Here is a 461,373-nt window from a genome sequence, read left to right as displayed (position 1 = left end):
TTTAAGGGCCTCTAAAAGCTCTGGTATCCCTTCATAGACTTCATTTTCATAGAGTCCGGTCTCCCGGTAATATTCTCTGTAATATTCTACGGCACGCCTGCTCTCTTCTAGGGAAAAACTGCAGTATGCCTGAAACTGGCTGAGCAAGGGCGGGCCCACAAAGGCTTTTAGCTCTGAAGGATCCCCCGAAGCAATGCCAAATTTCTCCAGGGCATACTGGACACCATTGATAATTCCCGGCCCTGAATCTGTCAGAGTTCCGTCTAAGTCAAATAAAACCGCTCCTATCTCCATATATCCTCCTCTTTCAGAAACTCCTGATTTTATCATCCTCATCGTTGTTCGTGTTGATGATTCTTTGGATCACTACATAATACCCGAACTCCTCATTCACTTTTACATACACTCTGTCATTTAGCTTTTTCCCCAGTATTGCTTTTCCAATGGGGGATTCAATGCTTATCAGGCCATGGATGGAGCTGCCCCTGACAGATGTCACCAGCCGGTATGTCTCCACTTCGTTGTCCTCTTCAAAGTATAGCTCAACTGTATTATTAATTCCCACCTCATCTTCCCGGGAGGAATCATCCACAATGACTGCTGTCTTTAACATTCTCTCCAGGTAGCGGATCCTGCTCTCATTTTTATTCTTGTCCTTCTTCGCAGCATGGTACTCAAAATTCTCGCTTAAATCCCCATGGGCGCGCGCCTCCTTGACTGCCTCAATGGCTTCCTTGCGCACAACCAGCCTGCGGTGCTCTATTTCTGCACGTATTTTCTCCACATCACTCTTTGTCAGCTTATCATGCATCTGTATATCAACTTCCTATATTTATTTTATGAGCAGGGATTTCCCTGTCATCTCCTTTGGCTGTTCCATTCCCATCAGCTCAATTAAAGTGGGGGCAATATCCGCAAGGCATCCGCCCTCCCTCAGCTTATAGGCCGGATCTGCGTTCACAAGGATAAACGGAACCGGGTTTGTGGTATGTGCAGTAAATGGTTCGCCTGTCTCTTCATCAATCAGCTGCTCAGCATTGCCATGGTCTGCACAGATAAACATCTGCCCGTCCACAGCCTTCAACGCGTCCACGGCCTTTCCGACGCACTCATCCACAGCCTCGATAGCTTTAATGGCCGCCGCCTCTACGCCTGTATGCCCTACCATATCTGGATTGGCGAAATTTATGATAATCACATCATATTTGCCTGACTTAATGGCCTCAGTCAGTTTATCACACACCTCATAGGCGCTCATCTCCGGCTTCAGGTCATAAGTGGCCACCTTGGGGGACTTCACTAAAATCCGGTCCTCCCCTTTATTTGGCTCCTCCACTCCCCCATTAAAGAAGAAAGTAACATGCGCATACTTCTCTGTCTCCGCAATGCGCGCCTGTGTCATATGGTTAGCCGCCAGAAACTCTCCGAATGTATTAGTTATCTCATCTTTCACAAAGGCAACAAGCTTATTTGCTATTGTCACATCATACTCTGTAAAGCAGACAAATGTTGTCTTAATACGCTCCCCCCTGTCAAAGCCGCCAAACTCCTCGTCACAGAAAGTCCTTGTAATCTCCCTTGCCCTGTCCGGACGGAAATTAAAGAAAATTACAGAATCGTGATTCTGGATAGTGGCCACTGGTTTTCCATCCTTCAAGACAACCGTAGGAAGTACAAATTCATCTGTTGTATCAGCATCATAGGAAGCCTGGATGCCGGCCGGGCCTGAGTTGGCTGTCTCTCCCTGGCCATGTACCAGGGCCCTGTAGGCCTTCTCCACACGGTCCCAGCGGTTGTCTCGATCCATGGCATAGTAACGTCCCATGACACTGGCAACCTCTCCTGTGCCCAACTCTTTCATTTTTGCTTCCAGCTGCTCCACATATGACTTTCCGGAGGCCGGAGGCGTATCACGTCCGTCCAGGAAGCAATGCACATATACCTTTTTAATGTCCTGGCGTTTTGCCAGCTCCAGCAGTCCATATATATGTTCAATATGGCTGTGGACGCCGCCGTCGGACACAAGGCCAAACATGTGCAGTGCAGAATCATTTTTTTTCACATTCTCGCAAGCCTCAAGAAGCGCTTTATTTTCAAAGAAATCTCCATCCTGGATCGCCTTTGTAATCTTAGTCAGATCCTGATATACAATGCGGCCTGCCCCCATATTCAGGTGCCCTACCTCGGAATTCCCCATTTGCCCCTCAGGGAGCCCAACTGCCATGCCGCTGGCATTCCCTTTCACAAAAGGATAGTCTGCCATCAATTTATCCATAACCGGTGTGCGGCCCTCTGCCACTGCATTGCCGGCTGTATTATCATTTAATCCATAACCGTCTAAAATCATCAATACTGTTGGTTTCTTACTCATATTTACTACCTCCATTTTATTGTCAATGCTCCGCTATTTATTGTACATGCTTTTGCCTGTTTTTGCAAATAGGTTTTACTGTCCCTTCTCCTTTCAGGCGCCCGGCTTATGGCACATGGCCTGAAGCCAGGTGTGGAGCAGTTCTATCCAGGACTGCACGGATTTACACATTTTACCGCCGTCAAGGTCTGCCGTTGTCTCGTCTCCCAGAGACACTCCATGCCCCCCTTTGCTGTATATATGCAGTTCCGTGGATACGCCTGCCTTTTTCAGGGCATTGGCCAGCAGCAGGGCATTCTCCACAGGTACGCTCTGATCAGAAAATGAATGCCAAATAAAACAGGGGGGCACATGCAAGGTCACCTGTCTTTCTATAGAAACCTGCTTTTTCATTTCCTCATACTGTCCTCCCAAAAGGTTTCTAAAGCTTCCTTTATGGGCATACTTTTTTCTGGAGGTGATGACCGGATAATTCAAAATCAGGCCCCTGGGCCTTAAAATATCCGGTTTTGCCCCTGCCTCTCTGCCCAGAAACGGCTTATCCCAGAACACCCCCAGACAGGCCGCCAGATGCCCTCCAGCGGAAAAACCCTGGACAAAAATCTGGCTGCTGTCCACATTCCACCCTTTAGCATTTGCATGTACCAGCTTCATAGCCTCTGCCAGCTCTAAAAGCGCCGTGGGAAACCGGGCGGGCGCCACAGAGTACCGCAGGATCCCCACATGGTACCCAAAGGACAAAAGCCGCATGGCAACAGGCTCTGCCTCCCTGTCACTTGTCATCCCATACCCGCCTCCGGGACACAAAATAATCATAGGCCTGTTAAATCCTGCCTGGAATTGTTTAGAGCTATCCAGTATATATGCGCAAAATTTAGTATCCTGTGCGGAACCTTTTACCTGTATGCCAATCACTTCATAGCGCATAGCATCTCCTCCCTTTATTGATCCCCAATTTCGCAAAACTCTCTGTAAACTGCCCTCTGCTACTCTTCCTCAAATTTCTCAATAGCAAATTCCAAAGCTAAATTGACAAATTTATTAAAAGAAATATTTTTCTTCTGAGAAATTTTGCTCCCCCGCTCTATAATATCCTTCCTAATCCGAAGGCTTTTATTTATATATTCTTCTACTTCAATTTTAAATTTATCATCCATCTGTTTTATCCTCCAATTCTAATATCAATTATATTTTCATTTTTCAGATAAAAATATGCACCAAAATAAACATCTAATTTCATATACTAAATAGTATTCTATTTAATATTATAATTTATATTCGGACACTCCAGTGAATGATCGGTTTATTCAGAACCTGCGTTCCTGCGCGCCAAAAGAAATACCGCCCGGCTGCGCGCTTTTTCTGCTCACAGCCGGACGGACTTTACTCCTGCCGGATCCCACTTTGTAATTATTATTTATAGTTCACAATCTTGCCAAAGTCAGCCTTCAGGGAAGCTCCTCCCACCAAGCCGCCGTCAATATCTGCCTGTGCGAATAATTCTGGTGCAGTGGCTGCATTTACGGAACCGCCATACTGAATACGGATTGCCTCCGCCGTTGCCTCATCATATACCTCTGCCACACATGCACGGATTCCTGCGCATACTTCCTGAGCCTGCTCGGTCGTAGCCGTCTTACCTGTGCCGATTGCCCAGATGGGTTCATATGCAATCACAACTGTCTTCGCCTGGTCAGCAGTTACGCCCTGGAGCCCAACTTTCACCTGCTGGCGGATAAAGTCCATTGTCACGCCCTGCTCTCTCTGCTCCAAAGACTCACCACAGCACATAATAGGTGTAATGCCATGCTCAAGTGCTTTAAGTACCTTCTTGTTTACATCCTCATTCGTCTCACAGAAATATTCCCTTCTCTCAGAATGCCCAAGAACCACATACTTTACGCCTGCATCTACAAGCATTGCAGGGGAAATCTCGCCCGTATAAGCTCCGCTTTCCTCGAAATACATATTTTCTGCCCCAACCTGGATGTTTGTCCCCTTTGCGGCCTCCACAACAGGCACAATGTCAATAGCCGGCACACAGAAAACCACGTCTGCATCCTCTGTAGCCACCAGCGGCTTTAACTCCTCCACCAGCGCAACAGCCTCGCTTGGAGTCTTATTCATCTTCCAGTTACCTGCTATTATTTTCTTCCTTGCCATTTGATTGTTCTCCTTTATATTTCTTATTCTCTGTCAGTCCAGGCTGCCAAAACTATTTGTCATTGGCTGCAGCCACGCCAGGAAGTTCCTTACCTTCTAAAAATTCCAGGGAAGCGCCGCCTCCTGTGGAAATATGCGTCATCTTATCCCCATATCCCAGCTGGTTTACTGCTGCCGCTGAATCACCGCCGCCAATAATTGTCACAGCGTCTGTCTCAGAAAGAGCCTTTGCTACTGCTTCTGTGCCTGCTGCAAAATTAGGCATCTCAAAACATCCCATGGGGCCATTCCATACTACAGTCTTTGCTGACTTCACTGCATCCGCATACAATTTTGCTGTCTCAGGCCCTATATCCAGGCCTTCCCATCCATCCGGGATCTCCCCGCGCCCTACGACTTTGCGGTTGGCATCATTGGAGAAATCATCGGCAATCACATTATCCACCGGGAGAAGCAGCTTCACGCCTTTCTCCTCCGCCTTTTTGACCATATCAAGCGCATACTGGCAGTAATCTTCCTCAAGAAGAGAATTTCCAACGCTTCCACCCTGGGCCTTGCTGAATGTATAAGACATACCTCCTCCGATAATCAAAGTATCTACTTTGTCCAGAAGATTCTCAATTACAGAAATTTTGCTGGAAACCTTTGCGCCCCCGAGGATGGCCACAAAAGGCCTTTCCGGATTCTCAACTGCATTTCCAAGGAAATCAATCTCTTTCTGCATCAGATACCCTACTACGGCAGTATCCACATACTGTGTTACCCCTACATTAGAGCAGTGTGCCCTGTGGGCTGTTCCGAAAGCATCGTTTACAAATACATCACACAGAGAAGCAAGTTCTTTGCTGAACGCCTCGCCATTCTTTGTCTCCTCCGCTCTGTAACGTGTATTTTCCAGAAGGATGATATCCCCCTCTTCCATCCCCTCCACAGCAGCCTTGGCATTGGCGCCTACCACTTCCGGGTCAGCGGCAAACTTCACTTCCTGCCCAAGCAGCTCGGATAATCTGGCTGCAACAGGTGAGAGTGAGAGTTCCGGTACCGGCTGTCCCTTTGGTTTTCCCAGATGGGAGCAGAGAATCACTTTCCCTCCATCTGCTGCCAGCTTCTTAATTGTCGGCAGTGCAGCTACAAGACGGTTCTCGTCTGTGATCTTCCCGTCAATCAACGGAACATTAAAGTCGCATCTTACAAGGACTCTTTTCCCTTTTACATTAATATCATCTACTGATTTCTTATTGAGCATCATATTGCCTCCTAATTTTATTTCTGCAGACAACAAGCCAGGCACCCGTTCAGCTGTACAGCGTGGGCATTTGGCGGCCGCCGCTTGCGCCGGGATCCCCAAAGCCAGCCAACCGCTGCAAATCTTATACTTTACAGCAGACTTCAGGTTTCCGGCTGAGAAAAGGGCCCGGCCCTTTGTGAGACCGGACCCTTTGTGAGTCTATTTCTTAGAAATTAATCATCCGATTAAATTTTCCAGGACAATGGCTTACAGTAATGTACCGAAGTGTTTGATTGTCCTTACCATCTGGCTTGTGTATGAGTTCTCATTGTCATACCATGAAACAACCTGTACCTGTGTTGTTCCATTGTCCAGAGGAAGCACCATTGTCTGTGTAGCATCAAATAAAGAACCATATTTCATTCCTACGATATCGCTGGATACGATCTCGTCTGTATTATATCCGAAGGACTCGTTGGAAGCTGCCTTCATAGCGTCATTGATCTGATCCACTGTCACATTGCCTTCTACCACTGCTGTGAGGATTGTTGTAGATCCTGTAGGAGTCGGGATACGCTGAGCAGCGCCAATCAGTTTGCCGTTCAGTTCAGGAATTACCAGGCCGATAGCTTTTGCAGCGCCAGTGCTGTTTGGAACAATATTCACGGCTGCAGCACGGGACCTTCTCAGGTCGCCCTTTCTCTGAGGACCATCCAATGTCATCTGGTCGCCTGTGTAAGCGTGGATAGTACACATAATACCTGTCTTAATGGGAGCCAGGTCATTGAGCGCTTTAGCCATAGGAGCCAGGCAGTTTGTCGTACAGGATGCTGCTGAGATAACATTGTCATCCTTAGTAAGCTGCTCGTGGTTTACATTGTAAACGATTGTAGGAAGGTCATTTCCTGCTGGAGCAGAGATAACGACTTTCTTTGCGCCTGCTTTGATGTGTGCCTCAGCCTTAGCCTTGGATGTATAGAAGCCTGTACACTCCAGAACTACATCTACGCCGATCTCTCCCCATGGAAGCTCTGCTGCGTCAGCCTTTGCATAAATCTTGATTTCTTTTCCGTCTACTGTGATAGAATCCTCCCCTGAGGTTACCTTGTCACAAAGTGCATATCTTCCCTGCGTAGAGTCATATTTTAATAAGTGAGCAAGCATTGCAGGAGATGTGAGGTCATTGATTGCAACTACTTCATATCCTTCTGCCCCAAACATCTGCCTGAAAGCCAGACGTCCAATACGTCCAAATCCATTAATCGCTACTTTTACTGCCATGATTAATTCCTCCTAAAGTTTTAAAAAGTTGGTGGCTGCAGCGCAGCCTGTTTATTGTGAAATCTTCAGCAAAACAACAGCCTTGTTAAAGATTCATCAACTATGGTTAATTGTACTAAATCAAGAACAAAAATTCAAGTACAAAATAGATTTTTATGGAAGTTGCTTAAAATCAGGCTTTCTGCCTTTAAATTCTGTATAGTATTTAAATCCGCATCCTTTGAGAATCCCTGAGGCCTCCTTAAAATTATAAGCAATATGCTCCGGCCTGTGCCCGTCTGCCCCCACAGTAATGATCTCTCCCCCAAGTTCACGGTAGCGCCTGATGACATCAGGATGGGGGTGGCAGAATCCAAGGCCATATTTAAAGCCAGCCATATTCATCTCTATCCCTTTCCCCTCAGAAATCAGTTTTTTCAGTACTGCGTCAATCTCATCTTTATACTTTTGATAGGAGTAGTCCCTGGCCTGGCCCATCCCATAGCGCACTACATAGTCAATATGCCCGAGAACATCGAAATCATGTACAGCCTCCACATTCTCAAGGGTAGCTTCAAATGTCTCCCTGTATACCTCCTCGTCTGTGCGCCCTTCAAATATTTCCCCATAATAGGGATCCTGTCCATGGACAACGTGTATAGATCCAATTACAAAATCAAACGGATATTGATTCACTAATTCTTTGCAATAAGCGCCAAGGTGGGGCTGGAGCCCAATCTCTATCCCAATACGGACATCAATCTTGTCCCTGTACTCCTCCTTAAGCTGTCCCAGAACTTTAAAATACTCGCCCAAATCAAAGGCAAAAGCGGAAACTCCCATTTCTTCATGGAAAGGATAATCCGCATCGTTATGGTCTGTAATGCAGACTGTCTTGAGTCCCTTTTGGATAGCTGCCTCTATCATCTGCCTGGCAGAAGCATCACTGTCAGATGAAAAGTCTGTATGCATATGAAAGTCACTGGTTATCATAAAATTGTACCTCCGCCCAGCACATATTCCCCATCGTAAAATACCGCGGCCTGCCCAGGTGTCACAGCACGCTGCGGTTCCTCAAAGGTACAGAATATTTCATCTGTGCCGGTCTTTTCTATTGTACACCATGTCCCTCTGTGGTTATACCGGATCTTTACAAAAACCCTCAAAGGCTTAGTTATGCCCTCCACAGACATAAAATTCAGCTGGTTCACTTTAAAAGAAGAAACCATAGATTCTTCCTTTGTCCCGACTACTACCTCGTTAGTCTCCGGCCGGATCTGAAGCACGAATGCAGGATATCCCAAGGCAAGTCCCAGTCCCTTCCTCTGCCCCACTGTATAGTGGATGATTCCTTTATGGGTTCCCAATACCCTGCCATCGCTTGACACAAAGTTCCCTTCCCGTATCTGGTTTTTCGTATTCTCCCTGATATAGGAAGCATAATCGCCGTCTGGAACAAAACATATATCCTGGCTGTCCGGCTTGTCCGCCACATGGAGGCCGATCTTCCCTGCCAGCTTCCTGATCTCATCCTTAGAATATTCCCCCACTGGCATCAGCGTGCGCCGAAGCTGTTCCTGGGTCAGGCTGTACAGCGCATACGTCTGGTCCTTATCAAGAACCGCCGAACGTCTCAGTGTATAGCGGCCGTTTGCCAGCTGCTCCACCCTTGCGTAATGGCCTGTGGCAATGTACTCCGCCCCAATTGAAAGGCTTCTGTGGAGAAGGGATTCCCATTTTACATACCTGTTGCAGGCAATACACGGGTTCGGCGTCCTCCCCTCTATATATTCCTCCACAAAGTAGTCAATGACATGCTCCTTAAACTCCTCCTTAAAGTTCATTACATAATAGGGTATCCCCAGCATGGCCGCGGTACGCCTGGCATCATCGACGGCGCTTAGGCCGCAGCAGCCTCCGTTTTCCTCCTGGAGCGCCCGGTCTTCATCCTGCCAGATCTGCATCGTCACCCCAATCACATCATACCCCTGCTCCTTTAACAAGTATGCAGCCACAGAGGAATCTACGCCGCCGGACATCCCCACTACAACTCTGTCCATTAATACTCCTCTTCCTCTTCTTCCTCACCTTCATGGATATCTGATTTCGGCTTTTCCAACCCTTCTATTTTTATGCCATGTTTCTGGGCGTAATCCCATAATGCTGCGTGGATAGCCTCTTCCGCCAACAATGAACAGTGGACCTTTACTGGCGGAAGTCCGTCAAGCGCCTCCATGACAGCTTTATTTGTTATCTGCATCGCGTCCTGCACAGACTTCCCTTTGACCAGCTCTGTGGCCATACTGCTGGTGGCCACGGCAGCCCCGCAGCCAAAAGTCTTAAACTTCACATCCCGGATAATCTGATTATCATCTATATCAAGGTAAATGCGCATTATATCTCCACATTTGGCGTTTCCGACTGTACCTACGCCGCTGGCGCCCTCTATTTCCCCCACATTTCTCGGATTTTGAAAATGATCCATTACTTTTTCTGTATACATGAATTTATCCTCCTGTTATTTACTCTGTTTATTAACAAAATCTTCATACAATGGTGACATTTTTCTGAGATTTTCCACAATTTCCCTGAGGGAGTCCACAACGAAATCCAAATCTTCCTTGGTAGTCTCCTCACCCAGAGTCATCCTAAGGGACCCATGTGCGATCTCATGGGGCAGGCCGATGGCCAGCAGCACATGGGATGGATCCAGGGAACCAGATGTACATGCAGACCCGCTGGAAGCACAAATACCTTTCATATCCAGCATAATCAGCAGGGACTCCCCTTCTATAAACTGAAAGCTGAAATTCACATTATTGGGGAGCCGTTTGGCCCGGTCTCCGTTCAGCCTGCAGTATGGTATCTCCTCCTCCAGCTTCTTTATGAGATAATCCCTCAGCTTTGTTTCTTTCTCGGCACGTTCCTCCATAGTGGCTGCCGCACGCTTTACAGCCGCGCCAAACCCTACAATGCCAGGGACATTTTCAGTGCCGGCACGGCGCTTTCTCTCCTGTGCCCCTCCATGGATGAAGGAACGGATTTTGACGCCTTTCCTGATATAGAGGAATCCAATCCCCTTTGGCCCGTTTAATTTGTGGGCGCTTGCGCTGAGCATGTCGATATGACAGTCATCTACCTGGATAGGCACCTGGCAAAATGCCTGTACCGCGTCTGTGTGGAACAATATGCCATGTTCATGGGCAATCTCGCCAATCTGGCGGATAGGCTGTATTGTGCCAATCTCATTGTTGGCAAACATGACAGAGATAAGTATCGTATCAGGCCGGATAGCATTCTTTAATTCCTCCAGCTTTACAATTCCATTCTCATCCACATCCAGGTAAGTCACCTCATAGCCATTTTGCTCCAGATACTCACAAGTATGCAAAATGGCATGGTGCTCAATCTTCGTGGTGATAATATGCTTCCCTTTATTCCCATATGCCTCAGCGGCCGCCTTCAACGCCCAGTTATCCGACTCGGAGCCGCCTGCCGTAAAATATATTTCATTTGCTTTGGCCCCCAGCGCACTGGCAATCACCTCTCTTTGCTCTGCCACTACTTCTTTATTTGCCGCAGCAAACCCATATACACTGGAAGGGTTCCCATAGTGTTCCGTAAAATACGGGAGCATCGCTTCCACGACCTCCGGCGCTGTTTTTGTTGTTGCAGCATTATCTAAATAAATCAGTTTATTCATTTTTGTGTTTCCTCCTGCATCTTCCATATTAATTCTTACAGTTTCTCTGGCTGAAAACTTCCCCGCAGCTCTTCTGCCTGCTCTCCTTAACCAGCTGTTCTAACTTGATCTCATCCACTGTCTGGTTGATACTCTCACTGATCCGCTGCCAGACATATTTTGTCACACAGCTGTCTGCAGCTTTACATCCTTCCTCAGAATTTAACCCAGAGCACTCTACCGGCTCCAGGCTCCCTTCTAAAGCGCGCAGCACGTCCCCCACAGAAATATCGCCGGCCTCCCTGGCCAGCACATATCCGCCAGATGCGCCCCGGATACTTTTCACCAACCCTGCTTTTTTGAGCATGGACATCAGCTGCTCCAGATAGCGCTCTGAGATATCCTGCCTTCCGGCGATACTGGTGATGGAAACAGGTTCCCGCTCACTGTGCTGTGCCAGGTCTATCAGTGCGCGCAGGCCATAACGGCCTTTTGTAGATAACTTCAATTTATCACCTTCCTGTCATTGAAACAGTCTTCACTCCCAATTTTGTACATGAATCCCTAGTATTTTAATCCCTATTAAATTACTAGGATTTCTACTTTTGTAGAATACCACCCGGTTTGGGTTCTGTCAAGCCAAAAACTGGAATATGTTTTAAAAACATGTTTTTTAGGAGATACATACACGTGTCCAGAAAACAAACTATCATCCGAGGTACTTTCATATTGACGGCCACTGGATTTTTGTGCCGCTTTATGGGTTTTTTTTACCGGGTATTTTTAAGCCAGACCTTTGGGGAGGAAGGAGTTGGGTTATATCAGCTTATCTTCCCCGTTTATTCACTGTGCTTCGCACTGACAGCAGCCGGGCTTGAGACAGCCATTTCCAGGACAGTGGCACAGAAAATCTCTCTCGGCAGGAAGAAAGAGGCCCGGGAGATTCTTCTTTTAGGACTCTTTCTATCTTTTATATTTTCCTGTGCCTGTATGCTGTTCCTCCAAAAAAATGCAGCCTATATCGCCGGAACATTGTTAGGCGACCCCCGCTGTGAAAACCTTCTTATACCACTGTCCTATGCACTTCCATTTTCAGCAGTCCATAGTTGTATCTGTGGATATTGCTATGGCATGAAGGAAACAAAAATACCTGCCGTCTCCCAGCTTGCCGACCAGGCCGCCAGGATCCTTTCTGTCTATATCTTCTATTTAATCCTGCAGAAAAAGGGTACTGACGCCCCTGTTTCAATCGCTGTTGTAGGACTGGTAATCGGGGAAATGGCTTCCGCACTTTATGCTGCCAAAACACTGTCGGGAAACACCCGTCATTTTGCCCGGCTGGATTTTACATACAAGGATATATTCCCCCGCCTTCGTGAGCTGCTCCCCCTCTCTCTGCCGCTGACGGCAAACAGAGTCCTCATCACACTGCTCCAGAGCATAGAGGCCATTTCCATCCCAGCCAGGCTTCAAATGTTCAGGTTAAGCACTTCAGAGGCCCTGAGCACTTATGGCGTCCTGACGGGAATGGCCCTCCCCTGCATTCTGTTCCCCTCAGCTATAACGAGCTCCATCTCTATTATGCTTATGCCCACTGTGGCAGAAATACAAGCCACGGATAACCAGAGGGAAATGGTAGATATTATCAAAAAAGTGGCAGGAGCCTGTTTTATCCTGGGCCTTGGCTGCTGCTTTTTCTTCCTTGTTTTCGGCTCCTGGATGGGCACAGCCTTATTTGGAAGCGCCATGGCCGGCAAGTTTATACTTACCCTGGCCTGGATGTGCCCTTTCCTATATACAAACTCTGCGCTTTTAAGCGTCATAAATGGACTGGGGAAAACAACCTATACATTTCTTATCAATTCTTTTGGGCTACTTATCAGGATTGCCGGTGTTTTCTTTGCAATCCCTCTTTTTGGAATACAAGGTTACCTCTGGGGCATGTTAATCAGCCAGCTGGCAGTAAGCCTCTGGGCTCTGGGCGTCCTCCTAAGAAGCTTAGGGAAACATGATTAAAGTATACCCAAAGGGCACCCCTTCATGCATATCCTTCGGACGGATGGACTCCGTATAAAGGATATGCATGAAGGGGTGCCCTTTGGGTATAGCTGTCAAAGAATACATCTGGCCGGCCCATATGCTTCCAGGCCATTCCCTGGCTACAGGGTACTCAGAAAAGCCTGCATAAGCAGCGGGTTGACATATACTTCAAGGATAAGCCCTGTCAGCATAGTCAGGGCCACAAATATACTTTTCTGGGTATTCCATCTGTTCTGGGGATATGTATAACTGTACCAGATTACAACCATATAGGCGGGTATATACAGCAAGAACTGGGGAAAAATTCCCACCACACATAAGATACTCCCTTTGATCCCCATTCCCAGCACCGCCATTGACAAAAGCATTCCGCTGGAAAAGCCCGTCCAAACAAGAAAGGCCACGGATGAAACTTTCCTTATCCTTGTGAATGCAAGGCCCAGCAAAACCAGAAAAGGCACTGCCCGCACCCTGAGCAGATACCATATGTATTCTTCAGCCACAATTTCCGCCGCTTCATACTGCTTTAAAAAATAATCACTGAATATCCCTGGTTCTGCAGTGTATTTCTTCATAATTAAATTGACATATAATATACCCAGCAAAAACCCCGGCATAAAGAAAACAAAAAGCTGCTTCCTTGTATGAAGTATCTTCACAGCCACTCCTCCTATTGTTCAGATATTTCATTATATGCCAGGGTTCTTTATTTATTCTTTTTTTCCGTACTTCATATCATAGGCCAGGAGGGCAGAGACTGTTTTTGCGTCCTCGATCTCACCTGAGAATATTTTCTCCTTCAGCTGGTCTATTGTGTACGCTTTCAAATCTATAAATTCATCTTCATCCAAATGCTGCCTGGATGGGATTAAATCTCTCGCAACATAGACCTCTATTTTCTCATTGCAGAAAGCCACTGTAGTCCTTAGCGTAATCAGCCATTCCAGATTTTCGCTCTTAAATCCAGTTTCCTCCTCCAGTTCACGTCCGGCACACAAGATCCCAGGCTCCTCCTCTTCATTGAGGGCGCCTGCCGGCACCTCCAAGGTATACCGTTCCAGGGCGTTCCTATATTGCCTTACCATCCATATTTTTCCATCTTCGCAAACTGGCACCACGGCCGCCGCGCCTTTATGTTTGATAAAATCCCAGACCACTGTGTGGTCCCCGTCAATTTCCATGGTGTCCTGGTAAAAATCGATGATCTCGCCTTTGAACTTTAATTCTCTTTTGACTCTTTTAATTTGTCCGCTCATGCTCCGCTCCTTTTACACCTCCCCAAATTACAGGGATGAAACAAACTCTTCTATTCTGTCCAGGCCCTTTTCAATAGCCTCTATGGAAATAGCATAGGACAAACGGATAAAATTGTCAAATCCGAAATCCCCGCAGGGGATCACCGCCACCTTATAATCTTCAATCAAAATCTCAGCCAGCCTGGCTGCCGTCTCAATTTTTCTTCCCTTATAAGCTTGTTCCAGAACCTGGGCAGTATCTACAAAAACATAAAAGGCCCCTTCTGGCTCAAGCAGGCTTAACAGAGGCATCTGAGAAATACGGCCATATATATATTTCCGTCTTTTGTCAAACTCCTCCTTCATGGCTGTGACTGCAGACTGATCCCCTGTCAGGGCCTCAAGGGCAGCTTTTTGGGCAATTGAGTTGGGGTTGGATGTCTGATGGCTCTGTACGCTGCCCATAAGTTTTGCAATCTCTGGACTGGAACCGGTATATCCGATACGCCACCCGGTCATGGAGTAACTTTTAGACACGCCGCTGCATGTAATTGTACGTCTGTAAATTTCCTCTCCCAGTGAGGCAATGCTGACATGCTTTTTCTCACCATAAATCAAATACTCATACATTTCATCGGATACCACATAGAAATCCTTCTCCACTGCAATATCCCCGATCTCCTTTAATTCTTCTTCCGTATAAACCATGCCAGTAGGATTACTGGGCGTATTAAGAATCAGGGCCTTCGTATCTTCTGTCACTGCACTGCGTATCTGTTCAGCAGTCACTTTATATCCATTCTCTTTTTCCCCATAGACATATACCGGTTTTCCATCGGATAACCTGACGATCTCAGGGTAGGTCAGCCAGTATGGCGCCGGAATGATGACCTCATCCCCGGGATTGAGGATTGCCTCGAAAATATTTGTCAAGGAGTGCTTGCCTCCATTACTGATCACAATCTGGTTGGTTTTATAATCTATGCCGTTAAAAGTTTTAAACTTCTCACAGACTGCCTTTTTTAATTCTTCTGTCCCCGACGCCGGCGTATATTTGGTAAATCCTTCTCTGATTGCTTTTACAGCCGCCTCATTAATATTATCCGGGGTATTAAAATCTGGCTCCCCTGCTCCAAACCCGACTACATCAACACCCTCCGCCCTCAGTGCTTTGGCTTTGGCCGTGATAGCCAATGTAGATGAAGGCTTTACACCTGCTGCTTTTTTTGACAATGTAAGTGACATCTTCTCTCCTCCTGCTTCCATATACAATACTAACTCTTTTCCATGGTTATATAATACTGCCCCAGGCCTGCCCGGGGATTCCTCCATGCTCTGAGTTATAATTATAATATACCCCTTTTCAATATGCAAGTTTTATTTTTATATAATTCTTATTTATTTCACTTGCATCTGATTAATCCTGATTTTTCGTTACATATTTATAGCATTTTGCAAGTTTTTAAATCCATTCTTTCACCAATATGTTTTTATCCCACATATGACCAGGCAGGGACTGGGGGGATATGCCATTTTTCCTATTGCATATTAAGAAAGAATCCTGACACAGCATGATTCTCTGCTTGGGGCACTCTTCATCTTGGAACCAGTGCACACCGTCACAGGAAGCGTGTGTTTATGTTATAGGGGAACTCAAGAAACCTTCCTGCACCATAAGAAAAGCCCTTGTCTCACGACAAGGGCTGTACTTTCCACTCTGATCTGAAATGAATTATTTTGCATAATCTGTAACCCGTGACTCACGGATCACATTTACCTTAATCTGGCCTGGATATTCCAACTCAAATTCAATCTGTTTTGCAATCTCCCTGGCCATAAGTACCATGTCATCATCAGATACTTGTTCCGGAACTACCATTACTCGAATCTCTCTACCTGCTTGAATAGCAAAAGATTTGTCAACGCCTTTAAACTGGTTTGATATTTCTTCCAACTGTTTTAATCTGTTTGTATATGTTTCAATTGTCTCTCTTCTGGCCCCCGGCCTGGCAGCAGAAATAGTATCGGCCGCCTGGACTACACATGCTATCAGTGTCTGAGGCTCCACGTCTCCGTGATGGGATTCTACTGCATTGATGACAGTAGCAGATTCCTTGTACTTTCTGCAGAGATCTGAACCAATCTGAATATGGGATCCTTCCACGTCATGGTCAATAGATTTTCCCACATCATGCAGAAGCCCTGCACGTTTGGCCATCCTGACATCCAGGCCGATCTCTCCGGCCAGAAGCCCTGACAGCTGGGCCACTTCAATAGAATGCTTCAATGCATTCTGCCCATAGCTTGTCCTGAACCTCATACGTCCCAACAGACGTATCAGCTCTGGATGGATTCCCGGCACGCCGACTTCCAGCGCCGCAGCCTCTCCTTCTTCCCTTATCATCACATCGACTTCTTTTTGGGCCTTCTCTACCATCTCCTCAATTCTTGCAGGATGGATACGCCCATCCACAATCAGCCTTTCAAGGGCAATCCTTGCAACCTCTCTCCTGATGGGGTCAAATCCCGACAATACCACCGCCTCAGGAGTATCGTCGATAATCAGCTCAACGCCTGTCAGCGTTTCGAGGGTACGGATATTGCGCCCCTCCCTGCCGATAATTCTTCCTTTCATCTCATCACTTGGAAGCTGCACAACAGAAATTGTAGTCTCAGCCACATGGTCCGCTGCACATCTCTGGATGGCATTGACGACATACTCTTTTGCCTTCTTGTCCGCCTCTTCCTTCGCCTGTGTCTCCAGCTCTCTCACCATCTTGGCCGTGTCATGCTTCACATCATCTTCAACAGTTTTCAACAGATATTCTTTTGCCTGTTCGGAGGTAAGTCCTGAGATTCTCTCTAGTTCCTGTACTCTTTTCTGACTAAGTTCATCTACTTTCGCTTCGCGCTGCTTTAGCTGCTCTTCCTTAGCTGTAAATTTAACTTCCCGCTGTTCAATGGCCTCGGACCGCTTGTCAACGGCCTCTTCCTTTGCAAGCACTCTTTTCTCATAGCGCTGCAGCTCATTTCTTCTTTCTTTCGTCTCTTTCTCAAGGTCATTCTTCGTCCGGATAGACTCTTCCTTCACCTCTAAAAGAGCTTCCTTCTTCGTTGTCTCAGCAGTCTTTACAGCATCATCAATTATCTCTCTCGCCTTAGCTTCTGCATTGCCAATCTTGGACTCTGCATTATTCTTCAGGCTGGAAATCGTCAAAAGACGGGTGATAACGCCAACTATCAGCGCGAGGGCTACAGCAATAACAATACTTATCATTGTCGGCACAGGAGCACCTCCTTATTTAATTTTCATTGTACATTTATACATTATCCCATGGTCTTATGCAAAGCCGTCCGGCAGGTGTGGATACAAGGCGTATATCTGGGTACGCCCCCTATGCAGATTTATCTGCAGTACCGCCCGGCGGGGCATAAATTATGGGATGCCCTTTTGGGTATGTTTAAATACAACAGTTAAATTTTATACTGTTTTCACAACTATGTCAAGCATTCTCATTATGAATTTGTATCACTTGACGGATATCGTCATAATGAAAGCCTTTTCGCGATAAATATCCCATGAATTTCCGTAATTCTTCTTCTGTCGACTTTGACAGATCCATCCTCTTTTTCCTTACAATTTCCCGTATCGCCTCTGCCTCCTGGCCCTCCCCCATGCACTCTTTGAAGGCACGCTCAATTGTCTCAGAGGGCACGCCCCTGCCGCACAACTTTGCGTATATCTCACGCCTGCTTTTTGAGCTCTTTCTGCCCTCTATAAAATTGACAGCATATCTATAATCGTCAATATATCCGAAAGACTTGACGTATTCGATTGCTCCCTCCACTGCCTCGGCAGGATACAGGCCCTGCCTTAACTTCTCCCTAAGCCCTTCCTCCGTCCGGTCCATGGCCTCCAGAAGGTGCATGGCCCTGAGCCTGGCCCTCTTTTGGATGACCGTGGAAAGAATCTCCTGCGCCTGCCCCTCCTCTATCTCCGCACCCTCACAGATCCCATAACGGGCAAGTTCGCCCTTGTATAATACAAAGGCGAACTGATGGTCAAGAAATACTTTATACTTTGTCTTTGCCGCAGCTTCCAGTTTCGTCACAATCATGTCAAGCTTCCTCTTCCGATTTTTTGCCTGCCTTGGCATCCTTTGGTTCTGCCCCTTTCTTTTCCTTGGGGGTCAGTCTTAAGTCCTCTGCCGCCTCACCTTGTGAGTCGTCCGGCTGGTAATGGGCGCGTACCTTGCGGTCTAGCTCTTCTGTCAGTTCAGGATGCTCTATCAGATATGCCTTGGCATTCTCGCGCCCCTGCCCGATCTTGTTGCCCTCATACGCATACCATGCGCCGCTTTTCTTCACAATATCAAGGCCTGCTGCCAAGTCCAGAATATCTCCTTCTTTTGAGATACCCTTGCCAAACATAATGTCGAACTCTGCCTCCTTGAACGGCGGTGCAATCTTATTCTTTACTACCTTAATGCGGGTACGGTTTCCCACCATCTCGCCGCTTTGCTTCAAAGTCTCAATCCTGCGCACGTCCATGCGGACGGATGCATAAAACTTCAATGCCCTGCCTCCCGTGGTCGTCTCCGGATTCCCGAACATTACCCCCACTTTTTCTCTGAGCTGGTTAATAAAGATGACAATACAGTTAGACTTACTGATCACCGGAGTCAGCTTTCTCAAAGCCTGGGACATCAGCCTTGCCTGCAGCCCCACATGGCTGTCCCCCATATCCCCTTCAATCTCCTGCCGCGGCACAAGGGCCGCCACGGAGTCGATGACAATAATATCAATGGCGCCTGAGCGCACCATTGTCTCTGCAATCTCAAGAGCCTGGTCCCCGCTGTCTGGCTGGGAAATATATAGTTCGTCGATATCTACCCCTATGTTCTTCGCATATACCGGGTCCAATGCATGTTCTGCGTCCACAAACCCCGCAATGCCGCCCCGCTTCTGTACTTCTGCTATCATATGTAATGCCACTGTGGTCTTACCACTGGATTCTGGCCCATACACCTCAATGACGCGGCCCTTCGGCACGCCGCCCAACCCCAGTGCCAGATCCAGGCTTAAACATCCTGTAGGTACGGTCTCCACGGATACATGGGCCCCGGACTCCCCAAGCTTCATCACAGTTCCTTTTCCAAAGTCTTTCTCTAATTTTGCAATCGCTGCATCCAGCGCTTTTTTCTTCTCTTCATTTCCGTTTGCCATAGCCTTACAATCTCCTTCTTAATCTTCCGAACAGTTGTTCGCTTCTATTGATATACTATTATACTTACCGCCAAATGTCAACAACAATTTAACGCGCCCCTCCCGCCTGGACATAAATCTAGAAGGGAATGCCATCCGGGCATGGGGTATGCCAAATTTACAAGATCCAATTTATTTCATTTTTACTATACGCCCAAAGGCACCACTCCTCTGTATAAAATTTACAAATCTGGATTTGTTTTGGCGAACGCCAGAATAAATGTATTCCGTAAATGATTAGATTTGTATATGTATCATATCACTGATATAGACTTCGGACAACCTTTTTTCACCTCTAAAAATAAATCCCATTATCATAAAAATGGTGCAACCCCATAAAACCGAAGTTACACCCCATGTTAAAAATGCCGTCCTGTTCATGCAGGACTAAACTGCCCAGTTATTTTATGCCTGCTGCACAGATTCTTACTGCTTCTCTGCTACCTCGCCCTGTTTTTTATAAATACTTTTCCCGGGCACATATCCTCTTACTGATGAGAGTGGATAGATGTTGCTGTGGCTCCCCACCACCGTGCCAGGGTTCAAAACGCTTCCACATCCCACCTCTACTTCATCTCCCAGCATGGCGCCAAACTTCTTCATCCCAGTCTCTATATTTCCTTCCGGAGTCTTAACCACTACCAGCTTTTTGTCCGATTTTACATTAGAAGTGATGGACCCTGCCCCCATATGGGACTTATAGCCAAGTATGGAATCACCAACATAATTATAGTGGGGTACCTGGACTTTATTAAAAAGGATCACATTTTTCAGCTCTGTGGAATTTCCCACAACGGCGCCTTCCCCCACAATCGCATTTCCCCTGATGAAGGCACAGTGCCTGACCTGGGCGCCCTTCCCGATAATTGCAGGACCGTTGATATATGCAGTGGGGGCCACCTCTGCGCTGCGTGCGACCCATATATTTTCGCCCCGCTTTTCATATTCTTCCTCAGAAAGCTGCCTGCCCAGTTCCAATATAAAGCTGCCAATCTTGGGAAGAACTTCCCATGGGTATGTCACTCCCGCAAAAATATCTTTTGCAATGGTCTCCTTAAGTGTGTAAAGCTCCTTTACCGTGATCTCCTTCATTGTCATGCTCCTCCTGTTTTATGCCGGCTGATTTATTTTTCTTTTTTGTACTCTTTGTATAAAATTGGGCCGCCTTGTCATAACAGCCTTTAAGCTGGTATTGGTTGCCCAGTCCTTTTACTTTATTGGTTCGGCTGATAATAAAATGATCCAGCTTTTTCATATATTCTTCTGGTGTTATATCTCCCTCCGCCACATAGGTCAGGCCCTTCTCCCAGCTCGCTGTCAGCTCCGGGTTGAGCAGCGGCTTAATAGAGTGATCCACCACATCATATATCATCTCCCCCTGCAGGGTGGGGGTGATCATCTGTGTCTTTTTGTTCAGGGACAGATATTTAATGTGGATTAGTTTCTTTAAAATCTCCGCCCTAGTAGCGCTGGTGCCGATACCGCTCCCCTTAATCTGTGCCCTAAGCTCCTCATCCTCAATAAGCTGGCCTGCGTTCTCCATGGCCAGGATCATGGAACCTGAATTGTATCTCTTTGGCGGGGATGTTTCACCTTCTTTGATCTCCAGGGCCCTGACAGGTAAAATATCTCCTTTTTTTAATTTCTGTATTGCCTGAAACAAATCCGAATCCAGATTTTGTTCCCCCTCTTCCTTTGCCTCCTCACCTACAGATAAGCCGCCGCTTTTTTTCTGCTGGGGAATGCCCGCTACCTTTAAATACCCCTCTTCCACCAGAAGGCGGAAACTGGAAAAAAAACATTCCTCTTTAATCTTAGCTGTCACAGCTATTTTCTGGTAAACAGCGGGAGGATAAAAAATGCTCAGAAAACGCCGCACAATACAGTCATATACTCCAGATGCGGTTGCTGAAACTGAGGCCAGTCCATTTAACCCCTGGCCCGTAGGTATGATGGCATAGTGGTCTGTAATCTGTTTGTCATTTACATACCTGGTTTTTTCCAGTCCCTTATGGCTCTTAAAAGACAGGATGTCCTGGAGGTAAGGGACTGCCATTGGATACTTAGATAAACCGTTTAAATTCCGGCTGATTTCTTTTGCCACAGCAGTGGACAGCACTCTTGCGTCAGTCCTGGGGTATGTGACCAGCTTTTTCTCATACAGCTCCTGGACAATCCTAAGTGTCTCATCCGGACTGATTTTAAAACGCCTAGAACAGTCGTTCTGCAGCTCAGCCAGGTTATAGAGCAGAGGCGGGTTTTTCTTCTCCTTTTTCTTTTCAACGGATAGGATCTGGCATGTCGCAGGCTCTGGATGCTTTAGGTATTCTATCAGCTCCTCAGCCTTTTCCCGCTTCTTGAACCCATTCTCCTTATACAAATCAAAGGATTCAAAATACCGCGATCCCTTTACTGCCCGCCATTCCCCCTCAAAATCCTTCCCAGATGCCCCCATGGTCCCCAGCACCCTGTAAAATGGTGTTTTGACAAACTCCCGGATTTCTCTTTCTCTGCGCACTACCATACCAAGGACACAAGTCATGACCCGTCCTACGGAGATTACCGTATATTTGGTACGCAGGTAATTGGAAATACTATTCCCATATTTAAGGGTCAAAAGGCGGGAAAAATTAATCCCCATTAAATAGTCCTCCTTTGCCCTTAGATAGGCGGAAGCGCTCAGATTATCATATTCTGACAAGTCCTTCGCCTCCCTGATGCCGCGCAGTATCTCCTCCTCAGTCTGAGAATCTATCCAGACTCTTTTTCTTTTTTTCCCCTGCACATGGGCCTCCTGCTCTACAAGCCGGTAAATATATTCTCCCTCGCGCCCAGAGTCTGTGCACACATAAATTGTCTCCACATCCTCCCGTGTCAAAATAGAACTTACCGTCCCAAACTGTTTTGCCACCGCAGGGATGACCTCATATTTAAAATCTTCTGGAATAAAAGGGAGGGTATTTAAGTTCCAGCGCTTAAGGGCCGGGTCATATTCCTCAGGATAACTCATTGTAACAAGATGGCCCACACACCATGTTACAATCGCATCCCCAGCCTCTAGATAGCCGTCCCTGCGTTTTGTATTTAATTTTAAAGCCTTTGCAAACTCTTGGGCTACGCTTGGCTTTTCTGCTATGTAAACCGATTTTCCCATATAATACTATGCTGCCTGCCCTCTCTTTATCTTCATGTGCTGCCTTTATAAGCTAAACCGGTATTCCGTGGCGGTTTTGTAAGTCTTTCCTGCCCTGCAGACCGGCCCCGGAAAATGCTCGTGGTGGATGGCGTCTGGAAAATATTGTGTCTCAAAGCATACGGCCCAACGCCTCTGATAATGCAAGCCGCCTTTGCCTGGCTCATGATCCAGAAAATTAGCCGTGTACACTTGCATCCCCGGCATATCCGTCCATACTTCCATACGGATGCCGCTCTTATCCCCTGCAGCCTCCGCTACTTTAGCAAATTTTCCATTATTTTTCAATACCCAGTTGTGGTCATAGCCTCCGCCAAATTTTATAGCCTCATAATCCGCGTCGATTCCCTCTCTTATCTGCTGCCCATCCCTGAAATCCATAGGCGTGCCCTCCACCTCTGCAATCTCTCCTGTAGGTATGGATTTAGCATCAGCTTTCGTATAATAATCAGCATCAATTTTCATAAAATGGTTCACAATGCTGCCGCTTCCATGTCCATTCAGGTTGAAATAGCTGTGGTTGGTCATATTAATAATTGTATCCTTGTCTGGAACTGCCTCATAGGTCAGGCGCAGTGTGTTTTCTTCGCCCAGCATATAGGATGCCCGCATGGCAAGGCTGCCCGGATACCCCTGGTCATTATCAGGACTTCTCAGCAGAAATACGATCCTGTCGTCTTTTACTTCTTCTACTGTCCAGATCCGCTTGTGGTAATACTGGCTGCCGCTGTGCAGGTTATTGCCATTGTCATTATCCTCCAGCTTGTATGTAATGCCGTTTAGTTCAAAAACTGCGCCGCCTATGCGGTTTGCGTTTCTGCCTACGCAGGCTCCGAGGGCCGCTTCTCCCGCCTCGTATCCCGCTGCATCGTCATACCCCAGCACCACATCGATTTTCTCTCCCTTTTCATTTGGCACCCAAAGAGACACCAGCGCTGCTCCAAAGTCAGTCACTGCTGCACACATTCCATTTTTATTTCTCAGGGTATACAGATATGCCATACTGCCATCCTTTATTCTGCCAAACTCTTTTTTTTCCACTTTATTCTCTCCTCCCTCTTTATCTGGCTGCCTATTTGCCTCCCCCGCCAACATTTCCTGCAGCCCTCGGAAGCAAAAGGACCTCCTTTATTTAAACAGCTTCCTTACCCTGTCAAGCAGGGAAATTTTCTCAGGCACTCTCTCCGGACGTTTGGCGTGAAGCGCCTCTTTCATAAACACAAGCTGGGAATTTATGGCCCTGCCGTCCTTCTTCTCCTTTTTCACATAGACCCCATCGCTCTGCATCACCCTGGCTTTCACATTATCAGCCAGCATAATTTGGAGGTTGCGTACAAGCCTTTTTTTAATGGCCTCGTCATAAATGGGACATGCCACTTCAACCCGCTTTTCTGTATTTCTGGTCATCATATCCGCAGATCCAATATAGACCTTCTGGTCTGCCCCGCTCCCAAATACAAACACTCTCGGATGCTCCAGGTATCGGCCCACAATACTGGTCACTGTCAAATTCTCTGTTTCCCCCGCAATGCCTGGCAGGATACAGCAGATTCCCCGCACAATCAAGTCAATGCGCACGCCTGCTTTGGAGGCTTCCGCCACTTTCTGGATAAAATCCATATCTGTAACAGAATTCATCTTCATGATCACCCTGCCGCTGCTGCCCTTTTTAATCTCCTCATCCATCAGCATCAGCACTTTTGGCTTCAGGCTGGAAGGGGAGACAATGAGATGCTTGTATGCACCGTCCAAGTTCCCTATGGACATATTCTTAAAGAATACGGCCGCATCCTCCCCAATGGCCTGATCTGCTGTCATCAGGGAATAGTCTGTATAGAGCTTTGCTGTTTTCTCATTATAATTCCCTGTGCCAATCTGGGTAATATAGCGGATTTCATTTTTACTCTTATATGTAATCAGGCAAATCTTGGAATGCACTTTATATCCCTCAAAGCCGTAAATCACCCGGCATCCGGCCTCCTCCATACGCTCTGACCAATCGATATTATTCTGTTCGTCAAACCTGGCCCTTAACTCAATGAGCACTGTGACTTCCTTGCCATTCTCGGCTGCTGCACACAGATACTCCACCAGCCTTGTCTTTTTTGCAAGCCTGTATATTGTAATTTTAATGGTCATCACATTGGGATCTGACGCCGCCTCCTTTATCAGCTGCAGGAAGGGTTCCATACTCTCATATGGATAAGACAGAACCACGTCCTTTTTCTTCACCTGGGCCATCACGCTGCCCTCTGCGAGCATGGGAGACGGCTGGGGCGTAAAAGGTTCATCGATCAGAGAACGTTTCATAGAAGCAGGCACTTTATCCGCAATGGCGAACATAAAATCCAGCTTCATCGGAATTTTCGTCCGGAAAATACAGGATGGGGTGATATTGAACTTCTCACAGAAATATTTCTCCATCTCCCGGCTGAGTGCGCTTGCCGCCTCCAGCCTGACTACAGCCATACGCCTGCGTTTGTGGAGTGTTTTCTGCATAATATAGCGGAAATCCTCGCTGCTGTCTGCATAGGCCTCATCATCGGGGGAGACATCTGCATTGCGGGTTACACAGATATAATTCCTGTCAGATACCTGGTACTGCTCGAACACAATATCCAAGTACTCCATAATCACCTTCTCTATCCGTATATAGCGGATGTCATGTCCTGGCAGGTACAGGATATCCGATATGAACTGGGGTACCGGTACAATTCCCATCATACGCCTGTTGTCCAGCTTCAAATCCGCCACTACATACACCTCTTTATTCAGCAAGTGGGGAAAGGGGTGGTTTGCGTCTACAATCTGGGGGGACAGCACGGGAAGAATCTGCTCTTTGAAATACTTCTTCACAAACTTCCTCTCCTGCTGCTCCAGTTCTTTAAAGTCCAGCCCACACACACCATACGGATGGAGCTGCTTCTTAATCTCGCCGTATGTCTTATCCCTCTCTTTATAAAGGGGGGCCACTGCTGCATAGATGGCGTCCAGCTGTTCCCGGGGAGTCATGCCAGATTTACGGTCCACCGTTTTATTATTAACAGAAGCCATATCATACAGGCTGCCCACCCGTATCATAAAAAACTCATCCAGGTTACTCGTGAAAATAGCGACAAATTTCATCCTCTCCAGGAGGGGCACGCTCTCATCCTTTGCCTCCTCCAGCACTCTCTGATTAAACCGGAGCCAGGACAGCTCCCTGTTTTGTGTATACTCTACAACCTTCTTTCCCATATAAACTTCCTCTTTCTTTCCCTGTTCTTTATCCTAAAGTTCCAGAGTACGCCTGGCATTTCAGCTTACATACATAGCCGCCTGGGATACGCGGGCTGCCCGCGTCCCGGCCAGGTTTACTCCGGGGATATCCTCCTTATGGCTGAAAAATTCAAACCAGTCCAGCCTGGCAGGCAGACACTCCCAGATTACTTTAGCATAGAACAGAGGACTCTCTCTATCCTCTCTATGTTAAAAATGGGTAAAATCCCTGTAAGCTCCGCCTACTCTTCCAGATATTCCTTAAGCCTGGTGTATTCCCGCTCCATGAGCTGGTATCCATGAGCATAAAAAGCTGTCAATGTATCTTTATTCCTCTCCAGCCTTGCCACGGGCTTGACCATAGGGCGGAGGACAAAAATTTTTCCTTCCCTTTCTAACTTCTCTAAAACGTTCATTGTACGGTTGTAATAAAAGCTCCTTGTCAGGATGGCCTTTACCAGCTTGGGGTAGGAGCGGTACGTCTTGCGGTATACCTCAGCCATTCCCCTGGAAACCCTCTTTTTGCGGTACCCCATATTCCTGGTCAGGATCACCACTATCTTTTCATTTCCCAGTTCCAGTGCATGTTTAAGAGGCACACTGTCCGCAAGGCCTCCATCCAGGTAGGGCACATCCCCAATATTGACTATGGGCGTCACCAAAGGCATACTGGAGGACGCCCTGCATATCTTCATCAGGCGTTCCTTCTGGCTCCTCTCCTTTAAATACTCCGCCCGTCCTGTGAGGCAATTCGTCACAACCAGCTCACACTCTATCTGGGATCCGAAATAGGTATCATAGTCAAAAGGATAAATCTGATTCGGAAATATATCGAAAATCAAGTCCATGTTCATCAGGCTTCTCTCTTTTACAAACTTTCTGATGCCATAATAATAGTTCCCGCTTTTATCCGTAGGTATCATACAGTCTTTTGTCCTCCCAGGCTGCCTGGAAACATAATCCACTGCATTGCATGCCCCTGCAGAGACCCCGATCACATGCGACATATACATATCCTGCTCCATCAGGTAATCCAGTACGCCTGATGTAAAGACCCCGCGGGTGGCCCCGCCTTCTAAAACTAAAGTTCCTTTCTGCATAATCTATCCTCTCTTTCCTTTCTCATTATATAACGATTTTTCCCATTCGAAAACAGCAACTTTCTAAAATTTTACGAAATCCCCGAAAAAGGTTCCTGCCATAGTGTATTTGAATCCCCCCGGAGGCCTTGCTATTTTGATGCCTCCCGTGTTAAGATAGGTGTCGGAAACAAAATCCCCGGAGGGTTTCTGCCTAGCAGTCCATCTACAGGATAGGCAGGCAGCTTAACGGAAGCCAAAGAAACATGACGAAATAAAGGAGATAATGAGCATGATCAGTGCAAATAATGTAACATTGCGGGTCGGTAAAAAAGCGTTGTTTGAAGATGTAAATATCAAGTTCACGGAGGGCGGCTGCTACGGCCTGATCGGCGCAAACGGTGCAGGAAAATCTACCTTCCTTAAGATTCTGTCCGGCCAGCTTGAGCCTACGAAAGGAGAAATAGCCATCACCCCAGGAGAGCGCCTTTCTTTCCTGCAGCAGGATCATTCTAAATATGATGAATATATTGTGCTTGATACTGTCATCATGGGAAATGCCCGTCTCTATGAAATAATGAAAGAAAAGGAAGAAATCTATGCAAAAGAGGACTTCACCGACGAGGACGGCATCAAGGCCAGCGAGCTGGAGGCAGAGTTTGCCACTATGGACGGCTGGGAGGCGGAATCAGACGCAGCCACTCTTTTAAACGGACTGGGCATTGAAACAGAACTGCATTCCAAGTACTTAAAAGACCTGACAGGGGCCGAGAAAGTCAAGGTACTGCTGGCACAGGCACTTTTCGGCAACCCAGATATATTGCTTCTCGACGAGCCTACCAACCATCTGGACCTGGATGCAATTGCCTGGCTGGAAGAATTTTTGATTAATTTTGAAAATATAGTCATTGTAGTATCCCATGACCGCTATTTTCTGAACAAAGTCTGCACCCAGATAGCGGACATTGATTACAGCAAGATCCAGCTTTATGCCGGGAACTATGACTTCTGGTATGAGTCCAGCCAGCTGCTCATACGCCAGATGAAAGAGGCCAACAAAAAGAAAGAGGAAAAAATCAAGGAGCTCCAGGAGTTTATTTCCAGGTTCAGCGCCAATGCCTCCAAATCTAAACAGGCAACCTCCCGCAAAAGAGCACTTGAGAAAATCCAGTTGGACGAGATCAAGCCTTCCAGCAGGAAGTATCCTTATATAGATTTCAGGCCCAACAGAGAGATCGGCAATGAGGTCCTTACCGTAGAAGGACTTTCCAAAACCATTGATGGTGAAAAAGTGCTGGATCGTATCAGCTTTACCCTGGGGCATGACGACAAGGTAGCTTTCGTGGGAGGGAATGAGCTTGCAAAAACTACACTCTTCAAAATATTGATTGGGGAAATGGAGCCGGATGAAGGGACTTATAAATGGGGAATCACTACTTCCCAGGCGTATTTTCCCAGGGATTTCGGCAGTGAATTTGACAATGACTATACCATCACCGAATGGCTGACCCAGTATTCTGAAAATAAAGACGTCACCTATGTGCGGGGATTCCTTGGCAGAATGCTTTTTGCCGGGGAGGATGGCGTAAAACGCCTGAAAGTACTCTCCGGCGGCGAGAAGGTCCGCTGCCTGCTGTCTAAGATGATGATTTCAGGCGCCAATGTACTCCTCCTAGATGAACCTACCAACCATCTGGACATGGAGTCCATTACAGCGCTGAATAATGGGATGATTAAATTCCCAGGGGTACTTTTATTTACCTCCCGTGACCATCAGATTGTACAGACTACGGCCAACCGGATTATGGAGATCGTTCCAGGAGGAAGGCTCATTGATAAAGTCACCACCTACGATGAATACTTGGAAAGTGATGAGATGGCCAGAAAACGCCAGACCTATGCCGTCGCCACTGAGGAAGACGACTAGGGCGTCCATTTAGGCTGTCCCGGTCGGCGGTATATTCGGTATATGCTAGAAAGAGACTGCTGCAAAATACTTTTCTTGCAGCAGATATATGCCAGATTGGGGTGAGTCCGGCGATTCCCCCCAGCCTGGCATTTTGTTTTTCCGAAATATTTATCTTGCAGCAGTCCTATATTCGTAGGGGGTACAGTTCATCTGCCTGCGGAAAGTCTTTCCGAAATAGCTGCCTGAATTAAAACCACATTTTACTGCTATATCCACAATTTTATCTGATGAATTTCTCAGCATGTTGCAGGCAGCCTGTATTCTGTATTCTTGTAAGTACATAAACGGTGTCGTATGAAGGATGTCCTGAAAGCAGCGGAGACATTCTCTCTCGCTGATATTAGCGGCACCAGAGATATTTTTTAAGGAAAGCCTCTCCATGTAATACTCTTGGATGTATAAAAGCATATCCTTTAGCCGGCGCTCCCTCTGGCCTGACAACCCTTCTTTTCCATCAGGGGATACGTGCTGCAGGCTGATCACATGCATCCAGACTTCAGCCATCAAATTTCTTGATTTCCATTCATACCCAAATGATTTCCCCGCATCCAGTGCTGACAGGCTAAGAAGCCTTTCCAGGATCTCCTTATGGTCAGGGATTGATTTTCTCAGGCAGACAACAGATACAGAACTCCCCTTCAAAAAGGGACTTATATATTTTTTATCCAGCAGGCTATTCTCCTCTGCCAGGTAGTTCCGCCTGAACATATGTACCTCATACTGTACATTAGATGCGGGTTCTGGGGAAAGCACCTGATGCAGGACGTTGCTTTTTACAAAAATTCCATTTCCCGCCTCAAGCCTAGCGCTGTTCTGGGGCGTATTATAAATGACGGCCCCTTCTCTGACATAGACAAATTCCAGCTCTTCATGCCAGTGCCATGGGGCGATGGTGCTTTTGCCTATGGGTGAATGTACCTGCCTGATTATATATGGATATTCCGGCTTCATCTCAAATATTTCTTCCCGTTTGCTGGCTGTGATAATCAACTCCTCAGGAATCACAGATATTCCCCCTTTCTTTCTGGCGTTATTTTACCACAAATCAGACGATATTTGCATATATTTTTCTTATATTGTGCGGTAACATTATATTCAAGAAACATACTGTGAGGAACAAAACCCGATCCCCCAAGGGCGTCGGATTTTTCTGGGATAGATTTATAAAAGGGGGTACTTATGCAAAACAGAATATTTGAAATATTAAAATATATCAGCCTGCATACAGACAATGATATTGAATTCTATGAAGCGCTGCCTAAAATGACCCAGGAGGAAATTCTGGCGCTCTACCTCCGGCAGGCTGAGGGAACCCACGCGGCAGCTTCCAGGGACTAAAAGGGCCGCCTGGCCTGTTGCCCGCGGGAATAAATGTATAGTAAAACAGCTACTCTTTTTTACCCATGCAAGTGTATGCATTTTCTCTGGAATAAAATATTCTTCCCTCAAAAAGGATGGAAGGCACCCCTTTGTTTACCTCCACCTCTGCCACAGCACAGTTAGCCGGCACGCCCTTTCCCCAGAAATCACCGATGGCCCTGTTTCCTTTCATACAGTTGAGCATGGCCGTCAATGCCGCCCCATGGGTAGATAGAAGGATGGTCCGCCCCTGCAGTTCTTCCTTTGCATATAATTCTTTTAAAAATGCTTCCACCCTCTCAAGAAGATGCTGGATAGATTCACCTTCTTTAGGCACTTTATAATTGGCTGTATCGGTAAAAAACCGTGAAAATTCTTCACTTTCAGGATCTCTGTCCATTCCCTGGAAGCACATGCCCTCCCTGACTCCGAAGCTGATTTCCTGTATCCGCGGCTCATCTATCAGAGGCACGTCCCTCCCCTCCAATATAATTTCCGCAGTCTGCCTTGCCCTTATAAGCGGACTTGTATAGGCCAAGTCAAACTCCACATCCCTAAGCCCTTCAGCCGTGCACCGGGCCAGATATTCTCCATATTCATTTAAAGGGACGTCTGACCGTCCCTGTACCCGCCTCATTTTATTCCACTGTGTCTCACCGTGGCGAACAAGATATAGCTTCATAAACAACCTCCTGGTTTTTCTACATTTTCTCCATATTCCGTCTTTTTTCAGTATAAACATTCCTGGTTCCAGAGTCAACTTTTCATACTTGTCTTATTTCCTCTGCGACGGTATAATTATGTGGGAGATTACCTAATATATTTACCCTAAATCACATAAGGAGGCACACATATGGAAAAGATTGCAAGTTTTACAATAGACCACATAAAACTGGTACCAGGTCTATATGTATCCAGAAAAGATTATGTCAACAACAGTCCTGTCACGACCTTTGACATCCGTATGACTAACCCCAACGAGGAACCTGTCATGAATACTGCCGAGGTACACACATTGGAGCATCTCGGGGCTACATTTTTAAGAAATCACGAGGAATATAAAGATAAAGTCGTTTATTTTGGCCCCATGGGATGCCGCACCGGTTTTTATCTCCTTCTTGCAGGGGACTACCAGTCTTCTGATATCGTAGGGCTTATGAAGGAAATGTACTCTTTCATGGCTTCTTTTGAAGGGCCCATACCCGGAGCATCGGCCAGGGACTGTGGGAATTATCTGGATATGAACCTTCCCATGGCCAAATACTTGGCAGGAAAATACCTGGCCGATGTCCTCACAGATATCCAGGACAGCCAGATGTATTATCCCGGTTAAAGTCACAGACCCCGATGCAGGCAGGGACATAAGCCTAAAAGCGATGCCTGCACCGGGGTATTAGGCCATGGCGCGCAGGCTTCCTTTGGCCGGTCCTCTTCCTAGCCCTTCGGCTTTTCAAGATTTTGTATCTGATATATGCAAATGTTACATCCTCTCCCTTGTCAGCCAGCATACGGAGAAGTTTTTCCAGGAGCGCTTCTGTCTCCGGATGCATCATGTATTCGCCCTTCCCTTCCTGAAAATATGCCAGAGGGTCTGAATCAGAATATGACTCTCCTTTATAGATTTTGCTGGCTGCTATGCGGTCCAAAAACATTTCCACCACATAGCGTACCGGCATTTTCATGCCGGTCATCCCTCTGTCTGCCCCGATCCCGTAATCTATCCAATATTCATAGTGGTGCTTGTTGCGCCCCTTATGGTGCAGCCATGCCCTGGAGCATCCTGTATCTTCCCGCTCTGCATTGTTGGGACTTCGGTTTCCCTGGTAGTACTTACAGCCTACTTTAAATTCTATCCAACTGTATTTGGACAAGTCATGCAGGAGTCCTTGTCTGTAAAGGCCCACTTTAAAGCACTCCTCCATCACCAGTATTTTATGTCTTGTAATTGTGCAAAAATGAAGTATTGCTTTCATAATAAAGCATCCTTTCCTTCCAGTTTTTACTTTCCAACCAGAAATACAATGCTTCTAGGCTTGAGCTCAATGGACTTCTGATTTTTCAGGGCCTGTGCTTCTTTGGCCGCCACCCCCTGTGTATCTGCCGCCAGATACCACTTCTTTTTCTTGCCCGGAGAAGGCAGGGCGAAGGAATGCTCGATCCAGTGCATATTATAAGCCACAAAGCAGTCTGTATCCCCCCCATGGCCGCCGCAGTACATAACCCCAAGCTGGCGGCTGGCTACCCCCTCTGCAGGCTGCCACGCACTCTCGCCATGGTAGGAGACATCCGGCAGCCCATAGGCCCCCTGATCAGTCCCTGAGAGCGGTTCTGGCCGATGGAGCGCCGCGTGGGACTTCCGCAGTGCGATCAGTTCCTTTACATACTGGAACAATGTATCGTTATTCTTCAGTTTATTCCAATTCAGCCAGGATAGTTCATTGTCCTGGCAGTAGACATTATTGTTCCCCTTCTGGGTATTCTCAAACTCATCCCCTGCCAGCAGGCAGGGTGTCCCCTGGGCGCTCAGCAGCAGGAAAAATGCATTGCATATCTGATTTCTGCGCAGAAGCTCTACCTGCTTTTTCCTGCTGGGCCCCTCCACACCGCAGTTCCAGCTATAATTATAATCAGGGCCGTCCTGGTTATTCTCGCCGTTATCTTCATTGTGTTTCCCATCATAAGATACAAGGTCATACAAGGTAAAGCCTGTATGGGCAGTGATATAGTTACAGCAGCCGTCTTCTTTTGTATTGCGTCTCAGTGCGTACATGGCCTCTCTTACCATGCCCTCGTCCCCTTTCAGAAACCGGCGCATGACATTCTGGAACCAGTCCTCCTTTTTAAAAATCGTAACGCCCTTCAGAAAAGGGTCCTTAATTAAACAGTCCCACGCCACATTATATGGATTGACGACAAATCCGTCAATATGGTATTCCAACATATAATACCGTAGGCACTCTACAGCAGTCTGCAGCAGGATTCCCTCCTCAAAAGGCATTTCCAGCACCACCTCGATGCCGGCGCCGTGGCAGGCCTTTACCATCTCCTTGAACTCTCTGCACACTTCCAGGGAGGCAGCGTATGCAGCTTTCGGGGCAAAATAAAAACCTTTTCCATATCCCCAGTAGTTCTGCTTCCCCCCTACATACTCCCTGAACTCATATACCGGCATACACTGAATCTGGTTGATCCCCAGCTCTTTCATATAAGGTATTTTTTCTACTATCCCGGCAAAGGTGCCTTTATGCTTTACCCGTGAGGACGGATGTTTTGTAAAACCTCTTACATGGAGGCTGTATGCAACTACATCACTGAGGGGAATATGAGGCCTTGCATCCTCTCCCCAGTCAAAAGGCCCTAAGCCAATCCGCCCCCTGACAGTATGTTCTTCTGGGGGCTCTTTCTTCCCAAACTCCCGGCGGCCCCTGATTTCTCTCACATAGGGATCCAGGCACACCTTCCCATTGATCCTGTAGTTATACTCATACTCCTGCGCATCTAACCCTTCCAGCGCCAGGTAATGCACCTCTCCTAATGTATTGTCCATAGGCCAGCTATATTCTACGGCCGTACTTCCTGCCCTGTACACAAGCAGCTCACATGACTTTCCTTCTGGAACATCTACTGCAAAATTCACTCTGCCACTTCCAACTGTCACACCCAAAGGCTGCGGACTGCCCTGTACTTTTCTCATACGCTTTTCTCTCCTTTTGCTATTCCCAGCCGTCAGTTCCATACAGCTCTACATTTTCCCGGTTAATAAATATAGTTTCCTCGTAGGTTTCCTTTTCATACTTTTCACCCCCGACAATAGCTAACCCTATCTCTGCCGCAGTCCGCCCTATATGAATAGGGGACTGTGCGCTGGTGCCTGCTGCGGAAGTGCCTGGCTTTGCCAGCTCGCTTTTCATCCCCGGGGAGCCGTCCACACTATAAACAAGGATCCCATCTCTCCCGGCTTCCTTTATGGCATCCAAAGCTCCCAGGGCCGTCTGGTCATTCCCACACATCACTGCATCAATCTGTGGATACTCCTCCAGAAGCTTCTTCATTTCACTTTGGGCCGTGTCCTTTCTTCCCTGTACATCCGCCCGCGCCAGTACCTCAAACCCAGCATTGGCAATGGCCTCCTCAAAACCTGTAATGCGCTCGTTGACAGAATTCATGGAAGGGCACTCCAGGATCACGATCCTCCCTCCCTCGGGCCGCTGGCTGACCAAATCCTCCCCACACAGATAACCGGCGTTTTTATTGTCAGAACCCACATAGGCATCCACGTATCCCATCTCCTTCACCTGGGTATCCACATTGATGACAGGTATGCCCGCCTCGTCAAGGGCCTCCAGGGCCGGAGTTATCTTCTCCCAGTCCACGGGGCAGATAAAGACAGCATCTACTTGCTGGTCAATCAGTTCCTGAATCTGTTCAATCTGCACATTGACATCTGACCCCGGGTCTTTTGTAATCAGCCGGTACCCCTGCTCGTCAAGGGCCGTCTCTATGGACAGCTTAAGTACGTCAAAATAGGGGTTTTCCATATCAATGCAACTGTATCCAAATACATACTGCCTCTCTTCTTCTGGTTCCTTATCCTCCTGGCCTTCTGTATCCTGGACGGCATTATCCTCAGGCGTACCTACATTTTTCTTACAGCCGGCTGCCAGCAGGCATAGTGCCATACACACTGTAAGTACTGCCAAAATCCTTTTTTTCATCAAATATCCTCCTGTAATCCTCATAATCTACAAGTCCTGCTTCTTCCATTCTAGCCTTTTTCCCCCCAATGTCAATAGAAACCAGGAGATGTTTTCCCTTGCTTTTTCCCTGTCTTTTTGTTAGAGTTGAAATATCAATAATAAAGGAGACCATATATGAACGAAAACGAAGAACTTACCGTTACACTGACGCTCGACAATGACGAGGAGTTAGAATGCGCTGTCCTGACAATTCTTGAGACGGAAGGCCAGGAATATATTGCCCTCCTTCCCCTTGACGAGGAAGGCAATAACGAGGATGGACAAGTATTCCTCTACCGTTTCTTTGGCAGCTCTGAGGATGAGGAGCCTGTACTGGAAAACATAGAGGATGACGACGAGTATGAGCGGGCGGCAGATAAATTTGACGAATGGCTGGATTCCCAGGAATATGAGGAGTTGGACCTGGATGGGGCCCTGGAAGATAACTAAACTTATATCGTTTCTAATAGTTCGCCTACAAAGCGGGAGGGAGAGATTTCCTTTCCGTTTTTTGTTTTCACATATACGATTTTGAGCAGCTCCTTCGCCCTTGTCATGGCCACATAGAACAGCCTACGCTCCTCCTGTACTTTCTGTTCCCTCAGCGCCTTTTTAAACGGGATCTGCCCCTCATTTGCCTCAATGATAAAGACAGAATTAAACTCCAGTCCTTTCGCTGCGTGCATGGTCATAAGACGTACGCCGTCCCCCTCTGTATCCCTTCTGCTTTGCCTCTGCTTAAGTGCCTCTGTATATTCTTCTATATGGGCAAACCATTCCTCCAGGGCCGTATAAGGCTTGGATACCTCCATCAGCTCTGCCATAATATCAAATAAATCGTCTGCCTGCATATTTCTGCCCGCCGCATATTCCCTCAAAAATTCATCATAGCCAACTTTACGCCTGATATACTGGATTGCCGCATAAGGGGCCATTTTTTTGATCATTTTTAAGTCCCACTCCAATTGGTCTATCCTGTCCTGCATCCAATCCTTATCGCAGTAGAATTTTCTTAGATCCTCAAAAGTAACCTCTCTCTCCATAAGGCTCTCCCTGGAAATATAGCGTTTGGGCCTGTTCATCACCTGGAGAAAATCCCGCCTTAAGCGCCCTCCCAGGGCCAGCCTGAAATATGCGCATATGTCCTTTGCAATAAAATGCTGATAAATATTGGGCATGTGCTCCTTCATATGGAAGGGTACCCTGCTTTCCACGAGCCTTTCAACAAGAGGCCTGGCATCTGTATGGACGCGGTAAAGAACTGCAATATCCCGGGGTCTTTCTCCAGCCTGGATCCTGACTTTTATTTCTTCCAACACATAATCCGCCTCCTCATTGGGGCCATATACCTCCTGAACATGCAGGCTTAATCCCCTGGGCCTGTCCGGGCGGATCTGCTTGTGAAACCTCAATTCGTTATGCCCGATTACCTTCAGGGCATTCTCCACAATATTTGAGGAGGATCTGAAATTAATATCCAGCAGAATCTGCCTGGCCTTGGGGTAATCCTCCTTAAACTGGAACATCAGCTTTGCATCTGCGCCTCTGAAACTATAGATAGACTGGTCGTCATCCCCCACGGCAAACAGATTATTTTCCGGAGCCGCCAGCATACGGATCACATCATACTGGACTCTGTTGATATCCTGAAATTCATCAACCAGAATATACTTAAATTTTGCCTGCCACTGCTTCAAAATATCCGGCCTGGATGTAAACAGTTCGCAGCAAAGCACAAGCATATCATCAAAGTCAATCTTTTTTTCTTTTTTCCTTAATGACTCATATTCCCTGTAAATATCCCGGAAGTCTTCCGCGCTGCATACAGCCGCCTCATATGTCTCCAGATCTAGCCGGCTGTTTTTTATGATCCCGATCTGGGCGGCAATCTCTGCCAGGAAGTCCTCCTCATCAAAGATTTCCAGCTCCTGCCTGCCCACAGCCTGCCTAATAAGCTGATACTTTTCCTCCTCAGATAAAATATTACCCGGTCCAAGATGATATGCCCATTTTAATATCCCATAGTAAATGCCGTGGAAAGTACCTGATGTAACAGGTATATGGGTACTTCCCATTAGCTTAAAAAGGCGGGCCTTCATCTCGGAGGCGGCATACTTTGTAAAAGTAATGACCAGAATTTCTTCTGGCCTTACCTTTACATCTTCAATCAAATATTTAATTCTATTTACGATTGTCAGGGTCTTCCCGGAACCGGGCCCCGCCAGGACTAGACATGGACCGTCCTTATGTGTGACTGCTTCTGTCTGAGCTTTACTGAAACTCATACATACCTCTTTCTATCTGCCTAATTTCTCAATGGCCGCCTGAATTCTCCTTACAGACTCCTGCCTGCCAAGGATCTCCATGAGCTCTGTGGCGCCTCCCGGCGTATTCTGCTTGCCTGAGACTGCTGTCCGGACAGGCCACATGACGTAACCGTTCTTACAGCCTTTCTCTTCTGCATAAGCTTTGAGCGTCTCAAACAGTGCGTCGTTGCTGTAATCCTCCTGCTTTTCCAGGATGGGAAGCAGCTCCTGCAGCACTTCCAGTGAGGACTGCGCATTGGTTTTCATTTTCTTATGTGTATACATCCCGATATCATAGTCCGGAAGTTCCTCAAAGAAATCTATCTGTCCCTGCATATCGGGCAGTGTCTCGATTCTTGTTTTTACAAGGGCCGCAATTTTCTTTAAATCATATCCTCTGGTAATAGTCTCTTTGATATAAGGCTCTGCCATCTCATAAAAACGGCCGAAATCCATAGCTTTTAAGTACTCGCCGTTCATCCACCTAAGCTTCACTGTATCAAAAACTGCGGGAGATTTACTCATATGCCGGTAGTCAAAAGCTTTCACCAACTCCTCCAGAGAAAAAATTTCCCGTGTGTCTGCAGGACTCCACCCAAGCAATGCCACGAAATTCACCACAGCCTCTGACACAAATCCCTGGCCGATTAAATCCTCGTATGACGAATGGCCGCAGCGCTTGCTGAGCTTCTTATGGTTTTCATCTGTAATCAGCGGGCAGTGTACATAGATAGGAATATCCCAGCCGAAAGCCTCATATAGCCGGTTATATTTAGGCGCAGAGGACAGATACTCATTCCCTCTGACTACATGGGTAATCTCCATAAGGTGGTCATCCACCACATTGGCAAAATTATACGTGGGGAAACCGTCGGATTTAATAAGGATCATATCATCCAGCTCTTCATTGGGAACTGTAATATCTCCATATATCTCATCATGGAACGTTGTAGTCCCCTCGTTTGGGACATTCAGGCGGATCACCCAAGGTTTGCCTGCGGCCAGGTTCGCCTCAACCTCTTCCTTCGAGAGTCCCAGGCAGTGTTTGTCATAGACAACGATATCCGTGCCGTTTTCTTCTGAGACAGAGGTTTTCAAGGATTCCAGCCTCTCTTTGCCGCAAAAGCAGTAATAAGCATCTCCCTGCTCTACCAGCTGCCTGGCATACTTTAAGTACACCCCAGAGGCATTCCGCTCACTCTGTACATAGGGCCCATATCCCCCATCCCTATCCGGCCCCTCATCGTGTACCAGGCCAGTTTTCTCAAGGGTTCTGTAAATAATATCCAGGGCTCCTTCCACAAACCTCTCCTGGTCTGTGTCCTCCACGCGCAGGATAAAATCACCGCCCTCATGTTTGGCAATCAAATACGCATACAGCGCTGTCCTTAAGTTCCCCACATGCATCCTTCCAGTGGGACTTGGTGCAAATCTTGTTCTTACTTTACTCATGTCCAATCTTCTCCATTTTTTGTTTCTCTTTGATTTTCTTCTGGTAGGCCTTTACAATCTTTTCCAAGGCGTCATCTACCCTGCTGTATATAAGCACATTTGCCAGCTTATCGGAAAAGTGCTCCTCATTGGTGACCAAAATCAGCTTATCTCCTGCATAATACTGAATCAGCTGATGGCAGAGGGCGGCGTGCAGCCCAGTCCCCAGAACCAACAGCACATCTGCTTTCTGTATCTCTTCCGCCGCCTTGGTGACAATGCCATTGTCCACCATCTCCCCAAACAGGCATATTTTAGGGCGGACTGGGTTCTTGCACTCCTGGCACAGAGGGATCCCCTCTGCTTCCATTATATATTCCATAGAATATTCTTTACCGCAATGGGTGCAAAAATTCTCATATACAGAGCCGTGCATATTGATGGCATGTTTGCATCCTGCACGGTCCAAAAGGCCAAACAGCCTTCTCGTTATCTCTGCCTGTACCAGTCCATACTCCTCCAGCTTCTGTAAATTTATAAATCCCTTTCCCGGCGGAATTTTTGTGGGTTCCAGCATCTCCTTTTTGTAGAAATCAAAAAACAATTCTTTTCTTGTCGCATAAAAAGTACTGCTCAAGATTTCTTCCGCAGAGTAGCCATATTTCTGTTCTATGTCATACGACACATCCCCATCTCTCAACCCCGGATACCCATTCTCAAAAAGCATCTGTATCCCGCACATGGCTACCGTATACTTGCTCTCCATAAGAATCTGCAATATGTTTTCACTTCTCATACTATCCCGCCCTTTCCCCACTGCCAGGGCCATTTACATGCCCGGCCGGAACAAAACTTCCTGTACCTCGAACACCTGTCCCAGCAGCCTCTGCCGTCTTATAATACCTAAAGCCAGGCATAACGGAACTGTTCTTATTATAGAACAAGTACCGCAAATGTTCAACAAACAAAAAGGGCTATTTTTCACTGTCTTTTTTTCTAATGCGTACCTTAAATAAGGTATCCACGACAAAAATCGCCAATGCTATGACACCCGCTATTTCAAGTGTCTGTATCAGGTAAAAGCTGCTGTTTGATCTGTCATTGGAGATAATATAATATACGATTCTGTACATACCGGCGCCGGGCACAGTAGGAAGGATCCCCGCAATTAGAAATGTAGTGACAGGAGCTTTAAAAATCCTGGCAAATGTGTGGGATGTGATGGCAATAGCCAGGGCAGAAAAGAAGGAGGCCAACACCACGCCCATCCCCTCCTGTATACTGAAAAGATAGACAAAGCCGCCGATGGCCCCTGCAATCCCCCCGTGGAGCAGATACTTCCTGGGCGTCTCCAGAAGGGCCCCAAATGCAGTCACTGCCACAAAACAGCCTGCCACCCCTAAAAGCAGCCTCAAAACAAACCACCTCCCGGATACACGGCGCCTGCCAGTGCAATTCCCACGCCCACGCCGAGAGCTATGGCCGCAGCCTTTAGAAATGCCTCCAGAATCCTGGCCGCCCCGGATATATAATCTCCCAGAAGTGTGTCCCTGACAGCATTGGTTATTGCCACACCTGGGACCATGGGCATGATGGCGCTTATAATCACAACATTCTCATTAAACTCTGGAATCAGTATTTTCAGAGAGATAGCGGCGAGAGCTATCCCCAGGGAGGAGATCATATCCAAAATAAAGCTGTTGAGCTGCAGCCACTTCCCTAATGTGGCCAATACAGCCAGCACCCCTCCGATGGCTGCTGAAACTCCTATTTCCGGCATACCCCCGCCAAACAGTGGGGCAAACCCTGCAGGTATGAGAATCAGCGCAAGATTGCACATCCATGTACTGTACTGTCTCCCCTTTATATTTTTCAGGCTGGTATAAACTTCTTCAATAGACAAAATCCCTTCACAATACTTTCTTGAAAGATCATTGACCATCATAATCCTATTGAGGTTTGTCCCTCTGTCCTGCACTCTCTTAATGACCGTTATGGGTTCCATGTCAGGATTGCCTATGGTGGCCACAATCCCAGTCATCATTACAATGACTTCCACCATTTCTGTGCGGGCAGTGCGCAGAATATGGTTCATCGTATCCTCCACCCTATAGGTCTCCGCCCCACTTGTGAGCATAATCTCCCCGGCCATAACTGCCGCATTCATAATCAGCTTATAATCCATCATCTCACCTGCTTTTTGGCTGTTATTATTCCTGAAAGTGTGTCTGGCCATTCATAATAGCCGGGGGATTATCTGAATTACAGGAATGGCCCTGATTCGGCCTATCCTAAGCGCAACAGGGATTATCACTCCACATCCGGCTGGCCCTCAGCCTCGTAGGAAGAGTTTGACTCCACTGTGGCTCCAAGGCTGCTGAAAATATGGATATACTCTTCCTGGTTTTCCACCGGGACGGCCACTACCTTCCCAAAGCCTCCGCCCTCCCCGAACACAGCGCTGCCGACTTCAACATAGGAACAGGCTCTCATATCTATCCTGTCCAAAAGTGAACCGGCAAAGGCATAATCCGCAAATCTTGTCACATATTCCGGAACCAGATAACTTCCAATTCTTCCTCCAGGAAATGCGAGAAGGGAAGTCATGCTGCTGTCAAAAAGAATTCCATCCGGACTTGCGTAATTGGGATTCGCAGCATCTGTCTCAATCCATTGTAAATCTGTCAGTCCCGCCAAAGCACCATCCTCAATATAGGTGATGTTTGCCGGAATATAAATGTCTACAATGCCAGCACCTACGCCATCGAAGGCCCCGAAAGCAATTCCGCTGCACCCTTCAGACGGAAGCGCAAGAGATTCGCCGTCCGCCACAAGGCCGGCCTCGGGATTATACCCATAAATCAGTCCTTCTTCGCTGATCAGAAAACCTTCCGCCGGTACAGTGCCTGTCCCTTCATCTGAGGGAACATCCGTCTCCGGTATACTTTCATCCGGTACTTCATCTGTCGGAATGTCTGCTCCCGGAGTGTTTTCATCCGGTACTCCATCTGCTGGAATATCTGTCCCTGGAATACTGTCTTCCGGCGCTCCGCCTGTGGGAATATCTGTTCCCGGAGTTTCTTCTTCGGCAGGTGGATTTGGCAGTACAACATCAGCAGGGCCGTCTGCAACTATGTTGTCGGCCGAGTCCCCAGGCATCGGCGTTGTTTCCGGTTCATCAGAAACTGTACCGTCCGCAGCACTTTCCGGCAGTACAGGTTTCTTTGACGCCATGTTATCTGAGGGCACTTCCGAATCAATGCTGCCAAAACCGAAGCTGCTTCCCAAATTACCTGTCAGAGCTGCAGGCACATGATTTTCTGCATTTCTCTCTACAGGGCCGGGAACTGCAAAGATTTCAGCATATACATTTTCACCGGATGTCGTATGTATTTCAGGAGATGAAAAACTGCTGATGTGATTCGCCTCCCCAGCCGGAACATTCATCTCAAAGTCATCGTCTCTTCCTTTTACAAATGACTCTGCCGACAATTTTCTAGCACGCCTTTCCCGGTTAAAGTATCTCAGGCTGTCTTCCAACCCAGAAGAGGGAATCTCCAAAGCTGAAATTCCCTTGAAAGTATCCCTATTGTCCCCACCGATACTCCTGCCCCGGCCGTCATCCATCAAACTTTCTTGTGCAGACGCATAATCAGCGTCCCCGTTTGAAAATCTCATAGCCGGCAGCTCCAATACCATTCCAATCATAAAAGCCAGCACTACAACAGCACCAAAGATACCTGAGATTTTCTTCTTGAATCCCTCGTCTTTAATGACCCTTCCACAATATTCCATTCTCTCTGCCTGTACCTTTCTATAGTTATTCCAAGACTACCACATAGTTATCAATTCTACATAAGAAAAAAGAATGCCGCAATCATTTGCAACATTCCTTTGCATATTCTTATGAGCATGTTTGGTCATGGATATACATGGCTGATACCTACAGTCAGCGGCCATAAATTACCAAACACACTCACTGGTTTCCCACCCTTTTTATACGTTGATTTCCGCTTTCATGCCGAGAAGTTCCTCATTCTCCTTAAGGAGGGGACGGATCACATTTTTCAGATATGCCTCTGCCTGCTCTGCCGCGCGCCCCACATAGCGGGAAGGCTCCATTGTCTTTTTTAAGTCCTCCAAACTTAGGTTAAATGCGCTGTCAGCTGCAATCAGCTCAAGGAGATTATTATCCAAACCTTTTTCTTTGACATTTTTCCCGGCCTCCATAGATAACTCCCTGATTCTCTCATGGAGTTCCTGCCGGTCTCCCCCTGCTTTTACCGCGTCCATCATAATATTTTCTGTTGCCATAAAGGGCAGCTCAGACATCAGCCGCTTCTCAATTACTTTCGGGTATACTACAAGGCCATCCACTACGTTCAGGCATAAATCCAGGATGCCGTCGATGGCCAGGAACCCTTCCGGCAGGCTTAATCGTTTATTGGCAGAATCATCTAAAGTCCTCTCAAACCATTGGGCCGCAGATGTAACTGCAGGGTTCAGCGCATCAATCATCACATATCTGGACAGGGAAGCAATTCTTTCACTTCTCATGGGGTTTCTCTTATATGCCATGGCAGAAGAGCCTATCTGCGTCTTTTCGAAGGGTTCCTCCACCTCTTTTAAATGCTGCAGCAAGCGGATATCATTTGAAAACTTATGGGCGCTGGCTGCGATTCCTGCCAGGACGTTCAACACACGGGAATCTATTTTCCTGGAGTACGTCTGGCCAGATACAGGGTAACATGCTTTAAATCCCATTTTTTCAGCTATCATTGGGTCAATCTTATCGATTTTATCCTGATCCTGGTCAAATAACTCCAAAAAGCTGGCCTGTGTCCCTGTGGTCCCCTTAGATCCAAGGAGTTTTAAACTCCCCAATACATAATTTAAATCCTCCAGATCCATCTCAAATTCCTGCATCCACAGCGTGGCCCTTTTCCCCACTGTAGTAGGCTGGGCCGGCTGGAAATGGGTAAACCCAAGGGTAGGCTGGGCCTTATATTTTTCAGCAAAATCTGCCAGTTCTGCAATCACATTGACCAGCTTCCTGCGGACCAGCTTCAGTGCCTCAGCCATTACAATAATATCTGTGTTGTCGCCCACATAACAGGAAGTTGCCCCCAGATGGATGATCCCCTTGGCTTTCGGGCACTGGACGCCGTAGGCGTATACATGGGACATAACATCATGGCGCACAGCCTTTTCCCTCTCTTTTGCCACATCATAATTAATATCATCTGCATGGCTTTTCAGTTCTTCTATCTGTTCGTCGGTAATATTTAACCCCAGCTCCTTTTCTGTCTCTGCAAGGGCGATCCAAAGTTTTCTCCAAGTCTTAAACTTCTTGTCCGGCGAAAATATATACTGCATCTCTTTGCTGGCATAGCGCTCAGAAAGAGGACTGACATAACGCTCTGTACTCATAGATAAATCTCCTGTCCTTATCCGAATTTGAAAATCCTACTGAATGCCTATACGCTTGAAAACTTCCTGGTACGCGTCCTCTACATTTCCCATATCCCTGCGGAAACGGTCCTTGTCCAACTTTTCATGCGTCTCTTTGTCCCACAGCCTGCATGTATCTGGTGAGATCTCATCTGCCAGAATAATATCGCCGTGGAACCTGCCAAACTCAATCTTAAAATCAATCAGTTCTATCCCCGCTTCATCGAAGAACTTTCTCAGCACATCATTCACCTTAAATGTATATTCGGTAATCTTGTCGATCTCATCCCTCGTGGCAGCGCCAATAGCAATGGCGAAGTAGTCATTGATCATAGGGTCTCCAAGATCATCATCCTTATAACTGAACTCCAGGGTAGGCGCCAGCAGCTTCCTGCCCTCCTCGATTCCCAGCTTCTTGGAAAAACTGCCCGCAGCCACATTTCTCACAATCACTTCAAGGGGCACGATCTCCACCTTTTTTACTGCTGTCTCCCGGTCGCTTAACTCCTCCACATAGTGGGTGGGAACCCCCTCTTTTTCGAGAATCTGGAAAATATAGTTTGTCATCCGGTTATTCACAACGCCTTTTCCCACAATGGTTCCTTTCTTCTCCCCGTTAAATGCAGTAGCGTCATCCTTATAATCCACAATCACAATATCTGGATCCTCTGTGGCAAATACCTTTTTTGCTTTTCCTTCATAAAGCTGATCTAATTTCTTCATACGTTTACACCTGTCCTTTTTATTTTTTCATTCACCTGCAGCAGCATGTCCCAGCATCCTCTCACACCGCCTGCAGGGTTTGTACTGCCGTAATGCTGCAAACACCCGGAAACAAGGTCTGCATGATGATTATAATACAAGGCAGAGAGAAAATCAACATTCCCTCTGCCTTGTTCTATTCTGTATGTCCTATGTCTTACTGCTGGGCCGTCAGCTTGCCCAAAAATTCTTTCATCCTCACATTCGTAGAGCCAAACACCTCTTCTGGCGTACCCTGTTCAGCAATGATCCCTTTATCCATAAATATAATCTGATCCGCCACATTCCGGGCAAAATTCATCTCATGGGTCACAATCACCATGGTCATATGTTCAGCAGCCAGGTCGCGGATCACTTTCAGGATCTCGCCTGTCAGTTCTGGATCCAGTGCAGAGGTAGGTTCATCAAAAAATAGGATTTTAGGGTTCATAGCCAGCGCCCTTGCAATGGACACTCTCTGCTGCTGGCCCCCTGACAGCTGATAGGGGTAAGCATCCTCTTTATCCTCAAGCCCCATCTTGGCAAGCAGTGCGCGGGCCTCTTTATATACTTCTTCCTTATCTCTTTTCTGCACCTTTATAGGGGCGTCTGTAATATTCTTCATCACAGAAAAATGAGGGAATAAGTTAAAATTCTGAAAGACCAGGCCGAATTCTCCCTCATAATGTATCTCGCCTGCATCCGGCGTCTCCAGATGCGTGGCGCAGCGTAAAAGTGTGGATTTCCCGGATCCAGAAGGCCCAATAATCGCCAGCGCCTCCCCCTGGTCTACCTTCAGGGAAATGTCCTTCAATACCTCGTTGGCGCCAAAGCTTTTCTTTATATGCTTCATCTCCAGCAAACTCATAACATTCCCTCCTACTTATAGTAATTCAGCTTCTTCTCCAGGGCTTCCATCACTACCGCCACAATCAGATTGAACACGTAATAAAAAATCCCGGCCCCAATCAGGGGGACCACTGATGTCTGCGCCGCCGCTATCTGCTTTGCTGTGGTAAACATCTCTGGAAGAGCAATTGCAAATGACAGAGATGTGTCTTTGACTAATGTAATTACCTCGTTTGTCACAGAAGGGAGAATCCTCTTAATTACCTGGGGAAAAATAATACGGAAAAATGTCTGTCCCCCGCTGTACCCTAAAAGCCGCGCCGCCTCATACTGCCCAGTGGACATAGACTCAATCCCGCCTCTGTATATCTCGGCAAAATAGGCAGCATAATTTATTCCAAAGGCAATCAGGGTGGCGGTCAGCCTGTAGGATGCACTGATACGGATCCCCAATATGTAGTACGGGCCGAAATACACAACCATGAGCTGCAGCATGAGAGGGGTTCCCCGCATGATGGAGATATATGCCTTTGCAGCCCACTGTATAATTTTAATTCTGGACATCCTTCCAAATGCCACAAGCAATCCCAATGGAAGGGACAAAAGAAGCGTGGCCAGAAATATTTCCACAGACACGACCATCCCGCTGCTCAGCTGGCCAACCATTTCTAAAATACTTATATCCATTTTATAATCCTCCAGAACATGCCCTGTAATACTTTATATAATCAGGCCTATTTGCCTAAGCACACGGCATCTTCCACGCCCCATTTTTCTGCAATTGTAAGGAATGTGCCATCCTGTGCCATCTCATCTAAGGTCTTCTGAACCTGGTCTTTCAGCTTTTCGTTGCCTTTCTTAAAGCCCACCGCATACTGCTCTGATGAGATTGTCTCATCCAGTGTTATATATCCGCCTCCTCTGGACTCAATCTGATATTTAGCAACACCTACATCCATTGCCACTGCATCTGCGGCGCCGGCTTCCAGATCCATGAATGCTGTATTATAATCTGGAACCTGTGTCAGGCTGCCAAAGGTAGAGGCCAGTTCTTTCTGATCTCCCTCCAAGGCTGCCAGGGCAGAAGAATCCGCCTGCACTTCCACAATCTTACCGGATAAGTCCTCAAGAGAGGCGATCCCTGCATCTTCTGCAACCACTACCACCTGGCTGTTATCCACGTAAGGCTCTGACCATGTATAGTCATCCTCCCGTCCATTCATAGTAAATCCATTCCAGATACAGTCAATGGTCCCAGAGTCCAGTTCCATATCCTTTGCATCCCAGTCGATAGGCTGCTTTGCCAGCTCCCAGCCATTTCTGTCACAGATTTCCTGGGCCAAATCCAAATCAAACCCTACATATTCTCCGTCATCATCTTTGTAGCCATATGGGGGAAAACTGGCATCAAAGCCAACGGTAAATGTGTCTCCCTCCGCCTTCTCCTCATTGACTGCCTCAGTCTTTGCCTCATCTGCCTTTGCGCTGCCGCCTGCATCCGCCCCCTCGTCTTTCTTGCCGCATCCCGCTGTCAGGGCCGTCAGCACAAGGGCCGCCGCTAATGCTGCTGCTAATCTCTTCTTCATAATGTACGTCCTCCTCACCGCGGCGCTTTATTCTTTTATCAATTGATTACTTTACCGCGTTAAAATTCCTGGACATAATAACATATTTCTGCCCTGATGTCAAATCGATGGCAGAAGGGTTAAATATGGCTTCTCCTATACTGCTGCTTCCACTTTTCAAGGAGTACCGGGGTCATCTCCATCTGCAGGTGCTGCCTGATTTCCTCCATCTCCCGGCGCATCTGTGTATTGATCTCAGCATAGTCATCATGCTTTGTGAGAAGAATATGGTACTCCTCCAGTGACATATATTTATAGGAAGCGTACAGATAAGGGCGTAAAAGCTCCTTATCCTCACAGATCTGGTAGGCCCTGTCATACATCCTGGCAGATTCCTGATACAAAAACAGCCGGCCATAGGCAGCCCCCAGTCCTGCATAGATCTTCCCGTAAAATTTAGGATCCACACTGTCATCTGTCTCTTCGTTCAAAATAGCTTGATAGACCAGGATCGCCTCTTCAATCTCACCGCTCTCAAGGAGATTGTCCCCTTTATATTTCTGGCGCTCGATATCCTTCTGGTTCTTCAGGCGCTCCAGGACATTCTGAATCCTTATCATCTCTGGTTCCCTGAAAATTCGGGAACTCTTTAAGATGGTAAGCACGAATTTCTCGACAGACCCGCGCATTCTGATCTCATCCCGCAGGTTCCCTGCCAGAACCCCCATGCCGATCTCTTCCTCCAGCCAGGTACAGAGCTGCTCATTCATAATTGTATAGTCGATCAGGTAGAGGTTGTTGCACAGATAATAGCATAACTCTTCAATTGTAAATATTTTGCAGTGTATCCTCGTAATCTCATAAGGATGCGTCGCATGTCTGTCATGACAGAGAATTAAACTTCCCATCATTGCCTCCTAAATGTAAAATCTTCTCTTCCTGAAAATCCGTGGGAAGGAAAAACTCACCGAATCCCACATCTCTAACCGTAATCTTACATGTCTTTTCATCCAAAAATAATGTCTCTATCTGCAGCCGCATGGAATACTCCCCGCGCTTTGCAAATCTCTCCAGGGAAATCACCTCTGTTTTCAGAGTTCCCTGCACCAGGGACTCCACATGAAGCTCAATATCCTCCACATCCTCCAGCAGAACTTCCCACTGATTATTAGATTCATACCAGTGTGCCCCCCAGGATACAATGGGATACCACATCTCCTGGCCATCTACCCTCATATTGATAGTAATCTGGTCTGTCAGTTTTGTCTCCGAGAGATAAACGGGATCCTCAATATGCATGAACATCTTACGGTAAGCCGTATAACATGCGCCCTTACTGTAAAGATTGTTCCCGATAAAAGCCCTGCGGCCATTACAGAGAACCCGCAGGGAGATAGGATACCAGTTATTCTCAAACCCTTCCCCAGTCAAAAATACAGATGAGACAATCCTCTTGTCAAATACGCCTTCTATAAACTTACAGAACCTGGCATCCGCCTCCTTTGCCTTATCCTCATTCAGTACCGGATACACGGCCGCAAGTTCCTTCATGTGTGCACTGGCCACCTCATCCACTGTCACAAATGTGGTCTTGCCGCCGCCTAACCCTGGCTTTAAGCGGCGCAGCATATACGCCTTAATTTCATTTCTGTCACAGCAGAAAAGGGCGGCTTCATACTGCCAGAGTTCCTTTGGCTGATAAAACAGGTAATTACAAAAACTCTCCTTATAATCCTGGATAAATATATGCCTTTTATCTATATTCATCCGCACTGCTATGCCGCGCAAAAGCTGTGCCAGCTCCTCTGTCAGTTCCGGCACGCTGAACACAATCCCCTCTATCTGGGGAAATGCCTGCAGCGACATCTGCACAAACTTGGACAAAAGCCAGACCGCGTCATAAGTCTCTTCGCCAAACTCGATCTTATCCCCTGCCAGGCTTTTTTCCAGAAGCCTGGTGACAGTAAAGCCTTCTTTGATGGTCACCAGCCTCTTTGCCTCTTTGCCATAGGCCCATGTGTCCCTCAGCTTGCCGATAATCAGCGGAATCTGAAAGTTATCTGCATCCACCTCCAGCGTTTCCGGCTCCAGCTGCTGATCATTATAAAAACTTATCTGGCAGGATTTGTCATTTATCTCATATCCAATTATATTGCCTTGTCCCATAGCTGACAGCCTCCTTAGTATGATGTTAGGGTAAAAAAGTAACCCCCCTGGTATCTTAGTATTGTTCAAACATATGGGCCGCTATCGCATCTTCTGCCGCATAGGCCTTCATCTTCATCTCTCTTTCCCGTCCGTCACTTAAAAGTATATCATTCAGGCGGCCATATCTCCCTGACTCACCTTTCTTTATATCTTTCACGCAGCTCTCCTTGTCACTGCGGTAAGTATTGCCGTCAATTGTCTCCTTAAAATAATATTTTAATTTCTCATTGGCAAACAATACAAACTTCTTCACATATAAATTTTCGTACATGGGGGTCAGCACTTCCGTGGAATAATCCACTGTCTCAGAATCACCCTTCTGCAGCTGATAGTAAAGCATGACGCGGCTGCCTTTCTGCCCTTTGTACTCTATTAAAGTCTTGTCCCATAGCTGAAGCTCAATAAGCCAGTCTTTCTCATAATTCAAAAAGAATGGGAAATAAATCTGCTTTCCGCTGAGTTCCTGCAAGAACTTTTTCAGGGTCTTCCTAATCATCGAATTATACTCTCTGTTGGAATAGTACTTCAGTACAGCAATCTTGCAGATATCGATGGTATCTTCCCCCTTCTCGTACTCCCTGCATATAATGTCAATGATGCTTTTGCCTATCTTCCTCTCCTCCACTACAAAAGCTCTGGACATATACGCCAAATACGCCTGCTGCAGCCGGAAGTAGGCTCCCTCGGCATAGTATTCCTCAAAGACCTGTACCTCGTTGAATAACTCCTCCGCAAACAGCATCTGGGTTAAAATCCTCTCCGCCAGTTTGTGGGTATGCACCTCATACTCCTTTGCTTCCCTCCAGAGACGCTTCATATCTGTGGTTGCGCCGCAGTAGTAATTCGCCAGATAAGTCAGGATCACCTTATCGTACTGTCCCTGGCTGAACAGCTCAAAGCAGATATATGTCAGGAAATCATCGTTTTCGTAATTATTTTCCCGGATTGTCTTGCTGCACAGGGCAAAGAGTTCCTCTTCTTTATAATTCTCCACTCCCCGCTCCCTGACCGTCTCCAGGGTCAGCTCCTCCTCTTCTTCCTCCAGCTTATTCATCCTGAGGCTGTTGAGATATTTTTTACACATATCCATATAGCGCAGTTCATAGAACAGCCGCCTGCTCTCATAGGGGATCGAGTCAGTGTAGTGCCTGCCGTCTTTTGCCTCCCAGACAAGCCGGTCTGTCTTTGCATACAGGAACACCTGCGCCCCCTTGTCCACATAAGGGACTTTCTGGGTAATGCTCCCATCATCTGCGATAATATGGATGAACTTCATATTGGGCACCTTAGTCGTAATCACATAGGCATGGCAGATATCATACAGCGCCTGGATGCGCTCTGGGTTCATAGAGCGTTCTAAAATAAAACGCTTATATATGATTCTGAGCTGCTCATCAATATGCCGTCTCTCAAGCTGGTTCCAGGCAAAGGCTTCCATCTCATCCCTGTAATGGGCATAAATCTCACTGGATTCGTCCTCGTAGGTAATCAGATTGGAATACAAAAGCGCACATTTATGGTAGTCCAGAGAATTTCCATGCATAAAATATAGATAGACTGACCTGGGAAGGGCCTTGTGAAAATGGCTCTCCCTTATAGACGCCATATAATATTCATATAGCTGGGCAATTTTAAGCTCTGCCTCCACTGCCTTCTCATACCATTTAAAATAGAGATTATCCACACAGTTCCCTTTGATCAGCAGCGTGCAGATGGCAGTCAGAATCATAGATTCCTCATACATCTTATATGCCAGTACAAGGGTCTCATACAAATGCTTGTCAAAGTTCTTCAGCTGGCTTGCCAGATTGGCTGTGTACAGAGCCAGTTCTTTTGTCATCAGCTTATATTTAGCCGCAAAGAACAGGACACGGACTTCAAAAGTGCCCAGCTTCTTAAGAGAGGAACTTTTATCCCTGAAGCACTTAAAAGCTTCCATATAAAACCAGATATTATTTGTCTTTTCCTCATTAAACTGCTGTTCCAAAACCCGCAGCCTTTCACTGTAAATCTTATATTCTGAGTCCACATTCACAAGCATACAGAGAATCATCCAGCTGTCTGGATGCTTCATGTAAGACCTGGATAATTCCTCAGCCACTCTTCTCTGCCCTATGGAGTCATTGCTCAGCAGCGTTGTAAGGTAAAGATAATAAGAACTCAGCTCAACATTTTTGCCAATGGCAAACCTGTTATAATTGTAAGATTCTAAAATCCACTTGGCCTCCTCAAACCGCTTGCCAAGCAGGCATATATGGGCGTGAACAAGAAGATATATCTCATTCTTACTGTCCGCCTCTCTGAGATGCTCTATCTTTTTCAGCGACTCTTCCGTCCATGTATTTAAATCAATCCTGCCAGCCTCATAAGTCAGGTACCGCTTTACAATCCCGGCAAACTCTGCGTCCAAGGCACGGCGGTCCTCCTCACGGCGCACGTCCTTTTCCACAACAATCTCATAATTAAGTGTCTCATAGGGTGTCTCCAGGATAATCTGGCCAAAGTTGCTGCCCCTGTGCAGATTGTCTGTAGAAATGATATACTCCAGCCTGTAGGAATTGCCGATAAACTCCTCTGTAGTCAGCTTTGTATGCTCAACTGTCAAAAAGTCGCCCTCAGTGCGCACGCTCATAGACAGATAACCCCAAGTATTTTTCTTGATCGTAAATGTCTCTTTGCGGGCCTCTTCCACCTCCATAAAGGCACGGCTCTCTTCCTCCAGCGTAAGGAAAATCTTCTCCTTTTGTTTGCAGCCTACCAGAAATTCCTCCAACGCCTGCTGATCCAGCTCCCATCTGCGCATATTGTCATAGAGGGCCTGGATCCTTTTATCTTCGTATTTTAATATCTCATAAAAATCCCTGGAGCGGAAAAGCTTCTCCGCTTCGGCGGGGTCACGGAAAGAAAGCTTTTTAAAATCTTCAAGGCTCTGGACCTTTCCGTAGCTTGTCATGACAAAGGGTTTCTCGATAATCGCTGTAAATGCCACATCATACTCGCCGCCATTGCATACGATCGTAAACTTGCCATGCTCTACATGCCCGGGTACTAAGCCGGAACCGTCATATGTATAATAGATATTAACCGGATTCCCATCGAAGCCCTGCTCCTCACAATGGACACGATAAGAAGAGGGGTATACAAGCCCTCTGATAGTCCCCTCGCCCTGATTCTGCAGAGAAAAACTCCCCTTATACATCTCCCCCTCGCCGACACGCATAATAATACGGGTCTCAGGAAAAATGATATCCGGCTGTGGAATGTGAAAATCTCCTTTGGAAAGACGTTTAATCTTATTCTTCAAACTCGTCACCTACTCATATTTCTTACGTTGCATTTTTTCATAAGCACGCTATAATGAATTATATCATCTTTATAGTATTTCTTGCAACGGGTGAATGAAAGAATTTGAGAGGAGATTGTATACATGGATACAACGCCACAGTTCCACGGCAGTGATTTAGAAAAAATATCAGAATATTACGGGATTCCTAAGGACTCTATTGTCCGTTTCGGGGCCAATGTAAATCCCCTGGGCCTGTCTGAAAAAATAAAGGCATCCATATGTCAGAACCTGGATATTATTTCCTCCTATCCAGACAGAGAGTATGCCGCGCTGCGCCATGCCATCGGTGAGTACTGCCAGGCCTCCCCCTCCCATGTCATTGTGGGGAACGGCTCCACAGAGTTAATTTCCCTTCTGATTGAACAAAAGATGCCGAAAAAGACTTTGATCCTGGGGCCTACCTATTCCGAATATGACAGGGAATTATCTTTTATTGACAGTATCCGGGACTATTACATCCTGTCTCCTGATAGGGGCTTTCACCTGGATTTATATGATTTTCTGGAAAAGCTTAAAGAAAGGTACGATCTGCTGATTATCTGTAACCCCAATAATCCTACCTCCTCTGCCATACCGTCAGAGCAGATGGGCCAGATTTTAAGAGCCTGCCGCGAGGCGGGGACTTTTGTCATGATCGATGAGACTTATGTAGAATTTACGCCTGATATACAAATGGTCACAGCCATCCCTCTGGCAAAAGAATTTTCCAATTTTATTGTACTGCGCGGTGTTTCCAAATTTTTTGCCGCTCCCGGCCTGCGTCTCGGCTATGGCGTTACCAGCGACCAGTCCTTCCTGGACCTGGTGCGCAGCAGGCAGATCCCCTGGTCTTTGAACAGTATTGCGGCCTTTGCCGGGGAAGAGATGTTTAAGGACACTGATTACATCCGACGTACCAGAGTTCTCGTGCAAGAGCAGCGCGCAGGAATGCTGAGGGAATTGCGCTGCCTGCCCAACATCACTGTATACGGAGCAGCGGCCAATTTCATCCTTATACAGATACATCCCCCAGGCCCCAAGGCCTCTGCACTTTTCCAGCACTGTATCAGGCAAGGGCTGATGATTAGGGACTGCTCCTCCTTCCAGCATCTGGAAGGTGAGTATGTCCGCTTCTGCATTATGGAGCCTTCCGACAATGCCAGGCTCCTGGCCGCACTGAAGGAATGTCTCCCGCCTGTGCCCACGCAGCCTTAACAAAGTCCCCCAAAAGAGTATTTAACCCTCCCGGCAGCCGCCAAATTGGAAGGCATGTCCCCCTGGCTTGCTGCTGGCAGAAATAAAGAGCCGGTGCTGCTCTCCACCGGCTCCCTCATCCCTATAGCCTTATCTGCCTAAAGGGGATACACTGCTCTTCCATACTGCCCTATTTCTTTAAAATCAGGGCCACAAATACCAGGTCTTCTTTTCCGCAGTTTTTCATGCCATGCCCCTTCCCATCCTCACAGAAAGTTACATCCCCGGCTTCTACCTCCACGGCAGTTCCGTCGTCATCATACATTCCATTTCCCGAAAGGATGTAATATGCCTCTGTCTCTCCATGGTGCTCATGGTGTCCCAGCTCACATCCCGGCTTCAGCGTCACCCTGGAAAACATTTTACAGTGTTCCCCTAACTGCTCCTGGCTCAAGAGCGCTTCCTTTATAAGAAAGCCTGCCCCTCCGTTTACCCTCTCAACTGTCTCTGCTTTTCTTTCTCCTGCTTTTGTCATCTCTATATCCCTCCTATAATTGATATCTGCCCGGTATGTCGGCAGTCCGGCTATTCTGGCCGTATTAGAACTCTTTTACCATCTGCCGGTAACCCAGGTATTTATATCCCATTCTCTCATAAAGCGCAGCCGCCCTAATGTTATCCGGCTCCACCTCCAGCCTGAAACGGGTGACACCTGGCTCCTTATTCTGCTCCACATAGGCAAAAAACTCACTTCCCAGTCCTTTAGAGCGGAACTGCTCCCGTATATAAAGTTCCTCCAGCCAGTATACATACCCTCCCGCTTCCTGGGAAAAGGTCTTTGACACAAGGGCATACCCTGCGGCCTGTCCCTCATGCTCTAGTATATATCCCTTTGCATAAGCCCTTTCCCCTGTGCACTCTTCAAATGTCCTTTCCATATAAGAATCCGGTATAGGATGAAGAACTGCCGGAGAATGATAAAAATCATGTGCCATTTTCAAATACAGCTCTCTGTCTTTCTTTGTCAGTTCCCTAATCATAGAAACAAACCTCCATTGTTAAAATCTGGTGTGATAGACCTTTTTCATCCTACCATATTTCAGGACAAAGGTCTATATTGTCTTTCACCTTGGGCCTTTGTTTCCCGGAACCCAATGAAGCCTTATTTTAAGGAAATAACAGAACAAGCCAAAGAGCCGATGCAGGTATACGGGACATCAAACTAGCAGCGATGCAGGCATGGGGGTATTAGGCCCTGGCGGCAGCGGCCAAATGGACATGTTTACATGTCCCCTTGGCTTATTGCCCGCAGGAATAGAGTTATTCTACTATCTTATAATACTGCCTTGACGTGAGCAGGAATACAATTCCGTAAAACACTCCAAATATGACAATCGTACCCAGTGTGCACAGCAAAAACAGCCGTGTATTGACCAGGTTCATAGTGGCCAAAAGTTTAGTCAGAGTCTTAAACGCCATAGACACATGAAGGATAGCTGCAGCCAGGGGGATAAAGAATACCAGAAGCACCTGGCTCTTAATTGAGCTTTTGACCTCCCGTTTACTCATCCCTACTTTCTGCATAATCTGATATCTGCCTCTGTCATCATAGCCTTCTGAGACTTGCTTATAATAGATAATCAGGACAGTGGCCATTAAAAACAATGCGCCCACAAAAATACCCAGGAACAAAAATCCTCCGTACAGAGAATAGAAACTCTCTTTCGCTTCCTCTCTGTACTCTACAAGGGCATTCCCCACCTCTTCTGTAATACGCTGCTTAATAATTTTCATTGTGCTGACTTTGGCCTCTTCATCTCCTTTGAGATTAAAAGAATCAGAAAATATAATTGTATCCGCCCCTTCCATGCCATATCGTGCTTTCATATCTGCTATTTTTTCTACATCAGGCATAACAATATAAATATTTTTTATCACATAAGAGTAGTTATTTTTCTCCGGTTTCATTTCTTTTAGTATTTTTTTCACTTGAAAATCCTGGCCCCCTATATGGAGGGTATCTGTGTCTATTTCCTGCTCAGGGGAATAGACCAGTATTTCATCATCCTCTAGTTTTTCACTTTTGCCCTCCATCTTATTGTAGTCCTCCAGAGGCAGCATGGTAACGCCCCTGTAATCCTCTGTGCCGTAGGAATTCCCGATATCAGATTCACCGAGTAGAATAGCCTGTTCCTTTTTATCAAAAACAGCAGAGAACTCTCCCGACCGGTAAGAAATCCTTCCCTGCGCCTGCACGCCGGCTTTTTGTGCCTCCTCCTCTACAATTCGGCCAATCCGGTCCACGTTCTCGTTTGATGCATCATAAAGCACTATATTTAAATCCACAGGAAAACGTGTTGTGAGAATGTCCTCCATCCCTGCATACAGAGAAACCGTTACAGAAATCAGTACCAGCACAACGGTACTCATAATACAAATATTAGCCAGCCCTACTGCATTTTGCTTCATTCTATATATCATACCTGACACTGCGGTAAAATGCCTTGGCTTATAATAAAAACTCCGGTTCTTTTTAAGTCCTTTGAGAAAGGCTATGCTCCCCGCCGTAAAAAGACAATAGGTCCCAATAATTACCAATATGACGGCCAGGAAAAATTTTCCTATGGCTGCCAGCGGCGAGTCTGTGGTCTGGGCGATAAAATAACCTGCCCCCAGAGCCGCTGCTCCTACAACTGTCAAAATCCATTTTGTTTTTGGCTCTCTTTCCCCCTGTCTCCCCCCGCTCAAAAGCTCAATGGGGTTGGATGTCTTTACCTGCAGAAGGTTAAATAAAAGAGTGGCGGCAAACACACAGAGGAACAGAATCACTGTCCAACATACAGCCTGTGGTTCCAGGGCGAATTCCAGAGAAACAGAAAAATGAAGCATTTTCAGTAAAATCAAGAATAAAAGCCTGCCTAGCAGAACCCCCAGTCCCAGGCCTGCTGCCAGGCTGATACATACAATAAAAACAATTTCCCAGACCATCATTTTTGTCAGGTTACTTTTATCCATCCCCAGAACCTGGTATAATCCAAATTCCTTTTTCCTCTGTTTTACAAGGAAGCTGTTTGTGTAAAATAAAAATACAGCCGAAAAAATCCCCGTAATTCCTGACGCCCAGATAAGTATCAGTTTCAGGTTTCCTGCCCCAGGCATCTGATCTAACCCACTGTTCCTGGCAATGCCATTCATGATATAAAACATCATGACTGTCAAGATGCAGGTCAGTATATAAGGTATATATGTCTTTCCATTCTTTTTCAAGTTAATAAGGGCAAGTTTTGCATAAAACATTACTGCTCACCTCCTGTAGCCAACACAGTCAGGGACGCTGCAATCTTCTGGTACATTTCTTCATTTGAGAGGTTTCCCCTATATATCTGGTGGAACACTTCCCCGTCCTTAATAAAAAGCACTCTGTTGGCATTACTGGCTGCCTTTACACTGTGAGTGACCATCAGGATTGTCTGTCCGTTCTTGTTGATTTCTGTAAATAATTCCATCAGGTCATCTGCAGAGCGGGAGTCTAGGGCGCCTGTAGGCTCGTCGGCCAAAACCAGCTGAGGCTTTGTAATCAATGCCCTGGCCACTGCGGCCCTCTGCTTTTGCCCTCCCGACACCTCATAAGGAAATTTTTTCAAAAGTTCTTCAATTCCAAGCTGCCCCGCTATAGGGGTGAGCCTGCGGTTCATCTCCTCATACTTCCTTCCTGCCAGCACAAGAGGAAGGTATATGTTATCCTCTAAGGAAAATGTGTCAAGCAGATTAAAATCCTGGAACACAAATCCCAGATTCTGCCTTCTGAACGCCGCCATTTCCCTGTCCTTAATGCCGCTTAAATCTCTGCCTTTAAGATATACCTTCCCTCCTGTAGGTTTATCCAGGGCTGCCAGAATATTCAGCAGCGTTGTCTTGCCAGATCCTGATTCACCCATAATGGCTACATACTCGCCGCTCTCCACTGAAAATGTGACATCTAAAAGAGCCTGTACCTGGTTCCCCCCAAACCGGGTAGTATAGGTTTTCTTTACATTTTTAACGTCCAATAATGACATATGTTTCTCCTGCCTTTCTTCAAATCTGCTCTATCTTTTCTACGGGTTTATTATACTGTAACCGCCTCAGGCCAACCATAGATTCTCCTTTCAAAACGGACAGGAATTCTTACGTTTTTGTAAGGTTGCCCCTAAGAACATACAATTTTTACAGGTTACACTGTGAGTATACAAATTTTATCTATTTCTTTTCCGAAAAATGTGGTATAATCACAATGTATTGTAAAATGATAATCTATATTATCAGATTACTCCTAAAAATGTCCACCAAATCAATGAATGGAGAAAGAAGCTATGAGTTTAATTGAAACAGTAAAAGATGCCGGTATTGTAGGGGCCGGCGGGGCAGGATTTCCTACACACGTCAAGTTAAACACGAAGGCTGAATATTTTATTGTCAATGCCGCCGAGTGTGAACCATTGATTGAAACAGACAAATATCTGTGCAGGACCTTTGCCGACGAATTAATCAAGGGTATCATGTATATTTCCCAGCACCTGGAAGCAAAAAAATCCTACATAGCATTGAAAGCAAAGTATAAGGCCGAGATTGCAGCTTTAGAAGAAGCAATCCAGAAAAATAACGCAGATATAGAAATTTTTGCCATGAGGACGTTCTATCCGGCCGGGGATGAGCAGATTATCGTAGAGCAGATCACCGGACGTACCGTACCTGAGCGCGGCATCCCCATTGAAGTCGGTGCCGTTGTCGACAATGTGGGCACAGTAATCAGTATTTATGAGGCTATGGCAGAAGGCACAAAGGTTACTGACAAGTATCTGTCTGTTGTAGGCGAGGTGGCAGAACCAATTATGCTCAAGGTTCCCATCGGCACATCTGTCAGGACTTGTATCGAGGCCGCTTCCCCGAAAATTTCTGATTATGCCATCATCCTTGGCGGCCCTATGATGGGACGTGTTTTTTCTGATAATGGCCTGATCAGCCAGCAGGTAGTAACTAAAACAACTGGAAATATAATCGTCCTCCCCAAAGACCACTATCTTGTGAAAAGGACAGAAGTTTCTATAGAAAGAATCAAACACCAGGCACGCAGCGCATGTATCCAGTGCCGTATGTGTACGGATCTTTGCCCTCGTTTCCAGATTGGCCACAGCATGAGGCCCCATCTTGTCATGAGGAATATCTGGAGGGAGGATGGCCTGGATTCCAACGAAGAATTTGCCAAATGTTTTGGCGAGGCAGTAAACTGTTCAAGCTGTGGCGTCTGTGAGATGTTCTCATGTCCCATGGGCCTTTCTCCAAGACAAGTCAACAATTATATGAAGGTCAAATTAAGAGAGCGGGGAATTACCATTGACAAGACCCCCAATCCCACAGCGCGGCCTACCATTGATTTGAACCGCATCCCCACAGACCGCCTGATTGCACGCCTGGGCTTAAACCAGTACAATGGCCTGCACGCACACACCTGTACAGAGCTTTTCCCTGGTGAGGTATTTATCCCACTGGCACAGCATATAGGTAAGCCTGCAGAACTGGCTGTCAAAGCCGGGGATACCGTCCACAAGGGCGATGTCATCGGGCAGGCGGCTGAAGGAGGGTTATCAGCCAATATCCATGCAAGCGCAGACGGAACAGTCACTGAAGCAACACCGGCCGGTGTCAGAATAAATGTAAACTAACGGAGGAATTAAAAAATGGGAAATTCAGTTGGAATGTTAGAATTGTCCAGTATAGCAAAGGGAATTGAAACTTGTGACCACGTGCTCAAGGCTGCGGAGGTTGAACTTCTCAGGTCTTCGACCATCTGTCCAGGTAAATATATGATTATTATCGGCGGTGATACCAGCAGCGTAAATGCCGCCATGAACGTAGGTGAAGAGATAGCAGGGCCGTTTTTAGTTGACAAGCTTCTGATTGCCAATATCAGTGACCAACTCATGCCTGCCATCAGCAGCACTTCCCAGATCCCCACAAGTGGGGCTGTAGGCGTCCTGGAATTTTATTCTGTCGCTTCTGCCATCGTGGCAGCTGATACTGCCGCGAAAGCTGCAGATGTACACCTTATGGAAATCAGGACAGGGTTTGCCGTGGGGGGCAAAGGGTTTGTCACACTTTCCGGGGACGTCAGTGCGGTCACAGCCGCTGTCAAGGCGGCAGAGACTGTCAGCGAACTGATGGTAAACAGTGTGGTGATACCACGGCCCACAGAGAAGCTCTATGAGGCTCTTATGTAGCAGATAGCTGTTGCCCTCTTCTATAATATGGGGAGATTGCCTCCCTGTACAATTTCGGGGGTAAGAAAGCCGGGATACCTGATAATGGTATTCCGGCTTTCCTCTTTCTAAAGTCATAGTCCATTTATTCCAAAATATTTTCCTCTCTAAATAAATTCACCCTAACAGATGTCCCTTCCCCTACCTTTGAGCTAACCTCCAGGCCATGGCCCAACTTAGTGCAGACAGAACGGCACAAGTACAACCCTATCCCTGTTGATTTTTTGTCCTTTCTTCCATTATATCCGGTAAAACCTTTCTCGAAAATTCTGGGAAGATCCTCCTCCCAAATACCGATGCCTGTATCTTTTATAATAAGGGCGCCCTGGCTGCCTGGCTCCATATATATTGAAATACTTCCTTTTGGGGTGTATTTCAGGGCATTGGACAGCAACTGCCCGAGGACAAACAAAAGCCATTTCTCATCTGTCAGCACCATAAATCCGCATTCCTGATAATCCAGGCGGATCTTCTTTAGTATAAACAGCTGGGAGTACTTTCTTACAGCCTGGCGTACAATATCATCCAATGGATACCACTTAAGGGATAAATCTGAGGACATATCCTCCATACGCAAATAAGAAAGCACCATCTCTACATATTGTTCTGTCTTAAACAATTCCATTCTTACATGGGGGATAAACTTGCTTTCTGCCAATTCCACCCCACTCTCCTCAGCAGACTGTAAAAGTAAGTGCATAGCTGCAATCGGGGTCTTAATCTGATGGACCCACAGACTATAATAATCCAACATTTCCTGCCTCTTGAGCCTGTTTTGTGTCTCCTGCTCCTGATGAAGGTCAAACATATCCTCCAGCTTAACCCTATAAAGCTCTTCTGCCCCTGTCCGATCCTCCGGAAAATTCCGCAGTTCCCAGGGATACGCTGCCAAAGCCTCACTCACTGCTTTTATTTGGCCGCAGTACAGAGTAAAATCTGCCGCTCCCCAGCATACCAGCAGGAATAATGAAAGGACAACAGCATAATTGAGGGCATCCGCCCTGACATTATATAGATACAGCACACACCAGAATATCCCGGGAAACAGAAAGGACAAAATAAACCAGCCTGCCCTTGACTTGATATAAGAACTTATATTTTTCCTCATTCTATCAGATACCCGATCCCCTTCTTTGTCGTAATGAACCCGCGAATCCCAACTCCCTCCAGCTTTCTGCGCAATCTTGTTATATTGACCGTCAGTGTATTGTCATCGACGAATTCATCGCTCTCCCACAGCCGCTCCATTATTTTCTCACGCTTAACGATTCTTCCTGTATTCTCCATTAAAACTTGCAGAATCTTGAAATCATTCTTGGTCAGTTCCAGCTTCTTATCCCCAAATGTCAGGGAGGCATCATTCAGATTCAGGATCACCCCTTTATATTCCAGCACATTGAGCTGACCCTGAAACGAATAGGTGCGGCGCAGCAATGCCTGAATCTTTGCAGTCAGTACATTTAAATCAAAAGGTTTTTCAATAAAATCGTCCCCGCCCATGTTCATAGCCATGACAATATTCATATTATCCGCAGCCGAGGACAGAAAAATAATAGGAACTTTGGAAACCGCCCGGATTTGTGTACACCAATGGAAGCCGTTATAAAAAGGCAGAAGAATGTCCATAAGCACAAGCTGAGGTTCAAAAGCCATAAACTCCTCCCGCACATTCCTAAAATCTTCCGTACATTTTACATCGTAGTCCCATCTGCTTAAATGGGATTCTATAGTTTCTCCAATTGTGGTGTCATCCTCTACAATATAAATTTTATACATAGACATCTGCCCTCTCTTATAATCTCCCTAAAAACTGTATAAACATGTCCCTGACAGAATCCCTTCTGGCATCCCAGACAAGACGCTCCGGTGTCCGCCCACCGGCAGGTCATGCATGATGAATCCCTAAACATTACTTAATAGAAATTATTATACTCTCCTAACGTCTGGCCATCAAGGAAAAAAGAGGTCAATTAATATACCCAGGCATTTTCAAGTACTAAGCGGCGTTTCAAGCTCCATGGTATTTTATTTCCTTTTGAAAAACTTAAGAATATATGTATTGACAACATATATTATATAAAATATAATATATTTATAAAAATTATATATAGGATTTATATATATGAAAGGAAAGGATTGGTATTATGACATTTACACTGAATACCCCGATGTTTGACTTTATTGTTCTGTCAGTGATTGCTCATGGCGATGCCTATGGCTACCAAATCAGCCAGATTATCAAACAGGCCGCCAACACCAAGGATTCTACTCTTTACCCAATTTTAAAGAGGCTACAGGACAGCCGTTATGTGGAGACTTACGACCAGCCATATCAGGGCCGGAACAGAAAGTACTACACAATCACTGATACGGGTCGCGCCCATCACCAAGTACTGCTAAAAGAATGGGATATTTATAAGACAACAATTGATGAGATTGTTAAGGGAGGGATTTCACAATGACTAAATCAGACTATATGACAATACTGGCACAGAAACTGCGCCGGCTTCCAAAAGAGGATTATGATACGGCCATCGACTATTTTGAAGAATATTTTGCTGATGCAGGCCCGGAGAATGAGCAGCAGGCTATCCAAGACTTAGGGGCGCCCCAGGACGCTGCCAACGAGCTGATTATCAACCTGGCGCTGAAAACATCCCAGGAGCCTCCCCGCTCTGTAAAGCGTGGCCTCTCCGCACTTTGGATCGGTATTCTGGCAGTGTTTGCGGCTCCAGTCGCACTGCCGCTGGCACTGGCCTTTTTAATCATACTTTTCTGCATTGTAATTGTAGTTTTGGCCATGATCTTTTGTCTCTTCCTCAGTGCTATTGCAGTAGCCGCAAGCGGAGTAATCGGCTTTATTGGGGGCGCTGTTCTTCTATTTACTACATTCTCAGACGGCCTTGCCACTATCGGATTAAGCCTATTTGCCTTAGGCGCAGGATTACTCTTTGTATATGCTTCTGCTGTATTCTGCCGCTGGTTTTTAAAAAGAATATCTAAATCACTCGGGAAAATCACAAAGGGAGGAAAGAAATATGAAAACAACCACTAAAAGAATTCTTGTTATAGCAGCTGCCCTTATAGCCGCCGGCATACTGTTTACCGGTCTCGGCCTATTTCTGGGCGGGCGTCCCGGAATCGCCATTACGAGCAGTGGAATTCGTTCGGCCTCCTACAATCCAGAGCCTTATTCGCTGCAGAAAACAAAACTAGATTCATTCGACAGTGTATCCATGGTTGTAAATTCCTACGCGGATATACAAATACTCCCTTCTGGGGACGAAAATTATTATCTGGAATATAATCTGGATGGAACATATGAGAAACCCTTCTATGAGATAAACAACCATACGCTTACCTTCAGCCAGGATGGAACTAACAGCGTGATTCAGACTCTGGGATTCTTTGAATATGGTTTTAGTTCTTCTGACCCATACGTCATTTTATATATACCTCAGGATAAGTCTATAAATACACTGGAGCTCTATAACGATTCAGGCGATGTGGACATCGAGAAGGTCAATGCAGGAAACACTGAGCTCTCTGTAGATTATGGGGATTTGTATATAAAAGATACAGAATTTAAGGCATTGTCCTTAACTCTCAACAGCGGCGATCTGGAAATGGAAGATACTAAGGCCCACAGCCTAGAGCTATATAATGACTATGGAGATGCCACACTGAAGAATTTTGACTGCGGCACTGCCCAGATTACTATGGATTCCGGCGACCTGTCTGTGGACGCGGCCAGACTTGAGAGCTTGGACTGCACGAACAATTACGGTGAGGTATCTGTCCGGCTGCCGGAAAAACTGGACACCTATGCCTTTGACCTCTCTGCAGATTATGGAGATATCCATATCCCCAGTGATGCCCTCCAGGGATTTTATTCATCCAGCGGGGACATGGAACAATACTATAAGACAGAAGGCAACGGTAAATATAAAATAACAGTGTACTGCGATTCTGGAGATATAGAAATTCAGGAGAGATAAATAGACTGAATTGTTTTAAAGCACTACATAGGGGTCTGTCCCTTTTGCAAAAGGGACAGACCCCTATTAAATATTTCCTACAATTCCTACAATTTCTCTTCCCATTCTTTTTCTTTGAATCCAGTGAGCACTGCATCCTCTGTCACGATTATAGGCCGTTTAACCAGCATACCATCTGTGGCCAGAAGTTCCAGCTGCTCCTCTTCGCTCATATCGGGGAGGCGGTCTTTGAGTTTCAGTTCTTTATACAGCATCCCGCTCGTATTGAAGAAGCGTTTCAGCGGCAGGCCGCTTTTCTGGTACCATTCTTTCAATTCTTCTTTTTTGGGGTTGTCCGTCTTGATATCTCTCTCTTCATAGGTTTTCCCCTGAGCATCCAGCCATTTCCTGGCCCTCTGGCAGGTAGTGCATTTCGGATAGCATATAAATAACATTCTTTTTCCTCCTGTTCTATATTTGATTATTTGCTATGAATACTATAATCCTATTGGAAGAAAATTACAACCATCATGTTGTAGGCCCTGACAGGATTTCACCCCTGGCTGCCTGTGACGCGCCCGTACAGGAACCGTCGCTGAATTTCTTTATGATAGTCAATCTATTTTGTTTTTCCTTAAAAAGGTAATGTACTTCATCCATGCTCTGCCTGACTATATAAATTCCCAGGCCCCCTATGGGCCGCTCCCCTGCTGTAAGTTGTATATCCGGAAGGGGATGCCAAAGTGGGTTATAGGGAAATCCACTGTCTATAAAGGTTACTTTTACCTCTTTTTCTGTACAGGCCAGCCGGATTGCCACATCGCCGGGCAGGTTCTTATAGGCATATTGTGCAATGTTTGTAAATATCTCCTCAGCTGCCATCTGGATTTCCCTGTGGATTTTCTCTGCATACGCTGTCCCCCGGGGCAGGCGGTGGGATATTTTTCTGTCCAAAAACTCCCTCACCCATGGTAAATATTGCACATCCGCTTTCAGATACAAAGTATTTCTTGATTTTTCATCAGGCTGGTATTTCAGTGCCAGCATCGTAATATCGTCTGCCTGGTCCGCACTGCCTATATATGCGTCCAGCTCTGCTGCCATATCTTTTATCAGTCCCTGTGCCTTATGGGATCTGCTTTTTAAGACACCCCCCCAAAGCCTTTGGTTTCCATACAGTTCTCCTTCTTCATTCAGGGCCTCTGTGACCCCGTCCGTATACGTAAAAAGCATATCCCGGGGTTGTAAAAACAGCTCCTTTGCCCGGTATTTTGTGCCTTCCATGGCAGCCAGCACAAAATCAGCAGGCCCATCCAGCCAGGTAATAATTTTGTCCGTCCCTTTCCCGGATATATCTGTCCCTGCAATCAATACAGGAGGATTATGGCCTGCATTTATATAGGTAAATTTTCCACTTTCTAACTCCAGGCAGCCTGCAAATACTGTCACAAACATCCCTGCCTCGTTATTTTGGCAAAGCTGCCTATTCACCTTCTCAAAGGCTTCCTCCATCCCCCTTCCCGATGACATATGATCCTTAATCAAAGTCTTAGCCACCACCATAAAAAGCGCCGCCGGTATCCCCTTCCCCGACACATCTGCAATAATAATGCACAGCCTATTGTTATCTATGAGGAAAAAATCATAAAAATCACCGCCTACCTCCCGGGCAGGATTCATAGATGCAAAAATATCCAGTTCCTCCCTCTCTGGGAAAGCAGGGAAAATACAAGGCAGCATGGACACCTGTATTTGTGTGGCCACATGAAGCTCCGTGGCCAGCCTCTCTTTTTCTGCCGTGAGGCCTGCCAGATTAGAAATATACGTTTTCAAAGACTGGGTCATAGATGCAAACGCCCGGCTCAATTCTTCTATCTCATCATGGGTCTCTATGTGGGAAATATAGTCCAGGCTTTTGCCGTCAATCCTTTTTACATCCCTGGTCAGTTCTGCAATAGGGCCGGAAATCTTCCCTGCTGTTTTTTGCGCAGCCGCAGCCACGGCGGATAAAAGCAGTGCAACAACAACCGCCCACAGGGCACAAATAACCATAATCTGCCCAGACAGCTTCTCTTCTGCCTTTTGTGCAGTCTTTTCCAGTTCTTTTCCCCCGCTGCTTGCCGCCTGCTCAAATTCCTGCCTGTCCAGGACGATAAAGATATTCCAGTCCGTTATCTGCATTGCCGCGTACATTACATATTTTTCCTTTCCCTGTATTTTACTGTTGAATATCTGGGAAGTGTCTGCATTGGGTTTATCTCTCAAGCTGCCTAAAATTTTCTGGCTCCCGCTTCCTAAAAACAATTCCAAATCCCCGGCGTTGCCATCTGTCATCCCCGGAGCCGCCACCATCTCCCCCCAATCAGATATGAGCATGGCATAACCGCCAAACTCCAAGTGAATTTCATCAATCATGTCCTCCACATCATCGATCAGAAGGTCCAATGCCAGCACCCCTAAAAGCTTTCCACTGCTGTCAATACAGGGCAAACTGAAAGTCACCACCAATTTCTCCGCAAATGCATCTGCATAGGCTTTGGAGATTATCAGTGTCTCCGTTTTAGCTGCCTGTACATACCAATCTCTTGTACGTCCCTCAAATACTGGTGGTTTTTTGGCATAATCTGCATCATACCCTATATTGGCGCCTGTCTCTGAAGTATAATAAATGCGTAAAACCTGCCTGTTATTTTCTGACAGGCTTTGGAAATATGGCAGTATATTTCCCAGCCTGTATATCTCTTCTTTTATCTCCCCTTCAAATTTTAGTTTTTCAGGCAATAGCCAATGCATTTTCTTGCCCCTTCCTTTTGTTTCCCCCGCCCTGTTATATGCCACCTCCCCATATCTTCCCGGGTTCTCATATATATCCCTGATCCCCCCTGCCACAGTCTCCATAGACAACTCCGTCTGCTGCAGGCGGCTACTGATTGTCTGGCTGCAGCTCAATGCATATTTCCGGGCCTGTGAACTCATCTCCTCTGCTAGCAAGTCTGTACATTGTTCCACAAACTGACGGCTGATTTGTTCAGTGGCTTGTATGCCTGTGTTTCTCATAATAAACAGGCCTGCGGCACAAGCCAGGATCACTACTCCCATGCCTGCCCCCAAAAGCCCCACCAGCAGCTTTAAAATCTTATGTTCAATCTTCTCCATTTACGTTCTCTCAATCTGGATTCTGTGCTCCCTCTTAAGTTCTTCACCAATGGCCAGAGTTCTGGAATGGCAGAACGAAAACACATGGGGGACAACCCACACCCTCAGTCCTTCCAGATCTATCCTGCGCACTGGCGCCTTCCCCTCATATATGCCTCCCAGCATCAGCATATTTATATAGCTTGGTTTGTTGAGCAGTCCCACTTCGATTCTGCGCCCCAGGGCCTCAAAAGCCACCGTCTCATATACATCACAGATGCTCTGTTTATATCCCCCGTCCACAAGGGACTGGAACACAGTGCAATATAATAGGGCACCTATATGCCGGCCTCCATACCGGGGATCTACCACAATTTCCCTGGGGTAGGCGGCCCCCTCTTTGTAAAACCGGGGCAGAAGATACTCATTATAATCTGCAAACCAGAAACTTCCCACTGTCCGGCCATTTTCGTCCTCAAAAACCGCCCACAGGGTGTGGGGGTCAAATATTTCTCTTTCTATGTCAGACTCCCCCATAATCAAATACATACCGCCTATCTTATCAAATGCCTCCGGATTCCCTGGAGAAAGCCGCCAAAAGCAATTTCCTCTGCGGACTGCACATGCGCGGTACAGTCTGGCCAAAGGCATAATGTCAGGAACGGCCGCTCTTCGGAAGTGGTAAGTTCCTTTTTGAGTTATCACAGTCCCCTTGTACCTTATCTGATCCAGCATCGTATGTTCCTTATACCTCCTCAAAATCCGACTCTAATAACACTCTTCCATATTTCTCAAAACATAGTACCATGGCCTGGCATATGTGGTTCCTTGTAATACTTCCCTCCCCGGAAGCTGCCATGAAAGCGGCATCCAGTGCAATTTCCCTGATCTCGCTACCTGAAATTTCAAACTTTTCAGCAAAAAATTTAAGATTCACGCCTTTATCCAGCGGTGCCTTTTGCGGAAAAGCCTTTTCCCACAGTTCTTCTCTTGCCTTCCTATCAGGCAGGCGGAAATGTACCACCATTTTCATCCGCCTCTTAAACGCATCGTCCAGCTGGTTTTTCAGATTCGTGGCCAGTATAGTCATGCCTTCATACTCCTCCAGCCGCTGCAGAAGATGGGCGGTCTCACTGTTTCCATGGCGGTCATTGGCATCCTTTATCTCTGTCCTCCTGGCAAAAACTGCATCTGCCTCGTCAAAAAACAATATCACATTTCTTTTCCTGGCCTGGTCAAATATCTGGCTGATATTCTTCTGTGTCTCCCCTATATACTTGCTGCTTAGCTGAGACAGATCAACCCGGTAGAGCTCCATGCCAAGTTCCCCTGCAATCACTTGGGCGGCCATTGTTTTACCAGTCCCCGGCGGGCCATAAAATAAAGCACAGACCCCATTTCCATAAGGCCTCCTTTCATAAAATCCCCATTGGCTCCCTACCACATATCTGTATTTCACCTGGTTTAAGAGAATCTCAAGCTGCCCCCGGGCCCTATCATCTATAACCAGATCCTCCCACTTAAAGACACAGGGGAGCTTCCTCGCCAGATTCCCCATACTGTCCTGCCTATAGACGCTGGCTGCCTCAGCTATATCCTCCTCAGCCAACACCTCCCTGCCCTGGCCATCCCGGTATAATCCTGCTGTCCGTAAAAGCGCTTTTATACTGCCTCCATTCAGATTGTACTGCTCCGCCAGGAGCGCTGCCTCTATAGTCTGTTCTCTAGGGTAAAAAGACAGAAAATACTCCCACAGGCGGATTCTTTCTTCTGTCCCGGGAGAGGCAAGGACAAATTCGGCCAGTTCCCATTTGAATCCCCCCAGGCCTGGGCCAGGTTCTGCAGAGGTAATAAAACAGGAAATCCCCGCCCTGGCCAATCCCTCAAGCAATCCTTCCCATAAGGCGTCATCTTCCGCCCCTTCTTTTCCACATATACAGAGCCGGTACCCCCCAGTCCTTATTTTTTCTTCCAGCATTTTAACCAGAAGCGCTCCGTGCTCTTCATATTTCTTTAAAAGTAGGCTGTACTCTGTCCACAGAACCCTAATATTACATCTATAGAACAGATGTCTTAAAAGTAACTTCCTTCCACTTCCTCTTTCCCCGCGCACCACAATAAGGCGGGGATAAAAACAGTCCCCTGCCTTTTCTATATTTACAAGGCGCTCTAACTCTCCCTCGTAGAGCAGAAGCGGTTCAGGCTTCTTTTTATTCTCCCCAGGCCATGTAAATTCTGAGAGAAAAGCTTCCAGCGCGGCTGCCCTGTCCCTCTTTTCCATATTATTTGTTTCTATATAATATTCCATCTCTCTCCTCCAGTCGCCCCACCTGGATCTGGGGCCGCCTAACCCTTGAAACACTGCGGATATAGGCTGAGTCTATTACAACAGGAGAGGCTTTATAAAATAGCGATACTGCATAAGGCGCTTTACCGAAATTCCAGAGTTTCATTTTATCTTCTGTGGATATGCGCAGCATCTGCATCCTGGTCTCCTCCCCGCCCGCACTGATCTTCGGATAGTCGTGAAAATACTGGATAATCTGCCCCAGAATCCTCTCCTCCTGCACTACCTTGAATTTCTGGTCACTCTGCAGGCAGGCTGTCATCATATAATAAAGGGATAAATAAACCGGGGGGCCCTTCTGCCTGGCATCATCTAAATTCATCATTCCCAGAGTTCTGACCTCCTCACTCTCCTGCAAATCATATAAATATATGGACAGCGAATACTCTGTACAATTTTCTGGACTGCAAAGGCCAATACTATTTTGATCCGGTATAAGGCCGGGGGCCAGCTGCTTACGCATAACCCGCAGGATCTCTTCACTGACATCCGCAATAGCTGTATATTTTCCCATAACATATATTCCCACCTGTCAGGCCAAATGGAGGACCTTTGCAAACCCTGTCATCTCCAATACTTCCATTACCGAAGGGCGGATATGTGTAAGAACCAGGCTCCCGCCTTTTGCCTGGGCAGTCTTTTCTCCCATCAAAAGCACCCGTAACCCTGCGCTGGATATATAATCCACCTCTCCTAAATCCAGCCTGATATGTACATGTTTCTGGAATCCGTCCAGAACAGCATCCTGCACCAACCTGCTTGTGTTTGTATCAATACGCCCCTCTACCTGTATCAAAATTTCATTTTCCTGTATCTGTTCTGTTATTTCCATCTTATATCTACTTCCTTTCTTTATATTTCCAAGCCTTTATTGAGCCAGTGCACATAGATCTGCCCCACTGTCTGTATCAAGCACCGCCTCCTCACACCAATATGCACGTGCGTTGATATCTAGGAAACAATATTCATCCATCCCCCAGGGTTCTTGATAGGATAAGACATTGAGCCTTACATAGACAGGCTTAAACTGTATCAGAAAAAACAAAAGCTTCAGCTCCTCTGAGGGGGCCAGTTTCTGATGAAGGAGCAGGGTCACATCCAGCATTTTCTGTCCTTTTGTATGCTCAATCAACAGTGGTGTCTCATGAACCAGCAATTCCGTCAGTTCCTCTATCACCTTCTTAGTCCCCTTTATTTTTACATAACGCCCCGCATTCCTGAGCAGGCTTTGCAGTTCTCCCTCTGTAAGCAGGCCCTCCCCAATATCTATCCCAAACCAGCCTGCCAGTTCTCTCAACACATATCCCGGCGAAGTTTCCAGGTCAAAAAGTTTTCCCGTCTCTTTTATCTTTTCCTCCATGTCATAGTAGACCGAAGAGAGCACTGAGAGATATCTGTGAAAGCTGCCTCCCCTTTCCTGGTAAATTTCTGGGAATGTCCTAAGAAAATGATCCCCGGGGTTTATGACCTGAATATACTGTATAGTCCCTCCGGCCCCATTCTGAATTCGCATATATATCCACAAATATCTTCCCCAAACCTCATAGAGAAGTATGTCCCTCTGATTGAAAAAAGGGCCCGCCCCATTTTCTTTGAAGAAACTCTGTACATCCGTATGGGCGGCGGGATCTCCGGCCATAAACTCTTCCATAATATCCCCATTTTCTGCTGCCAGAGCATACACAGATAAAATACATCCCTCCGGCAATTCGGGACGGAAGCGCAGCCGCCCCCACTGTGCGCCCTCCTTTCCCCCATCCAGGCAGGGCAGGCAAATCTCATGGCAGTCTGTATCTGTATCCAATATTAGAATACCGTCCCTGCCTGCCTCTATCCCTTTCTTCCATGCCCGCCTCAGTTTTGCATATCCCATCGTATAACATTTCATAGAATATTGCTCCCTTTGACCGACAGCCTGATCTCTCCCGGACAGCACAGGGCCTGATTCGGAATCCAAATAGTATCCCCGCGGCTGCCCATGCCTCTGGCTTCTTCCCTGAGCAATGGATTCCATCCAGGCATCAGCCTTAGCCTGCGCACTCTCTCCACACAGGGCAGGCCCTCCAGCATGTCCACAATCTGGCTGATGATAAGCGGCTGCCCAAACTCCTGGTTTCCGTTTGCATAGTCCAGGACGCCCTCCAGTGCCTGCCTAATCTCCTGGCGGCTGTCTGGGTACTGTATTTTCACTTCCACCTCAGCCTGTACATCTATCTCGATATATTCCGGATCCCTTACTTCTGTCCCAGTGCAAAGGAGCCTTTTCCCCTCAAGATATTCCTCAATTTTCCGTCTGTATAAAGGGGACAATTTTGGCCGGTTTGTCTCACTAAAAGGTTTTACATAGACAACTATTTTTCTGCCTCCCTGCTCTGTGCAGGCCCGCACTTTATGTATACATAAATCTGGTATGTGCCTCACTGCGTGCTCATAATCTTCCTCTGTCACAAGCACATCCAGACGCTTCCTCTCCTTGGCGATTCTTGCCTTGAATCCCTCATCTTTTTCCCTCTTCCTTCCCCCCATCCCTGGGAGCGGGTTATAAAACCAATCCTTGTCCTGGCCCTTAACACGGAAAAACTGATTCCCGGGCAGTACGTTCCCCTCTTCCCCTCCATGATGCACATACTGGCTGAGATACACCCGGCATCCTTCAAAATCCCCGGCATCCAAAATACAGACTGCATGGCTTCCAAAATCATATGTAAACTCAATATGCCCACACTTTTTATCCCCTGGTTTAAAAAACCAGAACCTTTTCCCTTGGCCTCCTTCTCTTTCCGCCATCATTTCCATTGATCCCAACAACGGCTCACCCGGCAATGTAAGGGGAAATTCCTGTCTGTCATACCCATATAGAACTCCTAACAGTCTGTGAACTGTCATCTCTTCCTCCATACAAATTACTTTTACCGCCTGGGGAATATCCTCCGCATCCTCCCATACATCTAACTGAAAAATAGCTTCCTCTTTGGTATCCTGCCTGATATACTCCCCCTTGGCCATCCGCCTCTCTTCATCCTGTACCTTTCCAGGTTCCCAGTGTCTTTCTATGAGCTGTCTGTAGCCATCATTATTATTTCCTGCATAGACAAAAATGTACCTGTTCTCTGCCAGACAGGACGGCAGGCGTATTTCCTGGCCAGGCCCTTTTTCCAGGGACAGGATTCTTGTATTTTTTTCGTACACAGATAGTAAGGGCCCCTCTATATTTTTCACTTCAGGTATCTGGTCATACATAACAGATTTCAAGGCACATTTTATCATAAAACCGCTCAGCTCCCCTATCTGCCCCCTGGCAGGCTCCGCCTCCTTTTTCAGCCTGACGCTGATCCTGCCGGATTTCAAAAACACGCTGGTACTGTCAATGCAGGAGGTCTGAATATACCCTTCTCTTGTGTAATAACTCCAGTCTGCCTCTGCAAAAGTGACGGCTTCTCCCCCATCAGCCGGGTTGCGGCAATAGTTGTCCTGTGCTGTCACATAAAACTGCAGGCTATACTCTGTCCCCAGGGGAAGATCGTCCAAAATAAAGTATACACAGTCCCCCACTGCAGGCCTGTCTCCAAATATTCTGACAGGAGCAGAATATTTGGCCCCCGGCTGTGCCAGCCTGACCAGCTTGGCTCCCCTTTTCTCCCGGTAAATACCCACTATGCCCCCAGCAGGCAAAACCTGGTCTTGACGGGCCTCAAAACAGGTGTCTCCCAGATAGAACTTTTCCCCTTCTACGACCTGGCTTTTGTGCCCGTCTCTCCGGGGGCGCAAAAACACCTCTGCACAGCTTTGCTCCTGCCTCTCCATCCCCAAAAGCCGGGCCAGGAAAGAAAGGGCCTGTTCCGGCATCTCCTGTACCTCCTGCTGAAGGAGAAGAGAGAAGGCCGTCAGATTTTCCAGAATGGTAATTCCAGGATCTGAGGGCAGGCGGTTTGTCCACTCCTCATTATATACGTGGATTTGGGCCAATGCCTTGGCCAGCGCCTTCTCATACTGCCCATTTTTCTTTTCTGTATCTGCCATATTTCACCCTCCCTCCTCATATTGTCTCTATATGGATCTGGTGGTTTCCATTTATACAAACTCCCTGGGGCATAGAAGGCAGATCTTCCAGGTCTTTCTCGTGATATCCTGTTTCATCTGTATAAGAAACCACAATCTGCATCCTCCCCAAGCACATCCCTTTTGCCGCCCCTGCCAGCGCCCGTTCAACTTCCCATACATCTGGGAGCCTGCCAATGCCAAAACGCCTGCGGCCTCCCAGCTCTTCTTCCAGATAACTGCGAAGTCTTTCTGCAACCATATCCTCCGCCTCTAATACGCCATGTGTATCTGCCAGGATCCAGGCATGGACAGAGACTTGAATAAAAACTGGCTCCCGGATTATAAGGCCTCCTTTTAAAAGGACTGGGGCATACTGCTCCAAATGGACTTTCAGTGGTTCCCTTAACTGCTCAAAAACCCCTGCCCCAAAGGGCTGCACAAGTACCAGCAGGCTGTCTGGCCCCTGTTCTCCCATCCAAAGAGAGGCCTCCACAATTTGGCTGGAAAAAGCCTTTGCCCTGGCTACAATATCTGGGCCTGACACGGCTTTTGTCCCAATACCCAGAAAGCCTTTATTCCTCCTTAACATTTCCTCACAGGACTCTCCTTTACTTCCTCCATAGGCTCCTGTGGGAGTATAGGCCCGGTTTAAGAACAAATAAGAACGGGCAGGATCTAAGCTGGCCCAAGCCGGAATATTCCCCCTGTCACCGTCACAGGCAGCTACCCGAATCTTCCAGGCCGTCCCTTCCGTCTCTGGGGGGATCTGTCCGTCCCCCAAACGTAATATACGTTTCTGGCGGTCCAGCCTGAAATATCTGCCGTCCCCCTCATCTTTGCCTTCCTGCTCCCATTTCACAAAAAATTCAGACAGCCGGCCCTGAATATCATATACAGCCTGAATCCGGCCAGGCTGCTCTGCGGCCATCTGTTTTTGTTCCTCTTCCGTGAGACTGCTTTTTTCATTCACCCACACTTGGGCATCTATAATACAAGTTTCTGGGAGGGATACCTCTATTCTGGCCTCCACTTGCTCCAGACTGTACTCTTTCCAGTCCGAGACCTCCATATTCACGGCATCCACTGCGTTCCACAGACACCCAATCAGTTTCGGGAAATGTTTTTTCTCTCTGTCCTTTTCCAAGTCCTGAATACGTATCCAAAATAGCTTTTCCCCTTCAAAGGTAGCCATTGCTGCATCTGAGGGTACCAAAAATCTGAGAATTCCACTCCCTGTAAATCCGTCTGTCCCGTCTATGACATGCAGGGGCTTAAACCCATCTTCTGCCGAGTACTCAAAAACGGGCTTAAGGCCTCTGCCCCCGCCTGCAGGTGTAAGTTCCATGTAAAGTCCCACTGGCCCCGGAGGCGGTACTTTGTCAAAACCCAGTACTAGCCACTCTCCCGTATAAGGGAAAGGGCCAAACAGTTCCGGCATCTCCCCTCTTTCTATCCCCTCCTTAAGTTCCGCCTTCCTGTTCCCCCAAAAACGGGTGACTGCCTTTGGCCTGACTCCTTTTTCCCCATATGACCAGGCGAACCGTATATTCTCAACCACAGGATAATGATGGATGGCCCCTGGCGCATAGCCATTTTTCACCTGAAGTATCTGCAGGCGCATGCAGCGCGCCTTCCGTCCCCCCACAACTGCCCTCTCCCAGCCTTCTGGACAGCAGAATATAATCTTCCCCTGCTTTTTCCCTTCAAATACTTGGGTAAATATACCATCCCCCTCCGTTATATCCAATGTACAGAATCCCTCCCCATTAAAATACGAAATACTAATCTCCAGCGGATAGATATGCGGCGGCTCTGGCTCTTTCCCCTCTGGACGGCGCCGCATGATTGGCTTTAATTCCTGCTTTTTAGCCTGCTTCTCCCTGGTGTCACAGCTCCCCCAGCCAAGTTCAAAAGTACAGGCGATTTCTGCCCCCTCTCTGGCAAAGACATCATCCCCCTCTATCCAGCATTCCTGATAGGGGAGAATCTCCCTGCCAAACAAGGGGCAGGCTTCCCCTTTTAATTCTCTGCTTCCATCATAGAGAAAACGGGGGGCAATGCCCCATCCCCCGGCCTGCAGCCTTATATTTTGAGCCGCCAGCCTGTGGCTGCCAGGCGGGCGTTTTATGTCCACATGGCCTGTATCCAATAGGGGGTGAGTCACTCTGACCCTTTCCCGGTACAAGTTTTCCCCTGCAAAGGAAAAAAGAGGCCTTGCTTTTTTACCCGCGTCCAAATCATATGCCACAATCTTTTTATGTTCCTGGCTGACCCCAAAGACTTTAGAAAGCCTGACCGGAGAAGCCAGAATATCTTGGACAGTTTCAAAAGGAATCCTCTGGCCCTCATCTGTGCCAGCCTTATAGAACTTACTGCCCTTTTCTACAGGCACCCCCTTGGCTCCTTCTTCGTCCACATCCAAAACCAGAACTGTACGGGCAGGCACACAGGGAGCCGGGCGCACACCCAGCACATCCGCCAGATAAGCTTTACATTTTTCCTTTAACTGACAGCGCCCTGCCTCCGCCTCTGCAAGCTGCCCTGCAAAAATCAAGGCAATCACGGCACCTATATCCGGCGCCTTTGTATCCAGCCTCCACTGAGGCACATATGACTCAGAAAGCCGGGCCATCTCCATTACTATTTCTGCTTTTATCTCCTCCAGGCTGCTTCCCCGGGTGGGCACTTTCTGCCCCTGTCTTTTATCCACATTGTCCTGTCCTCTGCTATATGGAGAACTCCACACGGCCCCTGCCTCCCTCCTCCAATTCATAATCTACTTCCAGCACAATAGACTGGTTTTTCCCATCATACCGTGCCGTAGCCGTAACATCGCTTACTCTAGGCTCCTGAAGCAAAATCGTCTGTTTGACATCCCTCTCTATCATATGGAGCCTGGTAGGCGCAGGGTCCGTAAAAGGGTAAGATAAGGTGGAACTCCCAAAATCCGGCCTTGTAAAGCGTTCCGATTTCTGAGTCATCAGGATTAAATAGATGGATTCTTTTACATTCTCCTCCCCTTCTGATACTAGAAAACAGCCTGTGGCTGGATTGACCTGGGGCGGAAACTTCATACCCCTGTATCCATTACTTTTCTCTTCCATATCCCACTCCCCATACTATCCAATCTTTACGGGATTCCCTGTCACTGTCAGCATCCCCCCGCTGGACTGCTTTAAGACAGAGGAAGCCTCAATCATAGCCTGTTGGGCGGATATTTTGGCCGAACCCCCGGCCTGTAACTCCAATGCCCTTCCCGCTTTGGCCTGTATCTTATCTGCCTCAACCACTATTGCGCCGTTCCCCCCATTCATGGTGACTAAAATGCTGTCTCCGACCTGGATAGTCAGTTTTTTCTCCGCCGTAATATGTATGGCCTTATCTTTCAAATCCATTTCTATAGACACAGTCCTTTCCTTATCCTCCGCCATAATGGCCTCCCTCTCATTATCCAGAAGGAACCTGCACTTCTCTCCAGCTGTCATGATATGGATTTGATCCTTTACACTGTCCCCGGGATGGTCTATAAACTGTATACAACTCCCATTTTTAGTGACAATCCCCTTAATCTGGTTTTTTTCATCTGCCGCCTTTCTGACAATAGAATCACTATCCCTTGGTATACTGGCAAGGACGTATGGTTTTTCTATATTACCATTTTCAAATATAAGAAGTACCTGATCCCCTTTTTCTGGATGGAAATAGCACCCCCAGCTGTCTCCGCTGTACGGCCGGGCCACCTTGGCCCACTTCAGTACATTGGCCTGGTCATCCCGCACAGGGATTCTGACCCTCACATATCCGGGCAGGTCCTTATTGAAATTCTCTTCTACAATACCGGTCATTACCCCTGAGACACGCTCATCTCCAGTCTCGGTCTTCTGTATCTGCCGCCCTTGAATTTCATCTAATATATCCAGCAATTCCATGTTGAACCCTACCTCTCCTTCTCCCAAACCAAATACCCTACGATTCCCCCACAGAGGCTGCCTGCCCACTTAAAAGAGTTCTGTACCCCTTTTCCCCAGATAGTTCATGCCTCACTTTATTGATATAAAACTGGTTATCTACTCCTTTTCCGAATCCTGCCATTTCTACAAAATATCCTGGCTTTAACACTGGAATCCCGATACATTCACACTCCAGCCTCCCAAAGCTCCAGGCTGTCTTTTCCGCTAAGGCCTCTGTCCTTGCCTGGACTTCTGGCTGGGAACGAACAGAAGCGTCTATACAGACCTTGGCCGTCCCTGAGAGGACTGCATTGACCCTGTTCCCTGATGAAAGTTTATCTGCACTTTTCTTTTTACAGGATATAAGCTCTCCCTTCCTGTCATCCATCCCTCTTGTCTCAAACTCCCTGGCCAGGCCCCGGATATCATAGGACATCTGGTATCCTAAAACCCCCCTTCCCGGCCCCAGCTCCATCAGCGGTATTTCCTCCTGCATGGATTTCCGGAAATAGACAGTTCCCAGATCTGTATAAAATTCATAGTTATACCTTTTTGCGGCCCTGACCACAAATTCATAGTCACTTTCAGCCGTCATTTCGAGACATACATTTGACTTTTCCTGGGACTGTTTATCCGGTGTGTCGTCCACCCTTATCTGCTCCATCAGCCCCTTCTGCCCCAGGCCCCGGCAGGACTGTCCTTTTAAGATCTCTTTCACGGCCTCTCCCCAGCTTACGGCCCTCAACTGCTTCTCAGCGATATTTCCCATCATAACTCCCTTTATGTCCATGATTGTCACAGAGGCACAGGGTATTTCTTCCTCAGAGCAGGCAAACTCTACGCTAGCCACATAGCCCCTGAATACCTCTTCCACAGCTCCCTCATACCCTGCCTCTATGACTGTATAAGAACCCAGAAGGATATAAGGCTTCAGTTCTTCAGACAAATACGTGCCATCCTTTAAGTCTGTACAGTTGTAAATCCGGTACACTGCCTCCGCCGCCTCCAGTCCGCTTGTCAGCTCTGCGTAAAACTCGCCGATAATCATCCCGGCATTATTGTCCTCAAATCTTTTTCCCTCCACTGTCACAGAAAGAATGGGACTTTCAAAATCATTATAAATCTGTCTCAGTTTATCGTATTGGTATTTCATCTATAGTATTGCCTCCTATACAGCCGGCAGTCCCTGTATAAATTTTTGAAAGGCCTGCTCCCAATAGGTAAGATCCGTCTGGGATCCCCCCTGCCGGATCGTCATACTTATTTTTCCCTGTATAGGCTGGCCCGTATGATCAAACATGGTATAGCTGCCGCTCATCTGAGATATTTCCCCAGCGAACACGTTATTGCCCCAGGCAAACAGAACCTGACGTTTTTCTTCGGATGACAGCATGCCGAGCATGGCTTTTATTGTGTCTAAAGTCCGGGTTCCATCCACATATAATTCAAAGGATAAAGTTGTATTCCCTGTGCATACTGCCTGTACTGCCGAATCAGGCTGTCCTGCTGCCTGGGGATTCTCGGCCTTAACCCGGCCTCCCTGGGTTTTAAGCTTCAGGGAAACAGGATTATACTGGACTTCACAGGCATGTATTCCACCTCCCATGCCTGTAGGTACCTTGGCCTGGCTTTGGAGTCCTGACATCCTAAGCGCCGCATTGCCCAAAATATCAGCCGCCTCTTTCTTTTCCTTCTGCAGCGCCACTGCCAAAATAGCCTTCTCCATTCTTGTCACCTTACTGTACCCTGAAACAGTTCCACATACTCCTTGTCCATAAGTTCTGCCAGCTGTCCCTTCCCACTGCAGCCAAGGGTTATTTCCAGACTGGAACGAGCAGGGTATCCTTCCCCATCGAAAATACTGTACTCCGCTGAAATATCCTCCAGAATGCCGGTAAACGAGAATGTGTTCCAATGAAAGGAAACCTTCAGATTCCTAGCGCTTCCCCTGGCCGCGGCCAGCAGTCCCTGAGTTTCTTCCTGTACAGCCTGACGGGGCCTTTGGAATCCATCCAGTATCAGCCTGACAGACATGTGTATGCCGGGTATGGACTCCTGGACGCAAGACTGCCTTGACTGCTTTTTCTTCCTCTGCTGAAAATCAAATTTTTCTTTCTTGCTCCCCCTCTCAGTGGCAAACCTTAGGTCAGTGGGGTTAAACTGGACTTCAAAAATAGAGGCCGCCCTTTCATATCCACTTCCTGGGTTTCCCTTTGCCAGTACCGCTTTTGCCTGCTGTTCTACCCTTGTATCTGCCCCTCTGTTTGCACCTATAAACTGCAGGCAGGCCTTTTCAAGCTCCATCCTGGATCCCCCTTTCCTTAAAGTCCTCTGCGTTTTTTCTCGCTTAGCAGCCTCTGTCCCAGCCTTGTATATACTTTATCCGTCAGGACATTCATCTGCTGCTGTATCTGGTCCTGCACCAGCCGGCTCACGTCCTTCTTCCCCTGTCCTGTCAAATCCAAACGTATTTGTTTTCTGTCTGTATAGTCCCATGTCTGGAAAGTTCTGTCCTGCTGAAGACGATTTTCTCCTTCTGGCAGATGTATGCCGCCTGTCTCTTTTGAGGCTTCCTGTGTGCCCTCCCGCCTTACATGTACAAGGGGCACAACTTCCATCACCCCAGGCTGCTTCTCTGTTATATACTGGATCTCCATGTACTGAAGGTGTTTTCTGATGTCTTTTTCTATCACAGTTACTGTATCCAGCAGCCTGTCTGTCTGAAAGAGAAGCTGCTCATGGAGCTCCTCCTGCCTTTCCCCGACTATATCTGCCACCATCCGGCGCAGCCTTTTCAATTCCTTCCTGTCATCTCCCCGGCTGTGTGGCCCTGCCATATCCTGTATATGATTCAGGATACGCACCTCTCTTAAGAAGCCCTCTCTGAGCACTTCTAAAAGTGCCCTGTGGTGCTCCATATCTGCCCTCTTCAGGGTTCTGTGATAATAGAAAAACCGTTCTGCTGTCTGCCGTCCGCTCTTGCCCACAGCCTCCTGAAACCTCATCCAGACAGTCCCCGCCCTGGCCCCATTCCTTCCTGTGGCATTTTCCCGGTAAAGAACTGCCTCCCGGGATAGGTTTAAAAGCATGGCAGAAAGCAGATCTGCCCTCACATCCTTTTCTGACCCACTCTCTCCTTTCCGTCTCCCTTCGTAAGGATTCATGGCCTGGAACATCTGTATTCCCGCAGGGCCAAAAATATCCTGGTTCAGCTTCAGTGCCATCAGGCTTCCCCAAAATTCCCAGATACCTGCTGCCTCTGTAACGTTCCTCCCCGGATGCATAGATCCCGCCGGCACGTATATCAGCTCGCAGAATCTTTCGGGCAGGTGGTTTGGCCCAATCCTGTCACAGACCAGGTTCTGCAGAAAATATCTGGCCTCCAAAGCAGTATATGCTTCCCCATGTTTTTTCTTCTTCCACCTCTTATTTCTATATATCTCTACAGCTGCTTTTAGCCGCCGGGCCAGTTTTTCGTTGTCTTTACACAGCTTAAACAGCTTCTGTCTCATGACACTAATCCCTGCCGCCTTGCCCACAAGTTCTACAAATTCCTTTTGCCCACGGATCCCCAGCTTTTTCAATACCATAGAGACAAATACTTGATCCTGGTAGCATGGCTTGCCATCCATAAACACGTGCAGGCGGTTCAGAAGTTGGTTTATTACCTCCATATTCATATCCTGACGGATCTGGATATGCTGGCTTGCCACAGAAAGTCCCTGCCCATCCCTCTGCCCTTTCCCGGGGGAGAGCATGGCATGTATCATGTCCTCTGCCGAAATGTGCAGAGGGAGCAGTTCATAATTCCCCATAATCTTCCGGGCAAAATATTCTGCACCGCCTGCGGGATTATACTTCCACAGGGGACTTCCTATTCTGCGCAGAGTTATCATCCTATCCCCCCTTTCCATTTCACCTGCATCTGCTCATAGGCTACTGTTGTTGTCTCTATAATCAGGCCTGGCCTCTCTGCGTCCACTTCACTGTAATTTTTTCCTGTCACCACACACCCACTGAATAAAAACTGTGCAGCGGGTTCTGCAAAGGTTCCGGCCTGGTCGCTGACCATGAGTACCATCTCCCCCTCAGGACTGTGCCCGGCAGGAAGGGGGTCTGTATACCCGGGCCCCACGTACCTCTCTGCCTGGAAAGTAAAAGGTTTGGATAGGGGTTTCTTCCTTAAGTGCACCCTGTCATTGAGCCCACCCTCCTGTATCCCCTCATACTCCACCTCCTGGGCAAAGCTTTTGCAGCTCTTCAGTGGTATCTCAGTCCCTTCCACGCAGAGCAGAAAGTGCATATTTCTGTATACATGCGCCATGATTATCTCCTTTGTTTCAGCCTCTCAATTCAAAAATATTTTTTTCTTTTTTGTCGGAGGGATTCCTGCTTATATTGACATAGGAAATCTCGCCGCACCACCGCCTGCGCTCAGCATGGCACAGCTCCATAATCTCCTGCCTGCCCCAATGGTAATAGTAAGATATAAAAGAAATCTCCTTATATAACTCTTCCTCAGGATACAGTCCTATCCCTCCTGTGTAAAATTTACAGGTACTTCAAACTGCTGCCCGCAATGGGGGCAAACGGCTTTTTGTACTGGAGGTTCCATATCATTGATCCTCTGGTACATATCCTGCAGAAAGGCAAGATCCGCTGTATAAAGTCCTTCAATCAAAGTGCCTGTCACTGTTTCAATCCCATCCAGCTCCGTAATAACCCGGGCCAGTAAAATAACAGTCAAGTAAGCGGGATTGTTTAAGGCCCGGGGATCTCTGGCGGCAGTTATTTCATCCCCCGCTGTGGCAAGCCGCATCTTCCCTGTCTTATGCACGCCGCCTCTCTCGTCTGTATACCCCCTGGGAAGTTCAAAATCATAAACTGTTGTCATCCTGCACCTCTTTTATCTTTCTCTCTGCCTGTCCCTCCCTTATTCTAGGACTGCCCACTGCCCGGGATTTCCAGCTCTTCATAGGCAATTTCTACCGATTCCAGCGCCACCTCATTTGCAGTGGCGTTTAAGTCTGGTGCAGAATATTTTGTCACCCAGGCATTCTTTAATTTCCAGATACAGGAACCCGATGTTGTTTTCTTAACTTCTGTAGGCGCACTCTCACTGATATCCACCAGCTCAATATTGACCTCACGTATGTTGTCCCCGTTTCTCGTCTCGCTGACACAGGCTGCCGCCCATTTCAGGAAATCGTTGTTGAGGGTACATCCATATTTCAAAGTAACATTCCCATGCTTCACCAACCCAGGAATCTTCATGGGCGCCAGGCTGTTAGAATTGCCCTGCCTGAATTCAATCACATCCACACTCGCTTCCACTCCGCTGACCTCAGTAAAAGCTGCCGTGGCCTCCCCGGCGGTGACAATAAAATTCATCTTAGTCAGTGGAACTGAAAGACCGGAATCCTTATTATATCTAGCCATATGCTCTACTCCTTTTCTCTCTTACTATTTCAAGTATGTGCCTGCCCCCACTCCTAGGCCCCTGATTCAGAGGTATGCTGTGTCAGGCGGAAAATCACGAATTCTGCAGGCCTGGACGGTGCAATGCCTATATTGCATATCAGCCTGCCATTTTGGATATCATCCTGTGTCATGGTTGTGGGCCCAATTTCCACGAAATAACTTTCTTCCGGAGTTGCTCCCGCAAACATGCCATTTCTGAACATCGTGTTGAGGAAACCATTTATGGAAATGCTTACCCTGTTCCAGAGCGCCCCATCATTTGGTTCAAATACAACCCATCCGGTGTTGGCCCGCAGGCTTTCCTCTACATAAATAAACAGCCTTCTGATATTTACATACTTAAACGCCCCATTGCTGCCTGCCGTCCTTGCCCCCCATATGCGGATTCCCTGGCCCGGAAGGGGACGGATCAGATTGACGCCCTCGGGGTTCAGTATGTCCTGCTCACCCTTTGTAAAATTAATATTTAATCCTGTACAGGAGACTGTCTCGTTGGCAGGCGCCTTGTGTACCCCTCTCTGAATATCCGTCCTGGAATATACGCCCATAACAGCTCCCGACGGTGGGAAATAACCTGGCTTTTTGTTGGAACGGTCAAAATTTTTCAGCCAGGGATGGTACATTGCCGCATACGTGCTGTCTACTAATTCTCTATATTCGATTAACTTTTTTGTATCTGATGTATCCCTGGGCATGTCCAGGACAGCAAACCTGCTCTGGGTATTTTCGCAGTGTGCTATGAGGGAGACAGCCACATCCGGCATGGTCACTCCGGGTACTGCCATGATGCTGACTATATGGTTTTCCAGAAATGCCTGGATTCCTGTCCGTTCCCCAGGGCCCTTATCTTTCCCGATAAATGTTTCTGCATTTACCTGCTCCATTGTGCCGTCCTGCCCGCCTTCAAGTACGACTGTGGACACTCCTTCTCCCAAAAGGGCTTCTACCGGCGAGACAAGTGCTGCAGGGGGATCTGCCTCCAGCCTGATAAGTTCACTGGCCTGGAGCCGGAGTCCCAGATAATTTCCAGATGCAGTATAAAGGCTCATCTCCTGGAAAACTTCTACCTCGTCCTCATACCGGACCTGCACCTCAAGCTCTGAAAGGTAGGCTAGTTTTTCCGGCACCAAGCCTGTATCTGTCACCTGGCCGGCAAAAGGACACTCAAACGTTATTTCATTTCCAAATATACGGACAATACGGTTATACTCATCCCCCGCTTTTATCAGGCTTCCCTCCTCAAATCCTGCTGTGGATTTGGCTATGTAAACATTCTCCTCCTTCTTTTCCAGCAGCTGCATCTTTTTCTTCAGTATCTCGGAAAATTCCAGGACCACCCGGTTCCCCCAGCTCCCTGGACTGGCGGCGCTGATAGAAATCACTTCATTCTTAAATGCAGCTGTCCTGGCATCAGCGGGAATCACCCTTGCCACATAACACCTAGTTCCGCCGTTCTGGAAAAACTGCTCCACGGCCCCTGCAAGGTAACGGTATTCTCCGAAGGCAAACTCGCTTAAATAACCGCCGAACCTACGGACATATTCCGCGAAGCTAGTGACAAGCACCGGGGCGCCTTTCACCGCGCCTCTTTGTGCAAGGCCCACAAAGCCTGCTGTGCTTGTGCCCACCCCCTCCATTCCCCGGGGAGAATTGTCATACTCCTCCACATATACTCCAGGTGATAAATATTCTGCCATTTTCAAACTCCTTTCCTATACCAGCACCTTCATTTGTCCTGGTGATTTTATGCTGATCATCCCCATGCCATTGCCACAGAACAACTGCGACTCACTGCACAGGCAGGGAATCCCCCCTGTCAGGATCCCGGGTTTTACCGGAATCCATGTGCCGGCTGCTGCCAGCATACATGGCTGTGGGGCCAATACCCCCAGGGCCGCTGCCGTGGCGGCAGCTACCTGTGGGTTAGCCATGGATGTACACATACCAAACGGCGCTATATGTACATAGGCCCCCACATCCTGAATCGTGGCCACTGGCTTGCCGCCTGCCATACAAATGCTCTGGGAAGTCCCTATCAATGTGCCTGGCGCTGTGCCAAAGGTACAGGCCAGGACTGCCCCCTGTACGACCACTGCCCCCATATAGCTTACTCCTTCCCCGCTGTAATATATTATAAAGCCAGAAGCCTGTCACAGACTGCTGAAGCCAGCTCTGCCATATCATCATCCAGCAGCACACAGTAGGTTGTCCCCGGCAGGGGATATACTTGGCAGGAAAACTGTTCCTCCACAAAAGCCGAAGGAATATACAGGACCGCCTGGAACAGCACCGGCTCCTCCAGTTTTTTTTCCTCCTGTCCCACCATGGCTGTATCTGAAAATGCAGTAAACTGATAATACTCCTCTTCTCCAGCCAGCACTGCCTGCTTTTGGTTCTCTCTCCATACGTACCGCATAGAGCAGAAATACGCCAGCTTATCTGCCGGGGCATAATTACTGCCAAGATGGGTCCCAGGCAAAGAAAATACAAAGCTTTCTTCCTCCCCTGCAAAGGATTTGGCCTTTGCTTCCAAAAGAAGCGCCGCTGGACTTTCGCTGCCCGTCTCTGTCTGCTGGCAGAACATGCCGATCCCTGCCAGGGCGGCGCCATTTTTTCTGGCATCCCCGCGCTCCAGAGAGACTCCATCTATTTCTTCTACTGTCTCTGCGATGGTATCTGCATGTATCTCCCGCAGCACAGCCGGAAGGCTGCTGCTTAGAAGTCCTTCTGTCTGGTTCAGCAGCTCCTCATATATAGGCTGGGAATCCCCATCCATCGCCCACAGGGCAGCCAGTTTCTGGTAAATTTCTTCCAATGCCTCTGCTGCGGCCTGGGGACTGCCCTGGCATAGTGCGCCGATACCCTCCAGCGCTGTTTTTGCAGTTTCCACATCTGCAGCGTTTTCTCCCTCCTGCTGCAGATTCTCCAGAATATGCAGCACCTCAGTCTTCCTATCCTGTATGCCTTGGGAAGCGCTCCCATCTGCATACTCACCGGCTGCCTCCAGTTTCTGGATTTGGCTTTGTACCTGGGTTTCCAAAGCCTCGATTTTCTTTGCTTCCTCTGGATCCTTTTCATCCAATGCTTTTAATTTCTGGGCAGAAAGTTTCTCTTTTTCATCATAAAGTCCTGAAAGCTCTTTGTTTTCCTCTGTTTCTCCATCCATCTGCTTCCTGATGGCTTCAAAGTAATCTAGTTCGTTTTGCGCTGCCTGGCTTCCTGATTCTTCCGCCAACTGCCTTGCCCTGGGAAGAAGCCGGTTATCCAGCACTGCCTTAACATCCTCACTGTGCCTGTCCTTCCCCTCTGCCAGCCGGTATAAACTGGCCAGCTCATTGTTAAGCGCCTGGGCCGCCGTATCATCCCCTGTCTCTACAGCTTCTATGAGCTCCTCTGCCAATTCCCTTTCAGTCTGTGCCAGAGCCAAATCCTGGGCCGCCGCATCCTCTGTAAGTATCCTCTCTGCATCCAGGGCATCTACGCTTCCCTGAAGCTCTTTCAGACTATTCCCCAAAGCTGCCGTCAAGTCAGAGTTTGCTGAAAATTCTTTGTCAGAGGATACTTGATCCATCAGTTCATTTAATTTTTCTATGGCTATACAGTCTGCCTCATATCGCCTGCCGGCATCTGCCTTTTCCATGATCCGGCCTATGGTGTCCATGGCCTCTTTACTGCCGCCCCCAGCAGACAGCCTTCGCCGGTATTCATAAAGCCTGGCTATCTGGCCATCCAGCTCATTTGTCTTTTCATTTTCTATATCTTCTTCAAAAAATTCATCCAGAAGCTGTGTATTCACCCCACTTTTTTCCAGGGCCTTTTTTTGATTGGCCAGAGCCTGGAGTTCTTTAAGCTTGAGCAGGTTATAAGGGTCTTGTATGTCAAATATATTGACCTCCTCATTTGTACGGAGGTCATAGGTGTTTCCATCTAAAGAAGTATGATATGTAAAAAATAAACCAGCAATCACCTGGCTGTCCACCCTGCCTTCTTCCCCTGTAATGTCCTGCAGTGACACCGCCGAACTGATTTCATACCAGGCGCCATCTGCCAGCTCTGATTTGTAGTATATATCCAGCTGCCCTGATTCCTCTGCAGATTGGACTGCCAGTTCATAAATATGGTCGTTTAGCGATTCCAGGCTGATAAGGTGTGTGCCCACAGCCAAAGTTGCATTCTCCACTTCATCTGGCCGGATATGTACCCCACTCCCCTCATAAAACCCAGCCCTTAACATCTTTGGCACCACGGAAAATATGGCTGCCGCTGTCAAAATACCTGCCGCCGCATACCGTTTTCCCGGATGCCTGCATTTTTGCTGCCCCTTTTGCTTCCTCATGATTTCTATCCCTCCTCTGCTACTGCTTCCATAGTAGTCTCCCTGAGCCTGGCCGTATACAAAAAATTTCCCCGCTCATCGTAGAAAACTGCCCTGATATTTTCTAAGTCATCTGCCGCCACAGACAAATGGGAGAAGGACTCTTCTATAGGGATTTCTGTACTGGCTCCCATCCCAATCCCATTTAAATCCTGTATCTGATAAAAAGCTATTTTTTCTCCTGCCAAAGGCCTGAAAGTAATTTCTGTTATTCCCAGGATCTTGTCAGTGGTACAGGTGTAAGTGGCCACCGCCCGCCCTGACCCGGCAGGCACGATCTCATATCCTCCTGTAATCTCCAGCTCCCCGCTGCTGGCCTCAGGGTCTATCTGGCACTCATCCAGAAATTTCTCTCCGTCATATAACCTGACTGCTGCTTTTTCAATACCATCCAGTGCCAGGGTCAAATGCTTAAGCTCCTGCCCTGCCTCTGTCCTTTCTCCCACCTGCGTCCCATTGACCCACAGTTCAAAGGAAGAGACTGACAGGCTGAAATCTTCTGGTATTACAATACCAAACAGAAATACATGGTCCTCTGCCCTTGTCTTAATATAGTAGGAAGCGCCATTAAGCTCCTCGGCACTGAGAAAGCTGTCTCCCCCGTAAGCTGGTTCCATGGCCGTAAGCTGGCCGCTGATATATTTCGTCATGCCCCCGCATGTCAGCCTGTCAAAGGAATACAGAAGAGCGCTCACCTCTCCCAATGCCTCCAGTTCATCCATCTGAGCTTGTTTATAGGCATCCTGCTCTGCCCTCAGTCCCTCATAAGACAATTCCCCGAGACGGTTGAGCAGCAAAGCTTTATCCATGGCCGTCTCTTGTTTTCCGGCCGTCTCTTGTAAGGACAGATAAGAATTCCATGTGGTTACAATAGCCTCGAAACTGTCACCTACGCTGGTCTTTAGGGAAGATTTTACTGTATCCTCCTCATTTTTCAGATCCACATATTCCAGAGCATCTGTGTATAAAATATAGGGGTCGTCCTCTATATAGCGCACACCATCCTGCTCCCCCTTAAACCAGTCCTTTGGAATTTTTATAAACAGGATCCGTATATCCCCGTTCCAGGGTTTCTCAATCTCTCCAAGAAAGGCGTCATAGGCAGCCTGAAAGGCATCTCCATCGATCTCTTTCCCCTCTTTTGCCTGGTCTACATAGGACTGGATCCAATCCATCTTCCCCTTATAGTGCTGTTTCATCAGCTTTTCATTGGTTTCCAGGCTTAACAGTCCCAGGCGGGAATTCAGCTTCGCCTCATAATATCCATGGTCATTTTCCAGCGTATGCTCCACAAGGGCGGGAAGGGCGTCCCGGTTAGGGCTTACTGATATGAGGGGATTCTCGAAACGGTACCCTATTCGGACATCCACTCCGGCCATGGCGGTTATTTTTTTCTTCAGTGTTTCCATCTCACGCATAGCCTGGCTTACATCAGTAACCAGCTTTTCCAGGGAATCCTCCATTTTTTCCACATCTGCTATCTTCGCCTCTCCTGTTTTTACTCTGGCTCTGTTCCTCTCTAGGGTTTCCTCCTGAGAGATCCGCGCCTCATCCAGAAAAGCTATTTTTTCCTGGCATATATAGGCCTCTGCATACAGGTTGGAAATCTGCTCTGCCGTCTCATAGCGGGTATCTTCTAGTTCATGCCACAGGGCAGTCAGCTCACATTGCATCTGCACCGGTTTATACTGCCATTCGTAAGAATCTGTCAGGCCCGGCTGCTCTGGAAATTGAAAGTCCAAAAGAGGGTTCCACCTGAAAGTCAGCATATCTTTCTGCTTTAACCCCACTGATTTCACTGCCTCCACATATTTCACTTTCTGCAGATTGATTTTTGTCTGCAGCTTTTTACAGGCGTCACTATTTGCGAGGGCCAGTGTTTTTGCCTGTTCTAAAGAAAGAGTAAGGACAGCGGCAGACTTTAGGGGAGGCATAGGCAAACAAACTGTATAGAGCGCCACACAGCATAAAATATACGCTACTTTCTTCTGCATCTCTCTCCTCATTCATTCCCTCCTATATATCATCTGAAAAATATACGGCCATAGCGCCTACAGTAATTCCATTGAATAAAATAGACATGTATCACCACTGCTTTCCTCGTCTAAATTAAAAAACGTATATTGAAAACCCTCTTTTTCGTATACAGAGATATACATCTCTTCCTTATTATAATTCTTCACCTCATATACCCCCTGGAGGCCTTCCTCAGCTTCTATCCCTGTGGTTTTCAGAGGACTTTTACCCGTCCTCTCCTCCTCTGGCTGCCCCTCACCGCTGTCCTTCTGCTGTTGTACAAATTCAAAAGCCAGGGCATCTCCCAGGTTCATCTGGGTCTGTCCCATATACTGTAACTTTCCTTCCCCCGGCTCATCTGGCGTCTCCTTAGCCAGAGCCTCAAATGGCTTTTTGCTTTCCAGCACATATATACTTTTTACTGCCCACCCTTCCTCCAAAGTGCCTTCTTTGCTGACGGCACAATATATGGCTCCTATGTCCTCCATAAATACATACATCTTACTGCTGTCCTCTGCTTCCATATATAAAGCCTGCTGCCCGGCATATGCACTGGAAATTTCAGAGGTAGGCCTCCCTACCAGTTCCTCATAGATGATTTCATCCTCATAAAAACTGCCTTCAAAGACGGCTGTCCCATTCTCACCGTAGAGTATCCCGGCCCCTTGCTTTTTCCCATCCTGAAACTGCCCTTCGTACTTCCTTACCATATTGGAATGGTACAGGGTACCGTTCCCCTGGTAGGCGTTGGAGGCAAAATTCCCCTTATATATGATCCTGCCCTGGGCATCGTACAGTGTCCCTCTGCCGTTTGCCCTCCCTTTACTTACCTTGCCCAAGTAGGCAATATGGCCGTCATTTGCCTGTATCGCAGCATTCCCACTATAGAACTTTAAAAAAAGCGAGTCATAGGCAAATACAGGATATCCCCCTATGTCTTCAGATATGGCCCCTGCATGGAAAAAAAGCAGGGCCGCCAGACAGCATACAATAACAGCCAGGCAAATGATTAAGGCCAGCTTCCTTCCAACCTGCCACCGGAAAAATATAAAATAATCCTTCTCATGCTTTGGAGTCATATCCAGCCATTTATGCAAGCGCCTCACCTCCCCAAATTTTCCGTGCCGATCCTTCTAAATGTCTCCGTGAATATTTGGGACAGGAACGGCTCGCCAAGCATCATCCCGGAAACAACTGTAATTATAGCCAGCGCCAACAGCAGGCATGCCAGTATCACAAGAATATACAGCAGGCACTTTTTCAGCTTTTCTGGAGGCTTTAGGCATCCAGGTTTTGGGGAGGGCCATTTCCATTCTAAATACAAATCAAACAGTGTCCTGTACCTTGCCCTGTCCAGTTTCTTGGCCACCAGCTCATAGAGTCTTTTTTCAGGCTTTGTCTCAGGGCGCAGCAGCCTAAGAACCTGCTGCGCACAGAGCTGCGCACAGTCCTGTTCCCCCCTCTCCTCATTCAACCCTGCCAGATCCAGATTATAGGTAAAATATAAGGCGTCATCCCTCCCTATATTAAGGCAGCCTCCTTTCAAGAGCAGATAGAGAACCGGCCAGGGCAGTCTTGAGGTCATACACAGACAGACTATTTCCCTGCACATCTGTACCCTTTTCTCTTCAGATATCTGCACGTCCCAAAATCTATCTACAGGCCTGGGTTCCCTGTATGGTATAAGAAAACAAGTATAGGCGCCCTGGGAGACACAGGCCTCAAAAGGGAGCCTGTCTCCTTCCCTGAGTAAGTACTTAACTGCCTGCCTGTTTTTTACCTGCCATATGACACTGACTCCCTGCTCTTCCCTTTCTGCCAGATCACCTTTATGGCAGAGTAGTACGTCATTGGCCTGCCCTCTAAAGAGCACCCCCAGCACCCTTAACTCTTCTGTTTTTCCCTGGCAAAGCATATTTCCCCCTCCTCCCCTCCTACTTGCCTGATACCACTGCATACGCATAAGTACAAATTTCTGGATACTCTTCACATGAAATTTTTACCTCATATACTCCGGCTTTCCTAGGTGCTGTGTAAGTACCGTCCTCTTCTATTCTGCCGCTGCCCTCCTCGGTCAGCTCGTAGCGCAGACGGCAGGGCGGCATATTGTGGAATTGTACAGCAAAAAAGTGCTTTTCCCTGCATTTTAGATGTATAGTCACTGTCTTGGGCCTAATCTGTGCAGAATTATTTTCTTTCAGGCCTGTGCCCGTCCGTGTGCCTGGAATCCGGAAAGCAATCCAGTGGAGGGACAAAAGCACTGTATTCTGCTCTCTGGCAAGCTTGGCAGCCACCTGGAAACTCCCCTTTTCCTCCCATACTTTTACGGCTGTCCTCACAGATGTCTGTGAGGGATTCTGCCCCTCAAATAGTTCCATGTCTCCGTATATCGTACTTTGTATCTTCCTCTTTGCATGGGCCCCTTCTTCTGGTTCGTCGATTCCCACAGCCACATATACGCTGCCCGGCCCCAACCCGTGGCTGATTTCTTCAGAAAAACATATGCTCCCTTTTTTCATTCTTTGCTCCAGTGGTATTTCCAGTATCCCGCCCTTTACCTGCCTGTCCCCCTCCTCTCCTGGCATCTGGGACAGAGCCTGCACCTCCCCGGTTTCTGCAGGCATCATTCTATGTTCCTCTTCCTGTACTATTGGGGGGTTTTCTTTCCCTTCCTCCCCATTTGGCTCCTTTGCCTTAGCCTCTTCCTGACAGGCGTCCTCCTCTGCCGTCTCTTCTGCCGTCTTCCCAGGATACAGGGAACCTTCACTGCCTCCGTAATAAGACAGATAATCCTGTCTTATTTTCACTTCACTTGGAAGATCCACATAATGTTTTACATTCTTCTCCTCAATATAGTCAATCATGCAGGCAGTCTTTGTATGTTTCAGGAAAATGTCTGCCAGAGGGATGCAGGTATCTTCTTTTCCCGCCTCTCTGATTTCCAGGCTTGGCCTTCCCAGAGAACAGCGTATAAGTTCTTCTGGTTCCTCATTTGTCAAAAACACCTTCAGTTCCTGCACAGTTCCCTGTTTTGGTTTGATCAATATGCTTGTTTCCTTGAGTTCTGTATTTTCTGCCTTTATCCAGTAATGAAAGCTACGCTGCCCTCCCTTTTTATCAATCTTCACTGTCTCCTCTATCTCCATGCTTCTTTCATGGCCTGCCCGGCAAAAGCACGGCATCTGCAGCATATAGGACAGGTTCAGCTCTTTCTTTCTGTCTGATAACTTTACCACCTCTAGGACTATCCTGAACTTCCTTCCCCGGCAGGCATTGGCCGGCATCCGGATTCTGGCCACATAATCCGTATCTCTGGAAAGCTCAGCTTCCACAAAAAATTCTGAGTCTAGGCTGAAGTTATGTCCCGTACTGTGGGTATCTGCAAGAAAAAGTCTGTATCTCTCCTGAATCCGGTTATTCTCATACTCGGCTTGTTCCTCCTTGCGGTTGACTGCGTATACAGGAAACGTTTCTTCCTCCTGATAAGACAGGCACAGGCATAAGCTGTCCCCATCTTCTCTGTATCCTTCCAGTGTAGTCAGTTTTTTAACAACGGATTTGTCCAATATAATCTCCCGCCCCAGAGAATCCACTGCTGTCCCGCTTTCCACAAGAACAGAAAAATCATCTAGCTTATATACACTCAGTCCGCACAGAACTCCACTGCCAAAAACCATCTGGTTCAGGAACATCCTTTTACTGTTCATATACTGCTGCTCTGCCCTGAAATCCTGAGATGTAAGCATTTTCCCGTAATAATACCGATTCCTCTCAAAGGGAAGCATCTGTGTGATCTTCATCTGTCATTCCTCCATATCTTCTGTAGCTTTTCAGCCTCAGAATCCTTTTCAATTCTTTAGCCACTCTCTCTGTATATGTACAGGATACCAGGTCATCAAAATATAAAATCCTCTTTGCTGTATCTACTTTGCCAACCAGCTTAAGATTTGCAAGCGTAGATGCCCGGGTTTTAAAAAAATACCAGGGAAGTTCCTTCTGCAGCGGAGTGATATCCGCATGGAGCCTTCCTCTGCCCTCCCTTGTAACCACTTCACAGTAATGGCTGGATTTAATAGTTTCAATATAATAAATATCATGCAGCATAACTTTCAGCCATATTTTATCTTCATCTAATATATAGATATAATCCCTTTCTTCCGTAGTCACTTCCTCCTTAGCTTTTCTATCCCGGGGGAAAACACCACAATGACTATGAATAAAAACCCCACGCCAGCTGCCGCTTCTTTGCCAGCACCTTTCCTCTTATATACCTTGCATCCTAATATAACTTTAGATAAAACTTTGATACTTCTTAAAAACATCAGGCGGTTTCTAATACTAAAATACAATATATTTTTTCCAAAAATTTCAAAATTTCATATTTTAGCGAAATTTGTCATATTATGCGGCTCACTTATTATAAACGAATTTAACCTAAGATTCCGCGGTGATATGTTGCTTGCTTTTTTCTTCTGCCGGGCCTTATGTGACAAAAAAATGCAGACTGTGAATTTATCTGCTCCCAACATTAAAGAAAAACTATACTTTACTGGATGGAGTCCATTCACCTATTTGGACATGCCCTGTTTAGCAAAATAAATAAGAAAGTATAGAGAGGATCCATACGATGTATGAATATGAACAAAAAATAAGAGCGTCCAAACGCCCCAATAAGACAGGTATTCCAAACCATATGAAAGACAAATTCGAGGAACATTCCGGCTTTTCTTTCGACCATGTCAAAGTCCATTATAATTCTCCTAAACCGGCTCAGTTTCAGGCTCTGGCCTACACCCAGGGGACAGATGTCTATATCGGTCCCGGGCAGGAAAAACACTTAAACCATGAGCTGGGACACGTGGTGCAGCAGATGCAGGGAATCGTGCACCCCACTTCGTATATCCATGGGATGCCTGTAAATAACGAAAAGAAGCTGGAAGAAGGGGCAGATCACCTGGACTGAGAAAGGAAGTATTATTGTATATAGTCTTATTAGGCTGATTTTCTCGAAAACTCATGTACGAAAATCAATACCTCTCTTGCGTATTCTGGCTTTTATGTTAAAATATACACGTCAGAAAAATAACAATTTCCGCAATTTAAAGGAGGAATTTATATGTACTGTGTTAGAAAGGTAACTGAAGATCTGTACTGGGTAGGGGGAACTGACCGGCGCCTGGAGTTGTTTGAAAATATTTTTCCCATTCCCGGCGGTGTTTCCTATAACTCCTATTTGCTTCTGGATGAAAAAACTGTTTTGTTTGATACGGTAGATGACTCCATCGGCCGCCAGTTTCTGGAGAATATAGAAGCTGTGCTGGATGGCAGGGCACTGGATTATCTGGTCATCAACCATATGGAGCCGGACCACTGTTCCCTCATCGATGATTTACTGCTCCGCTATCCTGGCCTGCAGATTATCGGAAATGCCAAAACCTTCCCCATGATAGACCAATTTTATAATATAGACCTGGAAGGCAAAAAAAATGTAATCAAGGAAGGGGACACATTCTCCTGCGGAAAACATACCCTCCATTTCGTCATGGCGCCTATGGTCCACTGGCCGGAGGCTATGATGACTTATGATGCTGCGGATAAAATACTGTTTTCTGCCGATGCCTTTGGTACCTTCGGTGCAATGAGCGGCACCATATTTAATGATGAAGTGAATTTTGACAGAGACTGGCTGGATGATGCCCGCCGGTATTATACAAATATCGTGGGGAAATATGGCGCCCAGGTCCAGAATGTCCTGAAAAAGGCCTCCGCCCTGGACATCCGCTACATCTGCCCTCTCCATGGCCCAATCTGGAGAAATCACCTGGAGTATATCATTGACAAGTATGACACCTGGAGCAAATATGAACCTGAAGTCAGGGGGGTCATGATTGCATGTGCTTCCATGTACGGAAATACTGAGAACGCCGCGAACGTCCTGGCAGCTAAACTGGCCGATGCCGGTATTACACACATGATTGTCCATGATATTTCCAGAACCCATGTCTCACAGCTCATAGCGGACAGCTTCAAGTACAGCCATCTGGTTCTGGCAGCGCCTACTTACAATGGAGGAATATATCCAATCATGGCCAATTTCCTCGATGATATGAAGGCCCTCAATATCCAGAACCGTACAGTGGCAGTCCTGGGAAATGGATCTTGGGCGCCCATGTCCTCCAAACTGATGGAGGCCAAAGTTTCAGAGATGAAAAATATGACGCTGCTGACAGAGAATTTTGCAGTGAAGTCTTCTCTGAAGAATGAACAGATGCATGCACTGGACGAGCTGGCTAAAACACTTGTTGGCAGCCTGAAGGGGGAAAACTAATCTGGCAGCCGTACAAAACCCCGGAGTCCTGCCAGGAAGCACAAAATGGCTTCCCTGCAGGACTCCGGGGTATTCTATTTACACCTTTGCTTTGATACCTGTCAAAGCCAGTGTTATTCTACTGCTTTGACTGTCTTTCCATAAGACAGCTTATTGCCGCTGAGGGCAAATCCTCCACTTTCAACATAGGCCTCTGTATATGTATCATATATAAACATATCCAATCCCGCTGTAACCGTACTATACTGGGCATGATTCAGGCTTACCTCTATTTTCCCCTCCTCCGCGGCAGAACAGGATATCATCAAATTATTATCATTTCCCAGCTCTGTATGCCAGGTAAAGGTCTCAGCACTGTCACCCGAAAAGATAACTTCACCATTTTGCACTGCCCAGACATGATCCTTATCTGCTTCGTCCAGATTAATCCCTGCTGTCAATAGTTTTTCTTTGACAGCATCATAGTTTGTCATACTTTTGTAGTTCCCCTTCAAATTGTATACAACAAGATAATCCTGGCTCTGGGCCGCCTTATCCACATAATGTCCAATATCCGTGATAGCTTTTAATTCAGCATTATATAACTGCTGCCTGCATATTCCAGACATTTTGTCATAGGACTGATACCCTTTTTCTCCCCGCCTGTCAGGTATTTCATAATTGCTTTTAAGATATTCGGCCAGGTATTTTGTATATTTTATGTTCCCAAGATAATTTAAATGGCCAGTATCAGCAAAGTCTTTACTGAAATCTAGTCCCAGTTCATCATACAGAAGATTAAAATTAAGGAATGGAACACCGTATTCCTCCGCAATTTCACCCACTCTATTATATTTTCTCTGATGCTCCTGTGTAATAGATGGATAGGGGGATTTTACCATTACCAGTGGGATATCATTTTCCTGGGCCAACTCTATGATTTTCCTCAAATACTCTTCTGCTTTTCCGGTCAGTTCCTCTGTATCATTGGTATAAAAGCCAGCCGGTTCTTTATTCGCATAAGACGCCTGGTTCACACTGAACCCTTTATAGTTTTCATACATAGACTTATTCCCCAGAAATCCCGTAAAATCTGAACGGCTTATTTCCGAATATCTGTTATGGTATGTAGGATATTCTAAAAGATAATCTGTCCACTGCTCCTGAGGGGAGCTTACCTTCACTGAATCAATTTTATCTTTTGACAGTTTCAACCCAAAGTTATTTTTAATAATCCTGCTATGGTCTATATAATCCTCTGTCTGGATGGCGCCATATACATCCAGAACCATCACCGCAGGCTGCTGGCTCTTCAGCGCCTCTTTCATATAATAGTAAGTATTCCAGAATGGCTGGACGCTCCCACATAAATTAAAATCCGCGATCCCATACTCATCCCACAATACCCCTGTATTTATGTTCTGAAAAACATGGCTGCTCCCAAAACACATGACATCCATACTGTTCTCTTTCTCCTCATAAAATCTTTTCAAAGGATAGATCCCATCTCCATATTTAAAGCTGAATATATTGACAAAGCAAATCAGCAAAATAGCCAGTATAATGACAAAGCAGAGGGGTTTTAATATTTTTTTCAACATAAGCTCCTCCTAAAACTGAAAATATATAAATTGTTTTGCTTCAAAAGCAGGTCCATATATGCCAAATATAATAATATAAAACAGTAAAATAAATATGGCTCCCCACCTGAACCACAAACATTGTTCCCTCAGGAATATATCCAATGTAATCGACTTCTTATAACGGATCAGATCAATGAGAAACAGTATAATGATTGAGAAAAACAGAATATGTACCTCAGACTGGTTCAGTCCCAAATTATATAAAGACTGGTCAAATAATACCCAGGGATTCCATTTACTAAATATCCTGTGGATAAATTCCAGGGAGTATTTCAGAGAATTCATCCTAAAAAAGATCCATGCAAAATCAACAAGGATGAATGTAACCAATACCTGCCCCAATTTATAGCTAAAACTTTTTGATTTAATCTGGAACCTGTCGATCATTTTTTCCTTCCACGGTTTTAGCACCGCGCCAACTATCTGGTAAAATCCGTGCAGACCTCCCCAAGTGATGAAGCTCCAGCTGGCTCCATGCCACAGGCCGCTGACTAAAAAGGTAATCATAACATTCCTATATTTTTTAGCCTTTGAACAGCGGTTCCCGCCCAGTGGTATATAGAGATAATCCCTGAACCATGTGCTCAATGAAATGTGCCACCTCTTCCAGAATTCCTGTACAGACCGTGCAAAATAAGGTGTATTAAAGTTCTCCATCAAGCTAAAACCCATGACCTTAGCCGCTCCAATGGCAATCAGTGAATAGCTGGCAAAATCACAGTAAATCTGCACAGCAAAAAGAACTGTCGCCAAAATCAGCTCTATGGATCCATACATCCAGTAGGAATCATATACCTGATCTACAACAATCGCCACTCTGTCCGCTATAACCATCTTCTGGAACATCCCCCAGAGCATCAAAATGCCGCCTTCGGCAATTCTGCTGTATTCCCAGACATTAATTTTTTCAACTTCATTGACCTGTATTAATAGATTTTTAGACCGCTCAATAGGCCCTGCCACCAACTGTGGGAAAAAAGAAACAAAGAGTGCATACCGCAGTATATTTTTTTCTGCTTTTATATCTCCCCGGTAAACATCCATAGTATAGCTTAAAGCCTGAAATGTATAAAAAGAAATCCCAACAGGAAGGATCACATCAAAAGGTTTCTCCACTGCAGTAATCCCAACTGCCGACAATATAGAATTGAAGTTCCCTAATAGAAAATCAAAATATTTAAAGAATATTAAAATACCAATATTTGTGACAAAACTCCCGGCAACCACCCATTTTTTATACCCCCCCCAGGTATGGAGCGGACTGCCCTCTGATTGTATCTGTCTATAAGGACTCCACTGAAATAAGTAATCACTGTGGAAATAGCTATCAAAATTGCATACTGGGGATTCCATCCCATATAAAAATAGTAGCTGGTAATTAATAACCATATATAACGTACTTTTTTGGGAATTATAAAATAGACTGCAATAACAATCGGAAAAAATAACATAAAATCGTAGGAATTAAAAAGCATTATTGTGTATATGCCGACCTGGGCATATCCTCCTTCTCCATCATTTCTTGAAGTATATCTTATTGAACGTTAGTAGTTCAATAAGGATACCCCATTGAACGTTAGTAGTTCAATGAGTATAATCTGCGAATTAGTTCAGCTGGGAAACGGTCAGAACCACGCTGTGTTTGATACCTTCTGCTTCTAGCCGACAGTCCCAATCAGCGTGGTGCATTTCTTCCAAATCTGCAAAACATAAATACCAGATCAGGCAGATTTGGATGAAGCACATGGCGAACCAGGACTACCGGACTAATACAGCAAATCATCAAACATATCCTATTATTTAAACTCGCTCTGCCCGGGGTAATTGACAGCAATATAACTCTTCCCCCTGTTGACCTTAATCTCGTTTCCGTCGGAACCATAAAAACGCAGGTAGGAATTCTCATTATCAGGATCCTTACTCCAGGTTATTTTCTGTACTCCTCCATTAGAAACATAGTAACCTGTGGCATCTTCCCCGCCATCCCAGTCCAATTCCTTGTGCCCTACCTCATCGCGGACAGAGATCGTTGTTTCCAACACAAATATATTTGTGAACCCAAGCTGTGTATTTGTGCTCCCATCCACCTGAGGACTTCCATTAAACTGCTTCAAATAGGTCTTTGTAGCCTCATCATATGTAAAACCTGCCACAGCCGCTCCAAAGTTAATATTTACTGTGCGGCAGTCCTCGCCCTCCGGCTTAATCTGCTCTTCCAATCCATTAAACTGGAATGCAGTCCCTCTCTTGTCATCGGCCAGATCTGTCCTCCTGCCGTCTGCCTGCACTACCTGGGCAAACCGCGGGCCGTCAAAATATCCTGTATGTTCCAATGAGTAGCCTGCATTGAGCCTGTCCTGATCTCTGCCGAACAGTCCCCCAGCGTTATTGATACCGTCATACTGATCCATATTCAAAGCCGCCAGATAATGATCCATACTCTCATCAATCCCCCAGTTTACATAAAAAGCATCATACCCCTGTGAAAAAGCCGGAAAGTAATAACGGCAGCTCCTGACTGCACATATCTTCGGGACAGCCGTATAGTCGGCATATATAGCCATAAACCGGGTGACATCTCCCTCCACAGGAATCTCATATATAATATCTGCCTTGGCCACCCCATACTGAGGCAGTGCATCCTGCACATTGTTGACCATGACAGCCACAGGCCGTTTCCCCACCGCACCCTCTGTCAGATCTGGAAGTCCTGTCAGAAGGTTCTGGTTCTCTGGCATCTCTTCCTCAGGCTCTGCCTCAGAAGTTTTTTCTTCTGTCTTTACTTCTTGTTTCTCCTTCTTTGGTTCATCTGTTTTCTTCTCGCATCCCGCCGCACTGCACATCAGCAGCAGAGCCAGCAATACGGCAGATACTCTTTTTAGCTTATGCATATCTCCCTCCTTAAATTATACCGTCCCTTTCCTCTCGCACACGCTAGGATAAAGTTACGTTTCTATTTTAACAGATATCCTCTGGAATGCAAGTTTTGGGAAGGAATTTCTTCCTGCCTGCAAGCCACATATAAATCACAATTAAGGGCAGCCCTATAGCATAGATAAACACATATCTCAGTCCAAACGCCGTAGGTGTTGCCACCATCATTGTAAGCCATGTCCCGGCAAAAGGAACAAGTGGGATGATATATCTCTTCTTCTCCCCCATCAGGCAGAATACTCCACAGATAAATACACCCCAGATTGGTAAGGCTGTGGGAATAAAATCATATTTCTGGTTAATCTCCTCCAGAATCTGGTATCCCGTCATATTTTCTACTGGCATGTAGGAATAGATTCCCCAAGTATTTTCTGTGATATCTGTCTTGGCCATCTCATAAGGAATCTCTTCGCCTATCCGCCAAAAACTCAATGTTTCCATCAAATAAGCCTCCACATAAGCCTTAAAATTGGGGGCAAGCATTTGAAGCCAGGTTTCAAAAAATTCTGCCTTATGGCTCTCCAAAAACTCATTGTCAAAATCTGCCGCCCATTTAATTGGATCAATAAGATGAGGGTTATAGAGTTCCTGATACTGCTCTATAGGAAGCAAGGAGTCCATATATTCCCTCTGTCCCTGTGTCATCTCCCCTCCTGTCACAACAACCCTGGCCATCTGCTGAAGAGGCACGCCTAGGGATTCCACAAAAAGATTCTCCGCAGAAAATACTTTTGAATAGATAGGGCCTGTAACCACCATGGAAATAAGGATTCCCACAAAGCAAGCTATAGCAGCCCTTTTCCAATGCTTCCTGTAAATAACCATCAGCCCCACTGCCAAAAGGGCCACTATATAAATCCCATTATTTCTCATAAGACAGATGCCGATGGACAGCAAAATATATTTCACAATATTTTTCTTCTTCAGAAATCCCTCTTTATTTTCAGCCACCTGGTCAAACAAAAATAAAACCATAAGCAGGAGCAGCAGGCTGAATACAGGATCTTTCCACATGACAATTGCATAATTCCCAAACAGAGGTGCCGACGCAAAAAACGCGGCGGATCCAAATACGTACAGTCTGTGCACCCCTTTTTCCCAGAGCCATGCCAGGAAATACCCCAATCCGGCCGCCATAATAACCATCTGTATTGCGGAATATAAAGCCACCCCCAGATTATGGTTTCCCAAGAGGCCGCCCAGTTTCACCAACCCTCCCACTATAAGCGAATAAAAAACAGGAAAATGATTGTCCCATGGCATTTCCTTAAAAAACATGGCAATGGAAATTGTACTGTCATCGGCCACAATACCGGGGAAATATATGGTAAAAACAGGTATCCAAAAAATCGCCAGCAGAATACTGGCTGCCAACCATACTTTAGAAAATTCTGTTTTTGTATAATCCCGCTGCCTAACCAGCCATTTTCCCACAGACTCTCTTTCTGTAAGCAGAAATAGGTTTCCCATCATCACACAAAAAACAAGGCTGTATAATGCAATCCAAAACAGGTCACTTTTTCTGGCCTTCTCAAAATTCCAGTCCCCAATGTGGATCTTACTGCCCGCCACAGTCATCAGAGCCAGCGCTACTGCCAAGATACAAATCCCTGCAGCTATCCTTTTATTCCCTGCCCCTCTGTTTTTATAAAGATTCCACCCACCGGCATAAAGAAGAACCGCTGCCACCCCCATGCGGACAGGCTCCATAGGCCTTGACGAATTAAAAAAAAGTAATGTGATAATAGCAATACTGGCTGCCAGTCCCAAACATTCCAGGCATCTTTCCCGGTTTTCTTTCCAGAATCTCATCTAAACTTTCTGCCTCCCCTCCAAATCTCCTGACCTGGCAGCACCGGCCTTCTCCCCACAAATACAAAGCATGACCGGGAAAGCCGTAAACAGTGGATATGCGTACCTAAAAACCACCACCGGCGACAGCATCAGGGTTCCCCACAGTCCCACTAAAATACTCAGCGGCACAAGGAGCATATAATTTCTTTTATAAATACAGATTCCCAGGCATAAGCAGATCATCCAGAACATCAGGCCTGCACTGTAAAACACATACAATCCTGGTATTTCATGGTACTTCCCTTCCTGCGTAAAATCTCTATAGAATTCCGACAGAGAAGAAACATAGCTTGTACGCTTTATCTCCGGCCACTCTCCTTTGTATTCTGTATTGTCATAGACAATATAAGATAAAAACGCCCCTTCGTCCGGATGCCTCATGTTGGGATACCAGAATCCAATATTTGTAGAAAGAAATGCCTCCAAATACACAATCGGATGTTCCAATCCTACCCTGGCCCAAAGCTTGATAAATTCCGCCTTGTTCTGCTGGAATGCCTCTCCATTAAACCGATCCTTTACACTGTCTGATATCCTGGGGGTATATCTCTCGTAGTCAGGTATATACTGAATAATCAGTTCCCTATCTTTGCTGGAAACTGTATCTCCATCGTAAGCCATCACCCTGGCAAGCTGCTGCATCGGGACACTTAACGCCTCTGCCTCACTTCCCGGGATTACGCCCAGTATTTTGTAGACGGGCCCTGTAAATATACCCCACAATATAACTGAGGCCAGGCCAATACATAATATGTTCCTCCAATAACTACGGCAGATAAGTAGGAAAAAAAACAGCATAAACAGGAAGATATAATATCCCGTATTGCGCAGGGCGCACATTAGGAAAATAATACCCACATAGGCCGCCTGTCTCCTCCCACTGCCAAAAAAGCTCTTCCTATCTGTAACACATTCATATGTTTTGAGAACCCAAATTGCAAATATTCCGGCAAACAGCACATCCTTTGTGGTAGTAATCGAAAGAACCCCATAATATGGCAGCAAAATATATGATAAAATCAAGGCAGACTGCAGCACTCTGGGTATCCGCCCGCATATCTGTTTATTGATGTATGCAAATACAGCGGACATACACAGCATCTGAAACAGGGAGTAGCATAAAAGGCCCGTCTCATCTGAACCAAAAAGCCATTTTCCAAAATCCACACAGATGCCCAGCAGATACGTGTGCAAAACTGGGTGATGGGCGCTTATTTTTCCTGACCTAAACCACATAATCTGGTAGGCGCCGTCAATGTCATAGATTCCAGGAAAGGCAGAAATAAGCATGGGAACCCAAAAAAGGAATATTAAGATCCATATACATAAAAAAAATCTGCGGCTACCATCCATATATCTGCTGAAAAGCATTTCCGCCCTGCATCTTCTCATCCAGCCGGACACCCTGTCATAATAAAGCAGAACTAAAGCTGCAAGACAGGACATAAATGGAATAAGTACAACCACCTCAAATGCTGTCAGCCACAAATTGTCCCCCAGGCTGTCACTCTGGGACATATGGCAGCCGATTACAAGAGTGCCTGCAAAAATACTTCCTATGATCAGACAGCAAATAACCAATCTTTTGTTTGACAGCAGGCCTCTCCCTGCTTTTTTAATATTCAATTTCTTTTACCCCATCTTTTGCTTCCTTTAATTTTATGGAACTGTGTGTCGGCCCTTGGGCCAAATTTTTGTGGTCTATATTTGTCTCACCACATATATAGATAGGCCGTCCCTTGGCCTCCAAATAGGTTTTAGACAGATACATCCCCAAAATCCCCATACAAAATAGCTGGATTCCCCCGAGCATAAGAATTATGCAGGTCATTGAAGGCCAGCCTGCCACTGGATCCCCAAAACACACTGTCTTAACCAAAATAATAATTAAAAAAGCAAAAGCCGCCAGGCATACAAAAATACCCAAAATTGATGCGATTGCCAACGGCGCCGTAGAAAATCCAATAATACCTTCTATACTATATAAAAGCAGCTTCCAGAAAGACCATTTTGTTTCCCCGGCCTTTCGTTCCACATTCTCGAACTCAATCCATTTGGTCTGAAATCCCACCCAGCCAAAGATCCCCTTGGAAAACCTGTTATATTCTTTCATCTGCATAACAGCCTCCTTGAACTGTCTCGTCATAAGCCGGTAATCCCTGGCGCCATCCATAATCTCAGTGGTAGAGATCCGGTTCATGAGCCTGTAGAACCTTCTGGCAAAAAAAGAACGGACCGGCGGCTCTCCTTTCCTAGTCACTCTCCGGGTGGCTGCAGAATCATACCCTTCCTCTTTAATTGCTTTCACCATCTCTGGGAGCAGGGACGGGGGATCCTGTAAATCGGCATCCATCATGGCAACATATTCCCCTTCCGCATGTTCGAAGCCTGCATAGATAGCCGCCTCTTTCCCAAAATTACGGGAAAAAGAGACATATTTTACTCTATTATCCTTCCCTGCCAGAGATTTGACTATTTCCAAGGTTTTATCCCTGGATCCATCATTGATAAAAATCACCTCAAAATCATAATCCGGCAGCCTGCCTGACACTTGGCAGAACTCTTCATAAAAATACGGAAGAACCTCCTCCTCATTGTAACAGGGGACTACTAGTGATATTTTTTCTTTTGACATATTTTTATTCCTTCTTTAAAATACATATCTTATTGAACATTAGCAGTTCAATAAGCATGCCTTATTGAATATCAGCAGTTCAATAAGTATGCCTTATTGAATATCAGCAGTCCAATAAGTATGCCTTATTGAATATCAGCAGTCCAATAAGTATGCCTTATTGAATATCAACAATTCAATATGAAATAGATGTATGCGATATATCATATGATTATTTACATTTCATATACAATACTTATTTTTCGTTTTCACACTACTCCCTTTGATTTTTTAAATGTTTGCTTTGTACTTGATATTGAGGGCGCACAAAGAAGCAGGGACAAATACGAAAAGGCAGCAAGGAAAGAAACAACAAAAATATTTGATGTGAAATTATAATGTAAATACAAATGATTTTTAAAAACAAATGCCCATGCGAAAGGCATAAGGAATACCAAAATAAACGGAATAGAGGAAAGAGGATACTGTTTCAGATAATTATATTTCTTTGTTTTTATGATATTAAACAATAAGTAACACAACAGACATAGGCCTACTGCTAAAAATCCCCGGGTTTTAAATACTCCTAAATTAAGTCCCAACGTTTCATGGAATGTAATCACGTGTTCTGGATCCAATTCACCTAATCCAGCAGTAGATGAAGTTCTCAAAGTAAGCTGCCCTAAAGCTTCTGTAAAAACATGGCTTCCAAGTATTAATGTTCCAATTAACCATTTAGCAATCCACATCCCAAAATATCCGACGGCCCACGTTATAGAGTATAATATGACATCCTTTATGCTCCTATAAACACTGTCTAATGTGCCGCACATTGTCAATATTAAATAGGATGCCATACAAAAACCTAGAGTCGCAATAGGATACGTTAAAAAGTCAAAATAACTGATAATACATCCCGTCACTAAAAAATAGTTGCCAAACCCAATTTTCTCCTTTATAAACCCAAAATATTTGATCATTAAAATATTTTGGATTAAGATTACGTAATAGACAAAAGAGTATTCAAAACTTACACTTGCAGTTATCGGCAGAATAAATAGACTTGCTGCTAAGTAAGATGCAGCATACATCTTTAACCCCTTCTGATTTAATAAATAAATGTAATATACTAACAAGGCAATTATAAATACCATACTAATATATCTGATATCCTCATAACTACAAAACAGTAATAATAACCTTAAAGGAAGCATCCATCCATGCCAATATCTTGAATATGAATTAACTCCTGTTTCTATATTGTCCTCCTGCATAGAAGAAATAAACATATCAAAAAAATATAAGCCTGTATTACTAGTATTTTGGGAAGTAGTATAGAATCCTCCGACGCTTTTTTCCAAAACGGAATGCTGCTGTCCGTCATAGTCAGCCATCAAAAGCATAAGCGCATCGGTATTATTGTCCGCAATAGAATTTCTGTATTTCTCCCCTATAATTGGGAACAATGGGCCTTCCTGCTGCAATACAGGCAGCGATTCTTTAATGTTTTGATGGACTGCTGAATGAGGAATCAAAAACGCCAAAATATTGCATAACAAGGCTGTTACTATAGCCATTAGGAAAATAAATATTCCTTTTTTTACATTTTTCATTATAAACCTTCTTCCTCCTGGAAATTCTCTGTCAAACTAACGATAACGGATTGGTTTTACCAATCATACCTTGATGGACGGAGTCCACCCATCCCTTTAGGACATGTATTAGGGGGTGCCCTTTGGGTATACCTTATTGAACAAATATATATCCTCACAGAAGCAAAAACTAATTAACATCCAGCTTAACTACTATAATATCGTCTAAGATTCCAACACAATCCTCCTTTGGATAGGATTCTAAATTGGATGACAGGCAGTACTCGTACGCTCTCCAGAATTCTTCACCAGAAGGCGGCTGGTAGTCTAACCCCAAGGTATTCATTAAATAAACAATTCTCTCTGATCTATTCAAGTCACCCGCCCAATCTATCTGAAAAAGACTAGAACCAATATTTTCGTAAAACATCCCAGTTTGAAGTATACTTTTTTTATTTCTGCGCCCGATAAAAACAACCTTTTTCAAACCATTTCCAGCATATTTTTCTATTTTATTATTAATATCATAACAAATATTTACGTCATAATTATACTGCATATATTCTGTATAAAATGCCTGATTTAATATCTGGCTGTTTCTACATCCAAAGATAATCAGGACTGCCGTACCAAGGACAGTTAAGATCCTTCTTTTACAAAACTTTCCCATATCGTATATCAGAACTGCCCCACATATGGCAACAGTCAGAGGAAGCACAATTTGTATCCTATACATAACCGCCCCTCCGAATAATACAGAAAAATAAAAGGGAGAGCCTATAATTGCTAATCTTAATAAAAAATTGTAGATTTTGTTACTATAAGCAAAAGCAAATAATAAAAATGCAAGAAAAATAAAACCATATACATACGAAGAATAATAGTTTTCATTTGACCATATCAGAGATTTTATATATTTCAGAATCTCAATTATAGACTGATAAACCCCTTGTTCAAACCATTTAAAATTTCCGGACAGATAAGCTTCTGGTTGGGCAGACATAATACGTATAACGATTCTATTTGAAATAAAATAGAATATTAAAGACAAGATCATACTTTGAATGAATTTTATGATAAGTGTAAATACATATCTCCAAGTCACTCTCTGATTCATGTTTATACAAGCCTCTAACAATAACTTTGCCAAGACACCTAAAACAAAGATGCTGATAAAAGATTGATATAACCCAATACACCAGGCAGTCAAAATCCCTGCTCCAAAAAGGAAGAAATAATTATTACTCTCTACATATTTAAGGAAACACCAAATACCAGCTACTACTATTGAGAATCCTGTCATCACTTCCCAGTTCTGTAATGTAAAGCTAAACTGTTCCGCCATAATTGGAGTGGTGGCAAATAAAACACAAAATATGACAAATGTAATTGACTCTATCTTTTTTCCCAGGTTATCCATTTTGCTGAATAAAAACGCCCCCCATATACTGATTGCGGCCGCCCAGGCAATAATAGCCAAGAAATTTGAATAGGTACTATTGAGAAATCCATTCTCAAATATCAATTTCATAATAACTAATGAAAAACGTCCTATCCCAGCCCACCATTTTAAATTTGCCAGGTACCTTTCCTGCATGATAATAGTGTCAAACTGATTTGTATATAAAAACACTTTACTTCCGTATCCCAAAAGAATTACGGAAATCATTATTACCAAAGCTGCTTTATTACTTTTTATAAAAAGCAGCAGGGTATCTTTCGTCCCTAAAAAACTATTTTTAAATTCATTTATTTTCCCCTTCATTTCCCTTGTCCTCTTTTCCAAAAAACTACTGCAATTTAAAAATTCTCTCTATAATACATCTTGTCAAAATTCATCTACAGATTTATAATATAAATACTCTCACCGATATTCTTCTATAAATGCCACTGCGAGTTCTTCAATCATATCTATCATATCCCAGTACTCAAAAACTTTTAGTTCTATTTTCCTGCTTTCGTCCTTTTGCAAAAATTGCCCAAGCTCTTTTCTCAGACGGGTTTTGTCCATAAATGCACACTCTTCTGTTTCGGGTACTCTTATTTCCCAGTCAAATTCCAGCCTGAGCTTATATGCCGAAATCAGCTTTTGATTTAATATGGTAAAATCTCCATAGTAATATTTATCAGTAAAAAACTCATCTCCGGGTATCCAGGTATTCTTTTTCATACAGTAACCCCACCTTAGATCTTCCCTAAACCTGGCTTCTCTCCTATCCTGTCCCAAGAAACTCACCCATTCAGGCAGATATTTCACAAAAAACAGATGGTCAACAAACAAATGCAGCCTGTACCCCATATAAAAAATCTGATCTTTGTCTATATTGTTCATCCCGGATATATAACGAGGGACAAATGACTCTTTAGTATATTTCTTATCAAATTCCTTTATATTTGGTTCGCTTATCACCCAACTACTTTTATAGACATCCCTAAAATGAGTCACTATTTTATTATCTGTGGCATCCGGCAGCAGCGTACCTAAATAAAAACTATTTCTGTCAGAAAGGCTCCACTCTACTCCTGCCCCCATTTTTAACAATTCCAAAAATCTTTTTGCAACTGACAGATGTATAATGTAACCTGGCATAAATCTCTCCCTATTTAACAGGCTCAAACCTAAGCCTAACCAATCCCATTCCACCTCCGCCAATATCCTTCTGCATTCCATCTATTATGTTTGGCATCAGAACATATCTTTCTTCTTACGTCAAAGACCCCAATGCAAACATACGGGGCATCAAACTAGCAGCGGTACAAACATCGGGGTATCAGACCCTCGCGGCAGTGGCCAAATGGACATGTAAACATGTCCGCTTGGCTCGTTGCTCGCGGGAATAAAATATATCTTTGGCATATCTGCAGACTTTTCCCATAAAATATAAGATAAAGGAGGTGTATAGTCTTGTATCTTTCTATTTTCCATTATTATAAAATGAGAGGCTGGCATGTAATTGTATCTGACATATCTCCCACTTAATATATTCCCTTTTGTGCGCCCTCTGCTTGACGACTCTTTTTCACTTCTATCAGAATGCCTGCGGTAAATAAAATTAAAAAACAGACACACAACAGTCCCATAAGAATCGTATATAAAATAGCAGCCCCCATCATTTCATAGCTCCTGACAATCCTTTCAGACAACACAAAGGCAAGTACTGCCACCAAGCCATACCCCCATACGATTGTTTTCTGAAAACGGATAATTGTGATAACTGCATTTAAAAGGCCTGATAACCCCAGGAAGCCTCCTCCCACCAGCAGAATAAGCAGTTCCGACTTATAGGGACTTAAGTCAGTATTATACATAAAAGACAAAACAGGGACACCTAGAATATAAGCCCCAAGAATACATACTCCTGTTATCATCCCGATGATCCCTATCTGGATGAATATTCTTTTCAAAAACGGGCGCATCTGCCGCTCCGCCCATAGACATGACATTTTGAACAACATAGGATTAAAAATGAAGTTATTTAATAATCCAATTACAAAAACCGGCATTGCAATAAAACCATAACATGCCTGCAGTTCATCAGACAATATGGCGTCAATTGCGTATTTAGGTGCATTGCCTATATAAAATGATAAAAATGCTCCTGCAAACAAGGGAAAACAGCTTTTCAACAGCAAAATCAACCTTCCCTTGTCCAGGGTTTTTTTTTCTGCTTTATAAGGGGAATATGTCCACTTTATAAATATAACCAATAAAATTGTAGTAAAAACCGTGGCAATCATGAGTGCGGCCAATTGATTTCGGAGGATAATGACCCCTATAGCAAATACAATTATAGTCAGCGTAATCCGCAGTGTCATTGCTTTAGATGCAATATCCAGCCTGCCTCTCTGCTGGTACATTCCATGGAATACATCTTCCACTACGTCCACCACTTTAAAAATACACATCCATATAATAACCAGGCTTTTTTCCACTGTATATTCATTTTGGCCGGAAATATACAGGACGTAAGCAAAAGATACAGCAATCATGGCTGCTGAAGTAATCCACCTGGAGGACAGATATTCTGTAAAAGAAAACTGGGCATTTACATCTGAAACTTGAAAATAGCGCATCCCATATTTACCAATTGTTAAAAACAAGTTCGCATTGGCATAGGCAATCGTAAAAATACCAGCCTCCACAAGTCCCACTGTCCTGGTCAGTATCATCAGCATAATGACTGACTGAAAGGCCATGAGCATCCCTCCAGCCATATTCCAGAGATAGCTGTCCCTTTCTATATTCCTGCTTTCAGTTAGAAATTTCTTTATCCCCATCTTCTGTCCCTCATTATTTTCCTCTTCTATTTAAAAATATATAGGCGGGCATTTCATATCTGCTTGATCTTATATCACTAATTTATTATTATATACCGTTTTCCCGTCCCCTGGCAATATGAAGTTTCTATATCCGCCATTAACCAGACCACAAATAAACATTAACCCTTTAGCTGCCTATTAAGTCATTATACCTTATAGATACCCAGGTGTCTATCTGCCCGGGGGCAAGTATCATGGATAGTTTACTTAATCCATACAATTTAAGCGGCAGGAGGACAGTTAATGCATCCTACATTAATACCGGTCAAATTCAGAAGAATATTTCATTCCAATATTAGAATTTCTATATTAATCAATTCCTTCTTTTTTGTCCTGCTACTTTTATTCTGTGACCTTAAATATGAAGTCTCTGATGACTTTATTATGGCCTCTATTTTATCAGGCGCATTTGGTGAAAGCCAGAATCCCCAGATGATTTTTGTAAACGTCCTGATTGGTTATGTACTAATACCATTTTACAGACTGTTTCCTCAAATTAGCTGGTACTTTTTGCTGCAGCTTGGAGTTATTTTTGCTTCCTCCACAACCATTACATTTTTGCTGTTTGAGAGAATGGAGCGTCCCAAGGCTATATTGCTCTCTGTAATGCTGATTTTATTTTATATAAATGATGCATATATTTTAGTCCAATTTACAAAAACAGCCATGCTTGCAGTTATGGCCGGAAGTTTCCTTTTCATACAAGAGATTTTCCATCAAAAAAGATGGCGCAAAATTATTTTTGGGGGACTTCTGTGCCTGACAGGAACTTTGATTCGTTTTTCTGTCATTTATATTGCCGGAGGTTTTATAATTCTTTGGCTGACTTTTGAATTTGTCGCTTTGATAAAAAGGGAAGGCTTTACCAAAATTGCTGCCATTAAAATATCTACTATCGTGCTATACGGACTTCTTTTAATCAGCGCGGCTTTTGGATGTAAATATTTAAACTGGTACACATTCAATAATGACGAGGCATATGGCTATTTCTATGCATACGATAATGCCCGTTCACAGATTGTTGATTATACAGATTATGGTTACTATGCATACGCAGACGAATTAGAAAAAATAGGGGTATCTGAGAATGATTATTATATGTTAAAAACCTGGAATTTCGCTGACAACAATGTATTTACCCTTGAAAAGATGCAGCAGGTTGGCAGCATCATACAAAATTATCAACAAAGCCAGAAAAAGACATGGGAAGATTTATTCCAATATCTGCAGGCAAGGGGGATCAGCGGATATCCCGTGTTTTTGGCCTGTGTGCTGCTTGTATTTTGGGGAATTATTTTAAATTACTCAAAATGGTGGACTATGCTGGCAAGTGCAGGGATTGGCACAGTCCTCATGTTTTATTTTGCGTATCGTGAACGATGTATTTACAGAGTCGAATATTCCGTCTTGCTAGGCGTTTTTATATGTGGAATTTATTTTTGGGGTCATCTGTCTTCATGTGATTCCCAAACAGAAGGATACTGTGAGTCTTCGAAAATATGTTTGATATCCACACTGCTTTTATGTATGATCGGCGGAATCTTATACATTCCTGATTTAACTTGGCAGAAAGTAACGCCTGAGGGAAGAAAAGCATACATCCAAAATGCATTTGACGCTTCTGGGGACTACGATGCCAGAAAATACAGAAAAGTTGTCAATAAGAACAAACCAGCAGACAATTTGTTTAAAGAAATGAAGAAACATAAAGGTAATTTTTATTTCCTGGATTTTAGTACGACAATCCAGACACTCTTTTACGAATGGAGTCCATGGGAGTCACTGCCCGTAGGATATTATGACAATTTTATTTATTTAGCAGGAATCACTACAAATTTTCCTGATATAGGAAATCTTTTACAAAAGAATGATCTTGCAGACCCATTGCCGCAGTTGGTAAAAGAAAATGTGTATGTAGTAGACAATTGTAATATTGATCTAAAACTAAACTATTTAAAAGAACATTATTACCCTGACGCCAGAGCAGAATGTGTGGACAAAATAGATGGTTATGAGATTTGGAAATTTTATGAAAAATAGATAAAAGCTGAAATTTACTGGCATCAGTATATATTGCCATAACGTAATAGTTTTGCCACATATGATATTTTCCTCCACAGGAAGTATCACTGTTGCCAAAGCGAAAATAAAGAAGTGAGGAACACGAGATGATTAGTTTTAATGTACCGCCAACTGTTGGCAAAGAAATGACATATATTGAAGAAGCTATCCGCTCTCATAAAATATGCGGGGACGGGGAATTTACCCAAAAGTGTTCTAAGTGGATAGAGGAAAATACAGGGACTGCCAAAGCCTTGCTGACTACCTCCTGTACACATGCCACTGAATTAGCTGCAATCCTGGCAAATATCCGTCCTGGCGACGAGGTAATCATGCCCTCATATACCTTTGTTTCTACAGCAGATGCTTTTGTGCTTAGGGGAGCTAAAGTTATTTTTGTAGATATCCGCCCAGATACAATGAATATTGATGAAAACCTCATCGAAGATGCTGTCACACACAAAACCCGGGCCATTGTTCCCGTACATTATGCAGGGGTTGCCTGTGAAATGGATAAAATTTGTGATATCGCAAAAGAGTATAATCTGATGGTTATCGAAGATGCCGCACAGGCTATGATGGCCACATATAAAGGACAAGCGCTGGGAACCTTTGGAGATTATGGCTGCTACAGCTTTCACGAAACTAAAAATTACAGCATGGGGGAAGGCGGTGCTCTATTAATAAAAGACAGCGGCAATATTATGAAGGCAGAAATTATCCGTGAAAAGGGAACCAACCGAAGCCAGTTCTTTCGGGGAGAGATAGATAAGTATACGTGGGTGGAGGCCGGTTCTTCCTATTTACCCAGTGAATTAAATGCGGCTTATCTGTGGGCACAGTTGGACAAAGCAGATGAAATATATAATGACCGTATGGAATCCTGGAATCTATACTACTCGCTGCTTGCTGAGCTTTCCGAGAAAGGAATAATCGGACTGCCGGTTATACCAGATGGCTGTGCTCACAATGCACATATGTTTTATATTAAGGTAAAAGACCTAAATGAGCGGTCAGAGCTGATCCATTTCCTGAAAGGTAAAAATATTAAATCCGTGTTCCATTATATCCCCTTACACTCCTCCCCTGCGGGGAAGCGATTAGGGAAATTCCATGGGACAGACAGGTATACCACGGTGGAAAGCGAACGCCTGCTGCGTCTTCCTATGTACTACGGACTAGGTGAGGATAAAATTATATATATCACAGAAATGATAAAAGAATTTTTCACAAGAATACGAGGGTATTAGGCATGTTTTATTCGATTATTATTCCCTGCTATAAATCAGATAAAATGCTGGAAGAAGTCGTCAGTTTAACCGTCAGTGAGTTAGAAAAAGCAGGAATAGAAAAATATGAATTTGTACTGGTAAATGACTGTTCTCCTGATGAAGGCAAGACGTGGAAAAAAATTAAAGAATTATCTGAGAATTACTCATATGTCAAAGGAGTCAATTTTTCTAAAAACTTTGGACAGCACAGTGCAATTATTGCCGGCCTGAAATATGCCCGGGGTGATTGTTTTATTTCTATGGACGATGACTTACAGACACATCCCTCACAATTGACTAAATTGATCAACGCATTTCATGGAGGGTATGATGTGGTATATGGCTTTTACCCTGAAAAGAAGCACTCCCTTTTCAGAAAGTTGGGAACTGGGTTTAATAACTGGACTGCTGAAAAACTGCTGCATAAACCCAAAGAGATTCATTGTACCAGTTTCTGGATAGTACGAAAATTTGTCAGGGATAATATAGTCAATTTTGACGGGCCACACCCATACTTACTTGGGATCATATTAAAAACAACAAGTAATATTAAAAGCGTCCCTGTCAAACATTTTGAGAGGAAGTATGGCCACTCCGGCTATACCTTGAAAAAATTGTTTGGCCTATGGGCCAATTATATTGGTTTCTCCATACTTCCGCTGCGTTTGGTTACTTATTGTGGTTACAGTATATCTGCGCTCTCTTTATTGGGAGGTGCCGTTGTTTTTATAAGAAGGCTTATGGATCCATCACTCTCGGCCGGATGGCCCTCCATAATGATTATCATACTGCTGTCTCTGGGGATCCAATTAATTTTTCTGGGATTTGTGGGGGAATATGTAGGACGGGCTTATCTAAAATTAAACAATGAACCTCAGTATATTGTAAAAGAAACTATTAATATAGAAGAAAGTGAATCAGAGCCATGAGGAAAATACTAATATTAGGTGCTGGAAACGCACAAATTGACTTAATAGAATACTGCAAAGAGAATGGATATATAGTATATGGGTGCAGTTATACAAATACAGATAAGGGCATCCCATTATTAGACTACTTTGAACAAATTAATATTACAGATATTGAAAAAGTTAAAGAGTATGCAGAAAATATACAGGCAGATTTAATATATTCCGTTGGCTCTGATATTGCCATGCCGACAGTTTCCCGTGTCTGCGAATTATTGCATCTTCCCCATTTTGTCTCCTATAACACAGCCTTAACATGCAATACGAAAGATAATATGAGAAAAACACTGGGTGAAACATTTGAAGGAAATGTCCCTTACATTGTCATACGCCAAAAAGAAGATCTGGAAAAAATAAATTTCTTCCCTGTCATTATGAAGCCTGTAGATTCCCAGGGACAAAGAGGCGTGTACCAAGCTGGCAGTTTACAAGAATTAATAGACAATTACGATAAGAGCATCATCCATTCCAGAAAAAAACAGCTTATTATTGAGAAATACCTGGATGGGCGGGAAATCTCTGTAAATGCATTTTTTGAAAAAGGAAATATGCGCTTTTCGATTGTTTCTGACAGAATCTCTTTCTCAGAATATCCCGGGGGAATTATCAAAAAACACTTACTTCCTTCGGGACTTTGTAAGGATATATGCGAAAGGGCCTGCGCTCTGGCCCGCAGAACAGCATCCCGCCTTTCTATCTCAAATGGCCCCGCTTATTTCCAAATGAAAGTTGTTGAAGGAATTCCTTATTTAATTGAGGCCGCCCCCAGACTTGATGGATGCCATATGTGGAAGTTCATCAAATATTATTGTGGAGTTGATTTGCTTAAAGCTTCAGTTAATCTTCTGGAATCTGCACCTTCCAGTGCAATGAACCCCGTATACAGGAAAGGGAATTTTGCATTGGAATTCATTTGCCAAAAACCCGGAACACCTATGCGGGAATGGAATACAGATGAGATTGATTACCGCCGGGATTATTACGATACTGGCGAGGAAGTTCGCCGGCTAAACGGTTATATGGAAAAGTGCGGCTATATGATTTATCAGGAGAAATAAAATTGTACACAAACATTTATAAAAAATCTGAGGACATATTCCATAAGCATAAAAAGAGTATCATTTTGCTGAGCTGTATTGGATTTAATGTACTAGTATTTTTAATACTAATACTTTTAGGCCAACCAATATTTGCTACAAATGACGATTACCGTATGCGCTTGATTATTTCTGGGAGGTATTCTGGAAATCCAAACAATCAAGCTATTTTCCTGAATATTGTTTTAAGCACTGCCCTATCTTTACTATATAGGATCAATGAGAACATTGAATGGTATGGATTGTTTTTTGAATTGGGAATGTTTTCAAGCGTATGTTTTTGTAACTATGTTTTTTTGAAACGTTCAAAAAGTCTGTATGACTTTATCAAAAGGCAATTTATTTATTTGGTTATTTTTGCCCTTATATTCCAAAAACAAATTCTTATGCCACAGTTCACAACTGTATCGGCCTTTTTTGGAATGGCGGCTATTGCCTGTATTATAGAACTAATATATAAATATCAGCATTTAAATAACCATACCCAAGATAACCCCATTCATGACCCCGGGAACGGGCGGACAGTGGCATGTCTAAGTAAAAATAAAATATGGCCTTATTGTTTTCTTTTTTTGTTTTTTTCCTTTCTGTCCTATTTAACTAGAAGATATGTTTTTTTAATGTCTCTGCCAGTTATTATCATTCTTATTTTAGTGGGAATTATAATAAATTATAAGCAGCGTAAATATTTCCTGTGGCTCTTAGCAGGCTTGCTTTTTATCTCCGCCATTCTAAGAATCTGTATCTGGCTAAATGTAAATTCAGATTTGATGAAAGATTATATTGATTTTAATGTTGCCAGAGCGGAAGTTACTGACTATGAAGGAATACCTGATTATAACGATAATTGGGAATTTTATACTGAGCTTGGCATTGACGAACCCGATTATGAAGCCTTATCAGGGCGCACTTTTGATGTAAGTGACAGCATATCCACTGAAAACTTTATAAAGATAAAAGAATACACTGATAAGATAAACAATATACCATTTATAGGAAAAGTTATCAGTTCATTTAACGATATATTTTCACAGTTTTTCCAGGGTGAGGTCTTATTTACCTCCTTAGGTATATTATTTATTTTCTTTATGATGGCTGTGCAAATCTCCAAAGATAAGAACTGGCTGAATTGTACAGTAGTTTGTTTATTCCCCTTATATGTGGTCTGCGGTTCGGCTTTCCTTATTTTATTCGGAAGAATTATGCCGCGCATCATTGAATCTATGGCACTGTTTTGTGCGGGAGGCTTTCTAAGTTTGTATGGCCAATCCTGTGTAGATAAAAATACTCATACTCCTAGTTTCTGCAAGGAGGGCCTTATTAAAATCATGTATGGCTTTACTATTGTCGTTATATCAGGTATTTGCCTGCTTGGAAATCAGTACCAACTGCAGAGAAAAAGTACCGCTATCCGTTCCTCCATAGCTGACAAGGTGGAAGAACTAGATGTTCTGCGGGAATACGCTGAAGATCACCCAGATAATTTTTACTTTTATAATTCACTGGACTTTATAGCGGCCTCCGAGCGAGTATTTGGCATAGACAACACAGAGATCCTAAATATGGATTCACTTGGAAACTGGTATGCCCGTTCACCTCTATATTATGAACGCAACAAACTTTTTGGTTTTGAAACTGCCCTGGAGGGCCTTCTGGAGTGCGACAATGTCTATTATGTAGAACTAGGCGAATATCATCCTTGTATAGATGGCCTGATATCTGAACAAGGAAAGAGGCTGGAGCAAATTGACAGTGTAGAAACCAGTGGTAAAGCTCTTTCTATATATAAATGTACCGACAGCGAGGAGTAAGGAAATGAAGAGAATAGGGATTACGGGAGCAAAAGGATTTTTAGGGAAATACTGCACAGAGTATTTGAAGGACAGACACAAAATAACTGCCTTATACCGCAGTGATAACAAAGGCCAGTTTGGAACTGTTGATCAGGTTGATTACCTGGAGACAGATTATTCAGTGCAGAACCTTGCACACCATTTTGCAGGCTGCGACTGTGTTCTACATTTGGCGGCCCGTAAAGTAGCTGCCGGGGAACCTTCTGGGCTGCACCATTATCTGGACAATCTCTCTGTTTTGGAAAATGTAATACAAGCTGCCCAAAAGGCCGGTATCACGAATATTGTGACCATTTCTAGCAGATGTGTGTACGGGACGCATACACCGCATAAATTTGCCGAGACAGATCCATTAACACCTATTAACTTTTATGGCGTTGAAAAGGTGATGGAAGAACAATTATGCACATACTATAACCATACATTCAGCCAAAAAATTAAAATCCTCCGCCTCTCCCAGGTTGTCAATGATTCATTGGAGGATACAAATGCTTTCTCAGTTTTTATCCGTCAGGCATTGTCTGGACAAGATATTACCTTGTTTGGCACAGGCTGTGCTGTCAGGGATTATATATATGTAAAAGACGCCTGCCACGGAATTCAGAGTGCCCTTTTGGCTGAAAATGTTTCCGGGATTTACAATCTGGCCTCGGGATTTGGGGCCAGTATGGCAGAAATAGCAGGTCGTATTATAGAACTCAGCCATTCAGATAGCAAAATCATCCACTTAGAAAATAAAAAAGAAGATTTCACTCGTATTATATTAGATGCTGGTAAAATTTGCAGAGACTTTAATTTCAGGACTCAATATTCCATGGAAACTATGATCCTGGATATTATTGCTGGACAAAATAAAATGAACCAGGGCAAGGAGGGATCCCCAAATGAATAAATTAGTAAAGGGTGTATTATGTAATGCATGGACGTTAGTGGAATATATTTACTTACTGTCAAAATACACCAAAGATGGGGAATATAAAAATCCCACAAAATTAATGCAGGATGTAGACAAAAAGATAGGACAGATAATGAAGAAAGCCTATCAGATCCCTGTTTACCGAAAAAAATTTGATGAAGCAAACCTAACGCCTGCAGATGTACAGTGCCTGGAAGATTTGAAAAAATTTCCTCGCCTTACTAAAATTGAATTAAAAGACTGGATGGATTCTGAAATTGCCAAAGGACACAGTGACAATTGCTATATAAACAGCACAAGCGGTTCTTCCGGAATCCCCATAAAAGTCATATATGGGATAAGGGAGAAAGCCGTAGCCAATGCAGCCTGGATCCGTTTGCTGCGTATCCACGGGTATAACCCTTTTCTGGACAGGACAATGGCAATCAAAGTAAACACCAAAAGGAATACCCGGGACTCTATTATACAGAAACTGGGCATATTGCAGAGATATACATATTCTGCACTTGAAACCACACAGTTTCTTGTCCAGGCTCTGAATAATCATCAGCCTGTGCTGTTATATGCAAACAAATCTATTTTAATTGAAATGATCTTGTATGCTAAAAAAGAAAACATAGCGATGTTTAAACCCAGGCTGATTTGCTCTACTTCCGAACAGTTAGATTCCGTGTCACGGAATATGATTACTGAATATTTCGGGGATGTCTTATTTGATTCTTACGGCGCTGAGGAAGTGTCTGCATTTACGTATACAAGGTGCGGCAATTTAGAGAAACACTATATAACCTGGGATACCCATGCAGTATATCTAGATGAAGTACAAAGCGGTACAGATACAGACAATGGGAGGATTATTGTAACCAGCCTGTTTCAAAGACGCTTCCCCATAATAAACTATGATCTCAGAGATCAGGTGGAGACATTGAGAGAAAACGGGATCATGTACATTAAGAAGATCTGTGGAAGAATGACGGATTGGTTTACTTTTGCTGATGGAACCCGGGTCGGATATCAACCCTTTTATTCTCTTGCCGAACATTGCCCCTATATATTCCAGATCAGGTTTATTCAGGAAAGCTATACGGCTATACGGATACAGTTGGTAAAAAATGACTGTCCCGAAACAACACAGGAAATCGAGCAATATATGATTGCGACATTGAACAAACTTCTGTCACGAAATGATTTATGTTATACATTTGAATGGATGGAGAATATACCCCTTGACAAAAATATGAAAATCAAATTTATGGTGAGTAAAGTTTCAGGTAATTAGGAAGGGAGATGCAGGAATGAATTTTGGCAAGGTTCTGCAGGCATTAATGAACAAAGCAGAGATTAAAAACGCCGTGCTGGCAGAGGCCTTGCAGTATGACGTTTCTTATATCAGCAAATGGATCAGCGGAAAGGCTCTGCCGTCAGAAAAAAGTATTGATTCCCTGTGCCGGCAAATTATACACGCCATTTTACAAAATCAGCCGCCCTGTGTAGCAGATATATTATGTAAAGAATACCACCTGGGGCAGACTGATAATATGCAGGAAGAATTAGCTGATATGCTACTAAAGGCTTATACGAAAGATAAAGAAATACGTTCCCCTAGAGCAAAGGAAATATTGGTTCTCCCGGTTATAACAGATATTGAACTGGTACATTCTTTACAAGTATTAACCCAGAAACCTCAGGAAGAAATGAATCTCATAGCTGTAGTTGATCTATTTGCTTTGCAGAATGAAAGCCGTCTGTTCCTATCAGGTATTGAACAAGGACATTTTTCATTTCGCCAGGCTATGCCTGGAGTACATTTTTCTATGGTTATTTCTATTGATGAGACAGAGTTTTATAGCCGTGATATTGTATATGACTGTATTTCTCTTATTCACATGCTGACGGGCCTGTCCCAGTTAGATTTCGCATTATACAGTGCCCCTTATGCCTCGGGGAAATTTATCTTTTCAGCGGACAATGATTTTTATGTCAGTGCTGTCCATCTGGGATTGGACAGACAATGGTTCACATATACCAAGAATGCTTCCCCTGAGTCGGCATCTCAAATCTATGCTTCTCTTCAGTCCAGGCTTAGTGTGGATCAGCTTGTGTTTAGAAAAACGGCCTTCCATGATATGCTTAATAACCATGAGTATATACAATCTATCATATCTACCGATATCCGCTGGCTGTTGGGCCATGCCACTGAAATATTTCTTCCAGACGATTTATTTGAAGAACTGCTTCTTAAAATCCCATCCAAATACACTGGATCTGCGGCATTGATGCGCCAGGCCCACAGTCTCACCCAGAATTTACTTAATACTGGCAGCCACATATCTATTATGATTTATACCTCGGCCTTTTATAACTTGGCACTTTCAGGTGAACTTGATTTTTTTAATATTCCAATTATACTTTCATTAAAACAGAGGCTGCGCTATATGGAGTTTATGGAATTATTCGTACAAAAGCATAAAAATACAGGGAATTTAAAGCTGGTTGAGGAAGGCTTCAGTACAGATTTCAAGTATATTACCAACCCCTGCCTATTTTTATCTGACAGCCTAGGCTATCTTCGCCTGGAAAATGATAGCTACAGAAACAACATTTTGATTATAAACAGTACTTCTATATCTACATTATTCTGCCGGTTCTATGATTGTATCTGGAAAAACCGGCCTGACGTAGTTATCAGTGAGCCTGCCGTCATTATGGGAAAACTCAGGCATTATGTAAACACTGTGCGGCTGCTGCTGCATGCAGAAAAAGAATGAATTCATGTGACTGCCCCATCCTGCACTTTCATTCACTTGTTTTCACATCTATAGGTTTTTACAATAGTACTAAAATGTGTTCTATAGATTTTACAGGAGGATAAAAGCATGAGTTTTATGATGGCATTTGGGTGGGCAAGTGTGATGTTAGGGTTAGGGGTGCTTTTAAGGGCCAAAATTGGTTTTTTACGCAATATGCTTGTACCGGCCAGCGTAATTGCTGGAATACTCGGTATTATTTTTATGAATGCTGCATTGAATATAGGCATCGATGTAGGGACAGACTTTCATATGTTTACAGACATAGTCAACCATCTGTTTACAGTTTCATTTATTTCCATCACATTAACTACTACTCCTAAAAATGAGACAAATAACGCTAAAAATACCATTCGGGGCGCAGTGGGCCTGGGCCTGGTCTGGTGCCTTCTATATGCCCTGACACCTATTGCTGCCACAGCTGCAATAGCACTGTCAGGAGAGAGCGTGGGTATGGATAGTATGTATGGGATGCTGATTCAGTTTGCCTTTTGCCAAGGCCCAGGACAATCAGCGGCCTATGGGGCAATTTTTGAACAGTATGGATGGGATCATGCTGCAACTGTGGCTGTTACTTTCGCTGCTATCGGGTTTATCGCAGCATTTCTTGTTGGGGTTCCATCTGCTAAGCTGGGAATCAAGCGTGGCATTGCCAAAAATTGCGGAAACATAAATCAAACAATTTTAAAGGGATATCTGCGCCAAGAGGAACAGACAGATTATATGGTAAAAGATACAACCTGCAGCAGCAATATTGAAACCCTGGCATTTCATTTTGTATTGATTGGCATCTGTTATGTATTGGCAGTTGCTATCAGTAAAGTCCTGTCTCTGATACCTGGTTTTTTAGGTACATCTATGAGCAGTATGATGTTTATGAACGGAATGTATGCAGCATATATTGTCAAATGGATCATGAAAAAAATGAAAATTGGTTTTCTGCAGGATAATACTCTCCAGAACAAAATTACCGGCTGGACTGCTGATTATCTGGTTGTATGTGCCTTTATGGCTGTTTCTGTCCGGCTTATCAGCCAATGGCTGATGCCTATCGTGCTAGTCTCTGCCATAACTACTATCATCACTTTCGTGGTCTGCTTCTATTTTGGCCAGCGTTTCGGGGGCAGCAATGATTTCGAACGTACTTTAGGTTTATATGGTACATGCACAGGAACCGTGCCCAGCGGGATCGCCCTGGTGAGAATTGTCGACCCTGGCTTTCGGACATCCACAAGTGTTGAGCTTGGAGCCTGCAATCTGATTATGATTGCCAGCACTCCTGTATATCTTATTATTTTAGCGTTAGCGTCAGGCACAATCGGCATGTATACGGCTATAGGGGCACTGACATTATGTGTGATTCTTTATCTTGTTATCTTGAAACTGACAAAAACATGGGGCGGTAAAACGTATAGTTGGAAATAATCCAGGCTCCCCCCATTATATGCCGCCATTCAGGCGGCAGAATGGAGTGTATATTATGGAAGATATTTATTATAATGGCAAAATTATCACGATGGAGGATGCTGATGGTACACAGGCCATGTTAAATGCACCTGAAGCGGTCTTTGTTAAAGATGGAATTATCCACGCTGTGGGAACACTTGAAGAAATAAAGCAGGCGGCCTCGCCGCGTGCAAAGTATATTGACTTACAGGGAAAATGCATGATGCCTGCTTTTATCGATTCCCACAGCCATATATGTATGACTGGACAGTTGGCCTTGTGCGCCTCTCTTAGTGACTGTACTTCATACGGTGAAATTGTACAGGCATTAAAACAGTATATTGCCGCCAATAACATTAAACAAAATGGGGCCGTCATAGGATTTGGCTATGACCATAATTTTTTACGGGAGGAGGGACATCCAGATAAGCAGATCCTGGATCAAGTAAGTACAGAAATCCCTATTTTTATTCTTCATATCTCTGCCCATTTGGCCTGTGCCAATAGTAAAGCCCTGGAGCTGGCGAATATAGATGCCAATACGCCAAATCCGGAAGGGGGAGTTATTGGCCGTCTCCCTGATGGCAAGGAACCCAGCGGTTACTTGGAGGAAACTGGCATGAGCCTGGTACAAAAGGCTGTCATGGGGCGTGTAAAAATTAATGTAAGCGCAGTCATGGCCGGTATGCAGGAAACTTATATTAAGAATGGCATCACGACCGTACAGGAGGGCGCTGCCTCAAAGAGCAATATAGAAACACTGCATGCCATGTCCCTGGCTGACAGACTAAAAATAGATGTTGTTGCATATCCTTTGATGTCCGATGGGGGCAGTGAAATCATAGGGAAATATAAGTCTTTAAACAGAAAGTACAAAAACCGCCTGAAAATTGGCGGTTATAAGCTGGTTTTGGATGGTTCGCCACAAGGCCGTTCCGCATGGATGTCAACTCCCTATTTGGGCGGTGAACCTGACTACTGCGGCTACCCCTGGATGCCGGATGAACAAGTGGAACAGTTTGTGGAACAGGCAATATCAGAAGGCCAACAGTTACTTGCCCACTGCAATGGGGATGCAGCCAGTGAACAATTCCTTAATGCTTATGAAAAGGCCCTCATCAAGACCGGAAGCTCAGAAGATCTCCGTCCGGTTATGATTCACTGCCAGACAGTCCAAAATGACCAACTCTCACGGATGTCTAAACTCCATATGATTGCATCCATTTTTATCGGGCATGTCTGGTATTGGGGCGATGTACACCTGAAAAACTTTGGCCCAGGCCGGGGAAACCATATCAGTCCTGTAAAAGATGCCATGGACAGGGGTGTTTTAGTAAACTTCCATCAAGATACGCCTGTGACAAAGCCAGATATGCTCCACTCCGTCTGGTGTGCTGTGAACCGTATCAGCAGGAATGGCACGCATATTGGAGATGAACAAAAAATCAGTGTCTATGATGCCCTGAAGGCTGTCACCCTAAATGCAGCTTACGAGTATTTTGAGGAGAACAGTAAGGGGAGTATCAAAACAGGAAAGCGCGCAGATTTAGTCATACTTGACGACTCCCCTCTGGAAAAAGATCCTTTAAAGATTAAAGATATTACTGTGCTTAATACGATAAAGGACGGCAGCATAATTTATACCCTAAAGGACGCCCCTTAATGCGGGTTATATGCTTAATTAAACGCCAGCACGCCCAGTAAGTTTAGTTGTTCTATAGTTCGGGCAGCTTATAGACTCAACGCCATATATGAAAATATTACATCGGTATAATATATTTTGTACTTTTTCCTTTTCCCTGCTGCAATAGTAATCCTTTTTCAGCAATGCGCTTTAATACACGTGATGCGGTAGAAGCACTGACTCCCAGCTGCTTTTCCGCATCACTGCGCGTGATACTGCCATGCTTTTTTGTAAACTGCAGTACTTTATTTTCACTATCATCTAAAAAACTATTCTTTTCTTTCTCTTCACCTCTGTTTATATTTGGCAGAATAATTTTAAAAGCATTACTGGTGCTCTCAATCAATGGCTGCATTTTATAATTTTTGTACGCCCCCATGATTTTACGCATACCCGTCCCATAGGCTTCAATTAGCTGTAACCGGTAAAAAACATTGGCTAAATTTTGGTTCCGGCACACAGAAATTCCCATCATAATATCATCCAGTGAGATGCCCGGCAGAAGTCCTCCTACAGAGACAAATTCTATTCGATCTGTATATATACTTATCAATGCACTTGCACGGAAAGAATAGTCACGGTGCACCAATAAATTCAGCAGCGCCTCCCGAATAGCTATTTCTGGATAGTCTCTGGTATCAATACGCAGTAACTTATCAAAAGTGGCGCGGATTTGATTATGCATATCCACATAACCATAAACTTCATTCAGCTGCTGCATCAGTGAACCAGTAAATTCTCGGCGGTCCTTGAATATATTTTGATCTTCCCCCTCAAAAACTGCCACTTTAATTGTGTGTATACATTGCTCTGACAATAATAGGCCAAGATTGGTATATATACCATCCGAATTTAATATTTTTAATGTTTGCATCTGCTGCTTTGCAAAAGCTATCTGCCTACATTCAAACTCTTTTCTGGTCACATGAAAGGTCAGCTCCTGATCTAAAGAACGCATTGCCTCGAAACTATCCCCATCTGTTTCCTTAATCATACGGCGGATAGCCGCATCTGTTGCCGGGACAGAAGATGTCCCTTGACGGACATAAACCCCCTCTGGCCTCAGTCCCTTTTTAGCAATATAATATGGCCTTTCTGTCCCACGCTGTATGTCTATCTGGATAATCTGCAGTCCATCCTCAGAAACCACATTATAATGAATAAACATTGTAATATCCGGCTTAATGGCATCTCTTACCATATTACTAATCTGAAGCATAGTTTCGTCAACATGGCTTACACCTACCACTTCACCACAGTCTGTGACACCGATATATAAAGTCCCTCCCCCGCAGTTTGCAAAGGCAATTATCTCTTTCTTAATGTCATCTACTACAGTTTCTTTTAATTCTATAGTCTCACTTTCCTGAAAAATCATATACTGCCTCCTTATCTAAAAATTCATCTTTATCATATTATACCCTTTTCTCGTCAATCAAGTCAATATTGTGACGAGATTGACGAGAAAAAAGTTTTATCACATTATCCATACCTTACATCTCCAAGCAGCCTGAAAAAATATCCTTCATTTTTGATTAGTGCCTGTGTATTACAGCCTTTAGCTGCCTACTTAGTGATTATACAAAAACAGTGCCAGGACAGCAAATTTTCGGGATTTTACAACGTCGGCCCGGACGACTGCGGCTGTGTCACCACAGGGGAGTTGGTGGACATGTTCTGCACTGCCTGGGGGGATGGACTGGCCTGGGAAAGCCGTTCTGACGGCGGTCCCCATGAAGCTGGGTTCTTGAAGCTGGACTGCTCAAAAATCAAGGGGCACTTAGGGTGGAGGCCAGCCTGGGATGTAAGGCAGGCAGTGGAAAACACTGTAGAGTGGTCTAAGGATTATATAGCTGGAAAAGATGTAGCTGCCTGTATGGATAGGCAGATTATATCTTTTCTTTCAGCGAGATAAAGGAGATTTAATAATTATGTTGCGAGACAAGACAGAACAGGAAGCAAGGAAGGAAATCCTTGATATGGTAGCAGGCTACTGCCGTCTTTACCATAAAAATAAAGAGTACAAGAAGGGGGACCGGATCCCCTATGCGTCCAGGGTGTATGACGAGGAGGAAATGGTAAATTTAGTGGACAGCTCCCTGGAATTTTGGCTGACAGCAGGCCGCTATACACAAAAATTTGAGGAGAAGTTCGCCAAATACCTGGGGGTACGTTTTTGTTCCCTGGTAAATTCTGGGTCCTCCGCCAACTTAAACGCCTTTATGGCACTGACATCCCCCCTCCTGGGTGACAGACGGGTATGCAGGGGGGATGAGGTCATCACAGTGGCGGCCGGCTTCCCTACTACAGTGGCTCCAATCATCCAATACGGGGCCGTCCCTGTATTTGTGGATGTGACAATCCCCCAGTACAACATAGATGTAAACCAGCTTGAAGAAGCTTATTCAGATAGGACAAAGGCGGTGATGATCGCCCATACACTCGGGAACCCTTTTGACCTGGCAGCAGTAAAAGCTTTCTGCCACAAATACAACCTGTGGCTCGTGGAAGATAACTGCGATGCCCTGGGTTCAAAATATATACTGGATGGGGAAGAATTCTTTACTGGCACTGTCGGGGATATCGGCACTTCCAGCTTCTACCCGCCCCATCACATGACCATGGGCGAGGGGGGCGCGGTATATACGGACAACCCCCTGCTCCATAAGTGCATCCGTTCCTTCCGGGACTGGGGCAGGGACTGCATCTGCCCTTCCGGGCAGGACAACCTATGTGGGCACAGGTTTGACAAGCAGTACGGGGAACTGCCCCTGGGATATGACCATAAGTATGTGTATTCCCATTTTGGCTACAACCTGAAAGCCACGGACATGCAGGCAGCCATTGGCTGTGCCCAGCTTGAGAAATTCCCTGCCTTTGTTGAGAAAAGGCGCCATAATTTTACACGTCTGATGGCCGGACTTAAAGGCCTGGAAGACAAACTGATACTGCCAGAGGCATGTGAGAACTCCCTGCCGAGCTGGTTTGGTTTCCTAGTGACCTGTAAGGAGGGGACGGAAAGAAATAAAGTGGTACAGTATATAGAAAAACATGGTGTACAGACCAGGATGTTGTTTGCTGGGAACCTGATAAAGCACCCATGTTTTGATGAGATGAGGTCTGCAGGGGAAGGATACCGGATAATCGGGACACTGGAAAATACGGACAGGATCATGAATGATACATTCTGGGTAGGGGTATATCCAGGAATGACGGATGAAATGGTCGATGATATGGCAGAAGTCATCAGAGATGCCGTCTCCTGATATCATTTAAAGAAATTCTGCAGCTTTTTACCTTTACAAATAGAAATTTACTTTTAAGAATGAAAATTTCTATTTTTATAATAAAACATAATTACAAACATATACGAAAGGAAAAGGATATGAAAACATTTATTATTGCAGAAATAGGAATCAACCATAACGGAGATATGACACTGGCAAAACGTTTAATTGATGTGGCGGTTGTAGCTGGCTGTGATGCTGTAAAATTTCAGAAAAGAACAATAGATAAGGTATATACACAGGAATATCTTGCCCAGCCAAGGCAAAGTCCCTGGGGTACTACGCAAAGAGAACAAAAGGAAGGACTTGAATTTAACAAGAAAGATTACGATGAAATTGACAGCTATTGTAAAGAAAGAAATATTGCATGGTATGCTTCTGCATGGGATGTAGACTCTCAGAAATTCTTACAACAATATGACTGTAAATATAATAAAGTTGCCTCTGCCATGCTGACGAACAGTGGACTGCTGGAAGAAATTGCGAAAGAGAAAAAGTATACCTTTATTGCCACTGGAATGAGCAGTTACGAGGAGATTGACTATGCAATTGAAATATTTAGGAAATACAATTGTCCCTTTGAGCTTATGCACTGTAACAGCACTTATCCAATGCCTATAGAAGATGCTAATTTGAAACTAATAGGTGTACTGGCCAATAAATATCAGTGTAAGGTTGGCTACAGTGGGCATGAGGCAGGCACGCTGGTCAGCACCTGCGCCGTCGCCATGGGCGCTACCTCTATAGAAAGACATATTACGTTAGACCGAACTATGTACGGCTCTGACCAGAAAGCATCTATCGAGCCTTATGAGCTGTGTTCTCTCGTAAAGGATATACGGGATACAGAGAAAATAATGGGGAATGGTGAAAAAGTATTAACAGACGCAGAAAAGGCAGTAAAAGCTAAACTGAGAGGTTAGACAAATGATAAAGTTAGTGATATTTGATATAGATGGGGTGCTGACTGATGGAGCAATGATTGTAGACGCATCAGGGAAAGAACAAAAACGTATTAATTTAAAGGATATTGATGCTATATTTGCTCTGAAAAAAGAAGGATATATGATTGCTGCCGTAACAGGTGAAAATACAGAAATAGTTACTTATTTTGAAAACAGATTTCCCTGGGATTATTTTTATAAGGGCATTAAGAAAAAGAAAGAAGCTATTGAAGAAATCATACAGAAGTCTGGTCATTCTATAAAAAACACGTGTTTCATAGGTGATGGAAAATATGATGTTGATGCAATCCGCTTGGTTGGATTAGGTGTTTGCCCGGCGGACGCTGTAACAGATGCCAGAGTAGCTGCGGATATCATTCTGCATAATACCGGCGGAAATGGCTGCGTATGGGAATTAGCAGAAATTTTAAAGCGTCTCAAAAATAAAGATAGCGAATATCAATACTTTTATGAGCATTTATATGATCATATGTGTATCTTTAAGAATATCGTTTCTGATTATAAACTTGTAGAAAAGGTAATGCAGGCAGGTAAAGAGTTGACTAAAATTTTGTCAGGAAAGGGACAGCTGTTTTTATGCGGCAACGGAGGCAGTGCGGCTGATGCACAACATATAGCGACAGAATTCGTGAGTAGATTTTATAAAGAACGTCCTGGCATGAATGCAGAAGCTTTGACTGTCAATACATCTACCCTTACGGCAGTGGGAAATGATTATAGCTTCGAAAGAATTTTTGTGCGCCAGCTTGAGGCGAAAGCGAACGCTGGTGACATGCTTATTGGTATTTCCACAAGTGGCCGTTCAAAAAATGTTATAGAAGGTCTGAAATATGCGAAAGAAAAAGGCATAAAAACAGTTATCTTGATGGGAGAACACCACACGCCTGAATTAAAAGATTTTGTTGATTATATTATTAAAGTTCCAAGCAAAGATACGCCACGTATACAAGAAGCACATATATTTATTGGTCATTTACTTGCAGAATATGTGGAAGAAGAACTTTTTAACAGAGGAATATATAATGATTAAATTAGGTATTATGCAAGGAAGGTTTACAGATAAAGGAGGCTTTTACCCTCAGCAATTCCCCTGGAATAACTGGCAAAAAGAGTTTGAAACTGCAAAAGAAGCGAAAATAGAGTATATAGAATGGATGTTTAATTATGATAATTTTTTTCAGAATCCGTTGTGGCATAAAGATGGGAAAGAAAAAATTATCAGGTGTCAGTCTGAAACAGGTATATCTGTTATTTCTGTATGTGCTAATTATTTTATGGTAAATGGACTGTTTAAAGAGGACTTTTTAGATAATGATTCGTATTCTATACTTGAAACATTAATGAAAAATATCAGGGAAATTGGTGCCAAAATATTAGTATTACCTATTTTTGAAAAAAATCTTCCCACTCATTTAGACCCCCAAAAAATAGTAAAACAATTAAAAAATATTGAGATATTGGCTGAAAACCAAAAGGTCAGAATTGCCCTGGAAAGTGACTGGGACGCAAACTTATATAACCAATTACTTTCTGAATTAAATTCTGATTATATAGGCATATGTTATGATCTGGGAAATGCATCAGGCAACAGGAAAAATATTCTAAAAGAATTAACATTACTAGAAGGTAAAATTATTGAAATTCACATAAAGGATAAACCCATAAATGGCAATACTGTAATGCTGGGCCAAGGAGATGTCGATTTCAAGGCCTGCATAAATCAGTTTAGACAAATGGCATTTACCGGACCATTTATTTTAGAATCATATTATGGAGAGCATGCTGTTTTGGATACTCTTCATAATATCAACTATGTCAGAAGACTATATAAAGGAGCTTAATTTTCATGAAAGTTTTATTCATCGGTTTAGGAAGTGCCGGACAGAGACATCTGCGAAATATTAAACGATTGTTGGGAAATGAAGCAGTAATTTCAGCATATAGAGTGAGAAGTTTTGAAAGAGTATTTGATGATAACTTAAAAATACTGCCTGAAAAGACACTGGCAGAAACATATAATATACAGGAGTTTTATGATCTAAGTGATGCGCTTTCACAAAAACCAGATGTTACCATTATATCCAATCCTAACAGCATGCACATACAATGTGCCTTAGAGGCGGCCCGGGCAGGCAGTGATTTATTTATAGAAAAGCCTCTTTCTGTTAATTTAGAAGGCGTGGAGGAACTAAAAAGGGTTGTCAGCAAAAATAAGCTTAAAGCCTACGTAGGCTTCCAAAACAGATTTCACCCTGCTGTTCAAAAGGTCAAACAAATATTAGATGAAAAAAAACTTGGGAATTTAATATCCGTCCACTGTGAAATTGGTGAATTACTTACTAAAATGCATACTTATGAAGACTATCGGAGCATGAATGAATCTCAGCGTTCAACTGGAGGCGGCGTAGTTTTATGTCAAATACATGAGCTGGACTATTTATATTGGATGTTTGGTATGCCAAAAGAACTGGTGGCATTCGGAGGAAAAAACAGCCATCTAGAAATAGATGTGGAAGATCATGCGGTTACCTTATGCAAATATAAGCAAAATACGTATGAATTTCCAGTAATTATACAACAGGATTTTTTACAGACACCTCCTGTCCGTACATGTAAGATTGCAGGGGAGTATGGAAAAGCTGAATTAGATCTGCTTAAAAATGAATGCAAAATTTCGATGATAAATGGGGATATTGAGCATCATATTTATTCTGAATTCACTCGTAATGATATGTTTCTTAAAGAAATGGAAGCATTTTTAAACTGTGTAAAAACAAGGGAGAGTGAGTTTGTAGGAATCGAAGACGGGTGTGCCAGCCTTAAAGTCGCATTAGCTATAAAAGAATCTATGGCTGCAGGAACACTCATACAATTTTAAAGCGGGGGTTAGGTATGGCAAAAACTATAAAAGAACTTTTCGGTTTAGCTGGTAAAACAGCTGTGATTACAGGCGGTGCAGGCCTTTTAGGATACAAACATGCTGAAGCATTGATGGAGTTTGGAGCAAACTGTGTACTAGTTGATATATGTCACGAAAAAGCTGAAAAGGCGGCGGCGGAATTGTCGGAGAAGTTTGCGGGAAATGCTCTTGGAGTCTGTACTGATATTACTTCCAAAGAAGAAGTAGAAAGACTTAAGAATAAAGTGGTAAAACATTTTGGCAATATAAACATTTTGATAAATAACGCTGCAAATAATCCTAAATTTGAAGAAATTGAGAAAAAAGAGGATCTTTCAAAGCGCTTTGAGACCTTTCCTTTACAAAATTGGATGGATGATATCTCTGTGGGTTTAACAGGAGCTTTTTTATGTACCCAGATATTCGGCACTTATTTTGCTGAGCAAAATGAGGGTGTAATATTAAACATCTCTTCTGATTTGGGAGTAATCGCACCAGATCAAAGAATATACAGACAAGAGGGTATCTCCGACTGGGAACAGCCAACTAAGCCAGTCACCTATTCTGTAATAAAAACCGGACTGATAGGACTGACTCGTTATATAGCTACTTACTGGGCAGATAAAGGCATTCGTTGTAACGCGCTTGTTCCAGGCGGTGTGTATACAGGACAAAACGAAGTGTTTCTTAAAAAACTTACTAATCTAATACCTATGGGAAGGATGGCTGAACCTGATGAATATAAAGCTGCTGTTCTATTCCTTTGTTCTGATGCCTCGAAATATATGACTGGCGCTTCTCTTACGATGGAAGGCGGACGGACATGCTGGTAAAACACGAAAGGAAAAACTAATAATGAAAAAAAAGTTATCTGATTTTATATGGGAATATATCGCAGATCTTGGCGTTAAACACGTTTTTATGTTTCCTGGCGGAGGCGCCATGCACTTGGTAGATTCCATTGGGCATACAGAAAATCTTGCATATATAACCCTTCTCCATGAACAGGCATGTTCCTTTGCGGCGGAAACATATGCCAGAATATCTGATAATATTGGAGCCGCCTTAGTTACAACCGGTCCTGGAGGAACAAATGCTGTTACAGGATGTGCGGCGGCATGGTTGGAAAGCACTCCTGTGATATTCATATCAGGACAGGCAAAAACTGCTGATCTAAAAGGAACCAGCGGAGTCCGTCAGAAAGGGAACCAGGAAATAGGAATTGTAGATATTGTCGCTTCGATCACAAAATATGCTGTTACCGTTCTGGATCCAGATGAAATTAAATACCATCTTGATAAGGCGCTATATTTAGCGAAAGAAGGACGGCCGGGACCAGTTTGGCTGGACATTCCTCTTGACGTTCAGGCGTCTATGCTTGAAACTGAGAGTTTAAAAAGCTATAGGCCAAATGAGAGCACAGATAATCCAAAGGAATTGGAAATGCAGCTTGCGGAAGTAGCTTCTATGTTAAAAATGGCAAAAAGGCCTGTTATGATAGCAGGACAAGGGATTGAACGTGGAAAGGGCCGACAAATATTTAAAGAGTTAGTTGAATATTTGAACATTCCAGTTCTTACTAGCTGGATAGCTGTTGAATTGTTACCCTTTGTTCATCCATGTAATATGGGAAAGCCAGGCATGGTTGCCGCTAGATATTCAAATTATACTATGCAAAACGCAGACTTCATATTAGCTGTAGGGACGCGTCTTGATCCAGCTATGATAGGTTATAATCCTAAAGACTTTGCGCCAAAAGCAAAAAAAGTTATTATTGATATCGATCCAGCGGAATTAAACAAATTCGAATTTGATGTGGATTTAAAAATTCAGTCTGACGCGGCTCTTTTTATTCATAAACTTCTCAATATGTTAAAACAAGATTCCGTTCGTCTTCAGGCGGAAGAATGGATGCATATTTGTCAGGAATGGAAAAGAAAATATCCTCTGCTTTTACCTGAATATGATCAGGAAACAGAATATGTGAATCCATATATTTTTGTAAACGCATTATCAGAGATGGCTGGGGAGACTGATGTATTAATTCCTGGTAGTTCAGGCGCTGGAATAGATGTATTTTGGCTTTGTTTAAAAAATAAATCTAAACAAAGGATGTTAGCAACAGGTTCTCTAGGGTCAATGGGATATGGCCTTCCTGCTGCAATTGGGGCATGTCTGGCATCCGGCCAAAGAACAATCTGCATAGAGGGTGATGGGAGTATTCAGTTGAATATTCAGGAATTTGCAAGCATTAAAGGTATGAATCTTCCTATTAAAATTTTTATCCTTGATAATAGCGGTTATCTTTCTATTATGAACATGCAGAGAGCTCACTTTGAAGGACGTTATGTCGGATCCAATACAGATAGTCATTTATATCTGCCCGATATTTTAAAAGTAGCAGAGGGGTATGGTATTCCAATTTTTGAAATACGTAATCATAAAAATATTCAAAGCCATATAGAGAGAGTATTAAATGAGGACGGTCCGGCTCTTTGTCGGGTGTGTATGGCAGACGATATAGTAATCCAGCCAAAGGTAGTGTCAAGGGTAAGCGAAACTGGATCCATGGAATCTGGAGGACTAATAGATTTATGGCCTTTTCTGCCAGAAGAGGAACTGAAAAAAAATATTCTTTAGGAGACAGCGATGAAGTTTGGAAGATTAAATTTTGATAAATTCATTTATGATGCGTATGTGGCGGAAAATTCTGAGAGAGTCACAATTAATGTGGGAGATGCAATGCAGATGCTTTCTATAAATAGGTTATTTAAAGAAATGTGTATACCTGAAGAACAAATAATAGATATAAGTCTGCATGAATTGGAAACTTACCAAGGTGAATATCTTATTCTGCCAATAAATTGGTTAGTTAGCAATAATACGACAGGCCATAATAAATTATTTAATGTCTCAAATGATATAATTCCTATATATTTAGGGATTTCGATTTCTGATCTTAATCTCGCCCCTAGGCATTTAGAGAATCTTAAAAAAAATGAACCTATTGGATGCAGAGATGAGCGCACCTTAAAATATTTGCGTAAAAATGGTATTACAAGCTACTTAAGCGGTTGTATGGCCACACTTTATACTGATGAATTAACTAATGCAATTTCTTCCGAAAAACATATTTTTTTTGTGGATGTTCCTAAAAGTATTAAATCCTTTATACCTCAACAAATAATTCCCAAAATACGTTTTTTTTCACAAGAATTATACGCTTCCTTAACAGAAATTCCAAATGGATATTCACCTAGTGCATGGGTGCATTCGATCTTAAGGGAATATAAAGAACATGCGTCTCTCATTGTTACATCACGTTTTCATGGTGCAGTAATAGGACTCGCATTAGATATTCCTGTTATTATAACTTTAGAAAATTACACTTATAGATTTAGTTGGCTGAAAAAGTTGCTTCCTTTTTACACACCTGATACTTTTAATAAAATTGACTGGAATCCAAAATGTCAAAATTTCCAAGAACTAAAGCAAACTATGATGAAAGTAGCAATTAAACGTATTAGTGATTCTTATGAAAAATATGCAGATATATATAAATTAAGTAACTTTTTAGAAACTCGTCAATCAGAAGAAGAAAATGCTACTAATCAAACTCTTTATTATGAGTCTGCTATTAAATTTATTAAAAATAACTGGGATCCTAATATACCAATCGATTATGCATTTTGGGGAATCAATGTTAATACTGAATATATATATAATTATATAGGAAAAAATTATCCCATGGCAAAGTTAACTGCAGTCTATGACATGTTCAGAACTATTGATTATCATGGTATATTGTCTATTCCTCCAGATGAAATCAATCAGAAAACGGTTCCTTTTATTTTTGTTACTTCATATATTGCATCGATGTATGCAACAACATTTTTTAATAAAAATAATATTTCAAAAGAAAAATATTTTTTATGTGAGAGAGAATTTTTATGTGAAAATGATATTTTAAAATTGGAGGATTCTAAATGAAAAAGACTATCTGCATAAGCATCCCCTGCTACAATGAAGTGGAAAACGTTGTCCCTTTATGTGAAACAATTATAAAAATCTTCAAGGAAAACCTGGAACAATATGACTATATTATTCAATTAATAGATAATAAGTCTACAGATGGAACCCGTGATAAAATACAATATTTGTGTTCAAAGTATAAACAAATACGGGCAATATTTAATGTTAAAAATTTTCCAAGAGGTTCCGCTTTCCATGGATTAATGATGGCAGATGGTGATTGTACTATTTTTATGCCTTGTGATTTTCAGGGGCCTCCAGAATTGATTCCAGAATTTGTGAAAAAATGGGAGCAAGGGTACAAAATTGTATGTGGAATCAAAAAGGCAGCACAAGAATGTCACGTAATGTTTGGTATTAGAAAAATATATTATAAGTTAATCAAATTATGTGCCAAATTAGAAAATATTGAATACATTGAACAGTTTACTGGATTCGGCTTATATGATAAAGAATTTATGGACTTTATCAGAAAGTTGGGGGATCCTATGCCTTTTATGCGTTCTATCGTGGCCGAATATGGATATAAAATATGTTATGTGGACTTTGTACAACCCAAACGTAAAAAAGGAAGATCTAAAATCAATTTTTATGATTTATACGACTCCGCTATGCGGAGTTTTACGATGAATACCAAAGTAGGGGTGAGATTATCTGTTTTTGTGGGAATTCTATTTAGTACAGTTAGCTTTATTACAATTATATTGTCTTCAATTTTAGCTTTAAGACAAAATAAAAAAGTAAAAGATTCAAATGTTATTTTAGGTTCAGAATTATTTTTTGTGAGCGGCATCATCTTAACATTTTTGGGAATAATGGGAGAATATATTTTAGCTATTAATACTCGTGTTATGAAACATCCGTTTGTTATAGAAGAAAGACGAATAAATTTTGATAAAAATCAGTCTAAATAAAGGGGAGGACATGAGAAAATATAACTTGATTTTTAATTTGGGTGTTCCCATTATAGTACTTCTTCTACTTATTGCTACAATTGTTGGAAATTTTGGATATGAGTATTTAAGCGATATATTTTTATTGTCTGCCCTTGTGTATCTAGCCTTATTTTTTCTAAAAATGATTAATTTAAAGAAATTGAGTCTGCATATTTTAGGACAGCTTATCCTTATTTTTGGAGCATTGTTTGGAGTTACACTTTTACTGATTATTTTCAATCATGATAATTTAAAAATATATACTTCAATACCTTGCCTGGTTATTTTTGAATTTATTTTTGTTATTTCTTTGTATCTATTTATGCAAAAATATAATGTTAACGATTTTATGCATAAAATAATAAATCTATCCTATTTAAAGTATTATTTAATAGGCTTTGTTTTCATTTTATTAACGCTTTCACAGCTAAATAGTCTAGCAAAGGCTGATGCAGATTATTATCTAAAAGCCACTGAAAACGCAGTATTATGGAATTTTTCATTAGATTCAACTTTTTCATACCTACGATTGGGAAATCACGCTTCATATGGCTGCAGTATTTTTATGCTTTTAGGACATATTATTATGCCTTCCGACGGGATTGGCATACGTATAATTAATATATTAACTATTTTGATTACTGCTGCATTATTACCAAGTATAATGCGCTACTTTAATAGTAAGCTCAAAGAATACGAGTTATTTCTTTTAACAGTACTTTTTTTATTTTCTCCATTAGTATTTGGGTTAATTACAGAAATCAATGTTGATTTATATGCCATGTGCTTTTTTATTTGGGTTATACATGCTCATATTCATAAGCATAACTTGTTACTATTTGTTAATTGTATTCTAATGGTTTTTACTAAAGAAACAAATATTTTAATTCTATTTCTATATGGTCTGGCATTTTTAGTAGTAAACATTAAATACGATCGTTTTAGTCAAGTTAAAAGGGATAAAAGTATAATTATTATCTTAACCGCAGGTATTATTTGGTTGATTCTTACAGTCGGTATGGGACAGCTATGGAGCAGTGTTTCAGGAACTTCACTACAATATTCAGAAAATGGCAAACAGATCAATGTTTTTGGAATTAATTTTCCTTTAATTCTTTCAAAATTAAAGGAATTATTTGCTATAAACTATATGTGGATAATCACACTTGTAATTTTTTTGATAGGGACATATGTAGTTATTAATACTGTTACAAATAAAAATCATAGAAACGGACAGTTATTCCAAAAGCCAATTATATTTGCCGTAATATGTAGTTATGCTGGATTTTTATTTACAAATTTATTTTTTATCACATATGCATATTATAGATATATTCAACTGCAAATATTTTATTTAGTACTCTTATTAGCATATTTACTTAAATATGTTAACAAAAACAGCATAAAAATTCCTATGCTGATAGTATTTATTGTAACAACATTTTCAGCAAACTATTATACTTCTGACTTTATTACGCTCAAACTTTTCAAAACTATCAATGTAGGTAAAGGAAAAATTATAACAACACGTACCATCGCTCCCTTAGATAATTCAACAATTAGTATGGAACAAAAGATATTAGAAAACTATTATTTTCCCCAATCAATTATATATAACCGGCAATATCTATATCAGGAACAGTGTATAGAAAAGGGGATGAGAAAAATTAACTATTCGAAAGATGATTTAATTGTAATTTCACCAATAACCACTAACAGAACAATGTTTGAAATTACTGGACAAACTTCGAGTGAAGGAACGCAATTATTTTGGAATGAAAATAAGGGATTTATTACAAAAAAAGAGACTAATATTCCTATTACCTGGTTTGAATATAATGAGAACACGGATCTAGATTTTTCTAATTATGACTCTGTTTATTTATTCTCATTTCCTTATGGAGTAGGAGGAGACTATATTAATGAATTTTCTGATTATGAGAAAAATACTGTTAGTTCTAATATATGGGTATTAGATATTATTAAATTAAAATAAGTCAATAAATCAACTTTAAATCGTGAGGAGGAAAACAGATGTTATACAAAAATTTTATTAAAAACACATTCGATCATTATAAATGTAAGGAAAAATTCGATATCCTTCATCTTCTCCCCGTTTATAACAGTGAAGAAAAACTTATTGCTTATCTGCGTCCAATAACAGCTGATTATAGAGACACAATCAAAGATTGTGCAGAACTGATGGGGCGTTGGCGAGCTGAGAATCCCTCTATATCTGCTAGTACATTTGAAATAACTACTGAGCGGACGGAAAAATGGCTTGATAACTTAATTATTGGTAGGGATGATCGTTTGCTCTTTATGATTCAGACTTTGGACGGCAGATATCTTGGTCATGTAGGCTATTCTAATTTTAGGTATGAAGAAAAAACTGCTGAGATAGATTCCATTTTGAGGGGAATAAAGGATGAATATCCTGGTATTATGACGTTTGCTTTACGCACATTATTATGGTGGGGAAAAGAAGTTGCTCAACTGGAGCATATTGAACTTACAACTGGCCCTGATAATTTTAAAGCACAAGAGTTATACAAACGTTGTGGATTTATTATCAAAAAAAAGAAGGCCATGATTAAGGTTATAAAAGACGATGAAGTAAGATGGGATGACGCGCCAGATCCAGATATGCCGAATGCTGAAGCCTATTCCTTAGTAATGGAATATAAAGGAGAAATTTTTAATGAATAATCTGAGATTACAAAATTTGATGCAGTCAGAAATAAGAAATATGTCTATAGAATGTGACAAAGTAGATGGTATTAATTTATCACAGGGGATTTGTGACCTTCCTTTAACTAATGAAATAACGGAAGGAGTAACTGAAGCATTAAAATTGGGAATAAATCAATATACCCGGTATGACGGAATTAAAATAATCAGAGATGCAATCGCGTATAAGGCAAAGTGTTTTAACAATATCCAGGCTGACCCTGAGAAGAATATAACTGTTACATGTGGTGCTACAGGTGCTTTATATAGTGCCTGTCTTGCCCTGCTTAATCCTGGAGATGAGGTGCTGCTGTTCCAGCCATTTTATGGATATCATGAATACACCTTGCAGGCCGCGGATATTGTCCCAATTTACGTGAATCTTTCACCGCCATCATGGGAATTTAATTTAGATGAATTAGAGAAAGCAGTAACGAAAAAAACCAGAGGCATCATAATAAACACACCTGCAAACCCATGTGGAAAAGTGTTTTCAATGGATGAATTAATACGGCTGGGAGAATTTTGTATCAGGCATAATCTTTTGATTTTTACTGATGAAATATATGAATATATTACGTATGACTCCCATACTCATATTAGTCCCGGATCTATTGATATGCTTAAAGACAGGGTTATTACAATTTCTGGTTATTCAAAAACTTTCAGTATTACCGGTTGGCGCATAGGCTATAGTATTGCTCCAAAAGAGTATGCAGAGCTAATTGGAATAGCAAGTGATTTAGTTTATGTATGCGCGCCTGCACCACTTCAATATGCTGTAGGTAAAGCAATCAGTGAATTGACGGATACCTTTTATCTTGATTTAAAAGCTAAATTTATTGAAAAAAGAAATATTATTTGCAGTATATTAGATCAGTGTGGACTTTTTCCATATGTTCCTCAGGGAGCGTATTATGTTTTAGCTGATATCAGTAAATTAGAAGGAAAAAATAGCAAAGAGAAATGTATGTGGTTGTTAGAAAAGACTGGCATCGCTGTAGTTCCAGGCGAATCATTTTACCGTGGGAAAGGCGGTGAAAATTTGGCTAGATTTTGTTTTGCCAAAGAGGATGATGTTTTAAAAGAAGCAGCTAAAAGGCTGAAAACCTTATTTAAATAAAAGAAAAAGGAGAAAAGGAAATGAAATATTCAGAAAAAAAACTTGCCTTTGCAGGACCCTTGCTTTCCCCGAAAGAGGTTGCAATAGTCGCCCAAGCCGCATGTGATGGGTGGTATGAAACTTTTGATAAGTACATGAATGGTTTTACAGAAGAAGCGAAAAAGTATTTTGGTGTTAAATATGCAATTGGAACACACTGCTGTACTCAGGCTTTGCATTTGGCCTGCCTATCACTGGGACTTAAGGAAGGTGACGAAGTAATTGTACAAGATCACAGCTGGGTTGCTACAGCCTATGCTATTACTTACACTGGAGCTAAATGTGTATTTGTTGATATTGATCCTCAGACACTGTGCATAAGTCCGGAGGCAATTGAAAATGCTATTACTCCGGCAACAAAGGCAATTATGCTAGTGCACAATTTTGGCGTACCAGCAGATATGGATGAGATCATGGCAATTGCAAAAAAATACAATTTGAAGGTAATTGAAGATGCCGCCCCTGCTCTTGGTTCAGAATATAAAGGTAAAAAGTGCGGTTCCATTGGTGATATTGGATGTGTTAGTTTTCAAGGTGGAAAAATAGCTGTGGCAAGTGAAGGGGGATTATTCCTTACAAATGACGAATATCTATATGAACGCGCGGTTCATATCTCTTCTATGGGTAGAAATGATAGCATAGCGGCATTTTGGTCTGATGAAATAGGCTATCAGTATACAATAGGGAGTCTTCCTGCTGCTATTGCAACAGTACAGATACAGCGTGCAAATGAATTGGTTGCCAATAAACGCAGGATATACCAGCAATATGTGGAGAGACTGGCCGATCATCCATTAATTGACCATATGATAAAAGAAAAGCCAGATACATTTGCAAATTATACCTATCCCTCTTTATTTTTAAAGGATGAGGTAAAAATATCTACTCCTGAAATAATTGCAAAATTAAAGGAGTGTAATATACATGGACGTACAGGTTTCCCACCAATGAGTGAATTTCCTGTATATAAAGCCGATAAAAGATATAATAATGAAGTCGCTAATCGATTTTTTGAAAAAGGTATTGTATTGCCTGCGGCCCATAATATTACAGAAGATGACATACAGCTTATATGTGATAATTTTGTAGAACTAATCGAAAGTTAAATAGGGATAGATGTCTAGATCTTTGTCCGTCCCCTCGAAGTTCCTATTTATAGGTGAAAAAATCTGAGTATTAGGAAAGCCACCGTACAGAGAGTTCTGTTCGGTGGCTGATTCCATATTATTTACTAAATAAATCACTGTGGGTGCCAGTGCGTGCCAAAGTCAGGACAAGGACATCTTGTTCGATGCGGTAAATTAGCAGCCAGTCAGGGAGAATATGACATTCCCGGTGCCCCGTCCAGTTCCCGGACAAAGCATGGTCCCTATGCTTCTCAGGAAGCGGCTCACCCATTGCCAGGGAAGAAATCACATCCTCAAGCAGAGTTGTTTTCAATCCGCGCTTCATTGCCAACTTATAATCTTTTTTGAATTGTGTTGTGGTTTTAACAGTATATTTTGTTTTTCTCATTTCTTCAAATCTGCGAACAACTCGTCAAGATCGGTGTAGCCTTTGACGGATGTATCTTTCGCAATCCTCTCTGCCTCCAACATAGCGGCAATCGTTTCTTTGTTAGGCTGTTCCATTCTAATTTCAAAAGGAATGCCGCCTTCCCTGATGGACTGCCGGACAAAAACATTAAATGCTGTTGACAAATTCATTCCAAGTTCCGCAAACAAAGCATCTGCCTGAGCTTTTAAATCTGAATCCATACGAATACTAATGTTAGTTGTGGTTCTGGACATATACGTGCCTCCTTTCTTCTTATACATATAAGTATATGCTGTTTGCACGAAAAACACAATACTATGCACGAATAAATGATATTTTTTTAATGGGAACTTTATTTTACTATAATTCCCCTGAACCTTTTATAGTGCGCTATGTATATCCTGTAACACAGGGTATACCTTATCAAATGACTTTCTATGCAGTGATAATTTCTATTTTTAAAAGAACTAAATTAATTCCACACATCTTCTTTTATCCTCCATATGTGGATGTACGTATAAGTTTAATGTCAGATTTACAGAAGAATGGCCCAACAATTCACTTACTATCTTATAATCCGCGCCAGACTCTATACATCTGGTTGCAAAAGTATGGCGCAGGCCGTGAAAACGGATTTGTTCTATATTATGCTCCCGTAAAAATTTCTCATAATGCTTTCTATATAATCTGGGTTCTATATAGTTTCTATCTCCTGTCAGTAAATACACCTTTTTATTTTTAAAGGTTAATTTCTTAAACAGACTATATAGGGTTTGAGAAATAGGAATATCCCTGACAGCCTTATCGGATTTTGGTGATGTAATAGTAACCTTTGTCTTACCCTTTGTGGAATCCGATTTCAGATAGATCCTCTGCAACGTTTTATTAATTCTAATAAGCCGGTTATCTATATCGATATCTCCCCATTGCAAAGCACATAATTCTCCTATTCTTATACCTGTATATAATGAAACTGCATAACCCAATGTCTCATATTCTAAATTTCTTTTTATCACATTGAGCATATATTCCTGCTGCTTTTTGGATAAAACTGCTTTGCCCTCACTTTTTTTAATCGCTGGATATTCTATAGTCCTGATTTTTAAGTCAGAGTCATATCGTTCTTCATAATCTTTAATACACATTTTTACTATGATTGTCATATCTTTAATAGTCTTTAAGGAAAGTCCCCCGGTTTTATTCAGGCATCCCGTTTTAGACCATGCCAATACTGCATTTTGTATTACATTTGTTGTTATTTCATTCATTTCCATACCCTGGAACGCAGGAACTATGTGGTTCACCATTGCAATAAGATAATTTGCATAGGTCGATTCTTTCACGTAGTTCTTTTTGTAATCCAGCCATTCTTCTGCCCACTCTTCAAACATCATTTGTTCCATAGTACTTCTCTCCTCTTCTTTTTAGTATATTTTTCCATTCTATCACAACTTTTAGCTGCCTACTTAATGATTGCGCAAAAACAGTTTCAGGACAGTAAATTTTCGGGATTTTACAACGTCGGCCCGGATGACTGCGGCTGTGTCACCACAGGGGAGTTGGTGGATATGTTCTGCACTGCCTGGGGGGATGGACTGGCCTGGGAAAGCCGTTCTGACGGCGGTCCCCATGAAGCTGGGTTCTTGAAGCTGGACTGCTCAAAAATCAAGGGGCACTTAGGGTGGAGGCCGGCCTGGGACGTAAGGCAGGCAGTGGAAAACACTGTAGAGTGGTCTAAGGATTATATGGATGGAAAAGATATAGCTGCCTGTATAGATAGGCAGATTAACGAATTTACGAGCTAGGGGAGAACACAATGTTTAAAAATAAAACAGAACAGCAGGCAAAGGAAGAGATTCTTGGCCTGGTAAAAGAATATTGTGATACATTTCACAACGTAAAAAAAGAATTCAAAGAGGGCGACAGAATTTCATATGCGTCTAGAGTTTATGACAGTGCAGAGATGGTAAATCTGGTTGACAGTTCCCTGGAGTTCTGGCTAACCTCTGGAAGGTATACAGATTTATTTGAAAAGAAGCTCGGAGAATATCTTGGAGTAAAATACTGCTCTTTGGTAAATTCGGGTTCTTCCGCTAATTTAAATGCATTTATGGCTCTGACATCTCCGCTGCTGGGGGAAAGAAGAATCAAACGTGGTGATGAAGTAATTACTGTCGCTGCAGGATTTCCAACTACGGTGACACCAATGGTTCAGTATGGTGCAATTCCGGTGTTTGTAGATGTGACGATTCCCCAGTACAACATAGATGTAAGCAAGCTAGAAGAAGCTTATTCAGATAAAACAAAGGCAATAATGGTGGCCCATACGCTGGGGAATCCGTTTGACTTGGCAGCAGTAAAGGCGTTTTGTGAAAAACATAATCTGTGGCTGGTTGAGGATAATTGTGATGCATTGGGTTCCCAATATTTGATTGATGGTGAGGAAAGATTTACAGGAACTATCGGTGATATTGGAACCTCCAGCTTCTACCCGCCTCATCACATGACGATGGGCGAAGGTGGAGCGGTTTACACGGATAATGCACTTCTAAACAAATGTATCCGCTCTTTCCGTGACTGGGGAAGAGACTGTGTATGTGCAGCCGGTCAGGATAATCTCTGCCAGCATCGGTTTGACAAACAGTTTGGGGAGTTGCCATTGGGATACGACCATAAATATGTGTACTCCCATTTTGGATACAACTTAAAAGCGACAGACATGCAGGCATCTATCGGATGCGCACAGCTTGAGAAGTTCCCTGCATTTGTAGAGAGAAGAATCCACAATTTTAACCGCTTAAGAAGTGCACTTGGAGGAATGGAGGATAAACTGATTCTTCCTGAGGCATGTGTGAATTCCAGACCAAGCTGGTTTGGTTTCCTGATTACCTGTAAGAAAGGTGTGGACAGAAATGAGGTTGTGAAGTATGTGGAAAAACGCGGAGTACAGACTAGAATGCTGTTTGCAGGAAATCTGATTAAGCATCCTTGCTTTGATGAAATGAGAGTAACTGGAAAAGGCTTCCGAGTTGTCGGAAGCCTTTCTAACACAGACCGGATTATGAAAGATACCTTCTGGGTAGGGGTATATCCGGGAATGACGGATGAAATGATTGATTATATGGCAAAAACGATTAGAAATGCCGTGAAATAGTAATCTGCAGTATTATCAAAGGATACAGGATATGAGGAGAACGAATATGATTAAGAAAGTTTTAGTAACAGGAGCAGACGGCTTTATCGGAAGCCACTTAGTAGAAGAACTTGTAAAAGATGGTTATGATGTGAGGGCATTTGCACTGTACAACTCATTTAATACCTGGGGATGGCTTGATACACTCCCGCAAGAAACTTTGGATAAAATCGATGTGTTTACGGGTGATGTCAGAGATCCAAATGCAGTCAGAACAGCTATGGTAGATATGGATGCAGTACTACACCTGGCTGCACTTATTGCGATTCCTTTCAGCTATTATGCACCAGATACTTATGTTGATACAAATATTAAGGGAACACTGAATATACTGCAGGTTGCTAAAGATTTAAAAACAAAAAGAGTGCTGATAACATCTACATCCGAGGTGTATGGTACCGCACAGTATGTGCCAATCGATGAAAAACATCCTTATCAGGGACAGTCTCCATATTCTGCAACTAAAATAGGCGCAGACCGGATTGCAGAGTCATTTTACAGAAGTTTCAATCTGCCTGTGACTATCGTGCGTCCTTTTAACACATATGGACCGCGCCAATCTGCCCGTGCAGTGATCCCAACCATTATCACTCAGCTGCTTGCTGGAAAGACAGAAATCAAACTAGGTTCTCTGGAACCGACGAGGGATTTCAACTATGTCAAAGACACTGCAAGGGGATTTATTGAAATACTAAAATCAGATAAAACAATCGGTGAAGAAATCAATATTGCAACTCAATGTGAGATATCCATCGGGCAATTGGCAGAGGAGTTGATCCGTCAGATAAATCCGGAAGCCAAGATTATCTGTGACGAGCAAAGACTTCGTCCGAAAAAAAGCGAGGTAGAGAGACTTCTGGGAGCGAATGAGAAAATTAAACGCTTAACTGGCTGGGAACCACGATATACATTTGAGGAAGGACTTGCAGAGACAATTAAGTGGTTAAGGGACAATCTAGATAGATATAAAGTAGATATATACAATGTTTAGGAGATGAAAAGATGATTCCATTATCAGTTCCGAATTTTGAAGGAAATGAAGAAAAATATGTGCAGGATGCTGTCATCCAGGGATGGGTATCTACAGGCGGTGCTTATGTTGATAAATTTGAACAGGCTGTTGCCAAATACGCAAAGGTGCCGGGAGCTGTCGCATGTCAAAGTGGGACTGCCGCTTTACACCTTTCCCTGATTGAATGCGGTGTGGGCATGGATGATATGGTTATTGTTCCGACACTAACTTTTATAGCAGCGGTAAATCCTGTGATGTATGTACACGCAGAACCCATTTTTATGGATTGTGATGATAGTTTATGTATAGATCCTAAAAAACTGAGGAAGTTTTGCGAAACGGAATGCGAACTTACAGAAAGTGGACTAACTCATCTCTACACACACAAGAAAATAAAAGCGCTTATCGTTGTACATGTGTTTGGAAATCTAGCTGATATGGAAGAGATTATGTCTATTGCAGCAGAGTATAAGCTACAAGTCGTTGAAGATGCAACGGAAGCTTTAGGTTCCTACTATGAATCTGGTAGATTTAAAGGCAGTATGGCGGGAAGCATTGGAGACTTTGGAGCATATTCCTTTAATGGAAATAAGATTATTACAACTGGCGGGGGGGGGATGATTATTAGTCATAATAAAAAAGCTCTAGGTCATTTAAAGTATCTTTCCACGCAAGCAAAGGATGATGCCCATTTTTATATCCATGATGAAGTCGGATATAACTACCGTATGACTAATGTACAGGCCGCTTTGGGAATTGCACAGATGGAAGAATTGGAAGAATTTATTATAAGAAAAAATCAGAACTATGATTTGTACTGTGAGTTATTTAGAGGAAAAGCAGAATACAGCATTCTTCCATTTCGCACAGAAGTCCGCTCAAACAAGTGGTTTTACTCTCTTCTGTTAAATCCAGATTACTGTAAAGAGAACGTCCGAAGCTATATTGAGAAACTTCAGGTGGCGGGAGTCCAGACCCGTCCAATATGGGGACTGATTCATGAGCAGAAACCGTACAGGAAATATATAGCCTACGACATAATGAAAGCAAAATACTACAGTGATAGGATTATTAATATTCCTTGCAGTACAAATATTTCTAAAGAAGAGATTCATAAAGTATATGAAGAAATTTTAACAACAGTAAAGTAGGGTAAGAACTTGAAGAAGATTTTATTAACAGGATCCAGTGGGTTTGTGGGAAGTAATGTATTGCCATTGTTGCAAGATAAATATGATGTTTTTGCTCCGAAAAGAAATGACTTGGACTTAAGAAATTCTTTTCAGGTCAAAAAATACCTAGAGGAAAATCGATTTGATGTAGTTGTACACTTTGCATCTCCAAGTCCGGTTAGAAGTGCACATTTGGATAGTTATGGAACACTTTTTGAGGATAGTTTAAGAATTTTTATGAACTTTTATACTTCACGGGATTCCTTTGGCAAAATGATTTATTCCGGTTCTGGTGCTGAATTCGATAAACGCAGAGCTCTATCACTCGTTGATGAAAATAGCCTTGGCGAATCAATACCGGCGGATTCGTATGGTCTATCGAAATATATTATTAATGAATTAGCTCACAATAGCAATAATATTTACAATTTGCGGATTTTTGCCTGCTATGGCCCAGGGGAATACGATTCAAAGTTTATAAGACATGCGATTCAATGCTGCTTAAAAAAAGAACCAATAACGATTCGGCAGGATTGTTATTTTGATTACCTCTATATTGATGACTATGCCAAGTATCTAATGTACTTCATTGAAAATACTCCTAAATTTCATGACTATAATGTAACAAGCGGTATCAGAATCAAATTAAGTACTATTGCCGAAATTGTGCGGACGGAAATGGAAAGCATATATCCTGTTCAAATCCTCAATACAGGCATGAATTTGGAATATAGTGCAAATAATGCGCGAATTATCTCTGAAACGGGTATCCGTAATTTAATTAGCATTGAGGATGGAATTAGAAAACTTATTAATTGGGAGAAAAGACAATATGAAACGGCGAGTTGCTGATATTATAATGGATATTTTGGTTGATGAAAATATTACAGACTGTTTTGCAGTTGTTGGCGGTGGTGCAATGCACTTAAATAATGCTCTGGCGTTAAATGGTAACGTACATGTATATTTTAATCATCATGAACAGGCATGTGCCATGGCTGCAGAATCATATGCGCGTATCAGTGGGAAAATAGCTGCAGTCTGTGTGACCAGTGGGCCGGGAACAACAAATACACTTACAGGGGTTATGGGAGCTTATCAGGACAGTATTCCACTACTCGTTATTTCCGGACAAGTACGCTATGCTACAATGGCTATAAAAACAGGACTTCCATTACGATATCGGGGAATTCAGGAATTTAATATTGTACCGGTTGTTGAATCTTTTACTAAGTACGCTACGATGATAACAGATCCCCTTTCCATAAAAAAAGAATTACTCAAGGCTATAAAGATAGCATTAGAAGGAAGAAGAGGTCCAGTATGGATAGATATTCCACTGGATATACAAAGTGCTGTGATAGAAACTGAAGAATTGTACCCAGCAGACTATGAGTCAGAGATTCCAACACTCTCAACCGAAGATGCCGCGGATATTCTTGCAGCGCTTCGCTCTTCAAAACGCCCGTGCGTTCTTGGTGGGACGGGAATTATAAGTAGTAATACTAAAGATAAATTTATAAAATTTATTGAAAAATTAAATATCCCAGTTGTCGGAGGCGGCTGGTGTACAGATATGATGGGAACCGACCATCCGCTTTACTTTGGACTTTCAGGAGACATCGGTCCTAGAACCGGAAACTTTATATTGCAAAATGCAGATACTATTTTGGTATTGGGAAATAGTCTTTCCTTTAGGCAAACTGGATTTGCGCAAGAACTATTTGCTCCTCATGCAAGAATATTATATATCGATGTAGATGAAGCAGAATCATTAAAGCCAGGATTAAGGATAACTCATTTTTATCATTCAGACTTAGAAGGCTTTTTCAGAGTTATAGCAACACATGATATATCTTCTCTAAATAAATCATCGTGGCTTGAATATTGTTGTAAATTAAAACATCGATTCTCCGTATTTGAATCAATTACTGATTTGAATATGAAAGAACGCGTAAACTCATATTATTTTTGGAAAATATTCGACCAATTTATCTCTGAAGATCAGGTTATTACAATGGGTAACAGCCGTGTAAATGCAGCAAAGATACAAATTGGTGTAAAAACTCAAAGCCAAAGAGCAATAACTAATTATCTTTGTGGTTCTATGGGATATGATTTACCGGCTGCTATTGGTGCAGCAGTAGCGACTAAAAAAGAGATTATATGTATTACTGGAGACGGAAGCATTATGATGAATCTTCAGGAACTAGAGACAATCACACATAATCAACTGCCAGTAAAAGTAATTGTTTTTTCCAATGATGGTTATGAAGCGATTCGTCAAACACATAAAAACTTTTTTGGGGGAAGATATGTCGGATGTACTCCGGATACCGGTGTTGGATTCCCTGATTTCCAAAAACTTTCCGCTGCATTTGGGTTTAAGTATATGTTATGTAAAACAAATGAGGAAGTAGAAAATTCCATAAAATATTTTATGGCAGAAAAGGAACCTGTATTTATGGAAATTCTACAAAGAATTGATAATCCTTTGATTCCGAAATTAATGTCAAAAATGAATGAGGATGGAAGTTTTTCAACTCCTGCCATACATGATATGGCCCCGTTCCTTTCTAAAGAAGAAATAAACGACCTTATGTTGTGGGAGAAAGATGATGAATAGTTCAAATATTTTGTATACGGAACATACTGTTAGAGACGGAATACAAGTTCTGGATCGTGAAATCCATAAATTTGTGTGCATCGTAAATAAAAATAACATATTAAAGGGTACGTTCACTCAGGGAGATATGAGAAGATATCTTTTAAATAATGGAGATATATCTGCGCCGATTACTAAAGCTATGAATCCTACTCCCAGGATATTTTCATCAAGAACGGATGCATTAGAAGCGGCAAAGAAAGAACGGCTTGCAGTATATCCCATCGTGGATAATACCGGTACTCTAATAGATTATTATTTGAGCGGTTTACCAACATATGATGTAATGGAAAAAAAGCCATTAAAGGAGATTCCATTGGTCATAATGGCAGGTGGAAAAGGTACCCGGCTTTATCCATATACAAAAGTTTTACCGAAAGCGTTAATTCCAATTGGAGACCTGACTATTTCAGAAAGGATCATCCAGAAGTTTGCGAACTGGGGATGCCGGGATGTCTATCTTATTCTAAATTATAAAGGCGGCATGATTAAATCTTATTATGAGGAACTAAACAAAGATTATAACATTCATTTTATTAAGGAAGATGAATTTTTAGGAACAGGCGGCGGACTTTCACTTTTAAAGGGATTGATTCATTCTACATTTATACTGTCCAACTGCGATATATTGGTAGATGCAGATTATGATTGTATGCTAAAAATACACAGAAGCCAACACAATCTTATTACTTTTGTGGCTGCCATGAAAGATGTGGTTATTCCATACGGCATATTGTCTACAACACCGGATGGACAAATCAAAAATATTCACGAGAAGCCAGAAATGTCATTTTTGACAAGCACAGGTATATATCTCATTGAGCCAGATATTATAAATGAATTAAATGAAGGAGAATTTATACACATAACAGACATCGCACAGCGCTATCTGGATAAAAATGAAAAAATTGGGGCATTCCCTATTTCCGGAAAATCATGGCTGGATATGGGTCAGTTTGAAGAAATGAATGTTATGTTAAAGGAATTGGGAATCGATGAGTAATATGAAAAAGAAACTTTTACTAATCGGTGGCGGCGGACACTGTAAATCCATTTTAGATACCCTGTATCGATGTGATGGTTACCATGATATTGGCATTATTGAGCAAAAACTCTGTGTCGGGTATAAAGTATTGGATACGCCTGTTATAGGGACTGACGACGATCTGGTTTCCTTACTGAGGGATGGGTATACAGATGCATTTATTTCTGTGGGCAGTATAGGTGATCCTACCCTCAGAAAGAAATTACACAAAAAAATATCAGATATTGGATTCTTTATTCCTAATATTATTGATTCATCCTCTTATATAGGACTGGACTGCCAATTAGGATGTGGAATTTTTATTGGAAAAAATGTTGTCATTAATGCAAGCGTAACTATCGGTGATGCTGCCATCATTAATACAGGTGCCGTAATTGAACATGATTGTCAAATCGGAGATTTCGTCCATATCGCACCTAGAGCCATAATATGCGGAGATGTGTGTATTGGTAATAATTCACATATAGGAGCAAACTCAACCATAATTCAAGGTACAAAAATAGGCAATAATGTAATTATCGGTATAAGTAGTGCAGTTGTAAAGTCTGTACCTGACTTTCAAAAATATTGTGGTGTTCCGGCCAGAATGATGAAGGAGTAGGTATGAAAGTATTATTTGGAACAGTTGTATATAATAGTGCCTGGAAATATCGACAGGAGTTTATAGATTCACTTAATGCACAGGCCGACTGTGAATTTGACATTTTAGTAATTAATGATAACGTTGAAAAGTCTGAAATTAAAGATCTGACAGAGAAAGCCACACGGAAAATTACAGTTATTCATAAACCTCATCCTATGTCTATAGCTGAACTAAGAGTGTTTCTGTTGTTCACAGCCAAAAGTATGGGGTATGACCTTCTGATTTTGGGAGACTTTGATGATGTATTCAGTAAAAACAGAGTTTCCTGCACTATACAGCAGTATAGCAGTGACTATGCAATCTATTATAATTCTCTATATACTTTCCAGAATCAGGCTGCATTTCACAATTTGCCGGACACATTAGACAGCTATACAGATATATTAGAATATAATGTTCTTGGTTTAAGTAATACAGCGATTAATTTAAACATGCTGGATATTAATTTTATAGCGAGCCTATCTGAGGGTAATACAATAGTTTTTGACTGGTATTTATATAGCCGTCTCCTTTTGGATGGCATGAAAGCAAAATTAGTCAAAAAAGCCATTACTTACTATAGAATTCATGAAAATAATATAGCCGGATCCGATACAGCCGATGAAGCAAATATCCTGAAGGAAATAGAAATTAAGATCAAGCACTATAATCTGCTGAAAAAATATAATCCTGTATTTTCGAAAAAATCTAATCAATACAAAGCTATTTTAAAAAATAATTATCTCCAATATCTCAGTAGGGAGAACAATGGGTATTGGTGGAGCAAAATAAAATGTAAGGAGTAAAATAAAAATGTTTGATTATCAAAATCTGTCAATGAATAAAAGACCTTATATAATCGCTGAAATTGGTTCGAACCACAATGGTGATATAAACTTGGCTAAGAAAATGATAGAAACCGCAAAAGAATGTGGGGCGGACTGTGTAAAATTCCAGTCCTGGTCAAAAGATAGTATTTTTTCTAATGAAGTGTACAAAAATAACTATTTTTTGAGAGATGATTATCGGAATCGTACTGATTATACATTAGAAGAAATTGTGGAGGAATACAGCGTCAGTTCAGAGGAACATCATATATTAAAAAACTATTGTGATAAGTTAGGTATTGACTTTTCATCTACCGGATTTTCTAAACCGGAAATAGACCTTTTGGCAGATGAACTTGAAGTTCCTTTCATTAAGGTTGCATCTATGGATATAACAAATATTCCATTATTATCTTATATTGCAACGAAAAATAAACCGGTTGTAATAAGTACCGGTCTCTGTGGCCTTTCAGATATAAATGCAGCAATTGAATGCCTTGAACAAAATGGGTGTAAACAGATTGCTATTTTGCATTGTGTATCCATTTATCCGCCTCGGGATGAAGAAGTGAACTTGAACAATATAGATACCTATAAAATGCTGTATAAATACCCGGTAGGATACTCAGATCACACATTAGGAGTTACCGCACCTATTATGTCTATTTCAAAAGGGGTTTGCATTATTGAAAAGCATTTTACCTTGGATAATAATATGGAAGGATGGGATCATAAGATATCCGCTAACCCACACCAATTACAACAGATTTGTGAAGCGGCAGGAACAGGCTATAAAATGCTTGGTACGACAGAAATTGTTGTTAGTGAAGACGAAGAACGACGGGCAGCTTTCCAGCGAAGTATTGTAGCTGCACGCCGCATTACAGCAGGAGAAAAAATTACGATAGAGGATATCGATTTTAAACGTCCGGGTACTGGAATCTCTCCAAAAGACTATAAGATTGTTTTGGGCCGGACAGCTTCAAGAGATATTGAATATGATCAAATAATTAGATTGAAGGATTTATAAATGAAATTTTCCAATATATGTATGCAAAAACATAAATTTGATAATAAAAAATCAAAATGTAGATATGTATTTAATATATTACTGCTGATTATCTTCGCCATTTTCCTTTTGAGAGTGGTTGGTTTAGATAGAGATTTGCCTAATTTTGGGTTGACATTTTATCAAGCAAAAGATGAGGGAACATATTCTACAATGTCAATTTTATATTATCATTATGAGTCTCTTACTGCTGCTGACAATATGGAAATAGTTATTGCACCTACCTTTCGGGCAAATATAATTGGTAACTTATTACAGTTCTTTACGATGAAATTGTTAGGGGACAACTATTATGGTTTTCGAATGCCATATGTTTTAATTGCCTTTGGAATAACGTTATTAATTTATTTGACTTTTAATAAAATTATTGAATTATATAAGCTACCAACCGCAAGTAAATGGATGACGCTACCTATAATTTTATACATTGTGTTTGATTTTTCTTTTTTAATGAGCAGCCGCTGTGTTGAAAATAGTTCTGTTAGGGCGCTTGTTACAATTTTATGTATATACCTTTGGATTAAATATTCTTATGATTTAAGAAAGCGATATTTTTGGCTAGGTTTCTTAAGTATAATTTCAATATTCTTTGTATATTATTCAAATGTCCATCTGCTGGTAGTATCTTGTATAATAGGTGGGATAAAAGTCATTCAGCTAATTTTAAAAAAAGAAAACGATTGTATAAAATATTTGAAATACTGGGGAGTTGGGTTTGGAATAGGCCATTTAATAGTTGAAATATATTATCTTGCAGTATGGAAATCAGGATGTTGGACAAATCTGCTATCTTCAGTAAACTCTTTTTCAGATAGAGTTGTAACAGCTTCACAGAGTAGTGAAGCAAAATTACTGACATATCTAAAAGGATTCCTTACTTTTTGGAGTAGTAATATGTTTTTCTTTAATTTTCTAGTTGTAGTTTTAACCATAATAGCCATTTGTACAAATATACTTGCGTTTATTAAAGTCAAAGATGAAAACATATTACTTATATTAGGAATATTATTTGCGATGATAATACAGGCAACTTTTACTAATGACTGGATGGAACGAAAAACAATTAGTATATACCCTGTGGTTTACATCAATATATTTTTAGCAATTACTATGCTTAAATGGGGAGAATATCAAATTCGTAAAAAATTAATAAATGGAATTTGTGCTTTGTCTATTTTACTGATTATACCGTTGCTTTACTCTATGATTCGTTTTAGAATAAGCAGAAATTATTTTATTGATTTTGAACAAATTGACATAAGCATCTGGGCAATCTTGACGTTGATTCAAGTCCTTTTTATATGTATCTTTTTGATTGCAGCTATTTTTGCCAAAAAGAGGATATATACAGGTGCTTTATTAATTAGTTTTTGTTTTGCGTTATCCATAAACGCTTATTTTTCTATAAAGTATGTGTATACATATAGAAAGTATTCCGAAAAAGAGGCGATGCAAGGTATCGGAGAACTTGTGGGTGATGAGTATGTCGCAGGACCTTATACGTATGCCTATACTCTTTATAATGACATTAAGCCTGTATGGAATGCGGACAATTATTGTATTGACTATATTAAAGATGGGAAAATAAAATATTTCTGTGATTATTCAATGGGGCCATATTATGTAAATTTAATGAATCCGGACAGAGATTATTTCTTGGTTCAAAGTTTTGACAGAGAACTTATTGCCCAAGGCGTGGCATTTCCAATTGGTCTTTTTGAAAAAAATTAAAATAAAAGACTGTAGTTTCGTTTTTCTTTACTACTTTCTGCCCATTTTACCATAAAAATAGAGAGGTGCATTTTTAGAAATGAAGTATTTTAATATAAAAAAGGAAATCCCAATCGTAATTTATGGATTAGGTAATATTGGAAAGCAGAAATGTCAAATACTATTAGATTCTGGATATCAAATAGTAAGTCTTATTGACAAAAATGCAGCTAATCTTCCTCAATTTTGCGGTGTTCAGGCATTGACTATGGAAGAATTTTGCGAAGAGTTTTTTGACCGAAAAGAAGTTGTTATAATCGTGTGTTTAAATAACGGCATGCAGCATGAAACTGTTGCAAACGACCTGAATTCCCACGGCTACGATAAAATTTTATATATACCTATGGATGGAAATAGAGAATACTCTTATTTATCTGAAATGCAGAAAGCCTATTCAGCATTTTTAGATAATAAATTTGATGTGTTAGATAAGATTCCTGTTTATATTAAGGGCCATCATAATGTTATGCAAGGAATTCAAATTTTATCATCTGATTTCGAAAATATAACGTTTTTATGCGAAATACAATATTTATTTAGTCCAGATGAACAAACTATTAGAGGGGCAGCAGCAACGGAAAATATTTTAAAAAATGCTTTAGAAAAACCGAAATATATTGATATACCTATTGTTATGTGTAAAAACTATAGTAATTTATATGACTATATTATGGGAAAGGTAAATTATCCTAGCTTATATATAAAATATTTAGGAAAGGATGAGAAATATAATCGAAAGTTGTTAGAGGATCGGATTGACCTTTTTCAGTGTTATGAACAAAGATATGCTGTAAATGCAGGATTATTTTATCTACAGCCATTAGCAGTAAAGTGGAATCCAAAAGGCTATTTTAATATATGTGATGGTATGCATAGGGCAATGTTCTTATATTACGTAAAAAATCATTTTAAAATACCAATAAGAACAACAACAGCATCTTTTGAGTGTTTTAAAAATTATCACAAGGAGAATGACAGTTTTTACAAATCAGAGGAATTGATCTTACAGGAAAACTTGTTTAAATATTTTGATGTTATAAATAGCAAAGGAGCTGCTATAGGAAGAGAAAAAGGCGATATTGGGATAGAGTCCTTAAAAAAGATGAGTAAGAATGTTGTCCTTTTTATGGAGATAGACGAATGCACTAATTCAACAGAAATATTCGATTATGTTTTTATACACTCGTCTTTGCTGGCCTCGTATACCGGCGATATATTAGGGGAAATCTTTCGTATTACACCAAGAATAATAATCGAGTACTTTGAAGATACCCAAATCAAAAGAAATCTCTTATCAGAAAAAAATGTTATAAAATTAGGTTCTATATTGAAAAAAAATTTCGAACGAACAAGTTTCTATTTATTAGAGAGGTAGGGAAATGGATAAATTATTTTTTAATATTGATTATGAAACTCCAATTTATCTATATGGAGCCGCCAGCATTGGTAAAATCGTTCTAAAAAATCTTTCTGCATATAATTTGCTAGGGTTTATTGATATGAGGGGTAAAGAAATCCAAAGTATGTGTGGCAAGCCGGTTTGTTCTTTAGATGACATGACGTCTTTAATTGGAAAAGATGCAGTTATAATTATTACAGTAAAAAATGTTTTTGAACATGAAGAAATAGCATACTTACTATATAAATACGGATATAAAAACCTAGTTTATAAGCCGAAAGGAACCTTAGAAGGAAATACATCAAATTATGAAGAAATACTTTCAAATTTGTGGGATAAGATAGTTTCTAGTGAAATTAAGCCTGAAAATAAAAATATTCCTCAATATCAGCCTGTGTTTAACTACAAATTTATGGATTATGGGAAAATATCTGAAACTAATGATAGGATAATAGCAAACGTACCATTAGAACTAATATATACAAATGATACTGAAGGATTTTGGGGAAATATAAATATTCAGGCGCTGTATCCTCATATTTCTTTTTTTAATTTCCTGTCTAATAAACGGGGGGCGGAAAAAGAATCGTATATTAAATTTTGTGAACAATCGGCATCCACAATCGGTGATATAAAAATTACTGAAGCATGGAAAGAAAATGTTTTAAGAAATAGAACTAGAATATACGAACGAATGAGTAATGCATTAGATTTAGATCCAGATTTTTTTATAAGAAGTGCCCCCACAGCAACATGGAACAAAAAGGGATACTTTAATTTAACAAGCGGCAAACATCGAGCGACTTTTTTAACTGCAAAGGGGCGGAGATATATACCACTTAGTATTGCAAGTTCAGATTACTTTTTATGGCTACAAAACGAAGAATATATTAAGTTGAAGGAATTAATTATTCGTAATGGAGAACGGGAAATTGCGTATAAAGTATTCCACCCTTATTTTTATCAGTTCCCTTGTACTGAAAAAAATTTTTATACACAATTTCAGGTTAATATTTTATGCTTTCTCTGTAAAAAAAGTAAATTACAGAAGCGAATTATTAAAGTGGCAATAAACCTGAGCGAAAAAAACAGCATATATGATTTATTAGATAAGTGTACCTTTGTAGAGATTGTTAAGGAACAGGCAGATGTACAACTTATTGACCAATTTAGTACAGAGTTGATGTCTGCTACCTCTGACGAATCATTGGTAATTACTAATGAAGAGAAAAAAGGCGATTTACTATGCAAATATATTGATAATGGCAAAGTAGTGAAACTGTATTTTATCAGAAGGGAGATATAGATGATTTTTGGTAGTGCAGATTTTCAAAAAGAGTTATTTGAAAATATTAAAGAAATTGAAACCAGAGAAAAGTTGACTGTTCTTTATATAGGAACAGTAGGGAGTATTTCTTGTGGTCTCTCAGATATTAATAGTGATTATGATGTAAAATGTCTTTTTATTAGAAATGAAACATTTATAAATAAGTCGGAACAGCATGATGAATCGAAAATCCGTTTACGAAGATTTGATTCAGAAAAGGTCTATGAATGCATTGCTTTCTGGGAAATAACTGCGTTTGTTAATTTTCTTGCAGAGCCTTTTATTGATTCAGGGAATAAGTATAATTTATGGAGAAATGTTATGTGGTTATTTATGACTCCTTATGCTTGGGATCCGCTAGGTTTGAAGGGGAAAATTAGCCATGATTTGCTCTCATGCATGAACTTACAAAATGAATTACTGTATCATTATAATCTAATTGACAAATTGATAAATAATAAAATAAATGAGAAGGTATTAAGTGCACGTGAAGTTTCTCGTTTGTTACACGCTTTTTTTAGTATTAAATGGATTAAGGAAAAAAATGAACTTCCACCATTAAATATACTTAGTTTATTATCTATCACACCGGATCAGAAAGTGCGTAATTTTTATGTGGAAAATCTAATAAATGATTATAAACATATGGATAAAGATGAAATTCTGGATGTTGAAAAGAAATGGAAAAAAAGTGAGGGGTATGCACATTTAATGGGCCGTGTTTTTCATATGTATGAGAAGATGAAACCTGGTTATGCAGATATGGATTATGACTTTTCTTCTTTAACTAGTAATAAAAAATTTGTTGATAATATTTTGCATACTATTCATTGGTCCTATAAAAAGATTCCGTATGTAGAGAATGTAGGTTTGAAAGATTATCAGGATGTTAGTTTAAGAAATTATTAGATTACAAAAGGGGGAAAGAATGGAAAAAATCAGTTTTGTAATAGCTTGTTACAATGAAGTAGACAATATTAAAGAATTAGTGGAACGAATTACAACTGTTATGTATAAAGAGCACTATGAGTATGAAATCATATTTGCAGATAATGCATCTAGTGATGGGACTCAAGAAGTTTTAAGGCAACTTGCGGAAAAAGAAAAGTGCATTAAAGTAATATTAAACAATCGTAATTATGGCCCAACTAAGTCACCTCGAAATGCAATGGGACATGTTTCGGGAGATGTGGTCATAGGACTTGCAGCAGATTTACAGGATCCACCAGAACTCATTCCAGAATTTATTAGGGAATGGGAAAAAGGATATAAATTAGTATATGGGCAAAAACTATCAAGTGATGAAGGCTTCATTAAACATGGTTTAAGATCGTTATATTATAATATTATAGACCTTTTTTCAGAAATTCCACAATATAAGCATTTATCTGGCATAACACTGCATGCAAGAGATGTATTAACAGAAATGTTAAGTGCAGATCCAGATATTCCATTTAGATATTTGATTGCGGAAATGGGATATCCTGTTAAACTAATACCATATAATCAGAATAAAAGAAAGAGCGGAAAATCCAGTTATAATATCAGCAAATATTTTAATTTTGCCATGAACTCTTTGATATCAACATCAACAATTCCACTTAGAGTAGCGACAGTGTTTGGATGCTTTATGGTTGTGATATGTTTTATCATAGGAATAGTATATTTAGTAATGAAGCTCTTGCATTGGAATCAATTTTCTATCGGAACAGCGCCTATGCTAATTGGAGTTTTTTTCTTGGGTTCAGTACAAATTGTATTTATTGGGTTGGTAGGTGAATATGTGGGGGCAATTTCGAGAAAATTGACAAAACAGATGCCTGTTATTGAAAAAGAACTTATAAATTTTGATAAAGAATAATGTTCTAGCAATGATAGCAAGAATTTATTAATTCAGCCAATAGTGTGAGAACTTCTCTGTAGAACATCAGACTTGGTGAAAGATGCTTTTATACATCAAAGGCAATCGAAAATAAATCAACGGATATTTACTTGTTCTGATTCATTTTATAATTGTGAGAAAAGAATGCAAGCCTTTTGTTTCATTTATGATATGGTATAATGAATCAAGAGCAAAAAATTATTAGCGTATATGAGACTGGTGGAATACAGACGAAGTCTTGGGTTAGTAGCTTAACTAGTTCCAAAATCGTCTGCATCCCCATCTTCCCTCTGCCACAAACTATTAACAATATATCATTAAAGATTGGTCTTAGTGGATTATTATAGTTCTTCATCAAAATTAATAAGTTCCTTCTCTATTACCAAGGGAGCAGGCATAATTCTGCTTAAAATCTGTCCAATGTACTCACCCAGGACACCAATAAACATAAGTTGTACAGACCCAATAAAAAATATACTAATTATAAGTGGCCCTATTCCTATAGGATAAGTGTCCCACCAACATAATTTAATTATAAAATAAATAATAGCAATAATAAAAAAACAAATTGACATTATAACGCCTAACACAGTCGCTATTCTTAATGGCAAAGTAGATGATTGTACAAGACGGCTGATCCCTAGATCCAGATAACGTGAAAAGTTATAAGAAGATTTTCCAGCATTTCTTTTTTCCTGTGTATAAGGAACTAAGCAAACCTTGTACCCTAATTCTACTACTAATGCTTTTATACCAATAAAATTATCAGAGTACTTTTTTGCATTATCTAAAACTTGTTTATCTAATAACCCAAAACCGGTAACATGATCATATTGAGGCAAAGAAGAAAACTTCTTTAAAATTTTGTAATATAAAGTGCGTATTGCATACATAAATATATTTTCTTTACTTTTGGTTTTCTGTCCCCATACGACCAGTTCTCCTTTTTCCCACTTTTCAATAAATTTTGGTATCATTTCCGGAGGATCTTGAAGATCACAAGTGATAGATATAATAGCATCGCCTTTTGCACGGAATAAGCAATTTTTTCCTGATCTTAAAGGTCCAAAATTACGATTATTTATAATAATTTTAACTCTTTTATCTTTTTTTGCTATAGATTTCAAGATATCAACGGATGAATCTGTAGAGGCATTATCTGCAAAAATAATTTCAAAATAATAATTATTAATATAATTAATTACTTTTTTTAAGCTCTCATATAAAAGTGGAATATTTTTTTCTTCGTTGTAGCAGGCGATACAAATGCTAATCTTTTTCACGCGGGTATTCCTCCTAAAAAATTAATCTATCTTTTTATATAAACCTATATAATTATACCAGCCGAAGGCTTTAACAGAATGTGGAGATTCATATATCAATTCCCTCATATCTTCTGGTAAGATCTGGTTTGCATAATAAGGCCCTGTACTGTAATCTAAAACGTACTCTACATATCCTTCATCCACTAATTGCTTTACTTGTAGGTTTTTATTTGAAATCATTTTGCAATCATTATATAAACTAAATCCATAAGCATAAGGACCTGCAATATAGTCCTGTCCTACAATATTTCCTATTTCCTTCATTGTTTTCTTACTTACATAAGAATCATTTAAATAAACATATTTAAAGGAAAAGAATAAGTTTATTACAACTACTGAAAGCATGATAATACAGTAATATAATTTACCGTTATAATTCTTTTTAAATATATATTTATATACGAATATAACAATACATACAAACTGAAAAGCTATACTGATCAGTACAATTAAAATATCGGCTTTTCCAAAATCATAAAAGTAAGAATAATTAATGTGTAACCTGAACATTGTATAAATATTTATTAATAAAGCAATACAAAATAAAGTATAACATATTTTTTTAGTAGACTGTTTTATATTAACTACTAGTCTATTTTTCGAAATATTAATTATAAATAAAATTATATTTATTATCAATGCTGGATAAAAAACTATGGCTTTTCTTTCCATCCAGTCCTGAGTAAGAACTGATTGTACAAATCCTAGTATAATAATAACATTTATTAATAGATAAATCTCATCATTCTTTTTAATAGCATATCCTATATTAAAAATTATGGAAACTATTGATAAAAACAAAAAAGCAAAGCTATAAAAAAACATATTGCTATTTAAAAATAAAAATACGCCTTTAACCAGTTTCTTCAATAGTCCAGCTGATTGTACAGTGTTAATTCTGTCTGAAAAATCAAATATAGCTTTAAAAAGGTTTGAAAATGCTCCTGTATTCCAAACTAACAAATAATATAATTCTGCAATTATAATACCTAGAAGGATCCCTAAAAGATATTGTATTATTATTTTCTTTGAATGCTCCCAATTTTTTCTAAATAAAGAATTTAAAACTAAAACTGAGGCGGTGGCTATTGTAACAATATGTGAATAATATACAAGAAAAATTGATAGAATACCAATAAATGACAGTAAAAAATATCTATATTTAGTATTTGCCTTTACAAAAATATAAATAGATAGGATTAGTATAGCCACTCGTATATTACTGTTTTCAACAGTTCTACTCATCATTAAATATGAAAAATCTGCTATAACAAATATCATAATAGATAAAATAAAAAAACGACTATTTTTAACTGATATTCCATATTGTTTTGTAATTTCTTCTACTGTTTTAATAATAAGAAATAATGCTAACATAGCTATTATTACATAAGCAATACGGAAACCGTAATAATTATTTCCTAAAATTTTTAACGATATATACTGAAGTATGTTTCCTATGATATTAGCCCGGTAATTAGGAGCTGTATATAATGAAAAATCAGCGGTATTTAATAAACTATCATATTTATATAAATTTATTGCCATTTTTGAATAAAGGCCTTCATCAATTGACTGATAGTAGGAAATTCCAAAAGGCGGCAAGTCACAGTCTAAATTGAATATTCTAAGGCTAAATAAAAGAAAGAGCATACCTATACAAATATAATATACTTTATTGTTTTCTCTTATATATAATAGCTTTTTATAGATTCTTTGCATTTATAATATTACCCTGTATTATATTTATTATTTTATATTTATCATTAATATGTCTTTGATATAACTTCACAGCAATTATAGTAATTCTCAATACCAATGTGTGGGAGAAAGCTCTTGGCTTCCTGAACTGCTGCACCGGTGCATATGAACACATAAATATTATTCATCCCTCTTAAAATATTTTTATCACTTGATTCCAAGCCATAAATGGATATCCTTTTATCACGATCTACCACAGCTCTCAATTTAGCTTTAGGGTAATAGTTCTGAATATAGTTTTGTAGATTAGAAGCTACCTGTGTAATTCCCCATAATGCATACTCTATTTCTGTATCCTTAGGCCAATTCTTTTTAATATATTCTATACTATTATCCATAAATTCAACGTACCATTCTCTTGGCTGCCTGTCCTGCATCCAGGCATTCCAAACAGATATTTGCTGATGTTCATTATAAATATTTAAAATACGCTTTGTTGCTAGCTGTAATAATTCAGACTTCTTTCCTTCATAATCTATCGGAAGTGGATTCCAATTAATATTACCAAATTCTTGCTTATCATATATTTGAATAAATTTGTCAACTCCTGCGAATCTATAAGAAAAAATATCTTTTGCAAATATCACAGGAATACCTGCAGCCATACATGGGATTGCTGCATGCAGACGGGAGGTTATTACTAGCCTTGCCTCATTTCGGTACTTCATATATATATTCCTTGCAAATTCTTCAGGATTGCATTCAATTGAACTACTAATATAAGAATGACTCGAAAATTCACATTGCGGTAATAAATCTTTTGGAATAAATGGTATGAGTTCCTCCTGTACATCTATACAGAAAATCCTAGTTAGATGTTCTCTTGATCGTACTTCCTTTGGAAAGGTTAATGTCATACATCCATTTAAGTATGCAGGAATATTATATTTTTTCATGGTGTTTAATGTGTATTCATCCCTACACCCAATAGGCGCAAAACGTTTTAAATACGCAACATCTTTCTCACACAGTGTCTTGGAAAAAACACAAAACCCCAGAAAAATAGGTATAATTTTTTCTGAAAAGCATGTTATAGTAAGATCATCATAGTAAGCAACAAATGGAAATGAGATAGGAAGAATTACATACTCACCATCATAAGTCTGCAATTCAGTACGCTCTATCCGAACTACATCCTGATAATCAATCCCCATATAAAGATATAGGTTTTCTATAGCAAGCAATTGCAAATCATCGCCTATAGTTAATTCTTCTCCTCTTTTATTAAAAATAATATTAGCAAATTTCATCTTTATTTCCCTCAAAAACTTTCATCATTTTATTCATTTCCGTAAATTCTCCCATATCCATCCAGGATGACTCAGAAATTGGAAAAACCCCTACATTTTGCCCTTGATCCATATACCTTTTTGCAATTTCGGGAAAATGTATAAACTTATTTTCAGGGAGTTCCTCAATAACTTCTGGTTCAATAATATACACACCTGTATTTGTTAAAAAGGAATATTCTGGTTTTTCTACCATTTGAGTTATTTGTCCCGCCGCATCAGTGTTAACCACACCATATGGAACTACAAGATTTTTTACAGCACATAGAAAAGTAATTACATTTCTTTGCTTTTTATGGGTTTTTACGGCACAATCAAGATCATCATTAATAATGATGTCGCAGTTAGACAAAAAGAATGTATTATGGATCTGTCCCTTTAAAAGTCCCAACCCACCTCCAGTTCCCAGAAAAGTTGACTCTGTATAATAATGTACAACATAATCTTTAGACAAATCATCATAATAAGATTTAATCATATTTGCTTTATGGTTAAGTATAAAATGTACATCCCGGCAGCCATAGCTGTGAAACTGGTTTATGATACGCTCTGTTATAGTTATATCCCCAATTGGGATTAAGGCCTTTGGAAGAACTTTTGTGTAAGGATATAATCTGGTTCCCTTCCCCCCTGCCATAATTACAAGGGGAATATCCTGAAGACCAGATCTATTTTTCTGCTTTTCACTCTTTCCGTGGTTAAATATCACATCCATCAGCTCTCCTTGACTTGAGACTACTGGATAAACAACCATCCGCTTTTCCTTTTGTGCTATTCTTGCGGAAGTAACAGAATCAAATACTACAGGATTTGTATTCATAGCTTCGGTGATGGGGGCAGAAAGATTTCCATCTGCGAGGATAAATTTCCGCATATCCCCTTCTGTGAATAAACCCAAAAGTTTGTTCTTGGTGTCTGTAATAAAGACTGCCTTGTGACTCAGCTTATCAATTTTTTCAATGGCTCTTCGTACAGTTGTATTAGGTGGTATGGTAAAATCATTAATCCCCATGTTTTTCTCTCCTTACCCTTGCATAAACCGTATCTTTTATCTAAAACATCAAATCATCATATTCTTTCCGGTCAATAAAGGGGTACATATCCTGTAAGACAGGGGTTTCGAATGTACCATCTTCTTTTAGCCTGGAAGTAACTTTGGGTATTACAGGATCATCCAGCCTCTGTTCAATTTCTAAAAGAAGATGTCCTGTGTGGTTAAAAATCCAGTCCAAACCGTCCTGAACTTCCTTATTACTGCTGCATTTCTTGTATGAAAATCCAAATACATCTGCCAATTTTTCGAATGACGGAAAACTTACACCTGTTTTTGCATTACAGCCTATATATTGATTATCAAAAAAACTTTTACAAGTTTGGCGGAAAGCATTGTAACCATCATTAGAAAATACTATAATTTTCACTGGCAGGTTATAATGCCTGACTGTCTGTAATTCTTGTAAATTCATCATTATACTGCCATCACCTGTAATACAAAGAACTTCTTTTTTCAAGGCAATAGAAGTACCTATAGCAGCTGGCAGATCATACCCCATTGAACCGCAAGTATAATTGGTTATCACACGCTGTCCTTTTTTCTGAACACCTATTTGCAGTTTTGCACTGTTTGCTGAGTTATTTCCCAAGGCTATTACTGTTTCCTCAGAGGCTTTTTCCTCAAATTTTCTCCAGAAGTAATAAGAACAGACTCTTTCCGCCATGTCCAGTCCCTCTATTGCCTCATAAGGACTAAAACGATTTTTTAAATGATTACAGTACTGTATCCAGTCGTTAGGAGCCTCTATAAATGGGAGCTTTTTAGTTGCGGCTACAAAAAATTCTTTAATATCCGCATGTACAAATTTTTCTAGACAAAGTCCAGGTTTTTGAGCTTCATATTCATCTGCATCTACCATGATGATCTTAGCATTCGGGGCAAATGCATCCTGCTGAAAACCAGTCTGCCTAAAAGACAGACTGTCTCCCAAAGAAAGAATCACATCTGCATTTTGTATAATAAAGTTTCCTGGCCGGGGCCCTATATTCCCAGACAGGCCATAGTACCTAGGATGTTCCGTATAAAAGGCATCTGAAACCCATGCCCCCCCTATTATGGGTATTCTTAGAGCTTCTGCAAACTGCGCAAATTCCTCCCTGGCATTTCCGCTGGTAATTCCTGAGCCGGCAAGTATACAGGGGCGTTTTGCTTCTTTTAATATTTGGGTAATAATATCCATATCCTCATCAGATATCTTCCGATGTTCTAATATATTGGGGATTTCCTCGTATAGCTCATCCTCCTCCACAATAGCACTTTGTATGTCCAAAGGAATATCCAGCCATACTGGCCCCCGCCTTCCGTCCATTGCAATCTGAATAGCCTTTATAATTTCTTGTCTGACGGAAAGGGGGTCTTTCAGCATCACGGCATACTTAGTCATATGTTTCACAACAGGTACGATATTATATTCCTGTGTACCTCTGTAACGTAGAGGGAGTCCTGATTTCTCAACTGAAATGTCATACCTCACCTGTCCCGATAAAATAATCATGGGCAGGCTGTCTTGCCAGGCTCCTACCACTCCCGTAAGTGTATTCGTCGCCCCGGGACCGCTGGTTACGCAGACAGCAGCCATATTACCGGATACCCGTGCATAGGCTTCTGCAGCCATAGCGCAGGCCTGTTCATGATGATTAAAATATTTATTTATATTTTTATTAAGGGCCAATGCATTATCCAGATGCATTGCCCCACCGCCTACAACTGCAAAACAGTCAGTAATTCCATTCTGAATTAATAATTCAATGATTATATCCGCTACACGTCTTTTCACTTTATCTGCTTCCTTTCATGCTCGATCTGCATTGCGATCCCTTTTTTTAAGGGAATAAATTGTTCAGGCAGTCCTGTTTCTTCTTTTAATCGGGTTATATCCGGGGTATACTCTTTATTCCACCCCTCAGTGAGAAGTTCAATAGGCCTGTCGCTCCCCATCTGGCAGCGAACCTCTTCTGCAATTTCTAATAAAGAAACTTTCTGCCCGCTTCCTACGTTATAGACATGTTCTTTCATATCATGGCTAATTACATATAACAGTACCTTTGCCAAGTCAAAAACGTGAATATAGTCGAATATACAATTCTGCCTAATTGTAATTTCCTCATGACGGAGGCAGCTTTGTATACAATGTGTAATAAATTTACTCTCGTGGTCAAAAGGTCCATAGCATGCAAAGAGCCGCAGATTATAAATATTTGTACTCTGTAAGGCCAACTCATTCATAATATATTTTGCAAAACCATAAATATCTTTCGGAATCATCCGCCCTAAGTTATCTTCTCCAATATCACATATATCCTGAGTCTTATCACACTCTGCCCCAGAACCGATGTATATTAACTTTTCACAAAACATTCTATTCCTGTAGAAATTCATAAACATTCTGAGACTGTCTTCCAGCATAGTATTCTGGGAGTCACAAATACTATTTTTTACAGGGTTGGGATTGGCACTGTGAATAATAATATCAAAATTGCCTTGTTTGATATATTGTTCTACAGCCAATGTATCTTTTAAATCTAGTTCCTGCCGGTTGGGAGCAATTACATGATGATATTCCTGCAATATAGGGAGAACATTTTTCCCAACCAATCCTGTTCCTCCTGTAAATAATATTTTTTTCATTCCTTGATATCCTCAAAATGCAGTGTTGTATCCTGGGTTACTGTTTTTAAAAGTACACTCCCTGGTATGGAATCCAGATATTTAGGTGGAATACCATCACCGGGCCTTTTAATATCTAAATCTTCAGCAGTTAAAATATGTCCCGCAGGCAAATCTTTCGTAATTACGATGCTTTTACGTGCAGCTATCCGTGTATCATACTCATTTTTCACAGGAACTTTTTCACCATTTCCAAAAGCTTTTTCTACATTTCTAATACTTTGAACCATTTCTGACAGCTCTTTTATATTCAGTGATGCCTTGTGATCCGGGCCAGGCAAATCCTTAGAAATTGTCACATGTTTTTCTATAGTTAGGGCTCCGAGAGCAACAGCCATAATAGGGATCGTAATCCCAGGAGTATGATCAGAATATCCTACAGGCAGATGATAGAGCTGACTCATATTCTGCATTGCCTTCATATTAATATCTTCATATCTGGCTGGATAGTTTGATGTACAATGCATAAGGGTAATGTCGTCATTTCCAGACTCCTTAACCCATGTAATTGCATCAGTAATTTCTAGTTCATTGGACATGCCAGTGGAGATAATAAGAGGCTTCCCCGTCCTGGCCACATACTGAAGGAGCCGTTTGTTTGTTAGATCTCCAGAAGAAAGTTTGTACCTTTTAACTGCTAACCTCTCAAGTAAATCTACAGAACCCTCATCAAAAGGAGTAGAAAGAAACTCTATATTATTTTTTTCACATACAGCTTTTAAATACGAAAAATCACCATCCGCCAACTCCAGTCTCTTCAACATATTAAACTGGGTTTCTGCTGCTCCCGTACTTGCTTTCTGATAACCAGCTTTACCCGCTGTTATAGTTACTAGATGCTCTGTTCGGAAAGTTTGAAATTTTATGGCATCACAGCCTGTTTTAGCAACTTCCTCTATAAGTTTTTCTGCTAAACAGATGTCACCATTATGGTTTACGCCAGCTTCTGCAATAATAAATACTCCCATATTTAAACCTTTCATACTACATTATTAAACCAAGTCTATTGCCTGAATTAATGATTTCTGTACATAATCGAGCTCTTCATCTGTGATATTTGTAGAACATGGCAAAGTTAATATTTTATTCCAGATTACATCAGAAACAGATAAACTTTCTGCCTTAAACGCATGCTTATATGGTATCTGTAAATGAACTGGCTTCCAAAAGCTCCTCGCTTCAATATTTTGTTGCCGTAAATATTGGCATATAGCTCTGGTTTTCTCTAAATTGCCATTATTCATTATAACACCCGAAAACCAGCACGCACTTTCCTGGTTTATTGGAGTTGGAAAAGGAGAAATACCCTTTAACTTTTCAAATTTTTTGTTATAAAATCTTCTGATTTCTTTTTTTCTATCCACAAATTCATCCAAGCGCTCTAATTGTGCACATCCTACAGCAGCCTGAATGTTTGTCATACGGTAATTATAACCGACCATATCATGGTCGTATTCGGCCGTGACACGGGCAGTGGTTGATAAGTGCTTAAGACGTTTCATAAGCTGCTCATTATTTCCAACGATCATGCCGCCGCCCCCTGCTGTAACTGTTTTATTTCCGTTAAAAGAAAATACTGTCACATCAGCTAAATCACCAATTTCCTTCCCTTTATATACAGCTCCTAAAGCAGCAGCGGCATCAGCCACCACAGGTAAATGGTACTGTTTAGCTAGGCGTCTTATTTCATCCATATTGGGAATGTTTCCGAGTGTATACACGGGCATAATTGCTGCTACACGTTTTCCGGATTCTCTGTGGATGAGCGTGCCGCCTCTCCATATTGTCTTTGTCTGAAGTTCATCAGATAGCTGGCTGACATCTAATGTCCACGAATCAGGTTCGATATCCATAAGCCAAGGGATTCCTCCGCAGTGGGCAATGGCATTTGCAGTGGCAATGAAAGTAAATGATGGCATAATGACTAACTCATCATGCTTCACACCGCATCCTGTCAAGGCAAGATGGAGTCCCGTTGTACCTGACGAAGTAGCTACTGCATACCTTGCTCCACTTTTATCAGCTGCCATTTCTTCAATAAGATTTACAAACTCACCTACAGATGAAACAAAAGTGGTGTCAATACATTTATTTAAATATTTTCTCTCATTACCCGTCAGATTAGGAACTGCCAATGGTATCATTTTGCGCTCACCTCTTTACCATCAAAAATATAAGTCTTATACCAGTCAAATGTCTTTTCAATCCCTTCAGCTAATGATACTTTTCCTTTATAGCCAATACATTCAGCGGTTTTTTTCATACTGGGGCATCTCCTGGAAGGAGATCCAGGAGTTGCTGGCCTAGAATCAATTTCTATATTTTTCCCTGTCACTTTTAAGACAGTTTCAGCGACTTCCATTATAGACACTTCTGGAAATTCATTTCCGATATTATAGGCTTTGCCTGCACCTTTTTCTGATTCGGCTAACATTCTAATCATAGTAACCGCATCACTGATATAACAGAAGGTACGCTTATGCTCTACAGAAAAAACTTCCAACTTTTGGTCCTCTTTAGAAAAATATGCCTTTTTCAACAATTCTGGTATCACATGGGACATTCCCATTCTTGGCCCATAAAAATTGTGTGGGCGTATTATTGTGAATGGAAGGCCGCTTTGCTGCAGAACTGCTTCTCCATAAATCTTAGAGAGCATATAAGATGTACGAGGATGCTCAAGAGGAGTAATTGTCAATGGCGTTGATTCAGGAGTAGGAATTTCCATATTATAATACTGTAAGGTGCCTGCATAAATTTCACTTGTAGATGCAAATATAAAGCGCTTAAGATGGTTTTGCTGTTTTGCAAAGTGAATCATATGAAAAAGTAGCTGTACATTTTTTTCCAAAACATCATAAGGATGGTTTAATACATTTTGTACACCGATAATAGCGGCCAAATGATATATATAATCAAAATCTTTATCTAGATCCATAACATCTTTTTCCTGCATAAGATCTGCAGAAATAAAAGTTATTAAGGGATTTTCCTCCAATTCTTTTAAAAAGTTATCTTGTACTCCTCGGGAAAAATTATCCACCAGCACAATCTGATACCCGTTATCCAGAAGTTCTCTGGTAAGGTGATACCCTATAAACCCGGCTCCTCCGGTAATAAGTACTTTCATTTATATTCCTCCTGCTATCTGCCGATACTGGCAAAAACTATATTATCTAGATTTGTTATGTCCTTCCGCTGTTCCTGGGTTAAAACACAATTAGCGTCAAATATTAATACGTCCTGTCCTAAAACACAGTTCTTAAAATCAATAGACATATATTGTCTATGCTGCACTGTAAAAACAAGAGCATCATAGTCTGTAAACTCGGGTATGTCCTGAACCACTTTCATGTCCATCTCTGCCCAATATTCAACCAGAGGATCCTGGCAGACGATTTTTGTCCCCCGTTTCTTTGCTTCTTTTACAAATATTTCTGTGGGAGAGTAGCGCGTATCCCCGACATCCTGCCTGTAGCTTACCCCCAATATTAACAATCGTTTACCTTTTAAATTCCCACCCAGTAATTTTTCAATTTTATTAAGACTTACAAGGGGCATAGCATTGTTGGTCTGTACAGCTTTAGTACTAAAAGGAAAATCCATATTTTTTAAACCGAAAATTTCTTTTGCAGCTAAAGGTGCAAAGTAAGGATCTTTCGTTAAACAATATCCACCAACGCCAAATCCAGGCTGGCGCATATTTGAATGTGTGGGCCGCATCCTAATAGCATCGATAACTTCAAATAAATCTACCCCTACAGCCTCTGCAAAACGCCCCCACTCTTCGATAAAAGCAATGTTAGCAGCCCTATAAGAATTTTCCAGTACTTTAGCTATCTCAGTAGCTGTTGTTTTACCAAGCCTGGTCAGGGGATAATTTTCAGTGCTGATGACTGTTTCCAAAAATGATTTGCATCTATCTGCAGACGCTTCATCAATACCGGAATATACCCTCCAGAAATTTACAATAGAATCAAAATAATTTTCTCCCGGCATCACTCTTTCATAAGAATGAGCAATAAAAATTTCAGTTTCTGGAATATCACGTTTTTTAAACTCTTCCTTTATGATAGGATATACAACCCTTTCACAGGTGCCAGGAGGAACAGTAGTTTCAATAATTAAAAGTGTCCCTGCTTTCATATAGCTTCCAAGAGTACCTATTGCTTTCTTGAAAAGTACTAAGTCCAAAATCGGCTCCTTGTCTGCTGTATACTTTACATCCAAATTAATATCTACAACTATGACATCCGCGAAAGAAAAAAATTCCGGATCCGTTGTAGCCCAAAGATTTCCGTTTTTGTAAGCTTCTTTTTGAGCCGTCTCCAGCTTTTTATCGTTATTTTCAAATGGGAATATGCCATCATTAATAGAGGCTGCTTTTTTATATCCAGCCTCATTTGGCACATCAACACCAATGACATTATATAGGGGGGATCCTTCAGAGTCTTTTGCATTTGCAATGGCCAATGCCATAGCGGATCCAACAAATCCCATACCCTGGACACAGACTATTTTCCTTTTTTTTCGAAATTCTTTTGGCAGCTCTTTCATTTTATAGCTCCTCCATTTAATTTTGATTAAATTCAATATTATAAAATGACTTTTTCAAGTCAATATTGTCATTTTTCAAAAATTGCTTTATAACGCCAATTATCTTAGGGGAAACGTTACCGTCCCCGTAAGGATTTACTGTGTCTTTGGAATATTTTTGAAATTCACTAGTCAGTGCTTTTTGGATTGTATAGTAAATCTCTTCTGTATGCGGTGTACAATTCAGTATATTTTTTGCTTGTATCCGCCCCCTTTGCCTATCCCCTATATTTACTGTGGGGACGCCAAATGACGGGGTTTCTATAATACCGCTTGATGAATTGCCAATAACAATAGAAGCATATTCAAGAGCAGTTAAATACCTAATCATTCCCAAACTATATACTGCAGTAGATTGTACTGTGTGTTCAGAGACGTATGTGTCGATCATGCGGTTTATATTCAGTCCCCCGCTGTCAGCATTTGCTTTTGTAAATACAATCCTCAAATCTGGAAATCGCTGTAATGCATCTAATAACTGCTGGAACTCACCCTGTGCCGAATTTGCCTCCAGAGTGACTGGATGAAAGGTTACAACAGCAAACTTTTCCCCCAATTTAAAATTTAAGCTTTCTTCCAATTCTTTCAGTGTAATGCGTTTCTGATTTTTAATATTTTCTAATCCTATGGCCCCCACATTAAAAACTCTGTCTGGACTTTCACCTAACTGTATGACTCGTTTTCTATAAGATTCACAGCTTGTAAAATGTAGATAGCTCATTTTCGATATAGCATGGCGGATACATTCATCAATCGCGCCTTCCGTAGTTTCACCTCCATGGAGATGAGAGATTGGTATTCTGTAGTTCATAGCTGCAATAGCAGCAGAAAGTAGTTCATAACGATCCCCTAGCAATATAACCATATCCGGGTGGCTTTTTTTATAATAGCTACTGAATCCTGTAATTGCTTTTGACATAGCGATATTAATCTCATCCGCCCCGTCTTTATCCTGCAGAATAGGGACTTTCTGGCTAATCAAGAATCCATCTTTTTCTATATCCAAATAAGTAAGTCCATATTTTTCGCTGAGGTGTGCACCTGTTACTGCTAGTAAAAGTTTCAACTCATTGTCATTATCAATGGCCTTAAGTAACGGATATAGTAAGTGGTATTCTGCCCTTGTCCCTGTCACTACACATATTCTTTTTTTCATTGTCAAATAACTCTGCTTTCTATCTTTTCTTTTGCCGGATTACCATATGCAGTCACGCCACAGCCGATATTTTTCAAAACAACACTGCCGGCTCCTATCATACAATAATTACCTATAACCACCTGTTGGAGTACCGTGCTTCCTGCCCCTACCATACTTTCTTTTCCAATCCTACTGCCGCCAAGAATAACTGCTCCTGGTGCTATATGGCTATTCTCCTCCACATAGACCTCATGTTCTATAATGGCACCCGTATTGATTGTAACAAAATCATCTAACTTGGCTTCTGCATTGATACAGGCATTCGCCAAAACAGTAATGCCATTACCTAAGATGGCACTAGAAGAAATATGGCAAGTTTTATGAATAACAGAAGGAAAATGAAAACCTATTTTACGATATTTATCTAATAAACTTCTTCTTAACTTTAAATTTCCCACAATGGTTACAATTGCAAGATGTACACCTTGTTTAAAAATTTTTTCTGCATCATCGTCCGTTCCTATGACAGGGATATCACAAATAAAAGTTCCTTTTGGGGTGAAACTATCTATAATCCCTATAATTTCAAATCTATCTGTATCCAAACTTTCAATAATAATTTTGCAATGCCCTCCGGCACCAATTAAAATAACCTGCTGTTTCATTTTGTCCTAAGCCTCAGTTCTAGTTTAATTTAAAAAAGCCGATATCTGTCTATCAGTACAGGCAGGAATGTCTTGCCGTTCCATATAAACTTTAAACCAATCCACTGTATATCCAACTGCCTGCCTTACATCCCAGGCTGGCCTCCACCCTAAGTGCCTCTTGATTTTTGAGCAGTCCAGCTTCAAGAACCCAGCTTCATGGGGACCGCCGTCAGAACGGCTTTCCCAGGCCAGTCCATCCCCCCAGGCAGTGCAGAACATATCCACCAACTCCCCTGTGGTGACACAGCCGCAGTCATCCGGGCCGACGTTGTAAAATCCCGAAAATTTACTGTCCTGGAACTGTTTTTGCGCAATCATTAAGTAGGCAGCTAAAGGTTCCAGCACATGCTGGTAAGGCCTCGTAGAGTACGGATTTCTCACGATAATTGGCTCTTTTTTCATAGCCGCCCTTACACAGTCGGGAATAATTCTGTCGTTTGCAAAATCACCGCCGCCAATCACATTCCCTGCCCTGGCTGTTGACACAGCCACCTCCATATCATCAAAAAATGAATTTTTATAACTATGGGTCACTAGCTCTGAACAGGACTTGCTGTTGGAATACGGGTCATACCCATCCAGCGGGTCAGTTTCCCTGTATCCCCACTCCCATTCATAATTATGATATACTTTATCAGTTGTAACATTCAAAAATGATCTCACACAGGGATTCAGCCTGACACATTCACATATATTTACTGTACCCATTACATTCGTTTCATATGTGTAAACTGGATTTTTATATGAATCTCTTACAATAGGCTGCGCTGCCAGATGAATCACTATATCTGGCTGCACCTGTTTGAAAACCATTTTTAGCGTGTCTAAGTCCCGAATATCTCCTATAACAGAGTGCATAAGCTTGTCCAGCTTGCAAAGCTCAAATAAACTTGGATCTGTCGGAGGTTCCAAGGCATACCCCGTAACGTCCGCCCCTGCATTCAACAGCATTTTGCACAGCCAAGCGCCTTTGAATCCAGTATGCCCTGTCACTAAGACTTTCTTATTTTTGTAGAACTCTATATCATACATACTTCATCAATCCCAGACTTTCCATGGCGCCTTGCCTGAGCTCCACAGAGATTCCAGCCTTTCCTTTTCTCTTTGAGTATCCATACATTGCCAGTAGCCATTATGCTTATAAGCATTCAGCTGGCCTTCTGCAACAAGCCGCTCCAAAGGCTCCTTTTCGAATACTGTTGCATCACCATCTATATAATCAAAGACCTCAGGTTCAAGCACCATATAACCTGCGCTGATCCTGCTGCCATCAGCCTGTGATTTCTCACGAAATGCCTTTATATCCCGGCTCTCCTTGTCAATGTCCAAAACCCCGAACCTCTGACCTACATGAACCGCAGTCAATGTTGCAATCTGCTTTTTGGCCTTGTGGAAAGCCAGAAGTTCATCAATATCAATATCTGATACTCCGTCGCCATAGGTCAGCATGAAAGGCTCATTCCCAACATACTTCTGAACTCTTTTAATCCGTCCGCCTGTCATAGTATTTAAACCCGTATCAACCAAAGTCACTTTCCACGGTTCTGATACATTGTTGTGGATGATCATATTGTTTTCATGTCCAAAGTCAAAAGTGACGTCCCCATTATAAAGGTAATAGTCGGCAAAATACTCCTTAATCATATGCTGCTTATATCCACAACATATGATAAACTCATTATGTCCATAATGCGAATATTCTTTCATTATATGCCAGAGTATAGGCTTCTCTCCTATCTCAATCATTGGCTTAGGCCTCAGATGGCTCTCTTCACTGATCCGGGTACCAAATCCGCCAGCCAGAATCACTACCTTCATAGTTACTTTCCTCCATTTTATATTTACATAATTTAAACACTAAAATGAAGCACATTCTCTAAAATATGCAAATTACTCTCATTCTATATATCAAATCAACCGGGCACATTATATCACATATTTTCCGTTTTATCTACAAAATCGACAAAATTTCCGCAAATTAAGTAATAAACTGTAAAAATTTGGTTAATATTTGTATCTAGTACCCTCTCACCTGGCAATATATTTAAAGAAAAAACTATCATCAATAGCACCTGAAAAGTTGGGACTATTTAAAATAGTATGGCTGTCTATAGAAGGAAGATATACTTGTTCCTCCGAATTTAAGGAGTTAACAGTATTCTTAAAGGTTCTCACAATCTCATGGAAAGGTGTTACTGCGCCAATACATAAAATGATAGAAAGACTTATCACAACTGCTAAATCTCTGCTTTTCTTTGCCTTATCCAAAGCATCTATTACCATAATCATCAACATAAACAAAGCCGGAATACTCGCTCTCATGCAGAAATCTCCACCTGCACCAATCTTTATGGGCGGAATAATCAACAGGCAGATTAAAAGAACATAATACATACTTTTTTCTTTATTATATTTATACAAAACAACAAAGTATATCCCAACCTCTAAAAGTATAAATAACAAATATTTAATTAAATGATTGTCAAAAGACGGGCCATATAAGGTTTCCTGCATAACACGGTTTCCAGAAACATTTGCATTAAGGTATAGGAAAGAAAATATCCCTATAATCCCACCTCCTACAATATTCTGCAATGTAAATGTGTCACTGAAAAACTCTTTGGCATATAATATGGCCCTCTCTTTTCTGCTGCTCCCAGAAGAAAGATCATACTTTCTGCTAAAGGCCCAATATACAGCCAATACTAACAGGCCTACAAATGGGAAGGTACTGGGCAGCATACAGCAGGCCAAAATAAATACCAGCGACTTGTTATTTTTCTGTATAAACGCTAGTATTGTACACAACCATGCAGGTATAGACTGATTAAATACCCAAAATAACTGGGTCGTCATGCTTGAATACTGATATGGCTCTCCCCACCATTCCAAATGTGTATCATTTGAAAGAGTAAATAAGTCCACGCCTCTGAAATACTGCCCTATAATATCCAATCCGCTAAAAAAAATCATGATTGCCAAAGGCCAAACCAATAATCTTTCTTTACGAGCACAAATAAAGTAATAAATTAGTACAATTCCAAGAATCGCCCAGAACGCCTGAAAACCATACCCTGCATCTATCCCAAATATTTTCCCAAAAACAGCCGCTGGAATCCAAAACCCTATATAATAAATTAAAGAAGTTCCTGTTGTACCTTCTTTAAAATTCTCAATAATAACATCATAATTATATATAGGCCAATCCTGCTGGACAAGAATTTCAAATACGGAGTTTCTCACGCCGTGATCCTGATTCTGGAAAACCATTTTCCCTATACCTGAAAAATACACCCATATAAAGACCATCAGAATAATAAACAAAATCTTGACAATATTATCTCTATTTAACTCAGGTATCCATAAAGCAGGAGTTTCTCTCCCCGCCTTCCAAAAACAAAATAAAAGCACTGGCACAATAGGCACCCAATAACGTTTTCCAAACCAGCCAATGGCAAATATCAAAAAGGGCAAAAGAATATAGGCGTATGCTATATATACGAATGCTCTTGTTTTATTACTGCCATGCTCTTCTGGTATTGATGGCATTAATACTTTTAAGACTTTAGCTACATTCTTATTTCCAGTTATTTTCTCTATGATCATAAATTACACCTTTAAATAGGGGACTCTATGTTACCTCAGCATTACCTTTCTGGCTAACGTAATTCGTATAATAATCTTTCACTATTTTTTATAGCAGTTTCAGTAAACTTTCCATTTCTCACTTCTTCTGACAGCTTCATAATATTTTTTCTCATACTATTATATTTATCAATCGTGATCCTTCGCAATTCTTCCTCTAATGATTCCAGATTACTAACCGCAATGCCTATCTCTTTATCTATAATATAAGCAGCCAGCGCAGCCTGGTCCCATATGATAATTGGCAGGCCAGCAGCAATATATAGAGACACTTTGTGGGGATTGTTATATTTTATATAATTTCCTGTGGCGCCCTTACATTCCTGAATATCAGGCCCATCCCAAACTAACCCAAAGCTTCCACTGATATGGATTGGCAGTTCATCCGGCCTAAAAGCGCCCCTGTAACACCAATTCTCACCACATTTTCCAGCATATTCCCAATTTACACCATATAGATTAAACTCTATATTAGGATTATTGTCAACTAATTTGTAGATATAACCACTTTTTTCTTTTTTCAAATTACCCGCGATAACGATTCCTCCATCTTTAGACATCCTTTTATCAGAAGTCCCAATGCTATTATCTGCTAAATAATCAAACATACCTAATATTACAATTTTTTTTCTCGGTATGCCGCATGTATTTACAAGATATTCTTTCATTTTATCATTATGGGCAATTATTATATCTGCAATTTGATACATCTTATGATCCAGTTTTTGATAAATAGCAGTTTCTTCGACAAACATCTTTCTCAGGGATTCTAAATCATGGACCACAAATATTATCTTTACTTTCTTAAGGCTTTTCAGGCCTGCTAAAAAGTCCATATAAATACTGCGTATATACTGTGGATGCTGAACCGCAACAATACTTCCTCTTTTTATTTTAAACAATCTTAAATATTTCAAAAAATTCTTGCCCTTATTTACAAATTTGTTATTTCCTCTATATAAAGGTATTTTTATATTTTTATATCCTTGTCCTAAAAATATTTTTTCACAATCAGAAGGAGCTTTCAGGCCTGCATTAAATGCGGCATCATCGTCGAAACTTAAGATATATCTATTTTTATCTTTGCTCATTTACTTTATTTTTCTCCTAATTATCCAGAAAGTTTTCTAATCTCTCTATCTCACTATTATAATCAAAATTTGTACTTTTTAAAGTCTGTACCACACGCTCCACTATTTCAGGATTGGAATATACTTCCATAACCTTATCTGCAAGACGCCCGGCGCTTAATTCAACAATAAATCCATTTTTACCATCTTCTATCTGCTCTGCTAAGCATGGTGTAGCAGATATAATAATCGGCCTGCATAATATTTTTGCTTCCAGTACTGCAATCCCAAATCCCTCGTGCCGGGATGGCTGTACATAAAGATCACAATTTTTTATATATGGATAGGGATTTTCAATATTACCTAGAAGGATAAAGTTTTTCTCCAAATTATATTCTTGGATCAGACTCTCTAGCTTTTTTCTTTCCTTCCCTTCCCCGGCCGCATACCAAACAAAACTAAAGTTTTTCTCCTTTAAGATCTTAGCACATTCCACGGCATAGTCATACCCCTTCTGCTCCGCCAGTCTTCCAACTGTCAGAATTTTAAAGTCCCCTTTAAATTTTTCATCATCATACTCCCGGCCTGCCAAAACCTTAACTCTGTCAATATCGATATAATTATAGAGTACCTCTGCCTTGGTTTCATATTGGGGGCAACGTTCTATAAAGTTTTTTCGGACTGTTTTAGAAACACAAAAAAATTTATCATAGCTTCTCATATATGGTTCTGTCTGTTTCACCCAGTCCATACTCTCATCATGCAACCACATTGCCTTTTTATCAGCCCTTACATACTTCGCGCCATATACAGATAAAAAATGCCCATAACCATAAAAGTCCAGTAATATATCATATTTGTCCCCAGTCCTTGCTGTTCTCTTTAAAACGTACTCATAATATGGATTACAATTTTCCTTTGCTCTTAAAATTAACTCACAGCTTTTTTTATGGATTTTATTTAACAGCATAAGCAATCCACTATTTGGCATCTTTCTGTGGTTGACAAAAATCCTATACCTTTCCTTATAAAAAAATAATTCTTCCACCTTAACTTCTGCAGGGATTTTAGACTGTAATTCCCCAATTTTTTCAATACAGAGAATCGTAATATTGTATTTCCTTTTATCTAATCTTGCTATGAGCTCTGCCAGGGCAACCTCTAAACCGCCATTTTCAAATGCCCTTGTAAGAACCAGTATCTTTTTCATTTGTCCCTCCGCTCAAACCATTCCTCAAGACTCCGGGCAGCTTTCTTAATATTATACGCACTCCTCAAAACCTTTTCGCTCATAGCGTCCCTGTCCACATGAGCTGCTGCTGACAGAATTTCCTCTGCCCATTCTTTTGCTTTTTTCTCCAGGCTGATATAAACCACTGTATCTGAAATATCCACTTTTCTGGTAACTGTATCAGAGAGAACGCAAGGTACGCCTGCTGCCTGGGCCTCCACTACTGCGACCGGAAATCCCTCAAATAGAGAAGGCATTACCATTACATCAAAGCCTTGGATTATCTCTGCCACATCTTCCCGCTGTCCCAGTAATTTCACTTTGAATACGAGTCCCCTGGCCATGATATCCTGTTCTATCATTTCCCTCAGCTCGCCTTGCCCTATAAGTATTAGTACACTGTCAGGACAAAGTGTCACAATATAACTGTATATATCCAATAGGAATTTATGGTTCTTAGCCTCACAAAAGCGCCCCACATGCCCAATGGCCAACTGGTCTCCCACCCCTAATTTTCGTCTCGCACAGGCGCGCTTCTCCTCTGTATAACAAAATTTTTCTACATCCACCGCATTAGGAATTTCTTTTACATTTCTACTTTCCCACAGTCTCCCATAGGCCCATCTAGCCGCCTTATCAGAGCAGGTCCATAAATCCGTCGCATACTTCTCTATAGACCTGCTGTGCCATTGGTGCCTGAAAAGTTTTAGCTTATTTTTTTCCATGGCGCTGTTGTGGGCATGGCAAATACGTATCGGAACGTTATATTTTTTAGCGGCTTTCAACAGATGGATATCACACAAATTATTATCGTTAAACCACACCACATCAAAGTTTCCACTTCGTACTTTATTATCCATATATTTATAAAATAGCAGTCTGTTTTTCTTTGGCGGAAGATGGATAATCTCGGCGCCCATATTCTGGAACTCTTCTTCATATACTGCCTTACTGCCCATAGCAAACAGTGTTAAATGAATATTTTCCTTTTTCATCCAAAAAAAATAATTAAAAATAAAATTTTCAATGCCGCCCTGGTTTTCCGTCAGAGCATAAAATAAAATTCGCATAACTATTCATTCCCCATCAGCTGATTATACTTCTTCCATGAAATTTCCTTTACTTCTCCGTCTTTTAAATTCCCGTCCTTTAATGACAAAGATGCAATCTGCCATCCCTCATCCTGCCAAACCAAAGTATAGCCGCTCACATAACACTTCCCATTAAAAGCATAAAACACAACATACTGTGCCTCATTATCAGGCAGGTTCCCTTTCACCTCGATCATATCTTTTACATCCATGTAGGGAATCATTTCCGGGTTCAATTCTTCCAATATATCCTCTGCCGTTTTCTCCAGCTCGTTTAATTTCCTGCTTTCTGGGGAGTACTCTTCCCCCAGCAACCCATAATATAAATAAGTGAGCTGTTTAGCAAATCGTTCCTGTAATTGAATGACTTCTGCATTTACTGAATTTAAATCTTCTGCCTGAGCATCTATATTACAATAGCTTAAAGCCTTTGTAACATCCTTTTTCTGTAATGCAAGTAAATATTTCTGTATAGTATCCTTCTCATCTTTCCCGAAGGATGACCCTACTATAAAATAATTCGGAGGCAGGATTTCCTTTTCCGGATCCTTAATCTCTTCTTTCTCTGCCTGTTCCTCCGTTGTTTCCTCTGTATTCAATTTCTTACTTAATTCTTCAAGATAACCTAAAATATCTTTCTGTTCAGTAATAGAATCAAATTCCTTTTTCGTTATTTCCTCAATAAAAGAGTTTGTCCCATCTTCTGGAAATACAGACCCAAAATCAAACACTTTCCAATATCCATAATACTTGGTGACAGTAAAAGTCACCATAAATTCCTTATCCTGGCTCTTTATTAAAACTGCCATTTTTACAGCTGCATCTGCTCCCCAGCTGCCGCAGATTTTGCTGGATTCATATAAAATATCAGATGACATCTGCTCCTCTGGATGTAAAATCCCCACGCTGCTTATTTCTGAAACAGAAAGGTCTGCAAAATACTTCTGGAATTCTTCAAACTTATCTGTATAATATTTCGCTAACTCAATAGAGCTCAATGCCCTGTACTCTTCATAATCTGCAGAAGGGGGGAGTCCCATATCATAGCCAAACATCTCTGATTTATTGATAGTTTCGTAAAACGGATTTGCCAGCAAACGTTCATCTACAGCACATGCCCTCAGAAACAGGTCCAAATCCTTTTTCTGCAAAGCTGACATGATATATCTTAAGAGATCCTCCGGATCCTGGAATTGTTCTATCGTCTGCTCACGTGCAAGATCTTCAGGAACAATTGTTGATTCTCCTACTTGTCTTTCCATCCAATATTTATATATAACTAGACCGCCTATCAATATTGCAATCAGTATAATTCCAATCAAAACAGGATATTTATGAAAAATTTTATTAATCTTAACTGATTTCATGCTTTTACCTTTCTCCAACCCCTTTTTATTATAGGCTCCTTCCCGGGTTCCTCGCTTAAACATGCCAACGGAAGCCAAAGTAATATATTATAGCTGATATCCATTATATGGTGCTCCACAACACATTGCAGCCCCATAACCGCAATGAGCCATAACAATGTCCATTGTCTTTCTTTTCTGGCTTTGAAACTCAGTACTGCAAAGAGTAACAGAAGCACTCCAAGGACAAGAATTCCATATTGCAGCAGCACATAAAGATATGAACTATCCAGGAAAAAATAATTTTCTGGCTGTTTCACACTATTGCCGCTCCCGATTAATTTAATAGGTTGTCCAAATATAGAGAGGCCATATAAATCAATTCCCTTTTTTCCCAACCGCAGCCGGCTGTTTAAGATATTGTCAAAAAGTACCATTAACTTACTTCCGGGGTCATAAAGCAAGGTCAGTCCAATCATGACCATGGCACAAATTGTAGTTGATAGGCATAAGAGTAGTGACAAGGCAGAATGCATCTGGTATTGGTGCTGGGCACGACGGTGCCTCCACTTATTAAAAGCCATACAGCCTGCCACTAATAATATGCAAATCGTATTTAAACGGGCGTCACAGAAAATATATACAAAAATTCCGACTGCCGCTATACCCCCTATTTCTAAGTATCTCAACCGTTCTTTCCTGATACAGCAATAAGCAGTGATCATATAAAAAAGATGTGCCGAAAAATCTGTAGGATATACAATACCAAATGAAATTCTCTGCCTTCTGCCATCCTGATATATAATCAAATTCTCTATTCTGCCTGTCAATGCAGAAAATACTGTCCAAAACAGAAGTACACTACATGTAATCAGAAATACCTTTACTATTTTTCTATAAGAAATCCCCCGGGATCCTACAATCAGCAGAACAATATTGCTTAATTCTTCATAAGTATTATGCTGCCACGCCACTAGAAATATAAATGCTGTCAATGCGCCTAATAGAATATCAGCAAGACAAATTTTATCTTCAGCCGCAAACCTCATTGTAATAACAATGAGCAGTAATATCCTGAGATTACGATAGAAATATTCAGGCCATACAATCTCAAAAGTTGTTGTCCAAGAAAAATAATATCCTATCATGACTGCAAATAATAAAAGATACGCAGCTTCCAAGATTGTTTTTATATTTTTTTCTAGAATCCCCATATTATTTTTACACTCCTTAGCTAAAAATTACCGCTCATAAAGCTCTTCTATTTCTTTGGCATGTATGTCTATTGTTTTGATTTTCTGCTCTTTTACAATACATCGATTCATTGCTTCGAAGGTGCCATTTTGTGAATCTAATATTGACCGGATCCTCTCCTTCAGAGACTGTACATTTGGCGATACTATAAATCCCGTCCGGCCATCTTTTATGATATCCTTCGCTCCAACTCTTTCGCTTATTAATACAGGCACCCCGTAGCTTAATGCCTCCAATGCAACAAACCCAAAGGTTTCAAACCAACAGCTGGGCACTGCAACTATATCAGTATTTTCCATTATATGTCCTAATTCTGTCCTCTGATAACGGGGATGGGACTGTAGATAACGTTCCTGTTTTTGTCCACTGCCATAGGAATGTAATTCGAAATTTCTATATCCTTCCTGCCAAAGTTCATCTAATGCACTTACTAACAACCCATACCCTTTAACTGGATTTGGGGCCCCTAAAAAAGCTATCCTTACTTGCTTTGATGCTTTTTTTACCCTTTTGTTGTCTTGAATACTTCCATTTGTAATACTAATCACACTTCCTGGCACCGAATCAAAATATTTTTTAAATACCGCCTCCGTAACTGTGCTATTATAATGCATCTTATCGATCATACGAAACATACTCATATAATACTTGCGGAGTTCTTGGTACTCATATTTCTTTTTTTCCTCTGTATGGGCAGAAACCGCAGGAACAGGCGCCATCGAATTACCTTTAAAAAAATCTGCTCTGTGTTTTTGCCTTAATTTTTTGATTATATCTGTATTCTTTATCAGGCGGTAGACAGGCGACTGCATCAGGCGTATTTTTCTCAAAGAAAGGGCAGTCCTGTTACATTGGACACAATCCAGGCAGCCATGGTCTTCTGTGCACAATTCCCCATTGTGGAAAAAGGTCACCTTCGGGCACAGTCCATAAAAATCATGTGTTGTATAAATCATTGGAATACTTAATTCCTTTGCCGCCTCCAGAAACTCTTTATATATCCCCATAAAGGTATGGAAATGTATTGCGTCAGGTTCCCAGTTTTTCAAAAAAGCCATAAATACTTTTATTTCTCCAGGTTCCATGTAGGATTTTGTTTCCGCAATTCCTTCGTCCAGCGCAACTGGGAGTGGGTTCATTAACTCAAAACTATCAATTCCAAGAGTTTTTCTCCCTGATTTTATCCTGATTTTACCTCTGCGAAGTCCCATACTTCCAGGCCAGAGCATTCCTGCTTCATGTCCGTCTTTTCGCTGCTGTATCATCAGGTCTAAACAATATTGAGGCATCCCTCCTGTCCGGTAAGGCGGGAATCCCAGACAATAATGTAATATACGCATAATGGTTTCTATCCTTCCCCTGTAAATAGCGTCTCATAACTGCCTACAATATAATCCCAGCTGTAAGCTTCTCTAATCCGAGTTTTTGCTTTCCCGCCCATCCTATGGCATTCTTCATCAGTTAGTGATTCACTACGTTCTATCAATTTACTCAAATCCCCTTTTTCTTTTGACCAATATAAGGAACTATTTTCCCCAACCTCCCTGTTAAACCCCACATCAAGCAGTAAATTTAATTCTGTACTTCCTAATGCTTCTAATAAGCTTGGGTTCGTTCCTCCTACCTCATGGCCATGGATGTAAGCAAATGCATTCTCCCGCAGTTTTTTTAATAACTCCTGATCATATACTGTCCCGGCAAATTTAATTCTTTTGTCTTTGTCAAACCCTGTTTTATTTAATAAACGCTGGTAAAATTTCTGATTATCTATTTTTGTAATAATTAGGAGGGACTTCTTTGTAGAAGACTGCATAAATTCCCGTATCATAATCTCGTAATTATTTTCTGGGACAAATCTGCCCACAATTAAATAATATTCGCCCGGCCTTGTGCCCTTATCTTTATACCAATCCTGTACTTTTTTATCGTCATCTTTAAGAACTGAGGGGGATGTCTCTGAACCATATGCTATAAATCTCGTATTTGGCCCATAGGCAGCATAACTTTTCTTTATATATGCCTCAATATTTTTACTGTCACAGATAACAAGATCTGCATGCTTGACCATCTTCTTTTCTGATAACTTCCAATACCTTTTAACAGGCCAGCTCCATTTGGCACGTTTCCATTCATGCCCGTCCGGATTAATATATAATTCCCCTCCCAGACTTCTGACCTTCTTTTTAAGGTACCAGAAAAAAGGGCCAATCCTGCAGGCGAGGACATAAATGACCGGCTTTTCTATTTTTTTCGCCTTAATATAATTTAGACAATAAATAAACGCCTGCAAATCATACACAATCGCTTTTGCCGGCCCGATGTTAACCTGCCTGATATTAAAGCAGGCGGCATTATTGTGGATGAATGTCCTCCCCGGTTGTTCTGAGGCTGTCAGGCAGGCGACATGATACTGAATCTGGCTGCTTTTCTGATAGTAGGTCAGCTTCTCCAAAAATGACTCATAACCTCCATACTGGGCAGGGATTCCCTTCGATCCGATAATAAATACATGCTTTTTCACTTAAGATGCCCCCTTCCTCTTTAGCACAACCAGGACTGTCTTTGCCAGGATTCGCAGATCCAGGCCAAAGCTCCATTCTTTTATATATTTTGTATCCAGCGCCACTACCTCATCAAAATCTGTAATCTCACTCCTGCCGCTTACCTGCCACATCCCAGTCAGTCCCGGCTTGATGGCCATGCGCTTCCTGTGGTACAGCTCATATTTTGTCCACTCATCCACTGTGGGCGGCCTGGTGCCTACAAGGCTCATTTCCCCTCTAAGCACATTAAAGAACTGAGGAAATTCATCAATAGAAGTTTTTCTGATAAATTCACCGATTCCTTTTATCACTCTCGGGTCACGGTCTATCTTGAACATGAGGCCGCTCTTGATATTATTATCTTTCATTAATTCCTGCTTTCGCTTTTCCGCATCCATGTACATACTGCGGAATTTATATATCCTGAATTTTTTCCCATTCTTCCCCACTCTCCACTGTGAAAAAAATACGGGGCCCGGAGATTTTACAAAAATACAGGGGGCCACAAAGATAAACAGGATTCCTGTACACAGCAGCCCAAACAGGGCGCCAATGATGTCCAGCGTTCTTTTGAAAAAAAGCTGCCGGTTAGACACCATGTTTACGCTGCTGGTCAGGACCGTATATCCCCCCATCCTCTCCACAATCTGATTATGCCGGTACATCTCACTCTCTACCGCCAGCCGCTGATGCACCGTGATTCCCATCTCCTCACAGTCGCCGATCAGCTTCTCACAATCGTATGTACCAAAGGGTATATCAAAAAACACCTCGTCTACCCAATGGTACCGTACATACTCCACGACACTGCTTCCATCTGCCACCACTGGGATATTCTGTATCTGCCTGTCCTTTGCCCCTACCTCTGCATCCAGTAAAACGATACCAGCAATAGTGTAGTCTCCAAAACTATTCTCTCTTATAATCTTCACAGCTTTCCCGGCAGTTTCTTCCAGAGATACAATAATCAAAGACCGCTGGCCTGTCCCCCATTTCTGTTTACTTCTAATGTGGTTTTTCCACAGAATCCTGACAGCATATATCAAAATAATGCTGATCCCCCACATTAACACATACGTGATCCTTGAATAGTCCCCGCTTTTCTTCAATAAATATAAGTACATATTCAGAAGGACGTCCACCGCTGTCACATGGATGACGGCCGCCTTTAGTTCCTCAAAATACCCTCTTCTGACAATCCCTTTATAGCCTTCCCCGAAAAAGACAACAATCAAATGCATCAGGACAAGGATTCCCGCCACGTCCCGGTACAGGGCAAAATTGTATATATTCCCCCATCCGTGCCTGAGCAGATAGGCGATGACAAATGCCAGTTCCATACACAGACAGTCTAAAACTATAAAATCCAGATGCTTCAGCCAGCTGCTTTTTTTCTTCTGATACATATTCATCCCTCCTATCTAAAAATATTGCCTTATGTCCAGCTTTTGGGCGTCTCCCACCAGCCATCATCCCTTATGTTCTGCAGATCCCGCAGACGTTTTCCGCCTACATGCCTGCCCTTTAAGTGCCGCGGCTTATAAGCCTCTCTTCAGCCTTGCCAGCACTGGCCTGATAATCTCCATCACAAAAGGATTCTTGCCAATAAGCAGTATTGTGCCATAAATCCCGAAATATATTATTGCTGAAATAAGAAGGGTGAGGAATACGGAACCCACAGAAATATAATTCTTAAAAATACATACGACTGCCGTGGCAGCTAAAAGGGCGGCAATAGGCAGCTTCCAGTTAAGCTCCTTTTTCATCTCCCAGAGCATTTTCCTCAAATACACTATCTGCACAATCAAGACCGCTATCTCTGCCACCAAGGTTCCCAGGGCAGCGCCTGCCGCCGCATACTTGGGAATATATACTGCATTTAGAATCAAATCCACCACTGCACCTATGATCACTGAAATCAGTACCTTATCCTCTTTTCCCGTTGGCACAAGCACCTGAATCCCCAGCACATTTGTCAGTCCAATCAAAATAATCGTAGGCGTAATCACACACATAGGGATAACGGCTCCCATAAACTCTTCACCTGACAACAGCAGAATACTCTCTTTGGCATATAAAATAAAATATACTGTCAGAGGCAGAGAAACCAGAAGCACAAAATTAATTGTCTTAGCAATCATCCTCCGAAATTCCTTCATCTGCCCACTCTCTATATAAAAAGAGAGCCTGGGCAGCAAAACAGTGCCCATAGAAGTAACCAGGCTGACAAGAATTGTCTTTATCTTCACTGCCGCATTATAGTACCCTACATCCGTGTTTGTTTTCATAAATCCTAGCATTACCGTATCCAGATTAGTATAGATCGTGGTGGCCACGGACATGGCAAAAAAAACAAGGATCGGTTTTAAATGGCGCCGGAAATTATAATACTTCACAGGCTTCAAAGATATAAATCTCCTGAGCCTGATAAAATTCAGCACATAGGAGCCTGCACTGGCAAACACAGCAATGGCCCCGTATATAATATAGTCCTCCTTTGTACGTACAAAGGCAAACATCAGGAATATAGATAAAACTTTAAACAGCATGCCTGCTGCCGCTATATAGGCATACTGCTCCAGGGCTGAGTAAAGCCAGCTCACGCCCAGGACATTTAACAGCATCGCTGCGCTGCTTATAATAAGAAGCGTCCGGTCCTCCTGAAACCCGCTTACCAACCTGAGTGAAAAGCCAAAAGCAATATAGCACAGGATCATCATAATCAGGTTGATAAGCAGCAATTCCTGGACAGTCCTGGATAATTCCTCCTTATTCTCCCTGACTTTTGCACAGGCCCGTATTCCATAAGTCGGCACTCCAAGCATGGCAAACATAGTAAAATACGTAATCACCGAAGTCGCAAAAGCCACACTTCCGTTTCCAGCCGGCCCAAGGACCCGGGACACATATGGAAATGTGATCATGGGAAACAGAAATTGAGACATGGTCAAAGTAAAATTCATTATAAAATTAAATTTTACTGATTTAATCTTCATAGTCTTACCCTTCTTCCAGGCCGTTTCTCTTCCGTGCCGACTTTACAATCATTTCATACCCTTTGAACTTTACTGTCCTCAGGAGCTTAAATGTGCCGCTCTCCTGGACAGACAAATCATAAATATATTGGCTTGTTTCTCTTAGCTCTCTGTCGAACTGTATGAATTTCTCTTTTATCCTCTTGTCCTTTTCAGAAAAACTGATAAATATCGTAATCTGGTCGCCAACCATAGCGGCAATTCTTTTACATATATAATCTATCTTGAGGGCCTCGGCATCTTCTGCATTCTTCCTGAACTTCTCAGCAAACACTGATAAATGCAGGATCACGTCTATATGGTTCTGCATATGCTTCTGGAACCCCTGGATACTGACACTCTGGGTGGCCAGGGCCAGACGGTACATATAGACAGACAGGTCAAAATATGCCACCGTCCTGACATAAGGGAGGGGATACAAAATATATTCCACATCAACGTAAAAACAGTGTTCATCCAGCCTGATATTGTTATCCTTTAAGATACTGCTGCGGATTACCAGTGCATGCATTGGCATCTGTACCCTTTTGGCCGCCTCCTCAAAGCTTAAGACTCCTGTTGCCGGGTCTGCCGCCTCTGCCAGAAGAGAGAAATCCTGTTTTGTTTTTTCTCCAGTCTGGTCGTTCACCTCGTAGTAGTTTGTCACCACATAATCTGCCTCGCAAGTTTTTAACTTGTCCACCAAAATACAGAAATCTTCTGTATTTACCCAGTCATCTCCGTCCACAACCTTGAAATATTTCCCCTGGCACTGCTCTATACCTTTATTGATGGTGGAGCCATGGCCTCCATTTTCCTTAGAAATCACCCGGAAAGTCCCGGGATACATCTGTTCAAAGGCTTTTCCTATTTCTGCTGTCCCATCCTTAGAGCCGTCATCCACAACCAGTACCTCTATATCCTTCAGGACTCTCTCCTCCACAAAGGATTCCAAGGTCTCCTGCAAGAATCTTTCTACATTGTAGGACGGGATCACAACTGTCAATATTTTCTCCATACCAACCTCCATATCCATATTTACTGCCACTGCTTTTCTGCCGTCTTTTTAGGCCGCAGCTATTTCTAATCTTACACTTTCTTTTTTTTCAGGTCAGCCTTTTTGCGTATTCTGGAGAGAAGCCTGATTACACAGTACAGCCTCCTGGCCATAAGCCACAATATGAGCTTATCCTTCCGGGAAAGCCACATACGGACATAGGGATTCTTCTCTGCCCTGGGAAATATGTCCAATACAAATTCCCGAAAACGGCCGCGGTATTCACTTTTGGGATCATAGTACAGCACTTCCTTTGTGGGAACAAAATATGCATGTTCAAAGGCCAGGTATTCCAGTTCATCTCTAAATTCATCATACAGGCCATGGCTTTTAAAATAATCCAGTATGTCCTCTACCGCCGCCTTCCTGTCCTCAAAGCTTTTTTTGAAATTCCTGCTCCTCATAATAGACCCATCGTGGATTATATAGTAGTACAAGGGAGGACGTTCCAGATATACAACACGCCTGGCATTTACCATAAACCTGGGGGTCACAGCCAAGTCCTCATAATTTCTCCCCACAGGATATCTCAGGCCTGTGTCTTCCAGGAAAGCTTTCCTATACAGCTTATTGCAGGGACTGGGGGAGGCCACAAGCAGGGCCGGGGTCTCCTTTGCATCCGTCACCATGCCCCGCGGCACGTCCATGCTCCAGTGATCCTTCCTGCCAGTGGATTCTTCCACCTCCGTGTAATCAAACACCACAATGTCCGCCTCATTTTCCCGGGCACACAGAAGAACCGACTCAACACAGTCAGGGGCAATATAGTCATCCCCGTCAATGTACATCAGATAGATTCCTCTGGCCTCCTGGATTCCCACATTGCGGACATCAGATATCCCTTTGTTCTCCTTGTGTATGACCCGGATCCGCGGATCCTTCCCGGCAGCCTCATCACAGATCTCACCGCTTCTGTCAGAGGATCCATCATCAATCAAAAGAATTTCCAGGTTGCTGTAAGTCTGCCCTGCCGCGCTGCGGATGCATGCCCCTATATATTCTTCTATATTATATACTGCTATCACTAAACTGACTAATGGCATACGATCCTCCTAAGCTGCCCTCTCTGTGACTCCAGGTCATAGTTGTCAGCTTCCCTGAGAAGTTTTACCTTCTCTCTGTCATATCCTCTGTGCCCTAAAATAAAGTCTGCCCAGCTTTTGGGGTTTTCTTTCAGGCTCAGGAAATAACACTGATCCTGTATCTTCGTCTCGTCCGTGATTTCATCGCTGAGCACACACTGTAATTTTGTGCACTGGGCCTCCACCCCGACGATTGGAAGTCCCTCAAACCTGGAAGGAAGCAAGAATACATCCATGGCCTGGTAAAGCCTGTACGTATCTGGGCGCCACCCTAAAAACATCACGGCCTGTCCAAGTCCTTTATCACTTACTCTTTTACGGACAACTTCTAATTCATCCCCTGTGCCCGCAAGAAGCAGGACTGCCTTTTTTTCCTGGCGGTATATCTGCTCAAATATATCAATCAGCAGAGGATAATTTTTGGCATATCTGAAATTCCCGATATGGCCAACAACAAATTTATTCTCTATACCAAGCTCACTGCGCGTCACTTCCCTTATGTGAGGGTCATAGCTAAAGCTCAGCCGGTCAACAGCATTATATATGACCTCAAACTTGCCTGACTGTACAATCTTGTTAGGGAAAATCCATCTTCCGGCCTTATGAGAACATCCGTAGAATCTTGTGCCCGCCCGATAAAAAAACAGTCTGCAGGCCCTATGAACCGTATTATATATAAACCTTTGCAGTGCATCTTCGCAGTCATTGCCGCTGGAATGGCTGTGTATGGCGCGCTCCTCTACCCCTGCCCGCCTGGCCGCAAAAGCGGCAATACAGTCAATGGCTGTGGACACGTTAAGATATACCATGTCATATTGCCCTTTTTCTAAAATCCTACATACCTGTGAGAACTGTTTTACAGGCCTTTTCAGTCCCGCTATTGGAAACAGCCTGGAATGGTATTGCTGTAAAAACTGCCGCAGCTCTGCATCTACTTCATTTGTCAGAAAATCAATTCTTACATCCTCGCCATGCACGGCCTCCAGAAAATTTAGAAGGTATTTATCAACCCCCCCGCTCTTGCCGTCCATAATAAAACCTGCCAGAATTTTTTTCATTTTCTCTCCCTATCCTGCACCAGCTGGCAATTTCTCATCAGATATCCTAAAAACAGCCAGAAACAAAAACTCTGTGGTGCATTTACGTAAAAAATAAATGATAAAAACGTCCCCGCGACTCCCAGGGAAATAGCTGCTGTAAAAGACAGCACCTCCATCCTGTCAGCCTCACCTTCTGTGTGCCTGCATCTTCTCCATAGGATCCTGCCCATGTTCAAAAGCAGGGCCAAAAACAATAGGATACCGATTATTCCCTGGCTGACAAAAATATCCAGCTCCAGATTATGCATAGAGTTATACAGGCCTCCCTGGCCATTATCTACCAAGTATGTATCCGGAAGATGTTCCAATGTATATGGGGCCATATTCCGATATCCGACCCCAATTATGGGAGAGGATTTTATAATCTGGATCCCGCTCTCCCATATTTCAATTCTGCCATTGCTGTAATCCTTATTTATATCCTTTTTACGGAGCTGGTTATTCGTATTCACAGGAGGTTTTGTGCTGGGAGCTGCTTTCGTCTGGCTGCTGACAATCTTTTTCTCTATTGGCCGGTATGCGGCCTTTACTGCAAAAATCCCTGTGAAAGCAACCCCGGTGGCAAGCAGGATACCTGCCGCCCCCAAAAACAGATGCCTGCATCTTCTTCTGTACTGCCATAACCCGTAAAATCCGCCAATCAGTATCCCCACAGTCAAACCCACGAGTCCGGTCCTGGAATCAGACAGTGCGACATAGCAATAATTAATGAGAAAAACCGGAATCATCAAAATTCTCAGCCATATCCTTTTTACCGCAAAAAACGCCCAGATGAGTATAAATAAGGCTATGATTGTAATTGTGGCCCCGTGGTTTGGATCGTCATAGATACCCCAAAGCCGGTTCCACCGGTATCCTATCACATGATAGGCCCCTGCTTCATCCTTAAATTCATACATTCTCCCCCAGTAGACCATACTAAGGCTCACCAGGTTAGCCGCCGTGGAGTATAAAACATATATCCATGACAGCCATTTTAATTCCTTTCTCATCTCTTCTGCGGACATGTCAAAGGCAGTTATATAGACCAGCATGATGGGCAGTACAAGCCAGATAGTTCCCTTTATATTCTCCATAACCCCATATGATATATGGGCCCCTGCGCTGATTATATAGCTGGCAATAAACGCCAGCAGAAGCCACAGATTGTATGCTTTCATATAACGCTTATAGCGGAAGAGCATCCAGGCCGCCATCCCCGCCCCCATAGCTGTGACCCCGTAAGACGCCGCATTCATCCAAGCCTCAGCGTTGACAAAAGAATTGAAGGCCAGGAGTAAATACAATAAATATACGATTTTAAATATAAATAAAAATTTTTTAAACCAGTCTGTTTTTGCTGACATTACTGCTATCTCCCAGATTTTACTCTTGAATACAACATAGGGACTGCGCCTCTGACAATATGCACGCCCCGGCCCATAGCTAGGCATAGGATTGTCTTTTTCCATCTCAGGAACACCAAAGCAATGGACAGAGCCTTGCTGTCCCTGGCTTTTGCACAGGGAATCAGTTCATTAAACAACCCCTGGCAGAATAAGGCCCTGCACCACCTGTATCTATCCACATGGGACATGCCCGAGCGCCTGTCGCAATTCCTTTCCAGGGCAGACAAAATATATCTTCCATACAGGCTCCCCAGTACCTGACGCACCTCAGATGTACACAAGTTCCAGTATGAGTACTGGTCAAACAGCATTTCAATCCTTTGCCTGTGCAGCCGGAAATATTCAGGCACAAATTTATTAGTCAGGCTGGCGTTCATCCGCTTCCCATAGTGATAGGGTGTAAATCCCAGCACATTCAGCCTCTCAATATCCATAAAATATTTGACGTTAAAGAGAATATCCTCAATCAGCTTAACATCCTCATAGGCCAGGCGGCGTTCTTTAAGATATTCCAGATTATATATTTTATTCCAGGCATATCCGTAAAGTGTCTGCTGTTCCAGGGAAATAACCGCTTTTCTCAGTTCTGCCTGATCCTGGTATAACACTTCCTTTGGGCAGATAGAATGGGTATATTCAAGATCTCCATCCCGCCCATAGTACTCTTCCACCAGGCCAAATAATACTGCCTCAGCCGGATTCTCCTCCAAGGACAATTTTACTCTCTCTAACAAGTCCCCGTCCACATAATCGTCTGGATCCATAAACCAAATATATGCGCCCTTCGCCTCCTGGATCCCTGTATTGCGTGCACCGCTGAGCCCCTTGTTCTCTTTATGGGATACAATCCTGATCCTTTGGTCATCTCTGGCAAACTCCTCAGCAACTGCGGCGCTCTTGTCAGGAGAACAATCATCTACCAAAATAATTTCCCATGCCTCAAAAGTCTGTTCCTGCACGCTGCTTATGGCACGGGAAATGTATTGCTCCACCCCGTACACAGGCATGACTATACTGAAATAAGGCTTCATACTTTCTCTGCTCATCTTTTCTGCTCCACCGTCCCGCGGGACTGATTTTTATCGATCAATAATCTGATTAGTTCTTCAATCTTCTGATAGGACCTTGGCCTGTCAAACTGCTCTTTGGCAATCTGCCTTGCCTTTCTCCCCATGGCAAGACGTTTCTCCTCATTTTTGTACAGGTCCTCAATGGCGTCTGCAAGAATGCTGGTATCCTCCGGCATAATATTCACGCCAAATCCATCCTGCTCTACTTTCTTTCTGAATTCCGGACTCATGCATGTATTGATCATGGGTTTGCCCGCAGCCAGATAATCGCCTATTTTTGTCACAATGCTCTGGGGGGCTTTCTTCACGAAGGAATTGACGAGAATATCTGATTTTTTTAAATAAGCTGCCATCTTATCATAAGGTGCATACCCTGCAAATTCTACGTTCTTAATTTTTTTATCCCGGGCAAGGGCCTCTAATTCATCCTTCATGGGCCCGCCGCCCAATATTTTCATCTTTATATTGCTGTGGCCTCTTTTTACCAGCTCCTCAGCCGCCAGAACCATTGTCCGTATATCATAGCTTGTCCCAATGGTTCCCGCATAAGTTACCCAGAACTCTTCCGGGCCCTTAATCACTGCGGCCTCATTTTTCTTTGCGCCCTCGTCAAAGACAGTAATCTCATTTCCCACATACACTGTGGCCTTGGGCACATCTCTCCTCTGGTTCTTAAAAGGCCTGTCCCTGTATTCGTCCGAGGTGCCTACCACGCCGGATACAAGAGAATATACCTTCTCCGCATCCCTCTTAAGAGGGTAGAACAGCACAGAACTGACAACCGGTATATCCAAAACCATCCTCATAGCCTCCGGCCACAAATCATTCACATCTGCCACAAAGGGGATGCCCTTTCTCCTGGCATATGCAGCGGCGGCATAGGCCACATCATTTGGGGGGATCTCCGCATACAAAAGATCATAGTCCCCCTCCTGTTCAAGAAGGGCCGCCAAATTCTTTGCCGCGGTACGGTGGCTCAGGATTCTCTTTAGATCCACATTTTTCTTATATCCTGGCTCATAAATGAATTTAAGGCCAAACGTATAATTTTCCTGCTTTATCTTTCCTATATTACGCTGGGCCTTTTCCCAATGCTGGAATGTGGTGGTAATCAGATCTACCTGATAGCCTGCGTCTGTCAAAAATTCACAGAGATAGCGGAAACGTGTATATCCTTTTTCACCCTCCAGCCTGACTCCCATCGTGATGACTGCTATTTTTCTCATGTACTTTCCCTCCTCTACCTGATTACTGCAAATACAGTGTCCAACATGACCTTTATATCGCCCCAAAAGCTAAAGTCCCTTAAGTACTGCAGATTGTATGTCATTTTTACGGGAAGGATATACTCCACATACACCTCATCCACGGTCTTTTTTGTCTCTTGTAAATATTTTTCCATCAGGACGTCCTCATCTTTAAAAATAATGCTTGTCCGAGAAGTAATCCCTGCCGGCAGCAATAAGGTGGCATACATCTCCTCTTCATACTGGCCCACATATTTCCCCACCTCAGGCCTTGTGCCCACAAAAGACATATCCCCCGCAATCACATTAAGCAATTGGGGAATCTCGTCTAAACGGCATTTTCTGAGAAACTTTCCAGCTCTTGTTATACGGCTGTCCTGCTTCTCTGTGACAAGGGGCCCCCGCCTGTCTGCATCTGCCACCATTGTCCGAAACTTGAAAATACGATATGGTTTCCCATATCGCGTAATTCGCTCCTGTCTGTAAAATACAGGGCCTCTGCTGTCCAATTTTATCCACAATGCGACACCTGCCATGACCGGTGACAGGACAATCGCCAAAATAAGCGCAAGAAACAAATCCATGGCTCGTTTTAAACGCAGTCCGGACTTTTTCATGGTAAGGCTTTCATAATAAGGCTTTACATATATATTCTGCATATAATCTGGTAGTGTTTCCCATTGTCGTATCATATTTGGCTCCTGACAGATAACATCTCTGCCTTTCTCTCCTGTATTTCTGGCATTCCTCCTACAGGGACATCCCGCTCTGGCTCAAGTCCCTGGATCCTTATAGGCCCCTTTTGCAGGGCGCCCAAAGATATACTATAGTAGTTCCCGGAATGTATCTGCCACATACATCGCCTCTTCATCTGTCAGGCAAGTGTGCAGCGGCAATGTGATCTCATTTTCAAACTGCGCAGACGCATGGGGATAATCTTTTATGTCATACCCCATATTTTTATATGCTGTCATGAGGGGCAGAGGTTTATAGTGTACATTAGTTGCTATGCCCCTCTCTGCCATCTGTGTAATGATATTGTTACATTCCTCTCTGTTTTTGTCAAGCAGACGTACAAGATATAGATGGCCGCTGGATGTGTGATCCTTTCCATAGTGTTTTAGCACCTGGACGCCCTCCTGCCCCAGCCTTTCCTCATACATATGGATGAGCTCTTTTCTTCTCCTGAGTATCCCTGGATATCTCTTAAGCTGGACGAGGCCTAATGCCGCCGTTATGTCTGTCATATTGCACTTATAATATGGCGCCACAATATCATATTCCCAGGCGCCGGCTTGCGTCTTTGCCAGGGCGTCCTTTGACTGTCCATGCAGAGATAAGAGCATATATTCTTTATATAGCACTTCCTCGTCTATTCCTGCCCCAGCCACAGCTTCGGACCAAGTCACCGCCCCGCCTTCGGCTGTGGTCAGATTCTTCACCGCATGGAAGGAAAAACAGGTAAAGTCTGCGATTGTGCCGCACCTCTTTTTCCCTGCCTCCGCGCCCAGGGCGTGGGCTGCATCTGAGATGACCAGAATCCTCCCGAAAGCCTCCTGGCGCTCATTTGCAGGTCTGAAAAGACTGCTCTTTTCCCGAGCAATCTGAAAAATTTCATCATAATGGCTGTATATAATCCCCGCCAAATCCACGCAAATGACAGCCTTTGTTTTCTCAGTGACAGCTTCACTTACTTTCTGGGGATCCATCTCAAAAGAACCAGGAAGGGTATCTACCAGAACAGGCACCGCCCCCACATGGCAGATACAGCTTGCCGAAGCAGAGTATGTGTAGGCCGTGGTAATCACTTCATCCCCAGGGCCTATGCCCATAACACGCAGAGTCATCTCCAGGCAGGCTGTGGCAGAATTAAGGCACACTGCCTTCCCGGTTCCGCAGTATCCGGCAATCCTCTTTTCAAACTCCTTTGTGCGGGGTCCTGTCGTGATCCATCCACTCCTAAGCGCCTCCGCAACTTCCGCAATTTCCTCTTCTGTGATATCAGGGGGAGAAAATGAAATATTCATCATAATCGCTCTCTCTTTCTTAATTCTCTTGACCTTTCCGTTCGGCAGCCTTTATCTCTGCCGCCTTCCCTGTAACTTCTGCCTCTATATCAGAATCTGCGATGCCTCTGTTTAAAAAACCGCTGGGCAGTTTTGACCGGGTATCCTCAAATTCCCGCTTCCATCCGGCCTGTATCTGCTGATCTCTGATTATATCCGCTTCCCGCAGATGATAGGTGGGCACAATCTTATGGACAATATTTTTCATATGATCCGTCTCAGCGTAAGCTTCTCTGTACAAATCCTCCAAATCCCTTAAGAATTCATCTTCATCAAATTCTATAGGCTTACCAATGTGGATTTTTTCATTTTCAGTGCTCTCCAGCCCCTCTTCTGCCATAAGAAGTTCTTCGTACAACTTCTCCCCTGGGCGCAGGCCTGTATATCTGATTTCAATATCCACCCCCAGTGTATATCCTGACAGTCGGATTAAATTTTTTGCCAGATCTACAATCTTCACAGGCTGTCCCATATCCAGCACAAAAATCTCCCCTCCCCTGGCACTGGCGCCTGCCTGAAGGACCAGGGACACAGCCTCGGGGATAGTCATAAAGTAACGTATAATGTCAGGGTGTGTGACAGTGACTGGCCCTCCTGCCTCAATCTGTTTCTTGAACAGTGGGATTACGCTCCCATTGCTTCCAAGCACATTGCCAAACCTTACAGCCACATACTCCGTGTCAGACCTACTGTTAAAGACCTGTATAATCATCTCGCACATCCGTTTTGAGGCGCCCATGATATTGGTAGGGTTCACTGCCTTGTCCGTAGATATCAGGACAAATTTTTCCACATGGTACCGGTCCGAAGCCAGGGCCACTTTATACGTGCCAAATACATTATTTTTGATGGCCTCATTGGGACTGTCCTCCATCAGGGGGACATGTTTGTGGGCCGCGGCATGATACACAATATCTGGACGGTATTTGGCAAATACACTGTTTACCTTACGGCCATTCCTCACAGATCCGATCAGCACCACAAGATCCAGGTTGGGGTATTTGCCCTTTAACTCCTGCTGGATATCATACGCATTGTTCTCATATATATCAAAAATAATAAGCTGCCTCACACCATTGGCGGCAATCTGACGGCATAGCTCACTTCCTATGCTTCCGCCGCCTCCGGTTACAAGCACCACCTTATCCGATACATATCTGCCGATTGTCTCTGTGGTAATCTGAATTGGGTCCCTGCCAAGCAAGTCCTCAATCTCCACATTGCGCAGCTTGGAGACACTGACCTCGCCATTTACAAGCTGGTAAACGCCAGGGAGGATCTTCATCTCACAGTCCGGTATTTTCTGGCAGATTTCCAGTATCTTCTGCCGCTCCCTTTTATCTGCGCTTGGTATTGCCACAATAATTTCATTAATGCCGTACTTTTCTACGGCCCTTAAAATATCATTCCTCCCGCCCACTACTTTTACCCCATGGATATAGGTTCCATGCTTTCTCGGGTTATCATCTATTACACAGCAGATTTTTGCATCCAGCTCAGTACTAAGCTCCAGCTCCTTCATTACCACATTACAGGCTTCCCCGGCCCCGATTATCATCGTATTGCGCACATGCCGCCCATGGATATTCCCTCTATATAAAAGGCGCATGAGGCGGTATGAAAACCGGCCCACACAAGTCAGTAAAAATAAAGCAGTGGCATATAGGATAAAATAACTCCTGTAGATTTCCCTGTATGTCAGGTAATAAGCCAGCACATTGAACAAAATAGATATGCCGCAGGCTTCGATGATATAAATCAGCTCTTTAATACTGGCAAACCGCCAGAGGCTTGTGTACAGCCGGCAGACAGCAAACACCAGCACTGTCACCGCTGTATTTGCCCAGGCCACCTCCAAGACAGAGGCTGCATATTCAGGGGGTATCTCACTAATATGCATATTAAACCGGACCCACAATGCCAAAAATGAGCTTATATTAATAAATATTATATCCAGAAATACAAGCAGTACTTTATAAATAAGCGAGAGATCCCACTTCTTTAATATCTTTTTCATATTGCCCTTCCTTGGTATCTTTCTATTCTCTTTTTACTGAGCCACCTCTGAGTCAGGCAGGATTTCTCCATTTTCAACGGCGTCAATAGCCTGTTTGATTGCTGTGATAGAATTTTGGTCAGGCTGCGTCACATAAAGCAGGGAACCCGCCGCAGAATAACAATATTGTTCGTCTCCAGTCCCCTCTGCAGCCATAGATTTAATGTTCCATGCGCTTCCGCCGGAAAGCTGCCCCTTTATCAGTTCCTGGATCTGATCCTGGGACATATTCGTATCCACATTTCCGCTGACACTGCTTAAGAGGCCGTTGGCTCCAGTCAGGATAGCAGGTGATATTGCCTTTTTAATCATAGCAGTGATCACAGCCTGCTGGTTCTTCCCTCTCTGGAAGTCGCCCCCGTCCACATTCATCCTCTCACGTGAGAAAGCAAGGGCCTCCTGCCCGTTGAAATGATTCTCCCCCTGGGCCACATTGACTACGGCCCCCGTGTCAGAGCTTGTTGTAAATGACTGCTCGGAAATAACATCCACACCGCCAAGGGCGTCTACCATCTGTACTAAAGATGTAAAATTCACCCTTGCATAAAAATCAATCTCTGTGTCATACAACTGTTCCAGTGTAGCCATAGAGGCGTCCACTCCATAGATGCCCGCGTGTGTCAGCTTATCTTTCTGGCCGCCGCTGATCCCCGGGATCTCCACATAGAAATCCCTTGGCGTTGTCACCAGGAGTACCTGGTGGGTATTCGGATTTACAACCGCCATAATATTGACGTCGCTGCGGCTGTTGGTCTCAATTGCCCCGTACACATCTATACCGCTTATATACACTGTAAATGTATCGTCATCCACATTTACATGGGCCGCTTCATTGTCCAGCTTGCTTGTGATTTCATGTGAATAAATGATTTTTACATTATCACTATAGCCTTCAAAAGCTTCTTCTAAAATGGAGGTGTAAGCATCATTGTAAATAATGGCCTGTACCTCCCCATCGTGGAAAGCTGTCGCCTGGCCATGGAGGCTTTCGTACTCCGCAGTGGAAATGTCCTGTCCCAATTCCTGGCCGATAGCATCGACAGTTTCCTTTACGTCATCCCCCTTCATCGCATACTGCACGCCAAACGTATATCCCGCAGCATCCTGGATGGCATTGGCCGGGTCGTCCGCAAGCACAGCTACAACCATTTTATCCACTTTTGTATTTCCGCCGCTTATGTTTTTAACCATGCCATTTGTCTTAAAAATATAAAAAGAGCCAAGCGCCAGGATGACAGACATAAAGACACTGAACACCTTCCCCGCAATAGCCTTCTTTTTCGATATGAGCTGGCTGGCCAGTGGGACTACCCAAAGCAACACAAGTACGCCAATAATTATGCTCAGATATTTCATGGGCAGCATATTTAAAACAAATAAAGCAACCACAAATACCAGCGTAGCAATAAGCTGGATTGTGCACAAGGCTAATCCTACGTTCTTGCTCACTTTATTAGAAGCATTCTTTTTCTTCACTGGTTTCCGGTTTCCGCCGCCGTACCCTCGGTTATCTTTCCTGGAGCCGCCTCCTGCCACTGTCTTGGCTGGATTACCATTGACTGTCCTCCTCTGCTGCTCCTCTATCATCCTGCGCCTTCTGGCCTGCTCCTTTTTATATGCCTCACGTTCACTTGGACTCATTTTTTTTTGGCTCATCTAGTATGCCCCTTCCATAAGTTATCTTTCCATCTATCTGCTCATTCGAAGCTGGCGCCCCGAACCTGCCCCCTGAGGGACTGTATGACAACAATATCCCTGCAGCCACTGTTCTTATTATTTTAGTATCCGTGTCTACATACCAAAATATAATAGCATTTTTCGCTAAATTTCGCAACCACTTCAAAAGTATCTTCGTTCCATTATAAATGCATATTATTACATTCTCTGTTGTTTAATTTAGGCCTGGCCGAGTAAGGCGGCCACTTTATGCCAGGGTATTCCCATTATCCATCCACTGCCCCAGCCGGTGCAGGGAACCTATGTTTCCACTAGAACCAGTGTTTTATAAATAAGTCTTTTACATATATATTATTAGTGATATAATTAGGAAAGAATCCTGCTCTGTCCTTGATACCGTATGGGAGCAAGAGCATTCTTCACAAAATTAAATCTATGTAAGCACATCCATTCTACAGGCATGCACAAAGGAGGAACCCATATGAAACTGGTAATTACAATGAGCCGCCGCTTTGGTACTGGTGCAAGTATGATAGCGAAAGAACTTGCAGAAAGACTCAATATCCCGGTCTATGATAAAGCCTGCATTGAGCAGAAAATCAATGACCACCAATATGATACTGAAGCAGAGGCGATCCGCGGACTTGCCGGCAGCCCCTGCATCATACTGGGACGGTGTGCCTCCGATATCCTCAGGGACAGGCTAAACGTACTCAATATTTTTGTCTGCGCAGACAAAGAGGACCGTATTCATAGGATCATGGCCCTGGAGTCCCTGACCTATGAGGAGGCAGCGGATAAAGTAGAATCCACTGACAAGGAGCGCGCAGCTTACTACTACACCCATACTGGTAAGTCCTGGGGTGATGTAAATGATTACCATATGATACTGGATACCTCAGAACTTGGGGTGGAAAACTGTGCAGATATTCTTATGCATTATTTCGAAAAATTAGAATATATTTAAGGCCACTAAGGCATTCCTATGCAGGCAGATTATCCCCGGCTGAGAATGCCCCTATATGCCACTATTATAGCTTCTGCAGGGAGCAGCCTAAAGCCTTTCTATAATACAGGCGCTGCCCCTGCTTTTCTCTGCCCCTCACTTATTTAAAACCCATCCTTTTCCTGTCTGCACCTTTTCCTTCTATGGTATTCACAGCATTTTGCCGGTTCGTGCATATAGTAATAAGAAGAATAAACCATAGGATCTTAAATATGTATATTATATTATCTCTTTTTATTTTATTATGTATGCTGTTTGTTTTGTTAAATCATCACAGGAAAAAGTGCATTATACGCAAGGTCTGTGAGATGCCATGTGAAGAGAAGTGCTGTCTGATCAATGAGCTTGCCGAACCCTTTGGGTTTTGCTACCAGAACGACCAAGATATATTTACCACCAGGACGGATGCCTGGCAGAGGGAATTTGGGTATAGTGAATTTTATAATACTGCCGCCCTCTCTATGAACATGGTCTTTGACCATGAACCAGTTTACTTTAATTATCAGGGAAAGACCTGGCTAATGGAATTTTGGAAGGGCCAGTATGGAATCAATACAGGCGCAGAGGCCGGCATTTACCATGCAGACTCGATTATTCCCCCGGCTCTGCGCAGGCAGACCATATTCCAGGCCGCAGGGCCGGAGGAAATGCTGCCCTTAACACTCCACTTGGGCGACCGCGAAGGTGCCCTTTTCTGTATTTCACAGACCCATTGGTGGCTGGCAGGCTTTATAACAGGCCTATGCACGCCTCCCGAGCAGTTACACTTGGATGTATCCATTACGTTCCCAGATTCTGAAATGTGCGACTCTTTCCTCCGTTCCCTATATGACCGGGGTTACAAAAGCTGCGATATATGTGTATGCCATAATACGGTTCAGTTCTGCCTTTTTATTCCCCGCCATTTATCCATACTCTCCGGCAGCTTTTACAAAAAATATGTTCTCTGGAAAACAAGAATTTTCTGCAGGCTCTATCTCTGGGTCACAAGGCCATTTTGCAGTACTTTAGACCGCCTGCTCTATCTATACTATTTCCTTCCTTTTATTTTCAGGAGGACACTCTGTATGCGCACATTTAAAAAGCACAGGAAGAGACGCAGATGAGCTGGTACAGACGGATTTCCAATGCATTTAGAGACGCGCCCCAGATTCCATTAGGTCCAGACTCCTTGATCGTACTTTTCAGTGACTGCCACAGAGGTACAGGGAACCACAACGATAATTTTCTAAAAAACCAAAACGTATATTTTGCAGCGCTAAACCACTATTATGAGCATGGCTTTACGTATATAGAGCTAGGCGATGGGGATGAACTCTGGGAGAACCCCTCCTTGTCGAAAATCATAGATATTCACAGCAATGTATTCTGGCTGCTCACAAAATTCCGGGATGAAAACAAGCTTTATATGCTTTACGGAAACCACGACCTAAGCAAAAGACGCTGTGGCTATTGCAAAAAGCACTGCAGCATATACCACATCAGCGGGCAGGAAGAGAAAGCGCCCCTTTTCCCTGACAGCTGCTATTTGCAGGGACTTATATTGAAAAATCAGGAAACGGGAAAGGATATCTATCTGACACATGGCCATCAGGCCGACTTTTTGAACAGCGTGCTGGCTCCCATAGCAGCGTTCCTTGTCAGATATATCTGGAAGCCTCTGGAAGGGTTGGGTATATCTGATCCTACCAGCGCCGCAAAGAATTATACAAAAAAGAAAAAAACAGAAAAACGGCTCACAGACTGGGCCGCAAAAGAACAAAAATTACTCATTACCGGGCATACACACCGCCCTATGGCGGGAAACGCATCCGCCCCTTATTTTAATACAGGAAGCTGTGTCCATCCCAGATGCATTACCTGTATTGAGATAGAAAATTTTATATTAAAACTGGTTAAATGGACCATAAGGACCCGCAGGGACAAAACCTTATATGTGGCCAGGGAGGAGCTGGAAAGTTTCCACTTAAACAGCTTAAATTCCTGACAACAGATTACTTTCCCGGGTGTGCAGGCCACAAAGAAGCAGGCTTAGGCGTTTGCATTGAAACCTTAGGCCTGCACAGCCAGGAAAGCCGGCAAGAGCCATCAAACCCCAGTGAGATGCTCAATTAATATTTTAATGCCCAGCAAAACTAAAATAATACCTCCCACAAGTTCAGCTTTTGCTTTATACCTGGTTCCAAATATATTCCCCACTTTTACACCCAAAGCCGATAAAGTAAAGGTAGTAATCCCAATAAAGGAAACCGCAGGGACAATATCCACATGGAGAAAAGCAAATGTAATTCCTACGGCAAGAGCGTCAATGCTGGTGGCCACAGCCAGCACAAACATTGTCCGAAAGTCCAGAGAACCATCCCCATTATCACATTCTCCCGACACGGCCTCCTTGATCATATTGATTCCAATTACCCCAAGAAGGACAAAAGCTATCCAGTGATCCACCGCAGTAATCTTGTCCTTAAACTGTATCCCCAAAAAATAACCGGCCAGAGGCATCAGCGCCTGGAAGCCTCCAAACCATATTCCCGCAGTCAAGGCTTTTCCTAAGGTTATTTTAGGCATTGCAAGTCCCTTACAGACAGATACGGCAAAAGCGTCCATGGACAAGCCAATTGCCAGTAACAATAATTCTATAATACCCATTTTATATTTCCTCCTGTGTACAAGTTGCCCTGAGTGTGTATAGCCGCAATATAATGTATTAAATATGGCCAATGCAAACGCCCCCTGGCAGAGCTTTTTGATTCAAAGAACTCCTCTTCCTGGTGAGACAAAAAGACTCATGTACAGCACAAAACTGTACATGAGTCTCATTAATTAAGATAAGCCAGACCTCTCAGCCAGTATGTTGACTTACCACGCATCCTCATTACACGCCAACTACTCCCTCACGAACTGATAGTATTCTATCATTTACAGGCACTGATTTCAAGCTTTTTATTCCTAATTTGACTCATCTTTGGGAGTGTCCGTGTACTCTTCTTCGCTCTGCTTGATTGTAACGCCCTGGTCCTGGAAGCTGACTTTTTTCCATACTTTCTTGTGTTCCTTTATATCCGTCTCTTCTCTCCACTGCTCTACTAAGGAATCATACTGCTCATTCCTGCGCTCCTCCACTATGGATTCTTTCTTTGCATCAGTTGCTTCACGGTCCAGCTTACTCGTCAGCTTTGCCACATAAATGCCTGTATTTGCCTCCACAATGTCAGTCACATCCCCTTCATTCTCAAGGGCATCCGCCGCCTTGACCAGATCCTCCGTGGGGGAAGTGGACTCGGAATCAAATGTGGCTGTCTGTACTTCCAAACCCGCTTCGCCTGCCGCAGCCTCTAGATCATGGCCCTCGCTGTTCTTCAGGCTATCGGCAAATTCTTTAGCTGATCCTTTCAAGGCTTCTTTCTCCTCATCCGTCATTTCCTCAGAATTTCCTTCTTCATCTGTCTTTGTATAAGAAAAAAGGACATACTGCATACTCTTCTGAGCCACCTCCTCATCAGACACTTCCTCATCCACGCCTTCCTTCATCTTCTTATCCATGCGGTTCTGGATAGTGGCCAACTCCAGGAACTCCTTGACAACCTTCTCGTAGCCGGATACTGCCTCTTTATCCTCCAGCGTGTTATCCTCTACAAACGAATTGGCCGCCTTGTCGATGGCCGCCTTGTCGTCCTCGGACAGCTCCACCCCATAGTCTGCAGCATGCTGCTTAATCATATAAATATTTTCCAGCTCTTCCAGTATGGTTTTCTTTGTTGTCTCCTCATAGGTAACACCATCGCCATCTTCTTCCGCCCACATCTCTTCGCCAGTCTTACCCATCAGTCCTGCATAGTATGTCTCAAATTGTGCCTGCTGCAGCCTTGCATAGAAGTTGGCAATCCCCAGTGAAATCTTCTCCCCTCCTACTTCTGCAACTACAGCGTCATTATCCATAGAATGGCTGCACCCTGCCAAAGCCACTGCCGCGATTATGCCTGCCGCCGCTGCCGCCATTCTTTTCCTAAACTGTCCCATAACATCCTCCTACGTACATTTTAACTTATTTATTATATCCCGTTTTCCCTGTCCAGACAAGACCCTAAAGGAAAATTCCGTAAAACAAGCAGGCCCTCCTTTTGCAGCCATTAAAAAAACAGGCCTTAAAAATGGTTATAGAAAAACAGGCCTTTTCTATGGGGGTCATATCCCTATAGAAAAGACACAGAACATGGCCGGCATTTTGCCGGCCATGTTCTGTGTCTTTTCCACGGTATGTACCGCTTTATTGAAGTCCTTCTCCTGGACATATGCCCCCTTTGCTAGACCAGATAATTCATCATCATGCCAAGGGCATAATAATTATTCAGATTCTTAGCCCCATTTTTTGAATACATATTCATAAAACTGAATGGGTCTGTATACTGCATCTGGTCTACCTGTGCGAGATCATTGCTCAAGAGGCTGGAGGCGCTGGAACGCATTGCACTGCTGGCTCTGTTGAACACAGTCTGTGCGATACCATTATTTCCCGACAGGATATCCAGCGTCAAATCTGGATCTTCCTTTAAGGACTTGGCAAGCTTCTCTTTATCAAGAGAAAGGGTACCGTCTTTGTTTGTGGAGATGCCGGCCTGCTCCATATCTGTGCTGCCAGCCACATCCATCGCAAAACTCCGAAGCTGCCTCATGACTCCGCTTCCATGGTCAGCATTGTCATTGAGCATCTTCAGGGAGCTGTTGTAGCTGTCCACCATGTCAGAAACTCTTGAAATAATCTTCTCGTCACTGACAGCTGAAGATATTTCTGTAGTGCCTTCCTGCTTCAGAGTAGCGTCAATCCTTCCATAATCCAGACGCACATCATTGCTCTGGGAAGAATACTTTCTCTCCTGCCCATTCTCTGTGACAGTATATACAGCATTCTGGGCCTCAGCGCTCACTTTGTCAAGTCCTGCTGCCGCCCCTAGTTCACCGGATACTGTAAATGTGCTGTTTGTACCAGTGTCACTGCTTGTCAGCTCAAGGGAAGAAATGCCATCCTTAGTCACAACTGAAGCCGATACTCCTGATTTGCTGCTGTTAATCTGGCTTGCCGCCTCCTCCAGCATTTGTTTGTTTGTCTTGACAGCGCCGTCCTCACCGTACATGCTCACCTGCACATCCGCAGTGCCGCTGCTGCCCCTGACACTGAAACTCATGTCCGAAGAAGCCGCTGCTCCCCCGCTGATGCCTGTGCTGACATTCTGCTGGGCTGCTGCCAACTGCTCTACATTGAGTTCCATCTTCTTAGCCTCGCGCATCTGGTAATGCTCGGAGACACTTGCCACTGCATTGTCTGAACTTGTCACCTCAAAATCATTGAGTGTTGTTTTAGAGTTTACATTTTTCAGGCTGTTAGCCGTGGTCAGCAAGTTAGACATGGAAGAATTGTATGACTTTAGAAAATCCATGCTGTCACTCTTAAACGAGGAGCCATTGCTTGATACCGAACTTACAGGCGTGATGCTGCTGTTAAACTTGGGATTCTGTGCAAGGGCATTCTGAAGACGGTACTGGCTGAGAGTTGCATAGTAATCAAAATATCCGCCCATACCGGAACCAATACCATTAATTGCCATATGATTACCTCCTTTCTTCATATTCAGGGATAGAATCCCCTATATTATATATCGGCTATGGCTGCTGGAAAGTAATGGCCAGGCTGCAATAACTTGCCACTCTTGACTTCCATTGTGGCAATCCGCTGCAAATGCCTGTCATGGCCCTTGTATGCCTTTTATATCGTTCAAAACCTTTCTCACGACTTCAATAATATCCTCATCCTTGTCCTTTTTATTCCTGCCTCTCTTCTCATACAGAAAATAGGGCGGTGTCTCTGCCCTGAACGTAAGATTCCCCCCATATGCCTTTAGAAGGCCTGGTATCTTCTCCGGCTGCACCTTTGCCTTCTCATACATCGTAAACCGGTATGCACTGTCCTTTTGCTCCACTGCCGTGACATAGGCCTCATGGGCCAGGGCTTTTAACCCTGCAATATTTAAAAGCTGCTGTACCTTCCTGGGAATATCCCCAAACCGGTCTATCAGCTCCTCGACCATATCGTCCATTTCCTCTTCATTTTCAATGCTGGCAATCCGTTTGTAAATATCCAGCTTCTGGTATTCATTGGGGATATATGATTCCGGTATATAGGCGTCAATATTCAAATCCATGGCCGTTGTATATATATCTTCCTCCATCTCGCCTTTGAGCTGCTTCACAGCCTCATTGAGCATCTTACAGTAAAGGTCATATCCCACGGCTTCCATGTGGCCATGCTGCTCTGCCCCAAGCAAATTGCCCGCCCCCCGTATCTCCAGATCCCGCATGGCAATCTTAAACCCAGATCCTAAATCTGTAAATTCCCTGATAGCCGCAAGGCGTTTCTCAGCAATTTCTTTGAGCAGCTTATCCCGCCTGTACAGGAGGAAAGCATAGGCCATCCGGTTGGATCTCCCCACCCGCCCTCTGAGCTGGTATAACTGGGAAAGCCCCATCCGGTCCGCATCCTGTATAATCATCGTATTGACATTGGAGATGTCCAATCCGGTTTCAATGATTGTAGTAGATACAAGCACGTCAATGTCCCCATTAATAAAGTCATACATAATATTTTCCAACTGCCGCTCATTCATCTGCCCATGGGCATAAGAAACTGACGCTTCAGGCACCAGCTGCTGTATGCGCCCCGCCATATCCGCTATATCACTGACCCTATTGTAAACGTAATATACCTGCCCTTCCCTCGATAGTTCTCTCTCAATAGCTTCCCTGACCATTTCATCATTATATTCCATAACATAAGTCTGGATCGGCATCCTATCCATGGGGGCCTCCTCCAGCACACTCATGTCCCGGATTCCAATCAGGCTCATGTGGAGCGTCCTGGGTATAGGTGTGGCGGTGAGGGTCAGCACATCTATATTCTCTTTCAGTCTTTTTATTTTTTCCTTATGAGTCACCCCAAAGCGCTGCTCCTCGTCAATCACAAGCAGGCCCAGATCTTTAAACTTCACATCTGCCGACAATACCCTGTGGGTTCCAATCACAATGTCCACCAGTCCTTTTCTTAAGTCTTCAACTGTCTTTTTCTGCTGGATGGATGTACGGAACCTGCAGAGCAGGTCCACTCTTACGGGAAAATCCCTCATGCGCTGCACAAACGTATTATAATGCTGCTGTGCCAAAATTGTCGTAGGCACCAGATAAACTACCTGCTTGCCCTCCTGGACTGCCTTGAATGCGGCCCGGATGGCGATCTCTGTCTTGCCGTACCCCACGTCGCCGCAGATCAACCGGTCCATGATTTTCTTGCTTTCCATATCACGCTTAGTATCTGCAATAGCCTGGAGCTGGTCATCCGTCTCCTCAAAAGGAAACATCTCCTCAAATTCCTTCTGCCAGACCGTATCCGGCTCATAGACATACCCTTGCGCCTCCTGCCTTGTGGCATACAGTTCTACCAGTTCCTTTGCCACAGCCTTTACGGCCCCCCTCACCTGGCTCTTGGTCCGCGTCCACTGGCTTGTTCCCAGCTTATTAAGCTTCGGTTTCTTTGCATCCGCACCTGCATATTTCTGGATCAAATCCAGCTGTGTGGCCAGGATATATAAAGTCCCGCCTCCGGCATAGGAGATCTTCATATAATCCTTTGTGACTTTATCTACTTCTATTTTCTCAATTCCCTGGTAAATACCAAGCCCATGATTCTCGTGGACCACATAATCTCCTGGTTTCAGGTCTGTAAAGTTCTGTATTTTCTGCCCCTCGTAGACTCTGCGCCGTTTTTTCTTTTTATGCTTTCCAAAAATATCCGTCTCAGATATCACCATGAATTTCAGCATAGGGTATTCATATCCCTCGGCCACATGGCCATAGGCCGCCATAATTTCCCCCGGCTGTACCTCTCTGTCCATATTCTCACTATAAAAACTGCTCAGGTCATAATCCCGCAGATCCTCTGCCAGCCTTTTTGCCCGCGTCCTTGAGCCTGAAAGCAGGACAACTCTGTAGCCGCTCCTCTTTAGCCTCTTTAAATCTCTTGTAAGAGTCTCAAAGCTATTATTATAAGGGTTCACACCCTTTGTCTGGAGGCTGTATGTTTTCCGCACATGAAAGCCGCCGCACTTTGATTCCAGGGTCGTTAAACCTACCCCGGAATATTGGTTCATCTTCTCAATAATTTCTTTTACAGGAAAAACCGCCAATGCTTCTTCCTCTGTAAGGCCGGCCTCCGCCCTATTCTCCTGGCTGCTTTTAAATTCTTTTTCTGCCTCATCTGCCCGCTCCACAAGACGGATGGGTTCATCCAGGAATAGAAGGCTTTCCTCTGGCGGAAAATAATCCAGAAAAGAGACATTTTCACTGTCCCCTTCCCGGATCTCTGCTGCCGGATAGATCACAAGCTCTTCTAAGTTTTCTATAGAGCGCTGGCTCTCCACATCAAAGGTACGTATAGAATCAACTTCATCCCCCCACAGTTCGATTCTTACAGGCTGCTCCTCAGTGAGCGGGAATACGTCTAATATGCCGCCCCGGACTGCGAACTGCCCAGGGCCCTCAATCTGCGCTTCCCTCTCATACCCCATGGCTGCCAGGCGTTTTTGAAGCTGCCCGAAGTCAACAGCATCTTCCCCGCCGATATGGATTGCCTGCCTTCTAAGCCGCTCCAATGCAGGCATCCCATCCAAAAAGGCATCCATGGTAGTAATGACAGTCATGCCCTTAACAGACGGCGCCCCCTCTGTGCCCCCTGCCTCTAATATAGACTTTATCACTTCCATCCGCTGTTTGCTGATATACTTCCCTTTAATATCTGCATGATAAAAAAGCAGATCCCTGGCTGGATACAGATAAACATTTTCATCCAGGAATCTGTATTCTTCATATGCCCGTTTCGCCTTCTCGTCACTGGAAAAAATCAGAATACGATAAAAACGCCCCCCACTGAGGGCGTATATCAGATGGGTTTTCTGGGAGCTGACACACCCTGCAATCTGCAGAATGCCCTTCCCCTTTGTACGTCCGCCGAAGATTTCTTTATATTCCGCCAATTCGGCAAGCGGTGCCAACAAAGCCTGCATATCTCTACTCTTCCTTCTTTTTACGGTTATACTCATTCATTGCCGCCTGGATTTCTCCCTGCACAATCATCTCAGCCGCATGCACTGCATTCTCATACCCCTCTTCCATGAACACTCTCTCTGCCTTTGAAAAATGCCCCAGTACATAGTCCGCCAAATCATATCCGCGGGGTTTTTCTCCCACCCCTATTTTAATTCTGGGGAATGCCTGCCCCCCCAGGTGGGCAATAATATTCTTGATTCCATTATGCCCCCCCGGACTGCCCTTGGCGCGGATACGGAGCTGTCCCACCTCAAGGCTAACATCGTCATAAATGATAATCAGCTCGTTTTCTACATCTGTCTTGTAGTACTCAACAAGGCTGCCGATACTTTCTCCGCTTAAATTCATATAAGTCTGTGGTTTTGCCAGGATGGCTTTCTGCCCCTTAATTATCCCCTTGCCAATCAATGCCCTGTGCTTTTTAATCCCCACATCTATATTGTATTTCTCCGCCATCCTGTCAATGACATCAAAACCTACATTGTGCCTTGTCCCTTCATATTGTCTGTCTGGATTCCCCAGTCCGGCTATTATAAACATCATTTTCACCTCTTTATATATCTGCGGCGCGGCCAGGGCTGCGTATATGTTGGATGGCTGCTGCCCGGCCAGCCTGCACCGAAATATTTAATTTCTTATTTATTTTACAGGATGGCCCTCTGTTTGTCACGCAAAAGCCGTGAATATTTTTCCATCCTATGTCATACACTTATAAAAAGCGTAATGGGCATATCCAAAGGGCGCCTTGTCACTTTTGCCCCAAAGGCGGGCAGACAAAAAACGTGCCTGGAAGGCAACTTCAATTTCCCATTCTCTTAAAGTGAATTTGACTAACACAGGAGGTCTCACTATGGGTTCCAAAACAAAAATCATCGTTCTGCATATGAAAGAAATCATTTATACTGCCGTATTTGCAGTGCTCGGCATTCTTCTGATTATCCTGCTGGTTGTAATGTTCGGCCCCGGAGGAAAAGATAAAAATGCAGATGCGAAAAAGCAGTACACTCCGGGAATTTACACGTCTACGCTTACTTTGAACAATACAAACCTGGAGGTTGAGGTGTCTGTAGATGAGTCTCACATCAACTCAATCCGGTTTTCCAACCTAGATGAGGCAGTCACGACCACATTCCCCCTCATCCAGCCTGCCATCGAAGATATAGCAGAACAAGTATATGAAAAACAGTCACTGGATGACATTACTCTGTCTGATGAAACTCCCTATACCTCCCAGGTCATACTGGAAGCCATAAAAGAAGCGACAGGAAAAGCCGCAGTCAAATAAGTACTGCGGCTTCTGCTTGCGCCTATATCCTTAAGTATCAGAGCTATCCCTCCACAACCAGGTAACGTCCTCCCGGAAGTAAAAAGACCTCAGATGCTTCCTCTACCTCTTCATCAGACATAGTATCCACATCAATCCCACTCTCTTCAAAGTATTCTCTCACTTCACTAATGGTATCAACCACCACTGCCATACAGTCCTCCAGAAAGGCCTCCGCCTCCTCAAGTGTCTCTGCCACCGGCTCATCAAATAACTGTGACTGGTTTTTCAAAAATGCCTGCAGGCACTCCTCATCATACTCATTCATGATCCTATACCTCCTGTCTCATTATTAACTCCTTAAGCTCTTTTGGGGTACTTACAATGTGTGCGGCTTTGGCTGCCCTGAGAGTCTCTCTGTCCCTAAACCCCCAGTCAACTCCTACTGTCACCATCCCTGCAGCCGTCCCCGTCGCTATATCCACCTCTGAGTCCCCAATATACACACACTCCCGGGGCAGGGCATTGAATATCTGGGCTATCTTAAGGGCGGCGAAAGGATCCGGTTTCCTGGGCACTCCTTCCTTTTGGCCCTGTACCCATTGGAATACATCCTTCCCGAATATCTCCTCCACTACATGGACAGCCTGCCTGTCAGGTTTGTTGGACAGAACCCCCAGCTGGACGCCGGATGCCCTCAGGTCATCCAAAAGCTCTTGGATCCCCTGGTACGGTATTACATGATATGTGCAGTTGGCGTCAAATATACGCCCATAAATCTGCATGGCCTCGTCTATACGATCCAGATTTTCCGCGCCCCCTGCTAGAAGGGCTTTCTCCATCAGCACTCTTGCGCCATTCCCCACGAGCATGCGGCACTTCTCTCTGTCGATGGCAGCAAACCCCATCTCCTCAAGAGTCCCGTTCACAGAAAAAGTGAGGGAATCCAGCGTATCCGTCAAAGTCCCATCCAGGTCAAATATACAAGCTTTATACATGGCTTTTACCGTACCTCTCTTTAGTCTATGTCTATAATAGTATGAAGCCGTGGAAATTTCAACCATTATTTCATTGTAGTGTTATCCAAGGAGATACTGCTTCATCACCTTCAGCGCATTTTTTTCCAGCCTGCTGACCTGTGCCTGGGATATCTTAATCTCCTCAGCAACTTCCATCTGGGTTTTCCCCTCAAAAAACCGAAGCGTGATAATATAGCGCTCCCTCTCGTTCAGCCTCTCCATTGCCGCCTCTAAAGACAGCTCTTCTACCCAGTTTTCCTCTTTATTTTTCTTGTCACTTACCTGATCCATCACATACAGCGTGTCTCCCCCATCACTGTAGACCGGCTCATGGAGGCTCATGGGCATCTGTATGGCATCCAGTGCAAAAACAATGTCCTCTTTGGAGATACCTATCTCCTCAGCAATTTCCTGCACTGTAGGTTCCTTAAGGTGCTTTTTCATATAGCCTTCCCTTGCGTAAATAGCCTTGTATGCCGTATCGCGCAAAGAGCGGCTCACACGGATAGAATTATTATCCCTTAGATAACGCCGGATCTCTCCAATAATCATAGGCACCGCATAAGTAGAAAACTTCACCAGGCGGCCCGGGTCAAAATGATCCACAGCTTTCATCAGTCCCACACAGCCTATCTGAAATAAATCGTCTGCATTCTCATTGCTCCCAGAAAACCGCTTAATCACACTTAACACTAAACGCAGGTTCCCTTTAATGTATTCCTCCCGTGCCTCTTCATCCCCTTCTTTAATACGGGCAAACAATGCCTCCTTCTCCTCCTCCTTCAGAAGCGGCAGCTTTGCCGTATTCACCCCGCATAACTCAACCTTATTTAAAGCCATAATAAGAATCCTCCTAGCCGAAATATTTAGATCTAGTAAAATGATTCTCATTCTTCCCTTCAGTTATTCTTTGGAGCGAAAATTAAAAAAAGTTTTAGTCCTTGACAACGGGATTTAAGAAGGCAAGCCTGCGTCAGTTTTCTCCTATTTCAGAATTAATTCCATCATTTGTCAATCCCATCTATCCCATTTATTAGCCAGGTTCCGTATTTGATTTTCAAATTTGGCCTTATCCTTATTAGAAATCTCCCGGTTTTTCTGAATCACATCCAAAAGCTGCCGGCCTGCTGCCAGCAGTCTTTCAAAGGCATCCTCCACTCTCTTTTGGGTTGGTTTCCTTGCCTTCACAGGTATACTGGTTCCCTCACTGACAATCTTGTTGGCAGACAGATCGGCCTGGCCTCCGGGGAAGGGGGCCCATGCCTCATACCCCAGCCTTTCCTGTATCGTCTGGGCGAACTCCTCTGTTACTTTATCCTCACCATGGACTACAAAGACCCTCTGGATCGGACTCTGAAATCCCCCCAGCCAGTCCAGCAGTCCGTCTTTGTCCGCGTGCCCGCTGATTCCGTGCAGGCTCTCTATTCTGGCATGTACTTCGATAGGCTCGCCGAATAATCTTATATTTTTTTCTCCGTCCAGCAGCCGTCGCCCCAGAGTCCCGCCGGACTGGTAGCCTACAAAGAGAATTGTACATTCGGGGCGCCACAGATTGTGTTTTAAGTGATGGCGTATGCGCCCCGCATCACACATGCCTGAGGCGGAAATAATAACCTTTGGCTTCTCAATGAAATTAATCATTTTGGAATCTTCACTTGTTGTGGAAGTTTTCAGTCCAGGGAATACGAGCGGGTTCACACCGGTATTCACCAGCCTCATGGCCTCCTCGTCAAAACAGTCCCTCATATTTTTTGTAAATACCTTGGTGGCCTCAATGGCCAGGGGACTGTCCAGATATACTTCAAAATCAGGGTATTCCTTCAACAGATTCTTTTCCTTGATTTCCCGGATAAAATATAGCATCTCCTGAGTCCTGCCTACGGCAAAGGAGGGAATTACAACATTTCCGCCTTTCTCAAAAGTCTCCCTAAGGACACGGGTAAATTCCCCTACATAATCCACCTCTTCCGTGGAATGCAGGCGGTTCCCGTATGTGGACTCTACAACCACATAATCTGCCGTATCCGTATAACTGGGATCTTTGATGATGGGCTGGTTCTTATTCCCCACATCCCCTGAAAAGACAATCTTCTTCTGTATGCCGCCCTCTGCCGCCCATACCTCTATACTCGCCGACCCAAGCAAATGGCCCACATCCGTAAACCTTATTTCAATGCCATCACAGAGCCGTATCCTCTCCCCATACTGGCACGGCACAAGCAGGGCAATCGCATCCAAAGCATCCTGCATCACATAGATAGGTTCAAATACAGGCTGCCCTGCACGTTTTCCCTTCCTGTTCCTCCATTCAGCCTCAAACTCCTGGATATGGGCACTGTCACGGAGCATAATGTTACACAAATCCGCAGTTGCAAAGGTCGTAAAAATATCACCCTTAAACCCTCTTTTAGCCAGCAGGGGCAAGAGGCCTGAATGATCGATGTGGGCATGGGTCAGCAATACATAATCAATCTCCTGTTCCGGGACCGGAAGTTCTGGATTCTCATACAAATCAGGCCCCTGCTCCATGCCACAGTCAATCAAAATCTTCTTTCCTGCCGCCTCCAGCAGATGGCAGCTGCCCGTCACTTCATGGGCCGCCCTCAAAAATGTCAATTTCATTTCATTCACCAACCTTTTCTTAGAATACTTTTTATATTTTGTCCGTTTGCTCCAAACAATACCTTTTATTGGGATCAGGGCATATATTACAGTATGCCTTTGGGGTATCTTTGGAATCTATAGTATTTATCATAACACATACAAGGCTCATTTACATTAGCTAGCGTCCAATTTGTCCATGGCCTTTTCAAGCTGCGGGCGTTATATCTGTATACGGCTGCCGTTCATTCATACTCTGGCCTCCGGGAGGGGGAATGAGCAGAACATCGCTCACAAACATTAGACGATATAAACAAAAATTTAACTGCCTATAGTTAATTTTTTAATGAGAATGCCGATAAGATTTATGAGGGAGTGACATTATTTAAATACTCAATCATCATAGGGTAAAAATGAGGGGAATGATACGAAGAGGAAAGGAACTGAGTGAGGTAAAAAATATGAACGTATCAGGATATGTCAACTATATGCAGAATAATGTAAATACATTGATAAGACAAACACCAGCTATGCAGACGGTGGAATTGAAACCAGAATATGCTATGTCCACCGATAGATTAGAACTTAGTCCAGAAGGGACCGCTCAAAAGGATACATTGAATGTCACCGACCCTGTATCTATAAAAATACCAAGAGAATGGACGATTGGCGGGGAAACCATAATAAGTTCTAATACTCATTTAGCTAAAACTTTAGAAAAAGCCAATAGTCTAAACTTATCTTATGGGGAGAGGCTTGAATTTATACGTGAAGAGCAAGAAAAATGGGTAAATGATAAATGGCAAAACGATCCAATGATGTTTGTACAATGGCTTAAATTGAAGCAAGATCATATAGAGAACGGGCGGCCCGATTTAGCTGGCCTGCCTACAGATTTTTCTATGGAAGATTTTTACTCATATGTTAATGGGAGACCCTGACTTTCTCGTATTATTTCTTCGATTTATAAATGCCATTGCAGCTCTAAAGGGCAAGGTACTGCCGCAGGTGAATATGCACCTGCGGCAGTCTCCTGCCCTTTGCTTAGTCCCTACTCATACCTGACCATTTCTCTTTTCAGCCTCTGCATAATCTTTTTCTCAAGGCGGGATATGTAAGACTGGGATATGCCCAGCAGATCCGCCACTTCCTTCTGGGTTTTCTCCTCCCCGTCTGGATTATCCAGGCCGAAACGCATCTTTACGATGAGCTTCTCCCTGCTGGAAAGCTTATTGATAGCTTTAATCAGAAGCTTCCGTTCTGCTTCATTCTCCAAGTCCTTATAGATCGTATCCTCCTCAGTGCCAAGAATATCTGACAGCAAAAGCTCATTGCCGTCCCAGTCCACATTCAGCGGCTCATCTATGGATACCTCCATTTTCGTCTTGCTGTTTCTGCGCAGATACATGAGAATCTCATTCTCAATACAGCGCGACGCATAGGTAGCCAGCTTGATCTTCTTTGTAGGGTTGAATGTATTGATCGCTTTGATCAGGCCAATTGTACCTATGGAAATTAAATCTTCCACCCCCACGCCGGTATTATCAAATTTTTTAGCTATGTAGACCACCAGGCGCAGGTTATGCTCAATAAGAAGCTTTTTCGCCTCCTCATCATATTCGGACCCAAGGTGCTGTATCACCTCTGTCTCCCTCGCTGTCTCCAAGGGGGCGGGCAGCACCTCGGATCCTCCAATATAGTGTATTTCCTTGTGGTTAGAAAAGAAAATACTTCTGATGTCTGGTATTACTTTCAGTTTAAAATGCTGGGGTACTGCTACTTTTACAACCATCTTTATATGCCTCCTAATAAGTCAGGATTTAAAATCATCTGATATTCTTGCTGTTCTGAAACACGCTCCTCGCAGACTCCGATTACCGGCGCCTCCACCCATCTTTCCTCCTCCAGATGTATACACATTTTTCTGATCCGGAATACAGGCATAATACTCTCTTTCCCAACAGTCCGGTATGGTATATAGTGGAAGCCATTTTTTAAATCCTCATCTGCCAGGACACTCCTTGCCAGAGTCTTATCTATCACACTCACAGGCTCCTTTGAAAAATTGTCCTCCAGGCCGTTGCCCGTGTCAATTAACGCTTTCACCTTCTGCTCTCCTGTACTGGTGTACAGGGTAATATCACATACCTTTTTCTGCACTGACTGAAGCCTTACAAAAAATTTCCAGCAGCACTTTATGACATAATAGCAGCCAACTGCCGCCGCGAAAAACAGACTGCCTGTTCGCACATAGGGATGTAGTGCCTGCAGGATCCCTCCGAAGAGGAAGGATGTGATATACAACAACACAAATGCTTTCCAAAATTGTTTTTTTCCTTTGACTCTTAATCCTGTTTTAATCATTATTGTATTGACTACCGTGTGGAATAACAGAAATTTCACAACCCCCGGCGCCGGCACAGCCGTCACCGCACAGGTCAGCGCGGCCCCCAGGGCCCCTCCTGAAAAAATACGTCCATGTGTGGCAGAACATTTCAGTATCTGATTGATTGACAGGAGCAGCAGGGAATCCATCATGAAATTCACAAGAAACAACACGTCTATGTATAGTTCATAGTACATGCTCCACCCTCTTTCTCGTTGGTACTAAATCGATTTGGCACTCAAGCAAGATTTATTATATATGGTAAGGTTATGGAAATTTGTCAGATAGTGACGGGGATAGATAGATTATTTCGACAAAAAGGAACATTCTGGAAACTACTTTTCACTTACACAGCAGAATTTGTAAGAGATTTTCTGCCCCATGAAACACATTCCCCTTAAAAACGAAAGCAGGAAACTTCCACGCGAAGTCTCCTGCCCTTAATCTTATAACATACTCTACTTTTTGAAAAAGTCTGGAATTTTGATAGACTGTTCTTTTACTTTCCCGGAAGGGGCAGTCCTTGGCTGTTCCAGAGTCGGCATTGTACCGCTGGACTGCCGCGGCGCTGCGGCCCCTGAAGGCCTTACCGTACCTGTCGGCCTTACTGTGCCGGCCATCCGGCGCTCTGGGTCTGCTGCCGTCCTCTTCACCATATCCCCTGATGGGAGGATAGACCCTACCTTCTGCTGGCCCTCCAGCCTTGCCTTCAGCTTAGATGAGCTTCCGCCTACATTATGTAAGCCTGTGGCGATTACAGTAATGGTTGCCTCATCTGACTTGGAATCATCATACATAGCGCCAAAGATAATATTCGCATTTTCCCCGGCAAGCTCCTGTACATATTCTGCAGCATCTGATGCATCCATCAGTGTGATGTCACCAGAAATATTAATAATAACGTGGGACGCACCCTGGATGGTTGTCTCAAGCAGCGGACTGGCAACAGCCTGCTTCACTGCCTCCAGAGCCTTGTCATCTCCCCGTCCTGCACCAATGCCAATATGTGCGATACCCTTGTCCTTCATGACTGTCTGGATATCTGCAAAGTCCAGGTTAATCAAAGACGGCACATTAATCAAGTCTGTGATGCCCTGAATACCTTGCTGAAGCACTTCATCCGCTTTCTTCAGGGCCTCCGGCATAGTAGTACGCCTGTCCACTACTTCCAAAAGCTTATCATTGGGGATGACAATCAATGTGTCTACATTCTCTTTTAATTTATCTATACCGCCAAGGGCGTTTGACATACGTGTTCTGGATTCAAAACGGAATGGCTTTGTGACAACGCCGACAGTCAGCGCTCCCTGTTCTTTCGCAATGCGGGCAACAACCGGAGTAGCTCCAGTACCTGTGCCGCCGCCCATGCCACATGTCACGAATACCATATCAGCACCCTTAAGGGCCGCTGAAATCTCCTCTGCGCTCTCCTCCGCAGCTTTCTCCCCTACTTCTGGCTGCGCACCTGCGCCGAGTCCTTTTGTAAGCTTCTCGCCTATCTGCATCAATGTGGGCGCCTTACACAACTGGAGTGCCTGTTTGTCCGTATTGATGGCTATAAATTCTACACCTGCAATCTGCTCTTCGATCATGCGGTTCACTGCGTTATTACCGCCGCCGCCGACTCCGATAACAATAATTCTTGCAGCTGCTTCTGATTCATTGGTTTTAATTTCTAACAAGAGTATTTCCTCCTTCGTTGTCTTATTAATATTATTTTATACATCCCCTTATCCCCAGTTTACAGAAGACTTCCGTCTCCCCCGAAACTGAGGCCATACCCAAAGGACTTCCCCTAATACATGGCCCTGCGGGCGGTTCCACAGACAAGCTGCAGAATAATGCATGATTGAACGATATAATCCAATAAGTATATAATATAGTCTTTTGAATAAATAATCAATAGATTTTTGTGTATTTTTTTATACAATTCTCGCGATTTATCCACACTCCCTTGCCCCGCTGCCTATCAGCCTTTCGGCCGCCTAGGGGGCAGGGATTCTCTCTAAGGCTGCTCTGCGGCAGTATCTGCCTGATCCCCAGATGCCTCCAAGGCGCCCTCCTCATTCCCGCTGTCCGGCACGAAACGGACTGATTTGTCAGATATATCATAGTTTTCCAAGTGAAGGGTGCCCTTCTCCTGAGGGAATTGCTCTTTTAGTTTGTCCAATATAGGCGGAACCTGGGCCAGGCGGTTTTCATAGTTTGTCTTGCCCAACAGTACCTCTACCTGTCCGAAATACAAGTTTAATTCACTGCCGGTACAAGTAATCCTGTCAGGGGACAGCTGGTATTTCACAAGAAGCTGGGAAACCTCCACAATCCGCTCAAATACATTCTTATCTGAAACCGGCAGGACCTGCCCGGGTTTTATGCTAGATGTATCCACATCCATCCCTTCTATGTAGGCGGCCCCCTCTATCTCCTCCTGGGAAATGAGCAGTACCGTCCCCTCTTTATCAAAATACAGATATTCCCCCTCATAATCAATGTAGCCGCTTATCTCTTTTTCCTTCACCGTAACGCGGACCGCCCATGGCGCTGTCAAGGTCACCTTTGACGACTCCACCAAAGGCAGCTGCTCCACATCTGTATGATTATATTTCCACCAGACATACAGGGAATTTACGGCATATTTATCCTCCTCAATCCAGCCTACGATGTCATCCTGGGTAGAATATGTATTCCCTTTTACCTCTATCTTCTGTATATGGAAAAGGAGCACAAAGGCAAAACCAATAATTGCAATACCGAGTATAAAGGTCAAAAATCCCAGCAGCACGCCCCTGCGTTTTTTCCTTTTTTTCTTCTTTTTCTTAATGGCTCTTTTTCTTTTTTGCTGCCCGTCAGAACGGATGCCTTCCTTATATAAAACTTCATTCACATATGCTTCTTCATCCAGATCATCATACTCTATCTGCCTGTTTTGTCTGCTGCGTCTCATCCAAGGTCCTCCTTATCTTATATTCCCCTGCCCTATTCTATCAGATTAGAGACACTTAGTACAAGACCCATTTCCAGAAGGAGGAACATAACTGATGTCCCGCCATAACTGATAAAAGGAAGGGTGATTCCTGTATTAGGGATTGTATTCGTAACAACCGCAATGTTTAAAATCACCTGTATCATCATATGCGCCATTGCCCCTGCCGCAATAAGCGCCCCCAAAAGATCCTTAGCTTTCGTGGCAATCACAAAAAAACGCCATATTAAGATAAGGAATAAAAGAATGATCAGGCTCGCCCCTACAAGTCCCAGTTCCTCGCATATTATTGAAAAAATCATGTCGTTTTGGGCCTCTGGAAGAAATCCGAGTTTTTGTACGCTCTCCCCCAGTCCCCTGCCAAAAAGGCCGCCAGAACCTATCGCATATAACCCCTGCAGCGTCTGGTATCCCTTCTCATATTGCTCAGGATTCCTCCAGATCGCCAGCCTCTCCAGCCGGTAACTTTCCAGGGCAAGGAAAATCCCCATAAACCCGATGCCAGCGCCGCCCATCCAGATAAACTGCGCATACTTAGGACTTGCCACAAAAATAAGAACCACTGCAATCCCCAGAATGATAATCGCCGTGCTCAGATTGCTGGCGCCGACCAGGGCAACAACAGGCAGGACTGGCAGCATCACTTTGGCAAGAGTCCTAAACTTCCCCATATTTTTTACATTCTTTGTGACAAGACAGGCCAGGAAAAGAATCAAGGCCACTTTTGCAAACTCGGAAGGCTGAAAAGAAACAGGGCCCAAAGACAGCCATCTTTTGGACCCATTGTACTCATCTCCTATAAACATAACTGCAACCGATAAGAGAATGGCTGTCAGATATCCCAGGCCTGCCAAGGGCACCCATTTGTGGTAATCAATATTTGCCATAACCAGCATTCCAACCATTCCCATGGCAGTCGCAAATCCCTGCTTTTTCAGGTAATAGAAAGGATCGTGGAATTTTACCCGTCCATTGTAGGCGCTGGTACTGTACAGGAGGACCAGTCCGATACCTACCAGAAGAAATACTACAATCAGCAGGGTATAATCATACCGCTTCTTTTTAGCCGGACGTTCCAATATAAATTCACTCCTTATAACTGATTTACAAGTTCTTTGAATTTATCTCCACGTTCCTCATAATTTTTAAACATTCCCCAGCTTGCACATGCGGGCGAAAGAAGAACCGCATCTCCAGGCTGTGCATTTCTTACACAGATTTCCACGGCCTCCTCAAATGTGTCTGCCAGTATGGTATCATAAAACCCAAGTTTTAAGGCCGCTTCCTGTATCTTTTCCTTTGTGGCCCCCACAAGGACCAGTTTCTTTACCTTGCCGTCAAATGCCTGTATCCACTCATCATATGAAGAATCTTTGTCATACCCTCCGCCTATTAAAAGCGTAGGCCGGTTCATGGCTTTAATCCCCTTGATTGCAGCATCCGGGTTGGTGCCTTTGGAGTCATTATAGTAGGCTACCTGATTTTTCTCGGCAACAAATTCAATCCGGTGCTCTACTCCCCGAAAGGCAGTAACTGTCCTGCGTATCAGTTCCATAGGGACTCCGTAAGCCGCCGCCATCAGAGCTGCCGCCATCACATTCTCATAATTGTGGATTCCCAAAAGTTTCAGTTCATCCGTCCGGCAGACTACAATCGGCTCCCCCTCCAGACGGCAGACAATATTTCCTTCATCCAGATATATGCCTTTTTCTAGTTTACGCCGGCTGCTGAAATATAGAACCTTAGCCTGTGTATTTTCTTTGAACTTACTGGAAGGCTCATCTTCATAATTCAGGACACATATGTCGTCCTCTGTCTGCATCCTGGTAATATTTTGCTTGGCCTGGATGTATGCTTCCATTGTATGGTGGCGGTTGAGATGATCTGGTGTTATATTTAATACGGCGCTGACCTTGGGGTGGAATGTATGTACTGTTTCAAGCTGGAAACTGCTCATTTCCGCCACAACTGCAGAATCCTCCGTCGTGTCCAGGGCAACCGCTGTATAAGGGTTCCCAATATTTCCCACCACAAAAGTACTGTCTTTATAACTCCCAATAATCTCCCCCAGAAGGGCCGTTGTCGTTGTCTTGCCATTTGTCCCGGTAATTGCCAGTACATCTCCCCTGCCCTGTGCAAAAGCCAGTTCTATCTCCCCCCAGATGGGCACCTCATAACTGCGTATCCTATCCACAACAGGGAGATCGGTGGGCACGCCTGGACTTATGACCGTCAATGCCAGAGTTTCCATTATCTCCTCAGGCAGCTCCCCTAAAACCACACGGACTTCCTGCTCTTTTCCCTGTATAATTTCCTCCCGGACCTTCCCGGGATCCAGGGAAGTATTCCCATCATATATAATGACCTCCGCCCCGATTTTGAGCAAAAGCCTGGCCGCCGCCACACCGCTTAAGCCAGATCCAAATACCAGAACCCTTTTATCCTTCAAGTCCATAGCCTACACCCCCATCAGCGCTATCAGGCAGAGGATTGCCGTAGTAATAGAAAACACAGCCACCACCCTTGTCTCTGACCATCCGCACAGCTCAAAATGATGATGGATCGGAGCCATTTTAAAGAATCGTTTCCCGCCTGTCTTTTTGAAATAAGTAACCTGTATCATAACTGATGCTACTTCGATCAGATAAATCAGTCCCACAATCACTATATAAAGGGGCATCTGCAGCATATATGCGGTTCCCGCCACAAACCCTCCCAGGGCCAGGGAACCAGTGTCGCCCATAAACACGCTTGCAGGATACACATTAAATAGAAGAAATCCCAGCAAGGCCCCCACCACTGCACAAGTAATAGGTTCTATGCCGCTCTTTGTCCCAATTGCCACGACAGTAAAAAACGTGGCCACCAGCACAGTCACGCTGGAAGCCAGGCCATCCAGCCCATCTGTAAAGTTCGTACCGTTGACCGTCCCAATCACAGCTACAAACAGCAAAGGGATTGCCGCCCAGCCGATATCCCAGTACTGCCCATTAGAAAATGGAATCAAGAGAGTCAGCGGTATTTTGGCTACCTTTATGAGATAGTAAGCAAAAATTGCCGTCACAACAATCTGAAGGGCCATCTTCTGTTTAGGGTACAGTCCATCTGAGCGCTTCATCACAACTTTTAAGTAATCATCCAGGAAGCCAATCAACCCGAATGCAATGGTCAAAAACAAAACCGGAATAATATTAGGGGAATCTTTCACATAGAGCAGAGAGGTAATTACCACGCTGGCAAGAATTATGATCCCGCCCATAGTAGGCGTCCCGGCCTTCTTCAAATGGGACTGTACACCATCAGCTCTCTCTGTCTGCCTCATCTTCAGTTTTCTCAGAAACGGTATCACAACTGGTCCCATCAGTAAGCTTAATACAAATGAAATCAATACCGGAATCACTACATGATATCTCATAAATCCACCTCTTCATCTCTTTCGTCTAGTCAACGTCTGCTTTTTAATCTACAGGCAACAGAATACCTCATACAGTATACCTCAAACAATGTTGTTTTTCAACCAGAACTGTATCCCTCTGTAAAAGGCATATACCGCGGCTATTGTCCAATTGTCCCCCGGCATATTACTGTAAACAGCGCCAAATCCCCTTGGGTAAGACTTTCCCTGCATAGGGCAGGATGGCCCAAAGGCTATTGCGCAGTCTCCTCCTGAGCTGTCCCATCTTCTTTTGTTTCAGTCTCCTGCACTGCTTCTTTTTCGATGCCCAGATAGGGAAGCACATTGTCGTAAATACTCCTAAGGACTGGGGCAGCAATCGTCCCCCCGTAGTAAACGCCCTGGGGGTTATGGATTACCACCATACCAAGAACCTGGGGATCCTCAGCCGGCGCAAATCCGATAAAAGAGGATATATACTTGTTTGCGCTTCTGGGCAGTGTCTGGGAAGTAGCTGTCTTGCCTCCTATGGAGTACCCTTCAATATAAGCGTTTTTCCCCGACCCTTCCGAAACTACGCTTTCCAGGAGCATCCGCATAGTCTCAGAAGTTTTTTCGGATACGATTCCGTCCTTTTCCTTATAAGTAAATGTTTCTATCTCATTCCCTTCTTTGTCCAATACCGCCATACCCAGATGAGGAGTCACCCTGCGCCCTCCATTTATAAGGGAGCTGACCGTTGTGGCCATCTGGATGGGGGTAATCTGGAAAGACTGGCCGAAGGTGAGGGTAGCCAGCTCCACCGTGCCAATGTCCTCCTTCTTATGCATAATGGTCCCTGCCTCTCCCGGGAGATCCACATTCGTCAGGCTGAGCAGGCCAAACTGCTCAAAATAATCATAAAATTTGTCCGGCCCAAGCCGCAGCCCTATATCTATAAAAACTGGATTGCAGGAATTCTGGATGCCCTGGACAAAAGTTTCTGAACCATGCCCCCCCACTTTGTGGCACCTTATTTTTCTGTCCTCCACCACCCGGTAGCCAGGACAGGAAAATGTATCGTCAAGGCTCACTACGCCTTCCTCCAGACATGCGGACGAAGTGATGATTTTAAACGTGGATCCTGGTTCATAAGTGTCATTTATACAGCCATTCCTCCACATCTGGTTCAGCTGGTCCTGAAGCTGTTCATCTGTAAGCGTGTCTGCATCAACCCCTGTATTCAGTATATACGGTTCGTTTAAATTAAATTCCGGTACATTCACCATGGCAAGAATTTCCCCATTTTGTGGATTCATGAGTAAAATAGAGACACTGTCCGCCTGCTTTTCCTCCATAGCCTTTAAGGCTGCCTGCTCACAGAAGGCCTGGATATTGTAATCTAAGCTGACCTTGAGGGTACTGCCTGCCACAGGTTCGATCCGGTCTTCGGCCACACCCTCCAGCTCGACTCCCCTTGCGTCCGTCACAGTTAGAATGGTTCCGTTTATACCCTTGAGATATTCCTCATATTTCACCTCCAGCCCAATAATCCCTTGGTTATCTCCTCCTGTAAACCCAAGTACTTTTGAAGCAATCTGGTTATATGGGTAATAGCGCTTAAAATCTTCATCTACCTTCACGCCTGCAAGATTATAATTACGTATTTTATCACCTGTCTCCTTCTCCACATTCGTCTTAATTTTCTCCATGGATGAAACTTTTTCCACCCGCTTTCTGACAGTTTCTTCATCCAGGCCAAGCTCCTTGGCCAGTGTTTTTATAACCAGCTCTGGGTCCTCTATCTGATTATGTATGACAGAAATTGTACAGACTGTTTTATTTGTTGCCAGCACTGTCCCGTTCCTGTCCACGATCTCGCCTCTCGCCGCCTTAATTTCCCGTTCCCTCTCATGCAATGATTCTGCCTTCTTCTGATAGTATTCTGCGTCAAACACCATCAGATATACAAGGCGGCCAATAAGTCCCAGTAAAATAAGGGAGGCACATAAAAATACTACGAGTATTTTCTTTTTATTATATGTTTTATTCTTCATAAAATATAGAAAACCTTACAAAAGACATTTCTATATAATATTACGTCTTTTGTAAGGTTATGCCTGTCTATTCTGTTGTCTGCCCTGCCGCCCAATCATCCAGATCCGGATGATAGCTGTCATCTATATAAGAGCCGTCTGTGTTGCTGTATGTTTCTTCATATGAGGAATCATAATTCTCAAATTCTGACTGCGCTGAACCAGAAGGATTCTCTGCTGTCTCCCCGGGCCCTGTATAGCCTTCCACAGTCGTAATATCCAGATAAGGGAATGCCTGGGACATAATATCCCTGGAAAGTTCCAATACATAAGAGCTGGCCGACTGATCCTCTACATTTGGCTCGTCCAGCACAACATAAATCACCACCTCCGGATTCTCCTGGGGGGCATATCCAATAAAGGAGAGCAAATAATTTCCCTGGTCCCTGGGAAGTTTTTCAGCAGTCCCTGTCTTGCCGCCGATCTCATACCCCTCTATATTGGCCCCCATGCCAGTTCCTGATGTCATGACAGCCCTCAAATATTGTTTTACAGTCTCTGAAGTCTCTGCAGAAACTGTCTTCCTGAGAAGGACAGGATCCTTTGTCTCAATAACCTTACCCCCTTCATCCTGAATCTGCTTGACAACATGGGGTTCATAATAATCCCCTCCGTTAATCAGGGAGGAAAAGGCCGCGGCCATCTGGGTCATTGTCACGTTAAAGTTCTGGCCAAAAGAATTTGTGGCCAAATCTGTTATCTGCATAGATTCTTCTGTATATACAAGGGAGGAAGTAGATGCCTCGCCGGGCAGGTCGATGCCTGTGTAGGCCCCAAAGCCGAAAATGTGCTGGTAACGTGTAAAATTAGCTACCCCGATGGAATCAGCCATCTGCATCAGCGCCACATTACAGGAGTTGGCCACAGCCTGCTCTACTGTTTCTGTCCCATGCCCTGTCCTTAAATGGCAGTGGATATCATAATCCCCCACGTGCAGAGATCCCCCGCAATTATAGATTTCATCCCCTTTGAGCGCGCCTGTCTCCAGTCCGGCAGCCACTGTAAAGGGTTTGGCCGTAGAGCCTGGTTCAAAGGCATCGCTGACACAGAAGTTTCTCCAGAGTGTATTTAAAGCCTCCAGCTGCTCCTCATCGGACATTTGGTTTAGCTGTTCTTCCGTATATATACCTGAAAGGTTCCTTGGCTCATTTAAATTAAAGCCTGGATAAGAAGCTTCCGCCAGAATTTCACCTGTGTTGGGGTTCATAATAATGACAGCCGTGTTTTTGCTTCCCAACCCGTCTTTTCTGGCCGTTCCCGCATATTGGTCATTAAAATCTTTTATACATTTTTCTACAATACTCTGGAGCGCCACATCTATAGTAGATACAACGGTACTGCCGTTTTTAGCTGGTTTAACGGTCCGCTCCATGGTGGATGTACTGTCCAGGTAACCATACTCCCTGCCGTCCGTCCCATTGAGTATTTCATTATAGGCACTCTCAATCCCAATGGCCCCCTGGTTGCCTGATACTGTAAAACCTACCACATCACTGGCCAGTTCATCGTAGGGATATGTCCTCTTATAGTCATCTTCCAGCCAGATACCTTTTACATTTGGATACTTCTCTGTGTCCTCCTCAATATTCTGGAATTCTTTCGCCTTCTCATAGGATACTCCCTTTGCCAGTATTTCATACCGGCTGTCAGGGTTTTCTTCAGCCACCGCCCTGACGTCGGCAGCATTTATACCAAAGCAGTCTTCCAGCACCTGAATCGTAGGATCTATATATTTCTCCTGTGATGTCATCACGCTGACATCCAAAATCACATTATACACCCTCTCGCTGGTAGCAATCTTTGTGCCATTGCAGTCCACAATATCACCACGTTTATAGGGAATAACCCTGCTGTCATATTCCTGCTGATCCAGGACGATCTTTGTATACCTGTTTCCCTTAGACGCATTAATATAGGTGATTCTTCCTATAAGAACAATAAAAGCCAGTATAATTGCCATGAATAGCATTACCAGCTTTTTTTGCATTCTCTTTGGGAATTTCTTCGTCAAAAACTCAAATCTATTTTCTCTTTTTCGTCTTACCATAGTTATGATCCTTAATCTGATAAATCCTTTGATTTGGCAAGGACACCGTCGGAAGGTATGTCGCTGTACTGCTTCACATAATCACTGTCGGGACTCTTATACTCTATTACATTGCCCCTGGCAGCATATACCATGCCCATCTCGTTCATTGCCTTACTCCGGATTTCCTCCAGATTGACAGAATCCTCCGCCGCGTTATAAGCGGTATCATTTTGCTCTGTCAAATCTGCAAGTTCTTCCTGCAGCGCGGAAATATTTTCTGACCTGCTGACCATATCAGACTGTATACTCAGATAGGCCACGCATATCAGTACTGCACATATAGCCGCCGCGCTCAAAAATACTGCGTATGCAGGGTTCATTTTTAATGCGCGCTTTCTGTTTTTACGCACCTGCCTGCTTGTCCGCACAGGCTTCTCAGGCTGTGCCTGAGGTCTTTTCTTTGGCAGAGTTTCTGGCTTACGTACTGTATTTCCATAGACATATGCCTGTCTTTGGCTGCTTCTTGTATTATGGTATTGTCTCTTAGCCGATGCCTGTCTCCCTGCAGCCATATAATCTGCCCCTTTCTTATTACTGTGCAGGACACATGGTACCCACCCGCCCATAAAAGCATGTGAGCGTGGATTACAATATGCCCTTTAAGTCTTCGGTTTCGTCAGGCTCTCCCCTTCCTGACAAATCTATCTGCTATACTCCCTTAAAACTCAGCTTCGTTCAAATATTCTTAGCTTTGCGCTCTTGGAACGGCTGTTATTTTCCAACTCTTCCTCCCCAGGAAGAATTGGTTTTTTTGTAATCACTTTCCCCTTTGATACTTTATTACATACACATACGGGGAAATCTGCCGGGCAAGTACAAGGATTTTCATTCTTCCTGAAAATACTTTTTACTATCCGGTCCTCCAGTGAGTGGAAAGTAATAATGCATATCCTCCCCCCTGGGTTTAGTAGATCAATCATTTCGTCCAGTGTATCCTTTAGAACTTCGAGTTCATGGTTCAACTCTATACGGATAGCCTGGAATGTTCTTTTAGATGGATGCCCTCCAGTTTTTTGAATTTTCATGGGTATGGACCGCCTGATAATTTCATTTAACTGTCCTGTAGTTTCAATCGGACCTTTCCCGCGTTCTGCCACGATATGTTTTGCAATATTCTTTGCAAACTTATCTTCTCCGTAATCACGGATCACGCGGTAAAGGTCCGACTCACTGTAGCCATTGACGATGTCCTTTGCTGTCATCTTCTGTCTTTGATCCATCCTCATATCCAAAGGAGCATCTGTGCGGTAGGAAAATCCCCGTTCTGCCGTATCCAGCTGATAGGAGGATACGCCCAGATCCATAAGGATCCCATCGACTCTGTCAATGCCTATTTCATGGAGCCTCGACTTCATATCACAATAATTGCTCCTGATTATTGTAACTCTCTCCCCGAAGCCGACTAGTCGGGCGCCGGCTGCATCAATTGCAGCGGCATCCTGGTCTATTCCTATAAAACTCCCCTTACTGCTTAAGTGCCTGCACACTTCGAAAGCATGTCCGCCTCCTCCAAGTGTAGCGTCAACATAGGTCCCGTCTGGTTTGATTGCCAGACCGTCCACAGTTTCTTCAAGTAAAACTGATGTGTGCCCAAATGCCATAAAATCCTCCATTTGTCTTTTGCAGTACAATGACAGCTAAATTCTGATGCCAATTGCTTCCATTCTGTCTGCAATCGCATCCAGATCCTCTTCGCTGACCATACTGCGTTCCTCCCAGAGTGCCTTATCCCAGATTTCTACGCGGTCCTGTACTCCTACCAGGACAACATCCTTTTCCAGTCCGGCCGCTTTTCTTAAAGTAGGTGGCACCAGTGCTCTCCCCTGCTTGTCAAAGCTCCCCTCTGACGCACTTCCAAAAAAATAGCGCTTGAATATTCTGGCATCTTTATTCATCCGTGGTAAGGTTTCCAATTCAGCAACGAATTTGTTCCATTCGTCCATGGAGTACACAAAGAGACAACCCTCCAAGCCATTACATATTACGAAACTTTCTCCCAAATCGTCTCGTAACTTGGCTGGGATGATGAGTCGGCCTTTTTCATCAATTGTGTGATTAAACTCCCCTAATAACATCCGGAACCCCTTCTTCTAAGTGGGCCTCCACATCTCCCCCACTTTATGCCACTATCCACCACTTTCTACCACTTGTCACCATTGTAAACCACTCCCCCACCATTTTCAACCCCTTTTTTTAATTTACCCCAAGAAAATTTTGGATAAAGAGATATGCAAAACCTCCCATTCACGGGTAAAATATGGGTTAAAAGAGCGTAAAACAGGGCATGTAACCGGTTGCCACCCCCGCCCGCCTGTCCAGCCAGAAGTTACTTCTTTATATCCACGTGCCGCCCCATAGGCTGCCTGAGTGAGTATATTATCCAAAAATTGTATCTGATTGGAACCTGAAAAAGGAAAGGTGGGGGAAGGTGGGGGATTTATTTTATAAGTGGGCCCCAGTGGGGGAAGTTAAAACCCCCCTGTGTAAGCATCCGGGTCTTTAACCCCCGCGGCAGCCGTCAAGGGGACGTGTAAACATGTCCATTTGGCTCGCTGCCCTTGGGAATAAAGAGAGGTTGTTTCATGAAATGAAAAAGCAGCGCCTGTTTCTGTAACCTTAAATATTACAAAAACAGGCGCTGCCTATTAGTCCAGAATGTATTTAATTGTCTGCCTGACATCCACAAAAAACTTCGCCGCAGTACAGCATCTTGCCTGACGGCAGTCTGTCCTTAGCTTTCAAGCTGTTCCAAATACGTATTGATAGCATCATAATTGACTTCTGCCTCCGCCCTCTCCTGGCCCGCATCATATGTCTGGTATGCTGAATATCCAAGCCAGCCAACCAGCGCAAAAGCCGCAAGTGCCAGCACTGTCTTCCGCACATAATTCATGGCCCGCTGCTTCTTTATCGTTTTCTTCCTGTTGGCCTTTTCTAATTTATACCGATCTACTTTTTCCTGGCTCATATTCCAAACTCCTTCGCACTCCTTTTTGGCACAAAAACTGCACCATCCTATCTGTACGATATTCTATCACAATCCACGCTATATCACAACTATTATTCCGCCGTCGCTTGCATACATCGTACTGATACCAGCCGTATCTACTATAAAACTGGATTTAACTTTCATTCTGGAAACCAGCATCTCCTGTACTTCCTTTGCCCGTTGGGGACAGTTACAATGGGAGATTGCCAGAATCTTTTCTTGTGGATTTTCTGCATCCTCCACTATGTGGTCGGCCATCTTTGCCAGCGCCTTCTTCATTCCCCGTGCCTGCCCGAGCTGGCAGATAACGCCCTCCGGCTTTGCCCCCATTACGGGTTTTATATTCAGGGCACTGGCCACAACCGCTTTAATGCCGGTCAGCCTTCCATTCTTCCTCAAAGTATCCAGAGTCTCCAGGACAAAATATGTGTGTTGGCCTGCAATATACTCCTCCACTGTATCTATGACTTCACCAAAGCTCATGTTAAGCTCTTCACATTCCTGTATTTTCATTGCTATCAGGGTCTCCCCAATGGAAGCGGAGCGGGAATTGAACACATATATATCCTTCTCCCCGTATTCCTCTGCATATAATTTTTTTCCAAGCTCTGCACTATTGTATGAACCACTTAATTCAGCAGACAAGGTCACTGCATATACACGCTCTGCATCACAATGGTACCTCTCCATATAGTCCTTTGGAGAAGGGCAGGATGATTTCGGGCATTGCGGACTGGCTGCCACACGCTTCAAAAAATCTGCCTGATTAAACGTCTCGTCATCCACAATAACCGTGCCGTCTACCTCCATGCTCAGAGAAGCCGTCTCAAAAACACTGCTCTTTTTCATCTCTTCTGTTAATTCCCCACAGCTGTCCACAACTATTTTATAACTCATATGATAACCTCCTGCACTACACTTAGAGCGTATTCCATGTCTATTATATGTAGTTTTAAATACTAGATACTAATATAACACATTTTGCAGCACATGAAAAGCTATTTTTTCTCCAGGGCATACTAAGTATATATACATTTGGCCCGCTGTTCTGATTCATGGCATAGACTCGTCAGATTATGAATCCACTGCTTCTATTCATTCATCTTTATTTTTCTGGAAATCCCCAGGGCAATCCCCATTTCTGCCATTAAGAAAAGTATGGAAGTTCCCCCATAACTTATAAACGGAAGGGTAATCCCTGTCGTAGGTATCAGGTTTGTGACAACAGCAATATTTAATATTACCTGCAAGGCTATATGTGCAAAAATACCAGTGGCAAGCAGGGATCCATATAAATCAGGGGCATTTCTGGCAATAAACATAAGGCGGTACAATAGAAGTGCAAACAGCGCAAGTATAACAATTGCCCCAAATACACCCAGTTCTTCACATACAATCGATAGAATCATGTCATTTTGCACTTCAGGAATGACCCCCAGCTTCTGTGTACTATTTCCCAGTCCCTTGCCAAAAAAACCTCCCGAGCCAATTGCATACAGTCCCTGCATTACCTGAAACCCGCCAGTATCTGTGTGATTTTCTGGATCGAGCCAGGTAATAATCCTTCTCAGGCGAAAGTTGTCGCTGGTTTGGACAGTAGCCGCCAGTATCCCGATTCCTGCAGCCGCTGCCGCTGCAGCCGCCCCTGCTGCCACAAGGAAAGGCTTGGTTTTAGGATGGACCACAAAGATCAGGACACAGGTGATGGCCATGACGATAATCGCCGTGCTCAGGTTCTCCGTCAGGAACAATACCCCTCCGGCAGCAATGGCGCCAAATATAAAAACTCTTAGCATCCCTTCCCTGGATGCCGCCTTTTTTTCCATACGGCACAGTTCATAGGAAATAAACAAAATTACAGCAACCTTGGTAATCTCCGAAGGCTGCAGTGTCTGATTGCCTGGAAGCTGTATCCATCGCCTGGCGCCGTAAATTTCTATTCCGAGAGGAGTCTGGACAAGAGCCATAAGGATCATAGAAAATATGTAGCACTCAAAGGAGAAGGCTCCATATATATGATAATCGATCCTGGATATAATGAGCATCACGCCAAAGCTCAGGATACTGACAAGGGCCTGCTTTGAGAAATAATACATGTCGTTGCCTTCAAAGTCCATCCTGGCGCTATAAGAACTTGTACTATAAAGCATGACCAGTCCAAAACACATAAGAAATACAATGACAAGAACCAAGTCAAAATCAAAATATGGGATTCTCCTGCCCTTCCCATGGCCAGTGGAAGGTTCGGGTTTTGGCGGGGGAGGTTTAACAACGCCCCTTAAGGACTGTGTGTCCCCTATACGTTTCTTCTGGACTGCCTGAAAACTGCCTGTTTTATGTCCATGGGCAGCGCCTGCTCTCTCTTTCCTGCTTCTCATACGCTTCTGGGAGGGTTCTTTTCCTCCTCCCCTCTTCCGGATAGGCTGTACTGTTCTGCTTCTCATAAAACCTCCCCTGTCTTAAATCTATTCAAATCCCCCACATGCTTCCAAAGCCAGCGGCAGCCGGCCTTTAACCAGCCGGCTGTCCCTACCTGGCATTTACAGCAGGATGCACAGGTTTCCCATGCCCAAAAAATCTGTCATACCACACAAGGAATATATATACGGTCCAAATTTTGCGGCTATTGTCCGTCTTTTCATTGGTCCGTCTACTCTCTCTGTGGTCATCTAACAGTTTCACAAGCATTTCCGTATTAAAAAACTTTCTGGCTGCTTCTGACGTAAACATTTGTTTTACAGTATTATAATATTTCTCCTCCTTAAGCCACACCCGGATAGGAATTGGAAAGCCTAATTTCTTCTTCTCAGCAGTTTTGCTCCTGATAACCTTCTCCGCAGCCGCCCTGAGGGCCACTTTAGTCCTGGGTGCACGCACCTTATACTCAAGGGGCAGGGACTGTGCCAGTGCCAGTACTTCTTTATCTAAAAAGGGTACCCTCACTTCTAATGAATTGGCCATTCCCATCTTATCGCCTTTCATCAAAATGTCATGCACAAGCCATAAATGTAAATCTACATACTGCATTTTTGTCACTGGGTCTTTCCCTTCCACCCTCTTATACAGTGGGCGGGTCACATTCTGTATCTGCGGGAGACATCCCTTTTTCAGAATCTTATTGGCCTCCCTCTCCGTAAAAATATTCGTGGCATTGGCAAAATACCGCTCCTCAAGCGTTTTCCCATGGCGCATCAGGAACCCTCTTCCCTTCATTCCCCGGGGCAGGCAATACTCTGCAAATTTCCCCAACAGCCTGCGCAGGGACCGGGGAATCCTGTCAAACCCTGTGTGTTCCAATGGCTCACAATAAATATTATATCCTCCAAACAGCTCATCTGACCCCTCCCCGGAAAGGACCACTTTTACTTTTTTGGATGCCTCCTGGCTCAGGAAATATAGTGCAATTGCCGCCGGATCTGCCACAGGCTCATCCATGTAATACTGGATATCTGACAGATGGTCCCAATACTCGTCGGGAGTAATGACCTTGGCGTCATTTTTCATGTTAATGCTGGCAGCAAATTCCTTTGCATCCTGGATCTCACTGTACTTACCCTCGTCAAACCCCACTGTAAATGTGCGGTCCACCTGCCCTAAATAGGTCAGGTAACTTGAATCCACACCGCTGGATAAATAGGATGCGACCTCCACATCACTGATTTTATGTTTCTCCACAGATTCCTTCATTACCTGCTCAACATCGTCCACCACTTCCTCAAATGTCTTTTTGCAGCTGCCGGTAAACTCTGGCTCAAAGTAGCGGGTAATCTTCATCTCCCCATTCTCATAAGTGAAATAATGTCCAGGCTGAAGGCAGAATACACCTTTAAAAAATGTCTCATTGGTCGGCACAAACTGAAAAGACAGATAATTTCCCAGGGCAGCCTCATTGAATACTTTGTCAAACTTAGGATGCTCCATAAAAGATTTAATCTCTGACCCGAACAATAGAGTCCCATTCATGCATGCATAATATAAAGGCTTAATGCCAAAAATATCTCTCGCAGAAAATAGTCTTTTATTCTTACGGTCCCAGATTGCAAACGCATACATGCCGCGAAGCCGGTTTACGATCCCCTCCCCCCACTGCTCAAATCCATGGAGCAATGTCTCGGAATCTGTGTTAGAGACAAAGGCATGTCCTGCTTCGATCAATTCCTGCCTCAGTTCCTGATAATTATAAATTTCTCCATTAAAAACAAGAACCAGGCTCTTGTCCTCATTATACATAGGCTGGTTCCCCACCTCTGAAAGGTCTATAATACTGAGCCGCCGGAATCCAAGGGCAGCATCCTCATCCAAAAACCTCCCCTCGCTGTCTGGCCCGCGGTGTATGATTGTATTCATCATATCGATAAGTACATTCTCTCTATTTTCAACTTCTCCTACAAACCCTGCAAATCCACACATAAATCGATGTCTCCTTTTTACTGCAAATTATATTGAAAACTCCCACAGCAGGCTGCACAACCGCCGCTTTGCAGGCAATACTTTCTATACAGGCATTGCCGGCCCGGCAGTTTTCTGTCTGTACAAGACATATAGTATAGCTCTGATTGAAATACATCCCCCGGGCAGTTCCTGTATGAGAACAAAAAATTTATCTTCTATAATAATTTGTCCTATATTATAGCTTTTTTTACATATAAAAACAACTTTTTTCTTATAAAGTAAAAATACACTGCTTTTGGCCGCGGCCCACAGAGATACAGTGCTGCTTTGCACTGCTTCACTTAAATTGGGATGACAGGATTCACGCCTGTAGCTTCACGGGGCAATATACAGTGTATTTATAGTTGGTTCCGGCCTGCATTCTGACGGAAACCTAAAAGAAAAAGATTATCCAAAACTGAAATGTCAAATCCGAAAATTTAACATCTGTAGGATAATCCCGACTAAAGTCCACCAGATTTTATACTTGAAATAAATAACCCCTGCAGAACAGGGGCCAAATCGGGGTGACAGGATTCGAACCTGCGACCTCACGGCCCCCAGCCGTGCGCTCTAACCAAACTGAGCCACACCCCGTCATCACTTTTTCTATTATATATGACTTTTACTAAAATGTAAAGTGGAACCTTTTTAAATTTCTCCCATAATATAAAATTGTAAATGTTAAATGAAGGAGATATCGCAAATGGCGAATTGTCAAAACAATATGCGTTACGGCAGGCAGATGAACCAGAACAATAACTTCCGTACCGCACCGAACCATAACAGCGGATTTCGCAATATGCCGGCTAATGACTGTGGATGCCGCAACACACCGGCTGGATCAGATAATTCTGCTGCCAGAGGCCCTGAACGCCAGCGCCGTTCCCAGGAGCCATGTGGCTGTGGCTCACCGGAAACACGCGAAGGAATGAGTCCCGAAAGGCAGCGCCGAATGGCAGAAATGCGCACCCCTGAATGTGCTGCAAAGAACCACCATACCTCAGAAGGCTGCGAAAACCGCGACCCCCTCAGAAGCCTCCCTATTGCCATGGCTTATGTACCCTGGCAGAGATGGCAGAATCTATTTGAATCCTGTAAAGGTTTCGAAAAAGGGACTATTTTTGAAGATCTTTACAAACCATTCCACGGGAGAGGAGGCTGTAATCGATGAGTAACTGCCCATGTAAAAAAGATTTGATGGATCAAATCAACACTGTAAGCTTTGCTGTTGACGATGTTAAGCTTTTTCTGGATACCCACCCATGTAATGAAGAAGCGCTTTCCTACTTCCATGAATACAGCCGGCTTAGAAATGAAGCTTTAAGAGAGTATGCGGCGTATTATGGCCCTCTGACCATCGACACTGCTGTTTACTCCTGTGCCGACAGATGGGATTGGATTAATGAGCCATGGCCATGGCAGGAAGGAGGATGCTGATTTATGTGGAATTATGAGAAAAGATTGCAGTATCCTGTGAAAATCACACAGACGAATCCCCAAATTGCCAAAATTATTATTACGCAGTTTGGCGGGCCGGACGGTGAACTGGCTGCTTCTATGCGCTATCTTTCACAGAGATATACAATGCCTTACAACGAAGTTATTGGTACACTGACTGACATAGGTACAGAAGAATTGGCCCATATGGAAATGATCTGTGCCATCGTCCACCAGCTGACCAGGAACTTGACCCCTGAGGAGATTGAACAGTCCTGTTTCGGCGATTATTATGTAGACCACACCCTCGCTCTTTGGCCACAGTCTGCAAGCGGCGCGCCGTGGACAGCAACTTATTTCCAGTCAAAGGGAGACCCGATCACTGACTTGCATGAAGATATGGCGGCAGAGCAGAAAGCAAGAACTACGTACGACAATATCCTGCGGCTCGTAAAAGACCCAGAAGTCTGCGACCCGATCAGGTTCCTTAGAGAACGTGAAATCGTACACTACCAGCGCTTCGGCGAGAGCCTCAGAATCGTACAGGATAATCTGGACAGCAAAAACTTCTACGCAATAAATCCTGAATTTGATATCCGCCAGAACTGCGGCTGCTAATAAATAACAACAGTTAGGTACACCACTGAAATAAGTTTAGGACGTAACCTTTTATAAAAAGGTTACGTCCTAATCTACTCTACCGTCCCTTCAAACCCTAAGTCATCCAATGTCTCCAGGGCTGTGCTCACGCAATGTTCGCATCCGTCAATGGTGACGGTTTTATCAGCCAGGCTTACTTTAAAGTCCAACCCGTCCTCTGTCATTGCTTTTGTAATTCTCTCTACGCATTTTTCACAATGCATCCCTTCTACTTTGATTACTGTCATGGTTCTCCTCCTATTTCATTAATTTTTGGATTGTGGCACATAGTTCGTCTACCGCCTCTTCCCTGCCGTCACGGATGTCTTCCACAACACAGGTCTTTATATGGTTGGCAAGCAGTTCTTTGTTAAATGCATTTAATGCCGACTGTACTGCTGATACCTGCACGAGTATATCTACACAGTATCTTTCTTCCTCCACCATATTTTTGATTCCCCTAACTTGGCCTTCTACCCTATTCAGGCGGTTAATCAAGGCCTTATATTCTCCGGGCTGCCTGTGTGTTTTCTTTGTGCAGAGAGCATCGTTCTTCTCCACTGTTTCACCTGCTTTCTGTCTATAGTTTTAAATTCCGAAGCCTCAGTGCGTTGCCTACAACTGAAACTGAACTCAAGGACATGGCCAACCCTGCAAACATAGGGCTTAATAAGGTGCCTGTTATTGAATAGAGCACGCCAGCCGCCAAGAATAACCCACAGGAATTATAGAAAAATGCCCAGAACAGGTTCTGCTTTATATTGCGGATGGTAGCTCTGCTAAGCCGGATCGTCTTGTCTACATCATTCAAATCAGACTTCATCAAAACAATATCACTGGAATCCAGGGCAATGTCACTCCCGCTCCCCACAGCCACTCCTATATCAGCCTGCACCAGGGCTGGGGCATCATTGATGCCGTCCCCCACCATCATAACACATTTCCCTTCTTCTTGTAATCTTTCTACTACGCCTGCCTTATCCCCAGGCATTACTTCGGCAATCACCTGATCTGCCCCCACCTGTTTTGCTATATATTCAGCTGTCCTTTTATTATCCCCAGTTAGGATATAAACCTGAAGGCCCTGCTTCTGCATATGGGCGATAGCTTCGCGGCTGGTAGGCTTCACCGGGTCGGCCACGCTGATGACTCCCGCTGCCTCCATCTCCCCTTCCTTAACCCCTTCTGCCAGAAACATTGGAGTCTGGCCTTTATCCGCAAACTCTCCTGCCGCTTTCTCATAAACCCCCAGAGAAATCTTCTGCTCCTCGCACAGCCTCTTATTCCCGATAAAGTAGAGCTTTCCGTCCACCATGGCACGGATTCCCTGGCCGGTAATGCTTTGGAATTCTTCCACTTTTTCAAGCTTTATATTTCTTGCCTTAGCTTCCTCCACAATGGCCTGCCCGAGTGGATGTTCCGAAACCTGTTCACAGGATGCCGCTATTTTTAAAAGTTCTTCCTGGGACATTTTCTCAGCGCGCACCTCAATCACTTTGGGACGCCCTTCTGTCACTGTGCCCGTTTTATCCAAGACAACTGTGTCCGCTTTATGGCTCATCTCCAGAGCCTCCCCGCTTTTTATCAGGATGCCGTGGCTGGCGCCCAGTCCAGTCCCGACCATAATAGCCGTAGGCGTGGCAAGCCCTAACGCGCAGGGACACGCTATAACCAATACTGACACAAAAATTGTCAGTACAAATGTCAATTCATATCCCAGAAGTATCCATACAATGGAAGCTATCACTGCAATAGCCATAACTGCAGGGACAAAGTATCCCGCCACAACATCCGCCAATTTGGATATAGGGGCTTTCTTCCCCTGTGCGTCTTCCATCAGGCGGACAATCTTTGCCAGAGTAGTATCTGCCCCCACCCTTGTAACCTGTACCGTGACAGCGCCCTGATAGTTCACACTTCCTCCAATTATTTCTTCGCCAGGGGCCTTTTCCACCGGAATGCTCTCACCGGTCAGCATGGACTCATCCACTGTAGTATGCCCCTCTGCCACTATGCCGTCCAGAGGTATGCGGCTTCCAGGCCTGACCAGTACAAGTTCACCTGTTTTTACTTCCTCTACAGGTACCTCCCTGTGTTCACCGTCGCGTATCACAATTGCTGTGTCAGGTGCTAATTCCATCAGTTTCCGTATGGCCTCTGTGGTCTTTCCTTTGCTTCTGCCCTCCATATACTTTCCTACCATGACAAGAGTCACCACAATAGCCGCAGACTCAAAATAAAGGTTGTGGACTGCATCCATATCATAAGGTATCCTGAATGTCATCACAAGGCTGTACAGAAATGCACTTCCCGTCCCAAGGGCCACCAGGGAATCCATATTGGGATGTCCTTTAAAAAAGCTTTTAAAGCCTACTGTATAAAACTTTCTCCCGTTGATGAGAATCCAGGTAGTCAATACCAGCTGGGCAAGTGCAAAGTTCAGCGGACTTTCATGCATATCCAAAAACTTAGGAAGAGGCATTGGGAAAGGTACCATATGCCCCATAGAAATATAGAGAAGCGGGATGGCCAGAATAATATTCATAATCAGGCGGTGCCTGGTCTTTCTAATGGCAAGTTCCATATCTTCTGCATCGCCGGCCCTCTCCTTCTTCGTCTTTTCAACATATTTCTCAGCCCCAAACCCAGCCCTCTCTACTTTAGAGATAATCTTACTGTCTTCCAGAAATGTGTCATCATAGGTAATCGTCATAATTCCTGTAGTAAGGTTTACATTACTCTCCTGCACCCCCTCCATCTTTCTTGTCACCTTCTCAACAGAACTGCTGCATGCCGCACAAGTCATGCCTGATATTTTATATTTTTCAGTAACCATAGTTCTCCTCCTATCCCGCCTTCTATTGCCCGCCCCTATAGGGCCGTAAATATGACTCATAATTTATGCCCTGGCCAACCGCCATAATCAGCGGCATATCCCAGCCAAGTTCTTCCTAAACACGCTGCCATGTGGCAGCCAGCCGCCATACATGAACCTCAACTGTACTTTTGTATAGGAAAGGTATACTCAAACCTCTCCCCCGCATCTATATACCCTATCTAGGTATGTATCTATAATATACCCTATCTAGGTATATGTCAACTACTATTTAAAAGGTTATACTAAATTTTAATAAGTTATTCCTTTAAGATAAAAAACAAGATATTCCTATAAGACAAAAAACCGCAGAAACTGGATTTACCAGCTTCTGCGGTTTTGTAATAGTTCCATCAAATATTGATTTGGCTCTCTAATTAGACTTTTCTCCTAAAACAACTTCATAAGTCTGCTCTTTATATTCCCCATTATTTTCAGGAACCTGGACTGTCAGGGTCACTTTCTCGCCTTTGGCATAATATTTCAGTTCTGCCTGCAGGCCATCCATGCTGTTCACCTCTGTGCCATTTAAGGCTGTAATGACTCCGCCCTTAGCTATGCCTGCTTCTTGGGCGCCGCCTTTGTCCGTCACTTCTGTGATATATACTCCCAGGGGCATATTGAACCTCTCTGCATAATCGGAAGTCACATCAAAGCCTGTGATCCCCAGATATCCACGCTCCGACTCTGATACCGGACTCTTGGTCTGTTGGTTCATCAGGTCTGTAATAATGTCAGATACGTCACTGATAGGTATTGCATATCCTACCCCTTCCACAGAACTGCCGACCAGCTTTGAGGAATTAATACCAATGACTTCGCCGCTGGCATTCACAAGTGCGCCGCCGCTGTTCCCTGGATTAATGGCCGCATCTGTCTGGATCAGCCTTACGTCGCTGTCACTTGCCTGTCCTGTCAGAGCCTCTGTTGTCACGCCTTCACGGTCTACCGCACTGATAACACCAGTTGTGACTGACTGCCCGTAGCCAAGAGCGTTGCCTATCGCGATGGCCGGCTCGCCTACTTTCAGTTTTGTAGAATCTCCAAGTGATGCTACCGCAACTGCATTCATTGTCTCCTCTGAGATGCTGTCCAAAGGTACTGCGATCACCGCCAGGTCATGGGAGGGGTCTGTCCCCTTAATCCCTGCCTCCACACTTGTATTATCATTGAATGTAACTGTCAGGGTCTCGCTGCCGTCCACCACATGGTTATTTGTAACAATCAGCAGCTCATTATCATTCTGGGCAATAATAATACCCGTGCCTGCACTCTGGCTTTCCTGCTGAGTAACCCCTCCAAAGAAGTCCTGTACCTGCTGCACACTCATATTCGTGATCGACACAACAGATGGCATTACACTCTCCACCACCCCAGAGACATCGGATGTAACGACGCTGGATGTCTTTGTCAGGGAGGTATTGCTGACTTCAGCCGTACTCTTGGACGAAGATTTCTGGGAAGTATTCAAGCCTAGAATTTTGCTCCCCACAATATTGGATGTTAAAAATGTGGCGCTTGATACTACTCCAAACAGGAGGGCGCAGCCGGTAATCATAACAGCTTTCGGCACCTTTGCCTTTGGTTTTTTGTTGTCTGAGTTAAAATTCTGCTGGCTATTATACTGAGCATTCCCCTGCTGTCCATCGGGATTGTAATAATTATACTGATTATCCATACAAATTCCTTCCTTCTCTTGTATTTTATATTAAATATAATAGCCTCCGTTTGTGACAGAAGTGTGTTTAATTATTTAATAAAGTTTGAAACAACAAGTATATTTATCTCTGCACCGGGTTAACTGCAGCCTACTCCACTGTGACCGATTTTGCCAGGTTCCTGGGTTTGTCAATGTCGCAGCCTCTTCCCACAGAAATATAATACCCAAAAAGCTGAAGGGGGATAATGGCCAGAGAATTTGTGAAATATTTATTTGTCTCTGGAATATAGATTACATAATCCGCCGCACGCTCTACTTCATCATTTCCTTCATTAGTCACAGCCAGCACAAAGGCGCCCCTTGTCCTGACTTCCACCATATTACTGATCATTTTCTTGTACAGGTCTTCCTGGGTCAGAACAGCCGCCACCAGGGTCCCTTCCTCAATCAAGGAAATGGTCCCATGCTTTAACTCTCCCGCCGCATATGCCTCAGAGTGAATATAAGAAATCTCTTTTAGTTTCAATGAGCCTTCCATTGAAATTGCATAGTCGATTCCCCTGCCTATGAAAAATACATCTCTGGCTGCTAAATATCTGTTTGCAAATTTCTGAATCCTATGCTGGTTATTGAGGAGCATATCTACCTGATCCGGAATCCGTTTTAAATCCTCTATATATTCCTGCTGCTGAGTATCTGTTATCTGTCCCCGTACATGCGCAAATTTCACCGCCAGGAGATACAAAGCAATCAGCTGGCAGGAGTAGGCCTTCGTGGTGGCCACTGCAATCTCCGGCCCTGCCCAGGTATACATTACGTTGTCCGCCTCCCGGGCAATGGAGCTGCCTACCACATTCACAATTCCAAGGACCTTTGCCCCCCTGGCCTTGGACTCCCTGAGCGCCGCCAGGGAATCCGCCGTTTCACCTGACTGGCTGATAATGACGACAAGCGTGCCCTCCTCCAAAATCGGGCTGCGGTACCTGTATTCAGAAGCCAGGTCCACCTCCACCGGTATTCTGGCCATACCCTCAAATACATATTTATTGGTCATGCCTGCATGGTATGCAGAGCCGCAGGCCACAATCATAATTTTACGGATACTGCGGATTTCATCGTCCGTCATATTCAATTCCTCTATGACAATTTCATTACCTTTAATGCGCGGGGAAAATGTATCTGTAATCGCCCTCGGCTGCTCATACATTTCTTTCAGCATAAAATGCTCATATCCGCCTTTTTCTGCCGCATCCACATCCCAGGCAATATGCACAGATTCTTTCTCTATAGGTTCTTCATCCACAGTAAAAAACTCCATGGTACTGTCCGTCATCCTGACAATCTCTTCATTTTCAATAAAATATACATCCCTTGTATACTTCAGCACCGCCGGCACATCTGATGCGATCACACATCCACTTTCTGAGTGGCCCACAATAAGAGGGCTATCCTTGCGGACCGCATACAGCTCATCGGGATGATCCTTAAACAGGATGCCCAAGGCATAGGAGCCTTCCATACGGTGCATAATCTTTGTGATAGTCTGGAGTGGATTCCCCTGATAATAATAATCTAAAAGATGCGCGATTACCTCCGTATCTGTATCTGAGATAAACTCATATCCTTTTTGGGCCAGCTTTTTTTTCAATTTCAAATAATTTTCAATAATCCCATTATGGACAACTACGATACTTTCTTCTTTGTTGAAATGGGGATGTGCATTGATATCCGACGGCTCTCCGTGGGTCGCCCATCTGGTGTGCCCTATTCCGATTTTTCCCGGCAATGTGGCCCCGTCATGGGTCAGCTCACTTAGCACTTTCAGCCTTCCGCGGGACTTCTTCATACCGATCTTACTGCCGTCATACACAGCAATCCCGGCAGAATCATATCCCCGGTATTCCAGCTTTGATAAACCGTCTAATAAAATCGGAGCCGCCTGTTTTTCCCCTACATATCCAACTATTCCGCACATATAAACTCCCTTCGTATTGTCTGATTATTTAGCCAGAGCGTGTCTGGCCATTTATGTAATTGGCAAACCTGCTCTCTTAGAACTACAGGAAGTATTGTAGCAAATTTTTAATAATTTGTAAATTCGTAATCAAGCCTGCCGCCGGATACCCCTATTTTCTGAAAACATCTGCTGTACTCCCCGGAGCTGCCCCGCCCTTCTGGACCAGCATGACCTGAATCCCCTCCAGGCGTTTTGCCTTTCCTTCACTTCCCGAAGCCTCCCCGTTCTTTGCCCATCCAAGCCAGCCGTAAGTCTGCACATGGACACGGTAATATACGTCATACTTTTCTTCCAGCTCTCCGGTAAGCCGTATGCGGACCGCCTCCAGCCTTTTTGCTTGGCCTTCCGTCCCACTCATCTCCCCGTCGGGATGCCATGTATCCTCCCAGCCATAAGTCTGTATATGGGTCTGGTACTCTATGCCACCCTGGTATGCTGGCTCATCTAGTTCAATACAGAGTCCCTCCAGGCGCTTCGCTTTGCCTTCTGTCCCACTTGTCTTGCCGTCGTACACATATCCCTGCCAGCCATAGGTCTGCACATGAGTCTTATATTTTACCAGAGGATGGATATAAGGCCTTTGCGTGTTTCCCGGAGGAGTGCCGCCTTTAGGCGTCAAAACAACCTGCACTGCTTCCAGGCGCTTTGCATAAGAGGATGTGCCTGCCGCCTGGCCGTTTGCAGCCCAATCCAGCCAGCCATAAGTCTGGGCATGGACACGGTAGTACACATCATACTTCTCCGCCGCCTGGCCTGTCAGACGTATGCAGACAGCCTCCAGCCTTTTAGCCTCCCCTTCCGTCCCGCTTATGGCCCCGTCAGAAACCCAATCCTGCCAGCCATAGGTCTGCACATGGGTCTTATATTGGATCCCACCGTCCACCGTCAATCCATCCAGTTTGACCTGAAGGGCCTCCAGCCTCTTTGCCTTCCCTTCAGTGCCGCTTGTATTCCCACCAGAAACCCAGTCCTGCCAGCCATAAGTCTGTACATGGGTTTTATAATTCACTTCAGGCAGTGCCGTATCCGCGTTATTCCCCTGTGTCCCTCCCGGCTGCTGGTCTGCTCCCCCTGAGGGCTGGGAGGGTTTTTGTGCCTCTCCCTCAGCCAGCTTCCCGGCACGTACTGCAGCTTCTTGAACCGCTTTGTAGGCATCTACCAGGCCATAACCCGTGTATATGTCATATCCTTCTGTGTTGATATCTGTGGCTGTGGCCCGTAAAATGTCCTTCACCGCGGCTGGGTCCAGCGACGGGTTCACAGAAAGCATCATTGCGGCAACCCCTGTTACAACCGGTGCGGCCATGGAAGTGCCTGACTGGCTCCCGTAAGACGCCCCTGCTTTCGTGCTCCATATATCTGTCCCCGGGGCAGAAATATCCTTCATGCTCCCGTAATTGGAGGTGCTGCTCTTGTTATTATTCCGATCTACATTGATCACACTGATTGTGGAAGATAAATCTCCTGGCACGCTGGTAATCTCTCCATTATCATATACCGCATTGCCGCTGTCGCCATTGCCTGCCGCACAGACCACAGTAATCCCTTCAGCCATAAACGAATCAAAAACTTTCCTGCAGCCCTGTACAAGCAGCTGATATTCCGCCGAGGCTGTATTTAAATTAATGCCAAGGCTTAAATTTATCACTTTTGCCCCCTGGCTCCTGGCATACTCCATCCCTTTAAATAAATAGGAAAAAGTAGTTTTAGCCCCTGGAAATATATCAATGACCATCAAATCCAGGACTGAATTATCATAGGCGCTGGCAGTACCTGCTATTCCGATGCCATTATTCGCCTGTGCTCCCAGAATGCCTGTGACATGGGTTCCATGGGTAGTTCCCGCTGTGGCGCCTGACACATTCCCAAGCTGATAACCATCTCCCTTCAGCGGTCCCTGTGTACTGTCCGGGGCATCAGATAGGATTTCAGCGCTTCCCCCAAGGTCAATTATATTAGCCAAGTCAGGATGGGAAATATCTGCACCCGTATCCAGCACAGCCACCTTTACTTTCTCATGGGGCACCTGCCCTATAATGTCCCAGGCTTCGGGGACATGTATCTGCTCCAGATACCATTGAGACGGATAATTCTCGTCATTTACCGCCTGCTGGGCCATGGACTGAACCATTTCATCCTCACATGTTTCTAATATGTAATTGGGCATGGCAAATTCAACCCTCTCATCAGCTGTATAGGATTCCACGGCCTCTGCCACCGTACTCTCATCTGACAGCTCAACTACAGAAACTGCTGTGCTATCTGCAGTGACTACTGTATCTTTTACCTGGTCGTCATTTTCCCTGGCAAGTGTCTCCACCTCTTCTTCTGAAACAATATCAGACTCATAAAAGACCAGCACTTCCCCCGTAACATACTCTGCGGCTCCGTCTGTCTCAGTGTCTGTGACTGTAGTGTCCTGGCTTTCCACCAGGGATTCCTCCTCATAGGACTCTCCTTCCCCCTGCTGTACATCTTCAGCAGTAAGAACTATGTAATCACTGAAAACTAACGCCCCTGCCAGCAGAACTGCTGTCAGCCTTTTCATCCCCCTGTACATTTTTCTCATGATCCTGCCCCTTTCTCTCCTTTAAAAATTAAAGTTCAAAAAACATACTGTTTTCTCTTCCGTACGCTGCCCCTCAGTGGGGCTCTCCACTCTTCATCTGCCTATATCCTGCTGCCAAATCCCTCTTCTATGTACAGTCCGCACATCCCCAGAAGGTTCAATCATATCAGGAAACCAAAACTTTCCGGCAAACAAAAAGAGCATTGCCTGCTGCAACGCTCTTTTTGTTTCTGCACTGACTCTATCTACAAGCGTGCCGCTGTATTGCCCATACTGGCCGGCCCGCTTTCACATCCTGCTTCTGTATAGTCTTCCGGCCATAGGCTTTTTAAATATCAATAAAATCCATGGAGTAGTCATCTTTTTTCTTCTTTGATTTTCTTACAGGCTCTTCCTCATATTCCTCGTATTCATCGTAGCCATCCTCATCCGAATACTCGTCATAGTCCTCATCCTCGTAGCCGTCATCTCCATAACCGTCGTCGTAATCATCATAGCCGTCATACTCATCGTCCGCATATTCGTCGTCGTACTCATCATCCTCGTACTCATCTTCTTTTGCATCACTAAAACCAGCAAATTGCTGCCTGGATTTCTTCGCTACACGGGGAACATCATCACCGTCCCCGCCTCCTTCCGCATCCAGTCCATATTCATCATATAGATCGTCAAGTTCCTGGTTTCTGTGGGAAAGCTTTACAGCCAGTATGATTATAATAATGAGAAGGAGGAGAATAACTCCCCACACCACACACATTATAATGGTCAGGTATTTCTCCAGAAATCCCATCACTTTATCCGTCAGGGAATTGCCTGTCTCTTCCTCCTGTACAGTGGGCACAGTATATCTCTGATAAGTTTTTTCCGTCGTATCATACTGATAATACCCCTTAGACCCAACGCTGCTGAGCGCATATACCAGATAATATTCCTGCTGGGAAGTATTCTGCCATGCGGTAAATACTTTCCCACCTATATCAGTGGTAGTCTCCTGATACTCCCCGGGCAGCCCTTCTTTGTCCTCATGGTTTATCAGATAGATGGACAAATCTGTATTCACATCTACCACCTCTGTCTGGGTAAAAGAGCCGTCATCCGTACTATATAAAAAATAATCTGAATTTCCGCTCTCATCCTCCAGGTAGAACATATACTGTCCGCTCTGCTCCTGTACCATGGCCTTTGTAGCCGTACCGTTCAGCTCCATATCCGTAGCTGTAAATCCATTCGGCACGGCTGCCTCTGAGAAGTTCTCATTGACTGTATAGGACTTCCCGTCCACATCTACCTGCAGGCCGCCTGTAGACGCCTTACCGCTGCTGCCTGACTCTGCATCGCTAACCGGCGTCCCGCCCTGGATGGTTACAGAAGCGCTTCCAAGAGAAAGATTCAAAGCTTCATCTGAATATAAATAAGCTGTATAGGTTGTTGCCTGCACGGAGGCAGTCCCCTCCTTCAAAGCTGTGAATTCCATAGAATAGCTGGCTTCTGATGAGGTTCCGTCTCCCGTGCCGCTAAGCTGCAGTGTGCCGTCTCCCCCTGTCACATTTGTACCACTGACAAATTTTAGAATCGAGGTATCATAAGTGACCGTGATAGCCGTATCGCCAATGGCTGCACCTCCAGTACTGACCTTAGCCGTCACTGTGACATTCTCTCCGGCTGCTGCAGTCGGGTCAGAGAACGCCAGCGTCCCCTCCGCTGCAAATGTAATAAATGAAAAGCTTATAGCTGCCAAACATAAGGCCGCTGCTGCTGCGCCCAGCCTCTTGACTATTTTCTTCATGTATCCCTACCTCTTTTGCAATCTAATATAATCCTGTGTCTGTTCCCTGGCCTGCCGTCCCATCCGCCGTACTGTCAGATACCCCGGCATCGGGGATATTTTCTGTGGCAGTGCCTGCATCAGTGCCTCCCCCTGTATTATCCTGCACTTCATAGCTGTTGCCCACATCTGTATTCCCCCCATAGCCGCCTGTCCCCTGCACATCAGTTGTGCTGTTATACTGGCCGGAACTATAAGTATCGGAATTGCTGTAAGGGTCATTATAATAGTCTGTCCCAGAATAATCATTATATTCGGATGTATCATCTGTTGTGCTGTATAAAGCATGGTTCTGTATCTCATCGCTTATCTCGGCCACTGTGGAAGAATACGTATATCCATCGTCACCAAAGAGAAATTCATGAAGCTGTATCACATTACTCTGCAGCGACTGGGGGATAACAGAACTCCCCACGCCGGTCAATGTAGCCGTGGAATTATCGAAGGGGAACCCACTTGTCTTCCCGAGTTTATAATCAAAGGCGTCCTTCGCATAAGCCAATATCTCTGTAAGTGTAAAATTAGTGGCTATTTTAGGGAAAACCTTATCGATTATTTTATTTATTGTAGATAGGTCCGCCGACTGGGCCTTTTTAACAATCTGTTCAAGAACCAGCCTCTGTCGTTCTGCCCGTTTAAAATCATCCCCGCTTGTATAACGGATCCGGGCATAGGATACCGCCTGGATGCCATCCAGAGTCATCTTGCCATCGTGGTCCAAAAGCTCTGTCGTGCGCCCTACCACCTTAGACGTCTCAGTGATATAGCCATTAACCCAATAGGCCTCCTCCCCTGTCAGTTCCAGCTCAATTCCGCCAAGAAGATCTATAACGTCAGCCAATGCATTGAAATTAACAGTGACATAATGCTGTATATCCATATCCAGATTTTTGTTCAGCATTGCTACTGCATCCTCTGCCCCGCCAAATGCATATGCCGCGTTTGCTTTATTGTAGGAACCGTCTGACTGCTGCAGCAAGGTATCCCTGAATATAGAACACATCTTGACTTCCTTCGTCTCCCGGTTCAGGCTGGCTATCATAATGGTATCGCTCCTCTCGCCGGCACCCAGGGTATTATCCCGGGAGTCCAGGCCAAAAAGGGCCACGTTTAAATAGCCTGTCTCGTTATACTCAACTTCATCAGAAATATTAAGCTTCTCAACATCCAGCTGTGTTGTTTCTATTTTCCCAAGTTTTGACGCTGCAAACGCCACGCCCGCAGTTGTCAGCAGTACTAAAACACCACCGAAAACAGCCAGGATGATCTTCCATGAAGCCAGGCCACCCTTCGCTCTTTTCCTTCGCCTTCCTCTTCTTTTTGCCATTGTATTTCCTTCCTGATTTTATCATATTTGATATTAGGGCCAAAAAGTATTTGATAAGTACACTTTATCATACAATATTTTTGCCGAAACTGCAATTATATTTTTGTGATTATTTGTTCATACTTCCCAGTATTTGGGTGTGGCAGTACAAAACCTTACTATACCTTGTGGCAGCTTCCTGTAATTAACCCCCAGCTTATAACCTGCAAGTTTAGAGGCGCTCTGGAAAAACAGGCTGAAAAGAAGCCATGGTTTTCTGCTGTGTATAAGGTAGGCCGCCGTCTTTCTTACCAAGCGCAGGCCTTCACCTTCCGGGGGAACCTCCTTAAAAATCTCAGGGCACTGTGCCTGGGAAACTCCCATGTCAAAGTTTCTTTTGAACTGCTCTTTACATCCATAATTATGGGAATGGATGACCTTTGCCTCAGCCACATATGCACATTTATACCCGGCCTTTATCATTCTGGCCGCCATAATCATATCTTCATTAAATATCACCCGCTCCTCAAACCCGCCTGCCCGGTTATATACTTTTCTGCGGTAGGCCGCACATACATCTGAACAGAAATATGCCTTAATTCCCATCGTCTCTACGGAATGCATATCCTTTTTAAAACTGGCATCAGGATAATTAAATTTTCTAGTATACCGCTCTATTGTATTACAGTCCGGTTCCGGCAGCTGCCTTGCATAAGCGCAGGCCACATCCCCATCGTCGAAGGCAGACATAAGTTTTTCCACCAAATGCTCGTCCACAGGCACTGCATCCTGTGTCATGCATATAAAAAACTCACTGCCTGATGCTTCCACTGCTTTTCGGCGTGTGCCTCCATGGTTAAATTCCCGGGAGGTAATCTGGCTCACTTTTATCCTGCCGTCCAGTGCCGCAAGCTCCCACGGGAACTTGCCTCCCTTTGTGTTTATAATATAGATATTTTGTACAGGATATGTCTGTTTTATAAGAGCACGTATCAATCTGCCAAACTTATCGTCAGGTTTATATGTCGGAATAATAATATCCACACTTTTACAGGCCATCCTCCATCCTCCCGTATTTTCTCAGCTATTCATAAGTATATCCATCCGAACTGCCATATCCATTATCCGAATAGGAACCCCCATCCGTATACCCTGAGTCAGAATAGCCGCTTTCGTCCGTATAACCTGAGTCAGAATAACCGCTTCCGTCCGTATAACCTGATCCTGAATAGCCGCTTTCGTCCGTATAACCTGATCCGGCGTCGCTATTCCCATCGGTATAGCCTGAACCCGAATCGCCGCTGCCGCTGGAATAAGTGTACTCTCCGGCAATCCCTGTCAAATATGCCACATCCTGATCCACCTGTTCTACTTTTGATGATACCTTGTAGTCTTCCACCCCAAACAAGAACTTGTGGAGCTGGCTTACATTGTCCGCAAAGCCAATTGGCACAACATATGAACCTTCCAGGCCAATCACATCTTCCGAGGTCGTCACATCAAAAGGAAACCCTGTCATCTCTCCTATATTATAGGAAACTGCACTGGATGCCAGTCCAATAAAATCACTGGCGGACAGATTTGTGGAAACCTGGGGCAGAACCTTGTCTATAATATTGTTTAAAGTTGACAGCTTTGCTTTTTTTGCCTTTTCTACTACTTTTTCTAAAACAGTCCTCTGACGTTCCGCACGTTTAAAGTCATTGCCTTCCGTATAACGTATACGCGCATAGGATACTGCCTGGATCCCATCCAGGGTCTGTAGGCCGTCATGGTCTAAAAGAGTAGTCTCTCTTCCTACTACCTTGGAAGTTTCTGTACTGTATCCATTGACATAGTAGGCCTCCTCACCTGTCAGGTCAATTTCAATGCCTCCAAGCAGGTCGATGACATCTGCCAGTGCATTAAAGTTGACACTCATATACTTCTGGATATCCAAATCCAGATTCCTGTTTAAGAGGGCGATGGCTTCCTCCGGCCCTCCAAAGGAATAGGCCGCATTCGCCTTTTCATATGTGCCGTCCTGCTGCTGGGAAAGCATATCCCTAAATACAGAAACAATTTTGACCTCTTTTGTCTTATTATTTATACTCGCAATCATAATCGTGTCGCTTCGGACACCGCCTTCTAACTCACCTTCCCTGGAATCCAGCCCAAAAAGGGCGATATTCGTAAATTCACCTGTATCCTGGTATATCTCCAGATTAGAGGTATCCAGTTGTTTGTAGTCCAATTTATCAAACTTGGTCATTGCATAGGCTGCCGCCCCCAGAAGAAGCAGCAATATAATTTCAACAATCAAGAGTATGATTCTTCTCCTCATCTTCTTTTTATGTAACAAAGCCCTCTGCTGCTTTGTCATCTTTGCCCTTGATTTTTTACTTGCCATGATGAAATCCCCTTATTTCTTTTTGAAAACTTTAATATGCATTTTTGTTTACAAACCCTTTAAAGAATGTTAAAAAAAGAATCTTAAAGTCAAACCCCAATGTCCAGTTCTCAATATAATACAAGTCATATTCAATTCTTTTCTTTATCGAAGTATCCCCCCGGTAGCCGTTCACCTGCGCCCATCCTGTCAGGCCCGGCCTGACCTGGTGTTTTACCATATACCTTGGTATCTCTTCTTTAAATTTCTCTACAAACAGCGGCCTCTCAGGCCTGGGGCCTACCAGGCTCATGTTGCCTTTCAGTACATTAAAAAGCTGCGGCAGCTCATCAATGCTTGTCCTGCGTATAAACTTTCCTACCCGGGTCACCCTGGGGTCATCCTTGGTTGTCCACCTTCTTTTTTCTGTCTCATTGTCCTGTACAACCATTGAGCGGAACTTATACATCGCAAATGATTTATTCCCCAGCCCCACACGTTCCTGTTTGAAAATCAGCGGGCCGGGGGATGTGATCTTAATAGCTGCTGCTGTGATAAGCATGGCAGGAGAGAACAAAATCAATGCCACGATAGACCCAAATATATCCACTGCCCTTTTCATTAATCTGTTGGAAGTGTTGGTCAAGGGCACGTGCCTGATATTTATAACTGGAAGGCCTAACAAATCTTCCGTGTAAGGCCTGGTAGGAATAATATTATTATAGTCAGGAATAAATTTAGTATGCACTCCTGATTTTTCACACATATTCACGATATATTCCAGCTTGTGGTACTCGTCAATCCCCAGTGTGATTGCAATCTCATCCACTCTGTTTTGGGGCAGTATAATCAACAGGTTGTCAATACTCCCGATCACCTTAATCCCACGGTATTCCATGCCCCTGGGCTGATGGTCATCCAGAATCCCACGCACGGAGTATCCCCACTCGGGATTTGATATAATCCGGTCAATATACTTTTCTGCGGCCCGGCTGTACCCTACCAGAAGCATATGTTTTTGGTTATACCCGTTTCTCCTGATATTTCTCAGGAAATACCTGATCAGGTTTCTCACCAATACTTCCAGGAAAATATTTACCGCAAAGAAAATAAAAATCATCTTCCTGGAGAAGTTTGGTTCTTTTGTCAGGTACAATATAAGAATAAAGCAGAGCAGCCCTATTGTATTGGCCTGTATAATATGCCACGCTTCCAGCCGCCTGCCCTGTACCCTTTTAGGCGTATAAAGCTGGAATGAGCCATACAGTATCAGATAGCCGGGCACAATAAAAATCAGGGCGCCCATATAAATTTCAATGGGAAGATACCATGCGTCAATTATAAACAATCCGCTTTTGAATCTTAAAAACCAGGACAGTGCATAGGAAATAATGATGATAAAACCATCTATCACTACATGCAGCCGGTTAAAATACTTCTGATTATCTTTGATCATCAATTCCACCTTACTTTAACTTTTTTGCCAAGGCCACACCCCTGAAATACCCCGGCTTTCGTTCTGCCTAGGCATAGGTCCGGGGCCCTGGGACATAGGTAAATTTACAGATAATATTAGTATTATTGTACATTATCTGTTATATGATACAATAATTTCCATAAAAGAACAAGCACTAATCTGCGATTCCCTTAACATCAGCTTAATATTTTTGTAATATTTTAAGAAACCCTTTGCAAACTGCCGGTCCTCTGCTATAATACCCTCAGTGTGCAGGGACGCTGATGTTTCGGTTTGGCCGCCATGCACTGAGGGTATGGAAAGTGAAAAAGAAATGAGGAACTTATGAAAGTTACAATAATTATTCCGAATTACAATGGCCGGCATTTTATGGCTGCCTGCCTGGACTCCCTGCGTAACCAAACATACAGGGATTTCCAGATCGTTATCGTGGATAACGCCTCTTCCGATGGGAGCCTCGAATTTCTCCGGGCCAATTATCCAGAAGCACATCTTCTTCCGCTGGACAAAAACTACGGCTTCAGTAAGGCTGTCAACGCAGGCATAGAATATGCCCGCACCCCCTATGTAATTCTGCTAAATAACGATACGGCCGCTGATAAAGATTATGTGTCCCAGATGGTGCGTGCCATTGAATCCGCCCCGGATATATTTTCTGTGAGCAGTAAGATGATACAGATGTACCACCCTGAACTTATAGACAGCACTGGCGACTTGTACACAGTGCTTGGATGGGGAATCTGCCGCGGAAACGGACAGCCTGTGTCCAAATATACTGTCTCCGACAGGATATTCACTGCATGTGCAGGGGCTGCCATTTACAGGCGGAGTGTTTTCCAGGAAATCGGCCTGTTTGATGAACACCATTTTGCCTACCTGGAGGATATCGACATCGGATACCGTGCACAGATATATGGGTACCGCAATATTTTCTGCCCCGGCGCACTTGTCCGCCATGTAGGAAGTGGTACAAGCGGTTCCAAATATAATTCTTTTAAAGTAAAGCTTTCCGCACGTAATTCTGTATATTTGAACTACAAAAATATGCCTGCCCCTTTCCTTATCATCAATGCACTGCCCATCCTTGCAGGACATATCATCAAAGCAGTGTTTTTCATAAGTAAAGGGTTCGGCAGGGATTACCTGCGGGGACTGGCAGAAGGCCTGTCCACTTTTCCCAAATGCAGGAAAGTACCTTTTAAGTGCTCACATATGGGGAATTATATTAAAATCGAAGCACGTTTAATCCTCAATACTTTTTCCTATATTAAAATATATCTCTGCCGCCTTACTGGCAGATAAATGAAACACCCCTGATAAAAGAGAGCCTCTGCTCTGTCTTTTATCAGGGGTGTTTCTATGTCTGCCAGCAGCAGCCTGCCAGGTATTCACAGCGGCAAATGGACCTTAGCCGCATATCATTCCGTACACGTACCCCGCCGGCTTCCTCTCTGCCCATTCCAACGGCATTGGAATTAATCTGCCAGATTCGCCTCCTTCAGCGACTGCAGGTAACGCCCCAGGGCATCCTGCCATGGGGGCAGCCTTAAGAATCCTTTTTCCTCCAATTTGTCCTTGCTCAGACGGCTGTTTGCCGGCCTTTTGGCCTTTGAGGGAAATACATCGCTTGTGACGGGAAGGACTTCCACTTTAATCTCTGCTTGTTTAAAAATCTCAAGTGCAAATTGGTACCATGTGCAGTAGCCTTCATTCGTGGCATGATAGACGCCATACTTATGGGTCACTGCCAGATCCGCAATAAGCCTGGCCAGGTCGTAAGTGTACGTAGGAGATCCTGTCTGGTCATCTACCACTGTTATCTGCTTTCTTTCTCTTCCCAGCTTTAACATCGTCCTGACAAAATTTTTACCATTTAAGCCAAATACCCACGCTGTCCTGATGATAAAATACTTATCCAGGCGCTCTGTAACAAGGCGTTCACCCTGGTACTTTGTCTGGCCGTAATAATTGATCGGCTCCCTTTTGTCGTCTGGCTCCCAGGGCCTATCACCCTTCCCGTCAAACACATAATCCGTACTTATATAGACCATAGACAGATCCAGTTCCCTGCATACATCCACTATATATTCCGTGCCATTGACATTGACATTGTAGCAGTCCTCCCGGTGATCCTCTGCGGCATCTACAGCCGTATAGGCTGCACAGTGTATGACACATTCTGCACCTGCACTGCGGATGACATCCCTGACATTCTCCCGGTCCGTAATATCCATCTTGGACCTGTCAACGCCAATCACATCATGGCCCCGCTGATCCAGCTCCCTGACCACATCATACCCCAGCTGGCCGCTTACCCCGGTTACTAAAAGCCTCATACTTCCACCTCCGATTCCCTATCGCGCTATGTAGTCTTTCAGTCCCCCCCAGCCTTGGTCTTTCTCCGATATATTTAGTTCCACTCCTTCTTTAAGGGGCCACTCTATCCCGATGTCAGGATCATTCCAGATCAGTCCCCCTTCATCTTCAGGATGGTAAAAATCAGAACATTTATATGCAAACTCGGCTATATCAGACAGCACCAAAAAGCCATGGGCAAACCCTTTTGGTATAAATAATTGTTTTTTATTTTCCTCTGACAAAATTACGCCAAACCACTTTCCAAATGTGTCTGACTCCGGCCTTATATCCACAGCCACGTCAAACACCTCGCCCCTGATCACTCTGACTATCTTATCCTGGGGATGGTTCTTCTGGAAATGGAGGCCCCTGAGCACCCCTCTCCCGGAACTTGACTGGTTATCCTGGACAAATTCCACAGAAATACCTGCCTCCTGAAAATCCCTGTAATTATAGGTTTCCATAAAGTAACCCCTTTTATCGCCGAACACGGCCGGCTCAATTACCTTGGGCCCTTCAATCCCACATGCTGTCACATTAATTTTCCCCAAATTTAATCCTCCAATCTGCCTAAAGTCCTTCCGCTACATCCATCAAATATTTTCCATATTCGATCTTCATCAGAGGTTCGGCCAGCCTGATCAGCTGTTCTTTGCTTATAAAGCCTTTCTTGTACGCAATCTCTTCTATACAGGAAATATACATGCCCTGCCTTTTCTGGACTGCCGCCACAAAATCTGCGGCCGCCAGAAGCATATCATGGTTCCCTGTGTCCAGCCATGCAAACCCTCTCCCGAGAGTCTCCACCTTCAGGGTCCCCCTGTTTAAGTATTCCATGTTTACTGACGTAATCTCCAGTTCCCCTCTCTTGGACGGTTTTATCTGCTTTGCTATAGAAACTACGTCATTGTCATAGAAATACAGTCCAGGCACAGCATATTTAGATTTTGGATGCTCCGGCTTCTCCTCGATAGACAAAGCCACGCCTTCCCCATTAAACTCTACAACCCCATATTCCCTTGGGTCTTTCACATAGTATCCGAAAATTGTAGCGCCCTTCTCCTGGGCAGCGGCATGCTGGAGCACTCTGGAAAAGCTCTGTCCATAGAAAATATTATCGCCCAGCACCAGGGCCACCTGATCACTGCCTATAAATTGTTCACCAATGATAAATGCCTCAGCCAGTCCCTTAGGTTCCTCCTGGATGGCGTAGCTAAATTCCATGCCCAGGCTCTCCCCGCTCCCCAAAAGTTCCCTGAATACCGGGAGATCCCGGGGAGTGGAAATAATCAGTACCTCACGTATCCCGGCCAGCATTAATGTAGACAGTGGATAGTAGATCATCGGTTTATCATAAACTGGCATTATTTGTTTTGATACTGCCTTTGTCAGCGGGTACAGCCTGGTCCCTGAACCGCCGGCCAGTATAATCCCTTTCATAGTTGTCCTGCCTCCTGTTCCATCAGAATTTAAGATAGGCATGGCCTGTATTAACTGCGGCTGACTTCCTGCTTATCATGGTACATCTCTTCGTAATATTTTGTATAATCGCCGCTTGTCACATTTGCCATCCATTCTTCATTTTCAAAAAACCATTGGATCGTAAGCCTGATCCCATCCTCGAATTTTGTATCTGGCTCCCAGCCCACCTCACTCTTTATCTTGTCTGGGGCAATGGCATATCTCCTGTCATGCCCCTTCCTGTCCTCCACATACGTAATCAGGTCCTCACTGACCTTCTTCCTCCGCGGATCCTTCTCATCCAGCATTTCCTGAAGTGTTTTCAATATGGTCTTTACAATCTGTATATTCTCTCTCTCATTGTGCCCACCGATATTATATGTCTCAAAAAGGCGGCCTTTTTCCTGCACCATGTCAATGGCCTTTGCATGGTCCTCTACATAGAGCCAGTCCCTCACATTCCTGCCGTCGCCGTAGACAGGCAGGCTTCTGCCCTGCAGCGCATTGTTGATAATCAAAGGTATCAACTTTTCCGGAAATTGATAGGGGCCGTAATTATTACTGCAGTTTGTAATATTGGCAGGGAACTTGTATGTGTCCATATAGGACTTTACAAGCATATCTGAGGATGCCTTGCTGGCAGAATAAGGACTGTGGGGATCATAAGGCGTAGTCTCATAAAAATATTCCCCCTCCTTCTCCAGTGAGCCATACACTTCATCCGTGGATACGTGGAGGAACTTTTTGCCTGGGATAAATGTCCCGTCCTCCAGCTCCCACGCTGCCTTTGCAGCATTGAGCATGACAAGGGTTCCAAGGACGTTTGTCTTAACAAATACTTCGGGATCCCGAATACTCCTGTCCACATGGCTTTCCGCCGCAAAGTGGACAACCCTGTCGATATCGTTCTCCTCAAAAATCCGCCCTACGGCATGGGCATCACAAATATCTGCCTTAATAAATGTATAATTGCTTCTGCCTTCCACGCTCCTTAAGTTCTCCAGATTCCCTGCGTATGTCAATTTATCTATATTAATTATACGTATAGAATCCCCATACTTGCCAAACATATAATGTATGTAATTGGAACCTATGAACCCTGCCCCGCCTGTAACTAAATATGTTCTCATACTTTACCTCCGTTTATCAACTTTTAGTATTATAACATCCAACCATCGGCTATGCAATGGCTACCTCATATTATAACGCCATATTTTTCCCCTGTAAGGCCTATACAGCCGCCCTCCCTGCAGGCACCCTCATTGACACCAATACCCAAATAGACTACAATATTATGGAATTCTTAGCCTAAGGAGGACACAGCCATGAAATGTTTAATTCTGGCCGGGGGAAGCGGAAACCGCCTCTGGCCCTTATCACGCAATAATTATCCAAAACAGTTCATAAATATAATCAACAACCACTCTCTATTTCAGGAGACTATAGTAAGGAATATGCCCTTTTGTGATGAATTTATTATAGTCACACAGCAAAAATATAATTTTATTGTGGAAGGACAGCTCAGGATGTTCCAGGGGTTGAAATACCGCTGTGTGTTTGAGGAAGAGCCGCGCAAGACATCAGCCTCTGTTGTACTGGCCAGTATGATCCTCAACCCATCCGAGCAGCTTCTGGTTGTTCCCGCTGACCATATCATCGACAGCGGCGCCAGCTACCGTACGTCCATTCTTGAGGCCCAGAAACTCTCACGGGATGGGCATGTGGTTACTTTTGGCCTGCCTCCCACTGCCGCCCATACCGGCTATGGATACATCCGCCACAGCGGGACGGACGTCTTATCCTTTCACGAAAAGCCGGACCTTGAAACAGCACAAAAATATGTTGGCAGCCAGGAATATCTCTGGAACACAGGACTGTATTTGTTCCATGTGGGCGATTTTCTCCATCAGTTAAGTATATGTAACCCCGATTTTTATCAAATTTGTTATCATAATAAGAAGAAAATTATCCGTAAGGGGTATGAGGTCCTCCTGCCCTCAGACCTGATGTCCGAGATTCCTGCGTTAAATATTGAGTACAGCTTTATGGAAATTGCTTCAGGCCTGAAAGTCATCAAATCCAGCTTTGAATGGCACTATATGAACGAGCTGGAGGCGCTCTGTTCCATTGTCCCCGATGATTCCCTGCAGAACGTCATCCAGAACAACAGCCATAATACGACGGTTATCAACCAGGTGCCCGGACGGCTCGTGGTCACCAATGAAGTAAATGACGCTATTATTGTCAATACAGCGGATGCCACCTATATTTCCCAAAAAGGCTCTGCATTTAAAATCAAACAAGTGATCCGGGAGAATGATGAAAAGTACAAGTCCTATTTTGAGGATAATGTACTTCTCTACCGTTCCTGGGGAACCTATGAGGTGCTGAAAAGTTCCGCCCATTATAAAGTGAAAAAGGTCACCGTATTCCCCGGCAAGTCCCTGACCATGCACAGGCACAACCACCGGAGCGAGCACTGGGCCGTGGTGGAAGGCACGGCAGCCATTACACTGGAAGGCTCCCAAAAAATCTATGCCCCCAATGATTCCATTGATGTGCCAATAGGCACCCTGCACCAGATTAGCAATCCAGGCAGTGAAAACCTGATTATCATCGAGACATCCGTAGGAGAATTCCTGGCCGAGACAGATATCGAGAGCCTTGGGGGCGCCTCAAAATCTCAGATGCATAATTATGACATTATCAAACTGGAGCCTGCTTTCCAGGACTACCTGTGGGGAGGCACCAGGCTGAGGGATGATTTCGGCAAGAACTGCGATTATGATATTATCGCAGAAAGCTGGGAGCTTTCCGCCCACCCGGACGGCAACAGCATGATAGCGGTGGGCCCGTACAGCGGTATGTTTTTCAGCGATTATCTTTCTATGGTAGGGGATGAGGCACTTGGCTGGAAGTGTAAGTCTTTCGAAAAATTCCCTTTGCTCATTAAATTTATTGACGCCCAGAAATCTCTCTCAGTCCAAGTCCATCCTGATGATGACTATGCCCTGAAAAATGAGGATGAATACGGAAAAAATGAGATGTGGTATATCTTGGACTGTGAGAAAGATGCCTCCCTTTATTTTGGTTTTAAGCAAGATGCCACTGCGGATGAAATTCAGAGGCGTATCGAAAACAATACGCTTCTGGAGATTTTAAATGAAGTCCCTGTGTCCAAGGGAGATGTTTTCTTCGTCCGGGCCGGGACAGTACATGCCATCGGCGCAGGGATTTTGATTTGCGAAATCCAGCAAAACTCAAACTGTACCTACCGTCTGTTCGACTATGGGAGGACAGACAAGTATGGCCGCCCCCGGGAACTCCATCTTAAAAAGGCACTGGATGTGGCAGATACGAAAGCCATCTTGCCCGCCTCCCACGCAGAACCCCAGATCGTCTCTAAAGACGGCTATACATTTGAAAAACTGGGAAGCTGCAAATATTTTGCATGCATGAAATATACAGTGGAGGAAAAGATTACACTGACTGCAGACGAGACTTCTTTTATCTCCATCGTATTTTTATCCGGGGAGGGAGTCATTGCTTCTGAACATACAGGCCACGCCTGCTCCTTTAAAATGGGGGACAGCTTCTTTCTGCCGGCCGGACTTGGCAATGTGGAGGTCACCGGATGCTGTTCCTTTATATTGACTCATATATAAAGCACAGAATAGAAATACCTTAAGTAAATAGGGGGAATATAAAATTAATTTTCAAAACGATTTAAGAAGGCTGCGGGGTTATCCCTGCAGCCTTTCATGAATGGTTATATATGCTTCATATTCTGTATTTCTTTGATTTTATCAGCCAGCGCCTCCCCGTCCCCCATGGGGACAAAGTAGATCCCTTCATCCTGGCTGCTGTATAACTCATGGGTGGCAGGGTTATCGCCCAGGATCATAGGTTTCCCCATGGCCCTGTATATATAAGCCTTGCCGGGAATTGTCCGTTTCGCCTTCATGATACTGCTGTCAAAATGCCCTGCAAGGCATAAGTCTGCATAGGCTATATGTTCTGCCAGCTTCTTCTGTTCCAGCCATGGTATATACGTAATATTGCCTGACTCCACCTTATGGAACTTATCCTGGATAGGCCCGATGACCTCAAACTGGAGCGTCTTATCATCTTTTAAAAGCTCCAGTGCCTTTAAGATGACCTGTATTCCCTGGAGAGGGAGTATACTGCCAAAATACAGGACCACAAATTTATCTTTATAATTCTCAGGTTTGGACTGCTTTCTGGGATAATATACCGATGTATCGGCATTCAAGTATAAGACTTCCATCTTTTCCTTATCTGCCCCAAATTCCCTGCAGAAATATTCCCCATGGGCCTTTGTATCCGCTATAATGTGATCCGCATAGCCAAGGGTTATCTGGTCTATTTTTTTTAATATTTTAGCAGCCACAGTCCCCTGCTTAAATTTCTTTCTGTCAAACACCATGGTGTCATACAGTGATATAAAAAAATCTATCGTTACTTTTTTTCCTCTCAGCTTCCACTTCCAGAACGGAAGGACCAGCTGAGGCGCAAAACCTACAAAAATCTCGTCTGCCCCGCCCATTTTCAGGAACAGCAGCTGTATATACACTTTAGCCAGCCTCTGTACATAACTCTTTTTAGAAGAGCCGATTACCTTGACACTGTCAAACCTTTGGCCCAGCAGCTCAATCTCCTGTACATTTCTTAGATAATCCAGATTTTTTGTAGTAATAAATACGGCTTTCCTGCCCATTATCCCTCACACTTTCTTTCCTGTCCTGCCGGCAGGCCCCTGAACAGTTCCCTTTGCCGGCAAACCAGTATATTCATGCCTTGGCCATGACTTCCCATGCGCCATGTAAGCTGCTAATCACGGAAATACAAATCCCTTGTATATACCTTGTCCATCACGTCAGACAGCTCATCTGTATATCTATTGGCCACAATTAGATCTGCATATTCTTTAAATTCCCTGAGGTCAGAGATCACCCTGGATTTAAAGAAATATTCCTCTTTCATAGTGGGTTCATAGACAACCACCTCAATACCTTTTGCCTTGATCCGCTTCATAACCCCCTGTATAGATGACTGCCTGTAGTTATCAGAATCTGATTTCATGGTCAGGCGGTAAATCCCCACCACCTGGGGTTCCTTCTCTATAATCCTTTCGGCAATAAAATCCTTCCTTGTACGGTTGGATTCTACAATAGCTGACATAATATTATTGGGCACATCGTTATAGTTGGCCAAAAGCTGCTTTGTGTCCTTCGGCAGGCAGTATCCGCCATAGCCGAAGGAAGGGTTATTGTAATGTGACCCGATCCGCGGATCAAGGCCAATCCCTTCTATAATCTGCCTCGCGTCTAACCCTTTCATCTCAGCATAGGTATCCAGCTCATTAAAAAAGGAGACACGCATGGCAAGATACGTATTGGCAAATAATTTGATGGCTTCGGCTTCCGTCAAGTCTGTAAACAAAACCGGTACGTCTTTCTTTACGGCCCCCTCCACAAGAAGGCTGGCAAACATCCGCGCCCTCTCGGTCAGGACGGGGTTATCCATGGGTGCGCCCACAATAATACGGGAAGGGTAAAGATTATCCTTCAGGGCCTGCCCTTCTCTCAAAAACTCTGGTGAAAATATAATATTACCTTTATATTTCCTGCTAATATTTTTCGTATAACCTACGGGCACGGTGGATTTAATCACCAACGTAGCATCCGGCGCACATGCCGCTGCCTGCTCTATGACACTCTCCACCGTAGAAGTATCAAAATAATTTAACTTCGGGTCATAATTCGTGGGCGTAGATATAATAATAAATGCAGCCCCCTTATATGCATCCTGTGCATCCGTAGTGGCCTGTAGGTTTAACTGCCCCTTTTCCAGATATTCTTGGATTTCCTTGTCCACAATGGGAGACTTTTTTTGATTGATCATCTCTACCTTTTCAGGGACAATATCCACAGCATATACTTCATTTTTCTGTGCCAGCAGGACTGCATTAGACAATCCTACATACCCGGTTCCCGCTACTGCTATTTTCATTGGTCTTTCACCCGCCTTTTCTTAATTTCCAACAATACTCTTTTTAAACTCCACGCTTTGGACTGATATTCCCAGCTCCCTCTCATCCTGGGGAGTCCCTGTCTTGGAAGGACTCCAGAGGCTGCTCTGAAATTCCAGACTGTTCCAACCCTCTTCAACATATTCAGCAGGCACCTCAAATTCTAATGTCATGTCTGTTCCCTCTTTAATCTGTACTTCTCCTACAGGGTTTCCATTCATCAGGACTCTGACCTTAAAATCTGTCCCCAGCTTTTCAACGGGCACCCGGTTCTTCTGATGGATATAAACTTTATACAGAGCCTTGTCAAGATATACAGATATACTTGCGTTTTCCCGCCCCATCCAGCAGAAATCGCCTTCCAAGGACTCAAAACCGGACCGTATGGTCAGCTCCTCGTCTTTCATCTCGTATGTATACTGTGGCATGGCCAGGCTGTATACATTTACCGCCTCTTCGTACTCCTGGAAATCAACAGGATAGGGGATCCACTTTCCTTCCTTTTCATTTGAATCCTCGCTTATGTGGTTTATATTCTTATACACCAGCCTTACATCCGTATGGTCCCTTTGTGTCTCCAGATAGATATCATTGGTCACTGCATATACTTGGCCATACTCTTTAGCCAACGCTTCCATCTGCTCCTCCAGGTTCCCGCTCTGCTCATAAACATCTGCTTTGGACATGGCATTCAGGGGGAAAAGAAAAGCATACTCCAAATCCTTCTCCACAATCACTGCAGCATCCTCCTGGTCTACACATTCTGCTGTTTCTTCCAGGCAGTCCCACTCGATCCTGGTGTCATCCAGCTTGGTAAACAGCAAAGCGTCTGATGGGAAAAGCGCCGCCGCGGCTGCCACGCCGGCCGCCATTTTCGCCCCGCTGCACACCTGGTTGAAAAGGAGGCCAAACGCAAGCAGCAAGATACTAATGAAGGGCACAATATATCTGCTGTAGTAATAGTAATCAAAGATTTCATTTCTGAAAAAGGTTGTATGCACAAGGATACAGTAAAAAAACAACCATGTTATCACCATGTTTTTTATATCCCATATCCACCCCTGCCTCTTTGCCAGATTGAAAAGAAGCAAGGCTATGGCAAAAGGCAGGACGATAAACCCAGTGGCAAACAGATATCCGGCCAGAGTTAAGTCCCCCAGTTTCCCTCTCCCCATATACAGATTCATACACAGCAGAACCAATATTGCCACGGCAGTCCCTTTTCCCAGCCAGGACTTCAGGCGTATCCTTCCTATTGCTATCCTCACAGTAGTAAGGGGCACAAAATAAAGTGCTGCGCTCATAGCCGCCACGCCGGCCACTGCCCCCACACAGACAAACAAAAAATTATCCTGGTCAATGGGCCCTAAAAATGCAGGGACAAAATTAGAAATACAGTATAGCTTGTTTATATGGTAGATAACTGCCACGCCGGCTAAAAAAGAACCTGTATTAAAGCACTGTACAATGAGGAACCGCCTGTCGCCTGTATACATATACATCATAAAATATAACACAACAAACATTGGCATCAATGTATAAAGTGAAATATGGTAACAGGAAAAAACCAATACCGGAAACGCTGACAGCCATACATTGACTTTTTCGGAATCATCCAGAATATAGTATATAAACGCCGCCATAATCACCGCTAAATACATTTCTGTCAGGCTGGATTTTGACACCCACAGTATGACGGGGGAAACTGCTGCCAGCAATAGGACCAATATTTTCGTATCCAGCTTAAACTTGAGTATACCGCCAATATAGTAGAGAATCAAAAGAAACAACACCAGGAATACAGTCTGCACAGAAACCATATTGCCAAGGCCAAAAATACTGCCCCACAGGGCCAGGACTGCGGGAAAGGACGGCATACCATGAAAGGTTCTGGCCGTTGCCCCCTCGTTATTCTCAGCAACCTGGTACGTATATCCCTCAAACTCTATTTCATTTTCAGTGACCCCTCCCATCAGGAAAATGGCCCTGGTCTGATAATCCCCCTGATCCTGGCCCATCCCGTAGTACTCATATTTATGCCAGCTCAGAAATACCCCTGCCATACAGATCAGCAGAAAGACTATCAGTTCCTTTCTGGGATATACAAACTGGAAACGTCTCTTTTTAATCAGCAAGACCACCAGGAAGAGGACTGCAAGTATACATTCTGCCAGGATTGCCTTTTGGATTGTAAATAGGTCTAATAAAAACAAAAATTCACTGACACATATATACAGTCCAAAAAAGCCAAACAAGCCAAACAAAACAATCTTTACTAAATCTGCTTTCTTCCATATCATCCCTGTTGCCGTAATCATGGCAGCCAGGGTTATCAACATACATACCGCAGCCATCTCAACCATCCTCCATGGCCATTACAGGGCAGCCAGGCCCTGCAGGCTGTCAGCCAATCCCTGCAGCTTTGCATCGGCGTCTTTGGAATCCTTTCCCTTTACCCCATAATAAAACTTTATTTTAGGCTCTGTGCCCGACGGCCTCACACAGCACCATGCATCTTCTGCAAGTTCATAATATAATACATTAGATTTTGGCAGTCCCACTGGTTCTGTCTCCTTCTCCCCAAAGACTGTCCTGACGCCGCTCTTATAATCCCTGGATGCCACCACCTGGAAATCTCCGATCCTATGCGGGGGATTTTGGCGCAGTCCGTCTATAATCTCCTGTATCTTCCCTGCGCCCTCAGCGCCCTTTAAAGTCACAGAGCTTAGGCCTTCTTTATAATATCCATATTTTTTATATAGATTGTCCATCTGTTCAACAAGCGTAAGGCCCTTTGTCTTATAATAAGCTGCAGCCTCGCACAAAAGCATGACGGCAACAATGGCGTCTTTATCCCTGGCATATGTCCCGGCCAGGCAGCCATAACTTTCCTCCAGTCCAAATATATATTGGTAGGTATGATTTTCTTCAAATAATTTAATCTGTTCCCCAATATATTTAAAACCTGTGAGAACCTCAATCAGCGCAATTCCATAATGCCCTGCCATAGCTTTTCCCATATTTGTTGTCACAATGGTCTCTACCAGGGCGCCGTTTTCAGGAAGCGTTCCCTGCTCCTGCCTGACGGATAAAATATACTCTGCAATCAGCATCCCTGACATATTTCCTGTAAAAGAAATATATTCCCCGGTTTCCTTATCTCTGGCATATATGCCTAGACGGTCCGCGTCCGGATCTGTGGCCAGCACCACATCGGCTCCCTTTTCTCTGGCCAGCTCAAGCGCCAGCTTAAAGGCGGAAGGATCCTCGGGATTTGGGTAACTCAACGTGCGAAAGTCTGGGTCCGGCATTTCTTGCTCCGGAACAACGTACACCTGGGAAAATCCTAATTCCTTGAGCACTCTTCTAACAGGCAGGTTTCCGGTGCCGTGAAGGGGTGTGTACACAATCTTGAAGTCCTCTCCTGCCTGTGCCGTAATATCAGGCAATACACTCTGTTTCTTGACTTCCTCAATATATCTGTCGTCAATCTCACTGCCAATGCCCCTATAGAGGCCGCACTTCTCAGCCTCCTCTTTTGCCATCGTCCTGACCTGGCTGTAATCCGCTACTTTTCTGACCTCTGAAATAATTTCCTGGTCTTTCGGCGCAGTGATCTGTGCCCCGTCCTCCCAGTATACTTTATAGCCATTGTATTCTGGTGGATTGTGGCTTGCAGTAATCACGATCCCCGCAATACATCCCAGTTCTCTTACTGCAAAGGACAATTGGGGCGTGGGCCGCAGGGAAGGGAAAATATACGTCTTAATCTGATTTGCATTCAGGCATAGAGCAGCCTCGCTGGCGAACTCAGGGGACATCCTCCTGGAATCATAGGCGATGGCCACCCCCTTTTCCATTCCATTCTGCCTGATAATATAATTGGCCAGTCCTTGTGTCGCCTTTCTCACAGTATATACGTTCATCCTGTTGGTTCCATTCCCGATTACACCCCGCAGTCCTCCCGTGCCAAACTCCAATTCCTTATAAAACCTGTCATAAATTTCTTTGTCATTATCCTGAATTCCAATCAGCTCCCTGCGGGTTTCTTCATCAAAATACTCATTTTTACACCAATCATTATAAATATCCCTGTAATCCATATTTCCCTCCTATTTTTCAAAAACAATCCTAGTGACAGAAATCCCCAACTTCCTGTTGTCCGACTCAGAAAAATCAGAAGCATTCCACAATTCACTCTTGATACTCAGTACATTTTCCCCCTCTGACACCAGCTCCCGGCTGATGTCATAAGTAAGCACCTGGCCGTTTGTACTGTCACTTAACGTAGTACTGCCCACCAGCACTCCGTTTAAATAGATTTCCAGTGACAGTTCTTCTTTTTTCAGTGCAGAAAAGGGAATTCCCGGCCCCTGGTATATACGCAGCTTATACCTATCCTTTGGAAGGGTACACTCCACATACGCCATCTGACTGTTAATCCACCTGCTGTCCCCCTCCAGGGTACCAAACCCTGAGCGGGCAAACCCGCTGGAGTCGTTCATATTGTACTCGTACTTTATATCTGCGGCTATTTCATATACATATACGTCTGCCTCATCTTTGTCAAAATAACGGGGCAAAGGCACCATTTTCCCCAGGAAAGCGCCCTTATCTTCCTGCATATGGGTTGTATCTCTGTATACAATTTCAGAGCCTTCCAAAAGTGTATTCTGCCCGGTTATATAATACACTTTATCATAATCCTGCTTTAATGTCTGAATCTCTTCCTCCAGGCTTGTGCCCTGGAAGAAGGTATCCGCGCCAGTAATGGCCCGCACAGGCAGGAAAGCTGTCCTGGCCATTTCCGGCGCCACAATCACAGCCGAATCCCCCCCATCAATACTGTCTGCTATTCCCTCCAGCACATCCCATTCCATCCGTGTGTCATCTACATTTTTTATGAATACCTTGTTAAAAGGAGCCAGCACTGCGCCAATCACCACTGCCCCCGCCAGGCTGTAATACCATTTTATCCTGTTTAAGATACAGGCGGCCAGCAAAATCACGATTGCCACAAAGGGCACCAAATATCTGGAATAATAGTAGTAGTACTCTACCTGCCTCCTCAAAAAGACAGTATGGAAAAGAATACAGTACAAGAAAAGCGATATAAGTACTGTCATCTTTACGTCTGCTTCTCTCTTCCATCTGGCCAGATAGTAAACGGCAGCCCCAAGCGCCACAGGGCCCAGGACAAACCCTGTGAGATAGACATATCCAGCCATTGCCTTGAACGGAAACTCCGTTTTGCTCGTCAGGAAGTAGAGAAGGACTCCTCCGGCTGTACCCGCCGCCGCAATCCAGGGAAGCCGTATGGCATGGGCCAGGTGCTCCGCTTTCTTTGCCGCCCCTTCTGCCCCCCTCCATAAAAAAAAAAAGAGTGTAATAAAAAAGCCCGCCGCACATACAGCAGTTATACAAATCATCAGGCTGCTGTCCCGCCAGTCCAAAACACCCACACAGATGGGCTTATATTGGTTTAGCGTATATCCTGCTGAAATATTCAGCATAAACCACAAACTTACATAATAGGCCAGGACAGTAGCTGCAGCCGATTTTAAATATATTTTGTTTTTCGTCTTTATATAGAGAAGATACGCCAGAAGAATAAAGACTGGCAGCAGGGTGTAAATTGACACATGGTAGAATGCAAAGACTGCCAGGAAAAACGTGGCAAACACCGGAGACTTTTCCTCCCTGCCCGCCATAAAATAAAGATAAGCTACCAGCAGCACAGCTAAAAACATCTCTGTCAGCGCAGACTTGGACACCCAGATTACTGCCGGGCACCACGCACATGCAAAAACTGCCAACAGCTTTGCCCCCCACTTGAGGCGGAATCTGTCTGCTGCAAAAGAAACCATGAAAATATAGCAAATATAAAACAGAGTCTGGACGTGGGCCATATTCGCTATCCCAAAAATGCTGCCCCACAGTCCCAGCATAGCTGCAAAGGTAGGAATCCCATGAAAAGTAGAGGAAACCTCACTGATTTCCTTTTCCTCTGTATTCCAGAAATATTCTGGGTTATAGTCGTCCAGGCCGCCCAGAGAAAATAAGGAAGCCTCAAAATTCTCTTTTTCTTCCGGAAGGACTTCGTATTCCTCAAAATCAATTTGATTTTCTGTGATCCCTGACATAAGGAAAATAGCCTTTATCTGGTAGGCGCCCTGATCCTGCCCCAGGCCAAAAAATTCAAATTTACCTGCTGTAAAAGGAAGCATAACCAGGGTAATGCTTAAAGGTATGATCCATGACTTATAGTCAGCCGATACAACAGGGCGTTTTCCCTTCATAAACAGATATATGATACAGAGTATCTCAATGCATATCTCCGTAAAAAGCACTCTTTGAAATGAAAAAATATCCAGTCCAAAAAATACGCCGCTGATAATGACAAACGCACCCCAGAAAAAAACAAAAGCTAATATTATTATTTTAACGATATCTTCTCTTGAAAAACAGAGAAGTATTACAGCTGCCATAAGGAGCATTGCAGCCGCAGTACTTATTGCTATAACCATCCAATCAACCTCTGTCTGCTATGATTTCTTCAAAAAACTTAATGTACTTGTCAGTGACAATCTCCCACTTAAAATTATTCAGAACAAACTGCTTTCCGTTCCTTCCCATCTGCTTTGCTAATTCCTCGTCTTTAAGCAGGCGCCTCAGGCATTCCTCAAACTCATAGTAACTCCCAAAATACAGGCCTCCGGATGCTTCTATGACAAAGTCCCTGGTCACTGCACAGCAGTCGTGTACAAGGACAGGCCTTTCACAGAGCCAGCTTTCCATGATGACAAAGGAAAAGCTCTCATTTTTGGACGGCTGGCACAGTACAGCCGCAGCACCGTAAGCATTGTACTTATCCTGTATGTCCACAAATCCCAGGTCATACACATCCTGCTTAATCTCCCCGGGAATAGTAACCGAACCGCCGCCAATGAGTACCAGTTTCAGGCTGCCCTGATTTCTGGCCTTGTACTCTTTAAAATATCTGATGAGGGTTCCCACATTTTTCCCGTCGTCCTTCCGTCCAGCATATAAGACAAAGGGATCCTGTATGCCAAACTTTTCCCTGAAAGCCTCTGCATCAAATTTCAGATCTGTCTCCAACCCCAGGCCTGGCACGCATTGTTTTACATTGTCCAGATTGTAGATCTTGTTGGTCAGCCTCTGTTCACTCTTGCTGTTAAAAATCATTCCTTTCACCTTGGAGTACAGATCCCTGAAAATCCCCATATATACATAGGCCTCATCGTGGAAGCAGGGGATCATCACCGCTTTTTCGATACATGACTTGATCCCATAATAGACCGGGCCGAACATATACGGAATATAGACAAATAAATCGTAATCCTGGTTCTGTTCCTCTATATAACGGTACAGCTTAGGACTGTTAATCATTTCCTCAATAAAAATTTGTTCCTCATCCGCAGAAATCCTCTCCCCGCAGATCAGCTTAATATTCACTGCATCAAACTTCTTCTTATCCCTATCTTTTACAGGGAACCTGCGAACATGGATGTCATTCTCCCAGCTTTCACCTGGATCATGGTAATTCTCTGTCCAGCTGCTGCCAAACTCCTTGACACATGTGGTCAGTATTTCTATTTCAACCCCTGCCTCCATCAGATGTCTCGTCACACCACGGAGGGCCATCTCAGCCCCTCCAGGAATATTTTCGCCATACCAGGGTGTTACAAATCCAATTTTTTTCATTATGACTGAACCTCATTTATATTTTCTTCTATCAATTTATAAAATTTCTCTTTTATTTTTACATGGCTAAAATCCTGCAGGCGGGCCTGCTCATTTGCAATTATTGTATTTCTCAGCCCCTCGTCCTCCATAATACGTTTCATCGCCATAGCTGTTTCCACAGGATCCTTTTTCTCAAGGAGGAATCCACTGCCCCCCAAGGTCTCCCCCACTGCTGAGGAGTGGTACGCTATCACCGGCACCTTAAAGTACATTGCCTCCACCAGGGGCACACAGAATCCCTCATGCTCACTCATGCAGAGGAATAAATCTGCCAAATGGTAATAGGCAAGGATCTCTTTGAACTTGATATGTCCTGTAAAATACACGGAGTCCTCTATATCCAGCCTTTTTACATAGTCCTTGAGCATCCCGTAATACTGCTCCATCCCCGTATAGCTCCCCACAATAAACAGTCTGGACTCAGGATTCAGATATTTATGGTAAAAATGAAAAGCACGAATCACGTCCTCCTGCTTTTTATTCGGTGCGACCCGTCCTGTAAAAATAACATTTGTGTAACCGTCATTATATTTATTAAGTACTTTTTTGTCTGGCTTGCCCCCATAGTCGTCAAATGCTATCAAAATAGGCAGTACGTCAATCTTGCAGGAATATCCCATATTTATCAAGTCTTTTTTATTATACTCAGAATCCGCAAGTGCATATTCTACCTTTTGGGCCAGGTGACGCGCACCTGCGAGGCCGTCCTCACAGTTCTTCTCCACCTCACGGTTAATCCCCTTAAAAAATGCAGGCGGTGTAATATTATGATATAGGATCATTCTTTTGCAGTCATACTGCTCCAGCTTATAATTTAAATCCGAACAGGTAGAGAGATGGTAAAGCAGCACATCGTCTTTATCTACTGTTAATTCTTCCACCTGGCGCGCCGTTCCCTGGGGCAGCCTGCCGTCAATCACTTCCGCATAAATCTCCGTCTTGTAACCGGCCTCCAAAAGGGCGTCCCTGAGGGCAACTGTGTCATTCCCAATGGCGTCCCCGTAGGCAAGTACAGGTAAAATTTGAATGATACGCATAGGCTTTGCTCCTTACTTTACTTATTTTCCAGTTCCTGCACCCTTTTTTCCAGCGCCTCTATCCGTTTCTCCAAGGCTTCTATTTTCCGGTTACTGTCTATATAGGCATCGATCTGGTTCAAACATTTAGCCACTGCTTTATTGTACTGGTTCTGCTTCTGCACAATAGGGATAATATAAAAGCTCACTGCCTTTCTGGCAGCACTTTTTATTTTATATTTTACCTTTGCACTGAATGTGTTGGCCCACAGAACAGGGTGCTCCTCTATATAATAGATCTGGCGTACCTTCTGCATCCAGTCATCCAGCTCCCGCTCATCAAAATCCCCGTTATATAGACGGCGCAGCTCCTCCACCTCGCCAAAACTTAGTTCATTATCCTTGTACCCCTTGCTCTGGATCTCACGGCGGATCTCCTTCATAATCTCTTCTACATTAATATCAGTCATTTTATTCTCCTTCTGCCAAAACACCTTGGATTTTCCATTCATGCTCAAGACGTGTGGTCCCTGTATCCGGCTTTGATGAATAGATTTCTATTTTATGGGCCTGCCTCCAAAAATCCATGTCATCGCCTTTAATATTCTGGATAGAAACATCAAAATAAAAAATACAGGGCAGCAGGGGCACCTTTTTCAGGATTACCTCAAATCTGCCGTCCTCTGCCACACAGAACTCCTGCTGCTCATCAATTGCCGTATTCGTACCATAACATGCAATGCCGTCAACCCTGGAGAGGCCAAACCCGAATACTGCGCGCTCCACAGGTTTATTGACTTTATAGTCTACACGCAGATGTATGGTCTCATGGGTGGCGAATACTTCTTTCTTCTCCCCCTCATCATCCCATGTACTTACATCCGTTATTTCTATGTTCTTGTTCCCCCACCGCATGCCGTTGTACTCGTCTGGTTTTTCGGCGTGCTCTGATTCTCCTTCTTCCTTGTCCAGTATCATCTGGCGCTGAAGGCCCATATAATCTAAATATTCAGGATGTACGGCCCTTGGACTTCCGTCTGCCTTAATCAGGCCTTCATGTATCCAGATCGTGCGGTCGCAAATCTGTTCGATCTGCCCCAGGGAGTGGGACACAATTACAATCGTAGTGCCCTGGTCCTTGATTTCCCGCAGCTTTCTGAAGCACTTTGTCTGAAAGTTCACATCCCCAACGGCCAATATCTCATCGATCAGAAGAATGTCTGCATTTACATTTATAGCCACTGAAAAAGCCAGACGCATATACATTCCCGATGAATATGTCCTGACTGGATTATCCAGAAATTCCTCCAGCTCAGAAAATTCTATGATATCATCCATTCTCTCGTCTATCTCTTTTTTAGTGAGGCCGAAGATAGAGGCATTGGTATATATATTCTCCCTGCCGCTCATATCCGGGTGGAAGCCTGCCCCCAGCTCAAGGAGGCTTGAAACTCTTCCTTTCATCTCAATCGTCCCCCTGTCCGGATACATGATGCGCGTCAAGAGTTTCAAAGTGGTGCTCTTCCCACACCCATTGTGCCCGATCAGTCCGATGGCCTCCCCTCTTTTTACCTGGAAGCTGATGCCCCTGAGCACCCATCTGTCCTCATACCGGTTCCTCTGCCAGAAAAGCATCTTTTCTTTGAGCTGGCTTCCCTTGTCAAAATAGACTTTAAATTTTTTTTCTACATCTTTTACTTCTATCACATTGCATGGTTCCATATATTATAATTCCTCCGCAAAATTCTTCTGCAGCCTGCCAAAGACAACAAAACCCAGCAGCATTACGATAATCCCGAAAACCAAAGCATTCACCAGAGTGCTGATATGGGGAATCTGTTTGTAATACAGAATATCCCTATAGGCAATAATGACAGAAGTCATAGGGTTTAAATAAAAAAACTGCTGCAGTTTGGACGGCACAATGGATACATCATACATGATAGGCGTCATGTACATCCACACCATGCTTACAATCCCGAGAATATGTTCCATGTCACGGAAATAGACAGTAATGGCCGATGATACCATGGCTATGCCCAGGGCCATCAGATACTCTATAACCATAATGGCCGGAAGGTATAAAAGTGCAACCGGGTTGACGCCTGTCCCTGATACGAACACTACCCCGAAAATCACGATAAAACATAAAAGCATATTGACAAACGCTGTGGTTACAAAAGAAATCGGCAGAACCTCCCTTGGGAAATATATCTTTTTCACCATATCCTTCTGGGCCAGTATGCTGCTTGCCCCGCCCGTCAAAGAAGAGCTGAAGAAAATCCAGGGCACAAGGGCGACAAACAGAAACAGATAATATTTTTCTATAGGAGAACGCAGCAGAACCGAAAATACAAGGGTGTAGACCATCAGCTGGAGCAGCGGGTTGATAAAAGTCCACATAAAACCGAGCACAGAGCCTTTGTAACGCCCTCTTAATTCTTTTCTCACAAGGCTGACTACCATCTGCCTGTACGCATATAATTCTTTGACTAATCTCATACTTAGTACTGCCTTTCTTCTATTATTTCATGCAGGCGCCTCTCCATCCTCCCGATGGCGGGAGTTTTGCCCAGGACTTGTTCCACATGCTCTTTTGCATTACGCTGGATGTCTTCATAGAAAACCCGGTCTGAATATAATCTTTTCATATATTCTGCAGCTTCCGATATGTCAGGGTCTGCCCAACGGCTCCCTTTTTTATAAAGGTTACTATCCTTTTCCAACTGCACAAACCCGTAATCTACCATACATGCACAGGTGCTGTCCATAAACTCCGTGTTAGATGACCAGTTTGTTGCAATGACAGGCGTCCCCCCTATCATAGCCTCAGCCAGAACCAGTCCAAACCCCTCTGCACGGTGAAGCGAGGAAAACACATCTACACATTTTATCAGGCTGTTTACCTCGGTCTTTTCCAAAATATCTGTAATAAAATATACATTATTATATCCTTTAAGCCTCTCTTTGATTAGGGCAATCTCAGCTTCCCGGGCATTATTCATTTTCAGGACCAGGCCCACCTTTGGATCCTCCTCAGGGAACGCCTTCTTATAAGCCTCAATTGTCCCAATCGGATTTTTCCGCTCAATCGTACTATTACAGTCATACATGGCCAAAAACAAAAATTTCTCCTGGGGAAGGCCGAAATATGCCCTGCCGCAGTTCTCCCTGCATGGCGCCGTCACCCAATATGGAATCGTCTTTACTGGCAGGTCAGCCTTTCTTCTGATACTGCTGCCTGCAAATTCAGACGGCGTCCATATTTCATCCAACATCTTTGTGCACATCAGCCATTCATCCGGGAATTCCTCCAGCTCCCACAGCCAGAAGCCTATATTATACCTGCCCTGCCACATCTCCAACTCTGTCTCCATAAAAAAGCTTTTAAGCTCAAAAGGATTAATGTGGATCAGATTCACTGAATATGGCAGCTCTTTGCCAATGTAAGCATCCCATGCAGGGTCGGAAGATCTGGGCACCTTTGGCAGCCTGTAATCGTAAATCTTAAAGTCAATCCCGCTGGCCTTCAGCATGTCCGCCAAAAGACGGCAGCTCTGTCCTAAGCCGATCTCCGCCTTCACATCCCCTATCAGGTTCACACCTTTTAAAAAATCCCCTGCATGGGAGGTTTTCTTCCTCTGCTGCGCCATGGAACATAATTTTTTGTCAATCATACGCTCTTTTGCAGCCCTTAGTTTACTGTCAGGTATAAACGCCTTGAGTACAGGCTTCAATCTTTTTGCTACTTGGAAAACAGATATTTTACTCATCTTTATTTATAATAACCCTCTCGTTAAATTACAATAAAAGCTATCCTACATAATAACAAACCCGCTTGTATAAGTAAAGTCATTTCACTAAAAAAGGCTGGCGCTATTGTTTTTGCGTATAAAATATTGTATGATATTAGCGTTATACAGGCAAAATGAAACAAAGGAGGTTATTATGAAAACTACTGCACTTATTATGGCAGGAGGCAAGGGTGAGCGCTTTTGGCCCAGGAGCCGCCAGGCTCTCCCAAAACAATTCCTTTCCCTGACCGGCGACGGCAAAACCATGATCCAGCTGACAGCCGAAAGGATTCTGCCATTAGTGGCCCTGGAGGACATATATATTGCAACAAATAAAAACTACAAGAAGCTGGTACAAGAACAGCTCCCGGATCTGCCGCCAGAAAATATTATCTGCGAGCCTGTGGGGAGGAACACTGCCCCCTGTATCGGACTGGGAGCCATGCACATCAGCAGAAAATATGATGATGCATTAATGATTGTACTCCCTTCTGACCATTTAATTCATAATAATGAAATTTTTCTGTCTGTTCTTCAATCTGCATGTAATGTGGCAGAAACAGGCAATAACCTGGTGACTCTTGGCATCACCCCCAATTATCCGGAGACCGGGTACGGGTATATCAAATACAATCCAGGATCCCGCTGCCAGGATGCGTATGAGGTGGAACAATTTGTTGAAAAGCCAGATTTAGATACGGCCCGCCAGTATCTGGAAACCCGGCGGTATCTTTGGAACAGCGGAATGTTTATCTGGAAGGTATCTTCTATCCTGCATAACATGGAAGAATTTCTCCCCGCCACTTACCAGGGCCTCCTCAGAATCAAAGAGGCAGTGGGCGGCGATGCCCAGGATACAGTGCTTAAGCAGGAATTCGAGAAATTCCAGTCTGATTCTATCGACTATGGCATTATGGAGAAAGCTTCTGATATTTATATCCTGCCTGGAGATTTCGGCTGGGACGATGTAGGCTCCTGGCTGGCTGTTGAGCGTATCCGGGGCGTAGACTCCCACCGCAATATGTGCAGTGGGAATACCGTTGTCTATGACTCTGAAAATTGTATAATCGAAGGGACAGACAAGCTCATAGCCGCTGTAGGCTTAAAAGATCTGATTATCGTGGACACGGAGGATGCCACCTTAATATGTAATAAATCTTCTGCCGGCGATATCAAAAAAATCTTGGAACAATTAAGAACTTCTGACAAAAATCAATATTTATAAATTAAAGAATAGGATGGTAAAAAAATGAAAAATGCATTAATCACTGGTGTAACTGGACAGGACGGCTCTTATCTGGCAGAGCTTCTTTTAGAGAAAGGCTATAATGTCTACGGGATTATGAGAAGGAAAAGCGTTGTTGACTACGGAAATGTGGAGCATCTGAAGGATAAAATTCATTTTATCTATGCAGACATGACAGATATTGTCTCCTTAATCAACGCAATGAAAATCTCCCAGGCAGACGAAGTTTATAATCTGGCTGCACAGTCCTTTGTAGCTACAAGCTGGGAGCAGCCTTTGGCCACCGCTGACATTGATGCCCTGGGAGTCACCAATATGCTGGAGGCAATCCGTACAGTAAAACCCTCTGCGCGTTTTTATCAGGCATCTACTTCCGAGATGTTCGGACTTGTACAGGCAATCCCACAGTGTGAGACTACTCCTTTCTATCCCCGCAGCCCTTATGGGGTGGCAAAGCTTTACGGCCACTGGATCACAAAAAATTACAGAGAAAGCTACGGACTTTATGCCTGCAGCGGAATCTTATTTAACCATGAGAGCGAGCGCCGCGGAAAAGAATTTGTCACAAGAAAAATCACAAATGCTGTTGCAAGAATCAAGGCCGGACTGCAGGATCATCTGGAATTAGGCAATATGGACTCCAAGCGTGACTGGGGCCACTCTAAAGATTATGTAAAAGCAATGTGGCTGATGCTACAGCAGGATGAGCCTGACGATTATGTTATTGCGACAAATGAGACCAGGACAGTCCGTGAATTTGTAGATATTGCTTTTAAATGCGCTGGTATCGAGGTAGAATGGTCAGGAGAAGGCATAAATGAAATCGGAAGGGACAAAGCAACCAAAAAGACTCTTGTAAAAGTAAATGAAGCCTTTTTCCGCCCGGCGGAGGTAGATATCCTGCTTGGCAACCCGGCCAAAGCCGAGGAGAAACTTGGATGGGTGAGGGAGATCTCTTTTGCAGAATTGGTGGAGAGAATGGTTAAAAATGACATGGCTCTTGTTGAGGCTGAATCCAACAAATAAATTTACGGAGAACACACTTTATGAAAGCTTTAATTATAGGAGGCTCTGGTTTCGTAGGCAGCTATTTGATACAGGAATTGCAGGAGGCCTGGGGATGGCAGGTGGAAATCACCAAGCTTCCTTCTGAATCCTGCCCGCTAAAGACTGTAGAGGTTTATGATTTAGATATCACCGACAAGGAGGCAGTTTCCTCACTTTTGGCAAAAGTACAGGCTGACTATATTTTTCATCTGGCTGCCATGAGTTCCGTATCCCTGTCCTGGAAAAACCCAGGCCTGACAGTAGATATTAATATAAAGGGAACCTTAAATGTCCTGGACGCCCTGAAAGACTCGAAAATACATTCCCGGCTTATACTGATTGGTTCAGGGGAAGAATACGGGCATATTCTGCCCGGGGAACTCCCCCTCAGGGAATCTAACCATGTACGCCCAGGCAATTTATATGCCGCCACAAAGGCTTTTCAGAACATGGCGGGCAGAATCTACCAGGAGGCCTATAACCTGGATATTATCAGTGTAAGGGCTTTCAACCACATAGGCCCCAGACAGCTCCCTACTTTTGTAGTCAGTGATTTCTGCAAGCAGATCGCGGAGATTGAATGTGGCCTGAAAGACCCCCTTATGAAGGTAGGCAACTTAAGTGCGCGCCGGGATTTTACAGATGTAAGAGATGTTGTCCGGGCATATGTGCTTCTGGCCCAGAAGGGGGTTTCCGGGGAAACTTACAATGTAGGCACTGGCACGGCCTATCCCATACAGCATATATTGGACAGCCTGCTGGATCTCTCAAAAGTTCAGATAGAAGTGGCCAGTGATCCGGCTAAAATGAGGCCTGTGGATGTCCCCGAGATTGCAGCAGATATATCCAAGCTTCAATCTGCTACCGGCTGGACTCCCCGCTATGGCCTGCCGCAGACTTTGTCAGATACCCTGGACTATTGGAGAGATACAGTACGTTCATAATATTTTATGGCATTGACAGTTGTTTCCTGTGACCACGGAGTGATTTTTGTTGCATAGGAAATCCAATGGATTTTCCTATGTAATAAAAAAGGACTTGCCCCATAGAATTAGAATGATCTATGGGCAAGTCCTTTTTTACTTAGTCCTGCTCTTTATGGCTATCCTTTGCATCCTCATAATACATTTTGCTTACTTTATAACGTATATCTTCCAAAAGCTTCCGGTTGGCAGATATAATATCTGCCTGCAGCCCGATCACGAATGTCATAAACCCAAGCATCATGAGCGTACTGGCCAGTATCAGCGACTGTACATGGCCTCCGCCTGTGCCCAGGAAAAAGTATACCATAAACCTGATTCCCAAACCCAGGCCTATCAGAAAAGGAATGGCTGCAAAAATCGTAAAGAACCGCATAGGCTTATACATCATAAAAGCTCTTAAAATGGTCAGCATGGACTTCTTTACATAGCCGAACATACTGCTGAACAGCCTTGAGGGCCTCAGCTCGGCATTGGTCCTAATAGGAACTGACGTCATAGCTATTTTATTTCTGCCTGCCTGTACGATAGTCTCCAGGGTATACGTATACTCATTGCTGACATTCATCTGCATTGCCGCTTCCCTGCTGTAAGCCCGGAAACCGCTGGGGGCGTCAGGTATATCTGACTTGGAAGCAACACGCACCACCCAGCTCCCGAAATGCTGAAGTTTCTTTTTTAAAGGTGAGAAATGCTCTGTCTGGTCAATGGGCCTCTCGCCGATTACAATATCTGTCCTGCCTTCAATGATTGGGCGCACCAATTTCTCTATATCATCGGCACAATATTGGTTGTCTGCATCTGTATTCACAATAATGTCAGCGCCATTTCTGAGACATGCATCCAACCCTGCCATAAACCCTTTAGCCAATCCTTTATTTCTCTTAAAATTCACGATATAATGAACGCCCCATTTTTTTGCCACATCGACAGTGTTGTCCTTGCTGCCGTCATTGATAATCAGATATTCTATCTGATCGATGCCGTCTATCTGTTTTGGCAGGTCATTTAAGGCAATCTCCAGGGTTTCCGCTTCATTATAACACGGAATCTGTATAATAAGTTTCATCCATCCTATCCTTCCTGTTCCCAACTTGAATACTAAAAATTTGCCGGCCCATACTTCCGTTTTCCCTCACGAGTATAGGCCGGCAGATCCATAGTGCTATTTAATAAATGCCCGGTCTGTACTGCCCGGCGCTGCTTCCCCCTTAGGCACAAGCTTTATCTGAATGGCTTCCAGGCGCTTTGCAAGACCCTCTGTCCCTGCACTGTCACCATTTTTCGCCCAATCCAGCCAGCCGTATGTCTGTACATGGACACGGTAGTATATGTCATAGTTCTCTTCCATCTCGCCTGTCAGCTTAATCTGTATTGCCTCCAGACGCTTTTTGAGGCCCACTGTCCCGGCATCGGCTCCGTTTTCCACCCAATCCTGCCAGCCGTATGTCTGTACATGGGTCTTGTACTGAATATCCCCTGCATACTTCTGCTCGGACAGATATATATTCACAGCTTCCATACGTTTCGCCTGCCCAGTTACGCCGCCGGTTTTTCCATCTGCAGCTTTCCCGGTCCAGCCATAGGTCTGCATATGAGTCTGGTAGAGTACGTCACGGTGCTTAAATGCATTGCTGGTATCGCCAGGCGCCGCGCCGCCCTTTTCAACAAGGCGGATCTCAATCCCCTCAAGGCGCTTGGAAAAGTCCGAGGTACCTGCCTTCTCCCCGTTCTTGGCCCATCCCAGCCAGCCATAGGTCTGTACATAGGTGCGGTAGTAAATATCAAAATGCTGTTCCATCTCGCCTGTCAGCTTAATGGTGACAGCTTCCATTCTCTTGTTTTGGCCCGGCAGTCCGCTGACCGCATTGTTAGACTGCTCTGTCTGCCAGCCGTAGGACTGCATGTACGTATTATAGACAACATCACCGCTGTACTGCTGAAGATTAAGCTGTACTTTCAGCGCCTCGATGCTCCTTGCCTGCTCTGAAGTTCCACTCATGGCGCCATTGGCTTGTTCTGCCTGCCATCCCTGTCCATTCACATAGGACTGGTAGGACACCCCAGCTTCTTTCTTCTTGAATGCGTTGTCTGTGCTTCCCGGCGCGGCCTGTCCCTTTGGCACCACTGCAATCTGCAGGGCCTCCAGCCGCTTTCCGTATCCTTCTGAACCAGCTGCCTCTCCATTCTTGGCCCATCCCATCCATCCATAAGTCTGGGCATGGACACGGTAATAAATATCATAATTTGCTGCATTACTTCCAGTCAGCTCAATCTTCACAGCCTGGACAGCTTTACTCTGCCCTGTTGTCCCTGCCACTGCGCCGTCACTGACATAATCCTGCCAGCCGTCATCCTGTACAAGGGCGCTGTATTTGACTCCCAAATCTCCATAACCGCTGCCTACACTAATCTTAAATGCTTCCAGCCTTTTAGAATATCCGGCCATCCCTGCATCGCCGCCGTTTTGAACTGCATCCAGCCATTCAAAGGACTGCATATAAGCAGAGAATGACAGAAGATTTGCATCCGTCCCGCTTACTGTCCCATTATCCTCTACACTTTCATCCATGAGGAAATTCAGGTCTACATTGCCGCTTATTCCGGCAACACTTCCCTTGGAAGTACACTGCCATATCTCATATGTCCCTGCATAATCACAGGTAGAATTATACTGGGCAACCCATTTTGACCATGCACTGTTATTAAATACAGAACTGGTCAGGTGGTTTGTCCACCAATCCAGGTTTGCGTAAACCCCTACCTGGTACCCTGCCGCAGTTATGGTGTCACAAAATGTCTTAGCAATCTGCCCTTTCATATCATTGCTGAGTCCCTTTGTGGAATTATCCTCCATGTCAAAATAGACTGGATATGAAAGACTTTTGCCGCTAATCAGCCTGAGCACATGCTGTGCCTCACTTTTAGCCATAGATGTATCTGTGGCATAGGAATAAATGTACACGCCGTAGGGAATGCCCAGCCGCTCACACTCCGATACATTATAGAGCCACTTCTTATCATCCTGGGATGTAGAATCATTCCCATAACCACATCGGATAATGGCAAAATCAATTCCGTCCGCCTTCACCTGGGCCCAGTCAATATTCCCCTGGTGTTCACTGACATCGATTCCCTTTTTCTTGGCTCCGATAATGGCCTGGCCATTATCATTCATGTATACCCCGTTTACCTTTTTCCACGCATTGGCATAACCTGCCCTGGAGGATATTTCATAATTCTCTATCAGATTTCCATCCTGGTATCTCCAGCTGTTTTCCTTTAACTCCTGGCTCTCCTGGGATGCTGTCTCTGTACTGTCATCGCTTTGGGCCGCAATCCCCGCCTCTTCTGAAGTATTTTCCTGTTCCTCCGCCTGCTCTGGAGCTGTTGTATCATCCCCTGTCTGTCCAGCCTGGCTTTCCTCGGAGGATGCTGCCTCAGCGCCCGCGCCTGCTTCTCCTGTTCCTTCTGCTTCACCGGCAGTACTGCCAACCCCTTCTGTCTGGCCCTGCTCCCCGGCCTCTGCTGTCCCATCTTCCTGCACAGCCGCCTCACTTTCAGGAGCTGCGTGGCTGATGCTTCCATAAGTGCTAGTATTTCCTGCAATTATGCAGACTCCCAGCAATGCTGCCAGCATTTTTCTAATGTGTCTCTTCATTTACTACTCCCTTCTGTAAAATGATACAAAATATCTCATACTTAATAAGTATATTCTATTTTTCTTTTATATGTCAATAGCCAGTACATCAAATCTTTGTTATCCTGGCCTGCCTCTCTTGACTTTTCCCGCAAACATATGTAACATACACATCAGTAATTGTATGTTCTGATTCAGTAAAGGAGTGTTTATCATAAATAATTTTCTAACCACATCAAAAAACAGGGAGCAGTCTGCCTATATATGGAATTCTTTCTCAGCTATGCTTAATTCCTTCCAGGCGGTTGTTATCCTGATGGTAATTTCCCGTATCGATAATGTCACAGATGCCGGTACTTTTGTCATCGCTTACGCGATTGCCAATCTTCTCATCATGGTGGGGCGCTATGGGGTCAGGCAGTACCAGGTATCTGATATAAATGAACAGTTCTGTTTCAGTGAGTATTTCCGCCTGCGGATTCTTTCTACGGTACTTATGATGCTTGCAGCGGTCTTTTATACAGCCTTTCTCTATATGGGCGGTTCCTATGACTTAGAAAAATCAATTGCCGTTATACTCATCTGCGGCATCAAAGCAGTGGATGCCTTTGAGGATGTATACCACGGCCTTTTCCAGCAGCAGGGAAGGCTTGACATTGCCGGAAAGATTCTGACTATACGGCTGGGCATATATATTGCTGAATACATGGCCGTCTATTTCCTGACTCATAACTTAATATTCACAACTACAGTCTGCCTTATCACAACCATACTGTTGTCTGTATGTATGAATGGCTCTGTAATTGGGATCTTTACTTATAAAAAGGAAGGTTCCCGCAGAAGCCACATAAAGGAGCTTCTCATAGACTGTTTTCCAATATTTATTTCCACATTTCTCATGGCTTATGTGGCAAATGCCCCTAAATATGCAATAGATATCGTATTGACCAGCCAGGAACAGGCGCAGTTTAATTATATTTTCATGCCAGTCTTTGTTATCAGCCTGCTCAGTACATTTATTTACCAGCCTATGATTAACCGGCTGGCCATCATCTGGGGCGAAAGAAAGCTGCGGCAGTTCTGGTTCCTGATCCTCCGCCAGACAGTTCTTATTGGGGTTTTGACCATCCTGGCAATGGGCGGCGGCTATCTGCTGGGAATACCTGTTCTTTCATTATTATATGGGGTAGATCTGGCGGCTTACCGGGCTGAGCTGGTGATTTTACTTTTGGGAGGGGGCCTCCTGGCCCTTGTCAATTTCTTTACAATGGTCATTACTATTACCAGATATCAGCGCCATCTTATCTGGGGGTACCTGCTGATCAGCCTCTGCTTTCTTCTTGGAGGCCGGAGAACGGCTATGGCAGGAGGTATCATGGGGATCTCAGCCTTTTACACCATCTCAATGATCGCACTGGCCATAATTTTCCTTATCTATATCTTTGTCATTGCCAGGCTTTCTATAAAAAAGAGCTCTGCAAAAGAGCTGCGGCAATAAAGTTGATATGCTCCCTCCTAAGCCACAAGTTTAAATGATTTCACATTTCACTTGTCTGCCTAGAAGGGAGCATATCATGCTACCATTGCCACAGCTCTTTAGAATCCTTTTTTAATGCAGTCTTGATCAGAAGAAAGCCTTTCTATCCGTCACTTTCCAGAGAATCCGATTCCGGCGCCTCTATGTTTTCCAGATCTGAAGAATTTCCCGTACCATCCTGGGTGCTGTCACTCATATCTCCCTCTCCGCCGGCCGGGGACTGGACTTCCTGATCCTGGTCAGGTTCTGCTGCATCTGGATTTGGAATAACATCGGACTGACCCTGATTTTCCTGGATCTCTTCCCTCTTTCCACTGCTTTCTATGTGCCCATCTTCTTCTGGCTTATCCAGATTCTCCTGCCCGTCAGACTGGACAGAGACTGCATTTTTATCGTGGTAAGCCGTCCCTCCTGTATCAAATGCCTGGCCTTTTTCTACCAGCTGTATGCGTATCCCTTCCAAGCGCTTCGCATACCCGGCTGTACCGGCAGGCTCTCCATTTTTTGCCCAGCCAAGCCAGCCATAGGTCTGGGCGTGGACTTGATAATATACATCATACTTCTCGGCCAGCTGGTCAGTCAGCTCTATCTGAATTGCCTCCAGGCGCTTCTTCTGCCCTTCCGTACCGCTCATGCCGCCGTCCCAGGCCCAATCCTGCCAGCCATAGGTCTGCACATGGGTTTTATAGCGGACGCTTCCTGCCACTCCAGGCATATTTACAGATATTTTGATGCCTTCCAGACGCTTTGCCTGCCCTTCTGTGCCGCTCATTTCTCCATTCTGTACCTGGCTCTGCCAGCCATAGGTCTGGACATGGGTGGAATAACGGATTCCAGGGCCATCCTTATCCACATATGCCCTGTCCGTACTGCCTGGAGCCTCACCGCCTTTTGTCACCAGCCTGATCTGGATTGCCTCCAGGCGCTTCGCATATCCTGCTGTGCCCGCAGGTTCTCCATTTTTTGCCCACCCCATCCAGCCGTAGGTCTGGGCGTGGACTCTATAATAAATATCAAACTTCTCATTTAACTCTTCTGTCAGCTGGATCTGGATTGCCTCCAGACGTTTCTTCTGTCCTTCTGTACCGCTCATAGCCCCATCTGACACCCAATCCTGCCAGCCATAGGTCTGGACATGGGTTTTATACTGAACCTGCCCGGAATAAGGCAGATTCTTAATGGATATTTTAATACCCTCCAGCCGTTTTGCCTTTCCTTCTGTGCCGCTTGTCATCCCCTCATAAACCGGGGACTGCCAGCCATAGGTCTGGACATGGGTGGAATAGGTAAGGTCATCTTTCTGGATTGCCGCCCTGGACGTGGCGCCGGGCGCTTCCCCTCCTTTGTCAACCAGTTTAATCTCCACGGCCTCCATCCGTTTGGCCATTCCCACAGTCCCTGCAACTTGGCCATTCTTCGCCCAGTCGAGCCACCCATAGCTCTGGCAGTAGGATCTGTAATAAATATCCCAGCGTGAAGCCGCATCACCTGTCAGCTCTATCTTCACAGCCTGTATTGTCCGGCCGCTTTTGGGCCTGCCGCCGACTGTCCCATTCTCGGCCCAGTCAAGCCATCCTTCGGAACTTATATGGGCGCTGTAGCGCACTCCGCCGGAGGTCCCAGAATTGAGGATCATTTTAATCCCTTCAAGTCCAATAGCCTTACCCGTACTGCCGCTCATATTTCCATTGGTCTCCAGCGCTGACCAGCTTTTCCCATAGGTGCTGTATACCACACTGTCATTCTCAGCCAGCTCCGTGCCATCTGCATAAATCCCGGCATGATAGCTTATCTGATAACTTCCGGCGCCAAGCTGTATTTGCAGAAATCCATCCTGATAAGAAGCATTGACCGCTCCCCCGTTGACAGACACCTGGCTCCCCTGGGTGGCAGAAGGGAGCTTTATATCAGCCGTTGTGTTGGACGGCACTTTTAAGTTTACTTGCATACTCCCATCCCCGCCAATAGTATAGGCCGCTTCTATCCGCCCCTTTACAGTGGGCACTTCCACTGAGGCCTGCCCTAACCCCCCTGGCTGCAGTTTTACCTGAAATGTCTGGAATCCCCCGGATGTAGGCTGGATCCCAAAAAGTCCTCTTACCATCCAGCTTCCCGGTGCAGAACCCCACGGATGTAAATTACTTAAATTTCCCTTCACTGTACTGTCCCACGCCTCAGCAGCAGTGGTATTCCCTGTCCTGTAGAGCATGTTAGACCAACTGTGGCTGCCTGTATATTGGCTCGGATTTGTCATGACTTGCCTGGCCAGGTCTCCTGCATTGCTGTTATACAGTCCCTGAAGAAGAAAGTAAGATCCATATACACTCATCTGCACAATGCCGTCTCTTTGGATCGACTCTGACATCCTGCCAGCCATCTGGAGGTCTGAATACACGCCAAATGCAAGGGCAAAAGCTGTAGCATGTTGGGAAGAATGTTCTACAATCTGGCCGGAAGATGTCAGGCCGTCATAAAAAGTCCCTGTCTCTGCATGATACAGCTTCTGGATCATATTATTTCGTATCGTATCTGCCTGTGACTGGTAGTAGGAGGCATCCTGGCCGTTTCCCAGTACCGAGGCTATGGATGCCATACTGTCATATGCGCCGGCGCACACTGCGTTGAGGACAGTATTATAGTATACCTCATCGGTATCATAGCCGTCTCTTTCTCCGGCCGGCCAATCTACCAGAATGGACTTGGCAGGAGGCTGCACCAGGCCAGCGCTTCCGCTTATGGCCGTACTTCCCATCTGGTTTTTCAGAACCTGGTAGTCCTTCTCCAGCAGAGAAGTATCCCCTGTATACAGGTAATCCTGCCACGCTGCCATCACAGCGTAATACCCATACTCTGCAGGCCAGGTAGGATTGTACAGAAGATAGTCAACAGAATGCCTGGCCAGCGCGTAATCATCACTGTAAGAGTGATTGGACATCATCTGGATAAAGGCGTCCCCCTCATAGGGCATACGCTCCCTGCTCTGGGTGTCCACATATAACTGCTGGCTGCCTGCTTTAATAGTATTTTTACATAATGCATTCAAATCATTCAGTGTCTGGCTGCTGCTTGTAAATGCCGACTCAGCATCTTCGAACTTCTTGCGGATTTCCAGGCCTGTAACATTGGCCTTTCCCAGTGGAACAGGACTGGAATAAATCTGGACATAGCGGAAGGTTTTCATCCCCGTTCCCGGTATCTCCTGATCCCCCGTCCTTAAAGTCCACTTTTCCTCGTAAACATTCCCTGTATTCAGTTTATAAATCACATTTCCGCTGCCGTCTAATTGCTCCCCGTAACGGACAGTAATCCCTTTCTGGGAACTGGAATATATTTTCAGCGCTATGCTCCCCGCAATCTCCCGGCCCATATCAATAACATAGGAACCATCTCCTTTTTTAGTTACTGAAGCCGGCTCCACCGTATATCTGGAGACATTGTCAGAAGGATATGGTTTCAGGCTGAAAGTGCTCCCCACATTAAATGCTGAGGTAACGCTGGTCCAGTTCTGCATCGTATAAGATGAGCTCAGCCACCCGTGGGGATAGGCTGGACTGTTCATGTTTTCTGCGCTTGCAAAATAGTACCCTGTGCCAATGCTGGTTCCATTATTCCCATAAATATTGTTTCCCCTAAGGGCCAGCCAGCTGGAGGAATCCCGGCCAGAGTTTGTGACAATCTCTGAGCTCCCATCCTTGTAAAATATAGTCATCTGGCAGAGAAAGGCCCTCTGTGACCTTGCATAACACACAGCGCCCAGAACATTTTCCCCGTTTTTAAGCAGATTTGTCACATCATAGGAATTATAATACAGCTCCCCATGGTTTACACGGCTGGGGCCAATGCCTGCAATATTCTCGTTGACAAAAAAATGGTAGACATATTGTTTGGACGGCTCCGGGGAAGAGGCCGTCACATTCACCACCGCCCTGTCTATATTTCCTGTGTTCTTGCTGAATCTATATCTGAAAAATGCAAAATCATCTGTCCCCGCCCAGATGCCTGCCGTGCTCTTCCACTGGCTTCCCACTTCCGTAGAAAATGGCCTGGCCTCAGACAAGCCGCTGGCAGTGCCGTTTACATCCCTGACCTGTACCTGCCAGTAATATAACCGGTTATGTTCCAGGCTCTTTCCCAACTTCACGCCTGCACTTTTATCGGAGGATACCCAGCTGCTGTCATAGACATATTGGCGGCTCTGCATATCCTGGGCCGTTTTGCCGATCACGATGCGGTAGGCCGCCTGCTTTGTCCCCGAATCCATACTCCAGGAAAAACGGATATCATCTGCCGGCACGCCGAACGGCTCATCCATCAGATTTATTTTCAGGTTGGCCGGCACGCCAGCCGCCCTTTCTTCTGCCTGCACATGAAGGCCGAACACAAGAAAGCTGAAAATAAATGCAGCTGCAAGAATGTGTAATTTATATAAAATGCTCTTTCTGCCTAAACTGTTCCTATTCTTCATAATCCTATTTTTCCAGGTAACACTTTTCTGTGCTGCCCGGAGCTGCCCCTCCCTTATCTACAAGTACAATCTGGATAGATTCCAGACGCTTGGCATAACCTGCCGTACCGGCTTTCCCGCCATTTTGGGCCCATCCCAGCCATCCATAGGTCTGGGAGTGCACCCGGTAGTATATATCGTACTTTTTAGCCATCTCTCCTGTAAGCTCTATCTGTATAGCTTCCAGGCGTTTGGCCTGCCCTGTGGTGCCACTGACAGTACCTTCACTGGCCCAGTCCTGCCACCCATAAGTCTGTACATGGGTCTTATACCTGACAGAGCCGCTGACTGGCTTTGCCTTAAGGGAAATTTCAATCCCTTCCAGACGTTTGGCCAGCCCCGTGGTACCGCTTACCCCTCCGTCATAGGCATATCCCTGCCATCCATAGGTCTGTACGTGGGTCCGGTATTGTATTTGCCTCTGCTTAAATGCATCTGCAGTACTGCCCGGAGCTTTCCCGCCTTTTTCCACCAGTACAATCTGCAGTGCCTCAACCCGTTTGGCATAATCTGCTGATCCGGCATTTTCTCCGTTCTTCGCCCATCCCATCCAGCCGAACGTCTGGGCGTGGACACGGTAGTAAATATCATAATGCTTTGCCATCTCTCCTGTAAGCTTGATCTGTAATGCTTCCAGCCTCTTCCCTTTTCCGACTGTCCCTGCTTCGGCATTGTCCCTGACCCAGTCCAGCCAGCCATAAGTCTGGGCATAGGCGCGGTATTCTACGGAGCCTGCATAGGGTGCATTCTTAAGCTGTATTTTAACGGCCTCCATCCGCTTGGCCTGTCCCTCTGTCCCCGAGGACTCCCCATTTTTGGCTGTTCCCAGCCAGCCATAAGTCTGTACATGTGTGCTGTAGGCAACAGCGAACATTGTGCTGTTCTCTACTTCCCCAGAAACAATACTCACAGACTGGCCCTGTACATACCCGTACATAGACGAAGCATTATATTTTCCAGAAGAATTATCAATGCCCGTCCTGGAACTGTTGAGGACTCCGTCACTCTGTACGCGGTAAAAACCATTTTCTTCTTCCAGCACAATAAAAGCATGGTTTGACTGGTTCCCAGTCGTGTAAATATTGGCCGAAGAGGCGCTGCTCTCCTTTCTGACAGCCACGTCCGTGTGTTTGGTATTCATTGTATCCTTGATTCCGATTGTATATTGATGTCTGTCCAATGACTCTGAGTCAAGGTTCCAAGCAATGTTGGCAGCTTTTTCCCCCCAATAGGGGTCAGAGGCATACTTTACATTAATCCCACTGGCCTTATTCCCTAAAAACCCCCCATAATAATTCCAGGCATTGGGATTTAAATATTTTTTGGACATCCATCCCTCTGCAAAATTTTTAATGCAAACTTCTGGGCTGGAAAATGTATCCGCGCTTTCTGTGGGTGAGGAATCCACGGCATTAAGGCCAAACAGATTATTTTTCCCCATGGCCAGGCCGCTCTTTCCCCATCCGCTTTCATTTGCGGCAATCCCTGTCATAATCAGGGCATTTACGCCGTATGTATCCTGATTCCCGATCAGGCTGCTCCCTGTATTTAACATCTTAGAGCCACTTCCCGCCCCAGCCTTGGCGCTGATTTTGCTGTTTAGCTGGGCCGCCGTATAATTTGTCCGGCTTCTCAGCGGAAGGAATTGGAAATAATTATAGTATGGGGTTGTAGGATTGATGGAATTTGCCCTTGTACCATTTCTGTAATCAAAAAGCATGGTGGAATAGTTTGTGTAAAAATAATTCCCATCATAGCTGTAATAAGTAGCCCCGGTGCTCATGTAAGACTGCTGAGGCCCTACTTTCAAAGCGCTGGTTGTCTGGCTGTTCAGATTCGAACTAATCCTGTGGATAATATTGGCGCCGTCTGCATAATAGCTGCTTACACTTCCCACACTGTCTTTGTTCACAACCTGTACTTCAGACGCATTGACCAGACCGATAACCCCGCTGACCATAAATTTAACCTTTCCGCCTTCAGTGCCAAGATAAGCAGCATCTGCCCCCATCTGGCCGTACAGATATCCCTCTGTCCCTGTTCCATATTCCTGAAAAACAGTAATGTCATTTACAACTGTACCATTTTGCTTAACGCGCAGGTTTACTACCTGATCTCCCCCTGCCCGTGCCATAATCCCATCAGAATCAACAGATGGGGAGACATCGTCTGTGATATAGTAAATGTTCCCCTCCTCGTCCATACATTGTATTTCAACCGGAGTAACCTCAGCAGCCTGCTCCGGCTGCTGGTCCGCCTCATTCCCGCCAGCATCAGGCTGCTGTACAGCCTCATTTTCATCCAGGGCCTCACCACTGCCTAAAACTGCCGATTCTGCCTCTGTGCCTGAATCCTGGATGCCATCCTCTGTGGCCCCGCCGGGATTGCCGGCGGCATCCTTTGTATTGCCCTGCCCTTCAATGAGGCTGCCATCATCTGTCGCACTCCCGCCCTCTTCCTGGTATCCTGTGCTGCCGTCCTGGATATTATCTGCATTATTTTCCTGTACGGTGGGCCCGCCTGCCGCCTCTTCGGCATGTGCATCTATGCCCCGGACTGATAGCATACTGATTCCCAGGCATAAACTCAGTCCCAATGCCAATATTTTTTTCTTCATGTTCTTCACCTCTGCCAATCTATACTACTCGTATTTCCTTTCATTTCCACTTCGGTATACATACACAAAGGCATATGTATCCATAATGAATACACATGCCTTCTGCCCTTTTATGCTTCAAATAACTTTTCTGGATATACCCCAGCATCCACAAGTCCCCTCACTGCTGCCATCACAGCATCTTTATCTTCCCTATAGGTAACACCGAACCATTTATCCTCTGACTTTAATACCTTCACATCCAAAATCCCCCTGCCAAGCAGGTCCCCTATAATAGTCGGAAGAAGGTACTCTGCTTTCAGATTATCTGTATCAACATGGTCTAAAAACTTTCCAAAGCCTTCCTCCAATATCTGGAAGAAATCAGGCCTCAGTCCCCACATATTCATAGAAACCGGAGAATCCACGTCAATCATCACCTTGTCTATACCATTATCTACGACTGCGCCGCCTTCTGCCTTTTCAATATTATGGGTCTCCACAATATCCGCCAGCATGCCATTTCTATCTACCCTGCATACCCCCCGGGTTACTGCACCATTATCACTGAGAGTATTTTTCAGCACAAAACTAATCATACAGATTTCGCGCTTATCCTGGCGCTGCTCCCCTGTCAGATAAGCAAATCCTTCAATGAACGCCTGCTTTCCGTAATAATCGTCCGCATTGATCACGAGAAAAGGAGCGTCTACCACATCCTTGCAGCATAAAATAGCCTGCCCTGTCCCCCATGGTTTGGTTCTCTCTTTGAACCTCTCCCTATGGGATTCTGGTATATCGTCCACTTCCTGATAGGCATAATCCACATCTATTATCTTCTCGATACGGCTTCCGATAACTTCTTTAAAATCCTTCTCCAAATCCTTGCGGATAACAAACACTACTTTGTCAAAGCCAGCCTCCATAGCGTCAAAAATAGAATAATCCATTATAATCTCGCCGTTGGGGCCTACAGGCTCAAGCTGCTTGATCCCCCCGCCGAATCTGCTGCCAATCCCTGCAGCCATAATCACTAATGTAGCTTTGCTCATCTTCCTCTCTCCTCTTATCTAAATTGTACAGGCCAGCAATGCCTACTCGCCCAGGCCATCCTCCACAATACGCACCATCTCCCTGAGGGCCTCCTCCTCATCGTCCCCCTCGCAGATAATGTTAATCTCATCGCCGCTTTTAATACACGCTCCCAAAACACTCAGCACACTTTTTGCATTTGCAGTCACTTCTTCGTGTTTCCGTTTCTTTTCCACACTAATCTTACTGCCATACTGCATAGCGGTCTTGCAAAACAAACCTGCCGGCCTTAGATGCAGGCCAGTCGGATTTTTAATTGTAACTTTTTGGCTGACCATCTTCGAATCGTCCCTCCTCTTATTCATCCTCTGCTTCTGTTGAATCTGTTTTTTCTGTCAGTGTGACTTTGACTGTCAGCTTCTTGGTCAAGGTAATACCCGATGGCACTTCCACATTGACAGGAACCTCATATTCCCCAGGTTTCGTATATGCTTTTAAATCTATAGAAGCCGCATTTCTGACATCCAGAGTGCTCAAGGCCTCCTGGGGGCCTTTAAACTGCAGCTCAATATCTGTCTGTGAATCAAAGGATACTTTTAAATTGTCCTGAAGGTTATTCACCCGCACAGCCTCTACAGGAAGCTCTATGGTCCTGGCCCCTTCCGGCTCAATAGTAACTGTCACCACAACATTATTGGCTGTCTCATCCACAAGCTGAATGCCGTCTGGAAGATACGGAAGTATATCTACTGTTATTTCCTGTTTTTCTGACACACCGCTTATATCGACTTCTGATGCAGGAATCTCCAGTATATCAACTTCTGCCAGAGCTTCCGCTGTCCCGCAGACCTGGACTTTCTCAGGCTCACTTGTAATGGAGCTGAATATATATCCTTCCTTTGGTTCACCAGAAACTCCAAACTCCAGGCCTACATCTTTTGTATTTAATATCTGGACATTCACAGTAACGCCTTCATCTCCAAGATTATCAGACAGCTGAGTCTTATCAACTACATTTCCATTCCCGTCATAATAAACCAATTCGGCCTGCAGGACACTAGTCTTAGACAGTCCCGAGACATCTACCTTGGCCACAGCTTTATCGATACTTGATACAAGGGACTCAGAGCCACGTACTGTGATCTTTTCTGGATTTGTTGTCATCTCTCCTACAACATATCCGTCCCTGGGCGTACCCGAGACACTGACGGTAAGAGGAATGGCATTCTTCGTCTGGTCTTCAATTTTAACTTTTAGATTGTTGGGAGTGGCTTCCGCTGTATATCGTCCATCGTAACCTGGCAATGTAGCAGTAATTGGCACCAGTGATTCAATCTGCATCTGGCTCATGTCTGCTGTTGCCACAATGCTGCTGCTCGACAGTTTAGATAAGACGGAACGCTTTGCCCTTACAATTACGCTGACTGACTGTGTGTCATCCAGGATTCTGTATACCTTTCCCTCATTCGTTACAATCTCTGTGTTCTGTACTGTCACAGGTATATTGCGGAAAGTAGCGGACTCCACCGGATCGTCTATATTCACAACGATCAGCCAGAGGAATGCGGCAAATACCAGAGCCATAATCTTAAGTCCAAGATTATTCGTAAATTTATATTTCATCATTCCTCTGCCGTCCTTTCCGTATAGTAAACCGCTTCCCTTCTGACATCCTATACTGGATCTGGCTCAGCCTGGCAGTAAGGTATTCCTGCGTAACCCCTCTGGCAAGCTGTCCTCCCATAGCTACAGAAACCTGCCCGGTTTCTTCGGAAACGACAATGACCAGGGCGTCACTTACCTCGCTCATGCCCAAAGCCGCCCTGTGCCGGGTTCCCAGCTCCTTACTAATCTGCATATTATCGGAAAGCGGAAGGTAGCAGGTCGCAGATGCAATTCTGTTCCCCCTCACTATGATGGCCCCGTCATGGAGCGGTGTATTATGCTCAAATATATTCAGCAATACCTGAGATGAAACTTTACAGTCCAGCTCAATACCTGTCATCTCATACTCCGTCAGGCGGATCGCCTGCTCAATAACTATCAGGGCCCCTGTACAGACGCTCCCCATATCAAAACAAGCCTTTACCAAGCTCTGTACTGTCTCATCCGTAAATCTTTGATTCTCCCTGCTTCTGTCAAATAGGTTAATATTATTCAGCAGGTTTTTCTCACCCAGCTTTTCCAGGGCCCTGCGCAGTTCCGGCTGGAAAACCACCACAGCCGCAATGGCCAGTACATTAATCGATTCCTTTGCCAGGAAAAGTATGGTATGCATCTTAAGTATAGCGGCAACTAGGATAAACAGCGCCAGCACAAGCATGCCCCGCAGCAGCATCCATGCTTTTGTATTCTTAATCCAACGCATGATTTCGTACACAATAACCGCTACAATAATAATTTCTATAATATCAGTAAGGTGTACATTTGGAAAATACATGTCGCTCACATAATTCTCAAAGAAATTCCTAATCCATTGTTCCATATATGCCACCTCCTATTCCAAGCACCCGGACAATTATGCAAGGCTGCTTTAAATTATATTCTTCTTATTTATCCTCCAGTTTATCCAAGCCCAGTTCCCTAGTCAGGCTCCTTGTCAGCAGAATCTCATCTGCAGATTTTGCGTGGTCTATTTTACCCGCCTGGCTGCGTCCTCTGGGAATATTTCTATTCTGCTGGTGTTTCTGCGCATCTGCAGCCTTTTTCACATCGGAAGCATCAATCACCATTGTCTCCCTGACATCTCCCTGACGTTCGTTAATATGCTTAACATTGACCTCTGGTGCGGAAACTCCGATTTTGGGAACCGCTTTTACATAGTAATAATATTCATCATCCTCAAATTGCATACGTTCTGTCCTTGCATAATCAACCGAGAAGAACAAAAACTCCAATACGAATCCCGCGGCTATAGCTACAGCGCCGCTTATTACCAACAGGCTGTATGATAAATGTACATTTAAGGCAAAATTACCTGCCGCCCCGATAATAATGGCTGTCAGGGCCCCTGCCGCAGTCCCAATCTTCCAGGCATGGTCAACAGAACGCGTCCGCACTGCATATACGATTAAGAGACTGATAGAAATAGCAAGCACCATTACCCACATTTCTTTATTTGTCAGCGACTGTTTTGTAAATGCCACTAACCCTTCTATAAGGCCTGCCGCATCCCCGCCTTTAAAGGCGGATGACGAACCTTTTACAAAATGTATCATATAATAAACGATTGTCCCAAATGCAGCCGGAAGTACACAGACAGGGGCTGCAAGAAGGCCGAATGCCACTGGTATCACAAAAGGTATTTTAAATGCAAAGGCAATCGGGGTCAGCAGAACCAGCCAGGATTTTGAAGGAGTAAACCGAAAATAAAAAATATACATAATCAGAAAAATAACCAGTGCTACAATTGCTATGGGCAGAGACAGCGCATAAAAATGTAAAAGTATCAGCGCCGTAGCTGCAATCACCATGATAACAAGGGGAAGGAATGCACATACCACGGAAAGCCCAACTGTACACAATATAGAAGAAGCAGCCTTCATAAACCCGATATTCGAGTTGATAAGGCCAAAAACACATAACCCCAGAATAAACTGTAAAACCTTTATAATGTATGTGGAATACTTAGCATATACTTTCTGCAGTTGCTCTTTCCAGACCAGTAATGTACTCATAATAATTAATTTTTCTCCTTCATATATAACTTTCCCAGGCGGGATAAATCTCTATAGTACTTTTTCATGCGCTGTTTTGCCTTATTATGGCGGGTTTTATAAAAGCTGCCTGCACAGACACAGTAAATAATCAGTATGACAAGATATGCGCCGACCACTGCCCCTCCCATAATAAACAGCTTCGTCACTGTCAAATCTTTTAGCAGGGCATCCAGGTTGCATACCCCTACCAACCCCACTATGAGAGCATATCCGATAGTAACCCAGATAGCTGTAATCAGGGTATTCATGCTTGCATAATCCTTTTTATAATAACTGCTGATTTTAAAATCTTCCACGGCCAGGCTTTTCTCATATGCAGCCATTTTAGTCATCAACCTGACACGGTTTTTGTCCAACATTTAACCACCTCTGTGTTTTCTTACTTTTAAACATCATTTTTAGTATAGCATACAGCTAGAGTCCTTGTCCAATGCTTATAGTCAAAAAATACACTTTTTCCGCTCCCGCTTTTCTCAGCATTTTTGCAGCTCCATTGATCGTACTCCCTGTTGTATAAATATCATCAACCAGCAGCACTGAGGCCTTTGGCTGGTACTGGCCTGACAGGGCAAACGCCCCTCTCATATTTGCAGTCCTGCCCTTATTGTCAAGGCTTTTCTGGGGAACCGTCTTTTTCACCCTGAAAAGCGCCTGTTTCTGGACTGGTATATCTAAAATACGCCCCAGCCCTTCAGCCAGAAGTTCAGCCTGGTTATATCCTCTGGCCCGCCTTCTGGATCTGTGCAAAGGGATGGGGATTATCTCCTGGATCCCCCACCCAGACAGGCTTTCTGCAAAATGTGCCGCCATTTCAGCGGCGAAAACCTCCCCGTACCGCCTCTTATTCTTATACTTAAAATCATATACTGCCTTTGAGACAGCTCCCCTATGCGCCCACAGGCTGTATCCCTGTTCATAATACCCAGGTTCCCTCCCACAGTCCCGGCAATATTCTTCCTCCTCCTGATCCAGGCTTTTGCCGCAGCGCATACAGCGGGGTTCTTCTATGTAATGGATATGCTTCCTGCACACCGGGCAGATTCCATCATATGTAATCTCACGGCAGAAAGGGCAGACGGGAGGATAAAGGAAATTTAAAATTCCTGTATACGCTCTGCCAGGCTTGTATAGCGGTTCTGTTCGTTTTTGTTTTGTATCATCTCCTGAAATGTCACATCACTCCCCACAATTGTCAGGCATTTTTTTGCTCTTGTTACTGCTGTATAGAGAAGGTTCCTGTTATACAGCATTTTAGGCCCGGGCAGAAGCGGAATGATCACTGCGGGATACTCACTGCCCTGTGACTTGTGCACGGTGATGGCATAGGCCAGCTCCAGCTCATCCAGCGCCTCAAAAGGATATTCAACTTTGCGCTTTTCGTCATATTCTACCTGCAGTGTCTCGTCATAAAAATTTATTTCTGTGACGACCCCCATATCTCCATTAAATATCCCGGCTCCCTTATCAACAGTCAGCCCAAACTTCGTGCTGATCTCCCACTCCAGCTGATAGTTATTCTTAATCTGCATTACCTTGTCCCCCACTCTGAAGAGCCTCTGCCCGACTTCCTTTTCTGCCTTCTCAGGTGAAGGGGGATTCAAATATTTCTGTAATATAGTATTGAGGCGCTCCACCCCTAAAAGGCCTTTTCTGGTAGGGGTCATTACCTGAATCTCATTGGGGGCCGCCTCTACGTACTGGGGAAGCTTCTTCTGTATCAATGTAATGACTACACTGATGATTACATCTGCCTCCTGCCTTTTTAAAAAGAAAAAATCCTTGCTTTTGTTGTCCAATATAACAGGCTCCCCCGCATGAATCTTATGGGCATTCACTACTATATCGCTCTCTCCTGCCTGCCGGAATATTTTAGTCAGCGTCACCACAGAAAACTTACCGGAGACAATGATATCTTTCAGCACGCTGCCCGGCCCTACTGAAGGCAGCTGATTGACATCTCCCACTAAGATTAGGCGGGTCCCTTCCACAACCGCAGAGAGAAGGGCCTGCATAAGAGGCAGGTCTACCATGGACATTTCATCTATAATAAGTACATCTGTCTCCAGTGGATTCTGCTGGTTGCGCATGAAACCGTTTATATTTCCTTCCTCCTCAGGATTCCCGCTGACTTCCAGCAAACGGTGTATCGTCTGTGCTTCATACCCCGTTGCCTCTGTCATCCGCTTTGCAGCTCTCCCTGTAGGTGCAGCAAGGAGAATACTCATGCCTTCACTTTCAAAAAACTGGATCATTGTATTGATTGTGGTGGTCTTTCCTGTTCCCGGGCCTCCTGTCAAAATCAGCAGCCCGTGCCTGATAGATTCTATGACCGCCCTGTGCTGCATAGGATCAAGAGAAATCTGCCCCTTCTGCTCCACTTTGCGCAGCCGGCTCTCCATCATGTCCTCAGGCATATTGCACTCTATATTCAGATCATGCAGCATGCGGGCTATATTCAACTCCATATAGTAGTAGCGGGCAGCATAAATACGTATTTCATTTCCCGTATCCTTACATACAGTTTTCTTCTCGATGCACAGGTCCATAATATATTTTTCTATATCCCGTATCTCTACGCCGAGAAGGCGGCATGAGCGCAGAAGAAGCGTCTCCCGGGGAAGATAGACGTGCCCCTCGGCTGCTGACTGCTGCAGTGTATAAAATATACCGCTCCGTATTCTGAAGTCCGAGTCTGTGTGTATTCCAATCCTGGAGGCAATCTCATCGGCGGTCTTAAACCCAACGCCGTCAATATTGTCCGCCAGCTGATAGGGATTCTCTTCCAGAACCTCATAAAGCCTTGTCCCATAATATTTATAGATTTTCACGGCCAGGGTGGTGGATATGCCATAATTTTGTAAATAAATCATAGCCCTGCGCATATCCTTTTTATCCTCTACCTGCTCTGCAATCTCCCGGGCCTTGCGCTCGCTGATTCCTTTAATCTCTGCAAGGCGTTCCGGCTCTTCCTCCATGATCCGAAAAGTATCTTCTTTAAACATGCCCACTATCCGGCCTGCGAGGGCCGGCCCGACTCCCTTTACAGCGCCAGAGCCAAGATACTTTTCGATTGAGACAAGGTCTTCCGGCTCCTTCAGCTTATAAGAGCTTACTTTGAGCTGGGTTCCGTAAACACTGTGATTCACATATTCTCCCCCAACTTCAACCAGATCTCCCTCACTTAATATATTAAAACTACCGACACAAGTCAGCTCTCCTTCCTCGTTCTGCAGATTAAAAACTGTATAACCATTATCTTCATTTCTGAACACAATATGTTCCACATATCCAGTAACCGATTCCACAATCTCCTCCTCTTTCAGGCTTTCTTGTCTCTGCCAGGCGTTTGCCTCTCCCGGCGCGCCGCCAAAGCTGTGCCTCAGACAGACATAAGCAAATCCCCACCGGGCCTTGCAAATTTGATGAAAACCGATGCCAAATGCACTTTCAGCCTGAAGTCTGTATCTATTCCTGAAACCAGGATTTGCCTCCAACGCAAGGGGGACAGACTCCCCCTGGTACCTGTCCAACCCAATACCATCCAAAGTAGTCTGCCCCATCCCGGCCCTTTTACTTAGAAATCTTTTCTGCCGCTCATAAACTCTACAAACTGCCCGGTTCCGATAGCTACTACTTTCATCGGATCCTCCGCAGTCATTGTATGAATGCCTGTCTTTTCTTCTATCAGCTCTTCCAGGCCCCTAAGCATCGCCCCTCCGCCAGTCAGCACAATCCCTCTGTCCAAAATATCTGCTGACAGTTCCGGCGGCGTCTTTTCCAAAACTGCAATGACCGCCTCCACAATCTGCCCTGTGGCTTCCCTCAGCGCTTCCTCTGTCTCGGAGGAGGTCACTGTCACTGTCTTTGGGAGTCCTGTGACCAAATTGCGCCCCCTGACTTCCATCGTCTCCTCTTCTACAAGAGGATATGTTGTCCCTATTTTAATCTTAATATCCTCTGCTGTACGCTCCCCTATCAGCAGATTATGTTTTTTACGCATATATCTGACAATCGCCTCATCAAAATCATCCCCCGCAATCTTGATTGAGGTATTGACTACAGTGCCTCCCAGTGAGATCACAGCGATATCCGCCGTCCCACCGCCTATGTCCACAATCATATTGCCGCAGGGCTTGGAGATGTCGATTCCCGCGCCGATTGCAGCGGCTACCGGCTCTTCAATCAAATGTACTTCCCTGGCCCCGGCAGCAAAGGTCGCTTCTTCCACGGCCTTTTTCTCAACTTCTGTAACGCCGCTGGGGACACATATGCTGATCCGTGGTTTCTTAAAAGTTCTTTTTCCCAGGGACTTCTGTACAAAGTACTTAATCATCTTCTCTGTCACCGTATAGTCGGAAATCACACCCTGGCGGAGGGGGCGGACAGCGATAATATTGCCTGGTGTTCTCCCCAGCATCAGACGTGCTTCCTCCCCGATAGCCTTAATCACGTTGGTATCCCTGTCAAAAGCCACCACAGATGGCTCTTTGAGTACGACCCCCTTCCCCTTTACATACACAAGCACGCTGGCTGTGCCTAAATCTATCCCAATATCTACAGACATACTGACTCTCCCTTCCAAAACCCTTATTACTCATCTTATATCTAATCCTTTGTATTTCACTGCCCAAGGCAGAAATCATTTGCTGATATGTCTTTGATTGCACAATTAGTATAATAAACTTTTCCAGAAATGGAAACCCTTTTTTTGTATTTTTAGTATTTCTTAATGATTTGGAAAATACGCTCTGGATAATTCGACTTTTTATGCAGATATGCTATTAGTATGAGGAAAAAAACGATTCTTATGAATAAAAATTGACAATTTATTAAAAAGTATTTATAGACAGAATATTCCCGGAATCCACCCCCAATTTCTGCTCCCCAGGGTATCAGCCTTGCCGTATAAAACTCAAAAAATATCTCCACACTCCTACTTTCCCAATATAGGGCAGGAGGTTTGGAAGCTTAAGAGCATCCAGCTTCCAAACCTTATATCACAGGATTCCCCCTTCAACTTGATCTCCCTATATCTATCCTCTGCTTTTGTTGAGCATGGCCTTGATATATTTGCCAGTATAAGAGCGGGGATTTTCAGCAATCTCCTCAGGCGTCCCTTTGGCAACCACTGTCCCCCCTCTGTCCCCCCCCTCTGGGCCAATGTCTATAATATAATCAGCAGTTTTTATGACATCCAGGTTATGCTCAATTACCACAACCGTATTCCCGTCGCCAGAAAGCCGCCTCAAAATCTCAGTCAGTTTATGGACATCGGCAAAATGCAGCCCTGTAGTCGGTTCATCTAAAATGTAAACTGTCTTGCCTGTGCTTCTCCTGCTCAATTCTGATGCCAGCTTAATTCTCTGTGCCTCTCCCCCTGACAGTTCCGTAGACGGCTGCCCCAGGCGGATATAAGAAAGTCCCACATCATACAAGGTCTCCATTTTTCTGCGTATACTAGGCACATGTTCAAAAAATCCCAGCGCTTCTTCTACTGTCATATTCAGGACATCATAAATGGTCTTGCCCTTATACTTAACCTCCAGTGTCTCTCTGTTATAACGCTTGCCGCCACATACCTCACAGGGAACATACACATCGGGAAGAAAATGCATCTCAATTTTCAAAATGCCGTCACCGCTGCAGGCCTCACATCGCCCTCCCTTGACGTTAAAACTGAACCTGCCCTTTTTATATCCTCTGGACTTTGCGTCCGGCGTGGCCGCAAATAAGTCCCTGATTAAGTCAAAGACCCCAGTATAGGTGGCAGGGTTGGATCTGGGAGTCCTTCCGATGGGGGACTGATCAATGTCAATCACCTTATCCACCTGATTAAGTCCCTCGATCCTTTTATGCTTTCCCGGAATTGTCCTGGCCCGGTTCAGTTCTCTGGCAAGCTTTTTATATAATATTTCATTAACCAGAGAACTTTTCCCAGAACCAGATACCCCGGTCACACAAGTCATAATGCCAAGGGGGATATCCACATCAATATTCTTCAGATTATTTTCTTCTGCACCTACTATCTTCAGGATTCCTGTGGGTTCTTTCCTCTCTTCTGGAACAGGGATCTGTATTTTCCCACTTAAATATTTTCCTGTTATAGAATGGGGGTCTTTCATGATCTCTTTGGCCGTGCCCACAGCTACCACCTCTCCGCCATGCTCCCCCGCTCCCGGCCCGATGTCCACTACACAATCTGCCGCCAGCATTGTATCCTCGTCATGCTCCACCACAATCAGGCTATTGCCCAGGTCACGCAGATGCTTCAGCGTTGCCAGAAGTTTATCGTTATCCCGCTGATGGAGGCCTATACTTGGCTCGTCCAGTATATAAGCAACCCCTACCAAACCGGATCCAATCTGTGTAGCCAGCCGGATCCTCTGGGCCTCCCCGCCGGAAAGAGAACCGGTTGCCCTTGCCAACGTCAGGTAGTCTAACCCCACATCCATAAGGAACTGAATCCTGGCCCTAATCTCCTTCAAAATCTGACCTCCTATAAGCTGCTGGGTGTGGGTCAGCTCAAGCCGGCCCAAGAAATCCTGCAGCTTTTCTATGGAAAGTGCTGTTACATCTGCAATGTTTTTCCCACCCACTGTAACCGCCAGGGCACCTTTTTTCAGGCGCTGGCCGCCGCATTCTGAACAAGGGGTGATATTCATAAAACTCTCATATTCTGCCTTCATGGTCTCAGAGCCGGTCTCTCTATAACGCCTCTCTACATTTTTGAGCAAGCCCTCAAATTCTACATCATAGACTCCCTCTCCCCTCTGTCCTTTATAGTAGACCTTAATAGACTTACCATTTGTTCCGTAAATGAGAATATCATGGATTTTCTTAGGATATTTTTCAAAGGGGGTATCCAGGTCAAATTTATATTCTTTACAGAGAGCATCCAAAATCGCCCTGGTAAAACTGGATTTCTCAGTACATGACTGCCATCCTATCACCGTGATGGCTCCCTGGTTAATGCTCAAAGCCGGATCTGGTATCATTAAATCCTCAGAAAATTCCATTTTATATCCCAGTCCAAAACAAACCGGGCAGGCGCCAAATGGATTATTAAATGAAAAGCTCCGAGGCTCTATCTCTTCAATGCTGATGCCGCAGTCCGGGCAGGCAAAACTCTGGCTGAAGTTCATAGCCTCCCCGCCAATAACGTCTACAATCAACAGTCCTTCCGCAAGATTCAGCACATTTTCAACAGAATCTGTCAGTCTTTTTTCGATTCCTGGTTTTACGACAAGGCGGTCTACAATAATCTCTATATTATGCTTGATATTTTTATCCAGGGAGATCTCTTCCGACAATTCATACATATTGCCATCTATCCGCACTCTTACATATCCGCTTCTCTTTGCCCGCTCCAGCAGCTTTGCATGTGTGCCCTTGCGGCCTCTCACCACTGGGGCAAGAAGCTGAATCTTTGTCCCCTCGGGCTGGCCCATCACCTGATCCACCATCTGGTCTACCGTCTGTTTCATAATCTCCCTGCCACACTTTGGACAGTGGGGTATGCCCACTCTGGCATACAGCAGGCGGAAATAATCATAAATTTCCGTAACTGTCCCTACGGTTGAACGGGGGTTATGGTTGGTGGACTTCTGGTCTATGGAGATAGCCGGAGACAACCCTTCAATACTCTCCACATTGGGTTTCTCCATCTGCCCCAGGAACTGCCGCGCATAGGAGGACAATGACTCCATATATCTGCGCTGCCCTTCTGCGTAAATCGTATCAAAGGCCAGTGACGACTTGCCAGATCCACTCAGTCCGGTCAGCACAACCAGTTCATTCCTTGGAATGTCCAAATCAATATTTTTTAAATTATTTTCATTTGCGCCCCGTATTTTAATATACTTCCTGGCATCCATTTTCTTTCCCATGCTGTTTTCCTTCCTATACCCTACCTAGTATCTGTAATATTCTCTCCTCTATCTGGCGAAAGCACCTGGCCGTATCACTGCGGGCTGGCGGCAATACCCCCGGTAAAATATGCCCGGGAATGATATGCCTGGCTGCCCCAATTAGTAGTATATTGCCATCCTAATTAATCATCCATCTCATTGAGTGTCCTTTTCAGTTCTATAAGCCTGTCACGCAGCTCTGCCGCAGTCTCAAAATCTAACTCCGCCGCTGCTTTCTTCATCTGCTTTGACATATCTGCGATGAGTTTCTCCAACTCCTTTCTGCTCATTGACTCTGGATCTTTTTCTATCCGCATCTCTTCTGCTGCAGCTTTCTTTGAAATGCTGATCAGATCCCTTACTGACTTCTGGATTGTCTGGGGAGTTATCCCATGCTCTTCATTATATTTCATCTGGATTTCCCGTCTCCGCAGCGTCTCATCCATGGCATTTCGCATAGATTCTGTCACGGTATCTGCATACATAATTACATGGCCCTGCGCATTTCGGGCCGCCCGCCCTATCGTCTGGATCAGGGAAGTCTCTGAACGCAGAAATCCCTCCTTGTCAGCATCCAGAATCGCTACCAATGTAATCTCTGGAATATCAAGGCCCTCCCTTAAAAGATTGATCCCTACCAGCACATCAAATACATCAAGGCGCATATCACGTATAATCTCAGAACGCTCAAGGGTATCTACATCCGAATGGAGATATTTTACCCTGATCCCCACTTCCCGCATATAGTCTGTCAGATCCTCAGCCATCCTTTTAGTCAAGGTCGTCACAAGAACTTTGTTTTTCCTGGAAACTTCTTTGTTAATCTCACCCACCAAGTCATCAATCTGCCCTTCTACCGGGCGCACTTCCACCTGAGGGTCCAACAGGCCTGTGGGCCGTATCACCTGTTCTGCCCGCAGCAATTCATGTTCCTGCTCATAAGGCCCTGGCGTAGCTGAAACAAACATAATCTGGTTTATCTTTCCTTCGAACTCACTAAAATTCAAAGGTCGGTTATCCTTTGCAGAAGGAAGGCGGAAACCATAATCTACCAGTGTGGACTTCCGGGACTGGTCGCCTGCATACATCCCGCCAATCTGTGGGATCGTCTTATGCGATTCATCTATCATCATAATAAAATCATCGGGAAAATAATCTATCAGCGTATAGGGAGCCTGCCCTGGGGACAACCCGGCCAGATGCCGGGAATAATTCTCTATCCCTGAACAAAACCCAGTCTCCTTGAGCATCTCTATGTCAAAATTAGTCCTTTCTGCAATTCTCTGTGCTTCCAGGAGCTTGTCCCTGCCCTTGAACTCCCTGACCCGCTCCTCCAATTCTTCTTCAATGGCCTTTACCGCACGGCTGATATTCTCTTTGTCCACCACATAATGGGAAGCCGGGAAAATGGCCACATGCTTCAGCTCATCCTTAATCTCCCCTGTCAGGATGTCAATCTCTGTAATACGGTCCACTTCATCCCCAAACCACTCAATCCTCACAGCTGTGTCTGCTGAATTTGCCGGTATTACTTCCATGACATCCCCCCGCACACGGAATGTTCCCCGGTGGAAGTCCATCTCATTTCTGTCATATTGAATCTCGATGAGCTTGGCCATCACCTCATCCCTGTCCTTTGTCATTCCAGGACGCAGAGAAATTACCATATTCTGATAATCTACAGGACTTCCCAGGCCGTAGATACAGGAAACACTGGCAACAATGATCACATCGCGGCGTTCCGCCAATGCCATGGTGGCGGAGAGACGGAGCTTATCAATCTCATCGTTAATAGAGGAGTCCTTGGCAATGTAAGTGTCTGATGAAGGGACGTAGGCCTCGGGTTGGTAGTAGTCGTAATAGGATACAAAATACTCCACCGCGTTATTGGGGAAAAATTCTTTGAACTCCCCGTAAAGCTGTGCAGCGAGTGTTTTATTGTGTGCAATGATCAGTGTCGGCTTGTTCAATTCCTGTATTACATTCGCCATCGTGAATGTCTTACCAGAGCCCGTAACCCCTAGTAAAGTCTGGCATTGGTTGCCTTCCTTAAATCCTTTTACAAGCTGTTCAATGGCCTGTGGCTGATCTCCTGTCGGCTGATATGGGGATTCTAATTTAAAGATTTTTTCTTCACTCATTCACATTTCTCCCTGCATTTCTATGAATACTCACACGGCAATTACACGAATTTTTCGTGTAATTGCCGTGTTTCTTCTATTGTCAAAATCCAAAAACACACATTTTGTTTTTTATTATCACTTGTTTTTAGAACAAATGTTCTTACTTCATTTTATCCTATATATTGTTTAGTGTCAACTCTTCTTTTTAGGATTTTGTCATGTTATCCTGTCCGTGTTTTTCTTGTACGAAAACAGATAATCAATTGCCCCATTTCAAGGATATTTTGAGTTCTTTTACCATTCTATCTCATATTACGCTCCATATTAATCATCCTTTAAAATACCGCCTGCTTTTTACAACAGCATCTCCATCTTTTCTGTCAAATTCCAATCCCATATTAACATTTCTTTATCAGGTTCCTTAACCATAATGTCAGGCTGGCAGTCCCTGATTAATTCTTTCATATCGACATAATAATCTGTAGTAAATCCTTTTTTAGTATGCCCAAGTGTTTTTAAGACCGATTTTAATGAATATCCTGCTTTTAAAATTGTTGTAGCATACGTGTATCTTAAAATTTTCCAATTCATATACGGCAAATCATGCTCCTGAATATTTTATTGATTTCCGCAATCAGACACATTCAACCTTTGATCGGTTATACCGCATTGACAGACGCGATTATCCAGAAACAGCGGTCAGGGAAGCGCTTTTAAACCTTTTGGTTCATCGCGAATATTCCTTCCGTGCCAGCACGTTCATCAGTCTTTATGCTGACAGACTTGAATTCACCTCTATCGGTGGTCTAGTAAGCGGTGTAACCTTAAAAGATGTAAAAATGGGGATTTCCGTCTGCCGGAATGCTAAACTGGCAAATGTATTCTACCGCCTGGAGCTGATAGAAGTCTACGGAACAGGAATTATGAAAATTAGAGATGCATATGAAGGAACCGAAATGACTCCTCAAATTGAAACATCCGACAACGCCTTTAAAATCATTCTTCCTAACCTAAACGCAAATACTAAACCAAAAAAAACAAACCAAATCACTCCCCAAAAAGATACGCCTGAAGAAAAAGTAATTGCTCTGACAAAAGAACGAAGTTTTGTTACCAGAAAAGAAGTTGAAATACTGCTTGGGATAGGTCAGTCTTCATCCGGACGACTTTTAAAGAAAATGACAGAAAATGGTCAGATTGTACAAGAAGGCAAGGGAAAAAACACCCATTACCTTCTTCCACAATAAATCGAATATTTTTGTTCGCTAAAGCACAGATGCGAAGTGGCAGTTTCGTCACTTCGCCCACAAAAACCGCTAATGTATGTTTACTCGCATTGGTCTTTATATCATTCATTGACTTCTTTCGCAGAAATTGTAAAATCCCTATACTCCTCCGCCAGATAATAACTCACAATTTCCTGCTCCAGCTTCACATCCTTCTCAAGCATATACTCCGCACTTTCTTTATATGGCTCCTTCCCGGCAATCTTTCGCAAACGTCTCTTATCCTGAATCGTCAGTTTCTGCAGACATTTCTCGTATTTAGGATTCCGAAGTTCCTCTACCGACATATGCCACAATCCAAATGCTTTGCCCGTCATCCGGCACAAGTGCTCATGAATATAAAATCCTCCAGAATCAATATCACCAAAATGAAGAAACGCAAGCTGCGGGTTCTCCTCTATTACCTTTTTCAGAAACTCTCTCTGCATACGGCTGACATAACCACCGAGGTAGAAAAATACAGCATCCTTCTTTTTACATCTGTAATATGCCGTCTTATTTTCGACCGTTATAAATAAGGTTCCCCTGACGAAAATCCCTTCGATATCAGCGAGTTCCTCTGCTGCAAACTCCACCCCGCCCGGGAATGCGCCAAGCTCTATCAACTCTCCACACTTTTTCAGCGCAACATTCCCTTTCATACAAAGTCGCTGCTGCTCCGGATATATGAAATAATCTTCCAGGATTTCACCTGGCATCTCGTCTGCCGGGCAAGGGCGTTCTAAATACTTCCTCAGCTTCCTGCATACGGTATCAAACATCTTCTCTTCAAAATATTTCGATGTCCCATAAATCATCATCGATACTTCCCGCAAAAATAGCGGTGTCTGGTTATTCTCTATGAACACAAGCGCCTTCAGGATTTCTTCGGTCTGTTCGTACTGCTTTGGAATCCGGTTCTGCTCCAGCTCCTCTTCTAATTCCCGGCATATTTGGGAAGCAGCCGGAGATTTCCCTTCATACTGCCGTATCATTTTCCTGACTATTTCCCGCTTATCCTGTTTTGATTCATACCCATACTCCGCCTTTAAATAGGCTTCTACCTCCTCAATCTGCAGATCTTCCAGATAGATTGTCTCAATCTCATGACTGAATTTCTTCGTTTTGAAATTCAGAAATCCCATTTGCGCACAAGATTCAGCCGCCTCATTCAAGGCCGTGATTTCCTCAATCTCACCATCATTCTGACGATATTGCGGACAAATCTTTTCTGGATTTAACGCTGTACGCCTGCGAATCACATTGTCTCCACGATCCTTCTTACTCTTGCGATATGCTTCTGCAAGCCATGTTAAAATCTTTTCTCTGTAATATTCCATCCGCTCGTTCTGTTCTTCCGACATCAATCACACCATCTCCTGACTCCACACACTAAGCCTGCACTTCATTTTCCACCGAATCATGAAACTGCACGACTCCCAGACGCATACTATCCGGGCGGATACGCAGCACCGGAAGAATGACCTCGCACTCATTTCCAATCGTTTCTGTCTTATCCGGGGAACAGAACATCACCTGTAGTCCCTGTTTCTTCATAAAATCAAGCATCAGCTTTACATTTCCTGGATCCATCTTTGCAAAAGGCTCGTCTATAAATACCATTCTTGTAGAGTTCATCTTCTGATTGTAAATCATCAGCAGCGCAGATGTCAGAATCAGAAGATAAGGAATCTGTACCTCGGCCCCGGAATTAAAACCCGTCTGCTTTGACAGCTTCGCACGATCCAGAACATCGTTAGTAATCAGAATTTCATACGTCATATAGTTTCTGTAATCCGCAAAACGCGCAATCGTCTCTTCACTGTTCTTTTCAATGACTCTGTTAATAATCTGCTGCAGACTCTGCTCCAGTTGTTCTGCCTCCTCCTCGGAAAATGTTCCCAGAAAATTCAGAACACCCTGCCCCTCTGTACTTCCAAGCTGCTCCCGCTCATCCAGATATCTGGCATAGCGGAGAATCTGCATATAATCAGAACCATCCCGCACATAATCCACCGCAAACTGGTATTTGGAAGCAAACTGGAGCTTCGCAAGTTCGATGTTAATATCCCGCAGTTCTTCTTTTGCTCTTTCGCAGGATTTCAAAATCATCAAAACAAATTCATTCTTAAATATATCTTCATAGCGCCGGGTCTGCTCCTCCAGTTTCTGCCGTATCTCCTGCAGATGATCCATCCAGATTTTCTCTTTTCTTGCCGCATATGTTTCTCGTTGCTCTACGCCAACACACAGCCCACCGTCCGGATATCTGACCTGATATCCCGCCTGAAGAGCAAGCAGATCTTTCTCTGCTTTCTCAATCTTTTGTTCTGTACGCTTTCTCGACTGCGGCTGCATCAGCCCTCCTGCACCCGTATTCCCGTTCTGCACAAATTTCTCATAGGCTTCTACCGCCTTCTGCACAACCGGATATGCAATCATCTCATAATTGCGGTACCCCTTCTCAGATTCTTCCAATTCCTGGTTCTTCTGTTCCAGACGTTCTTTACAATTCTGAATTGTTGTCTCAAGTTCACTCAATTGGCGATGTTTCTCCTGCTGCTCCTTCTTTACACTTTCTTTCTCTAGATTCAGATTTTCCACAAGATGGTAAAGTTCCATGTACTCCTCATTATCCTCTTGCGCTTTTCTGAGCCGGGCAAGCTGCTCTTCCGAATTCTTATACTGTACTGCCGTTCTTTGGTAAGATTCATGCGCGTCATAACAATATGCTCTGAAAAACCTTTTATCATTTGCAAGCATATTTTTGCGTTCTAAAAGCTGCTCCTTCTCCTGCAGCATTTCTAGCTTCTTATCACGCAGTTTCTCTGCCTCATAGCGAGCCTTTTTGTAGTTCAGCTCGAATGTTTCCTGACCAAGATAGTATGCCTGAATCCGGTCAAAACGCAGGAAATAACTATCCATTGCAACCGACACTCTTCCTTCTCTGGATATCGCATTCTCATAATTCCGCACCTCGTTCTGCTCCACTGCATGGATGCGTCCCAACTGGTATTCAAAATATTTCTGCGCCGTCTTATTACGGATTTCCAGAAAACGTACCGGGGAATCTTCTTTTACCCCTGTCTTTTTCTTCATCAGAAGTTTTGTATTAAACAAATGTGCATACCGGTACTGTGAACGGTTCAGAACATCATCTGCAATATCATAATACTCCGGATCTACGAGAATCGTATAACGCCGCGGTCCGAGAAAAGCCTCCAGCGAATCCCTCCAGGACTCATCGGTAAGACCAATGACATATTCACACGCAAATTTCGCTTCCGCTGGCAATTTACGCCTCCGAAACTCCTCGTTAATCTCCTCCCTGAGACCGACATAATGGGGAATCTGCTCATACACCGTCCGGTGTTTCCGGTACTCTTCCGCATTTCTAAGCTGCTCCTCAAGACGGCTGCTGAGCGCTGTCAGTTCCTGCTCCACACCGCCCATTCTCCGCACCGTCTGGTCATACTTTTCCTCTAACGCATACTTAAGCTGCTCTACTGCCTCCTCTTTCTCAACGACAGAAAAACGTGTGCGCTCACACAGACCGGACAGAATCTGCCGGTTCGCTATACGTTCCCCCTCTTCTCCTATCAGGAACATCATTTCGCTTACTTTAGTCTGGAAATATTCCAGGTCCTGCATCGCTTCTAAAAACTGCTTCTTTTCCTTTCCTAGTTCCTCTAAATGTCGCTCCTCTTCTCCAATCATTTTCGCACAATCCATGGAATTAAGGTTCACCTGCGCCTGAATCAGCCTCCGGTCCACCTCCTCACTGCGCCGCTCGATTGTCTGCAGTATGCTGGCCGCCTCTTCCTTTTGCCGCCCGGCAAGCTCCTGCCTCTGCTTCAGACTTTCAATATCGCGGGCAAGTCCTGTCTTTCTCTTATAAACCAGCTTAATATCATCTGCCAGAAGGCGGTTTTTCTCCGTATCCCATGTATCGTATTCAGCGAGTATCTTCTCAAGCTCGCTAATCTCTCCCTCAATCATCTGAAAGGTATGATTCAGCCGTTCTATATTTGCCTTTGCCTCAATCAGCTTTGTAAAATCCACATTCTTCTCTTCGAGAACACTTTCCCTGATAAAACGATCCACCCGTGCATCCGGGTCGTAGGACATGATGCCTCGAAGCCTTCTCAGATATGCCGGTAACTGACTTAAGCTCATTTTCATTCCCGTCATCTGCAAAAACTTCGGAAGCCCCTGTTCTCGATTCAACAGTGTCAGCGCATATCTCTTCTGTAGCTGGGAAGCTGAATAAGGACAGAGATGACCATTCTCTTCATAAGTATGTGAAATTTCTTCCAGCTTCTTTCCATCCATTACATAACGCAAAGTCTGACAATTATTAGCCGCACTCGTTTCAATCACTGCACCCAAAACGAAAAATTTATCTGCAATACTATCAAAATATTCCAGAACAATGTGACTGTATACATTCAGAACCTTGTCCGCCGACCGCATATAAGTACCTGCCGTCGCATCGAGGAGACCTCTTGTGTAGGAGGACAAAGTACGGCTTCCTTTACTTTCCGAAGATTTATTAAACACTGTATCCCCGTAGGCTGCATACTTCACCGCATCTAAGAGCACCGATTTTCCATTTCCGTTTTTCCCGGCAATCAGCGTAAACTGTCCTACGGGAGCCGTTTCATTGGAAAATGCATACCAGTTAATCAGACGTATTTTTGTAAGTGTGATCATAACTCTGCTTCCTCCTTCTCTTCATCCTTTTTCATGTAATCCCGAACTACCGCTTCAAACTGTGGGATATCCCATCCAAACTGAAGAGACGGATATAACTGGATCAACATATCCTCTCCTTCTTCATTCTCATTATAATGAATCAGACTGTACTTCTTAAATAGCCGGAATGCTGCCGCCAGTTCTTGTTTCCCTGCAATGTCACCATAAGATAAAATCTTGTCAATCAAATCCCCTTTCGTAATGAAATTCCCTTCATTATACCCAAGATTCTCCAAATATGTTTTCCAAAGAACCAGCAAAAGATGATACTGCACTGTCGTAAAGGAAACTACATTTGCACGCTTTAGTCCGACTGCCTCCTCATCTTCTTCGCTTACGGTCAGCATACAGACCCCGCTCTTCTCCTCTACAAGAATCTCGAATCCCATCATGCGCAAATATTCCGAAATATCCTGACGATTGGATTCCCTCGAAGCAAATGCATATAATTTTTCATCTCTATCCCGCAAAATAAACGTTGATGACAGTAGTTTACGAACACACCGCTTGAACAGATTTCCATTTTCTTCTTTGATCGTAAGCTGCAGATTAATATCACTCATAGTGCGCTCCTTCCATGTTTCAAATAATCGACTATCTTAAAGTTCTACTGCTTTTCCTGATACGGAAACGACTGACAAGCGCCGCTTCTGTCTCAGCCATCCCGAATTCAAATTCCACTTCATAATCAAATCCGGCAGTCCCCGAATAAATAATTGCCGCTGCGGCCATCATCGCATCCTCCCGTGTATGCAAGCCGCACGCTTCAATCGGTATCCCCTCGTCCGTAACCGGTAATTTCCTGAAATACTCATTTGCCCGTTCCATACTGTAACGGTCCGGCCGTTCACTTAACAACTCCTTGGTCAGGCGCTCCCGTTCTTCCGCCGAAAGCTCTGCTTCTATGAGCCCCGCTGTCGCGGCAGATTTACGACGCTGCCGGCGCTCAATGGATTTACGCCCAATATAACCAAATTCCAGTAATCTCTGCGTCTCAGCAATGCGGCAAAGCACCTGCTCACGCTCTTCACTGTCCGCATCTTTTAATATCAGAAGCAGCTGATTGAGTAATTCTTCCAGATTCGTCCCGTTCCCCAGTACCATAGCCATACGCATGGAATACAGATTATAATAGGTATTGATTTTCTTATCAATATAACCGATATCACGGTCATACTCCAGATTAATGAAACTGTCCAGTTCTCCGAACTGCCGGTCTACGGTATCCTTCGCCTTCGCTTCCTCCACGCACTTCAGATCCGCATACTCCCTGAGCATCCGCTCATAAGTTTCCGACTTACGCAATTTCTGCAGAAGGCAGTCAATCTTTGCAATATAGGATGGAATAAGGCCGCTTCTCTTAAGAAAAAAGTAATCCTGGAAAAAACGGTTCAGCATCTCATCTTTCATCAGAAAATGTCCGAAACTGTTCACATCCCCCATTCTGATTACCATTCTCATAATCTCCCGGATACTGTCTTTCAGAATCAAAAGCTCATTCTTTAAATCACACTCATGTTCCACCAGCGGAACAAGAATATTGGAATATGGTCTAATTGCCCTACCGCTATCCTTTTCAAATGAAGATTTCAAAATCTCATACATGGAAAAAATATGGTTTGTGATTGCGCTGTTCGTATCCGCATCAAAAATCTTATGGAGCGCATCCGCCAGTTTTCTGCAATAAGCTGACACAGATGCAATATTATCGCCGCTTCTTCCGACTTCTTTCGGTGTAATCCACCCGCAATTACGAAAATACCGCAGAATCACCCCTGCGTTTTCCTGCGGCGTCCGGCCATTCGCAATCGTGTCGCCCTCCTCTCCAATCTGTTCCGTCTCAATTGCATACTGACAGTTCTGAAGATAGAGAATCAGACAATTTTTTGCATCTGCTTCATAAAGTACTGGTATTTCTTTTGAGCGTTCAATCAGCTCCGTAATACAAGAAAAATAAAGTTCCCTGTTCCGGCAGGAAAACGGATTAAAAAATTTATCATTTACAACTTCAAAATACGGCATAATGCCCCCTTCTTCCACATTTCATCCAGTTTCAAAATATTGTGACTTCTATCTATATATAACACCTTTCCAACAATTCAATCAACTCCTGTTTCCGCTCTGTCATCCCCAAACTTATCACATCTACCTTCTCTTGTTTCATACGCTCTAGAAAACGTTTCATATCCTTCTTAATTTCACCATTTATATTTACTCTGCCATCTTCCGAAATCAGCACCGCCATCCGAAGCACATCATTTTTGTGCTTCCGAATATTTTTGCTGTCCACATGCTCACCATTTTCTTTTCTCGCCGTAAGATCCAGCCAGGCTTTTGTTTGAATGGAATAATGTATTCTGTTTTAAGTACCGGAATTCCATCTATTATCATTTGTCCTTGTTTTAAAAACTCATAATATTCATCGTTCAAAAGTATTGCCGACAGACTGGATATATCATCCTCCATAGGAAGCGGTGTAAGCTGTGCTTCTGAATCAAGTACCAATGTATCTATTTTCCTTAAAAATAATTCTATCATAGCCGGATATTCTTTACTTTTAGGATGACTGAATCGATAAAATTGTGGCTCACCAGTACTTTTATTTTGATATTCATATCCAGCTTCTTTTATATACTCCCACAATCTTTTTACAAACTCTGGAGTCAATGCTTCCACAATAAGAACCATATCAATATCCTTTGTTGCACGAAAAGACCTGTCTTCTTCCGACATAATCAGGCCGCATGTCGTTCCACCTATAATCACATATTCATCTTCGTAGCCCTGAAAATGCTTTTTAAAGCTTTCAAGTCCTGTTACCATCTACATTCCTCCATAGTTCGTCCAACATTTCATCAACCGCCTTTTCTATTCTTTCATCTCTTTCATCCTCCAAAGATAATGCCAGAGAAATTGTATCTACCATGTTCTCCTTCGCAAACAATTGAGGGGGGTATTTCCAGATTTCAATACTTATCTGTTTATAAGGATCTATCAATTCATTTTGCAATTCTTTAGAATCACATGCTTTTTTATCAACTGCATAATCGATTGGCACTTCGTTGTTCAACATTGTTTTCTCTGCAAGTGCAGAGGTTCCTGCAAGCAACATTTCCCTGGTCAGATTTCCCTTATTCAGAAATCCTCTCTTCACAATCGGAGAACTCAAAGAAGGCTTCGCCTGTTCATATAACTCCTTTTTTGAAAACTTGCTAGATAAGATTTTATTTACCCCTTCTTTTCTGACATAAAATAAACTACTTTCTTCTAACTGCTTAGCTGCTCTTGTTATCGTCATTGCCGAATAGGGCAGTTGTCTCGTCGCATCAGCTAAATAAAATTTTTCACTTTTCTGATATATATACATCAGGAATAGCACCTGTGCAGAAATCATAAATTTTTCTTTTGTATTTATCTCCGTATCCGCCTTTTCTTGTAAATAAGCTGCTATAAATGGCAAATAAACCTGTTTCTCCTCTATGATAAATGGAATTTTATTTTCAATCATGCTCTTCCGTCTAAAAGTACTCATACTTTTCACCTGAATAACTACCGGGATATTTTCAACCTGTTGTATTCTCTGTATCTGCTTTTTCAGAGCCGGTAATGTTGGCAAGTCTTCTTTTGGATAGATTAGCAGACAAAAACAGCCATCTATTTCCGCCTTTTGAAAATCATATCCGGCAGCTAAATAAAATGGCAGTTTTTTCTTTTTATTCCATTGTGTATATATTACATTCATTCCTAAAACATCTATTAAAATGTCCACATTCGACCCACCCTTTTAACTTTTTTCATTTCATTTTAACCTTAATTAAGTTTCTTGTCAATTCAAAAAGTTAAAACCAGACACTTCTCACAATCAACCGTACCTTTTCCACAACGCCACATTGATATCCACAACTATTTTGCACTCTCACCATCTAGTCCAAGTTTGTCCACGAAATATTATATAATTTTGTGAACCCGAAACATTCATCAAACTCCTCGTCTATTTTAGAATAGGTCTTCAGATTATTAAATCCGGTAAAAACACTCTCCTTTGAAATTTGTATACAACCAGTCAAGACTGTTAAGTACAAGCTGTTATTTTTCTTTAATGCCTGTCCAAAGAAATTTCGGAGCAGCTCTACCATTTTATCATAGTATCCATGCTCAAAGGCTTTCGCAAGCGGCACATCATATTCATCAATCAGAATAATCACTTTATGATCATGATGTTTTTTCAAGAGTTTTGAAAGCATCTTCAAAGAATTTTCCAATAAGGACTCCGCCATATCATCTTTTAACAATGTAAGAAACATGTCTTTATCATGCTGTGTCAGACGTTCACTTTCCAAAAGATACTGAAACCTTCTAGCTTCTCCGTTTATAATTTGAACTGCCATTTTCCATGCATTTTCATAACAACACGCATTAACGCTTTTTAATGACAGTGAAATCACCGGAAACTTGCCCATATATTTCTCGCACAATTCTTTCTCTCTGCTGATTTCCAAACCTTCAAAAATTCTTTTATCGCTTCCAGATTCAAAAAAGTTTTTCAGCATACTCATGTTCAGCGATTTCCCAAATCTTCTTGGTCTGGTAAATAAATTGACTTCGCTCCGGCTACTTAACAGTTCTTTTATCATCCTCGTTTTATCAATATAATAAAACTCTTCCTTACGGAGTTTTTCAAAACAAACTAAAAAAATACTGATTTGAACATTAGATAAAAATAAAGCGCAGAACAGATTCGAATGTTTGTTCTGTACTTTGTGCTTCAACTTTTAATTACCCGAATTAAAGCTTTTCACATCATAATACTTTTCATCTAATTCCAATACAGTATTTCCATCTTCATCATAGAATACGCAGGCATAACCTGGCTCACCATTGTTAATAATACCTTTTTCTGTTTTGGCAGCGGCCCATCCATTGGAAAAGGATTCAATCTCATCATACTGGAATGGAATAATTTCCTCTCCAATTTCATTAATACAGCCATATTTTTTCTCGCCCGTCTCTTCCTGCATACGGCAAACGATTGCTTTCCCGTCCTTAAATGACGCTATATCTTCATATTGAGGTTTTATCACTTCTTCACCTTTTTCATTGATAAATCCCTTTTTGCCATCAGTACTCACTGCTGCCAGCCCATCTTTGTAAAAATCAGAAACTATATCATATTGTACCGGAATCACTTCCTCGCCCTTTTCGTTAATAAAACCATATTTTACCGTATAAGTACCCTCATCACGGACACCCACTCGAGCCAGGCCATTATCCGCGAAATTATGTACTTCCGAATACTTAGACAGAGACAGTACTTCCCGGCCCTCCGTATCAAGGAAACTTACTTGATGATTCTCATATTGAACTAGGATTAATCCATTTTCTATACCGTCATTAATATAAACACATATGGCAGGGACTACTTCTTCTCCCTCTTTGTTGATTAACCCGACTTTCGTTCTCCCCTCGTCCAGAACGCGGGCAAATTTACCATCATACTGAGCAAAATCAGATACAATCTCATACTCTGTAGATCCCGGATACTTGAGATAAGTTGAGAGATTCGCTCAGTTATCCCTCCAGGGTTTTACGATTTTAGGGTTTTTCCACTCCTTTGCCCATCAAAGCAGTCCAGTCCAGATAAAATAGAAAATTGATATAGAAACTTAGGTATAGAAATTACACAAATTTTTCACAATTTTTATGACAAATCCTAAAAAGCGTGCTATAATCCTACTATTATACTATTAATTACTTAGGAGGAAATATGAAAAAGAGAGACAGCATTAAAATAAGAGTAGGAATATTAATTGTCTGTGTTTTCGTTGCCATTGCGCTTTTAGCATTATTCATTATTAACGGCATGTATAAAATCAATAAGAGTAATAAGAATATCTCTTCTGCTCTTATACTTCACACTACATCGCTGCAAAGCGAAAAAGGACATTACTCCTGGGTGGAAAATCTTGGATCCGCAATTGCTTTTGACCAGGAATTTACTGGAAGTAAAGAAGACACTTCCTGCGTACTGGGCGAATGGCTTTACGGAGGAGATACCATTGACAATGAAGAAATCAACCAGCTGAAAGAGCAAATCCTGCCACTTCATAAAGAAATCCATCAATCTGCCGAGGAAGCCTTATCCATGAAGCAGACTGACAAACAGCAGGCCATTGATTACTATCTTAATACAATTAAACCAAATATATCTGAACTGGTTTCTATTCTGGACCAGGTTATCAGCCTCAGCCAGGAGATGGTGGATAACAGCGAGGCGGAGCTATCAGCTGCGATTGTAAGTACTTCTATTGCATCTGGCATCGCTATTGTACTAATTGTAGTTGTCTGTATTATCTTAATTTTATATATTACGAAGAGCGTCATTAACCCACTGGTCATTATCACTGAAAACAGCAAGAAACTGGCTGAAGGAGAACTGAACTTCCAGATTGATATTCACAGTGATAACGAGGTAGGCGTGCTGGCCAGTGCCTTAAATACTTCTGTATCCGAATTGTCCTCCTATGTGAATGCGATACAGCGCGCTATGAAAAGGCTGGCTTCTAAAGACCTCACTATCACCAAGACCATTGATTTTAAAGGAGAGTTTGTCTTAATTCAAGAGTCCGTTTTATCTTTTTCAGATTCTTTAAACAGGGCCTTCTCCCGTATCCAGGAGGCCGCCGAATCTGTAAAAAGCTCTACAGAGCAGCTCTCCACCAGTACACAGCAGTTTGCCCAGGGTTCCACAGAGCAGGCAAGCACATCTGAAGAATTGGCAGCTACAGTGGCTGAGATCTCAGAACAGGTAAAATCAAGCGCCCTTCAGGCTGAGGATGCCAAAAATAAAGCTGAATTTGTGGGCGGCGAAATGCTGAAAAGCAATGAAAAAATGAAAGAGTTAGTCGCTGCCATGAACCAAATGAGCCAGCGCTCCAAAGAAATCGAAAAAATCATCCATACAATAGAAGATATTGCGTTCCAGACAAACATACTGGCATTGAATGCGGCTGTGGAAGCTGCACGTGCCGGCGAGGCAGGCAAAGGGTTTGCAGTTGTTGCTGATGAAGTGAGAAGCCTTGCCTCCCGCAGCGCCCAGGCATCCAATGATACAGCGGCGCTGATAACCAATTCTATCTCTGCTATCGAGCAAGGTGTCAGCATCGCTAATGAAACAGCAGAGATTTTGACTAAGACTGTGGAGGATTCTAAGGATGTCACAGTCACAATAGAAAGTATTTCTGAGATTACCAGCCAGGAAGCCACAGCAATCGAGATGGTCACAGAAGGCATTTCCCAGATTGCATCTGTAATTCAGTCCAATTCCGCGTCTATCCAGGAAAGTGCTGCATCCAGCGAGGAAATGTCCAGCATGGCCAACACTCTCAATAATCTGGTTTCTGAATTTAATTTAAAGACGCCTTAACTTTTAGTATAGAGTATACTTACTTCTTTAGGCTGGGGACATTACTTAAATTCGATGCCCACAATAATAAGAGGACCTGGAAGGTTGCTGGCCTTTCAAGTCCTCTTCTGTGTCATAGTGTTCTTGGCTGTGTCCATTCTGTCAAGGAGTGCCCTAGGGGCGTTTCGGCTCCGCCTTGATTCTTGGCTTCATTAAACATGATTTTATCTTCTGCTAACTTCCCAGTTTCAATAACAATAATTTTATCTTCAAATTCTATGTCTAACTGGAAGGATTATCCCCTGTTCCTACTTTTGTTCCCTCCCCCATGCTTTCCTTTTGGGAGCCTACAACCTTACTTATGTCCAAAACCTTTAATTTTGAGTTGCTTTTCCCGCCGAACCTATAAAATACAAAGCGTATCACGGTTTCAACTCCATTGTGAAATATGCTTTATTTCTCCTGACATCAGTAAGTAAGTTCTACATCCTCATAATTTAACCTTGCAATTGGTTTGTAAAAAAATCACTTTATATCAATGGAAGGTTACATTATCTACAATAAACTGTAACCACATATTAGATGAAGGTGTAGTATTATACAGTGTTGCTGTAGTCGTCTCAAATGTCTCATAATCTGTTTCATCCATCTCTTCATCCTCTAGCCAACTTATAAAAATATCAGCTATTAAGACACTCAGTTCATCTTTTAGCTCCACAGGATTTTCATCTTCCTCAAAACTCATCACTTCGAGGCTCTCTTTTGTTGACTCCCATAGTTCTAACATATCCACGCCTGCACGATAGTGAGCACCAATTGTTGCTCCCATTTGGGGAGGCAGCCATTCATCTTTTCCCTGCAATGTAAACCCTGCCGGATCAATTCCATGTACATCCAGATATTCTTTCTGCACCCGTTCTTTCATCAGGTCCACAAGCGCTTCCAACTGCTGGTCTGTAATCCCGTACTCGTTTAATTCCTGAGATTCTCCCGGACCTTCTTTCTCATCGGCATCTTCCTCCTCAGTCTTCGCCGTCTCTTCCGTATTTGCAGAATCCCCCTGCTTCGTCTCTTTATCATTTGGTGCCAAACAGCCGAACGCAGAAAATACTACTACAACCACCAGTACAACACTTAAGATTTTTTTCTTCACTTATCTCTCCTCCTGTACATACCTTATTGAACTGCTAATATTCAATGAGTATAAATAATTGTTACCGAAGCTTATCTTGAACAGTAGCTTCATATTATGCATACAATTATACCCCCCCCCGGTATTTTTAGTCAAGATACAAAATATATATTTATTGACTACTAACGTTCAATAAGGTATGCCCAAAGGGCCCCCTAATTTATGTCTTTCGCTTACTCTTCAACAAAAGAGCGGCTCATAATGTAAAATTCATCTTGGCTGGGCAGATATTTCTTTTCCATCTTTTCTAACCCTTCATCATATTTTTGTGCCTCTTTTTCATTGACTTCCATAACTGGGCTGCCATAGTAAACCCACCTGCGGCCATCAAGGGATCCAGGAAGCAGTTCTTTCACCATCATAGCTGACGGGTATTTCCCGTTTTCCATGGCAATATGGTACTTCCTGCAGCTTTTGAACCCACAGCCCACATAATTAGCAGGACTTCCAAATATAACAATGGCCTCATAACCCAGTTCTGCAGCACAGGCAAAAGAATGTTCTATGAGCATTTTTCCGTACCCCCTCCTCTGATAGTCCGGCTGAATGCAGACAGGGCCAAATGTGACAATATCCTTTTTATTGCCTGCTTGATCTGCCAGTTTCGCTTTCGTATACATGATATTTCCAATCACTTCCCCATTTCGTTCCAAAACAAAATCCAATTCAGGTATAAAGTCTTCATGTTCACGCATGATATGAACTAAATAGTGTTCTGTACAGCCTGGTACATAGAGATTATAAAAAGCCTCTCTTGTAATTTTTTCCACTTTTCCGTAATCTGCTGTCTCCTCATTTCTGATATGGATCCCTTCTTCCATCTAATAAGCCTCCTTATATTCTTGATTTTGAACTATAATATTTCTCCTTAGCAGACACAGTATAGTGAACGAGTACCCACTTGTCAAGCAAGTTTAGGGGTATCCGCTAGATTTAAGTAGAGAAATCTAACTGTTTGTGCTAGAATACTCTATGTACAGCCAAAGTCCCCGATGGCTGCATCAAACTAGCGCCGATGCAGGCTTCAGGGTATCAGGCCCCCGCGGCAGCCGCCAACTGGATATGTAAACATGTCCCCTTGGCCCGCTGCCCCCGGGAATAAAAACAGTAAGGCGGTGTATATATCATGGAATTAACAATGCTGGGAACAGGAAATGCAACTGTAACTGAATGCTACAATACCTGTTTTGTGCTCAGTGAAAATGGAAAAAGCTTATTGGTGGACGGCGGTGGCGGAAACACAATCTTACATCAGCTTAAACATGCTGGTTTACGCTGGCAGGATATGAGGGAAATATTCGTCACCCATAAACATATTGACCATCTATTGGGAATTGTATGGATGGTGAGAATGCTGTGCCAGTCTATGAGCCGGGGCCAGTATGAAGGAGAGGCGGCCATCTACGGGCATGATGAAGTTATCTCATTACTTAAGGATCTGGCAGAAAAGCTGCTTCTTCCCAAAGAATTGCGTTTTATCGACAGCGGGCTCCATTTCATTACTGTGGAGGACAAGGAGCAGAGAATGCTTATAGGAAGGCCAGTTACATTTTTTGATATTCACTCTACAAAGACAAAACAATTTGGATTTTGCATGGACTTAGGAAATGGCGGAAAACTGACCTGCTGCGGTGATGAGCCTTATAACGAAAACATCGAACCTTTCGCCCAAAACAGTACATGGCTTTTACACGAGGCTTTTTGCCTTTATTCCCAGGCAGATATCTTTGACCCTTATAAAAAGCACCACTCCACTGTAAAGGACGCGTGCCAATTGGCAGAACAATTAAACATAAAGAATCTGGTTTTATACCATACAGAAGATAAGAATATTGAACACCGCAGGGAATTATATCTTGAAGAAGGAAAACAATACTATCATGGGAATTTATATATTCCCGATGATTTAGATACCCTCACTCTAATTTGAAAGGGAATATGAACCTTTTCTGTAAAATAGTTTCATATTCCCCTACAATCAAATTGAACCGGCTGTATCTATCGGCCCGCCAATAAGTATTTGATTTTTTCCAGACAGAGAACGTTGGCATAGATAATAGTATTCGCTGCAGGAAACAAGATTAGCTTCTAAGTACATCCTGATTCTTTTCAAACCAATTTTTCCTGCTGTCTCTATATATTTTAGTAGGATAGCTCCCATCAAAACATGCACTGCAGAATGAGTTATCTCCCACCAACTCTGCCAAACGCTCCAAAGGCAGAAATCCAAGAGAATCTGCGCCTATAATATCTTTGATTTCATCCATCGTGTGATGGCAGGCAATAAGATTTTCCTCCGAATCGATATCTGTCCCATAATAACAGGGATGCAGAAAAGGGGGCGCAGAAATCCTCATATGTATCTCTTTTGCTCCTATATCCCGTATCAGCCTGACAATCCGTTTACTAGTTGTTCCCCTCACAATCGAATCGTCAATCAGAACAACTTTTTTTCCTTCAAGTACATTTTTTATAGGACTTAATTTTATCCTAACCTGATCAAGCCTTTCATTTTGGCCCGGCGAAATAAAAGTTCTTCCAATATATTTATTCTTAATCAAACCGATCCCATATGGTATGTTTGACTCTTCCGAAAATCCAAGAGCTGCATCCAGTCCACTATCTGGAACACCTATCACAATATCTGCATGTGCAGGATATTCTCTGGCTAAAATTTTTCCGGCTTGTATCCTTGCACCATGTACCGATACTTCATCTATTATGGAATCTGGCCTGGCGAAATAGATATACTCAAAACTACAAATCCTTTTTGTTTCTTTTTCACAATGTGTTCTGACAGACTTCACATTTCCTTCCCAAAAAACAACTATTTCTCCCGGAAGAATGTCTCTGACAAATTCTGCTCCCACCGCCGAGAGTGCACAGCTCTCGGATGCAATCACAAAGCTTCCATCGTCTGTCTTACCATAACACAGGGGGCGGAAGCCTTTGGGATCTCTGGCGGCAATCATCTTAACAGAAGACATCAGCACAATAGAATATGCGCCTTCCATCCTATTCATTGCCTTACTGACTGCCTCTTCAATACTGGCACTATGGAGACTTTCACGTATAATTTCATAAGCGATTGTCTCTGTATCACTTGTAGTATGAAAGATGGCGCCTGATAACTCTAATTCGTCACGCAACAAATGTGCATTACTCAAATTCCCATTATGTGCAAGCGCCATTTTTCCTTTTTGATGATTCACTTCTATGGGCTGGCAGTTCCTACTGGTTGTACCTCCAGTTGTACCATATCTCACATGCCCAACTGCCATATTCCCGGCAGGAAATCCATATAATACCTCCTTTGTAAAAACTTCACTGACTAGGCCAATATCCTTGTAAGAGCTGAACTCACCATCATCATTCACAACAATACCGCAGCTCTCCTGCCCTCTGTGTTGCAGTGCATACAACCCATAATAAACCATATTTGCTACATTTGTATTTCTTTTGGAAAAAATGCCAAAAACACCGCATTCTTCATGAATACTCATCAGCTCTTATCCCCTCTCTTCATAGCCTTGGATATGAAGCCAACAAATAGCGGGTGCGGCGCATTAGGGCGGCTTTTGAATTCAGGATGAAACTGAACCCCCACATAGAATGGGTGGTCTTCAATTTCAACTGCCTCTACCAACAGGCCATCGGGAGAATTTCCGCATAACACGAGCCCGGCTTCTGTCATTTGTTTCCGATATTTATTATTAAATTCATATCTATGGCGGTGTCTTTCTTTTATTTCATCTTTTCCATAACACTCATGCAATTTTGTTCCTTCCAAAATCTTACAGGGATAACTTCCCAGACGTAGTGTGCCGCCTTTATCTACAAAATCATTTTGTCCAGGCATAAAGTCAATAACTTTCTGGACACATTGCTCATTAAATTCACCGGAATCTGCATCCGCAAACCCAAGCACATTTCTGGCGTACTCAATAACGGCAATCTGCATTCCCAGGCATATGCCTAAATACGGAATTTTCTGTTTTCTCGCATATTCGGCTGTCAATATCATCCCTTCAATTCCGCGTCCTCCAAACCCTCCGGGAACAATGATTCCATCGATTCCGGCAAAAATCTCTCCGGCTATATCTTTTGTAATTGTTTCTGAATCAATCCAACGGATTTGGATATGCTTATTAAGGCTGTATCCTGCATGGAACATGGCCTCAGCTACAGAAAGATATGCATCATGTAAATTTACATACTTTCCAACTAAAGCAATCTGTACTTTCCCTGACCGGCTGTGAATACGTTCCACCATCTGTGTCCAGTCTCTTAAATCCGGCTTCTCTGTCTTTAGGTTCAGCTCCCTGCACACGACTTCTGAAAGCTTTGATTTTTCCAACATTAACGGGACTTCATAGAGATTAGCCAATGTCCGGTTTTCAATAACACAATCCGGCTTTACATTACAGAAAAGAGATATTTTATCAAAAATACTCTGTTCCAAAGGTTCATCACAGCGAAGTACAATCATATTGGGATTGATTCCCATCCCCTGTAATTCTTTTACCGAATGTTGTGTCGGTTTCGATTTGTGTTCTTTTGAGCCCTTTAGGAACGGTACCAGCGTCACATGTATAAACAAACTGTTTTCTCTCCCTATCTCAAGAGATATCTGCCGTACCGCCTCGAGAAATGGCTGGGACTCCATATCTCCAATGGTCCCTCCGATTTCAGTAATAACCACATCGGCATCTGCCTGTCTCCCTACATGATATACGAACTCTTTGATCTCATTGGTAATATGGGGAATCACTTGAACTGTAGAGCCAAGATACTCTCCCCTCCGTTCTTTATTTAATACATTCCAGTATATCTTTCCCGCTGTTAGATTAGAGTACTCGTTTAAATCTTCATCAATAAAACGCTCGTAATGACCAAGATCCAGATCCGTCTCTGCCCCATCCTCTGTCACAAAAACTTCACCGTGCTGAAAGGGACTCATAGTTCCCGGATCCACATTAATATAGGGATCCAGCTTCTGTGACACAATTTTGAGTCCCCTGGATTTCAAAAGTCTTCCCAGGGAGGCCGCAGTAATACCTTTTCCAAGTCCTGATACGACGCCTCCGGTTACAAATATAAACTTTGCCATATATTGCTTCCTTTCTATTTACCGCTATCTCCATAATTAGAGAGCACTCTGGCAGAAGGATCACTCACATTGCAGCCTTCCCACTTCTTATTTGGCATCCAGAAATCCACAATCATCTTTCCCTGACCCGGATAATATTTTTCAAATATGTCACGGTATAACAACGATTCTTTTGTAAATGGCTTTGCAAAATCATATTTCCTGCATCCATCTTCAAAGTCTTTATCTGAATACTTCCTTTCAGCATATTCTTTCAGAATATCTACCATAGAATGCCCTACTGCGTCAGAGAAAGCGGCTTTTTCCCTGTAAAGAATATTATCCGGGAGATATGTCCCCTCAAAAGCATGGCGGAGCAGATATTTCCCTTTTCCATATATATTACGTTTCTTCTCTGGATCTACTGACATGACATATTTCACAAAATCTATATCACCAAATGGCACTCTTGCCTCCAGAGAATTTACGGATATACACCGGTCTGCCCTAAGCACATCATACATATGCAGTTCCCTGATCCTTTTTTTAGATTCTTCTTGAAAAGATTTTGCATCGGGTGCAAAATCTGTATACTTATACCCAAACAGTTCATCCGATATCTCTCCTGTGAGCAGCACCCGGATATCTGTCCTTTCGTGGATTGCCCTGCAAACTAAATACATCCCTATACTGGCCCTTATTGTAGTAATATCGTAAGTGCCTAAAAGTTCGATCACAGTTTCTAATACAGAAAGAACCTCCTCCTTTGTCATAATCACCTCTGTATGCTCACTCCCGATATACTCTGCCGTCTGCTTTGCATACTTCAGGTCAATTGCATCTTCCTTCATTCCAATAGCAAACGTCCGAATCTTTCCTTTGCTTTTCTTCGCGGCGATTGCACACACTAAAGAGGAATCCAGTCCGCCAGAGAGAAGAAATCCCACCTTTGCATCCGATATCATTCTTTTCTCAACACCGGCCACTAATTTATCATGAATATTTCTGCAGACAGTCTCCACATCATCTCTAATAATTTCCTTAGTCTCTGTGATATCGTCATAGCAGGTAAACTTTCCCCCTTTGTAATAATGCCCAGGCGGAAAGGGCATGATTTTATCAGTGATGTGGGTCAGGCATTTGGGTTCGCTGGCAAAACAAATGGTTCCCGCCTGATCATATCCATAGTAAAGAGGGCGGATCCCGATAGGATCTCTGGCCGCAAGATATTCTCCTGTCTTTCCGTCATAAATAATCAGGGCAAATTCTGCATCTAATTTCTCAAACATTCCTGTTCCATACTCCCGGTATAAGGGAAGTAATATTTCGCAGTCACTTTCACTGACAAAAGAATACTTCTTTTTCTTCAGTTCTTCCCTCTGCTTTCTGAACCCATACAGTTCTCCATTGCACACGCACCAGCTTCCATCCAGCTCAAAGGGCTGCATCCCCTCTGGATGCAACCCCATAATCGCCAGCCTGCGAAAACCCAATAATCCGTTTCCGGTGTCTATGATTCTGGAATCATCTGGCCCTCTCGAAAGGGTCCGGTCCAATCCTGCCTTTAATTTATCATAATTGGCACTGTCCCCACAGTAGCCTATAATTGAGCACATACGCAAAACCTCCATGTTTACTTTCTATCCCATGCCATACAGTGCGGCATATCTTTCTTTTTTGGTTGGTGTTTTTACCACATTTTCTACATCAACTAATTTTGTTTTGTCTGTTAGTTCACGCTGAACAGCAAATCCGCATAGGTTGGGAACGGCCAATATTCCTCCGCCGTAACGGTCTCCGCCTTGTCTGCCAGACCGCGGAGTTCATCCATTTTCGGCAGCACTCTATCTCTGATTACACAGGATTCCTCTTTTATCTCCTCACATTCTCTCAGATTTAACATGATCTGTTCTAGTTCAGACACCTTTTCATCCATTTGCTCTGCGAGTAATGAGAGTTTTTCTAATAACTTGCTTTCCAGCCCAATGCTGATTGAGGATGAAATGCGTTTCTTCATCTCTGCTGTTTTGGATATAGCAAGTGTATATTTTTCAACTGCAGGCAAAATTTGCTTTCTGGACATATCTGCCATGGTATTTGCCTCAATAGTGACAGATTTGCAATAATTCTCCAGCATAATCTCACATCTCGATTTCAATTCAGATTCTGTAAATACCTTGTGCCCTGTCAGCATTTTTACATTTTTTTCATCCAACAGATGGGGCATACAGTCTGCCGTAGTAGGATAATTTAAAAGTCCTCTTTTTATTGTCGCTTCTTCAATCCATGCCTCGTCATATCCGTTTCCGTTAAAAAGAATATGTTTATGGTCTTTAATCGTTTTACGGATCATCGCCTGCAGGGAAACCTCAAAGTCTTCTGCGGACTCCAGTCTGTCTGCATAAATTTTCAAGGACTCTGCCACTGCACTATTCAGCATGATATTAACACAGGATATACTGTTTGCTGAACCAAGCATCCGAAATTCAAATTTATTGCCTGTAAAAGCAAACGGCGAAGTACGGTTCCGGTCTGTATTATCCCTTGGAAATTTAGGGAGTACATCCACACCTAATTTCATTACCGTGGCTTCTGTGCCTTTATAGGGTTCATTTTTCTCAATGGCTTCCAGAATCGCCGTAAGCTCATCTCCAAGGAAAATAGATACCACAGCAGGGGGCGCCTCATTGGCTCCCAGCCTGTGGTCGTTACCTGCCGTTGCCACGGATAGCCTCAGCAAATCTTGATAATTATCCACAGCTTTAATGACTGCGCAGAGAAACAGCAAAAACTGTGCATTCTCATATGGCGTTTCTCCCGGGGATAAAAGATTCACTCCTTCATCGGTTGCAATAGACCAGTTATTGTGCTTGCCGCTTCCGTTAACTCCCTCAAACGGCTTCTCATGAAGTAAGCATACCAACCCGTGTTTTGCCGCAATCTTTTGCATCAGCTCCATAGTAAGCTGGTTATGATCCGCAGCAATATTCGTGGTAGCATAAATTGGTGCAAGCTCATGCTGCGCCGGCGCGACCTCGTTGTGTTCCGTTTTTGCGAGAATTCCCAATTTCCACAATTCTTTATTCAGCTCCTCCATATAGTCCGCCACTCTCGGTTTTATAACCCCAAAATAATGGTCATCCAACTCCTGTCCCTTTGGCGATTTTGCACCGAACAATGTCCTTCCCGTCAGCACAAGGTCTTTTCGTTTTTCGTACATTTCTTTGTCAACAAGAAAATATTCCTGTTCTGGGCCTACGGAAGTCCTCACACATTTCACTTCGTCATTGCCAAATAAGTGCAGGATACGAAGTGCCTGCCTGTTTAATGCCTCCATGGAACGGAGCAGTGGTGTTTTCTTATCCAGCGCCTCCCCTCCATATGCACAAAAGGCCGTGGGAATACATAATGTTCTGTCTTTGATAAATGCATAAGAAGTAGGATCCCAGGCAGTGTATCCCCTTGCCTCAAAAGTTGCCCTCAAACCTCCAGACGGAAAAGAGGATGCGTCCGGCTCTCCCTGAATCAATTCCTTTCCTGAAAATTCCATAAGTACACCGCCGTCCGGTGACGGGGAGATAAAGCTGTCATGTTTCTCCGCCGTAATTCCTGTAAGCGGCTGAAACCAATGTGTATAATGAGTTGCTCCTTTAGAAACCGCCCAGTTTTTCATAGCCTCTGCCACCGCGTTGGCAACAGACAGATCAAAAGCAGCCCCCTCATCAATCGTTTTTCTCAGCCGTTGATACACTTCGGCAGACAGAGTAGCTTTCATTACCCTGTCATCAAATACCATACATCCAAAATAATCGCTCACATTTTTCATCATCCTGCCTCCTAACATTCCATACACATAAAAAGATCATACAAATTATATTCTCTGTCTGCACCGCGCCCCTTGGGCGCCATGTTCCAAACCGGTGGGACTGGATTCACAGAGAAAGTTTAGTTTCATAGCCAGTGCTTGCCCAGGCGAACAAAAAAAGGCAATGGCGTCTTTAAGAATCCCTTAAAGACGCCATTGCCTTTACGATATCGTATGATACACCTGTTAACCCCAGTTGTCAAGATACTTTTTACTTTTATTCCTTAAACTTATTAATACCCCATCAGGCTATAGTCCACTTCAGCAGCACATTCTCTGCCTTGGCTGATTGCTTTTACAACCAATGACTGCCCGGTATGCATATCTCCTGCCGTATATATATGTGCAATATTTGTCTGATAACTTCCTGCTGCCGTTTTTACATTAGTATGCCTATCTGTTTCCAGTCCAAAAGTATCTGTCACATAGGTCTGGGCGCCAAGAAATCCGGCTGCAATTAAGACAACCTGTGCTTCCAATATTTCCTCACTTTCTGGAATCTCTTTCATAACCCTCCGGCCACTCCCTGTTTCTTTTCCTTCCTCCAGCTTCACGACTTTCACTGCAGATAAGCGGCCTTTTTTATCTTTGATAAATTCTTTTACTGTTGATTCATAGATACGCGGATCCCGTCCAAACAGCGCAATTGCTTCTTCCTGTCCATAGTCTGTTTTACAGATTCTCGGCCATTCTGGCCATGGATTGGATGTACTCCTTTGATCCGGAGCTTTCGGCATCATTTCTATCTGTGTCACGGATTTTGCCCCTAGCCGGATAGCAGTGCCTGCACAATCATTCCCTGTATCTCCCCCGCCCACAATTATTACGCTTTTTCCTTGTACAGGAATAAATGCGTGATTTTTTAAATGGGAATCTAACAGGCTCTTCGTCACGCCTTTCAGAAAATCCACCGCATAATAGATACCGTCTGCATCTCTTCCAGGCGCCGGAATATCTCTGGGATTTGAAGCGCCACAGCAGAATATAATTCGGTCAAATCCATCCAAAAGCTTCTTTGATTCCTGCTCCTTACCTATGTTTGTATTCGTCACAAAATGAATTCCTTCCATCTCCAACACGCGGATTTTCCGCTGTATAATCTGTTTATCCAGCTTCATGTTAGGAATTCCGTACATCAAAAGGCCTCCCACTCTATCGCTGCGTTCAAACACCGTTACATAATGTCCCTTTTTATTCAGTTGGTCTGCTGCAGCAAGGCCGGACGGGCCGCTGCCTACAATTGCAATACGCTTTCCAGTACGCATCCTCGGAGGTTTTGGCCCTGCTATTCCATGCCCATAAGCAAATTCGATAATTGCATACTCATTTTCCTTTATGGCAACCGGATTACCGTTTAATCCGCAAGTACAGGCATTCTCACAAAGAGCCGGACACACCCTGGAAGTAAACTCTGGAAAATTATTTGTCTTTTTCAGACGGTAATATGCCTCTTCCCAGTTTCCTGTATAAACTAAGTCGTTCCATTCCGGCACCAAATTGTGTAAAGGGCAGCCAGAAGTCATTCCTCCTATAGTCAATCCTGACTGACAAAACGGCACGCCGCAGTCCATACACCTTGCCCCCTGTTTTTGCTGTTCCTCCCGAGATAAATATTTGTGAAATTCCTGGAAATGCCTTATCCTCTCTTTGGGCCCTTCTGCCCGGGATACATTTCTCTCATATTCTAAAAAACCTGTCGGTTTACCCATCTTCCTAACCTCCGCTCCTTTTATTCCTGCACCATAGAATAGAATGCTTCCATCTGTGCCTGCTCAGAGTTTAATCCCTTTTCTTCCAGCATGAGGATGCGCTTTTGCATCATTTCATAACCGTAGGGAATAATTTTCTTAAACATAGGCAAATATATCCCAAACTGCTCCAAAATCTTTTTCCCTTTCTGCGATCCGGTAATTTCCACATGCTGGACAATCAGGCGCTTTAGTTCCTCTCTATCATACAACTCCACAACCTCGCTGATGGATACAAGTTCTTTATTCACACGCAGGTAGAGATCATTAGACTCATCCAGCACATATACAATTCCACCGCTCATGCCTGCTGCAAAGTTTTTGCCTGTCCTCCCAAGTACTACAACACGGCCGCCCGTCATATACTCACACCCATGGTCTCCTACGCCTTCTACAACCGCTGAAGCCCCGGAATTACGCACGCAGAACCGCTCACCGGCAATACCGCATATAAAGGCTTTTCCACTGGTGGCGCCATAGAGCGCTACATTTCCAATTATTACATTCTCATCTTCCGCAAACCGGCTGTCTTTAGGAGGATATACTGCCAGTTTTCCTCCCGAGAGTCCCTTTCCAAAATAATCATTAGAGTCCCCGGACAACTCAATTGTCAGTCCTTTGGGAATAAATGCCCCAAAGCTCTGGCCGCCGCTTCCCTGGCACAGGATACGGTATGTGTCCTCTTCTAGCATTTCCCCGTACCGTTTGGTAATTTCTGATCCAAGGATGGTGCCAAAAGCTCTGTCTGTATTTTTTACCTCTGCCGTAATCGTACTTTTCTGCTGTTTATCCAGATTCTTCTTCAGCTCTGGCAATAAAAGACTCTCGTCAAGTGTTTTCTCCAGTTTAAAGTCATACATCTGACTTTTGTCAAAAATCGCTCTCTCACGGGCGTATGGATTATTCAGGATTCGTGATAAGTCCACCTTTGCTATTCCCTGGGGAAGTTTCTCTTTCATTTTCAGCAGATCTGTCCTCCCCACCAGTTCATCCACAGACCGGATCCCAAGACGTGCCATATATTCCCTTAATTCTTCCGCAATGAATCTCATAAAATTCATCACAAACTCCGGCTTTCCACGAAACCTCTTTCTCAGCTCTGGATTTTGTGTAGCCACTCCTACTGGACAGGTGTCTAGATTGCATACCCGCATCATTACACACCCCATAGTCACAAGGGGAGCCGTAGCAAATCCAAATTCCTCCGCACCTAAAATCGCAGCAATCGCTACATCACGTCCGGTCATGAGTTTTCCATCCGTTTCAATACGGACTTTTCCTCTCAGACCATTTTGAATCAATGTCTGATGTGTCTCCGAAAGTCCCAGTTCCCATGGAAGCCCTGAGTTGTAAATGGAGCTTTTTGGCGCAGCCCCAGTGCCTCCGTCATATCCAGAAATTAGGATGACTTGTGCCCCCGCTTTTGCCACTCCCGCCGCAACTGTCCCCACACCAGACTCTGACACCAGTTTAACGCTGATTCTTGCATCCCGGTTGGCATTCTTCAGATCGTAAATCAGCTGTGCCAAATCCTCAATAGAATAAATATCATGGTGCGGCGGCGGTGAAATCAGGCCCACCCCCGGGATGGAATGTCTCGTCTTTGCGATCCACGGATATACTTTCCCGGCGGGCAGATGGCCGCCCTCTCCTGGTTTTGCTCCCTGTGCCATCTTAATTTGTATCTCCTTTGCACTTACCAGATATTGGCTTGTAACGCCAAACCGACCGGAAGCGACTTGCTTGATTGCAGAACAACGCTCCAAACCGTTTCCCCTATTCTCCATCCTTTCTAATTCTTCGCCGCCTTCGCCGCTATTAGATTTTCCATGCAGACGGTTCATAGCAATGGCCAGCGTCTCATGGGCCTCTTTTGAAATTGAGCCATAAGACATTGCTCCTGTTTTAAACCTTGTCACAATACGATCCACACTTTCCACTTCTTCGATTGGAATTGCACCTTTCGGATATACAAAATCCAAGAGTCCCCTGAGATTTCTCACCTTATCTTCCTCGTGGATCATTTGTGTATACTGCTTAAACATTTGGTAATCCCCGCGCATCGCTGACTGCTGCAGCATATGAATTGTTGCAGGATTATACAAGTGCTCCTCCCCGCCCCCTCTGGCCTTATGCAGTCCCGGACTGTCCAGCGTCAGATCTGTATACCTGCCCAATGGATCAAAGGCCGTTGTGTGAAGCCTGTCGACCTCCTCTTCTATCTTATCCAAAGTAATGCCGCCGATTCTGCATACTGTATTTGTAAAATATCTCTTTACCACTTCCTCATCAACTCCCAATGCCTCAAAAATCTGGGCCCCTTGATAAGATTGTATGGTTGAGATTCCCATCTTGGATGCAATTTTAACGATTCCATGCAATATGGCACTGTTATAGTCATCCACTGCCGCATAGTAATCTTTATCCAGCATCCCCTTGTCTATCAGTTCCCTGATAGATTCCTGTGCCAGATAAGGATTGACCGCACAGGCTCCATAGCCAAGAAGTGTGGCAAAATCATGTACCTCTCTTGGCTCCGCTGATTCCAATATCAGCGCCACGCCAGTCCTCTTTTTTGTACGTACCAGATGTTTCTGCAAGGCGGATACCGCAAGGAGGGATGGTATCGCCGCATGGTTCTCATCCACTCCCCGGTCTGACAGGATAATAATATTGACGCCGTTTCTGTATTCCTTATCTACTTCCACACACAATCTGTCGATTGCCCGCTCAAGGCTGGTATTCTTGTAATACAGAATAGGTACGACCGCTGTTTTAAACCCCTCTCTTTTCATGCATTTAATTTTCAGCATATCTGTATTCGTAAGTATTGGATTATTGACTTTTAATACATTACAATTCTTTTCTGTTTCCTCCAGCAGGTTTCCATCCCTGCCAATATAAACACTTGTGGATGTAACAACCTCCTCACGAATAGCATCAATGGGCGGATTAGTGACCTGAGCAAACATCTGCTTAAAATAATGTGAAAGTTGATGGTGGGTTTTTGACAATGCCGGTATCGGTGTGTCAACCCCCATGGATGCAATGGCTTCACTGCCCCTTAGAGCCATAGGCAGAATACTTGCTTTCAATTCTTCATAAGTATAGCCAAATGCTTTTTGCATCCGCATCCGCTCTTCATCTGAAAACTCAGGTACCCGCACATTAGGTATTTTCAATTCTTTTAAGGTCACAAGATTTGAATCCAGCCATTCTCCATAAGGCTGTTGTCTTGTATATTTTTCTTTCAATGTGTCATCATCGATCACCTCTCCCTTAACCGTATCCACCAATAGCATTTTCCCCGGACGAAGCCTGTCTTTTTTCAAAATCTTATCATGGGCAAGAGGAAGCGCCCCCACCTCTGAGGATAAAATTAACTGATCATCATCTGTGATATAATACCTTGATGGCCGAAGGCCATTCCGGTCAAGGACTGCCCCCATCACATCCCCGTCTGAAAACAGGATGGCTGCCGGTCCATCCCACGGCTCCATCATAGTGGCATAATACTGATAAAAATCTCTTTTATGCTGAGGCATTGTCTTATTATTTGCCCATGGTTCCGGGATGGTAATCATCACTGCCAGAGGAAGCTCCATGCCGCTCATCACCAAAAACTCCAATGTATTATCAAGCATTGCAGAATCTGAACCCTGGGCATTTATAACCGGCAAAATCTTATGGAACTCATGGCTTAAATGCTCGGATTCCATATTTTCTTCCCGGGCAAGCATTTTGTCCGCATTTCCACGAATCGTGTTGATTTCTCCGTTATGTACAATAAAGCGGTTCGGATGGGCCCGTTCCCAGCTGGGGTTTGTATTGGTAGAAAATCTGGAATGTACAATGGCAATGGCCGAGTGGTATAACTCACTTTGCAGATCTTTAAAAAAAGTCCGAAGCTGTCCTACCAAAAACATTCCTTTATAAACGATGGTCCGGCTGCTCAAAGACACCACATAGGTGTTGTCACTGCTCTGTTCAAACACCCGCCTCACAATATATAATTTTCGGTCAAAATCAATCCCTTTTTCTACACATGCAGGCTTTTTTATAAAACCCTGCAAAATATAAGGCATACATTCTGCCGCCCTTGCCCCCAAAACGGCAGGCGCACAAGGTACTTTCCTCCATCCTAGGAACTCCATCCCCTCTTTCTCAACAATAATTTCAAACATCTTTTTTGCCTGGTTCCGCTTTAATTCATCCTGGGGAAAGAAAAACATCCCTATACCATACTCTCTCTCTTCTCCAAGACTGATCTGTACAGCCTTTGCTTCTTTCCTGAAAAACTCATGGCAGATCTGTACCATGATACCTACTCCATCCCCAGTCTGCCCATCCCCATCCTTTCCGGCCCGATGTTCAAGATTTTCCACAATCGTCAGTGCCTTTTCAAGTGTGTCTCTGGTTTTCTTTCCTTTAATATTGACAACAGCGCCGATTCCGCAGTTATCATGCTCAAATTTGCTCTCGTAAAGCGGTGGCTGTATCTGTTTTGACTTTGCATCAAACATAACCCTTCACTCCTTTTCCATAATAGTCAAACAAAAAAGGCAAAGGAACCTCCTATGCTGGTTGCATAAAAGACGCCTTTGCCTTAATAACAAAAATTGTATAACCCAAAACAAAAAAAGTCAATAATCAATTTTATTTTTCTTGACAATTTCCTCTGTAACATTTAGAATTTTAGTGAGCAAAGGCGTTCATTCCATTCAGGAACTAAGTTTCTGTTATTATGAACGTCTTTCTTTATTTACTGTCAGAGTCCCGGACAGCATGTATATTGGGAAGATAGATTTAAAAAAACATGCCCACTGAAAGAGTTAGGAATAGGTCCGAACTTGTACCAATAAACATATTTATTCAAGAGAAAGCGGGGGTAAAAATGAGATATACTAATCAAGAAGTCATACAGTTTGTAGAAGAAGAAGACGTAAAATTTATCCGTCTTGCCTTCTGTGATGTGTTTGGAAAACAGAAAAATATTTCCATCATGAATACAGAGCTTCTACGTGCTTTTGAACAGGGGATTGCCATTGATGCATGGTCTATCGCTGGTTTTGACAACCAATCATCCTCTGATTTATTTCTCCATCCAGATTCCTCCACATTAGAAATCCTTCCCTGGCGCCCAGAAAGTGGAAGGGTCGTCCGTATGTTCTGTGATATTACATGGCCAAACGGTTCCTCCTTCGAATGTGATACACGCCAAATCTTAAAAAAAGCCGTGGCCATTGCCGAGAAAAAGGGGATAGAATTCCAGTTCGGATCTGAGATGGAATTTTATCTATTTGAACGTGACGACTATGGCAAACCCACAAAGATTCCCTATGATACTGCCAGTTATATGGATATTGCCCCAGATGACAGAGGAGAAGATATCCGGCGCGAAATTTGCCTCACATTAGAACAGATGGGTATCCGTCCAGAAAGTTCTCACCACGAAGAGGGGCCGGGGCAAAATGAGATTGATTTCCACTACTCTGATCCACTATCTTCTGCAGATGATGTGGTCACATTTTCTTCTGTCGTAGAAACGGTTGCTAACAGAAATGGAATCTTTGCCTGCTTTGAACCAAAACCGTTTATAGATCAACCGGGAAACGGAATGCACATTAACTTCTCAATTAAAGGCCATGAAGATGATATCGTATTTCATCAAAGCATTGCCGGTATTTTAAAATATATTTCTGATATGACACTCTATCTCAACAGAACAGAAGATTCTTACAAACGCTTAGGCAAGCAGAAGGCCCCGGCATTTATAATGTGGTCCGCACAAAACCGTTCTCAGCTGATACGGATCCCTGCTGCTTTCGGTGTCTATAAACGTGCCGAACTCCGCTCCCCGGATACCATGGCAAATCCGTACCTGGCATACGCCCTGCTCATCCATGCCGGATTATATGGTATTGAGCATAAACTGGAGCTTCCGCCTGCGGCTGATATGAATTTATACACAGCTTCAGAAGAACTCCTGCAACGATATTCCCGGCTTCCCCAAACATTGGAAGAAGCAAAGGCCTTCGCACGAAACAGCGAGTTCATTAAGTCCATTCTGCCTGCACATATTAGGCATGTGTACGGCCGGATCTAAAAAAGATGAACGAAAGGGGGGCCGCTAATGCCTCTAAAAGAATATATATACAGCATTTTAATTGTTTCAGCGTCGGATAGTTTCAATGCTTCTTTTATAGCTATGCTGCCCAAAAAAGAATATTCACCGATAGATATAGTCCAAAGCATCAGCGGTGCAAGAAGAAAAATTTCAGAACGGGAGTATGATTTCATTATTGTTAACACTCCCCTGCCTGATGATTTTGGCAGTAAGTTCGCTGTAGATATCTGTGACGGCCGGCATACTGTGGCAATTCTGCTGGTCAAAAACGATATTTATGATGGGATTTATGATAAGGTGCAGGAACATGGCGTTTTAACATTACGTAAGCCGGTTTCTGTCACGATCATGAAACAAGCCCTCGACTGGATGAGGGTTTTCAAACATCGGCTTAAAAAATTAGAGAAAAAGAATATTTCGTTGGAAGATAAGATGGCGGAAATCCGAATTGTCAACCGTGCCAAATGGGTATTAATTGATTCTATGAATATGTCCGAAGCAGAAGCTCACAGATACATAGAAAAGCAGGCAATGGATCGGTGTATCACACGGCGGGAGGTGGCAGAAGAAACATTAAAATATTCTGTTCCATGACAAAATCACCCTGTTCTAATTTTTACTTGATCCTTGTCAGGAAAAACCTATCCTTTTCCCAGAAAATACTTTCTCCGCCATAGTATATGTCTCCAAACTGAGTCATTTTATTTTACGTCGGTTTGGAGATTTGTATTGCATTCAATAACCCTAAATGTACTGGAACCCTTCCCGGCTGTATCTGCCCCGCCATTTTTATTCCCGTAAAAAAAGCCTGGCGGACTTGCTCACATGTCCGTCTGGCGGCTGCCCTGAGGGTCTAATGCCCCAACGCCTGCATGGGGGACTTTAACTTACTTATCTTCCCTCCCCCAGAATATATCTTCTATTTTTTTTCTGACAGCCTTGACTTTGCCCGGACATGCCCCTCCAGAATTGATCCCTATCACTACCCCCTCCTTTTGAATAACTGAGGGAAAGTAAAAGTCACAAAGTTCCCTGTTGTCTGCTATATTTACCAGGATGTCCCTTCCTTTTTCTTTTTCCCCCTCACACAACCGTGCAATACTTTGGTTCAGCCTCCTATCGTCAGTGGCAGCCAGAATCATATCCATCCCCTCCAGATCCTCCGGCCTGTATTCCCGGTGGAGACATACTATCCGCCCCTCGGATTCCAGGCCTGATAGAAATTCTGTAACTTCAGGTGCTATAACTGTAATATTCTCCGCAAATGCAAGCAGTGTTTTTACCCTCCGGGAGGCAATATTCCCGCCCCCGACCACCAATATTTTCTTCTCCCCAATATCCATAAAAACAGGAAAATATGATTTCTTCATGTTCCACCCCTTCCTTATGACTAAAAGGTTCTCACTCACGGCCTAATCTCCATGTATTAAAGCATATATAGCAGCGCATTGCAGATACAGGCTGCAATATTACTGCCCCCCTTCCTTCCCCTGGCTACAATGGACGGGACATCCCTTAAATTCAGGATCAGCTCCTTGGACTGTATTACATTCACAAATCCCACGGGGACAGCGATAATAAGCTGAGGCCTGATTTTCCCTTCCTGTATCAGCTCATAAAGGCGGACAAGGGCCGTGGGTGCATTGCCCACTGCAAAAATCAGCTGCCTGTCAAGGGCAGCCGCCTTTTCCATGCTGGCCGCCGCCCGGGTCGTCCCATTCTGCCTTGCCATAAGTGCCACATCCTGGTCAGACATAAAGCAGAAAACCTCCCCGTTATATTCTGCCAGCTTTTTTTTATTAATGCCTGCTTTGCCCATCTGCGTATCTGTGACAATAGAAGCTCCATTTCTGAGCGCCTGCAGGGCCTTTTCAACTGCTCCTTCCGAAAAAGCAAGGTTCTTTGCATACTCAAAATCTGCACTTGTATGGATACACCGCTTCACAATCATTTCTGTCCCTGGTATAAGGGGTGTATCTCCCAGTTCCTCTGTAATTATCTCAAAACTCCTAGCCTCTATCTCACCAGGCAGCACCTTCTCCAATTCTATATGGCTCATTCTTCCTCTCCTCCTTTTAAAACTGTCCCAATGCCACATACTACACGGTCCACCCTGCAGGCAAGTCCCGCAATCTCTGTCAATACCCTGCCTGCCGTCTCCCTGTACTGTCTTTCAAATGTCCCCATAGGGACAAGTCCACAGCCAATCTCACTGCTCACAATTACAATATCCTGGTTCCTTCTGGCAATCTCCCGGGCAAAGCCTGAAAGCTCTGTACCGCCTTTTAGCATACGCCTGATAAGAAGCTCAAAGTGAAAGATGCCATTACACGTATATATTTCTTCAAAGCCACAAGTCTCTCCGTCAATCCAGATAAACCCGCTTTTTTTGTCAATAGATTTCCCGCTGCCACTCCCCCCAAATTCACGTCTGGCATACAAGCTCTTTCCCTGGCAGGCCCCGCCTGTAACCAGCTTAATCCCTCCAACATCCTTTTTGGGGTATTTTAAATTGTTTTCTTCCTCCATATGGTTTATTCCGGCCTTTCTGCCCCTTGAATCAAGCGGCATCTTTTCCGGCCCTCTTTTCCGGCTGTTCTTATATTCCATAGGCACCCCATATACAACTTCTGTCACAACGTCAGCCATCTGGGCCAGTTTTAAATTAATTTCTCCCAGCGTTTTCCTGTACCGCCTCATCTCCACGGAATCCGGCGCCGGCTCCTCAAATATATCATTTGTCACAATAACCAGGCTGCTGCACTTAGACAGCAAGAAACCCACTCCCTCTAAAACAGCCTTTACTGTGTTTTCCCCTGCTCCTGCAGGCTCATAGAGCTCATTCGCCACAAGATTGGACATACACTCCAGCAAAATTGAATTCCCCTCAAATTTATCACTCCTATCATGTTTTAAGGAGTCATCCATATGTTTCTGGAAGATGCCATTTAGGAACTTTAACCCAGTATAACATTCCACAGTCACAAACCCCTTGTCTGCGCGCATCCTCTGGTGGCGGAGGATTTTCTGCCTGGTTTCATCCCCGTAAGGAATCATAGTGGCAATATACAATAGAGATGTTTTTCTCTGCCGCCTCCCCTCTTCCCTGTGCAGCCTGCAGACCATATCTTCAGCAAAGGCAGATTTCCCGCTGCCACTCCCTCCTGTTATGAGATAAAACACAACCTTTCACTCCTTCTTTATATGCAGCCGGCCAGAAACTCTCTTTAGGGCCGCACCTCTTATCCATGGCCGAACGCCTAAGGCAGCATACAGCTACTGTCCCTGTGTTCTATGCGCATACCTGAATTCCAGGGCCCCTGTGGCAGGAATCTGCGTAATTCCCTCAATGTCAGGGCGGATCAGGTTACAGCTTTTCATGGCATAAAGAGGGATAATATAAAACTCTTCTCCTACAGCCAGCTGTTCTGCCTGATGCATCAGTTCAGAGCGTTTCTGTGGGTCAAATTCCGTGTCAGACTGCCCCACCAGCGCGTCGTATGCCTGATCCTTTATCCCACTGCAGTTATACGTACTATTTGACAACAGCATAGACAGATACGTATAAGGGTCTGCAAAATCTGCCGTCCAGTTCATACGGCACAATTCAAAATTTCCCGCCCTGCGCTCCGTGTAATTGACCTGCAGTTCCTGCGCCTGCAGTTCGATCTGGATATTCAGGTTTTCCTTCAGCTGTTCCTGTATTACCTGTGCTGTGTCTGAGTCCATTTCCAGAGAAGGATAAATATATGTCAGGACGGGGAAACCTTCACCGTCAGGATATCCCGCCTCTAGAAGCAGCTGCCTTGCCTCATTTACGTTTTCTTCAAAAGGCGGATCCGCCTGCTCCACGAAATATCCGCCGGATTTATCTTTCATATACTTGGCCACAAAATTGACCGTAGGCTCTGTATCCTCCCCCACAATCTGGCACAATGCTTCTCTGTCTATAGCCAGATTGATTGCTTTCCTCACCCGCACGTCGTTTAAAGGCTCTACATCCAGGTTGGGGTAAATATATCTTGTGGCAATGGTATCTGTGACAACCAGATCTTCCTGCCCCTCATATACATCCATTACAGATGACTGGAGCCCCTGGGCCACGTCCACCTCCCCTGTTTCGTAGGCGGCCGCCATAGACTGCTGGTCATCAAAAAACTTGAATGTAATCTTCTCCAGCTGTATCCGGTCCGCATCCCAATATTTTTCATTCTTTTTTAAGACAAAATACTGTTCAGGGACATACTCTTCCAGGCAGAAAGGGCCGTTTGCCACACTTGTGCCGGGATCTTTATCCCACCCGCTCCCTACTTCGTCTGCATACACATGGCAGGAGGGGGTATAAACAGGAAGCCGCAGCAGATCCAGGAAATATACACAAGGTTTTTCCAGGGTAAAGACCAGCGTATAATCATCCGGCGCCTTGACCCCCAGTGCATCTGCCTCTGCTTCTTTATTATAGACTGCCTCTGCATTGAGGATTGGGAACAGATAATTGGCATACCCATTCCCGCTTTTAGGATCCAGGGAGCGGACAATGGTATTGATATAGTCTGCCGACGTCACTGGCGTCCCGTCGGACCAGTATGCCTCTTTTCTGAGATAAAACGTCCAAACAGTAGAGTCCTGATTTACCTCATATGACTCTGCCCCCCTGTATTCAATATCCCCATTCTCATCAAAGGTCAGAAGTTCATCCAAGGCAGCGGCGGAATAACTCAAATAAGTCAGCGCTATCATTCCTGCCGGATCAAGCCCCCCTGTCTCACTGTTCACAGCAACTACCATTTCCTGTGTCTCTTTCTCTGTTTCATTTTTTCCGCAGCCGCTCAAAAGCAGGCACCCGCAAAGCATTGCTGCCGATAGGGTACGAAGCAGTCTTTTCATCTGTTGCCTCCAACATATATCCATATGCATTCTCCTTATACTTGTGATGTCATCCTCAGGCCGCTGTCCCTTTTTCCGGCATGTTCTTTGGAATATAAAAAGCAGGCACAGCTGCGCCTTTCAAACGGATATGTCTCTGGTTTCTCCATAAAGCAGCGTTCCATGGCATAGCCGCATCTGTCTGCAAACGGGCATCCTGTGCCCGCCGCTGCCTTCCTTTTCCTTTCTTCTGGATAGGGATGATAGCTCTGCCGCCTGGCCTTCACAGGATTTGGTATAAGTATGGCAGACAGAAGTGCCTTTGTGTAAGGATGCCATGGATCCTTATATATTTCTTTTGTATCCCCTGTCTCTAAAATCCTTCCCCCATACATGACCCCCACCCTGTGGCTGATGCGCTTGACAATATTTAAGTCATGGGAGATAAAAAGATAGGATACACCTGTCTTTTTCTGTATCTCCTCCAATAGCTTTAGTATTTGTTCCTGGGTGGGCACATCCAGGGCTGATACAGGCTCATCACAGACAATCAGCCCGGCCCCCGGGATTAATGCCCTGGCGATGCCGATACGCTGGCGTTCCCCGCCGGAAAAGGATCCCGGATACTTGTCCAAGTCTTTGGCCTGCAGGCCTACCAGCTTAAGCATCTCCTCTGCCCTTTCCCTTCTCTGGGTCTTTGTCAGCGGGGTATTCAATAAAAGAGGCTCTTCTAAAAGCTCCTCCACCTTCATCCGCGGATTAAGCGACGCATATGGATCCTGAAAAACCATCTGTACGGGATTCTTCATTGGTTCGCCTTTATATAGAACCTGGCCTTTGGTAGGTTTTAAAATACCTGTCACCATGCCCGCCAGGGTTGTCTTTCCACAGCCGCTCTCCCCCACCAGCCCAAAGCACTCGCCCCGGGCAATCTGGAAAGACACATCTTGCACTGCCTCTGTAACCTGGCGCCTTCTTACATATTTAGGGACCTCCGTCCCTGGAAAATATTTTGCCACATGTGAGGCCTCCAGGAGAACCTCCCCAAAGGATCTGGATTCTGCCATCTTTCCCAGCTTAAGAGTGCGGGCCAAAAGCTCCTTTGTATAAGGATGCCCAGGATCATAAAAGATGTCCTCTGCCCTTCCTTCCTCTGCCAGAATCCCATGCTGCATGACAAGAACCCTTTGGCTCAATGCGGCAATAACGCCCAGGTCATGGCTGACAATTAAAATTGCTGTTTTTGTCTCCACCGAAATCTTCTCAAGAAGTCTGAGAATTTGTCTCTGTACGGTCACATCCAAGGCTGTTGTAGGTTCATCGGCTATCAAAAGCTTCGGCCCACAGGCCAGTGCGGCGGCAATAACAGCTCTCTGCCGCATTCCTCCAGAAAGCTCAAAGGGATACTGCCCCATCCGTTTTCTCGGATCCCGTATCCCCACCATGTCCAGAAGCTCCTCAGTCCTCTCCTCTGCCGCACGGCGGCCACATTTTGTGTGTATGCGGTAAGCCTGTGCAACCTGCTTTCCTATTTTTATGCTGGGGTTGAGGCAGGCCAGAGGATCCTGGAACACCATGGCAATCTGGCTGCCACGGACCGATTCCATTTTCTGTTCATAAGCCTTGATCTCATTTCTTTGGGCCACCCCAAAATCCGGGGGCGTTATATCCCTGTCCTGGAAAACCATCTGCCCGCAGAACACCCGCGCTGTCCCTGGCAAAAGTCCCAGGACAGCCTCCATGGCAGTACTCTTCCCTGAACCAGACTCTCCGGCGATACCCAGGATTTCCCCAGCTTCAACTTCAAAGGACAGGTGGCTGACCGCCTCCCTCCTCTCCTGTCTGTCATAAAATTGTACATTTAAGTCCTGTACCCTCAGCAAACTCATATCATCTGTGCCCTTCCTCATTCTGCCCCAGGATCCTCTCTAATCCTGTGCCAATTAAGTTCATAGAAAGTATTAAAATACAAAGTACTGCCATTGGCCAAATCATCTGTGCCGGATATACCTGCATCTGGCTCCTGGCATCCTGTATCAGCGCTCCTAAGCTGGCCGCAGGATCTGTGATGCCCACGCCCACAAAGCTCAGGAAAGCCTCTGTAAAGATGGCCCTTGGCACCGAAAACGTCAGGCTGACAATGATAGGCCCTACGGCGTTGGGGAGAAGATGCACTCTGAGGATCCTCACAGGGCCTGCCCCTGCCAGGCGGGCGGATGTGCAGAATTCCCTTTCCTTCAGCCGAATCACTTCTCCCCGCACAATACGCGCTAATTCGATCCAGCCAGAAATACAGATTCCAAGCAGCATACTTCCCAGATTGCCTCCCAGCACTAGGAGCAGAAGAATCACATATAGCAGGGAGGGGATGGCATCTATAATGTCTGCAATCCGCATAAGCAGCATATCCATCCGGCCACCTGCATATCCTGCCGCACTTCCCCAGAGCACTCCCAGGACACCGCATATGGCGGCGCTTATGAGTCCCACCGCCAGGCTGATTCTTGTTCCATAAAAGACCCGCACAAAGAGGTCTCTTCCAAATTTATCTGTGCCAAAAGGGTGTGAAATGCTGGCGCCTATATTTTGTATGTCTGCATTCTGTGCCGTATACGGCCATGGGGAAAAAACTGGCACAAAAACGGCAAGCAAAAACAGAATAGCCAGCAGCAGGATCCCTGTCCCAAACAACATGTTCCTTTTCATCTCCAGGCCCTCCTTATCCTTGGGTCCAGCCAGGCACAGAGCAAGTCTGTGGCCAGACTCACCCCCATTACCACCACTCCCATAAAGACCGTCAGTCCCAGTATCAGGGTGTAATCCCTGTTTGCAATAGAATTGACGAACTCCCTCCCTAATCCTGGTATCGTAAAAATACTCTCCACCGCAAAGCTGCCAGTCATAAGAAATGCCGCTGACGGGCCTATATAATTCAGGACCGGTATCCATGCATTCCTGAGAATATGGGTAAATGCGGCCTGCCAAAATTTCAGTCCCTTGGCTCTGGCCATGGTCACATAATCCTGCCTCATTTCTGCCCGGAAACTAGTATGCATCAGCCTGGTTATCACCGCCGTCGGGTAAGCAGACAGAGAAATTACGGGCAGAATATAGTGCTTCCATGACCCAAGACCTGCCACTGGCAGAAGCTTTAACTCTACTCCCAGGACAAGCATCAAGAGCAGGGCAATGGCGAAATTAGGGATTGCTGTTCCCAGCAGAGTGCCAAGGAAAATGCCGCCCCTGACTCCCTTTCTCTCTGATACGGCCTGCCAGGCGCCAAGTGTTGTCCCTGCAATGGCTGAGACAGCCACAGCCAGGCCTCCCAGCACTGCCGTGGGGGGCCACGCCCTGGCAATAATGTCCGCTACCGATACTCCTGGCTTTTTATAAGAAACACCCAGGTCACCCCTGAGCAGATTTCCCATATAGGATATATACTGCTCCGTAACAGGCCTGTCCAGGCCATACTCCTCCTCCAGGGAATGTAAGACATCTTCCGATACATTGCCAGCCTGGAAGGGACTGCCTGGAATCATCCTGGTCAGGAAAAAGGCGGCTGTCACCAGCACAAAAAGAGATAGGATGCCTGTCAGTATCCTCTTACCTATGTATTCCAGCATATCTATCCTCCTTTCCTGCCCTGTTACCCATATATATCCCCAGTATTGACGCGGCAGACTCTTATGGGGACTGCCTTTATCTGCTGTTTTTACAAGGTTTGTCCCCGAACATTTCCAAAATAAGCTCTGCCATGCTGTCTATCGACGCCTCCCGGGAGGTCTGAATCTGCATACCATATTTACGGGCCTCGGCGGCTGTCTGCTCTCCGATGCATATGGCCCTGATGCCCCTGTAATGAGGCAGGGGTACCGCCCTTACAAACCCTTTTACTGTGGATACACTGGTAAAGGTCACCCCATCTATTTCTCCCGACCATAGCATGGAACTTATTTTTTCCTTAAGAGTCCCATATGTCTCATATAATGTCTCATAAAGGGGGATGTCAGCTGCATGGATGCCTGCCGCCCAAAGAGGAGGGAATAATTCATCCGACCCCTCCCGGGCGCGCACGGCCATAACATACCCTCCCGGGGCCACAGTATGTGCAAGCTCCTCCCCTAAACTCCTGGCACAATATACGTCTGGTACAAGATCCGCAAAAACGCCGAATCCATGCAGTGCTTTTTCTGTTCCCGTCCCAATGGCAGCAAACTTAGCAGGGTACAGTCCAGCACATAGATCCCGGATATCCATCCCCATTTTCATCATCTGGCTAAAAAAGGTGCAAACCCCTGTGGGACTGGTGAAAACCAGCCATCTCTCCCCACTCCAGCCGGCCAGTTCTCTGAGCGCCTGCCCCAGCACGGGATTGGGATCTATTGTGACGGTTCTGACTGCAGGAAGTTCAATCACCTGTGCCCCCAGCTCTCTCAGCTTTGCAGCCAGCCCAGACATGCTCTGCCTGGGGCGGGTCAAAAGGAACTCCCTGCCGCCTAAGGGCCTGTCCCCGGCCCAGTGGAACTGCTCTGCCAAAAGGCACACATCCCCTACGACAATCACCGCAGGCGTGCCAATCTGCGCCTTGGCCGCCTCCCCAAACAGGCAGCTGACTGTAGAAACCACCTGCCGCTGCTTGGCCAGTGTCCCCTTCTCCAGCACTGCAGCCGGTGTATCCTTGTCGATTCCGGCCTCCATAAGTCCCTTAAGTATGGACTCCATAGAGGTAATCCCCATCAGGAATATAAGCGTCCCCCCTGCCTTTACAAGAGCCTGGTAGTCTATCCTGCTGACGCCGCCCTTTCTGGGATGCCCTGTGATGACATGAAAGGAGGAAGTATAATCTCTGTGTGTAACTGGAATGCCTGCATAGGCCGGCACGGCGGCGGCAGAGGTGATTCCCGGTATGACTTCAAAAGGGACGCCCCGGGAAGCCAGAAGCTCCAGCTCCTCTCCTCCCCGCCCAAACACAAAAGGATCCCCTCCCTTTAAGCGCAGTACCCTTTTTCCTTTCTGGGCCTCCTTAAGGAGGATGGTATTTATTTCCTCCTGGGGCATCAGGTGATGCCCCGACCGCTTCCCCACATGGACCAGCTCCTTTCCCAGGGGGATAAGGCTCAGTATTTCCGTACTGATCAGGGCATCGTATACGATCACATCGGCCTCATCCAGCAGCTGCCTGGCCCGTACAGTGAGAAGCCTGGCGTCCCCGGGGCCTGCCCCTGCAATCCATACTTTTCCTGTCTTATTCATGGTCTGCCCTCCTTCTCATATCCTCTGCCAGCGCTGCCCCCAGCTGCCTGGCCTTTACGCTCTCTCCAACCCTTGTTTCGATCCAATACCTGCCGTCCTTTTCACGGTAGTACAGGCCAGTCAGTTTCATCTGCGTCCCCCGGACTTCCCCGTGGGCTGCCACAGGGGATGTGCAGCCACCGTCCAGGGCCGCCACAAATTCTCTTTCTGCTGATGCTTCCGCCTCACTTTTTGCATCCAGTATACTCTCCAGATAGCTGTGATCCTCTCCCTTTCTTCCCTGGATGGCCAGAATCCCCTGTCCAGCCGCAGGCACCATTTCCTCTACAGAAAATACCCGCCCCACAACAGAGTCCAGGCCCAGCCTTTTCAGGCCGGCTGCCGCCAGGACAGTCCCGTCATACTCTTCCTCTTCAAGCTTTTTAAGCCGTGTCTGGACATTCCCCCTGATTTTGCGGAAGCTACAGGAAGGATAAAGCGCCCCCAGCAAAAGCGCCCTTCGCCGGCTGGAGGTCCCGATCACCCCGCCTTCCGGGATCCTGGCAAGGCCTGGCTTATATATCAGTACATCCCTTGGATCCTCCCTCTTGCTGTATCCAATCACAGGCAGTCCCTGGGCCGTCTCCATAGGCATATCCTTCAGGCTGTGGACGGAAATATCAATCTCCCCCTCCAAAAGGGCCCTGTCCAGCTCCTTCACAAACAGGCCCTTTCCCCCAATCTGATCCAGGCTTTTATTTAGTATCCTATCCCCTGTAGTCTGTATTTTGACAAGCCTGGTCTGTAAGTGGGGACAGCTTTTCATAATTGCTTTCTGTACAATCTCTGCCTGTATCACTGCCAGGCGGCTCTTTCTTGTTCCTATACGGATTTCAGGCTGCATGGCGCCTCCTTTCCCCTCTCCAGGATTTCATAGACTGCCTCCATATCCAGGCTGTTACGGATCATTTGGGCCAGGCTGTCATACTGCTGCTCCTTGTAGGCCTTCATATCCACGGCCTGGATCCCCTCTGTGCTGAGTCCTTTCTGCCTGAGCAGCGCCGTCACCAGTCCTTTAGAGGCCCCGGGTGTGTCAAATATGCCGTGTACATAGCAGCCATATACATTCCCACAGGCGGCCCCATCCAGCTTTTGTGCGCCTTCCAAACCTTCTTCTTCCAGGGATACAAGAGGCTGCCCCTGCCCTGAAATCATGGTGGTGCCCATGTGGATTTCATAACCCTCTATTTCCACAGAGCTTAAATCTGAGAGAATTCCCTTTAGATCCTCAAAACGTCCCCTGACCCTGGACCTTGTTTTCTCCTTCTCAAACAAGGTTTTTACAGGCAGAAGCCCCATGCCCTGGGTACTCCCTTTCTGCTCCACCCCTTCCGGGTCTGTGATTTCCTCACCCAGCATCTGGTATCCCCCGCAGATCCCAAAGACCAGCTTCCCCTGCCCACTGTGCCGGATGATTTTTGCCTCCAGTCCATTCTGGCGCATCCACAGCAAATCGCCAATGGTATTTTTGCTGCCGGGCAGAATCACCCCGTCAGGATTTTTAAATTCCCCTGGTGATGATACATACCGCAGGGAGATCTCCTCCCTGCATTCCAGGGCGGTAAAATCTGTAAAATTGGATATCCGTGGAAGCCGGATGACGGCAATATCTAATACTCCTGACTCCCCTTTTTTCTGGAAACGCTCTGTAAGGCTGTCCTCGTCGTCTATATCCAGGTAAAAGTAAGGCACCACCCCTTGCACAGGGATTCCTGTCTTTTCCTTAAGCATCCTCAGGCCCGGCTCTAGTATTTTCCTGTCTCCCCGGAATTTATTGATAATCATCCCTTTGACCCGGGCCCTTTCATGCGCCTCTAATAACATAAGTGTGCCTACAAGCTGGGCGAACACACCGCCTTTGTCAATGTCCCCTACCAGCAGCACCGGGGCGTCCACAAGCTGGGCAAGTCCCATATTTACAATATCATCTTCCTTCAGGTTGATTTCAGCGGGACTGCCGGCCCCCTCGATCACAATAATATCATATTCCTGGGCCAGCCTTTCATAGGCCCTAAGAACAGCGGGGATGTATTCTTTTTTCCGGCGGTAATACTCTACAGCCGACATCACCCCAGCCACCTCGCCGTTTATAATGACTTGGGAACCTGTGTCATTGGTTGGTTTTAACAAAATAGGGTTCATCAATACAGAAGGTTCGATCCCCGCCGCCTCGGCCTGCATAACCTGTGCACGCCCCATCTCCAGCCCCTCTCTCGTGATAAAAGAGTTTAATGCCATATTCTGCGATTTAAAAGGGGCGGTCCTATACCCATCCTGGGCAAAAGCCCTGCACAAGCCTGCTGCAACTACGCTTTTCCCTACATTGGACATGGTTCCCTGTATCATAATAACTTTTGCCATATTTACGCCCTGCCTTCCTTGTAGATTTCCTCCAGAGCCTCAATTAGCTGACGATTCTCCTGGCGGCCTTTCACAGCAATCCTATAATATCCTTTTTTCAGTCCCCGGTAATTGCTGCAGTCCCTGATTAAAATCTTTTTCGCCTTCAGAAGCCTGAATAAATCATATTTGCTCTTCAGCAGCATATAATTTGCAGAGGGCGGAAAATACCTGACTCCTATTCTTTCCAGTTCTTTTTCCATCATTTTCCGCTCCTCGCTCACAAAATTTCTAGTCCTGACAACTCTTTCCTGATCCTCTAAAGCCGCACAGGCAGCCGCCTGGGCCACCCCTGACACGCTCCATGGCTGCCTTGCAGACTCCAGCCGTTTTAACAACTCTTGATTTCCGCTGATCCCATACCCCACCCGCAGCCCAGGCAGGGCATACATCTTCGTAAAAGCCCTGAGAAGAAAAATATTGGGAATCTTTATAGCTTCCCTGGCGGCCATCACCTGCCCCTGGTCTTCCATAAATTCATAAAAACATTGATCCAGCACCACGGTAATCTGCAGATCCACACATTTCTGGACGATTTTTTCCAGAAGCGCCTTTTCTATTGCCTGCCCCGAGGGATTGTCGGGGGAGCACAAAAAAATCAAATCTACGCCCTCTGTCAGCTGATCCAGATACCTTTCTGTCAGGCAGAAATTTTCCTCCTCATGCAGGCGGGCATACACGATTTCGCACCCCGCCGCCTCTAATGCCTGTTCATACTCCAGAAAAGAGGGGATTGTCAGGACCGCTTTCTTCGGCTTCTTTGCAAATACAAGAGAAAAGATTAAATCTGCGGCTCCATTGCCGGGCACCACCGTTTCCCCCGGTATCCCCTCCTTTTTTGACAGCGCCTCAACTAACTCCCTGCATCTGCTGTCCGGGTACTCCCCTATATGTGCCAGGCTCTCCCTGGCTGTCCTAAGTACCTCAGAAGAGGGGCCCAGAGGATTAATATTAGTCGAAAAGTCTGTCATCCCTTGGTATGTATATATGTCTCCGCCATGCCCATAATCCATGTGTAATTTAACCTCCTGTGCTGAAATCACCTGCCAGATATGCGTCTGAACATTGCTTTTGGCAAGATGTGCGTCACAATTTGTATACTGCCAGGAACCTGGCCCCTGCCGCGAATATGAACGTAAGCACCGCCGTGCCGTACATCAGCCGGTTTGCACGGGGAATATCCTCCGCCTCAGGTTCCCTGCCAGGGTCGCCTATATACTCTTTCTTGTGCAGCTTCCCAAAATACCATGCGTCCCCTGCCAGCCGGATTCCCAGGGCGCCCGCGCAGGTAGCTTCTGTCTGGGCCGAATTGGGACTGGCATGTTTTCTCCGGTCCCGCCTGTATATTCTCCAGGCGCCCCTGCCGTCCAGGCCAAGAATCCAGGCAGCTCCTGTCATCAATACAGCGGACAGCCTGGAAGGGATATAATTTAGTACGTCGTCCAGCTTCGCCGCCCACCGGCCCAGGTATATATACTGCTCATTTTTATAGCCTACCATGGAATCCATCGTGTTAGCCGCTTTATAAAAAAATCCCAGAGGGGCCCCCCCTATCATCATAAACAAAAGAGGGGCAGCCACGCCATCCGATGTATTTTCTGCCACAGTCTCCACTGCCGCCCTGACTACTCCTGCCTCATCCAGGTTTTCCGTATCCCGCCCCACAATCATAGAAAGGGCCTTCCTGGCTCCGGGCAGGTCTCCCTCCTTGACCCGGCCATATACTTTCATACTCTCCTGTTTCAGTGACTTGGCAGCCAGAAGCTGGTAGCACCAAAAACTCTCCAAAATAAACTGAATTCCCCCATGCAGCCTGCCTGCAGTCCAGAGCAATATGGCAGGGACCACTGTTGAAATAAGGAGCACTGCCACGCAGAGGACTGCCCCTGCCTTTAAGAGACCATCCTTTTCCTCTCCGAAAATTCTGCGCAGGGCCTTTTCCAGGGCAGATATCAGGGCGCCTATGAGCCGCACCGGATGCCAGGGCCAAGGCGGGTCCCCGAATAAAAAGTCTAATACAAACCCTGTACCGCAGGCCATCAATGTCATCATAACCGCTCAATCTCCCTAAATATCTTTTTTCCCTGGTTCCAGGCCATTTCATCCAGCGTCACTATATAGCCTCCTCCGTTTTCTGCCTGCCAGCTGTAAAAACCTCTTTTTTCTCTGTCAAAGCCAGACATGACTGCCATTATTGTACCACCGTGGAGGATAATAGCCCCATATCTGGCCTTTGCCCCGCAAAACTGAAGAAGTACTTCCTCAAACCCTCTCCTGCACCGCCTTTTAAAATCTTCGTGCCCTTCTCCAGAAGGAAAAGGAATGGTTCCGCCAGAATCCAGCCATGCCTGATAGGCGCTGCTTCCCTGCAGCTCTTTATAATTCTTACCCTCAAAAATACCAAAATCACACTCCCTCAAATCCTGGCAGGGCAACGGTTCATGCTCTGGAAATAAAAGTGCCGCGCTCTGCCTGCACCGCTTCATAGGGCTGACTGCCACTTTATCTACGGGCCCGGCTTTAAGAATACGCCGCCTAAGCCTCCCTGCCCGGACAGGCAGGCCCTCTTCCTCAAGAAGGGACTCATCTGTGCGGCCTATGTACCGCTTCTGCAGATTACCCGGTGTCCTGAAATGCCTGATTAATACAATCTTCATATTTCTTCTCCCTGTCAGTACATTTAATAACTTTATTGCTACGCCTATGTTTCTATTTTAGAGCACGCCTGGCAATTTACCGCCTTGGTCATACCTTCTGTACAATGACCACAGCACTCAGAGCGGCCAGCTCACACAATTCCAGGAAGTATCCCGCCAAATCTCCGGTTATTCCCCCAAACTGTACCGTACAGACCCGCCTGTAATACAGAAATACAAGGATACTGGCAATAAGGACTGCCCCGCCCAGAACGATGTCTGCCAAAAGCACAAACGCTCCTGAGCAAAGAACCCAGCATATGAGGAAAATTCCCGCCCTTTTTCTGCTGGCGCCATCCTGGAATGTCCTGGCCAGCCCTGAATCTCTGGCCGGCGGGAAGGCCATGACAGAAAAGCCGCTCAAGGAGCGGGACAGCACGCAGCTGCCCCCCAGTACAGGCAGCATAGCTGCTTTGGCCTCCCCCCACATAGCTGTACTCCAGAGAAAATAGCAGCAAAGGCCCAGGACCGCAAAGGCCCCCGAATGGGAATCTTTCAGTATGGCCAGTTTTTTTTCCTTCGTGCCATAAGAGTTCAGTGCATCCATAGTATCCATAAATCCGTCCATATGGATCCCCCCTGTCACCAACACTGGCAGAAGTGTCATCACCGCCCCGAAAAGCAGGGGACTGGCCCCCATTTTCAGCAAAAAGCCTCCCACAATTATTTCTATGGCCCCCAGCACCACACCCACAGCCGGGAAAAAGCACATGGCATATTTCATATTTTTCTCACTCCACTCCACCCTGGGCATGGGAATTTTGGAATACATAGAAAACGCAATCACACAAGATTTCAGCAGGTACATTGTCCTTTACTCCTTTCAGGCGCTGCAGGCTTTACTGCTTACTTAAGTACTTCATATTGCCGTATATTAGTTTCTTTAAAAGTACTCATCCTTCTGTACACAGACAGTCCCATCTCCAGGAGGGGGACAGCGGCAACTGCGCCGCTTCCCTCTCCCAGACACATATCACAGTCCAGCAGGGGGGAGAGGCAAAGGGCGTCCAGAAGCATTCTTCCCGCCGGCTCTTTTGATACATGAGAGGCCATAAGATAATCCCCCACATTTGGCACAAGGCGGCAGGCGCACAGGGCGGCCGCGGCGGATATAAAGCCATCGACTAAAACGGGGATGCGTAAGTAGGCTCCCCCCAAAAATACTCCTGTAAGGCCGGCAATATCCAATCCGCCTACCTTAGCCAGTACATCTAGCACATCCTGTTTGTCCGGCCTGTGCAGCCGGATAGCCTTCTCAATCACCCCGATTTTTTTCTCCAGGCCTGCATCCGTCAGGCCTGCCCCTTTGCCGGTTACTTCCCCCGGACTTTTATCTAAAAGTACTGCCGCCACAGCGCTGCTGGTTGCCGTGTTGCCAATGCCCATCTCCCCGGTAGCCAGAAGATCATACCCCTGTCCCTTTAAAACAGAAACCATATGGATGCCCACCTGGATGGCTTCCCACACCTGGACTTCTGTCATGGCCGGTTCTTCTGCAAAATTCCGGGTTCCGTAAGCCACCTTATACTCTGGCCTGGTGACAGAGGGCACATCTGATACCATCCCAATGTCCACCGGGAATAGGTCTACCCCTGCCAGTTCGCCCATAATTGCCACACTGGCGGCTTTTTTCTTAAAATTACCAGCCACTGCCGCAGTGACCTCCTGGCCTGTCTGGGTGATCCCCTCAGCCACCACCCCGTTATCCGCACACATAATAACAAGGCCCTTTTTTTTCAATTCAAAGTCAGCCGTACCCTTTATGCCTGCCATCCGTATCACGGCGTCCTCCAGCTTTCCAAGGCTGAACAAAGGCTTTGCCACAGACATCCAGCGCAGTTTTGCCTCTTCCTGGCTGCGGGCATCAGCCGGCTTAATCTCTTCCTTTAGTTCCTCAAGTGTGATTGTCCCTGTCATGGTACATCCCTCCCTTCCACGCCCCGGCAGCACTTTACAAACCTCTCAGCAAACTGGGGATGGGAATAAAAGTGTATATGTGGGAATCCTGCAAACAAATTCCCCTCCATGTGCATACATGGATAGGACCTGCGGCCATCTGGCTTTACTGCCAGGCAGGCAGAACCATTATCTGTACTGTCCCAATAATGAAATTCATGTGCCCGTATGGTTTCCCCTAGATCCAGAAAAGCGCCCTTCTGCCTGGCGTGAAGTTCTATATACCCGAAACGCACCAGCTTGTCTGTCCTTACGGCGCGGCCCGGGATGGCTCCCGCCATGGTGTGCCAGGCGCCGTCCTTCCCTTCCATCTCTTCATGAAGGTACATAAACCCTCCGCATTCTGCCAGACAGGGCATCCCCCCCGCCACAGCGCTCTGAATGCTGCGCCTCATGGTTTGGTTGGACTCCAGCTCCTTTGCAAAAAGCTCGGGATACCCGCCCCCCAGGAGCAGTCCCCTGATGCCTCCAGGCAGCTTTTTGTCCCCCAGGGGACTAAACGCAACGAGCTCGCACCCCAGCTTTTCAAGCAGTCTTAAATTGTCTTTATAATAAAAGCAGAAAGCCTCATCCTTTGCAATTCCAATCCGTATTTTTCCCTCCCTGGCCTGGAAGGCCTCCTGGGCCGGGCCGGGCCGTCCATCCCCCAGGTGTGCTTGTCTTCCTATTTGAAGCAGCAGCTCCAGATCTACTGTATTGCTTACGATCCTGCCGGCTTCTGAGAGTTGGCTGCGGAGATTTTTAAGCTCCCCGGGTGTCACAAGCCCCAGATGGCGGCTCTTCAGGGAAAAGGCTTCCTGCTGGGGAAGATACCCCACTACAGGGATATGGTATCCCCTGGCCTTCAGTCCATCCTCAATGAGATTTTTCATCCTTGGGTACAGCATGTGGGATACCCGGTTCAGCAAAATTCCCTGAATATTGCTGTCCTTTTGAAATTCAATGATCCCTAATATGAGGGGCAGTACAGACAGGGACATGCCCCTGCAGTTTACAGCCAATATGACAGGAAGCCCCAGGGTACGTGCCACATCGTAGGTGCTGGCCTGGCTTGAATCCAAGGCCATCCCGTCATAATATCCCATCACACCTTCCGCCACAACCGCCTGCGAACCACATACATGCTCTCTGAACAAATTTTTCATTGCCTCTCTCCCACAGAGATACAAATCCAGGTTCACTGACTCAACACCCAGCACTTCTCTGTGGAACATAGGGTCAATATAGTCAGGCCCGCATTTACATGCGGCCGTCTTAATCCCCCTCTGCTGAAAAGCCGACAGAAGGGCACAGGTAAGTATTGTCTTGCCGCTGCCGCTGGCAGGTGCAGCCACAAGAAAGGCCGCTGTGTCCATAGGCCTACTCCTTTCCGTCTGAAATCACATAGATAGGGTTCATTGCTGTCATCATATGGTAGCTCCCCAGCTTCCTTGACCGCGCCGCCGCTATCTGTACAAACTCCGGGTCTGCAAGCAGTCCCTCCTTTGCCGCTTTTACAGCCTCTGAAACTGTCTCCAGGGAGATAGCATTGATGACGATTCTGGCTTTCGCATTTTTCTCCCTGGCCGCCCCTATGATCTCGCATAGATTCCCAGAGCTTCCCCCAATAAAAACATGGCTGGGAGGGGGGAGGCTCTTCAGCGCCTCAGGCGCCTCTCCTTCTATAACCTCTATGCCGTCACACTTGAATTTTTTTCTGTTTTTGTGGATCAGGGCAACGCCCTCAGGGTTTTTCTCAACCGCATATACCCGGATTTCCCCGGATAACAAGGCCGCCTCTATGGAAACTGAACCTGTACCGGCGCCAATATCGTAGAGCACTGCATCCCGGGTAAGATGGAGCTTGGCGATGCTCACCGCCCGGACTTCCGCCTTCGTCATAGGTACTTTCCCGCGGATCAGCTCTTCATCTTCAAGATGTCCCATGGCATACCTGTCTGGAGCCGGGTTCCTGATGAAAACCGCATCCAGCCCAGAAAAATCCTCTGGCCTTATAGTGCTTCCGGTCCTGTTAAGCACAGCCTCATCTTCATAAGAAAGCCTTTGCCCCACAATGATTTCCACATCCGTCAGGCCATACTCCTTTATCTTCTGGCAGAAGCTATCACCACTGCCCTTCCCCCCCAGTAAAAGGAACGTCTTTTCTCTATGTGCAATCCCATGGATATAATTCTGCCCTCTCCCATGGGCGCTGACAAATCCCGCATCTTCCCATGGAATCCCCAGCCTTGCAGCCAGGCAGGCGACAGAAGAGATCCCGGGAATCCGGACAGTTTCGTAGTCTTTTAAGGCTTCTTCCAACCCCTTTGCCCCACTGTAAAATCCCGTGTCCCCTGACAAGGCTACTACAGCACAGGGATATTCGGGATGGGCATCCAAAAAACCTCTGATTTCTTCCGGCCTGTAAGATATGTATACAGGTTTCTGAAACTGCTCCAATGCCCTGACCATACGCTCAGCCCCGATGATACAGCTGCATCCTTTGATAATATTCTCTGCCTCGATAGTCAGTGTATGATAACCGCCTGTCCCAATTCCTGTCAAATACACTCTGCGCTTCTCTTTACACATTGCAATATCCTCTTGGCGTCACCATTTTTCCATTTATCAGCTTTGTCTGCTCATTGCCGATAAACACAGTTGTGAACATGTCAGTCTCTGTATCTTTGAGCTCTTTCAGTGTCATTGTCCTGCCAGTCTCCCCATCTCTTCCAATATTCTGGACAATGCCGCAGACGGTCTCTGGATTCTTATATTCCAGCATGTATTCACAGGCTTTTCTCAGATAATCCCGGCGTTTGCGGCTGGAGGGATTGTACAGGCAAACAACGAAATCTGCCATAGCCGCCGCCCTGATCCGCCTCTCAATCTTCTCCCAGGGTGTCAAAAGGTCACTCAGGCTGATGACTGCAAAATCATGCATGAGCGGGGCCCCCAGGACCGCGGCCCCCCCGGTAGCCGCCGTAATTCCCGGCACGACCTGGATCTTTGCCCCAGGATAGTCCTGGGCTGTCTCATAGAGCAGTCCGGCCATGCCGTAGATCCCTGCATCCCCGCTGCATATTACCGCAGTATCGCGGCCCGCAGCCGCCTCGTCCAGGGCCATCCGGCAGCGTTTTGCCTCCTGGGTCATAGGCGTTGTCAAATAAATTTTATCAGGGTATGCTGCCTTTATCAAATCCACATACACTGTATATCCTACAACTACCTGGCAGCGCCCCAGAACATCCTTTGCCTCCTGGGTAAGGCCCCGGCCCGCTCCCGGTCCCAGTCCTACAGCATATACACAGCCTGGCTTTCGCTTCATTGCATCTTCCCTCTCCCCTTCTCCCTGTCTGTTATTCTGGATCTGTCCCATCTGTCCCCTCTCCTTTCACCGCACTGCGGAACTCTGTGCCAAAGGTAGGGTCATACAGCTTTGACCGCTCATACCCTCCCCCTAAAATATCCCCTATTACAATCAAGGCTGTCTTTGTGATTCCCTCCCGCCTGGCTGTATCTGCCAGGGTGCCCACAGTACAGCGCAGCACTTTCTCATCGGGCCATGAGGCTTTATAGACAATAGCCGCCGGAGTCTCCGAAGCATACCCCCCTGCCTGAAGTTCTGCGGCGAGGGCGGGCAGCATGCCTGTGCTCAGAAAAACCACCATAGTCGCCTGATGTGCGGCAAAGTCTTTTATGGATTCTTTTTGGGGCACCGCAGTCCTGCCCGCCATCCTGGTAATCACAACAGACTGGGAAATTCCAGGCAGAGTATACTCTGCCCCAAGAGCTGCGGCCGCCCCGCAGAAGGAACTGACGCCCGGGCATACCTCATAGGCAACCCCCGCCTTCTCCAGTCCATCCATCTGCTCCCGGACTGCGCCGTACAGACAAGGGTCGCCTGTGTGGAGCCGCACCACCCTTTTATTGTCCCTCTCCCCCTGTATCATGACATCTAACACTTCCTCCAGGGTCATATAGGCACTATTATATACACGGCAGTTTTGTTTTTTGATATCCAGCAGGCCAGGATTTACGAGGGAACCCGCATATACAATAATATCGGCCTGGGCCAACAGCCTCTGTCCTCTCACAGTAATCAGATCTTCTGCCCCGGGGCCTGCCCCCACAAATACGACCATTTATTTTCCCTCCTTCACAATCACTAGGGAATAATACCCTGCATCCTCTGGTATTTCCTCGGTTCCCCAGTATATATGTTCATTATCCATGCCGCAGTTTTCTACCATCTGTACTGCAAGTCCCCTGTCCCGGACGGCCTGTTTCACCTCAGGCATTTTTCTCCCAGCTTTCATCAGGACTTTCGTCCCTGGCAGTCCCAGGCTTTCCTCCACTCCATAGGAAGCAGGTATGATATGCAGCTCCTCCTTATTTTCGGCCAGTCCTGTGTCCATTCTGGCCGCCGCGGCGCAGAAAGAAGGGATTCCGGGAATGAGGCGGGTGTCTGCCCCCCGCCTTTTCAGCCGTTTATGGACGTACAGGCATGTAGAATAAACAGTGGGATCCCCCAATGTAATAAAAGCCACGGATCTTCCTCTGCGCAATTGTTCCTGTGTGCAGTCTGCGCAGGCGTCATGGATCTGCTTCAGCCTCTCTTTGTCCTTCACCATGGGCATAGGCAGATACAGCTTATCCTTCTCCGCCGCTTCCGGCACTGCCCCGAGCACAATCTGGTATGCCACACAGTGGTCCAGATACTGCCCGGGCACTTTTTTTTCCCCGGCTTCCTCAAACACCGGCGCACACAGGCCAAAGCCGGACACTGCAACAGCCAGAACATCACATTCCCTGATTAATCTGGCCGCTTTGATTGTAAGAAGTTCTGGATCCCCCGGCCCTACTCCGATTCCATAAAAAATACCACTCATTCTGCTTTCTCCTTTTGTGTCTGCTCTCTTAGCCCAGCGCTGGCCAACATCATTTCTGCACAGGCTGTCACCCCCAGGATTCCCTCTTCCAGCGAGAATACAGCCGCTCCGATTTGCAGCTGCCCCCCGGCCCGCTGCCTCAGATAGAAATCAATCCGCTTCATGACAGTCCCCATGACCTCCTTAAGCAGCCCTTCTTTTTTTAATATCTCCACTGCCTCTGTAGTGGTCACACATTCCATCAGCCTTTTTACTATGCCGCAGGGCGCCCCTGCCATGGCGGCATGGGCGGCAAATACCTCCATCCTGCAGTCCGCCTGTCTGGAATGGGTATTCATGACCCCCGCCGCCAATTTAATCAGTTTCCCCACATGGCCCACCAGAAAAACTCCTTTCATCTTCAGTCCCACAGCGGCGTCAATCATCTCTCCAATATAATTACTGCATTTGACAGCCATCTCCCCGTCAAACCCCAGAGCCTGGGCCAAAAAATCACTCCCATAGTTCCCAGGGACAACGTAACACCAGTCATGCCCGTTCTCTTTTAAGACCTTCATTTCCAGGTATATAGTATCTATAAGCGCTTTTTCACTCATGGGCTCCACTATCCCGCTGGTGCCCAGGATCGAGATCCCCCCCTGGATCCCAAGCCTTGGGTTAAAAGTCCTATTTGCCAGGTCTGCCCCTCCGGGCACAGAAATGATAATCTTAAGCCCTCCGGTATATCTGGCCTTTTCCCTCTGTTCATCAACTGCCTCCAGAATCATCCGGCGGGGCACCCTGTTGATGGCAGCTTCGCCGATCTTCTGTTCCAGTCCTTTTTTCGTGACTCTGCCTACCCCCTCGCCGCCGTCCAGGATGAGTCCGGTCCCCGGGCACCGGCTGACCTGGGCAAAAACCAGGACTTTATCTGTCACATCCGGGTCGTCCCCGCTGTCCTTCCGCACAGCACAGCTTACAAAATCCTCTCCAAATGTTATTTCCTCCACTTCCAGATAAAGGAGTACACCTTTGGGAGTCAGGAGTGATACTTGTTCTGCCCTTTCCCCTGACAAAAGCATATATGCGGCGGCCTTGGCTGCCGCAGCGCCGCAGCTTCCTGTTGTATAGCCAGATCTGAGCTTTTTTTGGTTCTTCCACACAAGCTCCCCCTGCTGCCCTTTTGCATTCTCCTGCTGCATCTGTCTCTCCTTTTTTCACACAGCTTAAATCACGGCTTCAATGTGTTCCATATAGATGTTCCGGATCCCCTGCATTTCTCCAAGGCCCCTGATAATAGCTTTCACCTCATATCCAGCCTCTTTAAGTTCGCTTTTCCAGGAATCTTCCTCCCCCGCCATGTCATTTTTGGCGTGGTCCCCTGCCACAACCATGAACGGCATGAGGACCACCTTTTTCCTGCCGGCAATCTCCAATTTAGCCATCACATTTGTCAAATCTGGAAACCCCTCTACTGTCCCCACCAGGACCTGATTATAGCCCAGGGAATGGAACGTATATTCCAGAGTTGGATAAGCCGCGTTGGCGTGGTGGTCAGTGCCGTGCCCCATCAATACCAGTATCTCATCCTCCTTAAGCCCTGCCTCTGCCATGACGGCGTGGATGGATTTCTTATAATCCTCCACACTGGTCAACAGAGGGGCCCCAATCCGGATTTTTTTGAATTTGTCTGCATACTCCTCCACATCACTGAGCATCCTGTCATTTTCAATTCCATTGATTATATGCGTAGGCTGTACAACCACACTTTCAATGCCGTCCGCCGCCATCTGCCCCATGGCCTCCTGCACCGTAAAAATAGAGAGATTCTCTTTCTTCTTTAATTTTCTGAGTATCATGTGGCTTGTAAAAGCCCTGTATATTTTATAGTCGGGAAATGTCTCTCCCGCCTGCCTTTCAATCTGTGCAATATTTTTCTCCAGCGTATCCAAATGGCTTGTGCCAAAGCTCACTATAAGAATGGCCTTTCTGGCGCCTGCTTTTCTTTCCATAATGCCTCCTTCTCATTAACTCTTCTCTATATACCCGTAAAGCTCCCCCATATTCACAGGAGGCTCCATGGAGGAATCTAACATTCCTTTTTTTACCATCTTGTCAAATAATTGAAGCACTGCCGGCTCCTCCTGGTTCGTCATAGCCAGGGCCTCACGGTTGGAGCATACAGTCAGGGGATCATCCTGCAGCAGAACCTTCCCTTCATGCATCAGCACAATCTCATCCGCCCAGCCAAGGGCATAGTTGATATCATGGGTGGCCATCAGAATTGTAATCCCCTGTCCCGCCAGCCGGTCTACGATCTCGTTTACCTTTTTTGTATGCTTTGCATCCAGGGCGGCGGCCGGCTCATCTAATATAATCACCTCCGGGTGCATCACAAGCACGTCGGCTACTGACACCTGCTTTTTCTGCCCTCCGCTCAGCGCATGGGCCGGCCTGTCCCGAAAGGGCGTGATTTCCAGGTATGCAATCACCTCTTCGATGTCCCGGCGTGCCTCCTCCTCAGGGATCCCAAGGTTCATGGGCCCAAAGGAAATTTCCTGATACACACTGGCTGAAAATAACTGATTATCTGGATCCTGAAATACAATCTGTACCCCTCTCCTGAGATCCAGCAGTCCTTTCCTGGAATAATCCAGAGTTTTTCCCTGGAACAGAACCTCTCCCCGGTCTGGCCGGATTATGCCGTTGCAGCACAAAAAGAAAGTAGATTTCCCACAGCCATTGGCCCCCATAAAAGCGACTTTTTTCCCTTTTTTTATCTTTAGGCTTACTCCATTGAGAGAAGGGGGGCCTCCCTCCTCATAAGTATAATATATATCCCGCGCCTCCAAAATAATATCTTCATTTTCTCCGCTCATATAAGTCCCCTCCCTATGGTAAACGCCAGCAGTAAAAGCTCAAATACAGCAATCATGGCAATTTCCTTTGCCCTGGCCGGCCGCTGTTCATTGAGGACCTCTATCCTCCCATCGTAGCACCTTGATTCCATGGCGTCGTACAGGGCGTTAGAACGCCTGAAGGCACGGATAAACAGTCCCGCCCCCATTTGCCCGAAGGATGACACAGAGGTCTTAAAGTTTAAGTTCCCAAGCCTGGATTTCTGGGAAACCATGATCGCCGAGGCAGTCTCCATAAGCACAAAGATAAACCGGTACACCAGCAGCATCAATTCTATCAGCAGCCCGGGGCAGTAAAGCTTTTTCAGGACATATACTATATCCGTCATGGTTGTGTTCAGTGACAGGAAATACAGGCAGGACACAGAAGCCATAGCTGTCAGGATTAATTGTACGCCGAACATCAGGGATGCCCTGCTTCCTGTGATAAAAAAGGTTCCCACTGGCACCGCGTAGGCATCCAGTGGGATCTTTGAAATATTAACAATAATTGCCAATGTACTTAATATAAGAAATACAAAAGGAACAGACATAAGCCTTATATACTTCCTAAAAGGGATCCCCCCCCTTGCTACAGTGAGGTAAGCATCCAGCAATAAAACAATTACAGCTATTATGGCTGAACGGCTGGCAATACAGATCATCAGTGTGGCCATAGAAAAAGCAAATTTTTCTCCTGCATTTATATACCGGAGTTTTGAGCGATAGCAGAGCTTATCTACTACAATCATATTTTCTTCCTCTTTTTGCAGACTAATTCTCTGCCTTCCCTTCTTTTTCCACCCACTTCTTTCTTTCCACAAAACGTCCCATGACAAAGGCGATGATTCCCACGCCAATCCCAGTCTGTATGCAGAAGATCAGGCTTTCCACTTCTCCAGGGAGTTCCCCGTCCAATGCAGTCTCCAGCACAGGGGTAAACCAGGGTGTATATTCTCCGTGTATTTCTTCCACCATCACACTGCCTGCATCGTCGGATCCGCCGAACTCCGCCCCCTTGAGGGCAAACAGAGGAACCACTGCAATAAGGGCGGCAATCATTAACAGGATTATAACTAACTTTGTATTCTTACTCATCTTACTTCGCCTCCTTCAAAAAACCAATGGCCTTAAGTTCTGGCCTTGCATAAGATTCCATGGCAATGACAATGACAACTGTGAGGATTCCCTCTATGATTGCCAGAGGAAGCTGGGTGGGCGCAAATATCCCCAGAAACTTCACAGCCGAAGCGGCCATTCCGCCAGACTCTGAAGGATAGGCCAGGGCCAGCTGGATGCTGGTCACGCAATATGTAAATAAATCTCCCAGACAGGCAGCTAAAAATACGGATACCTTCCTGTTTACCTTCAGCTTCGTACAGAGCTTATAAATTCCGAAAGAAACAAAAGGCCCTGCGATTGCCATAGAAAATGTATTGGCGCCTAAGGTAGTCAGTCCCCCATGTGCCAGCAGTATAGCCTGGAACAGAAGCACGATGATTCCCAGCACACTGACTGATACTGGACCAAACAGGATTGCCCCCAGGCCCGTCCCTGTCATGTGGGAACAGCTGCCCGTAACAGACGGGATCTTAAGGGAGGAAATAACGAAAATAAAAGCGCCTGACATGGCGATCAGGGTGATGGTCTTCCGGTTTTCCATTAACTTCTTTTTCAGGGAAATGAAACCAGCCGCCAGAAACGGGACACAGATAACTCCCCATGCAACACAAAAAGATACTGGAAGATACCCTTCCATTATGTGCATCGCATTTGCAGCTGGTGCGAAGGCAAACATAACCGCAAAAGCTATGGATGCCCTGAGTAAGGTTTTTTCTTTCTTTGACATGTGTTCTCTCTCCTTTTTTGTGATTTTGTCTGAAATATTCCAGGGTCACCACAAAATCGAATGAGATCTGCAGCAAACACCCGGCTATATCCCCGTAACCATCCAAATCCATTTAAGAGCGGGTGTTCTGACTTAAGTATCCTCACAGTATTCCGCCTTCCCATAGATATATCTACAGTGACCTAATGGAATACCACTCCTCTAATACAGCAACGGGTATTGTGCAGGATTCTGACCTGCTTCCCCTGCCGCCCATAGGCGGCCTTCTCTTAAATTGTCTGCAGGATTTGAATATTTTGTGCCGGTATGCCATACCCGGCGCATCTATACCAAAGGGTCCCCCCTGTTGGCCTGTTTCCAATGTGGGAAGTGATTAATACTCTATCCCCCTCCTTGCCCTTATCCCCCGGTCAAAGGGATGTTTTACTTTACTTATCTCGGACACATAGTCTGCAAGGGCAGCCAGTTCCTCCGCCGGGTCCCTGCCGGTGAGAATGATTTCCAACCCTTGGGGATTCTCCTTCAGAAGCTCCAATGCCTCTTCAGAGGGAATGAACCCGTACCTGTATGCGGCCATAAACTCATCCATAACCAGCATAAAGTAACCGCCCGCCCTTATTTTCCCCTGTATTACGTCCCAGAATTTTCTATATACTTCCCTGGCCTTAGCCTTCTGCCCTTCATCCAGCGTCCAGTAAAACCCATGGGACTGTTCAGGATGCATGACGTCAATCTCTGGAATCTGTTCCAAAACACGTAATTCCCCGGAATTTTCATTTTTAAGAAAACGGGCAAACAGGACTTTCTTCCCGCAGCCTGCCGCCCGGACCGCCAGTCCCGTAGCTGCAGTGGTCTTCCCTTTTCCATCTCCGCAGTAAATATGTACCAGTCCTCTGTCCATCCGCTCACCTCCCCCAGTCACAGGGATAATATTACCATATTCCCATATAATATGCAATTTCATTTCGCCATAAGGCCGCCTCTTTTCTGCTTTTCGCGTTCTCTTAAGCCTCGGCTGCTTTTTGGACCACATAGGCTTTTGTCTGTTCAACATCCAAGCCTGTTTCCCTGGGCCTTCCCACTGCCACAAGGACTGCCCCGGTCTGCCTGGCGGCCTCCAGCTTCTCCTCAAATCCTCCTGTTTTTCCAGACTCTTTCGTCACAAAATAGGAAGCCTTAATATGCCTTAATATGGCTTTGTTTATATCCACCCCAAAGGGCCCCTGCATGGCAATCAGATGTGCCCCTTGAAATCCCAGCTCAGTACTCCTTCTGACAGATTCCAAGGTTGATAGAACCCGAGCGTAGCATCTGGCCTGGTAATCTTCTATTTCTGTGTACAGAGACAGCTCCTTACTGCCTGTGGCAATCAGTATATTCCCCCTGGTGGCCTTTAGAAACTCCACCGCGTTTTCCACAGAATCTGTGAATACAATGTCCCCTTCTGACCCTGGTTTCTGGTTCCCGGCCTCCCGCAGGCACCGGATGTATTCTATATTACATTTTTGGCAGGCATTCCTTAGATTCTCCGTCACAATCTCCGCAAAAGGATGGGTGGCGTCTACGGCCAGGCTGATACCATGTTCCTCTATAAAACGGGCAATCTCCTTTTCATCCATCCGCCCTGCCATAACCTTGACATTTTCGCTCTCCATGACACATTCTTTCCCATACTGTGTGGCTGTACTGACATACACCTGGACTGGTAGCTCCCTGAATGCATCTGCCAGCAGCCTGCCCTCGGTAGTCCCTGCAAAAAGCAGGATTTGTATTCTGTATCCTATCGTTTCCTTTTCTCCCTTACCCATTCTTCCTCCTGCTTCTTATCGTATCTGCCTGCTCAAACTGCTGATGTTCAGTCAGATATTGAATCATCCAAATGTGCAGGCCATTGTCCCTTTCAGGACTATGGACCGGCCCAGTTTATAGGAGCCGTGCGCTTTAAAAATAAAGGACGGGCCTCTTTTTAACCAAGGCAAAAGCAGCGCCCTCCAGGCATATCTTAGGCTGCACCAGCTCACCCTCTGCACAGAAAAGCCGTGCCGCACGTTCACAGACATTATCCACCCCTGTCACCTTCTGAACGAACGGAGAGCCAGAACTGACGGTTTCCACACGGCTCAGCTCACGGGCAGAAAAAGTCACCAAAGGAATGCCGTATGCCTCTGCCAGCTGTATCAGTCCTTGCTCCTCTTTCTTTAAATCAATACTCACAAAGGCAACGGCCTGTGTACAGGCAGCTTGGTTTGCCGCCATGACTTGCCCAAACCCAGCCTCCAGCGCCTCCTTCGCGGCCCCCCTGCGGCAGCCAATCCCCACCACATATTCTGCCCTTTCAGACAGGCAGAGAATATCCATCCCCTGGAATCTTTCTATGTGCCTGCCGCCCTCACTTAAAACGGCAATCCCATATTTATACTTAGAAAGTTCCCTGCTGCTGCACATATATATTCCCTCGGGAACCTCCCCTCTTATCTCCAGGTCGCTGTAAAATCCGATTTTTTCCTGTTCCAGGACAGCGGCAGAGATACGCTTTGCCAGTTCCCGGCTGCCAATTTTAAGGCCATTCCTTTTGGCAAATACATCCACCGCAAATTTATGCTGTATATCTGTGGCTGTAGTGAACACGCCCACCGCCCCTGTACAAGCGGCAGCAAACCGGGCCAGATCCACGGCTCCCCCCACATGGCCGGACAAAAGTGGAATGACAAACTCTCCTTTTTCATCCATCACCACAACCGGGGAGTCCGAAAACTTGTCCTTCACCCACGGCGCAATGTACCTGACGGCGATCCCTGCTGCCCCGATGAAAAAGAAGGCTGCCCTTCCCCACCGCGCCCCAATCCATGCCTTCATATCCTCTTTTAAGGGGTTCAGTCCATATTTTCCTGCAAACCTCTCAACTGTATAACTTTCACAGACCCTGCCCAGGGCGCCAAACTTCTTATTCAGCCTGCCATTCAGCCTGCTCCCTGCCTCCGTGAAGCTGATCATGATAATTGTATCCTTATATTCTATATTATGGGGACTTTCCATCTCTGCCTCCTCCATTGCTTCTGTGGCATTTACATGTATCATTATAGTACATGGGATTTAAAAAGACAATGCACCTTAACTCACAGCAGCCAAAGATCCCCATGCAGGCAAACGGGGCATCTAACTAGCAGCAATGCGGATATCCAGGTTACAGGCCCTGGGGGCGGCTGCCTGCTGGACATATACGCATGTCCCCTTGGCTTGCTGCCCGCGGGAATACACAGCGTGCAGGCCTCTCTTTTAGGCCTGCACGCTGGTCTGTCCGGGTATTCTCTTTATTTCCCCGGCATTTCATGTACATATCTCTTGTATGCTCTCAGTTTCCTTCCTCTTACCTTTCCCTGGGCTGGATCATCCACTCTTTTATTTCACCACAGGCGATTTTTTCTCCACTGCCCCCGGAAGGCTGGGTCTTAAAATCGTCTGGATGGCTGTGTATCACAGCTGTCCTGCCAATTATGTCCTCTGGATAAAACCGCCCTGTATAAACTGAGCTCCATGCCGCGCCTTTGGTAGAGAGAAGAGGCGGCAGATCCCCCGCATGGTCCGGGTGCTCCGTATGCCCTGGATTAAAATGCATCCCCGCATCGGCAAATGGATCCTGTGCGTTCCCTGTACATGTTTCTCCTTCATGGATGTGGAAAGCAAAAAACTCACCCATATCCTGTTTTTCCATATCAGGCAGCCCATAGATCTCTGCCATCACAATTGTTCCCCCATGAACCTCAAAAAAGTACACTCTCCCATGTATTTCCGGGTATTTCTCTGAGCCGTGGATTTCTGCGTATGCCTCGGGCATCCCATTTAATTTTTCTACCATAACATCATCCTCCTCTGCCCAGTATATGCACAGATATACAAAAGGTTCCATTCTACTGCCTATCCAGCATCAGCCAGTTTGCCCGGAAAGGACGCATCAAATTCCAATACCCCACTCCCTTTAAGCCATATTCCTTTGCCAGGTTCAGTTTCGCTTCAATACTCCTGGGATCTTCGTACCATACCTGATGGGATACGCCATCCTTGGCATACAAGAAATGGGGGCACATAGCCGTCCCGTCAAATGCAATCCTGGCCCCATTCTCAGCCGCCAGCCTGGCAGCCTCCACATTGCCTATTGTTCTTGCCTTTGTAATCCCCTTCTCATAAGGGAGAGGCCAGTCATAGGCATAGTTAGGTATTCCCATAAGCAGCTTTGCAGGAGGTATCTGCCCTACGGCAAATTCCACCACCTGCCTCACCTTATTAAGCGGGGCCACGGCCATGGGAGGCCCATAAGTATATCCCCATTCATACGTCATCAATATAGCGTAATCTGTATTTTCCCCCAGTCTGGCATAATCCATCCCCTGATACAGGATCCCCTCCTGCTCCCTGGACGTTTTTGGGGCAAGGGCCACAGAAAGCCGGTATCCTTCTGCGTGCAGGGCCTCTTTTAACCTGCCCGTAAATACAGCAAAGGAATCTTTATTCTCAGGCAATATATATTCAAAATCAATGCTCACGCCCGCATATCCTCTGTCCTCTACTGCAGCCAGAAGATTCATGATGACCCTGTCCTGGATTTCGGTATTCTCCGTGAGTACCTTTACCAGCTGGTTATTAAAGGCCCCTCCTGAAAAAGGGGTCAGTACGAGCATAGGCAGAACATTATTTTCCCAGGCAGACTCAATCAGCCAGAGGTCATCTGTGGACGGAGGCACAAGTTCGCCTTCAAAAGTAAACCCATAGGAAAATACTAAAAGCTCATCCAGGGCCCCCAGGGCCTGTTCAAGTATATAAGGCTCAATAAAAGGATATGCATATCCCAGGACATACATATCCCCTCTCATACTGCCCGATTCCCCAGGCTGCAGGAGCAGAAGCGCCTGCCCCACCGCCAGCTGTTCCCGATCTGCAAGCTGGTTATCATAGACGATCTTCCAGACCGGCACACCTGTCTTTTCTGCAATAGAAAACAGCGTATCCCCACTGTTTACAACATAAATAATAAAATCACCTCCCCATAAAAAGCATATGAGGAGGTGTACCCGGATATTCTTATAGACTTTATTTTTAAGATGTCCCTGCCGGCGGCCCTGACATTTTAGTATAGCGGATCCCAAGCTTCTGCCATATACACCCAGGATGATATTCCCAGTACAAGTCATCCAAAAAAGCAATTTTCAAACACGCTTTAGCCGTCCTTCTTTCCATCCTGTCCATCCCTAAGTCCCAGTATGCCTTCCACCAGGATACGGACATCATCCAGGATATAGTCAAATGCGCCTGCCTGGCACATATTGATCAGGACCATGCCAATGGGCACTGCCAAGATCATCCCCAGCACACTGCTTACTCTGTAGCCTATATAAAGCAGCAGCAGCGTCACCAGAGGATTCATCCCCATACTGTCACCCACCAGTTTAGGTTGGAGGAGCTGTCTGACAAGCTGTGTCACCACATAGATAATAGCAAGCGCAACAGCCAGCTTATAGTCCCCCATCAAAAACTTATATAAGGCCCATGGTATCATGGCCGTGCCTGTCCCAAAGAAAGGAAGGAAATCCAAAAAGGCGATTAAAAAGGCAATCAATGCAGAATAATGTACGCCAAGTACAATAAATCCTACAAAAAGAATGAGAAAGACAACCGCCATAATTTTAAACTGTGCCTTAAAATAGCCTCCCACGGCATATCTTAAGTTATCCATCACCAGGCTCATCCGCTTCTCAACTGACGGCGGCGAGACCTTTTTCAGCCACTGGATTACCTCTTCCCTCTGCACCGTAAAAAAATATGCAGACATAAGGGCCACAATAAAAGAAATCAAGTATGACGGCAGCTTCTTTGCAAAATTTCCCGCTGCGGTGACTGTGGGCTGGCTGATTCTGGATACCATGTCGCCTGCAGACTGATCCAGGTTTTTCACAAGGGCATTCCAGCCATTTTGTACTGCCTCGGGCAGCCTTGAGAATGCCCCTGACAGGGTACTTCCTATCTGCCTGAGCCCGTCCTCCAACTGTGCATACAATTCAGGGAAATTTTTCACTAAATCCCCCACTTCCTCTGATATCCTGGTCACAGTCACATACAAGGCCAGCACAATCAGTCCGAGCACGACGATTACAATCAAAGCCGAACCCAGCTTTTTTACGATCTTCAGTCTCTTTTCAAGCCAGTTTACCAGCGGAGTGGCAATGGCTGAAATAATCCATCCCACCACAAAGGGCATCAGATACCCGATTGCCTTCACTCCGATTATGACAAACGCGGCTGTGGCCGCAAGGCTGAAAATAAGGCTTACAGCAACCTGCCAGTAGGGCCGCCTGTTCTCCATACTATTCCACCTCTGTTCTGTCTAAATACTCTTCCTCTATAAACTGCCATATATCCTCCCGCCCCTGCTTCGTGACAGAAGAAAAAGGAATCAGTTTTGTCCCCGGCGCCAGTCCCAGTCCCTCACTCACCATCTTCACATGTTTCTGAATCTGGCTCCGTTTCAGTTTGTCTGACTTAGTCGCAATGATCACGGGACGGTACCCTTGGCTCAAAATCCACTGGTACATTACTTTATCATTGGCAGAAGGGTCATGGCGTATATCAATAAGCAGGAATACAGCCTTAAGCTGTTTGGAACTGTGGAGATACCGTTCTACCATCTTCCCCCACTGCTCTTTCTCCTTCTCCGACACCCTTGCATACCCATAGCCAGGCAGGTCCACAAGATACAGTTCCTCATTTATATTATAATAATTTATCGTCTGCGTCTTGCCCGGGGCAGCCGAAATCCTGGCATAGGATTTCCGGTTCATCAGGGCGTTGATCAATGAAGACTTTCCCACATTGGATTTGCCGGCAAAGGCAATTTCCGGTTTATCATTGTCCGGCAGGACGCTTGTAATTCCACAGACTGTCTCTAAATTGACATTTTTGATTACCATACCTATTCTCCTGTCTGTTTCTCTTTCCCATCTGCTTTATAAAGCAGCGCTGCTTTTAATACCTGTTCCATGCTTTCCACCGGCCTGATATCCAGTCCCCTTGTAATCTCCTGGGAGATTTCGGCCACGTCGGCCTCATTCTCTTTGGGGACCAGCACTGTCTTAATCCCTGCGTTTTTAGCCGCCAGCAGCTTTTCCTTGAGGCCTCCTATGGGCAGCACCCTGCCGCGCAGCGTCACTTCCCCTGTCATGGCCAGATCTGCCCTGGCTTTTTGCCCTGTGATGGCTGATATCATGGCCGTGGCCATTGTGATGCCTGCAGACGGGCCGTCCTTTGGCACGGCCCCTTCCGGGATATGGACATGGATATCATTCTTTTCAAAAAAATCTTCCTCAATCTCATATTCCCGGCTCACTGAACGGATATAGCTGATGCCTGTCCTTGCAGACTCCTTCATTACATCGCCGAGCTGCCCTGTCAGCATGATTTCCCCGCTTCCGGGCATCACATTGACCTCAATCTGCAGCGTGTCCCCGCCTACGCTTGTCCAGGCAAGTCCACGCACGATCCCAACCTCATCGGATACATTCGCCATCTGATAGGTATACTTCTCTTTGCCCAGGTACTTGTGAAGATTCTTTTCTGTTATTGTAACCCTTTTCTTATCGGTTGTCAGTATCTCTTTTGCAGCTTTCCGGCAAATATTTCCAATTTCTCTCTCCAGCTGCCGAACGCCGGCTTCCTTTGTATAATTACGTGCCATCTTCCAAATAGCCTGCCTGCTGAAAGAAAGCTGCCCTGGTTTTAAGCCGTGCTTATCAAGCTGTTTGGGAATCATGTGTTCCTGGGCAATGTGGAGTTTCTCATTCTCTGTATAACTGCTGACCTCGATGACCTCCATCCGGTCTAAAAGTGGGCGGGGTATTGTCTGCAGCGTATTTGCCGTTGTAATAAATAATACTTCAGACAAGTCCAGGGGCACCTCCAGGTAGTGGTCACGGAATTTGTGGTTCTGCTCACTGTCCAGTACCTCCAGAAGCGCGGAAAATGTGTCCCCTTTATAATCTGTACTCACTTTATCAATCTCATCTAGGAGCAGCACAGGGTTTCTTACTCCTGCCGTCTTAAGGGCATTTGCAATTCGCCCGGGCATGGCCCCCACATAAGTCTTTCTGTGCCCCCTGATCTCGGCCTCATCCCTCACGCCTCCCAGGGAAATCCTCACATAGGGTTTCTTTAATGCTCTGGCCAGAGACTTTGCAACCGAAGTCTTTCCAGTGCCCGGCGGCCCCACAAGACATAGTATGGGACTCTCCCCCTTCTTTGTAAGGGAACGGACTGCCAGAAATTCCAGCACTCTCTCTTTTACCTGTTCCAGGCCATAATGGTCTGCATCTAAAATCTCTTGGGCATACTCAATATTATTGCTGTCTTTTACAGATTTATTCCAGGGCATTTCCAAAAGCGTCTCAATATAATTTCTGATGACTCCGCTCTCTGCCGGACTGTTCAATGAGCTTTTGAATCTCCTGATCTCCTTCCCCAATTTTTCCTTTACTTCCTTGGGCGCTTTCAATGCCTGGGCAGCTTTCTCAAACTCCTCTGCGTCTGACTGGGTTGTATCGTCACCCAGCTCTTCACGGATCAGCTTTAGCTGTTCCCTGAGTATATACTCCCTCTGATGCTTATCCACACGCTCTTTGACCTTCATCTGGATCTCATCCTTGATATCCATAATCTGGGCTTCATTGACCAGCTTGAAGGCCAGCGCCTCATATCTTTTCCAGAAATCTGTCTCATCCAGGATTGCCTGCTGGTCCGTATAATATAGGGGGATATTAGCTGCAATCTCATCAACCAGCTTCCTCAAATCCTTAATCTCCAAAATCTGGGCCACTGACTCTTTGGACAGCTTGCCATTCTTGGAAGCAAAATCCACAAACATATCCTTCAGGCCTCTCTCCATAGCCTGGCCATTTACGTCCTCTGGGATCACAATATCTTTGTCGTCAATGACTTCTACCTGGGCCCTAAGATAAGGCTCCTCATATTCAATTTCCTGGAGGACGCCCCTTGCCTCGCCCGATATCAAAATCCGCAGGATATGCTTGGGCAGCTTGATAATCTGTTTGACCGTGCCCACCGTGCCGACTCTGTACAAATCCTCCTGCTTTGGCTCATCTACCTCCATGTCCTTCTGGGCCACAATAAATATCTTCTGTTCTTCCGCCATGGCCTCCTGTATAGCCGCAATGGACCGCCCCCGGCTCACATCAAAATGAACCACCATCCCCGGCATAATGGTCATGCCGCGCAGCGCAACCATGGGAAAGCTTTTCCTTTCACTGCCCATTCTAATCCTCCTCCCTTCCTTCCATTTCTATATAAAATGAAAGGGCGGATACATGGTTATATCCATTGCACCCGCCCCAATCTATTACGCACTCTCTGAAGTCAGAAACGATCTTCTTTCTTTTCCATCGCACTCATACAATGGTATTCCCGTCCCTTTCACTACATCCTTTGTTATCCGGCATCCTTTGATTGTATCATCAGACGGAACCTTAAACATCGTATCCATCATAATATCTTCCATAATTGCCCGCAGTCCTCTGGCCCCTGTCTTTCTGGCAAGGGATGTCTCTGCTATGGCATCAAGGGCTTCCCTGTCAAATTCCAGCCTCACCCCGTCTAACTCCAGCAGCTTTTGGTACTGTTTCACAATTGCACTCTTTGGCTCTGTCAGGATTCTGATCAGCGCCTCCCGATCAAGCATATCCAGCGAGACAGTCACTGGCAGACGTCCCACCAGCTCAGGGATTAACCCGAACTTCACTAGATCCTGGGGCAAAACCTGGTGCAGAAGTACATCCACATTCTCCTCATGCTTTGACGCAATCTCAGCATTAAACCCGATAGATTTCTTGTCCAGCCTGGTCTCAATAAGCTTATCAATACCCTCAAAGGCCCCGCCGCAGATGAACAGAATATTTGTGGTGTCTATCTGGATCAGTTCCTGATGGGGATGCTTCCTGCCCCCCTGAGGCGGTACGGAGGCGACTGTTCCCTCAATAATCTTAAGCAGCGCCTGCTGTACTCCCTCGCCGGATACATCCCGGGTAATGGAAGGGTTTTCAGATTTTCTTGTTATCTTATCAATTTCATCTATATAAATGATGCCATGCTCCGCCCGCTCGATATCGCCGTCCGCAGCCTGTATCACCTTCAGCAGGATGTTCTCCACATCCTCCCCCACGTACCCTGCCTCTGTCAGGGCAGTGGCATCTGCGATGGCAAAAGGAACATTCAATATTTTCGCCAGTGTCTGGGCAAGCAGTGTCTTGCCACATCCTGTAGGCCCGAGCATCAATATGTTGCTCTTCTGCAGCTCCACGCCTAAATCCTGCTCAGCCATGATACGCTTGTAATGATTATACACAGCAACAGACAGTACTTTTTTGGCTTCTTCCTGGCCAATTACATATTCATCCAGAAATGCTTTTATCTCCTCTGGTGTCAGCAGATTAATATCTTCAAACCCTTTTCTTTCATCGTACTCGAATTCTTCTTCAATAATCTCTGCACATACATCAATACATTCATCGCAGATAAATGCTCCGTTTGGGCCTGCAATCAGTTTGCGCACCTGTGTCTGTGTCTTATTACAGAAGGAACACCTCACTGTATCATCACTTACTTTTCCTGCCATACTACTTTCACCTCATACTGCCATTAATGACTGGCAATCACTTCATCTATTAATCCATATTCCTTTGCTTCTGCAGCGGACATAAAATTGTCCCTCTCTGTATCTACCTTGATGACATCCAGGCTCTGCCCTGTGTTCTGGGCCAGCATCTCATTGAGCCTGCGGCGCATCCTCAGAATATGCTCTGCTGCAATCTGGATCTCCGTAGCCTGGCCCTGTGCCCCGCCTGAAGGCTGATGGATCATAATCTCCGCATTTGGCAGCGCAAAGCGTTTGCCTTTCTTGCCTCCTGACAGAAGGAAGGCGCCCATGCTGGCAGCCATGCCGATACATACGGTAGACACATCACACTTGATATACTGCATTGTGTCATAGATTGCCAGTCCGGCAGTAACAGATCCCCCTGGACTGTTAATATACAGCTGAATATCTTTGTCCGGATCATCCGCCTCCAGGAAAAGAAGCTGTGCGACTACCACACTGGCAGACACATCATTTACTTCCTCCCCCAGGAAAATGATTCTCTCTTTTAATAATCTTGAATAAATGTCGTAGGAGCGTTCTCCACGGCTCGTCTGTTCAATGACGTAAGGTACTAAACTCATTTATGTCCCTCCTGCTTATCTCGCATTAATTCTGCCGCACTTTGGCGGCGCCTCACCGGGTATCCCCCCTTTGACAGGCACTAGCGGCAGCCTGCCTACACCTCCTCTGCCGCCTCTGCAATAAAGGTTACTGCATCCTGTACGGCAATGTCATTCTTCATCTGGTTCTTCTCATTCTCACCCATAAATTCTTTTAACTTGTCAACTTCCATCTGGTACATCTCAGCCATCTTCTTCAGTTCTTCTTCCAGGCGCTCCTCTGATACTTCGATGTTCTCAGCCTTCACCACTGCCTCCAGGACAAGCCTTGTCTTAATACGCTTCACAGCCTGAGGCCTTAATTCTTCAAGCATCTTCTCCTCTGTCATGCCTGTGAACTGGTAATACTGTTCAACAGAAAGCCCCTGCTGCTGAATCCTCCGTGTGAAATCATCAGCCATCTGTTTCACCTGCATATCGATCATAGCCTCAGGAATGTCCATCTGTGCATTCTCCACTGCCAAATCTACAGCCTGGTCTTCTTTCTTCTCTTTCCCTTCGCGCTCTTTGCGCTCTTTAATATTCTTCTTAATCTCTGCCTTATATTCCTCTAACGTCTCATGCTCAGATACCTCGGAGGCAAATTCGTCGTCCAGCTTAGGAAGCTCTTTTGCCTTGATTGTATGGACCGTGCATTTAAATACAGCGTCCTTGCCAGCCAGCTCTTTTGCCTGATACTCTTCTGGGAAGGTCACTTTTACTTCAACCTCCTTGCCCAGCTCCGTGCCGATGAGCTGCTCCTCAAAGCCGGGAATAAACGCCCCTGATCCAATCGTCAGAGGGTAGTTCTCGCCTTTGCCGCCCTAAAACGGTTCTCCGTCAACAAACCCCTCAAAATCAAGCGTCACCTGGTCCTTGTCCGCCACGGCACGGTCTGTCACATCTATAGTCCTGGCATTACGTTCTCTCTCTTTGTCAATCTCTGCATCCACTTCCTTGGCCGTCACTCTTGTAGAGATCTTATCTACCTTCATTCCCTTATATTCGCCGAGAACTACCTCTGGTTTCACAGCCACTTCTGCTGTAAAAATAAACGGTTTCCCTTTTTCCATCTGTACTACGTCAATGGCCGGCTGGGATACAAGCTCCAGCCCGCACTCATCATATGCATTCCCATATGCCTCAGGAATCATCTTGTTTGCCGCTTCATCGTAGAACACTTCCGGCCCATACATCTTCTCGATCATCTGCCTTGGTACTTTCCCTTTACGGAAGCCTGGTATATTAATCTGCCTGCGCTGCTTTAAGTAAGCTGCCTGAAGCGCTTTCTCCACATCCTCTGCCGGTACCTCAACCGTCAGCTTCACCATGTTATGATCTAACTTTTCTACCTGTAAACTCATTTTTATTTTCCTCCTTGATTCGTACCATATAAAATGCGAATCCTGATCCCCAGCAAAAAACAGATATCCTTGTCCACTGGGATACCTTTCGGATATGTCCCTGCCTGAGAAGACACATCCTCCTCTGGCTTAAGCTGTAAACCAGCCGATACATGGGGTGCAGGATACCCTCAAGGTATACATTCGCAGTCATTGGAACAGTATAGCACATTCGGGTACATATTTCCAGTACTTTTTATGGGATATTCCCCATTTCCAGGGACTTTTCATCCCTGCCTGCAAAAGGCGCCTTTAGGGTATGCCCAAAGTCCTAACCCGCATACAGGACTGACTTCCTGATCTCCTCTGCCTTTTCTGCGCCCCGGGCCTCTGCAATCAGAGCCAGTCCGAAGGCCATGGCCGTCCCCATCCCCCGGCTGGTAATCACTCTGCCGTCCACAGTAACTGGATCCTGGACAACATATGCCCCTTCCAATTTATCTTCAACGGAAGGATAGGAGCAGGCACGTCTGCCCTTAAGGAGGCCCAGTCCCCCCAAAATCCCCGGCGCCGCGCAGATTGCCCCAATATATTTCTCCTGATTATAAAAATCTATAAGAAGTTTCTCAAGTCCCTTGTGCTCCTTCAAATGCACTGTACCTGGCATCCCGCCTGGAAGTACAAGCATATCTGTATCTGAAAAATCCGCTTCCTCAAAAAGCACGTCCGCCTTTACTGAAATGCCATGGGCCCCTGCCACGTCCAGTTTTCCTGCCACTGAGACAGTCTCTGCGTTTACCCCTGCCCTTCTGAGCAGATCCACCACAGTAAGTCCTTCTATCTCCTCAAATCCATCTGCAAGAAAAATGCTCACCTTCTCCATACTTCTCTTCCTCCCGTCTTGCGTTTTCTATATCCGTTCACAGTGTATCAAATCCTTTTCCTAAATGCAACGGTTTACATTTGTGTAAGGTTGTATTATGATATAGAAAAAATGAGGGGGCCGATGACATGGAAATTGAACGCAAGTATCTGATAGAAAAAACAAATCTTCCTAAGGGTTATACAGCTTTTCCCTGCAGGCATATTGAACAGGGTTATCTCTGTACCGACCCAGTTATCAGAATCCGGCGTGACAATGAAGATTATATGCTGACATATAAATCAAAAGGACTGATGATCCGGGAGGAGTATAACCTCAGCCTGGATCTCTCATCATACGAGCACTTAAAGCCTAAGGCAGATGGGAAGTTTATCATAAAAGACAGATATATGCTTCCTCTCAAATGCGGACTGACGGTTGAGCTTGATATTTTTCAGGGAGACCTTGCACCACTGATACTGGCAGAAGTAGAATTCCCGGATGAGGAGACCGCTGAACATTTCCAGCCTCCTTCCTGGTTTGGTGAAGACGTCACTTTTTCCTCCCAGTACCACAACAGTACGCTCAGCTCCCTATAAGCCGGCTAGTGGCCTTTGTCCCGTTCTATACACAAAGAGGCCCTCTGGTACAGATTACAGGACAATTTTAAGTGTATATATTAATATAGTAAGTATTTTTCAACCCCGATAGCAACCCAGCGTTGCTTTTCAGTATAAAGTTACGTTTCGGTGCATACATTTCTATTTACAGGGAAAGTTGTTATAATTTATGGAGAATTTCCAATAACCCTGTGGATGGAGGTGCCGTTTTGTCAAATATACAGCTGGTCGATAACTTATATATACTCAGAAAAGCTCACGGATATACCCAGCAGAAAATCAGTGACAAGCTCAATATCTCAAGACAGGCTTACTCTAATTATGAGACAAGTAAACGCACTCCTGATTTAGATCTGCTCGTCAGGCTGTCCCAGATCTATGGCATTTCCCTGGATGACTTGGTCAAGCATACCTTTGCCACCAACGGGACCGTCAAGGAGAACTTAGGGCCATTTACTCCGGGACTGGAAATAGAAAGTGGAGATACCATCTATCTCACACAAAATGAAGTAGACGTACTTAAGAAGTACCGTACACTGTCCGATGAAGATAAGAAAATCGTAGATAAGTTTCTTTATCACCAGACAGAATAGGCCGGCTTCCAGTTCGGCTAAACATTTGGGTTAGGGGTATTCTTTGCGGTGCGCTCTTCACACTCACCTTAGAATTTCTCATACGGGAATAAAAACAAAAGAAAAGGCCAGAGATTTGGAATCAATCTATACTGCCAAATCCTCAGCCTTTTCTTTTTTATGTTGCTTTCCTATTCTGCCAGGCCAAATCCGTCATGGACTGCGACCATGGCCCTCTCCACATCCTTCTCATCTATCAGTACGGTAATCCTTACCTCAGAAGTAGAGATCATATTGATATTGACTCCCGCATTGAACAAAGCCTCAAACATCTTGGCGGCAACGCCCGGATTGCTCATCATGCCTGCACCCACAATAGACAGCTTTGCCACATTGTCTTTATGGTTGATTTCCTGGATAGTCAAGATTTCTTTATTTTCTTCCAGGGTAGCCAGGGTGCTGTTTAAATCATCCGTTGCCACAGTAAAGGAAATGTCTTTCGTCCCTGCGCGTCCCACGGACTGCAGGATAATATCCACATTAATTCCCTTTCTCGCCAATGTATTAAATATTTTAAATGCAACGCCAGGCCTATCATCCACACCGATCACAGACACTCTGGATGTATTCTTGTCAGAAGCCACTCCGCTGATTAACATTTTTTCCATTTTAACTACCTCCTTGACTACCGTCCCTTCTTCTCTGTTCAGACTGGAGCGCACCACAAGCTGCACCCCGTATTTTTTTGCCATCTCCACGGAACGGTTGTGCAGGACTTTCGCCCCCAGGGAAGCCAGTTCCAGCATTTCGTCATAACTTATGGCGTCCAGCTTCCTCGCATTTTTTACAATTCTCGGGTCGGCTGTATATACTCCGTCCACATCCGTATAAATCTCACAGGCGTCGGCATGCAGAGAGGCTGCGATTGCTACAGCCGTTGTATCAGACCCTCCCCTGCCAAGGGTTGCATAATCCTCGTATTTATTTATTCCCTGGAATCCGGTCACAATCACGATCTTCCTGGAATCCAGCTCATGGCGTATTCTCTCTGCGTCTACTCTCTTAAACCTGGCATTTCCATAGGCAGAAGTACTGTGCATCCCCACCTGGAATGCATTCAGCGAAACAGCCTGCACGCCCAGGGACTGGATGGCCATAGCCATGAGGGATACAGAAACCTGTTCTCCCGTTGTCAGCAGCATATCCATCTCCCTTTTGGATGGCTGCGGCGCAATCGTTTTCGCTTTTTCAATCAGCTCATCCGTAGTATCTCCCATGGCCGATAAAACAACGATCACATCATTTCCTTTCTGGTATTCTTCAATACACCGTTCTGCCACACGGAAAATCCGTTCTTTATCAGCAACTGAACTGCCTCCAAATTTTTTTACTATCAGCATGTTATCCTCCTAACCTACACCGGCAAATTTTTAAATTCCTCCAAAAAGATGTGAGATAAGCTTATAGCCATTCTCTTCCATCCTCCCGGTGCCCATAGCATTTATCTCATTATATGCCGGCATGCCCCTGGCTGCCTTCCTGCTGTCATAGAGCAGATAAGGAACCGGATCGGCTGTATGTGTCCGTATCCCAACAGGCGTGGGATGGTCTGGCAGCACCAGCATACGGAAGTCTTCCCCTTCCTGGGCCATAAGCTGCTGCAGAGGGCCGACAATATAGTGGTCAATGTTCTCAATTGCCTTAATTTTGTTATATACATTCCCCTGGTGCCCCATCTCATCCGGCGCCTCCACATGTATATAGGCAAAGTCAAAACCATCCTTCAGTAATGCATCTGCCGCTGCGTGGGCCTTGCCCCCATAATTCGTATCCAACCCTCCGGTGGCGCCTTCTACAGAGATATTTTTCATCCCTGCGCCGGCTGCAATCCCTTTGAGCAGGTCCACTGCAGAAATCATGGCGCCCCTCCTGTGGTACTTCTCCTCAAAGGAGTCCAGTGCAGGCCTTGTGCCGGCGCCCCAGAACCAAGCTGAATTAGCCGGATTGAGGCCTGCCTGCTTTCTTTGTATATTCAGGGGATGTATGGAAAGAATCTCATAACTTTTCTCCATCATCTCCCGCAGAACTGGGTTTTCCGGAAGATAACTTCCAATCCTCCTGGTAAGTATATCGTGGGGAGGCGTCAGCTCCTCTGCCTTCCCCTGCTTGTGTATCAACAGGTGCCGGTAGCTGGTCCCCACATAAAATTTGTAACCCTCTTTGCACAGACCTTCTTTTAAAGCCTCCAAAAGGACTGCCCCGTCCTCTGTACTGATTTCCCCCGAGCTGTGGTCTAAAATGATTCTGTCCTCATACTTACTTTGTTCCTCTGTGAGAGTCACCAGATTACATCTATAGGACACATCATCCGGCTGCATGTCTGCGCCAATACTGAGCGCTTCCAACGGCGAACGCCCTGTATAGTATACTCTGGGGTCATAGCCTATCACTGACAGGTTGGCTGTGTCGCTTCCAGGACTCATGCCTGGGGGAATCGTGCGCACCATGCCTGTCTCTGCTTTTCCAGAGAGCTTATCCAAGTTAGGTGTATCTGCCTTTTGAAGAGGCGTCAGGCCCCCCAGCTCCGGGACAGGCTCATCAGCCATGCCATCACACAATATAATAATATATTTCATATTTATTAACCTCTTTTAGAGCCTATTCAAGAATTTTTCTGGTTCAAAATACGCCTGGGCCGTGAAACTGCCGCAGATAAAAAGGCACAGCAAGCTTCTATCTGCCGGATGCAGGGCAGATAGGTATGGCTAAAGACTGGCTTTCCTTATCCTATCAGCCTTCCACCCGTATCATATGCACAATGCTTGGAAATTCTGCTGCATATTTCTCATACTCGCCCTCAGCCATCACCTCTGTTACAAAACCAAACTCCTCGGCAAGCCCTTCAGCTTTTATAATCTCCACTGGGCCAAACCTGCTTTCCAAATGTGCCTTCATGGCATCTGCATTTCCCTGGATGCGGACAAAAAATCTTTTACGGGTGTCTGAAATAGGCTGCAGGTTCAATTTATCGCTCTTCCACATTGTCATAATATTCCTGTTGAGATGTTTCGCCTCATCTACCACATCGGCCACTACAGCGCTTGCTGTGGGGAGTTTCCCTGCGCCGCTTCCATAAAACATAGCGTCCCCAAGCACATTTCCATGGACAAATATTGCATTGAATACGCCGTTTACACTATAGAGGGGATGCTCCTTATGCAGCATATAGGGAGCTACAATAGCATTTAAATGATCTCCAGATCTCTTGCTCATCGCAAGCAGCTTGATTGTCATACCCATGGTTTTGGCATAGAGCATATCTTCTTTTGTAATTTTTGTAATCCCCTCTGTATGGATGTCCTCAAAATCTACCTGCTGGCCTGATATCAGGGAGGATAAAATAGCAATCTTCCTGCAGGCGTCGTATCCTTCCACATCTGCCTCAGGATTACGCTCGGCGTAGCCTTTCGCCTGCGCCTCCTTCAGGACTTCACCGTAATCTGCACCTTCATAGAACATTTTACTTAACATATAATTTGTTGTCCCATTTAAAATGCCTGTTATTTCTTCGATCTCATCCGCTGTCATAGAAGAATTCAAAGGCCGGATAATTGGGATTCCACCGCCAACACTGGCTTCAAAAAGGAAATTAATGTGATGGTCCCTGGCAATAGATAAAAGCTCGGCCCCATGCTTGGCCACCAGGGCCTTATTGGACGTTGCCACGCTTTTTCCCGCCTGGAGGCTGCGCTTCACAAATGTATATGCAGGCTCAATGCCTCCCATGACCTCCACCACAATCTGTACATCCGGGTCATTTATAATTACTTCAAAATCATGGACCAGCTTGTCCTGAATCGGGTCCCCGGGGAAATCCCGCAAATCCAGCACGTATTTAATACTGATTTCATCCCCGACTCTCTGGTTAATACGTGCGCCGTTGGTGTTGATCACTTCCACAACCCCTGATCCCACTGTACCATATCCCAATACCGCTATATTTACCATGTTTTCCTCCTTTTCCTTCTTCTCCATTATTCTGTCAGGGCACCCCTTATTCTATGCCCTTGCGGACTGCCGCAGAGAAATCTGCGGGTCAATGTATACCCCCAGGGCGCCCCTTATTCTATGCCCTTGCGGACTGCCGCAGAGAAATCTGCGGGTCAATGTATACCCCCAGGGCACCCCTTATTCTATGCCCTTGCGGGCTGCCGCAGATAAATCTGCGGATCAATGTATACTTAAATATGCGTTGATGAAGGGGTCTATATTGCCGTCCATAACACTGTTTACATTGCTGATTTCTGTATTGGTCCGGTGATCCTTTACCATAGTATAGGGCTGCATGACATAGGAACGTATCTGGCTGCCAAAACCTATTTCTTTCATCTCTCCGCGTATATCTGATACCTTATCTGCCTGCTCCTGCTGCTTTAAAAGATATAGTTTTGCTTTGAGCATCTGCATCGCTTTATCTTTATTCATATGCTGGGAGCGCTCATTCTGGCACTGCACAACAATACCCGTGGGAAGGTGGGTGATCCGCACAGCCGAGGAAGTCTTGTTGACATGCTGTCCCCCCGCTCCCCCGGAACGGTACGTGTCTATCCTCAACTCATCCTCGTTTATTTCAATATCAATGTCATCTTCTATATCTGGAATCACATCACAGGAAGCAAAAGAAGTCTGCCTCTTCCCAGCCGCATTAAAGGGAGAAATCCTGACAAGCCGGTGTACCCCTTTCTCAGAGCGGAGATATCCATACGCATTCTCCCCTTCCACTTCAAAAGTGACTCCCTTGATCCCTGCCACATCTCCGTCCAGATAATCCAATACTTCTATGCTAAATCCCTTTTTCTCTGCCCACCGGCTGTACATACGGTACAGCATACCTGCCCAGTCGCAAGATTCCGTCCCACCGGCACCGGCATGGAGAGTTACAATGGCGTTGCTAGCGTCATACTCCCCTGTCAGGAGTGTCTGGATACGCAGTTCTTCAAATTCCTCTTCAAATCTGCCCAATTCCTCCTCAAGCTCTTTGATAGTCCCGGCGTCTGGATCCTCATCGCACATCTCAATCAGAAGGCCAATGTCCTCATAATCTGCATACATTTTCTCAATCTGTTTTACGGATTCCTGAAGTCCTTTCAAATGCTTCATTGTATAGCTGGACTTTTCCGGATCGTCCCAGAACCCTGGTTCTTCTATTTTACGCTCCAGCTCTTCGATTCTTTTTTTCTTTGACGCCAGGTCAAAGTGAATCCCTCAAATCTTTCAGCGGCTCCTCATATGCACTCAGTCTTGTTCTCAGTTCGTCTGACAATACCACCTTATTCACCTCTTTCTTAAATTAAATACTAAGCTGCCGCAAAATGAATCTTTCTCACAAGATGGTATCACATACTGAAAACCAAGCCATATCTTGCTGAATATTTACATTTTGCGGCAGTCCTCTGCATCTGTTATTTATTACGCCCGCAGCACTGCTTGTATTTCTTACCACTCCCACAGGGACAGGGGTCGTTTGGATAGACCTTCTTATCCTCCCGTTTTTTCGGGGCCCGCAGTGCACTTTCGTCCTTATTGGTACTTGTCACCTGGGCAACCTGCTCTCTCTCCACTTTCTGCTCAATGCGGATATGGAAAAGCGTCCGTATTGTAGTCTCGGCTATGGCATTCGTCATTTCTCCAAACATATCATATCCCATCATCTTATATTCCACAAGGGGATCTCTCTGCCCATATGCCTGCAGTCCAATACCCTGGCGCAGCTGGTCCATATCGTCAATATGATCCATCCACCGTCCGTCGATGACCTTCAGAAGAACAACGCGCTCAATCTCCCGCAGGTGTTCAGCCTCTGGAAACTCTGCCTCTTTTGCCTCGTAGGCCTTCACGGCCTTTTCTTTTAAATGATGCTTCAGCTCTTTCTGCATCATGCCTTCTGCTTCTTTGGCCGATGGAAGGGAAAGCTGTGGTATCACGGCATGCAGTGTTACGTCCAGTCCTGCAAGATCCCACTCCTCAGCCTCAACGTCCGGTGATACAAACCTGTCCGTCGTGTTCTCCACATACTCCGTTATCATATTGTAGATTGTATCCCGCATACTCTCGCCATCGAGGACCCGGCGCCTCTCTCCATAAATAATCTCTCTCTGCTCATTCATAACCTGGTCATATTCCAGCAGATTCTTACGGATGCCAAAGTTATTGCTCTCAATCTTCTTCTGTGCTTTTTCGATGGCATTGGAAAGCATCTTATGTTCAATCTGCTCCCCGTCCTCAACGCCCAGAGTGGTAAAAATACTCATCAGTTTCTCTGAACCAAAGAGACGCATTAAATCATCTTCCAGTGAAATATAGAAGCGGGATTCTCCCGGATCTCCCTGACGGCCGGAACGCCCCCGCAGCTGATTGTCTATACGCCTGGACTCATGCCGCTCTGTTCCGATAATTTTCAGGCCCCCTGCTGCCCTCGCTTCCTCATCCAGCTTGATATCGGTACCACGGCCGGCCATGTTTGTTGCAATTGTGACTGCCCCGTGTACGCCGGCATCAGCCACAATCTCCGCCTCCAACTCATGGTACTTGGCATTGAGGACTTTATGCTGGATCCCTTCCTTCTTCAGCATTTTGCTGAGGAGTTCAGAAATCTCAATCGTTATAGTTCCCACCAGCACAGGCTGTCCTGCAGCGTGTGCTTTCTTTACCTCCTCAACGACAGCCAGGAACTTCTCTCTCTGTGTCTTGTAGACAGCGTCCTCCAAGTCTACCCTTTTCACCGGCTCATTGGTTGGGATTTCAATAACATCCATCCCGTAAATATCACGGAACTCTTTCTCCTCTGTCAAGGCGGTACCTGTCATGCCGCTTTTTTTCTCAAATTTATTAAATAAATTCTGGAAAGTAATGGTGGCAAGTGTCTTGCTCTCCCTCTTCACCTTCACATGTTCCTTCGCCTCTATGGCCTGGTGCAGGCCGTCTGAATACCGGCGGCCAGGCATAATACGGCCCGTGAACTCATCCACGATCATGACTTCCCCTTCAGGCGTCACTACATAATCCTGGTCACGGAACATCAGGTTGTGGGCGCGCAGTGCAAGAATAATATTATGCTGGATCTCCAGATTATCTGGGTCTGCAAGGTTCTGGATATGGAAAAACTTCTCAACCTTCTTCACGCCATCCTCAGTCAGGTTGACATTCTTCTCTTTCTCATTGACAATAAAGTCACCTGTCTCCTCAATGTCCTCTCCCATAATGGCATTCATCTTGGAGAATTCACCGCTGGCCTCGCCGCGCTCCAGCTGCCTTGCCAGGATGTCACATGCCTCGTATAGTTTAGTAGATTTGTTGCTCTGCCCCGAAATAATCAGAGGAGTCCTGGCCTCGTCGATTAATACAGAGTCAACCTCATCAATAATTGCAAAGTGAAGTCCCCTCTGCACAAGCTGCTCTTTATATATCACCATATTGTCACGCAGATAATCAAAACCCAGCTCATTATTGGTCACATAGGTGATATCGCAGTTATATGCCTCACGGCGCTCGTCATTATCCATAGAGTTAAGGACTACCCCCACAGTCAGGCCAAGAAATTCATGGACCTTCCCCATCCACTCAGCATCACGCTTTGCCAGGTAGTCATTGACTGTTACAATGTGGACGCCCTTGCCTTCTAATGCATTCAAATAGGCAGGAAGGGTGGAAACCAGCGTCTTGCCTTCACCGGTTTTCATTTCAGAAATACGGCCCTGGTGGAGCACAATCCCACCGATAAGCTGTACCCGGTAATGCCGCATCCCCAGGCTCCTCCTAGCCGCCTCCCTCACGACTGCGTATGCTTCAGGCAGAATATCGTCAGAGGTCTCCCCCTCCTGAATACGCTTTTTAAATTCTCTCGTCTTATCTTTTAGCTCTGCATCGGACAATGCCTCCATTTCAGGCTCCAATGCCTCTATCCGGTCTACAATCGGGTAAATACGCTTTAATTCATTTTCACTGTGGGTACCGAAAATCTTCTCTATAAAACCCATAATCCGCAATTAACTCCTTGTCTCATATTGTAATGTGTATTTGACCATTCATATAGCTGTCAGGTATAAGTACATTCCACAGCAGGCTTCCTTTAAGTAAAGCAGACAGATGTATGAATGATCAAACACACTCTACGCTACATTTTAACACTATATCCTGGCGAATTCAACCAATTCATAGCCTGAATCCAAAAATGGGACGTGAACACAGGATGACTGCCAGGACACAATGCCGGCGGTTCTTTCCATGCATTATCCTGTTACAGCCTGGAAATCTTGTCATAGGGAAGATCCCCGCCAAATAGGTCCAAAGCGCTGCCGACTGTAAAGTCCAGGCCGCCCCCGCTCAGCTCCTGAAAGCGTCTCAATTCCTCCATGCTCCCTATCCCCCCTGCGTAGGTCACTGGCATCCCCCTCCAACTGCCCAGCATACGCACCAAATCCGCTTCTGCCCCCGCCGAGGTGCCCTCCACATCCACGCCGTGGATGAGAAACTCATCACAGTAGCCAGACAGGAAATCCAATGTATCCTGCGTAAGGGCCACATCTGTAAATGTCTGCCACCGGTTGGTTACTATAAAGTATGTCCCCTCCTTTTTACGGCAGCTTAAGTCCAGTACAATACGTTCCTTCCCAACAGCAGCCTTCAGCCGCTCCAGATTTCCCCTGTGAAATTTCCCATCCTGGAACACATAGGAGGTGACGATCACATGGCTGGCGCCGGCTTCCAGATATGCGGCCCCATTCTCAGCCGTAATGCCCCCTCCTACCTGCATACCCCCAGGGTATGCCTTCAGGGCCAAAAGCGCCTGCCTCCTCGTTTCCCCGTAGTACACAGAATCCACCCCATTCAGGAGAATAATGTGCCCTCCTTTCAGTCCATCACGCCTGTACAGCTTGGCATACCAGGCCGCGTCCAGCTGTGACGCAAAATTCGTAACAGCCTGATCCCCCTGATCCCGCAGTGTGCCGCCCACAATCTGCTTTACTTGTCCATTATGAATATCAATACATGGCCTGAACTTCATAGTTTTCCCCCTGTCTGATGGTTCGATGGTTCAAAGGGGACAGTCCCTTTTGCAAAAGGGACTGTCCCCTTTGTTATCCATTGTCAGAATTGTTTTACTTTTTAATATCTATTATCGAATATCCTCGTGGATTTCTTCTCACTCCGGGGCAGGTCCCCGATTGAAACTGGCTTTACATTCACCAGAATACCTATTTTTTCCTTGAATGCTTTTTTCACTGCGTCCTCTGCCTGTTTTTTCTCTATATTTTTATTAATCTCAACGAACAGGGTGCATACGTCCTTCCCATTCATATGATCCAGCATAAACTGATATTCACTGGAGGCCTCAGGTACGTCTTTTAACATCTCCTCTATCTGGCTCGGAAAAATATTGACGCCCTTTACCTTTACCATGTCGTCTGTCCTGCCTATAAGCGTATCTATTCTCGGGAATTTTGATCCGCACTTGCATTCTCCCGGCAGAAAACGGGTCAGGTCATGAGTTCTATAGCGTATCAGCGGCGCCCCCTGCTTTCTGAGAGTTGTAATGACAAGTTCGCCTATTTCCCCGTCAGGGACATTTTTTCCTGTTTTCGGATCCACAATCTCAAAATACAAGTAATCATCCCAATAATGCATCCCGCATTCATATTCACAGCTCATAGCAATACCGGGCCCATACACTTCCGTCAGTCCGTAAATATCGTAAAGCTGTACTCCCAGCTCTGCGGCAATCCGCTTTCTCATTTTTTCTCCCCACCGCTCTGACCCAATAACGCCTTTCCTTAGATATATTTTATGGGTGATCCCCCGTTTGGCAATTTCTTCTGCCAAAAGCAGGGCATAGGAGGATGTGGCGCACAAAACAGTAGATTTCATATCCTGCATCATGCGGAGCTGTTTATCTGTATTGCCCGGCCCCATAGGGATTGTCATGGCTCCCAGGTATTCTGCCCCTGCCTGGAAACCGATACCGGCCGTCCACAAACCATATCCAGGTGTTATATGTATTCTGTCCAAGGCCGTAATCCCTGCCATTTCATAACAGCGCGCAAACATTTTCGCCCAGTCCTCCACATCCTTTTTTGTATAAGGGATGATCACCGGCGTCCCGGTGGTGCCTGAAGAAGAATGGATCCTTACGATTTCCTCGTCTGGGACAGCCTGAAGCCCCAAAGGATAAGCCTCTCTTAAGTCTCCTTTCCATGTAAAAGGAAGTGTCTCAAAATCTTCCTGGCTTTGTATTGACGAAATATCTATTCCTTTCAGTTTTTCTTTATAGAAACAATCTTTAGCTGTCAGCTGTTTCAAGTTTTCCTTAACTAATTCCAGCTGTAGTTCTGTCATTTTCATGTCATTCTCTCCTTATGCCCGTTCAAATGCCGCTTTTCCAAGTACTAATGCCTTCTTGTTTATTTCCAGGAATTTTTCCTTCACATTCTTTTCTATGGCCATCTCCATCTCATCCAAAGTGATGTCCAGCACACCACTGGCGGCAGCGGCCCCTAAAAGCGCCACATTAAGGACTTTGGAAGAACCCGCCTGGCTTAGAATGGACTCCCCATCCAGGACAGCCAGGCGGGGGATATTCTTTTCCAGATACGCCAGCATCTCAGTCCCTTCATATATACCGTCCCCCAGCGAAGATGTCACTGGAAGAATTGCTTTGCTACTCACAATTACAGTCCCCCCGGCATTCAAATATGGCAGGCATCTCACCGCCTCGGCGGGCTCAAAAGCCAGGATCAGATCTGCCTTTTTCAGGGGGATTAAGGGTGAATGTACTTCTTCACCTATTCTGACATGGCTTACCACAGAACCTCCCCGCTGGGCCATGCCAATTGTCTCCGTTGTCCTGACAAACTTTCCCTGTTCCATGGCAGCAAAGGCAATCAGCTTAGAGGCCAGAACCACTCCCTGCCCCCCGACGCCACATAGCAGACAATTTTTATTCATGATCCTCCACCTCCCGAATCGCTTTAGACGGGCAGACCTGGCTGCACAGTCCACATCCATAGCACAGGGCCTGTTCTATCTGCACCTTGCCATCTATAACTGAAATAGCCGGACACCCCAGCTGACTGATACATACTTTGCACTTTGTACAGTCACTCTGGGAGATCTGATACGGATTCCCCGGCTTCTCCACAGCAATACAGGGCGACCTAAAGACCACCGCCCGCACACCTTTCATCTCCGCCGCCCTTTTCACAGCAGCCACTGCGTCCCAAAGCTTCAGCGGGTCGACGGTCTCCACTGCAGCCACTCCAATTCCTCTAAGTACATTCTCTATACTGATTCTCGCCGACACTTCTTTCATCATTGTAATCCCCGTACCAGGGTGGGGCTGGTGCCCAGTCATTGCAGTCGTGGAATTATCTAACACTGCCAGCACAATATCTGTCTGGTTGTACACTGCATTTATTACACCGGTTATCCCTGACGCAAAGAAAGTAGAATCTCCTATAAATGCAAAATGGACCGCATCAGGCTCTATAATATGTAATCCCTGGGAAATAGTCACATCTGCCCCCATACAAAGGCAAGTATCCACCATGTCTAATGGTTTTGCATTCCCCAGTGTATAGCAGCCAATATCTCCGCAGAAAACTGCCTTTTTCCCACCCATGGCCCTCTTAACTGCGTAGAAAGATGCCCTGTGGGGGCACCCGGCACATAAAACAGGCGGACGTACCGGCAGCGCCGGGAAAGCCTCTTCCCCGGAATCTTGTATTCCCGTCCCCGCTTCTTCCTCCTGTGCTTTTTTCTCGCCATCGCCCAAGAACCGTTCCAAGTCACCACGTATACTCTCTACACTGTTTTCTCCTGCATTTTTCGTGTCATGGGTCAGCTTTCCACGTATTTTCACTTGAAGATGGTATTTGCCGGCAATTTTAAGAAGCTCCTTTTCAATCACCGGATCCAGCTCCTCCAGCACAAGTACCTCCCTGAGGCCCTCCATAAATTCCTTCGCCAGCCTTTCAGGGAAAGGATGGGGGGTACTGATTTTCAAAAGTGGGATTTCCTCTGGTATCACCTCCCTTGCATAAGCAAAGCTGATTCCACCTGAGACAACCCCCTTTTCCCCGCTGCCTCCTCTTACCTTATTCATGGGCCACGCAGAAAATACCTCTGACAGCTTCTCATTCCTCTCTTCTATTTTTATATGGTTCTGATAGGACATCTTTGGGAAAATCACCCAGCGCATGGTATCCTTTATAAACCCTTCTGGCTTAGGCAGGCAAAGGGCAGGCTGCAGCTCAATACTCACGCAGGCGTGACAGACTCTCGTGGTCGGCCTAAAAAGTACAGGTGTCTGGTATTTCTCTGAAAGCTCAAAGGCTTCAGCAATCATCATGTATGCCTCTTCGGGTGAGGACGGGTCAAACACCGGCAATTTAGAGAACTGTGCAAAATGCCTCGTGTCCTGCTCTGTTTGGGAAGATATAGGCCCCGGATCATCAGCGGATACGATGACCATGCCGCCTTTCACGCCCACATAGGCAAGGCTCATCAAAGGGTCAGAAGCCACATTAAGTCCTACCTGTTTCATCGTCACCAATGTCCTGGCACCTGCATAGGCAGCGCCTGCCCCAACCTCCATTGCCGCCTTTTCATTGACAGACCATTCCACGTGGATACTGCCGTCATTATTCTTTGCTATTGTCTCCAATATCTCCGTAGATGGTGTTCCCGGATACCCGGCCACCATTCTTACACCGGCCCGCATTGCCCCGAGGCCGATTGCCTCGTTGCCCATCACGAGTTTTCTCTCTCTATACATAATATGTACTCCTTTTGCTGCGCAGGCAGGCCTAAAAAGCCTGCAGCATTTTATTCGATATTTTATCACACTAAAGTAGAAAAATCCACCTCAAAATCATGCCAAAAGGGCCTGGCCCCAATGAACTCCCCCTTCAAAATTTTGAGAATATTCTGAATTCGGTGTTCATTAGGGTCAGACCCCTTTGCAATAGGGACAGACCCCTTCACGATACTACTACTTATCAGTGGTATTATCCTTATCTGTAGCAGTGTCATTGACATCTTTATTGTTTGTGTTTCTGTCATTAAGGTTATCCTTCTGTGGAGCGTTGTCATCTGTCAGGTCGTCTGTCACTTTATCCACTCCATCGGTCACATCATCCACTGCGTCGTCAACAATACCGTCCCCATCTTTGTCATTGGTTCCGTTAGTTGCGTCATTCATATTCTCGTCTTTTGTTGTGCCATCTGCTGCATTATTGGCATTATTGTCTCTGCCACAAGCTGTAACACCGCAAAGTACACCTACACACATCATTAATAATAATAATTTTTTCATTCTTTTCATTGTAATTCTCCCTTTCCATAAATGATCTTGTATTAGTAATATCTACACTTTCATTGCGTTTATGTATGGGAAAAATTTCCTTTTTATCATTATGATGCGGGCAGCCTTTACCCTACTCTTTATTTGCAGCCTCCCGGAGCTTTTCCATGGCACGCTCCTCAATCTGCCGGATCCTCTCCCTGGTCACATGGAACTTCTGGCCTATATCTTCCAGGGTAAGAGGCTTCCCATCAGCAAGGCCAAACCTCATGCTGATAACCTGCCGTTCCTTTTCGTTGAGGGTTTCCAAAAGATGTCCCACCTCTTCTTTTCTGATCAGGGAATCTACAGCAGCCTCCGGTGTATCCTCCCTTTTATCTTCTATAAAATCCTCCAGAGTACTGTCACTTTCCTCTCCCACTGGGGTCTCCAGGGAGACCGGATTTTTCAAAAACGACTGAATCTGCTCTACCTCCCCGGCGGTCCATTGCCCCAGGTTCTGTGCAATTTCCTCCGGGGATGCTTCTCTCCCAAGTTCCTGGGACAGCCTGGCTGCCGCTTTTTGCACCTTGCGCATACTCTCAGCCACGTGGACAGGCACCCGAATCTCCTTAGCCTGTAAATCAATGGCCCTGGCCATAGCCTCCTTGATCCACCAGGAGGCATAGGAAGCAAAACGGTTATCCTTCGTATAGTCGTACTTTTCAACTGCCCGCATAAGGCCTATATTCCCTTCCTGTATCAAGTCCATAAACTGCAGGCCCCGACCCGCATAGTGGGCTGCAATGGACACCACAAGGCGCAGGTTCGCTTCTTCCAGCCTTTTCTTTGCCTCCTCATCCCCCTCTGCTATTTTCCTGCCCAGCAGGCGTTCTTCCTCCATACTTAGCAGAGGTATGGTGCTGATCTCCTGCAGATAGATTTTAAGGGGTTCCGTGGTCTCCACGCTGTCTGGAATGACTGGCTGCCCTTCTGTCTTTCCTGTATATTCATCCATGTGAATCCTATGCCTCTCAATTCTGTCTATATTTTTTCAATAATGTCACCGCTTCTGTACGCTGCCAGCAGCCGTTCCAAATCCCTCACCTGCTCTTTGAGCTCCCGGCCTACGTCTGTATCCCCTACAAGTCTTCTCTCCAGCACCCGTTTTACCACCATATACTCAGAATGTATGTCACTTTCATTCTGAATGGCGGCCTCCATTGACTCAAAGGGTTCGTGGGCCACCAAGAGCAGGCCATACGAATTATAGATTAATGTATAGCCTGCAATTCCTGTCTCCTTCTGGTACGCTTTGGAAAACCCTCCGTCAATGACAAGGACTTTCCCGTCACATTTGATGGGACTCTCCCCATTTTTTCGTTTTACCGGAACATGCCCGTTCACAATATGCGCCTCATTCGGGCATAATCCAAATTCTTCCATAATGCGGTCAACCACATCCCGCTTTTCCAGAAGGAAATAATAAGGGTTCTTTTTCTCCTGATGGGTCTCCTTCTCAGCCAGAAAATACCGTTCAAATGTAGCCATTTTATCTTTGCCAAAGAGAGGGGAATTCGGATTGAGCCAAATATACCACATAATATCTTTCCCATTCTCACGGTCTTTTTCATCCAAAGCGAAAAATCCCTTTCTCAGGTACCTGTCCAATGCATCGTACAGAGACCTGCCCCGAAACTTGTGGCCGAAAAGAGTGACTTCCTTCATGCTGCCGTCATCATTGAGGGGCATACAGCCGTGATAGAGAAGATTATTATTGTACACCTTATACAGTCCGCCTTTAGCCAACAGAAAACGTATATGTTCCTGGAGCTTTTCACAGGCAAGAAATGCCCGTTCAAGGCGGTCCATAATGTCTTCTTCCTCCGCAGTGAGCTTATATGGATCCTTGGGGTCAATGGTAGGGAAATTCTTGTCCAACAGCTCATATTCCCTGCCCTCCAGGGCAATAGTCCCCTTTTCATAATTAATCCTGTGCAGCAGCGCCCTGTCCTCCAGCTGAAAGTCCTGCTGCCGCCTGATAATCTGGCCTTCCACTTTAAATTGGATAATAGAAATGGCCTTGTGCATCCTCAGGTCCATCTCCATCTCCGCCTTGTTCTGTTTTTCCGGCCCTTTCAGCCTGAAACATGTACATGGGTCGTTTTCATAAGTCTGCAGCGCAAAGGTGGCCAGAGGCAGCAGGTTAATCCCATATCCATCCTCCAAAATATCCAAGTTGCCGTACCTGGCACAGATGCGGATCACATTTGCGATACACCCTCTCTGCCCTGCCGCCGCCCCCATCCACAGCACATCGTGGTTGCCCCACTGGATGTCCACAGAATGGTATGTCATCAGCTTATCCATAATAATATGGGGCCCTGGGCCTCTGTCATATATATCCCCCACAATATGTAAATGATCCACCACAAGGCGCTGGATCAGCTCCGAGATGGCAGCAATAAATTCCTCGGCACGTCCAATCCGTATAATGGTCATAATGATCTCATTGTAATAGGACTCCTTGTCGTTGAGATCTGATTTTTCCGTTATCAGCTCTTCTATCACATAGGCGAAATCTTTCGGGAGGGCTTTGCGCACCTTAGACCTGGTATATTTGCTGGCTACCCTCTTGCTGACTTCTATCAGGCGGTACAGGTTAATTTTGTACCAGTCCTCCATATTGCTCTCAACTTTCTTAACTTCCGCCATCTTGTCTTTTGGATAGTAGATCAGTGTGGCCAGCGCCTGCTTGTCCCGTTTACTAAGTGTATTGCCAAATACGTCGTCGATCTTCCTCCTGACGGAACCCGACCCATTTTTCAGCACATGGGAAAATGCCTCATATTCTCCATGTATATCTGTAAGAAAATGTTCCGTCCCCTTAGGCAGGTTCAAAATAGCCTGAAGATTTATAATCTCCGTGGAAGCTGCCGCAATCGTAGGATACAAATCAGAAAGCCTTTCCAAATACTTTGTTTCCAGATCTCTCATAGATATCTTCCCCCTGCTGGTTAAAACTGAATCACATCGCCCATATCATACATGCCCGCCGGTTTTCCTTTAAGGAACTTAGCCGCCTCCACTGCGCCCTTGCCGAACACACTTCTGGAGTATGCCGTATGCTTAAACTCAATCACCTCATCGATCCCCGCAAAAATAACCTCATGTTCGCCTACAATCGTCCCTCCCCGGACAGCCGAAATCCCCATCTCCTTCTGCCCCCGCTTTTTCCTGTCCTGGCTGCGGTCATATATATAGGTATATTCTCTGTCCAATGCATCATTCATAGAATCCGCCAATGCCAGCGCCGTACCGCTGGGCGCGTCCAATTTTTGGTTGTGGTGGCGCTCTACAAGCTCTATATCGTACCCAGCAGGCGCCATGACCTTGGCCACATCCTTTAAGAGCTTCATAAGAAGGTTAATTCCCATAGACATATTCGCAGATTTAAGAACCGGGATTTTCTCAGAGGCTTCCCTTACATGCTCCAGCTGCTCCTCAGATAACCCTGTGGTACATAGAACCACAGGCAGCCTCTTCTCTACACAGTAGTCCAGCATTTCATCCACCGCGCCGGCATTAGAAAAATCAATCACTACATCCACTTCCCGGTGGCAGTCCCTGATATGCCCAAATACCGGGTACTCATTAGCACGGCCGGTATATGCGTCCACCCCCGCCGCAATCTCTATCTCATCCTCAGTCTGAATCAAGCCTGAAATCATCTGCCCCATTTTCCCGTTGCATCCATGCATCATTACTTTTATCATCTTTGTCCCTCCCAGGTTCTTATGTACTTTCGCAGGCCTGCTTCCCCTATTTTAGAAAACAGCCATTATATGAAAAAGGATATCACATTTGAGCCTATTCCTCAACTTATGATATCCCTTTCACAATCATTTCATGTAAATATCCTATATATCTATGAGACAAGTTTGATTCCAAAATCTACCATAGCTTGTGCCAGCCTGGCTGCATTCGCCTCTGTCATCTCTGTAAGAGGCATCCTCAGCCCGCCTGCCTCCATCCCCATCAAATTCACAGCTTTCTTCACAGGGATCGGGTTCACCTCACAGAACAGGGCCTCCACCAAAGGCAGCGCTTTTAACTGCAGCGCACGGCTTCCTTCCAGATCCCCTGTAAAAAACTTCTCGCAAATGTCATGCGTCTCCCTGGGGGCTATATTGGACAATACAGAGATAACACCTTTCCCCCCCAGTGAAAGCAGAGGTACTATCTGGTCGTCATTGCCTGAATATAAATCAATATTCCCATCAGTCAGATGCATAATTTTAGCAATCTGGGAAATATCCCCGGAGGCTTCCTTGATAGCCACAATATTTTCCACCTCAGCCGCAAGCCGGGCCGCCGTGGCAGGTTCAATATTCGTCCCAGTCCTGCTCTTTACGCTATAAAGAATCATCGGCGCCTTAGCCTCCGCCGCGATGGCCTTATAGTGCGCCACCAGGCCGTCCTGTGTAGCTTTATTATAGTAAGGGGTCACAAGGAGCAGCCCATCGGCCCCCATATCCGCAGCCTCTTTTGACATATCAACTGCTGTACGTGTACAATTAGAGCCAGTGCCCGCAATAACCGGTATTCTCTTCTTTGTACGCTCTATTGTGAACTTAATGCAATCCATGTGCTCTTCTTCTGTCAGAGTAGAAGATTCACCTGTTGTACCACAAATAATTATACTGTCCGTACCATTATCACAATGGAACTGAATCAGTTCGTCCAGTTTGTCATAATTGACACTTCCATCTGCCCGAAACGGCGTAATCAACGCCACTCCGGCCCCTTTAAAAATTGACATATGCATCCTCCTAATCTAAACGCTCATCTTTTTCAAAGTTTACCATTAAATATACATGATGTCAACGTACAGAATATAAGGAAGCCTTACAGTCCTACTCCTCTATACACTCCAGTTTGCTGACCGAAACCTCGTATGCCGTGCGGGTTTCCGTCTCCGTTTCTGATAACTTCTTAACATAATCCCTGCTCTGGATCCGTCCCAGAATCTGCACATGCTCACCTACCTCAAACCCAGATGCATACCGGGCATTCCGGCCCCAGCAGATACAGGGGATATAATCTGATTTCCCATAAGGCCTGTTTACGGCCAGCAAAAGATCTGCAATCTCACGCCCCAGTGGTGTTTTCCTGTACACCGGCCTCTTGCATATGTATCCTTCAAGCAGGATATGGTTGGTTTTCGCGCCGTCCAGCTCCTCGTCAATAAACTCAACCTCCCGCACAAAAACAGACAAAACAAGCCGGTTTTTCTGTTCTTCATGGCGGTTATATGAGCGGAACTGTCCGGAAACCATAATAAATTCTCCCATATAATCCTGGGTCACATCAATCAGCCTCTCTGAAATCATGAGCGGAATCCTGTCATCTGAATTGCTCAGCCGCTTTACAAGCACATCCACCATGTAAAACCCTTCCCCGAATACCTCATGGCTGTATATAAATTTGGATGCCACTTCCCCCATGATTGTTACCTGGTTGTTTTCAATAATCTTATCTGACATAATTTGTAGTTCTCCCTTCCTCTGAACGGTATTTTTAAGTCAATACTAAGTCTATGAACCCAAAAACCAGATTAGAACAATATTCCTTTGTAATCGTTCGACAGAATCCCAGCCTGCATGTAAAGGTCTGTCGACATATAGGGATACGTGCTGAAAAAGAGCTGAACCTGCCGGCGGCCAGCCTGGTTTTTGCCTGTGAAATCTCCCTTCCCATGCACAATATTTTATGATAGAATTAAAAAGAATGTGCGCAGACATTTGGCCCGCTGCCCTGCGGGAGTACAAAATTAACAATTATAATAAGTAGAAAAGAGTGTTGAATGTTATGAAAACTAAACGTGACGATGTTAGAAATATTGCGATTATTGCCCATGTCGACCATGGCAAGACTACGCTGGTAGACGAACTGCTCAAGCAAAGCGGTGTATTCAGGGAAAACCAGGAGGTTGCCGAGAGGGTGATGGACTCCAATGATATTGAGAGGGAGCGTGGGATTACCATCCTTGCCAAAAATACGGCTGTATTTTATAAAGGCACCAAGATCAATATTATTGACACTCCAGGACATGCTGATTTCGGCGGAGAGGTAGAACGTGTCCTTAAAATGGTAAACGGCGTCATCCTAGTGGTGGATGCCTTTGAAGGCGCCATGCCCCAGACAAAGTTCGTGCTGAGGAAGGCCCTGGAGCTGGATTTGCCTGTCATTGTATGTATCAACAAAATTGACCGTCCTGAGGCGCGCCCTGATGAAGTCATTGATGAAGTACTGGAACTGTTCATGGATTTGGACGCCTCAGATGAGCAGCTTGACTGCCCCTTTGTATACGCCTCCGCCAAGTCCGGCATCGCTGTGCTGGATCTGACCGATGACGAGAGGGATATGCAGCCGCTGTTTGAGACTATCCTAGATTATATTCCGGCGCCCCAGGGGGACCCAGAAGCGCCCACCCAGGTTTTAATCAGTACAATCGACTACAATGAATATGTGGGCCGGATTGGTGTGGGAAAGGTGGACAATGGGACAATCGCCGTCAACCAGGAGATGGTTCTTGTCAACCACCACAACCCTGAAAAGCAGGAGAAAGTAAAAATCAGCAAATTATATGAGTTTGACGGACTAAACAAGGTAGAAGTCAAAGAAGCCCAAATCGGGTCCATTGTGGCTATTTCTGGCATTTCCGGCATCTCAATTGGAGACACATTGTGCTCCCCTGAAAATCCAGAGGCAATCCCCTTCCAGAAGATCTCCGAGCCTACTATCTCCATGCAGTTTCTTGTAAACGACAGTCCTTTTGCCGGCAAGGAAGGGAAATACGTTACCTCCCGCCATTTAAGGGACCGTCTGTTCCGTGAGTTAAATACCGATGTAAGCCTGCGGGTGGAAGAGACAGAGAATGCCGATAGCTTCAAAGTATCCGGGCGGGGGGAACTTCACCTCTCTGTCCTCATTGAGAATATGAGGCGGGAAGGGTACGAATTTGCTGTCAGCAAGGCTGAGGTACTCTACAAGACGGACGATAACGGCAAGAGGCTGGAACCTGTAGAGACAGCTTATGTGGATGTGCCAGACGAATTTACCGGCACTGTCATTGACAAACTGAGCCAGCGCAAAGGAGAACTCCAAAATATGGGAACCTCCAACGGCGGTTATACCCGGCTGGAATTCTCTATCCCGGCCCGAGGCCTCATCGGCTACAGGGGAGAATTCCTTACTGACACCAAGGGCAATGGAATACTCAATACAAGCTTTGAAGGCTATGCGCCGTACAAAGGCGACATCCAATATAGAAAACAGGGATCCCTGATCGCCTTTGAGACCGGAGAGTCTGTGACTTATGGATTGTATAGTGCACAGGAACGTGGTACATTATTTATAGGGCCAGGTGAAAAAGTCTATGGGGGCATGGTCATTGGGCAGAACGGAAAGGCTGAAGATATCGAACTAAATGTATGTAAAACCAAACATCTTACCAATACCCGTTCCTCCAGTGCAGACGAGGCATTAAGGCTTACTCCTCCCCGCACGCTCAGCCTGGAGGAGGCTCTTGATTTTATCGATACAGACGAGCTTTTGGAAGTCACCCCGGAAACCTTGCGTATCCGCAAAAAGATCCTGGATCCTAGGATGCGCAAAAGGAGTAATATAAAATAGGAGCAGGCGCTCTATTTTTGGACAGTTATAAAAAGGAGAAGAACACATGAAAAAATATGCAAATGCGTTTCTAAAGGCTTTGACAACTGCCCTGGAGTTTATTATAGCCGGTCTTCTTGCCACCGGCATTATCATCATGACAGTACAGCTCATATTGTCTTTTGGCAATCTGGCAGATTTGAGCAAATATCCCAACTATGACGACCTTTTAACTGCATGTTTTAACCTGATTATCGGTGTGGAGATGATACGGATGCTTTATCTCCACACCCCTATAACAGTGTTTGAGGTTCTTTTGTTCGCCATTGCGCGCCAGGTGATTATTGAACATGCATCGCCCGTCAACAGCCTTCTGGGAGTGATTGCCATTGCCATACTATTTGCCACCAGAAAGTTTCTATTTGTGGCCTTTGATGAATCCGAAAAAATCATCTTCCGTTCCAACCAGAAAGTACGCCATGTAAACAGGCTTATCCGCGTCCACATCCCCTACGAGGACGACGAGACACTGCTGGATGTACTGCTTAAAAAACTAAAAGAGGATGAAATAGAGATTGGCGTTGGCGTCTGTACATATTTCCCTAAATTTGGACTGCGTATTGCCAAAATTACAGATGGGAAAATTACACGGATAGAGGTGATTCGTTCTATACAATAAAGTATTTACATGCTATAATGTTTACATAATGCAGGCAGGATATGGAATCCGGCATGTATTATAATATGAACAAAGGAGTTGATCAGCATGAATTTTATTATTAGTGGTAAGAACATCGACGTAACACCAGGCCTGAAGGACACTATCGAACAAAAGTTGGGGAAACTCGAAAGGTATTTCACTCCTGAAACAGAAATCATTGTAACTCTCAGCGTGGAGAAAGAAAGACAAAAGATTGAGGTGACGATTCCAGTAAAAGGCAACATCATCCGCTCCGAACAGACAAGCTCTGATATGTATGTATCTATTGACCTTGTGGAGGAAGTGATTGAGCGTCAGCTCCGCAAATATAAAAATAAACTGGTTGCAAAAAGCCAGGGCCATCCCACGGCTTCTGGTTCCGGAAGTAATTTCAAGAAAGAATTTTTTGAAGCGGAGGACGAGATTCAGCCAGATGACGAGATCCGTATTGTCAGAACCAAGAGATTTGGCATTAAACCTATGTATCCGGAAGATGCATGTATCCAGATGGATTTAGTAGGACATACTTTCTTCGTATTCTGTAATGCAGAGACCGACGAGGTCAACGTTGTTTATAAGAGGAAGGATGGTTCTTTCGGATTAATAGAGCCTGAGTTCGATTAATCATAGAGACATTTTTTAAGCCTGAATCAGACTAGTCTACAAAGAATGCCGGAACATACTCTTATTCCTTTAGGTTACTCACAAGCTTAAAAAACAATCTTCTGTGAAAAGGGAGTATTATAACATGGAGTGCTGTATTGGATAACAAAAAAGGAGAATGATTAGACTGCTTTTAACGTTCAGAAACAGAAAATAAACTCTCTCAAAACTAAATTATAGTTAAATAACAGAAAATAATTATTTGTCAGACAATATTTGAATGCCAACATTGAGTTAGCAGAAACTTCTCAGAAAGAATACAGCAACGCAATGTTGGCATAAATTTTCAATATAGAGGAGAACGCACAAATGGATACATACATACATACATACATACATACATACATACATACATACATACATACATACATACCATTATCTCAATTCGTAGATGAAAAATCAAGAGAAATATATGAAAATTTGTATAAATTAAATGAGACTGGGGACGTTTCTTATTTGATAAAGGCCCATTCACTTTGCGGAATAGAATCGGATCCAGTATACAGGCAGCACTTAAATCTTCTGGAACAGTTCAAAAACGGCAAAAAGTTAGTGCTGTACGGGTTAGGAAAAAATGTTGCCGACTTTATTGAACTTGAAAAAAAGAGACGAAATACACCCGGATACTTACATTTGCCATTTCTTAGCGACATTCCGTGGTATGGGTTTTATGATAAAGACCCTTCTAAAGCAGAGAAGTTTGATATTATGAGCCTCACAGAGCTTTTAGAAATCAAGGAGGAGGCTTATATATGTATCGCAAGTACAGATTATTATGAGGAAATCAAATCTGAATTGCTATCATTGGGATTTAATGAAAATAATATAGCCGCCTATATTTATCCTAATACACAGTGTTATGAAGAAAACCAGTACTATGATGATTTTTTACAAAAAAATCAAGAAAAGATCGTTATAGACGGAGGGTGTTACCGATGCGACAGTTTAAAGAGATTTATTGATTGGAATGAACCCAGTGGATACGAAAAAATTATTAGTTTTGAACCAGATGAAAAGAACTACGAAATATGCAGGTCTATTGTGGATGAAAATAATTGGAGTAACGTAGAATTAATACATGCAGGCCTTTCCGATAAAACAGCGTCCTATAATATGGCAAGTAATGGAGATGATACTTCCTATTTATGCGAGGATGGAGACGTAAAAACGCAGACAGTTTGTATTGATGATATTATAAATGAGGATAGTGATGTTTCTTTTATTAAATTGGATGTAGAAGGATTTGAATTAGAAACGCTAAAAGGGGCTGCTAATACTATTAGAAAATCACATCCCAGAATGGCAATTTCCTTTTATCATAAAGCCAGTGATCTTATGGATATCCCAAAATATATTATGAAACTATCAGAAGATTATAAATTCTACTTAAGGATCTATAGTAATGCTTATTTAGAAATAGTGTTATATGCAGTATAGGATGCAGGACATAGGCATACCAGTCTGCAGAAGTTTATAGAATGGACACGGCACATAAATACATTCAAAGCGAGCGCAGATGGGAGGTATTTTGTCTGCTCAATCAAATGATATTTAGGAGTTCCTCCGTAGTTAGATGGTGCGCTGCTACGGAGGATTTATTGATTCCTGCAGGTATCCCAGTCTTTGCAGCTGAGGGGATAAATATGTGCCTACAATTTACTTTAAAATAAGACTGAGTAGAGGCGGATATAACGAAACTTCTGCTCTTTGATCCCCTTTTAAATACTCTGCCGCTGTCAAAAACGGGATTTTATCTCCATCTAAGAATCAAAGATATGGCACTGCCCATCTATATCCGCGAACCAGCATCCCTCTCCCTTTCGTACGCTGCTCTTCCCGCTTGTCCCCTCGGTTATCTCTGCTATCACAGCATTTACTTCACTATCGCGTACCAGGACTGTCATTTCCACAGCGTCTGTATACCCTGTCTTCAGTATATGTATCTGCCTGCGCCCAAGTATATACTGGATTTTTCCAAGTCCTGTGTAGTCTGTCCCTATTTTTAGTTTAAAACCATGCATCCTGGTAATAATAGTACTATGCTCCAGGCCGGCCCTGGCGGCAGATGTATATGCCCGCACCAGTCCCCCTGTCCCAAGCAAAGTGCCTCCAAAATATCTGGTGACAATGATGAGCACATTACATAACTCCCTTCCTTTTATGACCTCCAGAATGGGTTTCCCCGCAGTGCCCCCCGGCTCACCGTCATCGCTGTATCTTTCCTTGGCAGGATCCTTCCCAATGATATAGGCCCAGCAATGGTGCCTGGCATCCCAATATTGCTTTTTTATCTTTTCCAGATATTCCGCCGCCATTTCCTCCGACTGGACTGGAAATACATCTGCAATAAAACGTGACTTTTTTTCGACAACTTCTGCGCTGCCGCCCTGGTATACTGTTCTATAATCCATCATCTTACCTCTTGCTCCTACTATCTGGCCCTCCGGGGCACACACTAAGAGAGGCCCCATCAGGTATATAAATACAATATAACAAACCTCAGGAAAACTACAAGAAATTATTAAGTTTTTTTTAGAATTATGAACTTTTCGCAATTTTTCTTTATTTAGAGATACAAATTTGTTATAATGAGTGAATGAGTCAGAAGCTGCCAACAGGCGGGAATCTTCCCCGCGGCCTGCCATGCCCCCGGGCATCTGGCCCCCAGGCCACTATAAAGGTGTACAGGCATATCCATTCGGCTCGTTGTTTCGCGGGAATAAAGGAGGATATTATTCATGAATTATGGAAAAGAGAATATCTCAAAGACAAAGAAGAATATCTCTTCGAAAAAAAATATGAAAAAGAAACGCGTTGGAGTACGTGTTTTTAAAGCACTCATTATCTGTGTACTATTAATAGGAGTCATTGGCGTGGGGGGCGCAGGACTGTTTGTAAAGAAGATCATAGACAATACTCCCCAGGTGACTCCTGCCGATGTCAAACCCTCCGGCGCCACTTCGTTCGTGTATGCGGAGGACGGCACACTGCTGGATTCCTTTCTTCAGTCTGGCTCCAACCGTATATATAAGAAGTACGATGAAATCCCTATCAACCTTACCCATGCTTTTATCGCCATTGAGGACGAGCGGTTTTATAAGCACAATGGGATTGACCTGCAAGGTATTTTGAGGGCGGGGGTCGTGGGCCTGACATCCGGCAATTTCTCAGAGGGCGCCAGCACACTGACCCAGCAGCTAATTAAAAACAATGTGTTCCCCAACTTTACAGAAGAAAAAACCTTCTATGACAGCCTGGAGCGAAAGTTACAGGAACAATATCTGGCTGTTGAGATTGAAAAGCAGATGAGTAAGGAGGAGATCGTAGAAGCCTATATGAATACGATCAACTTAGGCCAGAACTGCCTCGGTGTGCAGACAGCAGCCAAACGTTATTTCAACAAGGATGTCTCTGAACTTACCCTGTCCGAATGCGCCGTCCTGGCAGGAATCACCCAGAATCCTTCTGGCTACGATCCTGTCACCCATCCCGAGGATAATGCCGTAAGGCGGGACAAGGTGCTTAAGAACATGCTGGACCAGGGTTACATCCAGCAGGCTGAGTATGACGAGGCAAAGGCGGACAATGTATATGACAGAATCCAGATGACTGCCACTGCCACCACAGACGATACTCCCTATTCTTACTTTATAGATAAGCTGGCCCAGCAGATCATCAAGGATCTGATGGAGAGGAAGAATTACACAGAGACACAGGCCTATAATGCACTTTACAGCGGCGGCCTTACTATTACAGCCACACAGGACCCTGCCATCCAGCAGATCTGTGATGAAGAGGTGGCTAATTCCGCCAATTATCCCTATACTGTAGAGTACGGCCTGGAGTACGCCCTGACCATCAACCGTGCTGACGGCACTTCTGAAAATTACAGCAAAGAGATGCTGGCAGGATATATCAAAGGCACATGGGGCAGGGAATATCCTCTTGTATTCTCTTCACCGGAGGAGGCCGAACAGGCCATTGCAGAATATAAATCTACGCTGAATATCGGCGAGGGGGATACGGTCGTAGAAAATAAGGACATCAGTCCACAGCCTCAGGCTTCTGTTGTTATCATGGAGCAGTCCACAGGCAAGGTCAAGGCTATTGTAGGAGGACGGGGAGAGAAGACTGCGAGTCTCTCCTTGAACAGGGCCACGGATTCCACAAGGCAGCCCGGATCTTGTTTTAAAATTCTCTCCACCTATGCCCCGGCATTAGATTCCTGTGGGTATACTCTGGCCTCTACCATTCTGGACGAGCCTTACAAATACGAGAATGGCAAGACAGTAAACAACTGGGACCACAAGTATATCGGAGAAACCCGCGTGCGTTATGCGATTGAGCATTCTATGAATGTATGCGCGGTTAAGACACTGACAGATATCGGCACCCAGACTGGATATGATTATCTGCAGAATTTTGGTTTTACCACACTTGTAAATAATGACGACGAAAATTATCCGGGATTTACGGATGTGGCCCAGGCCACTGCCTTGGGTGGTATCACAAGAGGTATTTATAACCTTGAGATGACTGCGGCATATGCATCCATCGCCAATGGCGGTGTTTACACAGACCCGGTACTTTACACCCAGATCCTGGACAGGGACGGGAATGTCCTGCTGGACAATACCACCCCCGCCACACACCAGGTCATCAAAGATTCCACGGCTGCCCTGCTGACAAGCGCCATGCAGGATGTTATCAACCAGGGCACAGGTACTGCTGCCAAAATGAGCAATATGCCTGTAGCCGGAAAGACAGGTACTACTGAGAACAGTACCGACCTATGGCTTTCTGCTTATACGCCATATTATACTTGCTCAGTTTGGGGCGGATATGACTCAAATAAGCCAATGGAATCAATGGATCAGGTTTGGCATGAGGTTCTCTGGAAGAGTATTATGGAGCGTGTCCACACCAACCTCCCATATAAGGATTTTACAATGCCTTCCTCTGTAGAGCAGAAAACAATCTGTACCCAGACAGGTATGCTTGCAACTTCAAGCTGCCCGTCCCTGACAGAATACTTTGCCAAAGGTTCCGTGCCTTCACAGAGCTGTACAGGACATTATGTAGAATCTACAGAAGAGCCATCATCTGAAACAAAGGATGAAAATGCAGATAAGGATAAAGAAAAGACCGATGACATTCAGAATCCTGACTCCGGCACATCCGACGGAACTACTGAAAATCCAGATACCGTAATACCACCTATAGATGGAGGCGGTGATTCTGGCGGCGATTCTTCCGACGGCGGCGAGACAACTCCTCCTGATGACAGCGGAGGCGGTGATTCTTCCGGCGGCGACGCCGGTGACGGAGGGGCCGAGCTTCCATCACTGTAACAGTCAAAACCCCCGATGCAAGCATACGGGGCATCAAACTAGCAGCGATGCAGGCATCGGGGTATTAGACCCTCGCGGCAGCCGCCAAATGGACATGTAAACATATCCCCTTGGCTCGCTGCTGGCGGGAATAAATATACGGCTGTAAAGCATGACAAAAGGACTGTTCCAAAGTATGGAGATTCACTTTGGAACAGTCCTTTTAAGTATGCCGGCCACTGTCAGGGGAGGAACAGCTTCGCGGCCCCGCATATTCCTGCGTCATTTCCCAGTGTAGCCAGGGCAAAATCTACATCCTTATTTGTAAAGAGCGCTTTCTCCCTATATGGCTCCCAAATATAGGAAAGAAGTATTTCCCCTGCCTTAGATACGCCTCCTCCTATCACAAATACAGCCGGGTCAGCAACAGCCGCCACATTGGCAAGGGCATACCCCAGATATTTTCCAAACTCCTCTGCAACCTCCATCGCCACAGTATCCCCTGCCTTCACGGCATCAAATACATCCTTGGCCGTCACGGACTCTTTTCTCAGAACCGTATTCCTTGTCTCCCGCTCAAGCTTTCTCATAGCCAGGCGCACAATACCGGTAGCCGATGCATACTGTTCAAGGCATCCTTGATTTCCGCAGCCGCATACTTCACTTTCCTGGTAGTTGACGCACATATGCCCGATTTCCCCGCCGGCCCCATGCTGGCCGCCGACTATACGCCCGCCGCTTATAATGCCGCCGCCCACTCCAGTTCCCAATGTAACCATGACCATATTCTTCTGGCCTGCGCCGCCGCCCTTCCACATTTCGCCCAGGGCAGCTACATTGGCGTCATTCTCTATCTGGGCAGGCAGGCCGGTAAGTGCCTCCAGTTCTTTCTTTACTTCCTTATAATTCCACCCCAGGTTTGCACTGCCATTTACAACACCGTCCTCCGTCACAGGGGCAGGCACTCCCGCGCCAACTCCCAGCACATCCGCTGTATCCAGGTTCTTTTCTTTGATCTTATTAAGTATAGACGCTGAAATATCCGGGAGGATCCTTTTCCCTTCCTCCTCTGTATGGGTCACAATCTCCCATTTATCCAGAATCACTCCACTCTCATCAAATAAACCTAATTTGACAGTGGTCCCGCCAATGTCCACACCAAAACAATATTTCATAACTAATCCCCCGTCCCTTTTATTCTTAAAATAAGTATTACCTGTTTTTTGACAAGTTCTCCTGTACACGCTTATATAATTCCTGGGCAGCATTATATCCCATCTGCTTCTGCCTGTGGTTGACAGCCGCTGACTCTACTATAATTGCGAGGTTCCTCCCCGGCCTGATAGGAATGCTATGGCACACCACCTGGTTTCCCAAAAACTCAGTATATTTCTCTTCCAGGCCCAGCCTGTCGTACTCCTTATCCCGGTTCCAGTCCTCCAGAGTAATTACCAGGTCAATATTCTGGGTTTCCCTGACACTTTGCACGCCAAACATAGACTTTACATCCACAATCCCAATTCCCCGCAGTTCTATAAAATGCCTTGTTATGTCTGGCGCTGCGCCTACCAAAGTATCATCACTGACCTTTCTGATCTCCACCACATCGTCCGTGACCAGCCGGTGCCCCCTCTTAATCAGCTCCAGCGCGGCCTCGCTCTTCCCAATGCCGCTTTCCCCCATAATGAGGACGCCGACCCCATACACGTCCACAAGCACCCCATGTATAGAAATACAAGGAGCCAGCTTCACATTCATCCACCGGATAATCTCTCCCATAAAAGAGGAGGTGGACTTAGACGTGGTAAAGACGGGAACCTGGTGCTGTGTAGCTTTCGTAAGCAGGATGTCCTCCGGCTCCATATCCCTGCTGAAAACAATACATGGAACTTTGTGCTGGAGAAGCTCGTCATAGATCTTCTTCTTTCTCTCCAAACCCAGCGTCTGGAGATAGGTATACTCTACATACCCTATAATCTGGACCCTGTCAGAATCAAAATGGTCAAAGAACCCTGCCAGCTGAAGAGCTGGCCTGTTGATGTCAGGTACATTCACCTCACGGCCAAATAAATCTACATCAGGAGTCAGGTTTTTCAAATTCATTTTTTCAACGATCTCGCTTAATTTAACGCCCTGTCCCATAGCTTTCTCCTTTTCCTTTTCTTAAAATTATACAGCATATCCCCAGTAACCGTTCAGCCATAACAGCTCAAATTGGCCTTTACACGGCGGGACTGTTACTATCCGTATTATACCATTAATGAAAAAACTTGTATACTGCCTGGGCAGCTTTTTCATTCATGGAAGGTACCCCCGCCAGCTCACTGACTGTAGCTGTTTTGATCTCATCTAGGCTCTGGTAATGCCGCATCAATGCCTTTCTCCGGGCAGGGCCTATGCCGTCTATATCATCCAGGATAGAGTGTACCTGGCCTTTGCCCCTCAGCTGCCTGTGATATTCGATGGCAAATCTGTGCGCTTCGTCCTGAATCCTGGTAATCAGCCTGAACGCCTCGGAAGATTTATCAATAGGTATCTCTCTGTTATGGTAGTACAGTCCCCTGGTCCTATGATGGTCATCCTTCACCATGCCGCATACTGGTATATGCAGATGCAGCTCATCTAATACCTGAAGCGCTACGTTCACCTGTCCCCTGCCGCCGTCCATCAGAATCAGGTCAGGAAATGCCGTAAATCCTCCCATCTCCCGGCTTTCTTCTTTTTCCTTGAGTCCATGGGTGAATCTTCTGGTCAGCACTTCCCTCATGCTGCCATAGTCATCGGCTCCCTGTACCCCCTTAATTTTGAATTTCCGGTAATCGTTTCTCTTAGGTTTTCCTTTCTCATATACAACCATGGAGCCTACGGACTCAAACCCGTTGGTGTTGGAAATATCAAAGGCCTCCATACGGCTGACCCCCTCAAGTCCCAGCATCCCGGCAATTTCCCGGACGGCCCCAATAGTGCGTCCCTCCTCCCTCTTTAAGCGCTCCTTATCTTTGCTCAGGACAAGGGCCGCATTATTTGCAGCCAGCTCCACAAGCTTCTCCTTGGTCCCCTTTTTAGGAACCTTGATTGTCACTTTGCCCCCCCTCTTTACGCCTAACCATTCTTCCAGGAGCGAAAGCTCTTTCGTCTCGCAGGGGAGCATCAATTCACCTGGAATAAATGGCGTGCCCGCATAATACTGCTTGATAAAGCTGTCCAGTATCTCACTTTGAGGTTCATCCTTGGCGATACGCATATAAAAGTGATCCCGGCCGATCAGCCGCCCTCCGCGGATAAAAAAGACCTGCACAACTGCATCTTCCTCTTCTGAGGCAACCGCCAGGATATCCCTGTCCTCACCGCTGCTGTCCGTAATCTTCTGCTTTTGCGCCACTTTCTTTACACTGTTTAAAAGCTCTCTGTATTCTATGGCCTTTTCAAACTCCAGGGTTTCCGAGGCCTGGTTCATCTTATCCTCCAGCTCCTTTAGTATGGCGTCAAAATGCCCGCTCAAAAACCGGATCACAGCCTGGACTGACTCTGCATACTTTTCCTGAGATATATACCCCTGGCAGGGCGCCTCGCACTGCCGGATATGATAGTTCAGACATGGCCTCTCCTTCCCTGTATCCCTGGGCAGATTGCGGCTGCAGCTCCGTATATGGTACAGCTTATGCAGAAGGTCAATGGTATCCCGGACTGCCTGGGCGCTTGTATAAGGCCCAAAATACTTTGCTTTATCCTTCACCATTTTTCTGGCAAGCATCACTCTTGGGTAGGGTTCATTGACCGTCACTTTAATAAAAGGATAGGCCTTATCATCCATGAGCATGGTATTATACTTTGGCCTGTGCTCTTTAATCAGGTTACACTCCAGCACAAGAGCCTCCAGCTCTGAATCTGTCACAATATACTCAAACCGCCTTATATGAGTGACCATCTGCTCAATCTTGATCCCCTTATTCCTGCTGCTCTGGAAATACTGCCTCACCCGGTTTTTCAGGCTCACTGCCTTTCCCACATAAATAATACGGTCTCTCTCATCATGCATAATATAAACTCCCGGCTTCCCCGGGAGCTTTTTTAACTCTTCCTGTATATCAAATATATTATTTTCCATGCTATCTATTATACTGTTTTATAGAAAAAAGGACAAGGGAAAATCTCCCCTGCCCTTGTATTCTTCCTCTATGTACCCCGGCTTTTCCTATTCGGCTGCCGGGCCAGGGTTCTTCTCCCCCCTTATAGACAGGAACGGTACGGAATATTCTGCCGCTTCTCAAAGCAGTCTTCAAACCCCCGCCTGTGGTGATAGTATTTCTTATCTTTATCTGCCGGGTACGTATATTTTCCGCCTACCTGCCAGTAAAACGGCTTAAATTTGTATTCGTTCCTGTCCTTCTTAAATTGATATAACAGGTCAATTTCATTACAGTCCGGCTGGAAATTTGTCCAAACATCCCAATGAATCGGAATCACCACTTCACACTGCAGGTTTTCAGCCATACGCAGTACATCTGTGGATGTCATTTTGTCCTGCATGCCAACTGGGTTTTCACCAAATGATGCAAATGCAACATCAATGGGATAGTCTTTGCCGTGTTTTGCAAAGTATATTGAAAAGTGTGAATCTCCACTGTGATAAATGTTTCCCCCTGGTGTTTTCAGCAGATAATTTACCGCTTTTTCATCCATATCTACAGGGCATATCCCGGTAAGCTCCTCCCTGTCCTCATCTGTTTTGTCAGTGGTTACAATACAGGTCCTGTCAAAGCTGTCAAGGCATACTATTTCAATGTCTTTTATTTTAATAATATCCCCCGGTTTGACTGTCACACACCGGTCCTTTGGCACTCCCCATTTCTGCCACAGTTCAACTGATTTTTTAGGCCCTATAAAAGGGACTGGAATCTGGCTGCCATTTTCATCCACAGTGGCCATCCCACTCTGAATCACATGGGCCGCCCATTCTGCAGACATATGGTCCTGGTGATAGTGTGTCGCAAGAACCGCATCCACCTTTTTAAATGCAAAGGGATCTATTACAAATGGGATATTCCTGAGATTGGGCTGCATTGCCCTCCCGCCGCACATATTCGCCATCTGATGCCCGGGTTTCATTTTGCCGTCCCCGTGGGTGCGTTTTCCATTTCCACACCACAAATCTATTGTAATATTGGTATCTTCGGGAGTTTTCATCCATATTCCAGTACATCCCAGCCACCACATGGCTATATTGCCCGGCTGTACTTTCTCACCCTCAATCTCTTCCACAAGCCAGGTTCCCCATTCCGGGAATGTATCCATAATCCATTTTTCCCTTGTAATTTCGTCTACTTTTCCCATGTCATTTTTCTCCTTATTCTTAATACTTCTCACAAATCGCCCTGTTCAAATTCATATCTGGCAATCTCGTCAGTTTCCCTGTTTGTGGCAATCAAAATATCTCTTTCTCCTATACGGTATCCGTATACGTTGGCCGGACCACAGTCATCGTCGATTGTCCGGAAAGTGAAACCTCCGCCCTTCCACATGACGGCAATCAGCCTTCTGGCCCCTTTCCGGTGGCCCAGCACTATCACTGGCCTGCCTGCCAGGGTTCCGCTCCAAATAGCATGGAGGAACTCTGCCTTCTCTGGATACTGATAAACCTTCTTATATGTGCCCCCGCGGAGCTTGTACACAGAGGCCTCTGCGCCGTGGAATGGCGAGATTACAACTAATTCCATTTCGCCATCCCCGTCCAGGTCCATCATGGCCGCATCACTGGCAGGCGTGTCCAATAACTGTTCTTCTTTCCAGCCCTGCCCCCCTGGGGCAGGGGGATAGAAACGGAACACTCCATTCTCACAGCTCACAAGAGCAGACACGCCCCCATTTTCTTCCACTCTATAGTATCCGTGGTTTTTAAGTAACCCTTCTCTGATGACTTCTAACTCCAATTGATTTTCCCCATTATAGCCTCCCAGATTTTCAGGCAGCCTTGCTGCATAAATCTTACCGGGATGGGACCAGTCGTCCCGATACCCATGTCCTGATTTTAAGGTACATGCAAACAGATACCGCTCTTTCCCTGACTCAATAATGTCAAACCTATGGACAAAGGGGAGCTCTGCAAGGGTTCTGACTGCCCACCCGTCTTTTTCCCCGGGCACAGCCGCCACAATCTTAGCTTTTCCTGAATCATTGGGAGAGTAAAATTGCTGCGTTGCAAGAAATTCCCCGTCTGTGCCCGGAACCTGTACCATTGTCATAGTCCCTCCGGGGCCTTCCCACACTGTCTCTTCTTCATTCCCTTCTTCATCAAACAAAATACACCTGTCTACTTTTTCCGCTGCGACGAGAATATGTCTCCTTCCCTGATACATTAACGGCGCAATGGAATAGCATTTTTCTAAATTCCCCATCACTTTTTTCTTCATGGCAGTACCTTCTCCTCTTCTATTATAAACCCGCCGCTCTCCACTGATATAAAAGGTCACCTCTTTTTAAAATATTCCATATAATGAACCCTTAATCTGCTGCCTTCACGGTATATCTGCTGGTTTTCCTTGTTTGGGACGTAATATTTGCCTTCCTGGCGTCCAAACATTTCATAGGCGCTTTCATAGGTTTTGACATTGCCGAGAAACATCTGGGCCGTAATCCACGCTCCCATTACCGTCGCCTCACATATCTGCGGCCTGCATATTTTTCTGCTGAACATATCCGCAAGTATCTGGCAATAAACGCTGTTTGCAGTCATGCCGCCCGCAGCACGTATAACTTCAGGCCTCTGCCCCGTCAGATCCTCCATTGTTTCCAGGCATTCTAATAATTCGGCGGCAATTCCTTCTAATAAGGCCCTGGGAAAATCTGATTTTGTATTCCCAAACCCTATTCCCAGGAACGCTGCTTTGGCTTTCGCATTCCACTGCGGCGTGCCGCTTCCCATAAACGTGGTTGCCGCTACCACTCCGTTGGCTCCTGCCGGCGCCTTCTCACAGGCTTTCATAAACTCCTTCATATCCTCAGTGCCAGCTCCAAAAATCTCCCGGTTCAGCCACTCCACCGCTTTCCCCGCGCTTAAGACAGTTCCCTCCACAATCCATTTACCTGGGATAGAGAAAGCATTACAATTCACTCTCATCTTACTGTCTAATACTGGTGAATCACAGACAGTGGCTATATAGGCCCCTGTTCCTGAATTCATCTCTGTGTCCCCCTTTCGGAGGCACCCCAGGCCAAGGGCGGCGCACTGCTGATCCCCCCCTGCTGAAAGAACCGGGATGGCTGACTGTGTACGGAAGAGTGATTTTATACGCGAAACTGCATCTGAGGCCATCCCCCCGGCTGGAATCAATCTGCATAATTTTTCGGAATCAATGTCAAACAGGTGCAGCAAACGTTCTGACCACTGTAAAGTCCGTATATCCAAAAGCGCCGTTCTGCTTGCAATGGTGACGTCTGTCACAAAGCGGCCTGTAAGGTTCTTAATCACATACTCCTGGAATCCAGCAAGTTTATATGCATCTTCATATATCTTGGGCATGGTTCTTTTTAACAGTACCATCTTAGGCGCTGAAAACACTGGCGACAGTCTTATTCCTGCTATGTTGTATATCTCTTCTAATTGCGCTTTATATTCTAAACAGATATCATATGCCCTTGTGTCTCTCCAGGAAATAGCCTTTTCCAATATACTGCCGTCCCTTTTCATTGGGATGACAGAGGAACGTTGCCCGGTTACAGAGATACACTCTAAAGTAAAGTGGTTCTCTGTGGTCCACTCTGCCGCTTTCTCCAGCATCTTCCATATATGGAGCATAATTTCCTCCGGATCCTGCAGTACAGTTTTCTCATCCAATATGTATAAGCCATGTTTTTCCTGCCAAAACCATACGATCTTTCCCCCGCTTTCCACAAGGGCCACCCTTGCGCTGGATGTCCCCACATCAATCACAGCTGTCAGCCTATTATGATCCTTCATTTTGCATCACCCTTTCACAGATCCGGACAACATGCCCGCCTGCACCTTCTCGTGGAACAAAAGGTAAATCACGGTAAGCGGCAGCACGGCCAGGACAATGGAAGCAAAGATCGGGCCCATACGGACTGAAAAGTCGCCCTTGAAATACATCAGGCTTCTGGATACCGGATATTTTTCTGGTGTAGACAAAAGGATAACCGAAAAAATCAGCTCACTATATGCATACACAAAGGAAATGATGGATACTGTGGCAATAATTGGCTTTGATATGGGAAGAATGATTTTAAATAATATCTGCACCATATTACATCCATCGATCACCGCCGCTTCATCAAGTTCCTTACTGATTCCTCTGATATAACCGGTCATCAGGAAAATAGCCTGGGGCAGCTGGAATGTGGTATATACCAGGACAAGCATCCAATATCTGTCATACCCCCCCAGATTAGCAGCTATCCTTGAAATAGGAATAACCGTCGTATGTATGGGGATCATGACCCCCAGCATGAACAACATAAAACAGGGCGTCAAAAACTTATACTTCATCCTTGCAAATATGTACGATGCCAGTATGCCGACTATGACTACCAGCACCGTCGTAGTAATTGCAAGCAGCAGGGAATTTGCGATTGCCCGCAGCATATTAGCCGACAGCAAGGCATCCTTATAGTTTTGGACAATCCAGTTATCTGGCAGGGCAAACATACTTCCATAAATACCGTTGTTGTCCTTAAACGAACACAATACCGTAACGATCAGGGGATAGAGTGTAATGAGAGCCCACAGCCATGCAAACACACGAAACGCTCCATCTGATACTTTTTTCATATTCTCCCTCCTCCTTAGTCTTCAGATTTCATCGCCTTATTCAGGCCAATACTCAGCGCCAGTCCCAGGACAAGTATCACAACTCCTATGGCATTGCCCCGCCCAAAATTCTTAGAGCTGAACGCCTCTGTATAGAGCAGAGTGGCCGGAACTTCAGAAGTATGGTTAGGCCCTCCCCCGGTCATGGCAAACATCAGGTCAAAGGTCTTAAGGCAGCCGCATATACAAAGTACCGAAAATACTTTAAATGATTCTTTCATCAGCGGCAGGGTAATATAGACCAGCGTTTTGAACTTGTTCGCGCCGTCTATCTTGGCAGATTCATACACATCCTGGGGAATAGACACCAGTCCTGCCGCGAAAATCAGCATATTAAACCCGGCAAATATCCATTCATTAACCAGTACAACGGCAATAACATTCACCGTGGGCGTTCCCAGCCAATTAAGCGCCCACTCACTCAGCCCTATCTTCTCAAGAAGCGAGTTGACCAGCCCCCAGTCAGGCTGAAGCATATATACCCAAATCAGGCCCACGGCTGTAACAGGGAGCATCACCGGCAGATAATATGACACTTTAAAAAACTTAACACCGCGGATATGAGATGTAATAATCTTTGCAAGCAGAAATGCCAGCGGCATCAATATCAAAAACCCACCTATCATAAAAAACAGTGAATTTCTCATAGACAGCCAGAAATTTGGCGCCTGGAATATGGCTTTATAGTTCTCCAGTCCGACAAACACAGGTTTTGCACTGGCGATTCCTGTCCACTTATAAAAGGAAAGCTGCACAGCCTCGAACACTGGGTACAAAAGAAATACAAACACTAGGCTGAGCGCCGGCAAAATAAATGCAATGGACCAGAGCAGATTCTTTCTTTTCTTCATCAGGTTTGCCCCTTTCTTATTTAAGTTCGATCTCCAGCACAGTATCTATGTCATTTTCCAAAAGAAATGTCCCCTGGATCGGTTCCTGAAAATTAATAAACGTATACTCCGGAAACAGTTCTGTCACCCATGGCCGGACAATCAATACTTCTGACCCATCCGACACTCTCCGTATTCTTTTGATTCTGTCAGTAGGAATATTCAGCGCCACCGGCCCTATCTCCTGCTGAAGCAGATGGGCATATACCATTTTGCCTCTCCTTGTATAATATCCCCAGTCAGGTTTCCCAAGGCCTGCTTTTCCACATCCCCAAATAGATCTGCCATAGTCCTCGAACCACTCCGCCATATCCTGCAATACTCTCACAGCAGGTTTGGGGAATTTCCCTCTTGCATTGGGCCCGATATTTACAAGCAGGTTTCCGCCCTTGCTGACGCATTCAACCAGCTTTCTTATCAGGCATCTGGCATCTTTATAATTATATGGATTTGGCGTATAACACCAACTATTATTCATTGTACAGCACGCTTCCCATGGAAGATCGTTTCCCATATCGTCCAGAATCCCTTCCGGGGGAACGATCTGTTCTGGGGCCACAAAATCCCCCGCATACTCGGTGGGATTCTCGGTACTGATACTGCCCTTGGCCGATGCATTACATTCCAGCCGGTTATTCAGCACAATATCTGGCTGCAGCTTCCTGATCATACGTACCAGTTCTGTTGCTTTCCATTTCTCTCCGCGCATATCCCCGTATGAATTGTCGAACCAAAGAATATCTATCTTTCCGTAATCTGTGAGCAATTCACGAATCTGATTGTGCATGTACATAAGATATTTATCAAAATCATATGTGTAATCTTTATATGCCTCATTGTCCCTCATGGGATGGTACAGGTCGCCATAATGGTGATAATCTGGATGATGCCAGTCAAACAGTGAATAGTAGAACCCCACTTTCAGCCCTTCTGCCCGAAACGCTTCTGCAAACTCTCTGGCCAGGTCCCTCCCGCATTTTGTATTGGTCGATTTATACTCTGTATATTTTGAATCAAACAGGCAAAATCCTTCGTGATGTTTTACCGTAAGGACAGCGTAACGCATACCTGCTTCTCTGGCCATTTTCGCCCACGCCTTAGGATCAAAATCCACAGGGTCAAATTCCTCAAAATAAGGCTCATATTCCTCAATTGTCAAGCGCTCATAAGAACGCTTCCATTCTGTTACTCCATTGATGCAATAAAGTCCCCAATGAATAAACAGTCCAAATCTGGCGTCCATCATCCACTCTACTCTCTTAAATCTCCCGTCCATCTTATATCCTCCTGTCAGACTACTATGTCAATATAAGAGGGAGCGCTGCCAAGAATCCCTTATATTTGCAGCGGCTCCCTCCTGTCTTTATCCCGCATTCTTCATGCAATATCCTGTTTTTCCTTACTTCACTTCCTCCTGGGCTGTAATCTCACTTCCGCAGCTTTCCGGGGTTCCGTCAAGGAAAAGTCCCTGCAGTGCTGTCCTGACTGTATTGAGCATATGAGTTTCCGGATCAACCTCCTGCATATCTCCATGGAACGCTGTGGCCTCATCTACAATCCCCTTGATTTTCACGGTCATATCATCAATCTCTGTTTCTGGATCCGATTCAAATTTCACCGGATAAATCCCTCCGTTGCTTGCCTTCTCAAGTCCTGCATAGTACTCCTGGGAAGTTAAATATTTCACGACTTCAACTGCCGCGTCATTTACCGCTTCGTCGCCGCTGTCTGTAATAGAAAATCCCTGGCCGGATCCACCCTGCACACATGTCTTATACTCTTCTTTGTCAGCAAAATATGGAAATGCCGTAACATCTGCGGCTCCATCCACTTCCGTGCCTGTAATTTCTCCCACAAACCACGCCCCATCATATCTAAAAGCGCTCTGCCCGGAAAGGAACGCCGCCTTTTCACCGTTATTATCAACACTCAGGGGATTGCTTCCAAAAAAGCCTTTTCCATTCCACTCCTGGATGAGAGCGTACATATCCAGCATTTCCTGTGAGTCGTAGTTAATCTCCCTGTCCGCAAGCTTCTGAGCGATATCCTCTCCATAGGCCTTATAGCACAGATTGTTGAGCAAATGGCCTGCACGGAAATTACTGCTTTCTCCCAACTGGAAAGGAACAACTCCCGCCCCAGTAAGCTTCTCACATGCGGCCTCCAGTTCTTCGATTGTCTCAGGCGCCTCAAGTCCGTTTTCACTTAATATATCTTTATTGTAATAAAGTAAAATTTGATAAAGCATCACCGGAACGCCATATGTGGCGTCGTCTTCCTGCCAATTCTCAAACAAGGGCAGGAAAGAATCTCTCCATTCAGTGTCCTCTTCAAAATACGGCTCTAAATCCAGCAGGACGCCGCCTTCTATGTAATCCTGAATACTTGTCCCGCCATAATTAATAAATACATTAGGCTGGGTACCTGCACCAAACTGGGAGCTCAATTTATCAAAATACTGCTGCTCATCGGTGACATTATCTGCAACTATCGTAATCCCATTATCAAGTCCGTTAAATTCTTCTATCTTTTCATTGAAATACTGCGAAAGTGTTTCCTCACCTCCCCATCTGGATGTAAGACGGATTTCAATTTCATTTCCTTCCCCCGTCCCACTGCTCTTTGAATCTTTGCTTCCGCCTCCGCAGGCTGTCAGTGACAAAATCATTGTTAAACCAAGTGTACATGCAATTGCCTTTTTCCATCCTTTTCTCATCTTCTTCTCCTTTTTGTACGTTTTTGCACCTTTACTTGTTCCAAGTTCATTTTTATGAACTTTTTGTTAAATTTATTGTATCTTTTTATAGACATTTTGTCAATAAACAGCATATACGAATAATTATTCCTCTTTTTTCTATTATTTTATTATTATTTCACAATATATAGTTCCTATCTGGATTTTTATAAACTTTTATATTGAGTTGTGTATTATATATATTTTATGTGTTCCATAATTTAGTTTTTCTTACAATATTACATATTTTTTCTCTATTTTTCATTTAATGATTCCATTTTCATCAATTTCCATCTATACTCATATTGTAAGGGAAAACTAGAAACATTCATAAAACAACTCAAAGTATTCATAAAAGTTAATAGACAAGTAGGAGAATGAGATGAAACAGAGTAAAGAACAGATAAAAAAAAGACAGCGTGCTATGATATCATTGCTGAAAGAGCACGGAAACTGCCGAGTTTCCTTTCTGGCATCCACGCTTCAGGTCTCAGAACTAACCGTACGCCGGGATCTTGAAGAGCTGGAAAAAGAACATTTAATTGAACGTTTTCATGGAGGGGCCAGGTTTATCCAACCGGCAAGCGAACAGACAGTTGCAGATAAAACTCAAGATTATTCTTTTCAAAAAGATTTGATCGGGAAGGTTGCCGCGTCTATGATACCAAATAATTCTACTATCTTTCTCGGTTCCGGAACCACAACATTGAGTATTATCAAGCATCTGGGCAATAAACGCATCACAATCGTCACAAACAACGCACTGGCGCCTGTATATACGGATAATGAACATATAACTATGATACTTTGCGGGGGTGAATGCCGGCCAAAGACGAAATCTTTAATCGGGCCGTATACAGAACAGGTAATCAATTCTATTTTTGTGGATATGGCCTTTCTGGGTGCAAATGCCATTGACGCCTTAAACGGCGTGACAACAAATATTTATCAGGAAGCTGAATTATACAAAAACATCGCCAGCAACTGCGCCAGTAAAATCATTATGGTAGCTACCGGCCATAAACTGGGAAAGACAAATACATTTAAAATTCTGGATGTGAGTTCTTTAAAAACACTGATCACTGATTCTACGGCAGATGCAAAGACACTCTCCTCCCTAAAGGCCCAGGGCGTCAATATCATTTTTGCCGATGAGTAGCCAGGCCAAAATAGCGCCGGCGCCTGCAATACTGTGCAGGCGCCGGCCAGTTCTTCTATTTCTTTATTTTATAACCTATGTGCCGCAGTATTGCCGCCCAGCACTAAAACTTATTCTGGGACGTGGCCCTGCGGGTCTGCTGGATAGCCTGGTAGGAATCATCGTAATCTTCGAAGGCTACAATAGCCACGAGACAGTCAATAATCGCAAGCTGTGCAATTCTTGTACTTACAGACTCAGACTTAAATATCGTCTCCTCGGATGCAGTATAGAGCACCACGTCCGCATTCTTGGAAACCGGCGTCTTCCCCTGGCTGGCCAAAGCAATCCGCCCTGCCCCGTTCTCGCCGGCATTCTTCATACAGTTTACCACATTGGAGTTATAGCCTGAATGTGAGATGCACAGCGCCACTTCATCGCTTTTCATTAGGGAAGATGCCATCAGCTGCATGTCCATATCCTCATACACATATACCTGGATCCCAATCTTTAAAAACTTATGCTGGGCGTCTTTCCCCACCAGGAGGCTGCCGCCGCTTCCGAACACTACTAACTTTTTGGCATCCCTGATCATACGGGCGGCCTGCTCTACAGCCTTCATGTCAAGGCCGGCAAAAGTCCTGTCTAATACAGCAACCTCTGTGCCAAATATCTTTTTGCAGATTGTCCCCATATCATCCGACGGCTCCAGGCTGGGATTCAAGTGCTTTTCCCTTGGGAGGATATCCTTGGCGGCATTAATTTTAAAATCCTGGTATCCCTTATACCCAAGGCTCTTACAAAAACGTACTACTGAAGCGTCACTGACGCCCGCCTTTTCTGCCAGCTCTGTAATGTTGCTGCTCAGTACAGTATCATAATTATCCAAAACATATCTGGCAATCTTGTTTTCCGTGTTCGTAAGATGATTCATCATACCTCTGATTTTTTGCTTACAGCTAATCGCTTCCAAGATCATCCCCCCGTTTATCAAATATGCCCTGAATACAGGTACAAATATACATCTCTGCTGCCAGCCTAGGCCAAATTATATGTCTGCCTGCAGGCTTTATTTGTTTTTTATCATAACATAAGAAATACCATTTTACAACGCTTCTATACATGTGCCCCTATATAGCTCCCCTGTATCTATACCTTAAAAGGGCACCCCTTTCAGGGTGCCCCTGGGTATTCACTTACAGCCTTTTGAGCAGGTCCTTGCGCTCTTTCTCAAACCCGGGTTTCCCTAAAAGCGCGAACATATTCGTCTTATAGCTCTCTACTCCTGGCTGGTTGAATGGATTTACTCCCAGCACATACCCGCTGACTCCACATGCGAACTCAAAGAAATAAAATAACTGTCCAAGATAAAACTCATTCTCTTTGGGTATCTTCACCATCAGGTTGGGGACTTTGCCATCTGTGTGCGCCAAAATTGTACCGTTCATGGCACTCTTATTAACAAAATCTACTGTCTTGCCTGCCAGATAGTTTAGTCCGTCCAAATCCACAGGCTCTTCCCTCAGTATGATCTCTTCTCCCGGCGCCTCTATATTCAGCACTGTCTCAAACATAATTCTGGAGCCATCCTGTATAAACTGCCCCAGAGAATGTAAATCCGTTGTCAGGTCTACAGATGCAGGCATAATTCCCCGCTGGTCCTTCCCCTCACTCTCTCCGTGGAGCTGTTTCCACCATTCAGATATATAATGCAGGCTGGGTTCATAATTGGCCAGAATTTCTACTGACTTTCCTTTCCGGTGGAGAATATTGCGGACCGCAGCATACAATAAAGCATCGTTTTCCTCATAAGGTTTCTCCAGGGCATTCTTTCGGCCTGCCGCCGCACCTTCCATTAAAAGGTCTATATCCGCCCCGCTCACAGCTATGGGAAGGAGTCCCACGGCGGTCAGTACGGAGAAACGCCCCCCTATGTCGTCGGGCACCACAAAGGTATCATACCCCTCTTCATCTGCCAGATGCTTCAGTGCGCCGCGGGATTTATCTGTGGTGGCATAAATCCTGTGGGCGGCGGCCTCCCTGCCATATTTCTTTTCCAGGATTTCCTTAAATACACGGAAGGCAATGGCCGGCTCTGTGGTAGTTCCCGACTTAGATATTACATTAATTGAGAAATCCCTGCCGCCCACCACATCTATAACCGCCCTGATATAGGCGCCGCTCATATTATTCCCGACAAAATAAATTTCCGGCGCTTTTCTTATTTCCCTGCTTACATTATTATAAAATCCATGGCGCAGAAACTCGATTGCCGCACGTGCCCCAAGGTACGATCCGCCGATTCCGATTACCAAAAGCACCTCAGAATCAGACTGTATTTTTTTGGCCGCTTTTTTGATTCTCCTAAACTCTGTTTTGTCATAGTCCACGGGAAGGTCAATCCACCCCAGAAAGCTGCTGCCCTCCCCGCTCCTGGAAAGAAGCTTATTCTTGGCATATTCCACGGTCCCTTTCATAGATGCCACTTCATGCTCTTTCATGAACCCTGCCGTTTTCGAGTAATCAAAGGATACATTTTTACTCATTTCATCCGCCCCTAACCTTTCTTCTACTTATTTACAACATTCACAGGCTCGCCTTTGATGAACCTCTCCAGATTCTCAACCGCAATGTCCATCAAACGCTGGCGGCTCTCCTTTGGCGCCCAGGATATATGAGGTGTTATAATACAGTTTTTAGCCTCCAGAAGAGGATTGTCCCCTTTGATTGGCTCTGTGGAAACCACATCCAACCCTGCGGCATACACCTTTCCTGCATTTAATGCGTCGGCCAGATCCTGTTCCACAATCAACTGACCCCTGGAGTTATTTAAAATAATGACGCCATCCTTCATTTTCGCTATATTTTCCTTGTCCACCAGGCCCTGGGTGGAGGGGAACAGTGGACAGTGCAGGGAAATTACATCTGCCTGTGCAAACAACTCTTCCCTTGACACATATTCTGCGATTTCCTTTCCGCCCTCGCTGGGAAATTCATCATTTGCGATCACCCGCATCCCCAGTGCTTTTGCGATTTTTCCCGTTGCCTGCCCAATTCTGCCGAAGCCAATAATCCCCATCGTCTTTCCTGCCAGTTCAATCAACGGATAGTCCCAGAAACACCAGTCAGGGTTGCTCTCCCAGCGCCCTTCCTTGACAGCCTGGTTGTGGTGCCCGATATTGTGGCAGATCTCCAGCAGAAGTGCAATTGCGAACTGACCCACTGCCGCAGTCCCATAAGAGGGAATATTGCTTACGACAATGCCTTTTTCCTTTGCCGCGTCCACATCCACCACATTGTACCCTGTGGCCAGCACGCCGATATATTTTAGATTGGGGCTTGCATCAATCACTGCTTTAGGAAGAGGCGTCTTATTTGTCAGTACAGCCTCTGCATCCCCAATTCTGCTTATAGCCTCCTTTATATCTGAAAGGGACGTCCTGTCGTATACATCTAATTCCCCTATATTCTCAAAGCCTTCCCAGCTCAGATCCCCTGGATTCTCTGTATAACCGTCTAAAATAACAATCTTCATCTCTTCACCCTCCTACCTCAATATTTGAAATTTGTCAATATATCTCCCGATATATTTTAAAGTTTTATATCATCATCCATAAATGGATGGAATGACTGATGTTCTTTCTTCTGCCGATCTATATCCATACACTTACCCTACCAGTTCTCGCTGGGTCTTTGCCCTGACATTCCTTCCTTCTGCTTTATGGATAAAGGCACGGGGCAGACTTGTGCTATCATGCTGCCTCTTTGGGCTGATGGAGGATCCCTCCTTGTCCCCGTGCCATTACCGGCTCTCTTTCTTCTCAGGCAGCTGCTTTAAGCTGTTCCCTGCGGACATATCCGAATACTTTTTTCGGGTCGTAGTTTTCCTTTTTCTTGGCAAGCGTGTGGATCAGCGTCAGTATCTTTTTGCTGACTACGATCAATGCCTGCATCTTTTTCAGCGGATCTTTCTCCCTCGTTTTCAGGTAATGGTATAACTGTTTCATCTCATCATTTGCAGCAACCATTGTCAGTGCCATCTGATACAGCACACTCCGCAGGTTTTTCCTCCCTCGTTTGGATATCTTTGTCCCGCTCTTGTTCTTTCCTGAGCTGTCCTCCACAAGGTTATACCCTGCCATACGGCTCATCTGACGCGGGTTTTCAAAACGAGTCGGGTCGCCAAGCTCCCCAAGACACGCCGCCAGTGTTACCACGCCGATTCCCTTTATACTTAATAAGAATCCTGCATACTCGGTCTTCTCTAACATTTCTGCCATTTTTCCTTCCAGTTCTTCTGTCTGTTTCTCCAAAAGCCCCAGTTCTTCCAGCGTCAGGCTCAGTTTCAGCATGGCAGCTTCTTCCCCATAATCTACGCCGATGGAATCTTTTGCGGCTTCTACAAGCTGTTCTGCTTTCCTGCGTCCAACGGTTTTCTTTACCGCTTTCTTTATCTCTGCTGTAACCCCGTCTACACTTAGCTCAAGAATGAATTTAGGAAATGGGCATACCTTTAATATCTGCCTCGATGCTTTCCCCGTAAGCGGGCATTTGAACACTTCTGTATACTCCGGGAAAAACTCATCCAGTACCGCCGTAACTGTATTCTTCAATGCACTTTTACGCTTATTTAATCCGGTTCTGGTCGTGGACAGCACTCTCAGTTCGGCATAAATATCATGGGGCAGGTACAGTTCAAAATATCTCCCGTCCTTCACCAGCTTCCCAATCGTCAGCGCATCCTTCTTATCCGACTTTGTCTGGCTGTTATCATCAAGCTCCTTTGCCTGTTTTGTCGCATACGGATTGACGAGGACGACCCTGATCCCCTCCTGCTTATTAAGCCAGTTCGCGAATGCTTTCCAGTAATGTCCGGTGGGTTCCATTCCAACGACAGCCTCTGCAAAATTTTCCTCCTTGCATATCTGGCGGATCCTTGTTAATATAGTCTCAAAGCCGCTTTTACTGTTTTTGAATTTCAAGGCATGGCTATACTCAATGCCTCTGAAATCAACAAACCTTGCCCACTGATAGTTTTTGGCGATATCCACGCCAACTATAAGGGTATTTGTTTTGATTGCGAGTAGTTTCTGTTTCAGGCGGTCTTCATACTTTACTTTCATTGTTATAAAATCTCCTTTGTATTCTGATGTATTAAGTCGCTAAACTCATATACATCATACGGGGAGATTTTATTTTGTCAAAGTTCAAATTTCATTCTCTATAGGAATGCTATAATCAGCCTCCAAATATCAGTCCTACCGGCCCTGTAATAATCTGCGGGAACACAATAAAAATACAGAGTGTGACCGCGATGAGGATAATCCATGGGACAGAAGCCTTAATAATCCTCTCCAAGGCAAGCCCAGTCACATTCTGGGCCGCATACAGGCACACGCCCACCGGCGGTGTGATCAGTCCAAAGGACAGTGTGATGACAAGGAACACTACAAAAAACAGTGGCGACACCCCTACTGCCTGCACTGCCGGCAGCAAAATCGGGACAAGGATAAAAATTGCCGCTGTCGCATCCATGAACATGCCAACACAGATTAAGAATGCATACAGGACGAACATAATAACAATACGGTTATCTGAAACACCGGTTATCATGTTTGCGACTGTGCTGGGCAGGCCGTCCAGTTCGAATAAAAGAGACGCCGGTTTTGCTGCAATGGCCACAAACAGAATGGTCCCTGTTGACCGGGCATTCTTACAGATAATCCTGGGAATGTCTGTCCACTTCAGATTCTTATAAATATAAATCGAAACTAAAATGGTATATACCACTGCAATGGCCGCCCCTTCTGTGGGTGTATAGAATCCTGTATAAACACCTCCCAGCAGAATAACAGGGGTCAAAAGCGCCGGTATGGCGTTTACAAATGCCCTTCCCAGCCGTTTCCCCTGGAACGGCGTGCGGTCGCCGATTCCATGTTTCTTACAATAGAAATAATTATAGACCATGAAGATAAGGCCAATAATAATTCCTGGAATCAACCCTGCCAGCAAAGCCTGCCCTATAGAAACATTTGCAGTAGCCGCTGCATTGATCATCAGTATGCTGGGCGGGATAACGGAGGCCAGCATAGATCCCGATAGATTAATCGCCGTGGCGTAATCCTGGGGATATCCCTTTTTAGACAGGGCATTGATGCTCATCTTTCCAATGGATGCGATGGCTGCCACAGAAGAACCGGACATGCCTGCAAATATCATGTTGACCACAACAGACACATGCCCCAGGCCGCCGAAAATCCATCCTACCATGGCTTCTGCCAGGTCATAAATCTTGTCTGCAACTCCCCCTTCATCCATCAGCGAGCCACAGAGAATAAATAAAGGCACGGCAACCATAATAAAGCTATTCATAGAAGTAAACATAGACTGGGCGGCCAGTGACAGGGGCAGGTCTGACATCGTTGCAATACAGATGACAGAAGCTGCGCCTAATGCGACTGCAATTGGCACTCCCAAAAACATCAGAACCAGGAATACAATTAATAATACAACGCTCATACTTACTCCTCACCCCTTTCTTCCGTATCTTTCTTATCTTCTTTTTGCCTTTCCGGTATGGCAACATTGCCATAGTATTCCAGAAAACTTTGCACAACCCCGATAATTCCCAGTATTCCAGAGACCGGCACGCAGATGCCAATGACATACATGGGGATTTGCAGGGCAGTACCCATCTCCCTCATCATAATCTGCTGTCTTACAACCTCAATCCCCCAGACAACCATAAAACCAAAGAATGCCACGACAACAACCGCATATAAAATTTCACTAAATTTCTTCAGCCATTTGGGGCCCACCATAACCAGTAATGTTACGCGGGACGACTCCGCCTGGTTAAACCCTGCAGCCAGGGCCACAAACATCATCCAGAGGAACAGATACCTGCTGGTCTCCTCTGTCCATGCAAAGGGGTGGCCGATGATACGCCCGATAATCTGAAGAAGAATCGTAACAACCATGCCAATAACCATAACCGCCAGAACTACATTCTCCAGTCCGTTTACAATATCAAAGAATTTGGACAAGACCGTCTTTTTACGTTCCATATACGCACCTCATTTTCTTCCTCAATCAATTCTTCCCACAAAACTCAGCCGTTGCGTCAAACAATTCATCATCCTCAATCAGCTCTTTGAATTTATCGTAGCAGGACTGTGACACTTCAATAAATTTCTGCCGCCCTTCATCAGTTATATCGTTATACTCCATCCCGTTGTCCAGAAGCGTCTCAAGTGCTGTCTCATCTTCCTTCTCCATAAATTCAACATTCCACTGCTGTACCTCTTCCCCTGCCTTCTGGATTGCCTCTTTCTGATTATCGCTTAACCCATCGAACAATTTACTGTTGATGCCTACCAGCCATGCATCGGCCATATGGTCTGTGCCGGAAACATACTTCTGCACTTCATAGAACTTATTGGAGAAAGGCACATCCACAGGATTTTCCTGGCCGTCCAGAGTGTTTAACTGAAGGGCATTATACACCTCACTGAAATTCATAGGAGTCGTCACAGCGCCGCAGGCTCCGAAAAACTCTACGTACAGGGCATTGTTTGGCACACGCAGGACCATTCCCTTTAAATCCTCTGGAGTATTGACCGCATTTTTGGAGTTTGTCACTTTTCTAAATGACCGTGTCCAGCTCCCCACTGTTGTGATTCCCATATCTGAGACCCGGTTCATCAGCTCTTTCCCAGTATCGCTGTTCAGATAATCCAGCAATTGCTGCTGGTCGTCAAACATATAGGGAACAGATATCATATTATAGCCAGGCTCAAAGCTTGCGTACACACTGGTGGCGAGGATCAGCATCTGCAGGGAGCCTGCTGAAAGCTGTTTAATCCCAGCCGCCGTATCGCCGCCGTAGAGTGACCCATTGCCTGAGACAGTGAATTCCAGAGACCCGCCTGAGTACTCTTCGGCGCGTTTCGCAAATTCTTCCGCCGCCTGATATATGTAAGAAGCATCTGGGTCAGGCACTGAAATTGTAATCTTTTTTACTTCCTCTGTACTGCCTGTGGAGCCTTCACTTCCAGAATCTCCGCTGCCGCCACATCCTGCGAGGCATGAACAAACCATTGCTGCCGCTAACATCATAGCAATTATTCTCTTTTTCATAAGAATATTCCTCCTTAACTATTGTAAATTGCTTCCAATTTTATATAATTCTTTAATCTGCGGATACAGTCCTGTATATACCTGGTATCTCTTCTCATAGACATCCTGATGGGCATTGCTGCTTTTGATTACTTTATATATTTTTTTCTCAACCCGGGAAGCCGCCTCATAGATATCTGAGAAAACCCCTGTTCCCACACCGGCCAGCAGAGCCGCCCCAATAGGTGCCATGTCATTCATATCCAGAATATTGATATCTTTTCCGGTAATATCCGCTTTGATCTGTGCCCAAGTCTCACTCTTTGCCCCGCCGCCGATGGATGTAAATGAACGGATTTCCTGTCCTGTCACCCTCTCCGCGATTGCTGACAGCTGCTTTAACCCATAGCCGCACCCTTCCATAATTGCACGGTTCATTTCCCTGCGGGTAGTCTGCAGTGAAAGTCCAAAAAACACGCCCCGGGCATAAGGATCCCAGATAGGACTTCTCTCCCCCAGCATATATGGCAGAAATACAAGTCCGTCGCACCCGGGATTCGCCATCTCTGCTTCTTTGTTCAAAAGTTCAAAGGCTGCTTTGTCATTGCCTCCCGCCTTCTCTACCAGATCCTGGCAGAAATGATCCCTGAACCACTGGTAGGACGACCCTGTGTGTGACAGGGCCCCCTGGTAGATCCAAGTCCCCTCCACTACATGGCAGCGGTTAATAAATCCCCGGTCAAACTTTGGCTGATCCACGCAGATCGTCAGGACATTTGTTGTTCCCACAGATTCACAGACATCCCCAGCTTTTGTCACCCCGGCTGCAAGTGTGGCGCAGGCAGTATCTCCCCCGCCTATAACAACCGGCGTCTGCCCTGGGATCCCAAGTTCGATCAGCTCTGGCTGGATCAATCTGCCCACAATATCTGTGGAAGCATGGAGAGGCGGCAGTTTTTTGATATCAATCCCCGTCTTCTGGCACAGAGTTTCTGACCACCTATAGCCGCCTGCAGTCTCAAACAGATTCGTATAAGATGCATTAGAGTAGTCAATAGCAAATTCTCCTGACATTCTGTGCGCCATCAATGTATTCACATGGCCAAAATACTTGGTCTTTGCATAAATTTCCGGCAGATTCCTTTTAATCCAAAGCATGGAGGTACCGGACATGGCCCCTGCCATGGCTGTATTGGCAGTAATTTCAAATAGCTTCTCCTCGCCTACCGCTTCTCTGATTAACTCAGCTTCTTTTGTGCTGCGCCTGTCAGAATAGATGATAGGGTCCACAAGCACTTCCCCGTTCTCCCCCAGGGCTGCAAGCCCCGGGCAAAGACTGGAAATGCTGATTCCCGCTACCATGGATAAATCAATATTTTTTCCGCCCTGCAGAAGCCGGACACATTTAAGGAAAGCCCTCCACATATCTTCTGTGTCAATCTGGGCATAATCCTGGTTGGGCGTAATCATCCTGTATGAACTGCTGCTCATCCCAAGCATCCGGGCATTTTCGTCTATAATTGCCACTTTAATGCTTGTAGTCCCCACATCCACCCCTAATAAATATTTATTTTCCATTCCAGACACCTGTCTCATTCATTATTTTTCGTGTATTTACATAACATGCCCTAACCTTTCAAAGGCTTAGAAATATCTGCAGATTAGAACTCATCGTAATTTTTATCGTTCTCAAGCTGGGTTAGGAGCTCTTTAGCCTCCTTTACACTGTATCCCTCGTGGATAATATAGCGCAGGGCGATTACCAGTGCAGTGACATCTTTATATTCCCATACAAACCTTCCCATTGTCACGCCGCCGACTCCACAGTCCATGGCTTCTCTCGTCATCTTAAGATAGTCGTCCAGAGTCTTGCAGGCGTCTCCTCCCTGGATGACAATACGGAAGGTGGACGGCACACACGCAACAACCTTCGCCATGCTGTCCGGATCACCTGTATATGTAGTCTTTACGATATCCATCCCTAATTCACATGCACTTCTCACGCTATAGGCGATATTTTCCCAGGCTGCCCTTTTATCTGCCGGTACACTCTCCCCCTTTGGATACACGTGTCCGATGAGGGGCATCCCTTTTCTCATACATTCCTCTGAAAATTTCCCAATCGCCTCAAACTGTTCCCCCTGGAAATCGCCTAACGTCATACATCCCATAGAAACTGCATCTGCGCCCATGCGGATGGCTTCATCTACGGTCCCAAAAATTGTATCTTTAGTAGGCGCCACAGGTGAATAATTTGAGACCTTCATAAGCATGGCAACCTTACCTGCATTTTTCCACATACAGTGTTCTGCGATGCCTTTTGTCAATGTCATGGCATCTGGTTTTCCAACAATAATTTTGTCGATGGTGTCCTGGATCTGGTGGATCCCTGTCAGCTCTGCAATCCCTCTTGAGATCGCATGGTCAACAGTGATTGCCATCATCTTATTGCTCTTTGGGTTCACAAGCCTGCTCATCCTTACTTCTTTTCCTAACATTGCCATAATTTCCTTCTCCTTTTTCTTTTATAATGAAACCTCTTATGCCGAGGTTTACTCTTAATTTCAGTTGCATCCAGGCCGGCTGCCGCTTACTTCCAGCCTAATCCGGCACGGACTTTTTATATGTATATCCCAGTCCTTATGGTTCAATCATGACCTTTAGTCCCTTGCCGCTTTTGCATAATTCATATGCCTTCTGGAACTCATCGATCTTAAATGTATGGGTTGCTATCTTATCCAGGTTGATTTTCCCGCCTATCACCATATCAGCAGCTTCCAGATAATCTTCCCTCTTATAAGCAGTGCTGCCGTTTACATTGATTTCGTTATAGTGGATGGTATTGACTTCGATTGTGCATTTCCCAGTCCCCGCAAATCCTGCGAACAGATTGACTGTACCGCCCTTCTTGCACAGCTTTAAAGTAGAATCCACCAGTGCCGGGACCCCGATCGCCATAATAATCACATCTGCCCCCATCCCTTTTGTTGCATCTTTTATGATTTTCTCTAAATCCTCAGTGGTAGGGTCCACCACTCTGTCAGCTCCCAGTTCTAACGCCACCTGTCTCCTCATCTCATTTGGCTCGCTGACAATCACCTGTTTCGCCCCGGAAATTTTGGACAGCTGCATATGCATCAGGCCTATGGGGCCAGCGCCTACAATCAGCACTGTATCATTAAACCCGGTTCCGGCATTTTTCAGTCCTCTAATACAGCATGCAAGCGGTTCAATCAGTGCGCCTGCCGTAAAGGATACTGATTCTGGAAGCTTAATCACGTTACCGCTTTCTATGGCAATTTCGGGAATCAGGACGTATTCTTCGAATCCGCCGTCAAACTCATATCCAATAGCCTTGCGGTTCATGCAGGCATTTTCCCTGCCCTTAAGGCATGCCGGACAGGATCCGCATGGTATGACGTTTGCAATGGCAACTTTATCTCCGACTTGAAACCCTTCTGTATCCTTACCTACCTCTGCAACCACACCACAAATTTCATGTCCAATTACAGATGGATATCGGACGCCCTTTGTCTTTGTCCCTTCCAGGATTCTCATGTCTGTCCCGCAGATAGCTGCTTTTTTCATTTCAAGAAGTATTTCCTTACTGCCAACTGCCGGCCTCGGTATATCTGTGGGGGCAAAGTCATTTGGTGCCTTCAATATAACTGCTCTCATGTTTTTCACTCCTTTTCTTAGCATGATTGAATCATAGCATTTTAGAAAATTATTTTCAATAGTATTTTTATTTTTTGTAAATTATTTTCAATTTTGACATTTACTTTTTGGTAGTATTGCCGATTTTACCCCTATTTTTCCTGCATTTTAAAATTCTCCATTTTATTTTCACTTCATAATTATTGTTTTCAATTTTCAATTTTATTTTAAATTTTGTAATTTATTTTCATATTACTTAAAAATTTTTTCACCACATTTGGATGAAAGGGGACTCATTTATCGTATAAAAAATCCTGCCATAGCAGGAATTTTTTCTTGGGGCACTCTTCATCTTCGCGCGGGAGCACATTATCATCCGAAGCGCTTTTGTTGCACAGGAAATTCTGTAGGATTTCCTGTGCAACAAAAAAACAGGATGTGTCCCTTTTCAGAACACACCCTGCTCATGGCCTTCTATGCCGTTTTCCTTCAGCAGTATGCCGCCATACCTCCCATTTGGTACAGGGCGGACTTCAATACTGCAAATATATCATAAGTCCTCTTTCACTTCCGGGACTTCTCTCTTCTCCTCTTTCATGGCCACACGCGCCTCTTTCTTCTCCTCTTCCCCTTCTTCAGGCTCCTCTATCCCTTTCACCTGGCGGAAAATCTTCATAAATTCCTTACCTGTGATGGTCTCTTTTTCTATCAGGAAATCAGAGATCTTATCCAGCGCCTCCCTGTTTTCGCCGAGCAGGCGCTTTGCCTCCTCATACGCCTTCTTCAGCATCCCGATTACTTCCCCGTCAATCTCCGCCGCAGTGGCGTCCCCACAGTTCATCACGGGGCGTCCGTCAAGGTAACGGTTCTGGACTGACTCCAGTCCGATGAGGCCAAACTTCTCCGACATACCATACTGGGTAATCATGGCCCTGGCTATCTTCGTGGCCTTCTCTATGTCATTGGAGGCTCCTGTCGTCACCGTGTCAAATACCAGCTCCTCAGCTGCGCGGCCCGCCAGGAATCCCACAAGCATAGCTTCCAACTCTTTCTTTGTATTGAGGAACTTCTCCTCCTCCGGGGTCTGCATTACATATCCCAGCGCCCCCATGGTCCTGGGCACTATAGTAATTTTCTGCACTGGCTCTGCATCCTTCTGGAGCGCGCTTACAAGTGCGTGGCCCACCTCATGGTAGGATACGATTCTCCTTTCCTCCTCACTCATGATCCGGTCTTTCTTCTCCTTGCCCACAAGGACAACTTCCACCGCCTCAAACAAATCCTTCTGGCTGACCACATTCCTGCCGTTCTTCACCGCGTTGATAGCTGCCTCGTTAATCATATTGGCCAAATCTGACCCGACGGCGCCAGACGTGGCTAAGGCAATGGCCTCCAGATCCACTGTCTCGTCCATTTTCACGTCCTTGGCATGGACTTTTAAGACATCCACACGCCCCTTTAAATCTGGTTTGTCTACTATAATCCGCCGGTCAAAACGCCCGGGCCTTAAAAGCGCCGGATCCAGCACCTCCGGCCGGTTGGTGGCAGCCAGCAGCAAGAGACCTTTATTGGTGTCAAAACCGTCCATCTCCGCCAGCAGCTGATTCAATGTCTGCTCCCGCTCATCGTTGCCTCCGCCCAGGGCAGAGTCCCTGGACTTGCCTATTGCGTCGATCTCGTCTATAAATACAATACAGGGCGCCATCTGCTGCGCCTGCTTAAACAAATCACGCACACGGGATGCCCCGACGCCTACATACATCTCCACAAAGGCAGAGCCTGAAAGTGAGAAAAACGGTACTTTGGCCTCCCCCGCCACAGCCTTGGCCAGCAATGTCTTGCCGGTTCCCGGAGGCCCAACTAGCAGGGCGCCTTTAGGCAGCTTTGCACCGATCCCCGTATACTTGCCCGGGTTATGCAGGAAATCCACAACCTCCTGCAGGGATTCCTTGGCCTCATCCTGGCCCGCCACATCCTGGAACGTAACGCCTGTCTCCTTCTCAACATAGACCTTGGCATTGCTCTTGCCTATGCCCATCATGCCGCCGCCCTTAGACATACGCTTCATAAAAAAGCTGAACAGGAGGACAACCATCAATATTGGGAGGATCACAGTGATAAATATCTCAAAAATCATGGAAGAGGCTGTATCCGGTATCTGCTGCCCGTATTCCACGCCATGCTTATAAAGCCGTTCGGATAAGGTGTCGTCCCTCACCACGCCGGTAAAGTAATCTGGCGCCCTCTCCTGCCCTGTACTCTTTTCCTCAATCTGGCTGACAATGTCTGAGGCTGTATTATTTTTCTTTTCTTTCTTTTCCTCTGCGTCGTCCTTTAATGTTATATAAATCTTGGTCGAATCAATGGTAACTTTCTTGACCTTCTCCTCATCTACCAGCGTCAGAAATTTATCGTAGCTGATCTCCTCAGGATTCTTATCCTGCATCAGGGAGTATAACCCCATTACGATGAATACGGTCAGAAGCGTCGTCACCATAATCACTCCCCAACCCTGCCGGTTATTCCTGGGATCTTTATTATTATTTCTGTTATTCTGATTATCCATTCTATGCCTCCTAAAATCCACTATCCCCATTATAAGTACAGGTTCCCCATAAATCAATAAAAAGATTATGAAAATATTGTAAACACAGGGCATGTTATAGTATACTGATTACGAAGTATGTCACAAAATAAGGAAGGGTAAAATGAAAACAGGATTCGATAATAACAAATACTTAACCATGCAGTCAGAACACATCCGCCAGAGGATCAACCAGTTTGACAACAAACTCTATCTGGAATTTGGCGGGAAACTATTCGATGACTACCATGCTGCCAGGGTCCTCCCCGGCTTTGCTCCGGACAGCAAGCTTAGGCTCCTCAAACAACTCAGCGACCAGGCAGAAATCGTCATCGTGATCAGCGCCCGTGATATTGAAAAAAACAAAATCCGGGGAGACCTGGGCATAACCTATGATTTAGACGTGCTGCGCCTGATGGATTCATTCCGGGACAATGGCCTGTATGTAGGCAGCGTTGTCATTACGCAGTACTCCGGGCAGGAAAGCGCCTTGTTTTTTAAAAACCGTCTTGAAAATCTAGGAATACGTGTTTATATCCACTATTGTATCAATGGCTATCCTTCCAATATCCCATTAATTGTCAGTGACGACGGATATGGCAAAAATGATTATATTGAAACATCCCGCCCACTGGTAATCGTCACTGCCCCCGGGCCTGGAAGCGGAAAGATGGCAACCTGCCTCTCCCAGTTATATCATGAACATAAGCGCGGAATTCATGCAGGGTACGCCAAATTTGAAACATTTCCCATATGGAACCTCCCGCTGAAACATCCCGTCAATCTGGCCTATGAGGCGGCCACCGCTGATTTAAGCGATGTCAATATGATCGACCCTTTCCACCTGGAGGCCTATGGAGTCACCACTGTTAATTATAACCGGGATGTGGAGATATTCCCGGTGCTCAATACAATCTTTGAAAAAATCTATGGAAAAAGCCCTTACAAGTCCCCCACGGACATGGGCGTGAATATGGCCGGCAACTGTATCTGCGACGACGCCGTCTGCTGCGAGGCATCCCGCCAGGAAATCATAAGAAGGTATTATGCCTCTCTGAATTCCCTCCTGAAAGGGACAAGCACAGAAAAAGAGGCCCAGCAGATAGAACTTCTCATGAACCAGGCAAATGTGACCACACAGGACCGCCTGGTTGTCCAGGCAGCCTTGGATCGGGCCAGGAATACCCAATCCCCCGCCGCAGCCCTGGAGTTGGACAATGGGCGCATAATCACAGGAAAAACTACGAACCTGCTGGGAGCCTCTGCCGCCCTGCTTTTGAACGTACTCAAGGAACTGGCCGGCATCAGCCATGAGCTCCATGTGATTTCTCCAGAGTCCATAGAACCTATCCAGAAGCTGAAAGTAGATTATTTAAAGAGCAAGAACCCCAGGCTCCATACTGACGAAGTTCTGATCGCCCTCTCCGCCAGCGCCGCCAGCAGCATCATGGCGCGCCAGGCGCTGGAACAGCTTCCTAAATTGGAAGGCTGCCAGGCCCACACTTCTGTCATGCTGTCAGACGTAGATATTAAAACTTTCAAAAAGCTGGGCGTACAGCTTACCTGTGAAGCGGTCTACGAGACAGACCATATCTATCACTAAGCCGGTTACTAGTCTTTGTTTTTACAGTCTGCATCTCCATTGGGGCCACGCTTTATATGGATATGCCTGGCTATCCAGAGGGACGCCATCGACGCAGCCGCCCCCACTGCGGCGCCTCCCAGTATATCTGTTGGATAGTGTACACCCACATACAGCCTGGAAAAGGCGATCAGGGACGCCAGGATCAGTGCAGCTGCGCCCCATCTTTTCGGCAGCATTCTATAATATACCAGCGCTGCCGCAAAAGAGGCGCATGTATGCCCTGATGGGAAGGAATAATCATGTGGTTTCCCAATCAGCAGCGTCAGGCCGTCCACCACCTCATAGGGCCGAATCCGCGCCACTATATTTTTCAGCGCCACATTGGTAATCAGCGCTCCCACTGCAAGTGCCATCAGCGCCGTAATCCCCACCCTCCTTGTACCTTTGGGAATCAAAAGTGCAGCGGAGCATACAATCCAGAACCATCCACCGTCACCCAAAGAAGTAATAAATATCCAAAAAGGATGCATCCACTCCTGACGTATAAATTCCTGTATATACAGCAGAATATTTCCGTCCATCTGTATCAGCGCTTCCATTCATCCTACCTCCTGCATGTATTCCTCTGGCAATAAAATGCCACTGTCCTGTACAACAGACAGTTATCATAGTATACCACATTTCCCGCTGGATTGGAAATAAGCATCTGTGCCATAATCACGAATGCCTCTGGACGTTCCCTCCTAAAAACGTTATACTACTTAAAAGGGCGGGCCACAGACAAAACCATTTTGGAGGATTACTACATGAAAAAAGTACATATAGCCATCATTATAGTTGCGGCGGCAGCGCTGATCGCCGTTGGGTTTCTGGGAGCCAGGCTTCTAAACAGGGAACCCCAGGTTTCAGTCAGCGCCACATCTATTGAAGAGCGCCTCAGTAAATGCAGTTCCCTCACCACTGCCAGGCTTGATTACCGGGGCATAATAAAATATTCTGAAGGTGAGATCCAGTTTATCAATAAAAAAAGCTTCTCCATGATTTATGATGCCCAGATCAAGGCGGGCATCGACCTGTCAAAGGCGGCCGTAAAAGTTTCCGGCAAGACCATCCAGATCACTATTCCCCAGCCTGAGATTCAGGATATCTCCATAGACTCAGACTCTCTGGAATTTTATGATGAAAAGTTCGCACTCTTTAACTGGACAGATAAGGAGGATACAGCAAAAGCCATGGCCTACGCAAAAGAGGATGCACAAGCCAAGGCCGGCCAGACAGATATCCTAAACCAGGCTTTGGAACAGGCCCGCACCGTCATTGAGACTTTGCTCCTGCCTGTCACCGAGGACACAAACAGTCCCTATCAATTGTCTGTGGACTACGAAGAGCCAAAGTCCCCTATGTAAGCATGTCCCCTTGGCTCGCTGCTGGGGGAAATGAAAAGGGACTGCCTCTTACGATACTCCAATCGCAAGAGGCAGTCCCTTTTCATTTTAATATTTATCAGATCCGCCATAATAAGCTGGTTCATCTACTGTATAAGATGCCGCCGGTACTTCTGGGGATGAAGGCTCTGCAGAGACTGTCTGTGCGTGCCCCCTAAGCCTGAACCTGTTCACAAGATCTTTCATAATCTGGGACTGGCCTGACAGCTCCTGGCTGGCAGCGGCGCTCTCCTCTGCCGTGGCAGAATTGGTCTGCACCACGCTGGAAATTTGGTCAATTCCCTGTGTAATCTGTGTAATGGCTGTTGCCTGGTTACTGCTTGCCTCGGAGATACGGTCGATAATCTCCGTTACCTCTTTCGCCCCATCTACAGCCTGCACCAATGATTTTGCCGTTTCGTCCACAATCTGTGTCCCATTCTCAACAGCCTTTATAGAATTTTCTATTAATACGGCTGTATTTTTGGAAGCTTCGGCGCTTTTGCTGGCCAGATTCCTCACCTCGTCTGCCACCACCGCAAAGCCTTTCCCCGCACTTCCGGCACGGGCCGCCTCAACGGCTGCATTGAGCGCCAGAATATTTGTCTGGAAAGCAATATCTTCTATAGTCTTAATGATCTTGCCTATCTCACTTGAGCATCCGCTGATATCTTCCATTGCCTGGATCATATCCTGCATTTTCTGGTTGCTCATGTTCATCTCTTCTCCCACATGGTTGGCCATGCTGCTTGCCTGCCCTGCATTTTCTGCATTTTGCTTTACCTTCTCAGAAACCTCTGTGATAGAGGCTGCCAGCTCTTCCACAGAACTTGCCTGCTCAGTGGCTCCCTGGGACAGTGCCTGGGCGCCGCTGGACACCTGGTCTGAGCCGCTTGCTACCTGATCCGCACTCTCGCTGATCTGCAGCATTGTGTCATTGAGCTTTTCAGCAATGGCCCTAAAGGAAACAAGTAATGAATGGAAGCCTCCGATATACTCGCTTTCACAGGTGGAATCTACCGTGAAATCGCCTGTTGCCATCTGTGCCAAGAACCGGTTCTCATCAGCGATGATCACCTGCAGCCGGCGCACCAGTTCTCTGATTTGGCCGGACAGCATACCAAGTTCATCCTTAGACTCATACTGAATCTCAACGTCTAAGTTACCCTGTGCCATCTGTATGGCGGCTTCCTGGATTTCAGCTATTGGTATCCTGATACCTCTGATAACAGCTACCGAGAATATAATGCCGATGATAATAATCACAATCATAACAATAGAAAGCATAATCAAAGCCGTCCGGTAGATGGAGGTGCTCTGAGCCCCCGCCGCAGTGCTTCCTTCTGTATTATATGTAATCAGCTCATTTACCGCCCCACTGACGGAATTATAAAGCTGACTGCATTCTCCTTCCAAAATAGTTCTTGCCTTTGTCTTATCTCCGCCCTTGGCAATATCCATCAGCTCAGAATCACGCTGGGAGTACTGGTTCCAATACTCTTTTACTGTATCAAGAAGCCTCTGTTCCTCTTCACTAGCCACTACCTCACTGTACGCATCAAAAAGCTGGTTCATATCACTTATTTCTTTTTCAAGATACTGCTGGCTTGCGCTCTCCCCATCCTGGGAAATAGACGCCAGATAACCCAGTTCATTCAACCGGATATTAGACATTGTCGTATCCATCTCCCTGGCCAGATCCACACTAGGAAGCCAGTTTCCGGTAATCTCTGTATTCCCCTGATTCAGCCTGCCCATCAAGAAAAAGGAGATCCCTCCTATCATGAACATTCCTATCAGTGCAATTCCGATAAGAAGATACAGCTTAAATCTAATTTTAAGATTCCTGATACTATTGACCATTTTATTTATACCTCCTTCTTATGGTCTTAATACGATGAATACTGCTCCCCATAATTTATACGGGTAGTTTTCATTCTGTTAGGCTATCTCTATCCATTCAAAGGATTCTATCAGCCAATATAATATATCGTCAACAATACATAAAAAGATAAGTAAAAAGGTGGGAATATATAAATATATTCTGCAAGGTGTCTGCTTTACAACTGCAGTACCCCTTATATCCGCCAATGGCTCTTATTTACGCCTCAAATCCCTTTGAAGAATGAAGCAATTACATCCTCACTTACAACCCCTATCCCGGCTGTATCTGTAAATTCACTTATATCGCAGACTAGGATATAATTGTCTTCCATCACCATCCAGGCTACATAATCGATACCATGGAGTGTATCCATATAAGAATAGGAGGACTTTATATATTTGATTTCTTTGCCCGATGACTGGATAACTGTTTCATCCTGAAACTGAAAATTATTATAGGACTCTTCCTCCTGATACTCCTGCATAAACGACTTATATGCCTCCATGTAATCCGCCTCTGTGTGGTATTCATCCATTAGGTTCAGGCTATACTGGATATAGTAGGAATTTCCCTGGGCATCCTCTTCGCTTGTAAAACTCAGATACTGGTTATCTGCATATTCATCCAACGTCATCCCTTCAGGGGCAGGGATGGATATCTCTTTTTCCTCATAAAAGTCTGTCAGTATATAATTCCCCTGGGCATCCTTTCTTACATCTGCCTGAGGCTCTTCTTCTGTCTCATATGGCAGATTCTGTGTATATGGGTCTTCCGAAAAATTAAAGAAATCTCCTGTTTCCTCAGATGCAAGCGCCTCCGGGGGCACTGTAATTTTCTCCACTGTATCATATCCATCAAAAGCCAGGATAAGCGACAGGGCCTCCAGTGACACCTCTGTGCCGTCCTCCTCCACAATCATACTGTCCGCATCGCTGACTGTCATTGTGACAGAAGCCGGAAGCATACTTTCACGGTATATTTTAATAGACATGTCTGCCTCCACATCTGAGAAATCTATATCCCCATAAGTCTCTCCCAGCATGTCGTCTGCCATTTTCCCAGCCTCCTGGAAGGTTTCCCCGTCCACCACTGTATCGATGACAAATACGTCCTTGCCATTCTCTTTCTCCAGCTCCTTCCTGAGCTTTAGTTCACTGTCTGTGGGCAGCAAGATGCCAGGTTTAAATATATCCGCATTTCCACTTTCTTCGATATTTTCAACTTCTTCCTGGCTCCATTGCCCGCCTATATTAGAATATATGACTGTGCCTGTCTTATCTTCATTTTCCACTCCATATACTTCCAGATCCATATTCATATCCATAAAATCAACGCCTAACGTTCCAGCCATATGGTATTCAGAGGGATCATTCGTGGCCTCGATATCCAGATCCATTCCTATGTCCAGCCCCATAGACATACCGTCCTGCTTTGCCTTTATAGTCATGGACATTTCCATATTGCCTGTAAAAGACTCAGCCTTTTGGGCATTTTCAGAAGCCTTCTCCACCAATTCCTGGGGTGTGGCCCTGCGGCAGCCTCCCAGAGCTAATATTGCAATACCTGCAGCTATGGCTGCTAACATTTTCTTTCTCATACTTTTATCCCCCTGTCTTATTTTGTATGTTCTCTATTACTGTCAAACTTCTGAGGCCCACCTCCACTCTCTTATCACCTTTACAGTAAAAATCAGTATGCCCCCGTTTTATGTAAGTACTATCATTATACTCTTATAATATTTGTGAGCGCAACGGAAAATTTCTGAAAATTCTTATTTTTTATACCTTATTGCGCTGCTAATATTCAATAAGTATACTATAATTATTTTTTCAGACTATTAAGGGATATAAAACGTATTATCGGGGTAAGTCTTTAACTTTCCCAATAAAAGAATGCTTTTATTTAGTAAAACTGCTATTAATTTTTCTGAAATTGCCGATATATTTTATATATTATATAAAAACCGGTTCTATTTGTATCCAAAAGCGTGAATTAGGATTCAGTTTTTTAAAAATAATTTCAGTAAAAAGGAGTGTGTATATATGAAGGTAGCAGAATCTAAACCTGATTTTAAAAATCAGGTTCTTGCACCCAGCCAGACATCCCCCCGGGCAGTATCACAAAGCCCAGAGACTACTTCTGAGACTGACATAAATAAACTTATCAACGACCTAAAAAATACTTACAAAAATATTGACTTTGATTTCATCTCTGTTAGCAGCGGCCAGATAAAAAACTATGCCACCTCACAAAGCGGCATAAATAACGTAGCTATCGCACCGGGACTTTTAGAGAAGATGCTCTCCGATGATTCTGTGCGTGCCAAGGTGGAACAGGTATTAAATTCACTCAACAGTTATCAGTTTTCTTCACAGGTGGAGGCTCTTCTGGTGAACAAGAAGCTGACCGGCATGGGACTGATACTGGACGAAAATGGCGAAGTTACCAAATGGACTGCCATGAAAGAACAGAAAACCCAGAACTTTTTCCCAGAAAATAAGCACCAGGCAGGCACACAGGATTTCTCCTGGAGCAAGACAAAGGAGGCCAAAAACCCCTACTCCAAACCTTATAAATATTCCCAGAGTTTTAATATGATGAGGCTTGCGGGAGCAAAAAACGTAGCCTCTGTCAGAGGTGTGATAGCAGCAAACCGCAGTGAAATCGCAAAAGTAAAGCTGGAAGTAACGGATGCCGCCGAGGCTGCTGTTATCATCCGCAGAATCAAGAATGTCATCCACAAAGGTGATATTAAAATAGCCAGGCTCCACAGAGAAGAACAGCTTCACCGAAGGCAGAAGGCAGCCAAAAAGCGCCTGAAGCTGAAACTGGAAAAGCAGTTAGCTGAGGAGCTCAGGCGGAAACGCACTGCCAGGAAGGCCCAGGAGCACTGCCAGACAGCCTGTATGGAAGATGTCTTTATCAAACCTTCCACGGCAGATTACCGTTTTAAGCAGATTGCAGACCAGTACACAAATACGATGTCTGGTTTTGTTCCTTCTGCCCCGGTTATCTCCGTTTCATCTCCCGCCCAGGCAGTGGAGGTAAGCGCCTCCCCTGTGAGCGTGGCCACAGTAGACTGTTCCGCATAATTCTGTCAGTAGGGCGCACCCTTACATACAGATAGAGCCTAGTGTCGCATCTTAAGAAAGGGGACGTCCGTAAATGAAAAATACGTCTTGCAGAGGAGTCCCCTTCTTAATGCAAGGCGTATTTTTGTACATATTGTTTAGGGGACTTTTTACAACGGCCCTATTTTCCTGGGAATCCAGGCCTTTTGTATTCTCAGTCCCCTCCCTTTTCTGCAGCTTTCATCCCATGTTCAAAGGCCTCTGCAGCCGGGTCTTTTATCCTGTACTTCCTGTACCATTCCTTATTTGCATCATTGCGCAGAACCTCCGACTGGTTCCTGGAGAGAAACCGTACAAGGGGGTATACATCTACCCATATCTCATTGTTTCCCTCCCGCTGGCTCTCATCAAAAATAAGCTGCAGCCCAAAATGAAGATGGCAGGTATCTATATTATTGACATTCTCCGTAGCACTGTATCCTGTCCGCCCCATATATCCGATCACATCCCCTGCCTGGACAACGTCCCCCTCCTCAAGAGATGCAGCAAAAGGCACGTTCTGCCTTAAGTGTGCATAGTAATAATACCGCCTGCCGTCAAAACTGTTGATCCCAATACGCCATCCTCCATATTGGTTCCACCCCATCACAGACACATAGCCGGACTCTGCCGCTATGATCGGAGTCCCTGTCTGGCCCATCATATCATGGCCCAGGTGGTTCCTCTGGTATCCATAGCTGCGCGAAACCCCAAAATCGTCATAATCTGAATAGGGGAATCCCTTGGCCGTGGGCCCAAAAGCCTTTAATCCATAGTACTTCTTCCATACCATTTTCTGGGTGCCTTCTTCCGTTTCCTGGATCTCATACTCTCCCACCATGCCGCCCAACACAGCCCCATATGCTTCCCGGTAATATCCGTAATACTGCATGTCGGCTGTCAGCTGTCCCATATCTGTATCCCCGGACAGAATCTTTTCAGCGGCATCCGCCATATCCTGCTCTTTATACTGTGTAAAATCCCCTCCATATTTTGCCCCCAGATAAGCCAGCAAATCGATCCAGCTTAAATGAATCTCCTCCCCATAGGTTTCTGTGTCATATGTATAGGCCTGCGCCAGTGCTTCATAGGTGACATTAAATTCGACCCATTTAATATAATCATCACTCTTTTCTTCCTCCTCCCCATTGTCCTTTATCTCCCCCTGGGTTAAAAGGGCAGGCCCCCTATAATCTGAGGCGACCCCAAAAAACCCAATTATCACAAGTAACAGAAGCGCCCTTCTGCTAAAAAGGAACAAATATTTACGCATGTACAGGCTCCAGTCCATAAACTCTTAACAGTTTATGCACCATGAACGCAACAAATACTTCTGAATATACTGAATACAAACAGTTCATATGATATCAGGAGCAGATTATGCATATCCTTTCCTCATTTTTATTTGCTCTCTCTGCAAATATAGACAGCTTTATTGTAGGCATGTCTTATGGAATTAAAAAATCTAATATTGATCTTTTAAAAAGCACTGTCATCAGCCTGATCACCCTGACCGGCACTGTGGTTTCCATTCTCATGGGTGCAGAGATCTCACAGTTTCTGCCGGCCTCTTCCACCCAGGCAATTGGCTGCTCACTTTTAATCGGCCTTGGGCTATACTATATAATAAAAGCTATTTGCAGCCATATAAGGCACCTGTTCAGGAGGTCTGAGGTGAAAACTTCCGAGCTGGCTTCCTGGGATGAAGCCATTCATTCCAGAGAAACTACCCTTCTCACCTTAAAAGAAGGAATATGGCTGGGGCTGGCCCTCTCAGTCAATAATTTCGGCATGGGGATCGGCGCAAGCATCACAGGCCTGAAGCTCATCCCCACAGCCATCTTATCTCTGGCCGTATCCGTTATTTTCCTATATTCCGGGAATTTCATCGGAAAAACAAAGATGCCCCATATCTCAGACAGAACTGCAGACATACTCTCAGGATTCATCCTTGTGGGACTCGGAATATATGAAATTCTAATTTAAGGAGTCTCCATAAGCCGAGCAAATTAGTGTGTGTTTGAACATGGCCTTCCGTGTCTTATTGGACATTCGTAATCCTATAAGTCTCCCCCGCCCTTTCGGGCATATATAAAGGGCGCCCATTAGGTACGCCCTTTTAGGATTCGAAAATGTGCCCCCAATATACGGCTTCTGCCATACTAACACATGGAAATGCCTTTTCAGGCACACACTAATTCCTGCTCGGCAAACAAAGCCTTTACAGTCTCCTCATATACTGGAAGCCTCTCTGATTTCTTTATTTTTTTCGCATACTTCTCATAGTTGGTAAACAAAGGGGCCATATAAAACCATAACTCTTTCATTTTGAATAGAATCGTCTTATCTCCGTACAAGATTGTTTTATACTCCTCATATATCTGCCCGTGGAAATCCTGGATTTGGTTCTTTGACAGAACCTCCCCCTTACGAATCATTGGGACAAGGCCGGGATTACATAAGATCCCCCTTCCCAACATGACACGCCCAACCCCTGGAAATGCCTTTGTAAACCGCTCATAGTCCGGCACTGTAAAAATATCCCCATTATAACAGACTTTACATCTGCATTGTTCCGCCGCCTCCGCAAAAACCGACCAGTCCGGCGTATTTTTGTACATATCTCTCTGCAGCCTGGGGTGTATAATCAGCTCTTTAAGGGGGTACTTATTATAAATTTCCATCAGCCTCGGAAATTCTTCTGCACTTTCCTTTCCAATTCTCGTCTTGACAGATATCTGCATATCCACCTTCTCAAAAATCTCCTCCATAAAGCTGTCCAGCCTGTCAGGAAAAGCCAGGAACCCGGATCCTCTCCCTTTGGCCACCACAGTTTTTGAGGGGCAGCCCAGATTCAGGTTCACCTCCTCATATCCATAGTATTTTAGCCTTGTGGCTGTCCTGATAAAATCTTCCGCCGAGTTCGTCAGGATCTGAGGCACCGCATACATGCCAATATTGTGCCTGGGGAGAATATTATTTTTCTCTTTTGAACTAAAATGCCCGAACTGGTTGGGACTGATAAATGGTATAAAGTATTTATCAATACATCCAAAATATGTATGATAGGCATTTCGGTAAATATAACCTGTAATCCCTTCTAGGGGAGCTAAATAAAACTTCATAATAATTGATTCCTTTTAGTTTGTACTATTGCCTGGATATTCCCTTCGTGCTATACTTCAAGTAAACAGGCCTGTACGAGGGGATCTGCCCTTACTGACGGGTGGCAGGCCAATCTGCAGCGCCAATATTTTTAAGGAGGTAACATAATATGGCAACAGAAATACGTCTTGCAGACCTTGTTGTTGACTGCCCTGATTCCAGAAAGCTCTGTGACTTTTATCTAGGGCTTCTTGGCTGGAAAGAGACAGAACTTTTCGGCAACCCGGCTGTTATCAGTGAAAATGGAGTTATGTTTGTATTTGTACAGGAAGAGGATTATGTACCTCCTGTATGGCCGGAAGAAGAGGGCAGGCAGCAAAAACAAATTCACTTTGATTTTCTTGTGCCTGATGTAGAGGCAGCGGTTGCCAAGGCAGAGGAATTGGGCGCCGTGAAGGCCAACTCCCAATTCGGCGGAGAGAATTTCACAACTATGCTGGATCCCGCCGGACATCCTCTCTGTCTGTGTAAAGCAGACTAATCCCCCCGGTTTAAAGCCGCAGCAAAGGCGTCTGATTTATGGATTATGCCTATTTCCCATAAATCAGGCGCCCCCTTAATTTATTCCATATATGGTTCTGTACATATCCATATGCCATATCATATATCCACAGCGCCGGCTGTCCCGCTGCAATCACCCCTGCTGTCCACAGCGGAGAAAGGCTTCTGTCAAAAAGCAGCTGTTCAAACAATAGTACCGCCGGAATATAGAGAATATTAAATATTGAATATTTCATAATCCATAGCAGGACTTTACGGTTCACTTTCCCAGACAGCCGGCCAAGCGCATTCCAGGCTGCTTCTCCAGCCAGTATATAAAATCCCATAGCCGCAAATGATACTACATAAAACTTATTCGGCGCTGTTATGAACCCTAACAAAACAGCAGCCAGATAAAAGGCAGTCCCTGTGCGCAACCCCATTTCCCGGATGATAATCCCCACAAAATAGGATGCGGCCGCAAGAAGAAACAATGTATTTGTCTCTATAATACTGCTCAGTGCCATACACACAATTGTAAGTGCGAGGAATAATCCTCCAAAAGCCATCTTCCTAGCCTTTATATGCATGAACAAAGATCCCCTCCCATACATTCGCATAGTGTATCCGCACACCACAGGTCACAGCACAGGTTCCCTGTCCCGCAGGAACTTCCGCCTGTCCCATAACCGCCTCCAAAGGGACTGTTCTGGTAACGCTGGCTGTTCCACTCCAGTTGATTTAAGAGCTGCCTGTACTGAGGATTATTGGGGTCCATATTCACGGCCTGCCCGGCATGGTCCCTGGCAAGGATGTTATTCCCGATCCCTGCATTGGCGGCTGCACTCAGATAATACCACTGGGCATCCCTGTTGGGCATACGGCTCAATAGATTCAGGGCTTCCCTGTAACGCCTGGAATTGATAAAATTATAAGCGGCCTGTATTTCTACATTCTGTTCACTGCCAGATGAAGAACCTTGCTGGTATCCCCCTGCAGCAGACTGGCCATATCCGTAGCCATAACTGCCGGAAGCGCCCTGCTCCCGCTCCTTCATAATTGTATCATATGCCTCCTGTACTTCCTTGAACTTCTCCTCAGCCAAATCTGCCAGTGGATTATTAACATTCGCATCTGGATGGTATTTCCTTGTCAAATCTCTGTAAGCTCTTTTTACTTCATCGTCCGATGCGTTGGGGGAGACTCCCAGCACCTCATATGGATTTTTCATCATAACTGTCCTTCCTCACTTTTCCTGCGTTGTTCCTGTATTTTCCGATATTTAGTCCATACACCATCATATAATATATTGCGGATAATGTCCACATCTTCCAGGCATGGCAGTTTTTCAAACTCTGCGCTGCACTCTGCTATCATCATACAGAGCATTTCCCTGCACCGGTCTTCGTACCCAGCTTTTAAGGATATCTCTTTCAGCGGGTTATAGCAGCCCTCTTTTACATCCTTCTCTAAATCCTCATAGGCATCCATAATATATATATACTTGCCTAAATAAAACCCCATTCTTTTAAGGCGGCCTTCCCACTGGTCCTGCCGGTAGGCAAACAGCTCTGCCATCAGCCTGCCAAAGCATCCAGCCGCCTTGTCAATATCTGCCTGCCCTGCCTTCTCGCACAGCGACAGCGCCCTAAGCTCCCTTCTGACCGCCTGGCACTGCTTGGGATATCTGGACATCACTTTCTTCACCTTGCCCCTGAGAGCGCAGGTGCCTGCCAACCCACTGGCTTTCTTTTCATCTGCCCAGTTATCCCTCATATGGTAATAGGCAAGCACCACATTCATATCCGCGGCATAAGATGTAATCTCATTGTACAGCATCCCCTGTTTCCTGACCGGATGCACCTTACATCTGCAGTTTATCATAGTGGTCTCAGGCTCATACAGAGAGGTCAGCAGGACAATCAAAAAAGTCATATCGTAAGTCAGTGTGAGCTGCCCCAGTCCGCCATGCCTTTTCTTGAGCGTATGGCAGAGCCCGCAGTAATATGCTTTATATTTTTTTAAATCTTTTACCTTAAGCTCAGGCTCGCAGACCGTCACATAACCAAACATACTTTATTATTATCATGTACCAAAACAGTACATTTACTCCTTTTTACACATATGTAAGGTATTATAGCATTAAATAGCACAGTTGCAAAGATATTACATATAAATTTCATTTTTCTGCCGTCACATCCAATGGAAAACCGCCTACCCTAAAGTGTCCTTTTAGAATAGGCGGAATTGAATCCTTCATATTTTATTATCACGGTATGTATCTGCCCTTTTAACTGTGGGCCAATTGGCAAAAATGCAGCAGGGCGCCCTCTCCCTTGCACCTTGGCAATACCTTCAGCCGCTTTTATTACACGCCTCCCAGACAGCCTTCTGTGCTCTGCTCTGCACCTCCAAGGCAGCCTTCCGTGCTCTGTTCTGCACCTCCAAGGCAGCTCTCTGTACTCTGCTCTGGCGCAGGCGCAGGTTCTGTATATGGCTCCTCATAAGTCTGAGAGTAGTCTGGCTCTGTGTAGGATTCCTGATACTGCGGCTCTGCTGCCTGGGCATTGGCTGCCGCCTGGTTCTCTGCTGCTGCCGCTGCCTGGGCCTCCGCTGCGCCTGGGCATCTGCCGCTGCCTGTGTGTCCGCCGCTGCTTTTTCCGCCGCTGCCCTTGCCGCCGCTTCCTGCTCTCTCTGCGCCTTCAGCCCAAGTTCCTGCTCCTTCGTACTTACCTGCTCCTTAGAAGTCTTACTTGTATACTCCAGAAAAGCAACGTCATCGGCAATTTTGACTGACACCTCTTCCATGTCCTCAAAAGGGAATCCAGAAAGCTGGTAAGTTTTTCCATCTGCAAGTGTCAGGTTCACATCAAAAGAAGGTTTTACCGCCTTATCAGAAGCTACTGCTGTATTGCTGTCCTTCTCAGGGGTATAATACAGCCTTACTGTCTGATCCTTCTTAAATGTCTTCCCTGACGGAATCATATTCCCCGGCCATTCTGTTTTATCTGTACTTTTAACAGCTATGCCCGTAATATCCTGCCCTGCCGCGTTTGTAATAAGAACCTCATATGCCCCCTCGGCCTTACTCCCGATAGTCTCATACTCTTTCTCCTGGACTTCTTTTACAGTCTCTTTTTTTTCTTTCTTATCTGCGCTTTCCTCTTTCTCTTCCTTTGTACATCCCGCCATAAATACACAGACACACATTGCCGCCAGCAGGATTCCCCAAAATTTCTTCTTCATTTTCCTTCTCCTTATTTGTTTGTGATTGTTTTCTTTTGCACTGTGTAGGTCCCGCCTTGTCCGGAAACTATCACCTCTATATCAAAATCTGTACCCTGCGGAATATTCTTTTCAAGCAGATACAGTTGATATCCACAGTCTCTCTTTTCTTGATCTTCTGAGTCCGCCAAAGTTCCATAGGCCTCCCATGCAATGCCTGTAGGCTGCCCCGACGGATAGACAGATATATAGATCCGGCTCTTTTCTTCTATATATTCCGGATCTATAATCCCTTCCACCATATAATAGGATCCATTCATCCGGGTCGAAATACTGGTATCGGAATCTACAGTCTCTTTTGCACTCAATTGTACAGCAGGCCCCTGCATAATGGGCGGTTCCTCAATAATAGATGAAATCCGCCGCTCCACCCTCTCCACCACCACATAGTCCGGTTTATACTGAACTATGTCTGCCAGGCTGTAGGGAACCAGCTTCGTATAATATGTATTCTCAAACTCATCTGCAAAAAGAGGGAACAGCGTATTTCCAAAAGAATCTCTGTACATAAGGACAGAACCGGTGCCTTGAGGATTTGCTGCGGAAATCCAGTCTCCCTCCACATCTTTCTCCTCACTTGTATACTGCCATGTTTCTTCCTTGAGCCATGTATAGTTAAGTTCTGGTTTGGCCCCCAGAGGATACAGCATAGTATTTAAATCCCCCAGGTAATCTGTATTTTCCTCATAGGGAATGTTAAGATAGCTTTCATGTTCTTTGCCCAGCGCGTCCAATATAGTATTATAGGCAAGCACTGCCCCTTTGTTATTCCAATGGGAATCCCGCTTCAGATAAAGAACCTCCTCTTCTTTGAGGAATGCACTCTTTAGGTCAATATAGCTGACCCCCTCCTCCGCCAGGTACAGCATCAGCCTGTCCAGGTTATTTTCACTGCCTTTCTTATAATAATAGGGCATATGTGCGTCATAGAGGGAATTTTTGTTTGGGGAAACGGTATAATAAAATTTACTTCCAAGAGCCTCTGTCATATCCTGCATCATGGACAAGGTATGTGCAATATTATACAGGCTCCTGTCTGAAAGCATATCCGTACCCTGGTAATCGTCCGTCGTCTCCGAGTAGTAAAGCCATCCGCCGCTGCCCAGCAGGACCTGGCTCTCAGGCGAGGTCTTTATAACCTTGCTCCTGAGGATGGCATTGGCGGAAACCAACTCCTGCCTGAAAGCAAAATGATCCTCAAAGTACTCCCCCATGTCACTCAAAAACCTATGGTTCCAACCACCGTCAGTACTGAAAAGCACAGGAAATTCCTTTAATTCTTTGTTCTCTGTAGTCTGTGTGGTGGGCGCTACCCCCATACCGGCAAAGGGCAGGATGAGAAGCAGAAATACCACGATGATATAGACAGTTAATATTTTTTTATTCATGTCCATCCCTTCTAAAACCTAAAATAAATAAACGGGTTATATGTCCCGCCTGCCAAGGCCATCACGGATAATACCAACAGAACCATGCTTCCCACATATCCTGCCCCTTCCCAAAACTGCCTGGCATTCTTCCCTGCCCGGTTCTTCTTACTCTCCAGCACTTCTTTCACAGGAAACATAAAAATAACTGCAGCCATCATTGTAGCCACAAAGAGCGGGGTCAGCTGGTTCAGTCCTAAAACCACAGCTTCATGCTCAAAGTGGTATCCGGTAAACATCTGCCCGATCACATATAAACCCTGCCCCAGCGTGTCCGCCCTAAACATGACAAAACCAGCACATACGATCAAAAGGGTATAGATATGCCCCAATATTCTAGGCAGCTTCTTAACTGGAAGCCATTCTTCCAGCAGCAGGAAGAACCCATGAAAAAGTCCCCATACCACAAACGTCCAATTTGCCCCGTGCCATAAGCCTGTAGCAAAAAACACGATCAGCTTATTTAAGCAGGTGCGCACACGCCCTTTGCGGTTCCCTCCAAGGGGAATATATAAATACTCCTTAAACCAGGTACTAAGGGAGATATGCCATCTCCTCCAGAACTCCTGGATATTTACGGAAACATATGGATACCTGAAGTTCTCCAGGAATGTAAACCCAAACATATGCCCCAACCCGATTGCCATATCACTGTAACCGCTGAAATCATAATAAATCTGCATCATATAAGCCACCGCCCCGATCCAGGCAGAGACTATATTTATCTCCCCGGCAGAGGCGCTAAAGACAGCATCTGCCGCTGCAGCAGCCACATTGGAAATCAGCACCTTTTTGGCCAGACCCATTATAAAACGCCGAAGTCCCATGGCAATTCCGGGAATCGAAGCGCTCCTTTTGTCTATCTGATTTTGTATATCGTGATATTTTACAATGGGCCCTGCAATCAACTGTGGGAAAAAAGAAATGTACAGCAGTACATTCAAATAACTTTTTTGGGCCTTTACCTCACAGCGGTATACATCAATCACATAGGACATTGCCTGAAACGTAAAAAAGGAAATCCCAATAGGAAGTTCGATTCCAGGAAGGGGAATATCCAGGCCAAATATGCTGTCCACACTGCTGATGAACATATCCGCATATTTATATACAGCCAGGACTCCCAGGTTTACAATAACTGTAACCGCCAGCCATGCTTTTCTCCCTTTCTCCCCGCTGCCCTCAATACATCGCCCGAATATGTAATTCATCAGGGTGCTTGCTATCATCAGTAAAACATATACTGGCTCGCCATAAGCATAGAACATCAGGCTGAATACAATCAGCAGAATATTCTTTGCCCTTATTCCAGGTACCATATAATAGAGCAGAAAAACAGTGGGAAGGAAAACACATAAAAATACCATTGAGCTAAATACCATAACTATTGTTCTCCTTAAAAAGGCCGACTATGCCTGTATAAACAGACATAGCCGCCTTCTTCTCTAAATCCTTATTGATAATTTAACCTGGCTGAACCATATGTTACCATGTAGAAGTTTCCTCCTAGTTCATATTCTGCCTCCGGGTCACAGACATATGTGGTCCCGTCAATATCTATCTCCACCCAGCTGTGGGGGCCTGTACCTCCGGCAGCCAGGCCTACGCCGCCCTCAATATACCGTGCACTGAAGCCAAGCCGTTTGGCCGCTCCTGCAAACGCGGCGGCATAGCAGTAGCAATTTCCACGGCGGTTCTCCACGGCATAGATAGCATAGCCTTCCTCCCTTGTATATCCAGCCGGAGGATCCATGGGAATCGGCAGCGTCTGATACGAAAGGTTATTTACAACCCATGAATAACAGGAATACAAATCTGTGCCCGCCTCGTTGATAATGGTGTCAATAGCGTTATTATATCTCGGAAGATAGATTGTGTCCTGGAAATATCCTGATGTACTCCCAGGCGCCGCCGCTGTCTTCATGGTGATCACTACCTGTATGGCCTCAACTCTGTAGCTACAGTTCTGTGTGCCTGCTGTCTGCCCATTCTTCGCCCATCCAAGCCATCCATATTTCTCTACGTGGGCGCGGTAATAGACAGAACAGTATTTTTCCAGCTCACCGGTCAGCTTAACCTCAAAGGACTCCAGCCTCTTGCCGGCAGTGGTGCTCCCCGCAATCTCTCCATTTGACTTCCAGTCCTGCCATCCGGTGCTCTGCATATATGCCCGGTATGTAATGCCTCCTTCGAACTGGCTGCCGTCAAGCTGCATCTTAATTGCCTCTATTTTCTTCTTCTGGCCAGTGGTGCCTGCCTCCGCCGGACTTGTCACGGCTCCGTTCCATCCGATTACGCCTATCCACGGCTCATAAGTCAGTGTCCCAACGCCCGTATCTTCGATGGAAGGGCGCCCGCCTCCTGACGGGGCGTCACTGCTGCCCTTCTTGACAAGCCGGATCTCCAGCGCTTCTATGGATCTGGCTGTGCCCGTGGTGCCCGCAGTCTCTCCGTTTTTTGCCCATCCTAAGTCTCCCCAGGTAGAACAATGCACTTTATAATAAATGTCATACTGCTCTGCCATCTGGCCCGTAAGCTGTATCTGGAACGCTTCCAGGCGCTTGCCTTTGCCCTCCGTGCCGGCAACTTCCCCTTCCTGGACCCAATCCATCCAGCCATAACTTTGAGAATGGGCGCGGTATGTAATTCCGCCTTCTAAGGGAACCCCGTCTTCACCAGCAGGGTTAGATAAGTAAATCTTCATGGCCTCCATACGCTTTTTCTGGCCTGTAGTCCCACTCATCTGGCCGTCTGCAACCGACTGCATCCATCCATAAGTCTGCACATGGGATGTATAGGTGACATTCCCCATATCACTCGGGGTGAAGTAACTCCTTTTACTCTGCTCCGGCGCATCCTGGCTGCCTTTTTCAATCAGTCGGATGGTGATCGCCTCGATTGATTTGGCAAAGCCTTCTGAGCCTGCCATCTCTCCATTTTTCGCCCACCCCAGGTCTCCGAATGTTGCACAGTGTACTTTATAATAAATATCATATTTTTCTGCCAGAGTCCCTGTCAGCCGGATACAGATGGCCTCCAGACGCTTGCCCATGCCCTCGGTTCCTCCTACGGCCCCGTCTGACACCCAATCCTTCCATCCCACTGTCTGGGAATGTGTCTTATATTCAACGGAACCCGTCAGCGCCTCAGCCTGAGCGCCAGTCCCATTCTCTGTCCCCTGGCTCAGTCCTTCTATACGGATGCGGACAGCCTCCAGGCGCTTTTTCTCGCCCGTAGTTCCCGCGGACTCCCCGTCGGATACTTCGTCCATCCACCCATAGGTCTGTGCATGGGCGGAATATTTTAATACCGGCTTAGCCGGCTCTGAAGCCTGAGATAACTCCGGTTCACCGATCTTTGCTTTCTGGGGATCCTGGGCCTCTCCGGCCTCCGTAACCCCGCCTGCCTCAGCCTCATTTTCTGCTGCTGTCCCGGCGCCTTCTTCACTTGGAACACTCTCTGCCTGTCCGCCATCGGCAGAAGGCGCGCTGTCAGGTATTTCCGTCTCATCGCCCTGCCCGTCAAAGTTCTCATTCTCTCCAGGGTTCTGCACTACTGTGCTGCCAGGATCTGAAACGGCTTCATCAGGCACTGTACTCTCTGTTCCCCCCTCTTGCAGTATGGCCGCCGAGTCCTGCCCCGCCAAGTCAGTGCCGTCCCCTTCCTCAGCATACACTGGCACGGCACACTGAATGAGCATAAATGAAGTCAAAAGAATACCCAGACATTTTTTCCAGATCTTATGTTTTCTCATCTTGTACTTTCCTCCCTCATATCCCTTACTCTCTTCCTCGTATCCTACTAAAAATTCATCTGATACAACCCCCGCGCTCTTAGCCTGGCTGGCAAGTTCACGGCTAAAGCTGTAAAATAATGCATACTTATTGAACTGCTAATGTTCAATCAGGTACACCCAAAGGGCACCCCTTAACACATGTCCTTTGGACGGATAGACTTCGTCCAGCAAGGTACATAATAGTTGACAAACTTTTATATGTATCTTCACGAACAATTTGCCTAAAAATACATATAAATTATAAAATATAATTGGTATATTGTAAAGAAATATATTGGTAAGTTATGCTTATTGGACTACTATTGTTCAATAAGGGATGTCATTTGGGTATATGTAAGCAAAGGTATTCATGATTTCATGGTTTTATATACGGCCCTATCTGCCAGTATTCTCTTGGAGACGCGGACCATACGGATTGCAGGGCGGCCGCCCTATCCCCTCGTCACCGTCCCTGCCGTCTGCATACCTTCCAACCCGCTTATAAAATCCCTGCCTGGACAGTCCACAGCGTACGGCGGCTTCTGTAGCTGTGATACTCCCTTCTTTCCACAACAAATATATTACCTCAAAGCCTGGAATTTCTTTTACAGGCCTCCCAAACCTTATACCCCTTGACCTTGCAGCCGCAATACCCTCTGCCTGCCTTTGCCTGATATTTTCTCTCTCGGTCTGTGCCACGTAGGAAAGAATCTGAAGAACCAAATCTGCAATAAAAGTACCTGTCAAATTATTTTCTTTCATCCTTGTATCCAATAAAGGCATGTCCAGGACAAGCACATCTGCATGTATTTCTTTTGTTATAATTCTCCATTGTTCCAGAATATCATCATAATTCCGTCCCAGCCGGTCTATAGATTTCACGACCAAAAGATTTCCCTCTCCCAGCCTGTGCACAAGCTCCTGCCATGCCGGCCGTTCAAAATCCTTGCCGCTCTGTTTATCAATATAGATATTTGATAAAGGTATTTTCATTTTTGCCAATGCGTCCAATTGGCGTGCTTCATTTTGGTCTTTTGTGGAAACTCTGATATAGCCGTATGTTTCATGCTGCATAATGTAACCTCCTACACTCCAAAATATTACTCCCAGGGGATGTATCCATCCTCCGGCAGAATAAGACAAGTATAGCAAATCTGAAACTTTTGCATAAAAAGTATGCCCATAGGAGGCCCTCATTGACTCCTGTCCGGACAGTCAGGTTTGCCCTACAGGTTTTTCCCAGGCTGCACCCTCATACGGCCCCTTCCTGAAACCAGGCCGGCCCTTCTGGCAGTGGATAGAAGTTTTGCATTGAAAAAGGAAGAAATCCTGTGCCTAGGACTTCTTCCTCAGTCAAAGGCCCCGATGCCTGCATCGGGGCCTTTTGGCCCTCCCGGCAGCGGCCAAGAGGACATGTAAACATGTCTCCTTGGCCGCTGCCCGGGGGAATAAAATTACTCTTCTAGTTTCCCCAAAAGCTGCAGGGGTTCCTTTTTCAGGCTTCCTCCCATACAGGCGGAAAATATAAGGATGGCGGCCATAAACAGCCCGCCTCCAGATACAAATACCAGAATTACACTGGGCCCCTCTAAATCCACCTCCTCTTTTTCTGCAGTATCTATTAAAGCATTACTAAATTCTTTGTCAAATGATTCTGTAATATCCGCCTTCTCTGCAACTGCCTGGGTTGCCCCAAAACTGGCCCCGCTTCCTATGATGACTGCTGCCCCTGCCAGTATAACCATGCCTGACAGAATGGATCTGGCACACTGTTTTTTGCTCCTCCCCAACAGCCTCTCCACTGCAATCCTCTCAGCCTGGCCAGTAATAAACAAGTTTGAGAAAAACAGCAGTATCATTGCCGACATAACACATCCGCTGGCCAGAAATATCCAGGACATGAGTTTCCTGTTTTCGATCCCTTCCTCTAGCTGAGTATAACCTTTGTCATAAAAAGTGATTCTTAAATCTTCAATCCCTTGTTTCTCCCAGAGTTCCAGATATTCCTGTATAGACCCGTTTGGAATCTGGAAGGACGTATTGGCCCCCTGCATAGGGCCGAAGGCCGCTATGTTATCCTTCCACGAATCCTTTGGGACTGCGTTCCAGGGTATCACCACTTCATTGTCCCCTATCTTATAAGAATCTTCCATCAACTCCTCCACCGTGTAAATACCTACAATCTCATATTCCTGGTCGTCAAATACAGAGAACAGTTCCCCCTCTGCGTTAAGCAAAGAATGATTCCCCATATGGCTCCCCTGGGGATCCCGGTAGTTTGCAAAATAAAGGGGCAGCCTCAGTTTATCCCCCACATTCTTTCCCAGCCTCATCGCCATAGTATCTGGTATCAGGCAGACCGCCGCCCCTTCTTTATATTCCTCCTGAGTAATATCCCTTCCTTTCGTAATTACTGTCTCCCCCCGGTAAAAGGGCATCAGAAGTAATGTCCCGTCTGTAGGCTGTACAACAGCCATACGGTTATAATACTCTTGTATTTGGGATGCAAGAAGCCATCTTTGCCCCCTGTCCGTCTCATAAAACCCCTCTGTCACCTCATCAAACCAGTCCTCGGGTTCTAATCCGTCAGCGTCTGGCACAGATTCCCCCTCCAGTGTATACTGTGTAGACCCTACGGCATACCCGGCCGGCCAGTACTCAGAAGTCACCGCATCGTCTGCCCCTGTGCCGTGGATAAACGTTCCCATATTCAGATGCATAATATAGGTCTTTCCAGCCTCAAATATCTCCGGCTCTGGGTTCGTATGATCACATATATAAATAATGTCGCCTTCATTTAAGGCCCCTCCCATCACCTTTTCTACCCGCATTGGGATGGAATGGTCCGCAGCCGCCGTTTCAAGGGGCGTCGCCTCCACTATCAGATTCATCCTGGCATTCCCCACACCCTCGTACAGTTCCTCAATATATGCACCAAAATAGGGCCTCTGCCTTGGAGGCAGCACATACTGTGCGCCGTCGAAATTCAATACATCCACGTCAATCCATTCCCCGTAAGACCCACCTTTGTAATACTCATAAGCTTTCTTTTCAGCATCCCAGTATTCATAGATCTGCGGATTCTTTTTTATCTGCTCCACTGTCCCTATGGTTGTAAATATATCTTCAAATTGCCGGATAGATTCCTGGCTTATATGCCAAAGGCTGGCCCCCAACCCCAGCAGAAATGCTGATACTCCAGTCAGAAGAAAGAACAGAAGGCTTTTTAATGGACTGCGCAATATCTGCTTTATACTATAATAAACTGTCATACCATGCACCTCACTGCTTTTCAATTGCCGTCATTTCCCCGTCCTTCATGGTCATGCGCACATCTGCCCTCCGGGCAATCTCAGGATTATGTGTCACCAGAATCACCACATAATTCTGCAGGCGGGCCAGGTCAA

General features: G+C 44.8%; 381 protein-coding genes, 1 tRNA gene, 2 pseudogenes and 1 riboswitch (2 of these 385 running past the window's edge). Of the genes and pseudogenes, 84 read left to right on the top strand and 300 right to left on the bottom strand.

Going from position 1 to position 461,373, the window contains the following annotated elements; genetic code table 11:
* From EFA47_RS06860 to EFA47_RS06800, 13 genes are all read right to left on the bottom strand, one after another.
* Positions 1-294, bottom strand: the 5' end (the start) of a protein-coding gene (locus tag EFA47_RS06860) for an HAD family hydrolase (RefSeq protein ID WP_122642598.1). The gene continues 363 nt to the left of window position 1, outside the view; the window shows 294 of its 657 coding nt (coding positions 1-294); it begins with the start codon at positions 292-294; its stop codon lies beyond the left edge, outside the window.
* Positions 295-307: 13 nt separating this feature from the next.
* The gene (locus EFA47_RS06855) at positions 308-811 is read right to left on the bottom strand and encodes a GreA/GreB family elongation factor (RefSeq protein WP_122642597.1); all 504 of its coding nucleotides are present in this window, start codon (positions 809-811) and stop codon (positions 308-310) included.
* A gap of 21 nt (positions 812-832) precedes the next feature.
* A complete protein-coding gene (gene gpmI / locus EFA47_RS06850) occupies positions 833-2,371 on the bottom strand; it encodes a 2,3-bisphosphoglycerate-independent phosphoglycerate mutase (RefSeq protein ID WP_122642596.1) in 1,539 nt (512 codons plus the stop codon).
* A 93-nt stretch (positions 2,372-2,464) separates the two neighbouring features.
* Positions 2,465-3,298, bottom strand: a complete 834-nt coding sequence (locus EFA47_RS06845) for an alpha/beta hydrolase (RefSeq protein ID WP_122642595.1) — start codon at positions 3,296-3,298, stop codon at positions 2,465-2,467.
* Between the two features lie 59 nt (positions 3,299-3,357).
* Positions 3,358-3,528, bottom strand: a complete 171-nt coding sequence (locus EFA47_RS19830) for a hypothetical protein (protein WP_164689940.1) — start codon at positions 3,526-3,528, stop codon at positions 3,358-3,360.
* Positions 3,529-3,784: 256 nt separating this feature from the next.
* Positions 3,785-4,534, bottom strand: a complete 750-nt coding sequence (gene tpiA / locus EFA47_RS06840) for a triose-phosphate isomerase (RefSeq protein ID WP_122642594.1) — start codon at positions 4,532-4,534, stop codon at positions 3,785-3,787.
* A 52-nt stretch (positions 4,535-4,586) separates the two neighbouring features.
* Entirely contained in the window at positions 4,587-5,780 is a 1,194-nt protein-coding gene (locus EFA47_RS06835; RefSeq protein WP_122644437.1) for a phosphoglycerate kinase, read from the bottom strand.
* Positions 5,781-6,029: 249 nt separating this feature from the next.
* Positions 6,030-7,043: a type I glyceraldehyde-3-phosphate dehydrogenase gene (gene gap, locus EFA47_RS06825; protein ID WP_122642592.1), complete on the bottom strand. Its 1,014-nt coding sequence runs from the start codon at positions 7,041-7,043 to the stop codon at positions 6,030-6,032.
* A 153-nt stretch (positions 7,044-7,196) separates the two neighbouring features.
* Positions 7,197-8,015, bottom strand: coding sequence for a histidinol-phosphatase HisJ family protein (locus tag EFA47_RS06820; RefSeq protein WP_122642591.1), 819 nt, complete (start codon positions 8,013-8,015; stop codon positions 7,197-7,199).
* Positions 8,012-9,082: a tRNA 2-thiouridine(34) synthase MnmA gene (gene mnmA / locus EFA47_RS06815; RefSeq protein ID WP_122642590.1), complete on the bottom strand. Its 1,071-nt coding sequence runs from the start codon at positions 9,080-9,082 to the stop codon at positions 8,012-8,014. Before mnmA ends, EFA47_RS06820 begins: the two co-directional genes overlap by 4 nt.
* Entirely contained in the window at positions 9,082-9,525 is a 444-nt protein-coding gene (gene nifU / locus EFA47_RS06810; protein ID WP_122642589.1) for a Fe-S cluster assembly scaffold protein NifU, read from the bottom strand. The genes mnmA and nifU overlap by 1 nt, the downstream gene beginning before the upstream one ends.
* Before the next feature lie 15 nt (positions 9,526-9,540).
* The gene (gene nifS, locus EFA47_RS06805; protein ID WP_122644436.1) at positions 9,541-10,725 is read right to left on the bottom strand and encodes a cysteine desulfurase NifS; all 1,185 of its coding nucleotides are present in this window, start codon (positions 10,723-10,725) and stop codon (positions 9,541-9,543) included.
* Between the two features lie 28 nt (positions 10,726-10,753).
* Complete coding sequence (locus EFA47_RS06800) at positions 10,754-11,212, bottom strand: RrF2 family transcriptional regulator (protein WP_122642588.1); 459 nt, start codon at positions 11,210-11,212, stop codon at positions 10,754-10,756.
* A gap of 182 nt (positions 11,213-11,394) precedes the next feature.
* Between EFA47_RS06800 and EFA47_RS06795 the strand changes: the two genes are divergently transcribed.
* Positions 11,395-12,720 (top strand): polysaccharide biosynthesis protein, encoded by a 1,326-nt coding sequence (locus EFA47_RS06795; RefSeq protein WP_122642587.1) that lies wholly within the window; start codon positions 11,395-11,397, stop codon positions 12,718-12,720.
* 143 nt (positions 12,721-12,863) lie between these two features.
* On the opposite strand, the gene EFA47_RS06790 is transcribed toward EFA47_RS06795, so the two are convergent.
* The 11 genes from EFA47_RS06790 to EFA47_RS06740 form a co-directional block, all read right to left on the bottom strand.
* On the bottom strand, positions 12,864-13,403 hold the full coding sequence (locus EFA47_RS06790) for a stage II sporulation protein M (protein WP_122642586.1): 540 nt from the start codon (positions 13,401-13,403) through the stop codon (positions 12,864-12,866).
* Between the two features lie 51 nt (positions 13,404-13,454).
* Positions 13,455-14,000: an NUDIX hydrolase gene (locus tag EFA47_RS06785; RefSeq protein WP_122642585.1), complete on the bottom strand. Its 546-nt coding sequence runs from the start codon at positions 13,998-14,000 to the stop codon at positions 13,455-13,457.
* A gap of 27 nt (positions 14,001-14,027) precedes the next feature.
* The gene (locus EFA47_RS06780) at positions 14,028-15,224 is read right to left on the bottom strand and encodes a pyridoxal phosphate-dependent aminotransferase (RefSeq protein WP_122644435.1); all 1,197 of its coding nucleotides are present in this window, start codon (positions 15,222-15,224) and stop codon (positions 14,028-14,030) included.
* A gap of 487 nt (positions 15,225-15,711) precedes the next feature.
* Complete coding sequence (gene rny / locus EFA47_RS06775) at positions 15,712-17,256, bottom strand: ribonuclease Y (protein ID WP_178043768.1); 1,545 nt, start codon at positions 17,254-17,256, stop codon at positions 15,712-15,714.
* A gap of 226 nt (positions 17,257-17,482) precedes the next feature.
* Complete coding sequence (locus EFA47_RS06770) at positions 17,483-18,097, bottom strand: regulatory protein RecX (protein ID WP_122642583.1); 615 nt, start codon at positions 18,095-18,097, stop codon at positions 17,483-17,485.
* Position 18,098: 1 nt separating this feature from the next.
* Positions 18,099-19,205: a recombinase RecA gene (gene recA / locus EFA47_RS06765; RefSeq protein WP_122642582.1), complete on the bottom strand. Its 1,107-nt coding sequence runs from the start codon at positions 19,203-19,205 to the stop codon at positions 18,099-18,101.
* A 465-nt stretch (positions 19,206-19,670) separates the two neighbouring features.
* Positions 19,671-20,336 carry an acyltransferase gene (locus EFA47_RS06760; RefSeq protein ID WP_122642581.1) on the bottom strand — a complete coding sequence of 222 codons (666 nt, stop codon included), beginning with the start codon at positions 20,334-20,336 and terminating at the stop codon, positions 19,671-19,673.
* On the bottom strand, positions 20,299-22,398 hold the full coding sequence (locus tag EFA47_RS06755; RefSeq protein ID WP_122642580.1) for a DNA topoisomerase: 2,100 nt from the start codon (positions 22,396-22,398) through the stop codon (positions 20,299-20,301). Before EFA47_RS06755 ends, EFA47_RS06760 begins: the two co-directional genes overlap by 38 nt.
* A 45-nt stretch (positions 22,399-22,443) precedes the next feature.
* Positions 22,444-23,478 carry an aldose epimerase family protein gene (locus tag EFA47_RS06750; RefSeq protein WP_330512052.1) on the bottom strand — a complete coding sequence of 345 codons (1,035 nt, stop codon included), beginning with the start codon at positions 23,476-23,478 and terminating at the stop codon, positions 22,444-22,446.
* A gap of 87 nt (positions 23,479-23,565) precedes the next feature.
* Entirely contained in the window at positions 23,566-25,674 is a 2,109-nt protein-coding gene (gene ppk1, locus EFA47_RS06745; protein ID WP_122642578.1) for a polyphosphate kinase 1, read from the bottom strand.
* A gap of 263 nt (positions 25,675-25,937) precedes the next feature.
* Complete coding sequence (locus tag EFA47_RS06740; protein ID WP_122642577.1) at positions 25,938-26,795, bottom strand: patatin-like phospholipase family protein; 858 nt, start codon at positions 26,793-26,795, stop codon at positions 25,938-25,940.
* A gap of 271 nt (positions 26,796-27,066) precedes the next feature.
* Here EFA47_RS06740 and EFA47_RS06735 point away from each other — a divergent pair, with 271 nt between their 5' ends.
* Entirely contained in the window at positions 27,067-28,701 is a 1,635-nt protein-coding gene (locus EFA47_RS06735) for an ABC-F family ATP-binding cassette domain-containing protein (RefSeq protein ID WP_122642576.1), read from the top strand.
* Between the two features lie 150 nt (positions 28,702-28,851).
* Here the strand turns inward: EFA47_RS06735 and EFA47_RS06730 are convergent, their stop codons facing one another.
* Positions 28,852-29,748: an AraC family transcriptional regulator gene (locus EFA47_RS06730; protein ID WP_122642575.1), complete on the bottom strand. Its 897-nt coding sequence runs from the start codon at positions 29,746-29,748 to the stop codon at positions 28,852-28,854.
* A gap of 174 nt (positions 29,749-29,922) precedes the next feature.
* On the opposite strand from EFA47_RS06730, the gene EFA47_RS19825 reads away from it, so the two are divergent.
* The gene (locus EFA47_RS19825; protein ID WP_164689939.1) at positions 29,923-30,081 is read left to right on the top strand and encodes a hypothetical protein; all 159 of its coding nucleotides are present in this window, start codon (positions 29,923-29,925) and stop codon (positions 30,079-30,081) included.
* Positions 30,082-30,130: 49 nt separating this feature from the next.
* Here the strand turns inward: EFA47_RS19825 and EFA47_RS06725 are convergent, their stop codons facing one another.
* Positions 30,131-30,784 carry a histidine phosphatase family protein gene (locus EFA47_RS06725; protein ID WP_122642574.1) on the bottom strand — a complete coding sequence of 218 codons (654 nt, stop codon included), beginning with the start codon at positions 30,782-30,784 and terminating at the stop codon, positions 30,131-30,133.
* 171 nt (positions 30,785-30,955) lie between these two features.
* Between EFA47_RS06725 and EFA47_RS06720 the strand changes: the two genes are divergently transcribed.
* A complete protein-coding gene (locus tag EFA47_RS06720; protein WP_122642573.1) occupies positions 30,956-31,435 on the top strand; it encodes an S-ribosylhomocysteine lyase in 480 nt (159 codons plus the stop codon).
* 34 nt (positions 31,436-31,469) lie between these two features.
* Here EFA47_RS06720 and EFA47_RS06715 read toward each other — a convergent pair whose 3' ends face one another.
* Genes EFA47_RS06715 through EFA47_RS06705 form a run of 3 tightly spaced genes read right to left on the bottom strand, consistent with a single transcriptional unit; the run spans position 31,470 to position 34,817 of the window.
* Positions 31,470-32,075, bottom strand: coding sequence for a DUF5662 family protein (locus EFA47_RS06715; protein ID WP_122642572.1), 606 nt, complete (start codon positions 32,073-32,075; stop codon positions 31,470-31,472).
* A 26-nt stretch (positions 32,076-32,101) separates the two neighbouring features.
* Entirely contained in the window at positions 32,102-33,796 is a 1,695-nt protein-coding gene (locus EFA47_RS06710) for an alpha-amylase family glycosyl hydrolase (protein ID WP_122642571.1), read from the bottom strand.
* 19 nt (positions 33,797-33,815) lie between these two features.
* Positions 33,816-34,817: a sugar ABC transporter substrate-binding protein gene (locus EFA47_RS06705; protein ID WP_122642570.1), complete on the bottom strand. Its 1,002-nt coding sequence runs from the start codon at positions 34,815-34,817 to the stop codon at positions 33,816-33,818.
* Positions 34,818-34,973: 156 nt separating this feature from the next.
* Here EFA47_RS06705 and EFA47_RS06700 point away from each other — a divergent pair, with 156 nt between their 5' ends.
* Entirely contained in the window at positions 34,974-35,288 is a 315-nt protein-coding gene (locus EFA47_RS06700) for a DUF1292 domain-containing protein (protein ID WP_122642569.1), read from the top strand.
* A gap of 2 nt (positions 35,289-35,290) precedes the next feature.
* On the opposite strand, the gene EFA47_RS06695 is transcribed toward EFA47_RS06700, so the two are convergent.
* The 14 genes from EFA47_RS06695 to EFA47_RS06630 form a co-directional block, all read right to left on the bottom strand.
* Complete coding sequence (locus tag EFA47_RS06695) at positions 35,291-37,123, bottom strand: ATP-dependent helicase (RefSeq protein ID WP_122642568.1); 1,833 nt, start codon at positions 37,121-37,123, stop codon at positions 35,291-35,293.
* Between the two features lie 12 nt (positions 37,124-37,135).
* The gene (gltX, locus tag EFA47_RS06690) at positions 37,136-38,596 is read right to left on the bottom strand and encodes a glutamate--tRNA ligase (RefSeq protein ID WP_122642567.1); all 1,461 of its coding nucleotides are present in this window, start codon (positions 38,594-38,596) and stop codon (positions 37,136-37,138) included.
* On the bottom strand, positions 38,589-39,371 hold the full coding sequence (locus EFA47_RS06685; protein WP_122644434.1) for an SIR2 family NAD-dependent protein deacylase: 783 nt from the start codon (positions 39,369-39,371) through the stop codon (positions 38,589-38,591). The genes gltX and EFA47_RS06685 overlap by 8 nt, the downstream gene beginning before the upstream one ends.
* 178 nt (positions 39,372-39,549) lie before the next feature.
* Positions 39,550-39,990, bottom strand: a complete 441-nt coding sequence (locus EFA47_RS06680) for a threonine/serine exporter family protein (RefSeq protein ID WP_122642566.1) — start codon at positions 39,988-39,990, stop codon at positions 39,550-39,552.
* On the bottom strand, positions 39,987-40,763 hold the full coding sequence (locus EFA47_RS06675; protein ID WP_235853230.1) for a threonine/serine exporter family protein: 777 nt from the start codon (positions 40,761-40,763) through the stop codon (positions 39,987-39,989). Before EFA47_RS06675 ends, EFA47_RS06680 begins: the two co-directional genes overlap by 4 nt.
* A 122-nt stretch (positions 40,764-40,885) precedes the next feature.
* A complete protein-coding gene (locus EFA47_RS06670) occupies positions 40,886-42,370 on the bottom strand; it encodes a leucine-rich repeat domain-containing protein (protein WP_122642564.1) in 1,485 nt (494 codons plus the stop codon).
* A 201-nt stretch (positions 42,371-42,571) separates the two neighbouring features.
* Positions 42,572-44,005, bottom strand: a complete 1,434-nt coding sequence (gene purB, locus EFA47_RS06665; RefSeq protein WP_122642563.1) for an adenylosuccinate lyase — start codon at positions 44,003-44,005, stop codon at positions 42,572-42,574.
* Between the two features lie 36 nt (positions 44,006-44,041).
* Positions 44,042-44,749 (bottom strand): phosphoribosylaminoimidazolesuccinocarboxamide synthase, encoded by a 708-nt coding sequence (gene purC / locus EFA47_RS06660; protein WP_122642562.1) that lies wholly within the window; start codon positions 44,747-44,749, stop codon positions 44,042-44,044.
* A 196-nt stretch (positions 44,750-44,945) separates the two neighbouring features.
* Positions 44,946-45,635, bottom strand: a complete 690-nt coding sequence (locus EFA47_RS06655) for an amino acid ABC transporter ATP-binding protein (RefSeq protein ID WP_122642561.1) — start codon at positions 45,633-45,635, stop codon at positions 44,946-44,948.
* An 11-nt stretch (positions 45,636-45,646) separates the two neighbouring features.
* On the bottom strand, positions 45,647-46,297 hold the full coding sequence (locus EFA47_RS06650) for an amino acid ABC transporter permease (RefSeq protein ID WP_122644433.1): 651 nt from the start codon (positions 46,295-46,297) through the stop codon (positions 45,647-45,649).
* Positions 46,298-46,350: 53 nt separating this feature from the next.
* A complete protein-coding gene (locus EFA47_RS06645) occupies positions 46,351-47,202 on the bottom strand; it encodes an amino acid ABC transporter substrate-binding protein (protein ID WP_122642560.1) in 852 nt (283 codons plus the stop codon).
* 119 nt (positions 47,203-47,321) lie between these two features.
* Positions 47,322-48,089, bottom strand: coding sequence for a hypothetical protein (locus tag EFA47_RS06640; protein WP_122642559.1), 768 nt, complete (start codon positions 48,087-48,089; stop codon positions 47,322-47,324).
* Positions 48,064-49,347: a DUF5716 family protein gene (locus EFA47_RS06635; protein ID WP_122642558.1), complete on the bottom strand. Its 1,284-nt coding sequence runs from the start codon at positions 49,345-49,347 to the stop codon at positions 48,064-48,066. The genes EFA47_RS06640 and EFA47_RS06635 overlap by 26 nt, the downstream gene beginning before the upstream one ends.
* Positions 49,348-49,402: 55 nt before the next feature.
* Positions 49,403-52,693, bottom strand: coding sequence for a DUF5717 family protein (locus tag EFA47_RS06630; protein ID WP_122642557.1), 3,291 nt, complete (start codon positions 52,691-52,693; stop codon positions 49,403-49,405).
* 123 nt (positions 52,694-52,816) lie between these two features.
* On the opposite strand from EFA47_RS06630, the gene EFA47_RS06625 reads away from it, so the two are divergent.
* Positions 52,817-53,929 carry a pyridoxal phosphate-dependent aminotransferase gene (locus EFA47_RS06625; protein WP_122642556.1) on the top strand — a complete coding sequence of 371 codons (1,113 nt, stop codon included), beginning with the start codon at positions 52,817-52,819 and terminating at the stop codon, positions 53,927-53,929.
* Between the two features lie 169 nt (positions 53,930-54,098).
* Here EFA47_RS06625 and EFA47_RS06620 read toward each other — a convergent pair whose 3' ends face one another.
* The 4 genes from EFA47_RS06620 to EFA47_RS06605 all read right to left on the bottom strand — a co-directional run bounded on the left by EFA47_RS06620 (position 54,099) and on the right by EFA47_RS06605 (position 57,966).
* Positions 54,099-54,443 carry a cupin domain-containing protein gene (locus EFA47_RS06620; protein WP_122642555.1) on the bottom strand — a complete coding sequence of 115 codons (345 nt, stop codon included), beginning with the start codon at positions 54,441-54,443 and terminating at the stop codon, positions 54,099-54,101.
* Between the two features lie 64 nt (positions 54,444-54,507).
* Entirely contained in the window at positions 54,508-54,948 is a 441-nt protein-coding gene (locus EFA47_RS06615; RefSeq protein ID WP_122642554.1) for a GNAT family N-acetyltransferase, read from the bottom strand.
* A 280-nt stretch (positions 54,949-55,228) separates the two neighbouring features.
* On the bottom strand, positions 55,229-57,205 hold the full coding sequence (locus tag EFA47_RS06610) for an FtsX-like permease family protein (RefSeq protein WP_122642553.1): 1,977 nt from the start codon (positions 57,203-57,205) through the stop codon (positions 55,229-55,231).
* Positions 57,205-57,966, bottom strand: a complete 762-nt coding sequence (locus EFA47_RS06605; RefSeq protein WP_122642552.1) for an ABC transporter ATP-binding protein — start codon at positions 57,964-57,966, stop codon at positions 57,205-57,207. Before EFA47_RS06605 ends, EFA47_RS06610 begins: the two co-directional genes overlap by 1 nt.
* 294 nt (positions 57,967-58,260) lie before the next feature.
* Here EFA47_RS06605 and EFA47_RS06600 point away from each other — a divergent pair, with 294 nt between their 5' ends.
* Together EFA47_RS06600 and EFA47_RS06595 are read left to right on the top strand one after the other, a co-directional pair.
* Entirely contained in the window at positions 58,261-59,610 is a 1,350-nt protein-coding gene (locus tag EFA47_RS06600) for a 4Fe-4S dicluster domain-containing protein (RefSeq protein WP_122642551.1), read from the top strand.
* 15 nt (positions 59,611-59,625) lie between these two features.
* Positions 59,626-60,165 carry a BMC domain-containing protein gene (locus EFA47_RS06595; protein WP_122642550.1) on the top strand — a complete coding sequence of 180 codons (540 nt, stop codon included), beginning with the start codon at positions 59,626-59,628 and terminating at the stop codon, positions 60,163-60,165.
* Between the two features lie 124 nt (positions 60,166-60,289).
* Here the strand turns inward: EFA47_RS06595 and EFA47_RS06590 are convergent, their stop codons facing one another.
* Positions 60,290-61,312, bottom strand: a complete 1,023-nt coding sequence (locus tag EFA47_RS06590; protein ID WP_122642549.1) for a sensor histidine kinase — start codon at positions 61,310-61,312, stop codon at positions 60,290-60,292.
* Positions 61,309-61,980 carry a response regulator transcription factor gene (locus EFA47_RS06585; RefSeq protein ID WP_122644432.1) on the bottom strand — a complete coding sequence of 224 codons (672 nt, stop codon included), beginning with the start codon at positions 61,978-61,980 and terminating at the stop codon, positions 61,309-61,311. Before EFA47_RS06585 ends, EFA47_RS06590 begins: the two co-directional genes overlap by 4 nt.
* A 368-nt stretch (positions 61,981-62,348) precedes the next feature.
* Between EFA47_RS06585 and EFA47_RS06580 the strand changes: the two genes are divergently transcribed.
* The 3 genes from EFA47_RS06580 to EFA47_RS06570 are packed head-to-tail and all read left to right on the top strand — an operon-like array spanning position 62,349 to position 64,202.
* Positions 62,349-62,666, top strand: coding sequence for a PadR family transcriptional regulator (locus tag EFA47_RS06580; RefSeq protein ID WP_122642548.1), 318 nt, complete (start codon positions 62,349-62,351; stop codon positions 62,664-62,666).
* The gene (locus EFA47_RS06575) at positions 62,663-63,259 is read left to right on the top strand and encodes a DUF1700 domain-containing protein (RefSeq protein ID WP_122642547.1); all 597 of its coding nucleotides are present in this window, start codon (positions 62,663-62,665) and stop codon (positions 63,257-63,259) included. The genes EFA47_RS06580 and EFA47_RS06575 overlap by 4 nt, the downstream gene beginning before the upstream one ends.
* Positions 63,243-64,202 (top strand): DUF4097 domain-containing protein, encoded by a 960-nt coding sequence (locus EFA47_RS06570; RefSeq protein WP_122642546.1) that lies wholly within the window; start codon positions 63,243-63,245, stop codon positions 64,200-64,202. The genes EFA47_RS06575 and EFA47_RS06570 overlap by 17 nt, the downstream gene beginning before the upstream one ends.
* Positions 64,203-64,288: 86 nt before the next feature.
* Here EFA47_RS06570 and EFA47_RS06565 read toward each other — a convergent pair whose 3' ends face one another.
* The 27 genes from EFA47_RS06565 to EFA47_RS06440 all read right to left on the bottom strand — a co-directional run bounded on the left by EFA47_RS06565 (position 64,289) and on the right by EFA47_RS06440 (position 93,693).
* The gene (locus EFA47_RS06565; RefSeq protein WP_122642545.1) at positions 64,289-64,636 is read right to left on the bottom strand and encodes an arsenate reductase family protein; all 348 of its coding nucleotides are present in this window, start codon (positions 64,634-64,636) and stop codon (positions 64,289-64,291) included.
* Between the two features lie 73 nt (positions 64,637-64,709).
* Positions 64,710-67,337 carry a SpoIIE family protein phosphatase gene (locus tag EFA47_RS06560; protein ID WP_122642544.1) on the bottom strand — a complete coding sequence of 876 codons (2,628 nt, stop codon included), beginning with the start codon at positions 67,335-67,337 and terminating at the stop codon, positions 64,710-64,712.
* Positions 67,338-68,051 (bottom strand): GNAT family N-acetyltransferase, encoded by a 714-nt coding sequence (locus EFA47_RS06555; protein WP_122642543.1) that lies wholly within the window; start codon positions 68,049-68,051, stop codon positions 67,338-67,340. It lies immediately after the preceding gene.
* Between the two features lie 10 nt (positions 68,052-68,061).
* Positions 68,062-69,624 carry an ATP-binding protein gene (locus EFA47_RS20150; protein ID WP_122642542.1) on the bottom strand — a complete coding sequence of 521 codons (1,563 nt, stop codon included), beginning with the start codon at positions 69,622-69,624 and terminating at the stop codon, positions 68,062-68,064.
* A complete protein-coding gene (locus EFA47_RS06545; RefSeq protein ID WP_122642541.1) occupies positions 69,599-70,177 on the bottom strand; it encodes a DUF4255 domain-containing protein in 579 nt (192 codons plus the stop codon). Before EFA47_RS06545 ends, EFA47_RS20150 begins: the two co-directional genes overlap by 26 nt.
* Before the next feature lie 18 nt (positions 70,178-70,195).
* The gene (locus EFA47_RS06540) at positions 70,196-70,495 is read right to left on the bottom strand and encodes an STAS domain-containing protein (RefSeq protein WP_122642540.1); all 300 of its coding nucleotides are present in this window, start codon (positions 70,493-70,495) and stop codon (positions 70,196-70,198) included.
* Between the two features lie 36 nt (positions 70,496-70,531).
* Positions 70,532-71,551 carry a hypothetical protein gene (locus tag EFA47_RS06535; RefSeq protein WP_122642539.1) on the bottom strand — a complete coding sequence of 340 codons (1,020 nt, stop codon included), beginning with the start codon at positions 71,549-71,551 and terminating at the stop codon, positions 70,532-70,534.
* Positions 71,548-73,683, bottom strand: coding sequence for a baseplate J/gp47 family protein (locus EFA47_RS06530; protein ID WP_122642538.1), 2,136 nt, complete (start codon positions 73,681-73,683; stop codon positions 71,548-71,550). The genes EFA47_RS06535 and EFA47_RS06530 overlap by 4 nt, the downstream gene beginning before the upstream one ends.
* Before the next feature lie 16 nt (positions 73,684-73,699).
* Positions 73,700-76,477: a baseplate J/gp47 family protein gene (locus tag EFA47_RS06525; RefSeq protein WP_164689938.1), complete on the bottom strand. Its 2,778-nt coding sequence runs from the start codon at positions 76,475-76,477 to the stop codon at positions 73,700-73,702.
* A complete protein-coding gene (locus EFA47_RS06520) occupies positions 76,431-76,808 on the bottom strand; it encodes a GPW/gp25 family protein (RefSeq protein WP_122642536.1) in 378 nt (125 codons plus the stop codon). Before EFA47_RS06520 ends, EFA47_RS06525 begins: the two co-directional genes overlap by 47 nt.
* Positions 76,809-76,823: 15 nt before the next feature.
* Positions 76,824-77,660 carry a phage baseplate assembly protein V gene (locus EFA47_RS06515; RefSeq protein ID WP_164689937.1) on the bottom strand — a complete coding sequence of 279 codons (837 nt, stop codon included), beginning with the start codon at positions 77,658-77,660 and terminating at the stop codon, positions 76,824-76,826.
* Positions 77,661-77,670: 10 nt separating this feature from the next.
* Positions 77,671-78,807, bottom strand: coding sequence for a phage late control D family protein (locus tag EFA47_RS06510; RefSeq protein ID WP_122642534.1), 1,137 nt, complete (start codon positions 78,805-78,807; stop codon positions 77,671-77,673).
* A gap of 15 nt (positions 78,808-78,822) precedes the next feature.
* Positions 78,823-79,380: a CIS tube protein gene (locus EFA47_RS06505; RefSeq protein WP_122642533.1), complete on the bottom strand. Its 558-nt coding sequence runs from the start codon at positions 79,378-79,380 to the stop codon at positions 78,823-78,825.
* A gap of 5 nt (positions 79,381-79,385) precedes the next feature.
* On the bottom strand, positions 79,386-79,958 hold the full coding sequence (locus EFA47_RS06500; protein WP_122642532.1) for a CIS tube protein: 573 nt from the start codon (positions 79,956-79,958) through the stop codon (positions 79,386-79,388).
* 17 nt (positions 79,959-79,975) lie between these two features.
* Positions 79,976-81,550: a hypothetical protein gene (locus EFA47_RS06495; protein ID WP_122642531.1), complete on the bottom strand. Its 1,575-nt coding sequence runs from the start codon at positions 81,548-81,550 to the stop codon at positions 79,976-79,978.
* Positions 81,547-81,978 (bottom strand): hypothetical protein, encoded by a 432-nt coding sequence (locus EFA47_RS06490; RefSeq protein ID WP_122642530.1) that lies wholly within the window; start codon positions 81,976-81,978, stop codon positions 81,547-81,549. Before EFA47_RS06490 ends, EFA47_RS06495 begins: the two co-directional genes overlap by 4 nt.
* Positions 81,979-81,994: 16 nt before the next feature.
* Entirely contained in the window at positions 81,995-82,144 is a 150-nt protein-coding gene (locus tag EFA47_RS20575) for a DUF6760 family protein (protein ID WP_306438879.1), read from the bottom strand.
* A 41-nt stretch (positions 82,145-82,185) separates the two neighbouring features.
* On the bottom strand, positions 82,186-82,548 hold the full coding sequence (locus EFA47_RS06485; protein ID WP_122642529.1) for a phage tail assembly protein: 363 nt from the start codon (positions 82,546-82,548) through the stop codon (positions 82,186-82,188).
* 44 nt (positions 82,549-82,592) lie between these two features.
* A complete protein-coding gene (locus EFA47_RS06480) occupies positions 82,593-83,093 on the bottom strand; it encodes a phage tail protein (protein ID WP_122642528.1) in 501 nt (166 codons plus the stop codon).
* 53 nt (positions 83,094-83,146) lie between these two features.
* Entirely contained in the window at positions 83,147-84,832 is a 1,686-nt protein-coding gene (locus tag EFA47_RS06475) for a phage tail sheath family protein (protein ID WP_122642527.1), read from the bottom strand.
* A 15-nt stretch (positions 84,833-84,847) separates the two neighbouring features.
* Positions 84,848-85,237 (bottom strand): DUF4280 domain-containing protein, encoded by a 390-nt coding sequence (locus tag EFA47_RS06470; RefSeq protein ID WP_122642526.1) that lies wholly within the window; start codon positions 85,235-85,237, stop codon positions 84,848-84,850.
* Positions 85,238-85,266: 29 nt separating this feature from the next.
* Positions 85,267-87,471, bottom strand: a complete 2,205-nt coding sequence (locus EFA47_RS06465; RefSeq protein WP_122642525.1) for a stalk domain-containing protein — start codon at positions 87,469-87,471, stop codon at positions 85,267-85,269.
* Positions 87,472-87,476: 5 nt separating this feature from the next.
* Positions 87,477-89,516 (bottom strand): TolC family protein, encoded by a 2,040-nt coding sequence (locus tag EFA47_RS06460; RefSeq protein ID WP_122642524.1) that lies wholly within the window; start codon positions 89,514-89,516, stop codon positions 87,477-87,479.
* 45 nt (positions 89,517-89,561) lie between these two features.
* Positions 89,562-90,623: an MORN repeat-containing protein gene (locus EFA47_RS06455; protein WP_122642523.1), complete on the bottom strand. Its 1,062-nt coding sequence runs from the start codon at positions 90,621-90,623 to the stop codon at positions 89,562-89,564.
* A gap of 5 nt (positions 90,624-90,628) precedes the next feature.
* A complete protein-coding gene (locus tag EFA47_RS06450) occupies positions 90,629-91,441 on the bottom strand; it encodes a hypothetical protein (RefSeq protein WP_122642522.1) in 813 nt (270 codons plus the stop codon).
* Between the two features lie 19 nt (positions 91,442-91,460).
* Positions 91,461-93,326 (bottom strand): hypothetical protein, encoded by a 1,866-nt coding sequence (locus EFA47_RS06445; RefSeq protein WP_122642521.1) that lies wholly within the window; start codon positions 93,324-93,326, stop codon positions 91,461-91,463.
* Entirely contained in the window at positions 93,298-93,693 is a 396-nt protein-coding gene (locus EFA47_RS06440; protein WP_235853229.1) for a LytTR family transcriptional regulator DNA-binding domain-containing protein, read from the bottom strand. The genes EFA47_RS06445 and EFA47_RS06440 overlap by 29 nt, the downstream gene beginning before the upstream one ends.
* Before the next feature lie 460 nt (positions 93,694-94,153).
* On the opposite strand from EFA47_RS06440, the gene EFA47_RS06430 reads away from it, so the two are divergent.
* Together EFA47_RS06430 and EFA47_RS06425 are read left to right on the top strand one after the other, a co-directional pair.
* The gene (locus tag EFA47_RS06430) at positions 94,154-94,489 is read left to right on the top strand and encodes an eCIS core domain-containing protein (protein ID WP_122642519.1); all 336 of its coding nucleotides are present in this window, start codon (positions 94,154-94,156) and stop codon (positions 94,487-94,489) included.
* Positions 94,490-94,642: 153 nt separating this feature from the next.
* Positions 94,643-95,854 carry an FprA family A-type flavoprotein gene (locus EFA47_RS06425; RefSeq protein WP_122642518.1) on the top strand — a complete coding sequence of 404 codons (1,212 nt, stop codon included), beginning with the start codon at positions 94,643-94,645 and terminating at the stop codon, positions 95,852-95,854.
* 113 nt (positions 95,855-95,967) lie between these two features.
* Here the strand turns inward: EFA47_RS06425 and EFA47_RS06420 are convergent, their stop codons facing one another.
* From EFA47_RS06420 to EFA47_RS06375, 10 genes are all read right to left on the bottom strand, one after another.
* Positions 95,968-97,434 carry a hypothetical protein gene (locus EFA47_RS06420; protein ID WP_122642517.1) on the bottom strand — a complete coding sequence of 489 codons (1,467 nt, stop codon included), beginning with the start codon at positions 97,432-97,434 and terminating at the stop codon, positions 95,968-95,970.
* A gap of 9 nt (positions 97,435-97,443) precedes the next feature.
* The gene (locus tag EFA47_RS06415; protein WP_330512038.1) at positions 97,444-98,703 is read right to left on the bottom strand and encodes an MBOAT family O-acyltransferase; all 1,260 of its coding nucleotides are present in this window, start codon (positions 98,701-98,703) and stop codon (positions 97,444-97,446) included.
* A gap of 569 nt (positions 98,704-99,272) precedes the next feature.
* Positions 99,273-100,367 carry a DUF3048 domain-containing protein gene (locus EFA47_RS06410; RefSeq protein WP_122642516.1) on the bottom strand — a complete coding sequence of 365 codons (1,095 nt, stop codon included), beginning with the start codon at positions 100,365-100,367 and terminating at the stop codon, positions 99,273-99,275.
* 67 nt (positions 100,368-100,434) lie between these two features.
* Positions 100,435-102,222 carry a DUF6020 family protein gene (locus EFA47_RS06405; protein WP_122642515.1) on the bottom strand — a complete coding sequence of 596 codons (1,788 nt, stop codon included), beginning with the start codon at positions 102,220-102,222 and terminating at the stop codon, positions 100,435-100,437.
* Complete coding sequence (locus tag EFA47_RS06400) at positions 102,223-103,890, bottom strand: DUF6020 family protein (protein WP_122642514.1); 1,668 nt, start codon at positions 103,888-103,890, stop codon at positions 102,223-102,225.
* On the bottom strand, positions 103,880-104,899 hold the full coding sequence (locus EFA47_RS06395; protein ID WP_122642513.1) for a glycosyltransferase family 2 protein: 1,020 nt from the start codon (positions 104,897-104,899) through the stop codon (positions 103,880-103,882). The genes EFA47_RS06400 and EFA47_RS06395 overlap by 11 nt, the downstream gene beginning before the upstream one ends.
* 248 nt (positions 104,900-105,147) lie before the next feature.
* A complete protein-coding gene (locus EFA47_RS06390) occupies positions 105,148-106,491 on the bottom strand; it encodes a hypothetical protein (protein WP_122642512.1) in 1,344 nt (447 codons plus the stop codon).
* Between the two features lie 169 nt (positions 106,492-106,660).
* Positions 106,661-108,235 carry a glucosyltransferase domain-containing protein gene (locus EFA47_RS06385; protein WP_122642511.1) on the bottom strand — a complete coding sequence of 525 codons (1,575 nt, stop codon included), beginning with the start codon at positions 108,233-108,235 and terminating at the stop codon, positions 106,661-106,663.
* Positions 108,236-108,334: 99 nt separating this feature from the next.
* On the bottom strand, positions 108,335-109,060 hold the full coding sequence (locus EFA47_RS06380; RefSeq protein ID WP_122642510.1) for a hypothetical protein: 726 nt from the start codon (positions 109,058-109,060) through the stop codon (positions 108,335-108,337).
* Positions 109,061-109,446: 386 nt separating this feature from the next.
* The gene (locus EFA47_RS06375) at positions 109,447-110,748 is read right to left on the bottom strand and encodes a lipopolysaccharide biosynthesis protein (protein WP_122642509.1); all 1,302 of its coding nucleotides are present in this window, start codon (positions 110,746-110,748) and stop codon (positions 109,447-109,449) included.
* Positions 110,749-111,033: 285 nt separating this feature from the next.
* Between EFA47_RS06375 and EFA47_RS06370 the strand changes: the two genes are divergently transcribed.
* From EFA47_RS06370 to EFA47_RS06325, 10 genes are all read left to right on the top strand, one after another.
* Complete coding sequence (locus tag EFA47_RS06370; protein ID WP_122642508.1) at positions 111,034-112,830, top strand: glycosyltransferase family protein; 1,797 nt, start codon at positions 111,034-111,036, stop codon at positions 112,828-112,830.
* Between the two features lie 128 nt (positions 112,831-112,958).
* Complete coding sequence (gene rffA / locus EFA47_RS06365; protein WP_122642507.1) at positions 112,959-114,101, top strand: dTDP-4-amino-4,6-dideoxygalactose transaminase; 1,143 nt, start codon at positions 112,959-112,961, stop codon at positions 114,099-114,101.
* Positions 114,102-114,103: 2 nt separating this feature from the next.
* Positions 114,104-115,051, top strand: a complete 948-nt coding sequence (locus EFA47_RS06360) for a glycosyltransferase family 2 protein (protein ID WP_122642506.1) — start codon at positions 114,104-114,106, stop codon at positions 115,049-115,051.
* Positions 115,048-116,148, top strand: a complete 1,101-nt coding sequence (locus tag EFA47_RS06355; protein WP_122642505.1) for an ATP-grasp domain-containing protein — start codon at positions 115,048-115,050, stop codon at positions 116,146-116,148. Before EFA47_RS06360 ends, EFA47_RS06355 begins: the two co-directional genes overlap by 4 nt.
* 659 nt (positions 116,149-116,807) lie before the next feature.
* Positions 116,808-117,998 carry a hypothetical protein gene (locus EFA47_RS19815; protein WP_164689936.1) on the top strand — a complete coding sequence of 397 codons (1,191 nt, stop codon included), beginning with the start codon at positions 116,808-116,810 and terminating at the stop codon, positions 117,996-117,998.
* A 4-nt stretch (positions 117,999-118,002) separates the two neighbouring features.
* Positions 118,003-118,932 (top strand): NAD-dependent epimerase/dehydratase family protein, encoded by a 930-nt coding sequence (locus EFA47_RS06345; protein WP_122642503.1) that lies wholly within the window; start codon positions 118,003-118,005, stop codon positions 118,930-118,932.
* Entirely contained in the window at positions 118,925-120,235 is a 1,311-nt protein-coding gene (locus EFA47_RS06340; protein ID WP_122642502.1) for a phenylacetate--CoA ligase family protein, read from the top strand. Before EFA47_RS06345 ends, EFA47_RS06340 begins: the two co-directional genes overlap by 8 nt.
* A gap of 16 nt (positions 120,236-120,251) precedes the next feature.
* Positions 120,252-121,724 (top strand): helix-turn-helix domain-containing protein, encoded by a 1,473-nt coding sequence (locus tag EFA47_RS06335; protein ID WP_122642501.1) that lies wholly within the window; start codon positions 120,252-120,254, stop codon positions 121,722-121,724.
* 108 nt (positions 121,725-121,832) lie between these two features.
* Entirely contained in the window at positions 121,833-123,188 is a 1,356-nt protein-coding gene (locus tag EFA47_RS06330; RefSeq protein ID WP_122642500.1) for a sodium/glutamate symporter, read from the top strand.
* A gap of 55 nt (positions 123,189-123,243) precedes the next feature.
* Positions 123,244-124,872, top strand: a complete 1,629-nt coding sequence (locus EFA47_RS06325) for an amidohydrolase (protein WP_122642499.1) — start codon at positions 123,244-123,246, stop codon at positions 124,870-124,872.
* Between the two features lie 97 nt (positions 124,873-124,969).
* On the opposite strand, the gene EFA47_RS06320 is transcribed toward EFA47_RS06325, so the two are convergent.
* Positions 124,970-126,271, bottom strand: coding sequence for an RNA-binding domain-containing protein (locus tag EFA47_RS06320; protein ID WP_122642498.1), 1,302 nt, complete (start codon positions 126,269-126,271; stop codon positions 124,970-124,972).
* Between the two features lie 195 nt (positions 126,272-126,466).
* Between EFA47_RS06320 and EFA47_RS06315 the strand changes: the two genes are divergently transcribed.
* The 14 genes from EFA47_RS06315 to EFA47_RS06250 all read left to right on the top strand — a co-directional run bounded on the left by EFA47_RS06315 (position 126,467) and on the right by EFA47_RS06250 (position 142,009).
* Positions 126,467-126,808 carry a Rossmann-fold NAD(P)-binding domain-containing protein gene (locus EFA47_RS06315; protein WP_164689935.1) on the top strand — a complete coding sequence of 114 codons (342 nt, stop codon included), beginning with the start codon at positions 126,467-126,469 and terminating at the stop codon, positions 126,806-126,808.
* A gap of 16 nt (positions 126,809-126,824) precedes the next feature.
* Positions 126,825-128,159 carry a lipopolysaccharide biosynthesis protein RfbH gene (rfbH, locus tag EFA47_RS06310; RefSeq protein ID WP_122642496.1) on the top strand — a complete coding sequence of 445 codons (1,335 nt, stop codon included), beginning with the start codon at positions 126,825-126,827 and terminating at the stop codon, positions 128,157-128,159.
* 119 nt (positions 128,160-128,278) lie between these two features.
* On the top strand, positions 128,279-129,103 hold the full coding sequence (locus EFA47_RS06305; protein ID WP_122642495.1) for an N-acetylneuraminate synthase family protein: 825 nt from the start codon (positions 128,279-128,281) through the stop codon (positions 129,101-129,103).
* Positions 129,104-129,107: 4 nt separating this feature from the next.
* Positions 129,108-130,175 carry an SIS domain-containing protein gene (locus EFA47_RS20365; RefSeq protein ID WP_122642494.1) on the top strand — a complete coding sequence of 356 codons (1,068 nt, stop codon included), beginning with the start codon at positions 129,108-129,110 and terminating at the stop codon, positions 130,173-130,175.
* Complete coding sequence (locus EFA47_RS06295) at positions 130,168-130,986, top strand: sugar phosphate isomerase/epimerase family protein (RefSeq protein WP_164689934.1); 819 nt, start codon at positions 130,168-130,170, stop codon at positions 130,984-130,986. The genes EFA47_RS20365 and EFA47_RS06295 overlap by 8 nt, the downstream gene beginning before the upstream one ends.
* 5 nt (positions 130,987-130,991) lie before the next feature.
* Positions 130,992-132,023: a Gfo/Idh/MocA family protein gene (locus EFA47_RS06290; protein ID WP_122642492.1), complete on the top strand. Its 1,032-nt coding sequence runs from the start codon at positions 130,992-130,994 to the stop codon at positions 132,021-132,023.
* Between the two features lie 14 nt (positions 132,024-132,037).
* A complete protein-coding gene (locus tag EFA47_RS06285) occupies positions 132,038-132,877 on the top strand; it encodes an SDR family oxidoreductase (RefSeq protein ID WP_122642491.1) in 840 nt (279 codons plus the stop codon).
* A gap of 22 nt (positions 132,878-132,899) precedes the next feature.
* On the top strand, positions 132,900-134,684 hold the full coding sequence (locus tag EFA47_RS06280) for a thiamine pyrophosphate-binding protein (RefSeq protein ID WP_122642490.1): 1,785 nt from the start codon (positions 132,900-132,902) through the stop codon (positions 134,682-134,684).
* A 9-nt stretch (positions 134,685-134,693) separates the two neighbouring features.
* On the top strand, positions 134,694-136,034 hold the full coding sequence (locus tag EFA47_RS06275; RefSeq protein WP_122642489.1) for a polysaccharide pyruvyl transferase family protein: 1,341 nt from the start codon (positions 134,694-134,696) through the stop codon (positions 136,032-136,034).
* Positions 136,031-136,990, top strand: coding sequence for a glycosyltransferase family 2 protein (locus tag EFA47_RS06270; RefSeq protein WP_122642488.1), 960 nt, complete (start codon positions 136,031-136,033; stop codon positions 136,988-136,990). Before EFA47_RS06275 ends, EFA47_RS06270 begins: the two co-directional genes overlap by 4 nt.
* Before the next feature lie 10 nt (positions 136,991-137,000).
* Entirely contained in the window at positions 137,001-139,007 is a 2,007-nt protein-coding gene (locus EFA47_RS06265; protein WP_122642487.1) for a hypothetical protein, read from the top strand.
* Between the two features lie 38 nt (positions 139,008-139,045).
* A complete protein-coding gene (locus EFA47_RS06260; RefSeq protein ID WP_122642486.1) occupies positions 139,046-139,720 on the top strand; it encodes a GNAT family N-acetyltransferase in 675 nt (224 codons plus the stop codon).
* On the top strand, positions 139,713-140,864 hold the full coding sequence (locus tag EFA47_RS06255; RefSeq protein WP_122642485.1) for a pyridoxal phosphate-dependent aminotransferase: 1,152 nt from the start codon (positions 139,713-139,715) through the stop codon (positions 140,862-140,864). The genes EFA47_RS06260 and EFA47_RS06255 overlap by 8 nt, the downstream gene beginning before the upstream one ends.
* A 20-nt stretch (positions 140,865-140,884) precedes the next feature.
* Entirely contained in the window at positions 140,885-142,009 is a 1,125-nt protein-coding gene (locus tag EFA47_RS06250) for a DegT/DnrJ/EryC1/StrS family aminotransferase (protein WP_122642484.1), read from the top strand.
* A 118-nt stretch (positions 142,010-142,127) separates the two neighbouring features.
* On the opposite strand, the gene EFA47_RS06245 is transcribed toward EFA47_RS06250, so the two are convergent.
* The 3 genes from EFA47_RS06245 to EFA47_RS06235 form a co-directional block, all read right to left on the bottom strand.
* Entirely contained in the window at positions 142,128-142,418 is a 291-nt protein-coding gene (locus EFA47_RS06245; RefSeq protein ID WP_122642483.1) for a type II toxin-antitoxin system YafQ family toxin, read from the bottom strand.
* Positions 142,415-142,693 carry a type II toxin-antitoxin system RelB/DinJ family antitoxin gene (locus tag EFA47_RS06240; RefSeq protein ID WP_122642482.1) on the bottom strand — a complete coding sequence of 93 codons (279 nt, stop codon included), beginning with the start codon at positions 142,691-142,693 and terminating at the stop codon, positions 142,415-142,417. The genes EFA47_RS06245 and EFA47_RS06240 overlap by 4 nt, the downstream gene beginning before the upstream one ends.
* 213 nt (positions 142,694-142,906) lie before the next feature.
* Positions 142,907-143,842, bottom strand: coding sequence for a site-specific integrase (locus EFA47_RS06235; RefSeq protein ID WP_122642481.1), 936 nt, complete (start codon positions 143,840-143,842; stop codon positions 142,907-142,909).
* A gap of 66 nt (positions 143,843-143,908) precedes the next feature.
* Here EFA47_RS06235 and EFA47_RS06230 point away from each other — a divergent pair, with 66 nt between their 5' ends.
* From EFA47_RS06230 to EFA47_RS06160, 15 genes are all read left to right on the top strand, one after another.
* The gene (locus EFA47_RS06230) at positions 143,909-144,244 is read left to right on the top strand and encodes a Rossmann-fold NAD(P)-binding domain-containing protein (RefSeq protein WP_122642480.1); all 336 of its coding nucleotides are present in this window, start codon (positions 143,909-143,911) and stop codon (positions 144,242-144,244) included.
* An 11-nt stretch (positions 144,245-144,255) separates the two neighbouring features.
* Positions 144,256-145,593, top strand: coding sequence for a lipopolysaccharide biosynthesis protein RfbH (gene rfbH, locus EFA47_RS06225; RefSeq protein ID WP_122642479.1), 1,338 nt, complete (start codon positions 144,256-144,258; stop codon positions 145,591-145,593).
* Between the two features lie 49 nt (positions 145,594-145,642).
* Complete coding sequence (locus EFA47_RS06220; protein WP_122644430.1) at positions 145,643-146,623, top strand: NAD-dependent 4,6-dehydratase LegB; 981 nt, start codon at positions 145,643-145,645, stop codon at positions 146,621-146,623.
* A gap of 11 nt (positions 146,624-146,634) precedes the next feature.
* Positions 146,635-147,795 carry a LegC family aminotransferase gene (locus tag EFA47_RS06215; protein ID WP_122642478.1) on the top strand — a complete coding sequence of 387 codons (1,161 nt, stop codon included), beginning with the start codon at positions 146,635-146,637 and terminating at the stop codon, positions 147,793-147,795.
* A 9-nt stretch (positions 147,796-147,804) separates the two neighbouring features.
* A complete protein-coding gene (locus tag EFA47_RS06210) occupies positions 147,805-148,668 on the top strand; it encodes an NAD-dependent epimerase/dehydratase family protein (RefSeq protein WP_122642477.1) in 864 nt (287 codons plus the stop codon).
* Entirely contained in the window at positions 148,649-150,442 is a 1,794-nt protein-coding gene (locus EFA47_RS06205; protein ID WP_122642476.1) for a thiamine pyrophosphate-binding protein, read from the top strand. The genes EFA47_RS06210 and EFA47_RS06205 overlap by 20 nt, the downstream gene beginning before the upstream one ends.
* Positions 150,435-151,484, top strand: coding sequence for a sugar phosphate nucleotidyltransferase (locus EFA47_RS06200; RefSeq protein ID WP_206215514.1), 1,050 nt, complete (start codon positions 150,435-150,437; stop codon positions 151,482-151,484). The genes EFA47_RS06205 and EFA47_RS06200 overlap by 8 nt, the downstream gene beginning before the upstream one ends.
* Positions 151,477-152,127 (top strand): acetyltransferase, encoded by a 651-nt coding sequence (locus EFA47_RS06195; protein ID WP_235853228.1) that lies wholly within the window; start codon positions 151,477-151,479, stop codon positions 152,125-152,127. The genes EFA47_RS06200 and EFA47_RS06195 overlap by 8 nt, the downstream gene beginning before the upstream one ends.
* Positions 152,128-152,129: 2 nt before the next feature.
* Positions 152,130-152,954, top strand: a complete 825-nt coding sequence (locus tag EFA47_RS06190) for a glycosyltransferase (RefSeq protein WP_122642475.1) — start codon at positions 152,130-152,132, stop codon at positions 152,952-152,954.
* 7 nt (positions 152,955-152,961) lie between these two features.
* On the top strand, positions 152,962-154,005 hold the full coding sequence (locus EFA47_RS06185; RefSeq protein ID WP_122642474.1) for an N-acetylneuraminate synthase family protein: 1,044 nt from the start codon (positions 152,962-152,964) through the stop codon (positions 154,003-154,005).
* Entirely contained in the window at positions 154,006-155,775 is a 1,770-nt protein-coding gene (locus EFA47_RS06180; RefSeq protein ID WP_122642473.1) for a hypothetical protein, read from the top strand.
* Positions 155,776-155,854: 79 nt separating this feature from the next.
* Positions 155,855-157,189 carry a hypothetical protein gene (locus tag EFA47_RS06175; RefSeq protein ID WP_122642472.1) on the top strand — a complete coding sequence of 445 codons (1,335 nt, stop codon included), beginning with the start codon at positions 155,855-155,857 and terminating at the stop codon, positions 157,187-157,189.
* 4 nt (positions 157,190-157,193) lie between these two features.
* On the top strand, positions 157,194-158,519 hold the full coding sequence (locus EFA47_RS06170; protein WP_122642471.1) for a hypothetical protein: 1,326 nt from the start codon (positions 157,194-157,196) through the stop codon (positions 158,517-158,519).
* On the top strand, positions 158,520-159,449 hold the full coding sequence (locus EFA47_RS06165; protein ID WP_122642470.1) for a DNA polymerase beta superfamily protein: 930 nt from the start codon (positions 158,520-158,522) through the stop codon (positions 159,447-159,449).
* A 19-nt stretch (positions 159,450-159,468) separates the two neighbouring features.
* Positions 159,469-160,401: a glycosyltransferase family 2 protein gene (locus EFA47_RS06160; RefSeq protein ID WP_122642469.1), complete on the top strand. Its 933-nt coding sequence runs from the start codon at positions 159,469-159,471 to the stop codon at positions 160,399-160,401.
* 362 nt (positions 160,402-160,763) lie between these two features.
* On the opposite strand, the gene EFA47_RS06155 is transcribed toward EFA47_RS06160, so the two are convergent.
* The 34 genes from EFA47_RS06155 to EFA47_RS05990 all read right to left on the bottom strand — a co-directional run bounded on the left by EFA47_RS06155 (position 160,764) and on the right by EFA47_RS05990 (position 202,875).
* On the bottom strand, positions 160,764-161,705 hold the full coding sequence (locus tag EFA47_RS06155) for a glycosyltransferase family 2 protein (RefSeq protein ID WP_122642468.1): 942 nt from the start codon (positions 161,703-161,705) through the stop codon (positions 160,764-160,766).
* A gap of 21 nt (positions 161,706-161,726) precedes the next feature.
* Positions 161,727-163,469 (bottom strand): glycosyltransferase family protein, encoded by a 1,743-nt coding sequence (locus EFA47_RS06150; RefSeq protein ID WP_122642467.1) that lies wholly within the window; start codon positions 163,467-163,469, stop codon positions 161,727-161,729.
* Positions 163,470-163,513: 44 nt separating this feature from the next.
* The gene (locus EFA47_RS06145) at positions 163,514-164,758 is read right to left on the bottom strand and encodes a polysaccharide pyruvyl transferase family protein (protein WP_122642466.1); all 1,245 of its coding nucleotides are present in this window, start codon (positions 164,756-164,758) and stop codon (positions 163,514-163,516) included.
* Positions 164,745-165,809, bottom strand: a complete 1,065-nt coding sequence (locus EFA47_RS06140) for a sugar phosphate nucleotidyltransferase (RefSeq protein WP_122642465.1) — start codon at positions 165,807-165,809, stop codon at positions 164,745-164,747. The genes EFA47_RS06145 and EFA47_RS06140 overlap by 14 nt, the downstream gene beginning before the upstream one ends.
* Positions 165,810-165,849: 40 nt before the next feature.
* Positions 165,850-167,628 carry a thiamine pyrophosphate-binding protein gene (locus EFA47_RS06135; RefSeq protein WP_122642464.1) on the bottom strand — a complete coding sequence of 593 codons (1,779 nt, stop codon included), beginning with the start codon at positions 167,626-167,628 and terminating at the stop codon, positions 165,850-165,852.
* Complete coding sequence (locus EFA47_RS06130) at positions 167,625-168,479, bottom strand: NAD-dependent epimerase/dehydratase family protein (RefSeq protein WP_122642463.1); 855 nt, start codon at positions 168,477-168,479, stop codon at positions 167,625-167,627. Before EFA47_RS06130 ends, EFA47_RS06135 begins: the two co-directional genes overlap by 4 nt.
* On the bottom strand, positions 168,476-169,486 hold the full coding sequence (gene neuB, locus EFA47_RS06125; RefSeq protein WP_235853227.1) for an N-acetylneuraminate synthase: 1,011 nt from the start codon (positions 169,484-169,486) through the stop codon (positions 168,476-168,478). Before neuB ends, EFA47_RS06130 begins: the two co-directional genes overlap by 4 nt.
* Positions 169,487-169,510: 24 nt before the next feature.
* Positions 169,511-170,662 carry a LegC family aminotransferase gene (locus EFA47_RS06120; RefSeq protein WP_122642461.1) on the bottom strand — a complete coding sequence of 384 codons (1,152 nt, stop codon included), beginning with the start codon at positions 170,660-170,662 and terminating at the stop codon, positions 169,511-169,513.
* A complete protein-coding gene (locus EFA47_RS06115; RefSeq protein ID WP_122642460.1) occupies positions 170,659-171,648 on the bottom strand; it encodes an NAD-dependent epimerase/dehydratase family protein in 990 nt (329 codons plus the stop codon). Before EFA47_RS06115 ends, EFA47_RS06120 begins: the two co-directional genes overlap by 4 nt.
* A gap of 14 nt (positions 171,649-171,662) precedes the next feature.
* Positions 171,663-173,075 (bottom strand): nucleotide sugar dehydrogenase, encoded by a 1,413-nt coding sequence (locus EFA47_RS06110; protein WP_122642459.1) that lies wholly within the window; start codon positions 173,073-173,075, stop codon positions 171,663-171,665.
* A 16-nt stretch (positions 173,076-173,091) separates the two neighbouring features.
* Complete coding sequence (gene neuC, locus EFA47_RS06105; protein WP_122642458.1) at positions 173,092-174,270, bottom strand: UDP-N-acetylglucosamine 2-epimerase; 1,179 nt, start codon at positions 174,268-174,270, stop codon at positions 173,092-173,094.
* 2 nt (positions 174,271-174,272) lie between these two features.
* Positions 174,273-174,917 (bottom strand): acetyltransferase, encoded by a 645-nt coding sequence (locus EFA47_RS06100; RefSeq protein WP_122642457.1) that lies wholly within the window; start codon positions 174,915-174,917, stop codon positions 174,273-174,275.
* 24 nt (positions 174,918-174,941) lie between these two features.
* Positions 174,942-175,991 carry a CDP-glucose 4,6-dehydratase gene (rfbG, locus tag EFA47_RS06095; protein WP_122642456.1) on the bottom strand — a complete coding sequence of 350 codons (1,050 nt, stop codon included), beginning with the start codon at positions 175,989-175,991 and terminating at the stop codon, positions 174,942-174,944.
* Between the two features lie 6 nt (positions 175,992-175,997).
* Positions 175,998-176,777: a glucose-1-phosphate cytidylyltransferase gene (gene rfbF / locus EFA47_RS06090; RefSeq protein ID WP_122642455.1), complete on the bottom strand. Its 780-nt coding sequence runs from the start codon at positions 176,775-176,777 to the stop codon at positions 175,998-176,000.
* Between the two features lie 210 nt (positions 176,778-176,987).
* A complete protein-coding gene (locus tag EFA47_RS06085; RefSeq protein ID WP_235853226.1) occupies positions 176,988-178,565 on the bottom strand; it encodes a hypothetical protein in 1,578 nt (525 codons plus the stop codon).
* Positions 178,566-178,618: 53 nt separating this feature from the next.
* Positions 178,619-179,695, bottom strand: coding sequence for a glycosyltransferase (locus EFA47_RS06080; RefSeq protein ID WP_122642454.1), 1,077 nt, complete (start codon positions 179,693-179,695; stop codon positions 178,619-178,621).
* A gap of 16 nt (positions 179,696-179,711) precedes the next feature.
* Entirely contained in the window at positions 179,712-180,884 is a 1,173-nt protein-coding gene (locus EFA47_RS06075) for a glycosyltransferase (RefSeq protein WP_122642453.1), read from the bottom strand.
* Positions 180,881-181,975 carry a glycosyltransferase family 1 protein gene (locus EFA47_RS06070; protein WP_122642452.1) on the bottom strand — a complete coding sequence of 365 codons (1,095 nt, stop codon included), beginning with the start codon at positions 181,973-181,975 and terminating at the stop codon, positions 180,881-180,883. Before EFA47_RS06070 ends, EFA47_RS06075 begins: the two co-directional genes overlap by 4 nt.
* A gap of 2 nt (positions 181,976-181,977) precedes the next feature.
* Positions 181,978-183,363 (bottom strand): hypothetical protein, encoded by a 1,386-nt coding sequence (locus tag EFA47_RS06065; protein ID WP_122642451.1) that lies wholly within the window; start codon positions 183,361-183,363, stop codon positions 181,978-181,980.
* A complete protein-coding gene (locus EFA47_RS06060) occupies positions 183,360-184,556 on the bottom strand; it encodes a hypothetical protein (RefSeq protein WP_122642450.1) in 1,197 nt (398 codons plus the stop codon). The genes EFA47_RS06065 and EFA47_RS06060 overlap by 4 nt, the downstream gene beginning before the upstream one ends.
* A gap of 27 nt (positions 184,557-184,583) precedes the next feature.
* Positions 184,584-185,885: a glycosyltransferase gene (locus EFA47_RS06055; RefSeq protein WP_164689933.1), complete on the bottom strand. Its 1,302-nt coding sequence runs from the start codon at positions 185,883-185,885 to the stop codon at positions 184,584-184,586.
* A 59-nt stretch (positions 185,886-185,944) separates the two neighbouring features.
* Entirely contained in the window at positions 185,945-187,117 is a 1,173-nt protein-coding gene (gene cps2T, locus EFA47_RS06050; protein ID WP_122642448.1) for a beta 1-4 rhamnosyltransferase Cps2T, read from the bottom strand.
* Entirely contained in the window at positions 187,118-188,545 is a 1,428-nt protein-coding gene (locus EFA47_RS06045; RefSeq protein ID WP_122642447.1) for a sugar transferase, read from the bottom strand. It abuts the gene before it with no gap.
* A 132-nt stretch (positions 188,546-188,677) separates the two neighbouring features.
* Positions 188,678-190,135 carry a flippase gene (locus EFA47_RS06040; protein WP_122642446.1) on the bottom strand — a complete coding sequence of 486 codons (1,458 nt, stop codon included), beginning with the start codon at positions 190,133-190,135 and terminating at the stop codon, positions 188,678-188,680.
* Between the two features lie 4 nt (positions 190,136-190,139).
* Positions 190,140-191,171, bottom strand: a complete 1,032-nt coding sequence (locus EFA47_RS06035; protein ID WP_122642445.1) for a glycosyltransferase family 2 protein — start codon at positions 191,169-191,171, stop codon at positions 190,140-190,142.
* Positions 191,172-191,242: 71 nt separating this feature from the next.
* Positions 191,243-192,253, bottom strand: coding sequence for a glycosyltransferase family 2 protein (locus tag EFA47_RS06030; RefSeq protein ID WP_122642444.1), 1,011 nt, complete (start codon positions 192,251-192,253; stop codon positions 191,243-191,245).
* Positions 192,244-193,350 (bottom strand): glycosyltransferase, encoded by a 1,107-nt coding sequence (locus EFA47_RS06025; protein ID WP_122642443.1) that lies wholly within the window; start codon positions 193,348-193,350, stop codon positions 192,244-192,246. The genes EFA47_RS06030 and EFA47_RS06025 overlap by 10 nt, the downstream gene beginning before the upstream one ends.
* Positions 193,347-194,738 (bottom strand): O-antigen ligase family protein, encoded by a 1,392-nt coding sequence (locus EFA47_RS06020; protein ID WP_164689932.1) that lies wholly within the window; start codon positions 194,736-194,738, stop codon positions 193,347-193,349. The genes EFA47_RS06025 and EFA47_RS06020 overlap by 4 nt, the downstream gene beginning before the upstream one ends.
* A 5-nt stretch (positions 194,739-194,743) precedes the next feature.
* Positions 194,744-195,826, bottom strand: coding sequence for a glycosyltransferase family 2 protein (locus EFA47_RS06015; RefSeq protein WP_235853225.1), 1,083 nt, complete (start codon positions 195,824-195,826; stop codon positions 194,744-194,746).
* Positions 195,823-197,076 carry a glycosyltransferase family 4 protein gene (locus EFA47_RS06010; RefSeq protein ID WP_122642441.1) on the bottom strand — a complete coding sequence of 418 codons (1,254 nt, stop codon included), beginning with the start codon at positions 197,074-197,076 and terminating at the stop codon, positions 195,823-195,825. Before EFA47_RS06010 ends, EFA47_RS06015 begins: the two co-directional genes overlap by 4 nt.
* Positions 197,077-197,090: 14 nt before the next feature.
* Positions 197,091-197,789, bottom strand: coding sequence for a sugar transferase (locus EFA47_RS06005; RefSeq protein ID WP_122642440.1), 699 nt, complete (start codon positions 197,787-197,789; stop codon positions 197,091-197,093).
* A 132-nt stretch (positions 197,790-197,921) separates the two neighbouring features.
* Positions 197,922-199,124 (bottom strand): DegT/DnrJ/EryC1/StrS family aminotransferase, encoded by a 1,203-nt coding sequence (locus EFA47_RS06000; RefSeq protein WP_122644425.1) that lies wholly within the window; start codon positions 199,122-199,124, stop codon positions 197,922-197,924.
* Between the two features lie 19 nt (positions 199,125-199,143).
* On the bottom strand, positions 199,144-201,180 hold the full coding sequence (locus EFA47_RS05995) for a polysaccharide biosynthesis protein (RefSeq protein ID WP_122642439.1): 2,037 nt from the start codon (positions 201,178-201,180) through the stop codon (positions 199,144-199,146).
* A gap of 33 nt (positions 201,181-201,213) precedes the next feature.
* A complete protein-coding gene (locus EFA47_RS05990) occupies positions 201,214-202,875 on the bottom strand; it encodes an LCP family protein (protein ID WP_122642438.1) in 1,662 nt (553 codons plus the stop codon).
* A 502-nt stretch (positions 202,876-203,377) separates the two neighbouring features.
* Between EFA47_RS05990 and EFA47_RS05985 the strand changes: the two genes are divergently transcribed.
* The 3 genes from EFA47_RS05985 (at position 203,378) to EFA47_RS05975 (ending at position 205,889) form a co-directional block, all read left to right on the top strand.
* A complete protein-coding gene (locus tag EFA47_RS05985; protein ID WP_122642437.1) occupies positions 203,378-203,863 on the top strand; it encodes a cytidylate kinase-like family protein in 486 nt (161 codons plus the stop codon).
* A gap of 251 nt (positions 203,864-204,114) precedes the next feature.
* The gene (locus EFA47_RS05980) at positions 204,115-205,008 is read left to right on the top strand and encodes a DUF4474 domain-containing protein (protein ID WP_122642436.1); all 894 of its coding nucleotides are present in this window, start codon (positions 204,115-204,117) and stop codon (positions 205,006-205,008) included.
* Entirely contained in the window at positions 205,005-205,889 is an 885-nt protein-coding gene (locus EFA47_RS05975; RefSeq protein ID WP_122642435.1) for a metallophosphoesterase, read from the top strand. The genes EFA47_RS05980 and EFA47_RS05975 overlap by 4 nt, the downstream gene beginning before the upstream one ends.
* Positions 205,890-205,990: 101 nt before the next feature.
* On the opposite strand, the gene EFA47_RS05970 is transcribed toward EFA47_RS05975, so the two are convergent.
* The 5 genes from EFA47_RS05970 to pth all read right to left on the bottom strand — a co-directional run bounded on the left by EFA47_RS05970 (position 205,991) and on the right by pth (position 213,592).
* The gene (locus EFA47_RS05970; RefSeq protein ID WP_122642434.1) at positions 205,991-206,551 is read right to left on the bottom strand and encodes a manganese efflux pump MntP; all 561 of its coding nucleotides are present in this window, start codon (positions 206,549-206,551) and stop codon (positions 205,991-205,993) included.
* Positions 206,552-206,851: 300 nt separating this feature from the next.
* The gene (locus tag EFA47_RS05965) at positions 206,852-207,922 is read right to left on the bottom strand and encodes a peptidyl-prolyl cis-trans isomerase (protein WP_122642433.1); all 1,071 of its coding nucleotides are present in this window, start codon (positions 207,920-207,922) and stop codon (positions 206,852-206,854) included.
* A gap of 284 nt (positions 207,923-208,206) precedes the next feature.
* Positions 208,207-209,505, bottom strand: coding sequence for a flagellar filament capping protein FliD (gene fliD, locus EFA47_RS05960; RefSeq protein WP_164689931.1), 1,299 nt, complete (start codon positions 209,503-209,505; stop codon positions 208,207-208,209).
* Positions 209,506-209,643: 138 nt separating this feature from the next.
* Positions 209,644-213,009, bottom strand: a complete 3,366-nt coding sequence (gene mfd, locus EFA47_RS05955) for a transcription-repair coupling factor (RefSeq protein ID WP_122642431.1) — start codon at positions 213,007-213,009, stop codon at positions 209,644-209,646.
* 4 nt (positions 213,010-213,013) lie between these two features.
* Positions 213,014-213,592 carry an aminoacyl-tRNA hydrolase gene (gene pth / locus EFA47_RS05950; protein WP_122642430.1) on the bottom strand — a complete coding sequence of 193 codons (579 nt, stop codon included), beginning with the start codon at positions 213,590-213,592 and terminating at the stop codon, positions 213,014-213,016.
* 310 nt (positions 213,593-213,902) lie between these two features.
* Here pth and EFA47_RS05945 point away from each other — a divergent pair, with 310 nt between their 5' ends.
* Entirely contained in the window at positions 213,903-214,337 is a 435-nt protein-coding gene (locus EFA47_RS05945) for a hypothetical protein (protein WP_122642429.1), read from the top strand.
* Between the two features lie 43 nt (positions 214,338-214,380).
* Here the strand turns inward: EFA47_RS05945 and EFA47_RS05940 are convergent, their stop codons facing one another.
* The 4 genes from EFA47_RS05940 to EFA47_RS05925 all read right to left on the bottom strand — a co-directional run bounded on the left by EFA47_RS05940 (position 214,381) and on the right by EFA47_RS05925 (position 217,957).
* Positions 214,381-214,644, bottom strand: coding sequence for a glyoxalase (locus EFA47_RS05940; RefSeq protein WP_122642428.1), 264 nt, complete (start codon positions 214,642-214,644; stop codon positions 214,381-214,383).
* Between the two features lie 4 nt (positions 214,645-214,648).
* Positions 214,649-215,314: an HAD family hydrolase gene (locus tag EFA47_RS05935; RefSeq protein WP_122642427.1), complete on the bottom strand. Its 666-nt coding sequence runs from the start codon at positions 215,312-215,314 to the stop codon at positions 214,649-214,651.
* An 81-nt stretch (positions 215,315-215,395) separates the two neighbouring features.
* Positions 215,396-216,175 (bottom strand): RNA polymerase sporulation sigma factor SigG, encoded by a 780-nt coding sequence (sigG, locus tag EFA47_RS05930; protein ID WP_122642426.1) that lies wholly within the window; start codon positions 216,173-216,175, stop codon positions 215,396-215,398.
* A 171-nt stretch (positions 216,176-216,346) separates the two neighbouring features.
* Complete coding sequence (locus EFA47_RS05925; protein WP_122642425.1) at positions 216,347-217,957, bottom strand: MBL fold metallo-hydrolase RNA specificity domain-containing protein; 1,611 nt, start codon at positions 217,955-217,957, stop codon at positions 216,347-216,349.
* Between the two features lie 440 nt (positions 217,958-218,397).
* On the opposite strand from EFA47_RS05925, the gene EFA47_RS05920 reads away from it, so the two are divergent.
* On the top strand, positions 218,398-218,877 hold the full coding sequence (locus EFA47_RS05920; protein ID WP_164689930.1) for a hypothetical protein: 480 nt from the start codon (positions 218,398-218,400) through the stop codon (positions 218,875-218,877).
* Between the two features lie 110 nt (positions 218,878-218,987).
* Here EFA47_RS05920 and sigE read toward each other — a convergent pair whose 3' ends face one another.
* From sigE to EFA47_RS05830, 17 genes are all read right to left on the bottom strand, one after another.
* Positions 218,988-219,728: an RNA polymerase sporulation sigma factor SigE gene (gene sigE / locus EFA47_RS05915; protein WP_122642423.1), complete on the bottom strand. Its 741-nt coding sequence runs from the start codon at positions 219,726-219,728 to the stop codon at positions 218,988-218,990.
* Between the two features lie 2 nt (positions 219,729-219,730).
* Positions 219,731-220,519, bottom strand: a complete 789-nt coding sequence (locus EFA47_RS05910) for a sigma-E processing peptidase SpoIIGA (protein WP_122642422.1) — start codon at positions 220,517-220,519, stop codon at positions 219,731-219,733.
* A 261-nt stretch (positions 220,520-220,780) separates the two neighbouring features.
* Entirely contained in the window at positions 220,781-222,004 is a 1,224-nt protein-coding gene (gene ftsZ, locus EFA47_RS05905; protein ID WP_122642421.1) for a cell division protein FtsZ, read from the bottom strand.
* A 323-nt stretch (positions 222,005-222,327) separates the two neighbouring features.
* Positions 222,328-223,266: a cell division protein FtsQ/DivIB gene (locus EFA47_RS05900; protein WP_122642420.1), complete on the bottom strand. Its 939-nt coding sequence runs from the start codon at positions 223,264-223,266 to the stop codon at positions 222,328-222,330.
* Between the two features lie 32 nt (positions 223,267-223,298).
* Positions 223,299-224,384: an FtsW/RodA/SpoVE family cell cycle protein gene (locus EFA47_RS05895; protein ID WP_122642419.1), complete on the bottom strand. Its 1,086-nt coding sequence runs from the start codon at positions 224,382-224,384 to the stop codon at positions 223,299-223,301.
* A gap of 14 nt (positions 224,385-224,398) precedes the next feature.
* The gene (murD, locus tag EFA47_RS05890; RefSeq protein ID WP_122642418.1) at positions 224,399-225,760 is read right to left on the bottom strand and encodes a UDP-N-acetylmuramoyl-L-alanine--D-glutamate ligase; all 1,362 of its coding nucleotides are present in this window, start codon (positions 225,758-225,760) and stop codon (positions 224,399-224,401) included.
* Positions 225,761-225,763: 3 nt separating this feature from the next.
* Complete coding sequence (gene mraY / locus EFA47_RS05885; protein WP_122642417.1) at positions 225,764-226,720, bottom strand: phospho-N-acetylmuramoyl-pentapeptide-transferase; 957 nt, start codon at positions 226,718-226,720, stop codon at positions 225,764-225,766.
* Between the two features lie 233 nt (positions 226,721-226,953).
* Complete coding sequence (locus tag EFA47_RS05880; protein WP_122642416.1) at positions 226,954-228,735, bottom strand: peptidoglycan D,D-transpeptidase FtsI family protein; 1,782 nt, start codon at positions 228,733-228,735, stop codon at positions 226,954-226,956.
* 67 nt (positions 228,736-228,802) lie between these two features.
* Positions 228,803-230,821, bottom strand: a complete 2,019-nt coding sequence (locus tag EFA47_RS05875) for a peptidoglycan D,D-transpeptidase FtsI family protein (RefSeq protein ID WP_122642415.1) — start codon at positions 230,819-230,821, stop codon at positions 228,803-228,805.
* An 11-nt stretch (positions 230,822-230,832) separates the two neighbouring features.
* Positions 230,833-231,375, bottom strand: a complete 543-nt coding sequence (locus EFA47_RS05870) for a hypothetical protein (protein WP_122642414.1) — start codon at positions 231,373-231,375, stop codon at positions 230,833-230,835.
* A gap of 153 nt (positions 231,376-231,528) precedes the next feature.
* The gene (rsmH, locus tag EFA47_RS05865; RefSeq protein ID WP_122642413.1) at positions 231,529-232,464 is read right to left on the bottom strand and encodes a 16S rRNA (cytosine(1402)-N(4))-methyltransferase RsmH; all 936 of its coding nucleotides are present in this window, start codon (positions 232,462-232,464) and stop codon (positions 231,529-231,531) included.
* 36 nt (positions 232,465-232,500) lie between these two features.
* The gene (gene mraZ, locus EFA47_RS05860) at positions 232,501-232,938 is read right to left on the bottom strand and encodes a division/cell wall cluster transcriptional repressor MraZ (protein WP_122642412.1); all 438 of its coding nucleotides are present in this window, start codon (positions 232,936-232,938) and stop codon (positions 232,501-232,503) included.
* A 656-nt stretch (positions 232,939-233,594) separates the two neighbouring features.
* Entirely contained in the window at positions 233,595-233,831 is a 237-nt protein-coding gene (locus EFA47_RS05855; protein ID WP_122642411.1) for a hypothetical protein, read from the bottom strand.
* Between the two features lie 78 nt (positions 233,832-233,909).
* Positions 233,910-234,749: a DegV family protein gene (locus EFA47_RS05850; RefSeq protein WP_122642410.1), complete on the bottom strand. Its 840-nt coding sequence runs from the start codon at positions 234,747-234,749 to the stop codon at positions 233,910-233,912.
* A 194-nt stretch (positions 234,750-234,943) separates the two neighbouring features.
* On the bottom strand, positions 234,944-236,296 hold the full coding sequence (locus EFA47_RS05845) for an FtsW/RodA/SpoVE family cell cycle protein (protein WP_206215513.1): 1,353 nt from the start codon (positions 236,294-236,296) through the stop codon (positions 234,944-234,946).
* A gap of 85 nt (positions 236,297-236,381) precedes the next feature.
* The gene (gene asnB, locus EFA47_RS05840; RefSeq protein WP_122642409.1) at positions 236,382-238,262 is read right to left on the bottom strand and encodes an asparagine synthase (glutamine-hydrolyzing); all 1,881 of its coding nucleotides are present in this window, start codon (positions 238,260-238,262) and stop codon (positions 236,382-236,384) included.
* Between the two features lie 543 nt (positions 238,263-238,805).
* Positions 238,806-238,880: transfer RNA gene (locus tag EFA47_RS05830), tRNA-Pro, on the bottom strand.
* Between the two features lie 109 nt (positions 238,881-238,989).
* Here EFA47_RS05830 and EFA47_RS20145 point away from each other — a divergent pair.
* The 3 genes from EFA47_RS20145 to EFA47_RS05815 are packed head-to-tail and all read left to right on the top strand — an operon-like array spanning position 238,990 to position 240,341.
* On the top strand, positions 238,990-239,457 hold the full coding sequence (locus EFA47_RS20145) for a spore coat associated protein CotJA (protein ID WP_235853224.1): 468 nt from the start codon (positions 238,990-238,992) through the stop codon (positions 239,455-239,457).
* On the top strand, positions 239,454-239,723 hold the full coding sequence (locus tag EFA47_RS05820; protein WP_122642407.1) for a spore coat protein CotJB: 270 nt from the start codon (positions 239,454-239,456) through the stop codon (positions 239,721-239,723). The genes EFA47_RS20145 and EFA47_RS05820 overlap by 4 nt, the downstream gene beginning before the upstream one ends.
* A gap of 3 nt (positions 239,724-239,726) precedes the next feature.
* The gene (locus EFA47_RS05815; protein ID WP_122642406.1) at positions 239,727-240,341 is read left to right on the top strand and encodes a manganese catalase family protein; all 615 of its coding nucleotides are present in this window, start codon (positions 239,727-239,729) and stop codon (positions 240,339-240,341) included.
* 74 nt (positions 240,342-240,415) lie between these two features.
* Here EFA47_RS05815 and EFA47_RS05810 read toward each other — a convergent pair whose 3' ends face one another.
* The 11 genes from EFA47_RS05810 to EFA47_RS05760 form a co-directional block, all read right to left on the bottom strand.
* The gene (locus EFA47_RS05810; RefSeq protein WP_122642405.1) at positions 240,416-240,610 is read right to left on the bottom strand and encodes a heavy-metal-associated domain-containing protein; all 195 of its coding nucleotides are present in this window, start codon (positions 240,608-240,610) and stop codon (positions 240,416-240,418) included.
* Between the two features lie 10 nt (positions 240,611-240,620).
* Positions 240,621-240,923, bottom strand: a complete 303-nt coding sequence (locus EFA47_RS05805) for a metal-sensing transcriptional repressor (RefSeq protein WP_122642404.1) — start codon at positions 240,921-240,923, stop codon at positions 240,621-240,623.
* Positions 240,924-240,942: 19 nt separating this feature from the next.
* Positions 240,943-243,198 (bottom strand): heavy metal translocating P-type ATPase, encoded by a 2,256-nt coding sequence (locus EFA47_RS05800; protein WP_122642403.1) that lies wholly within the window; start codon positions 243,196-243,198, stop codon positions 240,943-240,945.
* 412 nt (positions 243,199-243,610) lie between these two features.
* Entirely contained in the window at positions 243,611-244,915 is a 1,305-nt protein-coding gene (locus EFA47_RS05795) for a S1C family serine protease (protein WP_122642402.1), read from the bottom strand.
* 130 nt (positions 244,916-245,045) lie between these two features.
* On the bottom strand, positions 245,046-246,872 hold the full coding sequence (gene glmS, locus EFA47_RS05790; protein ID WP_122642401.1) for a glutamine--fructose-6-phosphate transaminase (isomerizing): 1,827 nt from the start codon (positions 246,870-246,872) through the stop codon (positions 245,046-245,048).
* 151 nt (positions 246,873-247,023) lie between these two features.
* Positions 247,024-249,483, bottom strand: coding sequence for a S8 family serine peptidase (locus EFA47_RS05785; RefSeq protein ID WP_122642400.1), 2,460 nt, complete (start codon positions 249,481-249,483; stop codon positions 247,024-247,026).
* Positions 249,484-249,811: 328 nt separating this feature from the next.
* Complete coding sequence (locus EFA47_RS05780) at positions 249,812-251,269, bottom strand: cohesin domain-containing protein (protein WP_122642399.1); 1,458 nt, start codon at positions 251,267-251,269, stop codon at positions 249,812-249,814.
* A gap of 22 nt (positions 251,270-251,291) precedes the next feature.
* Positions 251,292-252,635 (bottom strand): LCP family protein, encoded by a 1,344-nt coding sequence (locus EFA47_RS05775; protein ID WP_122642398.1) that lies wholly within the window; start codon positions 252,633-252,635, stop codon positions 251,292-251,294.
* A gap of 117 nt (positions 252,636-252,752) precedes the next feature.
* Positions 252,753-253,673 (bottom strand): glycosyltransferase, encoded by a 921-nt coding sequence (locus tag EFA47_RS05770; RefSeq protein WP_122642397.1) that lies wholly within the window; start codon positions 253,671-253,673, stop codon positions 252,753-252,755.
* A gap of 25 nt (positions 253,674-253,698) precedes the next feature.
* Positions 253,699-255,003: an LCP family protein gene (locus tag EFA47_RS05765; RefSeq protein ID WP_122642396.1), complete on the bottom strand. Its 1,305-nt coding sequence runs from the start codon at positions 255,001-255,003 to the stop codon at positions 253,699-253,701.
* 31 nt (positions 255,004-255,034) lie between these two features.
* A complete protein-coding gene (locus EFA47_RS05760; RefSeq protein WP_122642395.1) occupies positions 255,035-256,438 on the bottom strand; it encodes an undecaprenyl-phosphate glucose phosphotransferase in 1,404 nt (467 codons plus the stop codon).
* Between the two features lie 345 nt (positions 256,439-256,783).
* Between EFA47_RS05760 and EFA47_RS05755 the strand changes: the two genes are divergently transcribed.
* The gene (locus tag EFA47_RS05755) at positions 256,784-257,761 is read left to right on the top strand and encodes a glycosyltransferase family 2 protein (protein WP_122642394.1); all 978 of its coding nucleotides are present in this window, start codon (positions 256,784-256,786) and stop codon (positions 257,759-257,761) included.
* A 173-nt stretch (positions 257,762-257,934) separates the two neighbouring features.
* On the opposite strand, the gene rfbD is transcribed toward EFA47_RS05755, so the two are convergent.
* The 4 genes from rfbD to rfbB are packed head-to-tail and all read right to left on the bottom strand — an operon-like array spanning position 257,935 to position 261,408.
* On the bottom strand, positions 257,935-258,795 hold the full coding sequence (rfbD, locus tag EFA47_RS05750) for a dTDP-4-dehydrorhamnose reductase (RefSeq protein WP_122642393.1): 861 nt from the start codon (positions 258,793-258,795) through the stop codon (positions 257,935-257,937).
* An 18-nt stretch (positions 258,796-258,813) separates the two neighbouring features.
* Positions 258,814-259,368, bottom strand: coding sequence for a dTDP-4-dehydrorhamnose 3,5-epimerase (gene rfbC, locus EFA47_RS05745; RefSeq protein ID WP_122642392.1), 555 nt, complete (start codon positions 259,366-259,368; stop codon positions 258,814-258,816).
* Positions 259,369-259,387: 19 nt separating this feature from the next.
* Positions 259,388-260,257: a glucose-1-phosphate thymidylyltransferase RfbA gene (gene rfbA / locus EFA47_RS05740; RefSeq protein ID WP_122642391.1), complete on the bottom strand. Its 870-nt coding sequence runs from the start codon at positions 260,255-260,257 to the stop codon at positions 259,388-259,390.
* Between the two features lie 50 nt (positions 260,258-260,307).
* Complete coding sequence (gene rfbB, locus EFA47_RS05735) at positions 260,308-261,408, bottom strand: dTDP-glucose 4,6-dehydratase (protein WP_122642390.1); 1,101 nt, start codon at positions 261,406-261,408, stop codon at positions 260,308-260,310.
* A 195-nt stretch (positions 261,409-261,603) separates the two neighbouring features.
* Between rfbB and EFA47_RS05730 the strand changes: the two genes are divergently transcribed.
* On the top strand, positions 261,604-263,943 hold the full coding sequence (locus tag EFA47_RS05730) for a type I phosphomannose isomerase catalytic subunit (RefSeq protein WP_122642389.1): 2,340 nt from the start codon (positions 261,604-261,606) through the stop codon (positions 263,941-263,943).
* 104 nt (positions 263,944-264,047) lie between these two features.
* On the opposite strand, the gene EFA47_RS05725 is transcribed toward EFA47_RS05730, so the two are convergent.
* The 11 genes from EFA47_RS05725 to EFA47_RS05675 form a co-directional block, all read right to left on the bottom strand.
* The gene (locus EFA47_RS05725; RefSeq protein ID WP_122642388.1) at positions 264,048-265,016 is read right to left on the bottom strand and encodes a glycosyltransferase; all 969 of its coding nucleotides are present in this window, start codon (positions 265,014-265,016) and stop codon (positions 264,048-264,050) included.
* Between the two features lie 113 nt (positions 265,017-265,129).
* Complete coding sequence (locus tag EFA47_RS05720; protein ID WP_122642387.1) at positions 265,130-266,311, bottom strand: nucleotide sugar dehydrogenase; 1,182 nt, start codon at positions 266,309-266,311, stop codon at positions 265,130-265,132.
* A gap of 21 nt (positions 266,312-266,332) precedes the next feature.
* Positions 266,333-268,684, bottom strand: a complete 2,352-nt coding sequence (locus EFA47_RS05715) for a hypothetical protein (protein ID WP_122642386.1) — start codon at positions 268,682-268,684, stop codon at positions 266,333-266,335.
* 21 nt (positions 268,685-268,705) lie between these two features.
* The gene (locus tag EFA47_RS05710; protein WP_122642385.1) at positions 268,706-270,433 is read right to left on the bottom strand and encodes a phospho-sugar mutase; all 1,728 of its coding nucleotides are present in this window, start codon (positions 270,431-270,433) and stop codon (positions 268,706-268,708) included.
* A 9-nt stretch (positions 270,434-270,442) separates the two neighbouring features.
* Complete coding sequence (locus tag EFA47_RS05705) at positions 270,443-272,857, bottom strand: hypothetical protein (protein WP_122642384.1); 2,415 nt, start codon at positions 272,855-272,857, stop codon at positions 270,443-270,445.
* Between the two features lie 4 nt (positions 272,858-272,861).
* Positions 272,862-274,055 carry a glycosyltransferase family 4 protein gene (locus EFA47_RS05700; RefSeq protein ID WP_122642383.1) on the bottom strand — a complete coding sequence of 398 codons (1,194 nt, stop codon included), beginning with the start codon at positions 274,053-274,055 and terminating at the stop codon, positions 272,862-272,864.
* Complete coding sequence (locus tag EFA47_RS05695) at positions 274,055-275,134, bottom strand: glycosyltransferase (protein ID WP_122642382.1); 1,080 nt, start codon at positions 275,132-275,134, stop codon at positions 274,055-274,057. Before EFA47_RS05695 ends, EFA47_RS05700 begins: the two co-directional genes overlap by 1 nt.
* 17 nt (positions 275,135-275,151) lie before the next feature.
* Positions 275,152-275,583 carry a hypothetical protein gene (locus EFA47_RS05690; protein ID WP_122642381.1) on the bottom strand — a complete coding sequence of 144 codons (432 nt, stop codon included), beginning with the start codon at positions 275,581-275,583 and terminating at the stop codon, positions 275,152-275,154.
* 1 nt (position 275,584) lies between these two features.
* The gene (locus EFA47_RS05685) at positions 275,585-276,835 is read right to left on the bottom strand and encodes an ABC transporter ATP-binding protein (RefSeq protein ID WP_122642380.1); all 1,251 of its coding nucleotides are present in this window, start codon (positions 276,833-276,835) and stop codon (positions 275,585-275,587) included.
* A gap of 3 nt (positions 276,836-276,838) precedes the next feature.
* Complete coding sequence (locus EFA47_RS05680) at positions 276,839-277,615, bottom strand: ABC transporter permease (RefSeq protein ID WP_122642379.1); 777 nt, start codon at positions 277,613-277,615, stop codon at positions 276,839-276,841.
* 2 nt (positions 277,616-277,617) lie between these two features.
* Positions 277,618-278,886: a glycosyltransferase family 4 protein gene (locus EFA47_RS05675; RefSeq protein WP_122642378.1), complete on the bottom strand. Its 1,269-nt coding sequence runs from the start codon at positions 278,884-278,886 to the stop codon at positions 277,618-277,620.
* Between the two features lie 175 nt (positions 278,887-279,061).
* Here EFA47_RS05675 and EFA47_RS05670 point away from each other — a divergent pair, with 175 nt between their 5' ends.
* From EFA47_RS05670 to EFA47_RS05660, 3 genes are read left to right on the top strand one after another with little or no spacing between them, the layout of a single operon-like run.
* Positions 279,062-280,132, top strand: coding sequence for a mannose-1-phosphate guanylyltransferase (locus tag EFA47_RS05670; RefSeq protein WP_122642377.1), 1,071 nt, complete (start codon positions 279,062-279,064; stop codon positions 280,130-280,132).
* Positions 280,133-280,156: 24 nt separating this feature from the next.
* Complete coding sequence (gene gmd / locus EFA47_RS05665; protein ID WP_122642376.1) at positions 280,157-281,179, top strand: GDP-mannose 4,6-dehydratase; 1,023 nt, start codon at positions 280,157-280,159, stop codon at positions 281,177-281,179.
* A gap of 20 nt (positions 281,180-281,199) precedes the next feature.
* Positions 281,200-282,144 carry a GDP-mannose 4,6-dehydratase gene (locus tag EFA47_RS05660; RefSeq protein ID WP_122642375.1) on the top strand — a complete coding sequence of 315 codons (945 nt, stop codon included), beginning with the start codon at positions 281,200-281,202 and terminating at the stop codon, positions 282,142-282,144.
* A 139-nt stretch (positions 282,145-282,283) separates the two neighbouring features.
* Here the strand turns inward: EFA47_RS05660 and EFA47_RS05655 are convergent, their stop codons facing one another.
* Entirely contained in the window at positions 282,284-283,252 is a 969-nt protein-coding gene (locus EFA47_RS05655; protein ID WP_122642374.1) for a glycosyltransferase family 2 protein, read from the bottom strand.
* 96 nt (positions 283,253-283,348) lie between these two features.
* Positions 283,349-285,844: a GH25 family lysozyme gene (locus EFA47_RS05650; protein WP_122642373.1), complete on the bottom strand. Its 2,496-nt coding sequence runs from the start codon at positions 285,842-285,844 to the stop codon at positions 283,349-283,351.
* A 295-nt stretch (positions 285,845-286,139) separates the two neighbouring features.
* On the opposite strand from EFA47_RS05650, the gene EFA47_RS05645 reads away from it, so the two are divergent.
* Complete coding sequence (locus EFA47_RS05645) at positions 286,140-287,321, top strand: lipopolysaccharide biosynthesis protein (RefSeq protein WP_235853223.1); 1,182 nt, start codon at positions 286,140-286,142, stop codon at positions 287,319-287,321.
* A 142-nt stretch (positions 287,322-287,463) separates the two neighbouring features.
* On the opposite strand, the gene EFA47_RS05640 is transcribed toward EFA47_RS05645, so the two are convergent.
* The 14 genes from EFA47_RS05640 to EFA47_RS05570 form a co-directional block, all read right to left on the bottom strand.
* The gene (locus EFA47_RS05640) at positions 287,464-291,825 is read right to left on the bottom strand and encodes a family 78 glycoside hydrolase catalytic domain (protein ID WP_122642371.1); all 4,362 of its coding nucleotides are present in this window, start codon (positions 291,823-291,825) and stop codon (positions 287,464-287,466) included.
* Between the two features lie 4 nt (positions 291,826-291,829).
* A complete protein-coding gene (locus EFA47_RS05635; protein ID WP_122642370.1) occupies positions 291,830-294,481 on the bottom strand; it encodes a glucosaminidase domain-containing protein in 2,652 nt (883 codons plus the stop codon).
* Positions 294,482-294,591: 110 nt separating this feature from the next.
* Complete coding sequence (locus EFA47_RS05630) at positions 294,592-295,512, bottom strand: nucleotidyltransferase family protein (protein ID WP_122642369.1); 921 nt, start codon at positions 295,510-295,512, stop codon at positions 294,592-294,594.
* Between the two features lie 42 nt (positions 295,513-295,554).
* A complete protein-coding gene (locus tag EFA47_RS05625; protein WP_122642368.1) occupies positions 295,555-295,830 on the bottom strand; it encodes an HPr family phosphocarrier protein in 276 nt (91 codons plus the stop codon).
* 19 nt (positions 295,831-295,849) lie between these two features.
* Positions 295,850-297,118 (bottom strand): CdaR family protein, encoded by a 1,269-nt coding sequence (locus EFA47_RS05620; protein WP_122642367.1) that lies wholly within the window; start codon positions 297,116-297,118, stop codon positions 295,850-295,852.
* On the bottom strand, positions 297,105-297,977 hold the full coding sequence (cdaA, locus tag EFA47_RS05615) for a diadenylate cyclase CdaA (RefSeq protein ID WP_122642366.1): 873 nt from the start codon (positions 297,975-297,977) through the stop codon (positions 297,105-297,107). Before cdaA ends, EFA47_RS05620 begins: the two co-directional genes overlap by 14 nt.
* A gap of 64 nt (positions 297,978-298,041) precedes the next feature.
* Entirely contained in the window at positions 298,042-299,169 is a 1,128-nt protein-coding gene (locus EFA47_RS05610) for a hypothetical protein (RefSeq protein ID WP_122642365.1), read from the bottom strand.
* 5 nt (positions 299,170-299,174) lie between these two features.
* Positions 299,175-299,570 (bottom strand): hypothetical protein, encoded by a 396-nt coding sequence (locus EFA47_RS05605; RefSeq protein ID WP_122642364.1) that lies wholly within the window; start codon positions 299,568-299,570, stop codon positions 299,175-299,177.
* A 55-nt stretch (positions 299,571-299,625) separates the two neighbouring features.
* On the bottom strand, positions 299,626-300,267 hold the full coding sequence (locus EFA47_RS05600; RefSeq protein ID WP_334295126.1) for a ComF family protein: 642 nt from the start codon (positions 300,265-300,267) through the stop codon (positions 299,626-299,628).
* A 38-nt stretch (positions 300,268-300,305) separates the two neighbouring features.
* Positions 300,306-302,516: an SF1B family DNA helicase RecD2 gene (gene recD2 / locus EFA47_RS05595; protein ID WP_122644422.1), complete on the bottom strand. Its 2,211-nt coding sequence runs from the start codon at positions 302,514-302,516 to the stop codon at positions 300,306-300,308.
* Between the two features lie 269 nt (positions 302,517-302,785).
* Positions 302,786-303,775 carry a rod shape-determining protein gene (gene mreB / locus EFA47_RS05590; protein WP_122642362.1) on the bottom strand — a complete coding sequence of 330 codons (990 nt, stop codon included), beginning with the start codon at positions 303,773-303,775 and terminating at the stop codon, positions 302,786-302,788.
* Between the two features lie 469 nt (positions 303,776-304,244).
* Positions 304,245-307,097, bottom strand: a complete 2,853-nt coding sequence (gene uvrA, locus EFA47_RS05580) for an excinuclease ABC subunit UvrA (RefSeq protein WP_122642360.1) — start codon at positions 307,095-307,097, stop codon at positions 304,245-304,247.
* 164 nt (positions 307,098-307,261) lie between these two features.
* Entirely contained in the window at positions 307,262-309,259 is a 1,998-nt protein-coding gene (gene uvrB / locus EFA47_RS05575) for an excinuclease ABC subunit UvrB (RefSeq protein WP_122642359.1), read from the bottom strand.
* A 336-nt stretch (positions 309,260-309,595) separates the two neighbouring features.
* The gene (locus tag EFA47_RS05570; protein ID WP_122642358.1) at positions 309,596-309,832 is read right to left on the bottom strand and encodes a site-specific integrase; all 237 of its coding nucleotides are present in this window, start codon (positions 309,830-309,832) and stop codon (positions 309,596-309,598) included.
* 131 nt (positions 309,833-309,963) lie between these two features.
* Between EFA47_RS05570 and EFA47_RS05565 the strand changes: the two genes are divergently transcribed.
* A complete protein-coding gene (locus EFA47_RS05565; RefSeq protein ID WP_235853222.1) occupies positions 309,964-310,488 on the top strand; it encodes an ATP-binding protein in 525 nt (174 codons plus the stop codon).
* Between the two features lie 101 nt (positions 310,489-310,589).
* On the opposite strand, the gene EFA47_RS05560 is transcribed toward EFA47_RS05565, so the two are convergent.
* From EFA47_RS05560 to EFA47_RS20570, 10 genes and pseudogenes are all read right to left on the bottom strand, one after another.
* The gene (locus EFA47_RS05560) at positions 310,590-311,870 is read right to left on the bottom strand and encodes a Wadjet anti-phage system protein JetD domain-containing protein (protein ID WP_122642357.1); all 1,281 of its coding nucleotides are present in this window, start codon (positions 311,868-311,870) and stop codon (positions 310,590-310,592) included.
* A 28-nt stretch (positions 311,871-311,898) separates the two neighbouring features.
* Positions 311,899-315,219 carry an SbcC/MukB-like Walker B domain-containing protein gene (locus tag EFA47_RS05555; protein ID WP_122642356.1) on the bottom strand — a complete coding sequence of 1,107 codons (3,321 nt, stop codon included), beginning with the start codon at positions 315,217-315,219 and terminating at the stop codon, positions 311,899-311,901.
* Positions 315,216-315,824 (bottom strand): DUF4194 domain-containing protein, encoded by a 609-nt coding sequence (locus tag EFA47_RS05550; RefSeq protein WP_122642355.1) that lies wholly within the window; start codon positions 315,822-315,824, stop codon positions 315,216-315,218. Before EFA47_RS05550 ends, EFA47_RS05555 begins: the two co-directional genes overlap by 4 nt.
* Before the next feature lie 31 nt (positions 315,825-315,855).
* Complete coding sequence (locus EFA47_RS05545) at positions 315,856-317,283, bottom strand: Wadjet anti-phage system protein JetA family protein (protein ID WP_122642354.1); 1,428 nt, start codon at positions 317,281-317,283, stop codon at positions 315,856-315,858.
* A 52-nt stretch (positions 317,284-317,335) separates the two neighbouring features.
* Positions 317,336-317,506, bottom strand: coding sequence for a hypothetical protein (locus EFA47_RS20140; RefSeq protein WP_235853221.1), 171 nt, complete (start codon positions 317,504-317,506; stop codon positions 317,336-317,338).
* Positions 317,494-318,084 (bottom strand): hypothetical protein, encoded by a 591-nt coding sequence (locus tag EFA47_RS05540; protein WP_235853220.1) that lies wholly within the window; start codon positions 318,082-318,084, stop codon positions 317,494-317,496. Before EFA47_RS05540 ends, EFA47_RS20140 begins: the two co-directional genes overlap by 13 nt.
* Positions 318,068-319,030, bottom strand: coding sequence for a MarR family transcriptional regulator (locus tag EFA47_RS05535; protein ID WP_122642353.1), 963 nt, complete (start codon positions 319,028-319,030; stop codon positions 318,068-318,070). Before EFA47_RS05535 ends, EFA47_RS05540 begins: the two co-directional genes overlap by 17 nt.
* A gap of 154 nt (positions 319,031-319,184) precedes the next feature.
* The gene (locus EFA47_RS05530; RefSeq protein ID WP_268888464.1) at positions 319,185-320,030 is read right to left on the bottom strand and encodes an AAA family ATPase; all 846 of its coding nucleotides are present in this window, start codon (positions 320,028-320,030) and stop codon (positions 319,185-319,187) included.
* A 3-nt stretch (positions 320,031-320,033) separates the two neighbouring features.
* On the bottom strand, positions 320,034-320,513 hold the full coding sequence (locus EFA47_RS05525) for a WG repeat-containing protein (protein WP_122642352.1): 480 nt from the start codon (positions 320,511-320,513) through the stop codon (positions 320,034-320,036).
* Between the two features lie 9 nt (positions 320,514-320,522).
* Positions 320,523-320,702 (bottom strand): annotated as a pseudogene (locus EFA47_RS20570) (WG repeat-containing protein); the annotation flags it as partial.
* Positions 320,703-321,025: 323 nt separating this feature from the next.
* On the opposite strand from EFA47_RS20570, the gene EFA47_RS05515 reads away from it, so the two are divergent.
* Entirely contained in the window at positions 321,026-322,684 is a 1,659-nt protein-coding gene (locus tag EFA47_RS05515; protein ID WP_122642351.1) for a methyl-accepting chemotaxis protein, read from the top strand.
* 514 nt (positions 322,685-323,198) lie between these two features.
* Here the strand turns inward: EFA47_RS05515 and EFA47_RS05510 are convergent.
* Together EFA47_RS05510 and EFA47_RS05505 are read right to left on the bottom strand one after the other, a co-directional pair.
* On the bottom strand, positions 323,199-323,816 hold the full coding sequence (locus EFA47_RS05510) for a hypothetical protein (RefSeq protein WP_122642350.1): 618 nt from the start codon (positions 323,814-323,816) through the stop codon (positions 323,199-323,201).
* Between the two features lie 212 nt (positions 323,817-324,028).
* Positions 324,029-324,676, bottom strand: a complete 648-nt coding sequence (locus tag EFA47_RS05505; RefSeq protein ID WP_122642349.1) for a GNAT family N-acetyltransferase — start codon at positions 324,674-324,676, stop codon at positions 324,029-324,031.
* 305 nt (positions 324,677-324,981) lie between these two features.
* Between EFA47_RS05505 and EFA47_RS05500 the strand changes: the two genes are divergently transcribed.
* Positions 324,982-325,785: an MBL fold metallo-hydrolase gene (locus EFA47_RS05500; RefSeq protein WP_122642348.1), complete on the top strand. Its 804-nt coding sequence runs from the start codon at positions 324,982-324,984 to the stop codon at positions 325,783-325,785.
* A 151-nt stretch (positions 325,786-325,936) separates the two neighbouring features.
* On the opposite strand, the gene purF is transcribed toward EFA47_RS05500, so the two are convergent.
* The 6 genes from purF to gltB form a co-directional block, all read right to left on the bottom strand.
* Entirely contained in the window at positions 325,937-327,358 is a 1,422-nt protein-coding gene (gene purF, locus EFA47_RS05495) for an amidophosphoribosyltransferase (protein ID WP_122642347.1), read from the bottom strand.
* Complete coding sequence (locus tag EFA47_RS05490) at positions 327,358-328,965, bottom strand: CTP synthase (protein WP_122642346.1); 1,608 nt, start codon at positions 328,963-328,965, stop codon at positions 327,358-327,360. The genes purF and EFA47_RS05490 overlap by 1 nt, the downstream gene beginning before the upstream one ends.
* A 14-nt stretch (positions 328,966-328,979) precedes the next feature.
* Entirely contained in the window at positions 328,980-330,560 is a 1,581-nt protein-coding gene (asnB, locus tag EFA47_RS05485; protein WP_122642345.1) for an asparagine synthase B, read from the bottom strand.
* 113 nt (positions 330,561-330,673) lie between these two features.
* Positions 330,674-332,770 carry a glutamine synthetase III family protein gene (locus tag EFA47_RS05480; protein ID WP_122642344.1) on the bottom strand — a complete coding sequence of 699 codons (2,097 nt, stop codon included), beginning with the start codon at positions 332,768-332,770 and terminating at the stop codon, positions 330,674-330,676.
* Between the two features lie 272 nt (positions 332,771-333,042).
* Entirely contained in the window at positions 333,043-334,518 is a 1,476-nt protein-coding gene (locus tag EFA47_RS05475; RefSeq protein WP_122642343.1) for a glutamate synthase subunit beta, read from the bottom strand.
* Positions 334,519-334,538: 20 nt separating this feature from the next.
* Positions 334,539-339,080, bottom strand: coding sequence for a glutamate synthase large subunit (gene gltB / locus EFA47_RS05470; RefSeq protein WP_122642342.1), 4,542 nt, complete (start codon positions 339,078-339,080; stop codon positions 334,539-334,541).
* Between the two features lie 371 nt (positions 339,081-339,451).
* Here gltB and EFA47_RS05465 point away from each other — a divergent pair, with 371 nt between their 5' ends.
* A complete protein-coding gene (locus EFA47_RS05465) occupies positions 339,452-340,663 on the top strand; it encodes a glutamine synthetase family protein (protein ID WP_122642341.1) in 1,212 nt (403 codons plus the stop codon).
* 27 nt (positions 340,664-340,690) lie between these two features.
* Positions 340,691-341,278, top strand: a complete 588-nt coding sequence (locus EFA47_RS05460) for an ANTAR domain-containing response regulator (RefSeq protein WP_122642340.1) — start codon at positions 340,691-340,693, stop codon at positions 341,276-341,278.
* Between the two features lie 293 nt (positions 341,279-341,571).
* On the opposite strand, the gene EFA47_RS05455 is transcribed toward EFA47_RS05460, so the two are convergent.
* The 38 genes and pseudogenes from EFA47_RS05455 to EFA47_RS05270 all read right to left on the bottom strand — a co-directional run bounded on the left by EFA47_RS05455 (position 341,572) and on the right by EFA47_RS05270 (position 381,008).
* Complete coding sequence (locus EFA47_RS05455; protein WP_122642339.1) at positions 341,572-342,054, bottom strand: precorrin-2 dehydrogenase/sirohydrochlorin ferrochelatase family protein; 483 nt, start codon at positions 342,052-342,054, stop codon at positions 341,572-341,574.
* A 56-nt stretch (positions 342,055-342,110) separates the two neighbouring features.
* On the bottom strand, positions 342,111-342,743 hold the full coding sequence (locus EFA47_RS05450; RefSeq protein WP_122642338.1) for a precorrin-8X methylmutase: 633 nt from the start codon (positions 342,741-342,743) through the stop codon (positions 342,111-342,113).
* Positions 342,740-343,867, bottom strand: a complete 1,128-nt coding sequence (locus tag EFA47_RS05445; RefSeq protein WP_122642337.1) for a bifunctional adenosylcobinamide kinase/adenosylcobinamide-phosphate guanylyltransferase — start codon at positions 343,865-343,867, stop codon at positions 342,740-342,742. The genes EFA47_RS05450 and EFA47_RS05445 overlap by 4 nt, the downstream gene beginning before the upstream one ends.
* 93 nt (positions 343,868-343,960) lie before the next feature.
* A complete protein-coding gene (locus tag EFA47_RS05440) occupies positions 343,961-345,571 on the bottom strand; it encodes a peptide ABC transporter substrate-binding protein (protein WP_122644420.1) in 1,611 nt (536 codons plus the stop codon).
* 35 nt (positions 345,572-345,606) lie between these two features.
* Positions 345,607-347,439, bottom strand: a complete 1,833-nt coding sequence (locus EFA47_RS05435) for a dipeptide ABC transporter ATP-binding protein (RefSeq protein ID WP_122642336.1) — start codon at positions 347,437-347,439, stop codon at positions 345,607-345,609.
* Position 347,440: 1 nt separating this feature from the next.
* On the bottom strand, positions 347,441-348,256 hold the full coding sequence (locus EFA47_RS05430) for an ABC transporter permease (RefSeq protein ID WP_122642335.1): 816 nt from the start codon (positions 348,254-348,256) through the stop codon (positions 347,441-347,443).
* Positions 348,253-349,173, bottom strand: a complete 921-nt coding sequence (locus EFA47_RS05425; RefSeq protein ID WP_122642334.1) for an ABC transporter permease — start codon at positions 349,171-349,173, stop codon at positions 348,253-348,255. Before EFA47_RS05425 ends, EFA47_RS05430 begins: the two co-directional genes overlap by 4 nt.
* 76 nt (positions 349,174-349,249) lie before the next feature.
* Entirely contained in the window at positions 349,250-350,803 is a 1,554-nt protein-coding gene (gene cobA / locus EFA47_RS05420) for a uroporphyrinogen-III C-methyltransferase (RefSeq protein ID WP_122642333.1), read from the bottom strand.
* Entirely contained in the window at positions 350,796-351,686 is an 891-nt protein-coding gene (hemC, locus tag EFA47_RS05415) for a hydroxymethylbilane synthase (protein WP_122642332.1), read from the bottom strand. The genes cobA and hemC overlap by 8 nt, the downstream gene beginning before the upstream one ends.
* A complete protein-coding gene (locus EFA47_RS05410; RefSeq protein WP_122642331.1) occupies positions 351,665-353,203 on the bottom strand; it encodes a cobyric acid synthase in 1,539 nt (512 codons plus the stop codon). The genes hemC and EFA47_RS05410 overlap by 22 nt, the downstream gene beginning before the upstream one ends.
* A gap of 2 nt (positions 353,204-353,205) precedes the next feature.
* Entirely contained in the window at positions 353,206-354,255 is a 1,050-nt protein-coding gene (locus EFA47_RS05405; RefSeq protein ID WP_122642330.1) for a pyridoxal phosphate-dependent aminotransferase, read from the bottom strand.
* A 73-nt stretch (positions 354,256-354,328) separates the two neighbouring features.
* Positions 354,329-355,294, bottom strand: a complete 966-nt coding sequence (gene cbiB / locus EFA47_RS05400; protein ID WP_122642329.1) for an adenosylcobinamide-phosphate synthase CbiB — start codon at positions 355,292-355,294, stop codon at positions 354,329-354,331.
* Positions 355,291-355,899 (bottom strand): histidine phosphatase family protein, encoded by a 609-nt coding sequence (locus EFA47_RS05395; protein ID WP_122642328.1) that lies wholly within the window; start codon positions 355,897-355,899, stop codon positions 355,291-355,293. Before EFA47_RS05395 ends, cbiB begins: the two co-directional genes overlap by 4 nt.
* A gap of 88 nt (positions 355,900-355,987) precedes the next feature.
* Complete coding sequence (locus EFA47_RS05390) at positions 355,988-356,746, bottom strand: adenosylcobinamide-GDP ribazoletransferase (RefSeq protein ID WP_122642327.1); 759 nt, start codon at positions 356,744-356,746, stop codon at positions 355,988-355,990.
* A 38-nt stretch (positions 356,747-356,784) separates the two neighbouring features.
* A complete protein-coding gene (cobT, locus tag EFA47_RS05385; protein ID WP_178044133.1) occupies positions 356,785-357,855 on the bottom strand; it encodes a nicotinate-nucleotide--dimethylbenzimidazole phosphoribosyltransferase in 1,071 nt (356 codons plus the stop codon).
* Positions 357,852-359,249 (bottom strand): cobyrinate a,c-diamide synthase, encoded by a 1,398-nt coding sequence (locus EFA47_RS05380; protein WP_122642326.1) that lies wholly within the window; start codon positions 359,247-359,249, stop codon positions 357,852-357,854. The genes cobT and EFA47_RS05380 overlap by 4 nt, the downstream gene beginning before the upstream one ends.
* Positions 359,250-359,253: 4 nt before the next feature.
* Complete coding sequence (gene cbiT, locus EFA47_RS05375) at positions 359,254-360,465, bottom strand: precorrin-6Y C5,15-methyltransferase (decarboxylating) subunit CbiT (RefSeq protein ID WP_122642325.1); 1,212 nt, start codon at positions 360,463-360,465, stop codon at positions 359,254-359,256.
* Positions 360,458-361,201: a precorrin-3B C(17)-methyltransferase gene (gene cobJ / locus EFA47_RS05370; protein WP_122644418.1), complete on the bottom strand. Its 744-nt coding sequence runs from the start codon at positions 361,199-361,201 to the stop codon at positions 360,458-360,460. The genes cbiT and cobJ overlap by 8 nt, the downstream gene beginning before the upstream one ends.
* 31 nt (positions 361,202-361,232) lie before the next feature.
* Positions 361,233-362,018: a precorrin-4 C(11)-methyltransferase gene (cobM, locus tag EFA47_RS05365; RefSeq protein ID WP_122642324.1), complete on the bottom strand. Its 786-nt coding sequence runs from the start codon at positions 362,016-362,018 to the stop codon at positions 361,233-361,235.
* Positions 362,019-362,765 (bottom strand): precorrin-2 C(20)-methyltransferase, encoded by a 747-nt coding sequence (gene cobI, locus EFA47_RS05360; RefSeq protein WP_122642323.1) that lies wholly within the window; start codon positions 362,763-362,765, stop codon positions 362,019-362,021.
* Entirely contained in the window at positions 362,762-363,946 is a 1,185-nt protein-coding gene (gene cbiD / locus EFA47_RS05355; protein WP_122642322.1) for a cobalt-precorrin-5B (C(1))-methyltransferase CbiD, read from the bottom strand. Before cbiD ends, cobI begins: the two co-directional genes overlap by 4 nt.
* A 24-nt stretch (positions 363,947-363,970) precedes the next feature.
* On the bottom strand, positions 363,971-364,756 hold the full coding sequence (locus EFA47_RS05350) for a sirohydrochlorin cobaltochelatase (RefSeq protein ID WP_122642321.1): 786 nt from the start codon (positions 364,754-364,756) through the stop codon (positions 363,971-363,973).
* Positions 364,757-364,771: 15 nt separating this feature from the next.
* Complete coding sequence (locus EFA47_RS05345; RefSeq protein ID WP_122642320.1) at positions 364,772-365,623, bottom strand: energy-coupling factor ABC transporter ATP-binding protein; 852 nt, start codon at positions 365,621-365,623, stop codon at positions 364,772-364,774.
* Complete coding sequence (gene cbiQ, locus EFA47_RS05340; RefSeq protein ID WP_122642319.1) at positions 365,620-366,393, bottom strand: cobalt ECF transporter T component CbiQ; 774 nt, start codon at positions 366,391-366,393, stop codon at positions 365,620-365,622. The genes EFA47_RS05345 and cbiQ overlap by 4 nt, the downstream gene beginning before the upstream one ends.
* A 22-nt stretch (positions 366,394-366,415) precedes the next feature.
* Positions 366,416-366,739, bottom strand: a complete 324-nt coding sequence (locus EFA47_RS05335; RefSeq protein ID WP_122642318.1) for an energy-coupling factor ABC transporter substrate-binding protein — start codon at positions 366,737-366,739, stop codon at positions 366,416-366,418.
* 1 nt (position 366,740) lies between these two features.
* Positions 366,741-367,490 (bottom strand): energy-coupling factor ABC transporter permease, encoded by a 750-nt coding sequence (locus EFA47_RS05330; protein ID WP_122642317.1) that lies wholly within the window; start codon positions 367,488-367,490, stop codon positions 366,741-366,743.
* 100 nt (positions 367,491-367,590) lie between these two features.
* Positions 367,591-367,776, bottom strand: a riboswitch (cobalamin riboswitch).
* Positions 367,777-367,863: 87 nt separating this feature from the next.
* Positions 367,864-368,391, bottom strand: a complete 528-nt coding sequence (locus tag EFA47_RS05325) for a cob(I)yrinic acid a,c-diamide adenosyltransferase (protein WP_122644417.1) — start codon at positions 368,389-368,391, stop codon at positions 367,864-367,866.
* A 103-nt stretch (positions 368,392-368,494) separates the two neighbouring features.
* Entirely contained in the window at positions 368,495-369,298 is an 804-nt protein-coding gene (gene cobK / locus EFA47_RS05320) for a precorrin-6A reductase (RefSeq protein WP_122642316.1), read from the bottom strand.
* Positions 369,299-369,431: 133 nt separating this feature from the next.
* The gene (locus tag EFA47_RS05315; RefSeq protein ID WP_164689929.1) at positions 369,432-370,526 is read right to left on the bottom strand and encodes a cobalt-precorrin 5A hydrolase; all 1,095 of its coding nucleotides are present in this window, start codon (positions 370,524-370,526) and stop codon (positions 369,432-369,434) included.
* A gap of 331 nt (positions 370,527-370,857) precedes the next feature.
* Positions 370,858-371,346: a superoxide dismutase family protein gene (locus tag EFA47_RS05310; protein WP_122644416.1), complete on the bottom strand. Its 489-nt coding sequence runs from the start codon at positions 371,344-371,346 to the stop codon at positions 370,858-370,860.
* Between the two features lie 52 nt (positions 371,347-371,398).
* Positions 371,399-372,517, bottom strand: coding sequence for a glycosyl hydrolase family 18 protein (locus EFA47_RS05305; RefSeq protein WP_122644415.1), 1,119 nt, complete (start codon positions 372,515-372,517; stop codon positions 371,399-371,401).
* 185 nt (positions 372,518-372,702) lie between these two features.
* A complete protein-coding gene (gene ytvI / locus EFA47_RS05300; protein ID WP_122642314.1) occupies positions 372,703-373,845 on the bottom strand; it encodes a sporulation integral membrane protein YtvI in 1,143 nt (380 codons plus the stop codon).
* A gap of 1 nt (position 373,846) precedes the next feature.
* Positions 373,847-374,449 carry a ribosome biogenesis GTP-binding protein YihA/YsxC gene (gene yihA / locus EFA47_RS05295; RefSeq protein ID WP_122642313.1) on the bottom strand — a complete coding sequence of 201 codons (603 nt, stop codon included), beginning with the start codon at positions 374,447-374,449 and terminating at the stop codon, positions 373,847-373,849.
* A 2-nt stretch (positions 374,450-374,451) separates the two neighbouring features.
* Positions 374,452-376,803, bottom strand: coding sequence for an endopeptidase La (gene lon, locus EFA47_RS05290; RefSeq protein ID WP_122642312.1), 2,352 nt, complete (start codon positions 376,801-376,803; stop codon positions 374,452-374,454).
* Between the two features lie 84 nt (positions 376,804-376,887).
* On the bottom strand, positions 376,888-378,159 hold the full coding sequence (gene clpX / locus EFA47_RS05285) for an ATP-dependent Clp protease ATP-binding subunit ClpX (RefSeq protein WP_122642311.1): 1,272 nt from the start codon (positions 378,157-378,159) through the stop codon (positions 376,888-376,890).
* A 23-nt stretch (positions 378,160-378,182) separates the two neighbouring features.
* Positions 378,183-378,764, bottom strand: coding sequence for an ATP-dependent Clp endopeptidase proteolytic subunit ClpP (clpP, locus tag EFA47_RS05280; RefSeq protein WP_122642310.1), 582 nt, complete (start codon positions 378,762-378,764; stop codon positions 378,183-378,185).
* Positions 378,765-378,859: 95 nt separating this feature from the next.
* Positions 378,860-380,146: pseudogene (tig, locus tag EFA47_RS05275) on the bottom strand (trigger factor).
* Positions 380,147-380,456: 310 nt separating this feature from the next.
* Positions 380,457-381,008: a DJ-1 family glyoxalase III gene (locus EFA47_RS05270; protein WP_122642309.1), complete on the bottom strand. Its 552-nt coding sequence runs from the start codon at positions 381,006-381,008 to the stop codon at positions 380,457-380,459.
* Between the two features lie 128 nt (positions 381,009-381,136).
* Between EFA47_RS05270 and EFA47_RS05265 the strand changes: the two genes are divergently transcribed.
* Both EFA47_RS05265 and EFA47_RS05260 read left to right on the top strand, forming a co-directional pair.
* Entirely contained in the window at positions 381,137-381,586 is a 450-nt protein-coding gene (locus EFA47_RS05265) for a CYTH domain-containing protein (RefSeq protein WP_122642308.1), read from the top strand.
* A gap of 230 nt (positions 381,587-381,816) precedes the next feature.
* Positions 381,817-382,200, top strand: a complete 384-nt coding sequence (locus EFA47_RS05260) for a helix-turn-helix domain-containing protein (RefSeq protein ID WP_122642307.1) — start codon at positions 381,817-381,819, stop codon at positions 382,198-382,200.
* A 170-nt stretch (positions 382,201-382,370) separates the two neighbouring features.
* Here the strand turns inward: EFA47_RS05260 and EFA47_RS05255 are convergent, their stop codons facing one another.
* The 15 genes from EFA47_RS05255 to EFA47_RS05185 all read right to left on the bottom strand — a co-directional run bounded on the left by EFA47_RS05255 (position 382,371) and on the right by EFA47_RS05185 (position 401,061).
* Complete coding sequence (locus EFA47_RS05255; protein ID WP_122642306.1) at positions 382,371-383,579, bottom strand: aspartate kinase; 1,209 nt, start codon at positions 383,577-383,579, stop codon at positions 382,371-382,373.
* Positions 383,580-383,609: 30 nt separating this feature from the next.
* Positions 383,610-384,815 carry a cofactor-independent phosphoglycerate mutase gene (locus tag EFA47_RS05250; RefSeq protein WP_122642305.1) on the bottom strand — a complete coding sequence of 402 codons (1,206 nt, stop codon included), beginning with the start codon at positions 384,813-384,815 and terminating at the stop codon, positions 383,610-383,612.
* A 154-nt stretch (positions 384,816-384,969) separates the two neighbouring features.
* The gene (locus tag EFA47_RS05245; RefSeq protein ID WP_122644414.1) at positions 384,970-386,187 is read right to left on the bottom strand and encodes a homoserine dehydrogenase; all 1,218 of its coding nucleotides are present in this window, start codon (positions 386,185-386,187) and stop codon (positions 384,970-384,972) included.
* Between the two features lie 222 nt (positions 386,188-386,409).
* A protein-coding gene (gene prfB, locus EFA47_RS05240; RefSeq protein ID WP_122642304.1) for a peptide chain release factor 2 occupies positions 386,410-387,508 on the bottom strand; the annotation gives its coding sequence in 2 pieces (ribosomal slippage) (positions 386,410-387,432 and positions 387,434-387,508; 1,098 coding nt in all).
* Between the two features lie 133 nt (positions 387,509-387,641).
* A complete protein-coding gene (secA, locus tag EFA47_RS05235; RefSeq protein ID WP_122642303.1) occupies positions 387,642-390,215 on the bottom strand; it encodes a preprotein translocase subunit SecA in 2,574 nt (857 codons plus the stop codon).
* Positions 390,216-390,475: 260 nt separating this feature from the next.
* Positions 390,476-391,243 (bottom strand): phosphoribosylformimino-5-aminoimidazole carboxamide ribotide isomerase, encoded by a 768-nt coding sequence (gene hisA / locus EFA47_RS05230; protein ID WP_122642302.1) that lies wholly within the window; start codon positions 391,241-391,243, stop codon positions 390,476-390,478.
* Positions 391,244-391,344: 101 nt separating this feature from the next.
* Positions 391,345-392,577, bottom strand: coding sequence for a phenylacetate--CoA ligase family protein (locus EFA47_RS05225; RefSeq protein ID WP_122642301.1), 1,233 nt, complete (start codon positions 392,575-392,577; stop codon positions 391,345-391,347).
* A 12-nt stretch (positions 392,578-392,589) separates the two neighbouring features.
* Positions 392,590-393,180, bottom strand: coding sequence for an indolepyruvate oxidoreductase subunit beta (locus EFA47_RS05220; protein ID WP_122642300.1), 591 nt, complete (start codon positions 393,178-393,180; stop codon positions 392,590-392,592).
* A complete protein-coding gene (iorA, locus tag EFA47_RS05215; protein ID WP_122642299.1) occupies positions 393,173-395,008 on the bottom strand; it encodes an indolepyruvate ferredoxin oxidoreductase subunit alpha in 1,836 nt (611 codons plus the stop codon). Before iorA ends, EFA47_RS05220 begins: the two co-directional genes overlap by 8 nt.
* A 216-nt stretch (positions 395,009-395,224) precedes the next feature.
* Positions 395,225-395,557, bottom strand: a complete 333-nt coding sequence (locus EFA47_RS05210) for a hypothetical protein (protein ID WP_122642298.1) — start codon at positions 395,555-395,557, stop codon at positions 395,225-395,227.
* 112 nt (positions 395,558-395,669) lie between these two features.
* Positions 395,670-396,533 (bottom strand): sigma-70 family RNA polymerase sigma factor, encoded by an 864-nt coding sequence (locus EFA47_RS05205; protein WP_122642297.1) that lies wholly within the window; start codon positions 396,531-396,533, stop codon positions 395,670-395,672.
* 26 nt (positions 396,534-396,559) lie between these two features.
* Positions 396,560-398,512 (bottom strand): fructose-1,6-bisphosphatase, encoded by a 1,953-nt coding sequence (locus EFA47_RS05200; protein ID WP_122642296.1) that lies wholly within the window; start codon positions 398,510-398,512, stop codon positions 396,560-396,562.
* A 20-nt stretch (positions 398,513-398,532) separates the two neighbouring features.
* On the bottom strand, positions 398,533-399,291 hold the full coding sequence (gene dapB, locus EFA47_RS05195) for a 4-hydroxy-tetrahydrodipicolinate reductase (protein WP_122642295.1): 759 nt from the start codon (positions 399,289-399,291) through the stop codon (positions 398,533-398,535).
* A 152-nt stretch (positions 399,292-399,443) separates the two neighbouring features.
* On the bottom strand, positions 399,444-400,337 hold the full coding sequence (gene dapA / locus EFA47_RS05190; protein WP_122642294.1) for a 4-hydroxy-tetrahydrodipicolinate synthase: 894 nt from the start codon (positions 400,335-400,337) through the stop codon (positions 399,444-399,446).
* A 94-nt stretch (positions 400,338-400,431) separates the two neighbouring features.
* Complete coding sequence (locus EFA47_RS05185; RefSeq protein ID WP_122642293.1) at positions 400,432-401,061, bottom strand: single-stranded DNA-binding protein; 630 nt, start codon at positions 401,059-401,061, stop codon at positions 400,432-400,434.
* Positions 401,062-401,386: 325 nt separating this feature from the next.
* Here EFA47_RS05185 and typA point away from each other — a divergent pair, with 325 nt between their 5' ends.
* The 4 genes from typA (at position 401,387) to EFA47_RS05165 (ending at position 405,992) form a co-directional block, all read left to right on the top strand.
* Positions 401,387-403,213 carry a translational GTPase TypA gene (typA, locus tag EFA47_RS05180; protein WP_122642292.1) on the top strand — a complete coding sequence of 609 codons (1,827 nt, stop codon included), beginning with the start codon at positions 401,387-401,389 and terminating at the stop codon, positions 403,211-403,213.
* A 46-nt stretch (positions 403,214-403,259) separates the two neighbouring features.
* Complete coding sequence (locus tag EFA47_RS05175; protein WP_122642291.1) at positions 403,260-403,871, top strand: transporter; 612 nt, start codon at positions 403,260-403,262, stop codon at positions 403,869-403,871.
* 87 nt (positions 403,872-403,958) lie between these two features.
* Positions 403,959-404,516 (top strand): ribosome hibernation-promoting factor, HPF/YfiA family, encoded by a 558-nt coding sequence (gene hpf, locus EFA47_RS05170; protein ID WP_122642290.1) that lies wholly within the window; start codon positions 403,959-403,961, stop codon positions 404,514-404,516.
* Between the two features lie 348 nt (positions 404,517-404,864).
* Positions 404,865-405,992 (top strand): FkbM family methyltransferase, encoded by a 1,128-nt coding sequence (locus EFA47_RS05165; RefSeq protein ID WP_122642289.1) that lies wholly within the window; start codon positions 404,865-404,867, stop codon positions 405,990-405,992.
* Between the two features lie 323 nt (positions 405,993-406,315).
* Here the strand turns inward: EFA47_RS05165 and EFA47_RS05160 are convergent, their stop codons facing one another.
* On the bottom strand, positions 406,316-406,966 hold the full coding sequence (locus EFA47_RS05160; protein WP_122644413.1) for a YigZ family protein: 651 nt from the start codon (positions 406,964-406,966) through the stop codon (positions 406,316-406,318).
* A gap of 327 nt (positions 406,967-407,293) precedes the next feature.
* On the opposite strand from EFA47_RS05160, the gene EFA47_RS05155 reads away from it, so the two are divergent.
* Entirely contained in the window at positions 407,294-409,906 is a 2,613-nt protein-coding gene (locus EFA47_RS05155) for a transglycosylase domain-containing protein (RefSeq protein WP_122642288.1), read from the top strand.
* A gap of 221 nt (positions 409,907-410,127) precedes the next feature.
* On the opposite strand, the gene EFA47_RS05150 is transcribed toward EFA47_RS05155, so the two are convergent.
* The 10 genes from EFA47_RS05150 to EFA47_RS05105 all read right to left on the bottom strand — a co-directional run bounded on the left by EFA47_RS05150 (position 410,128) and on the right by EFA47_RS05105 (position 422,315).
* The gene (locus EFA47_RS05150; RefSeq protein ID WP_122642287.1) at positions 410,128-411,060 is read right to left on the bottom strand and encodes an ROK family glucokinase; all 933 of its coding nucleotides are present in this window, start codon (positions 411,058-411,060) and stop codon (positions 410,128-410,130) included.
* A gap of 37 nt (positions 411,061-411,097) precedes the next feature.
* Positions 411,098-412,027: an HPr(Ser) kinase/phosphatase gene (hprK, locus tag EFA47_RS05145; RefSeq protein ID WP_122642286.1), complete on the bottom strand. Its 930-nt coding sequence runs from the start codon at positions 412,025-412,027 to the stop codon at positions 411,098-411,100.
* A 115-nt stretch (positions 412,028-412,142) separates the two neighbouring features.
* A complete protein-coding gene (uvrC, locus tag EFA47_RS05140) occupies positions 412,143-413,993 on the bottom strand; it encodes an excinuclease ABC subunit UvrC (protein WP_122642285.1) in 1,851 nt (616 codons plus the stop codon).
* 122 nt (positions 413,994-414,115) lie between these two features.
* A complete protein-coding gene (gene ulaG / locus EFA47_RS05135) occupies positions 414,116-415,219 on the bottom strand; it encodes an L-ascorbate 6-phosphate lactonase (protein ID WP_122642284.1) in 1,104 nt (367 codons plus the stop codon).
* Positions 415,220-415,248: 29 nt separating this feature from the next.
* Positions 415,249-416,295, bottom strand: coding sequence for a hypothetical protein (locus EFA47_RS05130; RefSeq protein WP_122642283.1), 1,047 nt, complete (start codon positions 416,293-416,295; stop codon positions 415,249-415,251).
* A gap of 56 nt (positions 416,296-416,351) precedes the next feature.
* The gene (locus tag EFA47_RS05125) at positions 416,352-417,842 is read right to left on the bottom strand and encodes an FGGY-family carbohydrate kinase (protein WP_122642282.1); all 1,491 of its coding nucleotides are present in this window, start codon (positions 417,840-417,842) and stop codon (positions 416,352-416,354) included.
* A 6-nt stretch (positions 417,843-417,848) separates the two neighbouring features.
* The gene (locus EFA47_RS05120; RefSeq protein ID WP_122642281.1) at positions 417,849-418,670 is read right to left on the bottom strand and encodes a carbohydrate ABC transporter permease; all 822 of its coding nucleotides are present in this window, start codon (positions 418,668-418,670) and stop codon (positions 417,849-417,851) included.
* Between the two features lie 14 nt (positions 418,671-418,684).
* Positions 418,685-419,560 (bottom strand): carbohydrate ABC transporter permease, encoded by an 876-nt coding sequence (locus EFA47_RS05115; RefSeq protein ID WP_235853218.1) that lies wholly within the window; start codon positions 419,558-419,560, stop codon positions 418,685-418,687.
* Positions 419,561-419,576: 16 nt separating this feature from the next.
* The gene (locus EFA47_RS05110) at positions 419,577-420,875 is read right to left on the bottom strand and encodes an alpha-L-fucosidase (RefSeq protein WP_122642279.1); all 1,299 of its coding nucleotides are present in this window, start codon (positions 420,873-420,875) and stop codon (positions 419,577-419,579) included.
* Positions 420,876-420,998: 123 nt separating this feature from the next.
* A complete protein-coding gene (locus EFA47_RS05105; protein WP_122642278.1) occupies positions 420,999-422,315 on the bottom strand; it encodes an ABC transporter substrate-binding protein in 1,317 nt (438 codons plus the stop codon).
* A 400-nt stretch (positions 422,316-422,715) separates the two neighbouring features.
* Here EFA47_RS05105 and EFA47_RS05100 point away from each other — a divergent pair, with 400 nt between their 5' ends.
* Positions 422,716-423,492, top strand: coding sequence for a DeoR/GlpR family DNA-binding transcription regulator (locus EFA47_RS05100; RefSeq protein ID WP_122642277.1), 777 nt, complete (start codon positions 422,716-422,718; stop codon positions 423,490-423,492).
* Between the two features lie 103 nt (positions 423,493-423,595).
* Here the strand turns inward: EFA47_RS05100 and EFA47_RS05095 are convergent, their stop codons facing one another.
* From EFA47_RS05095 to ftsH, 11 genes are all read right to left on the bottom strand, one after another.
* A complete protein-coding gene (locus tag EFA47_RS05095) occupies positions 423,596-424,450 on the bottom strand; it encodes a MurR/RpiR family transcriptional regulator (RefSeq protein ID WP_235853217.1) in 855 nt (284 codons plus the stop codon).
* Positions 424,451-424,667: 217 nt separating this feature from the next.
* Positions 424,668-426,017, bottom strand: a complete 1,350-nt coding sequence (locus EFA47_RS05090) for a glucose-6-phosphate isomerase (protein WP_122642275.1) — start codon at positions 426,015-426,017, stop codon at positions 424,668-424,670.
* Between the two features lie 23 nt (positions 426,018-426,040).
* The gene (locus tag EFA47_RS05085) at positions 426,041-427,006 is read right to left on the bottom strand and encodes a D-2-hydroxyacid dehydrogenase (RefSeq protein ID WP_122642274.1); all 966 of its coding nucleotides are present in this window, start codon (positions 427,004-427,006) and stop codon (positions 426,041-426,043) included.
* A gap of 286 nt (positions 427,007-427,292) precedes the next feature.
* Positions 427,293-428,594, bottom strand: coding sequence for an IS110 family RNA-guided transposase (locus EFA47_RS05080; protein WP_122642273.1), 1,302 nt, complete (start codon positions 428,592-428,594; stop codon positions 427,293-427,295).
* Between the two features lie 115 nt (positions 428,595-428,709).
* Positions 428,710-429,990, bottom strand: coding sequence for a TRAP transporter large permease (locus EFA47_RS05075; protein WP_122642272.1), 1,281 nt, complete (start codon positions 429,988-429,990; stop codon positions 428,710-428,712).
* A 2-nt stretch (positions 429,991-429,992) separates the two neighbouring features.
* Positions 429,993-430,538 (bottom strand): TRAP transporter small permease, encoded by a 546-nt coding sequence (locus EFA47_RS05070; protein WP_122642271.1) that lies wholly within the window; start codon positions 430,536-430,538, stop codon positions 429,993-429,995.
* A gap of 25 nt (positions 430,539-430,563) precedes the next feature.
* Positions 430,564-431,610 (bottom strand): DctP family TRAP transporter solute-binding subunit, encoded by a 1,047-nt coding sequence (locus EFA47_RS05065; protein ID WP_122642270.1) that lies wholly within the window; start codon positions 431,608-431,610, stop codon positions 430,564-430,566.
* Between the two features lie 18 nt (positions 431,611-431,628).
* Positions 431,629-433,167 carry a xylulokinase gene (locus EFA47_RS05060; RefSeq protein ID WP_122642269.1) on the bottom strand — a complete coding sequence of 513 codons (1,539 nt, stop codon included), beginning with the start codon at positions 433,165-433,167 and terminating at the stop codon, positions 431,629-431,631.
* 83 nt (positions 433,168-433,250) lie between these two features.
* Entirely contained in the window at positions 433,251-434,093 is an 843-nt protein-coding gene (locus EFA47_RS05055) for a class I fructose-bisphosphate aldolase (RefSeq protein WP_122642268.1), read from the bottom strand.
* A 136-nt stretch (positions 434,094-434,229) separates the two neighbouring features.
* On the bottom strand, positions 434,230-435,267 hold the full coding sequence (locus EFA47_RS05050; RefSeq protein WP_122642267.1) for a zinc-dependent dehydrogenase: 1,038 nt from the start codon (positions 435,265-435,267) through the stop codon (positions 434,230-434,232).
* A 529-nt stretch (positions 435,268-435,796) separates the two neighbouring features.
* Complete coding sequence (gene ftsH, locus EFA47_RS05045) at positions 435,797-437,812, bottom strand: ATP-dependent zinc metalloprotease FtsH (RefSeq protein ID WP_122642266.1); 2,016 nt, start codon at positions 437,810-437,812, stop codon at positions 435,797-435,799.
* 142 nt (positions 437,813-437,954) lie between these two features.
* Between ftsH and EFA47_RS05040 the strand changes: the two genes are divergently transcribed.
* Complete coding sequence (locus EFA47_RS05040) at positions 437,955-439,433, top strand: DUF1846 domain-containing protein (RefSeq protein ID WP_122642265.1); 1,479 nt, start codon at positions 437,955-437,957, stop codon at positions 439,431-439,433.
* Between the two features lie 8 nt (positions 439,434-439,441).
* Here EFA47_RS05040 and EFA47_RS05035 read toward each other — a convergent pair whose 3' ends face one another.
* Positions 439,442-440,014: a phosphatase PAP2 family protein gene (locus EFA47_RS05035; RefSeq protein ID WP_122642264.1), complete on the bottom strand. Its 573-nt coding sequence runs from the start codon at positions 440,012-440,014 to the stop codon at positions 439,442-439,444.
* A gap of 207 nt (positions 440,015-440,221) precedes the next feature.
* On the opposite strand from EFA47_RS05035, the gene EFA47_RS05030 reads away from it, so the two are divergent.
* A complete protein-coding gene (locus tag EFA47_RS05030; protein ID WP_122642263.1) occupies positions 440,222-440,821 on the top strand; it encodes a DUF4230 domain-containing protein in 600 nt (199 codons plus the stop codon).
* 87 nt (positions 440,822-440,908) lie between these two features.
* On the opposite strand, the gene EFA47_RS05025 is transcribed toward EFA47_RS05030, so the two are convergent.
* Together EFA47_RS05025 and EFA47_RS05020 are read right to left on the bottom strand one after the other, a co-directional pair.
* Complete coding sequence (locus tag EFA47_RS05025; protein ID WP_122642262.1) at positions 440,909-442,702, bottom strand: methyl-accepting chemotaxis protein; 1,794 nt, start codon at positions 442,700-442,702, stop codon at positions 440,909-440,911.
* 245 nt (positions 442,703-442,947) lie between these two features.
* Positions 442,948-444,321, bottom strand: coding sequence for a DUF6612 family protein (locus EFA47_RS05020; protein WP_122642261.1), 1,374 nt, complete (start codon positions 444,319-444,321; stop codon positions 442,948-442,950).
* Positions 444,322-444,766: 445 nt separating this feature from the next.
* On the opposite strand from EFA47_RS05020, the gene EFA47_RS05015 reads away from it, so the two are divergent.
* Positions 444,767-445,816 carry a DUF6033 family protein gene (locus EFA47_RS05015; RefSeq protein WP_122642260.1) on the top strand — a complete coding sequence of 350 codons (1,050 nt, stop codon included), beginning with the start codon at positions 444,767-444,769 and terminating at the stop codon, positions 445,814-445,816.
* Positions 445,817-446,009: 193 nt separating this feature from the next.
* On the opposite strand, the gene EFA47_RS05010 is transcribed toward EFA47_RS05015, so the two are convergent.
* Positions 446,010-447,107: a M23 family metallopeptidase gene (locus tag EFA47_RS05010; protein ID WP_122642259.1), complete on the bottom strand. Its 1,098-nt coding sequence runs from the start codon at positions 447,105-447,107 to the stop codon at positions 446,010-446,012.
* Positions 447,108-447,214: 107 nt separating this feature from the next.
* On the opposite strand from EFA47_RS05010, the gene EFA47_RS05005 reads away from it, so the two are divergent.
* Positions 447,215-447,820 (top strand): manganese efflux pump, encoded by a 606-nt coding sequence (locus EFA47_RS05005; RefSeq protein ID WP_122642258.1) that lies wholly within the window; start codon positions 447,215-447,217, stop codon positions 447,818-447,820.
* Positions 447,821-448,017: 197 nt separating this feature from the next.
* On the opposite strand, the gene EFA47_RS05000 is transcribed toward EFA47_RS05005, so the two are convergent.
* Positions 448,018-448,959 (bottom strand): tRNA dihydrouridine synthase, encoded by a 942-nt coding sequence (locus EFA47_RS05000; RefSeq protein ID WP_164689928.1) that lies wholly within the window; start codon positions 448,957-448,959, stop codon positions 448,018-448,020.
* A gap of 149 nt (positions 448,960-449,108) precedes the next feature.
* Here EFA47_RS05000 and EFA47_RS04995 point away from each other — a divergent pair, with 149 nt between their 5' ends.
* Positions 449,109-449,480, top strand: coding sequence for a VOC family protein (locus tag EFA47_RS04995; protein ID WP_122642256.1), 372 nt, complete (start codon positions 449,109-449,111; stop codon positions 449,478-449,480).
* A gap of 49 nt (positions 449,481-449,529) precedes the next feature.
* Here EFA47_RS04995 and EFA47_RS04990 read toward each other — a convergent pair whose 3' ends face one another.
* The 10 genes from EFA47_RS04990 to EFA47_RS04945 all read right to left on the bottom strand — a co-directional run.
* Positions 449,530-450,069, bottom strand: coding sequence for a hypothetical protein (locus tag EFA47_RS04990; protein WP_122642255.1), 540 nt, complete (start codon positions 450,067-450,069; stop codon positions 449,530-449,532).
* Positions 450,060-450,713 carry a J domain-containing protein gene (locus EFA47_RS04985; protein ID WP_122642254.1) on the bottom strand — a complete coding sequence of 218 codons (654 nt, stop codon included), beginning with the start codon at positions 450,711-450,713 and terminating at the stop codon, positions 450,060-450,062. Before EFA47_RS04985 ends, EFA47_RS04990 begins: the two co-directional genes overlap by 10 nt.
* A complete protein-coding gene (locus EFA47_RS04980; protein WP_122642253.1) occupies positions 450,710-451,552 on the bottom strand; it encodes a DUF5685 family protein in 843 nt (280 codons plus the stop codon). The genes EFA47_RS04985 and EFA47_RS04980 overlap by 4 nt, the downstream gene beginning before the upstream one ends.
* 282 nt (positions 451,553-451,834) lie before the next feature.
* Positions 451,835-452,725 (bottom strand): hypothetical protein, encoded by an 891-nt coding sequence (locus EFA47_RS04975; protein ID WP_122642252.1) that lies wholly within the window; start codon positions 452,723-452,725, stop codon positions 451,835-451,837.
* 11 nt (positions 452,726-452,736) lie between these two features.
* Positions 452,737-454,152: an alginate O-acetyltransferase AlgX-related protein gene (locus EFA47_RS04970; protein WP_164689927.1), complete on the bottom strand. Its 1,416-nt coding sequence runs from the start codon at positions 454,150-454,152 to the stop codon at positions 452,737-452,739.
* 11 nt (positions 454,153-454,163) lie between these two features.
* Complete coding sequence (locus EFA47_RS04965; protein ID WP_122642250.1) at positions 454,164-455,573, bottom strand: MBOAT family O-acyltransferase; 1,410 nt, start codon at positions 455,571-455,573, stop codon at positions 454,164-454,166.
* Positions 455,574-455,644: 71 nt separating this feature from the next.
* The gene (locus tag EFA47_RS04960) at positions 455,645-457,945 is read right to left on the bottom strand and encodes a transglutaminase domain-containing protein (protein WP_122642249.1); all 2,301 of its coding nucleotides are present in this window, start codon (positions 457,943-457,945) and stop codon (positions 455,645-455,647) included.
* A gap of 417 nt (positions 457,946-458,362) precedes the next feature.
* Positions 458,363-459,040, bottom strand: coding sequence for a recombinase family protein (locus EFA47_RS04955; protein WP_122642248.1), 678 nt, complete (start codon positions 459,038-459,040; stop codon positions 458,363-458,365).
* A gap of 380 nt (positions 459,041-459,420) precedes the next feature.
* Positions 459,421-461,238: an ABC transporter permease gene (locus EFA47_RS04950; protein ID WP_122644412.1), complete on the bottom strand. Its 1,818-nt coding sequence runs from the start codon at positions 461,236-461,238 to the stop codon at positions 459,421-459,423.
* Positions 461,239-461,248: 10 nt separating this feature from the next.
* Positions 461,249-461,373, bottom strand: partial view of an ABC transporter ATP-binding protein gene (locus EFA47_RS04945; RefSeq protein ID WP_122642247.1) — the 3' end only. It continues 553 nt past the right edge of the window; 125 of the gene's 678 nt are visible here — the last part of the coding sequence; its start codon lies off the right edge, out of view — the gene reads right to left on this strand; its stop codon occupies positions 461,249-461,251.

This window comes from Luxibacter massiliensis, assembly GCF_900604355.1.
In the GTDB taxonomy this organism is placed as follows: domain Bacteria; phylum Bacillota; class Clostridia; order Lachnospirales; family Lachnospiraceae; genus Luxibacter; species Luxibacter massiliensis.
This window is presented reverse-complemented; position numbering and strand designations above follow the sequence as displayed.

Bases quoted from the DNA above. Each gene is read 5' to 3' on its own strand.
- EFA47_RS06295 (WP_164689934.1), top strand. From the start codon at position 130,168: ATGATTAAATTAGGTATTATGCAAGGAAGGTTTACAGATAAAGGAGGC.
- EFA47_RS05005 (WP_122642258.1), top strand. From the start codon at position 447,215: ATGCATATCCTTTCCTCATTTTTATTTGCTCTCTCTGCAAATATAGAC.
- EFA47_RS05705 (WP_122642384.1), bottom strand. From the start codon at position 272,857: ATGGTTATAGCAATAAGTACTGCGGCTGCAATGCTCCTTATGGCAGCT.
- EFA47_RS05555 (WP_122642356.1), bottom strand. From the start codon at position 315,219: ATGATCACACTTACAAAAATACGTCTGATTAACTGGTATGCATTTTCC.
- mreB (WP_122642362.1), bottom strand. From the start codon at position 303,775: ATGTCTGTAGATATTGGGATAGATTTAGGCACAGCCAGCGTGCTTGTG.
- EFA47_RS06845 (WP_122642595.1), bottom strand. From the start codon at position 3,298: ATGCGCTATGAAGTGATTGGCATACAGGTAAAAGGTTCCGCACAGGAT.
- EFA47_RS05455 (WP_122642339.1), bottom strand. From the start codon at position 342,054: ATGAAGAAATCATATTTTCCTGTTTTTATGGATATTGGGGAGAAGAAA.
- EFA47_RS05050 (WP_122642267.1), bottom strand. From the start codon at position 435,267: ATGAGAGCAGTTATATTGAAGGCACCAAATGACTTTGCCCCCACAGAT.
- EFA47_RS05270 (WP_122642309.1), bottom strand. From the start codon at position 381,008: ATGGAGAAGGTGAGCATTTTTCTTGCAGATGGATTTGAGGAGATAGAA.
- EFA47_RS06585 (WP_122644432.1), bottom strand. From the start codon at position 61,980: ATGTATAAAATTTATATTGTAGAGGATGACACCACAATTGGAGAAACT.
- EFA47_RS05220 (WP_122642300.1), bottom strand. From the start codon at position 393,180: ATGAATAAAAATTGTCTGCTATGTGGCGTCGGGGGGCAGGGAGTGGTT.
- nifS (WP_122644436.1), bottom strand. From the start codon at position 10,725: ATGAATAAACTGATTTATTTAGATAATGCTGCAACAACAAAAACAGCG.
- EFA47_RS06475 (WP_122642527.1), bottom strand. From the start codon at position 84,832: ATGGCAGAATATTTATCACCTGGAGTATATGTGGAGGAGTATGACAAT.
- EFA47_RS06535 (WP_122642539.1), bottom strand. From the start codon at position 71,551: ATGAAATGTTATACGATGGGATATGCAAAACTGAGGCGGGCATGGAAG.
- EFA47_RS06420 (WP_122642517.1), bottom strand. From the start codon at position 97,434: ATGTTGAAAAAAATATTAAAACCCCTCTGCTTTGTCATTATACTGGCT.
- EFA47_RS06035 (WP_122642445.1), bottom strand. From the start codon at position 191,171: ATGGAGAAAATATTGACAGTTGTGATCCCGTCCTACAATGTAGAAAGA.
- EFA47_RS06010 (WP_122642441.1), bottom strand. From the start codon at position 197,076: ATGAGAAAAATAGCAGTCATCACGATGGGAGTCAGGCTGGAGGGTGAA.
- EFA47_RS06450 (WP_122642522.1), bottom strand. From the start codon at position 91,441: ATGCTTTGCCAGGGAAAAACAGAAGAGTTAAGGGTGCTGGGGGTGCTC.
- iorA (WP_122642299.1), bottom strand. From the start codon at position 395,008: ATGTATAGAGAGAGAAAACTCGTGATGGGCAACGAGGCAATCGGCCTC.
- EFA47_RS06340 (WP_122642502.1), top strand. From the start codon at position 118,925: ATGAATAAATTAGTAAAGGGTGTATTATGTAATGCATGGACGTTAGTG.
- EFA47_RS06725 (WP_122642574.1), bottom strand. From the start codon at position 30,784: ATGAAGCTATATCTTGTTCGCCACGGTGAGACACAGTGGAATAAAATG.
- ulaG (WP_122642284.1), bottom strand. From the start codon at position 415,219: ATGGGAAAAGTAGACGAAATTACAAGGGAAAAATGGATTATGGATACA.
- EFA47_RS06145 (WP_122642466.1), bottom strand. From the start codon at position 164,758: ATGAAATTTGCTAATATTATTTTTAATAAAAGAGGAGAAGAATTAACT.
- cbiT (WP_122642325.1), bottom strand. From the start codon at position 360,465: ATGTGTAAAGAGAAGCGCAGAGTGTATTTGACAGGAATTGGGACAGGC.
- EFA47_RS06160 (WP_122642469.1), top strand. From the start codon at position 159,469: ATGGAAAAAATCAGTTTTGTAATAGCTTGTTACAATGAAGTAGACAAT.
- EFA47_RS06695 (WP_122642568.1), bottom strand. From the start codon at position 37,123: ATGAGTTTCAGTAAAGCTCAGACAGAAGCAGTCACACATAAGGACGGT.
- EFA47_RS05610 (WP_122642365.1), bottom strand. From the start codon at position 299,169: ATGAGTACATTACTGGTCTGGAAAGAGCAACTGCAGAAAGTATATGCT.
- cdaA (WP_122642366.1), bottom strand. From the start codon at position 297,977: ATGGAACAATGGATTAGGAATTTCTTTGAGAATTATGTGAGCGACATG.
- EFA47_RS06085 (WP_235853226.1), bottom strand. From the start codon at position 178,565: ATGATCATAGAGAAAATAACTGGAAATAAGAATGTAGCTAAAGTCTTA.
- EFA47_RS06080 (WP_122642454.1), bottom strand. From the start codon at position 179,695: ATGAGCAAAGATAAAAATAGATATATCTTAAGTTTCGACGATGATGCC.
- EFA47_RS05620 (WP_122642367.1), bottom strand. From the start codon at position 297,118: ATGATGAAATATAAATTTACGAATAATCTTGGACTTAAGATTATGGCT.
- EFA47_RS06330 (WP_122642500.1), top strand. From the start codon at position 121,833: ATGAGTTTTATGATGGCATTTGGGTGGGCAAGTGTGATGTTAGGGTTA.
- lon (WP_122642312.1), bottom strand. From the start codon at position 376,803: ATGGGCAGTGAAAGGAAAAGCTTTCCCATGGTTGCGCTGCGCGGCATG.
- EFA47_RS06705 (WP_122642570.1), bottom strand. From the start codon at position 34,817: ATGAAAAAAAGGATTTTGGCAGTACTTACAGTGTGTATGGCACTATGC.
- EFA47_RS06645 (WP_122642560.1), bottom strand. From the start codon at position 47,202: ATGAAGAAGAGATTAGCAGCAGCATTAGCGGCGGCCCTTGTGCTGACG.
- EFA47_RS05090 (WP_122642275.1), bottom strand. From the start codon at position 426,017: ATGAGTAAAAATGTATCCTTTGATTACTCGAAAACGGCAGGGTTCATG.
- purB (WP_122642563.1), bottom strand. From the start codon at position 44,005: ATGAGTACAGAGCGTTATGTCAGTCCTCTTTCTGAGCGCTATGCCAGC.
- EFA47_RS06410 (WP_122642516.1), bottom strand. From the start codon at position 100,367: ATGCATAAGCTAAAAAGAGTATCTGCCGTATTGCTGGCTCTGCTGCTG.
- typA (WP_122642292.1), top strand. From the start codon at position 401,387: ATGAAAACTAAACGTGACGATGTTAGAAATATTGCGATTATTGCCCAT.
- EFA47_RS05120 (WP_122642281.1), bottom strand. From the start codon at position 418,670: ATGAAAAAAGTATCAGATGGAGCGTTTCGTGTGTTTGCATGGCTGTGG.
- EFA47_RS05065 (WP_122642270.1), bottom strand. From the start codon at position 431,610: ATGAAAAAGAGAATAATTGCTATGATGTTAGCGGCAGCAATGGTTTGT.
- EFA47_RS06565 (WP_122642545.1), bottom strand. From the start codon at position 64,636: ATGTTATTTATATGCTATCCGAAATGCACTACCTGCCAGAGGGCCAGG.
- EFA47_RS06555 (WP_122642543.1), bottom strand. From the start codon at position 68,051: ATGCTGGATCAGATAAGGTACAAGGGGACTGTGATAACTCAAAAAGGA.
- EFA47_RS06335 (WP_122642501.1), top strand. From the start codon at position 120,252: ATGAATTTTGGCAAGGTTCTGCAGGCATTAATGAACAAAGCAGAGATT.
- EFA47_RS06110 (WP_122642459.1), bottom strand. From the start codon at position 173,075: ATGAAAGAGCTGCCAAAAGAATTTCGAAAAAAAAGGAAAATAGTCTGT.
- glmS (WP_122642401.1), bottom strand. From the start codon at position 246,872: ATGTGCGGAATAGTTGGATATGTAGGGGAAAAACAGGCGGCTCCGATT.
- cobM (WP_122642324.1), bottom strand. From the start codon at position 362,018: ATGGTCGTATTTGTGGGGGCAGGCCCCGGGGCAGAAGATCTGATTACT.
- EFA47_RS06360 (WP_122642506.1), top strand. From the start codon at position 114,104: ATGTTTTATTCGATTATTATTCCCTGCTATAAATCAGATAAAATGCTG.
- EFA47_RS06580 (WP_122642548.1), top strand. From the start codon at position 62,349: ATGACATTTACACTGAATACCCCGATGTTTGACTTTATTGTTCTGTCA.
- EFA47_RS05245 (WP_122644414.1), bottom strand. From the start codon at position 386,187: ATGGTAAATATAGCGGTATTGGGATATGGTACAGTGGGATCAGGGGTT.
- EFA47_RS05070 (WP_122642271.1), bottom strand. From the start codon at position 430,538: ATGGAACGTAAAAAGACGGTCTTGTCCAAATTCTTTGATATTGTAAAC.
- EFA47_RS06260 (WP_122642486.1), top strand. From the start codon at position 139,046: ATGTTATACAAAAATTTTATTAAAAACACATTCGATCATTATAAATGT.
- EFA47_RS06495 (WP_122642531.1), bottom strand. From the start codon at position 81,550: ATGATAACTCTGCGCAGAATAGGAAGTCCCCTGTGGAAGTATAATCCC.
- EFA47_RS06305 (WP_122642495.1), top strand. From the start codon at position 128,279: ATGAAAACATTTATTATTGCAGAAATAGGAATCAACCATAACGGAGAT.
- hpf (WP_122642290.1), top strand. From the start codon at position 403,959: ATGAATTTTATTATTAGTGGTAAGAACATCGACGTAACACCAGGCCTG.
- purF (WP_122642347.1), bottom strand. From the start codon at position 327,358: ATGAGTATTCATGAAGAATGCGGTGTTTTTGGCATTTTTTCCAAAAGA.
- EFA47_RS06180 (WP_122642473.1), top strand. From the start codon at position 154,006: ATGAAATTTTCCAATATATGTATGCAAAAACATAAATTTGATAATAAA.
- EFA47_RS06270 (WP_122642488.1), top strand. From the start codon at position 136,031: ATGAAAAAGACTATCTGCATAAGCATCCCCTGCTACAATGAAGTGGAA.
- EFA47_RS06325 (WP_122642499.1), top strand. From the start codon at position 123,244: ATGGAAGATATTTATTATAATGGCAAAATTATCACGATGGAGGATGCT.
- EFA47_RS06205 (WP_122642476.1), top strand. From the start codon at position 148,649: ATGAAACGGCGAGTTGCTGATATTATAATGGATATTTTGGTTGATGAA.
- EFA47_RS06015 (WP_235853225.1), bottom strand. From the start codon at position 195,826: ATGAGCAGAGAAAGTATGAAGCCTTATTTCAGTATAGTCATGCCTGTG.
- EFA47_RS06255 (WP_122642485.1), top strand. From the start codon at position 139,713: ATGAATAATCTGAGATTACAAAATTTGATGCAGTCAGAAATAAGAAAT.
- cobK (WP_122642316.1), bottom strand. From the start codon at position 369,298: ATGGGTAAGGGAGAAAAGGAAACGATAGGATACAGAATACAAATCCTG.
- EFA47_RS06190 (WP_122642475.1), top strand. From the start codon at position 152,130: ATGAAAGTATTATTTGGAACAGTTGTATATAATAGTGCCTGGAAATAT.
- EFA47_RS05010 (WP_122642259.1), bottom strand. From the start codon at position 447,107: ATGCGTAAATATTTGTTCCTTTTTAGCAGAAGGGCGCTTCTGTTACTT.
- ppk1 (WP_122642578.1), bottom strand. From the start codon at position 25,674: ATGGGAAAGAAGGTTGTAGAGTATACACAAAACAGGGAGCTGTCCTGG.
- EFA47_RS05775 (WP_122642398.1), bottom strand. From the start codon at position 252,635: ATGGCAAAAAGAAGAGGAAGGCGAAGGAAAAGAGCGAAGGGTGGCCTG.
- hisA (WP_122642302.1), bottom strand. From the start codon at position 391,243: ATGAAGTTCAGGCCATGTATTGATATTCATAATGGACAAGTAAAGCAG.
- EFA47_RS05880 (WP_122642416.1), bottom strand. From the start codon at position 228,735: ATGAAGAATAAAACATATAATAAAAAGAAAATACTCGTAGTATTTTTA.
- EFA47_RS06100 (WP_122642457.1), bottom strand. From the start codon at position 174,917: ATGAAACAGCAGGTTATTTTAATTGGTGCCGGAGGGCATTGCAAAATT.
- EFA47_RS06685 (WP_122644434.1), bottom strand. From the start codon at position 39,371: ATGAGAAGTGAAAACATATTGCAGATTCTTATGGAGAGCAAGTATACG.
- EFA47_RS05440 (WP_122644420.1), bottom strand. From the start codon at position 345,571: ATGAAAAGACTGCTTCGTACCCTATCGGCAGCAATGCTTTGCGGGTGC.
- EFA47_RS05975 (WP_122642435.1), top strand. From the start codon at position 205,005: ATGAGCTGGTACAGACGGATTTCCAATGCATTTAGAGACGCGCCCCAG.
- EFA47_RS05430 (WP_122642335.1), bottom strand. From the start codon at position 348,256: ATGAAAAGGAACATGTTGTTTGGGACAGGGATCCTGCTGCTGGCTATT.
- EFA47_RS05630 (WP_122642369.1), bottom strand. From the start codon at position 295,512: ATGAGCAAAGCTACATTAGTGATTATGGCTGCAGGGATTGGCAGCAGA.
- sigG (WP_122642426.1), bottom strand. From the start codon at position 216,175: ATGGCTTTAAATAAGGTTGAGTTATGCGGGGTGAATACGGCAAAGCTG.
- EFA47_RS06060 (WP_122642450.1), bottom strand. From the start codon at position 184,556: ATGGGGATTCTAGAAAAAAATATAAAAACAATCTTGGAAGCTGCGTAT.
- EFA47_RS06380 (WP_122642510.1), bottom strand. From the start codon at position 109,060: ATGCCAGGTTACATTATACATCTGTCAGTTGCAAAAAGATTTTTGGAA.
- EFA47_RS05815 (WP_122642406.1), top strand. From the start codon at position 239,727: ATGTGGAATTATGAGAAAAGATTGCAGTATCCTGTGAAAATCACACAG.
- EFA47_RS06485 (WP_122642529.1), bottom strand. From the start codon at position 82,548: ATGACAACAGTTTATGATTTTGAACTTCCCAGGGGGTATACAGACGAG.
- EFA47_RS06620 (WP_122642555.1), bottom strand. From the start codon at position 54,443: ATGACAAAAGCAGGAGAAAGAAAAGCAGAGACAGTTGAGAGGGTAAAC.
- EFA47_RS05795 (WP_122642402.1), bottom strand. From the start codon at position 244,915: ATGGATAATCAGTATAATTATTACAATCCCGATGGACAGCAGGGGAAT.
- EFA47_RS05635 (WP_122642370.1), bottom strand. From the start codon at position 294,481: ATGAAGAAAAAAATATTGGCATTGGGACTGAGTTTATGCCTGGGAATC.
- EFA47_RS20150 (WP_122642542.1), bottom strand. From the start codon at position 69,624: ATGGAATATTATATAGAAACAAATAATATGGAAAAGAGGGACAGGGCA.
- EFA47_RS05265 (WP_122642308.1), top strand. From the start codon at position 381,137: ATGGAAATTGAACGCAAGTATCTGATAGAAAAAACAAATCTTCCTAAG.
- EFA47_RS05330 (WP_122642317.1), bottom strand. From the start codon at position 367,490: ATGTCAAAGAAAGAAAAAACCTTACTCAGGGCATCCATAGCTTTTGCG.
- EFA47_RS05720 (WP_122642387.1), bottom strand. From the start codon at position 266,311: ATGAAAATAGCAGTAGCGGGAACCGGGTATGTAGGATTGTCTAATGCA.
- EFA47_RS06370 (WP_122642508.1), top strand. From the start codon at position 111,034: ATGCATCCTACATTAATACCGGTCAAATTCAGAAGAATATTTCATTCC.
- EFA47_RS05660 (WP_122642375.1), top strand. From the start codon at position 281,200: ATGAAAGCTTTAATTATAGGAGGCTCTGGTTTCGTAGGCAGCTATTTG.
- EFA47_RS05970 (WP_122642434.1), bottom strand. From the start codon at position 206,551: ATGGGTATTATAGAATTATTGTTACTGGCAATTGGCTTGTCCATGGAC.
- EFA47_RS05155 (WP_122642288.1), top strand. From the start codon at position 407,294: ATGAATTATGGAAAAGAGAATATCTCAAAGACAAAGAAGAATATCTCT.
- EFA47_RS06510 (WP_122642534.1), bottom strand. From the start codon at position 78,807: ATGAAATACCAATACGATAAACTGAGACAGATTTATAATGATTTTGAA.
- EFA47_RS06150 (WP_122642467.1), bottom strand. From the start codon at position 163,469: ATGCAAAGAATCTATAAAAAGCTATTATATATAAGAGAAAACAATAAA.
- EFA47_RS05380 (WP_122642326.1), bottom strand. From the start codon at position 359,249: ATGGACACAGCGGCCTTTCTTGTGGCTGCACCTGCCAGCGGCAGCGGC.
- EFA47_RS05785 (WP_122642400.1), bottom strand. From the start codon at position 249,483: ATGAGAAAAATGTACAGGGGGATGAAAAGGCTGACAGCAGTTCTGCTG.
- EFA47_RS05800 (WP_122642403.1), bottom strand. From the start codon at position 243,198: ATGGTTACTGAAAAATATAAAATATCAGGCATGACTTGTGCGGCATGC.
- EFA47_RS06200 (WP_206215514.1), top strand. From the start codon at position 150,435: ATGAATAGTTCAAATATTTTGTATACGGAACATACTGTTAGAGACGGA.
- EFA47_RS06545 (WP_122642541.1), bottom strand. From the start codon at position 70,177: ATGGGAAAATATACAGCTATTGCGGATGTCAGTGAAGAGATCCTGCGG.
- EFA47_RS05175 (WP_122642291.1), top strand. From the start codon at position 403,260: ATGAAAAAATATGCAAATGCGTTTCTAAAGGCTTTGACAACTGCCCTG.
- dapB (WP_122642295.1), bottom strand. From the start codon at position 399,291: ATGATAAAAGTAATGATGCATGGATGCAACGGGAAAATGGGGCAGATG.
- EFA47_RS04960 (WP_122642249.1), bottom strand. From the start codon at position 457,945: ATGAGAAAACATAAGATCTGGAAAAAATGTCTGGGTATTCTTTTGACT.
- EFA47_RS05060 (WP_122642269.1), bottom strand. From the start codon at position 433,167: ATGGAAAATAAATATTTATTAGGGGTGGATGTGGGGACTACAAGCATT.
- EFA47_RS06345 (WP_122642503.1), top strand. From the start codon at position 118,003: ATGAAGAGAATAGGGATTACGGGAGCAAAAGGATTTTTAGGGAAATAC.
- EFA47_RS05985 (WP_122642437.1), top strand. From the start codon at position 203,378: ATGAAACTGGTAATTACAATGAGCCGCCGCTTTGGTACTGGTGCAAGT.
- EFA47_RS06615 (WP_122642554.1), bottom strand. From the start codon at position 54,948: ATGATTAGGGAACTGACAAAGAAAGACAGAGAGCTGTATTTGAAAATG.
- EFA47_RS06355 (WP_122642505.1), top strand. From the start codon at position 115,048: ATGAGGAAAATACTAATATTAGGTGCTGGAAACGCACAAATTGACTTA.
- EFA47_RS05545 (WP_122642354.1), bottom strand. From the start codon at position 317,283: ATGCCGTATTTTGAAGTTGTAAATGATAAATTTTTTAATCCGTTTTCC.
- EFA47_RS06735 (WP_122642576.1), top strand. From the start codon at position 27,067: ATGATCAGTGCAAATAATGTAACATTGCGGGTCGGTAAAAAAGCGTTG.
- EFA47_RS05035 (WP_122642264.1), bottom strand. From the start codon at position 440,014: ATGGAAGCGCTGATACAGATGGACGGAAATATTCTGCTGTATATACAG.
- gmd (WP_122642376.1), top strand. From the start codon at position 280,157: ATGAAAAATGCATTAATCACTGGTGTAACTGGACAGGACGGCTCTTAT.
- EFA47_RS05210 (WP_122642298.1), bottom strand. From the start codon at position 395,557: ATGAAAAGAATGAAAAAATTATTATTATTAATGATGTGTGTAGGTGTA.
- EFA47_RS06820 (WP_122642591.1), bottom strand. From the start codon at position 8,015: ATGATAACCAGTGACTTTCATATGCATACAGACTTTTCATCTGACAGT.
- EFA47_RS05250 (WP_122642305.1), bottom strand. From the start codon at position 384,815: ATGAAATATATTATTATATTGTGTGATGGCATGGCTGATGAGCCTGTC.
- EFA47_RS05935 (WP_122642427.1), bottom strand. From the start codon at position 215,314: ATGTATAAAGCTTGTATATTTGACCTGGATGGGACTTTGACGGATACG.
- EFA47_RS20145 (WP_235853224.1), top strand. From the start codon at position 238,990: ATGGCGAATTGTCAAAACAATATGCGTTACGGCAGGCAGATGAACCAG.
- EFA47_RS06045 (WP_122642447.1), bottom strand. From the start codon at position 188,545: ATGTATCAGAAGAAAAAAAGCAGCTGGCTGAAGCATCTGGATTTTATA.
- EFA47_RS06000 (WP_122644425.1), bottom strand. From the start codon at position 199,124: ATGAATATTTCATTTTCTCCCCCTGATATCACAGAAGAGGAAATTGCG.
- sigE (WP_122642423.1), bottom strand. From the start codon at position 219,728: ATGGTTGTAAAAGTAGCAGTACCCCAGCATTTTAAACTGAAAGTAATA.
- EFA47_RS05490 (WP_122642346.1), bottom strand. From the start codon at position 328,965: ATGGCAAAGTTTATATTTGTAACCGGAGGCGTCGTATCAGGACTTGGA.
- EFA47_RS05695 (WP_122642382.1), bottom strand. From the start codon at position 275,134: ATGCGTATCATTCAAATTTTACCTGTACTTGCCTACGGGGACGCCATT.
- EFA47_RS06770 (WP_122642583.1), bottom strand. From the start codon at position 18,097: ATGATTGTGACGAAACTGGAAGCTGCGGCAAAGACAAAGTATAAAGTA.
- hemC (WP_122642332.1), bottom strand. From the start codon at position 351,686: ATGCAGCCTGAAATCCGTATAGGAACAAGAAAGAGCCGCCTGGCAGTG.
- cbiD (WP_122642322.1), bottom strand. From the start codon at position 363,946: ATGCAGCAGGAGAATGCAAAAGGGCAGCAGGGGGAGCTTGTGTGGAAG.
- EFA47_RS06195 (WP_235853228.1), top strand. From the start codon at position 151,477: ATGAGTAATATGAAAAAGAAACTTTTACTAATCGGTGGCGGCGGACAC.
- EFA47_RS05390 (WP_122642327.1), bottom strand. From the start codon at position 356,746: ATGTACCTGCTGAAATCTTGTGTGATTGCGTTTTCTATGTATTCCAAA.
- EFA47_RS06075 (WP_122642453.1), bottom strand. From the start codon at position 180,884: ATGAAAAAGATACTGGTTCTTACAAGGGCATTTGAAAATGGCGGTTTA.
- ftsH (WP_122642266.1), bottom strand. From the start codon at position 437,812: ATGGATAATCAGAATAACAGAAATAATAATAAAGATCCCAGGAATAAC.
- EFA47_RS05640 (WP_122642371.1), bottom strand. From the start codon at position 291,825: ATGAAGAATAGGAACAGTTTAGGCAGAAAGAGCATTTTATATAAATTA.
- cobI (WP_122642323.1), bottom strand. From the start codon at position 362,765: ATGAGTGGTATTTTTTATGGAATCGGAGTAGGGCCGGGGGATCCAGAA.
- EFA47_RS05940 (WP_122642428.1), bottom strand. From the start codon at position 214,644: ATGAATGAGTATGATGAGGAGTGCCTGCAGGCATTTTTGAAAAACCAG.
- EFA47_RS05350 (WP_122642321.1), bottom strand. From the start codon at position 364,756: ATGGAAAGAAAAGCAGGCGCCAGAAAGGCCATTCTTATAGTGAGCTTT.
- EFA47_RS06390 (WP_122642512.1), bottom strand. From the start codon at position 106,491: ATGAAAAATGTAAAAAAAGGAATATTTATTTTCCTAATGGCTATAGTA.
- EFA47_RS06055 (WP_164689933.1), bottom strand. From the start codon at position 185,885: ATGCCTCAATATTGTTTAGACCTGATGATACAGCAGCGAAAAGACGGA.
- EFA47_RS05405 (WP_122642330.1), bottom strand. From the start codon at position 354,255: ATGGATTATGGGCATGGCGGAGACATATATACATACCAAGGGATGACA.
- EFA47_RS06655 (WP_122642561.1), bottom strand. From the start codon at position 45,635: ATGAGTTTGCTGGAGATGAAGCATATAAAGAAAAGCTTTGGCGCCAAC.
- EFA47_RS06185 (WP_122642474.1), top strand. From the start codon at position 152,962: ATGTTTGATTATCAAAATCTGTCAATGAATAAAAGACCTTATATAATC.
- EFA47_RS05625 (WP_122642368.1), bottom strand. From the start codon at position 295,830: ATGGTCAGCCAAAAAGTTACAATTAAAAATCCGACTGGCCTGCATCTA.
- EFA47_RS06720 (WP_122642573.1), top strand. From the start codon at position 30,956: ATGGAAAAGATTGCAAGTTTTACAATAGACCACATAAAACTGGTACCA.
- EFA47_RS06835 (WP_122644437.1), bottom strand. From the start codon at position 5,780: ATGCTCAATAAGAAATCAGTAGATGATATTAATGTAAAAGGGAAAAGA.
- EFA47_RS05310 (WP_122644416.1), bottom strand. From the start codon at position 371,346: ATGGTAGAAAAATTAAATGGGATGCCCGAGGCATACGCAGAAATCCAC.
- mraY (WP_122642417.1), bottom strand. From the start codon at position 226,720: ATGAGATATCATGTAGTGATTCCGGTATTGATTTCATTTGTATTAAGC.
- EFA47_RS05925 (WP_122642425.1), bottom strand. From the start codon at position 217,957: ATGAAATTGACATTTTTGAGGGCGGCCCATGAAGTGACGGGCAGCTGC.
- EFA47_RS05560 (WP_122642357.1), bottom strand. From the start codon at position 311,870: ATGTCGGAAGAACAGAACGAGCGGATGGAATATTACAGAGAAAAGATT.
- EFA47_RS06780 (WP_122644435.1), bottom strand. From the start codon at position 15,224: ATGTCACTTACATTGTCAAAAAAAGCAGCAGGTGTAAAGCCTTCATCT.
- EFA47_RS05690 (WP_122642381.1), bottom strand. From the start codon at position 275,583: ATGACTGATATTAATGTAGAAGAGATTATGAAGGAGATCCGCCGTGAG.
- EFA47_RS06635 (WP_122642558.1), bottom strand. From the start codon at position 49,347: ATGGGACAAGGCAATATAATTGGATATGAGATAAATGACAAATCCTGC.
- EFA47_RS06470 (WP_122642526.1), bottom strand. From the start codon at position 85,237: ATGGGGGCAGTGGTCGTACAGGGGGCAGTCCTGGCCTGTACCTTTGGC.
- EFA47_RS05910 (WP_122642422.1), bottom strand. From the start codon at position 220,519: ATGTACTATGAACTATACATAGACGTGTTGTTTCTTGTGAATTTCATG.
- EFA47_RS05765 (WP_122642396.1), bottom strand. From the start codon at position 255,003: ATGGCAAGTAAAAAATCAAGGGCAAAGATGACAAAGCAGCAGAGGGCT.
- EFA47_RS19825 (WP_164689939.1), top strand. From the start codon at position 29,923: ATGCAAAACAGAATATTTGAAATATTAAAATATATCAGCCTGCATACA.
- EFA47_RS05450 (WP_122642338.1), bottom strand. From the start codon at position 342,743: ATGAGCCATATAGAATTGGAGAAGGTGCTGCCTGGTGAGATAGAGGCT.
- rffA (WP_122642507.1), top strand. From the start codon at position 112,959: ATGATTAGTTTTAATGTACCGCCAACTGTTGGCAAAGAAATGACATAT.
- clpX (WP_122642311.1), bottom strand. From the start codon at position 378,159: ATGGCAGGAAAAGTAAGTGATGATACAGTGAGGTGTTCCTTCTGTAAT.
- EFA47_RS06530 (WP_122642538.1), bottom strand. From the start codon at position 73,683: ATGGCAGATACAGAAAAGAAAAATGGGCAGTATGAGAAGGCGCTGGCC.
- EFA47_RS06480 (WP_122642528.1), bottom strand. From the start codon at position 83,093: ATGGCTAGATATAATAAGGATTCCGGTCTTTCAGTTCCACTGACTAAG.
- EFA47_RS06040 (WP_122642446.1), bottom strand. From the start codon at position 190,135: ATGAAGATTAAATCAGTAAAATTTAATTTTATAATGAATTTTACTTTG.
- EFA47_RS06215 (WP_122642478.1), top strand. From the start codon at position 146,635: ATGATTCCATTATCAGTTCCGAATTTTGAAGGAAATGAAGAAAAATAT.
- EFA47_RS06235 (WP_122642481.1), bottom strand. From the start codon at position 143,842: ATGGAACAAATGATGTTTGAAGAGTGGGCAGAAGAATGGCTGGATTAC.
- rfbA (WP_122642391.1), bottom strand. From the start codon at position 260,257: ATGAAAGGGATTATACTGGCCGGCGGTTCAGGGACCAGGCTGTACCCG.
- neuC (WP_122642458.1), bottom strand. From the start codon at position 174,270: ATGAAAAAAAGAATATGTGTAGTGACAGGGACAAGGGCAGAATACCAC.
- EFA47_RS06715 (WP_122642572.1), bottom strand. From the start codon at position 32,075: ATGAAAGCAATACTTCATTTTTGCACAATTACAAGACATAAAATACTG.
- EFA47_RS06165 (WP_122642470.1), top strand. From the start codon at position 158,520: ATGATTTTTGGTAGTGCAGATTTTCAAAAAGAGTTATTTGAAAATATT.
- ytvI (WP_122642314.1), bottom strand. From the start codon at position 373,845: ATGGAGAACAGGCGGCCCTACTGGCAGGTTGCTGTAAGCCTTATTTTC.
- EFA47_RS05680 (WP_122642379.1), bottom strand. From the start codon at position 277,615: ATGAGATTAGTCAAAGAATTATATGCGTACAGGCAGATGGTAGTCAGC.
- EFA47_RS05225 (WP_122642301.1), bottom strand. From the start codon at position 392,577: ATGAAAATGACAGAACTACAGCTGGAATTAGTTAAGGAAAACTTGAAA.
- EFA47_RS05515 (WP_122642351.1), top strand. From the start codon at position 321,026: ATGAAAAAGAGAGACAGCATTAAAATAAGAGTAGGAATATTAATTGTC.
- EFA47_RS06005 (WP_122642440.1), bottom strand. From the start codon at position 197,789: ATGATACGACAATGGGAAACACTACCAGATTATATGCAGAATATATAT.
- rfbB (WP_122642390.1), bottom strand. From the start codon at position 261,408: ATGAGAACATATTTAGTTACAGGCGGGGCAGGGTTCATAGGTTCCAAT.
- rny (WP_178043768.1), bottom strand. From the start codon at position 17,256: ATGATAAGTATTGTTATTGCTGTAGCCCTCGCGCTGATAGTTGGCGTT.
- EFA47_RS06290 (WP_122642492.1), top strand. From the start codon at position 130,992: ATGAAAGTTTTATTCATCGGTTTAGGAAGTGCCGGACAGAGACATCTG.
- recA (WP_122642582.1), bottom strand. From the start codon at position 19,205: ATGGCAAACGGAAATGAAGAGAAGAAAAAAGCGCTGGATGCAGCGATT.
- EFA47_RS06065 (WP_122642451.1), bottom strand. From the start codon at position 183,363: ATGAAATCAGTTAAGATTAATAAAATTTTTCATAAATATCCTGTTTTG.
- EFA47_RS05020 (WP_122642261.1), bottom strand. From the start codon at position 444,321: ATGAGAAAGAAAATGTTAGCAGCCATAGCTGCAGGTATTGCAATATTA.
- uvrA (WP_122642360.1), bottom strand. From the start codon at position 307,097: ATGGGAAAGAAAATGGATGCCAGGAAGTATATTAAAATACGGGGCGCA.
- EFA47_RS05710 (WP_122642385.1), bottom strand. From the start codon at position 270,433: ATGGATTACAGGGATATTTATAATGATTGGTGTAAAAATGAGTATTTT.
- rfbH (WP_122642479.1), top strand. From the start codon at position 144,256: ATGTTTAAAAATAAAACAGAACAGCAGGCAAAGGAAGAGATTCTTGGC.
- EFA47_RS05505 (WP_122642349.1), bottom strand. From the start codon at position 324,676: ATGGAAGAAGGGATCCATATCAGAAATGAGGAGACAGCAGATTACGGA.
- EFA47_RS05315 (WP_164689929.1), bottom strand. From the start codon at position 370,526: ATGGAAAGTCCCCATAATATAGAATATAAGGATACAATTATCATGATC.
- EFA47_RS05715 (WP_122642386.1), bottom strand. From the start codon at position 268,684: ATGGCTGCGGTATGTATGTTGATAACCCTGGCTGCCATGATTACGGCA.
- EFA47_RS05810 (WP_122642405.1), bottom strand. From the start codon at position 240,610: ATGACAGTAATCAAAGTAGAAGGGATGCATTGTGAAAAATGCGTAGAG.
- EFA47_RS05945 (WP_122642429.1), top strand. From the start codon at position 213,903: ATGGGTTCCAAAACAAAAATCATCGTTCTGCATATGAAAGAAATCATT.
- EFA47_RS04980 (WP_122642253.1), bottom strand. From the start codon at position 451,552: ATGTTTGGTTATGTGACGGTCTGCGAGCCTGAGCTTAAGGTAAAAGAT.
- EFA47_RS06570 (WP_122642546.1), top strand. From the start codon at position 63,243: ATGAAAACAACCACTAAAAGAATTCTTGTTATAGCAGCTGCCCTTATA.
- EFA47_RS05165 (WP_122642289.1), top strand. From the start codon at position 404,865: ATGGATACATACATACATACATACATACATACATACATACATACATAC.
- EFA47_RS06130 (WP_122642463.1), bottom strand. From the start codon at position 168,479: ATGAAAAAAATATTATTTACAGGAGGAACAGGATTGGTTGGGAAAAAT.
- EFA47_RS05570 (WP_122642358.1), bottom strand. From the start codon at position 309,832: ATGAATTGGAAAATTTTAAGATACACGTATGCTACAACAATTTTAAAA.
- EFA47_RS05055 (WP_122642268.1), bottom strand. From the start codon at position 434,093: ATGGCAATGTTAGGAAAAGAAGTAAGGATGAGCAGGCTTGTGAACCCA.
- dapA (WP_122642294.1), bottom strand. From the start codon at position 400,337: ATGTCAATTTTTAAAGGGGCCGGAGTGGCGTTGATTACGCCGTTTCGG.
- EFA47_RS06625 (WP_122642556.1), top strand. From the start codon at position 52,817: ATGGATACAACGCCACAGTTCCACGGCAGTGATTTAGAAAAAATATCA.
- EFA47_RS04970 (WP_164689927.1), bottom strand. From the start codon at position 454,152: ATGAATAAAAAAATATTAACTGTCTATATCATCGTGGTATTTCTGCTT.
- EFA47_RS05965 (WP_122642433.1), bottom strand. From the start codon at position 207,922: ATGGGACAGTTTAGGAAAAGAATGGCGGCAGCGGCGGCAGGCATAATC.
- asnB (WP_122642409.1), bottom strand. From the start codon at position 238,262: ATGTGTGGATTTGCAGGGTTTGTAGGAGAAGTTGAAAATAGAGAGAAT.
- EFA47_RS05870 (WP_122642414.1), bottom strand. From the start codon at position 231,375: ATGGCTGCAGGGAGACAGGCATCGGCTAAGAGACAATACCATAATACA.
- EFA47_RS05075 (WP_122642272.1), bottom strand. From the start codon at position 429,990: ATGAGCGTTGTATTATTAATTGTATTCCTGGTTCTGATGTTTTTGGGA.
- EFA47_RS05110 (WP_122642279.1), bottom strand. From the start codon at position 420,875: ATGGACGGGAGATTTAAGAGAGTAGAGTGGATGATGGACGCCAGATTT.
- EFA47_RS06520 (WP_122642536.1), bottom strand. From the start codon at position 76,808: ATGGAAGAGAAAAGTAATGGATACAGGGGTATGAAGTTTCCGCCCCAG.
- EFA47_RS06700 (WP_122642569.1), top strand. From the start codon at position 34,974: ATGAACGAAAACGAAGAACTTACCGTTACACTGACGCTCGACAATGAC.
- EFA47_RS20140 (WP_235853221.1), bottom strand. From the start codon at position 317,506: ATGGCGGTGCTGATTTCGGAAGATGGCAGAGTAAATATAAATGGTGAA.
- gap (WP_122642592.1), bottom strand. From the start codon at position 7,043: ATGGCAGTAAAAGTAGCGATTAATGGATTTGGACGTATTGGACGTCTG.
- EFA47_RS06490 (WP_122642530.1), bottom strand. From the start codon at position 81,978: ATGGCGCATGTATACAGAAATATGCACTTTCTGCTCTGCGTGGAAGGG.
- EFA47_RS06605 (WP_122642552.1), bottom strand. From the start codon at position 57,966: ATGTCATTATTGGACGTTAAAAATGTAAAGAAAACCTATACTACCCGG.
- EFA47_RS05770 (WP_122642397.1), bottom strand. From the start codon at position 253,673: ATGGCCTGTAAAAGTGTGGATATTATTATTCCGACATATAAACCTGAC.
- EFA47_RS06855 (WP_122642597.1), bottom strand. From the start codon at position 811: ATGCATGATAAGCTGACAAAGAGTGATGTGGAGAAAATACGTGCAGAA.
- EFA47_RS05200 (WP_122642296.1), bottom strand. From the start codon at position 398,512: ATGAGAGATCTGGAAACAAAGTATTTGGAAAGGCTTTCTGATTTGTAT.
- gltB (WP_122642342.1), bottom strand. From the start codon at position 339,080: ATGTTTGATGCAAAGTCAAAACAGATACAGCCACCGCTTTACGAGAGC.
- EFA47_RS06600 (WP_122642551.1), top strand. From the start codon at position 58,261: ATGAGTTTAATTGAAACAGTAAAAGATGCCGGTATTGTAGGGGCCGGC.
- EFA47_RS05115 (WP_235853218.1), bottom strand. From the start codon at position 419,560: ATGAAGAAAAGAAAGAATCTGCTCTGGTCCATTGCATTTATTTTGCCG.
- EFA47_RS06030 (WP_122642444.1), bottom strand. From the start codon at position 192,253: ATGCCATTAGTCAGTTTAGTGATAGCAGTATATAATATAGAAGAATAT.
- EFA47_RS04995 (WP_122642256.1), top strand. From the start codon at position 449,109: ATGGCAACAGAAATACGTCTTGCAGACCTTGTTGTTGACTGCCCTGAT.
- EFA47_RS06280 (WP_122642490.1), top strand. From the start codon at position 132,900: ATGAAAAAAAAGTTATCTGATTTTATATGGGAATATATCGCAGATCTT.
- hprK (WP_122642286.1), bottom strand. From the start codon at position 412,027: ATGGGACAGGGCGTTAAATTAAGCGAGATCGTTGAAAAAATGAATTTG.
- uvrC (WP_122642285.1), bottom strand. From the start codon at position 413,993: ATGGAAAATAATATATTTGATATACAGGAAGAGTTAAAAAAGCTCCCG.
- tpiA (WP_122642594.1), bottom strand. From the start codon at position 4,534: ATGGCAAGGAAGAAAATAATAGCAGGTAACTGGAAGATGAATAAGACT.
- EFA47_RS06140 (WP_122642465.1), bottom strand. From the start codon at position 165,809: ATGGGGATTAATGATTTTACCATACCACCTAATACAACTGTACGAAGA.
- EFA47_RS06265 (WP_122642487.1), top strand. From the start codon at position 137,001: ATGAGAAAATATAACTTGATTTTTAATTTGGGTGTTCCCATTATAGTA.
- EFA47_RS05255 (WP_122642306.1), bottom strand. From the start codon at position 383,579: ATGCTGATAGTAAAAAAATTTGGAGGCAGTTCAGTTGCTGATAAAGAA.
- EFA47_RS06070 (WP_122642452.1), bottom strand. From the start codon at position 181,975: ATGCGAATTTTATTTTATGCTCTGACGGAAAACCAGGGCGGCATTGAA.
- EFA47_RS06375 (WP_122642509.1), bottom strand. From the start codon at position 110,748: ATGGGGATAAAGAAATTTCTAACTGAAAGCAGGAATATAGAAAGGGAC.
- EFA47_RS05730 (WP_122642389.1), top strand. From the start codon at position 261,604: ATGAAATGTTTAATTCTGGCCGGGGGAAGCGGAAACCGCCTCTGGCCC.
- purC (WP_122642562.1), bottom strand. From the start codon at position 44,749: ATGAAGAAATTAGATCAGCTTTATGAAGGAAAAGCAAAAAAGGTATTT.
- cbiQ (WP_122642319.1), bottom strand. From the start codon at position 366,393: ATGATTGTAGTAGATAAGCTCTGCTATCGCTCAAAACTCCGGTATATA.
- EFA47_RS05850 (WP_122642410.1), bottom strand. From the start codon at position 234,749: ATGAGTTATAAAATAGTTGTGGACAGCTGTGGGGAATTAACAGAAGAG.
- EFA47_RS06240 (WP_122642482.1), bottom strand. From the start codon at position 142,693: ATGTCCAGAACCACAACTAACATTAGTATTCGTATGGATTCAGATTTA.
- cbiB (WP_122642329.1), bottom strand. From the start codon at position 355,294: ATGATGACATTGATGGCCTGCGGTACAGGGTTTGTATTAGACTTTTTA.
- EFA47_RS05395 (WP_122642328.1), bottom strand. From the start codon at position 355,899: ATGAAGATTGTATTAATCAGGCATTTCAGGACACCGGGTAATCTGCAG.
- EFA47_RS05030 (WP_122642263.1), top strand. From the start codon at position 440,222: ATGAAAAAAGTACATATAGCCATCATTATAGTTGCGGCGGCAGCGCTG.
- EFA47_RS05185 (WP_122642293.1), bottom strand. From the start codon at position 401,061: ATGTCAGATAAGATTATTGAAAACAACCAGGTAACAATCATGGGGGAA.
- EFA47_RS05550 (WP_122642355.1), bottom strand. From the start codon at position 315,824: ATGAGTGATATTAATCTGCAGCTTACGATCAAAGAAGAAAATGGAAAT.
- EFA47_RS05500 (WP_122642348.1), top strand. From the start codon at position 324,982: ATGGAATTAACAATGCTGGGAACAGGAAATGCAACTGTAACTGAATGC.
- EFA47_RS06120 (WP_122642461.1), bottom strand. From the start codon at position 170,662: ATGATACCATTGGCAGTTCCTAATCTGACGGGTAATGAGAGAAAATAT.
- EFA47_RS06595 (WP_122642550.1), top strand. From the start codon at position 59,626: ATGGGAAATTCAGTTGGAATGTTAGAATTGTCCAGTATAGCAAAGGGA.
- EFA47_RS05820 (WP_122642407.1), top strand. From the start codon at position 239,454: ATGAGTAACTGCCCATGTAAAAAAGATTTGATGGATCAAATCAACACT.
- EFA47_RS05335 (WP_122642318.1), bottom strand. From the start codon at position 366,739: ATGAGTAAGAATACAAAGTTAGTTATAATCCTGTTAATGATTGCCGCC.
- EFA47_RS05875 (WP_122642415.1), bottom strand. From the start codon at position 230,821: ATGGTAAGACGAAAAAGAGAAAATAGATTTGAGTTTTTGACGAAGAAA.
- EFA47_RS05995 (WP_122642439.1), bottom strand. From the start codon at position 201,180: ATGAAAAAGATATTAAAGAAGTGGGATCTCTCGCTTATTTATAAAGTA.
- EFA47_RS04990 (WP_122642255.1), bottom strand. From the start codon at position 450,069: ATGCATATAAAGGCTAGGAAGATGGCTTTTGGAGGATTATTCCTCGCA.
- cobA (WP_122642333.1), bottom strand. From the start codon at position 350,803: ATGAATAAGACAGGAAAAGTATGGATTGCAGGGGCAGGCCCCGGGGAC.
- EFA47_RS05605 (WP_122642364.1), bottom strand. From the start codon at position 299,570: ATGTTGGACAAAAACCGTGTCAGGTTGATGACTAAAATGGCTGCATAT.
- murD (WP_122642418.1), bottom strand. From the start codon at position 225,760: ATGGACTTGAAGGATAAAAGGGTTCTGGTATTTGGATCTGGCTTAAGC.
- EFA47_RS05645 (WP_235853223.1), top strand. From the start codon at position 286,140: ATGGTAATTTCCCGTATCGATAATGTCACAGATGCCGGTACTTTTGTC.
- EFA47_RS06230 (WP_122642480.1), top strand. From the start codon at position 143,909: ATGATTGCGCAAAAACAGTTTCAGGACAGTAAATTTTCGGGATTTTAC.
- EFA47_RS06590 (WP_122642549.1), bottom strand. From the start codon at position 61,312: ATGAGGAAAAATATAAGTTCTTATATCAAGTCAAGGGCAGGCTGGTTT.
- cobJ (WP_122644418.1), bottom strand. From the start codon at position 361,201: ATGAAGCGAAAGCCAGGCTGTGTATATGCTGTAGGACTGGGACCGGGA.
- EFA47_RS05755 (WP_122642394.1), top strand. From the start codon at position 256,784: ATGAAAGTTACAATAATTATTCCGAATTACAATGGCCGGCATTTTATG.
- EFA47_RS06175 (WP_122642472.1), top strand. From the start codon at position 155,855: ATGAAGTATTTTAATATAAAAAAGGAAATCCCAATCGTAATTTATGGA.
- EFA47_RS05095 (WP_235853217.1), bottom strand. From the start codon at position 424,450: ATGATCTTGGAAGCGATTAGCTGTAAGCAAAAAATCAGAGGTATGATG.
- EFA47_RS06250 (WP_122642484.1), top strand. From the start codon at position 140,885: ATGAAATATTCAGAAAAAAAACTTGCCTTTGCAGGACCCTTGCTTTCC.
- EFA47_RS05760 (WP_122642395.1), bottom strand. From the start codon at position 256,438: ATGATCAAAGATAATCAGAAGTATTTTAACCGGCTGCATGTAGTGATA.
- EFA47_RS05410 (WP_122642331.1), bottom strand. From the start codon at position 353,203: ATGGCAAAAGTTATTATGATACAGGGAACCATGTCCAATGTAGGGAAA.
- EFA47_RS05700 (WP_122642383.1), bottom strand. From the start codon at position 274,055: ATGAAAAAAATTGGATTTGTAACACCCTGGTATGGCGAAAATATTCCT.
- EFA47_RS19815 (WP_164689936.1), top strand. From the start codon at position 116,808: ATGTCTCTGCCAGTTATTATCATTCTTATTTTAGTGGGAATTATAATA.
- EFA47_RS05040 (WP_122642265.1), top strand. From the start codon at position 437,955: ATGAAAACAGGATTCGATAATAACAAATACTTAACCATGCAGTCAGAA.
- EFA47_RS06505 (WP_122642533.1), bottom strand. From the start codon at position 79,380: ATGGAGAAGGCTATTTTGGCAGTGGCGCTGCAGAAGGAAAAGAAAGAG.
- EFA47_RS05025 (WP_122642262.1), bottom strand. From the start codon at position 442,702: ATGGTCAATAGTATCAGGAATCTTAAAATTAGATTTAAGCTGTATCTT.
- EFA47_RS05105 (WP_122642278.1), bottom strand. From the start codon at position 422,315: ATGAGAAAAGGATGGAAAAAGGCAATTGCATGTACACTTGGTTTAACA.
- EFA47_RS06525 (WP_164689938.1), bottom strand. From the start codon at position 76,477: ATGAATTGGAGGAGGGAGGCAGGGGCCGTGTGGAGTTCTCCATATAGC.
- EFA47_RS05100 (WP_122642277.1), top strand. From the start codon at position 422,716: ATGAAACAGAGTAAAGAACAGATAAAAAAAAGACAGCGTGCTATGATA.
- EFA47_RS05540 (WP_235853220.1), bottom strand. From the start codon at position 318,084: ATGGTAACAGGACTTGAAAGCTTTAAAAAGCATTTTCAGGGCTACGAA.
- yihA (WP_122642313.1), bottom strand. From the start codon at position 374,449: ATGGTAATCAAAAATGTCAATTTAGAGACAGTCTGTGGAATTACAAGC.
- EFA47_RS04985 (WP_122642254.1), bottom strand. From the start codon at position 450,713: ATGATGAAAAATCCATATGAGGTGCTGGGAGTCTCCCCCAACGCATCG.
- EFA47_RS06670 (WP_122642564.1), bottom strand. From the start codon at position 42,370: ATGGAATATTGTGGAAGGGTCATTAAAGACGAGGGATTCAAGAAGAAA.
- EFA47_RS04955 (WP_122642248.1), bottom strand. From the start codon at position 459,040: ATGCAGCATGAAACATACGGCTATATCAGAGTTTCCACAAAAGACCAA.
- rfbF (WP_122642455.1), bottom strand. From the start codon at position 176,777: ATGAAGGTAGTGATTCTGGCTGGCGGATTTGGTACCCGGATCAGTGAA.
- EFA47_RS05205 (WP_122642297.1), bottom strand. From the start codon at position 396,533: ATGGATGAATATACAGGAAAGACAGAAGGGCAGCCAGTCATTCCAGAC.
- EFA47_RS05080 (WP_122642273.1), bottom strand. From the start codon at position 428,594: ATGAAAGTAAAGTATGAAGACCGCCTGAAACAGAAACTACTCGCAATC.
- EFA47_RS06710 (WP_122642571.1), bottom strand. From the start codon at position 33,796: ATGAGAAAAGTACAGGGCAGTCCGCAGCCTTTGGGTGTGACAGTTGGA.
- rfbD (WP_122642393.1), bottom strand. From the start codon at position 258,795: ATGAGGCTTTTAGTAACCGGGGTAAGCGGCCAGCTGGGGTATGATGTG.
- EFA47_RS05685 (WP_122642380.1), bottom strand. From the start codon at position 276,835: ATGGAACCATGCAATGTGATAGAAGTAAAAGATGTAGAAAAAAAATTT.
- EFA47_RS05725 (WP_122642388.1), bottom strand. From the start codon at position 265,016: ATGGGCAGGAAAGCCGTATTTATTACTACAAAAAATCTGGATTATCTA.
- EFA47_RS06425 (WP_122642518.1), top strand. From the start codon at position 94,643: ATGTACTGTGTTAGAAAGGTAACTGAAGATCTGTACTGGGTAGGGGGA.
- mraZ (WP_122642412.1), bottom strand. From the start codon at position 232,938: ATGTTATTAGGGGAGTTTAATCACACAATTGATGAAAAAGGCCGACTC.
- EFA47_RS06245 (WP_122642483.1), bottom strand. From the start codon at position 142,418: ATGAGAAAAACAAAATATACTGTTAAAACCACAACACAATTCAAAAAA.
- EFA47_RS06760 (WP_122642581.1), bottom strand. From the start codon at position 20,336: ATGAAGGAGATCACGGTAAAGGAGCTTTACACACTTAAGGAGACCATT.
- EFA47_RS06610 (WP_122642553.1), bottom strand. From the start codon at position 57,205: ATGTTTTATGCAAAACTTGCCCTTATTAACTTGAAAAAGAATGGAAAG.
- neuB (WP_235853227.1), bottom strand. From the start codon at position 169,486: ATGGGAGTATTTATTATTGCAGAAGCTGGCGTAAACCATAATGGTGAC.
- mfd (WP_122642431.1), bottom strand. From the start codon at position 213,009: ATGCAGGCTTTGTTGGCACCGCTTGCCGAATTGGCGGAATATAAAGAA.
- EFA47_RS05325 (WP_122644417.1), bottom strand. From the start codon at position 368,391: ATGGACAGAGGACTGGTACATATTTACTGCGGAGATGGAAAAGGGAAG.
- EFA47_RS06405 (WP_122642515.1), bottom strand. From the start codon at position 102,222: ATGAGATTCTGGAAAGAAAACCGGGAAAGATGCCTGGAATGTTTGGGA.
- EFA47_RS05460 (WP_122642340.1), top strand. From the start codon at position 340,691: ATGCCTCTAAAAGAATATATATACAGCATTTTAATTGTTTCAGCGTCG.
- nifU (WP_122642589.1), bottom strand. From the start codon at position 9,525: ATGTATACAGAAAAAGTAATGGATCATTTTCAAAATCCGAGAAATGTG.
- EFA47_RS06575 (WP_122642547.1), top strand. From the start codon at position 62,663: ATGACTAAATCAGACTATATGACAATACTGGCACAGAAACTGCGCCGG.
- EFA47_RS06115 (WP_122642460.1), bottom strand. From the start codon at position 171,648: ATGAAAGTACTTATTACCGGAGGAGCCGGGTTTATAGGGTATCACCTT.
- EFA47_RS06640 (WP_122642559.1), bottom strand. From the start codon at position 48,089: ATGGGAAGTTTAATTCTCTGTCATGACAGACATGCGACGCATCCTTAT.
- EFA47_RS06755 (WP_122642580.1), bottom strand. From the start codon at position 22,398: ATGGGAAAATCGGTTTACATAGCAGAAAAGCCAAGCGTAGCCCAAGAG.
- EFA47_RS06385 (WP_122642511.1), bottom strand. From the start codon at position 108,235: ATGAAGGGGAAAATAAATGAATTTAAAAATAGTTTTTTAGGGACGAAA.
- EFA47_RS19830 (WP_164689940.1), bottom strand. From the start codon at position 3,528: ATGGATGATAAATTTAAAATTGAAGTAGAAGAATATATAAATAAAAGC.
- mnmA (WP_122642590.1), bottom strand. From the start codon at position 9,082: ATGGACAGAGTTGTAGTGGGGATGTCCGGCGGCGTAGATTCCTCTGTG.
- cobT (WP_178044133.1), bottom strand. From the start codon at position 357,855: ATGACAGGGACAATCACACTTGAGGAACTAAAGGAAGAGATTAAGCCG.
- EFA47_RS06740 (WP_122642577.1), bottom strand. From the start codon at position 26,795: ATGCAGAAAGGAACTTTAGTTTTAGAAGGCGGGGCCACCCGCGGGGTC.
- fliD (WP_164689931.1), bottom strand. From the start codon at position 209,505: ATGGCAATTAATGGTATTGGTTCCGGTATGGGCGGATATTTTGATTAC.
- EFA47_RS06395 (WP_122642513.1), bottom strand. From the start codon at position 104,899: ATGTCAAAAGAAAAAATATCACTAGTAGTCCCCTGTTACAATGAGGAG.
- EFA47_RS05480 (WP_122642344.1), bottom strand. From the start codon at position 332,770: ATGAAAAATGTGAGCGATTATTTTGGATGTATGGTATTTGATGACAGG.
- EFA47_RS06275 (WP_122642489.1), top strand. From the start codon at position 134,694: ATGAAGTTTGGAAGATTAAATTTTGATAAATTCATTTATGATGCGTAT.
- EFA47_RS05990 (WP_122642438.1), bottom strand. From the start codon at position 202,875: ATGAGCCAAAAAAAAATGAGTCCAAGTGAACGTGAGGCATATAAAAAG.
- EFA47_RS05015 (WP_122642260.1), top strand. From the start codon at position 444,767: ATGAAGGTAGCAGAATCTAAACCTGATTTTAAAAATCAGGTTCTTGCA.
- EFA47_RS05920 (WP_164689930.1), top strand. From the start codon at position 218,398: ATGAACGTATCAGGATATGTCAACTATATGCAGAATAATGTAAATACA.
- EFA47_RS05655 (WP_122642374.1), bottom strand. From the start codon at position 283,252: ATGAAACTTATTATACAGATTCCGTGTTATAATGAAGCGGAAACCCTG.
- clpP (WP_122642310.1), bottom strand. From the start codon at position 378,764: ATGAGTTTAGTACCTTACGTCATTGAACAGACGAGCCGTGGAGAACGC.
- EFA47_RS05980 (WP_122642436.1), top strand. From the start codon at position 204,115: ATGTATATTATATTATCTCTTTTTATTTTATTATGTATGCTGTTTGTT.
- EFA47_RS06170 (WP_122642471.1), top strand. From the start codon at position 157,194: ATGGATAAATTATTTTTTAATATTGATTATGAAACTCCAATTTATCTA.
- EFA47_RS05475 (WP_122642343.1), bottom strand. From the start codon at position 334,518: ATGGGTAAACCGACAGGTTTTTTAGAATATGAGAGAAATGTATCCCGG.
- EFA47_RS05160 (WP_122644413.1), bottom strand. From the start codon at position 406,966: ATGGATTATAGAACAGTATACCAGGGCGGCAGCGCAGAAGTTGTCGAA.
- EFA47_RS05125 (WP_122642282.1), bottom strand. From the start codon at position 417,842: ATGAAGGATCATAATAGGCTGACAGCTGTGATTGATGTGGGGACATCC.
- EFA47_RS05000 (WP_164689928.1), bottom strand. From the start codon at position 448,959: ATGAAGTTTTATTTAGCTCCCCTAGAAGGGATTACAGGTTATATTTAC.
- rfbH (WP_122642496.1), top strand. From the start codon at position 126,825: ATGTTGCGAGACAAGACAGAACAGGAAGCAAGGAAGGAAATCCTTGAT.
- uvrB (WP_122642359.1), bottom strand. From the start codon at position 309,259: ATGAGTGAAGAAAAAATCTTTAAATTAGAATCCCCATATCAGCCGACA.
- EFA47_RS05345 (WP_122642320.1), bottom strand. From the start codon at position 365,623: ATGAGCGGAGAAAATGAAGATATTATTTTGGAGGCGCGGGATATATAT.
- EFA47_RS05670 (WP_122642377.1), top strand. From the start codon at position 279,062: ATGAAAACTACTGCACTTATTATGGCAGGAGGCAAGGGTGAGCGCTTT.
- EFA47_RS06320 (WP_122642498.1), bottom strand. From the start codon at position 126,271: ATGATTTTTCAGGAAAGTGAGACTATAGAATTAAAAGAAACTGTAGTA.
- EFA47_RS06020 (WP_164689932.1), bottom strand. From the start codon at position 194,738: ATGTCAGCAAAAACAGACTGGTTTAAAAAATTTTTATTTATATTTAAA.
- EFA47_RS20365 (WP_122642494.1), top strand. From the start codon at position 129,108: ATGATAAAGTTAGTGATATTTGATATAGATGGGGTGCTGACTGATGGA.
- EFA47_RS04965 (WP_122642250.1), bottom strand. From the start codon at position 455,573: ATGGTATTTAGCTCAATGGTATTTTTATGTGTTTTCCTTCCCACTGTT.
- EFA47_RS05425 (WP_122642334.1), bottom strand. From the start codon at position 349,173: ATGCTGGAATACATAGGTAAGAGGATACTGACAGGCATCCTATCTCTT.
- EFA47_RS06500 (WP_122642532.1), bottom strand. From the start codon at position 79,958: ATGGAGCTTGAAAAGGCCTGCCTGCAGTTTATAGGTGCAAACAGAGGG.
- gltX (WP_122642567.1), bottom strand. From the start codon at position 38,596: ATGAGTAAAGTAAGAACAAGATTTGCACCAAGTCCCACTGGAAGGATG.
- EFA47_RS05465 (WP_122642341.1), top strand. From the start codon at position 339,452: ATGAGATATACTAATCAAGAAGTCATACAGTTTGTAGAAGAAGAAGAC.
- EFA47_RS04950 (WP_122644412.1), bottom strand. From the start codon at position 461,238: ATGACAGTTTATTATAGTATAAAGCAGATATTGCGCAGTCCATTAAAA.
- secA (WP_122642303.1), bottom strand. From the start codon at position 390,215: ATGGGTTTTATAGAGAAGATTTTCGGTACCCACAGTGAAAATGAATTA.
- EFA47_RS06560 (WP_122642544.1), bottom strand. From the start codon at position 67,337: ATGGAGAAGATTGAACATAAGATTTTAAAGCTGCTGGTGGGGCTTTTG.
- EFA47_RS06675 (WP_235853230.1), bottom strand. From the start codon at position 40,763: ATGATGGATTATAAGCTGATTATGAATGCGGCAGTTATGGCCGGGGAG.
- EFA47_RS06785 (WP_122642585.1), bottom strand. From the start codon at position 14,000: ATGAGCGGACAAATTAAAAGAGTCAAAAGAGAATTAAAGTTCAAAGGC.
- EFA47_RS05845 (WP_206215513.1), bottom strand. From the start codon at position 236,296: ATGAGAAGCAGAACAGTACAGCCTATCCGGAAGAGGGGAGGAGGAAAA.
- EFA47_RS05130 (WP_122642283.1), bottom strand. From the start codon at position 416,295: ATGAAGAAAAAAGTGATGGGGAATTTAGAAAAATGCTATTCCATTGCG.
- EFA47_RS06460 (WP_122642524.1), bottom strand. From the start codon at position 89,516: ATGAGGAGAGAGATGCAGAAGAAAGTAGCGTATATTTTATGCTGTGTG.
- EFA47_RS05900 (WP_122642420.1), bottom strand. From the start codon at position 223,266: ATGAGACGCAGCAGACAAAACAGGCAGATAGAGTATGATGATCTGGAT.
- gpmI (WP_122642596.1), bottom strand. From the start codon at position 2,371: ATGAGTAAGAAACCAACAGTATTGATGATTTTAGACGGTTATGGATTA.
- rfbG (WP_122642456.1), bottom strand. From the start codon at position 175,991: ATGTATGATATAGAGTTCTACAAAAATAAGAAAGTCTTAGTGACAGGG.
- EFA47_RS05855 (WP_122642411.1), bottom strand. From the start codon at position 233,831: ATGAGCCAGGAAAAAGTAGATCGGTATAAATTAGAAAAGGCCAACAGG.
- asnB (WP_122642345.1), bottom strand. From the start codon at position 330,560: ATGTGCTCAATTATAGGCTACTGTGGGGACAGTGCCAATTATGATAAA.
- EFA47_RS05085 (WP_122642274.1), bottom strand. From the start codon at position 427,006: ATGAAGATTGTTATTTTAGACGGTTATACAGAGAATCCAGGGGATCTG.
- EFA47_RS05780 (WP_122642399.1), bottom strand. From the start codon at position 251,269: ATGAAGAAAATAGTCAAGAGGCTGGGCGCAGCAGCAGCGGCCTTATGT.
- EFA47_RS05150 (WP_122642287.1), bottom strand. From the start codon at position 411,060: ATGAAATATTGTTTTGGTGTGGACATTGGCGGGACCACTGTCAAATTA.
- EFA47_RS05435 (WP_122642336.1), bottom strand. From the start codon at position 347,439: ATGAGTTTGCTGAGGGTACAGGACTTAAATGTACAATTTTATGACAGA.
- rsmH (WP_122642413.1), bottom strand. From the start codon at position 232,464: ATGGCATTTGGGCACACATCAGTTTTACTTGAAGAAACTGTGGACGGT.
- EFA47_RS06465 (WP_122642525.1), bottom strand. From the start codon at position 87,471: ATGAGGAAGCAAAAGGGGCAGCAAAAATGCAGGCATCCGGGAAAACGG.
- EFA47_RS05650 (WP_122642373.1), bottom strand. From the start codon at position 285,844: ATGAAGAGACACATTAGAAAAATGCTGGCAGCATTGCTGGGAGTCTGC.
- EFA47_RS04975 (WP_122642252.1), bottom strand. From the start codon at position 452,725: ATGAAGAAGAAATTTTGGGGAATCCTGCTGGCGGCAATGTGTGTCTGT.
- EFA47_RS05675 (WP_122642378.1), bottom strand. From the start codon at position 278,886: ATGAGTAAAATATCTGTTTTCCAAGTAGCAAAAAGATTGAAGCCTGTA.
- EFA47_RS06540 (WP_122642540.1), bottom strand. From the start codon at position 70,495: ATGGAAATAACAGAACAGATACAGGAAAATGAAATTTTGATACAGGTA.
- pth (WP_122642430.1), bottom strand. From the start codon at position 213,592: ATGTTTATAATAGCCGGACTGGGGAATCCAGACAGACAATATGAAGGG.
- EFA47_RS06430 (WP_122642519.1), top strand. From the start codon at position 94,154: ATGTATGAATATGAACAAAAAATAAGAGCGTCCAAACGCCCCAATAAG.
- EFA47_RS06285 (WP_122642491.1), top strand. From the start codon at position 132,038: ATGGCAAAAACTATAAAAGAACTTTTCGGTTTAGCTGGTAAAACAGCT.
- EFA47_RS06025 (WP_122642443.1), bottom strand. From the start codon at position 193,350: ATGAAAAAAATTCTGGCAGGTTTTATTATGGACGGCAAGAGCGGGGGG.
- EFA47_RS06445 (WP_122642521.1), bottom strand. From the start codon at position 93,326: ATGAAGATCACACAGATGCTTCCCTTTGAGAGGAATCGGTATTATTAC.